At 67.6% G+C, this 461373-nt stretch carries 436 protein-coding genes, 4 tRNA genes and 3 pseudogenes (1 of these 443 running past the window's edge); 288 read left to right on the top strand and 155 right to left on the bottom strand.

Features of this window, described 5'->3' with window-relative positions; translation table 11 throughout:
• Positions 1–156: 156 nt before the first annotated feature.
• Both KV110_RS28750 and KV110_RS28745 read right to left on the bottom strand, forming a co-directional pair.
• Complete coding sequence (locus KV110_RS28750) at positions 157–2655, bottom strand: DEAD/DEAH box helicase (RefSeq protein ID WP_218470349.1); 2499 nt, start codon at positions 2653–2655, stop codon at positions 157–159.
• A 35-nt stretch (positions 2656–2690) separates the two neighbouring features.
• Positions 2691–3644: a proteasome assembly chaperone family protein gene (locus KV110_RS28745; protein ID WP_218470348.1), complete on the bottom strand. Its 954-nt coding sequence runs from the start codon at positions 3642–3644 to the stop codon at positions 2691–2693.
• 251 nt (positions 3645–3895) lie between these two features.
• Between KV110_RS28745 and KV110_RS28740 the strand changes: the two genes are divergently transcribed.
• Positions 3896–4594, top strand: coding sequence for a sensor domain-containing protein (locus tag KV110_RS28740; protein WP_393540210.1), 699 nt, complete (start codon positions 3896–3898; stop codon positions 4592–4594).
• A gap of 165 nt (positions 4595–4759) precedes the next feature.
• Positions 4760–6322: a DUF4192 domain-containing protein gene (locus KV110_RS28735; protein ID WP_246634045.1), complete on the top strand. Its 1563-nt coding sequence runs from the start codon at positions 4760–4762 to the stop codon at positions 6320–6322.
• A gap of 969 nt (positions 6323–7291) precedes the next feature.
• Here KV110_RS28735 and galE read toward each other — a convergent pair.
• Positions 7292–8272, bottom strand: coding sequence for a UDP-glucose 4-epimerase GalE (galE, locus tag KV110_RS28730; RefSeq protein ID WP_218470346.1), 981 nt, complete (start codon positions 8270–8272; stop codon positions 7292–7294).
• 3 nt (positions 8273–8275) lie between these two features.
• A complete protein-coding gene (locus KV110_RS28725) occupies positions 8276–8962 on the bottom strand; it encodes an iron-dependent transcriptional repressor DtxR (RefSeq protein WP_218470345.1) in 687 nt (228 codons plus the stop codon).
• Positions 8963–9160: 198 nt separating this feature from the next.
• Between KV110_RS28725 and KV110_RS28720 the strand changes: the two genes are divergently transcribed.
• Together KV110_RS28720 and KV110_RS28715 are read left to right on the top strand one after the other, a co-directional pair.
• Positions 9161–10429 carry an acetoin utilization protein AcuC gene (locus KV110_RS28720; RefSeq protein WP_218470344.1) on the top strand — a complete coding sequence of 423 codons (1269 nt, stop codon included), beginning with the start codon at positions 9161–9163 and terminating at the stop codon, positions 10427–10429.
• Positions 10422–13097 (top strand): bifunctional acetate--CoA ligase family protein/GNAT family N-acetyltransferase, encoded by a 2676-nt coding sequence (locus tag KV110_RS28715; protein ID WP_218470343.1) that lies wholly within the window; start codon positions 10422–10424, stop codon positions 13095–13097. The genes KV110_RS28720 and KV110_RS28715 overlap by 8 nt, the downstream gene beginning before the upstream one ends.
• 260 nt (positions 13098–13357) lie before the next feature.
• Here KV110_RS28715 and KV110_RS28710 read toward each other — a convergent pair whose 3' ends face one another.
• Entirely contained in the window at positions 13358–13963 is a 606-nt protein-coding gene (locus tag KV110_RS28710; protein WP_218470342.1) for a TetR/AcrR family transcriptional regulator, read from the bottom strand.
• A gap of 124 nt (positions 13964–14087) precedes the next feature.
• Here KV110_RS28710 and KV110_RS28705 point away from each other — a divergent pair, with 124 nt between their 5' ends.
• Positions 14088–15107, top strand: coding sequence for a glycoside hydrolase family 113 protein (locus tag KV110_RS28705; protein ID WP_218470341.1), 1020 nt, complete (start codon positions 14088–14090; stop codon positions 15105–15107).
• Between the two features lie 202 nt (positions 15108–15309).
• Here the strand turns inward: KV110_RS28705 and KV110_RS28700 are convergent, their stop codons facing one another.
• The 3 genes from KV110_RS28700 to KV110_RS28690 form a co-directional block, all read right to left on the bottom strand.
• Positions 15310–16278 (bottom strand): sigma-70 family RNA polymerase sigma factor, encoded by a 969-nt coding sequence (locus KV110_RS28700; RefSeq protein ID WP_218470340.1) that lies wholly within the window; start codon positions 16276–16278, stop codon positions 15310–15312.
• 192 nt (positions 16279–16470) lie between these two features.
• The gene (locus tag KV110_RS28695) at positions 16471–17991 is read right to left on the bottom strand and encodes a DUF7782 domain-containing protein (protein ID WP_218470339.1); all 1521 of its coding nucleotides are present in this window, start codon (positions 17989–17991) and stop codon (positions 16471–16473) included.
• 76 nt (positions 17992–18067) lie between these two features.
• Positions 18068–18808 (bottom strand): VOC family protein, encoded by a 741-nt coding sequence (locus KV110_RS28690; protein WP_218470338.1) that lies wholly within the window; start codon positions 18806–18808, stop codon positions 18068–18070.
• Positions 18809–18958: 150 nt separating this feature from the next.
• Here KV110_RS28690 and KV110_RS28685 point away from each other — a divergent pair, with 150 nt between their 5' ends.
• Entirely contained in the window at positions 18959–20275 is a 1317-nt protein-coding gene (locus KV110_RS28685; RefSeq protein ID WP_218470337.1) for an MFS transporter, read from the top strand.
• A 231-nt stretch (positions 20276–20506) separates the two neighbouring features.
• On the opposite strand, the gene KV110_RS28680 is transcribed toward KV110_RS28685, so the two are convergent.
• Complete coding sequence (locus KV110_RS28680; protein ID WP_246634793.1) at positions 20507–20860, bottom strand: DUF3099 domain-containing protein; 354 nt, start codon at positions 20858–20860, stop codon at positions 20507–20509.
• Between the two features lie 170 nt (positions 20861–21030).
• Between KV110_RS28680 and KV110_RS28675 the strand changes: the two genes are divergently transcribed.
• Positions 21031–21267, top strand: coding sequence for a DUF3039 domain-containing protein (locus tag KV110_RS28675; RefSeq protein WP_218470335.1), 237 nt, complete (start codon positions 21031–21033; stop codon positions 21265–21267).
• Here the strand turns inward: KV110_RS28675 and KV110_RS28670 are convergent.
• A complete protein-coding gene (locus KV110_RS28670) occupies positions 21240–22412 on the bottom strand; it encodes a YihY/virulence factor BrkB family protein (protein WP_218470334.1) in 1173 nt (390 codons plus the stop codon). The two genes, KV110_RS28675 and KV110_RS28670, sit on opposite strands and share 28 nt — an antisense overlap.
• 281 nt (positions 22413–22693) lie before the next feature.
• Between KV110_RS28670 and KV110_RS28665 the strand changes: the two genes are divergently transcribed.
• Entirely contained in the window at positions 22694–24382 is a 1689-nt protein-coding gene (locus tag KV110_RS28665) for a DEAD/DEAH box helicase (protein ID WP_218479010.1), read from the top strand.
• A 46-nt stretch (positions 24383–24428) separates the two neighbouring features.
• Here the strand turns inward: KV110_RS28665 and KV110_RS28660 are convergent, their stop codons facing one another.
• A complete protein-coding gene (locus KV110_RS28660; protein WP_218470333.1) occupies positions 24429–25028 on the bottom strand; it encodes a TetR/AcrR family transcriptional regulator in 600 nt (199 codons plus the stop codon).
• A gap of 105 nt (positions 25029–25133) precedes the next feature.
• Between KV110_RS28660 and KV110_RS28655 the strand changes: the two genes are divergently transcribed.
• A complete protein-coding gene (locus KV110_RS28655; protein WP_218470332.1) occupies positions 25134–25874 on the top strand; it encodes an SDR family NAD(P)-dependent oxidoreductase in 741 nt (246 codons plus the stop codon).
• Positions 25875–25917: 43 nt separating this feature from the next.
• Here the strand turns inward: KV110_RS28655 and KV110_RS28650 are convergent, their stop codons facing one another.
• Positions 25918–26685 carry an AraC family transcriptional regulator gene (locus KV110_RS28650; RefSeq protein WP_246634044.1) on the bottom strand — a complete coding sequence of 256 codons (768 nt, stop codon included), beginning with the start codon at positions 26683–26685 and terminating at the stop codon, positions 25918–25920.
• 55 nt (positions 26686–26740) lie between these two features.
• Here KV110_RS28650 and KV110_RS28645 point away from each other — a divergent pair, with 55 nt between their 5' ends.
• Positions 26741–27310: a class I SAM-dependent methyltransferase gene (locus tag KV110_RS28645; protein ID WP_218470331.1), complete on the top strand. Its 570-nt coding sequence runs from the start codon at positions 26741–26743 to the stop codon at positions 27308–27310.
• A gap of 19 nt (positions 27311–27329) precedes the next feature.
• On the opposite strand, the gene KV110_RS28640 is transcribed toward KV110_RS28645, so the two are convergent.
• Both KV110_RS28640 and KV110_RS28635 read right to left on the bottom strand, forming a co-directional pair.
• Positions 27330–27893 carry an SWIM zinc finger family protein gene (locus KV110_RS28640; RefSeq protein ID WP_218470330.1) on the bottom strand — a complete coding sequence of 188 codons (564 nt, stop codon included), beginning with the start codon at positions 27891–27893 and terminating at the stop codon, positions 27330–27332.
• Positions 27893–29626, bottom strand: a complete 1734-nt coding sequence (locus KV110_RS28635) for a DEAD/DEAH box helicase (RefSeq protein WP_218479008.1) — start codon at positions 29624–29626, stop codon at positions 27893–27895. The genes KV110_RS28640 and KV110_RS28635 overlap by 1 nt, the downstream gene beginning before the upstream one ends.
• A 118-nt stretch (positions 29627–29744) precedes the next feature.
• Here KV110_RS28635 and KV110_RS28630 point away from each other — a divergent pair, with 118 nt between their 5' ends.
• The gene (locus KV110_RS28630) at positions 29745–30542 is read left to right on the top strand and encodes a TetR/AcrR family transcriptional regulator C-terminal domain-containing protein (RefSeq protein WP_218470329.1); all 798 of its coding nucleotides are present in this window, start codon (positions 29745–29747) and stop codon (positions 30540–30542) included.
• Positions 30543–30590: 48 nt separating this feature from the next.
• Here KV110_RS28630 and KV110_RS41665 read toward each other — a convergent pair whose 3' ends face one another.
• Positions 30591–30785: a DUF7455 domain-containing protein gene (locus KV110_RS41665; RefSeq protein ID WP_246634043.1), complete on the bottom strand. Its 195-nt coding sequence runs from the start codon at positions 30783–30785 to the stop codon at positions 30591–30593.
• A 311-nt stretch (positions 30786–31096) separates the two neighbouring features.
• Between KV110_RS41665 and KV110_RS28625 the strand changes: the two genes are divergently transcribed.
• Positions 31097–31417, top strand: coding sequence for a DUF952 domain-containing protein (locus KV110_RS28625; RefSeq protein ID WP_393540160.1), 321 nt, complete (start codon positions 31097–31099; stop codon positions 31415–31417).
• 1 nt (position 31418) lies between these two features.
• On the opposite strand, the gene KV110_RS28620 is transcribed toward KV110_RS28625, so the two are convergent.
• Positions 31419–32066, bottom strand: a complete 648-nt coding sequence (locus tag KV110_RS28620) for a response regulator (protein ID WP_218470327.1) — start codon at positions 32064–32066, stop codon at positions 31419–31421.
• The gene (locus KV110_RS28615) at positions 32063–33334 is read right to left on the bottom strand and encodes a sensor histidine kinase (RefSeq protein ID WP_246634042.1); all 1272 of its coding nucleotides are present in this window, start codon (positions 33332–33334) and stop codon (positions 32063–32065) included. The genes KV110_RS28620 and KV110_RS28615 overlap by 4 nt, the downstream gene beginning before the upstream one ends.
• 18 nt (positions 33335–33352) lie before the next feature.
• Between KV110_RS28615 and KV110_RS28610 the strand changes: the two genes are divergently transcribed.
• Both KV110_RS28610 and KV110_RS28605 read left to right on the top strand, forming a co-directional pair.
• Entirely contained in the window at positions 33353–33835 is a 483-nt protein-coding gene (locus KV110_RS28610) for a cation:proton antiporter regulatory subunit (protein WP_218470326.1), read from the top strand.
• A 4-nt stretch (positions 33836–33839) separates the two neighbouring features.
• On the top strand, positions 33840–35024 hold the full coding sequence (locus KV110_RS28605) for a cation:proton antiporter (protein WP_218470325.1): 1185 nt from the start codon (positions 33840–33842) through the stop codon (positions 35022–35024).
• Here KV110_RS28605 and KV110_RS28600 read toward each other — a convergent pair.
• Positions 35014–35778, bottom strand: coding sequence for a rhomboid-like protein (locus KV110_RS28600; RefSeq protein WP_246634041.1), 765 nt, complete (start codon positions 35776–35778; stop codon positions 35014–35016). The two genes, KV110_RS28605 and KV110_RS28600, sit on opposite strands and share 11 nt — an antisense overlap.
• Positions 35779–35952: 174 nt before the next feature.
• Here KV110_RS28600 and eat point away from each other — a divergent pair, with 174 nt between their 5' ends.
• From eat to eutC, 3 genes are read left to right on the top strand one after another with little or no spacing between them, the layout of a single operon-like run.
• Positions 35953–37374: an ethanolamine permease gene (gene eat / locus KV110_RS28595; RefSeq protein ID WP_218470324.1), complete on the top strand. Its 1422-nt coding sequence runs from the start codon at positions 35953–35955 to the stop codon at positions 37372–37374.
• On the top strand, positions 37371–38780 hold the full coding sequence (locus KV110_RS28590; RefSeq protein ID WP_218470323.1) for an ethanolamine ammonia-lyase subunit EutB: 1410 nt from the start codon (positions 37371–37373) through the stop codon (positions 38778–38780). The genes eat and KV110_RS28590 overlap by 4 nt, the downstream gene beginning before the upstream one ends.
• On the top strand, positions 38780–39625 hold the full coding sequence (gene eutC, locus KV110_RS28585; protein ID WP_218470322.1) for an ethanolamine ammonia-lyase subunit EutC: 846 nt from the start codon (positions 38780–38782) through the stop codon (positions 39623–39625). Before KV110_RS28590 ends, eutC begins: the two co-directional genes overlap by 1 nt.
• A gap of 170 nt (positions 39626–39795) precedes the next feature.
• Here eutC and KV110_RS28580 read toward each other — a convergent pair whose 3' ends face one another.
• Positions 39796–41166, bottom strand: a complete 1371-nt coding sequence (locus KV110_RS28580) for an RNA polymerase sigma factor (RefSeq protein WP_218470321.1) — start codon at positions 41164–41166, stop codon at positions 39796–39798.
• A gap of 267 nt (positions 41167–41433) precedes the next feature.
• Positions 41434–42192, bottom strand: a complete 759-nt coding sequence (ppgK, locus tag KV110_RS28575) for a polyphosphate--glucose phosphotransferase (protein ID WP_218470320.1) — start codon at positions 42190–42192, stop codon at positions 41434–41436.
• 169 nt (positions 42193–42361) lie between these two features.
• Between ppgK and KV110_RS28570 the strand changes: the two genes are divergently transcribed.
• Positions 42362–43285 carry an inositol monophosphatase family protein gene (locus tag KV110_RS28570; protein ID WP_393540151.1) on the top strand — a complete coding sequence of 308 codons (924 nt, stop codon included), beginning with the start codon at positions 42362–42364 and terminating at the stop codon, positions 43283–43285.
• 70 nt (positions 43286–43355) lie between these two features.
• Here KV110_RS28570 and cei read toward each other — a convergent pair whose 3' ends face one another.
• Positions 43356–44033 carry an envelope integrity protein Cei gene (gene cei, locus KV110_RS28565; RefSeq protein WP_218470319.1) on the bottom strand — a complete coding sequence of 226 codons (678 nt, stop codon included), beginning with the start codon at positions 44031–44033 and terminating at the stop codon, positions 43356–43358.
• 416 nt (positions 44034–44449) lie between these two features.
• Between cei and KV110_RS28560 the strand changes: the two genes are divergently transcribed.
• The gene (locus KV110_RS28560; RefSeq protein ID WP_069160046.1) at positions 44450–44752 is read left to right on the top strand and encodes a DUF4193 domain-containing protein; all 303 of its coding nucleotides are present in this window, start codon (positions 44450–44452) and stop codon (positions 44750–44752) included.
• A 14-nt stretch (positions 44753–44766) separates the two neighbouring features.
• On the opposite strand, the gene KV110_RS28555 is transcribed toward KV110_RS28560, so the two are convergent.
• On the bottom strand, positions 44767–45273 hold the full coding sequence (locus KV110_RS28555; RefSeq protein ID WP_393540206.1) for a DUF3093 domain-containing protein: 507 nt from the start codon (positions 45271–45273) through the stop codon (positions 44767–44769).
• 79 nt (positions 45274–45352) lie between these two features.
• Here KV110_RS28555 and dut point away from each other — a divergent pair, with 79 nt between their 5' ends.
• Together dut and KV110_RS28545 are read left to right on the top strand one after the other, a co-directional pair.
• Positions 45353–45850 (top strand): dUTP diphosphatase, encoded by a 498-nt coding sequence (gene dut, locus KV110_RS28550; RefSeq protein ID WP_218470318.1) that lies wholly within the window; start codon positions 45353–45355, stop codon positions 45848–45850.
• 5 nt (positions 45851–45855) lie between these two features.
• Positions 45856–46695 carry a DUF3710 domain-containing protein gene (locus KV110_RS28545; RefSeq protein WP_393540203.1) on the top strand — a complete coding sequence of 280 codons (840 nt, stop codon included), beginning with the start codon at positions 45856–45858 and terminating at the stop codon, positions 46693–46695.
• Between the two features lie 44 nt (positions 46696–46739).
• Here KV110_RS28545 and KV110_RS28540 read toward each other — a convergent pair whose 3' ends face one another.
• On the bottom strand, positions 46740–47453 hold the full coding sequence (locus KV110_RS28540) for an alpha/beta fold hydrolase (RefSeq protein WP_246634039.1): 714 nt from the start codon (positions 47451–47453) through the stop codon (positions 46740–46742).
• Positions 47454–47581: 128 nt separating this feature from the next.
• Between KV110_RS28540 and KV110_RS28535 the strand changes: the two genes are divergently transcribed.
• The 3 genes from KV110_RS28535 to KV110_RS28525 all read left to right on the top strand — a co-directional run bounded on the left by KV110_RS28535 (position 47582) and on the right by KV110_RS28525 (position 49437).
• Complete coding sequence (locus tag KV110_RS28535; protein ID WP_218470316.1) at positions 47582–47959, top strand: OB-fold nucleic acid binding domain-containing protein; 378 nt, start codon at positions 47582–47584, stop codon at positions 47957–47959.
• Between the two features lie 3 nt (positions 47960–47962).
• Positions 47963–48649: a DUF3159 domain-containing protein gene (locus KV110_RS28530; protein WP_218470315.1), complete on the top strand. Its 687-nt coding sequence runs from the start codon at positions 47963–47965 to the stop codon at positions 48647–48649.
• A 164-nt stretch (positions 48650–48813) separates the two neighbouring features.
• Positions 48814–49437 (top strand): sigma-70 family RNA polymerase sigma factor, encoded by a 624-nt coding sequence (locus KV110_RS28525; RefSeq protein WP_218470314.1) that lies wholly within the window; start codon positions 48814–48816, stop codon positions 49435–49437.
• A 38-nt stretch (positions 49438–49475) separates the two neighbouring features.
• Here the strand turns inward: KV110_RS28525 and KV110_RS28520 are convergent, their stop codons facing one another.
• Together KV110_RS28520 and KV110_RS28515 are read right to left on the bottom strand one after the other, a co-directional pair.
• Positions 49476–50147, bottom strand: a complete 672-nt coding sequence (locus tag KV110_RS28520; protein ID WP_218470313.1) for a potassium channel family protein — start codon at positions 50145–50147, stop codon at positions 49476–49478.
• Between the two features lie 2 nt (positions 50148–50149).
• A complete protein-coding gene (locus KV110_RS28515; RefSeq protein ID WP_218470312.1) occupies positions 50150–50815 on the bottom strand; it encodes a potassium channel family protein in 666 nt (221 codons plus the stop codon).
• Between the two features lie 157 nt (positions 50816–50972).
• Here KV110_RS28515 and KV110_RS28510 point away from each other — a divergent pair, with 157 nt between their 5' ends.
• The gene (locus KV110_RS28510; RefSeq protein ID WP_218470311.1) at positions 50973–52961 is read left to right on the top strand and encodes an APC family permease; all 1989 of its coding nucleotides are present in this window, start codon (positions 50973–50975) and stop codon (positions 52959–52961) included.
• Positions 52958–54664 (top strand): class I SAM-dependent RNA methyltransferase, encoded by a 1707-nt coding sequence (locus KV110_RS28505; protein WP_246634038.1) that lies wholly within the window; start codon positions 52958–52960, stop codon positions 54662–54664. Before KV110_RS28510 ends, KV110_RS28505 begins: the two co-directional genes overlap by 4 nt.
• Before the next feature lie 28 nt (positions 54665–54692).
• Here KV110_RS28505 and KV110_RS28500 read toward each other — a convergent pair whose 3' ends face one another.
• The gene (locus KV110_RS28500) at positions 54693–55496 is read right to left on the bottom strand and encodes an enoyl-CoA hydratase (RefSeq protein WP_218470310.1); all 804 of its coding nucleotides are present in this window, start codon (positions 55494–55496) and stop codon (positions 54693–54695) included.
• 145 nt (positions 55497–55641) lie between these two features.
• Here KV110_RS28500 and KV110_RS28495 point away from each other — a divergent pair, with 145 nt between their 5' ends.
• Together KV110_RS28495 and KV110_RS28490 are read left to right on the top strand one after the other, a co-directional pair.
• Positions 55642–55938: a DUF1330 domain-containing protein gene (locus tag KV110_RS28495; RefSeq protein WP_218470309.1), complete on the top strand. Its 297-nt coding sequence runs from the start codon at positions 55642–55644 to the stop codon at positions 55936–55938.
• Positions 55935–56465, top strand: coding sequence for an RICIN domain-containing protein (locus KV110_RS28490; protein ID WP_218470308.1), 531 nt, complete (start codon positions 55935–55937; stop codon positions 56463–56465). Before KV110_RS28495 ends, KV110_RS28490 begins: the two co-directional genes overlap by 4 nt.
• A gap of 22 nt (positions 56466–56487) precedes the next feature.
• On the opposite strand, the gene KV110_RS28485 is transcribed toward KV110_RS28490, so the two are convergent.
• Together KV110_RS28485 and glsA are read right to left on the bottom strand one after the other, a co-directional pair.
• The gene (locus KV110_RS28485; protein WP_218470307.1) at positions 56488–57168 is read right to left on the bottom strand and encodes an SIMPL domain-containing protein; all 681 of its coding nucleotides are present in this window, start codon (positions 57166–57168) and stop codon (positions 56488–56490) included.
• Positions 57169–57246: 78 nt separating this feature from the next.
• Positions 57247–59112, bottom strand: coding sequence for a glutaminase A (glsA, locus tag KV110_RS28480; RefSeq protein WP_393540141.1), 1866 nt, complete (start codon positions 59110–59112; stop codon positions 57247–57249).
• 167 nt (positions 59113–59279) lie between these two features.
• Here glsA and dxs point away from each other — a divergent pair, with 167 nt between their 5' ends.
• Positions 59280–61208, top strand: a complete 1929-nt coding sequence (dxs, locus tag KV110_RS28475; RefSeq protein WP_218470306.1) for a 1-deoxy-D-xylulose-5-phosphate synthase — start codon at positions 59280–59282, stop codon at positions 61206–61208.
• 8 nt (positions 61209–61216) lie between these two features.
• On the opposite strand, the gene KV110_RS28470 is transcribed toward dxs, so the two are convergent.
• Positions 61217–61966 (bottom strand): methyltransferase domain-containing protein, encoded by a 750-nt coding sequence (locus tag KV110_RS28470; RefSeq protein WP_218470305.1) that lies wholly within the window; start codon positions 61964–61966, stop codon positions 61217–61219.
• A 28-nt stretch (positions 61967–61994) separates the two neighbouring features.
• Between KV110_RS28470 and KV110_RS28465 the strand changes: the two genes are divergently transcribed.
• Both KV110_RS28465 and KV110_RS28460 read left to right on the top strand, forming a co-directional pair.
• A complete protein-coding gene (locus KV110_RS28465) occupies positions 61995–62390 on the top strand; it encodes a MerR family transcriptional regulator (RefSeq protein ID WP_218470304.1) in 396 nt (131 codons plus the stop codon).
• 8 nt (positions 62391–62398) lie between these two features.
• Positions 62399–62773, top strand: coding sequence for a DUF5655 domain-containing protein (locus KV110_RS28460; protein WP_218470303.1), 375 nt, complete (start codon positions 62399–62401; stop codon positions 62771–62773).
• Positions 62774–62777: 4 nt separating this feature from the next.
• On the opposite strand, the gene KV110_RS28455 is transcribed toward KV110_RS28460, so the two are convergent.
• Together KV110_RS28455 and KV110_RS28450 are read right to left on the bottom strand one after the other, a co-directional pair.
• On the bottom strand, positions 62778–64040 hold the full coding sequence (locus KV110_RS28455) for an HRDC domain-containing protein (RefSeq protein ID WP_218470302.1): 1263 nt from the start codon (positions 64038–64040) through the stop codon (positions 62778–62780).
• Positions 64041–64132: 92 nt separating this feature from the next.
• Positions 64133–64771 carry a DUF3000 domain-containing protein gene (locus KV110_RS28450; protein ID WP_218470301.1) on the bottom strand — a complete coding sequence of 213 codons (639 nt, stop codon included), beginning with the start codon at positions 64769–64771 and terminating at the stop codon, positions 64133–64135.
• 246 nt (positions 64772–65017) lie between these two features.
• Here KV110_RS28450 and hemE point away from each other — a divergent pair, with 246 nt between their 5' ends.
• The 4 genes from hemE to hemQ all read left to right on the top strand — a co-directional run bounded on the left by hemE (position 65018) and on the right by hemQ (position 68949).
• Positions 65018–66082 carry a uroporphyrinogen decarboxylase gene (gene hemE, locus KV110_RS28445; RefSeq protein ID WP_218478998.1) on the top strand — a complete coding sequence of 355 codons (1065 nt, stop codon included), beginning with the start codon at positions 65018–65020 and terminating at the stop codon, positions 66080–66082.
• Positions 66082–66615, top strand: a complete 534-nt coding sequence (locus KV110_RS28440) for a uridine kinase family protein (protein ID WP_218470300.1) — start codon at positions 66082–66084, stop codon at positions 66613–66615. Before hemE ends, KV110_RS28440 begins: the two co-directional genes overlap by 1 nt.
• A 57-nt stretch (positions 66616–66672) precedes the next feature.
• Positions 66673–68016 (top strand): protoporphyrinogen oxidase, encoded by a 1344-nt coding sequence (locus tag KV110_RS28435; protein ID WP_218470299.1) that lies wholly within the window; start codon positions 66673–66675, stop codon positions 68014–68016.
• Positions 68017–68253: 237 nt separating this feature from the next.
• Positions 68254–68949, top strand: coding sequence for a hydrogen peroxide-dependent heme synthase (gene hemQ / locus KV110_RS28430; protein WP_218470298.1), 696 nt, complete (start codon positions 68254–68256; stop codon positions 68947–68949).
• Positions 68950–69051: 102 nt separating this feature from the next.
• Here hemQ and msrB read toward each other — a convergent pair whose 3' ends face one another.
• The 4 genes from msrB to KV110_RS28410 form a co-directional block, all read right to left on the bottom strand.
• Complete coding sequence (gene msrB / locus KV110_RS28425; protein WP_218470297.1) at positions 69052–69495, bottom strand: peptide-methionine (R)-S-oxide reductase MsrB; 444 nt, start codon at positions 69493–69495, stop codon at positions 69052–69054.
• Positions 69495–70811, bottom strand: a complete 1317-nt coding sequence (locus tag KV110_RS28420; protein ID WP_246634037.1) for a glycosyltransferase family 87 protein — start codon at positions 70809–70811, stop codon at positions 69495–69497. The genes msrB and KV110_RS28420 overlap by 1 nt, the downstream gene beginning before the upstream one ends.
• Before the next feature lie 84 nt (positions 70812–70895).
• Positions 70896–72452, bottom strand: a complete 1557-nt coding sequence (locus tag KV110_RS28415) for an alpha/beta hydrolase (RefSeq protein ID WP_218470295.1) — start codon at positions 72450–72452, stop codon at positions 70896–70898.
• Positions 72453–72484: 32 nt separating this feature from the next.
• A complete protein-coding gene (locus tag KV110_RS28410; RefSeq protein WP_218470294.1) occupies positions 72485–73246 on the bottom strand; it encodes a pyrimidine reductase family protein in 762 nt (253 codons plus the stop codon).
• Positions 73247–73280: 34 nt separating this feature from the next.
• Between KV110_RS28410 and zapE the strand changes: the two genes are divergently transcribed.
• Positions 73281–74297: a cell division protein ZapE gene (zapE, locus tag KV110_RS28405; RefSeq protein ID WP_218470293.1), complete on the top strand. Its 1017-nt coding sequence runs from the start codon at positions 73281–73283 to the stop codon at positions 74295–74297.
• Between the two features lie 47 nt (positions 74298–74344).
• Complete coding sequence (locus KV110_RS28400; RefSeq protein WP_218470292.1) at positions 74345–75136, top strand: tyrosine-protein phosphatase; 792 nt, start codon at positions 74345–74347, stop codon at positions 75134–75136.
• A gap of 4 nt (positions 75137–75140) precedes the next feature.
• On the opposite strand, the gene KV110_RS28395 is transcribed toward KV110_RS28400, so the two are convergent.
• From KV110_RS28395 to KV110_RS28385, 3 genes are all read right to left on the bottom strand, one after another.
• Positions 75141–75629 (bottom strand): GbsR/MarR family transcriptional regulator, encoded by a 489-nt coding sequence (locus KV110_RS28395; protein ID WP_218470291.1) that lies wholly within the window; start codon positions 75627–75629, stop codon positions 75141–75143.
• 76 nt (positions 75630–75705) lie between these two features.
• Complete coding sequence (locus KV110_RS28390; protein ID WP_218470290.1) at positions 75706–76473, bottom strand: ABC transporter permease subunit; 768 nt, start codon at positions 76471–76473, stop codon at positions 75706–75708.
• 39 nt (positions 76474–76512) lie between these two features.
• A complete protein-coding gene (locus KV110_RS28385) occupies positions 76513–77397 on the bottom strand; it encodes an ABC transporter ATP-binding protein (RefSeq protein WP_218470289.1) in 885 nt (294 codons plus the stop codon).
• A 104-nt stretch (positions 77398–77501) separates the two neighbouring features.
• Between KV110_RS28385 and KV110_RS28380 the strand changes: the two genes are divergently transcribed.
• Positions 77502–78254: an alpha/beta fold hydrolase gene (locus KV110_RS28380; protein WP_218470288.1), complete on the top strand. Its 753-nt coding sequence runs from the start codon at positions 77502–77504 to the stop codon at positions 78252–78254.
• A gap of 13 nt (positions 78255–78267) precedes the next feature.
• Here the strand turns inward: KV110_RS28380 and KV110_RS28375 are convergent, their stop codons facing one another.
• Both KV110_RS28375 and KV110_RS28370 read right to left on the bottom strand, forming a co-directional pair.
• Positions 78268–78807, bottom strand: coding sequence for a GNAT family N-acetyltransferase (locus tag KV110_RS28375; protein ID WP_393540127.1), 540 nt, complete (start codon positions 78805–78807; stop codon positions 78268–78270).
• Entirely contained in the window at positions 78804–80018 is a 1215-nt protein-coding gene (locus KV110_RS28370) for an MFS transporter (protein ID WP_218470287.1), read from the bottom strand. Before KV110_RS28370 ends, KV110_RS28375 begins: the two co-directional genes overlap by 4 nt.
• A 53-nt stretch (positions 80019–80071) precedes the next feature.
• On the opposite strand from KV110_RS28370, the gene KV110_RS41880 reads away from it, so the two are divergent.
• From KV110_RS41880 to KV110_RS28355, 4 genes are all read left to right on the top strand, one after another.
• Complete coding sequence (locus KV110_RS41880) at positions 80072–80197, top strand: hypothetical protein (protein WP_281427689.1); 126 nt, start codon at positions 80072–80074, stop codon at positions 80195–80197.
• The gene (locus KV110_RS28365) at positions 80194–81438 is read left to right on the top strand and encodes a cytochrome P450 family protein (RefSeq protein ID WP_218470286.1); all 1245 of its coding nucleotides are present in this window, start codon (positions 80194–80196) and stop codon (positions 81436–81438) included. Before KV110_RS41880 ends, KV110_RS28365 begins: the two co-directional genes overlap by 4 nt.
• Positions 81439–81496: 58 nt before the next feature.
• Positions 81497–83056: a flavin-containing monooxygenase gene (locus KV110_RS28360; RefSeq protein WP_218470285.1), complete on the top strand. Its 1560-nt coding sequence runs from the start codon at positions 81497–81499 to the stop codon at positions 83054–83056.
• A 108-nt stretch (positions 83057–83164) separates the two neighbouring features.
• Complete coding sequence (locus KV110_RS28355) at positions 83165–84100, top strand: LysR family transcriptional regulator (protein ID WP_218478994.1); 936 nt, start codon at positions 83165–83167, stop codon at positions 84098–84100.
• Here KV110_RS28355 and KV110_RS28350 read toward each other — a convergent pair.
• Positions 84067–85245: a hypothetical protein gene (locus KV110_RS28350; RefSeq protein WP_218470284.1), complete on the bottom strand. Its 1179-nt coding sequence runs from the start codon at positions 85243–85245 to the stop codon at positions 84067–84069. The genes KV110_RS28355 and KV110_RS28350 overlap by 34 nt on opposite strands.
• A gap of 621 nt (positions 85246–85866) precedes the next feature.
• Between KV110_RS28350 and KV110_RS28345 the strand changes: the two genes are divergently transcribed.
• Entirely contained in the window at positions 85867–86814 is a 948-nt protein-coding gene (locus tag KV110_RS28345; protein WP_246634036.1) for a hypothetical protein, read from the top strand.
• Here the strand turns inward: KV110_RS28345 and KV110_RS28340 are convergent.
• The 3 genes from KV110_RS28340 to KV110_RS28330 form a co-directional block, all read right to left on the bottom strand.
• The gene (locus KV110_RS28340; RefSeq protein ID WP_218470283.1) at positions 86780–88012 is read right to left on the bottom strand and encodes a sigma factor-like helix-turn-helix DNA-binding protein; all 1233 of its coding nucleotides are present in this window, start codon (positions 88010–88012) and stop codon (positions 86780–86782) included. The two genes, KV110_RS28345 and KV110_RS28340, sit on opposite strands and share 35 nt — an antisense overlap.
• A gap of 97 nt (positions 88013–88109) precedes the next feature.
• Positions 88110–89174: a cobalamin-independent methionine synthase II family protein gene (locus KV110_RS28335; protein ID WP_246634035.1), complete on the bottom strand. Its 1065-nt coding sequence runs from the start codon at positions 89172–89174 to the stop codon at positions 88110–88112.
• A 148-nt stretch (positions 89175–89322) separates the two neighbouring features.
• On the bottom strand, positions 89323–89652 hold the full coding sequence (locus KV110_RS28330) for an ArsR/SmtB family transcription factor (protein WP_218478989.1): 330 nt from the start codon (positions 89650–89652) through the stop codon (positions 89323–89325).
• Between the two features lie 86 nt (positions 89653–89738).
• Between KV110_RS28330 and KV110_RS28325 the strand changes: the two are divergent.
• Positions 89739–90507, top strand: a pseudogene (locus KV110_RS28325) (glucose 1-dehydrogenase).
• Between the two features lie 42 nt (positions 90508–90549).
• On the opposite strand, the gene KV110_RS28320 reads toward KV110_RS28325, so the two are convergent.
• The gene (locus KV110_RS28320) at positions 90550–91713 is read right to left on the bottom strand and encodes a PucR family transcriptional regulator (protein WP_218470282.1); all 1164 of its coding nucleotides are present in this window, start codon (positions 91711–91713) and stop codon (positions 90550–90552) included.
• A 221-nt stretch (positions 91714–91934) separates the two neighbouring features.
• On the opposite strand from KV110_RS28320, the gene KV110_RS28315 reads away from it, so the two are divergent.
• Entirely contained in the window at positions 91935–93599 is a 1665-nt protein-coding gene (locus KV110_RS28315) for an alpha-keto acid decarboxylase family protein (protein WP_218470281.1), read from the top strand.
• A gap of 377 nt (positions 93600–93976) precedes the next feature.
• The gene (gyrB, locus tag KV110_RS28310) at positions 93977–96022 is read left to right on the top strand and encodes a DNA topoisomerase (ATP-hydrolyzing) subunit B (RefSeq protein WP_218470280.1); all 2046 of its coding nucleotides are present in this window, start codon (positions 93977–93979) and stop codon (positions 96020–96022) included.
• 11 nt (positions 96023–96033) lie between these two features.
• Here the strand turns inward: gyrB and KV110_RS28305 are convergent, their stop codons facing one another.
• Positions 96034–96351, bottom strand: a complete 318-nt coding sequence (locus KV110_RS28305) for a hypothetical protein (protein WP_218470279.1) — start codon at positions 96349–96351, stop codon at positions 96034–96036.
• Between the two features lie 329 nt (positions 96352–96680).
• Between KV110_RS28305 and KV110_RS28300 the strand changes: the two genes are divergently transcribed.
• The 12 genes from KV110_RS28300 (at position 96681) to KV110_RS28245 (ending at position 110446) form a co-directional block, all read left to right on the top strand.
• Entirely contained in the window at positions 96681–97337 is a 657-nt protein-coding gene (locus KV110_RS28300; RefSeq protein ID WP_218470278.1) for a hypothetical protein, read from the top strand.
• Positions 97324–99093, top strand: a complete 1770-nt coding sequence (locus KV110_RS28295) for a GH3 family acyl-acid amido synthetase (protein ID WP_218470277.1) — start codon at positions 97324–97326, stop codon at positions 99091–99093. Before KV110_RS28300 ends, KV110_RS28295 begins: the two co-directional genes overlap by 14 nt.
• Complete coding sequence (locus KV110_RS28290) at positions 99090–99950, top strand: SAM-dependent methyltransferase (protein WP_218470276.1); 861 nt, start codon at positions 99090–99092, stop codon at positions 99948–99950. The genes KV110_RS28295 and KV110_RS28290 overlap by 4 nt, the downstream gene beginning before the upstream one ends.
• Positions 99947–101407 carry an FAD-dependent oxidoreductase gene (locus KV110_RS28285; RefSeq protein WP_218470275.1) on the top strand — a complete coding sequence of 487 codons (1461 nt, stop codon included), beginning with the start codon at positions 99947–99949 and terminating at the stop codon, positions 101405–101407. The genes KV110_RS28290 and KV110_RS28285 overlap by 4 nt, the downstream gene beginning before the upstream one ends.
• Positions 101397–102578, top strand: coding sequence for a hypothetical protein (locus tag KV110_RS28280; protein WP_218470274.1), 1182 nt, complete (start codon positions 101397–101399; stop codon positions 102576–102578). Before KV110_RS28285 ends, KV110_RS28280 begins: the two co-directional genes overlap by 11 nt.
• Positions 102575–103360 (top strand): DUF6182 family protein, encoded by a 786-nt coding sequence (locus KV110_RS28275; protein WP_218470273.1) that lies wholly within the window; start codon positions 102575–102577, stop codon positions 103358–103360. The genes KV110_RS28280 and KV110_RS28275 overlap by 4 nt, the downstream gene beginning before the upstream one ends.
• Complete coding sequence (locus KV110_RS28270; RefSeq protein WP_218470272.1) at positions 103357–103995, top strand: LysR substrate-binding domain-containing protein; 639 nt, start codon at positions 103357–103359, stop codon at positions 103993–103995. The genes KV110_RS28275 and KV110_RS28270 overlap by 4 nt, the downstream gene beginning before the upstream one ends.
• Entirely contained in the window at positions 103992–104534 is a 543-nt protein-coding gene (gene idi, locus KV110_RS28265; RefSeq protein WP_246634034.1) for an isopentenyl-diphosphate Delta-isomerase, read from the top strand. Before KV110_RS28270 ends, idi begins: the two co-directional genes overlap by 4 nt.
• A 1213-nt stretch (positions 104535–105747) precedes the next feature.
• On the top strand, positions 105748–107199 hold the full coding sequence (locus KV110_RS28260; RefSeq protein WP_218470271.1) for an amidase: 1452 nt from the start codon (positions 105748–105750) through the stop codon (positions 107197–107199).
• Positions 107200–107519: 320 nt separating this feature from the next.
• Entirely contained in the window at positions 107520–107861 is a 342-nt protein-coding gene (locus KV110_RS28255) for a hypothetical protein (protein WP_218470270.1), read from the top strand.
• Between the two features lie 113 nt (positions 107862–107974).
• Positions 107975–108823 (top strand): SDR family NAD(P)-dependent oxidoreductase, encoded by an 849-nt coding sequence (locus tag KV110_RS28250; protein ID WP_218470269.1) that lies wholly within the window; start codon positions 107975–107977, stop codon positions 108821–108823.
• Positions 108824–109810: 987 nt separating this feature from the next.
• Positions 109811–110446 carry a hypothetical protein gene (locus KV110_RS28245; protein ID WP_218470268.1) on the top strand — a complete coding sequence of 212 codons (636 nt, stop codon included), beginning with the start codon at positions 109811–109813 and terminating at the stop codon, positions 110444–110446.
• Between the two features lie 71 nt (positions 110447–110517).
• On the opposite strand, the gene KV110_RS28240 is transcribed toward KV110_RS28245, so the two are convergent.
• The 3 genes from KV110_RS28240 to KV110_RS28230 all read right to left on the bottom strand — a co-directional run bounded on the left by KV110_RS28240 (position 110518) and on the right by KV110_RS28230 (position 110783).
• Positions 110518–110592, bottom strand: a tRNA-Val gene (locus tag KV110_RS28240).
• Between the two features lies 1 nt (position 110593).
• Positions 110594–110664, bottom strand: a tRNA-Cys gene (locus KV110_RS28235).
• Between the two features lie 47 nt (positions 110665–110711).
• A tRNA-Gly gene (locus KV110_RS28230) sits at positions 110712–110783 on the bottom strand.
• A 343-nt stretch (positions 110784–111126) separates the two neighbouring features.
• Between KV110_RS28230 and KV110_RS28225 the strand changes: the two genes are divergently transcribed.
• From KV110_RS28225 to KV110_RS28095, 27 genes are all read left to right on the top strand, one after another.
• Positions 111127–111198 (top strand) — tRNA-Val (locus tag KV110_RS28225).
• A gap of 1412 nt (positions 111199–112610) precedes the next feature.
• Positions 112611–113555: an AfsR/SARP family transcriptional regulator gene (locus KV110_RS28220; RefSeq protein WP_218470267.1), complete on the top strand. Its 945-nt coding sequence runs from the start codon at positions 112611–112613 to the stop codon at positions 113553–113555.
• Positions 113556–113611: 56 nt separating this feature from the next.
• A complete protein-coding gene (locus KV110_RS28215; RefSeq protein WP_218470266.1) occupies positions 113612–114658 on the top strand; it encodes an acyl-CoA synthetase family protein in 1047 nt (348 codons plus the stop codon).
• The gene (locus tag KV110_RS28210; protein ID WP_218470265.1) at positions 114658–116007 is read left to right on the top strand and encodes an aldehyde dehydrogenase family protein; all 1350 of its coding nucleotides are present in this window, start codon (positions 114658–114660) and stop codon (positions 116005–116007) included. Before KV110_RS28215 ends, KV110_RS28210 begins: the two co-directional genes overlap by 1 nt.
• Before the next feature lie 61 nt (positions 116008–116068).
• Positions 116069–117472 (top strand): NAD(P)/FAD-dependent oxidoreductase, encoded by a 1404-nt coding sequence (locus tag KV110_RS28205; protein WP_218470264.1) that lies wholly within the window; start codon positions 116069–116071, stop codon positions 117470–117472.
• 11 nt (positions 117473–117483) lie between these two features.
• A complete protein-coding gene (locus KV110_RS28200) occupies positions 117484–118302 on the top strand; it encodes a 2-amino-3,7-dideoxy-D-threo-hept-6-ulosonate synthase (protein ID WP_218470263.1) in 819 nt (272 codons plus the stop codon).
• Positions 118303–118344: 42 nt separating this feature from the next.
• Positions 118345–119451 (top strand): 3-amino-4-hydroxybenzoic acid synthase, encoded by a 1107-nt coding sequence (gene griH, locus KV110_RS28195; protein WP_218470262.1) that lies wholly within the window; start codon positions 118345–118347, stop codon positions 119449–119451.
• 10 nt (positions 119452–119461) lie between these two features.
• Positions 119462–120226 carry an amidohydrolase family protein gene (locus tag KV110_RS28190; protein ID WP_218470261.1) on the top strand — a complete coding sequence of 255 codons (765 nt, stop codon included), beginning with the start codon at positions 119462–119464 and terminating at the stop codon, positions 120224–120226.
• Positions 120223–121521, top strand: a complete 1299-nt coding sequence (locus tag KV110_RS28185) for an AMP-binding protein (protein ID WP_218470260.1) — start codon at positions 120223–120225, stop codon at positions 121519–121521. Before KV110_RS28190 ends, KV110_RS28185 begins: the two co-directional genes overlap by 4 nt.
• Positions 121521–123179 (top strand): FAD-dependent oxidoreductase, encoded by a 1659-nt coding sequence (locus KV110_RS28180; RefSeq protein ID WP_218470259.1) that lies wholly within the window; start codon positions 121521–121523, stop codon positions 123177–123179. Before KV110_RS28185 ends, KV110_RS28180 begins: the two co-directional genes overlap by 1 nt.
• On the top strand, positions 123176–123985 hold the full coding sequence (locus KV110_RS28175; protein WP_218470258.1) for an arylamine N-acetyltransferase family protein: 810 nt from the start codon (positions 123176–123178) through the stop codon (positions 123983–123985). The genes KV110_RS28180 and KV110_RS28175 overlap by 4 nt, the downstream gene beginning before the upstream one ends.
• Positions 123986–123992: 7 nt before the next feature.
• Positions 123993–125366 (top strand): cation:proton antiporter domain-containing protein, encoded by a 1374-nt coding sequence (locus tag KV110_RS28170; protein ID WP_218470257.1) that lies wholly within the window; start codon positions 123993–123995, stop codon positions 125364–125366.
• Positions 125367–125434: 68 nt separating this feature from the next.
• Entirely contained in the window at positions 125435–126682 is a 1248-nt protein-coding gene (locus KV110_RS28165; protein ID WP_218470256.1) for an MFS transporter, read from the top strand.
• A gap of 26 nt (positions 126683–126708) precedes the next feature.
• Entirely contained in the window at positions 126709–127080 is a 372-nt protein-coding gene (locus tag KV110_RS28160; RefSeq protein WP_218470255.1) for a MerR family transcriptional regulator, read from the top strand.
• A 166-nt stretch (positions 127081–127246) separates the two neighbouring features.
• Positions 127247–128530 (top strand): aspartate kinase, encoded by a 1284-nt coding sequence (locus KV110_RS28155; RefSeq protein ID WP_218470254.1) that lies wholly within the window; start codon positions 127247–127249, stop codon positions 128528–128530.
• On the top strand, positions 128527–129582 hold the full coding sequence (locus KV110_RS28150) for an NAD(P)-dependent alcohol dehydrogenase (RefSeq protein ID WP_218470253.1): 1056 nt from the start codon (positions 128527–128529) through the stop codon (positions 129580–129582). Before KV110_RS28155 ends, KV110_RS28150 begins: the two co-directional genes overlap by 4 nt.
• A gap of 875 nt (positions 129583–130457) precedes the next feature.
• Positions 130458–132710: a SulP family inorganic anion transporter gene (locus KV110_RS28145; protein WP_218470252.1), complete on the top strand. Its 2253-nt coding sequence runs from the start codon at positions 130458–130460 to the stop codon at positions 132708–132710.
• Positions 132711–132803: 93 nt separating this feature from the next.
• A complete protein-coding gene (locus KV110_RS28140) occupies positions 132804–133229 on the top strand; it encodes a TIGR02611 family protein (protein WP_218470251.1) in 426 nt (141 codons plus the stop codon).
• Positions 133226–133840 (top strand): (2Fe-2S)-binding protein, encoded by a 615-nt coding sequence (locus KV110_RS28135; protein WP_246634033.1) that lies wholly within the window; start codon positions 133226–133228, stop codon positions 133838–133840. The genes KV110_RS28140 and KV110_RS28135 overlap by 4 nt, the downstream gene beginning before the upstream one ends.
• A gap of 211 nt (positions 133841–134051) precedes the next feature.
• Complete coding sequence (thrS, locus tag KV110_RS28130) at positions 134052–136103, top strand: threonine--tRNA ligase (RefSeq protein ID WP_218470249.1); 2052 nt, start codon at positions 134052–134054, stop codon at positions 136101–136103.
• Complete coding sequence (locus tag KV110_RS28125; RefSeq protein ID WP_246634032.1) at positions 136100–136684, top strand: ATP adenylyltransferase; 585 nt, start codon at positions 136100–136102, stop codon at positions 136682–136684. Before thrS ends, KV110_RS28125 begins: the two co-directional genes overlap by 4 nt.
• Positions 136685–136686: 2 nt before the next feature.
• Entirely contained in the window at positions 136687–137382 is a 696-nt protein-coding gene (gene pgsA, locus KV110_RS28120) for a phosphatidylinositol phosphate synthase (RefSeq protein WP_218470248.1), read from the top strand.
• Between the two features lie 46 nt (positions 137383–137428).
• Complete coding sequence (locus tag KV110_RS28115; protein WP_218470247.1) at positions 137429–138412, top strand: phosphatidylinositol mannoside acyltransferase; 984 nt, start codon at positions 137429–137431, stop codon at positions 138410–138412.
• On the top strand, positions 138409–139533 hold the full coding sequence (locus tag KV110_RS28110) for a glycosyltransferase family 4 protein (RefSeq protein WP_218470246.1): 1125 nt from the start codon (positions 138409–138411) through the stop codon (positions 139531–139533). Before KV110_RS28115 ends, KV110_RS28110 begins: the two co-directional genes overlap by 4 nt.
• Positions 139533–140576: an NUDIX hydrolase gene (locus tag KV110_RS28105; protein WP_218478984.1), complete on the top strand. Its 1044-nt coding sequence runs from the start codon at positions 139533–139535 to the stop codon at positions 140574–140576. Before KV110_RS28110 ends, KV110_RS28105 begins: the two co-directional genes overlap by 1 nt.
• 490 nt (positions 140577–141066) lie before the next feature.
• On the top strand, positions 141067–141969 hold the full coding sequence (pdxS, locus tag KV110_RS28100; protein ID WP_281427688.1) for a pyridoxal 5'-phosphate synthase lyase subunit PdxS: 903 nt from the start codon (positions 141067–141069) through the stop codon (positions 141967–141969).
• A gap of 259 nt (positions 141970–142228) precedes the next feature.
• The gene (locus KV110_RS28095; RefSeq protein WP_246634031.1) at positions 142229–142720 is read left to right on the top strand and encodes a WKL family lipoprotein; all 492 of its coding nucleotides are present in this window, start codon (positions 142229–142231) and stop codon (positions 142718–142720) included.
• 64 nt (positions 142721–142784) lie between these two features.
• Here KV110_RS28095 and KV110_RS28090 read toward each other — a convergent pair whose 3' ends face one another.
• Positions 142785–143390, bottom strand: coding sequence for a nucleoside/nucleotide kinase family protein (locus tag KV110_RS28090; RefSeq protein ID WP_218470244.1), 606 nt, complete (start codon positions 143388–143390; stop codon positions 142785–142787).
• A 78-nt stretch (positions 143391–143468) separates the two neighbouring features.
• On the opposite strand from KV110_RS28090, the gene KV110_RS28085 reads away from it, so the two are divergent.
• Positions 143469–144287: an acyl-CoA thioesterase gene (locus KV110_RS28085; protein ID WP_218470243.1), complete on the top strand. Its 819-nt coding sequence runs from the start codon at positions 143469–143471 to the stop codon at positions 144285–144287.
• 94 nt (positions 144288–144381) lie between these two features.
• Here KV110_RS28085 and KV110_RS28080 read toward each other — a convergent pair whose 3' ends face one another.
• A complete protein-coding gene (locus tag KV110_RS28080) occupies positions 144382–146073 on the bottom strand; it encodes an APC family permease (RefSeq protein ID WP_218478981.1) in 1692 nt (563 codons plus the stop codon).
• Between the two features lie 220 nt (positions 146074–146293).
• On the opposite strand from KV110_RS28080, the gene pdxT reads away from it, so the two are divergent.
• Positions 146294–146941 (top strand): pyridoxal 5'-phosphate synthase glutaminase subunit PdxT, encoded by a 648-nt coding sequence (gene pdxT / locus KV110_RS28075; RefSeq protein WP_218470242.1) that lies wholly within the window; start codon positions 146294–146296, stop codon positions 146939–146941.
• A 175-nt stretch (positions 146942–147116) separates the two neighbouring features.
• The gene (locus tag KV110_RS28070; RefSeq protein ID WP_218470241.1) at positions 147117–147869 is read left to right on the top strand and encodes a YebC/PmpR family DNA-binding transcriptional regulator; all 753 of its coding nucleotides are present in this window, start codon (positions 147117–147119) and stop codon (positions 147867–147869) included.
• Positions 147870–147933: 64 nt separating this feature from the next.
• Here KV110_RS28070 and KV110_RS28065 read toward each other — a convergent pair whose 3' ends face one another.
• From KV110_RS28065 to KV110_RS28050, 4 genes are all read right to left on the bottom strand, one after another.
• Entirely contained in the window at positions 147934–148428 is a 495-nt protein-coding gene (locus KV110_RS28065) for an SRPBCC family protein (protein WP_218470240.1), read from the bottom strand.
• Positions 148425–148787: a metalloregulator ArsR/SmtB family transcription factor gene (locus KV110_RS28060; protein WP_218470239.1), complete on the bottom strand. Its 363-nt coding sequence runs from the start codon at positions 148785–148787 to the stop codon at positions 148425–148427. Before KV110_RS28060 ends, KV110_RS28065 begins: the two co-directional genes overlap by 4 nt.
• A gap of 121 nt (positions 148788–148908) precedes the next feature.
• Positions 148909–149115 (bottom strand): DUF5988 family protein, encoded by a 207-nt coding sequence (locus tag KV110_RS28055; protein WP_218470238.1) that lies wholly within the window; start codon positions 149113–149115, stop codon positions 148909–148911.
• 119 nt (positions 149116–149234) lie between these two features.
• Entirely contained in the window at positions 149235–150182 is a 948-nt protein-coding gene (locus KV110_RS28050; protein ID WP_218470237.1) for an NADP-dependent oxidoreductase, read from the bottom strand.
• 70 nt (positions 150183–150252) lie between these two features.
• On the opposite strand from KV110_RS28050, the gene KV110_RS28045 reads away from it, so the two are divergent.
• The gene (locus KV110_RS28045) at positions 150253–151206 is read left to right on the top strand and encodes a GlxA family transcriptional regulator (RefSeq protein ID WP_218470236.1); all 954 of its coding nucleotides are present in this window, start codon (positions 150253–150255) and stop codon (positions 151204–151206) included.
• 10 nt (positions 151207–151216) lie between these two features.
• Here the strand turns inward: KV110_RS28045 and KV110_RS28040 are convergent, their stop codons facing one another.
• Together KV110_RS28040 and KV110_RS28035 are read right to left on the bottom strand one after the other, a co-directional pair.
• Positions 151217–151648, bottom strand: coding sequence for a PPOX class F420-dependent oxidoreductase (locus KV110_RS28040; protein ID WP_393540084.1), 432 nt, complete (start codon positions 151646–151648; stop codon positions 151217–151219).
• A 13-nt stretch (positions 151649–151661) separates the two neighbouring features.
• Positions 151662–152213, bottom strand: a complete 552-nt coding sequence (locus KV110_RS28035; protein WP_246634030.1) for a PadR family transcriptional regulator — start codon at positions 152211–152213, stop codon at positions 151662–151664.
• Between the two features lie 84 nt (positions 152214–152297).
• On the opposite strand from KV110_RS28035, the gene KV110_RS28030 reads away from it, so the two are divergent.
• The 4 genes from KV110_RS28030 to ruvB all read left to right on the top strand — a co-directional run bounded on the left by KV110_RS28030 (position 152298) and on the right by ruvB (position 155119).
• Positions 152298–152726 (top strand): acyl-CoA thioesterase, encoded by a 429-nt coding sequence (locus tag KV110_RS28030; RefSeq protein ID WP_218470234.1) that lies wholly within the window; start codon positions 152298–152300, stop codon positions 152724–152726.
• A 129-nt stretch (positions 152727–152855) separates the two neighbouring features.
• On the top strand, positions 152856–153425 hold the full coding sequence (gene ruvC, locus KV110_RS28025) for a crossover junction endodeoxyribonuclease RuvC (RefSeq protein WP_218478977.1): 570 nt from the start codon (positions 152856–152858) through the stop codon (positions 153423–153425).
• Entirely contained in the window at positions 153422–154024 is a 603-nt protein-coding gene (gene ruvA / locus KV110_RS28020) for a Holliday junction branch migration protein RuvA (RefSeq protein WP_218470233.1), read from the top strand. The genes ruvC and ruvA overlap by 4 nt, the downstream gene beginning before the upstream one ends.
• A gap of 6 nt (positions 154025–154030) precedes the next feature.
• Positions 154031–155119 carry a Holliday junction branch migration DNA helicase RuvB gene (ruvB, locus tag KV110_RS28015; protein ID WP_218470232.1) on the top strand — a complete coding sequence of 363 codons (1089 nt, stop codon included), beginning with the start codon at positions 154031–154033 and terminating at the stop codon, positions 155117–155119.
• Positions 155120–155144: 25 nt separating this feature from the next.
• Here ruvB and KV110_RS41875 read toward each other — a convergent pair whose 3' ends face one another.
• A complete protein-coding gene (locus KV110_RS41875; RefSeq protein ID WP_218478975.1) occupies positions 155145–155744 on the bottom strand; it encodes a DivIVA domain-containing protein in 600 nt (199 codons plus the stop codon).
• Between the two features lie 161 nt (positions 155745–155905).
• Positions 155906–156571 carry a TetR/AcrR family transcriptional regulator gene (locus KV110_RS28005; protein ID WP_218470231.1) on the bottom strand — a complete coding sequence of 222 codons (666 nt, stop codon included), beginning with the start codon at positions 156569–156571 and terminating at the stop codon, positions 155906–155908.
• 36 nt (positions 156572–156607) lie between these two features.
• On the opposite strand from KV110_RS28005, the gene KV110_RS28000 reads away from it, so the two are divergent.
• Positions 156608–158098, top strand: a complete 1491-nt coding sequence (locus KV110_RS28000; protein ID WP_218470230.1) for a flavin-containing monooxygenase — start codon at positions 156608–156610, stop codon at positions 158096–158098.
• A gap of 54 nt (positions 158099–158152) precedes the next feature.
• Here the strand turns inward: KV110_RS28000 and KV110_RS27995 are convergent, their stop codons facing one another.
• Positions 158153–159499 carry a hypothetical protein gene (locus KV110_RS27995; RefSeq protein ID WP_218470229.1) on the bottom strand — a complete coding sequence of 449 codons (1347 nt, stop codon included), beginning with the start codon at positions 159497–159499 and terminating at the stop codon, positions 158153–158155.
• A 357-nt stretch (positions 159500–159856) separates the two neighbouring features.
• Between KV110_RS27995 and yajC the strand changes: the two genes are divergently transcribed.
• The 7 genes from yajC (at position 159857) to KV110_RS27960 (ending at position 166558) form a co-directional block, all read left to right on the top strand.
• Complete coding sequence (gene yajC / locus KV110_RS27990; protein ID WP_218470228.1) at positions 159857–160216, top strand: preprotein translocase subunit YajC; 360 nt, start codon at positions 159857–159859, stop codon at positions 160214–160216.
• A gap of 152 nt (positions 160217–160368) precedes the next feature.
• Positions 160369–162102, top strand: a complete 1734-nt coding sequence (gene secD, locus KV110_RS27985) for a protein translocase subunit SecD (protein WP_218470227.1) — start codon at positions 160369–160371, stop codon at positions 162100–162102.
• A gap of 62 nt (positions 162103–162164) precedes the next feature.
• Positions 162165–163322, top strand: coding sequence for a protein translocase subunit SecF (gene secF / locus KV110_RS27980; RefSeq protein WP_246634787.1), 1158 nt, complete (start codon positions 162165–162167; stop codon positions 163320–163322).
• A gap of 17 nt (positions 163323–163339) precedes the next feature.
• Complete coding sequence (locus tag KV110_RS27975) at positions 163340–165061, top strand: ABC transporter substrate-binding protein (protein ID WP_218470225.1); 1722 nt, start codon at positions 163340–163342, stop codon at positions 165059–165061.
• 33 nt (positions 165062–165094) lie between these two features.
• The gene (locus KV110_RS27970) at positions 165095–165667 is read left to right on the top strand and encodes an adenine phosphoribosyltransferase (RefSeq protein ID WP_218470224.1); all 573 of its coding nucleotides are present in this window, start codon (positions 165095–165097) and stop codon (positions 165665–165667) included.
• A 36-nt stretch (positions 165668–165703) separates the two neighbouring features.
• Positions 165704–166297, top strand: coding sequence for a hypothetical protein (locus tag KV110_RS27965; protein ID WP_218470223.1), 594 nt, complete (start codon positions 165704–165706; stop codon positions 166295–166297).
• 87 nt (positions 166298–166384) lie between these two features.
• The gene (locus KV110_RS27960) at positions 166385–166558 is read left to right on the top strand and encodes a helix-hairpin-helix domain-containing protein (protein ID WP_478357243.1); all 174 of its coding nucleotides are present in this window, start codon (positions 166385–166387) and stop codon (positions 166556–166558) included.
• A 6-nt stretch (positions 166559–166564) separates the two neighbouring features.
• On the opposite strand, the gene KV110_RS27955 is transcribed toward KV110_RS27960, so the two are convergent.
• Complete coding sequence (locus KV110_RS27955; protein ID WP_218470221.1) at positions 166565–167254, bottom strand: TetR/AcrR family transcriptional regulator; 690 nt, start codon at positions 167252–167254, stop codon at positions 166565–166567.
• 83 nt (positions 167255–167337) lie between these two features.
• Here KV110_RS27955 and KV110_RS27950 point away from each other — a divergent pair, with 83 nt between their 5' ends.
• The 3 genes from KV110_RS27950 to KV110_RS27940 all read left to right on the top strand — a co-directional run bounded on the left by KV110_RS27950 (position 167338) and on the right by KV110_RS27940 (position 171228).
• A complete protein-coding gene (locus tag KV110_RS27950; RefSeq protein ID WP_246634029.1) occupies positions 167338–168756 on the top strand; it encodes an MFS transporter in 1419 nt (472 codons plus the stop codon).
• 98 nt (positions 168757–168854) lie between these two features.
• The gene (locus KV110_RS27945) at positions 168855–169457 is read left to right on the top strand and encodes a DUF4291 domain-containing protein (protein ID WP_246634028.1); all 603 of its coding nucleotides are present in this window, start codon (positions 168855–168857) and stop codon (positions 169455–169457) included.
• Between the two features lie 181 nt (positions 169458–169638).
• Entirely contained in the window at positions 169639–171228 is a 1590-nt protein-coding gene (locus KV110_RS27940; RefSeq protein ID WP_218470219.1) for an ABC-F family ATP-binding cassette domain-containing protein, read from the top strand.
• 72 nt (positions 171229–171300) lie between these two features.
• Here KV110_RS27940 and KV110_RS27935 read toward each other — a convergent pair whose 3' ends face one another.
• The 4 genes from KV110_RS27935 to KV110_RS27920 all read right to left on the bottom strand — a co-directional run bounded on the left by KV110_RS27935 (position 171301) and on the right by KV110_RS27920 (position 173920).
• Positions 171301–171654: an MmcQ/YjbR family DNA-binding protein gene (locus tag KV110_RS27935; protein WP_218470218.1), complete on the bottom strand. Its 354-nt coding sequence runs from the start codon at positions 171652–171654 to the stop codon at positions 171301–171303.
• A gap of 96 nt (positions 171655–171750) precedes the next feature.
• Positions 171751–172230 carry a YbaK/EbsC family protein gene (locus KV110_RS27930; protein ID WP_218470217.1) on the bottom strand — a complete coding sequence of 160 codons (480 nt, stop codon included), beginning with the start codon at positions 172228–172230 and terminating at the stop codon, positions 171751–171753.
• Positions 172231–172428: 198 nt separating this feature from the next.
• Positions 172429–173454: a saccharopine dehydrogenase NADP-binding domain-containing protein gene (locus KV110_RS27925; RefSeq protein ID WP_218470216.1), complete on the bottom strand. Its 1026-nt coding sequence runs from the start codon at positions 173452–173454 to the stop codon at positions 172429–172431.
• 79 nt (positions 173455–173533) lie between these two features.
• Entirely contained in the window at positions 173534–173920 is a 387-nt protein-coding gene (locus KV110_RS27920; protein ID WP_218470215.1) for a RidA family protein, read from the bottom strand.
• 103 nt (positions 173921–174023) lie between these two features.
• Here KV110_RS27920 and KV110_RS27915 point away from each other — a divergent pair, with 103 nt between their 5' ends.
• The 3 genes from KV110_RS27915 to KV110_RS27905 all read left to right on the top strand — a co-directional run bounded on the left by KV110_RS27915 (position 174024) and on the right by KV110_RS27905 (position 177352).
• Positions 174024–174971, top strand: coding sequence for a hypothetical protein (locus KV110_RS27915; RefSeq protein WP_218470214.1), 948 nt, complete (start codon positions 174024–174026; stop codon positions 174969–174971).
• 120 nt (positions 174972–175091) lie between these two features.
• Positions 175092–176348 carry an adenylosuccinate synthetase gene (locus KV110_RS27910; protein ID WP_218470213.1) on the top strand — a complete coding sequence of 419 codons (1257 nt, stop codon included), beginning with the start codon at positions 175092–175094 and terminating at the stop codon, positions 176346–176348.
• Positions 176349–176725: 377 nt separating this feature from the next.
• Positions 176726–177352 carry an NUDIX hydrolase gene (locus KV110_RS27905; RefSeq protein WP_218470212.1) on the top strand — a complete coding sequence of 209 codons (627 nt, stop codon included), beginning with the start codon at positions 176726–176728 and terminating at the stop codon, positions 177350–177352.
• A gap of 131 nt (positions 177353–177483) precedes the next feature.
• Here KV110_RS27905 and KV110_RS27900 read toward each other — a convergent pair whose 3' ends face one another.
• The gene (locus KV110_RS27900) at positions 177484–177816 is read right to left on the bottom strand and encodes a YnfA family protein (RefSeq protein WP_218470211.1); all 333 of its coding nucleotides are present in this window, start codon (positions 177814–177816) and stop codon (positions 177484–177486) included.
• 53 nt (positions 177817–177869) lie between these two features.
• Complete coding sequence (locus tag KV110_RS27895) at positions 177870–178256, bottom strand: metallophosphoesterase family protein (protein WP_246634027.1); 387 nt, start codon at positions 178254–178256, stop codon at positions 177870–177872.
• A gap of 362 nt (positions 178257–178618) precedes the next feature.
• On the opposite strand from KV110_RS27895, the gene KV110_RS27890 reads away from it, so the two are divergent.
• The 6 genes from KV110_RS27890 to KV110_RS27865 all read left to right on the top strand — a co-directional run bounded on the left by KV110_RS27890 (position 178619) and on the right by KV110_RS27865 (position 186824).
• The gene (locus KV110_RS27890; protein ID WP_246634026.1) at positions 178619–179512 is read left to right on the top strand and encodes an alkaline phosphatase family protein; all 894 of its coding nucleotides are present in this window, start codon (positions 178619–178621) and stop codon (positions 179510–179512) included.
• 312 nt (positions 179513–179824) lie between these two features.
• Positions 179825–182242, top strand: a complete 2418-nt coding sequence (locus tag KV110_RS27885) for a RelA/SpoT family protein (RefSeq protein ID WP_218470210.1) — start codon at positions 179825–179827, stop codon at positions 182240–182242.
• Between the two features lie 361 nt (positions 182243–182603).
• A complete protein-coding gene (locus KV110_RS27880) occupies positions 182604–184232 on the top strand; it encodes a cutinase family protein (RefSeq protein WP_246634025.1) in 1629 nt (542 codons plus the stop codon).
• A 57-nt stretch (positions 184233–184289) separates the two neighbouring features.
• The gene (locus tag KV110_RS27875; RefSeq protein WP_218470209.1) at positions 184290–185264 is read left to right on the top strand and encodes a DUF8176 domain-containing protein; all 975 of its coding nucleotides are present in this window, start codon (positions 184290–184292) and stop codon (positions 185262–185264) included.
• A 16-nt stretch (positions 185265–185280) separates the two neighbouring features.
• Complete coding sequence (locus KV110_RS27870; RefSeq protein ID WP_218470208.1) at positions 185281–186159, top strand: MinD/ParA family ATP-binding protein; 879 nt, start codon at positions 185281–185283, stop codon at positions 186157–186159.
• Entirely contained in the window at positions 186156–186824 is a 669-nt protein-coding gene (locus tag KV110_RS27865; RefSeq protein ID WP_218470207.1) for a hypothetical protein, read from the top strand. Before KV110_RS27870 ends, KV110_RS27865 begins: the two co-directional genes overlap by 4 nt.
• A 25-nt stretch (positions 186825–186849) precedes the next feature.
• Here KV110_RS27865 and KV110_RS42180 read toward each other — a convergent pair.
• Positions 186850–186918: pseudogene (locus KV110_RS42180) on the bottom strand (hypothetical protein); the annotation flags it as partial.
• Here KV110_RS42180 and KV110_RS27860 point away from each other — a divergent pair.
• The 12 genes from KV110_RS27860 (at position 186897) to KV110_RS27805 (ending at position 199536) form a co-directional block, all read left to right on the top strand.
• On the top strand, positions 186897–187172 hold the full coding sequence (locus KV110_RS27860) for a hypothetical protein (protein ID WP_463167320.1): 276 nt from the start codon (positions 186897–186899) through the stop codon (positions 187170–187172). The pseudogene KV110_RS42180 and the gene KV110_RS27860 sit on opposite strands and share 22 nt — an antisense overlap.
• Complete coding sequence (locus KV110_RS27855; RefSeq protein WP_218470205.1) at positions 187172–187459, top strand: hypothetical protein; 288 nt, start codon at positions 187172–187174, stop codon at positions 187457–187459. The genes KV110_RS27860 and KV110_RS27855 overlap by 1 nt, the downstream gene beginning before the upstream one ends.
• Positions 187460–187479: 20 nt before the next feature.
• A complete protein-coding gene (locus KV110_RS27850; RefSeq protein WP_246634024.1) occupies positions 187480–188070 on the top strand; it encodes a DUF8175 domain-containg protein in 591 nt (196 codons plus the stop codon).
• 73 nt (positions 188071–188143) lie between these two features.
• A complete protein-coding gene (locus KV110_RS27845; protein WP_218470204.1) occupies positions 188144–188959 on the top strand; it encodes a DUF8175 domain-containg protein in 816 nt (271 codons plus the stop codon).
• 77 nt (positions 188960–189036) lie between these two features.
• Entirely contained in the window at positions 189037–190497 is a 1461-nt protein-coding gene (locus KV110_RS27840; protein ID WP_246634023.1) for a hypothetical protein, read from the top strand.
• 2 nt (positions 190498–190499) lie between these two features.
• Positions 190500–191990 carry an SCO6880 family protein gene (locus tag KV110_RS27835; protein ID WP_218478967.1) on the top strand — a complete coding sequence of 497 codons (1491 nt, stop codon included), beginning with the start codon at positions 190500–190502 and terminating at the stop codon, positions 191988–191990.
• 7 nt (positions 191991–191997) lie between these two features.
• Positions 191998–194415 (top strand): hypothetical protein, encoded by a 2418-nt coding sequence (locus tag KV110_RS27830; protein WP_218470202.1) that lies wholly within the window; start codon positions 191998–192000, stop codon positions 194413–194415.
• 55 nt (positions 194416–194470) lie between these two features.
• Positions 194471–194779 (top strand): transposase, encoded by a 309-nt coding sequence (locus KV110_RS27825; RefSeq protein ID WP_218470201.1) that lies wholly within the window; start codon positions 194471–194473, stop codon positions 194777–194779.
• Positions 194780–194870: 91 nt separating this feature from the next.
• Positions 194871–196571, top strand: coding sequence for a peptidoglycan DD-metalloendopeptidase family protein (locus KV110_RS27820; RefSeq protein WP_218470200.1), 1701 nt, complete (start codon positions 194871–194873; stop codon positions 196569–196571).
• A gap of 59 nt (positions 196572–196630) precedes the next feature.
• Entirely contained in the window at positions 196631–197209 is a 579-nt protein-coding gene (locus tag KV110_RS27815) for a hypothetical protein (RefSeq protein ID WP_218470199.1), read from the top strand.
• Between the two features lie 37 nt (positions 197210–197246).
• The gene (locus KV110_RS27810; RefSeq protein ID WP_218470198.1) at positions 197247–199070 is read left to right on the top strand and encodes a type IV secretory system conjugative DNA transfer family protein; all 1824 of its coding nucleotides are present in this window, start codon (positions 197247–197249) and stop codon (positions 199068–199070) included.
• 73 nt (positions 199071–199143) lie between these two features.
• Positions 199144–199536: a DUF4913 domain-containing protein gene (locus KV110_RS27805; protein ID WP_246634022.1), complete on the top strand. Its 393-nt coding sequence runs from the start codon at positions 199144–199146 to the stop codon at positions 199534–199536.
• Between the two features lie 115 nt (positions 199537–199651).
• Here KV110_RS27805 and KV110_RS27800 read toward each other — a convergent pair whose 3' ends face one another.
• Together KV110_RS27800 and KV110_RS27795 are read right to left on the bottom strand one after the other, a co-directional pair.
• Complete coding sequence (locus tag KV110_RS27800) at positions 199652–200209, bottom strand: hypothetical protein (protein ID WP_218470197.1); 558 nt, start codon at positions 200207–200209, stop codon at positions 199652–199654.
• 471 nt (positions 200210–200680) lie between these two features.
• The gene (locus KV110_RS27795) at positions 200681–201559 is read right to left on the bottom strand and encodes a peptidylprolyl isomerase (RefSeq protein ID WP_218470196.1); all 879 of its coding nucleotides are present in this window, start codon (positions 201557–201559) and stop codon (positions 200681–200683) included.
• 158 nt (positions 201560–201717) lie between these two features.
• On the opposite strand from KV110_RS27795, the gene hisS reads away from it, so the two are divergent.
• Positions 201718–203010, top strand: coding sequence for a histidine--tRNA ligase (hisS, locus tag KV110_RS27790; protein WP_218470195.1), 1293 nt, complete (start codon positions 201718–201720; stop codon positions 203008–203010).
• A 14-nt stretch (positions 203011–203024) separates the two neighbouring features.
• Here the strand turns inward: hisS and KV110_RS27785 are convergent, their stop codons facing one another.
• On the bottom strand, positions 203025–203921 hold the full coding sequence (locus KV110_RS27785) for a hypothetical protein (RefSeq protein ID WP_218470194.1): 897 nt from the start codon (positions 203919–203921) through the stop codon (positions 203025–203027).
• 9 nt (positions 203922–203930) lie between these two features.
• Between KV110_RS27785 and KV110_RS27780 the strand changes: the two genes are divergently transcribed.
• The 3 genes from KV110_RS27780 to KV110_RS27770 all read left to right on the top strand — a co-directional run bounded on the left by KV110_RS27780 (position 203931) and on the right by KV110_RS27770 (position 206307).
• Entirely contained in the window at positions 203931–204416 is a 486-nt protein-coding gene (locus tag KV110_RS27780; protein WP_218470193.1) for a hypothetical protein, read from the top strand.
• A 99-nt stretch (positions 204417–204515) separates the two neighbouring features.
• Positions 204516–205109, top strand: coding sequence for a hypothetical protein (locus tag KV110_RS27775; RefSeq protein WP_246634021.1), 594 nt, complete (start codon positions 204516–204518; stop codon positions 205107–205109).
• Positions 205110–205296: 187 nt separating this feature from the next.
• Entirely contained in the window at positions 205297–206307 is a 1011-nt protein-coding gene (locus tag KV110_RS27770; RefSeq protein WP_218470191.1) for a malate dehydrogenase, read from the top strand.
• Between the two features lie 160 nt (positions 206308–206467).
• Here KV110_RS27770 and KV110_RS27765 read toward each other — a convergent pair whose 3' ends face one another.
• From KV110_RS27765 to KV110_RS27740, 6 genes are all read right to left on the bottom strand, one after another.
• Positions 206468–207547, bottom strand: coding sequence for a 2-oxoacid:ferredoxin oxidoreductase subunit beta (locus KV110_RS27765; RefSeq protein WP_218470190.1), 1080 nt, complete (start codon positions 207545–207547; stop codon positions 206468–206470).
• Complete coding sequence (locus KV110_RS27760; RefSeq protein ID WP_218470189.1) at positions 207544–209496, bottom strand: 2-oxoacid:acceptor oxidoreductase subunit alpha; 1953 nt, start codon at positions 209494–209496, stop codon at positions 207544–207546. Before KV110_RS27760 ends, KV110_RS27765 begins: the two co-directional genes overlap by 4 nt.
• A gap of 112 nt (positions 209497–209608) precedes the next feature.
• The gene (locus KV110_RS27755) at positions 209609–210625 is read right to left on the bottom strand and encodes an Rv2578c family radical SAM protein (protein WP_218470188.1); all 1017 of its coding nucleotides are present in this window, start codon (positions 210623–210625) and stop codon (positions 209609–209611) included.
• A 42-nt stretch (positions 210626–210667) separates the two neighbouring features.
• On the bottom strand, positions 210668–211240 hold the full coding sequence (locus KV110_RS27750) for a PadR family transcriptional regulator (protein ID WP_218470187.1): 573 nt from the start codon (positions 211238–211240) through the stop codon (positions 210668–210670).
• Positions 211241–211268: 28 nt separating this feature from the next.
• Positions 211269–212009 carry a VOC family protein gene (locus tag KV110_RS27745; protein ID WP_218470186.1) on the bottom strand — a complete coding sequence of 247 codons (741 nt, stop codon included), beginning with the start codon at positions 212007–212009 and terminating at the stop codon, positions 211269–211271.
• Between the two features lie 116 nt (positions 212010–212125).
• Positions 212126–213130, bottom strand: a complete 1005-nt coding sequence (locus KV110_RS27740) for an NAD-dependent epimerase/dehydratase family protein (protein ID WP_218470185.1) — start codon at positions 213128–213130, stop codon at positions 212126–212128.
• Between the two features lie 63 nt (positions 213131–213193).
• Between KV110_RS27740 and KV110_RS27735 the strand changes: the two genes are divergently transcribed.
• Together KV110_RS27735 and KV110_RS27730 are read left to right on the top strand one after the other, a co-directional pair.
• The gene (locus KV110_RS27735; protein ID WP_246634020.1) at positions 213194–213670 is read left to right on the top strand and encodes a type VII secretion target; all 477 of its coding nucleotides are present in this window, start codon (positions 213194–213196) and stop codon (positions 213668–213670) included.
• A complete protein-coding gene (locus tag KV110_RS27730; RefSeq protein ID WP_218470184.1) occupies positions 213667–215343 on the top strand; it encodes a hypothetical protein in 1677 nt (558 codons plus the stop codon). Before KV110_RS27735 ends, KV110_RS27730 begins: the two co-directional genes overlap by 4 nt.
• Before the next feature lie 154 nt (positions 215344–215497).
• Here the strand turns inward: KV110_RS27730 and KV110_RS27725 are convergent, their stop codons facing one another.
• Positions 215498–216043, bottom strand: coding sequence for a hypothetical protein (locus KV110_RS27725; protein ID WP_218470183.1), 546 nt, complete (start codon positions 216041–216043; stop codon positions 215498–215500).
• A 127-nt stretch (positions 216044–216170) separates the two neighbouring features.
• Positions 216171–217091 carry a KPN_02809 family neutral zinc metallopeptidase gene (gene ypfJ / locus KV110_RS27720; protein ID WP_218470182.1) on the bottom strand — a complete coding sequence of 307 codons (921 nt, stop codon included), beginning with the start codon at positions 217089–217091 and terminating at the stop codon, positions 216171–216173.
• Between the two features lie 161 nt (positions 217092–217252).
• Between ypfJ and aspS the strand changes: the two genes are divergently transcribed.
• Complete coding sequence (gene aspS, locus KV110_RS27715; RefSeq protein ID WP_218470181.1) at positions 217253–219058, top strand: aspartate--tRNA ligase; 1806 nt, start codon at positions 217253–217255, stop codon at positions 219056–219058.
• Positions 219059–219140: 82 nt separating this feature from the next.
• A complete protein-coding gene (locus KV110_RS27710; protein ID WP_218470180.1) occupies positions 219141–220109 on the top strand; it encodes a DUF389 domain-containing protein in 969 nt (322 codons plus the stop codon).
• A gap of 204 nt (positions 220110–220313) precedes the next feature.
• Here the strand turns inward: KV110_RS27710 and KV110_RS27705 are convergent, their stop codons facing one another.
• Positions 220314–221048: a DUF7847 domain-containing protein gene (locus KV110_RS27705; protein ID WP_246634019.1), complete on the bottom strand. Its 735-nt coding sequence runs from the start codon at positions 221046–221048 to the stop codon at positions 220314–220316.
• A 255-nt stretch (positions 221049–221303) separates the two neighbouring features.
• On the opposite strand from KV110_RS27705, the gene KV110_RS27700 reads away from it, so the two are divergent.
• The 3 genes from KV110_RS27700 (at position 221304) to KV110_RS27690 (ending at position 223380) form a co-directional block, all read left to right on the top strand.
• Positions 221304–221585: a hypothetical protein gene (locus tag KV110_RS27700; protein WP_218470179.1), complete on the top strand. Its 282-nt coding sequence runs from the start codon at positions 221304–221306 to the stop codon at positions 221583–221585.
• 224 nt (positions 221586–221809) lie between these two features.
• Positions 221810–222979, top strand: coding sequence for a phosphotransferase family protein (locus tag KV110_RS27695; protein ID WP_218470178.1), 1170 nt, complete (start codon positions 221810–221812; stop codon positions 222977–222979).
• Between the two features lie 110 nt (positions 222980–223089).
• Entirely contained in the window at positions 223090–223380 is a 291-nt protein-coding gene (locus KV110_RS27690) for a hypothetical protein (RefSeq protein ID WP_218470177.1), read from the top strand.
• A 12-nt stretch (positions 223381–223392) separates the two neighbouring features.
• Here KV110_RS27690 and KV110_RS27685 read toward each other — a convergent pair whose 3' ends face one another.
• Positions 223393–225045 carry an alkaline phosphatase D family protein gene (locus tag KV110_RS27685; RefSeq protein WP_246634018.1) on the bottom strand — a complete coding sequence of 551 codons (1653 nt, stop codon included), beginning with the start codon at positions 225043–225045 and terminating at the stop codon, positions 223393–223395.
• A 343-nt stretch (positions 225046–225388) separates the two neighbouring features.
• Between KV110_RS27685 and KV110_RS27680 the strand changes: the two genes are divergently transcribed.
• The 7 genes from KV110_RS27680 (at position 225389) to KV110_RS27650 (ending at position 233388) form a co-directional block, all read left to right on the top strand.
• A complete protein-coding gene (locus KV110_RS27680) occupies positions 225389–226735 on the top strand; it encodes a replication-associated recombination protein A (protein WP_218470176.1) in 1347 nt (448 codons plus the stop codon).
• 70 nt (positions 226736–226805) lie between these two features.
• Complete coding sequence (gene alaS, locus KV110_RS27675; RefSeq protein ID WP_218470175.1) at positions 226806–229472, top strand: alanine--tRNA ligase; 2667 nt, start codon at positions 226806–226808, stop codon at positions 229470–229472.
• On the top strand, positions 229469–230014 hold the full coding sequence (ruvX, locus tag KV110_RS27670; protein ID WP_218470174.1) for a Holliday junction resolvase RuvX: 546 nt from the start codon (positions 229469–229471) through the stop codon (positions 230012–230014). Before alaS ends, ruvX begins: the two co-directional genes overlap by 4 nt.
• A complete protein-coding gene (gene mltG / locus KV110_RS27665) occupies positions 230011–231534 on the top strand; it encodes an endolytic transglycosylase MltG (RefSeq protein WP_218470173.1) in 1524 nt (507 codons plus the stop codon). Before ruvX ends, mltG begins: the two co-directional genes overlap by 4 nt.
• Positions 231524–232339 carry a shikimate dehydrogenase gene (locus KV110_RS27660; RefSeq protein WP_218470172.1) on the top strand — a complete coding sequence of 272 codons (816 nt, stop codon included), beginning with the start codon at positions 231524–231526 and terminating at the stop codon, positions 232337–232339. The genes mltG and KV110_RS27660 overlap by 11 nt, the downstream gene beginning before the upstream one ends.
• 129 nt (positions 232340–232468) lie before the next feature.
• Complete coding sequence (locus tag KV110_RS27655) at positions 232469–232927, top strand: B-4DMT family transporter (protein ID WP_246634016.1); 459 nt, start codon at positions 232469–232471, stop codon at positions 232925–232927.
• Positions 232928–233136: 209 nt separating this feature from the next.
• Positions 233137–233388, top strand: a complete 252-nt coding sequence (locus KV110_RS27650) for a hypothetical protein (RefSeq protein ID WP_218470171.1) — start codon at positions 233137–233139, stop codon at positions 233386–233388.
• A gap of 108 nt (positions 233389–233496) precedes the next feature.
• Here the strand turns inward: KV110_RS27650 and aroB are convergent, their stop codons facing one another.
• The 4 genes and pseudogenes from aroB to KV110_RS27630 form a co-directional block, all read right to left on the bottom strand.
• Positions 233497–234615, bottom strand: a complete 1119-nt coding sequence (aroB, locus tag KV110_RS27645; RefSeq protein ID WP_218470170.1) for a 3-dehydroquinate synthase — start codon at positions 234613–234615, stop codon at positions 233497–233499.
• Positions 234616–235163: 548 nt separating this feature from the next.
• A pseudogene (locus KV110_RS41640) lies at positions 235164–235682 on the bottom strand (shikimate kinase); the annotation flags it as partial.
• A complete protein-coding gene (gene aroC, locus KV110_RS27635) occupies positions 235679–236932 on the bottom strand; it encodes a chorismate synthase (protein ID WP_281427832.1) in 1254 nt (417 codons plus the stop codon). The pseudogene KV110_RS41640 and the gene aroC, both read right to left, overlap by 4 nt.
• A gap of 84 nt (positions 236933–237016) precedes the next feature.
• Positions 237017–237484, bottom strand: coding sequence for a prepilin peptidase (locus tag KV110_RS27630; protein WP_218470168.1), 468 nt, complete (start codon positions 237482–237484; stop codon positions 237017–237019).
• Between the two features lie 234 nt (positions 237485–237718).
• On the opposite strand from KV110_RS27630, the gene KV110_RS27625 reads away from it, so the two are divergent.
• The 7 genes from KV110_RS27625 to KV110_RS27595 all read left to right on the top strand — a co-directional run bounded on the left by KV110_RS27625 (position 237719) and on the right by KV110_RS27595 (position 243173).
• Positions 237719–238846, top strand: a complete 1128-nt coding sequence (locus KV110_RS27625; RefSeq protein ID WP_218470167.1) for a M24 family metallopeptidase — start codon at positions 237719–237721, stop codon at positions 238844–238846.
• 47 nt (positions 238847–238893) lie between these two features.
• A complete protein-coding gene (gene efp / locus KV110_RS27620) occupies positions 238894–239457 on the top strand; it encodes an elongation factor P (RefSeq protein ID WP_218470166.1) in 564 nt (187 codons plus the stop codon).
• Between the two features lie 179 nt (positions 239458–239636).
• Positions 239637–240143, top strand: a complete 507-nt coding sequence (gene nusB, locus KV110_RS27615; RefSeq protein ID WP_218470165.1) for a transcription antitermination factor NusB — start codon at positions 239637–239639, stop codon at positions 240141–240143.
• A 14-nt stretch (positions 240144–240157) separates the two neighbouring features.
• Positions 240158–240403 (top strand): YciI family protein, encoded by a 246-nt coding sequence (locus tag KV110_RS27610; RefSeq protein ID WP_246634015.1) that lies wholly within the window; start codon positions 240158–240160, stop codon positions 240401–240403.
• Positions 240404–240738: 335 nt separating this feature from the next.
• On the top strand, positions 240739–241629 hold the full coding sequence (locus KV110_RS27605) for a hypothetical protein (protein ID WP_218470163.1): 891 nt from the start codon (positions 240739–240741) through the stop codon (positions 241627–241629).
• Positions 241630–242316 carry a hypothetical protein gene (locus KV110_RS27600; RefSeq protein ID WP_218470162.1) on the top strand — a complete coding sequence of 229 codons (687 nt, stop codon included), beginning with the start codon at positions 241630–241632 and terminating at the stop codon, positions 242314–242316. It abuts the gene before it with no gap.
• Entirely contained in the window at positions 242316–243173 is an 858-nt protein-coding gene (locus tag KV110_RS27595; protein WP_218470161.1) for an inositol monophosphatase family protein, read from the top strand. Before KV110_RS27600 ends, KV110_RS27595 begins: the two co-directional genes overlap by 1 nt.
• Before the next feature lie 10 nt (positions 243174–243183).
• On the opposite strand, the gene KV110_RS27590 is transcribed toward KV110_RS27595, so the two are convergent.
• Positions 243184–244452: an ArsB/NhaD family transporter gene (locus tag KV110_RS27590; RefSeq protein ID WP_218470160.1), complete on the bottom strand. Its 1269-nt coding sequence runs from the start codon at positions 244450–244452 to the stop codon at positions 243184–243186.
• Positions 244453–244479: 27 nt separating this feature from the next.
• On the opposite strand from KV110_RS27590, the gene KV110_RS27585 reads away from it, so the two are divergent.
• On the top strand, positions 244480–250224 hold the full coding sequence (locus KV110_RS27585) for a WD40 domain-containing protein (protein WP_218470159.1): 5745 nt from the start codon (positions 244480–244482) through the stop codon (positions 250222–250224).
• A 13-nt stretch (positions 250225–250237) separates the two neighbouring features.
• Here KV110_RS27585 and KV110_RS27580 read toward each other — a convergent pair whose 3' ends face one another.
• On the bottom strand, positions 250238–251284 hold the full coding sequence (locus KV110_RS27580; RefSeq protein WP_218470158.1) for a hypothetical protein: 1047 nt from the start codon (positions 251282–251284) through the stop codon (positions 250238–250240).
• Positions 251285–251525: 241 nt separating this feature from the next.
• On the opposite strand from KV110_RS27580, the gene KV110_RS27575 reads away from it, so the two are divergent.
• Positions 251526–252074: a DUF4334 domain-containing protein gene (locus tag KV110_RS27575; protein ID WP_218470157.1), complete on the top strand. Its 549-nt coding sequence runs from the start codon at positions 251526–251528 to the stop codon at positions 252072–252074.
• Between the two features lie 121 nt (positions 252075–252195).
• The gene (locus KV110_RS27570) at positions 252196–253437 is read left to right on the top strand and encodes an FAD-dependent oxidoreductase (RefSeq protein WP_218470156.1); all 1242 of its coding nucleotides are present in this window, start codon (positions 252196–252198) and stop codon (positions 253435–253437) included.
• A 94-nt stretch (positions 253438–253531) separates the two neighbouring features.
• Here KV110_RS27570 and KV110_RS27565 read toward each other — a convergent pair whose 3' ends face one another.
• Positions 253532–254512, bottom strand: coding sequence for a quinone oxidoreductase family protein (locus KV110_RS27565; protein ID WP_246634014.1), 981 nt, complete (start codon positions 254510–254512; stop codon positions 253532–253534).
• Between the two features lie 84 nt (positions 254513–254596).
• Between KV110_RS27565 and KV110_RS27560 the strand changes: the two genes are divergently transcribed.
• The gene (locus KV110_RS27560) at positions 254597–255253 is read left to right on the top strand and encodes a TetR/AcrR family transcriptional regulator (RefSeq protein WP_218470154.1); all 657 of its coding nucleotides are present in this window, start codon (positions 254597–254599) and stop codon (positions 255251–255253) included.
• Here KV110_RS27560 and KV110_RS27555 read toward each other — a convergent pair.
• The 4 genes from KV110_RS27555 to KV110_RS27540 all read right to left on the bottom strand — a co-directional run bounded on the left by KV110_RS27555 (position 255191) and on the right by KV110_RS27540 (position 258095).
• A complete protein-coding gene (locus KV110_RS27555) occupies positions 255191–256009 on the bottom strand; it encodes a CPBP family intramembrane glutamic endopeptidase (RefSeq protein WP_218470153.1) in 819 nt (272 codons plus the stop codon). The genes KV110_RS27560 and KV110_RS27555 overlap by 63 nt on opposite strands.
• A gap of 84 nt (positions 256010–256093) precedes the next feature.
• The gene (locus KV110_RS27550) at positions 256094–256807 is read right to left on the bottom strand and encodes an HD domain-containing protein (protein ID WP_218470152.1); all 714 of its coding nucleotides are present in this window, start codon (positions 256805–256807) and stop codon (positions 256094–256096) included.
• A gap of 132 nt (positions 256808–256939) precedes the next feature.
• The gene (locus tag KV110_RS27545; RefSeq protein WP_218470151.1) at positions 256940–257389 is read right to left on the bottom strand and encodes an SgcJ/EcaC family oxidoreductase; all 450 of its coding nucleotides are present in this window, start codon (positions 257387–257389) and stop codon (positions 256940–256942) included.
• A gap of 79 nt (positions 257390–257468) precedes the next feature.
• Positions 257469–258095 carry an alpha-ketoglutarate-dependent dioxygenase AlkB gene (locus tag KV110_RS27540; RefSeq protein ID WP_218470150.1) on the bottom strand — a complete coding sequence of 209 codons (627 nt, stop codon included), beginning with the start codon at positions 258093–258095 and terminating at the stop codon, positions 257469–257471.
• A gap of 223 nt (positions 258096–258318) precedes the next feature.
• Between KV110_RS27540 and pyrR the strand changes: the two genes are divergently transcribed.
• The 14 genes from pyrR (at position 258319) to KV110_RS27470 (ending at position 274434) form a co-directional block, all read left to right on the top strand.
• Positions 258319–258954, top strand: coding sequence for a bifunctional pyr operon transcriptional regulator/uracil phosphoribosyltransferase PyrR (gene pyrR / locus KV110_RS27535; protein ID WP_218470149.1), 636 nt, complete (start codon positions 258319–258321; stop codon positions 258952–258954).
• Positions 258951–259910, top strand: a complete 960-nt coding sequence (locus KV110_RS27530) for an aspartate carbamoyltransferase catalytic subunit (RefSeq protein ID WP_218470148.1) — start codon at positions 258951–258953, stop codon at positions 259908–259910. Before pyrR ends, KV110_RS27530 begins: the two co-directional genes overlap by 4 nt.
• Positions 259907–261205 carry a dihydroorotase gene (locus KV110_RS27525; protein ID WP_218470147.1) on the top strand — a complete coding sequence of 433 codons (1299 nt, stop codon included), beginning with the start codon at positions 259907–259909 and terminating at the stop codon, positions 261203–261205. Before KV110_RS27530 ends, KV110_RS27525 begins: the two co-directional genes overlap by 4 nt.
• The gene (locus KV110_RS27520; RefSeq protein ID WP_218470146.1) at positions 261206–261727 is read left to right on the top strand and encodes a PH-like domain-containing protein; all 522 of its coding nucleotides are present in this window, start codon (positions 261206–261208) and stop codon (positions 261725–261727) included.
• 23 nt (positions 261728–261750) lie between these two features.
• Complete coding sequence (gene carA / locus KV110_RS27515; protein WP_218478956.1) at positions 261751–262896, top strand: glutamine-hydrolyzing carbamoyl-phosphate synthase small subunit; 1146 nt, start codon at positions 261751–261753, stop codon at positions 262894–262896.
• Positions 262896–266222, top strand: coding sequence for a carbamoyl-phosphate synthase large subunit (gene carB / locus KV110_RS27510; RefSeq protein WP_218470145.1), 3327 nt, complete (start codon positions 262896–262898; stop codon positions 266220–266222). Before carA ends, carB begins: the two co-directional genes overlap by 1 nt.
• Before the next feature lie 40 nt (positions 266223–266262).
• Positions 266263–267087 (top strand): orotidine-5'-phosphate decarboxylase, encoded by an 825-nt coding sequence (gene pyrF, locus KV110_RS27505; protein ID WP_218470144.1) that lies wholly within the window; start codon positions 266263–266265, stop codon positions 267085–267087.
• Between the two features lie 579 nt (positions 267088–267666).
• The gene (mihF, locus tag KV110_RS27500; RefSeq protein WP_014986450.1) at positions 267667–267987 is read left to right on the top strand and encodes an integration host factor, actinobacterial type; all 321 of its coding nucleotides are present in this window, start codon (positions 267667–267669) and stop codon (positions 267985–267987) included.
• A gap of 8 nt (positions 267988–267995) precedes the next feature.
• The gene (gmk, locus tag KV110_RS27495) at positions 267996–268580 is read left to right on the top strand and encodes a guanylate kinase (protein ID WP_218470143.1); all 585 of its coding nucleotides are present in this window, start codon (positions 267996–267998) and stop codon (positions 268578–268580) included.
• A gap of 71 nt (positions 268581–268651) precedes the next feature.
• Positions 268652–268933, top strand: coding sequence for a DNA-directed RNA polymerase subunit omega (gene rpoZ / locus KV110_RS27490; protein WP_218470142.1), 282 nt, complete (start codon positions 268652–268654; stop codon positions 268931–268933).
• A gap of 42 nt (positions 268934–268975) precedes the next feature.
• On the top strand, positions 268976–270199 hold the full coding sequence (coaBC, locus tag KV110_RS27485; RefSeq protein WP_218470141.1) for a bifunctional phosphopantothenoylcysteine decarboxylase/phosphopantothenate--cysteine ligase CoaBC: 1224 nt from the start codon (positions 268976–268978) through the stop codon (positions 270197–270199).
• Between the two features lie 214 nt (positions 270200–270413).
• A complete protein-coding gene (gene metK / locus KV110_RS27480) occupies positions 270414–271625 on the top strand; it encodes a methionine adenosyltransferase (protein WP_218470140.1) in 1212 nt (403 codons plus the stop codon).
• Between the two features lie 252 nt (positions 271626–271877).
• The gene (locus KV110_RS27475; RefSeq protein ID WP_246634786.1) at positions 271878–273968 is read left to right on the top strand and encodes a primosomal protein N'; all 2091 of its coding nucleotides are present in this window, start codon (positions 271878–271880) and stop codon (positions 273966–273968) included.
• Positions 273969–274029: 61 nt separating this feature from the next.
• The gene (locus KV110_RS27470) at positions 274030–274434 is read left to right on the top strand and encodes an SSI family serine proteinase inhibitor (RefSeq protein WP_218470139.1); all 405 of its coding nucleotides are present in this window, start codon (positions 274030–274032) and stop codon (positions 274432–274434) included.
• Here KV110_RS27470 and KV110_RS27465 read toward each other — a convergent pair.
• Positions 274431–274874 carry a DUF6196 family protein gene (locus KV110_RS27465; RefSeq protein WP_246634013.1) on the bottom strand — a complete coding sequence of 148 codons (444 nt, stop codon included), beginning with the start codon at positions 274872–274874 and terminating at the stop codon, positions 274431–274433. The two genes, KV110_RS27470 and KV110_RS27465, sit on opposite strands and share 4 nt — an antisense overlap.
• A 71-nt stretch (positions 274875–274945) precedes the next feature.
• Here KV110_RS27465 and KV110_RS27460 point away from each other — a divergent pair, with 71 nt between their 5' ends.
• From KV110_RS27460 to KV110_RS27425, 8 genes are all read left to right on the top strand, one after another.
• Complete coding sequence (locus tag KV110_RS27460; RefSeq protein ID WP_218470138.1) at positions 274946–275551, top strand: TetR/AcrR family transcriptional regulator; 606 nt, start codon at positions 274946–274948, stop codon at positions 275549–275551.
• Positions 275548–276243 (top strand): YqeB family protein, encoded by a 696-nt coding sequence (locus tag KV110_RS27455; protein WP_218470137.1) that lies wholly within the window; start codon positions 275548–275550, stop codon positions 276241–276243. Before KV110_RS27460 ends, KV110_RS27455 begins: the two co-directional genes overlap by 4 nt.
• 261 nt (positions 276244–276504) lie before the next feature.
• Positions 276505–277158: a PadR family transcriptional regulator gene (locus tag KV110_RS27450; RefSeq protein WP_218470136.1), complete on the top strand. Its 654-nt coding sequence runs from the start codon at positions 276505–276507 to the stop codon at positions 277156–277158.
• A gap of 61 nt (positions 277159–277219) precedes the next feature.
• Positions 277220–278227 (top strand): esterase/lipase family protein, encoded by a 1008-nt coding sequence (locus tag KV110_RS27445; protein ID WP_218470135.1) that lies wholly within the window; start codon positions 277220–277222, stop codon positions 278225–278227.
• 138 nt (positions 278228–278365) lie between these two features.
• Positions 278366–278932 (top strand): peptide deformylase, encoded by a 567-nt coding sequence (gene def / locus KV110_RS27440; RefSeq protein WP_218470134.1) that lies wholly within the window; start codon positions 278366–278368, stop codon positions 278930–278932.
• Complete coding sequence (fmt, locus tag KV110_RS27435) at positions 278932–279855, top strand: methionyl-tRNA formyltransferase (protein ID WP_218470133.1); 924 nt, start codon at positions 278932–278934, stop codon at positions 279853–279855. Before def ends, fmt begins: the two co-directional genes overlap by 1 nt.
• A 172-nt stretch (positions 279856–280027) precedes the next feature.
• Positions 280028–281692: an RsmB/NOP family class I SAM-dependent RNA methyltransferase gene (locus KV110_RS27430; RefSeq protein WP_246634011.1), complete on the top strand. Its 1665-nt coding sequence runs from the start codon at positions 280028–280030 to the stop codon at positions 281690–281692.
• A 334-nt stretch (positions 281693–282026) separates the two neighbouring features.
• Positions 282027–282662, top strand: a complete 636-nt coding sequence (locus KV110_RS27425) for an HD domain-containing protein (protein ID WP_218470132.1) — start codon at positions 282027–282029, stop codon at positions 282660–282662.
• Positions 282663–282701: 39 nt separating this feature from the next.
• Here KV110_RS27425 and KV110_RS27420 read toward each other — a convergent pair whose 3' ends face one another.
• Entirely contained in the window at positions 282702–283076 is a 375-nt protein-coding gene (locus tag KV110_RS27420; RefSeq protein ID WP_246634010.1) for a VOC family protein, read from the bottom strand.
• A 125-nt stretch (positions 283077–283201) separates the two neighbouring features.
• On the opposite strand from KV110_RS27420, the gene KV110_RS27415 reads away from it, so the two are divergent.
• A complete protein-coding gene (locus KV110_RS27415; RefSeq protein ID WP_218470130.1) occupies positions 283202–283552 on the top strand; it encodes an MmcQ/YjbR family DNA-binding protein in 351 nt (116 codons plus the stop codon).
• An 8-nt stretch (positions 283553–283560) separates the two neighbouring features.
• Here the strand turns inward: KV110_RS27415 and KV110_RS27410 are convergent, their stop codons facing one another.
• Positions 283561–284511 (bottom strand): RNA polymerase sigma factor SigF, encoded by a 951-nt coding sequence (locus KV110_RS27410; RefSeq protein WP_393540008.1) that lies wholly within the window; start codon positions 284509–284511, stop codon positions 283561–283563.
• Positions 284511–284933 (bottom strand): ATP-binding protein, encoded by a 423-nt coding sequence (locus tag KV110_RS27405; RefSeq protein ID WP_218470129.1) that lies wholly within the window; start codon positions 284931–284933, stop codon positions 284511–284513. The genes KV110_RS27410 and KV110_RS27405 overlap by 1 nt, the downstream gene beginning before the upstream one ends.
• Before the next feature lie 95 nt (positions 284934–285028).
• Between KV110_RS27405 and rpe the strand changes: the two genes are divergently transcribed.
• Positions 285029–285685 (top strand): ribulose-phosphate 3-epimerase, encoded by a 657-nt coding sequence (gene rpe, locus KV110_RS27400; protein ID WP_218478946.1) that lies wholly within the window; start codon positions 285029–285031, stop codon positions 285683–285685.
• An 18-nt stretch (positions 285686–285703) separates the two neighbouring features.
• Here the strand turns inward: rpe and KV110_RS27395 are convergent, their stop codons facing one another.
• Positions 285704–286174 carry a hypothetical protein gene (locus tag KV110_RS27395; RefSeq protein ID WP_218470128.1) on the bottom strand — a complete coding sequence of 157 codons (471 nt, stop codon included), beginning with the start codon at positions 286172–286174 and terminating at the stop codon, positions 285704–285706.
• A 575-nt stretch (positions 286175–286749) separates the two neighbouring features.
• On the opposite strand from KV110_RS27395, the gene KV110_RS27390 reads away from it, so the two are divergent.
• From KV110_RS27390 to KV110_RS27370, 5 genes are all read left to right on the top strand, one after another.
• Positions 286750–287373, top strand: coding sequence for a riboflavin synthase (locus tag KV110_RS27390; RefSeq protein ID WP_218470127.1), 624 nt, complete (start codon positions 286750–286752; stop codon positions 287371–287373).
• A 136-nt stretch (positions 287374–287509) separates the two neighbouring features.
• Positions 287510–288754: a bifunctional 3,4-dihydroxy-2-butanone-4-phosphate synthase/GTP cyclohydrolase II gene (locus tag KV110_RS27385; protein WP_218470126.1), complete on the top strand. Its 1245-nt coding sequence runs from the start codon at positions 287510–287512 to the stop codon at positions 288752–288754.
• Between the two features lie 30 nt (positions 288755–288784).
• Positions 288785–289264 (top strand): 6,7-dimethyl-8-ribityllumazine synthase, encoded by a 480-nt coding sequence (ribH, locus tag KV110_RS27380; protein WP_218470125.1) that lies wholly within the window; start codon positions 288785–288787, stop codon positions 289262–289264.
• 63 nt (positions 289265–289327) lie between these two features.
• A complete protein-coding gene (locus tag KV110_RS27375; RefSeq protein WP_218470124.1) occupies positions 289328–289819 on the top strand; it encodes a PH domain-containing protein in 492 nt (163 codons plus the stop codon).
• 49 nt (positions 289820–289868) lie between these two features.
• A complete protein-coding gene (locus KV110_RS27370; protein WP_218470123.1) occupies positions 289869–290408 on the top strand; it encodes a hypothetical protein in 540 nt (179 codons plus the stop codon).
• Positions 290409–290508: 100 nt separating this feature from the next.
• On the opposite strand, the gene KV110_RS27365 is transcribed toward KV110_RS27370, so the two are convergent.
• A complete protein-coding gene (locus KV110_RS27365) occupies positions 290509–292473 on the bottom strand; it encodes a gamma-glutamyltransferase family protein (RefSeq protein ID WP_218470122.1) in 1965 nt (654 codons plus the stop codon).
• 210 nt (positions 292474–292683) lie between these two features.
• Between KV110_RS27365 and KV110_RS27360 the strand changes: the two genes are divergently transcribed.
• From KV110_RS27360 to tpiA, 9 genes are all read left to right on the top strand, one after another.
• Positions 292684–293379: an HAD family hydrolase gene (locus KV110_RS27360; protein ID WP_218470121.1), complete on the top strand. Its 696-nt coding sequence runs from the start codon at positions 292684–292686 to the stop codon at positions 293377–293379.
• Positions 293380–293542: 163 nt separating this feature from the next.
• Positions 293543–293980, top strand: a complete 438-nt coding sequence (locus KV110_RS27355; protein ID WP_218470120.1) for a hypothetical protein — start codon at positions 293543–293545, stop codon at positions 293978–293980.
• Between the two features lie 9 nt (positions 293981–293989).
• Positions 293990–296011, top strand: coding sequence for an excinuclease ABC subunit UvrC (uvrC, locus tag KV110_RS27350; protein ID WP_218470119.1), 2022 nt, complete (start codon positions 293990–293992; stop codon positions 296009–296011).
• Positions 296012–296264: 253 nt separating this feature from the next.
• Complete coding sequence (rapZ, locus tag KV110_RS27345) at positions 296265–297245, top strand: RNase adapter RapZ (RefSeq protein WP_246634009.1); 981 nt, start codon at positions 296265–296267, stop codon at positions 297243–297245.
• A complete protein-coding gene (locus KV110_RS27340; RefSeq protein WP_218470118.1) occupies positions 297242–298288 on the top strand; it encodes a gluconeogenesis factor YvcK family protein in 1047 nt (348 codons plus the stop codon). The genes rapZ and KV110_RS27340 overlap by 4 nt, the downstream gene beginning before the upstream one ends.
• The gene (gene whiA, locus KV110_RS27335; protein WP_218470117.1) at positions 298279–299262 is read left to right on the top strand and encodes a DNA-binding protein WhiA; all 984 of its coding nucleotides are present in this window, start codon (positions 298279–298281) and stop codon (positions 299260–299262) included. Before KV110_RS27340 ends, whiA begins: the two co-directional genes overlap by 10 nt.
• 618 nt (positions 299263–299880) lie before the next feature.
• Entirely contained in the window at positions 299881–300900 is a 1020-nt protein-coding gene (gap, locus tag KV110_RS27330) for a type I glyceraldehyde-3-phosphate dehydrogenase (RefSeq protein ID WP_107657914.1), read from the top strand.
• A gap of 4 nt (positions 300901–300904) precedes the next feature.
• A complete protein-coding gene (locus KV110_RS27325; protein WP_218470116.1) occupies positions 300905–302119 on the top strand; it encodes a phosphoglycerate kinase in 1215 nt (404 codons plus the stop codon).
• Positions 302120–302133: 14 nt separating this feature from the next.
• Positions 302134–302934 carry a triose-phosphate isomerase gene (gene tpiA / locus KV110_RS27320; RefSeq protein WP_281427687.1) on the top strand — a complete coding sequence of 267 codons (801 nt, stop codon included), beginning with the start codon at positions 302134–302136 and terminating at the stop codon, positions 302932–302934.
• Positions 302935–303023: 89 nt separating this feature from the next.
• Here the strand turns inward: tpiA and KV110_RS27315 are convergent, their stop codons facing one another.
• Both KV110_RS27315 and KV110_RS27310 read right to left on the bottom strand, forming a co-directional pair.
• Positions 303024–303806, bottom strand: coding sequence for an META domain-containing protein (locus KV110_RS27315; RefSeq protein ID WP_218470115.1), 783 nt, complete (start codon positions 303804–303806; stop codon positions 303024–303026).
• 48 nt (positions 303807–303854) lie between these two features.
• The gene (locus KV110_RS27310) at positions 303855–305273 is read right to left on the bottom strand and encodes a lipase family protein (protein ID WP_218470114.1); all 1419 of its coding nucleotides are present in this window, start codon (positions 305271–305273) and stop codon (positions 303855–303857) included.
• A 170-nt stretch (positions 305274–305443) separates the two neighbouring features.
• Here KV110_RS27310 and KV110_RS27305 point away from each other — a divergent pair, with 170 nt between their 5' ends.
• From KV110_RS27305 to KV110_RS27285, 5 genes are all read left to right on the top strand, one after another.
• A complete protein-coding gene (locus KV110_RS27305) occupies positions 305444–306073 on the top strand; it encodes a TetR/AcrR family transcriptional regulator (RefSeq protein ID WP_218470113.1) in 630 nt (209 codons plus the stop codon).
• A gap of 9 nt (positions 306074–306082) precedes the next feature.
• Entirely contained in the window at positions 306083–306646 is a 564-nt protein-coding gene (locus KV110_RS27300) for a hypothetical protein (RefSeq protein WP_218470112.1), read from the top strand.
• Positions 306647–306866: 220 nt separating this feature from the next.
• The gene (locus KV110_RS27295; RefSeq protein WP_218470111.1) at positions 306867–307775 is read left to right on the top strand and encodes a DMT family transporter; all 909 of its coding nucleotides are present in this window, start codon (positions 306867–306869) and stop codon (positions 307773–307775) included.
• 626 nt (positions 307776–308401) lie between these two features.
• Positions 308402–309613, top strand: coding sequence for a helix-turn-helix domain-containing protein (locus KV110_RS27290; protein WP_218470110.1), 1212 nt, complete (start codon positions 308402–308404; stop codon positions 309611–309613).
• A gap of 127 nt (positions 309614–309740) precedes the next feature.
• On the top strand, positions 309741–311336 hold the full coding sequence (locus tag KV110_RS27285; RefSeq protein ID WP_218470109.1) for an MFS transporter: 1596 nt from the start codon (positions 309741–309743) through the stop codon (positions 311334–311336).
• Here KV110_RS27285 and KV110_RS27280 read toward each other — a convergent pair.
• The gene (locus KV110_RS27280; protein WP_218470108.1) at positions 311333–312109 is read right to left on the bottom strand and encodes a maleylpyruvate isomerase family mycothiol-dependent enzyme; all 777 of its coding nucleotides are present in this window, start codon (positions 312107–312109) and stop codon (positions 311333–311335) included. The two genes, KV110_RS27285 and KV110_RS27280, sit on opposite strands and share 4 nt — an antisense overlap.
• A gap of 142 nt (positions 312110–312251) precedes the next feature.
• On the opposite strand from KV110_RS27280, the gene secG reads away from it, so the two are divergent.
• On the top strand, positions 312252–312485 hold the full coding sequence (secG, locus tag KV110_RS27275) for a preprotein translocase subunit SecG (protein WP_218470107.1): 234 nt from the start codon (positions 312252–312254) through the stop codon (positions 312483–312485).
• Here the strand turns inward: secG and KV110_RS27270 are convergent.
• Positions 312472–313605, bottom strand: a complete 1134-nt coding sequence (locus tag KV110_RS27270) for a YbfB/YjiJ family MFS transporter (RefSeq protein ID WP_246634008.1) — start codon at positions 313603–313605, stop codon at positions 312472–312474. The genes secG and KV110_RS27270 overlap by 14 nt on opposite strands.
• 69 nt (positions 313606–313674) lie before the next feature.
• Between KV110_RS27270 and KV110_RS27265 the strand changes: the two genes are divergently transcribed.
• Positions 313675–314508 carry a LysR family transcriptional regulator gene (locus KV110_RS27265; protein ID WP_218470105.1) on the top strand — a complete coding sequence of 278 codons (834 nt, stop codon included), beginning with the start codon at positions 313675–313677 and terminating at the stop codon, positions 314506–314508.
• A 67-nt stretch (positions 314509–314575) separates the two neighbouring features.
• Here KV110_RS27265 and KV110_RS27260 read toward each other — a convergent pair whose 3' ends face one another.
• The gene (locus tag KV110_RS27260) at positions 314576–315424 is read right to left on the bottom strand and encodes an SDR family NAD(P)-dependent oxidoreductase (RefSeq protein WP_218470104.1); all 849 of its coding nucleotides are present in this window, start codon (positions 315422–315424) and stop codon (positions 314576–314578) included.
• 54 nt (positions 315425–315478) lie between these two features.
• Between KV110_RS27260 and KV110_RS27255 the strand changes: the two genes are divergently transcribed.
• Positions 315479–316468 (top strand): alpha/beta fold hydrolase, encoded by a 990-nt coding sequence (locus tag KV110_RS27255; RefSeq protein ID WP_218470103.1) that lies wholly within the window; start codon positions 315479–315481, stop codon positions 316466–316468.
• Between the two features lie 60 nt (positions 316469–316528).
• Positions 316529–317131 (top strand): DUF7691 family protein, encoded by a 603-nt coding sequence (locus KV110_RS27250; RefSeq protein ID WP_218470102.1) that lies wholly within the window; start codon positions 316529–316531, stop codon positions 317129–317131.
• An 86-nt stretch (positions 317132–317217) separates the two neighbouring features.
• Here KV110_RS27250 and KV110_RS27245 read toward each other — a convergent pair whose 3' ends face one another.
• On the bottom strand, positions 317218–317697 hold the full coding sequence (locus KV110_RS27245) for an SRPBCC family protein (RefSeq protein WP_218470101.1): 480 nt from the start codon (positions 317695–317697) through the stop codon (positions 317218–317220).
• A gap of 490 nt (positions 317698–318187) precedes the next feature.
• Here KV110_RS27245 and KV110_RS41635 point away from each other — a divergent pair, with 490 nt between their 5' ends.
• The 6 genes from KV110_RS41635 to KV110_RS27215 are packed head-to-tail and all read left to right on the top strand — an operon-like array spanning position 318188 to position 324015.
• Positions 318188–320077, top strand: a complete 1890-nt coding sequence (locus KV110_RS41635; RefSeq protein WP_246634007.1) for a sensor histidine kinase — start codon at positions 318188–318190, stop codon at positions 320075–320077.
• Entirely contained in the window at positions 320074–320490 is a 417-nt protein-coding gene (locus KV110_RS27235) for a roadblock/LC7 domain-containing protein (protein ID WP_218470100.1), read from the top strand. Before KV110_RS41635 ends, KV110_RS27235 begins: the two co-directional genes overlap by 4 nt.
• A 52-nt stretch (positions 320491–320542) precedes the next feature.
• Positions 320543–320911: a DUF742 domain-containing protein gene (locus tag KV110_RS27230; protein WP_218470099.1), complete on the top strand. Its 369-nt coding sequence runs from the start codon at positions 320543–320545 to the stop codon at positions 320909–320911.
• On the top strand, positions 320892–321506 hold the full coding sequence (locus tag KV110_RS27225) for a GTP-binding protein (RefSeq protein WP_246634006.1): 615 nt from the start codon (positions 320892–320894) through the stop codon (positions 321504–321506). The genes KV110_RS27230 and KV110_RS27225 overlap by 20 nt, the downstream gene beginning before the upstream one ends.
• Positions 321503–322786 carry a cytochrome P450 family protein gene (locus KV110_RS27220; RefSeq protein ID WP_218470098.1) on the top strand — a complete coding sequence of 428 codons (1284 nt, stop codon included), beginning with the start codon at positions 321503–321505 and terminating at the stop codon, positions 322784–322786. Before KV110_RS27225 ends, KV110_RS27220 begins: the two co-directional genes overlap by 4 nt.
• Entirely contained in the window at positions 322783–324015 is a 1233-nt protein-coding gene (locus KV110_RS27215; RefSeq protein WP_246634005.1) for a cytochrome P450 family protein, read from the top strand. The genes KV110_RS27220 and KV110_RS27215 overlap by 4 nt, the downstream gene beginning before the upstream one ends.
• Before the next feature lie 3 nt (positions 324016–324018).
• On the opposite strand, the gene KV110_RS27210 is transcribed toward KV110_RS27215, so the two are convergent.
• The 6 genes from KV110_RS27210 to tkt all read right to left on the bottom strand — a co-directional run bounded on the left by KV110_RS27210 (position 324019) and on the right by tkt (position 332940).
• On the bottom strand, positions 324019–326310 hold the full coding sequence (locus KV110_RS27210) for a thiamine pyrophosphate-dependent enzyme (RefSeq protein WP_218470097.1): 2292 nt from the start codon (positions 326308–326310) through the stop codon (positions 324019–324021).
• A gap of 103 nt (positions 326311–326413) precedes the next feature.
• Positions 326414–327181: a 6-phosphogluconolactonase gene (gene pgl, locus KV110_RS27205; RefSeq protein WP_218470096.1), complete on the bottom strand. Its 768-nt coding sequence runs from the start codon at positions 327179–327181 to the stop codon at positions 326414–326416.
• Positions 327174–328082 carry a glucose-6-phosphate dehydrogenase assembly protein OpcA gene (gene opcA, locus KV110_RS27200; protein ID WP_218470095.1) on the bottom strand — a complete coding sequence of 303 codons (909 nt, stop codon included), beginning with the start codon at positions 328080–328082 and terminating at the stop codon, positions 327174–327176. The genes pgl and opcA overlap by 8 nt, the downstream gene beginning before the upstream one ends.
• On the bottom strand, positions 328079–329638 hold the full coding sequence (zwf, locus tag KV110_RS27195) for a glucose-6-phosphate dehydrogenase (protein WP_218470094.1): 1560 nt from the start codon (positions 329636–329638) through the stop codon (positions 328079–328081). Before zwf ends, opcA begins: the two co-directional genes overlap by 4 nt.
• Before the next feature lie 5 nt (positions 329639–329643).
• Positions 329644–330774, bottom strand: coding sequence for a transaldolase (gene tal, locus KV110_RS27190; protein WP_218470093.1), 1131 nt, complete (start codon positions 330772–330774; stop codon positions 329644–329646).
• 6 nt (positions 330775–330780) lie between these two features.
• Positions 330781–332940: a transketolase gene (gene tkt / locus KV110_RS27185; protein ID WP_218470092.1), complete on the bottom strand. Its 2160-nt coding sequence runs from the start codon at positions 332938–332940 to the stop codon at positions 330781–330783.
• A 561-nt stretch (positions 332941–333501) separates the two neighbouring features.
• Here tkt and KV110_RS27180 point away from each other — a divergent pair.
• Positions 333502–334491 carry a heme o synthase gene (locus KV110_RS27180; protein ID WP_218470091.1) on the top strand — a complete coding sequence of 330 codons (990 nt, stop codon included), beginning with the start codon at positions 333502–333504 and terminating at the stop codon, positions 334489–334491.
• 3 nt (positions 334492–334494) lie between these two features.
• Here the strand turns inward: KV110_RS27180 and KV110_RS27175 are convergent, their stop codons facing one another.
• Entirely contained in the window at positions 334495–335916 is a 1422-nt protein-coding gene (locus KV110_RS27175) for an FAD-dependent monooxygenase (protein ID WP_218470090.1), read from the bottom strand.
• 91 nt (positions 335917–336007) lie between these two features.
• Here KV110_RS27175 and KV110_RS27170 point away from each other — a divergent pair, with 91 nt between their 5' ends.
• A complete protein-coding gene (locus tag KV110_RS27170; protein ID WP_218470089.1) occupies positions 336008–336604 on the top strand; it encodes a TetR/AcrR family transcriptional regulator in 597 nt (198 codons plus the stop codon).
• A gap of 7 nt (positions 336605–336611) precedes the next feature.
• Here KV110_RS27170 and KV110_RS27165 read toward each other — a convergent pair whose 3' ends face one another.
• A complete protein-coding gene (locus KV110_RS27165; protein WP_218470088.1) occupies positions 336612–337577 on the bottom strand; it encodes a quinone oxidoreductase family protein in 966 nt (321 codons plus the stop codon).
• A gap of 61 nt (positions 337578–337638) precedes the next feature.
• Here KV110_RS27165 and KV110_RS27160 point away from each other — a divergent pair, with 61 nt between their 5' ends.
• Together KV110_RS27160 and KV110_RS27155 are read left to right on the top strand one after the other, a co-directional pair.
• Positions 337639–337989: a hypothetical protein gene (locus KV110_RS27160; RefSeq protein WP_218470087.1), complete on the top strand. Its 351-nt coding sequence runs from the start codon at positions 337639–337641 to the stop codon at positions 337987–337989.
• 4 nt (positions 337990–337993) lie between these two features.
• Positions 337994–338779 carry a transporter substrate-binding domain-containing protein gene (locus KV110_RS27155; protein WP_218470086.1) on the top strand — a complete coding sequence of 262 codons (786 nt, stop codon included), beginning with the start codon at positions 337994–337996 and terminating at the stop codon, positions 338777–338779.
• On the opposite strand, the gene KV110_RS27150 is transcribed toward KV110_RS27155, so the two are convergent.
• The 4 genes from KV110_RS27150 to KV110_RS27135 form a co-directional block, all read right to left on the bottom strand.
• Positions 338776–339579, bottom strand: coding sequence for an alpha/beta hydrolase (locus tag KV110_RS27150; protein ID WP_218470085.1), 804 nt, complete (start codon positions 339577–339579; stop codon positions 338776–338778). The genes KV110_RS27155 and KV110_RS27150 overlap by 4 nt on opposite strands.
• A gap of 29 nt (positions 339580–339608) precedes the next feature.
• On the bottom strand, positions 339609–342227 hold the full coding sequence (locus KV110_RS27145; protein ID WP_218470084.1) for a PEP/pyruvate-binding domain-containing protein: 2619 nt from the start codon (positions 342225–342227) through the stop codon (positions 339609–339611).
• Complete coding sequence (locus tag KV110_RS27140) at positions 342224–342928, bottom strand: TetR/AcrR family transcriptional regulator (protein ID WP_218470083.1); 705 nt, start codon at positions 342926–342928, stop codon at positions 342224–342226. Before KV110_RS27140 ends, KV110_RS27145 begins: the two co-directional genes overlap by 4 nt.
• A 128-nt stretch (positions 342929–343056) precedes the next feature.
• Positions 343057–343968 (bottom strand): 2-hydroxyacid dehydrogenase, encoded by a 912-nt coding sequence (locus KV110_RS27135; protein WP_218470082.1) that lies wholly within the window; start codon positions 343966–343968, stop codon positions 343057–343059.
• Between the two features lie 223 nt (positions 343969–344191).
• Here KV110_RS27135 and KV110_RS27130 point away from each other — a divergent pair, with 223 nt between their 5' ends.
• Genes KV110_RS27130 through KV110_RS27080 form a run of 11 tightly spaced genes read left to right on the top strand, consistent with a single transcriptional unit; the run spans position 344192 to position 353864 of the window.
• Positions 344192–345001 carry an MlaE family ABC transporter permease gene (locus tag KV110_RS27130; protein WP_218470081.1) on the top strand — a complete coding sequence of 270 codons (810 nt, stop codon included), beginning with the start codon at positions 344192–344194 and terminating at the stop codon, positions 344999–345001.
• Positions 345001–345870 carry an MlaE family ABC transporter permease gene (locus KV110_RS27125; RefSeq protein ID WP_218470080.1) on the top strand — a complete coding sequence of 290 codons (870 nt, stop codon included), beginning with the start codon at positions 345001–345003 and terminating at the stop codon, positions 345868–345870. The genes KV110_RS27130 and KV110_RS27125 overlap by 1 nt, the downstream gene beginning before the upstream one ends.
• A 3-nt stretch (positions 345871–345873) precedes the next feature.
• Positions 345874–346902: an MlaD family protein gene (locus tag KV110_RS27120; RefSeq protein ID WP_218470079.1), complete on the top strand. Its 1029-nt coding sequence runs from the start codon at positions 345874–345876 to the stop codon at positions 346900–346902.
• Positions 346899–347906 carry an MlaD family protein gene (locus KV110_RS27115; RefSeq protein WP_218470078.1) on the top strand — a complete coding sequence of 336 codons (1008 nt, stop codon included), beginning with the start codon at positions 346899–346901 and terminating at the stop codon, positions 347904–347906. Before KV110_RS27120 ends, KV110_RS27115 begins: the two co-directional genes overlap by 4 nt.
• Entirely contained in the window at positions 347903–348949 is a 1047-nt protein-coding gene (locus tag KV110_RS27110) for an MlaD family protein (RefSeq protein ID WP_218470077.1), read from the top strand. Before KV110_RS27115 ends, KV110_RS27110 begins: the two co-directional genes overlap by 4 nt.
• Positions 348949–349998, top strand: coding sequence for an MCE family protein (locus KV110_RS27105; protein WP_246634782.1), 1050 nt, complete (start codon positions 348949–348951; stop codon positions 349996–349998). The genes KV110_RS27110 and KV110_RS27105 overlap by 1 nt, the downstream gene beginning before the upstream one ends.
• Positions 349995–351014, top strand: a complete 1020-nt coding sequence (locus KV110_RS27100; protein ID WP_218470075.1) for an MlaD family protein — start codon at positions 349995–349997, stop codon at positions 351012–351014. The genes KV110_RS27105 and KV110_RS27100 overlap by 4 nt, the downstream gene beginning before the upstream one ends.
• The gene (locus tag KV110_RS27095; RefSeq protein WP_218470074.1) at positions 351011–351955 is read left to right on the top strand and encodes an MlaD family protein; all 945 of its coding nucleotides are present in this window, start codon (positions 351011–351013) and stop codon (positions 351953–351955) included. Before KV110_RS27100 ends, KV110_RS27095 begins: the two co-directional genes overlap by 4 nt.
• Positions 351956–351970: 15 nt before the next feature.
• On the top strand, positions 351971–352543 hold the full coding sequence (locus KV110_RS27090) for a hypothetical protein (RefSeq protein ID WP_218470073.1): 573 nt from the start codon (positions 351971–351973) through the stop codon (positions 352541–352543).
• A gap of 38 nt (positions 352544–352581) precedes the next feature.
• A complete protein-coding gene (locus KV110_RS27085; protein WP_218470072.1) occupies positions 352582–353256 on the top strand; it encodes a TetR/AcrR family transcriptional regulator in 675 nt (224 codons plus the stop codon).
• Entirely contained in the window at positions 353253–353864 is a 612-nt protein-coding gene (locus KV110_RS27080; RefSeq protein WP_218470071.1) for a TetR/AcrR family transcriptional regulator, read from the top strand. The genes KV110_RS27085 and KV110_RS27080 overlap by 4 nt, the downstream gene beginning before the upstream one ends.
• A gap of 474 nt (positions 353865–354338) precedes the next feature.
• On the opposite strand, the gene KV110_RS27075 is transcribed toward KV110_RS27080, so the two are convergent.
• The 4 genes from KV110_RS27075 to mptB form a co-directional block, all read right to left on the bottom strand.
• Positions 354339–355307 (bottom strand): COX15/CtaA family protein, encoded by a 969-nt coding sequence (locus KV110_RS27075; RefSeq protein WP_218478935.1) that lies wholly within the window; start codon positions 355305–355307, stop codon positions 354339–354341.
• Positions 355308–355505: 198 nt separating this feature from the next.
• The gene (locus KV110_RS27070) at positions 355506–356297 is read right to left on the bottom strand and encodes an ABC transporter permease (protein WP_218470070.1); all 792 of its coding nucleotides are present in this window, start codon (positions 356295–356297) and stop codon (positions 355506–355508) included.
• Positions 356294–357226 carry an ABC transporter ATP-binding protein gene (locus KV110_RS27065; RefSeq protein ID WP_218470069.1) on the bottom strand — a complete coding sequence of 311 codons (933 nt, stop codon included), beginning with the start codon at positions 357224–357226 and terminating at the stop codon, positions 356294–356296. The genes KV110_RS27070 and KV110_RS27065 overlap by 4 nt, the downstream gene beginning before the upstream one ends.
• 82 nt (positions 357227–357308) lie before the next feature.
• Positions 357309–359003 (bottom strand): polyprenol phosphomannose-dependent alpha 1,6 mannosyltransferase MptB, encoded by a 1695-nt coding sequence (gene mptB / locus KV110_RS27060; RefSeq protein WP_246634004.1) that lies wholly within the window; start codon positions 359001–359003, stop codon positions 357309–357311.
• Between the two features lie 94 nt (positions 359004–359097).
• Here mptB and KV110_RS27055 point away from each other — a divergent pair, with 94 nt between their 5' ends.
• The 11 genes from KV110_RS27055 (at position 359098) to KV110_RS27005 (ending at position 370419) form a co-directional block, all read left to right on the top strand.
• Positions 359098–359880, top strand: coding sequence for a TetR/AcrR family transcriptional regulator (locus KV110_RS27055; protein WP_218470067.1), 783 nt, complete (start codon positions 359098–359100; stop codon positions 359878–359880).
• Positions 359881–360492: 612 nt separating this feature from the next.
• On the top strand, positions 360493–361296 hold the full coding sequence (locus KV110_RS27050; protein ID WP_218470066.1) for a helix-turn-helix transcriptional regulator: 804 nt from the start codon (positions 360493–360495) through the stop codon (positions 361294–361296).
• Entirely contained in the window at positions 361293–362729 is a 1437-nt protein-coding gene (gene sufB / locus KV110_RS27045; RefSeq protein WP_218470065.1) for a Fe-S cluster assembly protein SufB, read from the top strand. Before KV110_RS27050 ends, sufB begins: the two co-directional genes overlap by 4 nt.
• Positions 362729–363976, top strand: coding sequence for a Fe-S cluster assembly protein SufD (gene sufD / locus KV110_RS27040; RefSeq protein WP_218470064.1), 1248 nt, complete (start codon positions 362729–362731; stop codon positions 363974–363976). Before sufB ends, sufD begins: the two co-directional genes overlap by 1 nt.
• A gap of 37 nt (positions 363977–364013) precedes the next feature.
• A complete protein-coding gene (sufC, locus tag KV110_RS27035; protein ID WP_218470063.1) occupies positions 364014–364790 on the top strand; it encodes a Fe-S cluster assembly ATPase SufC in 777 nt (258 codons plus the stop codon).
• A 1-nt stretch (position 364791) separates the two neighbouring features.
• Complete coding sequence (locus KV110_RS27030; protein WP_218470062.1) at positions 364792–366045, top strand: cysteine desulfurase; 1254 nt, start codon at positions 364792–364794, stop codon at positions 366043–366045.
• Between the two features lie 3 nt (positions 366046–366048).
• Entirely contained in the window at positions 366049–366528 is a 480-nt protein-coding gene (gene sufU, locus KV110_RS27025; protein ID WP_218470061.1) for a Fe-S cluster assembly sulfur transfer protein SufU, read from the top strand.
• A complete protein-coding gene (locus KV110_RS27020) occupies positions 366525–366893 on the top strand; it encodes a metal-sulfur cluster assembly factor (protein WP_218470060.1) in 369 nt (122 codons plus the stop codon). Before sufU ends, KV110_RS27020 begins: the two co-directional genes overlap by 4 nt.
• A 292-nt stretch (positions 366894–367185) precedes the next feature.
• Positions 367186–367452 (top strand): hypothetical protein, encoded by a 267-nt coding sequence (locus KV110_RS27015; RefSeq protein WP_218470059.1) that lies wholly within the window; start codon positions 367186–367188, stop codon positions 367450–367452.
• On the top strand, positions 367445–369907 hold the full coding sequence (locus tag KV110_RS27010) for a TPR repeat domain-containing protein (protein WP_218470058.1): 2463 nt from the start codon (positions 367445–367447) through the stop codon (positions 369905–369907). Before KV110_RS27015 ends, KV110_RS27010 begins: the two co-directional genes overlap by 8 nt.
• A complete protein-coding gene (locus KV110_RS27005) occupies positions 369904–370419 on the top strand; it encodes a DUF3558 domain-containing protein (protein ID WP_218470057.1) in 516 nt (171 codons plus the stop codon). The genes KV110_RS27010 and KV110_RS27005 overlap by 4 nt, the downstream gene beginning before the upstream one ends.
• A 56-nt stretch (positions 370420–370475) precedes the next feature.
• Here KV110_RS27005 and KV110_RS27000 read toward each other — a convergent pair whose 3' ends face one another.
• Positions 370476–370793: a WXG100 family type VII secretion target gene (locus tag KV110_RS27000; RefSeq protein ID WP_218470056.1), complete on the bottom strand. Its 318-nt coding sequence runs from the start codon at positions 370791–370793 to the stop codon at positions 370476–370478.
• A 138-nt stretch (positions 370794–370931) separates the two neighbouring features.
• On the opposite strand from KV110_RS27000, the gene KV110_RS26995 reads away from it, so the two are divergent.
• The 5 genes from KV110_RS26995 (at position 370932) to KV110_RS26975 (ending at position 374783) form a co-directional block, all read left to right on the top strand.
• Complete coding sequence (locus tag KV110_RS26995) at positions 370932–372578, top strand: alpha/beta hydrolase (protein ID WP_343224203.1); 1647 nt, start codon at positions 370932–370934, stop codon at positions 372576–372578.
• A 1-nt stretch (position 372579) separates the two neighbouring features.
• The gene (locus KV110_RS26990) at positions 372580–373152 is read left to right on the top strand and encodes an LppA family lipoprotein (protein WP_218470054.1); all 573 of its coding nucleotides are present in this window, start codon (positions 372580–372582) and stop codon (positions 373150–373152) included.
• A gap of 149 nt (positions 373153–373301) precedes the next feature.
• A complete protein-coding gene (locus KV110_RS26985; protein WP_218470053.1) occupies positions 373302–373727 on the top strand; it encodes a DUF4189 domain-containing protein in 426 nt (141 codons plus the stop codon).
• 176 nt (positions 373728–373903) lie between these two features.
• On the top strand, positions 373904–374329 hold the full coding sequence (locus KV110_RS26980; RefSeq protein WP_218470052.1) for a DUF4189 domain-containing protein: 426 nt from the start codon (positions 373904–373906) through the stop codon (positions 374327–374329).
• Positions 374330–374336: 7 nt separating this feature from the next.
• Positions 374337–374783, top strand: a complete 447-nt coding sequence (locus KV110_RS26975; protein ID WP_218470051.1) for a DUF4189 domain-containing protein — start codon at positions 374337–374339, stop codon at positions 374781–374783.
• Between the two features lie 56 nt (positions 374784–374839).
• Here the strand turns inward: KV110_RS26975 and KV110_RS26970 are convergent, their stop codons facing one another.
• From KV110_RS26970 to KV110_RS26960, 3 genes are read right to left on the bottom strand one after another with little or no spacing between them, the layout of a single operon-like run.
• Positions 374840–375502, bottom strand: coding sequence for a methionine ABC transporter permease (locus tag KV110_RS26970; protein WP_218470050.1), 663 nt, complete (start codon positions 375500–375502; stop codon positions 374840–374842).
• 11 nt (positions 375503–375513) lie between these two features.
• On the bottom strand, positions 375514–376563 hold the full coding sequence (locus tag KV110_RS26965) for a methionine ABC transporter ATP-binding protein (protein ID WP_218470049.1): 1050 nt from the start codon (positions 376561–376563) through the stop codon (positions 375514–375516).
• Positions 376560–377435, bottom strand: a complete 876-nt coding sequence (locus KV110_RS26960) for a MetQ/NlpA family ABC transporter substrate-binding protein (RefSeq protein WP_218470048.1) — start codon at positions 377433–377435, stop codon at positions 376560–376562. The genes KV110_RS26965 and KV110_RS26960 overlap by 4 nt, the downstream gene beginning before the upstream one ends.
• Before the next feature lie 132 nt (positions 377436–377567).
• On the opposite strand from KV110_RS26960, the gene KV110_RS26955 reads away from it, so the two are divergent.
• The 3 genes from KV110_RS26955 (at position 377568) to KV110_RS26945 (ending at position 379829) form a co-directional block, all read left to right on the top strand.
• Complete coding sequence (locus tag KV110_RS26955; RefSeq protein WP_218470047.1) at positions 377568–378434, top strand: MetQ/NlpA family ABC transporter substrate-binding protein; 867 nt, start codon at positions 377568–377570, stop codon at positions 378432–378434.
• Positions 378435–378624: 190 nt separating this feature from the next.
• Positions 378625–379164, top strand: coding sequence for a hypothetical protein (locus tag KV110_RS26950; RefSeq protein ID WP_218470046.1), 540 nt, complete (start codon positions 378625–378627; stop codon positions 379162–379164).
• Between the two features lie 50 nt (positions 379165–379214).
• Entirely contained in the window at positions 379215–379829 is a 615-nt protein-coding gene (locus KV110_RS26945; protein ID WP_246634003.1) for a hypothetical protein, read from the top strand.
• Position 379830: 1 nt separating this feature from the next.
• Here the strand turns inward: KV110_RS26945 and KV110_RS26940 are convergent, their stop codons facing one another.
• Positions 379831–380646, bottom strand: a complete 816-nt coding sequence (locus tag KV110_RS26940; protein WP_246634002.1) for a helix-turn-helix domain-containing protein — start codon at positions 380644–380646, stop codon at positions 379831–379833.
• Between the two features lie 86 nt (positions 380647–380732).
• Between KV110_RS26940 and KV110_RS26935 the strand changes: the two genes are divergently transcribed.
• Positions 380733–381110: a nuclear transport factor 2 family protein gene (locus KV110_RS26935; protein WP_218470044.1), complete on the top strand. Its 378-nt coding sequence runs from the start codon at positions 380733–380735 to the stop codon at positions 381108–381110.
• 7 nt (positions 381111–381117) lie between these two features.
• Here KV110_RS26935 and KV110_RS26930 read toward each other — a convergent pair whose 3' ends face one another.
• The 4 genes from KV110_RS26930 to KV110_RS26915 are packed head-to-tail and all read right to left on the bottom strand — an operon-like array spanning position 381118 to position 384556.
• Entirely contained in the window at positions 381118–381672 is a 555-nt protein-coding gene (locus KV110_RS26930; RefSeq protein ID WP_218470043.1) for a GNAT family N-acetyltransferase, read from the bottom strand.
• 34 nt (positions 381673–381706) lie between these two features.
• Entirely contained in the window at positions 381707–382639 is a 933-nt protein-coding gene (ku, locus tag KV110_RS26925) for a non-homologous end joining protein Ku (protein ID WP_218470042.1), read from the bottom strand.
• Positions 382636–383775 carry a lycopene cyclase family protein gene (locus KV110_RS26920; protein ID WP_218478932.1) on the bottom strand — a complete coding sequence of 380 codons (1140 nt, stop codon included), beginning with the start codon at positions 383773–383775 and terminating at the stop codon, positions 382636–382638. Before KV110_RS26920 ends, ku begins: the two co-directional genes overlap by 4 nt.
• A 16-nt stretch (positions 383776–383791) precedes the next feature.
• A complete protein-coding gene (locus KV110_RS26915; protein WP_218470041.1) occupies positions 383792–384556 on the bottom strand; it encodes an SDR family oxidoreductase in 765 nt (254 codons plus the stop codon).
• A 161-nt stretch (positions 384557–384717) separates the two neighbouring features.
• Here KV110_RS26915 and KV110_RS26910 point away from each other — a divergent pair, with 161 nt between their 5' ends.
• The 3 genes from KV110_RS26910 (at position 384718) to KV110_RS26900 (ending at position 387345) form a co-directional block, all read left to right on the top strand.
• Positions 384718–386349: an ABC-F family ATP-binding cassette domain-containing protein gene (locus KV110_RS26910; RefSeq protein WP_218470040.1), complete on the top strand. Its 1632-nt coding sequence runs from the start codon at positions 384718–384720 to the stop codon at positions 386347–386349.
• An 80-nt stretch (positions 386350–386429) separates the two neighbouring features.
• Positions 386430–386663, top strand: coding sequence for a helix-turn-helix domain-containing protein (locus tag KV110_RS26905; protein WP_040736162.1), 234 nt, complete (start codon positions 386430–386432; stop codon positions 386661–386663).
• 121 nt (positions 386664–386784) lie between these two features.
• On the top strand, positions 386785–387345 hold the full coding sequence (locus KV110_RS26900; protein ID WP_246634780.1) for a dihydrofolate reductase family protein: 561 nt from the start codon (positions 386785–386787) through the stop codon (positions 387343–387345).
• On the opposite strand, the gene KV110_RS26895 is transcribed toward KV110_RS26900, so the two are convergent.
• The 4 genes from KV110_RS26895 to KV110_RS26880 form a co-directional block, all read right to left on the bottom strand.
• The gene (locus KV110_RS26895; RefSeq protein ID WP_246634001.1) at positions 387339–388268 is read right to left on the bottom strand and encodes an MvdC/MvdD family ATP grasp protein; all 930 of its coding nucleotides are present in this window, start codon (positions 388266–388268) and stop codon (positions 387339–387341) included. The two genes, KV110_RS26900 and KV110_RS26895, sit on opposite strands and share 7 nt — an antisense overlap.
• A gap of 44 nt (positions 388269–388312) precedes the next feature.
• Complete coding sequence (locus KV110_RS26890) at positions 388313–388774, bottom strand: hypothetical protein (protein WP_218470037.1); 462 nt, start codon at positions 388772–388774, stop codon at positions 388313–388315.
• A 273-nt stretch (positions 388775–389047) separates the two neighbouring features.
• Positions 389048–389524, bottom strand: a complete 477-nt coding sequence (locus tag KV110_RS26885) for an acyl-CoA thioesterase (RefSeq protein ID WP_246634000.1) — start codon at positions 389522–389524, stop codon at positions 389048–389050.
• 20 nt (positions 389525–389544) lie between these two features.
• Positions 389545–389958 (bottom strand): cupin domain-containing protein, encoded by a 414-nt coding sequence (locus KV110_RS26880; protein WP_246634779.1) that lies wholly within the window; start codon positions 389956–389958, stop codon positions 389545–389547.
• A gap of 157 nt (positions 389959–390115) precedes the next feature.
• Here KV110_RS26880 and KV110_RS26875 point away from each other — a divergent pair, with 157 nt between their 5' ends.
• From KV110_RS26875 to KV110_RS42115, 5 genes are all read left to right on the top strand, one after another.
• On the top strand, positions 390116–390622 hold the full coding sequence (locus KV110_RS26875) for a MarR family winged helix-turn-helix transcriptional regulator (protein WP_218470035.1): 507 nt from the start codon (positions 390116–390118) through the stop codon (positions 390620–390622).
• Between the two features lie 75 nt (positions 390623–390697).
• On the top strand, positions 390698–392227 hold the full coding sequence (locus KV110_RS26870) for an amidohydrolase family protein (RefSeq protein ID WP_218470034.1): 1530 nt from the start codon (positions 390698–390700) through the stop codon (positions 392225–392227).
• A gap of 96 nt (positions 392228–392323) precedes the next feature.
• Entirely contained in the window at positions 392324–392458 is a 135-nt protein-coding gene (locus tag KV110_RS41870) for a hypothetical protein (RefSeq protein ID WP_281427686.1), read from the top strand.
• Positions 392459–392654: 196 nt separating this feature from the next.
• Entirely contained in the window at positions 392655–393476 is an 822-nt protein-coding gene (locus KV110_RS26865; protein ID WP_218470033.1) for an SDR family NAD(P)-dependent oxidoreductase, read from the top strand.
• Positions 393477–393503: 27 nt separating this feature from the next.
• A complete protein-coding gene (locus KV110_RS42115; RefSeq protein ID WP_375914870.1) occupies positions 393504–393578 on the top strand; it encodes a 50S ribosomal protein bL37 in 75 nt (24 codons plus the stop codon).
• A 551-nt stretch (positions 393579–394129) separates the two neighbouring features.
• On the opposite strand, the gene KV110_RS26860 is transcribed toward KV110_RS42115, so the two are convergent.
• Complete coding sequence (locus tag KV110_RS26860; RefSeq protein ID WP_218470032.1) at positions 394130–394696, bottom strand: TetR/AcrR family transcriptional regulator; 567 nt, start codon at positions 394694–394696, stop codon at positions 394130–394132.
• Between the two features lie 87 nt (positions 394697–394783).
• The gene (locus KV110_RS26855; RefSeq protein WP_218470031.1) at positions 394784–397603 is read right to left on the bottom strand and encodes an aconitate hydratase; all 2820 of its coding nucleotides are present in this window, start codon (positions 397601–397603) and stop codon (positions 394784–394786) included.
• A gap of 367 nt (positions 397604–397970) precedes the next feature.
• Here KV110_RS26855 and KV110_RS26850 point away from each other — a divergent pair, with 367 nt between their 5' ends.
• The 10 genes from KV110_RS26850 (at position 397971) to KV110_RS26805 (ending at position 407866) form a co-directional block, all read left to right on the top strand.
• On the top strand, positions 397971–398546 hold the full coding sequence (locus tag KV110_RS26850; RefSeq protein WP_218470030.1) for an Rv1476 family membrane protein: 576 nt from the start codon (positions 397971–397973) through the stop codon (positions 398544–398546).
• Positions 398547–398810: 264 nt separating this feature from the next.
• Positions 398811–400226, top strand: coding sequence for an NlpC/P60 family protein (locus KV110_RS26845; RefSeq protein ID WP_218470029.1), 1416 nt, complete (start codon positions 398811–398813; stop codon positions 400224–400226).
• A gap of 148 nt (positions 400227–400374) precedes the next feature.
• On the top strand, positions 400375–401592 hold the full coding sequence (locus tag KV110_RS26840; RefSeq protein WP_218470028.1) for an AAA family ATPase: 1218 nt from the start codon (positions 400375–400377) through the stop codon (positions 401590–401592).
• 26 nt (positions 401593–401618) lie between these two features.
• Complete coding sequence (locus tag KV110_RS26835) at positions 401619–402575, top strand: DUF58 domain-containing protein (protein ID WP_218470027.1); 957 nt, start codon at positions 401619–401621, stop codon at positions 402573–402575.
• Entirely contained in the window at positions 402572–403573 is a 1002-nt protein-coding gene (locus KV110_RS26830) for a VWA domain-containing protein (protein ID WP_218470026.1), read from the top strand. Before KV110_RS26835 ends, KV110_RS26830 begins: the two co-directional genes overlap by 4 nt.
• Before the next feature lie 280 nt (positions 403574–403853).
• Positions 403854–404519, top strand: coding sequence for a molybdopterin-dependent oxidoreductase (locus tag KV110_RS26825; protein ID WP_246633999.1), 666 nt, complete (start codon positions 403854–403856; stop codon positions 404517–404519).
• 58 nt (positions 404520–404577) lie between these two features.
• Positions 404578–405300 (top strand): 3-oxoacyl-ACP reductase FabG1, encoded by a 723-nt coding sequence (fabG1, locus tag KV110_RS26820; RefSeq protein WP_218470024.1) that lies wholly within the window; start codon positions 404578–404580, stop codon positions 405298–405300.
• A 44-nt stretch (positions 405301–405344) separates the two neighbouring features.
• Positions 405345–406181, top strand: coding sequence for an NADH-dependent enoyl-ACP reductase InhA (gene inhA / locus KV110_RS26815; RefSeq protein WP_218470023.1), 837 nt, complete (start codon positions 405345–405347; stop codon positions 406179–406181).
• Between the two features lie 15 nt (positions 406182–406196).
• On the top strand, positions 406197–407258 hold the full coding sequence (locus tag KV110_RS26810; RefSeq protein WP_218470022.1) for a ferrochelatase: 1062 nt from the start codon (positions 406197–406199) through the stop codon (positions 407256–407258).
• A 71-nt stretch (positions 407259–407329) separates the two neighbouring features.
• On the top strand, positions 407330–407866 hold the full coding sequence (locus KV110_RS26805; RefSeq protein WP_218470021.1) for a hypothetical protein: 537 nt from the start codon (positions 407330–407332) through the stop codon (positions 407864–407866).
• A gap of 32 nt (positions 407867–407898) precedes the next feature.
• Here the strand turns inward: KV110_RS26805 and KV110_RS41865 are convergent, their stop codons facing one another.
• From KV110_RS41865 to KV110_RS26790, 3 genes are all read right to left on the bottom strand, one after another.
• Positions 407899–408045, bottom strand: coding sequence for a trypsin-like serine protease (locus KV110_RS41865; protein ID WP_281427829.1), 147 nt, complete (start codon positions 408043–408045; stop codon positions 407899–407901).
• Complete coding sequence (locus KV110_RS26795; protein ID WP_218470020.1) at positions 408042–408857, bottom strand: hypothetical protein; 816 nt, start codon at positions 408855–408857, stop codon at positions 408042–408044. The genes KV110_RS41865 and KV110_RS26795 overlap by 4 nt, the downstream gene beginning before the upstream one ends.
• A gap of 90 nt (positions 408858–408947) precedes the next feature.
• Positions 408948–409775: a DUF3097 domain-containing protein gene (locus KV110_RS26790; RefSeq protein ID WP_218470019.1), complete on the bottom strand. Its 828-nt coding sequence runs from the start codon at positions 409773–409775 to the stop codon at positions 408948–408950.
• A gap of 141 nt (positions 409776–409916) precedes the next feature.
• Here KV110_RS26790 and KV110_RS26785 point away from each other — a divergent pair, with 141 nt between their 5' ends.
• From KV110_RS26785 to KV110_RS26765, 5 genes are read left to right on the top strand one after another with little or no spacing between them, the layout of a single operon-like run.
• Complete coding sequence (locus tag KV110_RS26785) at positions 409917–410348, top strand: NfeD family protein (protein WP_218470018.1); 432 nt, start codon at positions 409917–409919, stop codon at positions 410346–410348.
• On the top strand, positions 410348–411640 hold the full coding sequence (locus tag KV110_RS26780) for an SPFH domain-containing protein (protein WP_218470017.1): 1293 nt from the start codon (positions 410348–410350) through the stop codon (positions 411638–411640). The genes KV110_RS26785 and KV110_RS26780 overlap by 1 nt, the downstream gene beginning before the upstream one ends.
• 37 nt (positions 411641–411677) lie before the next feature.
• Positions 411678–412976: an ABC transporter substrate-binding protein gene (locus KV110_RS26775; protein ID WP_246633998.1), complete on the top strand. Its 1299-nt coding sequence runs from the start codon at positions 411678–411680 to the stop codon at positions 412974–412976.
• Entirely contained in the window at positions 412973–414796 is a 1824-nt protein-coding gene (locus tag KV110_RS26770; RefSeq protein WP_218470016.1) for a hypothetical protein, read from the top strand. Before KV110_RS26775 ends, KV110_RS26770 begins: the two co-directional genes overlap by 4 nt.
• Entirely contained in the window at positions 414793–416502 is a 1710-nt protein-coding gene (locus KV110_RS26765) for a tetratricopeptide repeat protein (protein WP_218470015.1), read from the top strand. Before KV110_RS26770 ends, KV110_RS26765 begins: the two co-directional genes overlap by 4 nt.
• On the opposite strand, the gene KV110_RS26760 is transcribed toward KV110_RS26765, so the two are convergent.
• Positions 416499–416906: a DUF6463 family protein gene (locus KV110_RS26760; protein WP_218470014.1), complete on the bottom strand. Its 408-nt coding sequence runs from the start codon at positions 416904–416906 to the stop codon at positions 416499–416501. The two genes, KV110_RS26765 and KV110_RS26760, sit on opposite strands and share 4 nt — an antisense overlap.
• Before the next feature lie 70 nt (positions 416907–416976).
• Between KV110_RS26760 and KV110_RS26755 the strand changes: the two genes are divergently transcribed.
• Both KV110_RS26755 and KV110_RS26750 read left to right on the top strand, forming a co-directional pair.
• Positions 416977–417609, top strand: a complete 633-nt coding sequence (locus tag KV110_RS26755) for a TetR/AcrR family transcriptional regulator (protein ID WP_218470013.1) — start codon at positions 416977–416979, stop codon at positions 417607–417609.
• A gap of 64 nt (positions 417610–417673) precedes the next feature.
• Positions 417674–418351, top strand: coding sequence for an O-methyltransferase (locus tag KV110_RS26750; RefSeq protein ID WP_218470012.1), 678 nt, complete (start codon positions 417674–417676; stop codon positions 418349–418351).
• 7 nt (positions 418352–418358) lie between these two features.
• On the opposite strand, the gene KV110_RS26745 is transcribed toward KV110_RS26750, so the two are convergent.
• Both KV110_RS26745 and KV110_RS26740 read right to left on the bottom strand, forming a co-directional pair.
• Positions 418359–419357 carry a zinc-binding dehydrogenase gene (locus tag KV110_RS26745; protein WP_218470011.1) on the bottom strand — a complete coding sequence of 333 codons (999 nt, stop codon included), beginning with the start codon at positions 419355–419357 and terminating at the stop codon, positions 418359–418361.
• A 54-nt stretch (positions 419358–419411) separates the two neighbouring features.
• Complete coding sequence (locus KV110_RS26740; RefSeq protein WP_218470010.1) at positions 419412–420092, bottom strand: TetR/AcrR family transcriptional regulator; 681 nt, start codon at positions 420090–420092, stop codon at positions 419412–419414.
• Positions 420093–420183: 91 nt separating this feature from the next.
• Here KV110_RS26740 and KV110_RS26735 point away from each other — a divergent pair, with 91 nt between their 5' ends.
• The 5 genes from KV110_RS26735 to KV110_RS26715 all read left to right on the top strand — a co-directional run bounded on the left by KV110_RS26735 (position 420184) and on the right by KV110_RS26715 (position 424898).
• Positions 420184–421686, top strand: a complete 1503-nt coding sequence (locus KV110_RS26735; RefSeq protein ID WP_218470009.1) for an MFS transporter — start codon at positions 420184–420186, stop codon at positions 421684–421686.
• 100 nt (positions 421687–421786) lie between these two features.
• Entirely contained in the window at positions 421787–422656 is an 870-nt protein-coding gene (locus KV110_RS26730; RefSeq protein ID WP_246633997.1) for an SDR family NAD(P)-dependent oxidoreductase, read from the top strand.
• 199 nt (positions 422657–422855) lie between these two features.
• A complete protein-coding gene (locus KV110_RS26725) occupies positions 422856–423506 on the top strand; it encodes an urease accessory protein UreF (RefSeq protein WP_218470008.1) in 651 nt (216 codons plus the stop codon).
• 26 nt (positions 423507–423532) lie between these two features.
• Positions 423533–424252, top strand: a complete 720-nt coding sequence (gene ureG, locus KV110_RS26720; protein ID WP_218470007.1) for an urease accessory protein UreG — start codon at positions 423533–423535, stop codon at positions 424250–424252.
• Entirely contained in the window at positions 424242–424898 is a 657-nt protein-coding gene (locus KV110_RS26715; RefSeq protein WP_218470006.1) for an urease accessory protein UreD, read from the top strand. Before ureG ends, KV110_RS26715 begins: the two co-directional genes overlap by 11 nt.
• 336 nt (positions 424899–425234) lie before the next feature.
• Here KV110_RS26715 and KV110_RS26710 read toward each other — a convergent pair whose 3' ends face one another.
• Both KV110_RS26710 and KV110_RS26705 read right to left on the bottom strand, forming a co-directional pair.
• A complete protein-coding gene (locus KV110_RS26710) occupies positions 425235–425951 on the bottom strand; it encodes a hypothetical protein (protein WP_218470005.1) in 717 nt (238 codons plus the stop codon).
• A gap of 335 nt (positions 425952–426286) precedes the next feature.
• A complete protein-coding gene (locus KV110_RS26705; RefSeq protein WP_246633996.1) occupies positions 426287–427690 on the bottom strand; it encodes an NAD(P)/FAD-dependent oxidoreductase in 1404 nt (467 codons plus the stop codon).
• A 373-nt stretch (positions 427691–428063) separates the two neighbouring features.
• Here KV110_RS26705 and KV110_RS26700 point away from each other — a divergent pair, with 373 nt between their 5' ends.
• A complete protein-coding gene (locus tag KV110_RS26700; RefSeq protein WP_218470004.1) occupies positions 428064–429575 on the top strand; it encodes a cytochrome P450 in 1512 nt (503 codons plus the stop codon).
• A 22-nt stretch (positions 429576–429597) separates the two neighbouring features.
• Here the strand turns inward: KV110_RS26700 and KV110_RS26695 are convergent, their stop codons facing one another.
• Positions 429598–430443: a serine hydrolase gene (locus KV110_RS26695; protein WP_218470003.1), complete on the bottom strand. Its 846-nt coding sequence runs from the start codon at positions 430441–430443 to the stop codon at positions 429598–429600.
• A 657-nt stretch (positions 430444–431100) separates the two neighbouring features.
• Between KV110_RS26695 and recC the strand changes: the two genes are divergently transcribed.
• The 8 genes from recC (at position 431101) to KV110_RS26655 (ending at position 442721) form a co-directional block, all read left to right on the top strand.
• On the top strand, positions 431101–434544 hold the full coding sequence (gene recC, locus KV110_RS26690; protein WP_218470002.1) for an exodeoxyribonuclease V subunit gamma: 3444 nt from the start codon (positions 431101–431103) through the stop codon (positions 434542–434544).
• A 148-nt stretch (positions 434545–434692) separates the two neighbouring features.
• Positions 434693–438073 (top strand): UvrD-helicase domain-containing protein, encoded by a 3381-nt coding sequence (locus KV110_RS26685; protein ID WP_218478920.1) that lies wholly within the window; start codon positions 434693–434695, stop codon positions 438071–438073.
• A complete protein-coding gene (gene recD, locus KV110_RS26680) occupies positions 438070–439983 on the top strand; it encodes an exodeoxyribonuclease V subunit alpha (RefSeq protein ID WP_218470001.1) in 1914 nt (637 codons plus the stop codon). Before KV110_RS26685 ends, recD begins: the two co-directional genes overlap by 4 nt.
• A 49-nt stretch (positions 439984–440032) precedes the next feature.
• On the top strand, positions 440033–440506 hold the full coding sequence (locus tag KV110_RS26675; protein ID WP_246634776.1) for an RNA polymerase sigma factor: 474 nt from the start codon (positions 440033–440035) through the stop codon (positions 440504–440506).
• A complete protein-coding gene (locus tag KV110_RS26670; RefSeq protein WP_218478919.1) occupies positions 440506–441123 on the top strand; it encodes a methylated-DNA--[protein]-cysteine S-methyltransferase in 618 nt (205 codons plus the stop codon). Before KV110_RS26675 ends, KV110_RS26670 begins: the two co-directional genes overlap by 1 nt.
• A gap of 32 nt (positions 441124–441155) precedes the next feature.
• Entirely contained in the window at positions 441156–441884 is a 729-nt protein-coding gene (locus KV110_RS26665; protein WP_218469999.1) for a 2OG-Fe(II) oxygenase, read from the top strand.
• 1 nt (position 441885) lies between these two features.
• The gene (locus tag KV110_RS26660; RefSeq protein WP_218469998.1) at positions 441886–442149 is read left to right on the top strand and encodes an Ada metal-binding domain-containing protein; all 264 of its coding nucleotides are present in this window, start codon (positions 441886–441888) and stop codon (positions 442147–442149) included.
• Positions 442150–442211: 62 nt separating this feature from the next.
• Entirely contained in the window at positions 442212–442721 is a 510-nt protein-coding gene (locus tag KV110_RS26655; RefSeq protein ID WP_218469997.1) for a methylated-DNA--[protein]-cysteine S-methyltransferase, read from the top strand.
• A 185-nt stretch (positions 442722–442906) separates the two neighbouring features.
• Here KV110_RS26655 and KV110_RS26650 read toward each other — a convergent pair whose 3' ends face one another.
• On the bottom strand, positions 442907–443110 hold the full coding sequence (locus KV110_RS26650; RefSeq protein ID WP_069166293.1) for a cold-shock protein: 204 nt from the start codon (positions 443108–443110) through the stop codon (positions 442907–442909).
• A 461-nt stretch (positions 443111–443571) separates the two neighbouring features.
• On the opposite strand from KV110_RS26650, the gene KV110_RS26645 reads away from it, so the two are divergent.
• From KV110_RS26645 to KV110_RS26630, 4 genes are all read left to right on the top strand, one after another.
• Positions 443572–444510: an alpha/beta hydrolase gene (locus KV110_RS26645; RefSeq protein WP_393539929.1), complete on the top strand. Its 939-nt coding sequence runs from the start codon at positions 443572–443574 to the stop codon at positions 444508–444510.
• Positions 444511–444617: 107 nt separating this feature from the next.
• Positions 444618–445172, top strand: a complete 555-nt coding sequence (locus KV110_RS26640; protein WP_246633995.1) for a TetR/AcrR family transcriptional regulator — start codon at positions 444618–444620, stop codon at positions 445170–445172.
• Between the two features lie 106 nt (positions 445173–445278).
• Positions 445279–446481 (top strand): cytochrome P450, encoded by a 1203-nt coding sequence (locus KV110_RS26635; protein ID WP_218469994.1) that lies wholly within the window; start codon positions 445279–445281, stop codon positions 446479–446481.
• Positions 446482–446493: 12 nt separating this feature from the next.
• Entirely contained in the window at positions 446494–446724 is a 231-nt protein-coding gene (locus KV110_RS26630; RefSeq protein ID WP_218469993.1) for a ferredoxin, read from the top strand.
• Positions 446725–446747: 23 nt separating this feature from the next.
• Here the strand turns inward: KV110_RS26630 and KV110_RS26625 are convergent, their stop codons facing one another.
• Both KV110_RS26625 and KV110_RS26620 read right to left on the bottom strand, forming a co-directional pair.
• On the bottom strand, positions 446748–447503 hold the full coding sequence (locus KV110_RS26625; protein WP_218469992.1) for a nucleotidyltransferase domain-containing protein: 756 nt from the start codon (positions 447501–447503) through the stop codon (positions 446748–446750).
• 167 nt (positions 447504–447670) lie between these two features.
• Positions 447671–448276, bottom strand: coding sequence for a helix-turn-helix domain-containing protein (locus KV110_RS26620; RefSeq protein WP_218469991.1), 606 nt, complete (start codon positions 448274–448276; stop codon positions 447671–447673).
• 55 nt (positions 448277–448331) lie between these two features.
• On the opposite strand from KV110_RS26620, the gene KV110_RS26615 reads away from it, so the two are divergent.
• On the top strand, positions 448332–449375 hold the full coding sequence (locus tag KV110_RS26615) for an NAD(P)/FAD-dependent oxidoreductase (protein WP_218478917.1): 1044 nt from the start codon (positions 448332–448334) through the stop codon (positions 449373–449375).
• A gap of 328 nt (positions 449376–449703) precedes the next feature.
• Here KV110_RS26615 and KV110_RS26610 read toward each other — a convergent pair whose 3' ends face one another.
• Genes KV110_RS26610 through KV110_RS26580 form a run of 7 tightly spaced genes read right to left on the bottom strand, consistent with a single transcriptional unit; the run spans position 449704 to position 458048 of the window.
• Complete coding sequence (locus KV110_RS26610) at positions 449704–451818, bottom strand: MMPL family transporter (RefSeq protein ID WP_218469990.1); 2115 nt, start codon at positions 451816–451818, stop codon at positions 449704–449706.
• Positions 451815–453065 carry a peptide synthetase gene (locus KV110_RS26605; RefSeq protein ID WP_246633994.1) on the bottom strand — a complete coding sequence of 417 codons (1251 nt, stop codon included), beginning with the start codon at positions 453063–453065 and terminating at the stop codon, positions 451815–451817. The genes KV110_RS26610 and KV110_RS26605 overlap by 4 nt, the downstream gene beginning before the upstream one ends.
• A gap of 31 nt (positions 453066–453096) precedes the next feature.
• Positions 453097–454143 carry an NAD-dependent epimerase/dehydratase family protein gene (locus KV110_RS26600; protein WP_218469989.1) on the bottom strand — a complete coding sequence of 349 codons (1047 nt, stop codon included), beginning with the start codon at positions 454141–454143 and terminating at the stop codon, positions 453097–453099.
• Complete coding sequence (locus KV110_RS26595; RefSeq protein WP_218469988.1) at positions 454140–454409, bottom strand: hypothetical protein; 270 nt, start codon at positions 454407–454409, stop codon at positions 454140–454142. The genes KV110_RS26600 and KV110_RS26595 overlap by 4 nt, the downstream gene beginning before the upstream one ends.
• Positions 454406–456085 carry a fatty acid CoA ligase family protein gene (locus KV110_RS26590; RefSeq protein WP_218469987.1) on the bottom strand — a complete coding sequence of 560 codons (1680 nt, stop codon included), beginning with the start codon at positions 456083–456085 and terminating at the stop codon, positions 454406–454408. Before KV110_RS26590 ends, KV110_RS26595 begins: the two co-directional genes overlap by 4 nt.
• Positions 456082–456990, bottom strand: a complete 909-nt coding sequence (locus KV110_RS26585) for a beta-ketoacyl-[acyl-carrier-protein] synthase family protein (protein WP_218469986.1) — start codon at positions 456988–456990, stop codon at positions 456082–456084. Before KV110_RS26585 ends, KV110_RS26590 begins: the two co-directional genes overlap by 4 nt.
• 8 nt (positions 456991–456998) lie before the next feature.
• A complete protein-coding gene (locus tag KV110_RS26580; protein ID WP_218469985.1) occupies positions 456999–458048 on the bottom strand; it encodes a 3-oxoacyl-ACP synthase III family protein in 1050 nt (349 codons plus the stop codon).
• Between the two features lie 556 nt (positions 458049–458604).
• On the opposite strand from KV110_RS26580, the gene KV110_RS26575 reads away from it, so the two are divergent.
• Positions 458605–460098, top strand: coding sequence for a flavin-containing monooxygenase (locus tag KV110_RS26575; RefSeq protein WP_218469984.1), 1494 nt, complete (start codon positions 458605–458607; stop codon positions 460096–460098).
• Between the two features lie 17 nt (positions 460099–460115).
• Here the strand turns inward: KV110_RS26575 and KV110_RS26570 are convergent, their stop codons facing one another.
• Positions 460116–460781, bottom strand: coding sequence for a TetR/AcrR family transcriptional regulator (locus KV110_RS26570; protein ID WP_218469983.1), 666 nt, complete (start codon positions 460779–460781; stop codon positions 460116–460118).
• Positions 460782–460893: 112 nt separating this feature from the next.
• Here KV110_RS26570 and KV110_RS26565 point away from each other — a divergent pair, with 112 nt between their 5' ends.
• Positions 460894–461373 carry the 5' portion of a metal-dependent hydrolase gene (locus KV110_RS26565; RefSeq protein WP_218469982.1) on the top strand. 396 nt of this gene lie beyond the right edge of the window, so only the first 480 of its 876 coding nucleotides appear in the window; the start codon lies at positions 460894–460896; the stop codon falls past the right edge of the window.

Here is a 461373-nt window from a genome sequence, read left to right as displayed (position 1 = left end):
CAGCAGCGGAGAGAGTATCAGCGGCCCCTACCCAGAACCGAATCCGTCAAACCTCACGTTCGCGGCACCGCCGTTCGGCACCCGCATCAGGGCGCGAAGTGGTCGGTGACCTGTATGGATTCTGTAGAGATTCGAGGGAGGGGAGCCTGGTGCGGGTCAGCCTGCGGACACGGTGATCTCGTCGAAGACGACCTCGCCCGCGGCGTCGGACTCGGCCAAGTCCACCACGCCGACGATCGACCAGCCATGGTCGCCCGCCGGGTCGTCGAGGACCTGACGCACCTGCCAGAAACCGGGTCTTCGTTCGATCTGGAACAGTTGCGGTCCGCGCGCGTTCTGGCCGATGCCGATGCTCTCGTACTCGGCGAAGTAGGGCGCCAGTTCGGTCTCCCAGTCCGGCCCGGTGCCCAGGTCGGCCAGTGCGTCCCAGCGGTGCAGCGCGGCCAGCTCGACCCGGCGGAACATGGCGTTGCGAACCATCACGCGGAACGCGCGCTCGTTGGCGGAAATGGGGCGCACTGTCTCGGCGCCGAACGCGAGCTGGTCGGCGTCGATCTCCGCGCCGGGGTTGGTGAGCTGTTCCCATTCGTCGAGCAGGCTCGAATCGACCTGCCGGACCAGCTCGCCGAGCCATTCGGTGATGTCGTCGAGTTCCTCGGTGCGCGCGGAATCGGGCACGGTGCGGCGCAGCGCGCGGTAGGCGTCGGCGAGGTAGCGCAGCACAACGCCCTCGGACCTGGCCAGTTCGTAGAACGAGATCAGCTCGGCGAAGGTCATCGACCGGTCGATCATGTCGCGAACCACCGACTTCGGCGACGGCGCGAACTCCGACACCCACGGGTGCCCGGCGCGGTAGGTCTCGAAGGCGGGCTCGATCAGCTCGGCGAGCGGTTTGGGCCAGGTGACCTCTTCGAGCAGTTCCATCCGCTCGTCGTACTCGATGCCGTCGGCCTTCATCTCATTGATCGCCACGCCGCGCGCCTTGTGCTGCTGAGCCATCAGCAGCTGGCGCGGATCCTCGAGGGTCGATTCGATGAGGGACACCACATCGAGGGTATAGCTGGGCGCGTCTTTGTCTAGTAGCTCGAAGGCGGCGAGCGCGAACGGTGACAGCGGCTGATCCAGGGCGAAGTCGCGTTGCAGGTCGACGGTGAGGCGGGCGCGGCGGCCCTGCGCGTCGGGTTCGTCGAGCTGTTGGACCACTCCGGCATCGCGCAGCGCCCGGTAGAGACGGATGGCGCGCAGGATGTGTTTGCGCTGGGCAGGGCGCGGCTCGTGGTTGTCTTCCAGGAGGTGCCGCATGGCGTCGAAGCAGTTGCCGGGGCGGGCAATCACGTTGAGCAGCATGGAGTTCGTCACGTTGAAGCGGGAGACCATCGGCTCCGGCTGGGCGGCGACGAGGCGGTCGAACGTTTCCTCGCTCCACGAGACGAAACCCTCGGGTGGCTTGCGGCGCACCACCTTTCGCTGCTTTTTCGGGTCGTCGCCCGCCTTGGCGAGCAGGCGGGTGTTCTCCACCTCGTGCTCGGGGGCTTGGACGACGACGGTACCCATGGTGTCGTAGCCCGCGCGGCCGGCGCGGCCCGAGATCTGATGGAACTCACGGGCTTTCAGCCTGCGGGTGCGCACGCCGTCGTACTTGGTCAGGCCGGTGAGCAGCACGGTGCGGATGGGCACGTTGATGCCGACGCCGAGGGTGTCGGTGCCGCAGACCACCTTCAGCAGTCCCTCCTGGGCGAGGCGTTCGACCAGACGGCGGTACTTCGGCAGCATGCCCGCGTGGTGCACGCCGATGCCGTGGCGGATCAGGCGGGACAGCGTTTTACCGAAACCGGAGGCGAAACGGAACTCACCCAACGCCGCGGCGATCGCGTCCTTTTCGGCGCGGGTGGCGAAATTCACACTGGTCAGCGCCTGCGCGCGTTCGAGGGCGGCGGCTTGGGTGAAGTGCACGACATACACCGGGGCCTGGTGGGTGGTGACGAGTTCTTCCAGGGTTTCGGTGATGGGGGTGCGCGCGTACGAGAAGGTCAGCGGCACCGGGCGTTCGGTGCCCGCGACCACCGCCGTCGAGCGACCGGTGCGGCGCTCCATGTCCTTGGCGAAGAAGTCGACCTCGCCGAGGGTGGCGGACATGAGCAGGAACTGGGCGCGGGGGAGTTCGAGCAGCGGAACCTGCCAGGCCCAGCCGCGGTCGGGGTCGGCGTAGAAGTGGAATTCATCCATCACGACCTGGCCGACGTCGGCGGCCGAGCCCTCGCGCAGGGCCAGGTTCGCCAGGATCTCCGCGGTAGCGCAGATGATCGGTGCGTCCGCGTTGACGGCGGCGTCGCCGGTGACCATGCCGACGCGCTCGGCGCCGAACACCTCGCACAGAGCGAAGAACTTCTCGCTGACCAGTGCCTTGATCGGGGCGGTGTAGTAGGTGCGTTTGCCCTGGGCGAGCGCGATGAGGTGGGCGCCGACCGCGACCAGGGACTTACCGGAACCCGTTGGGGTCGCCAGGATGACGTTGGATCCCGACGCCAATTCCAGCAGCGCCTCGTCCTGTGCCGGATACAGCGGGGTGCCCTGCTCGGCCGCCCACGCCCCGAAGGACTCGTACAGCGCGTCGGCGTCGGTTCCCGGTATCTCCAGCAGTTCGGTCAGATCCACTCCGAACACCCTACGGGCTGGGATCCGGGCGGTGGCTACCGCTGTTCGCCGTTGTCGGGTTCGCCCTCACCCTCGTAGCCGCCCTGCTCGGCGAGGAACCGTTCGAACTCGGCACCGAGCTCGTCGCCGCTGGGTAGTTCACCGTCGCCGACGAGCAAACTCGACTGGCGTTCCTGGGCGCTGACGAAGCTGTCGTACTGGCGTTCCAGCGCGTGCACGACGGTTTCCACCTCGGAGTTGCCGGCGATGTGCTCGTTGACCTGTTCGCGGACCCGGGCCGCGGCCTCACCGAGCGCGGCGAGCGGAATCTCCAAGCCCGCGTTGTCGGCGACGTTCTCCAGCAGGGTCTGCGCGGCTTCCGGATAGGCGGTTTGCGCCAGGTAGTGCGGCACGTGCACGGAGAAGCCCACCGACTCGTGACCGTGTTGCGCCATCCGGTACTCCAACAGCGAGGAGGCGCTGCCAGGTACCTGCAACTCGCCAGGCCAGCGCTGATGCTCGGGAATGAGTTCACGATCGGAGGAATGCGCGGTCACCCCGAGCGGGCGGGTGTGCGGGATCGCCATCGGGATCGCGCTGAGGCCGATGCTGCGCCGCACGCCGAGCTGTTCGGCGAGCAGCCGCACCGCGGTGGTGAACTTCTCCCAGCGCAGGTCCGGTTCGATGCCCGCGAGCAGCAGGAACGGGGTGCCCGCGGTGTCGCGCAGCGCGTAGAGGTTGAGTTCCGGCTCCGCGTATTCGGAGAAGTGATCGGTCTTGAACGTCATGAGCGGGCGGCGCGAACGGTAGTCCAGCAGCTCGTCGACATCGAACGAGGCGACCAGTTCGCTTTCCAGGCTCTCGCGCAGGTGCGTCGTGGCCAGCCGCACCGCATGCCCAGCATCGGTGAAACCTTCCAGTCCGTGCACCAGAACCGGACCCGAGCCGTCGTCGGACGACAGCTGCGGAGCGGGGAACTCCAGTTCGTACATTCGCGACTCGTGGTCCATCGCGTACTCCTTCCTGCGCGGTTCCTCCGGCACGGGTGATGCTCTGTCATCGACACCGAAGTCGTTCGAGACGAGCAGCGTCCGAGACGGGGACCATGTCCATTGTCCCCCATGCCGGTGACCGCCACCGCGCACGGCCGGACACCGACCCATACGACGAGGCAACAGCGCCGGAGCCCTGCGCATTCCCGGCTCGGCGGCGTGGCATCGCGGGCGGGCACGGGGAGTTTGGCACAGTGGGTCGGGTGACTGTGGCGGATTCAGCGCGCAGGCGGGTGTACTTCGCCGTGCCTGTCGCGTCGGCGGTGCTGCTCGCCGGGTGTGGGTCGACCGTGACCGGGCATCCGGTCGCGGGCGAGCAGACGAAGGTGACGCGCCACGTGAGCGCAGCGTTGTCGACGTTGCTGGTGGATCCGGCGCAGTTTCCGGTCAGGTATCCCGCGGTGGTGCTGCCGCCGGAAGCGGCTGGTCAGGCGGCGGGGGATTTGACCGGTATCAGTCGGGGTGCGCGGGTGCAGCCGGGGAATTGTGTGCCGCCGGAACAGCGGCTCGGGCCGGATCAGACCGCGATCGCCGTCGGTACCGACGATGCGACGCGTGCCACGATCACGGTGGAATTGATCAGGACCGAGCAGCCGCTGGCGGCGTGGCGTAGTCAGCTGAAGCAGTGCTCGACAGTGCGGGTGAGCCGTGGTGCCGCGACGACGACCGTGACGACAGAGCTCGAGCCGCCACCGCCGATCGACGCGGACGACACGTTGGCGTTGCGGCGGACGGTGGCGCCGGATGTCGGTGGGGCCGGGTTGACGCAAACGATGCGGACGCTGGCCGGGCAGGTCGGTGATGTGCGAATCACTGTGACATATATGTCTTTTTCCGATGCCAAGCCGGATATGGCGGCGGTGGACGAGCTGTTCACGACCGCGGTGCGGCGGGTCGAGCAGGGGTAGTCCGTGGGTCCCGCGGTGGGACCGTAGCAGGGCACGCCGACAGCTGAGCGGCGATCGCGCGCTGATGAGGGCAGTTTGTCCACAGCCCTTCGGAATTCCCCAGGGCAGCTGAAATGCCTGGTCGGCTCAGCTGGATCGGTCGGAGCGGCGGGCATGCTCGCTGCCATGACCACACCCGAGACTCCCCGTTCCGCTGATACCGCGAAGCTCGATTCCGCCTCTGACGGTGGCACACACGCTGCGCCGGACGATCTCCTGTGTTCCCGCATGTCTTTGCGCAACAAGACTTCCCGCGCTCCGGTGAGCCTCGGCGCCGCCATGCGATCGTGTGAGTTCCTTCGAGCGCGTGGCAATGCGCGGCCGGGCGACGAGGTGCGGCCGGATGATCCAGGTCCGGCGGCGGACAGCGTCGCGTTGGAAGACGCTGGGGCGTTGGGCAATGCGGCGCAGTTGGACGAGACGGCGCGAATGGAGGACTCAGCCGCGTCCGGGGAATCGGCGCCGTGGGAGGGAGCAGGTGCCGGTGCTGCGCCTGAGGGCGGCGGGTTCGGGGTGGCTGATCGCGGGCCTGCGGTGGTCTGTGCTGATCAGGCACCGTCATTCGATGCTGATGCGCCGGATTGTGCTGTGCACGTGGATGATCCGGGGGAGTTGATCGCGGCGGTGCCTGCGATGATCGGGTTTCCGCCGGAGCGGTCGTTGGTGGTGCTCGTGCTGCGGGCGGCGCCGGGGCGCGATGACGGGGCGATCATCGACGCGGTGGTGCGGTTCGATCTGGAGCAGGAGGGTGGGCGACGGAAGCTGCGGGCGGGAGTGGTGGCGCGGTGTGTGGCGCAGATCTGCGCGCACGATGAGGTGGCCGAGGTGCTCGCGGTCGTGGTCGACGACCGGGCCGTGGAACCGGGACGGCAGCGCTCGACGGCCGGGGAACGGTGTGGCACGGGGCGATTCGAGGTGCTGATCGATGCCCTCGCGAGGCGGCTCGCCACGCACGACATCGCGCTCGCCGGAGCGTGGGCGGTGCCTGTCATCGAGCCGGAGCAGTGCTGGTGGAGTCTGTTCGGGGTGGATCGGCGTGGGGTAGTGCCGGATCCGGCGACCTCGATGGTGGCGCTGTCGCATGTTCTCGACGGTCGGCAGATTCGTGGTTCCCGCTCGGAGCTGACGGAGCTGGTGGCGGTCGACGCCGACGTCCGAGACCAGGTGGCGGCGATACTGGACAATGCGCTGGCGGTGGCCCGTGACCGTTATGCCAGGGCGGTCCGGCGGGGCGATCCGAGCGCCTACAGCAGGCAAGCCCTCGACTACGTGCTCTGGCAGATCGCCAACACCGAGTCCGGCGTCGAACTCATGGTCCCAGAGATCGCCGAACTCGCTGCCGCACTGCGCGACCGGGCCGTGCGCGACACCATGTTCGCGCTCGCCGTCGGCGATCACGCCGTCGCGGCGGAAGGCATGTGGGCCGCCCTGACCCGAGCCTTGACCGGCCGCGACCGCGCCGAAGCCGCAGCACTGCTCGGCTACAGCGCCTACGTCCGCGGCGACGGCCCCCTCGCGGGCATCGCGCTGGAAGCCGCCCTGGACGCCGACCCCGACCACCCCCTGGCCACATTGCTGGAAACATCACTCATCGTCGGCATGCGCCCCGAACAACTGCGCCGCCTGGCCCGCAGCGGCTACGACACCGCCACAGATCTCGGCATAGACCTTGGCTCCCCAGCCCCATGAAGCCCAACCGACCCGCGCGTCTTCGCCCTCAACTCCTAGCAGACCCCGTGCTGTCGACAGCCGACGGCGACCAGTCCTGCTGGTACCAACGCGCGGAGGAGGTAATCAGCGCGGCATGGTGGGCGCGGCGAGCTCGCAGCCGTGTCGCCTGGTGCCAACGGTCCGGCGCAGGTGATCAGGGTACGCGAGGTGGCAGGCCGCAGCTGGTGGTCATAGGTGCGACGGAGGCGATCGGCGCAGCGCCGTGTGCGGAGGAATTGGCTGTGCCGCCCGGTTTGCGAGTTGGGCCGACCGGGGTGCAAGCCAGACCATGCGGCGGCCCCGGCGTGGCGTGGTCGACCGGGAAAGTTCAGTGGGGGCCTGCGGGCGGCGGCTACCAATCCTGTTGGTAGCAACGTGTTCGAGGGATGTGACCAGGGCAGGATGGATGGCGATGAGTTGGCGGCCGTGCCACGGGCCAGCGAAATGGTGCTGAGCGGGACGCAAGCCAGACCGTGCGGTTATCCCGGCGTGTGTGGGCCGCGGCTACTTGATCCCGTTGGTAACAACGTGTGCGAAAGAGGTGACCAGGGCAGCGCGGGGTGCGAGGAGTCGCAGCGGTGCCACCGGCTAGCGAATGGCGCTGACCGGTGGAAACTGTCAGGCCGCGCGGTAGGTGATCAGGCAGCGCCGGAGTGTGGCGAGTCGGGGGTAGTGCCACCGGCTAGCGAATGGCGCTGACCGGTGGCAACTGTCAGGCCGCGCGGTAGGTGTTCAGGCAGCGCCGGGGTGTGGCGAGCCGGGGGTAGTGCTACCGGTCAGCGAATGGTGCTGATCGTGGACCACCGTCAGGCCGCGCGGTAGGTGTTCAGGCAGCGCCGGGGTGTGGCGAGTCGGCGGTAGTGCTACCGGTCAGCGAATGGTGCTGACCGGTGGCAACTGCCAGACCATGTGGCGCGGTTTCGGCGCGGCATGGTCGAACGGTAAAGCTCAGCGGGCGCTGTGGGCTCGGGGGCCGAGGGATTGGAGGAAATGCCAGGCGTCGGAGACGATTTCGTCGAGGTCGTTGTGTTCCGGGTGCCAGCCGAGTTCGGCGATGGCGCGCTCGCTGGAGGCGATGAGGGTGGCGGGGTCGCCGGGGCGGCGGGGGGCGTCCTGGGCGGTGATGGGCAGGCCGGTGACGCGTTCGCAGGCCGAGATCACTTGGCGGACCGAGAAACCGGTGCCGCTGCCGAGGTTGTAGACGCGGTGCGTGCCCGGCTCGGAGCTGCCGAGGGCCAGCAGGTGGGCTTGGGCGAGGTCGCGGATGTGGATGTAGTCGCGGATCGCGGTGCCGTCGGGAGTGGGCCAGTCGGTGCCGAATACCGAGATCGCCTTGCGGTGCCCGGCCGCGACCTGCAGTACGAGCGGAATGAGATGTGTTTCCACCACCCGGTTTTCGCCGAGGCCACCGTAGGCCCCGGCGACGTTGAAGTAGCGCAGGCTGGTCGCCGCCAGTCCGTGCGCGATCGAGTAGGAGGTGATGGCGTGATCAATGGCGAGTTTCGACGCACCGTACGGGTTGGTGGGGCGGGTCGGCGCGTCCTCGGTGATCGGCACCTGTTCCGGTTCCCCGTACACGGCCGCGGTGGAGGAGAACACCAGCCGTGGGGTGCCCGCGTGGCGCATCGCCTCCAGCAGCTCGAAGGTCTTCACCACGTTGCCGTGCCAGTACTTCTCCGGCTGCTGTACCGACTCACCGACCAGCGATTGCGCCGCGAAATGCAGGACGCCGTCGAAGGTTTCGGCCGCGAGCAGCGCGGTGGCGGCCTGCGCGATGTCGCCCTCGACGAAGCGGGCGGCGGACGGGACGCCGTCGGCATTGCCGGTGGACAGGTCGTCGACGACGACAACCTCATGACCTTCTTCGAGCAGCACCTGCGCGCAGACCCCACCGACGTACCCGGCACCACCCGTGACCAGAAGTTTCACGCGTCAGACCAGCTTCACCTGGACAGCGTGGGCCATCTCGTCGGACAGCTCGAAACCGTCGTGGCCCGGCACGGTGATGACCACCGAGCCCGGCTTGTTCTCGACCGTCACGCGAGCGTCGGGCACCACGCCCGCCTCCCGCAGTTGGCCGATGACCTCGGGGTCGGTCTGGATGTGCTCGGCCAGCCTGCGCACCACGACGGCGTGCACCTGGCCGTACGGCAGGTCGGACAGCCGGACCAGGGTCTCTTCGGCCGCGGTCGGCGGCACGACGCCAAGCTCGTCGAGGCCGGGGATGGGGTTGCCGTAGGGGGAGGTGGTCGGGTGGTTGAGCACCTCGACCAGCCGCCGCTCGACGTCCTCGCTCATCACGTGTTCCCAGCGGCAGGCTTCGGCGTGCACGTTCTGCCAATCGAGCCCGATGATGTCGACGAGCAGGCGCTCGGCGAGCCGGTGCTTGCGCATCACCGCGACCGCCATGCCGCGGCCCTTCTCGGTCAGCTCGAGGTGGCGGTCTCCGGCGACCAGCAGCAAACCGTCGCGTTCCATCCGCGCGACAGTTTGGCTCACCGTCGGTCCACTCTGTTCGAGGCGCTCGGCGATCCGGGCGCGCAGGGGCACCACGCCCTCCTCCTCGAGGTCGTAGATGGTACGGAGATACATCTCCGTGGTGTCGACCAGATCTTTCACCTGTTACCCCTTCGTCGGCACGAATTCTACCTAGGCACACCGACACGACCGTGTGCCGGACGGTTTCGCGCCGCGTTCGGCGCGGCAATGCGGGTTCCCCGTCGGCGCACGGCATGCCGCCGCGATCGCACTTGTCTGTATTTCTACTGCATACCAACGTTCGACGGGGTCCGTACCTTCCCGCGTAGCGTTGCGAGTATGGCCACTGCACCGCGCAGCGAACACCCGGCGCCACCCGGCGAACAGCGCAGCACCGGAACCGTCGTCTGGACCGACCGGTTTCTCGACTACACCTGGACCCCGGAGCACCCGATGAAACCGGCGCGCCTGAAGTTCACCATGGCGCTGGCGGAAAGTCTCGGATTACTCGACGGTGTCGAGCTATTGGCGCCCACCGCGGCGGACCGGGCCGACCTGCTCCGCATCCATACTCCCGATTACATCGAGGCGGTCGAGCAGGCGCGGGCGCCGGTCGGCTCGCCGCAGGCGCCGCCGTACGGCCTGGGGTCGCCGGACAATCCGGTGTTCCCCGGCATGCATCAGGCGGCCTCGGTGATCGTCGGCGGCACCCTGGCCGCGGCGCGGGCGATCGCCGAGGGCCGGACCCGGCGAGCGGTGAGCATCGGCGGTGGCATGCATCACGCGATGGCCGATGCGGCGTCCGGGTTCTGTGTCTACAACGATGCCGCGGTGGCCATCTCCTGGCTGTTGGACAACGGCTTCGACCGCATCGCCTATCTCGACGTCGACGTGCACCACGGCGACGGCGTACAGCGGGCGTTCTACGCCGATCCGCGGGTGCTGACCGTCTCGCTGCATCAGCACCCGGCGACGCTCTGGCCGAACACCGGTTGGCCGGAGGAGACGGGCGCGGGCGCGGCGGCGGGCACCGCGATCAATCTGCCCGTGCTGCCCGGCACCCGAGACGCGCAGTGGCTGCGCGGTTTTCACGCGGTGGTGCCCGGCGCGCTCGCGGCGTTCCGGCCGCAGATCGTGGTCAGTCAGTGCGGAGTGGACACGCATTGCGAGGATCCGCTGGCGGATCTGGCGCTCACCGTGGACGGCCAGCGCGCCGCCTTCCGTGCGATGCGTGACCTGGCCGATCAACACGCCGAGGGACGCTGGCTCGCCGTCGGTGGCGGCGGGTACGGCCTGGTTCGGGTGGTCCCACGTGCCTGGACGCATCTGCTGGCCACCGCGCTGGACCGCACCATCGCGCCGGAGACCGCGATCCCGCAGGACTGGATCGATCTCGTGCGTGCGCAAGCGCCGCAGGTGGATCCGCCACGCACGATGGGCGACGGGGGCGACATCGCCTACCGTCCGTGGGACGGTCCCGGCGGCACGGGGGAGACTGGGGACGCGCGGCTGGACCGCGCCCAACGCGCCATCGACACGGCCGTGCTGGCCACCCGCCGAGCGACTTTCGGATTGCTCGGCCTGGATCCGGAGGACCCCCGTGACTGACCCCGTAGACACTCCGGACACCCCTGCGGTCCCGCCTCCGCCGCCGCAGCACTGGTTCGCGGATGTGCTCGCCTCCGACGGCGGCGTGGTCCGGCTGCGGCCGATCACGCCGGACGACGCGGCCCCGCTCCAGGAGTTCCACGCCGCGCTGTCGGACCGCACCAGGTATCTGCGCTATTTCGGACCGTACCCGCGGATTTCGCCGAAGGACCTGTACCGGACTACGCACGTCGACTATCACGACCGGGTCGGTCTGGTGGTGGTGCTCGGTACCAAGATCGTCGCGGTGGGCCGCTACGAGCTGCTCGACCGGGTCGGTCGGCGGTCCGCGGAGGTCGCGTTCGTGGTGGCCGACGAGCATCAGGGGCGCGGACTGGGCTCGATCCTGTTGGAGCACTTGGCCGGTGCCGCCGCCGAGCACAAAATCGAGACCTTCGTCGCCGAGGTGCTCGCCGAGAACACCACCATGGTGACGGTCTTCCGGGACGCGGGCTACCAGGTGGAGCGCAGCAGGGACGGATCGGTGCTGCACCTGGAATTCGCCATCGATCCCACCGAAGCGCTACTCTCCGTGCGGGATTCGCGCGAGCGCGCCTCCGAGGCGCGCAGCGTGGGCAACCTGCTCACACCGCGCTCGGTGGCGGTGATCGGCGCGACACCGAGCGCGGGCCGGGTCGGTGGCGCGGTGCTGCACAACCTGCTCTCCGGGGTGTTCCAAGGACCGGTGTTCCCCGTCAATCCCAGTCGGCGTTCGGTGCGCGGGGTGCGCGCCTACGCGACGGTGCGGGAGATCCCCGACGAGGTCGACCTCGCGGTGGTCGCGGTGCCGCCGGACGCGATCGGTTCGGTGCTGGACGACTGTATGGCCAAGGGCGTCAAGGGACTTGTCGTACTCACCGCCGGATTCGACGCGACCGGTGTCGGCGGCGGGACCGCGGAGCGCGAATTGGTCGCTGCCGCACGGGGACACGGGATGCGGGTGGTAGGGCCGAGCGCCCTCGGCATCGCGAACACCGATCCGGCGGTGGCGCTCAACGCGACGTTGGCCTCGGTGTTGCCCGGCCGGGGGCGGATCGGATTCTTCTGTCAGTCCGGGCCGTTGGGCGCTGCCATCCTCGGTGAGGCGGCCGCCAGGAATCTGGGGTTGTCGACGTTCGTGTCCGCGGGCGATCGCGCCGACGTGTCCGGCAACGACCTGCTCCAGTACTGGGACACCGACCCGGACACCGACGTGGTGCTGCTCTACCTGGAGAGTTTCGGTAACCCGCGCAAGTTCTCCCGGATCGCGCGCCGGGTAGCCAGAACCAAGCCGATCGTCGCGGTGAGCAGTGGCCGCCACGCCGCCCAACCGGTCGGCGACATGGACCGCTCGATCGTCCGAGACCTGTTCGCGCAGGCGGGGATTGTGCAGGTCGACTCGATCTCGGAGCTGTTCGACTGCGCCGCGCTGCTGGGTTATCAGCCGCTGCCCGGTGGTTCTCGATTGGCGGTGGTCGGCAACAGCGCGGCGCTGAACTGGCTGGCCGTCGACGCCGCGCAGAGCGAGGCACTGGACGTCGGCGACCCGGTGAACCTCGGCCCACACGCGACGCCCGGCGCCTATCTCGACGCCACGGTGGCGGCGCTGCGCTCGCCCGAGATCGACTCGGTGCTAGTGGTTTTCGCCCCGCCGGTGCCGCTGCCGATGGCCGGTTTCGCCGACGCGATTCGGGCCGCGGCCGACGCGGTCCCCGATGCGGGCAAACCGATCTTGACCACTTTCGTTGCCGAACAGGGCATTCCGAATCTGCTTGCGGTGCGTGGTGCGGGCGCGACGGCGGTGCGTGGGTCCATTCCCTCGTACCCGGACCCGGAGCGGGCCGCGCGGGCGCTGGCTCGGGTCCGCCGTTACGCGGAATGGCGGAACAAGCCGGTGTCGACTGTGGTGCGCCCGAAGGGGATCGACACCGAGCGCGCGCGGCGCTTGGTGACCCAGTGGATGACGACCGGGTCGGCCGGTCGTCGGCTCACCGATCTGGAAACCGTTGAACTGCTCGACTGCTACGGCATTTCGGTGGTGGAGTTCCGTGAGGTGCGCAGCGCCGACGAGGCGGTGGCCGCGGCGGAGGAACTCGGCTACCCCGTGGCCGCGAAGGCGACCGGCGAAATGTGGCGTCGCCGACCAGATCTCACCGGTGTCCGCCTGGATCTGTGGCGGCCGGAGGCGGTGCGTCAGGGGTACGCGGATCTGGCTGAGCTCTGCGGTGACCCGGTGTTGCACATCCAGAAGATGGCGACCAAGGGTGTCGGCTGTGTGCTGCGCGTCCAGGACGACCCGTCGTTCGGCTCGGTCATCGAATTCGGCCTCTCCGGCCTGATCATCGAACTCCTCGGCGATCGCGCCTACCGTGCCCTCCCGCTCACCGCCGACGAAGCCACCGCCCTCATCGATGCCCCGCGCGCGGCCCCGCTGCTGTCCGGCACCCCCGCGAGCCCACGCGTCGACAAGGCGGCGCTGGCCGAACTGGCCCAACGCATCTCGGCCCTCTTCGACGACCTGCCGGAAATGCGCGAGCTGTCGTTCGACCCGGTCCTGGCTTCCACGAACTCGGCGGAAATCCTGTATGCCCGCGGACGAATCGGCCCGGAGCCGAGCCGCTTCGACACCGGCCCGCGTCGCCTCGGCTGAGCTGTCGGCTGGACTTGCGCACGGCCCAGCTCTGCACGCGGGAAGGGTGGGCACGCGGGGAGGGCTGCAGGCGGGGAGCGCTGTGCGCGGGGAGCGCTGCATGCGGGGGAGCGCTGCATGCGGAGACGCTCAGGGGTCTTCTGCGCCGAATGGCAGGGAGTGAGGCAGAACGGGCTGACCCTCAGCGCTTCTGTACGCCCCACAGGGCTTACAGACCCTGTGAGGCGTACGTGCAATCTGTGGGCTCGCCGCGTGTGGGCTCAGTTCGCTGACGAACCACGTTGCCGCACCAGCGGCAGGTAGACCTCGTCGACGATTTCGACGAGGACATCGTCGGGGGCGGTGGGCACGCCGCGGGTGACGAATTCGTTGCGTAGCAGGACGATCGCCACGGTGGCGACGCGTGGATGCAGCGCTTCGGGCGCGCATTCGCCGCGCGCCACCGCGCGCCCGAGGACGGTGAGCCAGAGGCCCGCGGTGGCATCGACGGACTGATCGGGCAGTTGCGTGAGCAGTTCGGCCGCGCCACCGGCCGCGGCCAGGAGTTCGCGCAGGATCGCGCCGAGGGGGGAGCCCCAATGCCTATTGGCCCGGCGCAGTAGTTCGAGAACGTCGTCGCGCAGGTTTCCGGTGTCCGGCGGTTGCACCGTCGTGGTCAGCTGGCGGTAGGCGGCGATGCCGAGCGCGAGGCGGTTCGGCCAGCGCCGGTACAGGGCGTTTTTGTTGGTGCCCGCGCGGGCGGCCACCTTGTCCATGGTCAGCCCGGCATATCCGGATTCGATGAGTTCGTCGGCGGCTGCGCGCAGGATCGCCGCTTCCAGCACCGCGCCACGTCGACGGGTCGGCCCAGCATCCGGCTGCCGCATCGGCCCTCCTTTGACTTTGTCCGGAAATCTGACAACGGATCGTACCCTAAATCGAAGACTTGCCCGATCAGCACATCGAACATTAGGGTACTCAAAGTACCTTAGGGAATGAAAGGTTGTGCCCATGCGGGTCAAAGGCATCAGTTACGACACCGGCTTCCTCCGCGACGGAACGTTCTCGCGTGCGCAGTTCGATCCGAAGATGGTCGAACGTGAGCTGCGCATCATCCGGGATGATCTGCACTGCAACGCGGTCCGCGTGATCGGCGGGGATCCGGAGCGGTTGGAGCTCGCCGCGACATGCGCCGCCGAACTCGGCTTGGCGGTGTGGTTCTCGCCGTATCCGCTGGAATTGACGAAAGCGGAGATGCTGGCGCTGTTCGCCGACTGCGCCGAGCGGGCGGAGCGGATCAGACGGCGCGGAGCCGAGGTGGTGTTCGTGACCGGCGCCGAACTGAGTTTGATGAACAAAGGCTTCCTGCCCGGTGACTCGCTGGCGGAGCGACTGGAGCTGTTGCTGCGGCCGGAGGGTAGGCAGGAGCGGATTCGCGACGTCGGCGCGAGTATCAACGCTGTGCTCGCCAAGGCTGTCGCTCTCGTTCGTGAGCGTTTCGGCGGCAAGGTCACCTACGCGGCGGTGCCGCTCGAGCGTGTCGATTGGGAACCCTTCGACATCGTGTCCGCGGATCTCTACCGGTCCTCGGAGGTCGCAAATCAGTTCACCGATGGCGTCCGGGCGCTGGTGGCGCAGGGGAAGCCGGTCGCGATTACCGAGTTCGGTGCCGCCACCTATCGCGGCGCGGCTGATCGAGGGGCGCAGGGGCTGGAGATCGTCGAGTACAACGCACACGGCCCGGTTCGGCTCAACGGTGAATACATCCGCGACGAGGCCGGTCAGGCCGCGTATGTGCGCGAGCTACTGGACGTGTTCGACGCGGAGAGTGTCGATGCGGCCTTCGTTTTCCTGTTCGCGCTCTACGACCATGTGCACCGCCCGGACGGCGATCCCCGTGACGACTTGGATCTGGCCAGTTACGGCATCGTCAAGGTCTTCGAAGTCGGTCACGGGCACACCTACCCGGACATGCCATGGGAGCCCAAAGCCGCGTTCACCGCGCTCGCGCGGCACTACCGGAACGATTGAAGCCGTTGGGCCGCATTTGAATTCGTCGGCCTGGCAGATTTCACGCCGACCGGTTCGCGCGGTTCCCGGAGGGGGCGGGGTGCGCGCGGCACCGGCCGGCGTTGGCAGGTGACCCCGAAGGTCACCAAGTCGGACGCCGGACCGGCCTCGGGAGTAGCCCGGCGTCGTTGGCGTGCCGGTGTGATCCGGCACGGGTTTCGGGTCAGCTGGCGTAGGCGCGGAGGCGGTCGGCCCGCTCGCCCTTGCGCAGCTTCGACATGACTTCGCGCTCGATCTGGCGGACCCGCTCGCGGGAGAGCCCGAAGAGCTTGCCGATCTGGTCGAGGGTGCGTGGCTGGCCGTCGTCGAGGCCGAAGCGCAGCCGGATGACCTGCTGCTCACGCTCGTCGAGGGTGGCCAGGACGCTGCGCACGTCGTGGTGCAGCAGTCCGGCGATCACCGCGGACTCGGCCGAGGTGGCCTCGGAGTCTTCGATGAAGTCGCCGAGTGGGGCCTCTTCGTCGTTGCCGACCGGCATGTCCAGGCTTACCGGGTCGCGGCTGTGGTCGAGCAGATCGGAGATCTTGTCGACCGGGATGCCGGACTCGTTGGCCAGTTCCGCGTCGGTGGCTTCGCGGCCGAGCTGCTGGTGCAGTTCACGCTTGATCCGGGCCAGCTTGTTCACCTGTTCGACCAGGTGGACCGGCAGCCGGATGGTGCGGCTCTGGTCGGCCATGCCGCGGGTGATGGCTTGCCGGATCCACCAGGTGGCATACGTGGAGAACTTGAAGCCCTTGGCGTAGTCGAACTTCTCCATGGCGCGGATCAGGCCCAGGTTGCCTTCCTGGATGAGGTCGAGCAGCGGCATGCCGCGGCCGGTGTAGCGCTTGGCGAGCGAGACCACGAGGCGGAGGTTGGCTTCCAGCAGGTGCGACCGAGCGGCCTGGCCTTCGCGAACGATGAGGGCCAGATCACGCTTGCGGGTGGCCGACAGACGCTTGCCCGTCTCCAGCAGGTGCTGGGCGTAGAGGCCCGCCTCGATACGCTTGGCCAATTCGACCTCGTCGGCGGCCGTGAGCAGTGCAGTGCGGCCGATCCCATTCAGGTACACGCGTACCAAGTCGGCGGCGGGGCTCTGGGCGTCGAGGTCCGAATCGCTGATGCGCACACGAGTGGTGGCGGGGCTTGTCATGACTTGCCTCCTGTCGGTGGTGTCTCACTCCGAACAACGGACCCGACAGAGAGAAAGTTCCCCGTCTCAGCTCAGATAAACCGCTCTGACGTGCGGTTTTCCGCACTCACGTCTGAGAAGTTCCTGAGAAGCGTCGAGCGATGGAACATCCTCTGTCCGGTGCCTGCACCGACCTACCCGCAATTGCCGGGATTACACGGGCCGCACCAGCCCATGCCGGACCAGCCCGGCCACCACGGACAGTGCGTCGGCCGCGAACTCGGCAGTCACCTCGTCGGATCCATGGGCAACTGCCAGCAGTTCGATCAACTCGTATAACGGGAGGCCGTCCGCACGCATTCCCGCCAGCAGCGAGATGGTGGTCTCGTCGACTTCGTGCTGCCAGCGCGGTCCGTCGCCCCGGTGCACGCGGGCCACCTGCTGAGTCCAGCCGTCGGGTCCCGGCAGTGCGACGCGTTCCAGCGCGGTTGCCGGGTCTACCACGAAACGTGAAGTCCAGGCCAGTTTTTCGTCACCCGCGACGGCGCGCAGCCAGGCGGACCGCTCGAAATAGCGAGTCGCCTCGTCGCCGAGCGGGTCGTCGAAGTTGTGGGTGAGGTCCTCGGCGAGCAGTTCGGTCGGACCGTCGATGGCGCGCAAGTAGACGAAGCCGAAGCCGATGCCCTCGACATCGGCCGCGGCGAACGCGTCGAGCCACTGCTCGGCGCGTGCCTGGGCGGCCGGGTCGCGCGGATCCAAACCGGCGTCACGCAACCAGGTGCCGACGTAGAGGGCCGGGTCGGCGACATCACGCTGCACCACCCAGGCGTCGACGCCGTGCGCGGGCAGCCACGACGACACCCGGTGCCGCCAGTCCGCACCGTCGACGTGCACCCACGCCGCGAGCATCGCGGCCGTGCCGCCCGGGGCGAGCAGGTCCGCGGCCTGCCCGATCACCAATTCGCTTGCGCCGTCGAGGGCGAGCCCGGAGTCGCGGTAGGTGTGCTCGATCCTGGCCGGTCCGACGACGAACGGCGGATTCGCCACCACCTGATCGAAGCGGCGGCCCGCCACCGGCTCGAACCAGGAACCTTCGAGGAATTCGATATCGAGCCCGTTGAGCGCGGCGGTGGCTTCGGCGAGCCAGAGTGCGCGGGCGCTCACGTCGGTGCCGGTGACCCGTTGCGCGTAGGAGGCGGCATGGACGGCTTGAACGCCACACCCGGTGCCGAGGTCGAGCACGGAGCCGACCGGGCGGGTCGGCGTGGCGCGCAGCAGCGAAAGGGACGCGTGGCCGACACCGAGCACGTGGTCTTCGGTGAGCGTCCGCCTGCGCATCGAATCGTCGAGATCGGACAGGATCCAACGGGTGCCCGCTCCGGCGTCCAGGGGACGTAGATCGAGCGCCGCGCGGACCATGGCACCGTCGCGGGCAAGCAGCCCGGCCGCCACCGCGAGCTCGATACTCACCGGCGCGAGCGCGGCCGCCACTTCTTGTTCGGGCAGCGCGTCCCCGAGCAGCAACAGCCGGATCAGCGAGCCCAGCTTTCCCGCATCTCGCGCCGCCCGCCGCACCGGCACCGGTTCCGACCGGCCGAGCGCCGCGTGCACGTCCTCGCCGAGCACCTCGAGTAGCGTGTCGGCGTCGTAGCCGACCCGGGTCAGCGCGACCCGCAGATCGGGGCACAGCGCGGTGAGCAGAGATCCGGTGGTCGTCGATCGGTTCGTAGGCACATCGGTACTTTGCCACCGCCACCGATCAACACTTGCCAGGTGTTCGCGTGTCACAGCATTCGGTGCGGCTACCCCGTCAGACGCCTTTCGGGTCGCGCGCCGTGATGCAGTACGGCGCGTCGGCCGGGTCGCTCATCACGATCCAGTGTTCATAGCGGTCTACGACTGTGGCGCCGAGGGTTTCGTGCCACGCGGCGGTGGCGGTGATGTCCGAGGAGGACAGGTCGATGTGTGCGCTGGTGGGGCGGTCTTCGCCGAGGCGCTGGAGCAGCAGCTGGATGGGGAAGGGTTCGTCGGCGCGCAGCCGGGCGAACTCGGGGAGTCGGCCTTGCTGGAAGTTCCAGCCGGTCAACGACTTCCAGAATTCGGTCTCGGTGGCATAGTCGGCGGGGCCGATGTCGAGGCAGACCTGGTCGAGTCGGCTGAGGGTGCCGTCGGGGCCGGGCACGGCGGGGGCGGGGGTGCCTTTGGTGCGCCTGCTCGGGGTGAGGCAGAAGGTTTGGCCGCTGGGGGAGCGCAGCACCGCGTAGTCGGGGTGGTTGGCGACCAGTTCGGCACCGAGGTCGAGCGCGGTGCGCACGGCGGTCGGGATGTGGTCGACGTCGAGATCGAGATGGACGCCGCCGAGGCCGGTGACCGACTGCATCTTCACGCCGGCGGCGGAAAAACGCGCGGGATCCGGTAGCAGTGTGAGGAATTCGTCGTGCTCGCCGCGGCGGGCCGAGAGTTGGGTGCCGGTGACTGTGGACCAGAACTTCGCGCAGTCGTCGAAACGCTGGGCGGGGCGGTCCAGGAAGGCCCAGATCCACCGAATCATGTTCACTCCTGTCTTGTTCCCCGGGCCACCCTAGGGAAAGCCGCGCGCGCTGTCGAGCGGATTGGCGTGTCACGCGCGCTGGCACGATCTTGGTGATTTGTGGCATTACGGCCACTCGTTGGGTGGGCGGTTTTCCGGCACTCTCAGCGGGTGACCGAACTGCAGACGCCGCCGACCGTACCGTCCGAGACCACCATTGACCGGCGTCGTCTGCATCCCGCGTGGATCGTCGCGGGGGTGGGGTTCGTCACGCTGCTCGGCGCTGCCGCGTTCCGCTCGGTGCCCAGTGTGCTGATGGATCCGCTGCACGAAGAGTTCGGCTGGTCGCACGGCACGATCGGGGCGGCCGTATCGCTGAATCTGCTGCTGTACGGGCTGATTTCGCCGTTCGCCGCGGCCTTGATGGACCGGTTCGGCATTCGCAAGGTGGTGTCCTGTGCGCTGGTGCTCGTCGCGGCCGGTGCCGGGTTGACCGTGTTCATGACCCAGCCGTGGCACCTGATGCTGACCTGGGGTCTGCTGGTGGGTGTCGGCGTGGGGTCGATGTCGATGCCGTTCGTGGCGACCATCACCGGACGCTGGTTCGTGCGGCAGCGCGGTCTGGTCACCGGTGTGCTGACCGCGGCGGGGGCGACCGGTCAGCTGATCTTCCTGCCATTGGTGTCGGCGCTGGCGCACGCGCACGGGTGGCGGTTGCCGTCACTGATCGTTGCTGGGGCGGCGCTGGCCGTTGTGCCGTTGGTGCTGCTGTTCATCAGGGACTTCCCGAGCGATGTCGGCGTCACCGCGTACGGCGGGGAGGTGGGCAGTGTGGTCGGCATCCGCACCCCGGCGGGCGTCGGTGCTTCGCGGGCGCTGACGGTGCTGGCCGAGATTGCGCGGACGCGCGGATTCTGGTTGCTGGCAGGCGGATTCGCGGTGTGCGGCGCATCGACCAACGGTCTGGTCGGCACCCATTTCGTCAGCGCCGCGCACGATCACGGGATGCCGCCGACCGCAGCCGCGAGCCTGCTGGCCGTCGTCGGCATCTTCGATGTCGCGGGCACCATCGCGTCCGGCTGGCTGACCGACCGCATCGACCCGCGCTATCTGCTCATCGGCTACTACACGTTGCGCGGCCTGTCGCTGCTGATCCTGCCGTCACTGCTCGGCCCGCACACCCAACCCAGCCTGTGGGTGTTCATCATCTTCTACGGCCTGGACTGGGTCGCCACCGTCCCGCCGACCGTCATGCTCTGCCGCGAACTCTTCGGCAGCAACGGCCCCGTAGCCTTCGGCTGGGTCTTCGCCTCCCACCAAATCGGCTCCGCCATAGCCGCCACCGGCGCCGGCGTAATCCGCGACATCCAAGGCACCTACGACCTCGCCTGGTACCTGGCCGGCGCCCTATGCGCCACGGCCGCCCTGATGTCCGCCTTCATCCTCCGCAACCCCGAACCCAAACCAATCCCCACCGAAAGCGCCTGATCCCCGACATGTCCCGCTCAGGCGCTATCCCAACTGTCGCGTTTCCGCGAGCGGGACATCGTGGAGCGTCTACTCGACGGATGCCGCGCCGGTGTCCCGTTCGGTGCCAACCAGGCTCGCGCTGGTCCGCGAGCGGGACGTGGTGGAGCGTCTACTCGGCCGATGGCGCGCTCATGTCCCGTTCGGGTGTCGATGGTTCGGCTGGGGCGCGGCGGGGTCAGGGGTAGTGCGTCAGGTGTCTATGGCGTTGTGGCGGCGGGATTCTATGGCGGTGCGGCGTTCGTCCCAGCGGCTTGGTTCGTCTTTGCGGCGGGGTGGGCGGTCGTTGGCGATCAGGACGGCTACCCAGGGGAGGGGGATGGAGACCGCGATGATGAGGATGGCCAGGAGGGCGCTGCCGAAGGTGCTGTAGGCGATGGCGGCCAGTACCAGGCAGGGGATGCGGAAGGCCATGATGATGGTGTACCGGCGGACCCGGGCGCGGTGCTGGTCTTCCAGCGACGGCTGGGCCTCGGTGATCAGGACCGGATGCTTGTTGTCGTTGCCGGGGAAGTACCCGGCCGATCGACCGGAGGCTGGCGGCATCGTCACGTCCGGGCGGTCACCACGGCCGATGTCGTCGGCGCCGGGGGTGTCGCCGTGCTGCTGCATACCCTGAGTCTTCCACTGTCGGAGCCGCGGCGCACACAGCGTGGTCAGCCGGACACCCGACCGTGATCCGTCACCCCTCGAAGTGATACGGCATCATTGAACCCGTGAGCACCGACACCAAGGTTCGCCCGGATTCGACCACCGACGAGTCGACGAGCGACGACACCCCGAAGTTCTTCCACTACGTCAAGAAGGACCGGATCGCGGAGAGCGCCGTCATGGGCACCCATGTCGTCGCGCTGTGCGGTGAGGTCTTTCCGGTGACGCGGTCGCCCAAGCCCGGTTCGCCGGTCTGCCCGGACTGCAAGAAGGTCTACGACGGGCTGAAGAAGGGCGAGTGAGGCTGCTGCGGCGCCTGCGCGGGCGCCGCGGACGGCGGTCGGGATGTCTCGACAGCTGACGGCGGAGGCTCCTCCGCCGTCTCGGTGGTCGTCGTCTTCGAATCGTCCTTGTCCTGGTCCGAATCGCCGCCCCACTGATTGGCGATCCACTCCTTCACCTGCTCGAGTCGGGTCGCTCGGGCAGGCCAGAACTCCTGCACGGCGGCGTTGAACTCCGCGCCCAGGATCACCGCGAAGCCCAGGAAGTACGTGAACAGCAGGAACGCGATCGGCGTCGCGAGTGCGCCGTAACTCACACCGGTCTTGGTGACCCAGGACAGATACCGCCGCAGCCCTTCACTGGCTGCGATGAAGAAGACAGCCGCGACCATCGCCCCGCCGAAAAGCCGGTGCCAGGGCAGCGACGTGTGCAACGCCAGCTTGTACAGCGTGGTCAGCACGATGATCAGCAACAACCCGACACCCGGGTAGTAGAAGAAGTCCAGCAGTTGCAGCCCGGTCACCCGCCACGGCTCCGGCAGCACCCGCCCGATCAACGTGGGCCCGAGCGCCACCAGCGGCAGGATGAACACCGAGGCCACCAGGAATCCGACATACAGCAGCAGCGCGAAAATGCGCTGCCACACCGGATGTCGCAGGTCCTGCTGATCGTGCGCCTCGACGATCGCGTCGACGAAGGTCGACATCGCCGACGATCCCGCCCACAGCGACAGCACGAACCCCACCGACACCACCGCGCCGCGCCCCTTGCCGAGCACGTCGCTGACGGTGGGCTCGATCAGGTCGGACACCACGGCGGGGCTGAACAGGTCCCGGCTGAACGAGATGATCTTGGATTCGACGATCTCCACGGTGTCCGGCCCGAACCAGGTGCCGACATAGCCGAGGCTGCCGAGGACCCCGAGCAGCAGCGGCGCCAGCGACAGCGTCTGCCAGAACGCGCCTGCCGCGGACTTGGTGAAGATCGAATCGTCCCAGGCTTTCCCCGCCACCCGCACTACCAGCCTGGTGGTCTGTCTGCGGGCGCGCCGCAGGCGGATGGTCGCCCGTTTGGGCCAGCTCAGCTCCCGCGCGGCGATACCACCGCTGAGCGACGGTATGTCGGTCCTCAGTGGCTCGCTCGGCGGGGCGTTTTCGTGGGTCATCGTGCCTACAGCATCGCGCACCTGGGGTTCCCGCACTGGATTCCGGGGGCTACGTGTCGTCGGGCAATGGGTGAATTCCGGCGTGTCGGTAGTTGAACATGTGATGCCTATCGCCCATGCCGCGTCGGTTTGGCAACACGCCGTGCGGGGCCAGTAGGGTCGACTGCGTGACTGGGTCGGGTGGCGCCGCTGTGGCGGGAAAAGCGGAGACACCGGGCGATTCGGTAACACCCCACGCTTCGGGGACGCCGAACAGCTCCGGTACATCGGGCGGCGGATCGCTGCGTGCCTGGCAGCGCCGGGCCTTGACCAAGTACTTGTCGAGCAAGCCACGCGACTTCCTCGCGGTGGCCACGCCCGGCGCCGGTAAGACCACGTTCGCGCTGCGGGTGGCCGCCGAACTGCTCGCCGATCGCACCGTCGACCAGATCACCGTCGTCGCCCCCACCGAACACCTCAAGCACCAGTGGGCGCAGTCCGCGGCCCGCGCGGGGATCGCGCTGGATTCGCGGTTCTCCAACGCCACCGGCGGCACCTCCGGCGACTATCACGGTGTCGTTGTCACCTACGCCCAGGTCGCGTCGCACCCCTCCCGGCATCGCGTGCGCACCGAAAACCGCAGGACCCTGGTGATTCTCGACGAGATCCACCATGCGGGCGACGCGAAGAGCTGGGGTGAGGCGACCGCCGACGCGTTCGGCGACGCCACCCGCCGCCTCGCGCTCACCGGAACCCCGTTCCGCAGCGACGACAGCCAGATCCCGTTCATCACTTACGAACCTGACGAGTCCGGTTTCCCGCGTTCGCGCGCCGACCACGCCTACGGCTACTCCGAGGCGCTGGCCGACGGCGTGGTCCGGCCGGTGGTGTTCCTCGCGTATTCGGGCGAGGCGCACTGGCGCGACAGCGCGGGCGAGGAGTACACCGCCCGCCTCGGCGAGCCGCTCAACGCCGAACAGACCGCCCGCGCCTGGCGCACCGCGCTGGACCCGGCGGGCGACTGGATCTCCGCGGTGCTGCGCGCCGCCGACATGCGGCTGCGTCAGTTGCGCAGCACCGGCATGCCGGACGCGGGTGGTTTGGTGATCGCCACCGACCAGGACCGGGCCCGCGACTACGCCGAACTGCTGGAACACATTTCGGGCGAGAAACCCGCGCTGGTGTTGTCCGACGACCCGGACTCCTCGGACCGGATCGGCCAGTTCGCCGCGACCACCCAGCCGTGGATGGTTGCGGTGCGCATGGTGTCGGAGGGCGTGGACGTGCCGCGTCTCGCGGTCGGCGTGTACGCGACCAGTGCTTCGACGCCGCTGTACTTCGCGCAGGCCATCGGCCGCTTCGTGCGTGCCCGCCGACCCGGCGAGACCGCGAGCGTGTTCCTACCGTCCGTGCCGGTGCTGCTGGATCTGGCCGCGCAGCTGGAATTGCAGCGCGACCATGTCATCGGCAAGCCGCACCGGGAGAAGGACGGGCTCGACGACGAACTGTTGATCGACGCGAACAAGCAGAAGGACGAGCCGGGCGAGGAGGAGAAATCCTTCGTCGCGCTCGCCGCCGACGCCGAGCTAGACCAGGTGATCTACGACGGATCCTCCTTCGGCACAGCCACTTTCGCTGGCAGCGACGAGGAGGCCGACTACCTGGGCATCCCCGGCCTGCTCGATGCCGACCAGATGCGCGCACTGCTGCGCGAACGGCAGTCCCGCCAGATCGCTGACCGTGGCGAGCCCGCCGCCGCCCCCGATCCCGGCCCGCAGGTCGCCAGCGCGGCCGAACGGGTCGCCACCGCGGACCGATTGGGCGAGCTGCGGCGGGAACTCAACAGCTTGGTCGCCATGCATCACCATCGCACCAACAAACCGCACGGCGTGATCCATGGTGAACTACGTCGCGAATGTGGCGGGCCCCCAACAGCATTGGCATCGGCCGATCAGCTGGCCGAGCGGATCGCGGCGTTGCGGCGGATGTAGCAGCGTAGGTCGTGAATCCGGCCTAGTGCCAAGGGATTCGCCTAGCTCAGGCAGACGTGGGCCAAGCGGCCATCGCGCAGTCGATGGACTGTGTCAGTTCCGCCAACGACGCACCGTCCCGGGCCTGGATCGACAGACCGTACAGCACGGTGGTGTAGAAGCGGGCCAGTGCGGCGGTGTCGGCCTCGGCCGTCAGATCACCCTCCGCGACACCGCGGTCCAGTCGACGACGAATGTCTTCGGTTGTCTCCAACCGTTTTTCGACGAGGAAGTCGCGAATGCTCTCGCTCCGCGTCGTGTAGGTGGACCCGGCGAGCACGACCATGCAGCCGTGCGGTTTGTCCTCGACGGTGTAGGCGATCGCGTTGTCCCGCAACATCGCTTCGATGGCGGCCCGCGCCGTCGGCTCCTCGCGCAACGCCCGCTCGGTGTACCCGCCATCGGTCTGCCCGTAGAGCTCGACGGCAGCCCGGAACAGTGCCTCCTTGCCGCCGAACGCGGCATACAGGCTCGGCGAATTGATGCCCATCGCGGAGGTGAGGTCGCTCATCGACGAGCCCTCGTAGCCGTGTTCCCAGAACACCTCCATGGCGCGGCGCAACGCGTCGGTGCGGTCGAAGGCGCGCGGTCGTCCCCGTTCGGCCATGGTCGGTCCTTTCTGTGTCGAACGTTAAATATACCCCTTGACGCCGTGGCCTTCATGCGCTTAGCTATTTATGTACTGATCGACACAGAATTTGGAGGACTACCGATGTCGGATCTCACGGGCAAGGTGGCACTGGTGACCGGCGGCAGCCGAGGCATCGGCGCGGCAATCGCACGCAAGCTGGCCGCCGATGGCGCCGACGTGGCGATCACCTATCAGAGCGCCGAGGTGCAGGCGAAAGCCGTTGCGGCGGAGATCGAATCGCTCGGTCGCCGGGCCGTGGCGATCCGGGCGGACAGTGCCGACGCGGGGGAGGTTGTTGCCGCGGTGAACCAGACCGCGAGCGAGCTGGGCCGTCTCGACGTCCTGGTGAACAACGCGGGCATCTTCCCGGCGAAACCGTTCGAGGAATTCACCGTCGAGGAGGTCGACCGCGCGTTGAACATCCATGCGCGGGCCGCGTTCGTCGGCGCGCAGGCCGCGGTGGCGCACATGACCGGTGGTGGCCGGATCATCAGCGTCGGCACCAACCTGTCCGAGCACGCCCCCTTCGGTGGTCTCTCGCTCTACAACCTGAGTAAGTCGGCGCTGAACGGATTCACCAAGGCACTCGCGCGCGAACTCGGTCCCCGGGACATCACCGTGAACCTGCTGCAACCGGGATCCACTGTGACGGACATGAATCCGGTCGACGGCGGGCACTACGACGCGCAGATCGCACTCACCGCACTCGGCCGTTTCGCGAAGCCGGAGGATATGGCGGAGATGGTGGCATTTCTCGCGGGCGACTCCGGCCGCAGCGTCACCGGCGCGATCTTCACCGTCGACGGCGGCACCAACGCTTGACCGGACGAAATCAGTTGTCCCGTCGATGGGCCATGATGCCGGACTATCCCGAGAAGTAGCGACCGGGGGAGACGCCGACAGCACGGCGGAACGCCGCGACGTAGGCGCTCGGGGTGGCGTAGCCGACTCGGCCCGCGATGCGGGCGATCGGCAGTCCGGCGGCGAGCAGCGGTAGCGAGCTGGCCAGGCGGATCTGGGTTCGCCACTGGCCGAAGGTGATTCCGGTTTCCGCGATGAACAAGCGGGCCAGGGTGCGCGGGCTGGTCGCGGCGGCCGCCGCGAACTCTGCCAGGGTGCGCGGGTCGGCGGGATCGTCGGTCAGTGCGTCGGCCACCTGCCTCGCGCGGGTGTCGGTGGGGCGGTGGGCGCCGATGGGGATCACCTCGACCGGCTCGAGCAGATCGAAGACCACCGCCTCCGCGCGTTCGCGGCGCGCGGCGGCGGTGGCGGATGCTCCGAGATGGTCGAACAACTCGTGCAGCAGGCGGGTGACGCGCAGCATGGTCGGCGCGGTGAAGGTCACCGGGCATCGCTCGGGCTCAACGTAGATGCCGCGCATTTCCGCGCCGTCGGCGCTACCCGTGCGGTGCCGGGTGCCGCCGGGGATCCACAGCGCTCGCGTCGGGGGCAGTACCCAGCGGTCGTCGGCCACCTCGACGGCGATGACTCCCCGTGCGGCCCAGGCGATCTGGTGCTGCGGATGCTCGTGCGTGTCGAACCAGTGTCCGGCGGGCAGTACCCCGGCACCGAACACCATCGCCGTGGCCCCTGGCGGGACCCCGTGTACCGAAGATTGGCCGTTCTGCGACACAATATGTCACCGTAGCCGCTCGTGGTCACGGTTGTCCGCTCCTAGCGTCATGGGCATGGCGATGAACCTCTTGCACCGACTGCTCTGCCGCTCAGCGATGTGGGAACGAGCCAGTGCGACGCGGATCGTGCCGTGGGCGCTGTCCGGACTGGATCTCGGGGCCTCGGCGTTGGAGATCGGCCCCGGCTACGGTGCGAACGTGCGCGCGCTGCTCGACCGCGCCGACACCCTCACCGGCGTCGAGATCGACCCGGTCCTCGCCGCCCGCCTGCGCACCCGGCACGGTTCGGCGATCACCGTGGTGGACGGCGACGGCGCCGACATGCCGTTCCCGCCACGGCAATTCGATTCGGTGGTGTGCTTCACGATGCTGCACCACGTGCCGACCCCCAGTCAGCAGGACGCGCTGTTCGCCGACGCACTGCGCGTCCTGCGCCCCGGCGGCGTCTTCGCGGGCAGCGACGGAATCGACAGCCGAATGTTCCGGCTGATCCACCTCGGCGACACCTGCGTACCGGTACCCCCGGAGACCGCCGCCGACCGATTGACGCGCATCGGCTTCACCGATGTCGAAATAGAAACCGGCACAACGAGTTTCCGATTCCGAGCCCGCCGCCCGAGCTGAACGGCGAACCCGCGCCCGATCAGGCCGGTGTCGGCGACAGCTCCCCGAAGTAGTCCGCCGGGTCGAGCGCGTTGATCGGCACCCACCGCGGCACTTCTGCCGCCACGGGCGAATCATCCTGTGCGCCTCGGAAATACCCCTGCACCTCCAAGGCGAGCCGCGGGTTCTCGTCCACCCGCCGCGCCATGTCATAGAACACGGCCAGCACATGCAGGCACCGCGCTGACCGCGCCTTGCACGAGCAGTCGGTACCGGCCAGCACCGGCGCGAGGGTGACGCCCGCCGCGACCACCGCCTGGTGCATCTCATCGGTGAGGACCGCCGTATCCGGGATGAGCTCGCCGATCGCGGTGATCGCCGCGCGCGGCAGCGGCGCCACCTCGAGGTGGGTCACCGACGCCTCGTTACCGCGATGGATGGCGGCGCGCACGACGCGCCCTTCGATGGTGATCTGCACGCCGCCGTTGCGGGCGACGCTGCGGGCCCGGGGGAGCAGTGGGTCGGGCCGGGTCTGGCGAATCGGCTCGGCCAGCCGCACCCAGTCCATGCCCCACTTGGTGTAGCCGAATTCGTTGTCCGCCATCAGTTTTCCCTCTTCCGGCGCAGGATTTCGACGAGTTGGTCGTCGTCGAGGCGGGCCAGCGCGGCGATGCCGGCCGAGTCGCCGAGATCGGAGAGCGCGGACTTGCGGTCGTGCATGCGGGCGATGTGCTCTTCGACGGTGGTGGTCGAGGTGAGGGTGGTGACGGTGACGGTGCGGGTCTGTCCGATGCGGTGCGCCCGGTCCGACGCCTGCGCCTCCACCGCCGGGTTCCACCAACGGTCGAAGTGGATGACGTCGGCGGCGCGGGTCAGGGTGAGCCCAGTGCCTGCCGCGCGCAGGCTGAGCACGAGCACGGGCGGCCCGTCCTCGGCTTGGAATCCGGTCACGATGGCGGCGCGCTCGGCCTGGTTCAGGCCACCGTGGAAGAACGGGGCGGCGATCCCGAACTGCTCGGCGAGATGGCGGACCAGCAGCTCACCGGACTGCCGATACTGGGTGAAAATCAGTGTCGGAGCGCCCGTCTCGAGGTTGTTGGCCAGAATATCGGTGCACAGATCGAGCTTTCCGGACCGGCCTGCCAGCTCGGTGAGCTCGCCGGTGACCAGGCCGGGGTGGTTGCAGACCTGCTTGAGCGCGGTGAGCGCCGCCAGCACTCGGCCCTGTCGCTCTACGCCGGAACCGAATCCGTCGTCGATGGCGCGATCGAGCAGCTTGTCGTAGAGCTCTTCCTGTTCGCCGGTGAGATCGCACAGCAGGTCGGTGTGCATCTTCGCTGGCAGCGACGCGGCGACCTGCGCCTTCTTGCGCGCGAGGACCACCGGTTCGATGGCGTCCTGTAACCGCGCCGCCGCGGCCGCGGAACCCTCCTGGATCGGGCGGACGAACCGCCGCCGGAACTGCGTCTTGTGCCCGAACAGCCTGGGCGTCACCAGGTTCAGCAGCGCCCACAGCTCTTCGAGATGGTTCTCCACCGGCGTGCCGGTCAACGCGACACTCACCTCGGCGTCCAGCGCCCTGGCCGCCTTGGCGAGCTGCGTGCGCGGATTCTTCAACGCCTGCGCCTCATCGAAAACCGCGGTCGCCCAATGCTGATCGTCGAGCAGCTGCCCGTGCAGTCGCAGCGTCGGATACCCGGTGACGACGACGCTCCCCGCGGCGGCGTCGAGCGGCCCACCGCGCCACACCACTACCCGTAGCGCGGGCGCGAACCGGTCGATCTCATGCGCCCAGTTGCCCACCAGCGAGGTCGGGCACACGACGACCTGTGGTCCACCCGCAGCCCTGCCGAGCAGAAAGCCGATGGTCTGCACCGTCTTTCCGAGCCCCATCTCGTCGGCCAGCACGGCCCCTCCGTGCGCCGCGGTGGTTTCCCGCAGCCAGCTGACCCCGCGCACCTGATAGGGCCGCAGATCGGCTTTCAGGGCCGAACGCAATTCCGCGGCGACGGACTGCGTTTCGCGCAATGTCCGGATCGCGCGCTCAACGGACACGATCGAGGTACCCGCCGCGTTGGGCACGGCGTTCGCCGCGATCGGCAGCTCGACGTCGCAGTCGTCCCGCAGCGTCGTACGCCAGCCGCGCACCGACGGCCCCGCGTCGGTGATGTCCAGTGCGGCGAACGCCTCGGGATCGATCAACGCGCAGTCGACGTCGGCGACCTCGATCGCGCCGTCCGCGCCGACGGGTACCGCGAGTGCGACGGTCTCCCGCTCGCCGAACGAGGCCGGTGCGGGCCCGATGTGCTGCCCGGTCCAGGTCCACAGCGCGAATATGTGACGGTCGGGCAGATAGGTGGCCTGTGTGCTGCGCAGAGCTAACCCCTTTATCGGCGTATGGTGTACGAAGTATCTGAACAACGTACAGAGTACCGAGTTTGTTCCGAGGAGTCCCGTGGCCGATGAATCCGCCGTCGAACAGGCGAAACAGTTGGTGGGTCTGCTGTGGCGGCACGAGCTTCCGCCACGACCGGGCGGGCGGGGGCCGAAACAGACCGTCAGCGTCGACGCCGTGGTCGACGCGGCGGTCGCCCTGGCCGACCGTGACGGGTACGCGAAGGTGTCCATTCGCGCGGTAGCGGCCGAGCTGGGCCTGCGCCCGATGAGCCTGTACACCTACGTGCCGAGCAAGGACGCGCTGACGGTGCTGATGGTCGACGCCGTGGCCGACGAGGACGCGCCCATCTCACCGCACTTGCCGGTACGCGAGCGGATGGCCGCCGTCGGCAGGCAGGCGCGGGCCGAGCTGATCGCGCATCCGTGGCTGCTGGAGGTGTCGCCGTGGCGTCTGGTGATCGGCCCCGGCCGGATGCGCCGCTACGAGCGGCAGCTGGCGGCCATCGACGGGATCGGCCTGTCGGACGTCGCGATGGACCGGGTGATCGCCGTGCTGTCGGAGTTCGCCACCGGCAACGCCCGCATGGCGGTCGCCGCGCACCGCGACACGCAGGTGATGACCGATAGCCAGTGGTGGGAGGTGCACGGACCCTTGCTCACCGAGGCCATGCCGTCCGATTCGTTCCCTTTGTCGTCGCGCGTCGGCACGGCGGTCGGCGAGCTGTATCAAGCCCCCGCGGACCCGGCCGGTGCCTTCGAGTACGGCCTCAACCGCCTGCTGGATGGGATCCTCGGCGAGCTGAAGGTCCCCGGACACACCAACAGCGGGCGATCCGTGGATCGCCCGCTGCGGTAAACGGTGTTCTGTTGTCGGATGTTGTTGTGTCAGGACGCGAGGAGTTGATCAGAGGGCGGGAGCGGACGCCGTATCGATCACGGCTTCCAACTCACGCAGTCGATCCATGTGTTCGTTCGCGTGGTGCTGGCAGAAGAGCAACTCTCCACCTGCGGGCAGAACGGCGCGCACTCGTGCTGCCGCCCCGCAGCGGTCGCAACGATCGACCGCGGTCAGTGGGGTGCTAGTCAGGGTTCCTGGCATGACTCCTCCGTCCTGGCTCCCGGTTCACAGACCGTTTGCCTGGTGTGGGGCCCGTGGTCACTCCGCGGGCTCGCTACCGCTACTTCCCAGCAGTGGTATGACTACTCTGTCAGACGTTCGGGACGGGGGCTTTGTTCCCGTAAGTGATTCTGTGTGTTTTCGATAACACGACCAGGGATTTCGCTACAGGCGAACATGCCAGGTCACGCTACGAACTCCGTTTGGTCACCACCTCGAACAGGCCGATCCAGTTGTCTACCGGGAGATTACCCGTGACCCACGACACTCACACGCTTGTTCACATATGCACTTTGGGCGAGTGGCTTTCCGCTCGGCAAACGGGCGAGTACCGCGCGCCCTCGCTCGACGAGGTGGGGTTCATCCATCTGTCCGCGCCGCAGCAGGCGCACCTGCCCGCCAACCGGCTCTTCGCGGGCCGCCGCGATCTGGTGCTGCTGCGACTCGATCCGGCCCGCCTCGGCGCGCCGGTCAAGTGGGAGCCCGGCGTGCCGACCGACCCGGACTCGATGCTCTTCCCGCACCTGTACGGGCCGCTGCCGACCGGCGCGGTCATCGCCGTCGAGGAGTTCCAGCCCGGTCCGGACGGCGTGTTCGCTCAGCTCGCGAAGTAGTTCAGCGGTCGCGGACCTCGCGTGCCACGATGGCCGCCTGAACCCGCGACTGCACACCGAGTTTCGTCAGCACCCGGGACACGTGCGTCTTCACCGTCGTCTCGCCGATGAACAGACGACCCGCGATCTGCGCGTTGGACAGCCCCTCACCGAGACAGTCCAGCACCTCGCGTTCGCGCTCGGTGAGATCGGCGAGTCCCCGCGGTTCCGGTTCGGCCGCATCGGTATTCGTCGCGGCGAACGCGGTGATCACCGCCCGCGTCACCTCGGGCGCGAGCACGCCGTCGCCCGCCGCCACCGTGCGGACCGCGTCGATCAGCGACTGGCCCGACGCCGACTTCAGCACGAACCCCGACGCGCCCGCCCGCAATGTTCGGAAGACGTACTCGTCCAGATCGAACGTCGTCAGGATCAGCACCTTGGCCAGCCCGCCTGCGGTGACCCGTTCGGTCGCGGTGATCCCATCCACTCCGGGCATCCGCACATCCATCAGCACCACATGCGGCCGCAGCGCTTTCGCTTGGGCGACCGCGACATCGCCGTCGGCGGCCTCGCCGACCACCTCGATATCGTCCTCGGCGTCCAGGATCATCCGCAGTCCCGCGCGAATCGCGGCGTGGTCGTCGGCGATCAGCACTCGGATCGTCATGACGCACTCGCCGCGGACAGCGGGAGGGTCGCCAGCACTGCCCAGCCCTGCGAATCCGGTCCGGCCGTGAAACTTCCGCCGAGCGCGGCGGCCCGCTCGCGCATGTTGATCAGACCGTGGTGCCGATCCCGGTTTTCGTTGTGCCGCAACGCCACCGCCGGTGTCGGGTTGCGCACGGACACCCGCAGCAGCCCGTCGGCCACGCGCACGTCGATGTCGACCCCTTGTCCTGGTGCGTGTTTCATGGCGTTGGTCAATGCCTCCTGGACGATCCGGTACGCGGCCTGGTCGACCGCGCTGGGAAGTTCGGTGTCACCGAGGTTTTCGCGTACCCGCACCGTGACCCCGGCCGCCCGCGCGGCATCGACCAGGATCGACAGTTGCGCGAGCCGCCGCGGCGCGGCCACCTCGTCCTCGGCCTCGCCGTCGCTGCGCAGCAATCCGATCATCGTGCGCATCTCCTGTAGCGCACTGACGCTGTTGGTGCGCACCGACCGCATGATCCCCAGGACCGCGGGATCGGCCTCGCGGCGGGCCAGCACACCCAGCGCCGCCTCGGACTGGATCGCGATGGCCGACAAATGCCCGGCGATCACGTCGTGCAGGTCGCGTGCCATCGTGGTGCGTTCGTCGGCGATGGCGGCGCGGCGGTCGAGGTCGCCGACGAGGGTCAGCGCCTGCGCGCGAGCACGTTCGGCCTCGGCGATCTCTTTATGCGTTCGCACCGTATTCGCCCACCACAGCGGGGTCGCCACGAAGGCGAAGATGGCGATAGCGGCAAGCGAGACGGACCGCACGTCGCGGGTCAGGCTCAGCGTCACGATGACGATGAGGACCGAGAACGCCGCCCAAACCTTGGTCACGTTCCGCGACGCCCGTCGGCTCGCATACAACACCGTGGCGTAGATCAGGTCGCCGTAGAACACCCACACCGGCACCGTCGGCCCGAGCCAGAGGTCAACGGCCAGCGGCACCAGCCCGGCGAACATGGCCAACAGTGGCGTTCGACGACGCAACGGCATCACGGCGCAGAGTGCGGCGAGCACGCCGAGCCGCACCAGCAGCGGCACATCCAACCCGTGCCGGGTCAAGACGCCGAGATCGGTGAGATACAGCGCGCCACCGACGGCGAACACCAGCACCGCGCCGATCGCGTCACGCCCCATCTCCGGAATTTCCGACCATTGCCGCACGCCTCCATCACAGCACAGCCCTGACCAGGCGCCATCCGCCGAAGTGATGACCGGCCCGCCGGCCGAATCAGACATCGGGCTAGCCTGGACAGCGTGAATGTCGACGTGACCGCCCTCCCCGGAATTGGCGTCAGGAAAGACTTCGAGGTGCGCTCCGGCCGCCGGATCGGAGTGGTCGCGCACCGCGACGGCGACATCGACCTGATCGTCTCCAAGCTGGAGGATCCCGACGCCTGCGCCGCGCAGATCCCGCTGAGCATCGACGAGGCGGCCGTGCTCGCCAACCTGCTCGGCGCGCCGCAACTGGTCTCCAAGCTGAACGACGAGCACAGCGACCTGCCCGGCATCACCACCCGGCAGCTGCCGATCGCCGACGAATCCCCGTACGAGGGCCGCACACTCGGCGAGACCGCGATGCGCACCCGCACCAAGGTGTCGATCGTCGCGGTCATGCGCGCCGGGCAACTGCATCCCTCACCCGGCCCCGATTTCACCTTCACCTCAGGCGACGTCCTCGTCGTCGTCGGCACACCGGACGGCCTGGACGCCGCCGCGAAGATTCTGACGCACGGCTGAACCAGTGACCGAAACCGCGCTCGCCTTGATCGAGCTCGGAGCGATCTTGTTTGCCCTCGGCACGTTCGGGCGGTTGGCTGGTCGCTTCGGGATGTCTCCCATTCCGCTCTACCTGATCGGTGGCCTCGCCTTCGGCGAAGGCGGCTTCATCTCGCTCAGCGCCGCCAACGAATTCGGCCATGTCGCAGGCGAAATCGGCGTGGTGCTGCTGTTGCTGCTGCTGGGCTTGGAGTACACGGCGCCGGAACTGATGACCGGTTTGCGCCGGTCCTGGGCGGCGGGTCTGGTGGACATCGTCGCCAACGCGACGCCCGGGGTGGTGGTGGCGCTGATCCTCGGCTGGGGCGCGGTCGGCGCGGTCACCATGGGCGGGGTCACCTACATCTCGTCGTCGGGCATCGTCGCCAAGGTACTCAACGACCTCGGGCGGCTCGGTAACCGCGAGACGCCGGTGATCCTGTCGATCCTGGTGTTCGAGGATCTGGCGATGGCGGTGTATCTGCCGATCCTCACCACCATCCTGGCCGGGCTGAGCTTCGCCAGCGGCGCCAAGTCGCTCGCCATCGCGCTGACGGCGATCACGGTGGTGCTGGTGGTGGCGTTGCGCTACGGCCGATATGTCTCCGCCATCGTGGACAGCTCCGACCGTGAAGTGTTCCTGCTGAAACTGCTCGGCGCGGCGCTGCTGGTGGCCGGGGTGGCCTCGGCGCTGAACGTGTCCGCGGCCGTGGGGGCGTTCCTGCTCGGCATCGCCATCTCCGGCTCGACCGCGCACGAGGCCGCGAAACTGCTGGAACCACTGCGGGATCTGTTCGCGGCGATCTTTTTCGTGGCCTTCGGCCTCACCACCGACCCGCGAGCCATTCCGCCGGTGCTCGGCTGGGCGGTGGCGTTGGCGGTGGTCACCGTGCTGACCAAGGTCGGCACCGGCTGGTGGGCCGCCAAACGGCAGGGCATCCGGCCGATGGGCCGCGCGCGGGCGGGCGCGGCACTGGTCGCGCGCGGTGAATTCTCCATCGTCATCGCGGGTTTGGCGGTGACCATGGGCGGCGTCGACGGCGACCTGGCCGCGCTCGCCTCGGCCTACGTGTTGCTGATGGCCATCCTCGGCCCGATCGCGGCGCGCGTCGTCGAGCCCGCCGTCGGGCTGGTGCAGCGCCGGTGGAAGCCCGCCGCCGTCACTCCGTGACCGCGGGCGCGGCTTGTTTTGCCGCGCTGCGCTTCTCGACCCAGCGGCCGAGCGTGGTCGCGATCGCACCGACGACGAAGCCGATCGCGGCCGCGCACAGGTGGCCGTAGTCGGTGAATGTCGGGCCGATCCACAGCGCGGCGACGAGCACCACGGTGAGCGTGCCCGCCCATACCAGCCGGACCGGCCCACGGAACCGGAACGCCATCGCCGCGAGCACCGCCGAAAAGCCGTAGCTGGTGCCGACATCCGCGGCGACGGCCACCTTGAGCGGGATGACGCCGTGATCAATGGCGTGCGAGATGCCGGTGACGGTGAGCAGCGTCGCCCCGATATGCCCGGTGGCGAACAGGACAATCCAGCGTCCGGTGCCGAGCCAGCGTTCCGCGTAGGCCATCACGATCAGGAAGCTGACGATGGCGGTCCACGGGAAGCCGCCGTCGGTCCAGAACGCCGAGGCAACCAGCACCTGCACCGGGTTGTGCCGCATGTTGTAGAGGTTGGTCGAGGCGGAGAAGATCAGCCTGCGCTCTACCGAATCGCCGACTCCGCGCAGTGTCCACCAGGTGACGAACAGGGTGAACGCGTAGGCGGTGCTGGCCGGGGCGGCGCCGAGGTGCTCCCGGAGCGCGGGCAGCACTCGGTGCGCGAGCCCGGGACGCCGCAGCCAGTCCCACGCGACGCGCAATTCGGTGCGGAGGTCGATCGTCTGAGTCCAAGGCGACCGAAACCGGACCGCGGCGAAGGCAACCACTTGCCAAGTGTGCCGTGCCCAGATGAGGTGCGACTGTGCGACTCGCCCGTGGTGTGTGATGTGTCACGGACGGCGGGACCTCGTCCGTAACGTCGTTTCACACCCGGGCAACAAACGCTCCCAAGAATTGGTCCACCGACCAAACGGTATGTGGATGAGGAGTGCGCGCCGCCCATGACGATCGAGGACGCGAAGGTAACCGGCACCGCCGACGAGGACTATCTGGCCAAGCGGACACTGCGCTCGGGATCGGCGGGGTGGGTGCTGCTGGCCGGGCTCGGCGTGAGCTATGTGATCTCCGGTGACTACGCGGGCTGGAACAGCGGCATCGCCGAGGGCGGCTTCGGTGGCCTGCTCATCGCGACCGTGCTGATCGCCGGAATGTACCTGGCGATGGTGCTCGGCATGGCCGAGTTGTCGGCGGCGCTGCCCGCGGCGGGCGGCGGCTACACCTTCGCTCGGCGCGCACTCGGACCATGGGGCGGATTCGCCACGGGCACAGCGATATTGCTCGAGTACGCGATCGCGCCCGCGGCCATCGCCACGTTCATCGGTGGCTATGTCGAGTCGCTGAATCTGTTCGGCATCACCGACGGTTGGTGGGTGTATCTGGCGGTGTACGCGCTGTTCATCGGGGTGCACCTGACCGGGGCGGGGGAGGCGCTGAAGGCGATGTTCGTGATCACCGCGGTCGCGCTGGCCGGATTAGCGGTCTTCGCGTGCTCCGCGATCGGCCTGTTCGACGCGGACAAGCTGACCGACATCCCGGCGGACCCGAATGCCGTTGGCAGTTCGGCGTTCCTGCCGTTCGGGGTGTTCGGCATCTGGGCGGCGGTGCCGTTCGCGATCTGGTTCTTCCTTGCCGTCGAGGGGGTGCCGCTGGCCGCGGAGGAGGCGCGGGAACCGGAGAAGAACGTGCCGAAGGGGATCATCAGCGCGATGCTCGTGCTGATCGTCACCGGTGCGGCCGTGTTGTTCCTGGCTACCGGAGCGCTTGGCGCGCAGGCCATTTCGACGTCGGGCAATCCGCTGGTCGAGGCGCTCGGTACCGGTGGGGCCGCCAAGGTGGTGAACTACATCGGTCTGGCCGGGCTGGTGGCCAGCTTCTTCTCCATCGTCTACGCCTACTCCCGGCAGACTTTCGCGCTGTCGCGGGCGGGCTATCTGCCGACGAGCCTGTCGGTGACCAACGCGCGCAAGGCGCCGGTGCTGGCACTGATCGTGCCCGGCGTCGTCGGTTTCGCGCTGTCGCTGACCGGCAAGGGCGCCGTGCTGCTGAACATGGCCGTGTTCGGTGCGGCGCTCAGCTACGTGCTGATGATGGTCAGCCACATCGTGCTCCGGGTGCGCGAGCCGAATATGCCGCGCCCGTACCGCACACCCGGCGGCGTGGCCACCACCACGTTCGCGCTCGTGATCGCCGGTGCCGCGGTGATTGCCACGTTCCTGGTCGACCCGGTGGCGGCGACTTGGACGCTGGTCGCGTTCTGCGCGTTCATGGCCTACTTCGGCCTGTACAGCAGGCACCAGCTGGTGGCCAACTCGCCGGACGAGGAATTCGCGGTGCTGGCCAAAGCCGAGGAGGAGCTGGAATGACCTGTTACACACAGCAACTCGGCGGTACCAGCTACCGGTTCGACGGCTTGGTGGAATTGCTCGCCAAGGCCACCCCGCTGCGCAGCGGCGACGAACTGGCGGGCTGCGCGGCCGGTTCAGATGCCGAGCGGGCCGCCGCCCAGTGGGCGCTGGCGGAGGTGCCGCTGACCCGGTTCCTCGACGAGCCGGTGGTGCCGTACGAGACCGACGAGGTCACCCGGCTGATCATCGATACCCACGATCGTGTCGCTTTCCAACCGATTTCGCATCTCACGGTGGGTGGCCTGCGGGACTGGCTGCTCGCGGTCACGGCGGGCGACAGCGCCGCGGAAATCCTGCGCGCGGTGGCGCCGGGCCTCATTCCGGAGATGGTGGCCGCGGTCAGCAAGATCATGCGCAATCAGGATCTGATCGCGGTCGCCAGGGCCGTTGAGGTGACCGCGGGCTTCCGCACCACCGTCGGCCTGCCCGGCACGCTGGCCACCCGGTTGCAGCCGAATCATCCCACCGACGACCCGCGCGGCATCGCCGCCGCCACGCTCGACGGGCTGCTGCTCGGCTGTGGCGACGCCGTGATCGGTATCAATCCCGCCACCGACTCGCCGCAGGCGACGGCCGACCTCCTGAGCCTGCTGGACGAGGTGCGGGTGCGCTTCGACATCCCCACCCAATCCTGTGTGCTCTCGCATGTGACCACGACCATCGGGCTGATCGAGGCGGGCGCACCGGTCGATCTGGTTTTCCAGTCGGTCGCGGGCACCGAGGGCGCCAATGCTGGGTTCGGCGTGAACATTTCGCTGTTGCGCGAGGGCAACGAGGCGGGCCGGTCGCTGCGGCGCGGCACCGTCGGCGACAACGTCATGTATCTGGAAACCGGTCAGGGTTCGGCACTGTCGGCGGGCGCGCACTTCGGCACCGGCGGCAAACCGGTCGACCAGCAGACGTTGGAGGCCAGGGCCTACGCGGTGGCCAGGGACCTGGACCCCCTGCTGGTCAACACCGTTGTCGGCTTCATCGGACCGGAGTATCTCTACGACGGCAAACAGATCATTCGTGCGGGCCTGGAAGACCACTTCTGCGGCAAGCTGCTCGGCCTCCCGATGGGCGTCGACGTCTGCTACACCAACCACGCCGAGGCCGACCAGGACGACATGGACACCCTGCTGACCCTGCTCGGCGCGGCGGGCTGCGCCTTCGTCATCGCCGTCCCCGGCGCCGACGACGTCATGCTCGGCTACCAGAGCCTCAGCTTCCACGACGCGCTGTACGCCCGGCGGGTGCTGAACCTGCGTCCCGCACCGGAATTCGAGGCCTGGCTGTCCGGCCTCGGCATGATCGATGCGGCGGGCCGGGTGCTCCCGGTGGAACCGCTCGCGTCGCCGCTACGAGCGCTGGCAGGCGCCTGATGAAGCGTGGGAACTCGCGCACCAAGCTGGAAGTCGTCGCGGAAAACACTGCGGCGGAGCGGTTCTGGGAGGATCTTCGGCGCAGTACCCAATCCAGGATCGGACTCGGCCGCACCGGTGATGCGCTGCCCACCGCGCGGGTACTGGAATTCCGTGCGGCACACTCGGCGGCACGCGACGCGGTGCATATGCCGTTGGACGTAGCGGAACTGGGGGAGCGGGTCGCCGCGCTCGGCGTCGGTGCACCCGTACACGTGCGCAGCCGTGCGCGCGACCGCGCGGAATACCTGCGCCGACCTGATCTCGGGCGATTGCCCGAACTCCGAGCTCCCGCAACCGGTTCCAGCACGACGGGTGCGTTGTCCGCGGTACCGCACAGTGGCGCCGACATCGGCTTCGTACTGGCGGACGGACTTTCCCCACGCGCCCTCACCGACCACGGCACCGCGACCCTGGCCGCGCTGATCGAGGAACTGGCTCCGCGCTACTCGATCGCCGCCCCCGTCATCGCGACCCAGGCGCGAGTCGCCCTCGGCGACCACATCGCCGAGGCAATGGGTGTCACCACCGTCGTGGTGCTCATCGGCGAGCGTCCAGGACTCTCGGTCGCCGACAGCCTCGGCATCTACCTGACCCACCTAGCCCGCCCCGGCCGCACCGACGCCGACCGCAACTGCATCTCCAACATCCACCCACCAGCGGGCCTCGGCTACACCCAGGCCGCAAAAGTGGTGGCGGGCTTGGTATCCGGCGCCCGCCGCCTCGGCCGCTCCGGCGTCGACCTCAAAGACACCTCCCGCACCGACACCCTCCCCACCAGCACACCTCTCACCATCACCCCCTGACCCAACCCCGCCGCGTGCGTGTCGTCGTGCTGCGCACCAGTTGACGAGCCGCGCCCGAATTCGCTGGCAATCCTGCGCGCGGCCCGCGAATCCGTGCGCGGCGGCGAGCAGCGGGCCGGAAATGACGAACGCCCGCATCCCTCGAGATGCGGGCGTTCGTCGGGCGTGTCTTAATCCAGGTAGTCGCGCAGGACCTGGGAGCGGCTGGGGTGGCGCAGCTTGCTCATGGTCTTGGACTCGATCTGCCGGATGCGTTCGCGGGTGACCCCGTACACCTGGCCGATCTCGTCGAGGGTGCGCGGCTGGCCGTCGGTGAGGCCGAAGCGCAGCCGGACAACGCCCGCCTCGCGCTCGGACAGGGTCTCCAGCACCGACTGCAGTTGGTCCTGCAGCAGCGTGAAGCTCACCGCGTCCACGGCGACAACGGCTTCGGAGTCTTCGATGAAGTCACCGAGCTGGCTGTCGCCCTCGTCGCCGATGGTCTGGTCCAGCGAGATGGGTTCACGCGCGTACTGCTGGATCTCCAGCACTTTCTCCGGCGTGATGTCCATTTCCTTGGCCAGCTCTTCCGGGGTGGGCTCGCGGCCCAGGTCCTGGAGCAGCTCGCGCTGGATGCGGCCGAGCTTGTTGATGACCTCGACCATGTGCACCGGGATGCGGATGGTGCGGGCCTGGTCGGCCATGGCGCGGGTGATGGCCTGACGGATCCACCAGGTGGCGTACGTGGAGAACTTGTAGCCCTTGGTGTAGTCGAACTTCTCGACGGCGCGGATCAGACCCAGGTTGCCCTCCTGGATCAGGTCGAGGAACGCCATGCCGCGGCCGGTGTAGCGCTTGGCCAGCGAGACGACCAGTCGCAGGTTGGCTTCGAGCAGGTGGTTCTTGGCGCGGTTGCCGTCGCGGACGATCCAGGTGTAATCGCGGCGCATCGCGACCGGCAGCTTCTCACCGTGCTCGGTGAACTCGCGGACCTTCTCCGCCGCGTAGAGGCCTGCCTCGATCCGCTTGGCGAGTTCGACCTCCTCTTCGGCGTTGAGGAGCGCGACCTTGCCGATCTGCTTGAGGTAGGCGCGCACCGAGTCGGCCGAAGCGGTGAGCTCCGCGTCCTTGCGGGCCTGCCGCAGGGCTTCGGATTCCTCTTCGTCCCAGACGAAATCGCCCGACGCCTTGTCGGCGGCGGTCGGTTCGACCTCCTCCTCGGCGGCTTCGGCGACCTCTTCGACGACCAGGTCCTCGGCCTCTTCGGTGAGATCGTCCTCAGAGACCTCTAGATCGCCGAGGTCTTCGATCTCGACGTCCTCGATCGGCTCGTCGGCGCCGGGTTCGCCGTCCGGTCCCACCTTCTTGGTGGCAGCCTTCTTGGCGGGCCCCTTGGTCGCCTTGGCGGCGGCCTTCTTCGCAGGCGCCTTCTTGGCCGCGGCGGCCTTCTTCGCCGGGGCCTTCTTCGCGGCAGCCGCCTTACGGACCGGCCGTGCTTCGGTTACATCTGCGGAATCGGCCTCGGCCGAATCGGCGGTCTGACGGGTATTCGTGGCTACCACGTACGCCCTTTCGTGACGGTCTCGTGCGGCGTCACGCCAGAGTGGTCTTCCGGCGGAGCGGTCTGTCGGGTTTCACCGGCGGAGGGCCGGTCGGGTTTCCGGCTCACGACTTGTCGTAAGCCGAGGGCACTGTGGCTGTGGTTCACTCGCTTCGCTAGTGAACGAGCCGAGCACGTTCCATTGTAACGATCTAACCAGGGTACCTTCGGCACGATGCCGCCAACGGCGCGGGAGTGTTATCCGAATTCTCGCACGACCGCACCCGGTTTACGGGGCGATACCCGCATCTATCGCCATCGCCGCGCCGACGATGCCCGCGGTGTTCTTCAGATGCGCCGGAATCACCTGGGTTCGGTTGGTGAGCAACGGAATCCATAGATCGGAGTCGCGGCTGATGCCGCCGCCTGCGACGAACACCTTCGGCCAGAACAGGTTCTCCAGGCCGATCAGCACCGTGCTCACCGCGGCGGCCCACTGTTCGAAAGTGAGTTTGTCACGGTCCTTGATCGAGGCGGCGGCGCGGTGCTCGGTCTCCATGCCGCCGATCTCGAGATGGCCGAGCTCGCTGTTGGCCACCAGCGTGCCCTGGTACAGCAGGGCCGAGCCGATGCCGGTGCCGAAGGTCAGCAGCAGCACCAGCCCGTCGAAATCCTTTGCCGCGCCGTAGCGGTCCTCGGCCAGGCCCGCCGCGTCCGCGTCGTTGAGCACGGTGACCTCGCGGCCGTCCAGCGCGGTGGAGAACAGCGTCCGCGCGTCGGTGCCGACCCACGCCTTGTCGATGTTGGCGGCGGTGCGCGCGACACCGTCGAGCACGACCGACGGCAGCGTGATGCCGACCGGGCCGTCCCAATCGGCCTGAGCGACCAGCTTTGCCACCGTCTCGGCGACGGCCTGCGGCGTCGACGGCTGCGGCGTCGCCATCTTGATCCGTTCGTGGACCAGCTCACCGGTGGCCAGATCCACCGCGGCGCCCTTGACGCCGCTGCCGCCGATATCGATGCCGAATGCTTGCCCCCGAGCGGACATGGCTAACCCCTCGTTCCTGTGCTGGCCGGTGTGAGCACAACACCGCCGTACAGGTCCACAGCGCCGCCGTCAGCGGCGTTGCGATGGTGTGCCCGACGACGGCGTTGTGTCGTGCACGACAAGAGTAATGCGCGATCGATGCTGCGCGGTCCCGAGGATCTGTGATGCGATGGGGAGCGTGCCGGAAACCTCATCGCCAGTGTCCGACTACACCTCCGAGATCATCGTCGCCCGCGGCGACGAGGCCGAACTGCGCAGAGTCGCGGTCGACCTCGCCGAGACCGCGGCCGCGCACGTCCGTGCCCGCCGCCCCGAGGTCTTCGGGCAGGCAGGCGGGCCCGCCGAGGGCGCGGTGCAGGCCAAGGGCCACCCGACCGATCCGGTGACCATCGTGGACACCGAGACCGAAGACCTGATCCGCGGCCTGCTCGCCGAGCAACGGCCCGGCGACCCCATCCTCGGCGAGGAGGGCGGCGGCAGCCTCGCCGACTCGGCCGCCGACGTCGTGCACTGGGTGGTGGACCCGATCGACGGCACCGTCAACTTCCTGTACGGCATCCCCGGTTACGCGGTGTCGGTGGCCGCGCTGCGCGGTGGCCGACCGGTCGCGGGCGCTGTGGTTGATGTCGCGCGGCGCGCCACCTATAGCGCCGGGCTCGGGCTCGGCGCTATCCGGGTCGACGCCGAGGGCGCGGTGGAACATCTGCGGTGCACGCCGGTCGAGACGGTCTCGATGTCGTTGGTGGCCACCGGATTTGCCTACGGCAAGCACCGGCGCGCCAGGCAGGCGCAGCTGATCGCCGAGGTGCTGCCGCACGTGCGGGATATCCGCCGCTTCGGCGCGGCCGCACTCGACCTGTGCCACGTCGCCGCGGGTCGGGTGGACGCCTACTTCGAGCACGGCCTCAACGCCTGGGACTGGGGTGCGGGCGCGTTGATCGCGGCCGAGGCGGGTGCCCGGCTCACGCTGCCGCCCGCCACCGTCCCGGGCGAGGCGGGCGACCTGGTGGTCGCCGCCGCACCCGGCATCGCCGACGAACTGGCCATGCTGCTCGATCGAATCGGCGCTACCGAGCCGATCCCGGACCGCTAGATTCGCGCCGACGCCCATGTGCCCACGCGACCACCGGTCTCGCGGGCACATGGTAACTCGCGGGGGAGCGCTAGCAGCGCGCTTGTCGGGCGGCGTCGAGCAGCTTGATGTCGATCGAGGGCGTGCCGCCGGGCGCGGGATTCTTCAGCGAACGCAACACTTCTTCCGCGTCGTTGCTGGGCCGGATGTCCCGGAACAGCGAGCCGAGCACCATGTCGACCGTGTCGTCGGCCCGCTGATCCTCGATCAGCTCGGCGCACGGGACGACCAGTTGCACCGACGCGGCGGCCGGACGGCCGTTCACGCCGAACCGGATCTGCCCGGTGCATTCCAGGTCGCCGTTGACGTATATCGAATCGTTGCCATATTGCGTTCCCGGTGCGCTGGCGAACCCGAGGTCACCGAACTGCGCCGCCACATGCGCGGCCTGGCCACGCTGGTTGTTCGCGTTGAGCACGCGCACCTTGCTGGCCGCCAGGGGAGCGGGTTCCACGTCCTGTAGTCGGCTCGCGCCGACGCGCTGACCGAGCGTCGCCGGTTGCCCGGCACCCGGATCGGTGGCCGGACTCGGCGAGTTGCAGGCCATCGCGCTGGTGTCCTGCTCGGTCGTCGTCAACGCCTTGACCCACACAATCGTGCAGATCAGCGTGAGGATGCCGAGCATGATGAGCCAGGGCTGCGGGCGCCGTCGGAGGAAGGGCCTGCCCTGGGAATCCACGGGGCGGCCTTCGGTGATCAGTGAAACCACCTACCCACTCTACGAAAAGGTCACGGGCCCGGGGGACGGCAGGCCGATGGAGTCGGCCGGGCTGGGTAAATACGGCGCACAAGGTCTCGGTGAGTTCGACAGACGGTGTCGATTACCCGTCAGTTTCGAATCGTCTGTGTTTTGATTGCGACTTTTGCCGCATGGTCCGCTATTGTCTGGCGGCCCAGATCGAATCGCCGGTGGCGAAATTGGTGGTCGGTCGCGGGAACAAGTAGGGCACGTCCTGCGTTTACCGAGCGCTATCCGGAGTGGATCAGCCCGATCCGCCCTGATGGGTGACCGGTGTGCGTGTGACGTGCACCACCGGCGGGGCGGTGCGAGTCAGCGATTCCGGCAGGAATCGGTGTGATCGAGCCGGTCCGGGATATACGAAGTAAGGACGAGGGGAAGACGACATGGCAACCGACTATGACGCACCGAGGCGTACCGAAACCGACGATGTGTCGGAAGATTCGCTGGAGGAGCTGAAGGCTCGTCGTAACGAGGCACAGTCCGCCGTCGTGGATATCGACGAATCCGATACCGCGGAGTCGTTCGAGCTTCCCGGCGCGGATCTGTCCGAGGAAGTACTGACGGTTCGGGTGATCCCGAAGCAGGCCGACGAGTTCACCTGTTCCAGCTGCTTCCTCGTGCACCATCGGAGCAGGCTGGCCAGCGAGAAGGGTGGTCAGCTGATCTGCATGGATTGCGCAGCTTGAGCTGACACGAGGGATCAGCCCGCGCTCGGCGCACCCGGCCCCGTGCCCGGTAAGCCAAGCGCGGCCAGGACCCGTTCGGGGCGACGCGTACTGACCAGCCAGTACGGCGTCGGATCGTCCGGGTCGTCGAGCACGAGCAACACCATCGGCCCGATCCATGGCCGATGCTGCACATAAGCGGCGGGGTCGAGCTGGCGACCCAGCGCCGCACTCTTCGCCGTGCGGGGCACGACGGCCGCGCGGGCCACGAAGTTCACCGGGAGGTGGGCGCGGTCGGCGCGGAGTTCCAGCGTGCCCGACGCGTCCGGCGCCACCTCGACGCGGTGCCTGCTCAACCACAGCAGCACCCACACCGGCACCGGGAACAGCACCACGTAGGGCAGCCAGGCACGCAAACCCGGTGCGCCCATATGAATTTCGGCGGCCAGCAACCCGGTGATGGCGAAGGCCACCGGCCACCACCACAGCGGCACCCAGAGGCGCTCGCGGTACGGCTGCGGGCTCTGCTGTTTCTCGTCCATCGTCATGGGGTTGGGCTGGTCCGACACGAGTCAACACTAAGTCACGGGGCAGACCGTGCAACGCGTAGGCTCGACCAACGTGACGGCACTTTCACCTATCCCTCTGCTGCGGCTGGATCCCGGCATCCCCATGCCCGCGCGCGCCCATCACGGCGACGCCGGCGTGGACCTGTGCACCACGGAAGACGTCATCCTGGAGCCCGGTGAGCGGGTGCTGGTCGGGACCGGCATCGCTGTCGCGCTACCGGTCGGCACGGTCGGCCTGATCCATCCGCGTTCGGGACTGGCGGCCAAGACCGGACTGTCGGTGGTGAACACCCCTGGCACGGTCGACGCCGGATATCGCGGCGAGATCAAGGTGTGCCTGATCAACCACGACCCGCGCACGCCCATCGAGCTGCGCCGGGGCGATCGGATCGCGCAGCTGCTGGTGCAGCGGGTGGAACTGGTCGATTTCCACGAGGTCGACACGCTCGACGAGACCACCCGGGGTGCGGGTGGTCACGGTTCGAGCGGCGGGCACGCGAGTCTGACCGCGGCGGATGGGGCGGGCCGGGCAACCGGCAAGGAGGCGTGATGGGAATTTTCGGAAAGAAGCGTAAGTCCTCGGACGACGACCGGTATCCGGCCGACGACTACGACGAGGCGGACGACTACGGGTACGACGAGTTCGACACCGACGAAACGCCTTACGTCACAGCCGATGTCGGTGACGCGTCGGCAGTGAAGTCGGGTCCGTACGATTTCGACGAGGTGGCCGACCTGCTGGCGAAGGTCACCGAGCAGCGGCTCGATCTCGGCTCGGTGATCCTGCCGGTGCCGCAGGGCGGTCAGTTGCAAGTCGAGATGACCCCCGACGGCACGCCACAAGCCGTGCACCTGGCAACCGAGCACGGCAGGCTCACCGTCGCGGCGTACGCGGCACCCAAGTCGGCGGGCCAATGGCGCACGGTGGCAGCCGATCTCGCCGATTCCCTGCGCAACGACGGTGCCAGGGTCGCGGTGGAGACCGGCCCGTGGGGCCGCGAGCTGCTGGCCATCACCGAGGGCGCGGACCTGCGGTTCATCGGCGTCGACGGCCCCCGCTGGATGGTCCGGCTGGTCGCGGCGGGCCCGTCGGGTGCGTCCAACGACGGCAGCCCGCTGGTGGCGGCGGCCCGAGCGATCCTGAGCGAGACCGTGATCCGCCGCGGTGACGACCCGTTGCCGGTGCGTGAGCCACTACCCGTGGTGTTGCCGCAGGAACTGGCCGAACAGCTGGCCGCCGCGCACCAAGCGCAGATCGACGCCCAGCAACAGCAGATCGCGGCCCAGGCCGCGGCCACGCAGACGGGCCCGCAGAGTGCCGTGCCGCCGCGGATGCCGGAGGGACCGCGCCGCGGTGCGGACGGTTCCGCCATGCAGCAGCTGGGCCTGAACTGACGCTGCGTACGAACCCACGCCGGGTCTGAACCGACCCGGCGTGCTCAGCTTCGAGCCAGTGCGGCGAATCCCGTGTGTCCGAGAATCGCCGGATCCGCGCCGAGTTCGGCGAGGGTGATCCGGTGGATCGCGGACCGCGGGATCAACGCGGCCCACTCCTCGGCGATCGCGAACGGATGCACCGGGTCGTCGACGGCCGTCACCACGGCCACCGGCACCTCGATGGTGCCGAGGCGCTCGGTCTCCGGCCACTTGTAGTCGGCCGCTTCTTCCAGCGCCGCAGGAAGATTCGGCCATTGCGACCGCCACGACCGGGTGAGCGCGTCGGCCAGCCAGCGCGGGCTGCTTGCCCGCATCCGGGCCACCACCGCGTCCAACCCGTCGGCCCGCAATTGCGCGGCGGTCGCGCCCGCGCTCAACGAGGCGGGGCAGGCGGCGGTGTCGGGTCCGGTCCACCCGGGTAGCGCCGCGACCACCCCGACGGTGAGCTCCGGATGCTCGGCCGCCCACTCGATCGCGACCGCGGCACCCAACGAGATTCCCGCCACAACAATCGGTCCCGCCGCGGCTGCGGCATCGAGCGCGGCCCGATAGCTCGCGACCACCGCCCGTGGGTCGGGCTCCACCGCGACCACGTCGAGACGGCGCGCTACGCAGGCGGGCGCGAAGGCACGGCGGGCGAAATCCGCATCGGATCCGGTGCCGGGCAACGCCACGACGCCGTGGGCGGCCGACACGGGGTGTGGGGAGTCGAACACCGGTCCGAGCGTAGCGGGGGTGCGCCGGGGCATCTACAGTGGCGGGTGTACGTCCACAGCCGGTCGTGCACGGAAACCACGATGGTGTGCGACCCACACTGTCTGCGCTATGCAGGAGAACGTGCGAAATGTCATCCGCTGCCTCAGGGTATTTTCGACGTCTGGGCCGCAGACTGACCGAGGATCTCGACCAGTTGGACGCCGAGGAACTTGCCGAGAAATCGGAAGCCTCGGGTGCGTGCCGCGCTTCGGAGTGTCGTCGCGGTGACGAGGCCACGATGCTCGGTAGGCTACGCAGTGTCGAAGCGTGTCCGAAGTCCGCGGGCGCCAGTGTGCAAGCGGAGTTCTTCGACGGCACCGATGCCATCACCCTGGTGTGGATCGGCCGTCGGCGCATCCCCGGTATCGAGCCGGGACGGCGTATTTTGGTTCGCGGCCGGGTCGGCGATCGAGACGGCCGCAAAGTGATCTACAACCCCTACTACGAATTGCGCGGGAACAGCTGACGTATGCCATCGAGCAACGACAACGCCCCCTCAGGCGAACACAACGAGCCTGCCGCGGCTCTCGACCGTGACGAGGAAGCCGCCGAGCAGACCCTGCTCGAGCAGCTCGGCGGTTTCAGTGGCCTGATCTATTCGACAGTTCCCGTGGTCGTGTTCGTCCCCGTGAACAGTTTCGCCGGACTGACCGCGGCGATCTGGGCGGCGCTCGGTGTGGCCGCGTTGATCCTGGTCTGGCGGCTGATCCGGCGCAGCCCCGTCCAGCCCGCCATCTCCGGCTTCTTCGGCGTCGGCATCTGCGCGTTCATCGCCTACCGGATGGGGGAGGCCAAGGGCTTCTTCCTGTTCGGCATCTACACGAGCCTGGTTTACGCGGGCGTGTTCCTCGTCTCGATGCTGGTGCGCTGGCCGCTCGTCGGCGTGATCTGGGGCGTGCTGAACGGCCACGGCAGCGCCTGGCGCAGCGATCAACGGGTGCAGCGCCTCTACTACCTCGCGACCACCACCTGGGTGCTGGTCTTCGGCGCCCGCTACCTGGTGCAGTCGCAGCTCTACGACACCGACCGCACCGGCTGGCTCGCGTTCACCCGCATCGCCATGGGCTGGCCGCTGACCGCGATCGCGCTGGGCGTCACGGTCTGGGCGGTTCGCCGCGCGGGTCATCTGCCCACTAGGACTGCCGCGGCCGCATAAGGCGTTAACTCCGCCGGGTCCGCTGGCGAAAACGTTCAGGGGTGGGGCAAGTTCCACCGCAGAGGTGGGTGGTTACCCACCCTGGGGTGCCTGGCTGGTCAGCCGAGTTCATCAGACGATCGTTGCGTAAGAAACAACGCACGATCGCACGAAAGGACTCGGACGTGGCTACCGAGCACAACCCCGCAGCATCGTCGAAGAACCACAATCCGGCCCTGTCGGAGAGCCGCCGAGTGTCGGCCGAACTGGACAAATACATCGGCCCGGCGGCCGCGGGCGATCGCACCGCCATCACCGAGATCGTCCGCCTCGTCCATCCGCTGGTCCGCCGGTATTGCGGTGCGCGCCTTGGCAATACCGCCCATCTGCAGGTGACCGCCGACGACGTGGTGCAGGAGATCCTGATCGCCACCGTAAACGCGATCCCGCGGTACCGCGATCAGGGCAAGTCGTTCCTCGCCTTCGTCTACGGCATCGCGTCGAACAAGGTCGCCGACGCGTTCCGCCGTTCCCAGCAGCATCCGACCTATCCGATGGCGGAGATGCCGGATACGGCGTCAACCGCCGCGGGACCCGAGGAGTGGGCGCTGGTGTCCGAGCGGCGCGCGGCTACCAGGGAACTCATGAAGGTGCTTGCTCCCGCACACCGCGAGGTGCTGGTCATGCGCCTCGTGCTCGGCTGGTCGGCGGCGCAGACCGCCGAGGCGATCGGCACCAGTCCCGGCGTGGTCCGGGTGATGCAGCACCGTGCGCTGAACAAGTTGCGGGCGGAACTGAAGGTGGCCTAGCAGGTCTCAGCCGCCCGCGTATCAGCCCTGTCGGGGAGTCAAGGCTTGATGCCGTGGTTGGCGAGTTCGACCCGCAAATCCTCTTCGGCCTCCACCGAGGTGACGAACAGCAGTTCGTCGTCGCCCTCGAACGGATCGTCCGGCTGCGGCACGATCACCCGGCCGCCGCGCAGAATCGTCACCAGGGCGGCGTCGCGCGGCAGGGTGAGCGTGCGCACCGGCTTTCCGGCCAGCCCGGTGTCGCCGGGCAGCGTGATCTCGACCAGGTTGGCCTGGCCCTGCCGCAGCGTCATCAGGCGCACCAGATCGCCGACGGTGACCGCCTCTTCGACGAGCGAGGCGAGCAGGCGCGGCGTTGACACCGCCACGTCGACACCCCAGGATCCGTCGAACAGCCATTCGTTGCGCGGATCGTTCACCCGCGCCACCACTCGGCGCACGCCGAACTCGGTCTTGGCGAGCAGGCTGTGCACCAGGTTTGCCTTGTCGTCGCCGGTGGCCGCGATGACCACCTCGTAGGTTTCCAGCCCCGCGTCCTCGAGCAACGCGAGCTCACAGGCGTCGGCGTGCACCCAGACGGCGTCCGGGATCGCCTCCGGTTCGATGTGGTCGAGTTGCCGCTCGAGCAGCATGACGCGGTGTCCGCCGCGCAGCAATTCCCTGGCGATGGATCGACCGACGGCGCCTGCCCCGGCGATGGCCACTTTCATGTTCAGTCCTCGCTCACGGGGGGCTTGCCTGCCAGTGCGACGGCCTCACCCACCGAACCGGATGTCGCGGCGACGTAGACGACGTCGTCGGCCTGCACGATGGTCTTGCTGTCGGGCAGCAGGCCCTGGCCGAATCGGATGATGAACGCCACCCGGACGCGGACGTCGCGCTCCAGGTCGCGGACCGTACGGCCGTACCAGTCCTCGTGCAGCGTCAGCTGCGTCACGGCCACCGTGCCGGTGGGGTCGCGCCAGGTGGTGGTGGTGCTGTCGCCGATGAGGGTGCGCAGGAACCGGTCGGTGGTCCACGGCACGGTGGCGATGGTCGGGATGCCGAGCCGCTCGTACACCGCGGCGCGCTTGGCGTCGTAGATGCGGGCGACCACGCGCTCGACGCCGAACATCTCGCGGGCCACCCGCGCGGAGATGATGTTGGAATTATCGCCGGAGGAGACCGCGGCGAACGCGTCGGCGCGCTCGATTCCCGCCCGTACCAGCACATCTCGATCGAAGCCGACGCCGGTCACCCGCTCACCGCTGAAGTCCTGGCCCAGCCGGAGGAAGGCGGCGGAGTCCCGATCGATCACGGTGACCTCGTGACCGACCCGGACGAGGGCGCGGGCCAGCGCCGACCCGACGCGCCCACAGCCCATGATCACTACGTACACCCGTGCAACCTCGTTCCTGGAACCAAGCGTTCGGTCTGCTTCTCGTTCGTTCGAACGGTACCTGCCGAATGATTACATCCACTTTCCCCCTCCGCTCGTCGGCCAAACCTGCGAGCCACGCGCACGACGGACCGTGCGGGGGCCTATGCTCGCTCCAGTGTCCAAGTTGACGACGGCAGCGAAACGAATGCTGCTGGGCAGGCCTTTCCGTAGTGATTCGCTTGGCCATACCCTGCTGCCGAAGCGCATCGCGCTGCCGGTGTTCGCCTCCGATGCCATGTCCTCGGTCGCCTACGCGCCGGAAGAAATCTTCCTCGTGCTCTCCGCCGCCGGCATCTCCGCCTACGTCTACGCGCCGTGGGTCGGTCTCGCCGTCGCGTTCGTGATGGCCGTGGTGGTGGCCAGCTACCGGCAGAACGTGCACGCCTACCCGTCCGGTGGCGGCGACTACGAGGTCGCCACGACGAACCTCGGACCGAACGCCGGGTTGACCGTCGGCAGCGCCCTGCTCGTCGACTACGTGCTCACGGTGGCCGTCTCGATTTCCTCGGCCGCGTCCAATATCGGTTCGGCCATCCCGTTCGTCGCCACGCACAAGGTGCTGTTCGCCGTCGTCGCCATCGCCATCCTGACCGCGATCAACCTGCGTGGCGTCCGCGAGTCGGGCACCGCGTTCGCGATCCCGACCTACGCGTTCATTGTCGGCATGTTCGTCATGCTCGGCTGGGGGCTGTTCCAGATCTTCATCCTCGGCGACGATCTACAGGCCGAGTCGGCCGGCTTCGGATTGCAGGCGGAGGACGAGCACCTCTACGGTCTCGCCTTCGCCTTCTTGATCGCCCGCTCGTTCTCCTCCGGCTGTGCCGCGCTGACCGGTGTCGAGGCGATCAGCAACGGCGTGCCCGCGTTCCGGAAGCCCAAGTCGCGCAACGCCGCCACCACGCTGCTGATGCTGGGCACGTTCGCGATCGTGCTGCTGATGGGGATCATCATTCTGGCCCAGAAGATCGGGGTGGTCTACGCCCACGACGAGGCGGACCTGATCGGCGCACCCGACGGCTACCACCAGAAGACGCTGATCGCTCAGCTCGCGGAGACGGTGTTCCACGGTTTCCCGATCGGGTTCTTCTTCATCACCACGGTGACCGCGCTGATCCTGGTCCTCGCCGCGAATACCGCGTTCAACGGGTTCCCGGTGCTCGGGTCGATTCTGGCGCAGGACCGCTACCTGCCGAGGCAGCTGCACACCCGAGGCGACCGGCTGGCGTTCAGCAACGGCATCCTGTTCCTGTCCGGGGCCGCCATCGCGTTCGTGGTGTTCTTCGGCGCCGAGGTCACCAAGCTGATTCAGCTGTACATCGTCGGCGTCTTCGTCTCCTTCGTGCTCAGCCAGACCGGCATGCTGCGGCACTGGACCCGCTTGCTGCGCACCGAAACCGATCCGGCGCAGCGGGCTCGGATGAAGCGGTCGCGGGGGATCAACGCGGTCGGCCTGAGCGCGACCGGCGCGGTGCTGATCATCGTGCTCATCACCAAGTTCTTCGCGGGCGCCTACATCGCCATCATCACGATGGTCGCGATCTTCATCGTGATGAAAATGATTCGCAAGCACTATGATTCGGTGTCGCGCGAGCTGGACGAGCATGAGTGGGACGGTGTGCTGCCCAGCCGCTCGCACTCGATCGTGCTGGTGTCCAAGCTGCATCTGCCGACGCGGCGTGCGCTGGCTTACGCCCGCGCCACCCGGCCGGACACGCTCGAAGCGGTGACCGTGAACGTCGACGAGGCCGACACCAGGGCGCTGGTGCGCGAATGGGAGCAGAGCGATATCACCGTGCCGCTCAAGGTGATCGAATCGCCATACCGCGAAATCACCAAGCCCGTCCTCGATTACGTGAAGCGGGTGCGCAAGGACTCCCCGCGCGATGTGGTGACCGTGTTCATCCCCGAGTACGTGGTCGGTCACTGGTGGGAACAGGTGCTGCACAACCAGAGTGCGTTGCGGCTCAAGGGCCGACTGCTTTTCGAGCCGGGAGTGATGGTGACCAGCGTGCCGTGGCAGTTGAGTTCGTCGACGCGGGCGCGTACGCCCGGTGTGGTGAACGCGCCGGGTGCGGTGCGTCGCGGTTATGACGACCGATCATGAGTGAGCGAGTCATGAATGATTGGCGTGACACAACTTTCGAGGTGCGGCTCGGACCGCCGGGGCACGGTGGGTTCTGTGTCGCCAGGCACGAGGGGCGCGTGGTGTTCGTCCGGCACGGGCTGCCGGGTGAACTGGTGCGGGTGCGGGTCACCGAGGATCGCGGCGGATCGTTCTGCCGCGCCGACGTGGTGGAAATCCTCGAGCCGTCCCCGGACCGCGTCCCCGCCACCTGCCCGGTGTCCGGTCCGGGTGGTGCGGGGTGCTGCGATTTCTCCTATGCCACACCGCAAGCCCAACGGGCGCTGAAGGCATCGGTCGTCGCGGAACAACTGCGCAGGCTCGCGGGGATCGAGCGGGAAATCGTCGTGCAGCCGATCACCGGCTCCGGCGACGCCACCGGCGGCTGGCGCACCCGGATCCGACTGGCCGTCGACGCGACGGGTCGAGCCGGCGTCCATCGATACCGCAGCACCGACGTGATCGCGGATCTGCGCTGCCCACAACCGGTTCCGGGTGCCCTCGACGGCGTCGCGGACCGATTGTGGACACCGGGTGCGGACCTGGTGATCGCGATCGACGGTGACGGCGTCCGCCACATCGTCGAACTGACGCCGACGGCCGAGGGGGAGCGGCGCAAGTCGCGGACAAGCGACTGGCAGCGCACCGACCCCGGTGCGACCAGCGAGCGCCGCGGCGATCAACGCGGCCGCGACAGACGAGGCCGTGCCGAGCGCAACGATCGCCGCCGTCCCGGCGCCGAACCAGGTGGCGTACGCGGAGACGACGACCGTGCGCGGAAGTCACGTGCTGACGACCCGGGTGCGCGCGGCCGCGATGACCGCACCGGCGGACGTAGTGCCGAACAAGGCAACCGCCGCCGCCCAGCAGGCAAGCCGGCCAGCGAATGGCGCGGCGACGATGCGCCGGGCACTCCGGAACGCGGCCGTCGCCGCCGTCCAGGTGAGATCGGCGGCGTCTGGCGTAGTGACGCGCGCGGCGGCGGCAGCGGTACGGAACAGAACGGTGACCGCAGCCCGGAAGTGCCACAGGCGCAGGAGCGGCGTAGTGCGTCGGCGCGGCGCGCGGCCACCCATGCGGCACGCGACGAGTGGGTGATTTCCGGCAGCGGGCGTGCGGTCGAGTATGTGGCCGGGCGTCGGTGGGAAGTCTCCGCGACCGGCTTCTGGCAGGCGCACCACGGTGCGGCGCAATGTTATTCGGACCTGGTGGAGTGGTCCGGACTGCTCCCCGGCGGCTTGGCTTGGGACTTGTACAGCGGCGCAGGCGTTTTCGCCTCCCGGCTGGCCGAGCAGGTCGGACAGACCGGCGCGGTCCTCGCGGTGGAATCGGCCCGCTCGGCCGTCGCCGACGGCACAGCCGCCCTCCGCGACCTCTCCTGGCTGGACCTGCACGCCCAACGAGTGGAGCGATGGGTGACCGAGCGCCTCGGCGGCCCCGCCCCCGACGTGGTCATCCTCGACCCCCCACGCGCAGGCGCAGGCAAAGACGTAATCGCCGCACTAACCTCCACCGACCCATCCCGCATCATCCACATAGGCTGCGACCCAGCCGCTTTCGCCCGCGACCTAGGCCTATACCACGCCGCCGGCTACCACCTCGAAGACCTACGCGCCTTCGACGCCTTCCCCGCCACCCACCACGTCGAATGCATCGCCCTCCTCAAACGCCCACCCTCCCAATGATCGCCGAACGGGCCATCGGTGGGTGGGGTCAGTCTTCGTAGATTGGGGGGCGGTGGGCTCGGCGGGCTTGGATGGCCTCGTCGAAGTTGTTGGTGGTTAGGCGGACGTAGAGTTGGGCCGTTCCCTCGTGTTGCATGTGGGATTCGAAGCTGCCTGCTTCCATGCCGCTCCAGAGCATGCGTTTGGTGAGTTCGGTGCCTACGCGGCTGAAGCTGATGATGCGGTCGGCCAGGTCGTAGCAGGTTTCGAGGAGTTTGGCGGCGGGGACGGTGCGCGAGACGAGGCCGATGCGTTCGGCCTCGGTGGCGTCGACATCGCGACCGGAGAGCATGATCTCGAACGCGCGGGAGGAGCCGATGGCGCGCGGCAGCAGGTAGCTGATGCCCAGTTCGGCGGAGGTGAGGCCGTTGTTGATGCCTGCCGCGCGAAAGTAGGCTTCGTCGGCGGCGATTCGGATGTCGGTGGCGACGCTGAGGCAGAACCCGCCGCCGATGGCGGCACCGTTGATCGCGCCGATCACCGGTTGGTGCATGCGCCGCAGGGTGATCATCACATCGTTGAGCAGGTCCATCGAGCGGCGCGCGATGCTGGTGACGGTGAGTCCTTCGACATTGGGCACCTTCCCGGCGCTCTGTAGGTCGGCACCGGAGCAGAAACCCTGTCCCGCACCGGTGAGCACTACGACCCGAATATCGTTGTCCGCGCTGACTTCTTCGAGTGCCTCGCGCAGCGGGATCATCACGTCGAAGGCCATCGCGTTCATCCGATCGGGACGGTTGAGCGTGACGAGGGCGACGTGCGGCCGCGGTGTGTCGATGAGCACGAACGACATACGATCCCCTAACCGGCAACCGGGCGCTGTCACCGACTTCTCAATATAGGCGGCGGCCGACGTCCTGCCGTATCTATTCGGATGCGGGGCGGGTCTGTCCGGTTTCCTCGATGTCGAAGTCGTCAGCGGGACTTAGGGTCGCACCATGACTGTGTATGTGATTGCGCAACTGAAGTTCACCGATCGTGGTGCCTACGATCGGTACCAGGCGCGCTTCCTGGATGTTTTCACTCGCTACTCGGGGACGCTGCTGGCCGCTGACGAATCGCCGCACATTATCGAGGGCGCTACGGATCGGGAGAAGGTGGTGTTGATGTCGTTTCCCGATGAGATCTCTTTTCGTGCCTGGGCGGAATCGCCCGAGTACCTGGAGATTTCGGAGGACAGGCATGCGGGCGCCGACACTGTGACGCTCTTGGTGAAGGGTCTCGGTCACCGATGAGCACCCCGCGCTCGGCAGGCGCACTGACCATCACGGTGCTGTCGGTTCTCGCGCTGGCGGCAGCGTGGTGGCCGAACAGTTCGTCCGAGTCTGTCCGGACCGCCGCGCTGCACGGTGGTGTCTACGCGATCAGCCGTCCCTCGGAACAACTTCTGACCTTGCAGCGCACGGAGAGTGCCGCGCCGATCGTCGTCCTGCCGCCGACCGGCGAACCCGGCACCCAGGAGTGGGAGGTGCGGCGATTCGACAACGGCAACATCACCATCCGCAACCTCGCAAGCCAGACCTACCTCGGCTACGACGCGGGCCCGCAGCGGATCGACCATCTCCCAGAACCCAAGGAATGGAGCCTCATTCCCGCCGCTGACCCGTTCACCTACTACATCGTCGTCCCCAACGGCCCGATCGATGGCACCGAACTAGCCCTCGATCTCAGCATGCTGCGCATCTTCCCACCCACCGTCGCCCTGCAACCGCTCGAAACGAGCAGTCAGGACCAAGCATGGAAATTCGAATTCCACGAGTAGGACCCGCATTACGCGAGGTGCGTCAATTCAACTGCCAGGTAACGCGAATCACGGCCGAGATCTCACTCTCGCCGAGCTCGACCGGAACCGGAGCGGCACCGTAGGCGTCCATCGACACCGACATCGCCTTCATTCGCGGAACGGGCGGCGGTGCGGCGGAAGTATTCTCGGTGATCTCCAGCACCGCCCCGAGCGAACGCCCCGCCCGCCGCGCGTACTGCTCAGCCTTGACGACAGCGTTCTGCCACGCGGCGTCCCGCGCCTCCACGAGCAACGACTCTTGGTCTGCGAAGGTCAGATTCAAACCGCCGAGGCGAACGTCGTCGCCGCCCGCCTCGACCGCGTTGGCGATGATCGTCGCGGGCCCGGGATCGGCATCGTCACCGATGTCGCGCAGCGCGACGGTCAATGACGTGCTCGCGAGGTAACCGGTAATGCGATTGCCCTGACCTTCGGTCCACACGGTTTCGGTGTGCACGGACAATCCGCTCGTCGCGATATCGCTGCCCGCGACACCGTCGGAGCGCAGCGAACGGGTCACCGCGGCCACCCGCTCCCCGGCCTTGCTGTAGGCGAGCGCGACCTTGCTCGCCCGGCACTCGACGGAAATCGTGACGCGCATCAGATCAGGTGTGGCGCGGGCCGTACCGTTGCCGAAAACGGTGACGGCTCCCGCCTCGGCGGAGTCGGACTTCTCACTCACGGCATACTCCTCGATCGATCGACGGTAGCTCTCATGTGGTCAACGGTGGACGCGGCGCAATCGTCCCCGCCGACGCGCTCAATAATCCCCACCGCGCACCGCGATCGCGCGCACCGCCGCATCCATCTGCGCGTACGCCCCCGCCGCGAGCCGTTCGAGCAGTGCCAGCTTCAGCTGCGGCGCCTGTGAGGTGAGCCGATCGAACCGCGCGGGGTTCAACACCGCGACCCGCACTCCTGACTCGGCCCGCGCCTCGTTCACGAACGGCGTCCCGACCAGCATCGGAATCTCGCCGAACGACATCCCCGCCGACAAACTCACCAGCCGATGCGTCCGAGCGTCACTGCCCTCGAACGTGATCCGCACCCGCCCCTCCAGGATCAGGTACAGCCCCGACCGCGCACTCCCGCGCCGCGCGATCACCTCACCACGCGCGAACGTGCGCACTTCGAACTCCTTGGCCAACCGCGCCCGATCGTCCGCCGCCAGCGCGGCCAGCGCGGGATGATCCTCGATCGAGATCGACGTGCACTCCGGCTCATCGGCGGGCCGGTGCCGGTCGAGCACGATGTCCTCACACCATTCGGTCGCGGTATCGCGGTCGATGAACACTCGCCCGCGGGGGTCGTCGGGATCCAAGCTGGACACCAGATGCCCGAGTTTGGCATCGGGATCGACCAGCGCCACCCGCACGCCGACCGCCGCGAGCTCGGTTTGCATGTCGTCGAGCATTCGCACCGCGATCGCGCTCACCTCGCCCACCCGGCGCAGATCGACCACGAGCGCCGCCAGCTCACCCGCCTGCGCCTCGATGGTCCGCACCGCGCTCTCCGCCCCCGCGAACAACAGATCGCCGTGCAATTCGTAGACCCGCGCCCGGTGCCCGTGCTCGGCGAGCAACGCGATCTCCTCGGTGGTCCTGCGCAGCCGCGACGGCACCTCGGCCACCGAGTATCCGGCCCGGATCGCCGTCCGCGCCGCCCGCGTGACGTGCAGAAAGTGCAGTTCCAGCCGCCGCGACAACTCCCGGCAGGCCGCGACGCCACGCACGCTGTTGCCGTGCGCGTCCAGCCGCGGCGAGTAGACCGCGATGCCGATCTGCCCCGGCAGCACCGCGACGATGCCGCCGCCGACCCCGCTCTTCGCGGGCAGCCCGACCGTCGTCACCCAGTCGCCCGCCGCGTTGTACATGCCACAGGTGGTCATCACGCTGAGCACCCGCTCGGTCAGCGCCGTCGACAGCGCGCGTTCCCCGGACACCGGGTTGCGCCCGTTGTTGGCCAGCGTTGCCGCCATCAGCGCCAGGTCACGGCAGGTCACGTCGATCGAGCACTGCCGGAAGTAGCGGTCGACCGCCTCGTCCGGGTCGGAGTCGATGATGCCGAACGAGCGCAGCATGTACCCGATGGCGCGGTTGCGGAAGCCGGTGCGCGACTCGGACGCGTACACCGCCTCGTTCATGCGCAATTCGCGTCCGGCGAAGCGCGAATAACAGCGCCGGATGCGTTCGAAGCGCTCAACCGGATCGCTGCCGGTGATCAACGCCGCAGCGGTGATCGCGCCCGCATTGATCATCGGATTGCGCGGGCGCTCGGTCACCGGATCCAAACTGATCTCGTTGAACGGCTCGCCGGAGGGCTCCACATCGATGCGCTCGTCGACGGCCTCGGTGCCGCGGTCGGCCAGCGCGAGTGCGTAGGTGAACGGCTTGGAGATCGACTGGATGGTGAACGAGGCGTCCAGGTCGCCGGTGCCGTACACCTGCCCGTCGGCGGTGGCCAGGCACAGTGCGAACGAATCCGGCTGCACCGCAGCCAGTTCCGGAATGTAGTCGGCGAGCGTGCCGGAATCGTCGGGGCGGCACAGCTGATAGACGTCGGTGACGATCCTGGACACGACGCCCGGTTCGATTGTCCGCTGGGTCGCCTCTTCGGGCTGGGCCACATGATTACTGTAGGCCGAGTACGGTATGCCGAGGCTCACATTCCGGCCCGATGTCGGCTGGTGATGGTCGTTGCCAGGTGTGGCAGTTCGGTTCTCGTTCGAGGGCACCGCCCGCCGCTCCGTAGACTGATCGGATCAGATGCACAATCCGGAGGGAGCGAGTTCAGGTGGGAGTGCTTTCCCGGGTCGACACGCCCGAAGATCTGCGTCCGCTCACCGCGCCGCAATTGCGTGAGCTGGCGGACGAGATCCGTGAGTTCCTGGTGCGGAAGGTGGCCGCGACCGGCGGGCACCTCGGCCCGAATCTCGGCGTGGTCGAGCTGACCATCGCCCTGCACCGGATCTTCGACTCGCCGGCCGACCCGTTGATCTTCGACACCGGCCACCAGGCCTATGTGCACAAGATCCTGACCGGCCGCAAGGACGAGTTCGACACGCTGCGCAAGCAGGGCGGACTGTCCGGCTACCCGAGCCGCGCCGAGAGCGCGCACGACTGGGTGGAGTCCTCGCACGCCTCGGCGTCGTTGTCCTACGCGGACGGTCTGGCGAAGGCGTTCGCGCTGAGCGGGCAGAACCGCCATGTGGTGGCGGTGGTCGGGGACGGCGCGCTCACCGGCGGCATGTGCTGGGAGGCGCTCAACAACATCGCGGGCGCGCCGGACCGCCCGGTGGTGATCGTCGTCAACGACAACGGCCGCTCCTACGCGCCGACCATCGGCGGCCTCGCCGACCGGTTGACCGCGCTGCGCACCCAGCCCGCCTACGAGCACGCGCTGGACGCCGGGAAACGGATCCTGAAGAGCATTCCGCGGGTCGGCGAGTCCGCCTACTCGATGATGCACGCGGTGAAGGCCGGGATAAAGGACGCGGTAAGCCCGCAGGAGCTGTTCAGCGACCTCGGGATGAAGTACGTCGGCCCGGTCGACGGGCACGACATCGTCGCGCTGGAGGCGGCGCTGCGCCGGGCCAAGGACTTCGGCGGACCGGTCGTGGTGCACGCGGTGACGCAGAAGGGCCACGGCTACGCGCCCGCCGAGAACCACATCGCCGACCAGATGCACGCCTGTGACCCGATCGACCCGCTCACCGGGGTCCCGGTCGGTGGGCCGAAGGCGCTCGGCTGGACCTCGGTGTTCTCCCAGGAACTCATCGCGCACGCCGAACAGCGCGACGACATCGTCGCGATCACCGCGGCCATGGCGGGGCCGACCGGGCTCGCGGCATTCGGTGAGCGGTTCCCGGAGCGGATGTTCGATGTCGGCATCGCCGAACAGCACGCCATGGCCTCGGCGGCCGGGCTCGCGCTGGGCGGCATGCATCCCGTCGTCGCGATCTACTCGACCTTCCTCAACCGTGCCTTCGACCAGCTGCTGATGGACGTCGCGCTGTTGAAGCAGCCGGTGACCGTCGTGCTGGACCGTTCCGGTATCACCGGCCCCGACGGTGCCAGTCACAACGGCATGTGGGACCTCTCGGTGCTCGGCATCATCCCCGGCATCCGGGTGGCGGCGCCGCGCGACGCGGCGACCCTGCGCGAGGAACTGGCCGAGGCGCTCGCCGTCAACGACGGCCCCACCGCCATCCGGTTCCCCAAAGGCAGTGTCGCCGACGATATCTCGGCCGTCGAACGGCTCGACGGGGTGGACGTGCTGCGGCTCGCCGCCGGCGAGCGCACCGGCGACGAACCCGCGCTCGACGGCGGCGGATCGGTCCAGGCGGTACGCGGTGACGTGCTGCTGGTGGCCGTCGGCTCGTTCGCCGAGGTCGCCCTGCGCGCCGCGGATCTGCTGGAGACCGAAGGGGTTTCGGTCACCGTCATCGACCCGCGCTGGGTGCTCCCGGTCTCCGACACGCTGGTCAAGCTCGCCGAGAACTACCGGCTCGTGGTCACGCTGGAAGACGGCGGACTGCACGGCGGCATCGGCTCCACTGTGTCGGCTCGGCTGCGCAATTCCGGCCTGGATATCCCGACCCGCGATCTCGGTGTGCCACAGCAATTCCTGGACCATGCGTCGCGCGGTGAGGTGCACGCGGAGCTGGGACTCACGGCTCCCGACATCGCCCGGCGGATCGGCGGGTGGCTCGCCGCGCGGTGAGCTCGCCACTATGGCCGGGTCGCCGCCGCGACGAACAGCGGTATCGCCAGCATCAGGCGGCCTGATCCGGCCCGTTCGGTCTGCTCCGCGAGCCAAGCCTCGGTGCGTTCGCGGTCCAGCTCGCCGTTGGCGACCGCCACCTCGGTCAGGCGGGTCAGCAGCCCGAGCATGCGCTCGTCGGTGAAGATCGATAGCCGCCCTGCCACGGTGACGTCGCGGAAACCGCTGGCGAGCAGCATGTTCCGGCACCCGCGGGCGGCCTGCGGATTTGTGATCGCGTCTGCGCGAGCATGCACGATGGCGCGGGTTGTCGCCGGATCGTCGGAGTCGACGACGACGGCGTCCCAATCCAGATCGAGCAGGACGATGCGACCGCCTGGCACCAAGACCCGCTCCGCCTCGGCCAATGCCGCTGCCGGATCGGCGATTTCGTGGAATACCTTGTCCGCCCGATAACCGGACGCCGATTCGTCCGGCAGCGGAAGGGCTTGCGCGCTGCCGGACCGGAAATCCAATGCGGGCCAGCGTGTTCGCGCGACGTCGAGCATCCGCTGATCCGGATCGACCCCGATGGGGCAGGCCCCTCGAGCGGCCAGCTCGGCGACGGCGCGACCGGAGCCGCAGCCGACGTCCAGCACGGAGGCACCGGGCGGCAGGTGCAGGAGTTCGTAGGAGTGGGTGCGCAGTTCGGCGGCGCCCGGCATGGCGTCGGCGGCGTCGAGTCGCTGGATCAAGCTGTCGGTGGCAGAGGTGGACATAGCGGCCATCATTCGACTTAATGTTGACATGAAGTCAAGTGCCGTGGCGAAACCCATCGGGACCGTGGCCGCGCGATTCGGTCTGGCAACACATGTGCTGCGGCACTGGGAATCCGTGGGTCTACTTGGCCCCGAACGGGATTCGGCCGGACGCCGACGCTATACCGACGACGACGTCTTTCGCGTCGCCGTCATCCTGCTCGCGAAGGACGCCGGATTCAGCCTCGACGACATCCGCGCCATCCTCACCGGCTCCGACCGGTCGGCGGTGCTGCTGCGGCGGCGCGAAGAATTACTGGCACGCATCGCCCGCGCGCAGGCATCGCTGGAAATGGTCGATCACGGGCTGGCCTGCGATCATGCGGACATCACCAGCTGTCCCAACTTCCGAGCGGCCGCCTCGGCGCGGCTGCTTCGGCAATAATGCCAAGGATGGACGAACACACCGTCGAGAATTTGTTCGCCGGCCGACCGGACGCACTGCGCCTGTTCCGCAGTCTGGCGCCGCGGATCGAGGCGCTGGGCGCGATCACCACCGCGGTCACCAAGAGCCAGGTCTCCTTCGGCGCTGACCGGAAGTTCGCCTGGCTGTGGCCGACACCGCGGGGCAAGAAGGTGCCTGAGGACGTCCTCATGCTCACCCTCGATATGCGCAAACCGGTGTCGGATCCACTGGTACTCAGCGTCCAGGAGACATACCCGGGGAAGTGGACCCATCAAATCCGGGTGCTCGACGAATCGGTCGTCGAGCACGTGGTGAACGAGGGCTGGCTGCAGGAGGCCTACGACTTCGGCATCAAGGAGTAGCGACTCAGTCGGCCTGCTTCGGCATCAGCGCCTCGGTCAGCGGCGGCACGGCCAGTTCGCGCTGCCACGGCCTTGCCCCGCCTGACTTCAGGAAGCCGTCGATGGCGGCGGCCAGGTCGGCGGGGGAGTCGGGCACTCGGTCGTAATCCGGCAGGCCGTCCCAGCACAGGCGGCGGACCAGGTCGGGAGAGAGCAGGTTCTCCACCGGAATGGAATGTTCGGTGGACAGCTCACCCATCGCCGTGCGCGCGCGGGTCAACCGGGCGGCGGCCGCCGGGTCGCGCCGTTCCCAGCGATTCACCGGGGGCGGACCGTCGAACGGCTGGGTCAGTGGCGGCAGCTCACTGTCCGGCATGGTCCGGCCGCGATCGATCGCGGCCAGCCACTCTCGCGAGTACCGGCGCTGCCGCGGCCCGCCGAATACCGGCAGCGCACGCAGTTGCGCGATGGTCTTCGGGTCCGCCGTCACCGCCGCGATGATCGCGGCGTCCGGCAGAATCCGGGCAGGCGCGACATCGCGGGCGCGGGCCAGCGTGTCCCGCGTGGTCCACAGTTCGCGCACCACGGCCAGTTGCCTGGTCCGGCGCAGATTGTGGATGCCAGAGGTGCGCCGCCACCGGTCCGCCTTGGGTGCGGCCGGCTCCGCCGTCCTGACGTGCTCGAATTCCTGTGCCGCCCAATCGGTTTTGCCCTGTGCCTCGAGTGCGGTGGCGACCGCGTCGCGCAACTCCAACAGCAGTTCGACATCCAGTGCCGCGTAATTGAGCCATTCGTCGGGCAGCGGCCTGGTGGACCAGTCGGCGGCGCCGTGCCCCTTGCGCAATGCGTGCCCGAGCAGGTTCTCCACCATCGCGGCCAGTCCGACGCGCTCGAAACCGGCCAGCCGACCGCCCAATTCGGTGTCGAACAGCCGCTGCGGGCGCAGGCCGAGTTCGGCGAGACCCGGCAAATCCTGGTCCGCCGAATGCAATACCCATTCGAGACCGTTGATCGCGTCGGCCAGCGGGCCGAGCGCGTCGGTGACCGGAATCGGGTCGATGAGGAACGTACCGGCACCGTCCCTGCGTAGCTGAATCAGGTAGGCGCGCGCCGAATACCGGAAGCCAGAAGCACGTTCGGCGTCGACGGCGAGCGGGCCGGTGCCCGCGGCGAGACGAGCGGCGGCCGCGGCGATTTCGGCGGCGGTGTCCAGTACCGGAGGCACGCCATCCACGGGCGCGAGCAGGGGAGGCGCGCCGGTGGGTTCGGATTCGTCGGGTACGGACATGTTGTTGAACTTTACGTGCAGTGCCGCGGCGGTCGTCGCCCTATCGGGCTTCCGTGTGTCGGAAGGGAGAACGGCAGCGGAATAGCGGTCGGCTATCGCTGGTCGTTCGACAGGTCCGGTCGCATCTGCAGCTCGGTGATGCCGGCCGGTGGGAGTCCGGCCGCGTAGGCGAGTACCTCGCAGAATCCTTCCACGTGCGGACGCATGTCGTTGGTGAGCGCGGTCCAGGACGCGCGCAGCTCCAACTGGTGGGCCCGCGGCGGGCCTGCGATATCGCCGTAACGCACCGAACTCGTCGAGGTGACGGTGCCGCCGAGTGCGGTGAACGGTTCCGACCGCGACTCCAACGCGTCCACCAGCCAGCTCCACGCCACCTCCGGCAGCAGCGGGTCGGTGGCCAGCGCGGCATCGATGTCGGCCTGGATGTAGGCGACCAGCCGCAGCGTGCCATGCCAGGCGTCGTCACCGTCCGGATCGTGCAGCAGGATCAGCCTGCCGAACGCATCGCCTTCCGAATCGACCGGCACGACACCGGATTCCGGATGTTTTACCTCGGCACCGAGTGCGAATGAGTAGGGCGCCAGACGTTGCGGCGGCCGGATCGGCGCCAGCTCGATCCGAGGGTGCACGGTAGCGGTGCCCATCGCATCGACCGCGGCGCGAAATTGAGCTGGCTCGCCATGAGGTCCCTCGGTCGGTGCGGCGCCGTCGCGGAAGTCGAGCGGTGTCACGAAGGGGACGGTAGACCTTGTGCACCCGGCACAGTCGGAGGCGCGCCGCTGTATTCCTGCGGCGTCCGTGGGCCCTTCCCTGCTTTGGCGCGCCCCCGCCCCCGGGCGTGTCGCCTCTGCCGACCCCAGGAACACCAGGGGCGCGTCGAGCGGGACGGCACCGTGGCCGCACTCGCGTTCTGTCGCGGCCATGTCCCGTGGGATGGCCCGCCCGGGCGGATGGGGGCTGGACAGCCGCCCTTTACGATGGGCTCGATGAGCACTCATACCCGCCGCCGGTTGACCGATGCCCCGTTCCTGGCCGCCGCCACCGGCGCGACGCCGAGCAGGCGTCCGGTGTGGTTCATGCGGCAAGCCGGACGGTCGCTGCCCGAATACCGCGAGCTGCGCAAGGGCGTCGGCATGCTGGAGTCCTGCTTCGACCCGGAGCTGGTGTGCGAGATCACGATGCAGCCGATCCGCAGGCACGGCGTCGACGCGGCGATCCTGTTCTCCGACATCGTCGTTCCGCTGAAGGCGGCGGGCATCGACCTCGACATCGTGCCCGGCGTCGGGCCGGTGATCGCGTCGCCGGTGCGCACGGTCGACGATGTGCGCGCGCTGCCGCGGCTGCGTCCCGAAGAGGTGGGCGCGGTCGCTGACGGGGTGCGACTACTGGTCGACGCGCTCGGCGAGACGCCGCTGATCGGGTTCGCGGGCGCGCCGTTCACGCTGGCGTCCTACCTGGTCGAGGGCGGGCCGAGCAAGAATCACGAGCGCACCAAGTCGATGATGTACGCCGACCCGCAGACCTGGCACGCGCTGCTCGGTGCGCTCACCGACATCACCATCGCCTTCCTGCGGGCCCAGCTGGCCGCCGGTGTCGACGCTGTGCAGCTGTTCGATTCCTGGGCCGGGGCGCTGTCCCTCGCCGACTATCGCCGGTTCGTGCTGCCGCATTCCGAACGCGTCTTCGCCGAGGTCGCCGACGCGGGCGTGCCGCGCATCCACTTCGGTGTCGGCACCGGCGAGCTGCTCGGCGCGATGGGTGAGGCGGGCGCCGACGTGGTCGGTGTCGACTGGCGGGTGCCGCTCACCGAGGCGGTGCGCCGCGTCGGACCCGGAAAAGCGTTGCAGGGCAACCTCGATCCCGCCGTCCTGTTCGCGGGCTCGGCCGCGGTCGAAGCCGAAGCGCGCCGCATCGCGCACGAGGCCGACGAGGCGATCACGTTGGGCGCCAAGGGACACATCTTCAATCTCGGCCACGGCGTGCTGCCCGACACCGACCCCGGCGTGCTGACCGCACTGGTCGACCTGGTGCACGAACTGTAGTGCTCGCGGAGATCGTGGCCCGGGTACTGGCGAGCGGGCCGCGGCTCGGTTCGACCAGGCTGGTCGCCGTCGACGGACCGGGCGGGGCCGGAAAGTCAACGCTCGCCGCACAACTGGCGCGCGAGTGCGACGCGACGGTGGTGCCGACCGACAGCTTTGCCTCGTGGGACAACCCGCTCCATTGGTGGCCGCGGTTGGAGAGTCAGGTGCTCGAACCGCTCGCGCGTGACGTGCCCGCTCGGTACCAGCGCTACGACTGGGGTCGGCGAGCGTTGGCCGAGTGGCACGAGGTCGCGCCGGGCGGCGTCGTGGTGCTGGAAGGCGTGTCCGCAGCGCGCGCCGCCGTTCGAACTCGGCTGTCGCTCGCCATCTGGGTCGATACGCCGCGCACCGTGCGATTGGCGCGCGGCCTCGAACGCGACGGCGAATCCGCGCTACCGCTGTGGGAGCGCTGGATGACCGACGAGGACAACCACTTCGCCGCGGACGACACCCGCGCCAACGCGGACATCATCGTCAGCGGCGCCCCCTGAGCTCGCCGCCCTGACCTAGTCGCGGAGGGTGTGCGGGCAGGGGATACGGTCGGGGTTATGAGGATCGCAGTGGTCGGTGGCGGGATCAGTGGGATGGCTGCCGCGTATCGGTTGCGGGTGCTGCTGGGAGCCGAGGCCGACATTCTGGTGCTCGATCGGGCCGAGCGGGTTGGCGGGATTCTGTATACCGGTGAAGTAGCCGGGGAGCCTTTGGATCTCGGGGCGGAGGCGTTTGTCGGGCGGCGGCCCGAGGTGCCGGAGTTGCTGCGCGAGGTCGGGCTGGAGACGCAGCTGGTGACGCCCGCGGGGTTGCGGCCGCTGCTGTGGTCGGGCGGGGTGACGCATCCGCTGCCGGAGCGGACGCTGATGGGAATACCGGCGGACGCCGAATCGATGCGCGGGCTGGTCGACGCGGAGACGGTCGAGCGGATCGCCACGGAGCCGCGGCGACCACTGGCCTGGGAACCCGGCGCCGATATCGACGTGTACCGCCTGATCGCCGACCGGTTCGGGGCGCAGGTCGCCGAGCGCAGCGTGGATCCGCTGCTCGGCGGGGTCTACGCCGGGAGTTCCCGCTCGATCGGCATACGCGCCGCGCTGCCGACCTTGGCCGCCGCGTTGGACGATGGCGCGCCCAGTCTCACCCACGCGGTCTCCGTCGCGCTGCCGCCGCCCTCGGACGCACCGGTGTTCGGTGGGCTCAGGGACGGTTACCAGGTGCTGCTGGAGGCGTTGGCGGCGCGATCCGGTGCGAAATTCGTCACCGCGACACCGGCTACTCGGTTGGCCCGCGGGCTGCGCGGCTGGGTCGTCGACCCGATCGGCGCGGTCGACGCGGTCGTGCTCGCCACGCCCGCCCCGGTCAGCGCGCGACTGCTCGGCACGGTCGCCCCGAACGCCGCGGCAGCGCTGGCCGGTATCGAGCTGTCCTCGTCCGTCGTTGTCGCACTTGCCCTTCCCCGCGACACCGCGCTCCCGCACAACTCCGGCATCCTGGTCGCTACCGGAGAATCGTTGCGCGCCAAGGCGTTCACCCTGTCCAGCCGCAAATGGACACACCTGGCACAGCGCGAAACGGCTTTGGTCCGTGCCTCCTTCGGCAAATTCGGCGACGACTCGACGCTGTCCTGGTCGGACGCCGACCTGATCGCCGCTGCCGCTGAGGATCTGGCCACCGTCACCGGCGTCGCCATCGAACCGGTCGCCGCCGTGGTGCAACGTTGGCGCGGCGGCCTCGCGCAATACGCCCCAGGTCACACCGATCGGGTCGCCGCCATCGAATCCGCGGTGTCGTCGCTCGACGGTCTCGCTCTCGCGGGCGCTTATCTGCACGGTGTCGGCGTCCCCGCCTGCGTCGCTTCAGGTAACGCCGCCGCCGAGCGCATTGCCGCCGCAGGCTGAAGCGCCGCAGGCTCAGTCCCGTTCGGGTAATCGTCGCTGCTTACCGAATCACCGCCGTGAACACAAGCGCGGCAAGCTCATTCGAGGTGAGTGAAGCACCGCTGTCGGCATATGGCTGCGGGTCGGCTCGAGGCGCAGCGGCCCACGGCGATTTCACGCCCCGCCCTCGTCCGACATGGGCGCCCGCGACCGTGGACCGCGAAACGGTCGCATTCCGGCGAGTGGCACGATGTGTGCATGGCGCGACTCGATTATCAGGCACTCAACTCGACCATTCGCTACCTGATGTTCTCGGTGTTCCAGGTGCAGCCGGGTGCGCTCGGCGACGATCGGGCCGCCGCGATCAAGGAGGCGCGCGCGTTCTTCGACGGTCTGGGCGATCGTGAGGTGGTGGTCCGCGGCGTCTACGACGTGGCGGGGATGCGCGCCGACGCCGACTTCATGATCTGGACGCACGCCGAACGGGTCGAGGACCTGCAGGCCGCCTACGCCGACTTCCGCCGCACCACCGAGCTCGGCCGGGCCAGCGCCCCGGTCTGGAGCAATGTGGCGCTGCACCGTCCCGCGGAGTTCAACAAGAGCCACGTGCCCGCGTTCCTGGCCGGCGAGGACCCGGGCAACTACATCTGCGTCTACCCGTTCGTCCGCTCCTACGAGTGGTACCTGCTGCCCGACGAGGAGCGGCGCAAGATGCTCGCCGACCACGGCAAGGCCGCCCGCGGCTACCCGGACGTGCGCGCCAATACGGTCAGCTCGTTCGCGCTCGGCGACTACGAATGGATCCTCGCCTTCGAGGCCCCCGAACTGCACCGCATCGTCGACCTCATGCGTGACCTGCGCGCCACCGACGCCCGCTTGCACGTGCGCGAGGAAACCCCGTTCTTCACCGGCCCCCGCGTCGAACTCGACAAGCTGATAAACGCCCTGCCCTGAGCCGAGCCCGAGATCAGAGCTATCAACCGGCAAGCCCCGGGTTTTCGGGGCGTGCGTGGCGTCGCGCTGGACCGTACTCTTCGGTCCAGCGCTCGACGCTGATTACTCCGCTGCGCTGCCCGAGGGGTGCAGTCGCAGAGAGATGGAGTTGATGCAGTAGCGCTTGTCGGTGGGCGTGTTGTATCCCTCGCCCTCGAACACGTGGCCGAGGTGGCTGTGGCAATTCGCGCACAGCACTTCGACCCTGTGCATGCCGAGCGTGTCGTCCGATTTCAGGATCACCGCGTCGGATTTCGCCGGGTCGAAGAAGGACGGCCACCCGCAGTGCGAGTCGAATTTCTCGGTGCTGCGGAACAGTTCGGCTCCGCAGGCCCGGCACTCGTAGACGCCGTCGGTCTTGGTGTCGGTGTATTCACCGACGAAGGGACGTTCGGTGGCTGCCTCGCGCAGCACCGCGTATTCCTCCGGGTTCAGCTTGGAGCGCCATTCCTGGGGCGTCAGCTGGATCCGCGGCGCGGGCAGGGACGTGTCGGCTTCGGAACTCATCACTCCACGCTAATACGTTTCGCGGTGGTCGTCGCCGAACCATTCGCGGGCTCGGGCGAATCGGGCACCGAAGCGCCCGGGGTGGCCGCGCCGCCGGTCGGCACGGGCTTGATCCAGGTGGGGTCGATGCCGAACGCCAGCCGCCCTTCGCGCCGCGCGGCCAGGTACCGATCACCGAGTACACAGAACACCACGACCAGCAGCAGTCCCCAGCCGAAGGTGATGCGCAGGTACTCGAGGTCACGGCCGATGTGCTGCCAGCGGTCCGAGAGCCACTTGTCGTAACTCATGAACCCGAACACCGCCAGCCAGGCGGGCCAGTTGCGCAGCACCGAATTGCGCAGCACCACCGTCATCAAGAAGGGGAACAGCATCATCGAGTAGTACATCTGCCCCAGCGATGGCAGCAGGAACACCGCGGTGAGCAGCACGCCCGAGGCGGTGCACACGAAGAACAGTTCGTCGTCACGGTAGTAGCGGTACAGCAGCCACAGCGAGATGGCGACGAGCACGCCCATCCCGAGGCGCATGAACCAGACCAGCCAGGGCTGCACGCCGTAGTACTCGCCGTTGCCCGGGATCGAACTGTTGAAGTAATCGCGGGTTTCGAAGAGATAGTGCGCGGTGCGGGTGAAGAACTTCTCCGGGTCCTTCGACATCGGCCACGCGATCGCGGTCAGCACCAGCGGCACACCGAGCGCGGTGATGAAAACCTTCCACTGCCCGCGAACCAAAGCGATCAGAAGTAGCGGTGCCAGAGTCGGTTTGACCGCGATACTCAATCCGAGTGCGGCGCCCGCCCAGAGGTCTCGTCGTTTGAGCAGCAGGTGCAAAAAGATCAGCTCGGCCAGCAGAATACAGCCGTTGACGTTGGTGAAGACGAGCGTGTTGATGACCGTCTCCGACATGAACATCGCGAACAGCAACACCGGCGCGACAACCGAACTCACCGTGAATCGGAACAACCGCAGCAGCAGATACCAGGCGGCGATGATCGCGACCGCGTTGAGCAGGATGAACAGCCAGCGCGCCTTCTCGTAGTCGAGCACCGCGACCGGGGCGATCAGCAGCGTGCCGCTCGGGTAATACAGGTAGTGCGGATCGACCGAGTCGAAGTTCGCCGTGTACACCGGCCGCCCGTTGAGAAAATCGAGCGACGCCTGGTAGACCGGCCGGAAATCGTCGGTGATGAAACCATTGACAGCCTTGATGAAAACCCGGTTCAGCACCGTCATGACCGCGAAGGGCCAGAGTGCGAACTTGATCACCTCGGCGGTGGTGCGAGCAGTGCGGGGCTCGAGCTGTCGAAGTAACACTGGGGCACGGTACACCGGATCACGTTCGCACGGTTGCCCGGACCTGTCCGACGCGCCGCTCGAGGCGCTATTCGGGCCGTCCGGTCAGGCCGGGCAGACGGTCCCGTCGGCGGGCAGTTTGGCGTCCTTCAGGTAGTCGACCACGGTCCGCTGCGCACACGTCGAGTGGGTGGTCACCGGATGGCCCCAGCCCTGCCAGGTGAGTCCGGCGGTGCGGGCACCGGCCGTGCCGAGTGCGCCCGAGACCGACGCCTGGCCACCATTGCCCACCACCGGGTCGGCGATGCCGCCGAGGATCAGTACCGGAATGGTGAGTTTCTCCGGCATCGGCGGCGTGGTGGACACCGGCCAGGCCGCGCATTCCATCAGCCCGATCGCCGCGTTCCGGCCGAACACCGGGTACTTGCTGCCCCAGGTGCCCATCAGTTCCTTGGCTTTGCTTGGCGTCGGCGGCTGCTGAGTGTCGGTGCAGCGGTTCACGAATTGACCGTCCCCGGCGATCGCCGCGGACTCGCGCAGGATCAGGTTGCCGAGGGGACCGCGATCGCCACGCCCTGCCGCCGACAACGCGTCGGCGAGTTCGCCGATCCGGTTGGCCTGGTCGGCCCGCGGGCTGCCGAGGAAGCCGGATATCGCGGTGAGCAGTGCGTTGGCCGAGACGTCACCGAGCCCGCCGGAACCGGCTCGTTTCACCAGATCGGTGATCGCGGCGCGCGGGTCCGGTCCGAGCGAACAGCTGATTCCGGTGCAGCGCTGGGCGAATGCGGTCAATGCCGCCTCCGCGCCTTCCAGTTGCTGCTCGGCCCGGGTGGTGGCGTCCGCGCCGACGGCCTCGGGGGAGTCGACGACCAGCCGGGCCAGATGATCGCCGTATTTGCGGGCGTAGCTGAGCGCGACCTTCGCGCCGTTGCCGGTGCCGAGCAGCGCCACGTGGTCGACCTGCCACTGCTTGCGCAGCTGTTCGATGTCGTCGGCGGCGTGTGGTGCGTCGAAGGTGCCCTCGTAGGGCTGCAGGAAATCGCGGCAGGCGATGGTGGCTTCCTGACTCAACACCGTCATCGCCTCGACGGGATCGGTTGCGCCGGGACCGAATTGGGCATTGTCGGCCAGGCCCTTGCGCACCTCAGGGGGCAGGCAGTCGAGCGCCTGCGAGCTGCCGATGCCGCGCCGGTCAACCGCGACGATCGGGCGGGCGGCCAGTAGGGCGCTCGCGGGTCCGGCGGCCAGTCCGGCGAGGGTGGCGGTCGAGGAGCGGTCCGTGCCGGAGGTGAGCACGATCGGGGCCGCGTCCGCCGGGGTCTGGGGCAGCCGGGCGCGCATGGCCGCGGCCCGGAAGTTGCCGAGCACGGCACCGGTCGAGTCGATCGGCGTCGAGTACTCCGCGCATTCGAGCACCAGGCCCGCAGGGGCCGGGCCGAGGCCGAGCAGGTTCAGGGTCGGCGCCGTGCAGTCGTTCCACGCCAGGTCGGTCTTGGGCAGCTCGGCGCTCGGCGGCGGGGCCGGTGCGGCCGAGGTCGTGGCATGGCCGCCGACTCGTTCACGCTCGACGGCGACGCCGGGTCGGTCGGAGGGTCCAGCCCCGCATCCGGCGATCATGATCGAGAGTGTCGCGGCCAGCACGACGGCCCGAGTCCAGCGCATGCGCTACAGCCTGCCAGGTTCGGGCCGGTGTTTCATGCACGGGCCCATCGGGTGAGCATCGTGCCGTCGTCGTCGAGCAGGATGTGCGCGCGGGTCATCGGGCGCTGGAACTCGTGCGCGGACAGCGAAATTCGCCGGGCCGTGCCGCCAACCAGCAGGGGTGCGGTGGTCAGGCACAGCTCGTCGACGGCGTCGGCGGTCAGCAGTTCGCCGAACAGATGGGGTCCGCCCTCACACAGCACGCGGTGCAAGCCGCGTTCGGCAAGCACCCGCAGCAGTGCCTTCGGGGTCACCGCCAGGTCGCCCGCTTCGATCACCTCGGCGCCCGCGTCGGCCAGCTGCTGTTTGCGGTCGGCGGGGGCGGTGGTGGTGGTGATGATCAACGGCGGGACCGTCGTGTCGGTGAGCAGCCGGGCGCCCTGGTCGATCGCCGCGCTCGCGGTGACCACCGCGATCGGCGGTGCGGCGCCGTCCGGATGCCCGCCGATGCCGCGCTGATGCAGCGCGCGACGGCGTTGCGGATCGGTCCTGGCACCGCCGTAGTTTTCGTCGCGGACGGTGCCCGCGCCGACCAGGACCACATCGGCCAGTTCGCGCAACATCAGGAACACCGCCTTGTCGGCGGGCGTGCCGAGGCCCGCCGAACGGCCGTCGCTGGTGGCGGCGCCGTCGATGCTGGACACGAAATTGGCGCGGACGCAGGGCTCGCGAAGGTCGGCGGGGTAGGCGTACAGCTGGGCGAGGTCGTCCGGTCCCAGGTCTGTGAGCTGGATCGCATTGTGGATACGCTGCATGAAGGTAGATCACACCACGTCATAGGCTTCGCACATGCAAGAACGCCTCGTCGACCGCCACCCGGAGGTTCCGGCCGACCAGCTCGTCGCCCAGATGGTGCCCCCGCCGATGTTCGACGAGGTCAGCTTCGCGTCCTACATTCCGGATCCCAAGGAGCCGAGCCAGGCGGCCGCGGTGCGCAAGGCCGAGGAGTTCGCCGGCGAGGTCGCCAAGATCCACCACGCAGCCAACAAGAAGAGCCTGTTCGGCAAGAAGAAGCAGGTGACCGGCGCCGGGCTGTACCTGGACGGCGGATTCGGTGTCGGCAAGACCCACCTGCTCGCGTCCATCTTCCACAGCGCGCCCGCGCCGAAGTCGTTCGGTACTTTCGGCGAGCTCACCAATCTGGTCGGTGCCCTTGGCTTCACCAATGCGGTGGAACGGTTGTCGGCGAACAGCGTGCTGTGCATCGACGAGTTCGAGCTCGATGATCCGGGCGACACCATGCTGGTCTCGCGGCTGCTCACCGAGCTGTCCGCCAAGGGTGTTTCGATCGCCGCGACCTCCAACACGCTGCCGGGTCAGTTGGGCGAAGGCCGTTTCGCCGCACAGGATTTCCTGCGCGAGATCAAGAAGCTCGGGTCGATCTTCGAGCCCGTGCGGGTCGACGGCCCGGACTACCGGCACCGCGATCTGCCGCCAGCGCCGGAGCCGACCTCGTCGGCGGTGCTGACCGAACGCGCTTCCGCCACACCGGGTTCCACCCTCGACGACTTCGACGCGCTGCTGCGGCACCTGAGCACGCTGCACCCGTCCAAGTACGGTGCGCTGATCTCCGGGGTGTCGTCGGTGTTCATCGCGCACGTACACCCGGTCACCGATCAGGCCGTCGCGCTGCGCATCGTGGTGCTGGCCGACCGGCTCTACGACGCGAGCATTCCGGTCACCGTCTCCGGTGCCAAGCTCGACCAGATCTTCTCGCAGGAAATGCTGGACGGCGGCTATCGCAAGAAGTATTTGCGGGCCATCTCCCGGCTGTTGGCGCTGTCCCGGTTCGAGGTACCGGCGTAACCACCCCTGGTGGCCGGGGAGCTCGAACCGATGATTGGAGTACTCGTATGACTCGTCGCTCGCTTCGCGCCCCGGTGGCGCTCGCCGCCGGTCTCGCCGTCGCCTTCGGCCCGGTGACCGGTGCCGCGCTCGCCGATCCGCCCGCCGCGTCGGCGCTCGCGTTCGACCGCTCGCTGCCCCTGCAGGGTGTGCAGAACGCCCGCGACATCGGCGGATACCGGACGATCGGCGGCCAGACGGTACGCACGGGCCTGGTCTACCGCACCGGTCAGCTGAACAACGCGACCCCGGCCGATCTCGCCGAGCTGTCGAGCAGGCAGGTGCGCGTCGTCGACGACCTGCGCACGGCGTACGAGCGCGCGATCGGCCCGGACAAGGTGCCCGCGGGCGCGACCGCCAACTGGGACGACGTCATCGGCCAGGCGCCACCGGAGGTCTTGATCAGCACCCTCACCGGCGGCGACAGCCTGTACCGCGCCTTCATCACCGCCCCCGGCGCCAGCCAGGCCTTCTCCTCGGTGCTGCGCGACATCATCGATACCGATAGCGCGGTGCTTTTCCACTGCACCGCGGGCAAGGACCGCACCGGCTGGACCGCCGCCGTCCTGCTCACGCTGCTCGGTGTCGACCGCGACACCGTCAGCCAGGACTACTTGCTGTCCAACCAGTACCGCAACGCCGCCCCCGGCGACACCCTCAACGGCGTCCAGCAGTCCTGGCTCGACGCCGCCTTCGACCAGGCCAACCAGACCTACGGCAGCTTCGACAACTACGTGCGTCAGGGCCTGCGGCTCTCCGACACCGACATCGTCGCGCTGCGGACGAAGCTGCTCGCCTGACCGGTCAGGCGCGGTGCTCCGCGTACCAGCGGTCGATCAGGGCGGGCAGTTCCTTGCCCATCCAGACGAAGAATTCGTGCATGTCGCGGACGCGGGCGGCCTGGTCGCCGTTGGGGTCGTCGAACAGTGCGAGGCCGCGCGAGGTCATCGCGGTGAGGTCGGTGTACATGCCACTCTGCTGGCGGGTCAATTCGGGCAGGATGCCGGGACGGATGGAATAGTAGTCCTTGCGGTCGCCCGGCTTGGAGGTCTTGTCGACCCAGCGCATGGTGACCAGGGTCTTGAGCGCGCTGGAGATGGAGCCCTTGGACGCTTGCAGCGCGTCGGCGATCTGGCCGAACGTCTGCTCCGGCGGGTCGGAGACCAGCAGCCAGCCCGTGGCGCGGCCGGTCATCCGGACCAGCCCCATGCGTTCCAGTACGAGCGCGAAATCCTCCACAAAGGCTAGTTGTTCCGGTGTCGGAACGGCCGGTTGTTCGTCCGTAGTGCCCATCGGTCGAGTATCCCTTCGGTGTCGCGGATATGGGTAAACGGGGCGGACCGTGTCGGTCCGCCCCGTGGGGGATCGGTCAGACCGCGATGTCGCGGCGTTCGAAGGCGCCGAGCGCGAGCACCAGCGTGACCGCGGCCAGCACCACCAGCACCGTCAGGTGGACGAGATTCCAGCCGTTGATCACCGGCGAATCGCCGACCGCGTAATAGAACGGCGACAACCTACGCAACCACTCGGCGCCGAGGTTATTGGCCAGGAAGCCGCCCAGCGCGACCACCGACGCGAATCCCAGAGTCAGCGAACGCTTTCCGGTGATGGCACCGACCAGCAGGGTGATCGTGCCGACCACCAGCGCGAGCAGGCCGAGACCCGCGCTCGCGGCAACGATGTTCCCGGCGGGCACATTCATCTTTCCGGCGTTCGCGCCCGCGATGACGGCCAGCATCATGACGGTCGTGACGATCGCCGTCTGCACGGCCAGTGCGGCGAACCGCTGCCCGAGCAGTCCCTTCCGGCTGATCGGTTGGGCCAGTAGCAGATCCAGGCTGCCGTTCTCTTCCTGGGTGACCGATCGTGCGGCGAAGGTCACCGCGAAGATGAGCATCAGCAGCACACCCATCATCGAGTAGATCATCGAGTGCAGAAACCCGGTGCCGGTGCCGAAGTCGCCGATGCCGAGTGCGTCGTATGCTGTGTTCTGCCTGATGTTGTCCAGTGAGCCTTGCTCTTTCAGCGAGTTGAACGACGGCAGGTACATCAGCGGAACGACGACAAGGCCGATCGACCAGCCGATCAGGCCGCGCCGCTGTTCCTTCAGTGTCTGGCTGAAAACCGAGCGAGTCATGACGAGTTCTCCTGTGCGGTAAGTGATGTCGAGTGCGGGTCAGCGGCCGTAGAGACTGAAGAAGATGTCCTCCAGGTCCGGCTCGGTGGACAGCACGCTCACCAGCGGGTACTTGGCCGCGACCTTGAACAGCCCGTCCACCTCGCCTTCGGTGGTGCAGCGCACGGTGGTTCCGTCGATGCTCAGGTCGCGCACCCCGGTCAGCTTTTCGAAGTCATCGGCGAATACCTGCGCGGCGAACACCAGCTCGACCGAGCGCGGCGAGCGGCGGCGCAGATCCTCCACGTTCTCCGTGCCGAGCAGCTTCCCGGCGCGCATGATGACGGCGCGATCGGCGATCTGCTGCACCTCGCTGAGGATGTGCGAGGACATGAACACGGTCTGCCCGTTGTCCTTGGCCTCGGCGACCAGATCCAGAAACCGTTGCTGCAGCAGCGGATCCAGGCCCGAGGTCGGCTCGTCCAAGATCAGCAGGTCGGGCCGGTGCATGAAGGCGGCGATGATGCCGACCTTCTGCTTGTTGCCCTTGGACATGGCGCCGACCTTTCTGGACAGGTCCAGGTCGAGCAGGTCGGCGAGCTCGGTGATCCGGCTCGGCGCCACGGAGTCGCGCTGGTCGGCGAGGAAGCCGAGTAGGTCGCGCGCGGTAGTGCGGCCCTCGATCGCGAGTTCGCCGGGGAGGTAGCCGATCCGGTGCCGCAGCTCCGCGCCGCCGGCGCGCGGCTCGACGCCGAACACCTCGACGCGACCCGACGTCGGCCGGAGCAGGTCGAGCAGGATGCGGATGGTGGTGGACTTGCCCGCGCCGTTGGGCCCGAGGAAGCCGAACACCTCGCCCGGGTGCACCTCCAGGTCGAGGTCGGTGAGGGCAACATGCTTGCCGTAGTGCTTGGTCAGTCCTTCGGCACGGATGGCGGCGGTCATGACGGGCTCCTGAGTGCTGGATGTTCTGCAAGGAACGATATGTTCAGTAAAGACCGAACATACAGAACATGTCAACTCTTGGGCGAGCGTCCTACGATCCGGTCATGACGAAGTTCAAGACGTGGGACGGCCTGGAACTCAACTATCGAGTGTGGGAGGGCGAGGGCGTTCCCGTCGTGTTGCAGCACGGAGTGGTCGCGGATACCAACGCGAACTGGATGAGCACCGGGGTTGTCGGCGCACTGCAGGCAGCGGGGCGCACCGTCGTGTCACTGGACGCACGCGGGCACGGGCGATCGGAAAAGCCGCACGACCCGGCGCGGTACTCCTGGGAGTTCATGGCCGACGACGTGCGCGCGCTGTACGACGAGCTGGGCTTCGATCGGGTTGTGCAGGTGGGCTATTCGATGGGCGGGGTCATCTCGCTGCTGGTCGCCGCCGCCGACGAGCGGGTCGAGCGGCTGGTCGTCGGCGGCATCGGGTCCGGCGTGCTCGACTGCGGCGGCGTCGACCGCCGGGTCGTCGAGCTGACCGACCTGCAGACCGCGATGGGCGAGGAAAATGCCGACGCCCCACCGCTCGCCATGATGTTCCGGGTCCTCGCGGACGCGGTGCACGCCGACCGCCAAGCCATCCAGGCGGTCGCCACCGGCCTCGACGCCCGGCCGATCAGCGGTCTGGACAACATCACCGTGCCGACACTGGTGCTCGCCGGCGACGACGATCCGTTCGCCGCCGAGCCGGAACGCCTCGCCGACGCGCTACCCAACGGAACGTTGAGCGTGGTGCCCGGCGACCATCTCATGGCCGTACTCGCGCCGAGTTTCCACTCGGCACTGGTCGACTTCTCGAAATAGTTCTCGCGGCGAGTTAGAAAACCACCCGCATCACGAAGTCGTGGTGCAGTTGGCTACCGACGGTGAAGGTCTTGGTGCCGACCGTGCTGAACCCGTGCTTGCCGTAGAACCGCTGCGCCCGCACGTTCTCCTGGTTGACACCGAGCCACACCCCGGCGAACTCGCCCTCCCTGGCGCGCTCCATGCAGGCGATCATGAGTGCCGTCGATACCCCGCTGCCGTGGTGGCCGGGCAGCACGTACATCTTGCTGATCTCCACCACCGGCCGCAGGTTCACCGCCTTCGCGACCTCCGGATCGACCGGGTCGCCCGCGATGAGCATCGCGTAGCCGACGATGTCGTCGCCGGCGACGGCCTTGAGGACGGTCCTGGCCGGATCGCTCAGGTACTCGCCGAACCGCTCGCCGGACAGCACGTCGGTGATGAAAATGTCGATGTCGTCGGAGGTCGCCTCCGGCGGGCAGGCGAGTGGAAAGGTTGCCGCCGCAACGTCACTGAGTTCTTCGGCGTCCCACAGACCGGCCCTGTCGACGGTGACTGGGATGTTGCTCATTCGTCCAGTACAGCACGATCACCGGCAGAGGTGGGATGTTTGTCTGCTTCAGGCCGCGAATGGAACACTCGCGCCAAGACGATCAGCGCCGTTGCGAACACCAGTGGGATCACGAATCCGATCCGATGCCCGAAACCGGCCGCGATCGCGCCGACCACACCACCGCCCACCAAAGTCCCTGCGTAGTTGAACAGGTTCAGTCGTGCGATCAGCACGTCCAGCCCGCGACCGCTGGTCAATTGCCCGGCCTCGCTGAAGCACAGCGGCGCGATCACCGGCATCCCGAGACCGGCGATGAGGAATCCGACGATCGCGACGCCCGGCCCGGGTGCGGCGATCACGATCGCCAGTCCGATCACTCCGATGGCCGCCGCGGTCCGCACCACCCGCCGCGGCCCGTACCGCCGCACGAACAGGTCGCCGGTGAGCCGCGCGAGCAGGGACGCGCCCTGATAGGCGGCAAGCGCCAGTGCCGCCGTAGCCGATGTGGCGAGCAGATCGTCGGACAGATACAGCGCCGACCAGTTGCCAACGGACAGATCGATCGCGAACACCAGCGCCATCGCGATGCCGAAGGCGAGATACGCGCGCAGTGCGACGGTCCCGGGGTCGGCGGCTTCCTCGGCCGGGCTCGCTTCGGCCTCCCGGGGGCCAAGCAGCCGCGGTCCGATCATCAGCCCGATGACGAGCACGATTCCCGCCGCCGTCAGCAACGACTCGCGCAGCGTGACGTCCAGGGCCTCGCACCCCGAAACGAACAGCGCACCGGCAATCGATCCCGCACTCCACGCGGCGTAGAACGAGGACAGGATGAACGTCCCATACCCGTGCTGGATGAACACCGCCTGCATATTGGTGCTCGCGTCGACGATGCCCACCGCGATCCCGTAGCAGCCCAGGGCGATCAGCAGCACCGTGGTATTCGGCGCGAAGGCGATTCCGGTGCCGGTCAGCGCGATACCCAGCAGACCGATGCGCAGGGTGACCCGGCTCGACCAGCGCAGCGCCAGCCGCTCCGCGGTCACGCTGCCCCCGCCAGCGAGCAGCGACACCAGCACTACCGAGCCCACGATCAGCCCGTCGGACAGCCCGAATTTGTCCTTCTGTTGCGGCAAGTGGGTCAGCACCACGGCGAAGAAGAACCCCTGCAACCCGAACGCGAACGAGTTCGCGACCCGGGCGCCCCGCAGGAGGGGCGCGATCGAACTCATCTGCGCAGGGTAACGGGGTCGCGAGGGTGTCGCGCGGCGAATGGAGCACGCGCGTGCGGCGCAGATCGACCACCGCGATCGACCGGATGATCGCGCTCTCGGCACTGGCCGGGTTCGATGGCGCGTGTCACTATCGAAGGGCCGCAACGAAACTCGCGAACGGGGAGGCGGGCCGATGATAACCCTGCCAGCGGAGTTCTTTCGTACACCGTATGCCTTCTACGAGCAGCTGCGGTCGGCCGGTCCGGTGCACCGGATCCGGCTGCGCACCGGCGTTCAGGCCTGGCTGGTCGTCGATTACGACGCCGCCAAGGAGGCGCTGCGCCACCCGGGTATCCGCAAGAACCCGTATTCGCCGGCGGGTGTGCGGGCCCGGCACGCCGCCGCGGGTGACGGCAGGGTCATCCCGGCCAATCAACGCTTGAGTCACCACCTGCTCTATGCCGATCCGCCAGAGCATTCGCGGCTGCGCAAACTCGTCACGCCCGCGTTCGCGCCCGCCAGGATGGCGGCACTCGCGCCGCGGATCACGGCGATCGCCGACGAACTCCTCGACGGAATCGACCGCGCGGTCGATGCCACCGGCCGGGTGGACCTGCTGGCGGAGTACGCCTTCCCGCTGCCGATCACGGTGATCTGCGAGCTGCTCGGCGTGCCTGTCGAGGACCGCGCGCGGTTCCGGGACTGGTCCGCCGCCGTGGTCGATACCCCGATGGCCACGCCGCAGCGGATGGTCAGCGCGACCGACGCCATCGTCGACTACTTCGACCGGCTGGTGGCGCTGCGGCACACGAAGGCGCACGGCGACGATCTGATCTCGCACCTGCTGACCGTCACCGACGACGACGGCGATCGGCTCGGTCACGACGAACTGATCTCGATGGCATTCCTGATCCTGGTGGCCGGCCACGAGACGACGGTCAATCTGATCGGCAACACCGTGCTCACCCTGCTGACCGACCCGCCGCGGTACCGCGCACTGCACAACGACCCGGACGCCGTCGCGCCGCTGGTCGAGGAGATGCTGCGGTACAACGGCCCGGTGAACGTGGCGACGATGCGCTACACGGCCGCTCCGATCACCCTCGGCGGCACCAAAATACCTCCGGGCGAACTGGTGCTGGTCGCCCTTGCCTCGGCGAATCGTGACGAACGTCATTTCGCCGATCCCGCGGCGTTCCATCCGGACCGGTCGAGCAACCACCTCGCCTTCGGCCACGGCATCCACTTCTGTCTCGGCGCGGGCCTGGCCCGGTTGGAGGCCAGGATCGCGCTGACCCGGCTCGTCGGGCGCTATCCGGAGCTGCGCCTCGCCGTCGATGACGACGATCTGCGCTGGCGGGAGAGCATTCTGATCCGCGGCCTACAGGATCTGCCGGTCGATCTGGCGGGCGCTGCGGTGGACTCGGCGATGCGTTGAACCACCGTTTCCGCCAACCGACTTTGCTGTGCGCCCCGAGCGACGTAATCTCCTGCGCATGACGAGCGGAAACCGCATCGCGATCGTTGGTGCGGGTATCGCAGGTCTTGCCTGCGCGAAAGTGCTGATCCAGAAGGGTTTTCCGGTCGAGATCTTCGACCGTGCGCCCGATGTCGGTGGCGTGTGGAGTGCGACCCGCAGGTACCCGGGGCTGCGAACCCAGAATTCCAAGAACACCTACCACTTTTCCGACTTCCCGATGCCCTCGGACTATCCGAAGGTGCTCGACGGCGAGCAGATGCAGGCCTATCTCGCCGCCTACGCCGACCACTTCGGTCTGCGCGAGCATTTGCGGCTCAATACCGAGGTGGTCGCCGCGGACCCGGTGGACAGCGGGTGGCTGCTCGAGGTCCGGGACGAGGGCGGGATACATCGGAGCTCCTGCGATCACCTGGTAATCGCCAACGGGGTGTTCAGCGAACCCAACATTCCGGACTATCGCGGCGTCGAGCTGTTCCGTGCCGCCGGTGGGCAGCTCGGTCACGTGTCGGAGTTCCTGGATGTCGAAGCGGTGCGCGGCAAATCCGTCGTCGTCGTCGGCTATGGCAAATCGGCCTGCGACATCGCCGAGGCGGTGAGCGACGTCGCCGCCTCGACCACCGTGGTGGCGCGGCGGCTGCTGTGGAAGATGCCGCGCACCATGGCGCGCGTGCTCGACTTCGAGCGGCTGATGCTGACCCGCTTCGGCGAAGCGCACTTCCACCACCTGGAACCCGGCCGGATGGACCGCTACCTGGACGGACCGGGAAGTTCGTTCCGGATCAGCAATCTCGACCTGATCCAGGAATTGGCCACCAAACGGATGAACCTGCGCGAACTCGGTCTGCTCCCGGAGGGACGCTTCGAGGAGATCGCCGAGAGCACCGTCGGCCTCACCACCGAGAACTTCTACGAGCAGGTGGCGAACGGGCGCATCGTGGTGCACCGTGACACGACGATCACCGAAATGTACGGCGGCCGCGAGGCACCCGCCGTGCGGCTGTCGAACGGGCAACTCCTCCCGGCCGACATCGTCGTGTGCGCCACCGGTTTTCAGCAGCGGGTGCCGTTCCTGACGCCGTACGTGCAACGCAGGCTCACCGACGAACACGGCAACTTCCGGCTGCACCGGCAGATCCTGCCGCTGGACGTGCCGAATCTGTCCTTCACCGGCTACAACTCCTCGGTCCTCAGCACCGTCAACGCCGAGGTCAACGCCCACTGGATCGCCGCACTGCTCGCCGGTCATTTGAAACTGCCGCCGCATGACGTGGCGAGCGAACAGATCGACGCCCGCTTGCGCTGGATGGACGAACGCACCCGCGGCCACCATGCGCACGGCACCGCCGTTGTGCCGTTCTCGATCCGCAATATCGATGAGATGCTGGCCGACCTGAAGTTCCGGCTCCCGCTGCGCACCCGTGCGGCCCAATGGTTCCGCACCGTTCGCCCCGAGTCCTACCGTGGACTGCACGACCGTCACAAGCAGCGCCCGGAACCAACCATCCCACCCGGACCGGTCGCGGATCCGACGCCGCTGGATCGGCACCCGGCCCAAACACCGGGCGGCTCCCGCTAGCCGAGCAGTCCCGCAGCAGATCGAGTAGGAGTCGGCGACTCGCCGATTGCCGCCAGCGGAATATTGGTGATCAGTCATTCCACTGGTGATAATCCACGAGTGGAGGCCCTGGATATGAATCTGCTCGTGGCCCTGGACGCGCTGCTGGCGACGAACAGCGTCACGCGGGCGGCCGAACGGCTGCACACCTCGCCGCCCGCGATGAGCCGGACGTTGGCCCGATTGCGTCAGGTGCTGGGTGATCCGCTGCTGGTGCGGGCAGGGCGCAGCCTGGTGCCGACGCCGCGTGCGCTGGAATTGCGTTACGAGGTCGGCGCTCTGGTCGAGCAGGGACGGGCATTGCTGACACCGCGGGCCGCGATCGATCCGGCCGCGTTGAAGCGAAACTTCGCGGTGCAGGCGAGTGACATGGTGCTCACCGAGTTGGCCGCGCCGCTACTGGCCGCAGTGCGCGCGCAGGCACCGGGGGTGACGCTGCGTTTCCTGCCCGACACCCTCGAAGGGACCGCGGCCCTGCGTGACGGCCGGGTCGATATCGAGGTCGGGGTCATCGACCATGCCGATCCCGAGACGACGGTGCGACGGGTGCTCGGCGACCGCGTGATCGGGATCGCCGCGGCCGATCATCCGCTGGTCACCGAACGGGTCACGGTGGCCAGGTTCGCGGCGGCGGCGCACCTGAGCATTTCGCGAAACGGTCACCCGCGCGGGCCGATCGACGACCGGTTGGCGCTGCACGGTCGTACTCGCCGGGTGGTCGCCACCGTGCCGAATCTGACCACCGCGTTGTTCGCGGTGCACGGCAGCGATCTGATCTGTCCGGCGCCCGCCCTATTGAGCAGGTCGGCATTGCCCGCGCTGGGGTTGTGCGCCTTCGAGATTCCGCTGCCGCTGCCGGAAGTGGCGATCGGCATGGCCTGGCATCCGCGCAATGCCGCCGACAGCGGGCATCGCTGGCTGCGCGAGCTGATCGCCGCTGTCCTGTCCAGGTCGGCGGCAACCGATCCCGGTCAGGACAGCGGCGGTGGGCTCGACAACCGGTAGTCGCGCGGCGTTTCGGTGCTGCGCTCGGGCTGATAGCTGGTCGAGTTGAGGTCGCTCGCCGGTGGTCCGAAGACGTCGGAGCGCCCCAGCGGCGCCGCGGCGGTCCGCTTGAGCTCATCGAGCATCGCCTGGAGTTTGTCGACGTGGGAGTTGTCGACCGGGATCGCGTCTTCGTCGGCACGGTGCGCCCCGGTCAGCGCGGTGCCGTTGTCCGCCGGTGCCGCACCGTTCGTGGCACTGCGCGATAGACCGTGGTCGCCGCTGTCCGGCGACGAGGGGACCATGCTCTCGTAAGGCTTCTCGTGCGGCGTGGTGAAGTTCTGATACGACGAGCCGGCCGGTTCGTGTGGTGCGGTGAAGTTCGCCTGCCGGACGGGCAGCGGCTCGCGTGGCGTCGGCGCGGTGAAGTTCTGGGACGGCGCGGCGCTCGGCTCGCGCGGCGTGGGGGCGGTGAAGTTCTGGGACGGCGCGGCGCTCGGCTCGCGCGGGGTCGGTGCGGTGAAGTTCTGCGCAGGCTCGTACCCGGCGGGCTCGCGAGGGGCGCTGAAGCCGCGTTGCGGCACCGAGTTCGCCTCGTGGGCCGCGGAATCACGGGCCGGTGCCGCGTCGCGCGGAGCGGACGCGCTGTCGTAACGCCGGGAGACGCTCTCCCGGGTAGCGGTGGCGTTGTCCCGGGTCGCGGTGGCGTTCTCGCGCGCCGTCGCGGTGTTCTCCCGGGCGGTGGGGACGATCTCATGGGGCGTGCCGACGCTCTCCCTGGCGGCGGGAGTGCTCGCGGCGGCGTTGGATTCGCGCTGGACCGCGGCATTCGGCTCGGCCGCCGCGGCGTTCCGGCGCGACGCCGCGCGCGGTAGCGGACGTTCGGCGCGCTCGCCCTCCGGCGCGGCATGCGATGCGCCGCCGGACTCGACCTTCGTCAACCGCCGGTCGATGCCTGAAATGTCCTGTCCGGCACCGAAAGCCCACGCCTCGAGCTTGGCCAGTCGTGCCTCGACGCTGCGGTCGGCGGGCGCAACCGGGGTGCTGTCGACACCGTCGACCCGCATCGCCACGGCGTCCAGTTTGTCGCTGACCTCCCGGAGAACCGCCGCGATGCTCGACAGCATCGCGCCGATCGACTCGCCGGTCTCTTGACCGTGCTCCATCCAGTAACCCACTTCCCCGTATCGGCCCAGCTCGCACTCGGCCGGACGATTCTATCCGCCCAGTTGGAAATACGTAGTTCACGACCGGGACCTCGCTGACGCGCGGCTCCGTCGTTCACCAGGGGCGCTGTGTTGTCGGTTCACTCGCTGACGCTCGCCCGCGAAGACCGGTTCGGTACCGGCTCCTTGGATCTGATCGAAGCAGCGTAGGCGGGCCGTCCTGCGCCGTTGCAGGCGGAGGTCGGCGCGATCCGGTTTGTCCGGAACAGATCTGCTTACCAATCGGCGACCAGCCGTGGCGCACCCCGGTCGTAGCCTATGCGCTTTCTCGCTCCGGTGGCAGCTCGAACGACGGCACCGGCGCGGGTAGGCGCGCGGCGTGCTGATGTCGCAGGATGGCGGCTACTGTCAATCCACCGATATATGCGTGTCGTTGTGGCCGTTCGCTCCGGCGAAATTGCTTGTGCCACAGCCTACACCAGGCGTTCAACCGGAAATTTGACACGGTGGCGCACCCGGGCGCGGGGTAAAGGGGACTGGCGAGGTTCGCGAGTCTGACGCACTCTTGATCTATGGCGTAGGTCGCCAGACCTGCGGTGGTTTGGGCAGGGGAGTGGTCGCGTGAGAACGAAGCAGCGGGCGGAGATCGCCTGCGGTCGCCGGGCGATGCTCGCCGAGTTGGGTATCGCGGACGGTCCGGGCAGAGCGCGCCGGCAGTCCGCGGGCTACGGGTGCAAGTGTCCGGAATGTGACGCCGCGCAATGGGATATGCGGCGGTTGAAATATTGGTTGTGTGGCAGGTTGCTCGCGTATGGCGCCGAGGTGGCCGAGGTGGACCGGCGAGTGGATGGGCTGCCCGTTGACATCTATTGGCGCAAGGGGGAGCGCGAGTTCGTCATCGAGGTGCGCAGTGGCCCGCTGGAACGCGCTCTCGCACAGGAACATACGGAGCGGTTGCGCGCGGCGGGGATCGAGGACGTGCTGTGGCTGTGCCCGCCCGGCTACTGGGTCGATCATCTGCACGCGCTCGGCATCGCCGATTTCGCCCCGCCCGCATGCGATTACCAGGCGGTGTGCGGTGTGCTGGACACCGCGCACAGCGCGGTGGCCGCGCCGCGGCGGCACCCACTCGAGCTCCGTGACTTCATTCACGGCTGGGTCACCGGCGACATCGTCTGGGGTTATCGCGATGTGACGACAGGAGGTTGGGCCACCGTGGCCGATTGGGAACACCACACCAAAACGCAGGCGATGATCATCGCCCGCCAGCGCCAGGAGCTGGTCAACCAGCGCACCACGCTGGCCCTGTCCCGGAAATCGGTGCGCGACAAGCAGAAATATCTCGTCAAACTGACGCTCCGGTTGGAGCGGGCGGAGCAGGAGGCGCAGGAGCGCGCCGAGTCACTGGCGCAGGCGCGGCGCAAACTCGACGACCATCACCGCCTCGACACGTCGTTGCGCGCCACCATCAAGAATCTGCAGCAGACCATCAATCACTGGCAGTTGATGACCTGCTGCGCGATGATGCTGATCGTCACGTTCGTGGCGGGTGCGATGGTGGTGCGCTGAGCTGAAACGGCCCGCGGTCCCAGCGCCATTCGTTGCGCAGCACCAGCGCGACGAAATCGAGCAGTTCCAGGCCGGGCTCCGCGCGCAGCTGCCGAATCGTCGGCCAGGAGACCGGTCCGCGCTCGACGAGTTCGGTCAGCTGGGCCGCGGTATGCGCGTCGACCTTGCGCGCGAGCAGATCAGGGATGCCGAGGAGGCTGCCGGTCCAGATGAGCCAGCCCCAACCCTTGCTGTGCGCATAGGCGCGCCCGGCGGCGGCCTTCGTTCGATTGACGTGGAAGGCAACGTGTCCGAGCGGCTGGACATCGATCAACACGACCCGGCCATCGGTGAGCCGGGCGACGATGCTCGGGTAGCAAACCTGCTCGGTGCCGTCCCGGTGGTAACCGACGGCGGCGGGCTGTTCTTGAAATGAGTCGACGAGGTCACTCGCGTTGAGGATCCACAGCAGCCGCGCCTCCAACCCGGAATCGAACGGCACATCGCGCCCGACCTTGTCGAGGTAGAAACGGCCTCGTCCGTCATCGTCGCTGTCGACGGTCCGGGCCGAGACCACCGGCAGCGCATCCGGTGTCGCGGAGCCAGGCCAATCGACTTGCCCCAGCCACGGATTCAGTTGACTCGTCGCGCGCGGTTCCGCGTCCCGCAGTTTGGCGAGCCGCCGGTTCGTCTTCTTCTGCCAGGCCGCGATGCGTTGCGTCACGAATCCCGCGATCCGCTTCGCGTCCTCGGACGCGTGCCCGGCCAGCCGCAACTTCAAGTACGACAACTCGTTTGCCGCGATGTCGGTGTCGGTGGCGTAGGTCTCCACCAGCAGCGCCCGCACCAGCTGCTGGTCGCGCGCGCCGATCGGGTAGCGCTCGGCGAACACATCCGCCGCCCGGTGACCGCTCAACTGGGCGTTGCGAATCAGCTGCCCCACCGCCTTGGTATGCAGCTGTCGTATCCGGTCGCGGGACAGGTCGTAGCGCGCGCCGATCTTGGCCAGCGTCTCGGGCTGTTCGCCGGTGACACCGAGCCGATAGGACAGGAGCTCCCCGTCCTTGGCCTTGCGGTCGGCCTGCATCGCGATCAGCTCGGCGAGCAGCTCGTTGACTTCCTCGAGCCCGAACGAAATATCGTCCTGCAGATCGAGTAGCTCGGGGTCCGTCCCGTCCGCCGTAACAGCGGGTGCCTCGACCTCCCGGCTTGCCGTCACGCTGCGACCCCCTCGGCTCGGTTCCATGTGCGGCTCAGCCTAATGCCGTGCACCGACATTTCCGCCGCACCGACCGCGCCGAGGGCGTCGCCTCTGGTCAGACTCCTAGCTGCTCAGCGGCCAGCGCCGTGCCGTCGATGCGCGCCCTGATCTTGGCGAACGCCGTCTCCCGCGAGGTGGACGTGTCGTCGGCGAAGGGGGAGAACCCGCAGTCGTCGCAGGTGCCCAACCGGTCGACCGGAAGGTGGCGGGCCGCGGCCAGCACCCGGTCGCGCACCTGCTCCGCCGTCTCCACCCGCGGATCGATCGGATCGGTGACGCCGACGAAGATGCGCGCGTCCGCGGGCAGATGCTCGGCGATGACGGCGAGCACCTTCTCCGGTTCCGCCTCGCTGGCGAGTTGGACATAGAAGTTGCCCGCCTTCAGCTGCAAGAGCTTCGGCAGCAGCGCGGTGTAGTCCACATCGAGGCTGTGCGTCGAATCCTGATCGCCGCCGGGACAGGTGTGCACGCCGATCCGCGCCCGCTCCTCGGCCGAGAAGCGTTCGAGGACCAGGTTGTTCAGCTCGATGAACTGGTCGAGGACGCCGCCGCTCGGGTCGAGCTTCAGCGACAATCTGCCCTCGGTGAAGTCGAGCTGCACCACCGGCGCACCGGCGTCGAGACAGCCGCGGATGTCGGCTTCGGCCTCGGCGATCAGATCCGTGAGGAAGGTTTCTCGCGGATAGCTCTCGATGCTGTCGGCCGGATACAGCAGGCTCAACGCCGACGGCGCGATCACCGCCTGCTTCACCGGCACGGTCGCCTGGGCCTGGGCCGCGCGCAGATAGTCGGCGGCGTGGGCTTGATATCGGAACGGCCCGCCGGTGAGCACCGGCAACTGCCGCTGATGCCCGTCGGCGAACGGAATCGCCACGCCCTCCGCCGCCAGCTGGGTCAGCCCGGCGATCGGATACGTGACGAAACTGGGTTTGCTCTGCTCACCGTCAGTGACGACCGGTGACCCTATCTCTTCGAGTCGGCGGATAGTGTCACTGACAGCCCGCTGCTGAACTTCAGCGAGCGCGGCGTCATCGATCTCGCCTGCTCCGTGCGCTGCCATCGCGGCCAGCAACTCTTGGGGACGTGGAATGCTTCCGATTGGCTCCGTAGGGATGCTCACGTTCGCGAGTGTAAGTGAACCGTGCTGTTCGCAAGTCCCAAATCGGCTGCGCCTGTGAGAAATTCACGATCTTGGTACCTGAGTTGGGAGACGCGACAAGACGTCGAGTCCGGAACAGTGTCCCCGCACAGGTCCGCGACAGTGGTGCTCAGCGCCGCGCCGCGGTCGAGCCCTCGGCTTCGCGTCGTGCCGCGGCGAGCAGAGAGTCCAGCAACCCTGGGAAGCGGGCGTCGAGGTCTTCGCGGCGCAACGATTGCAGGGTTTCCCGGCCGGACGGTCGTTGCCAGATGATCCCGGCGTCGCGCAGCACCCGGTAGTGATGGGTCAGATTCGATTTCGGCACACCGTCCACGATCGAGCCGCAGGTGTGCTCGCATCCGTCGGCCAGCACTCGAACGATGCACAGTCGCAGCGGATTTCCCAGGGCGGCGAGCACGTTCGCCAACCTGATCTGATCCCGCTCGGGATGTGCCGCCATCACGCCGACAGGATAGCTCGATTGTTGACATACAGTCCAACTGTACGTAAGTATTTGAACAGTTCAACGGTCTGAGAGGTCTTCCCATGCGCGCCAACAGTTCTCGATTCGACGACAAGATCGCCCTCGTCACCGGCGGTACCAGCGGGATGGGGCTGGCTACCGCCCGCCGGTTGCTCGACGAGGGTGCGCGGGTGGTCATCACGGGTCGGGACAAGTCCCGGCTCGATGCCGCGGTCGAGGAGTTGAATGGTGCGGACCGCGTCCTCGCGGTGCCCGGCGACGCCGCGAATCTCGCCGACCTCGATGTGCTGACCGCCGCGATCCAGGACCGGTACGGGCGACTGGACGTGGTGTTCGCCAACGCGGGTATCGGCGCGTTCCAGCAGGTCACCGACGTCACCGAGGCCGAGTTCTACCGCGTCGTCGATATCAATTTCAAGGCGGCGTTCTTCACCATCCAGAAGGCTCTTCCGCTGCTCGCCGACCATGCCGCGATCGTGATCAACGCGTCGTTCGCGCTGCATCGGGGCAGCCCGGGTGCCGCCCTCTACTCGGCGACCAAGGCGGCGGTACAGAACCTGGCGCACCCTGGCAGCCGAATTGGCGCCCAAGGGAATCCGCGTCAATGCCGTGAGCCCTGGCTACACCGCCACCCCCGCCTTCTACGCCGAAGCGTCGGCCGAAATCCAGTCTGCCGTCGTCGCCACGGTGGCCGCGGGCCGCATCGGTAGCGCCGAAGAGATCGCTGCCGCAGTCGCATTCCTCGCTTCGGACGAAGCGTCCTACATCAACGGGCAAGAGCTGATCATCGATGGCGGTCTGATCGCCGCGACACCCGCGGCGCAGATTTAGCCCCCCGCAGCGCGCCCGGTGCGGTCACGCCCTGCTGCCGGTCTACGCGTTCGGGGGCTGTGCGAGGCCGATCATGCTGCGGGAGAGCCCGTTCCATGTGTGGACGTCCCAACCGGTGAGTGCGTGCCAGCGATCGAGGCGGTACTTCACCGTATTCGGGTGAATGTGCAGGGCTCGGCCGGTCGCGGCGAGGGACATGCCGTGCTGAGCGAAGTGTCGTACGGTCTCGGCCAGTTCCGGATGGTTCGCGGCGGGTGCCCGGCCGGGCTCCAGCACCGCGGCTAGGCGGTCGGCGTGCGGGAGGACTGTGGCAAGCAACCATTCGTTGTCGAAGTGCGCGATTCCGCCTGTTTGCACGGCGATGGGTACTACCTGTTTGGCATCGATGATGCTGGCGGCGGCCCCGGGCAAACCGTGGCGGATCGAGCCGATTCCGATCGGCACTTCCGGCTGCCGTCGACGCATCTCGTCGATCAGTGCCGCGGCCGGAATGTGTTGCAGCAGCGCGATCATGGTGGTTCCTTGATTCACGCATCGCAGCGTTCCGCGGGACCTGCCCATCGCGGTCCGCAGTTCCGCGAGACTGTCGTCGGACCAGGAGTCGGCAGGCGAGCAGACCGCCTGGAATTCGCCACCGGGGTCGAAGGCGACCCCGTGCGCCAGCTGATCGAGATCCACGCTCGCGGCGCCGCCCGCCACCAGTGCGTCGAAAAAACGAAAGGTCAAGGCGAGTTGGGCCGCGTCGTCGGCGCGGATCGCCTCGCCGTACGCGTCGGCGGCGGCGGTGGTCGCCTGCTGCACCCACGTCCAGACGGTGCCGACGAGCCGCACCAATTGGGCGGCCAGCTGCGGATTTCGGGCGTCGGCCCGGGTGAGCAGTACATTCCACATCTCGCGATAGCCGACGTGATACGCGCCGATCAGCGACTGCATGGACACACCCTCGCGAGCCCGCAGCCGACCCAACGCGCGGGCCCGTTCGCTCTCGTCGGGGGACGGTGGACGCCGCGTCGTGAGCCCGACGAGCAGACCTCGGTATTGCTCGGTCACGCCGGCGATGTGTTCGTCCGGGTCGACGACGTGATAACCCGGGACGTCCCGGCGGATCACCTCGACTATGTCCGGCACCAGACGGGGCAGATCGGCGGTGATCGAGTCGCACAGTTCGATGATCGGCAGCCACTCCGCCGGACTGTGCGGTGTCATAGCTCACCTCGCTGCGTATTTCACTAGGGCCGGATGTGTTGGAAAAGCCACGTGCGAGCCGACAGATCAGGTATTGGCGGCTGACCTGCAACGATACCCAAAGGATGATGGTCCCGTCAGGGACCGCTTCCAGCATGACTGTGGATTCCACAATTCGAGGCCACCCAGATTCTCGGTTTGCGCCCTGGTAACCACCCTCGCCGCCGGACAGCCTGGAATGCATGGACAGCCACGAAACGATCACCGTCACGGAATATTTGTTGCAGCGACTCGAATCACTCGGTGTCCGGCATGTTTTCGGTGTACCTGGCGATTACAACCTGAAGCTGCTGGACAGCATCATCGACCATCCGACGCTCGAGTGGGTGGGCACCGCGAACGAACTCGGCGCGTCGTACGCGGTGGACGGCTACGCGCGAATGACCGGTTTCGGCGCGCTGGTGACGACCTTCGGCGTCGGCGAGCTCAGCGCGATCAACGGGGTGGCAGGCAGCTATGCCGAACGAGTTCCCCTGGTTCACCTCGCGGTGGGGCCCGCCCAGGCCATGGAACGGACCGGGGCGGTGCTGCACCACACCGCCGGAGACGGGGACTACGAACGTTTCGCCCGCGCGCATACGGAGGTCACCTGCGCGCAAGCCGTGCTTCGTCCCGGAAACGCCGGGGCCGAGATCGATCGGGTACTGACCACCGCCCTGCGCGAAAGCCGACCCGGATACTTGCGGCTACCCGCCGACGTTGCCGCGGCGCGGATCGCGGCCCCGACCGACCCGTTGCCGCGGACCGAGGATCTCGACACCGAGAGCCTGTCCGCATTCCTGCGGGCGGCCGAAAAGCGAGTGGCCGGAGCATCCTCGGCCACCGTGCTCGCGGACTTCTTGGCCGACCGGTTCCATGCGCGCGACGAACTGACCGAATTCCTTGCGGTCAGCGGATTTCCGGTGTCGACCTTGTCCATGGGAAAGACGGTCATCGACGAAGACGACCCGCAATTCGTGGGCGTGTACTCGGGCCAGCTCAGCGACCCGCGCACCCGGATCGCCGTCGACGAGGCGGACCTGCTGATTCGCGTCGGCGTCCTGCTGTCCGACACCACCAGCGGCGGGTTCACCCAAGGATTCGACCTCGAAGCGGGGATCGATATCGGCCCGTACTCGGCGGCCGTCGACGGTAAACGATTCGACGGCGTGCCGATGCGCGCCGCCTTGTCGGGATTGACGAAGCGGATCGGCGAAGTGGTTGCGCTGCCGAAGCTCCGGGCGGAATCGGCCGTCGTGTCGCCGATCGAGCGCACGGATGCGCCGTTGACCCAGCACGACCTATGGGACACCGTGGCCGCCGCGGTGCGACCGTGGAACACCGTCATCGCCGAGCAGGGCACGTCGTTCTTCGGCATGTGCACGCGACGGCTTCCCGGCGGAGCTCGATTCATCGCGCAGCCGCTGTGGGGGTCGATCGGGTACACGCTGCCCGCGCTGCTCGGCGCGCAATTGGCCGACCCGTCCCGTCGCGGTCTGCTGTTGATCGGCGACGGCTCGGCACAGCTGACGATCCAGGAACTGGGCACCATCGCTCGCCACGGCCTGACTCCCGTCATCGTCCTGGTCAACAACAGTGGCTACACCGTCGAGCGGGCCATCCACGGCCGGCGCGCGCCGTACAACAACATCGCTGAATGGGATTGGGCCGCAATCCCGCACGCCCTCGGTGCGGCGGACGCGCTGGTGCTTCGCGCTCGGACGAGCGCCGAGCTGGCTCGCGCGCTCGACGAGGCAGCCCAGGCGACCGACCGACTGGTGTTCATCGAGGTCCGCACCGACATGGACGACACTCCGCCACTGCTCACCGGATTCGCGGACGGCGTCGGTGCCCGAAACAGTGGCTGAGCGCGGTAGGCCGTACACCCCGGCCGACGCGTCCTGAGCCTTGCAGACTTCGGCAGAAGACGCCCAATACGGCGCTCTGTCCGTGGATCCGGCGAATTTCCGGTTTTGGTGTCTAGCGATCCCATAGAGGCTCTGATAGTGGAGTGCTAGTAGGGGGGATCGACTGGGGCGGTAAGGATGCATCCTGATTGGAACTGGGCGTGTCGAATGGGCATCCCAAGGGTGCTGAGGCTAGTATGGGGAAGTAACTAGCGGCGAGCCCTTCGGCGCGTTGCGCGCAGCACGCGCGAGGACCCGTACTTCTCGGAAACACCTTCCTGGGCCCCATGTGTGTGCTCGACGCTGCGCCGGGGCCAACTGAGGAGGGCTACCGACCTGTGGCTGCCACCAAAACCAGCGGATCGAGCAGGGCGAAAACGCGAAAGCAGGATTACGGGGCCTCGTCCATCGCGGTCCTCGAAGGGCTCGAGGCGGTCCGTAAGCGTCCCGGCATGTACATCGGTTCCACCGGTGAGCGCGGTCTGCACCATATGGTGCGCGAGATCGTCGACAACTCCGTCGACGAGGCGATGGCCGGGTACGCCACCCGGGTCGATGTCACATTGCTCGCAGACGGTGGCGTCGAAGTAGCCGACGACGGCCGAGGGATTCCGGTCGAGATGCACGACCAGGGGATACCCACGGTCGAGGTGGTCATGACGCAGCTGCACGCAGGCGGCAAGTTCGACTCCGATACCTACGCGGTGGCCGGTGGTCTACACGGGGTGGGTCTGTCGGTGGTGAACTTCTTGTCGACCCGGATCGAGCTGGAGATCGACCGCGACGGCTACCACTGGACGCAGAACTATCTCAATGCCAAGCCCGAGGAACTGGTGCGCGGTGCACCGACCGAGCGAACCGGCAATACGACGCGGTTCTGGCCGGATCCGCAGATCTTCGAGACGACAACGTTCAACTTCGAGACCGTGGCCCGCCGGTTGCAGGAGATGGCGTTCCTGAACAAGGGCCTGACCATCACCTTGACCGACGAGCGGGTCACCGACGCCGAGATCACCGATGATGTGGTCAGTGAGACCGCCGAGGCGCCCAAGCACGCCGAGGACGGCAACGCCGCACCGGTCGAGCACAAGGTCAAGACCCGGACCTACCACTATCCAGGTGGTCTGGAGGATTTTGTGCGTCATATCAATCGGACCAAGCAGCCGATTCATAATTCGGTGGTGGGGTTCACCGGTAAGGGCACCGGGCATGAGCTCGAGGTGGCGATGCAGTGGAACTCGGGGTATTCGGAGTCGGTGCATACCTTCGCCAACACGATCAACACTCATGAGGGCGGCACCCATGAGGAGGGGTTTCGGGCGGCGTTGACCACGGTGGTCAACAAGTACGCCAAGGACAAGAAGCTGCTCAAGGAAAAAGACGGCAACCTCACCGGTGATGACATCCGTGAGGGTTTGGCCGCGATTGTGAGTGTGAAGGTTTCCGAGCCGCAGTTCGAGGGCCAGACCAAGACCAAGTTGGGTAATACCGAGGTCAAGTCGTTTGTGCAGAAGGCGTGTAACGAGCATCTGTCGCATTGGTTCGAAGCCAACCCCGCCGATGCCAAGACGATCGTGAACAAGGCGGTGTCCTCGGCGCAGGCGCGGGTGGCCGCGCGTAAGGCGCGGGAGTTGGTGCGGCGTAAGTCGGCGACGGATCTGGGTGGGTTGCCGGGTAAGTTGGCTGATTGCCGGTCCAAGGATCCGAGTCGGTCCGAGATCTACATCGTCGAGGGTGATTCGGCTGGTGGGTCGGCCAAGTCCGGGCGTGATTCGATGTATCAGGCGATCTTGCCGTTGCGGGGAAAGATCATCAACGTCGAGAAGGCTCGTATCGATCGGGTGTTGAAGAACAACGAGGTGCAGTCGATCATCACCGCGTTCGGTACCGGTATCCATGACGAGTTCGATATCGCGAAGTTGCGGTATCACAAGATCGTGTTGATGGCCGATGCCGATGTCGATGGCCAGCACATCGCGACGCTACTGCTGACGTTGTTGTTCCGGTTCATGCGCCCGCTGGTCGAACAGGGCCACGTGTATCTGGCCCAGCCGCCGTTGTACAAGCTCAAGTGGCAGCGCAGCGATCCGGAGTTCGCCTACTCCGACCGCGAACGCGACACGATGCTCACCGAGGGGCTGGCCGCCGGTAAGAAGATCAACAGCGATGACGGCGTCCAGCGCTACAAAGGTCTTGGCGAGATGAACCCGAAAGAACTGTGGGAGACCACCATGGACCCTTCTGTGCGCGTACTACGTCAGGTGACGTTGGACGACGCCGCCGCGGCCGACGAGCTGTTCAGCGTGCTGATGGGTGAAGATGTGGGGGCCCGCCGCGGCTTCATCACCCGTAATGCCAAGGACGTTCGCTTCCTCGACGTGTGACCACCTGCGCGTCACCCGCAGCAGAACGGGTTGTCGCAGGGGTCGCCGATTTCGCTGGCGTACGCCACAAAATCTCGGATGGGTGCCAGGATGTCCTGGGCGGTGCTCGTCTCTAGCATCGGCGCGTCGTGCAGCGGCCCCCAGGCCGACGGCGCGGTTTCGAGGTCGAAACGCCGCTGACCGTCGACGAACAGTGTCCAGAGCGGGTGATCGGGAAACCCGTTGAGCCGCAAGACCCACCATTGGCCCGCGACGAGGGCGGCTACCGGGAAATGGGTGTTCCCGGTCCGGCGCCACTGCGGCTGTGTGTGCAGCTCGGGGTACGACATCCCTACTCCTCGATCGGCGGCGGCGCGCGCACCGCGTGAACGGTCCCGATCAGCCTGCCAGGCGCCGCATGCCGGTAGGCAAGCGCCACTGCCCACCGCAGGAGCGTTCTGCATTTCGCGGCAGGTGCCGACCGGAGAATCGGTGCACGATTGCGGCGACTACGCAACACCGGAACTGGTGCGTGCGGAGTATCCGCAGCCGACCACCATATCCGGACACGAATGTCGAATACGTAGAAGGGATTTCGCGGGACAGCAGAAATCGGGGCAATGCGGTTTCGCGGTCCGGCCGGGTTGACGGCCCTTTCGGTGGGTGCTTAGTTGGGTGGATGTCTAAGCGCGACAACGACTTCTACGTCCTGCTCGGGCCGGACTACGCGGGTAAGTCGACGGTTCTCTCCGCGCTGTCGACCGGCTCGCAATGGCAGTTGATTTCGGTCGACGAGAATCTGCTCCACCCCCGGCACGCGTTACTCGGCACACTTCGGCGGCACCTGGTCGAGGATGTCCTCGCGGCACCGCCGGGAACGTACTCCGACCAATTCGCTTTTGCCATGCTGCAATGCGCCGTCGTGCACTTGCACGATCGGATTCAGGCGGCCGCGCCGGGCGCGCCGCTGCTCGTCGATTCGTACTACTACAAAATCTTGGCCAAATGCCGCCTGGTCGGTGCCGGCGATCACCCGATATTCACCTGGTGGCGCACGCTGCCGCCGCCGCAGCACGTCGTCTACCTCGATGTTTCACCCGAAACGGCTTGGCGGCGTTCGGGATTCGGCGTACGGCTGAACCCGATGGAGCAGCGCGACGCGGCGGCGGCGACGGGGGAGCCGTATGCGGACTTCGCGTCCTTTCAGACCGCCCTGCGCGCGGCGATGCTCGACGAGATAGCCGACGTGCCGGTCACCGTGGTGCACGAACAACCCGGCGTCACCGAGACCGTGGCGGCGGTACGAAAGGTATTGCAGGACAGTGACGTTGCTTGACCATCGAACGGACAGCGGATTCTCACCGGAACACATCACGGCCTACCGGGAGCGGGTCTTCCACGAGCGCACCGCATTGCGGCGGGCGTTCGCCGCGGCCGACACCTGGCCGGAGCGGGTGCTCGCGGATCTGCTCGACTTCAACGCCGCTACCGAGTACGGAAAAGCCCACGGCTTCAGAGGTATTCGCACGCTCGATGACTTCCGCAAGGCCGTACCGGTGCAGGATTACGCGGCGCACGCGCCCTGGATCGAACGGATGGCGGCGGGGGAGCACAACCTGCTCACCGCCGACGATCCGGCGGTGTTCTTCACCAGCAGCGGCAGCACGGGCAGCCGCAAGAAGATCCCGGTCACGCCGCGCTTCGTCCGAACGACCTTCCTGCCCTTCTTCTACGCCGCGTGGGCGCCGCTGGCCGAGCACTTCCCGGAGGTGCTCGGTCGCGCCGACGCGGTGCTCAATCTCAAGCACGATCCCCTGACAGCGCCGCCGACCACCGCGTCGGGGCGACCGCATGTCGGGGCGAGTCAGGTGGACTTCGGCGAGCGGTTCGGCGAACCGCTGTCCGCCGAACCCGGCACGCGCGCGCCATGGAGCCGCCTGCCCGTCGAGGTGGACGCGGACGATCACCTGCACAAGATGTATCTGCGGCTGCGGTTGGCGGTCGAGGCCGACGTGCAGTGCATCATCGGCATCAACCCCGCCATGGTCGCGGCGGTGCCGTTCCAGTTGCGCCAGTGGTGGCCACGGATCGTGCGCGAGGTGCACGACGGCACCGTGGACGGACGCCCGTACACCACCCCGAACCCCGATCGTGCGCGCGCTCTCGAGCGGATGGCCGATTGGTTCGGCACCTTGCGGCCCGCCCATGTCTGGCCCCGCCTGCGCGTGATCTTCTGCTGGTCAACAGGTTTGGCGTCGCTGTACCTGCCCGCACTGCGCGAGGAATTCGGCCCGTCGGTCACGGTGCTGCCCGCGCCGATCGCCGCCTCGGAGGGGCCGACCGGAGTAGCCCTCGGCCGACACCCGCGGGCGGGCAGCCTGGTCGTGACCGCGGCTGTGCACGAGTTCGTGCCCGCCGACCAGGATCTCGAGCCCGACAGCAGGACGCTGGCGGCGCACGACCTGGAACCCGGCCACGACTACCACGTGATCTTCAGTCACGTCGGCGGCCTCTACCGCTACGCCGTGGGAGACGTTGTGCGCGTGGTGGATCGGGTCGACGGCGTGCCGCGCGTCGAGTACGCGGGACGGGCGGGCCGATCCAACGCGGTCGGTGAACGCCTGCGCGACGCGGAGGTGGTGCGTGCGCTGGCAACGGCGCTGGCCGCTGGCGGACTGACTGTCACCAACGCCGCGTGCCGCGTCACAGACGCGGAATCCACCGGTTCGCTATCTGGCACCGGGCCCGCCTACCGGTTCGCGCTCGGCACACACCAGCGGTGGAGCGACGACGAGATCGCCCGGCTGGCCGGACAATTGGATGCAGCGCTGGCCGACGAGTCGCGCGCCTACCGCGCGGCCCGCGCCGACGGGCGGCTGACCGCGCCGACCGTGCGGCCGATCGACGCCGAGGCATTCCACCGGGATTGGCAGGCCGATGTGGCCGCGGGCGTGCGCCCGACACAGGTGAAGGACCGGCTTTTCCGGCAGGCGCCCGAGCAGTGGCAGCGCCTCACCGGTGAACAGGGGAGTAACCAACCGGCGAGTGCTCAGGTCGCCGCCACGAACACAGAGAACCGAGGACGACCATGACCGAACTGGGTGCCGTTGAGCGCACCGCCTTCCTCACCGCGGCGTTACGCGCCGCCGAGACACAGCGCGCCGACCGGCTGTACGAGGACCCGTTCGCGGCGGCGCTGGCCGGGGACATCGGCCCGAGCCTGCTGGCCGAGATTCGCGCGGTCACCTTTCCGGCGACCGCACCGCGCACGCTGCCGAGCACGCCGGACTACAACGCGATCCGCACCCGATTCTTCGACGACTGGTTGCTGGCGTCGGTCGAATCGGTGCCGCGGGCGCAGGTGGTGATCGCACCGGCCGGGCTGGATTCGCGGGCATTCCGGCTGAAATGGCCGTCCGATGTCACCGTGTTCGAGGTCGATCGCCCGCAGGTGCTCGCCGCCAAACAGGAGTTGCTCGGCGCGGCGACTCCGAGTGTCGACCGCCGGACGATCGGCGCCGACATGGTTTCCGACAGCTGGACCGATGAACTCGTCGCCGCCGGTTATGACCCGGACCGGCCGTCGGTGTGGCTGTTGGAAGGCCTGCTGTACTACATCCCCGAGTCCGCGGTGCATCGCGTGCTGGACAGCGTCGCGTCGGTGACCGCGCCGGGCACGCTGGTGGCGGCCGATGTCGTCAACAGCGATGCCCTGGTGTTGCCGCAGATGCGTGGCCTGCTCGACGTTTTCGCGGGTTGGGGCTGCCCGTGGCGGTTCGGCACCAATAAGCCCGAGGCGCTGTTCGCCGGGCACGGTATCGAGGCGGTCGCGGTACAGCCGGGCGAACCTTCCGCTGATTTCGGCCGCTGGCCCGACCCCGTGCCGCCGCGGACCGACACCGGTGTCCGTCGGGTGTTCTTCGTACACGGACGGCGTTTCCCGTCGTGACGGACAAACCCGCTGTCGTAGTGGTCGGTGGTGGCATCGCCGGACTGGCGGCCGCACTCGCACTCGGTGAACGGGGACACCGGGTTCAGGTGCTCGAACGGTCCGCGGCGCCACCGGAGGGCCCGGCCGCGCTCGCCGGGGAGCGTTGGCTCCGGTCCAGCGTCCCGCAGGCCGAACATCCGCACATGCTGACCTCGGTCGGCGTCGGCGTCCTGCGCGAACGGGCGCCCGCGCTGTGGCACGACGTACTCGCGGCGGGTGCCGTTCCACTCGACCTCCTCGCGGCACTCCCACCGGCGGCGACGCACCGCGAACCCGAACCCGGTGACGAGGCGTTGGTTGCGCTCGCCTGCCGTCGGAAGACGTTGGAGGTGCTGCTGTTTCGCAGGGCCGCCGCGCAGCCGACGGTGCGCATGCGCCACGGTGTAACCGCGCGCGGTCTCGCCATCGATGCCGAGCGTCGGGTGAGCGGCGTGCTGCTGGACGACGGCAGCCGAATCCCCGCCGACGTCGTCCTCGACGCCACCGGCCGCCGTGCCGCCGGACGCGACTGGCTGGCCGCCGCAGGCATTCAGCTGGATGCGGATCAGGTGGCGCCCTCGGGATTTCGCGGATTCAGCCGGTTCTACCAGCTCAACGGTCGAGACTGGCCCGGCCCACTGAACCGGGGCAATGCCGCTGGGGTCGTCGCCGATCACTATGCGGCGGTGGCACATCCGGGTGACAACGGGACATTCTCGATCATCCTCGCGGTGCTCCCCGAGGATGCCGCCATGCGTGACCTACGGCATGAGACGGTGTTCACCGCTGCCGCTCGCGCCACCGCGATCACCGCCCCATGGATGGCCGACGGTGTCGCCGAGCCGATTAGCCCGGTGCGGGCCATCAACTGTCCACCGAATACTTTGCGCGCCTTGGCGGTAACCGATCGCCCGCCGGTGGCCGGACTGTATCCGGTGGGCGACGCGGCGTGTGTGACCGATCCGTTGTACGGGCGCGGCATGTCGTTGGCGCTTGCGCATGCCTATGCACTCGCCGACCTGCTTCTCGCGCGGCCGCGCGTCGACGAAGGCCAGGCGCGTGCGGCGGCGCTGCTCGCCGATCGGCTGTTCCGTCCGTGGTACCAGCAGGCGGCTGCCGACGACGCGGCGCGTATCGCGCTGTGGCGCAGCGTAGTCCACGGCACACCAATGGAGGCCGTCGAGCGAGTCGACGGCCGTCCCGCACTGACGGAGATCTCCGCTGCCGCGCGCGTCGACGGCCTCGTGTGGCGTGGCCTGATCCGCTCTTTTATGGGCTTGACCCCGCCCGAGGACGTCTTCGACGACGCGGAGTTCCGCGATCGGGTACGCCGGGCCCGGCCACCGCAGCTGCCCGGAGTACCTGCGCTCGACCGGGATTCATTGCTGCACACCGTGCGAACGGCGCTGGCGGGGGAGCTGATCCATGAGCATTGAGACGCACACACCGATCGCGGCTCGCACCCACATCCCCCTGCCCGTGCGGCCGGGGCGGCCCCGGGTGCTGGTCGCCCCGGTCACCATCACGCCGACCAAGCCGCTCACGCCCAGCCACCTCAAGGGGCTGCTGTGGACCGACGTGCTGTACCGGGCCACCACACTCATCGCCGACGCCGACTACCGGTACAGCCCGACCGCCTATCACGTCACCGAACAGACACTGGGCTTCTGGGAATTCCTCGATCGGACCTGCGGTGACGTCGATTACGCGAGCATGTCCGAGGTCGAGATCGGCGAACTGTACGTCCGCTACCGGGCAACGCCGGACCGTCCCGCGCCCGCCGCGCTGCGCCCGTACGAAACGGCGGTCGAGGAGTCCGGCTGGGTGCATCCGGCCTCGGCCCGTCTCCTCGCGCGCTGGCGCGCGCAGTACGCGCGGCTCGGCATGCACGACCCCGGACTGACCGAACACCAGCCGCCCGGGCTCAGCCTGGAGGCGATGATCGATCGGCTCGGCGCTTCGGGGTTATGCCTGGACATGCGTGCCGATGGCGGTCCCGTCTATGCCGATCCGACGAGATTCGGGATGCCGTTGCGCCGCATTGTCGGACGCGACGGCCGCCCGAACTATCTGGCCTGCGCGTTGCGGGAACTGCTGCCCCTGGTCGGTGGGTACGACGAGGTCGTGCTGCTGTGCGACACCGAACTCGAAGCGGATTACCAACTGCTGCAACGCATTCTGGAGAACTTCGGGCCGAAGGTGCGCCGCGTCACCATCGGCCGCGTGCCGATCGATGGCCACATTCGGTCGGCGCGTTCCGGCGACTGGCATGAGGTTCATCTGGGTGCGCTGCTCGACCGGGTGGGTGCCGGACACGACAGTGAGGAAGTGAGTCTCGGTGTGCGGCTGTATTTCATCGCGACCCTCGGTCCGAGCAGCAGTCAGTCCTTCGATTGGCAACGGTTGACGGGATGCCTCGATCGGGCCCGCAGGTTGCTGGCCGGTGGACGGGACGAGGATCGCGCCACCTCGGCGGAATTCGTCGCCGAGCATCTGGCCACCCGGGGAAACGCCGCGTATGTGGACCCCTACCGGCTGACTTCGCGCCTGCTGGCCCGGTATCGACCGGCCGCGCGGCGCTCACTGTTGCAGGAGGTCTACCTATGACCTCGCCCGCGATAGATCAAGACGTGCTGCGTGCTGCGGCGGCGCGTCGCCTGAACGTCATACGACCGGACCTGGCCGAACAATTCGACCTGGCCGACCCGGCGGGCCTGGCGTCCGCCTATGCGACGGCGATGTCCAGCGATGCGGACCCGCCCGCAGCCGGGGACGTCCTCGCCGTGGTGGTGCTGCGCCGGGTGGAGCTGGCCGCGTGGCTGCGCGGCACCTGCCTTTTCGCGCAGGGACTCGCCCCGGCCGCCGCGGCCGCGTGGCGGCGGAGTTTCACCCGCACCATCTTTCTCGCCGGTAATCCGGCGAACCTGGTGGGCCGCTTCACCTTCGACTACATCGCCCCGGACGGATCGGCTGCCTGGTTGGCACCTAGGCCCGCCGCGGCAACAATGACGCTGCGCCGCCTGCTCACCGCTTTCGACATAGACGCTGCCCTCCCGCCGCTGTCCGGCACGGTCGAGCTGCCATCCGGTGCCCCCGAGCGGGCGCCGCTCGACCACCAGGTGCACGTCGCCACGGCGGGCATGCGGCTCACCGACGGCCTCATCGCACTCAATCACCTACTGGTGGAGGCGGTCTTGGACCGCCACATCCGGCCCGGCGACACGCTGACACTGCATCGCTCCCCGACCTTGGCCGGTGTGCCCGGCCCGTTCACGGCGATCCGGGCGATGCCCGACCCCGTCGACACCCAGCGGCTACGGGCACAGGCCTGCCTGACCCGACGGGACTCGACACCCATCACCACCCCTTTTCGAGGAGACGACACGTGACCACCTCGGCGACCCACCTGCGGCCGGTGGAAAAGCTCGTTCGCTTCGGCTTCCACGGCTCGCGCCGCATCGCCGAACGCATCATCGAGACCGCCGGCTACGACCCTGCCCACGGTTTCGAACTAGCCGAGTACGAGCTCATCGATCCCTTCCGGCTGCTGCGCGACGGCGAAATCGACGTCATGATCGTCAAATTCGACATCGCCGAACCCGACCTCGAAGTGAGCCCCGTGCTGGCCTTCGACCCGCGTGCCGCGATACTTTCCGCGCACCATCCACTGGCGCTGCGCACCAATCTCTCGATCGAAGAACTCGCCGACTACCCGTCGTTCCACCGTCCCGGCTCGATGCCCGTCGAGGTCTGGGACAGGGTTGTCCCGCGGACTACCCCGGGCGGCAGGCAGATTCGACGCGTCCACCACGTCGACTCCATCCCCGAGATGCTCGGCGTGGTCGTGAGCAGCGACGCCGTGCACATCTCCCTCGCGTCCTTGGCCGATCTCGTCCCGAACTCGGTGCGCGTCATCCCTATTCACGATCTACCGCCGGCACCGGTCCGCCTCGCCTGGCGTCGAAACATGGATGCGCAGCATGTGCGAAACTTCCTCGCGACGGTGGCACCGGTGCCCTCGTGACCGCCAAATCCATCCTGTTGGAGCTGGTCAGCCCCGATGGTGCCACCATCGGCACCGCCGAGAAACTTTCCGCCCATCAGCCGCCGGGCCGACTACACCGCGCGTTCTCGGTGTTCCTGTTCGACGCAACGGACCGAATGCTGCTGCAACGCCGCGCATTGACCAAATATCACTCACCCGGTGTCTGGTCCAATACTTGCTGCGGGCACCCCTTGCCCGGCGAGCCTCCCGCCGCTGCCGCGGCCAGGCGCACCCACGAAGAACTCGGCCTCACCCCGACCGCGGTAGTACCGGCAGGAACCGTGACATACAACCACCCCGACACCATCTCGGGCCTGGTCGAGTGGGAATACAACCACCTCTACGTCGGTCGCGCCGACCACCTGTTGCAACCCGATCCCAACGAGGTACACGAAACGCTGTTCGCAAGCCCGGACGATCTGACGAGAATGCTTGCCCAACAACCTTTCTCGTCCTGGTTCCGAACGGTACTCGCCGCCGCGCTCCCAGAGATCCGCCGCCTCGCCCCCAACTGGTGAACATCCCCCGAACTGCCTGCCGCTCAACGATTCCGAGCGGTCGGCTGGTTGAGTTCGGCCACAACCGCTACGCCAAATCGGTTGTGCCTCAGTTCGGTTATTGAAAACCGAGCAGTCGCATAAAAGAGCTTCTGGCAGTGTTGTATCAGCGCTGCTGGCGGGCGGTTTCGGAAGTGGGGATACGGTGTTGAAAATTCGAGTTGCTTGCGTGCGTCGCATTCTAGAAAATTAGTACGCAAGGCATTTCAGCAGTAAAGGTCCCGCAACGCCAATTGCCCTGTGTCTGGATGACAGGGGGCCTTGAAGTTCATTGCCGTTGGGCTCAGGTGCATTTCTAGGACGAAACCTCCGACCTGGCCTGAAAAGTCACCACAGAAAAGGAGTCACCGACGTGATCAATCGTCTCGGAAAAGCTCTGGTATGCGCCGCTATGGCCGCATCGGTAATCGGATTTGCAGCCCCCTCCCAGGCTGCACCGACGGTCGAGACAGTAGCGGCGCCAGCGGGATGGTGGCGTACTACCTGCGAATATGGGCGGGCTTGCATCAGGGGGGCTGAAGGGCCACACAGAGGACAGTGGTACAACTTTGATGGCTGCGGCTCCCATGGCCTCAACGGCCATTTCGATTGGGCTATTGCCCACGGCAACGAGTTGCGTGTCGACTACGTAAACGGCAGATTTGACCACACCTACCCATGGACCAACCGGGGTTTGGACAGCGGAACTTTGATCTCCAACGCGCACGTGTTCTGCTGAGCCTGACTTAACTGGGCGCTTTAGGCGGCAGCGCTACTACCCGATGAGGGTGGCAGTGCAGACGGGAATCCTGCTCCACTACCGAGAAGGCGGGTCCGGTCTGCGCTATATAAGCAGGCCGGATCCGTCGACGTGGATAAATCTCATGCCGTCCTCCGATGAAGGCCTCCTGAACTTCCAGGCCGACACCGATTCCGCCGCGCATCGCCTTGTCAGCAGTCGGGCGAATAGTCTGTGGCCGGAGAGGAACATGACGAGCATTGAGACATCTATCCCGTTGTGTGCAGCGGCGTTTCATGCCCTGTGCTAGTGGAGTGGCCGCACTGCCGACGCTGTGACCTGGGCAAACCTGCTACGAAGGCAGAACGAGTGCGTGACTTCAGTGGCCTGTTCGGCTTTCCCGTTGTGAAAATCGGCATTTTATGGCTGCTGCAGCGCGTCGATACCGTCGGATTCATGGAATGGAATCTTCAGTCGGCAGAAGAACTATTGGCGGCGTTGCGGGCCGGTGAGGTGACCTCGGTGGAATTGACCGAGGAGGCGATCGCTCGTATCGAGCGCGACGACAAGGTGATCAACGCGATCTGTGTGCCGGACTTCGACCGTGCGCGGGCCGCCGCCAGCCGTGCCGATCAGGCGCGCGCCCGTGGCGAGGATCGGCCGCTGCTCGGTATTCCGGTGACGGTCAAGGAGTCCTACAACATGGCCGGGCTGCCCACGACCTGGGGCATGCCGCAGCACGCGAACTACATCCCGGCCGAGGACGCGGTACAGGTGTCTCGGCTCGCGGCCGCGGGCGCGGTGGTGCTCGGTAAGACCAATGTGCCGTTGACGCTGCGAGATATCCAGAGCTTCAACGAGATCTACGGCACCACCAACAATCCGTGGGATCACGGCCGCACCTCGGGTGGATCCTCCGGCGGATCGGCGGCGGCCCTGGCGTGCGGATTCGGCGCGCTGTCCATCGGCTCCGACCTCGCCGGTTCGCTGCGCACCCCCGCGCATTTCTGCGGTGTCTACGCGCACAAGCCGACACTCGGGCTGGCGCCGACCCGCGGCATGGTCGCGCCGCCCGCGCCGGCCTTGCCGATCGACCTCGACCTCGCCGTCGTCGGCCCGATGGCGCGCACCGCCCGCGACCTCGCGCTGCTGCTCGATGTGATGGCCGGACCGGACCCGCTGACTCACGGCGTCGCCTACGACGTCGCACTGCCGCCCGCGCGCCACGAGCGGCTGTCGGACTTCCGTGTCCTGATCATCGAGGACCATCCGCTCATTCCGACCGGATCGGCGGTGCGGGCGGGCGTGAACCGGGTCGCCGAGGCGCTCGTCGACGAGGGCACCCGCGTCGAACGGCGCAGTCCGCTGCTGCCCGATCTGACCGAAGCGGCGACGCTCTACATGCTGCTGATGCTGTCGAACGCCGCCGCAGGTATTCCCGTCGACATGTACGAACAGCTGCAGACCCACGCCGCCGCCCTCAGCGCGGACGACCGGAGTCTCGATGCGGCGCGGCTGCGCGGCATGGTGCTCAGCCACCGCGACTGGGTCGAGGCGAACAACCGTCGCGAACTCCACCGCCACGGCTGGCGGCAACTCTTCGCCGAATTCGATGCCGTCGTATGCCCCATCACGCCCACCCCCGCCTTCCCGCACAACCACAACGGCGGTCTGGAGAACCGGCACATCGACATCGACGGCGTCGAGTACCCGTACTTCCACCAACTCGTCTGGGCCGGTGTGGCCACCATGCCGGGCCTGCCCGCCACCGCGATCCCCGCAGGCCGGTCCCCCGAAGGGCTGCCGGTGGGAGTGCAGCTCATCGGTCCGATGTTCGAGGACCGCACCCCGCTGCAGCTGGCCGCACTGCTCGAGCAGAAGATCGGCGGCTTCCAGCCACCGATGTAGGGCTTGGCGTTAGGTGACGTCGGGAGTCGGAATTGGTAGTGGCGTTCGGCGCGGACAGTTGCGACTGCCACCCCTCCCGGGGCCAAGAACGAATTTTCGCGCGGCGGTACATCATCCGCGCCGCGGTCCGGAAATTTCTCCTTGGTCGTGCGTCTCTGCGTCGCCCTGGGCAGCCGGTGCGGGCAGGCCGGGGGCTGCCCCGGCGGGGACGCGGCTCGCGCCCAGGAATCCCGTCCCTTCCGGGACTCCACTCATTGACACCTACGTGTCACAGCCGTTGCCGGTTGACACGTAGGTGTCAAGACTCCCGGAAGGCTGCGGTGAGCGCATCTGGCACGACAACAAGAAAGGCCCCCTCGAACCACCGATGGCCGCGAACCTCGAACCCGCACCTGATCGTCTCCCGCGATTCCGTCCTGAACATTGCGCCGGTTTCCGACTATCACCTGATCTGGAATCTCGGTCTTCTCGGCATTGAACTCGAACACATCCGCAGTGACCGCATCCTGCGAGAAGCGCTCTCCACCAACGCCGATCCCCTGCACCTAGCGCTCACGTTTGGGCTCAGTGCACCCACCGCAGTCAGCTACGCCACGCTCGCACGCACTCTCACCGAGCGGCCCATAGAAACTGCCGCCAACACTCCCGCGCCCTGGGACTGACGGCGTTGCTGGACTCCTGTCGAGATGTAGCGGTCTGAGGGCGATTTGACTGTGCCTCGGCGGCACGGTCTTGACTGTCGAGCGTTATTCGGAGTAGTTGGAGGAGGCGAACGATGACTCGGACAGCAGTCGTCACAGGCGGCACCGGGGGTATTGGCTTCCATGTCGCAAAGCAGTTGCAGCAGAAGGGGTTCGCCGTCACCGTTGTCGGGCGGGATCCCGGCCGCGGCGCCGATGCGGTCGCGGCCATCGGCGGCGACAGCCGGTTCCTGCGAGCCGACCTTTCCTCGCTGGACGAGGTGCGCGCGCTGGGTGTGCGCCTCGCCGCAGAAGGCCCGCTGCACCTGCTGGTGAACAATGTCGGCGGTATGTGGTCGACGCGCTGGGAGACCGCCGACGGGATCGAGGCTTCCTTCGCGCTGAACCACCTCTCGCCGACGGTGCTGACCGACGCGCTGCTCGGCGTGCTGAAAGCCGGTGCGCCCAGCCGCATTATCGAGGTCAGCTCGTCATCGATCGCCGCGGTCGACGGAGTGCCGGCCTACGACGACGTCGAGCAGGACGGAGAGTACTACGGCATGGCGGTCACGGGCCGGGCCAAGCTCGCACACCTTGCCTACACTCTGGACCGTGCCGAGGACCTGCGGGGCAGCGGTATCAGCGTGCTCGTCGTCGATCCCCTCGGCTCAGCCGCGGCGGCGACGCCGAACGGCATGGCGATGACCCCGGAGATCCTGCCACCTGCGTTCCGGGGCCTCTGGGATGAGATTCAGCAAAGCTTGCGACCCGCCGCCGCGGGCGCCGGACCGATCGTGGCCGCCGCGACTGACCCGGCACTCGACAGCGCGACCGGAGTGGTGCTTGGTCCGGACGCCGCGCCGTCCGAGGATCTCCTCCGGTTCGTCACCCCGGAGATTTCCGCGTCGGTTCGCACACTGACCCGCCGAATACTCGCCGACTGAGGCTCTCACAGACACCCGCGACCGCTCGGCCCCCACACCGGGTTCGGGGGATTTCTCGCTCTGCACTCTCCACACGCCGAACGTCTGCGCGCCGACCTGGCTGCGCGCGGCACTGCCACCGACTGCCGGGGCGACTATTTACGCCTCGGACCCGCGCCCTACCTCAGCGACGCTCAACTCGAATCGGCGATGACCGCACTCGGTGGAGGTATTGCGTCGCAGGTAGTGGCGTTCAACACTCCTGCGGACCTTCTAAGCCCGTGGCAGTGGTTCCCGTCCTCCCGGCGATCGTTCTCCAACCCGGTTCGACTGGAACCGAACGCGTTCCGGCGAGCCGGCAATCGAATCACGTCGGGTTCCCACTGACATTCCGTCAGCGACAGTGAACCCACTGCTTTCAGAGAAGCAAGTTATGAGAGTCAGGGGGAGCGGCGGAAAGTGTTGGTGTGAAGCAAGAGTGGGGTGGAGGAGTGGGTTGGGTTGAGAGTGAAGCGTTGCAGTGAGTGCGTGGTCCGGTTGGGAGACGAGACGTAATCGCGCTGAGGTTTGGTGCGACGTGATGTCCGGAGTCGATATCTGGTGGCGTGCGGTATGAACGGTTGCGATCGAGTGGTCCGGCCCGGTGGGCAAACAAGCGTTCTCGGTCGACAGCTTGGTGGCGTCCGTTCGGATCGGACGGTACGGATTCCCTGGGCGCGCGCCGCATTGTACGGACGACGCCCCTGGCCGGGATCAAGGACGAATTTCCAGGCGGCGGTAGGTCATTCACGCCGCGGTTTGGTATCCAGAAATTCCTCCTTGACCGACAGTCACTGCGGCGCCCTGGGCAGGCGGTGGGGGCAGGCCGAGGGCCTGCCCCGGACGGGACGCGGCGCGCGCCCAGGGAATCCACGTCTCTTCCGGGACTCCACTCATTGACACGTACGTGTCATAGCCGCTGGTCGGTTGACACGTACGTGTCAAGCTTCCGGAAAGGCTGTGGTTGTCATGACCGATTCCGACACCATCACCGGTCTGCTCGTCTCCGCACTCGAACATGCTTGGGCCGCAATCCGATCCCGTCACCCTGACGTCCCGGACGTGGTCTTGACGATGGGATCGGGCTCAGCTGGCGGTAATCTCACCCTCGGACATTTCGTGCCGAACCGCTGGATTCGCGGCGAGTACGAGCTACGCGAGCTGTTCGTCGGCGGCGAAGGACTCCAACGTGGCGCGGTGGACGTGCTCGGCACGCTGCTGCACGAAGCCGCTCACGGTGTCGCCCTCACTCGCGACATCAAGGACACCAGCCGACAAGGGCGATGGCACAACGAGCGCTTCCGGGGGATTGGCGAAGAGCTGGGGCTCACGCTCACCCACAACCCGAAGCTCGGATGGTCACTCACGGCGGTACCGGATGACACCCAGCGGCTCTATCGGGACGAGCTGGACGAGCTGGCTTTCGCGCTCGTTGCCTACCGCCGTCGTGAGCCGGAACGACGCGGCGGCCGGAAATCCAACAACAACGGCCTGTCCGCCGAGTGCGGCTGCGGTCGCAAGCTGCGGATCTCACGAAGCGCGTTCGACGTCGGCGGTATCCGGTGTGAGGTCTGTGACGAGCTGTTCGAGCCGTCTGAGACGTAACTCATCAGGTCAAAGATAGCCCACACAACAAGAAAGGCCCCCTCGAAAGGGGGCCTGACCTGGTACTACGGTGGTGCGCGATACTGGGATTGAACCAGTGACCTCTTCCGTGTCAGGGAAGCGCTCTCCCGCTGAGCTAATCGCGCGAGGTGGAGACGGGAATCGAACCCGTGTGCACGGCTTTGCAGGCCGTTGCCTCACCACTCGGCCACTCCACCGTGCGAAGGGGGACGGCGAAACTAGTTTGCCTGGCCCTACCTCTTCGAGCGGATGACGGGATTCGAACCCGCGACCCTCACCTTGGCAAGGTGATGCGCTACCACTGCGCTACATCCGCATTTTGCATCTCGGCGGCCCGTTGTGGCCTCCGTGGTGCGAGACAGAACATTAGCGGACGCCCGGTGAAAGCTACAAATCCGCTGGTAGAACGGGGGAAATCGGCGAGGTTGCCAGTGTGGCGGAGGTGGCCGGTGTGATTGGGGAGGTTCGACGGCCCGGCTGGACCGCGTGAACAGGGGAATAGATCGCTGGTACCCCAGGCCGAGACGGACTGGTGCACAGCGCGTTCCGCCCTGTCCGGGTGGCGATTTGGTGAACCGCCGGTGGCGCGTGCTAATGTTCCATCTCGTTCGGAGGGCGCTTCCACGCCACCCGGCCCGCCACCATGTGGCATGAGTTCAGGTCCCATAGCTCAGCGGGAGAGCGTCCGCCTCACACGCGGAAGGTCGCTGGTTCGAAACCAGCTGGGACCACTTAAAAGAAACAGCCCCTGACCTGCGCAAGCATGTCAGGGGCTGTTTCGTTTCATATATCCGCATCCAGCTGGTGTGGCCCTGGGTGTCGCCAATCGGCCGAAATCGCACCCCCACCGACCGCGTTTCGCATGAGCTCGGAACCTGTACGCGAGTGGATGGCTGTCGGCGATCAGCCGTCTGACTGTGACTTGCGTCACCATAGAGTGTTCGGCTGCGAACCATAGCGATTCGTAGCAGCTTGGGGTTCGTGTTCGCTCGAGTCCGAGCATCCCGTGGGTCACACCCGTAGCGGCGACACCGCTCGCAATACGCGGATCCGACATCCTCAACTCGGTAATTCAGCATGCTGCGGAGCGGTAATTGCCAAATGCGTTGGCGGGGTTGTGATGTCGCTCTGTGGGTGCCAGTTATGGCGCTGAGGGGGCTTGGTCGAGTTCGCCGAAGCGACCGGGACGGGCCATCGAACCGGCGGTCGGATCGGCTGTCGCCCAAGCGGTGCAGCTGGGCTTGCATTCCGATACCCGCTGGCGCGGCCCTCGGGCTCGTTTGGATGCCGCGTCACCATGCGCCGACATGGGATGGGCATCATGCACAGGCAGTTGCGGTTACCCACGGGTTCTGCTGCGCAAAGTGCTCAACCCATCTCCGAAGGCCTGCGTCGGCGAATAGCCCTGATTATGTAAGTTATGTCGTGAAATGCTGGTGATATCACGGAAAAGATATGCTCTGTCGCTCACTCCAATGCAACTCGATTGTGTATGGATAAATGCTGGACTCGAGAGCGATATGGAAGTGGCCTACATCGAATTCCGACTTTTGCGCGGATGCAGCGTTCAGATAGTCTGGGATAGACGTGTCAATGGTTGATGCGCGTCGAGATTCGGGGGTCGATACGTAATTCCCACAAGCATCTGCAAACCGTCAGCTTTGCATCTCCTATAACGAATCACACCGCCAGGCCGACAGCTCCAGCCCTGGTGCTGGCTCGGTCGCCGCCACGGCGCGACCGGCACTGTCCCTGCTGGTAGATGCACTGCCGAGGGCTAGCGAAGCGTTGGCGACGCCTCCTGGGGATTGAGTTCCGTCGGCCCCCGTCAACACGTCAATATCATGGGCTCCGGGCCGATCGAAGCCTTCGGTTCGAAATCTTGCAGATCCTTCCGAGTGGAACTCTTCCGCTTGACGGCAGGCTTTCCCTTGTCTACTGTCGCTTTTGCGGGTCAGGGCACATATGCACCCCCTGCTCCGATTGAGTTTCTCCAGGTTGGGGGCTGAAAATTCGACGAGGGATCGACTGACGTCTCCTGCTTGTTCACGAACGGCTTGTTAATGAATCGGTAACCAATCGGTCGTCGTCTGTTCGAATTATTCGATCGATTGTTTTCGAATGCTCGATAGGGGGATCTCTCGTGGCGAGAGAGTTGCGTTATCGTCTGCTCGGACCGCTGAAGGTCGAATGCGCAGAGGAACAAATCCGTCTCACCGGCAGTCGGCAGCGGGTCCTACTCGCCATGCTGTTGTTGGAGGCCAACCAGGTGATGAGCATCGATCGCCTCATCGCCGCCGTCTGGAGCGAGGACCCACCCGTCTCCGCCAAGAGCCAGATCCGCATCTGCGTGTCCGAACTGCGCCGCAAGTTCGCCGCCAAAGGATGCGGAGAGGTGATCGAGACGCATTCGTCGGGCTACCTGCTGCGGGTCGATGAGGGCGCGTTGGACCTGCACCGATTCCAGGATCTGGTCGAGCGTGGCCGGGCGGCCGCCGCCAACGGCCGCCTCGTCGAGGCGGTGCGGCTGCTGCGGTCCGCGTTGGACCTATGGCGTGGTCGGCTGGCGGTCGGGCTGGAAAGCGACCTGCTGGCGGCAGCGGCGGTCAAGGTCACCGAGGATCGATACGTGGTTGTCGAGGAGTACATCGACCTGAACCTGCGGCTGGGGCGGCAGCGCGAAATCATCGGCGAGCTGAACTGCTACGTCGCGGACGCGCCCTTCCGTGAAAACCTTTGTGCCCAACTCATGTTGGCACTGCACCTGTCCGGCCGCCGGGCCGAAGCGTTGGAGTTCTATCGCACGGTCCGCAAGCGGTTCGCGGATGAGCTCGGCATCGAGCCGGGCGAGAGTCTGCGCAAGACCGAGATCTTCGTCCTGACCAACGAGTCGGGAACCTTGCCCACGGGCCACCGCCTTCGGCTCGGTGCCCATCCGGCCACCGACCGAATCGTCCCCGACACACGGGCCGAGACCGAGCACCGGCTGACCCGCCTGGAATCGGAGATCGTGCGGCTGCGCGCCGAGTACCACGCGTTCGTCGCGGCGGCCAAGACGCCTGATACCTCGCCGATAGGCCGGCAATAGGTGCCATTGCGACGCTCGGCCCGAGAGAACTGGCGCGTCGAGCAGAGTGAGGCATCGTGACTTCCCATTTCGACAGCCACGTCAGAGAGTCGATGACGTGGCACTTCGATACGAACACCGGGTCGCCGTTCTGGCTGGCCAAGCGAGCCGAACTCGGATTCGATCCGATCCGGGACGTGCGTTCGGCCGCGGACCTGGTGCTGTTCCCGGACGTCAGTGCCGAACTGCGCTCGGTGACTGTGCGCGATCTGGTGCCGAAGGGTTTGTCCGACAGGGTGTTTCAGGTGTACGAGTCCGGAGGCACCACGGGCGAGCCCAAGCGCATCGTCGATTGCGGATATCGCGTGCGGATGCTGGCGTGGGCCCGGCAGCGGCTGCTCGAACTCGGGGTTCCGCCCGGAGGTGACTGGCTACACCTCGGGCCCACCGGCCCGCACGTCGCTGGTTCGGACGTCGCCCGCCATTCGGCCATGGGTGGTGGATTCTTCCACTCCGTCGACTTCGATCCGCGCTGGGTCAAGCACCTCATGGCACATGGGCTCGGCGAGATCGCGGAGAAGTACCTCGAGCACCTGCTCGACCAGGCAGAGCCGATCCTGCGCACGCAAGAGATCGCCGTGCTCAACACGACACCGCCGGTGCTGGAGGCGATCTGCGCGCGGCCCGAGCTGTACGAGCTCGTACAGTCCAAGGTCGAAGCGATCCTCTGGGCGGGCACATCGATCAGCCTGGAGACGCTGCGGCAGCTGCGCGAGGTCTTCTTCCCGGACAAGGTAATCGCCGGGGTGTACGGCAACAGTCTGATGGGTATCGCGCCGCAGCGTCGCCCCGTCGACGACGACATCCACCCCTGTGTATTCACGCCGTTCCCGGAGACCACCCGCATCGAACTGGTCGGTGCGGACGGGCAACCGGTCGACTACGGCGAGCGGGGCAGAGTCCGGCTGCACCTGGTGACAGAGGAGATGTTCCTGCCGAACGTCCTCGAACGCGACACGGCTGTGCGGGTAAAGCCGGTGCCCGGCGAGGATGTGGACGGACTCGCCGACGTCCAGACCTACCGCGCCCTCGATGAGGTCGAGATCATCGAGGGCGTGTACTGATGGCCCCGATCGTGATCGACCCCATGATCGGGGCGCGGACGGTCGCCAGCGCGGATCGGTCGCAGCTGAATGGCGTGTCGGGGGAACCGGTGGCCGACGTCGGTCTCGCCCCTCGGCTGCTCGCCCAGTCCGCCGTGGCCGAATTGCGGGCCGACGCCGACGGCGTGCCGCCGGATCCGGCGATCTTCCCTCGCGCGGCCGCGCTCTTCGCCACCGAGAATCTGGCCGGTGCGTCGCCGAACGACTACGCGCTGAATGTGATTCGCAGCTCGGGGCTCACCATGTCGGCGGTGCGGCGGTCGGTCGAGGAGATCGTCGCGCAGTTGACGGAGTTGCCCGAGACCACGGCCGCCGAACTCCCGCGGACCGAGTTCGGTAATGGATTCCGGACGAGATGGGTGCCCCGAGGCAGGTTGTTCGCCGCCGTGCTGGCCAGCAACCATCCGGCGCCCAACGCTTCCTGGGTGCAGGCCCTGTTTCACGGCTACAGCGTGCTGGTGCGCCCGGGAAGCAGGGACCCGTTCACACCGCTGCGCCTGATCGCGGCATTGACCGCCGCCGGACTGCCCGCAGGCAAGATCGCCTTTCTGCCGAGTTCCCATGCGGTCGGGGAGTTCCTGCTCGGTCAGGCCGACCGAGGGATCGTCTACGGCGGCGAGAGCGCTGTTACCCGCTGGCGGGCAAGGGAATCGGTCGCGGTACGTGGCCCGGGCCGGGCAAAGGCCTTACTGGACGCGGACATCGATGACACGGTCCTCGATCACCTCGCGTACTCAGCGTCTTTCGACGGCGGCGCGCGATGCAACAATCTCTCCGCGGTGTTGACCTCGCGACCGGTGGCTCAGGTCGCCGACGGACTGGCGCTGCGACTGCGAAAGCTGCCGGTGCTGCCCGCGACGGACCCGGCGGCCGACCTGCTGTTCCTGGAACGCGGTCGCGCGCAACGGCTCGAGCGACTGATCGACTCGATGCGCGCGGAGCTGACCGACCACAGCGGCGGCGACAGCATGGTGGAACTCGACGACGGTTCCGTTGTCCCACAACCTATCGTGTTATCCGCACCGACGGCCAGTCACCCCCTGGTCGGTACGGAACTCCCGTTTCCCTTCGTCGTTGTTGCACCGTGGACCGCGGCCGACGGCATTGCCCCGCTGCGTGACTCACTGGTGCTCAACCTGATCACCGACCGGGCCGAGCTGGTGAGCCGCGCACTACGGGAACCCAGTGTGCGCAAGGTGGTTCGGGGCACGGTGCTGCCGTGGGCGACGGTGCCCGGCATCCCGCACGACGACAACTTCACCCAGTTCCTCCTCGAACCGAAGGGCTGTATCGGCGATAGCGCGGAGTAATGCCGCCGATACCTCGTGGCCGAATCATCAAGGGTGTCAAACCGATTCATGAGGAGTCACAGTGCACGAAGCCGTTCAGATTCTGGTGGTCGGAGGCGGACCGGCGGGCTCGACGACCGCGACCCTGCTCGCCCGTGCGGGCTTTTCCGTCACACTGCTGGAGCGGGAGACCTTCCCCCGCTACCACATAGGCGAATCCCTGCTGCCCTCTTGCCTGCCCATCCTCGACCTCATGGGCGCCAGAGAGAAGATCGAGGCGCATGGGTTCCAGCGCAAGGGCGGCGCGTATTTCGAGTGGGGCACGGAGAAGTGGGACCTTCGCTTCAACGATCTCGACGACACCACCTACAGCTGGCAGGTGATCCGCTCGGAGTTCGATCACCTGCTACTCGAACACGCCAAGTCACAGGGTGTCGACGTGCGGGAGGGCGTCTCGGTCAAGGAGATCGTCTTCGACGGTGACCGGGCGGTACGTGCGGTGTGGGAGCGCTCCGATCGCAATGGCGGCGGTGAGATCTCCTTCGACTTCCTGGTCGACGCCTCTGGTCGTGCCGGGTTGATGGCCACCAAGCACCTGGGCAGCCGCCGGTTCCACGACGTGTTCAAAAACGTTGGCGTCTGGGGCTATTGGCAGGGGACCAAGGAACTGGAGCCGGGACCAGACGGGGCCATCGCGGTGTGCTCGATCCCGCAGGGCTGGTTGTGGGCGATCCCGCTGCACGACGAGACAGTGAGCATCGGCGTGGTCACCAGCAAGGCGCACTTGCGCGAAAAGCAGGCCGAGCGCGCCGATCTCGAGGAGATCTATCTGACGAAGATCGCGGAAAGCCCGCTGATCGCCGATCTGATCGACGGCGCGCGGTTGGTCTCCGAGGTCAAGGCAGAAAGCGACTACTCCTACGTCACGGAGGCTTTCGCCGGGCCCGGCTACGCCCTCGTCGGCGACGCGGCCTGCTTCCTGGATCCGCTGCTGTCCACCGGTGTGCACCTGGCGACCTACAGCGGACTGCTCGCGGCCGCCAGCATCACCTCCGTGCTGCGGGACGGGGTGGCGGAGGAGCATGCGCTGCGGTTCTACGCCAAGGCGTACGAGAAGGCCTACGAGCGGCTGCTGGTTCTGGTCTCGGTGTTCTACCAGAGCTATCGCGGCCGCGACGAACACTTCTTCGAGGCGCAGAAGCTGACTTCGCGGGAGAAGCGCCGGCTCAACCTGCATGAGGCATTCCTCCACATCGTCACCGGTATCGAGGATCTGGCCGATGCCAAAGAGAAGGCGTACGAGGTGGTCGCCGACCGGCTGGCCGGCCCCAACGCCCCGACCAACAACCCGCTCGCCAACCACAACGCCTCCATGGAGCAGATGCCCGACTCGCCCAGCCGTGCGCTGGCGGGCCTGTACCTGGAGACCGAACCGAAGCTGACGCTCCGGAGGGCAGACGACGCCGCAGTGCAGACCGGGAAATGAGGGGACATCGCATGCGACGCTATCTATCGTCCGCCCGCGAGCTGCGGCTGCGGCGGCTGCATCGACACCACGACCAGCGGCTGATGATCGTGCCCCTGGATCACTCGGTGACCGACGGGCCGGTGACCGGTGGCAATCGGGTCGACGGTCTGGTCGGCAAGTTGTCCGGTGCTCACGTGGACGCGGTTGTGCTGCACAAGGGTGCGCTGCGCTATGTGGACCCGCGCTGGTTCACGACGATCTCGCTGATCGTGCACATGAGCGCGAGCACGGTGCACGCACCGGACCCCAATGCGAAATACCTTGTCGCCCAAGTAGAGGAGGCACTGCGGCTGGGCGCCGACGCGGTCAGCGTGCACGTGAACCTCGGCTCCGAACAGGAGCGGCAGCAGGTCGCCGACCTGGCCCTGGTCGCCGACGCGTGCGACCGCTGGAACATGCCGCTGATGGCGATGATGTACCCGCGCGGCCCGAAGATCAGCGACCCGCGCGACCCGGGGCTGATCGCACACGCCGTGACGCTTGCGGCGGATCTCGGCGCCGACATCGTCAAGACCATGTACACCGGCGACGTACAGACCATGGCTGAGATCGCGAGCAATTCACCGGTGCCGTTGGTCGTGGTCGGCGGCCCCCGACAGGACGACCTGGCTGCGGTGCTGGCCTATGTGGAACAGATCCTGCGGGCCGGGGCGGCCGGAGTTGCCATGGGTCGCAACATCTTTCAAGCGGCGGATCCGGCCGCCGCGGCTCGTGCCGTCGCCGATCTGGTGCACCAGTTCGGTCCCGACCACGCGAGCTTCGACGAGTTCGCCGCTTCGCTCGGCTGATCACCCACAAACCCCTTGCCGCAAAACATTTGGAGAAATGACATGAAGCTCAGCTGGCTCGACATCCGTTCGCTCGGCGAGATCAAGGCCGCGGTGATCCAGGAAGCCCTGCACCACCGCATCGACGGCATCGTCGCCGACGACGCCGCCGACCTGGCCGACCTGCCCCCGACGGTGACGAAAATCCTGTTCCCACAACACAAGCAGTTGCCCGAGGACTTCGGCAACGCCACCGTGGTCGTCATCGACCCCGCGGCGCACGGTGTGACGACGGCGGAACTGGCACTGAAGCATCCGCACATCGAGTTCGGCCGCTTCGTGGAGATCGTGGACGCGGCCACGCTGGAGGACGCGTGTCAGTCCGCGCGCGCGGAGGAGTGGAGCTTGCTGCTGTTCCGTGATCCAACCAAGATCCCGTTGGAGATCGTGATCGCGGCCGCCGCGCGGTCCACTGGCAGCCTGATCACCGTCGCGCAGGATGTGGAAGAGGCCGAGATCATCTTCGGTGTTCTCGAGCACGGTTCGGATGGGGTGATGATGGCCCCCGAGACCGTCGGCGACGCTGCCCGGCTCAAGTCGGCCGTGCAGACCACCACGCCGAATCTGGATTTGGTCGAGCTGGAAGTCGTGTCGACCGCTCACATCGGCATGGGCGAGCGTGCCTGCGTGGACACCTGCACGCACTTTCGCGAGGACGAAGGCATCCTGGTCGGATCGCACTCCAAGGGAATGATCCTGTGCGTCAGCGAGACCCACCCGCTGCCGTACATGCCGACCAGGCCGTTCCGGGTGAATGCGGGCGCGATCCATTCCTACACGCTGTCCAAGGATGAGCGCACCAACTACCTCAGCGAGTTACGTTCGGGCAGCAAGGTTTTGGCGGTGGACATCAAGGGCCAGACCAGAATGGTCACCGTCGGCCGGGTGAAAATCGAGTCGCGGCCGCTGATTTCCATCGATGCCGAGGCGCCCAACGGGCAGCAGGTCAACCTGATCCTGCAGGACGACTGGCACGTGCGGGTGCTCGGCCCGGGCGGGGCGGTGCTCAACAGCACCGAACTCCGCCCTGGTGACAAAGTGCTGGGCTACCTGCCCAGCGAGGACCGTCACGTCGGTTACCCGATCGATGAATTCTGCCTGGAGAAGTGAGCCCGGGACCATGACACCGCGTCAGCGCGTATTCGACGCCCACGCGCACCTGGCTCCCGGCCCGGAGGCTGTTGCTCGGCTCATCGAGACGATGGACCGGTGCCGGATCGACCGCGCCGTCGTCGTTGCCGGCGGCGCGATCACCCCCGACCAGCTGTCTCGGCAGCTCATCGAGGGTGGCTACGTGGCGACCGATGCCGACAACGACGCGGTGCTGGCCGGCTGCGACCGGTCCGGCGGGCGACTGGTGCCGTTCTTCTTCGCCAATCCGCATCGCGGCGGTGCGGACTACCGCGCACACGGTCGACACTTCCGTGGGCTGAAACTCGCGCCCTCCGTGCACGGAGTCGGCCTGCTCGACGAGCGCACGATCGCGCTGGTCGAGCAGGCCGAGGGGTTCGGCCACGGCGTCTACCTGCACTGTGTGCAGCGGCCGGGCTTCGGGGTCGCCGCCCTCGTCACCCTGGCGGAACGGTTCCCGGCTGTCGAATTCGTCCTCGGCCACGCGGGTGTCGGCGATCTCGATCTGTACGGCATCGACTTGATCAAGCCGCGGCCCAACGTGGTCTTCGAGACCTCGGGCGGCTTCACGTTCGTGGTCAAAACCGCACTCGACCGACTCGGTGCCGACCGGGTTCTGTTCGGAACCGAGTACCCGCTGCAACACCCCGATGTCGAGCTCGCCAAGTACCGGGTGCTCGACCTGTCCGAGGACGACTGGCGACGGGTGGCCTGGCAGAACACCTGCCGACTGACAGGAGAGACCGACGGATGAACGAAACATCGCCCGCGCTGCCACAACTGGGGCAGTGGGGATCGCTGGACGAGCTGTATCAACTCCAGGACAAGCGCCTTCCTGAGGCACTCGAAATGGCCCGTCGCTCGCCGTTCTACGGCACCGGGCCGGATCCGGCCGACCTTTCCGCGATGCCGTTGACCACCAAACAGCATCTGCGCGAGAGCTATCCGTGGGGCATGCTGGCCGTCGACAAACGGGAGCTCGCGACCTACCACGAATCGAGTGGGACCTCCGGTGAGCCGACACCGTCGTACTTCACCGAACGGGACTGGCACGACGTCATCGATCGCTTCGCGCGCAGCGCCATCGGACTGCGGCCGTCGGACACCGTCATGGTGCGCACGCCCTACTCGATGCTGACTACCGCGCACCAAGCCCATCAGGCCGCGCGGCTGTGCGGGGCCACGGTGGTGCCTGCGGACAATCGCTCGCTGGTCATGCCGTATTCGCGAGTGATCCGTGCGCTGCGCGACCTGTCGATCTCGGTCGCCTGGTGCCTGCCGAGCGAGTGCCTGCTATGGGCCGCGGCCGCGCGAGCAGCAGGGTTGCGCCCGGAACAGGACTTTCCGGCGCTGCGGGGATTTCTACTCGCCGGTGAGCCGTTGACACCGGCGCGACGGTCCCGGATACAGCAACTGTGGGGCGGGACCCCCGTCCTTCAGGACTACGGTTCCACCGAGACCGGCAGCCTCGCGGGGGAGTGTTCGGCCGGGCGGCTGCACCTGTGGGCAGATCGGTTTCTGGCCGAGGTGTACGACCCGGAAACCGGTGTCAGCGCGCGGGAGGGGCGCGGGCGGCTGGTGATCACCACCCTCTACCGCGCGGCGATGCCGTTGGTGCGCTACGACCTCGAAGACACGGTCGTCATCACGGCCGAGGACTGCCCCTGCGGATGGCAGCTGCCCACCATCCAGGTGCTGGGCCGCTCGGCCGCGGGATATCCGATAGGCGACGTCCGGATCGCGCAGCATGACGTCGAACAGCTCGTCTTCGGCCTACCTGTCGAACGGAACGTGCTGTTCTGGCGCGGACGCGCCACCTCCGCACGCCTCGAGCTCGAGATCGAGGTCCCGGACGACCAGCGAGCCGCGGCGTGTGCCGAACTGACCGCCGAGGTCCAGGCGCACCACGGTGTCGACTGCACGGTGACCGGGGTATCGACCGGCACGCTCGTCCCGCCGCAGACGCTGGCCTCGGCCACCGAGTTCGTCAAACCGAAGAACCTCTTCGCGGCGGACGAGGACTGGAGCCGGGCGGTGATCTACTACTGATGGCAGGCGAACTGAGGCGCGCGATGCGTGCGGTGCCGACCGGAGTCGCGCTGCTCACCTGCGATGCGGCCGCCATGGTCGTGAACTCGGTCTTCTCGGCGTCCCTCGACCCGGCGCTGATGGTGGTGAGCGTGCACAACAATGCGCGCATCCTCCCATCGCTGATGGCTCAGGGGCGGTTCGCGGTGAACTTTTTGACGGCCGACCAGCAATGGATCGTCGAGCTGTTCGCGACCGCACATCGTCCCGACGGTCCGGACATCGTGCATCTGCTCGGTGGCGTGCGCGGAGTGGGCGGCGTGCCGCTCGTCGCGGATGCGCTGTCCACCATCGAGTGTCAGCTCGACACCGTGTATCCCGCCGGCGATCACAGCCTGCTGGTGGGTCGCGTCGTCGCCGCGCATCCCGGCGACTCGGCTGTCCCGCCACTGGTGTTCCACCGTGGCGGCTTCCTGGCCGGCGCCCTTTTCGAATCACCCAGGAGTGTCACCTTGTCTTCGTCACCAATGACCACGGATGTCTGCGTGATCGGCGGCGGGCCCGCGGGCCTGCTCCTCGCCCTGCTCCTCGCGCGGCGGGGGCACGACACGCTCGTTCTGGAGAAGCGCGAACAACTGCGGGGTGGGCCGCCGTTGGCGCCGTTGCTCCAGCCACCGACGCTGCAGATCCTCGCCCGACTCGGGCTGCTCGAGAAACTGCTCGCCGAGGGTCAGCAGGTCCTGGGCATGTCCGAGCACGGTTCGGACGGATCTATCACAGGTTGGAAGTACGACGATGTCCCGGAGTGCGCGTTTCCGTTCGCACTCAGCGTGCCCCTCGCGGTGCTGAACGGCGTTCTGATGGACGCGGTGGCCGAGCAGCCGCGGATTCGTACTCGCGGCGGCGTCACCGTGACGGGCTTGACCGACAACGGTGGCGGCTACGGCATCCAGACCGAGGAGTTCGGGGTCGACTGCCACTATGTGGTCGCTTCGGATGGAAAGTTCTCCTCGATCCGGGAGATGGCCGGCATCGAAGCCGAGGTGTTCGAGTTCGATCGGCCGCTGCTGCAGTTGCTCGCGCCACGTCCAGCGGGTTCGCCCGCGGAGATGATCGTCCACCGGCGGCCGGGGGCGAATGCGTGGACCGTGCCGATCGCGGGCGACGAGCAGGTAGTCCTGTGGCTCGGGACAGCTGAGGAGGCCGAGGGGCATGGCGTCGGTGACGTCGGCCGGCTCACCGGCCGACTGGTGGCCGCAGTACCCGCCCTCGCCGATGTGCTCGGCGGGGTCACGAGCTGGGATCAGGTCACCGTGGTCCGGCACCACGTGACGCAACCCCGGATCTGGTATCGGGAGAATCTGGTGCTGCTTGGCGACAGCGCACACGGCATGCATTCCCTCGGCGGTCAGGGGCTCAACATGTCGCTGCAGGACGCCGTGCTGCTCGGCGAGGTGATGGATCAGGCACTGGCACAAGGTGATCGGGCGCGTATCGCCGAGTATCAGACCCTGCGCAAGCCGTTCGTCGAGAGCTTTCAGCGCTTTCAAATGAGCCTGCCCGCGCTGTCGACCCACCCCCGGGCACAACAGGAGCCGGGTCCGTCGCTGGTGGATGTCATGGCGCTCGGCCAACAGGAACTCCGGCCGCTGTATGCGCAACTCCAGGTGGACCGATGACCGCGACGCAGGCGTACCTGCGGCGCATCGGCTGCTCGGAAACCGTTGGGCTGCCGGAATTGCAGCGACGACATTTGATGGCGGTGCCGTTCGAGAATCTCGACATCCTTCGCGGCAGCCCGCTCGGCACCGCTGACGACGTGATCCGGGACAAGATCGTCGATCGGTCGCGCGGCGGCCTGTGCTTCGAGCTCAACCGTTCCTTCGGCCAGCTGCTCGGCGAACTGGGCTTCGCGGTCACCCTGATCGCCGCCGAGGTGGCCTATCGCGACGGGTTCGTCGAGGGTGTCGATCACCCGCTGTTGTTGGTCGAGGCCGACTCGCTGACGTGGTTGGTCGACGTCGGCTTCGGCGGATTCTCCTACCTGGAACCGTTGCGGTGGGACAGCACGCAACCGCAAAGCCTTTCCGGTGTCACCTATCGGATCCAGCTCGCGGGTGCGCACCGTGTCGTGCTGCGCGCGGAGGCCGACGGCGCGGAGGTGCCGATGTTCCGCACCGCGTTGTGGCCGGTACCGCGCTCGTGGCGGGACTTCGACAGTGTCCGTGAGTTCCACGAGTCCTCGCCGGACTCGCCGTTCACCCGCAAGCTGATCTGCTCCAAAGCCACCGCGACCGGCCAGGTGTTGCTGACCGGGCGGCGGCTCGCGGTGATCGCCGATGGCAAGCGCACCGAGACCGACCTCGATCCCGGTGGACCGGTGTTCGGCGCCGCACTGGCGTGGATTCTGCACGGCGACGGCCAGATCGCGCCGGCCTTGGAGCTCGGGCTGGCCCGGCAGTCGACGCCGTCGATCCTGGACTAGGTCGGCCATGACACAACTCGCACACCGATCCGACTCCCGGAGCTGGGCCAGGGCGGCGGCGAGCTACCTGGGCCTCGTCATTGTTCCGATTGCGCTCGCGGCCATCGCCTTCCAGGTGTGGGGCGCATCCGGCTCGCACGACCCGTTGCCGGTCGACTCCACGGTGACCGACACCCATCGGCTGTATCGGCTGTTGCTGGCCGCGGCGGTGATCGTGTTACTTGCGCACGCGTTGGGGGCGGTGGCGGCGAGTCTGGGCCAGCCGAAAGTGATCGGCGAGATGGTGGCCGGAATTCTGTTGGGGCCGACCGTGTTCGGCGCGGCCGCACCGTACGCGCAGCAGTGGCTGTTCCCCGCGGTGATCGTGCCGTCGCTGGACGTGCTGGCACAGTTCGGCGTCATCTTCTTCATGTTCCTGGTCGGTCTGGAACTTCCGCTGGATTCGCTGCGGCACAGCAGCAGATCCGCGGTGGTCATCGGGCACGCCGGGATCGCCATTCCGTTCCTGTCCGGCGCCGTGCTGGGCCTTACCCTGCTCGAGCCCTATCGGCCCGCGACCGTCGACGCGGTGCCGTTCGTGTTGTTCTGCGGGTTGGCGTTGAGTATCACGGCCTTTCCGGTCTTGGCCAGGATTCTCACCGAACGAGATCTGCAGCGTACACGCGTCGGCGCGCTCGGATTGGCTTGCGCCGGTGTCGGCGACATCACCGCGTGGTGCTTGCTGACATTGGTGATCGTGCAGGTGCGCAACGGTTCGCCGACCGCGGTTGTGCGCACCGTGCTGCTGACGGTCGCCTTCGGGCTGGTGCTGGTGTTCGTAGTGCGGCCACTGCTGGCGCGGCTGCTGGGAAAGGCCAGGGCGGGAAGTGTGGCGTCCATGGTGCTGCTGGTCGGCATCCTGGTATCGGCTCTGGGCACGGAGTGGATCGGCGTGCACGCGATCTTCGGCGCGTTCTTGGCCGGTGCGGTGATGCCGAGATCGTCACCCGTGGTTCGCGGTTTCGCCGATCGACTCGAGGGACTGACGATGTGGCTGATGCTGCCGCTGTTCTTCGCCACCGTCGGACTGAAGACCTCGTTGGGCGGGGTGAGTGATTCCGGTGCGTGGCTCTTGTGTCTGGTGCTGGTCGTCGTGGCGATGGCGAGCAAGGTGCTCAGCACCGTCGGCGCCGGGCGGTTGCTCGGCATCGAGCGGCGCGAATCCTGGATTCTCGGCGTGCTGATGAACTGTCGTGGCCTCACCGAGTTGGTGGTGCTCGATATCGGGCTGTCACTGGGTCTGATCGGACCCGAGCTGTTCGGGCTGCTGGTGCTGATGGCGCTGGTCACCACCGGCGTGACCGGTCCGCTGCTGAGCAGGCTGGGCGCGGTGGCCAAATGAGTTGGCGCCGTGGTGAATCGAGCAAAGGGTTGACTTTGACGCCAGCGTCAAGGTTCTACCTTCGCTGCATGACCTCTTCCACCAAGTCGGCCGTCGCCGACCGCACGCTCCCGCCGTGGCTGCTCTGTCTGCTGCTGCTCACCTTCGTTATCGGCACCGACGACTTCGTCATCGCGGGCGTGTTGCGGGAGATCGGGACGGACCTCGATGTCTCCGCCGCTGCCGCCGGTCAGCTGATCACCGTGTTCTCGGTGACCTACGCGGTCGCCGCACCGGTGATGGCCGTACTCACCGCCCGACTGCCACGACGGGCGGTGATGATCACCGGAATGCTGCTGTTCGCGTTGATGAACGTCGGGGCGGCGCTCGCGCCCAACTATCCGGTGCTGATGATCTTCCGGGTGCTCGCCGCGATCACCGCGTCGATGATGACTCCGGCGGCGTTCTCCACCGCCGCGGCGCTGGCGCCACCTGCCAAGATCGGCCGCTTCATGGGCACCGTGGCGACCGGCCTGACCGGCGCACTGGTTATCGGCGTTCCGGTCGGCACCTGGTTGGGCGGTGCGTTCGGCTGGCGCTCGACCATGGTGTACGTCGTCTGCCTCGCGCTGGTGGTCGCCGCCGGGCTCGCGATCTTCATGCCGAAGATGGACGCGGCCGCGCCGCTGACCCTCGGGCAGCGACTGTCTCCGTTGCGCAGGACGCCGGTCGTGGCGGGGTTGATCGCCATGGTCGTCGCCGCCGCCAGCGGCCTGATGGCGTTCGTCTACATCGGCCCGATCGCCGCCTCGTTGTCCAAGGCCGGTCCCACCGCGCTGGGTGCGCTCATCGCGGCGCTCGGCATCGCCGGTATCGCGGGAGCGATGCTGGGTGGCCGGGGAGCCGACCGATTCGGGCCCGAGAAGACGCTGATGATCGCGCTGTCCGGGCAGGTGCTGGCGACGATACTGCTGGCGGGTGCGGGCTGGCTGTGGGACGGCAGGGTTTCGATCGTGGTGGTCGGCTTGCTGTTCGCCTGCTGGGGCGTCACGGGATGGGCATTGAACTCGCCGAGCCAGATGCGACTGATGAAGGTCGCGGGTGACTCGGCCACGGAAGCCATCGCCCTCAACACCAGCGCCATGTATGTCGGCATCGCGATCGCCGGACTGGTCGGCGGCACGGCGTTGACCGCGGGCGGTGCCACCGGGGTGCTCACGGCCAGCGCGGGATTGGGTGTGCTCGGGATCGCGATCTTCGCATTGTCCTTCCGGACCGGCGGAACTCCCCGGACCGCAGACGTTTCGACAGCTAGCCTGGTCGAGGAGACGGCCTAGCCCGCGAGTGATCGACGGAGGACGCGATGCGTATTGGCGAACTTGCCCGGCGGACCGGTGCGACCACCAGGGCCCTGCGGTACTACGAGGAGCAGGGTCTGATCGAAGCCGAGCGCGGGGACAACGGTTACCGGGAATACAGTCCGGCCGAGGTGACCAAGGTCCTCAATGTACGGATGCTCCTGGCCGCGGGCCTGACCTCCGATGACATCCGGCAGATCGGTGCCTGCCTGTCCCGGAATCTCGACGGCGTACCCGCCTGCTCCGCGGTGGTCGAACTGTACGAGCGCCGACTCGCCTCCGTCGAGGAGCGCATCGACGCACTCGTCGACCTGCGCGATCGACTCCGCGCGGAGGTGAACAGCCTCACCGTCGAGGTATCCGACCACGTCGCCTGACGGCGCGGCGAACGCGACTGTCACTCTCGGGCGGGCCGCGTTGTCCCGGAACGTGTTCCGGGACAACGCGGCCCGCCCGAGAGTGCGGATCCGACCGCCTCGAACGATTCGACGCGCAATACCTTCGCGAGACGGCAACGATATGCGCCATCCGCAGGCTGATCTCATGACCCTGACAGGTGACGGGATCGGATCCGATGTGCTGGTACAGAAATACGGCGGCAGTTCGCTCGCCACCACCGACAAGGTGCGCAGCGTCGCGGATCGCATAGCCACCGCACATCGGACCGGGCACCGGATCGTCGTGGTGGTCTCCGCGCAGGGCGAGACGACCGACGAACTGCAGCGGCTGGCGTCCGAACTGAATCCCGCCCCGTCGGGACGCGAACTCGACCAACTGCTCGCCACCGGCGAAACCGCTTCTGCCGCACTGATGGCCATGGCACTGCAGGGAATCGGCGTACCCGCGGTTGCGCTGTCCGGAATGCAGAGCGGCATGATGGCCACCGGCAAGCACGGTTCCGGGATCATCGTGGCCGTCGACACCGAGCGGATAGTCGAGCTGGCGCAGGCCGGCACCGTTGTCGTGGTGGCCGGATTCCAAGGTGTCGACGCCGCGGGAGATGTGATCACCCTCGGCCGTGGCGGCTCGGACACCACGGCCGTGGCCATTGCCGCCGAGCTGCGGACCAGTCGTTGCGAGATCTACACCGACGTCGACGGCGTCTATACCGCGGATCCGCGCGTTCTCGCCACCGCCACTCTGATGCCGACCGTCGACGCCGACGTGATGATGGAGATGTCGTTCGTCGGAGCGAGGGTAATGCATTCCCGCGCAGTCGAACTCGCGGCGATGTACGGGGTCGACATTTGCGTCCGGAACTCCTCTTCTGCCGCATTGGGCACGCTGATCCAGGGAAGAGATGGTGTGGGAATGTTCGAGTCGAAAGCCGCCGTGCTGGCGGTGGTACACGATGTGGACGTGGTCCGCGTGGTCATGCGCATCGCCGCGCGGGCGGAGGGCGAGCTGACAGCCGCGGTGTTCCGGGTGCTGGCACGGCACGCCATTCCGGCCGACGTCACCGTGCTGTCGAACGACGGCGGAGCCGGGTTCTCCGTCGGCATGACAGTCCGCCGGTCCGATGCGAACCAGGTGTGCACGGCCATAACGGAAATCGGTGTCGGCCTAGCCGACCGCGTGGAGATCGATGACAGTGTCGGCAGGCTCTCGATCGTCGGCAAGGGACTGCTGAATCGGCCCGAGTACGCGGCACGGATGTTGACCTCGCTGGCGCGGGTCGACATTCCGGCCGGCTCCATTTGTACCTCGCAGTTGCGGATCTCGGTGACGGTGCCGGTGGATACCGTGGTGCGGGCGGTAGCGGTGCTGCACAACGAGTTCGACCTTGCCTCGGGTAGTTCCATGGTCGCGCCGGGATACCGGTCATGAGATCGACGATTCCCGCCTACGCTGCGGCCGGTCCGGATGAACCCTTGCGGCGCACCATGATTCCGCTTCGTTCGGTCGGCGAGCACGACATCCTGATCGAGATCGGATATACCGGGATCTGCCACACCGACATTCATCAAGTCCGCGAGGACTGGGGGAAGTCGATCTTTCCGATGGTGCCCGGCCATGAGGTGGCCGGCATCGTCGTCGAGGTCGGCTCGGCGGTAACACAGCATGCGGTCGGCGATCGGGTCGGTGTCGGTTGCTTCGTGGATTCCTGCCGCGAATGCGCCAACTGCGTTGCGGGGCACGAACAGTACTGCCTGCGCGGCAGCCTCAGCACCTACAACGCCCTCGATCGGCACGGACGGCCGACCTTCGGTGGCTACAGCACGCACCTGGTCGCCGACGAGAACTACGTGCTGCGCATTCCTGACGGCATCGGTCTCGCCGAGGCCGCTCCACTGCTGTGCGCGGGGATAAGCATGTACTCCCCGCTCAGGCACTGGAAGGCGGGGCCTGGTAGCCGCGTGGCCGTTGTCGGTATGGGTGGGCTCGGCCACCTCGGCGTGAAGATCGGCAACGCGCTCGGGGCGGATGTCACGGTCCTGAGTCAGAGTCTGCGCAAGCGGGAGGACGGTTTCCGCCTCGGCGCCACGAGCTTCCACTCGACTGCCGATCCCGCCACATTCATCCGGCTCGCCGGCGCTTTCGACCTGATCGTGAACACCGTGTCCGCGGATCTCGACCTGGACGCCTACCTCGGCCTGCTCGCGATGGACGGCACCCTGGTGAACATCGGCGTGGCCCAGAACCCATGCACCTTCGGCACGTTCTCGTTGCTGGTCGGCCGCAAGAGTCTGGCCGGTTCGCTGATCGGTGGTATCCGGGAGACACAGGAGATGCTCGATTTTTGCGCCGCGCGCGGGCTGGGTGCCGAAGTCGAGGTCATCTCGGCGGATCGGATCAACGAGGCATTCCGCCGCCTGGTCGCGGGTGAGGTCCGTTACCGGTTCGTTGTTGATGCGGCCTCGATCGCGTCTTCGCGGTAGCGGTCGGTTCACCGCCGAACCCTTGCCTAGTGACCTGGGTCACAATACGATGACAGTTGCGCCGATTCCACTTGAAACCTTTCCAAAAGCTTTGCGAAGTCTTTACTATTAACTAGACCTTCGCGTCACGGGTCGCCGCTCACCGAGCACTACGGAGCGGCAGAGCTTCGCCCGCCGCTCGCTTTCGATGCCAGTACATGTTCGACCGATGAACCGGGCGCCCGCCGTCCCGGCGAAGGAGAAATATGTCAACCGACACCGATCCCGCACCACGGACGTCGCGCAACCCCGCATTCGCAGAACGTCTGGCTGGCCGCCGGTTATCCGCCGCTGTGGTGGATCTCCTTGTCATGCTGCCACTTTCCCTCGGCCTAGCCGTCGCCGCCGTAGCGACGTGGCTCGCGCCCACGGTCCCGATGTGGGCACCTGACCGGACGACCGGCCCATGGCGGCGAACCGGGGTCCGCGCGGACCCCATCCTGGCGGGCATCGCCGCATACCACCGCGGCCACGTCCACCGGGTGCGAGCGCAGCTGGCGGGGCATCGCCGAGTGGCCGGGATCGCGACATCTGATGATGAGGGCCGCCGTGTTGCCGCACAACCGGTTTAACCGCCGCGACGGCCCCGGCACCGTCTCGGCCCCCATGTGAGGCAGGCCATAGCACCCTGAGCACGGAGTTTACGCACAGTTAGCCCCATTCTCAGGCTTTGCTTAGTCTTTACTCATAGCCTTGCTTCGCATTACATCTCGGCCCGCTGGTGCGTCGAGACCTGCTTCACCGCGAGATGCCGGTTCGCGGTCGTGTGCCCTGCTGGACATGTTGATCGTCAACCGACCTCGGCCTTCGCGCCGAGTTCGGCGAAGGAGAAAGTCATGGCTGTCGAAAACGATTTAGCACCCCCGTTCACCCCGCCGGTACCAGCGGACACGGGCCGCGGTCCCGAGCCCATGTCCGATCGTCTGCATTCGATCCTGCGCCACGATGTGCCCGCTTCGATCGTGGTCTTCCTGGTCGCGTTGCCGCTGTCCCTCGGCATCGCCCTCGCCTCCGGCGCGCCTGTCCTCGCAGGCCTCATCGCCGCCGTGGTCGGCGGTATCGTCGCCGGCCTGCTCGGCGGCTCCATTCTTCAGGTCAGCGGCCCCGCCGCGGGCCTCACCGTGGTTGTGGCCGAGTCCATCAACCAATTCGGCTGGAAGACCACCTGTTTCATCGCAGCGGCGGCCGGTGTGCTGCAGATCCTGTTCGGGCTCAGCAAGATTGCCCGTGGCGCGCTCGCCGTCGCGCCGGTAGTCGTGCACGCGATGCTGGCCGGTATCGGTATCACCATTGCGCTGCAACAGATTCACGTGCTGCTCGGCGGTTCGTCGCACAGCTCCGCGTGGAAGAACATCACCGAACTGCCCAGTCAGCTGATGTCGCTACACGGCGGCGACGCGTTCATCGGCGCGGTGGTGATCGCGATCATGGTCGGCTGGAAGTACGCCCCTGCCAAGCTGCGCCTGATTCCCGGCCCGCTGGTCGCGGTGTTCGTCGCCACCGTGCTGTCGCTGGTGCTGCCTACCGGCGCCGAGCGAATCGTGTTGAACGGCTCACTGTTCGACGCGATCGGGCTGCCGGAGCTGCCGCGCGGTGACTGGTCGGCCGTGGTGCTGATGATCATCACCATCGCGTTGATCGCCAGTGTGGAGAGTCTGCTGTCCGCGGTGGCCGTGGACAAGATGCACTCGGGTCAGCGCACCAACTTCGACCGCGAACTCATCGGTCAGGGCTCGGCCAACGTGATCTCCGGCCTGCTCGGCGGCCTGCCCGTCACCGGCGTGATCGTGCGCAGCGCCACCAATGTCCAGGCGGGCGCGCGCAGCCGGGCCTCGGCGGTCATGCACGGCTGCTGGATTCTGCTGTTCTCGGTGGCGTTGTCCGCTGTGGTGCAACAGATTCCGAAGGCGGCGTTGGCCGGCCTGCTGATCGTGATCGGCACGCAGCTGGTGAAGATCGCGCACATCAAGCTGGCCCGGCGCACGGGTGACCTGTTCGTCTACGCCGTCACCGTGCTCGGCGTCGTGTTCCTGAATCTGCTGGAGGGCGTGCTGATCGGCCTGGCGCTGGCCTTCGGCCTGCTGCTGTGGCGAGTGGTGCGAGTGGCCATCAGCGCCAGGCAGATTCCGGGTTCGCAGCGGTGGATGATCACCATCGACGGCTCCTGCACGTTCCTCGCGCTGCCGAAGCTGTCCGCGGAGTTCGCGAAGGTGCCCGCCGACGCCGACGTCACCGTCGAGATGACCGTCGACTTCCTCGACCACGCCGCCTTCGAAGCCATCGAGGACTGGGTGCGTCAGCAGGAAAGCAGCGGCGGCAGTGTCGATTTCGTGGAGATCGGCAGTGCCCGAATGGCCCATGTGACGGCCGGGCCGCCGTCGCGCAGCTTCGGCCGGGCGGTGTGGACCGACATCCTCGGACCGTGGCGCCGCGACGAGCACGCCGACCCGATCGCGGCCGGTGTCGCCGCCTACCACCGCAGCCACGCGCACGTCGTCCGGCCGCATCTGGACGGACTGCGCGACAGCCAGGATCCGGATTCGTTCTTCCTGACCTGCGCCGACTCGCGCATCGTGCCGAACATGATCACCAACAGCGGGCCGGGCGATCTGTTCACCGTGCGCAATGTGGGCAACCTCGTTCCCGCCGTGGGCGATCCGTCGGTGGACGCCGCGCTCGTCTTCGCCCTGGAGGAACTCAACGTCCGCTCCATCGTGGTCTGCGGCCACTCGTCGTGCGGCGCGATGAAGGCCTTGCACTCGGGGGCCAAGGCCGGTCCGGAAATCGACAAGTGGCTCGCGCACGCCCGTCCGAGTCTGGACCGGGTCCACCGCGGACACCCGGTAGCGATCGCCGCGGCCGCCGCCGGCTTCGACGAGGTCGACCAGTTGAGCATGGTGAACGTGGCGGTGCAGCTGGAAAACCTGCAACGGCATCCCGCCGTGCGCGCGGCAGTCGCCGAGCGCGGCGTCACGGTGTCGGGCCTGTTCTTCGATATCGCGAGCGCGCGCGTCATCGAGATCACCGAGGACGGGCTGGCCCACATCGAGGACGAAGCGGGACATCGGGTCACACCCGAACTCGTCTGACCCAGGACTGCCGAGCCCGCCCGAACCACTGGTTCGGGCGGGCTCGTCGGCTGCCTCATAGACTTGACCGGGCAGTCTCGTACGCTGGAGAAGGTGACGGCTGAGCTGGAAACAAGATCGACGCCCACGGCCTGGCGCGCCTTCCGGGCCCGCGTTGCCGCGCGACCTACGCTGAACCTCGCCTATCGGATCGGGGTCGCGATGGCAGGCACCGCAGTGCTGGCCGTCGGAATCCTGGCGATTCCCTACCCCGGACCCGGCTGGGCGATCGTGTTCGCCGGACTTGGCATCCTCGCCACCGAATTCGCCTGGGCAAGGCGGGCGCTCGGCTGGCTGCGCGACAGGTACCGGCAGGGTATGGCGTGGTATTCCGCACGGGGTGCCGCCATGCGCGCGTTCGCGGCGACCGCTACCTTTGCGCTGGTCGTCGCCACGCTATGGGTATTGGGCACATTCGGGATGGTCGGCGGCTGGATCGGAGTCGAGTGGCAATGGTTACGCAGTCCCCTGAAGTGGTGAACGTTGTCCCCGGGCGGACGTTGACGCAGCCGGAATGGCTGGCGGCGCGCATCGCGGAGATGGGGCACTCGTGGGGGACTACCTCACCGCGCATCGCCGGCACGCTGTGGTGGTGCATGGTCGCCTCCGCGCTGGTCGAGCAGATCGCACGGGCGTACGCGCACGATGCGCAAGCCGCCGAGCCGGTGCTGGACCGCTTCGACTGCGAGGTCCGGCCCGACGGCGGGGTGGAACGCATCCATGTTCTCGCGGAGCCGGACGAATCCACTGAACCAGGGGCGGCACTGCGCGAAACCCTTGCGGCAGTGATCGGCCCGGTCGCCGAGGTGTCCGGCGCGGGCGTGCCCGCGCTGTGGGCGATCGTCGCCGACGCGGTCGGCAATCGCGCCCTCGACGCGGGTTCGGCCGAGGCGGGCACGCGACTGGCGACCGAGATCGGCGGGAAGCTGCCCGTGCCGCGGTTCGTGCGGATCGGCGGCCGCACCTTCGTCAAACGCATCTCCTGCTGCCTGGTCTTCGAGGTCCCCGGCTGCGAGATGTGCACCAGCTGTCCGAAACGCCCCGCCGCCGAACGCGAGGCCCTGCTGGAAAAGCTGGCCGCGGACAGCTGACGTCCGGTCGCCGAGGCGACAACCGGGTATGCCGAAAATCCAGCCAACTGCGCGACCGCGGGCCCGCAATGCGAGTATTGACGCACCCGACGACCGGCGGAAGACGCGGAGCGGCGGGCTAGCTAGCATGGTCGCGCCGGGGCAGACGCTGCCACGGCCATGATTCGCGGGGGCAGCCCCGCACCCGAGAAACTCCAAGGAGAGCACCGCCGTGACCACCTCAGCCCACCCCAGCCCCGCCACCCTCGTCCGGGTGCCGGCCGGGACGACGGCGGGTGCCGCGGTGCGCGAGGCCGGGCTGCCGACCAAGGGGCCGGACACCATCGTCGTCGTGCGCGACGCCGAGGGCCTCAAGGATCTGTCCTGGATCCCGGACACCGACGTCGAGGTGGAGGCGGTCGCCGCCGATACCGAGGACGGCCGCAGTGTCATCCGGCACTCCGCCGCCCACGTGCTGGCCCAGGCGGTGCAGCAGGAGTTCCCTGAGGCCAAGCTCGGCATCGGTCCGCCGATCAAGGACGGCTTCTACTACGACTTCCAGGTCGACAAGCCGTTCACCCCCGAGGATCTGGCCAAGCTGGAATCCCGGATGAAGAAGATCGTCAAAGGCGCGCAGCGGTTTTCGCGTCGCGTGGTCGAGGTCGAGGATGCCCGCGTGGAACTGGCCAAGGAGCCGTTCAAGCTGGAGCTGATCAGCGACAAGTCCGGCATAGACGACCCGGAGGTCATGGAGGTCGGCGGCAAAGAGCTGACCATCTACGACAACCTGGATCCGCGTACCGGCGAACGCCTCTGGGGCGATCTGTGTCGCGGCCCGCACATCCCGACCACCAAGTTCATCCCCGCGTTCAAGCTGACCCGCAGCTCGGCGGCGTACTGGCGGGGCGATCAGAACCGCGAGGACCTGCAGCGCATCTACGGCACCGCCTGGGAATCCCAGGAAGCGCTCGACGAGTACCTGCACCTGCTCGCCGAGGCCGAACGCCGCGACCACCGCAAGCTCGGTCTGGAACTGGACCTGTTCAGCTTCCCCGACGAACTGGGCTCCGGCCTGCCGGTGTTCCACCCCAAGGGCGGCATCATCCGCAAGGAGCTGGAGGAGTACTCGCGCCGCAGGCATGTCGCCGCGGGCTACGAGTTCGTCAACACCCCGCACATCACCAAGGGGCATCTGTTCGAGGTCTCCGGCCACCTGGACTGGTACCGCGACGGCATGTTCCCGGCGATGCACCTGGACGCGGAGCTGAACGAGGACGGCACCGTCCGCAAGCCGGGGCAGGACTACTACGTCAAGCCGATGAACTGCCCGATGCACAACCTGATCTTCCGGGCCCGCGGCCGGTCGTATCGGGAACTGCCGTTGCGGCTCTTCGAGTTCGGTTCGGTGTACCGCTACGAGAAGTCCGGCGTGATCCACGGCCTGACCCGGGTGCGCGGGATGACCCAGGACGACGCGCACATCTACTGCACCAAAGAGCAGATGCACGCCGAACTGACCAGCACCCTGCACTTCGTGCTGGACCTGCTCAAGGACTACGGCCTCGATGACTTCTACCTCGAGCTGTCCACCAAGGACCCGGTCAAGTTCGTCGGCACCGACGACATGTGGGAGGAAGCCACCGAGACCCTGTCCAAGGTGGCCTCGGCCTCCGGACTCGAGCTCGTGCCCGATCCCGGCGGCGCCGCGTTCTACGGACCGAAGATCTCCGTGCAGGCCAAGGACGCGCTGGGCCGCACCTGGCAGATGTCGACCATCCAGCTCGACTTCAACCTGCCGGAGCGGTTCAACCTGGAATACACCGCATCCGACGGGACCAAGCAGCGGCCGGTGATGATCCATCGCGCGCTGTTCGGCTCCATCGAACGCTTCTTCGGCGTGCTCACCGAGCACTACGCTGGCGCCTTCCCGGCCTGGCTCTCGCCCGTGCAGGTGGTCGGCATCCCGGTCGCGGAAGCCTTTGCGCCGCACCTGGATCGAGTGATCGAGCAGCTGCAGGACGCGGGCATCCGGGCCCAGGTGGACCGCAGCGACGACCGGATGCAGAAGAAGATCTTCAACAACACCGCGCAGAAGGTGCCGTTCATGCTGCTGGCCGGCGAGCGGGACGTGACCGCCGACGCGGTGAGCTTCCGCTTCCGCGACGGTACCCAGGTGAACGGGGTGCCGGTCGCCGGCGCGGTGGCCACCATTGTGCAGTGGATCGCGAACCGGGAGAACGCGTCTCCGACCGCGGAGGGCTTCGAGATCAAGGGTGCGGTATGAGTGAGCGGATGGCGCCCGACGGACTCACCGAACTGGACGACCAGGGCAGCATCGTGGACAAGGGCGCGGGCGAACCGGATCGGCTGCAACGCTTGTGGACGCCGTACCGGATGTCCTACATCGCCGAGGCCGCGGCCACCGATCCCGCCTCGACCGGGCATCCGTTCACCGACATCCCGAAGATGTCCGACGAGGACGGCCTGGTCATCGCCCGCGGCAAGTTGGTGTACGCGGTGCTCAACCTGTACCCGTACAACCCCGGCCACCTGATGGTGGTGCCGTACCGCAAGGTGGCCAACCTGGAGGACCTCACCGAGGACGAGGGCGCCGAGCTGATGGCGTTCACCCAGCAGGCCATCCGGGTGATGAAGCGGGTCTCCCGGCCGCACGGCTTCAATGTCGGCCTGAATCTCGGTGGCGTGGCGGGTGGTTCGCTGGCCGACCACCTGCACCAGCACATCGTGCCGCGCTGGGGTGGCGACGCGAACTTCATCACCGTGGTCGGCGGGGCAAAGGTCATGCCGCAGCTGCTACGGGAGACGAGGGCGCTGCTGTCGGCAGCCTGGAAGGAAGTCGACTAGCAGTGCTGAGCTTCTTCGGCCGCGATACGTTTGCCAAAGCGACTGCGCCGCTGGGCAAAGCGCTGGTGAGCACCGGGCTCACCCCGGATGCGGTGACCATCATCGGCACCACCGCGTCGATCGCCGCCGCGGTCACCCTGTTCCCGACCGGACACCTGTTCTGGGGGACCATGGTGATCTGGTTGTTCGTCATGTTCGACATGCTCGACGGCGCCATGGCCAGGGCGCGCGGCGGCGGCACGAAATACGGTGCGGTGCTCGACGCCACCTGCGACCGGGTGGCCGACGGCGCCATCTTCGCGGGCCTGGCCTGGTGGGCGGTGTATCACGAGAACCACAAGCCGCTGTTCGCGGCGACCCTGGTGGTGCTGGTGACCTCGCAGGTGATCTCGTACGCCAAGGCGCGCGCCGAGGCCAGCGGACTGTCCGCCGACGGCGGGATCATCGAGCGGCCCGACCGCCTCATCATCGTGCTGGTCGGGGCCGGGCTGACCGGCATCGCCGGATACTGGGGCATCGACTGGCTCGGGTACGCGGTGCATGTGGCGATGTGGATCCTGGCGGTGCTCAGCATCGTCACGGTGTTCCAGCGGGTGCTCGCGGTGCGCAACTCGCCGGGCGCGCGCGACGTGATCACGCCCGCGCATCCCGAAAACCCCTCGGCGGGAACGGCGAACGCGACGGAGCTGCCAACGTGAGACCGCCATATGGTGGCGGTGTGGTGTGGGAAACGGGGCAATGGTCATGAGTATCGGGGAGCGGTTCAGCGATGCCGGATACGCGGCGGGCTGGCGGCTGGTGCGGGCACTGCCCGAGTCGACGGCGCGGCGGTTGTTCGACTGGGGCGCCGACCGCGCCGCGCGCAAGGCGAATCGCGCCTTCCGCGCCGGTGGCGCACCGAATCAGTTGCGGCGCAATCTCGCCAGGGTGATCGGCGGGAAACCCGCGGACGTGCCGGACGAGTTGATCCAGGCGAGCATTCGCTCCTACGCCAGGTATTGGCGCGAGGCGTTCCGGCTGCCCGCCATGGATCATGCGGCGCTGGGCAAACTTCCGGTGGCCGGGACCGCGCATCTAGAAGCGGGGCTGGCCGCGGGGCGCGGCGTGATCCTCGTGCTGCCGCATTCCGGGAACTGGGACATGGCGGGCGTGTGGCTGGTGCAGAACCACGGCACCTTCGCGACCGTCAACGAACGGTTGAAGCCGGAGTCGCTGTTCGAGCGCTTCGTCGCCTACCGGGAAAGCCTCGGCTTCGAGGTGTTCCCGCTGACGGGTGGCGAGCAGCCGCCGTTCGTCCAGCTCGCGAACCGGTTGCGCGAGAACAAGGTGATCTGCCTGCTGGGGGAGCGCGATCTGACCGGCCGCGGCATCCCGGTCACCTTCTTCGGTGAGCGCACCTGGCTGCCCGCGGGCGCCGCCAAGCTGGCCATCGAGACCGGTGCCGCACTGCTGCCGGTGCACACCTGGTTCACCGCCGACGGCGCCGAGGCGTGGGGTATGAAAGTCGAAGCACCGGTGGATGTTTCGGGGGGTATCGCAGCGGCGACGCAGATCTTGGCCGATCGGTTCGCGGCGAACATCGCCGAGCACCCCGCCGATTGGCACATGCTGCAACCGATGTGGGAGAGCGACCTGTCCGAGGCGCGGCGCGGTCGCATCGCGGCGGCGCAATTCGGCGCCGAGCACAGCGGTCCGAACGCGACGGCAAGCCCGGAAGGCGCTCCATGAAGATCGGCATGGTCTGTCCCTATTCGTTCGATGTCCCCGGCGGTGTGCAGGCGCACGTGGTCGAACTGGCGCGGGTATTCATCGAACGCGGGCACCGGGTGAGCGTGCTCGCGCCCGCCGCGGAGGACACCCCGCTGCCCGATTTCGTGGTGTCGGCCGGTCGCGCCGTCGCGATTCCGTACAACGGATCAGTAGCGCGATTGTCCTTCGGTCCCATGGCCTACACCAGGATTCGCCGGTGGATCGACGGCAACGATTTCGATGTGCTGCACATCCACGAACCCAACGCACCCAGCCTGTCGATGCTCGCGCTGAAGATCGCCGAGGGTCCGATCGTCGCGACCTTCCACACCTCGACCACGAAATCGTTGGTGCTCAGCACCTTTCAGGGTGTGCTGCGGCCGTACCACGAGAAGATCAGCGGCCGGATCGCCGTCTCGGAGCTGGCGCGCCGCTGGCAGGTGGAGGCGCTCGGCTCCGACGCGGTGGAGATCCCCAACGGTGTCGACGTGCCCGCCTTCGCCAGGGCGCCGATGCTGCCCGGCTATCCGCGGGCGGGCCGCACCGTGCTGTTCCTCGGCCGCTACGACGAGCCACGCAAGGGGATGGACGTGCTGCTCGGCGCGCTGCCCGAGCTGGTGCGCAAGCATCGTGACCTGGAGATCCTGATCGTCGGGCGCGGCGACGAGGATCGGCTGCGCCGCGAGGCGGGACCACTCGCCGGGCACCTGCGCTTCCTCGGGCAGGTGTCGGATGCGGAAAAGGCCTCGGCGATGCGCAGCGCGGACGTTTACGTCGCGCCCAATCTCGGTGGCGAGAGCTTCGGCATCATCCTGATCGAGGCGATGGCCGCCGGAACCGCCGTGGTGGCAAGCGAATTGGATGCCTTCCGCCGGGTGCTTCGCGACGGTACGGCGGGTGTACTTGTGCCGGTGGGCGATTCGGCGGCGCTCGCGAAGGCCATCGACGGCGTGCTCACCGATGACGTGCGCCGGGAAACGCTGGTGCACACGGCGACTCAGGTGGTCGGTGAGTACGACTGGCCGGTGGTGGCCGAACAGATCCTGCGGGTGTACGAGACGGTGACCATCGGCGACACCAGGGTGCGGGCCGCCGGATGATCACCTTCTCCGCGACAACGGTTCTCGTTCTCGCGCTGATCGCCGCGATCATCGTCGCGATCGGCATCTGGGCCTACTCGACCGCGAACCGGCTGGACCGGTTGCACGTGCGTTCCGACCAGTCCTGGCAGGCACTCGATGCGGCGCTGGCCCGCCGGGCGGTGGTCGCCAGATCGGTGGCGATGGCGATCGCGGGACCGGTGTCCGACTCGGAACGGGCCGAGCAGGCCAAACAGCTGTCGCTACTGGCCGATCGGGCCGAACGGGTCGGACGGGCCGATCGCGAAACCGTGGAAAATCAACTCTCCGCGGCCCTTTCGTCGGTCGACATCGCCCAGTTGCGGCCGCAGATGGTCGCCGAGTTGGCCGATGCGGAAGCCCGGGTGCTGATCGCGCGCCGCTTCCACAACGACGCCGTCCGGGACACTCTCGCGCTGCGCACCCGTCGGTCGGTGCGCATCCTGCACCTCGGCGGCACCGCCCCGCTGCCCACCTACTTTGAGATCACCGAGCGCGCCACCCCGGCCGCGTCCACCGGGCTCTCCGTCGACACCATCCGTACCACCGCGCGCATCGTGCTGTTCGACGAGCAGGACCGCACCCTCCTGATGCGCGGCAACGACCCCAAAACTCCCGACGTCTCCTTCTGGTTCACCGTCGGTGGCGGTGTGGAACCGGGCGAATCACTGCGTGACGCGGCCGTCCGCGAGCTCTACGAGGAGACCGGCTACAAAGCCGATCCCGAAAGCCTGCGCGGCCCGCTCTGGCGCCGGGTCGCGGTCTTCCCCTTCGACGGCGACCTGATCCGCTCCGAAGAGCTCTTCTTCGCCCTCCGCGTGCGCAACTACGAACCACAGGCGGCGAACCTGAGCGTCATCGAACGCCGCTCGATCACCGGCCACAAATGGTGCACCGTGGAAGACATAGTCCACCTGGACCGTTCCGGTGAAACCGTCTACCCCTACAACCTGGACCAACTACTGCCCGAAGCCGCTGCCGTCGCTTCCGGCGTGGCCCATCCGGAGGTCCGTTCGATCCGCTGAGCGGCTGTGATGTGGTTCACGTCGTGCTACCGTCGCGACTGGATTGATGCGGTTCTGGGTAGTGCTGAACGCAAGGCACTCGGAATTCGGGGCCGCGGCCTCCGCCGGTGGCGGGGGGAAATGCTCGGTGTGCGGAGGTACTTAGTACATGTCCTACCTGTTGTTCGATTTCCTGCTCCCGATCGTGGGTCCCGCCGCCGCCGAGTATTGGGCCACGTTGCTGGTCGTTGGCCCGCTCTGACTCCTCGCCCTAGTCTCTGGGGCGTCGCCGAAAGTTTGCGGGGAGGCCGAAACCGCCCCGCTGCTCGCTGAATCCGCTGTTTCGGCTTCGACGACCGGTCCAGTGAGCCGCAGTGGCGAACAGAGCCCCTGGTAGTTGACAAGGCCAGTCATCTCCGACTGGCTATCAAGTGGCCTGGGCAGCGCGCCTAGAATTGGGTCGATTCATACCCTTGCGACCCGATTGGCGCACATGACCCAGGAGTTTGCCGTGACGACGCCCGACACCACCCAGACCATCGGCACCGCCCGCGTGAAGCGCGGCATGGCCGAGATGCTCAAGGGCGGGGTGATCATGGATGTCGTCACCCCCGACCAGGCCAAGATCGCCGAAGACGCCGGTGCGGTCGCGGTGATGGCGCTGGAACGGGTGCCCGCCGACATCCGTGCCCAGGGCGGCGTGTCCCGGATGAGTGACCCCGACATGATCGACGGCATCATCGCCGCCGTCTCCATCCCGGTCATGGCGAAGGCGCGGATCGGCCACTTCGTGGAGGCGCAGATCCTGCAGAGCCTCGGCGTCGACTACATCGACGAGTCCGAGGTGCTGACCCCCGCCGACTACGCCAACCACATCGAGAAGTGGAACTTCACCGTGCCGTTCGTGTGTGGCGCCACCAACCTCGGTGAGGCGCTGCGCCGAATCACCGAGGGCGCGGCCATGATTCGCTCGAAGGGCGAGGCAGGCACCGGCGACGTCTCCAACGCCACCACGCACATGCGCAAGATCCGCCAGGAGATCCGCAGGCTCTCCTCGCTGCCCGCCGACGAGCTGTTCGTCGCCGCCAAGGAGCTGCAGGCACCTTACGAACTGGTCCGCGAGGTCGCCGAGACCGGCAAGCTGCCCGTCGTGCTGTTCACCGCGGGCGGCATCGCCACCCCCGCCGACGCCGCGATGATGATGCAGCTCGGCGCCGAAGGCGTGTTCGTCGGCTCCGGCATCTTCAAGTCCGGCAACCCGGCCGAGCGCGCCGCCGCCATCGTCAAGGCCACCACCTTCCACGACGACCCGGACGTGCTGGCCAAGGTGTCGCGTGGGCTCGGCGAGGCCATGGTCGGCATCAACGTCGAGGAGCTGCCGGTCGACCACCGGCTGGCCGAACGCGGCTGGTGATCTCCGCCCCATTGCGGGCGTGACGAGTACGTACGAGCAGGGATTCCGAGGGGTCCCTGCTCGTACGTGTCATACGGTCCTCGCGCGAGATGAGGATGCGTGTCGGGTCCACTCCCGCGGTTCGACTCTCATGCCCGCCCGAGCGTTGTCTTAATGTCCTCACAATTGCGTTGGGTAGCTTCACGTTTCGATGCTTGTCGACCCCGGATGGGGTCGTTCGTGCCGCATCATCCACCAGCCGAACGCAAAGGACGAGCAGTTGAAGCTTCGTAAGACCGGACGCATGGCGATCGCCGGCTTGGCCGTCGTGGCCGCACTGGGCCTGACGGCCTGCGGCAGCGAGGACAAGAAGGACCCGCCGACGCCGTCCCGCACCACGACCAGCGCGACTGCCGCCCCCGGCGTACCCGCCGCCCCGACCGTGCCGGAATTGAACCAGCTGCTGCAGAAGGCACTCGACCCGGCGGTGCCAAGCGCGGAGAAGCTGGACCTCGTGCAGGGCATCGACTCCGACCCCGACCTGCCCAACCGCCTGGCCACGGCCTACCAGCAGGCGAACGCCAAGGCCGAAGTCGTCGACGTAACCGCATTCGGCGATTCCGTCAGCGCCCGAGCGAAATTCGTCATCGGCGACCAGGAAAACATGATCGACGTCCCCTTCGTCGCCGAAGGCGGCAAGTGGAAGGTCCAGAAGAGCTGGGCCTGCCAAGCCCTGACCACCCTCAACCAGCAGTCGCCCGCCTGCGCGTAGCTGGTTGCTCGTCGAGTGGCACATGGTGGAGGCTGACGACTCTCCATGGTGTGCCACTTGCGGGTCAGTCCAGGCGGAGGGCTGGGCGGTCGGGGTGGTCCCAGCGGGCGAAGAATGTTGGGGTGGTGGAGGTTTCGGGGTGCTTGAGTAGGGCGGGGATGGTCCAGTGGGCTTCGGGTGGAGTTGTTCGGCGTAGGGCCGGCTCGGACAGGTCGAGGCGGACGGTCAGGTCGAAGCGGAGCGAGTGGTCGAGCAGCATGGGGCCCGCGACGAGCAGGACGGTGTCGGCGGCGGCGGCGCGGATCGCCGCGCGGGCCGAACGGTCGGTGGCTTCGTCCCACAGCGCGGGCAGCCAGCGACCTTCGTCGTGCAGGGCGTCGATGACCTCACGACGTAGCGCGTCATAGTCGAACCAGGCAGTGCGGTAAGAGATTTCGTCCCGGCCGAACTCCACCCGAAGGGAGGCGGGCCGGACGTAATCGTGCAGCGACACCACCTCGGCCGGTCTGCCGGTGCCGCGCAGAGTGGCAGCGACTCGGTGCGCGAGATCGAGGGGCCGCGCGGCGTCGGCACCATCGACCCCGACCACGCGATAACCGGGCAGCGCGAGGACCCGCTCGACCACCCGCTCGACGAGGGCATCCTGACTGATCGGAACGAACCGTGGCACCGCTCCATCAGAGCAAACCTCGGGTAGGACCTGGTAGCCGAGGGGGAGGTGGGCGGTGGGGGGCGTTAATCTCTGCCCATGGCGACAATCGAAGAGGCGCTGGAGATAGAGCGGCTCGAGCGTGACATCTTCCGTGGGGCGTCTACGAAGACTCAGCTTCCGCGCACGTTCGGCGGACAGGTTGCCGGCCAGGCGCTGGTGGCGGCGGTGCGCACCGTCGAACCGCGGTACCAGGTGCATTCGCTGCACGGGTATTTCCTGCGGCCGGGCAATCCCGATCAGCCGACGGTGTATCTGGTGGAGCGGATCAGGGACGGCCGGTCGTTCTGTACCCGGCGGGTTACCGGTGTGCAGGATGGTGCCGCGATCTTCACGATGTCGGCTTCGTTCCACATCGGCGATCAGGGACCGGAGCATCAGGACGTGATGCCCGAGGTGCAGCCGCCGGACGAGCTCCCGGACGCGAGCACCACGATGAGCCCGGAGCGGCTGTGGGCGATGCGGGAGTGGGAGCACTGGGACATCCGTACGGTGCCGCAAGATCAGGTCGCCCGCCGCGACGGCGTGGTCTCCCAGCAGCAGGTGTGGTTCCGCTACCGGCATCCACTGCCCGACGACCCGCTGTTCCACGTCTGCACCCTGGCCTACATGAGCGACATGACGCTGCTCGGCTCGTCGAAGGTGACCCACCCGGACGAACAGACCCAGAACGCCTCGCTCGACCACGCCATGTGGTTCCTGCGTCCCTTCCGCGCCGACGACTGGCTGCTCTACGACCAGTCCTCGCCATCCGCGGGCTTCGGCCGCGCCCTCACCGGCGGCAAGATCTTCAACCGCGAAGGCCAACTCGTCGCCGCGGTAGTCCAGGAAGGCCTCATCCGCACCCTCCGCGACTGACGACCCCCGCGATCGTGGCTCGCGGTGTTTGTCGACCGCGGTGGTGTGGGTGTGGCCGACCCACACCACCGCGACCGCCTGAATTCGATCAGGCTCAACCCACCTGGACGCGCAGGTGGCAGACCACTGTGTCGGTCATTCGGCGCAGCACGCGTTCGAGTTCGTCGCTGCGGTGGCTGGGCAGTACGCGGTTCCAGCCGACCGGCGGGTCGACCTCGGCGATGACGACCACCTTGCGGCGGCCTTCGAAGTTCTCCCGCACGTAGCGGGCCACCGGGCCGCCGACCGTCGCGTCGCTGTCTTCCAGCAGCACGAGGCGCACTTCGGGGTGCCAAGCTTCCCATGCCTTGGTGAATGCTTTGACCGACTCGCCGGGCAGGCATACATGCACCGCCACAACGTCTTTGCCGATCGACAGCGCCGCGGACAGTGCCTCGCAGCTCAAGTCGGAGACCTCGGAGACCGGCACCACGATGACGGCGTCGCGCGGCCGCGGTGGCGGCGGCACCTCGTCGGACCGGCGGCAGGCGCCGATCCGGGTGTAGGCGCCGCGAATTCGTTCCATGCCGACCACCAGTGCGGGCAGGATCAACACGATCAACCAGGCACCGGCGGTGAATTTCATTGTGGTGGTGACGATTGCGGCGACGAAGGTGAGCAGCGCACCGAATCCGTTGAGCGCCATCCGCCAGCGCCAGCCCGCCGTCCTGACCAGCAACCAGTGCCGCACCATGCCGACCTGCGCGATGGTGAATCCGACGAACACCCCGATCGCGAACAGTGGGACCAGCGCGTTCATATTTCCGTCCGCGCCGATCAGCAGCACGCCCGCCGTGATGGCGAGGGTCAGCACACCGTAGCGATACACCTGGCGCGGCGAGCTCACCGCGAACCGGTGCGGCAGGCAGTTGTCGTCGGCGAGGATCTTGGTGAGCGTCGGCAGCCCGCCATAGGAGGTATTGGCCGCCAGCGCCAGCAGTATGACGGTCGCGAATTGCACCACGTAGTAACCGATTCCGTGACCGAGCGCGGCCTCGGTCAATTGCGAGAGCACCGTCGTGCCGTCGATCGGATGCACCTCGAACTTCTCGATCAACACCGCGAGCCCGATCAGCATGACACCGAGCAGGGCACCGAGCGCGACCTCGGCGCGTTGCGCGCGAACCACTTTCGGCGCCTCGAAACTCGGCACCGCGTTGGCGATCGCCTCCACCCCGGTCAGCGCGGCACAACCACTGGAGAAGGCCTTGAGCAGCAACAGAACTCCGACCGTGTGCATATCCAGCACAGTCGCTGTACCTTCGCTGACACTTGCGGGCTCGCTGCGCACCAGCCCCGCGACGACCACGGTCAGGATGCCAACGACGAAAACAATGGTCGGCACCATGAACGCCCGCGCACTCTCGGTGATGCCAAGCAGATTCAGTGCCGTGATGCCGACCAGAATGGCAACGCACAGCCACAGCGTGTACGGCAGCAGCGCGGGAAACGCGGAGGTGAGCGCGGCGACACCGGCGGCGATCGACACCGCCACATTCAGCACGTAGTCGATGATCAGCGAGGCCGCGGCGGCCAAACTGGTGCGGTGCCCCAGGTGTGCCTTGGCCACCGCGTACGCCCCGCCACCGTTCGGGAACGCCGCGATCACCTGCCGATACGACGCGACGAGCACCGCGAGCAATGCCGCGATCGCCAACGTCACCGGCAACGTCAGACCGAGTCCAGCACCGCCCGCGGCCGCCAGCACCAGCACAATGGCCTCGGGACCGTAGGAAACCGACGCCATCGCGTCGAGGGAGAGTCCCGCCAGCCCGGTCGGCACGGTGAGGCCTCGGCGGGTCGGAGCAGCGGGCCCATCTGCGCGCGGCGCGGGCGCCTTGCGCGGCAACACAGCTATCACATCTGCGAGTGTCGACCCGGTTCGTGTCGCGCGGCGCTGTCGTTGACGGAACTCTGACGGCGACCGTGATCAGGCCCACACCGCGCGGGCTCGTAAACTTTCCGACGTGAACGCTTTCCCGGTCGCCGCACCCGCCGCCGCCGACCTCGCTCCGGCCCGGCCGAGCATCGGTGTGCTGGCGCTGCAGGGCGACGTGCGCGAGCACATCGCGGCCCTCGAGCACTGCGGCGCCGAACCGGTGCTGGTGCGCCGCGCGGCCGAACTCGCCGCAGTGGACGCACTGGTGCTGCCCGGGGGCGAATCCACCGCCATCAGCAAGCTGCTCGAAGCCTTCGAACTGCTCGAACCGCTGCGCGCGCGACTGCGAGATGGCATGCCCGCCTTCGGTTCCTGCGCGGGCATGATCCTGCTCGCCGACGAGGTGCTCGACACCCGCCCGGATGCGAAGCACCTGTCCGGCATCGATATGACAGTGCGGCGCAACGCCTTCGGCCGCCAGGTCGACTCCTTCGAGGTCGACCTGGACTTCACCGGACTCGACGACGGCCCGATGCGCGCGGTGTTCATTCGGGCGCCGTGGGTGGAGCGCGTCGGCGACGGCGTCGAGGTGCTCGCGACGGTGCCCGACGGACCGTTCGCGGGTCGCATTGTGGCAGTGCGGCAAGGGAAGGTCGTCGCGACCTCGTTCCATCCGGAGGTCACCGGCGATCTGCGCGTGCACCGGATGTTCGTGGACCTGGTCCGGGACGCGTAGTTCACCCGCCGTTCAACCGACCTCGCGCAGCCGAGTAGGTGGCTGCGCTCGGCTGGGCACCGGCTGCGGTCGGACTGCGCCCGGCTGCGTCCACTAAGCTGGGGAAGTTGTCCGTCCGGCGGTGCCGGTACGGTCGACATCACCACACGTGCCATCGACCTGAAGGAAGTAGGGAATGAGCGGCCACTCCAAATGGGCCACCACCAAGCACAAGAAGGCGGGGATCGACGCGAAGCGCGGCAAGCTCTTCGCCAAGTTGATCAAGAACATCGAGGTGGCGGCCCGCACGGGTGGCAGTGACCCCGCAGGCAACCCGACGCTCTACGACGCCATTCAGAAGGCGAAGAAGTCGTCGGTGCCCAACGACAACATCGAGCGCGCCCGCAAGCGCGGTGGTGGTGAAGAGGCCGGCGGCGCCGACTGGCAGACCATCATGTACGAGGGCTACGGCCCCAATGGTGTCGCGGTGCTGATCGAATGTCTCACCGACAACCGCAACCGCGCCGCGGGCGAGGTGCGGGTCGCGATGACCCGCAACGGCGGCAACATGGCCGACCCCGGCTCGGTGTCCTACCTGTTCCACCGCAAGGGCGTTGTGACGCTGGAGAAGAACGGCCTGTCCGAGGACGACGTCCTGATGGCCGTGCTCGACGCGGGCGCCGAGGAGGTCAACGACCTCGGTGATTCCTTCGAGATCATCAGCGAGCCCAGCGACCTGATCCCGGTGCGTAAAGCACTGCAGGCCGCCGGAATCGACTACGACTCCGCCGAATCCGGCTTCCAGCCGTCGGTCTCGGTCGAGGTCGATGCCGACGGTGCCCGCAAGGTGATCAAGCTGGTCGACGCGCTCGAGGACAGTGACGACGTGCAGAACGTCTACACCAACGTCGACATCTCCGACGAGATCCTGGCCCAGCTGGACGACTAGTGCGCATCTCCGCGTTCGCTCCGGCGATCCGCGGAGCCACCGGGCGTCGTCCAGCGGTGCCGACCTAGTCCGGCAGGTTTTCGTAGTACTGCTTCATCGAGGGGTAGTAGTCCTCGAAATCGGGGCGGTCCGCCCCCGTGCGGGCCGCCCCCAGTGCGTCCAGGTAGTACTCCCAGCCGGGTCCGACCTCGCTGAGGTTCGCCTCGGGCTCCAAATGGTGGGTGAAGACGAGCTCGGTGGTGCCGCCGGTTTCGGTCAGCACCGCCTCCAGGTGCCAGGTGCCGTAGTCGTCGGTGGTGGTGATCGCGAGCCGCCGCGGTGGTTCACAGACTTCGATATGCGCGTCGCACCAGGGCGCGCCCTCTTCATAGGCCATCTGCAACTTGATGTTTCGGCCCGGACCCGCCTCGCCCGCCCAGGCGCCCATCCAGCGTGCGGTGCGGTCGGATTCGGTGATGCTCGCCCACACGTCCTCGATCGGCGCGCGATAGCTTCTGGTCAGGATCAGATCGCGCTTGCCGTCGGTGCGGTCGAGGCGGCCGGTGGGTCGGATGGTCATCCCGTGTTCTCCTTCGGGTTCCGGTCCGCCGAGGTGCCGCGGTGCTCGCGGCGCGTCCGGTAGACCTCGGTTTCCAGCGCGTCGAGCCGGTGCTCCCACGCTGTGGTCGTGTCGAAGCTGGCGATCCATTCGGCCAGTTCGGTGAGCGGTGCCGGATCGAGCACGTAGTACCGCTGCCTGCCGATGAGTTCGTCATGGACCAGGCCGCTTTCGCGCAGCACCCGTAGGTGCCTGCTGACAGCGGGCCTACTGATCTCGAACTGCCCCGCGATCTCACCCGCGGTGCGGCGGGTACCGCGCAGCAACGTCAAAATCTCCCGCCGTACCGGATCGGCGATCGCGCCCGCCACTTCGTCCACCCCGAAAGCGTAACCACCTGGTTACGCATTTGTCCATGGGTCGCGGCAAGTTCTGAGCAGGAGCTCAGCGGAAGGCGGCCGGTCGGAAACCGACCGGCCGCACTGGACGATTATTCGCGCGTCACTCCGCGATCTCGGTCCGACTGGACCATTCGTAGACGGGCAACCGCCCCTCCGGGGTGTCCTGCTCCTTGGGGGTCACCTTGAAGTGTTCGTAACCACCCTTGAACGGCACCTTCAACTCGATCCCCGGCGGGGTGATGGGAACGATTCGCGCGGGCATGTCTTTCGGCCCGCCCTCGAGGACAGCCTTCACAACAGTGCTCATCATCGGATGGTAGAAGCGTGACCGCCCCGATTTCGCGGATTCAACGAAGCGCCGCGCGGAAAATCTTTGGTGCCGGGGCGCGGTGACGATCGGTGCCGGGGCACAGTGACAATTCGGTATCAGGGCACGGTGACAACCAGTTTGCCGACCGTACGACCGGTGTCGCCCAACGCATGCGCCTTCGCGGCCGCCGCGAGCGGGAAGACACCGGCGATGGTCGGCCGCAACGCGCCGGATTCGACGAGTTCGGCCAGCGCGACCATGCCCGCGTGATCGTCCTCCACCAGCATCCGTATCGCCCGCACGCCCAGTTCGTCGGCCGCCGCCGCGAGGTTGCCGGTACCCATCGGACGCAGCGTCACCAGCACGCCGCCCTGGCGCAGCGTGCGCAGGGAACGGATGCTGTTGTCGTCGTCGATCGAATCCAGCACCACGTCCACCTCGCGGACCGCCTCGGCGACGTCGGTGGTGCGGTAGTCGATCACTTCGTCGGCGCCGAGTCCGCGCAGGAAGTCGTGGTTGGGTGCGCTGGCCGTGCCGATGACGTGAGCGCCACGGGCCTTGGCGATCTGCACCGCGAAATGCCCGACTCCGCCCGCTGCCGCGTGGATCAGCACTCGCTGTCCGGCTCGCAGTCCGGCCGTGTCGACCAGGGCCTGCCAGGCGGTGAGCGCGGCCAGCGGGATCGCGGCGGCCTGAACGTGATCCAGCACGGTGGGTTTGCGGGCGAACGCGCGGGCGGGTCCGACGACGTACTCGGCCAACGCGCCATGACCACCTGGGTAGGGCAGCATGCCGAAGACCTCGTCGCCCGGTTGGAACAGGGCCACACCGATGCCGGTCTCGGCCACCTCGCCGGAGACATCCCAGCCGAGCACGAATGGAGGTTCGGGAAGGAAGAGGCCGGGGAGGGCTCGGTGCTTCCAGTCGGTCGGGTTGAGCCCTGCCGCGCGCACCCGGACCAGGATCTCGCCCGGGCCGGGGATTGGTCGGGGCAGCTGTACTTCGGTGAGTACCTCGGGTCCGCCGACGGTGTGCTGGCTGATCGCGCGCATGGTTTCACTCATACCGCCGAGCTTGCCGCTCGCGACCGGCCAGAGAAATGGCACGATTGCCATTCTTCGATATGATCGTGCCATGAAATCCGTCCATCGCGTGGCGGTGCTGGCATTGGCCGGGGTCTACCCGTTCGAACTCGGCATCCCTAACCGGATATTCGGCAGCGCGGGCGGCCGATATGAGGTCCGTACCTGCACGCTGGACGGTGCGCCGGTGCGCAGCAATGCCGACTACACGATCGCCGTCGCGCAGGACAGCGGCATCCTCGACACCGCCGACACCGTGGTCCTGCCCGCCTGCGATATCGCGATGACCCTCGACGGCGACCTGCCGCAGCCGGTGCGGGACGCGCTTGCCCGGCTCCGGCCGGAGGCCAGGGTCGTGGCGATCTGCACCGGTGCGTTCGTGGTGGCTGCCGCGGGTTTGCTCGACGGCCGTCCCGCGACCACGCACTGGAGGCATGCCCAACTCTTCCGCCGCACCTTCCCTCGGGTCCGGCTCGATCCCGACGTGCTGTACGTCGACGACGGTGACGTGCTCACCTCCGCGGGCGCGGCGGCCGGGATCGACCTGTGCCTGCACCTTGTTCGCCGCGACCACGGCAGCGCGGTCGCCAACTCGGTGGCCCGCCGGTGTGTGGTGCCGCCGTGGCGGGACGGCGGGCAGGCGCAGTACATCGAGCAGCCGGTCCCGCCGTCGACCTCGGCCGGGACCGCCGCCGCCCGGCAGTGGGCGCTGGAAAACCTCCACCTACCGCTCACCGTCGACGAACTCGCCGTCCGCGCCCGCATGAGCAAGCGCACCTTCGCCCGCCGCTTCGGCGACGAAGTCGGAATGAGCCCAGGCCGCTGGCTGATTCAGCAGCGCCTGTTCCGCGCCCGCCACCTGCTCGAATCAACCGACCTGACGGTCGACCGCATCGCAGGCGAGGTCGGCTTCGCCACCGGCACCTCCTTACGCCAGCACCTTCACGACGCGATCGGCGTCTCCCCCCAGGCGTACCGCCGCACGTTCCGCCCGGCTAACCCATGATCAACGCTGGTCAGGCGGCTATGTCGCGGGCGGTGATTGCTCGGTGGATGGGGGCGCGGACCAGGTATTCGCCGGGGGTGGAGTTGCGTTTGCCGTAGCTTTCCGCTCGGTCGGCGCCCATGTATCGGCCGCCGATGCGAGTTGCCCAGTCGCGCAGTAGATCTGGGTCGTCGGTGAAGTCGGCGACGCACTCCAGCATGACGTAGCTGTACGGCGGTTCTTGATCATCGATGCAGAGTGAGAACCGCGGATCACGGCGTAGCGCCCGGTATTTCAGCGAGTCGTGCCACGTGGTGAAGACGATCCGTGGCTGTTCGCCCTCGCTCTCGTCGAGCAGGAACCAGATCGGCGTCACGTGTGGGCGGCCGTCCACCCGATGGGTGGCCAGCTTGCCGGTGCGGGTGCCGGCCAGCGCGAAACGTCGCCATTCGGTGTCGGTCATGGGATGCACAGTGCTACTCCGATCGGTTTCCTGGTGCGGTGAGCTCATCGAGAGTTTCGGTGAGCCAGGTCATTTCGGCTTTCGAGGTGGCGCGGGCGATGCGCAGGACACCGCGCCGGAACGGATCATCGATGTCTTCGGCGGCGAGCGGGCGATCACCGTCGTAGAAGAAGCTGCTCGGTTGCTCGAGAAAGGTCAGCCGCCTGCGCAGCACCGCGGCCTGCGCCGCGCGGTCGGGCAGATATCGCAGAAACGCGAGCAAGGCGAACCAGCGGTTCTCGTCGGTGATGAACGGGGCAGGCGGATCGCGAAGCCACTCCCGCAGTTCGGCTCTGCCCGCGTCGGTGAGGGCGAGTACGTGTCGCGGGGCGGCCGCGGCGCCGGGCTGCGACGTCCTGGTCAGCAACCCGGCCGTCTCCATGCGCTTGATGGCGGGATAGAGCGTGCCATGACTGATCGTGTCCACGTGCCCCGACAAACGAGCGATCCGTACGCGCAGCTCGTAGCCGTGCAGCGGCTCCTCGGACAGGAATCCGAGGATCGCGAGATCGACCAAACGCCTCATGCGGACGAGGCTACTGTCGGCCCAGACATATGTCGAGTCGACCTATCAACGAACTTGTCGGTAGGCGCTGGCATAGTCGGGGCCGTGTCGTTCAGTACTCGCCTCGAAGTCCGCGTTTCCGATCTCGATCCGCAGTTGCATGTCACCGGCGCGGCGTATCACCAATACGCCGACCATTCGCGATTCGCGTGCGTCCAAGCGGCAGGCATCTCGGTCGACGAATTGATCGCGGATGGTTTCGGTCCGGTCAATCTCGAGACGACGATCAAGTTCCATCGGGAACTGCGCGGTGGAGATTCGGTGGACGTGTCCTGCCAGTGGCTGTGGGGGACGGGCAAGACGTATCGCGTCGAACAGGTCTTGACTCGCGCGGACGGCGAGGTAGCCGCCACGGTGATCAACGTCAGCGGTTTGATGGACCTGCGCGCGAGACGCTTGGTCCTCGATCCGGCGCGCGAGTGGGCAGCGCGCGCCAGTAAACCGGAACTGCTCGGCTTCCCAGGAGCGTCCTAACCGGCCTGGGGTGAACCGCGCGTTCGCGGGCCCGGAGCGACGGCGGTCCACCCCGTGTCGCTGGACCGCGAAAGACCCTGCCTCCGCTAGACTCTCGAACAGTTGTTCGTGTCTGCGAGAGGGGACTTCGTGCGGGTGATGGGCGTCGACCCCGGGCTCACCCGGTGCGGCCTCAGCATCGTCGAGGGCGGGCTGGGCCGGAAGGTGACCGCGATCGACGTCGACGTGATCCGCACCCCCGCCGATATGGACTTGGCGCAGCGACTATTACAGGTCTCCGATGCCGCCGAATACTGGATGGACACCCACAAACCAGGGGCCGTCGCCATCGAACGCGTCTTCGCCCAGCACAATGTGCGTACCGCGATGGGCACCGCGCAGGCGGGCGGCGTGATCGCGCTCGCGGCCGCCCGCCGCGGTATCCCGGTCATGTTCCACACGCCGAGTGAGGTGAAGGCCGCGGTCACCGGCAACGGCACCGCGGACAAGGCGCAGGTCACGGCCATGGTCACCCGGATACTCGGCCTACAGGTCGCGCCGAAACCCGCCGACGCGGCGGATGCGCTCGCGTTGGCCATCTGCCATTGTTGGCGGGCGCCGCTGATGGAGCGGATGGCCAAGGCCGAAGCCCAAGCGGCCGAGGCACAGCGCAAGTACGCGGAACGGCTTGCCGAACAACGGAAGGCGGTACAGAGGTGATCGCGTCGGTACGCGGTGAGGTGCTGGAGATCGCGCTCGACCACACGGTGATCGAGGCGGCCGGCATCGGCTACCGGCTCAACGTCACTCCCGCGACGCTGTCCACGCTGACCCGCGGCGCGGAAACCCGGCTGTACACGGCGATGATCGTCCGCGAGGACTCGATGACGCTGTACGGCTTCGCCGACACCGAGGCCCGCGATCTGTTCGGCCTGCTGCAAACGGTGTCCGGTGTCGGCCCGCGCCTGGCCATGGCGGTGCTCGCGGTGCTCGAACCCGAGGCACTGCGCAAGGCACTCGCCGAAAGCAACGTCGCCGCCCTGACCAGGGTGCCCGGCATCGGCAAGCGTGGCGCCGAACGCATGGTGGTCGAGCTGCGCGACAAGGTGAATCTCGTTCCGGTGCAATCCGGTCCGCCCGGCACGCCGACCCCGGTCATCACCCCGGTGCGCGAGCAGGTGGTCGAAGCGCTCACCGGTCTCGGCTTCCCCGCCAAACAGGCCGAGCAGGCCATCGACTCCGTCCTCGCCGAACAGCCAGCCGCCGACACCTCCGCCGCGTTGCGCGCCTCGCTCAACCTGCTCGGCAAGAATCGGTAGTACGGCATGGATTACGACGAAACCGACGAGTCACCCGAATCCCAGGTCACCCCGAGCTATTTGAAGTCCGACGGCGAGATCGAGGCCAGCCTGCGCCCGAAATCGCTCGACGATTTCATCGGCCAGCCCCGCGTCCGCGAGCAGTTGGCGCTGGTGCTGCGCGGCGCCAAACAACGCGGTGGCACACCGGATCACGTGCTGCTGTCCGGCCCGCCCGGCCTCGGCAAGACCAGCATGGCGATGATCATCGCCGGCGAACTCGGCACCGCGCTGCGCATCACTTCCGGCCCCGCGCTGGAACGGGCTGGCGACCTCGCGGCCATGCTCAGCAACCTGGTCGACGGCGACGTGCTGTTCATCGACGAGATCCACCGGATCGCCCGCCCGGCCGAGGAAATGCTCTACCTCGCGATGGAGGACTTTCGCGTCGACGTGGTCGTCGGCAAAGGCCCGGGCGCGACCTCGATTCCGCTGGACATCGCCCCGTTCACGCTGGTCGGCGCGACCACCCGGTCCGGCGCGCTGACCGGCCCGCTCCGGGACCGCTTCGGCTTCACCGGGCACATGGACTTCTACGACCCCGCCGAACTGCTGCTCATCCTGCAGCGATCGGCGCAGATCCTCGGCGTGCACATCGATCGCGAGGCCGCCGCCGAAATCGCCGGTCGGTCCCGTGGCACGCCGCGCATCGCGAACCGGCTGCTCCGCCGCGTCCGCGACTACGCCGAGGTCCGCGCCGACGGCGTGATCAACCTGCCCATCGCGCGGGCGGCGCTCGAGGTGTACGACGTCGACGTGCTCGGCCTCGATCGCCTCGACCGCGCCGTACTCGCCGCGCTGGTCCGCAGTTTCGGTGGTGGCCCGGTCGGCGTCTCCACCCTCGCCGTGGCGGTAGGGGAGGAAGCTGCCACCGTCGAGGAGGTATGCGAGCCCTTCCTCGTCCGCGCGGGCATGGTAGCTCGCACCCCCCGCGGCCGCGTCGCCACCGCCGCCGCCTGGGAACACCTCGGCCTGGTACCCCCACCCGACCTCGTCTTCGGCTCCATCGAAGTCCGCGGCCGCAACCCCCAACCCACCCTCGACCTATTCGAGTGACCTAGCAACCCAGTCCGGCGCAGCGCTATTCGGTGCCGTCGCGGTGCAGCGTCCAGCGGTGGTGTTGGTGCTCGGCATGCTGCAATGCGGTGACGACGAGGTCGAGGAATGCGTCTACCTCGTCCCGCTGGTATCCGCGTGTTCCCAGCCGTGCCTCGGTGAACCGCACCGCCCGCACATCCGCCACGGTCAGGCTGCCCGGTCCGCCGTGCGCGAGGGTCGCGGCGACCAAATCGAGGAACGCGTCGACCTCTTCCTCGTGGTACCCACGTCGGCCCACCGGCGACTGGGTGAACCGCATCCGCCGCACATCGTCGGGCGTGAGCATCGCGTGCCCGTTGCCCGCCGGTGCGGGCCGCACCCCGCGCTGCCGGATCTCTAGCTCGACGCGCACCTGATCCAGGTATTCGTCGACCTGGTCCGCACGATAACCACGCCCGCCGGGCCGCGGCGCGTCGAAGGTGACGTGCCGCAGATCGTCGGCGGCGAGGGAGCCCCGTCCGGCCATGGTCGCGGCGACCAGATCGAGGAACGCGTCCACCTCGTCCGCGTGATAACCGCGCTGCCCGAATGGCGGTGTCGCAAAACTGATTCGGCTCACATCCTCGGGGGTCACGGGCGACATTCTGTCAGGGCCGGTGCGCCGGTCCGCGGGAATGTGCATTTTTCGTACTCCCTGGTCTCTTGCGACCACGAGCGGCCCCCTGGCGAACACATCGGAGCGGACACATCGAGCAGTGCATCACTTTAACTCCGCGAGACGCGTCAGGGGGCTTGCCGATTTGCTCAATCCTTGCGAACGCCGTCGATCAGCAGCCGCCGGATGGCCTCGTTGAGGCCTTGGATGGCGCCCTCGTCGGTGTCGCGCAGGCCGTGCACGATGCCGGCGAGCAGCATGCCGGTCACCGCCCGCGCGGTGTTGACGGTGTCCAGATCCGCACGCAGATAACCGAGTTCGACGCCGTGGTCGAGGTAGCCCGCGGTCAGCGCGTCGGCCATGTCGAGCAGGCCGTATAGTCGCGCGGTCAGTTCGTCGTCGATGCCGGGGGCGTGCACCAGCAGCAGCTGCGCGACCCTGCGATCGTCCATCAGGATGTGCGTGAGTGCCTGGCCGATCCGGTCGGTTTGCGCGCGGTATTCGTCGAGCGTGGTGGCGGCGTCGGGGGCGTTCTCCGTGCCGAGACTGTCGATGATCTTGGCCGACAGGTCGTCGATCACATGATCGATGATGTCGCGCTTATTGCTGAAGTAGCGGTAGAAGGTGCCGTGCCCGATGCCGAGGTGACCGGCGATATCGGCGATTCCGGTGGCGTGATAGCCCTTCTCCGAAAAACAGACGAAGGCGGTGTCGATGATTTCCTGGCGCAGCTCGGCTTTACGTCGCTGGGCTCGCGTCAATGGCTTCGTCACGTTCACGATGATACAGTCGTCACAAACGGAATGATGTGTCATTCCGTGAGAAACGGTTCACATACCTGGAGGTTCGGAGTGGCGCCTCAGTACGACGCGGTCGTTGTCGGTGCGGGATTCGGTGGCATGGGGGCGGGCATCGAGCTCGATCGACTCGGCCTGAGCAACTACGTCATCCTCGAACGCGAGGACGACCTAGGTGGCACCTGGCACGTCAACCATTACCCGGGCCTCGCGGTCGACATCGCCTCGGTCACCTACTCGTACTCGTTCGAGCCGAACCCCTTCTGGACGCGGCTGTTCGCGCCGGGTGCGGAGCTGAAGAAGTACGCGGGGCACATCGCCGACAAGTACGGTCTGCGCAGGCGCATGCGCTTCGGCACGGTGGTCGACGGCGCCCGGTGGGACGAGGAGCACGAGCACTGGGTGGTCTCGGTCGCGGGCGGTGAAACCCTTACGGGCCGTTACCTGCTCACCGCGACAGGCTTCCTGTCCCAGCCATACACTCCGCCGTTCCCCGGCATCGACTCGTTCGCGGGCAAGATCATCCACACCACCGCGTGGGAAGACGATTTCGACCTCACCGGCCGCAAGGCGGCGATCATCGGCACCGGCGCGACGGCCGTGCAGCTGGTGCCCGAGGTGGCCAAGAAGGCGAAGGCGCTCACCGTCTTCCAGCGCACCCCCATCTGGGTGGTGCCCAAGATCGACACCGCCATCCCCGCTCCGGTACAGAAGCTGTTCCACCGGGTGCCCGCCACCCAGAAGGCCGCTCGGCTGTTCAACACCAGCCTGCTCGAGGCGCTCATGGTGGTCGGCGTGCTGCACTACAAGCAGGCCAAGCCGCTGAACAAGGCCGCGGGTGTGCTGGCCAAGGCGCATCTGCGTGCTTCGGTGCGGGACAAGGAAACTCGTAAACAGCTCACCCCGCACTACGACTTCGGCTGCAAGCGCCCGACCTTCTCCAACACCTACTTCCGTACCTTCAACCAGCCGCACGTGCGCCTGGAGACCACCTCGATCGATCACATCGAGGCCGACGGCATCGTCACCGCCGACGGGCACAAGACCGAGATCGACACGCTGATCCTGGCCACCGGCTTCAACCTGTGGGACGTGAACTTCCCGGCCATCGAGATCATCGGCCGGGACGGCGTCAACCTCGGAAAGTTCTGGCGGGACAACCGTTTCCAGGCGTATGAGGGCATCACCGTGCCGAAGTTCCCGAACTTCCTCAGCCTCAACAGCCCGTATTCGTACAGCGGCCTTTCGTATTTCACCACCATCGAGGCGCAGATGAAGCACATGGGACGGCTCTTCGGTGAGCTGTTCCGCCGCGGCGAGCAGACCTTCGAGGTGACCGAGGCGGCCAACGCGGGCTTCCTCGACCGCGTCACCGACAAGCTCAGCTCCTCGGTGTTCTACGGCGGCGACTGCTCCACCGCGCGCAGCTACTACTTCAACCCGCACGGCGAAGCCGCGCTGCTCCGCCCGACCAGCACCCTCAACGCCCACCGTGAGGCGGTCAGTTTCCCGCTCGACGACTACGTCTACGGAAAGACCGCCTGATCCCGGTCGAGCACGCGGGCCCCGCCGGATGTGTTCCGGCGGGGCCCGCCGCTGCTACTTGGCAATCTTGCGCAGCACCCATTCGGCGAGCGTGGGTGTCACCGCCGAGTGCTCAGTATTGGTTGCGTTGCAACAGAATTCGGTGAGTGCGGTGTGTTCGGCCGTCACCTCACGCAGATCCTTGCCGAGATCGACATTCCAGGCGATCGGATCGAAGTCCAGCGCGATGGCGCTGACCGACGGGACGAAACAACTCCAGCGCTTCGCCTCCTCCATATCGATCCCGAGCGTGGTGGCCACTTGGCCGAACGAATCCAGCATGCCGCCGGGTGCGCCGTCGAACGGTGCGATGGCGGTGGTCGTCGAGCTGCGCATGGTCAGCCCGAGGTGCATGCCGCCGACCGGCCGCTGTTCACCGAAGTCCGGTTGGTAGCGCGCGGTGGCGCTGCCGACCAGGCCGCCGAGGAACTTCTTGTCGAAGGCGATCTCACCGGCGGGCAGCGTGGGCCCCTGTCCGTCGCCGCGACCGTTAGATACGCCGAGCAGCACCGGGCGCTGCGGGAAGCCGCCGAGATCGGCCAGTTCCTGGACGTATTGCGCGCGCAGCGGCGAGGCGGTGGCGACCGGACCCGAATAGCGCGCATCCTCCACCCAGGCCCACAGCAGCTGCTGGGCCGCTGGACTGCGGATCAGGCTGGCCTTGCTCGGTTTGCCCGGCGTGAGGGCTTCGAAGAATTCGAAGAAGTAGGCCATCTGCTGCAGGATCAGCGGGATCCATGCCCCGTTGTGCGGTGAGTCCCAGGACAGATAGGTCTCGGTCTGATGGTCCTCTTCGGCCTGCTCCATCGCGGCAAGGGCGTAGCGGGTGATCTGGCCGCCCATGCTGACGCCGCCGGTGATCAGCGGCGCGGTGCCCTGCCGTTCGGCGATGACCTTCCCGATGCACGCCCGCGCCACCCCCGCGTTGACCTGGATGTAGTCGTGCCTGGCGTCGAAGCCGAGCAATACGATGTCGATGCCCGCCGCGAGCAGCTGATCGAACAGGCGCTCGCCCGCCTCGGAGTAGGGCTGGTTGAACCACTGCCACAGCGCGTCGAGGTCGCTGGGCCCGTAGTTGAAGCCGTCGGCGAAGATCATCGGGTTGACCACGCGGTCGTGCCCGTTGGCCAGATGCACGGCTGCCGTGCCCTTGCCGTATTTGCCCAGGTAGGCGTATTCGGACACGAGCGGCCACTCGAAGTCCGGCGGTCGTGCGGTCTCGGCCGATCGGATGGCCGGTATGCCGAACCATGGGCCGGATTCGGCGATCCGCGCCAGGTCGTACAGTTCGGGCGCGGACAGATCCCCTGCGGCTTTCTGTAGTTGCGTTTTGACGTCGATTCTGGCTTCTTGGGCCATCATCGTCCCCTTTGTGAAGGCACAGGAGGTCCCCGGACACGGCTCGGTGATCGGTGAGTTCGTGCGTAGATCAGGCTCCCCGGCCACGCCGTCGGGACGTCCTGCGCTGATGAATTCCCTGCGATTTCTACTGTAGGCCAACGGAATTCGTTACGGACGGGTTTCGTGCCGGAAGATTTTCCGGCAAACCGACCGGGCTATTCGGACTCCGCCGCGCGCCGCCGATCCGCCGTGCGATATAGCCGGCGCGAACGTCGCGGCTCCCCAGCGGGTGTGCCGGTGTGGCGGCGGCGACACGAACTGGCAGACTGTGTGGGTACTTATCCATCCCACCACTAAAACTAGGGACTGACTTCGACGATGGAACTTCTGTTTCCGCTGCTGCTGGTAGCCCTGCTCGTGCCGATGTTCCTCGGTGTCCGCCGTCAGAAGCGGGAAGCCGCCAAGGTCACGGAGATGCAGGACAACCTCAAAGCCGGCGACCAGGTCATCACCACGTCGGGGCTGTACGGCACCGTCGTCGATCTCGACGACACCACGGTCGATCTGGAGATCGCCGAGGAGGTCGTCACCACCTGGCTGCGCGCCGCCATCCGTGAGGTGCGCGTCGAGACCGAGGTCGTCGCGGACGAGGCCGATTCCGGCACGGACGGCGCGCACGCGGCCGACGCCGTCGAGGAATCCGCCGAGCAGACCGAAACCCGGCTGACCAAGGACTGATCATCCGCTCGGTGCGCCGGCGCGCCGGGTGCTGCCGCGGTCATCCGACCGGCGGACACCCGTCGCGCCCGGCCACTACTGCCCGCACTCGGCGTCGCTGGTGTGTGCTTGCCTGTTCCACTCTCGACTTCCCGCCTAGGAGATGACGTACTGTGCCACCTTCCCAGGGATCGGCGCATCCGCTCCGGCTGCTCGGCGTCTACGCCGCGCTGCTGGCCGTGATCTATGCGCTGGTGTTCTTCACCGGTGACAAATCCTCGACCCCACGGCTCGGCATCGACCTCCAGGGTGGTACCCGGGTCACGCTGACCGCCCGAACGCCGGACGGCGGCAAGCCGAATCAGGACAGCCTGAAGAAGGCGCAGGACATCATCGAGAACCGGGTCAACGGTCTCGGTGTCGCCGGGTCCGAGGTCGTCATCGATGGCGACAACCTGGTGATCACGGTGCCCGGTGACGACGGGCAGCAGGCGCGTGCGTTGGCGACCACCGCCAGGCTGTACATCCGGCCGGTGCTCAACGCCGTGCCCGCGGCGCAGCGCGGCACGACACCGCCGCCCGCACCGGGCGGTGTGCCGCCCGTGCCGGGTGAGGCGCCCGCACCACCCGCACCCGCACCAGGGGAGGTACCGCCTTCGGTGGGCGATCCCGCTTCAGGCGGCGAACCGGCTCCCCAGCCGGAGCCCGCCCCGCAGCAGCGGGTGTTCCCGGCCCAGGCGCCGACCCAGCCGCCCACGGATCCGAACCTCTCGCCGCAGCAATTGGCGCAGAAGGAGATCCAGGACGCCAAGGCGCAGCGGCAGAGCACCGATCCGACCGTTCAGCAGGCCGCGATGGCCGCGCTGGATTGCACCAAGCAGGATCCGTTGCAAGGCAACGACGACCCGAAACTGCCGCTGGTCACCTGCTCCACCGACGGCCAGGAGATCCTCCTGCTCGACAAGAGCCGCATCGACGGCCAGGAGATCAAGAGCGCGACCTCGGGCATGAACACCCAGCAGGCGCGGCACGAGGTCTACCTCGAGTTCAAGTCCGCGGGTAGCGACGAGTGGGCCAAGCTCACCGGCGAATACGTCAACAAGCGCGTCGCTTTCGTGCTCGACACCAAGGTGGTCAGCGCACCGGTGGTGCAGCAGGGACCGCAGCAGGGCGGCCGCACCCAGATCTCCGGTAACTTCACCGCCGCCTCGGCGAAGGAACTGGCGAACACGCTGAAGTACGGTTCGCTGCCGCTGTCGTTCCAGACCTCCGAGGCCGAGACCGTCTCCGCGACGCTGGGACTTTCCTCGCTGAAGGCGGGTCTGCTCGCGGGTGCGATCGGCTTGGCCGTGGTGTTGCTCTACTGCCTCGCCTATTACCGAATGCTCGGGTTGGTCACCGGATTGTCGCTGGTGGCTTCGGGTTTCGCGGTGTACGGCATCATGGTGCTGCTCGGCCGATGGATCGGGTTCACTCTGGACCTGGCCGGTATCGCCGGTCTGATCATCGGTATCGGTATGACCGCCGACTCGTTCGTGGTGTTCTTCGAACGCATCAAGGACGAGATGCGCGAAGGCCGTAGCTTCCGTTCCGCCGCCCCGCGCGGCTGGCAGCGGGCCCGCCGGACCATTCTGTCCGGCAACGCGGTCAGCTTCATCGCCGCCGCGGTGCTTTACGTCCTCGCGGTCGGACAGGTGCGTGGTTTCGCGTTCACGCTGGGGCTCACCACGATCCTCGACGTCATCGTGGTGTTCCTGGTGACCTCGCCGCTGGTGTTGCTCGCCTCCCGGACGAGTTGGTGGGCCAAACCGTCGGTGAACGGGCTCGGCGCGATCCAGCAGATCGCACGCGAGCGGAAGGCGGCCGAGGCCGCAGTCGGCACTCGGGAAGGCGTGAAGACGAGATGACGAACCACACGAGCCCGTCGCTCAGCAAGAGCTCGGCCGAGACCACCGACGTCTACGCCACGATGCATGAGCAGCCGACGCACGGCTTCTTCAACCGCCTCTACACCGGCACCGGTGCCATCGACGTCATCGGCAGGCGGCGGATGTGGTACTTGATCAGTGCCGCGATCATCCTGATCTCGTTGGGCAGCATCGTCTTCCGCGGCTTCAACTTCGGTATCGACTTCGAAGGCGGCTCGCGAGTCCAGTTCCCGGCCGGGTCGGCGAGCACTAGCCAGGTCGAGGATGTCTACCGCTCCGCCATCGGCACCGACCCGGTCTCGGTGCAGACCGTCGGCACCGGCGGGAACGCCACCATCCTGATCCGTTCCGAGGCGCTGAACAAGGAGCAGGTGGACGCGCTGAACGACGCGCTGTTCACCGAGTTCCAGCCAAAGGACAAGGACGGCACCCCGAGTCGCGCCGCGATCAGCGCCTCGGACGTCAGCGAGACCTGGGGTGAGCAGATCACCCGCAAGGCGCTCATCGCGCTGGCCGTGTTCCTGGTGCTGGTAGCCATCTACATCGCCGTTCGATTCGAACCGCACATGGCGATCGCCGCGTTGGCCGCCCTGGTCTTCGACGTCACCGTCACCGCGGGTGTGTACTCGCTGGTCGGCTTCGAGGTCAGCCCGGCGACCGTGATCGGCATCCTGACGATTCTCGGCTTCTCGCTGTACGACTCGGTCGTCGTCTTCGACAAGGTCGAGGAAAACACTAGGGGCATCCTGCATTTGAGCCGCCGAACCTACGGCGAGCAGGCCAATCTCGCGGTGAACCAGACGCTGATGCGCTCGATCAACACCGCCCTCATCGGCATCCTGCCGATCGTCGGCCTGATGGTGGTCGCCGTCTGGATGCTCGGGGTCGGCACGCTCAAGGACCTCGCCCTGGTGCAGCTGGTCGGTCTGATGGTCGGTAGCTTCTCCTCGATCTTCTTCGCGACGCCGCTGCTGGTGTCGATCAAGGAGCGGTGGGGTCCGGTCGCCAAGCACACCGACCGGGTCAAGGCCCGGCGAGCCGGGGCGTCGAGTGCGCGTGCGGCCTACGAGGCGGAGCGCCGGGCGAGCGCCGCCACCGGCCGTGGACTCGGCGACGAGCCGCGCAGGCCGCGGGTACCGGGGGAGGCGCCCCGGCCGGGCGCGCGCCCGAGCGGGAAACGGCAGAAGCGGCGGCACTGACACAGGCAAGGGGTTTCATGCGAAAGCCACGCAGCCGAGCGGTACGTCTGATCGCGGTGCTGGCCGCGGGCACCTTGGCCGCCGGACTGGCGGCCGGGTGCTCGAGCAAAAACCAGGTGCCGTCCATCGGTTATGCCGTCGACGCCACCATCGCCAGCTACAACGGCGGTAGCACCCTCGGCGCGAGCACCGGAACGACCGCGGTGTTCGGCCGGGTGATCACCGGGTTCTTCTACACCGGACCGGAGGGCCAGCAGGTCGCCGACACCGACTTCGGCACCGCCAAGGAAGTGCCCGGCGAGGCGCAGACCATCCAGTACCGGCTCAACCCCGACGGCGTGTACTCCGACGGTGTGCCGACCTCCTGCGACGACCTGGTGCTCGCCTGGGCCGCGCGTAGCGGGCGGTTCACCAAACCCGGTGAGCGCGGCCCTGTTCCGCTGTTCGACGCGGCGAGCACCACCGGCTATGCCGACATCGAACGGGTGGACTGTCAGGCCGGTTCCCGCGACGCCACCGTGGTTTTCCGCCCGGATCGGCATTATTCGGCATGGCGCAACCTGTTCACCGCGGGCGAGCTGATGCCCGCGCACGTGGCGGCGCGGGTGGCGAACGTGCCGAATGTGGTGTCGGCCTTGCAATCCGGTGATCCGAACGCGCTCGGGCGGGTCGCCGAGTTCTGGAACACCGGCTGGAATTTCGGCACCGGCAATCTCGACCTGACCCGATTCCCGTCGTCCGGGCCGTATCGCATCGAATCCTTCAGTGCGAAGGACGGTTTGGTGCTGGTCTCCAACGAGCGCTGGTGGGGCAACAAGCCGGCCACCGGCCGAATCCTGGTGTGGCCGAAAAATATCGATCTGACCGACAAGGTCGGCGACAGCGCCATGGGCGTGATCGACATCGGCGCCGGATCGGTGAAAGACCTGAACCTGGACGGCTTCAAAGTCCAGAACGTGCCAAGCCGTGGCGCCGAACAGCTGATACTCGCGACCGGGGGAGTGCTGGGTTCGGTCGACTTACGCCGGGCCCTCGCGCTGTGCGTGCCGCGGCAGGCGCTGTTCGACAAGCTCGGCAAGGTGAAGGACGCGCCGAAGACCGGGCTCGGCGCGGGACCGCTCAACGCACACATCGTGCAACAGGATTCGCTGTTCTACCCGTCGGCCACCGGGGCAGCGGGCAAGTTCGGCGGCGGCGACGTGCCCGGCGCGACGCAGGCCGTTGCCGCCTCGAAGGCGAACAACCCGACCATTCGCATCGGATATCTGCGTCCCGACGAGCGGCGCGCGCAGACCGTGGCGATGATCACCGAGGCCTGTAAACCGGCGGGCATCACGGTGGTCGACGCCGGGGCGGTCGATTTCACGCCGTCCCAGCTCACCGAGGGAAAAGTCGACGCCATCCTGGGGGGCACCGCGGGCGCGCCTGGTCCGTCCGGTTCGCTGACCGGGGTCGCCGCGACCAGTGCGTTGCGCACCGGTAGCGGGATCAATTTCGGGCGATTCGGTAACGGCCGCTACGATGCGATCACCGATCAGCTTGCGGCCGACGACAACTCGACCACACAGCTGAATCTGCTCACCGACGCCGAAAACCTGCTGTGGGCGGAGCTGCCGAGCATTCCGCTGTTCGCCACCCCGCGCACCATCGCGTTCGGCGGTGGTCTGCAGAACGGGATAGCCGCCGCCAACCAGGCGGGGTCCGGGTGGAACATGGACCGCTGGGTGTTGAAGCGGTGACAGGTGTGGGTGTTGTGAGTATGAGGAGTGTCGATGAGTAAGCATGCGGCGATCGAGTCCGACGAGCTAGCCGCCGATCGGACCAGCAGGGCCGTCGACGCGGTCGAACGGTTGACCCGCTGGCGGGACGACTTCCCCACTCCCGGAGTCCGTTTCGCCGACCTCACGCCCGTGTTCGCCGACGCCGAGGGCTTCCGCGCGGTCATCGACTGCCTTGCCGCCTGCGCCCCCGACGCCGACCTCGTCGCCGGAGTCGATGCGCGCGGCTTCCTGCTCGGCGCAGGCGTGGCCGCCAGCCTCGGCACCGGCGTCATCGCGGTCCGCAAGGCGGGCAAGCTGCCGCCGCCGGTGTTCAACCGCGAGTACAACCTCGAATACGGCACGGCCGCCCTCGAAATCCCCGCCGACGGTGTGCAACTCGATGGCCGGCGCATCCTGCTGCTGGACGACGTCCTCGCCACCGGCGGCACCCTATCCGCCGCGGCCCAGCTCTTCGCCCAGGCTGGCGCTGAAATCGTCGCCGCCGCAGTGGTTCTGGAGCTGACCTTCCTGAACGGCCGGGAGCGGCAAGGCGATTACCCGCTGACCTCGATCGTCAAGGTCTGAGGCTGCGCGGGTAGCCCGCCCGGCTACGCTGACGTGATGCTCCTGTTGATCGGCGGCCCACCACGGGTGGGCAAGAGCACGCTGGCCTGGATGCTGCTCGAGCGGGACGGAATTCCCGGATGCCCGACCGACGCTCTGGTCTCGATGCTCGGACAGGCCGCTCCCGAACACGGCGTACGCCACGGAATGCATCCGGACAAGGCCGAATCGGCGCGACCATTCCTGCTCGCGTTTCTCGAGGCGATCGCCGACGGTCTCGATCACGAGTCCGATCCGCCTGACTGCTATGCGGTCGAAGGTGACGTCGTCACGCCCGCGGTGGTCGGTTCCGCTGCGGCGCTTGGCCTGCCGGTAGCCGCGGTCTTCGTCGGCAATACCGGGATGACCCCCGAGTTGCTGCGCACCGCGCCGCACTGGCTCGACGGCGAGGACGACGCGACCTACCGGCAGGTCGCGTCGTGGATCAGGGAACAGAGTGCCGCGCTTCGGGATACCTGTGCCGCGGCCGGGCTGCCGTACGTCGACTTGTCGACCGGCTTCGACACGGGACTCGAGGATGCGTACGCAACGCTTCTCGGCCAGATTCGCGCAGGTTCGCACGCCGTCGGAGCTGGCGACATCGACGAGTAGGGCGGGTACCGTACGGCTGGGACGGGTGCGCCGGGAGGATCAGAATTGTCTACAGAACAAGCAACGACGTCGGAGTTTCCGAGCCGAATGGGCAAGGTGGCCAACCGCGAGCTGGTCTCGAACGGGTACACCCGGTACGACCAACTGACGAGTGTGACCGCCAAGGAGCTGTTGCGCATTCACGGCATCGGCCCCAAGGCGATCCGGATTCTCGAGGAAGAACTTGCCGCGCGAGGTCTTCGCTTCGCCGAACCGGGATGACCTGGCTCAGCCGGGGATGCCGCGGATCAGGCCATCGATGATGTGCTGCACTGCGGTGCGCGTTCGGTAGTCCGCGCGAATGTCGGCCCACTGCGGCAACATCCGTGCCGCGGCGGGGAACTCGGCGAGATCGTCGGGGGCAATCTGATCGGTCCAGCGTGATCGTGGTGCGCCGCGGTCGGCGGACGCGCGGCGTTCGTCTTCGGCGCGGCGCATCATGAGCTCGCCGAGGGTGTAGCGCCAGACGGCGTTGTACATATATCCGGCGTACTCGTCTGTTGCGCCGAGTTCGGTTGCGGCGTCGACGAATTCGTCGAGGATCCACATGGCGGAGCGGCCGAAGGATTCGCCGCCGACCAGAAGTTCCACCACCCATGGGTGGCGGTGCAGCACATCGATCAGGTGCAGCGTCACTGCGACGAGGCGGTCACGCGGGTCGCCGGGTAGCTCGGGGCGGTCGAGTTGCTCGGCGCGGGCGCTGAGCACCGCGACGAACAGTGCCGCCTTGGTGGGGAAGTGGTGGTAGACGGCGGCGGTGCTGACGCCGAGTTCGTCGGCCAGCTTGCGCATGCTGAAGGCGGCGGCCCCGCCGTCGGTGAGCATCCGGGTGGTGGCGGCGATGATGTCCTCGCGACTCGCCCGGATCGGGCGGCCGCGTCGTCTGCCGGTCGTCGCACTGCCTGTCACGTACTCCATTCTCCGGATCGAACCTCTCGACATCGAGGAGGGGCTGTGCCTACCATAATAAACACACGCGTTATTTTATTCTGGAGGTTGCCGTGGTCGCTCGGGCCGATGCCAGGGCGGGGTGGACGCTCGCCGTCGTCTTCTTCGTGATGTTCCTTGTCTCACTGGATCTTTCGATCGTCAATGTGGCATTGCCCGCGATCGATGCCGAGCTGGACTTCAGTGAGTCGGGACTGAGCTGGGTGATCAACGCGTACCTGCTGACCTTCGCCGGGCTGATGTTGCTCGGCGGACGCCTCGCCGATCTGATGGGCCGTCGGACCCTGCTGCTGGTCAGCCTTGCGGTGTTCGCGGCGGCCAGCGGGTGGGGCGGTGCGGCGCACACGGGGTGGGAGTTGCTGAGCGCCCGCGCGATCCAGGGCGTCGCGGCCGCGGTGCTGGCGCCGATGTCGCTCGCCCTTGTCGCGTCGGAGTTCCCGCCCGGCCCGTCGCGGGCGAAGGCGATGGCCGTGCAGGGTGCGGCGGGGGCCGCGGGCGGGGCGGTCGGCGTGGTGTTGAGCGGGGTGCTCACCGAGCAGTTCGGCTGGCGCTCGGTGATGTGGGTGAACGTGGTGCTGGTCGTGCTCGTCGCGGGGATCGTGGTCCGTGGCGTCGCCAATACCGGGCCGGTGCGGCGCAGCAGGCCGGACGTACCGGGCGCGGTGCTGGTGACCGTCGGCGCGACCGCACTGGTGCTCGCGGTGATCTCGACCGAGCATCATGCGTGGCTGTCCACCGCCGTGCTCGGCTGGTTCACGGTGGGGATCGGTGCACTGGCGGCCTTCGTTCTCGTCGAGTCGCGGACCTCGGATCCGTTGGTGCCGTTGACGTTTCTGCGTCGACGCGCGCTGATCGGCGCGACCGTCTTCGGCTTCCTGCTCGCCTCCGGCCAGTTCGCCAGCTTCTATTTCGTCTCGCTGTTCGCGCAACGAGTCCTCGGCTACAGTGCGATCGCCACCGGGCTCGCGTTCCTGCCGTTCTGCGTCGGCGTGGTGGTCGGCGTCCGCATCGCGATGTCTCGGGTTTCGGCTGTCGGTCCGCGGCCGGTCCTGTTGATCGGTGGTCTGTGCGGTGCGGCGGGCCTGGCCTGGTTCGGCGTGCAGGACACCGGCGCCACCTTCCTCACCGGCATCCTCGGCCCGTCACTCGTCGCCAGCATCGGCATCGGCGCGTGCATGGTTGCCATGGGGATGGCCGCGATCACCGGCGTCCCCGCCGACCAGACCGGCCTCGCCTCCGGAATCCTCAACAGCGGCAGGCAACTCGGCGGAACCCTCGGCCTCGCCGTCCTGGTCACCGTCGCCACCAGCATTATCGGCTCGGCCACCGACCGTCCCACCCTGGTCGACGGCTACGGCACCGCCCTGCTGCTGGCCGCGGCACTCTTGGCGATCGGCGCGGTGGCTGCCGCCGTCATCCTGCCGGGCGGTGTTCGTGAGCAGGAGCCGGACCGGGTGGTTGTCGACCTGTAGTTCGGCTGCGCCGAGCCATGGCGTGGCGGTTACCGGAGCCTCGTCCGGCTAGCGCGAATGCGGATGAACTTCCGGGGCCGGGCTGCGAGGATCGGCGCGTGAGTGTTGCGCCGCCGATGCGGCAGGTCAGAGCTGACTACGACGCGGAGACCGTCGTTGTCTATCAAGCGTATTCGACGGCGATTGCCGACGCGGCGCTTGCCGCGGGGACGTTCGTGAGTCCGTTCAGCCGTACCCGGATGACCTGGATCAAGCCTTCGTTCCTGTGGATGATGTATCGGTGCGGGTGGGCGCGTAAGCCGGGGCAGGAGCGGGTGCTCGCCGTGTCGATCACCCGGAGCGGGTTCGAGTGGGCGCTGTGGCAGTCCTGCATGAGTCACTACATGCCGGAGATGTATGCGGATCGGCGGGTGTGGATGGACCGGTTGCGCGCGAGTCCCGTTCGCATTCAATGGGATCCGGAGCGCGACCTGCATCATCGACCGCTGCCGCATCGGTCGCTGCAGGTCGGGCTCGGCGGTCCGGCGGTGGGGCTGTACGTGGACAGGTGGATCACCGGAATTCGGGACGTCACCGAGGAGGCGCAACGCATCGGCCGGCTGGTGGCCGACGGGAAGCTCGACGCGGCGGCTCGTGCGCTTCCGGCCGAGCGGCCCTATCCGCTGACGGCCGAGATCGCGGGCGTGATCGGGGCTGGATAGGTCGCCAACTTGGCTGTGAGCGGGTGTGATCCAAATATCACTGGCACGCGCGGCGCGAATGTGGTTAACCTTGACGGGTCTTATTGTCGTTGATCGGAGTCATGCCGTTGCTCTCATGAGGTAGCCACTCGGGCGGTCCGCAGTCGCGCGCCGCGTATCCGTAGCGACCTCTGGAGTCACCATGACCAATCTGTCATTTTCCGATCTCACCTTCGCCTGGCCGGACGGCACACCCGTGTTCGACGGGCTCGACGGCACCCTCGGTCCCGGGCATGTCGGCCTGGTCGGCAGCAACGGTGCGGGTAAGTCCACGCTGCTGCGGCTGATCGCCGGTGAGCTCACGCCAGCCCGTGGTTCGATCACGGTCCCCGGTTACCTCGGCTACCTGCGCCAAGACCTCGGTCTTGCCGCAGGACAGCGGGTCGACGCGGTGCTTGGCATCGCGGACATCCGGAAAGCCTTGCACCGCATCGAATCCGGGGGCGGCGACGAATCCGACTTCGACATCGTTGGCAACCACTGGGATGTCGAGGAACGGGCGATCGCCCTGCTCGGGCGGCTCGGCCTGCACTACCTCGCCGACTCGGCCGCACAGCTGGACCGCCGACTGGAGACCCTGTCCGGCGGCGAAACCACGCTGCTGGGACTGGTCGCCGAACTGCTGGCCGAACCGGAGATCTTGCTGCTGGACGAGCCGACGAACAACCTGGATCAGATCGCCCGCGACCGGCTCTACGACGTGGTCGCCCAATTCTCCGGCACCGTGCTGACGGTCAGTCACGACCGTGCGCTGCTGGAGCGGATGGACACCATCGCGGAGTTGCGGCAAGGCGAAATACGGTTGTTCGGCGGCAATTTCAGCGAGTACCAGCGGATCATCGAGGCCGAGCAGCAAGCCGCGCGGGCGGCGATCCGCGACGCGCGCGGCGATGTACGCAGGCAGGCCCGCGAACTCGTCGAAACGCGGATCAAGCTGGATCGCCGGCTGCGATACGGGCAGAAGATGTGGGACACCAAGCGGGAACCGAAAATCATCATGTCCGAACGCAAACGGCAGGCCCAGGTGTCGGCGGGCAAGTTGCGCAACCAGCACATCGACAAGCTGGAGACGGCCAAGGATCAGCTCCAGCAGGCGCAGGAGCTGTTGCGTGACGATCGGGAGATCCGGGTGGATCTACCCGATACCCGGCTGTATCCGGGGCAGGACGTGATCGAGCTGAAGGAGGTGGAATTGGCGTGCGGGCCAACGGTTTCGCTGCGGGTCAGCGGTCCGGAGCGGATCGCCATGACGGGGCGCAACGGGGTCGGCAAAACCACACTGCTGCACCAGATCTCGCTTGCCCGCCCGCAGGTGCCGTGGCGGATGCTGCCGCAACGTCTCGACATCTTCGATGAGCAACGGTCGGTGTTCGAGAACGTGGCGTCGACGGCGCCGCACGCGTCGCCGGAACAGATCCGGGCCCAGTTGGCCCGCTTCCTGTTCCGAGGCACGGATGCCGATATCGCGGCCTCGGCACTGTCCGGCGGTGAACGGCTCAGGGCCGCACTGGCCATGCTGCTGCTCGCCGATCCGGCGCCGAAGTTGTTGCTGCTCGACGAGCCGACCAACAACCTCGACCTGCCCAGCCTCGAGCATCTTGCGCAAGCGCTGGCCAGTTTCGAGGGGGCGTTGATCGTGGTGAGCCACGACCCGCGTTTCCTCGACGACATCGGCGTCACGAGGCGGCTGGAACTCACCGCCGACGGGCTGACCGAAACGTTGGTCCGATAGTGGGTCGCTCGGTGCCGCACACCTCTTGATCTTTCGCGTATGCCAGTTGATCAGGGGGTGTGCGGCAGTCGGTCAGTCGAGTTCCGCGACAAGCTTTTTCGGTGCCACCTTGCGGTAGGCGTCGTGGATGATCTCGGCGACCTCAGCCCAATCGGGGTCGACATCGAGTCGTACGCCGATCCAGCCGCTGTGCCCGACATACGGGGGTATGAAGAACCGTGCGGGTTCGGCGTCCACCAGTTCGGCTTGCACGCCCTCGGGGGCGGGGCACCAGATGGTCGGGCCCGGTTCGTCGTAACCCGATTCGATGTATTTGACGAACGAAGTCTTCGCGCGCACGAAAAAGGTGGGGCAGCCGTGGCTGAGCCGTTCGCTGCACTCCGGTAGTGCCAGGCAGATCGCTCGGATCCGGGTCAACGGGTCCATGGGCGCAGTCTACGGCGCGGACGCGCCGCGCATGGTGCGTCGCAGATTCGCGGGTGGCTGAGCAGGCCGGGCGTGCGCCATGTGTTCGTCGCGCCGTCAGTTGACGGCGATCGCCTCCGCGCCGGTGGCCTGCGTCAACTCCTCGAAGGTGGTGGGGAACACGGTGTGTGGGTGTCCGGCCGCGGCCCAGATCTCGCCCTGCCCGGCCAGCGTCTCATCGATCAACGTCCGAATCGGCGCCGGGTGACCGAGTGGCGCCACACCGCCGATGGCTTGGCCGGTATGTTCGCGCACGAATTCCGCGCTAGCGCGCGAAAGCTTGGCGATGCCCAGGTGCGCGGCAACCTTGCCGGTGTCCACCCGATGAGCGCCGCTGGTGAGCACCAACAGCGGCGAACCCTCGGCATCGAAAATGAGGCTGTTGGCAATGGCCGCCACCGAGCAGCCGAGTTGTTCGGCCGCCGCGGCCGCGGTCGGCGCGGTCTCGGCCAGCACCCGCACCCGCGGCATCACCCCGACCGCGCGCAATGCGGCCTCAACGGCGAGCACAGTCGGCTTCCTGGCAATCTCCTCCATGGCCGCGATCCTAAACCGCACCCACCCGACCGAGCCGCCGATTTTCGCCGAGCACCGGTGAGCACACCCGTTTTGTCAGGCGCACACCCCGTATAGGGGTGTGCGCCTCGTGCGATGGGTGTGTGCCACGCAGATGGGTGTGCGCCTCGAAGTGGCGGGTGTGCCCCGGGGGTGGGCAGGTCCAGAAGCGCGGTTTCGCTAGTTACAGTTGATCTCCAGTCGGTCGAGATGGGTGGGGTGCAAGGCGCGCAGTAGGTTGCCGGGGGCGGCGATCTGGCCTGCGGTGAGCAGGCCGGTGTGGGCTCCGGAGGTGATGTGCGACAAGGCTTCTACTGCGATCGGGGCGCTTACCGCGTAGATGTCGCGTCCGGCGGCGATAGCGCGGCGTTGGGTGTCGCCTGATCGAATCACGACCTCGACCAAAAATTGCTGGGCGGAGCGGCCGGATTCGTCGGTGGGTTGCGGGGTTCGGTCGGGGAGGGCGAGGTCGCCTAGCGGGGCCGCGGTCATATATGTATGCAGGGCAGCGGTTTTCAGGTGGCGGGGGATGGTGACGCTGTCGGCGGTGGTGAAATCGCCTACGACGGTTTGTTTTCCGAAGGGGGCCGGGAAGGTCCAGTCCGTGACGGGGACCGGGTCGTCGCGGAGGGTGAGCTCGCCGTCGGTGTAGACGAGGCGCTTGCCGTTGCGACGGGCGCGTGATGCGCGGCCGGAGGCACGGGTGCCCTCGGTGGGGATCCAACTGTCCAGGGCGAAAGCGAGGTGGATTTCGTCCGCGGCAGCGAGGTCGGCCATGGCGGCGGTGGCGAGCAGATCGCCGAGACCGCCGTAGAAGGCCAATGCGGGGGCGATGACGATGCCCGCGGCGGCGGCCCGATCCTGGTATGCGGCAACGGTTCCCGCGACGACCTCTACTTCGGCGGCGACATCGAGGTAGTGGATGCCCGCCCGCAGCGCCGCTTCGACGAGCGCGGGGGTGGTGTCACCGAACGGACCTGCCGCGTTGATCACCGCCACGCTGCCTGCGAGGGCCCGATCGAGCGCGTAGGGATCGTCGACGGTCGCCGGTCGAATCGCAAGACCGGGGTAGCCGCGCGCGAGGCGGCGTAGCTGGGATTCGTTGCGGCCGGACAGAATCGGTGTCCAGCCGCGACGAATCAGTTCGGTGACGATGAAGCGGCCGGTGTGGCCGTAAGCGCCGTAGATGGTCACGGTCGACGACATTGCGGATCCCCTCGAATGGATGGTGTCGACTCGAACCAAACGTTCGATGCTCGGGTGGGATTCCCGGCCCGCTGAAGTCTCAGCGCGCCGCGACGACCTCGATTTCGACCAGCCACTCGGTGAGCAGGGTCTGCACGACGATCGCGGTGGTCGGAATCTGGCGTCCGCCCAGCGCCGCCACGCGGGCCGCGGCGTTCGCCTCGGCGTCGGAGGCGTCACGCAGGTAGCTGGTGAGGCGGACGATGTTGTCGACGGTCATATCGGCCGAGGCGAGGATGACGCGCAGGTTCGACCAGATCAGGTCGAGTTGTTCGGTGAGGGTCGCGCCCGGCTTCCCGTCCGGGTCGAGACCCATCGTCCCCGAGATGAACAGCAGCCGTTCGGCGCCCCGGACCTCCATCGCGTGCACATAGTCGTCGGTGGCGGCGTAGATGCCTTGAGTCGGATTGTGCTGTCGGAGCTCCACCCATTCGATCCTGCCAGGGAACGGGTTTCGCGGAGGGCGTTCCTTGACCGGCGTAGTTTTAGTCATTTATACTAAAACTCGATTCACGAGAGGAAGTGATCTCATGGGATACGGAAATTGGGACGACACCGCCTACCGCGCGGCCAAGACCTTCCGGGCCAGCCGGGGCCTCGACGACTTCGGCTATACCGCCGAAATGCGGGGTGTGCCGTATGCGGACTGGCAGGCGCATCCGACCCTTGATCCGCTGGGGGTTGCCGCGCGGGAATGCCGAGACTCGGCCGAGCACGGCAATTCGCTGCCCATCGCGGTGCTGTTCGACGTCACCGGATCGATGGGGCGGGTGCCGCGGATCATGCAAAGCAAGCTCGGCAAACTGCACGGGTTGTTGCGGCGCAAGGGATATGCGGATGATCCGCAGATCTTGTTCGGCGCGATCGGGGACGCGGACTGCGATCGGGTGCCGTTGCAGGTCGGGCAGTTCGAGTCCGACAACCGGATGGACGACCAACTGCGCGCCATCCTGCTGGAGGGCGGCGGTGGCGGGCAGAAGTCCGAAAGTTACGAGCTGGCCGGGTATTTCATGGCGACGCACATCGTGACCGACGCGTGGGAGAAGCGGCACAAGAAGGGCTACCTTTTCCTGATCGGCGACGAGCTGAACAAGCCGAAGCTCGCGTCACGGCACATCCGCAGTGTCATCGGAGACGGTGTGCGGCGCGATATCTCGGTGGAATCCATCTACCGCGAACTCGCCGAGCGCTGGCACGTCTACTACATCTTGCCGAATCAGTCGAGCTACTACCACGACCCGGAGATCGCCGACCACTGGCGCGGACTGCTCGGTCAGCACTTCCTGAAGCTCGACGATCCGGCGGCGGTCTGCGAACTCATCGCGCTGACAATCGGTTTGGCGGAGGGGCGCGTCGATGTGGATTCCGGATTGGCGGACCTGCGCGATGTGGGATCGGCGGCCGAGGCCGCTGCGGTCGGCAAGGCGCTGGCTGCCACCGGTCCCCGTATTCGGGCGCTGCCCAGTGGTCGTAATTGAGCAGATCCGGCGTAGCCGTGTGAGGTGTCCGGCGGGCATTCGCCGATGGATCGGTGCGGTGACACCGCTGGGTGAGCTGGATCGCCTCGCCATTCCGGCCCGACTATGAAGGAGCGCAGCATGTTTCGGTCGCACATCATCGTGGTCGACCTCGGATTCGGGGATGCCGGGAAAGGGGCGACGGTCGACTGGTTGTGCTCTGCGGAGGCCGGACTCGGGGTGGCGGCTGTCGTGCGGTTCAACGGGGGTGCGCAGGCGGCGCACAATGTGATCGCCGAAGGGCGGCATCACACGTTCGCGCAGTTCGGGTCGGGGACATTCTCGGGCGTGCCGACGCTGCTGTCGCGGCACATGCTGGTCGAACCGATCGCGCTGGCGGGGGAGGCACGGCAGCTGGCGGCGCTCGGCGTGCCGGATCCGTTGTCGCTGTTGCGTATCGATGGGCGGGCGCTGCTCACCACCCCGATCCACATTGCGGCCAATCGTGCCCGCGAGGATGCGCGGGGTTCTTCGCGGCATGGTTCGTGCGGCCGGGGAATCGGCGAAACAGCCTGGTACGCGCTCGAACACGATGCGCCGACGGTGTCGGATTGCCTGCACCCCAAGGTTCTTCGCGTCAAACTGCAAGCGCTCGCAGCACATTACGGCCCATTGATCGCGCCGAGCGAGCATCGCTACGAGCCGATCGCCGACCTGGTCGACATGTACAGCGAGTTCGCGTTAGCGGTCCGAATAGTCGGCGGCGAACAGCTCGCCCGATTTGCCCGGCGCGGCCGCCTGGTCTTCGAGGGGGCACAAGGTGTGCTGTTGGACGAGTGGCGCGGTTTCCATCCGCACACCACCTGGTCCACGGTCGAGCCGCGCAACGCACACGCCATGTTGGCCGAAATCGGTACCACCGGTGATGTTCTCGGAGTCACCCGCACCTACATGACCCGCCACGGCGCAGGTCCACTCCCCACCGAGGACCCCACCCGCCACCTCCCTGAACCACACAACACCACCGGCCGCTACCAAGGTGAGTTCCGCTCAGGTCACTTCGACCCGATCCTGCTGCGCTATGCCATCGCCGTATCCGGCGGCATCGATGGCTTGGCCATCACCCATCTGGATGCGCCGGGAACCCGTTACGCGGCAACGGTATACGCCATCCACGACGGCATCGTCGACCACCTCGCACCGGGCCGTTGGCAGGACCTCGACCACCAACAACGCCTCACCGACCTCCTGGGCATGGCAGAGCCGATACTCACCGAAATGCCCGAAGACGTCATGCCCTGGCTGGAGCAAGAACTCGACACCCCAGTACTACTGGCCGCCGACGGCCCCACCCGGAAACACCGCACACCCACGACCACAACCATCGCCGCCGCGTGACACCGGGGGCATCGCCCGTCCGACGGTCGTCGACGCGCTGCTGGCGCAGGCCCGGCGTCCATAACCCGGCCAGGCCGGTCACCCCGATCCGGATAGTCGGCTCGATCACCGAGGCCGTACATGTGCGGACCGACCTGATCGAGGTGCGCGGCGCATCGCCGGATGCCGATCAGCAGCCGTGCCAGCTGGCCGCACCCTCCGAGCCCCCAGCGAATGGGACCTAGCCGTGGCAACCGTCGAGAGGAACCACGGCCTTGTCCCGTTGGCCGCTTGGCCCTGCCGATTTTCGTCGTCGAGCGGGACGTGGCGGTGACGAGCGCGGCGGGGTGGGTGCCGGTAGGCGGGAGGGCTGGTCGGGTGCGGCAGGATTGGGACGCGTGGAGCAATCCGTTGTTTCGGTGGATGTGGTGGCGTTGCGGTTTTGGGGCGACGACGCAGCGGTGCGGGTGGGGATCGCGCCGCGGGCGGTGGCTCCGTTCACCGGGGAGTTGGCGTTGCCGGGGGTGCTGCTCGGGCGGGGGGAGCGGCTGGTCGGCGCGGCGCGGCGGGCGGTGCACACCAAACTCGGGGTGCCCGAGGCGGCGATCGGCGCGGTCGGGCAGTTGGTGACCTTCGATGAACCGAATCGGGACCCGCGGGGGCCGACGTTGTCGATCGCGATGTGGGCGGTGGTCGGACCGCATGCCGGGCCCGCGCAGTGGGTCGGTTTCGATGCGGTGCCCGAGTTGGCGTTCGACCACAATCGAATCGTCGACGCGTCGCGGGGACTGCTCGCCGGGCTGCTGTGGAAGGACCTGACGTTCACCCGGGCTCTGCTCGGCGACGAATTCCCCGCTACCCGTGCCGTGGCGGCCGCTACGGCGCTGTCCGGCTCGCGGCCGGATCCGGCCAACCTCAACCGCACCCTCGCGGCCATCCCCGGCCTGGCCCGTACCACCGAACGCCGCCGCGTCAAGGCAACCGGCCGTCCCGCCGCAGTCTGGGCTTTCGATCCGGAAGGCTAGCCACCGTCCAGCGGCAGCTGTCCTGCCGCGAGCTGCCGGTGGGCGCGACACTCACAGACCTTGCAGACGCTTCGCACAGTGACTCACCCTGAGCCACGCCGATCGCATGTCCACAAGGTCTGTGGGTCCGGTCAGCGGCGCGGTGCGTACATGATGATGCCGACACCCACCAGGCAGATGGCCGCGCCTAGGTAGTCCCAGCGGTCGGGGTGGAATTTGTCGACGAGCATGCCCCAGGCGAGGGAGCCCGCGACGAAGACACCGCCGTAGGCGGCGAGGATGCGACCGAAATGCGGATCCGGCTGGAAGGTCGCGACGAATCCGTACGCGCCGAGCGCCACGACGCCCGCCGCGATCCAGAGGATGCCGCGGTGTTCCCGCCAGCCCTGCCACACCAGCCAGGCGCCGCCGATCTCGGCGAGGGCGGCCAGGGCGAACAGCAAAAGGGAGCGGGCGACGGTCATGAGGTGAAGGTACCGATCCGGTCCACGTCCGACGCGCGGGCACCGCGCTGCCCTCAGCTCGGCGGCAGCTGGTTGCCGCCCATCACGCCCGCGATGCCGAGCCGAATCCCGGCCAGCTCGAGGGTGATTGCGGTGCCTTCGAGCATGTGCACACCGATGTCGTTGAGCTGAGCGGAGATTCGGAAGCCGAGCCGGTGGTCATGGTCGTGGTTGCCGAGCACCGCGGCCACCGGCACTGGGAGGTCGGCGATTTCGGCACACAGCAGCTCGGTTTCGGCGCGGGTGCCACCGTCGGTGAGGTCGCCGGCCAACAGGAGTACGTCGGCATGCTCGGCGAGGCGCAGAAAGTCGGGGCGAAACTTTCCGGCCACGGCGGGACGCAGATGCGTATCGGCGACGGCCGCGATCCGGATACCCCGCTGCGCGGAATCGGCTGGCATACCGCCAGACAGCCACATCGTCGGCGGGGTGTCAATCGCAATCCGGCGTTCATCCGCCCGCTACCCGGTGGTGAGCTGCCGGAATAGCTCCCCGCTATCGGGTGTTCAGTGACCGTTCAGCGAGGCAACGGGCGGTGCCGTGACCGATGAAACGTCAATGAACAGTGCCGCGCAAGGCCATCCGCCGCCCGGCCCACCCCGCATGGTTGGCGACTATGAGCGAGCGCAAGCGAGCGAGTCATGGACACGGCGAGGGTGACAGCGCCGAGCGGTGGCGGGTTGGGGTCAAGCGTGCCGGGAGCATGAATCCGATCCGGTTCTTCGTCAAAACCCTTGCTGTCATCGCTGTTACGGTTCTTCCCATGACCGTTGCCGCTGGCGGTGCGCATGCCGATCCGCGCGTCGACAAGGTCGTGGTGATCGGGCTCGACGGGCTGATGTACGACAAGGTCATGCAGGTGCGCGCGCCGAATCTGTTGCGGCTCAGCGCCGAAGGGCTGCTGAGCCGGTCCTCGATCGCGCCGCACATCACCATCTCCGGTCCGTCCTGGGCGACCGCGCTGACCGGAGTGTGGGATCGCAAGCACGGCATCAAGGACAACAACTTCAGCGCGGCGCCGTTCGCGAAGTACCCGACGGTGTTCACTCAGCTCGAACGCGCCGATCCGGCACGCAAGACCCACTCGATCGCCACCTGGGACCAGATCGCCACCATGGCGGGTAGCGGCAACCCACGCGCCGACGTGGTCGTTTCCACCCCACCGGTCCCCGATGACCCGGACGAGTCCAAGACCGACGCGGCCACCGTCTCGGCCGTGGTCACCGCGATCGCCAAGTTCGCCCCCGACTTCCTTTTCACCCACCTGGACCAGGTCGATCTGGCAGGTCACAGCGACGGCGCCGCCTCGCGCCAGTACCTGGAGGCCGTCCGCCGCATCGACGAGCAGGTCGGCCGCATCACCGCCGCCGTCGACGCCCGCGCCGCGGCCAACCCGGCCGAACGCTGGACCATCCTCGTCACCGCCGACCACGGCCACACCCCGAAAGGCGGCCACGGCGGCCAATCCCCGGACGAGACGACCAACTTCGTCATCGGCCGCGGCCCCGACTTCGCCGCGGGCAGTATCACCTCCCGCTACACCCTGGTCGACATCACTCCCACCGTCGTCGACCTGCTGCACGTGCCGCCCAGCCCCGACTTCGACGGGCGCTCGATGATCACCCGCGAGCCCGCCGATCCGTCCACGATCCGCTAGCTCGCCGCCGGGCAGCGGTTCGGTCTCAACATCCCCACCCCGACGCCTGATATGTCACGCTTTTCCCTACGCCTCGGCGTCCTCGGCGAACCCACCGTCATCCCGGCAGGCGAACCGGCATCGCGCCCCCAGCGCAGCGCGCCGGACGCCAGTGCGCGGCCGGGACTAAAGTTGGTGGTCTGGGCGGTTGCAGCGGTCGGATAGGGTGGTCCGATCGAGGCGCGCGGCGCGAACGTCAGGCCCGGAGGCGGCAGCCTGCGTAGCCACGGAGGGCCCGTGAGCGCCGCAAAGTGGGCACTGAGAGGTGGTGGCATGACTCAGCACTTGGGCGAGGCGAATGTCGAGCAATCGGCGGGCGCCCCGCAGTCGAATGGTGCAGCCACCGGGGGAGACCAGCCGAAGACCGGAACACCGCCCGCCACGCCACCGAGCAATGCCACCCCCGCACGCCAACCAGGCACCTCCGCCGCGGTCCCGACCTCGGCGTCGCGCCGGGTACGCGCGCGGCTCGCCCGCCGGATGACCGGTCAGCGCGGTATCGCCGCGGTCAAGCCGGTGCTCGAGCCGCTGGCCAGCGTGCACCGTGAGCTGTATCCGAAGGCGAACCTGACGCTGCTGCAGCGCGCCTTCGACGTCGCCGACGAGCGGCACAAGCACCAGTTCCGCAAGTCCGGCGACCCGTACATCACGCACCCGCTCGCCGTGGCCAACATCCTGGCCGAGCTCGGCATGGACACCACCACGCTGGTCGCGGCGCTGCTGCACGACACCGTCGAGGACACCGGCTACTCGCTGGAGCAGCTGACCCTCGACTTCGGTGCCGAGGTCGCGCACCTGGTGGACGGCGTCACCAAGCTGGACAAGGTCAACCTCGGCGCGGCCGCCGAGGCGGAGACGATCCGCAAGATGATCATCGCGATGGCGCGGGACCCGCGCGTGCTGGTGATCAAGGTCGCCGACCGGCTGCACAACATGCGCACCATGCGTTTCCTGCCGCCGGAGAAGCAGGCCAAGAAGGCCAAGGAAACGCTGGAAGTCATTGCGCCCCTTGCGCATCGCCTCGGCATGGCGACGGTCAAGTGGGAGCTGGAGGACCTCGCGTTCGCGATACTGCACCCGAAGAAGTACGACGAGATCGTGCGGCTGGTGGCGGATCGGGCGCCGTCGCGCGATACGTATCTGGCGAAGGTGCGCGCGGAGATCGTCAATACCCTTGCGGCATCGCGGATCAACGCGATCGTTGAGGGTCGGCCGAAGCACTACTGGTCGATCTACCAGAAGATGATCGTCAAGGGTAAGGACTTCGACGACATCCACGACCTGGTCGGCATCCGCATCCTCTGCGACGAGGTGCGTGACTGCTACGCGGCGGTCGGTGTGGTGCACTCGCTGTGGCAGCCGATGGCGGGCCGGTTCAAGGACTACATCGCCCAACCGCGCTACGGCGTCTACCAGTCGCTGCACACCACCGTCGTCGGCCCCGACGGCAAGCCCCTGGAAGTGCAGATCCGCACCCAGGACATGCACCGCACCGCCGAATTCGGCATCGCCGCGCACTGGCGCTACAAGGAAACCCGCGGCAAGCACTCCAACGACTCGACCGAGGTCGACGACATGGCGTGGATGCGGCAGCTGCTCGACTGGCAGCGGGAGGCGGCCGACCCGGCGGAGTTCCTGGAGTCGCTGCGCTTCGACCTGAAGTCACCGGAGATCTTCGTGTTCACCCCGAAGGGTGACGTGATCACGCTGCCGCAGAAGTCGACACCGGTCGACTTCGCCTACGCCGTGCACACCGAGGTCGGCCACAAGTGCATCGGCGCGCGGGTCAACGGTCGGCTCGTCGCGCTGGAACGCCAGCTGGAGAACGGTGAGGTCGTCGAGGTGTTCACCTCGAAGGCGCAGAACGCCGGACCCAGCCGCGACTGGCAGAACTTCGTCGTCTCGCCGCGCGCCAAGGCCAAGATCCGCCAGTGGTTCGCGAAGGAGCGCCGCGAGGAGGCCCTGGAGAACGGTAAGGAGCAGATCTCCAAGGAGGTCCGTCGCGTCGGCCTGCCGTTGCAGCGGCTGATGAGCGTCGACGCGATGACCGCGGTCGCGCACGAGCTGCACTACACCGACATCTCCACCCTCTACACCGCCGTCGGCGAGCATCAGGTCTCGGCGCACCACGTGGTGCAGCGACTGATGGCGCAACTCGGCGGCATCGGCGACGTGGAGAACGAGCTCGCCGAGCGGTCCACCCCGTCCACCACGCCGAACCGGCAGCGCACCACCGGCGACGCGGGTGTGCTGATCCCCGGCGCATCCGGCACCGTCGCCAAGCTGGCCAAGTGCTGTACGCCGGTCCCCGGCGACGAGATCATGGGCTTCGTGACCCGCGGCGGCGCGGTCAGCGTGCACCGGACCGACTGCACCAACGCCGGTTCGCTGCGTGACCAGGCCGAACGCATCATCGAAGTGTCCTGGGCGCCGTCGCCGTCCTCGGTGTTCCTGGTGGCCATCCAGATCGAGGCGCTCGATCGCACCCGCCTGCTCTCCGACGTGACGAAGGTGCTGGCCGACGAGAAGGTCAACATCCTGTCCGCCTCCGTCGCCACGCACGGTGACCGGGTCGCGATCAGCAAGTTCACCTTCGAGATGGGCGATCCGAAGCACCTGGGGCACCTGCTGAACGTGGTCCGGAACGTGGAAGGCGTCTACGACGTCTACCGCGTCACCTCGGCAGCCTGACGGCTCGCCGTGGTCAGCTCCCCTTGACGCGTCAATTGTTGTCGTCCCGGCAACCTCGCCGCGCTCGGTCCCGGGCGCTCGAGATGTCTGCACGAATGCCGACGCCATCGGGCGAACGGAAGATGGGGTCCCGCTAGGGAATTCGGGTGGCCGATAAGTCGCCAGACGGTTGCCCTCATTTTCGGACCATCGGAAAGTTGCCGGAGCGGCTTCGTCGGCACGCCGGAATGTGTCACGCGCCTTTCGGCAGTTCGTGGAAACTTTTCGCCGATTCCCCGGCAATAGCCGGAATCTGTTACGGTCTATTGCGTTTCATGGCGTTGAGGGTAGCTGCGGCAACACGGATTGATTGCGGATCGCTATGACGAATTACTCGGTAAAGGTCACGGGGGTGCTGGCGGCACTCGCCGTGACCGTGGCTACGGCGGGCACCGCCGCGGCCGATCCGCCGAATCCCGCAGGGCCCTCCACAAACGTCGCGCTCAGCGCCTGTCCGGCACTGTACGCCTTGGGAATTCAAGGCACCGGCGAATCGTCGCCGGACGCCGCGCCGTCCACCGACACCGGCATGCTGTCCACCGTCTTCCGCCCGATGATGGCCAAGGCCACCGATCCCGGACTGGTCGATCGAGCCTATGTCCCTTACGAATCCGGCTTCGGTGGCGCGACCGCCGGCGGCGCGGCGCCGTACGCCGAATCGGTGACCGGCGGACTGGCCCGGCTGCGGTCGATGGCCCAAACGGTCGCCGACCGGTGCGCGGAGACCAGATTCGCCGTGGTCGGCTATTCGCAAGGCGCGCATGTGGCCTCGATGTTCGCCCAGGAGATCGGACAGGGCCGGGGCGTGCTGCCGGCCGACAAGGTCGCGGCGGTGGCCCTGTTCGCCGACCCGACCCGCAACGCGGGCGCCCCGCTGTTCCCCGGCTCACCGGGCAAGGCGTCCCCGGACCCGGCACCAGGCACCACGGGCGATCAACTCGCCGACCTCGCCGCGCTGCCGCAGGCGCCCGCCAGCGGGGGCGGCATCGGCCCGGACCGGGACCGCGCCGCCAACTTCGGCGCCCTCACCGGTCGGGTGGCCAGTTTCTGCGCGGCGGGCGACCTCGCCTGCGACGCACCGCAGGGCGCGCCGATCCTGAAGGCGGTCACCAACGTCGTCGGCCAGTCGAAGCTGAGCGGCGGCGACCCGATCGCCTCGCTGGTCTCCATCGCCCAGGCGCTGGCATACACCTCGATCAAGACCGCGACCAAGGTGGTCAACGAGGACGTGCAGGGCAACTCGCTCGCGAATCTGTCCATCTCGCCCAAGAAGTCGATCTCCGAGCGCCTCGCCGACGCCGCCGACCCGCGCACCCCGCTTGACCTGCCCGGTGCGCTGCAGGCCCTGCTGAAGGTCGGCATGATCGGCCTGAACGCGGTCGTCACGGTGGTGAAGTCGGTCATCAACCCCGCGGCCATCGCCGAACTGGCCACCGTGGGGTTGTCCAACCCGCCTGCCGCCCTGCTGTCGCTCGGCACCAAACTGGTCGGCGCCGTCGCCCAACTCGTCCCGCCGACGACCGGCGTGCGACTGGTTACCCAGGCATTCGACGCGGTCGTGCAAAACATCACCGACAACAGCGAATTGCTCAATACCGCCACCTGGGTCCGGTATTGGGACACCGTCCAGCGGCACGGCGCGTACAACACCGCGACGGTCGCCGCGAACGGTGCCGCGCCGACAAAATTCGTCGCCGATTGGTTCGCCGCGGTAGCCCGCGATATCGCCGGTGAATTCGGGGCGAACAGCAGGCCACAGGGCGGTGCGGATAAGCCGCCCACGGGATTCTTCGGCGAGCAATCCGGCGCGTCGACTACGCCGAATTCGTCCGGTACGGGACAATTTCCGTTCGGGACAGGAGCCGACGGCGCCTCATCCGGCGGCGCGACGTCGATTCCGCCCACCGATCGACCCGGCACCGCCAACACCTACCCGTTCTCCACGAACTGATCGCCGAGAGGGTCCGACGATGCGGAATCATGCGCCTCGCTCAGCGGGAATGGGGGAATGTTGAAGTCGTACAAAGAGCTGTCCCGTTGGTACAGCGCGCTAGAGCCGGAGACGGCCCCGGTGCCCCCCGGCGAGGCGAGTTCGGTGCATCTGGACGACGCGGGTCCGGCCCGGTACCCGCACTACATCCGCGACGAACCGCCCCCCGAGGACGTCCCCGCCGACCTGCCCGCACAACGCGCCGAATTCACCGGCGGCTGGTCGGACTGGGTGGGCCGGGCACCCGGCCCCGACGACGACTACACCCCACGGGACGCCGACCTGGTGCGTTTCCCCTGGCCCGACGACGATGACTACGACGATCAGCTGGACGAGCCGCCGACGCGCTCGTCCAGCGCCTTGCGTCAGGAGGCCCGCGCCCGTCGTTCGCGGCGCGGCCGGGTGTTCGTCGTGCTGGTCATCGCGGTGCTGCTGCTCGGCGCGGCCGCGGCGGGCGTGCTGTTCCTGCTGAACTCGTCGAGCACTCGCGCCGCCGAGCCGCGGGTGCCCGCCTCGACCTGGTCGGCGTCGGTGCAGTTCACCGCGGGCAGCGCCCAGGCGGGTGTGAGCACCGATGGTCTGCGCGGCAGGTCGCAAGCGGGCGTGACCACGCACGGGCTGCGGGACGCCTGCCCGACCGAGCGGGACGAGTCGATCGTGCGCGGCGCGGAACAGGGCGGCACCGCATCGGGACCCGACGCCATCCTGGCGTTCCAGTACGCGTATTACGTCGAGCGGTCCGGCGAACGGGTCAGGCAGGCCGTCGCCCCGGATGCCGCCGTCTCACCCGCCGCGACCATCCAGCGCGGCATCGACACCATCCCGGCCGGCACCACGCACTGCGTGCGGATCGTGACGATCGCGGACAACCGGTACTCGGTGGAGGTCACCGAGTACCGGCCAGGCGGCGCGCCCGCCACCTACAACAAGCAGACGGTCACCACCGCGGTGATCGACGGTCGCACCCTGATCACGGGTATCGCGGCCGGATAGAGGAGAGCAGGAAGCGATGGGAGAGGACTGGAGCCGCTGGCTCGACGAGGCACCCGACCAGGGTGAACCGTCGGGTCGGCCCGCGCGCTCCAAGGCTCCGGTGGTGCGGTTGCGGCGCGGCAAAGGGGGTGGTTCCGGCGCGGAACAACCCCTGCAGCGCCCCATCCTGGTGGTCGGCGGCTGCGGTGGCGCGGGAACCACCACGACGGCGTTGGGGATCGCGGGCGAGCTCGGCATGGCGTCGACCCCGACGGTCGCGGTGGACGCGACGGCGGCGGGCAGCGATCTGGCGCTGCGCGGCGCCGACGAGCACCTGCACCCGATCAGCCTGCAATCGTGGCTGTACGGCCGCGGCGACGACGAACCGGCGCCGTTGAAGGAATGCCTGTCCCGGGCGACCTCCGGCATCGGCCTGCTGTGGCGCGACTCCGCACCGCTGCGCAGGCGTGCGACCTATCTCACGGTGGCGCGGGCGGTGTACGACGCGGGTTTCACCGCGGTCTACGACGGCGGCAGCCCGATTGCCGGTCGGCAGCTGCGTCCGCTGCTCGATGACGCGGATGTTGCTCTGGTGCTTGCCATTCCGGCCCGCGCCGATGCCGCGAACCGGTTGCGGGTCACCCTGGAATGGCTCGACGACCAGTTCGGCGACTCGGCCGAGGGGCAGGGCGGCGGCATTGTCGGGGACACGACAATCGTTGTCTCGCACCAGCATCCTGGCACCGAGTCGCGAGTTGCCGAGCATTTGCGTGAGCATCTGTCCGGCTGGGTCCGCGATATCCGGGAAATTCCCTATGACCCCCACCTGGCCAGGGGTGAGCTGGTCCGCCACGCGTCGTTGGCCATCGAGACGCGCCGGGCCTATGGGCGCCTGCTCGCCGGGGTGGCATCATGACCGCCGCCATGATATTTCGACGTCACAACGAATCCGCACCCGCAGGCGTGGTCGCTCCGCCGGAGTCGCGGCGCGCGCCGATCTGGGACCGTCCGGTACCCGGTGTCGGCCGGGCGCCGCTGGTGTGGCTGCTTGGCGTGCACGGCGGCGCCGGGGCCAGTAGCCTCGCGCACGTGCTTGCGCCCGCGGCGGATTCGGGCCGCCGCTGGCCCGGCGTCTTCGACCGCGAATCGCCCTTCGTCGTGCTGGTGGCCAGAGAGACCATCGCGGGCCTCACCCGTGCGCATGACCTACTGCGCCAACACCATTCGGGCTTCGCCGGTTCCTGCGAGGTGCTCGGCCTGATCACCGTCGCCGCGCGCCCCGGTCGGCTGCCCGCCGAGATCCGCCGCTACCGCGACGTGGTCGGCTCGCTGGCCGGTCAGTTGTGGCAGGTCCCGTGGTATGAGGAATGGACGCTGGTAGAACCGGAGAAGTTGCCGGTGTGGACACCCGGCGACCCGATGCCACAGAAGAAACGCAAGATCGACCCATTGGAGGAGGTACCGCTCGATGTCAGGGAGCTCGGCGCCGACATCGTCGCGGCGGCTCGAACGGCACTGGAGGAGGCAGCACTCGACGATCCGGCGCAGGACCGGGGTAGCAGCAAGCCACCCGATCAGTGAACGTACGCATCGAATCGGCGACTACTCAACCACTTTCGAGAAAGGCACCCGATGAGCACGATTCTCCTCGCCGTGCAGGACACGTACGGCACCGTACTCGCGCAGGTCGGTAACCCGACGCCCGAGGCGCCTCCCGGTTCGGAGAAGATCCTGCAGCTGGTGCGTTATCTCACCTGGTTCGTGCTGTTGTCGGGCATCACCGGCATCGTCTACGCGGGCGGCAAGTTCGCCTGGGAGAAGTGGACCGGTGGTGGTCTGGAGTCCCCGAAGATGGTGGCCGGCGCGATGATCGGTGGCGTCGTCGCGACCAGCGCAGGCACCATCATGAACGCCGTTATTGGAACCTGATGTCCGAAATATCTACCGTGCGCGTGTCGGCAGCCGAGCTGCTGGCCTACAAACAGATGCCCGCCGAGGTGCTGGAGCCCCTCATGCAGCTGCTCAATTGGCTGCTGTGGTTCGTCCTGCTGGTGTGTCTGGCCTGGATGATCGTCTCCGCGGGCAAGCTGTGGCTGGAGTTCCGCAACGGCGATCTGGCGATGAACGATGCCTCGCACGGCGTACTGATGAGCCTGCTCGGAGCGACGGTGGCCAGCACAGCGTCGGGGATCGCTTTGGCGTTCCTACCGACGTGAGCCGGCGCAGCAGGGGGACAGTGGGCGCTGTCGGCGCCGCGTTGCTGCTCGCCACGGTCGGCTGCGGCGGTGGTGACCAACGATCCGTCCCTGACCTGACGGCGGCGCCGACGGGTGTGCGCTGGCAGCCGTTCCAGGGCGTCGCCCTGCCCCATACCGACCAGGGACCGAAGTCGGTGGCCGACGGCGCCGCAACGGGTTTCGAGCATTCGCCACGCGGCGCGGGCGTCGCCGCTATCACCCATTCGGTGCGGTTGGCGGTGGCCGCCGACAGTCAGTGGGCGAAAGTCGCTGCCCAGGAAGTCGTTCCGGGCCCGGCCAAGGACGAATGGGCGGTCAACCGGATCCAGCTGTCCATCACCGGCCCGGCCAGTGCCGACTACGCGCCGCGAGTGCTGGGCTACAAGGTCACCGGCTACACCAACGAGCGCAGCACCGTCGACGCCTACACCCAATACTCGGACAGCTCGAAGGCGGTGAACCACACCACCGTCGAATGGTTCGGCCAGGACTGGCGGTTACGGCTGCCGGATCCGGGCTCGACCACCAGACCGATCGACTCGGTCGACGAAATACCTGATGATGTTGTGAAATTGGAGGCACCGGCATGAGGGAGCGGAGCGAGCGAATCATGTCGCAGCGCGCTTCGCGCATGACGGAACCGAGCGTCAGCGAGGTGGAGTCATGAGCGACAAGGAGTCTTACGCGCGTGATCGCGTCTCCTTCGGCGCCGTCGCGTCCGCTGCCGTGCTTGCGCTCATCGTGATCGCGGGGATCGTCGTCTACATCACCCGGGACGACGGCAGCACGGCGGCCACCGCACCGGTGCCCGCCGAAGCGGCGGGCGGCAGCGGCTTCGCCAGCCCCGAGGTCGACATCCTCGGCAGGCGCGTCGATGTGCCGAACAATCCTGCGGGGCAACCACTTCCGCAGGACCCGTCGCGGCAGCGCAAGCCGTCCGACAGCGACTGGCTGACCGCGGCCCCGGAAGGCACCACCGCGCCGCACGGCTGGCAGCGGGTCTACGGCGCTTCGGTACCGTTTTCCACTTCCGACGGCCCGACCCGCATCGAAGACGGTCTGGCCGTTGGCTATTCGCACACGCCGCAGGGTGCGGTACTGGCCGGGGCGCAGATCACCTACCGGCTCAACGCCCGTCCGGCCAACCGCGACCTGTACGTGCGGCAGGTGCGGGTTTCCGCGCAGCAGATCGCCGCCTACGACAAGGCGCTGGCGAACGACAAGCTGCCCGAACAACAGCCGGAGAAGATCACCAAATACTTCGTCGCCTCGGACGCGTTCAAGGTGGACGACTACGCCGACGACCTGGCCATCATCCGGCTCGCCTCGCGCGGACCGGTGGTCGACGGCAAACAACTCTGGGCGGCGATCCGCCTGGTCATGGTCTGGGATGCCGGTGACTGGCGACTCAAGCCCTCGACGTCCAACAGCGCACAAACCGAGTTGATCGAATCGCTGGGCGGGTGGACGAAATGGTGAGCACGACGGGAAAGGCTCGAGAAACAGTTGATGGCCGACCTGCGGAGCAGCGAGGGGTGCAGACAATGGTGAGGCGAATGCTCACGATCTTCGCTGTCATCTTCACGGTGATGATGGCGACGCCGACCGTGGCCTACGGACAGCAGTACGGCTTCGACGAGACGTGCAACGAGATCCACGACACCCTCGACAATGTCGGCCTGCCCGGAATCTCGCTCGGTGACGCCGCTTCCGCCGCGTGCAAGGCGGGCAATGCCGCCTCGCATCCCGGCCAGGCGGCCACCGCGGTCAAGGACAAGGCGTGGGATTCGACCTTCGGCAAGGTGGTCGACTCGCTGATGAAAGGCCTCGGCGAGGCCATCATCCTGGCATTGACCTTCTGGATGAAAGTGCCCAACGAGGCGGCCAGCGACTCCGGTTCGCTGTTCACGAAGATCAACGATTACACCTATCAAGCCCAGATACTGCTCTTGATAGCCTCGGTGATCCTCTCCGGCGCCCGCTTGGCCGAAGCCAGACGCGGGGCCACGATGAACGAGGCCGCCGAGTCGTTCCGGATGTTCGCCAGAGTGGTCTTCAGTTCCTGGATGCTCGGCGCGGTGATCGTGGCGGGCACCCAGGCCTCGGATCGCTTCTCCGAGTGGATCATCAACGACTCCACCAATGGCAACGCCAAGGATCTGGCCGAGTTGATGGTGAAAACCAGTAAGCTACAGGCCTTCTCACCGGGCTTGGTGTTGATCATCGCGGTCGTCGGCCTGCTCGGCGCGCTAGCGCAGATCGTATTGGCTATCGTCCGGCAGGGTCTGCTGATCATCGCCGCCGGTGTGCTGCCGTTGGCGGCCGCCGCGTCCGGGATGAATGTCGGAAAACAGTCCTACCAGAAGCTGGTTGGCTGGATCATCGCATTCATGCTGTGGAAACCGGTGGCCGCGATCGTCTACATGATCGCGTTCACCACTGCGGGACACGTGGATTCGCTGACCCCGGTCAACAATCTGCCGGATGGTGAACAGGCGCAACGCATGCTGGTCGCCATCGTGCTGCTGTGCAGTGTCGCGTTCGTGCTGCCCGCGCTGATGCGACTGGTCACGCCCGCGGTCGCGATCGTCGGCAGCGGCGGTTCCGGTCTCACCGCGACCGGCGGCACGCTGCTCGCCGTCGCGGGCCTCGGCGCCATGGGCACCAAGGCCGTTGGCGTCAAAAACGCTGCGGCGCCGGGCTCGGCGGGCTACGTCAGCGGCAGCGGCGCGGGTCCGCGCCCGCCGGGTGGCGCGGGCGGCCGCGGCAGTGGCGCGCCACGCCCGGTCCCGCCACGCGGAGGCGGTGGCGGCGGTGGCGCGGCGGCACCGCGCGCCTCCGGGCCCGCGGGCGCGGCGGGAGTACCGTCCGGTGCGGCAAGAGCGGCGGGCCGGATCGGTGCGGCGCGGGCCGCGACGAGCAGTCTGAACCGCGCCGACCAGGTGATGGGCGATGTGGCCGGTGACCGTTGGGCGAATCGCTCGCCCGACCTCGGGAGGAGCACCATTCCGCGATGACGATGACGACGAACGATACTTACGAGCGTCGCTCGTACGGGCTGTGGCAGAAGCCCCGCAGCGCAGGCCTTTTCGGCCTGCGCTGGGAGGAGACTGTGCTCGGCTTCGGCGTGGTGATCACGGCACTGATCACCGCCATGGTCGGCGGTTTCCAATGGGGTCTGATCGTCGGCGGTACCGGCGTCGTGGTGATGGTTCCACTGGTGTGGCGGACGGGGGGCCGCTCGGGCTACGAGACGGGATTGATGATGTTCAACTGGATGCGCTCGCGCAAGCGCGGCGAGCACGTGTACCGGGGTGGCCGGTTCTCCCGAATCCCGGGCGGTGTCACCCGATTGCCCGGTCTGCTGGCGCCGTCGAAACTGTACGAGGGCATCGACGCGGGCGGTTACAGCTTCGGCATGATCCACCTGCCGCAGTTCGCCCAGTACACGGTGGTGCTACGCGCCTGGCCGCAGGGCCATGAGGCGGTGGATCAGCCGGTGATCGATCGCTGGGTGTCGGCGTGGGGCACCTTCCTCGCCTCGGTCGGGCAGACCAGCGACATCGTCGCGGTCGTCCCGGTCATCGACACCGTGCCGGAGACCGGAAACCGTTTGCTCACCGAGGTTTCCACGATCACCCGGCCGGAGGCGCCGGAGCTGGCGCAGCAGGTGATGTACGAGCTCGCGACCGAACTGCCGCAGGAGCGGGTACAACTGCTGCCGCGCGTGGCGATCACCTTCAAGGCCACCACCGCCGAGCGCCGCAAGAACCCCGCCGAGGAGGCCGTCGAGATCGGCCGCCGACTGCCCGGCATCTGCGCGGCCCTCGCCGAGGCGGGCGTGCGGGCCCAGCCGATGTCGGCGGACGAAGTGATCTCGTTCATCCGGCGCAGTTACGACCCGGCCTCCCAGGCCGACTTGGAAGTCGCCGCAAGCGAACCCGAGGGGCACGGGCTGGATTGGGCTGACGCGGGCCCGGTTTCGCACGACGAGAAGTGGGATCACCTGGTGCACGACGGTGGCCGTTCGGTCACCTGGGAGATGGACGCCGCCCCGGAGGGCGCGGTGGACGAGCGGGTGCTGCAACGCCTGCTCGCGCCGAATCCCGAAGTGCCACGCAAGCGCATCGCCATCGTGTACCGGCCGCATTCGGCCGCCGACGCCGCCGAGATCGTCGACGACGACTTCAAGAACGCGCTGGTGGCCCAGCAAAGCGAACGCGGCGTGGTGTCCGCGGCCGCGACCCTGCGGGTGGGCGCCACCCAGCAGGCCCGTGAGGAGCAAGCCCGGGGTCACGGTGTGACCCGCTTCGGGGCGTTGGTGACCATCACCGAGCCCCTGCGCGGCGATCTGCCGCGTATCGAAGCCATCACGCGCGACCTGTCCACTCAGGCGCGGTTGAAGATCCGGCGGTGTTACCGCTACCAGGCGGCGGCCTTCGCGGCCTCGCTCGGTTGCGGGGTGATCCTGCCGGAGCACGCGACTATTCCTAAGGCACTGGCGGGGTGAACGATTTATGGCACGTGACTACGAGCCACCCGTACGGGAACGGGACGAGCCCGCGGCTCGTCGCGGCAAGCGGCGCGACGAGGTCGAGCAGGACGAGTGGGGCGAGCGCCCGCAGGCTCAGCGCGGCCGCCGCGACGGTCCTCGGGTACGCGAACGATCCGGCATCGAGGAGATGCCGGACCGGCCGCGTCGATTCGGCAGGGGCGCGGCGCGGGTGAGCGCGGACGACCGGTCGGGGCTCGACGAGAAGTCCGAGCGGGAACGCGCGCGGGAGGCGGCCGAGCGACGGGCGCGATCCGAGGGCGCCCGGGCGGACGGCTCGCGTCCCGATCGGTCACGGGCGGCCTCGCGCAGCCGCGACTCGCAAGCGCTCCCGGCCGAAAACGGTCGAGGCGAGCGCAGTTCGGATCGCGCGCGCGGCGACGCGTCCAGGACCGCCCGCGCCCGCGACGGCGCGGTCGAACGCCCGGCGCGTGGTGAGCGGACGCCGCGGTCGGAACAGCGCGGGCAGAAGCCGGACCAGCGCGGGCAGAAGCCGGACCAGCGCGGTGCGAAAGCGGCGCGCACCGGCAAGCCGGAGCGGGGCGTGCAGGACCGCAACGGCTCGCGGACCGGTCGTAACGCGCAGCGCCCCACCAAGACCGACTACACCGCCGACCGCGCCATGGGCACGCCGGTAATGGACAAGGCGGCCCTGCGCGCAAAGGCCAAGGCCGACCGGCGAAAGCACTCCGGTCCGCCGCTGCTCGACGAGCGGACCAGGGCCAAGCTGGAGATGGTCGCCCGCGAGCAGACCGGCCTGCGCGCGGCCTTCGCACAGTTCCGTATCCGAACCGACGACATCCGCCGGCGCAACTACGCCGCGCGCGCCGAGCAGGTCTTCGAGGACGGATTCGACCGCAGCACAGCCCAACTCACCGATCGCGGCTACGCCGGTGAGGGCGGCGGCCGGATGAACGTGGTCGGCCGCCCGGTCGAATACCGCGCCACCACCGCGCAGGTCGCCGGCCTGTGGCCGTGGTCCGTCGGCGCCGGTGCGCCGCTGATCGGCACGCCGCTCGGCTCGCATCTGCACACCGGGGCACCGGTCTGCTTCGATCCGATGAACTGGTTCCTGCGCGGCAGCTTCATCACCGCGCCGAGCCTTTTCGTGCTGGGGCTCAATGGTTTCGGTAAGTCCTCGCTGGTGCGCCGCATCGTGCTCGGCGGCATCGCCCAGGGCATTACGCCGCTCATCCTGGCCGACGTCAAGCCGGACTACCGCAAGATGGTCGAGCTGGTCGGCGGCCAGGTGATCGACCTCGGTTACGGCCACGGCAAGCTCAACCCGCTCGCCGCCGGTGTGCTCGGTGCGGTGGTGCCGCGCCTGGAACACCTTCCCGCCCTGCAACTTCAGGTGCTGCAGGATCTGCGCGCCCGGCAGGTGACGCTGATCGCGGGTCTGGTCGAACTGGTCCGCGGCGCGCGGGTGCGCGACTACGAGGAGACGCTGATCTCCACCGCGCTGCGCATCCTCTACCAGCCGGGCAGCGGCTACACCCCGGACCAGCCGCCGATCATGGAGAACCTGCTGGAGGTGATCGTCGCGGGCGGTGAGGAATTGATGCTCGACGCGGGCGCCGACGACCCCACCGAATATCAGAACGCGATCAAGGGTTTGCGACGTTCGCTGCGCGCGCTCACCCAGGGGCCGTTCGGCGCGATCTTCAACGGGCAGACCTCGGTACCGATCGACACCGGCGCCGTCGCGGTCTGCATCGACGTCTCGCACATCCCGACCGGTGACAAGAAGCTCAAAGCCGCTGTCATGCTGGCCTGTTGGGCCGACGGCTTCGCCTCCGTCGAGGCGGCGCACGTGCTGGCCGACGCGGATATGGGCCCGCAGCGCTACTTCCAGGTGGTGATGGACGAGCTGTGGCAGGTGCTCGGCCTCGGCGACTTCATGGTCGACCGGGTCGACGAACTGACCCGGCTGCAGCGCAGCATCGCCACCGCGCTGATCATGATCAGCCACACCGTGAAGGATCTGCAGGCACTCGGCTCGGAGGCGGCCATCGCCAAGGCGCTCGGCTTCCTGGAAAGGGCCCGCGCGAAGATCTTCGGCGCGCTGCCCGCCGAAGAGGTCAAACGCCTGGACAGCATCGTGCCGTTCACCTCTGCCGAGGAGCAGATGGTGACCGGATGGTCCGCGCCGCAGGCATTGACGGGTGAGGCGCTCAAACCCGGCCAATTGCGGCCGTCACCGCCTGGCACCGGTAAGTTCCTGCTGAAGATCGGTGAGGATCGTCGGCCGGGCATTCCGTTCCACATGGAGTTCACGCTCTCGGAGAAGGAGAGCGGCATTCATGACACCAACCAGCGGTTCAGCGAGTTCACCGAATCGACTGCCCGAGGGACGGATTCGCCGAGCGGGAGCGCCGCATGAACGATCAGCCGAGACGCGAGTTATGGATGGGCCGCCGCACGGGGAGGTGCGTCGGATGATGCCGCACCGCTCCTACCGCCGAGTGTCGCCGGAGGTGCGCCAGGCCGCCGTGCAGCAGGTGATCGCGCTCACCGGCAAGCTGCGCAGCGAGTCGGAGGCGTGCCGGGTGGTCGCCGAACAGATCGGCGTGCATACGAACTCGGTGCGCAACTGGGTCCGCGCGGCCGAGGGGCCGAGCCTGGAGCGGTTGGACGCGTCCGCGCTGCGCCGCAAAGTGGCGCTGCTACAACAACAATTGGCGGCCGCGGCGGAGATGAACCGCACGCTGGCCGACACCCTCAACGAATCCCGGCGCGGCCAGTGAGCCCAGCGCCGAGGGCTTCCAGTCGATCCGGCGGGGCGCACGGCGCCGCCGGTCGGCGGCATCGTGCGGGGGCGGGCCCGGCGAGGCCGCGGTGACCGGGCGCGCGCTGCTGTGGGGGGCGCTCGCGGTGGTGCTCGGGCTGATGACCATGGTGGTGGTCATCGTGCTGCCCTCGGTCGATGACCCCTGTGAGGGTTCGTCGGTGCTCGGGACGCAGTCGGCGTTGCCACCGCTCGGCGGCTACCCGCCGGGTGATCCGCGCGCGAATCCAGCGAATCCGTCCGGCACCAAGGCCGATCCGGCCGCCGCAGCGACACCGCCTGGCCCGCAGGCGAATCCGAGCGCCACCGTGGCGCCGTCGCTGGCCGCGGGTGCCGGACCGATCCGCCGCACCCTGCCGCTGGCAACCGGCACCTTCACCGTGTCGGACGTCTTCGGTGCGCGCGGCGGCAAGCACCTCGGCATCGACCTGGCCGCCGCCGACGGCACCCCGATCTACTCGGTGTCCGACGGCCGGGTGGTAGCCGCCGGGCCCGCATCGGGTTTCGGCAACTGGGTGGTCGTCGACTCGGTCGACACCAACGGTCGCGCGTACTCCGCGGTCTACGGCCACATGTGGGACTCCGGCGTGCACGTGCGCGTCGGCGACGCGGTGACCGCGGGCCAGCCGATCGCCCAGGTCGGCTCGGCGGGCGAATCCAGCGGCCCGCACCTGCATTTCGAGATCGTGCCCGGTGGCCGATTCACCGGTGGTCGCCAGATCGACCCGCTGCCTTGGCTGGACGGCGCACCGACTCCGGATGTCGGTGGCGCGCAGGCCTATTCCAGCGATCCACGGTGCAGCCGCGGCTTCGGCAGCGCGGGCGGCGCCCTCGCCGCGGGCAAGGTGCCGCCGGAGCTGGAAATCTGGTATCGCCGTGCGGGTTCCATCTGCCCGCAGATCACCCCGTCGCTGCTCGCCGCGCAGGGCAAGCAGGAATCCGGCTTCCGTCGTGGCGCCACTTCACCCGCGGGCGCGCAGGGCCTCGCGCAGTTCCTGCCGAGCACCGCGGTCAGCGTGAATCCCGATGACGGCCAGCCCTATGTGATCGACGCCGACGGCAACGGCAGTGCGAGCGTGTGGGACGACGGCGACGCGATCATCGGCCAAGGCCGCTACATGTGCGCCATCGCGAACAAGATCGCGCAATGGCAGTCCGAGGGCAAGGTGCATGGCGATGTCACGGCGCTGACCCTGGCCGCGTACAACGCGGGCGAGGGCGCGGTGCTCGCGTCCGGCGGCATGCCGAATCGGGTGGCGGCGCACTACTCCGAGACCCAGCCGTACGTGGCGAACATTCTCGCGATGGAGGCGCAGTACCGGGCCCCCGGCGCGCTCGGCCGGTTCGCTCCGGAGGAGGGTGGCGACGGCAGTCAGATCGTCGAGGCCGCGCACGACTGGCTCGGCACGCCGTATGTGTGGGGCGGCGGCGGACCGCAGGGCCCCAGCGGCGGTGGGCTGGACGGTCCCGGCTTGACCGCCGCCGCGGTGTTCGCGGCCTCCGCGGGCACGGTGACGCTGCCGCGGACCGCCGAACAGCAGTGGGAGGCAGGTGCGGAGGTGCCGATGAGCAAGATTCGCGAGGGGGATCTGGTGTTCAGCTCGTTCGGGCCGCGCGGCCCCGCGCAGGTCGGCATCTACTCCGGCAACGGACGGATGATCCAGGCCGTGCCCGGCGTGGACGGCCGGTCCGCCGGTGGTGTCGGCGAGGTCCCGGTGCCGGGGGACAGCCGGGCGAGGAGGGTGCTGTGACCATCCGCGTGTACATCCGTTCAGAACACGCGACCTGGAGACTGACGAACTGTCGGTCGATGCGGTTAGCCTGGAGTAATAAAGCACAGGTACGCGCGAAACTGGTGGTGATGCTGGTGGTGAGCGTCGCGATGCTGGGCGCGGCCTGCGGTCGCGGCGACCGCGCGGACTCCGGATCCGGTGGGGCGCATCCGGCCACGTCCACAACCCGCTTGCTCGAGGGTGTGCCCGCACCCGATCCGGTCACGCCCGACGGGGTCGCGGTGGCCGCGCTGCGCGAGATCTACACCTGGCAGCCGGCCACCGAAGCACAGGGCGCTTCGCTGGCGCGGGCGCGGAAATGGCTGGGCCCCAGCCTGGTTCGCATGCTGGATGGCTCACCCACCGGTCTCGAAACGCCGAAGACGACATTGCAGTGGGCCGATTGGGCCGCGGCGAAGGCGCGCGTCGAGGCATTCACCTTCGCCTCCGGCGAGAAGCCGCCCACCGGCGGCGACCCGAACATGCAGCAGTTCAAGATCGGGATCGAGCAGAGCGTCGTCTACCCGAACGGCCGCAAGGAACAGCTGCCGCCCGCGACGGTCATCGCCACCGTCGTGCGGACGCCGGAGGGCTGGCGGCTGGACGCGTTCCGCTGAACACCACGACATTTCCGAACCGAAAGAGGAGGCAGCCATGGCGAAGAAGCCGGTGAAGGATCCGGCCGCGATCGGGCCGGACGCGACCCTGATCATGCTCGGCGTGGGTCTCGCGCTCCTCGGAACCCTGTGGGTGTCCTTGCATCTGGGCAACATGTTCGCGGTGACGCCGCAGTCGATTCCGATCAACCCGATCGCCATCGTCGCGGATCTGGTCCGGGGCAAGCTGCAGTGGCCGCGCGCCTCGACGGTGATCCTGCTGCTCGTGGTCGGGCTGGTGCTGGCCTGGGTGCTGCTGCGCAGTCGGCTGAAGAAGCGCAAGTCGGTCGGCGTGCTGCCGGTCGACCAGAAGGCCGATTTCATGGGACAGGGTAGTGACATCGCCCATCTCACCGCGAAGGGCGTGCGGGAGAAGGCCGAACAGCTCGGGGTGCGGCTCGGTAGCGAGGACGTGCCCGGCGTACCGATCGGCGTCGGGATCGCCGACGGCCAAATGCTGTACGGCTCCTACGAAGACCTGCACCTGGACATCTGGGGTCCGCGTCAAGGCAAATCGACCTCCCGGGTGATCCCGGCGATCCTCACCGCCATCGGGCCGGTGCTGGCCACCTCGAACAAGCGCGACGTGGTCGACGCGACCCGAGATGTGCGGGAGGCCAAGGGAAGTCCCACCTTCGTCTTCGACCCACAGGGTGTCGCGGGCGAGGAGCCCAGGTGGTTCTGGGACCCGCTGTCCTGGGTGGACGCGGGCCGCGAGGGCTGCGAGATGCGCGCGGCGCGACTGGCCGGGCACTTCGCCGACGGCGACGACGGCTCCGACGCCAAGACCGACGCCTTCTTCGACCCGGAGGCCGAGGATCTGCTGGCCGGGCTGTTCCTCGCCGCGGCCGTCGGCAGCAGGCCGATCGTGCAGGTGTGGGAATGGGTGACCAACCCGCAGGACACCGAGCCCATCGAGCTGCTGCGCGCGGCCCGCCACCACTACACGGCCTCCGGCCTTTCGTCGCAGTACAACACCGACGCCCGCACGCGCAGCGGCATTTTCGGCACCGCGAAGAAGATGATCCGCTGCCTCAAGCTGTCCAACGTGCACCCGTGGATCACCCGCGGCGGCGACCGCAGGGAGTTCGACGAGCTCGAGTTCATCGAACGCAATGGCACCCTGTACAGCCTCTCGCTGGAGGGCCGTGGCTCGGCCGCGCCACTGGTGAGCGCGCTCACCGAGGCCGTGATCGACGTGGCCATGCGCAAGGCTTCGCAGTCCCGTGGTGGCCGGCTGGCCATTCCGCTGCTCGCGGTGCTCGACGAGGCCGCGAACGTGGTGCGCTGGAAGGATCTGCCCAAGCAGTACAGTCACTTCGGCTCGCGCGGCATCGTGGTGATGACCGTGTTGCAGTCGTGGGCGCAGGGCGTGCGCTGCTGGGGTGAGCCCGGCATGAACGCGCTGTGGGCCGCCGCGAACATCAAGGTGCTCGGCAGCGGCGTGGACGACACCGCCTTCCTGCGCGAGCGCTCCGAGGCGATCGGCGACTACGAGGTCGTCTCGGCCTCGGTATCGGAATCCAAAGGCAGCAAGAGCTATTCGCGTTCGCTCGGGTCGTCGAAGACGTTCAGCGTGCAGGCGCTGGCCCAGTTGCCGCGTGGCCGGGTGATCGTCTTCCCGTCCGGCGCGCCGCCGGTACTGGTTCGCACGATTCCGTGGTGGGAGGGCGAGTACGCTGCCGAGGTGACGAAGTCCATCTCGCACCACGATCCGCAGCGTAAGACGGAAATCGGTGACCTGATGCCGGGCACGCCCTCGCTGGTCAAGGGCACGCAACCGCCGGAACACGGAAAGATCCAGGAGGTCAGGCCACTGTGAGGGAGCGCAGCGAGCGAACCTCGGACACAGCACTGTCGGTCGCGACGGAGCCGAGCGAGAGCGAGGCCCGGTCGTGACCGAGCAGCAGCAACAGCCGATGATCTACGCGAGCGTGGTGGAGTTCGTCGAGAACTATCTGAGCCTGGTGTACCGGCGGCAGGTCACCGATCTCAGTGACACGGTGTGGTGCCCGGAGTGGTGGCAGCACGCCGAGGCGATCGCCCGGCTGGACGCGATGTGGCGGGCCTGGGAGCACTTCCGGCTCGACGGGGCAACGGGATTGAGCGTATGGTTCCTCGACCACGCGGACCCGCACATGGCCAAGCTGTTCGATCCCAAGGGCCCGTTCAAGTACTGCAGTGTGCGCAACGGGCACAAGGACATGCTCAGCCCGCTGCCGCTGAAGTCGCCGCAGCACGGGATGTTCGGTGACCCGACCATCGGCGACTTCCGGAATCTGGCCTGACCGCATCGAGCGCATCGTCGGTACCAGGCTGGTGGCAGGCGTGCTGGTGAAGTTCGAAGACTATGGAAGCGAAAAGTGAACGCCCGCTTGATAAGCGGGCGTTCTCAGCTGTCCGCTAGCGGGTGCGTTCGAGGCCGCGGGATTCCTGTTCCCTGGCCCTGGTGACCGCGGGCGCTTCCTCGGGACGGGTACGAACCGCCTCGGTGGGTGGTTGCGCCTGGCCTACTTCGATCAACATCCGTACCGCGGCGAGTTCGGGTGCGACACCCATCTTCGCCAGATGCGCGGCGATTGCCATCCGGCGTTCGGGGGAGTCGTACTGCAGCACCGGCGGCTTGGGCTTGGCGTGCGCGGCGGCAATGCCGGCCATTCTGGTGGCTTCGGCTTGCGCGGTGAAACGATCCTTCTCCAGCGACACACCGCGTTCCGGGATCGGCTTCTCGATCATCCTGGCCAGCTCGGTGTTGCGCGGGTCCTTCGACTTCGAGTCGCGGGCCTCGCGGATCTGCATCTCGCGGGCCTCTTTCATGCGCGCCTCGGTCATCTTGGCGCGCGCTTCGGCTTCTTTTTGACCACGCTCGCGGGTCCGCAGTGCGACCAGGGTCGCAAGCTGCAACATTGTCCTCATCATGGCCGCCGTCTCGCGGCCGATGTCGTCCAGTTCCTCGGACATGACTGCTCCCCGATGCTGCAGTGATCACTATGGATGTTGTGGTGCTTCGTTTGGCACCGCCACGCGAACTGTAGTCCGTGGAGGATGCCCCGGCTGCAAACTTGGTCACCGGAAGAACTCGTGGCGTCGCATTACCCTTCTTTGGGGGTCGCCCAAGGGAGGGGTTACTACGCTGCGGGAACTCCTTGTTTCGAGATTACCCGAGAAAGGGCCGGCGCAACCGTACGGCCGTGCCGCTTATCAGCATATATCGCACAATTCCGACAGGCTCGGTAACTCGCCGGAGTATCTGCGGTCTGAGCCCAGCCTAACTGAACTATTAGGTATGCCTTTGCTGCGCGGCCGGACGGAGTCCGTCCTCAGACTGCGCATGGCCGGAGCGAAGGCGGAGGTACGCCTTTGCTGCGCGGCAAGATGCGTGTCGGGCCCGGCGCCGAGGATTGGTGCCGGGCCCGAATGGTTCGCGGTTCGTCAGTCGATGCGGACCGATTCGATGTTCACCGGCTGGGTCGGCTTGCCGTCGCCGGGGCCGTTGGAGTCGTCCTGGCCGGCCTTGGCGATCTTGTCCAAGGTGCCCATGGTGTTCTCGTCTACGGTGCCGAAGATGGTGTAGTTCGGCGGCAACTGCGAATCGCCGTAGACGATGAAGAACTGGCTACCGTTGGTGCCTGGTCCCGCGTTGGCCATGGCGAGCACGCCGCGCTTGTACGCGACCGGCTGCTGAGCGGCCATCGGATCGTTCGGGTCGAGCTGATCGGTCGGGTATTCGTTGTCGAAGGCGTAGCCCGGTCCGCCCATGCCACTGGCGGTCGGGTCACCGCACTGCAGCACCTTCAGGCCCTCGCTCGCGGTCATCCGGTGGCAGCTGGTGCCGTCGAAGAAATTCTGCGAGGCCAGGCTGACGAAACTGTTCACCGTGCACGGCGCTTCGGCATTGTTCAACGTCAAGCCGATGGGGCCCTGATTGGTTTCCATGCTGACGCTGACCTTCGCGTCATTGCCGGTGGTCGGGATGCCCTCGGCCTTCGCGGGCTTGGTCACCGGCTTGTCCGCGGGCTTCTCGCTGTCCTTGTAGACGCAGTTGACCAGCGCGGGCTTGGCCACCGGCGCGGGCGGCGGTGCGGCCGCGGGTGCGCTGGACTGGGTCGCGTCCTTGGCGTCGGTGGTGCTGTCGTCGTCGCTGCGGGTCAGGAAGTACACCCCGGTTACCGCCGCGACCACGACGACGACCCCGAGCACCGACCCGGCGATCGTGAGTTGCTTGCGCCTGCGTGCGCGCTCGGCCCGGTTGGCGAGCTGGCGCTCCAACTTGCGTTTCGCCGCTGCTCGCCGCTGTTCGTTGCTCGGCACTACCACGTTCCTCCCGTGTCCGGTTGTTACGGCAAAGAGTTTGCCATTTATTCCTGAGACTGCTCGACACTTCCTCAGAGCGGTGCGTTGCATACCGAACCACAGGAACGAACAACCGGTTGGACTTGCGGGGGCGTAGTGGTGGAAACTGGACCATCGTGACCAAGACCAGCAGCTTCTCCGCCCCGAAGGGGGTACCGGACTACGTCCCGCCCGGTTCGGCCGAATTCGTCGCGGTGCGCGACGGCCTGATCCGCGCGGCCCGGCTGGCCGGATACGGACATATCGAGCTGCCGGTCTTCGAGGACACCGGGTTGTTCGCCCGTGGCGTCGGCGAGTCGACCGATGTGGTCAGCAAGGAGATGTACACCTTTCCCGATCGCGGCGATCGCAGCGTGACGCTGCGCCCCGAGGGAACCGCGGGCGTGATGCGGGCGGTGATCGAGCACGGGCTCGATCGCGGGCAGCTTCCGGTGAAGTTGGTCTACAACGGCCCGTTCTTCCGTTACGAGCGGCCACAGGCCGGTCGCTACCGGCAGCTGCAGCAGGTCGGCATCGAGGCGATCGGCGTGGACGATCCCGCGCTGGACGCCGAGGTGATCGCGATCGCCGACGCGGGCTTTCGCGGGCTCGGGCTAGAGGGTTTCCGGCTCGAGCTCACCTCGCTCGGCGACGAGACCTGCCGTCCGCAGTATCGGGAACTGTTGCAGGAGTTCCTGTTCGGGCTGCCGCTCGACGAGGAGACCAAGCGGCGCGCGCAGCTGAACCCGTTGCGAGTGCTCGATGACAAACGCCCCGAGGTGCGCGCGCTGACCGCCGACGCGCCGCTGATGATCGACCACCTCTCCGAATCCGCCAAGACGCACTTCGAGCAGGTGCTCGGGCACCTGGACGCGCTCGGCGTGCCGTACGTGGTGAACCCGCGGATGGTGCGCGGGCTCGACTACTACACCAAGACCACCTTCGAGTTCGTGCACGACGGGCTCGGCGCGCAGTCCGGTATCGGCGGCGGCGGTCGCTACGACGGCCTGATGGCCCAGCTCGGCGGACAGCCGTTGTCCGGCATCGGATTCGGGCTCGGCGTCGACCGCACCGTGCTCGCGTTGCAGGCCGAAGGCAAGACGGCGGGCGACCCCGCGCGCTGCGAGGTCTTCGCGGTGCCGCTGGGCGATGCCGCGAAGCAGCGGCTGGTCGTACTGGCCGCGCGGCTGCGGGCGGCGGGGATCAGCGTCGACCTGGCCTACGGCGGGCGTGGCGTCAAGGGCGCGATGAAGGCGGCCGACCGGTCCGGCGCGAAATTCACTCTCGTGCTCGGCGATCGCGACCTCACCGAGGACACCATCGGGCTGAAGGACATGGCGACCGGGGAGCAGCGGCAGATTCCGATCGAGGAGACAGTTATCGCGATCCGGGAGGCGTTGGACGTGTCGTTCGGTGGTCCGGGCAGCTGAATCGCCAAGCGGGCCTAGGGGTTTCGGGCGATGTCGATGCGCAGGTCGTCGCTGTCGCGGAGCACGAAGACCCGGTCCCGCACGGAGTTCCACTGTTGCGGGATGAGGAAGTACCGGTCCGGGGTGCGGGCGAGCAGCCAGAGTCCGCTGTACACGTACCGGTACTTCTCGTCCGGTCCGGCGATTTCGCCCACGGTGGCGCCGGAGCCCTCGATGGCCAGTCTTTCGGTGCTGAAGACCAGGACCGAGGATCGGTCGACGAAGTGGGCGGCTTCGGCTCGCTTGGCTTCGGCACGGCCCTTCCGGTCGGCGGAGTCGCCGACCGCCCAGAGATAGCCCATGGCGATGAGGGCGATCAGCACCAGCGTCTGCGCCTGGACCGCGGGCGTGCTGCCCGGGCGTGGTCGCCGTTGCCAACGGGTGCGGAGCAAGGCCTGGTACTTGCGCCGGATGTGGCTCGCGTAGCCGACGAGCGTTGCGCCCGCTATCAGCAGCAGCGGGAGTGCGACACCTGTCGATCCGATGCTGATTTGCGCCAGCATCGCGAGCAGTACCGCCATCATCAGCGCCGCGCCGGTGGCGCCGGTGGCGGCTACCCAGCACCGCAGGGTGCGCCGTGGGCGCCTGCTGCGCAGCGCGTGCAGTTCAGGGAGCCGCCGCGCCGCGAGTAGCGTCAAGATCACGAACAAGGTGATCGCGGCGGGATAGAACGTGCCGTTGAGACTGCGCAGCACGTAATCCTGGGTCGAGTAGCCGAGCAGGTGCACATCCACGCCGAAGTGCCCGAAAAAGGCTCGGCTGTAAGCCCATCCGAAGTAGTACAGCACCGCGGTCACCGCTGCCGCCTGCGAGGCGATAGCGGCGATGGTCGTCAGCGCGGACGGGTTGAATGTTCTGTACGGCTGCGTCACGGCGTCGTCGTGGGCGGCTTGGTGGTGGTGGTGGTGGTCGTCGTCGGCGGTGTGCTCCAGACCGGCGGGCCGGTCACCGGGTTTTTCGTCGGTGCACGCGTTACCGGAGTGGCGGTCGGGGGCAGGATTCGGGTGCCCGTGGGAGCGCCGCGCGTCGTCTCGATCGTCGTCGGCGCGACAGTGGTAGGTGGGGTGCGCTGTTCGCTGTTCTGGCAGCCTGCGGTGATCAGGCAGAGCCCGAGGGCGATGCCGCACCCGAAAATGATTGTTGACCTGGTATTTTTCATCGCAATCCCGGACCAGAGGACGTTGCTACCGGCGATTCTCGCAGCGTGGAATCGCGCTCGAGACGTTCTCGATTTCTCGTCGCCTAAATGTCATCCGCGACAGCTGCCGCCGGACAAGAGGGTTATCGCGATTCAGCTGCTGGACGTATCATCCGTGGTTCACCCGGCCCGAAGACCCACCGCGCCGCTGGTGGCGGGGGTAACGTGACTGCGCGCACGATGTGGCGCCGGGGTCGCGGAGAGGGTTGGGCCAGTGCAGGCGAATTCTGGTGAGCAGCAAACGGATCGACCCGTTGGGCTGGATCTCGTGGCACCCGAGATGTACGCGCCGATGCTGCGGCGGCTGGCGCTGGCCGCGGCGGGCATCGGGATCGGGTCCGCGTTGCTGGCCGCGACCGTGGTCAGCTGGCCGATCGCGGTCGTCATCGGACTGGTGGTCGGCGCGCCGACCGTCGGCTACGCCTTCGCGTTGCGGCGGCGGCGAATGTGGTTGACGGGCACCATGATCCATGCGCGCCGACTATTCGGGGAGCGGCGGGTGGAGGTGTCCGCGGCGACCGGGGTCGAGGTGCTGATCTTCCCGGCCCGGCTCAGCCGGATCGTCCTGCGCGTCACTGCCGGGGAAATCTCCCAGATCGTCCCGCTGGCCATGTACACCGATGCGGGCAGCGGCCGCGAATTGCACCTCCTCGGCCTGCGCCGCCTGGCCGACGCCCTCGCCACCAGCCAGCTGGCCGCCGCCGTAGCCGTTTCCGCGGTCCTGGTCCACCAGCTACGCGCCGAAGCCAGAGACGCCCGCCTAGCCGACCGGCCCCTCTACCGCGCCGTCCAAATGGCCCGCACCAAGGACGCCGTCTCCCCGATAGTCCTCACCGACCGAGAAGTAGCCGCCCTGACCTGACCCGGCCCCAGTTGGTGCCCAGTCGGTTCCTGCACCATCGCTCGCAGCGCGCGGTGGCGGGGCTGGCAGCGGTGTCCGATGGGGTGGTTGGGGGTGACTGTCGCGTTGCTCACCGAGGGGTTTCGGGGGCGGTGAGAGTCGTTAGGGTGAGGTTCGAGAGTCCGTCTACCGCAGAAGGAGTTCTGTCGTGACCACCGCAGCTCGGACCGCGCCCGTGACCGTTGCCGTGACCGGAGCGGCGGGGCAGATCGCTTATGGGCTGCTGTTCCGGATCGCGTCGGGGGCGATGCTGGGCGCGGAGACGCCGGTGCGGTTGCGGCTGCTGGAGATTCCGGCGGCGGTGTCCTCGCTGGAAGGGGTGGCGATGGAATTGGAGGACGGCGCGTTTCCGCTGCTGGAGTCCATCGACATCAGTGACGATCCGTGGGTGGGTTTTTCGGGCGCGAACGTCGCGGTGCTGGTGGGTGCGCGGCCGCGAACGGCGGGCATGGAGCGGTCGGATCTGCTGGCCGCCAACGGCACGATCTTCACCGAGCAGGGCGCCGCGATCAACGCCAGTGCCGCCGACGACGTGAAGGTGCTCGTGGTCGGCAATCCGGCCAACACCAACGCGTTCATCGCGATGAGCAACGCACCCGACGTCCCGGCCGAGCGGTTCACCGCGATGACCCGCCTCGACCACAACCGCGCGATCGCGCAGCTGGCCAAGAAGACCGGCGCGCCCGCCGCCGACATCGCCCGAGTTGCCATCTGGGGCAACCACTCCGCCACCCAATTCCCCGACATCGCGCACGCCACCATCGACGGCCGTCCCGCCCTCGACCGCATCGGCGACAAGTCCTGGTTGACCGACGACTTCATCCCCACCGTGCAGCAGCGCGGCACCGCCATCATCCAGGCCCGCGGCGCGTCCTCGGCCGCCAGCGCGGCCAGCGCGGCCCTCGACCACATCCACGACTGGGTCCGCGGCACCGCCCCTGGCGACTGGGTCTCCATGGCCGTCCCCTCCGACGGCTCCTACGGCATCCCCGAAGGCCTGATCAGCTCATTCCCGGTAACCTGCGCCAACGGCACCTACACCATCGTCCCCAACCTCCCCATCGACGACTTCGCCCGCCCCCGAATCGACACCAGCATCGCCGAACTCACCCAAGAACGCGACGCCGTAATCGATCTGGGCTTCGCCAAGCGCCCCTAACTCGCCTCGCACCAGCACCAGCAAGCGAACCGCGAACGGGACATCATGGCGAACTTACTCGGGTTTTGGCGCAGCCATGTCCCGTTCGAGGACTGCCCTGTGGGCGCCGAGGGCGGGGACCCTTGTCGTGCCGATAAATGACGGGCCGTCCCGGAACGGCTCAGCTCACGGTCCAGGTCTCCGGACCGGTCAGCAGGGACTGCAGCGAGTCCGCCGAGATCGGCTTGCGCTCCCTGGCCGTCGCGGATTGGGCGCGCACCCCGTCGTCGTAGGTGGGCCGACTGACGCTGCGGAAGATGCCGGTGACGACATGATCCAGGGCTTGGTCGGAGAGGCGGGAGAGGGCGTAGGCGTACTCGGGGTTGTCGGCGTAGGCGTCGTGGACGACGATGTCGGATTCGGCGATGGCATCCGCCCGCGCCACCTCGAGGCCGAAACCGCTTTGCACGACCGCGAATTCGCCGTCGGCGCCGAAGCGGATGGGCTGGCCGTGCTGTAGCGGGACGAGGTGGGCGGCGGCGTTGTCGCGGCGCAGGGCGTCGAAGGAACCGTCGTTGAAGATGGGGCAGTCCTGCAGGATCTCGACGAACGAGGTGCCGCGATGTTCGGCTGCGGCGCGCAGCACCTCGGTCAGGCCCGCACGGTCGGAGTCCAAGGCGCGCGCGGCGAAGGTGGCTTCGGCGCCGAGCGCGATCGACAGCGTGTTGAACGGGTGGTCCACCGAGCCCATCGGCGTCGACTTGGTGACCTTGCCCTGCTCCGAAGTCGGTGAGTACTGGCCCTTGGTGAGGCCGTAGATCCGGTTGTTGAACAACAGGATCGTCATGTTCACATTGCGGCGCAGCGCGTGGATGAGGTGGTTGCCGCCGATGGACAGCGCGTCGCCGTCACCGGTCACCACCCACACGGACAGATCGGGGCGGGTCACCGCGAGCCCGGTGGCGATGGCGGGTGCGCGGCCGTGGATGGAGTGGATGCCGTACGCCTCGAGGTAATACGGGAAGCGGCTCGAGCAGCCGATCCCGGAGACGAACATCAGGTTCTCCCTGCGCAATCCGAGCTCGGCGAGGAAACCGCGCACGGTTGCCAGGATCACGTAGTCACCGCAGCCGGGGCACCAGCGCACCTCCTGATCGGAGGTGAAGTCCTTCACCTTCTGCGGGCCGTCCGCCGGGGGCACGCCCGAGAGTCCGGTCAGGCCCAGATCTGTTCCGACGAGCGAGGTTTCGGTGATCGTCATGCGTTGCCCCCAGCGGTCCGGTACGTGGCCTGCGCGCGAGCGGCGAAGGCCTTGTCGTGTTCCATGTCCTCGATCGAGCCGTCCAGCGCGGCATCGATGACCCCGACGAGTTCCTGCGCGGAGAACGCGGTGCCCGCGATCTTCGTCCACGGCTGCACATTGACCAGGTATTTCGCGCGCAGCAGCATGGCGAGCTGACCGCCGTTCATCTCCGGTGCGACCACCGTGCGATAGCGACGCAGCACGTCGCCGAGATTGGCGGGCAACGGATTCAGATGACGCAGATGCGCCTGCGCGACCGGCACTCCACGGCGGCGGGCTCGGCGACAGGCTTCGCCGATCGGGCCGTAGGAGCTGCCCCAGCCGATGAGCAACAGTTCGGCGCGGCCGTCCGGATCGTCGACCTCGATATCGGGCACGGTGATCGCGTCGATCTTGGCCTGGCGCAACCGAACCATGAGCTCGTGGTTGGCCGGTTCGTAGGAGATGTTGCCGCTGCCGTCGGCCTTCTCCAACCCGCCGATGCGGTGCGCGCGGCCCTTGGTACCGGGAACGGCGAGCGGCCGAGCCAGGGTTTCCGGGTCACGGGCGTAGGGCAGGAACGGGTCGGCGTCGTCGCCGTCCGGCTCGAACGCCGGATCGATGGGCGCCAGGTCGGCGACGCGCGGAATCGACCACGGCTCCGAACCATTCGCGATCGCCCCGTCGGACAGCAGCAGCACCGGCGTGCGATAGGTGAGCGCGATCCTGGCCGCCTCGACCGCGGTGGCGAAGCAGTCGGCGGGGGAGCGCGGCGCCAGCACGGCGACCGGTGATTCGCCGTTGCGCCCGTACAGCGCCTGCAGCAGATCGGCCTGTTCGGTCTTGGTCGGCAGGCCGGTGGACGGCCCGCCGCGCTGCACATCGATCACCAGCAGCGGCAGCTCGGTCATCACCGCGAGGCCGATGGTCTCGCTCTTGAGCGCGAGTCCCGGCCCCGAGGTGCTGGTGACGCCGAGCGCGCCGCCGAACGAAGCCCCCAGTGCCGCACCGATACCCGCGATCTCGTCCTCGGCCTGGAAGGTGGTGACGCCGAAGTTCTTGTGCTTGCTCAGCTCGTGCAGGATGTCCGAGGCCGGGGTGATCGGGTAGGTACCGAGGAACACCGGCAGTCCGGCCAGCTGACCCGCCGCGACCAAACCGTATGCGAGCGCGGTATTGCCGGTGATCTGGCGATACGTGCCGGGCGGCAGTTTCGCGGGCGCGATTTCGTAGGTGGTGGCGAAACTTTCGGTGGTCTCGCCGTAATTCCAGCCCGCCCGGAACGCCAGCACATTGGCCTCGGCGATATCCGGTTTCGCGGCGAACTTCTCCCGCATGAACTTCTCGGTGCCACCGATCGGCCGCCCGTACATCCAGGACAGCAAGCCGAGCGCGAACATGTTCTTCGCGCGCTGGCCGTCCTTCTTGCCGACGCCGGTGGATTCGGTGGCGCCGAGGGTGAGCGAGGTCATCGGGACGCGATGCACCACGAAGTCCGACAGCGTGTCGTCGCCGAGCGGGTCGGCGGGGTAGCCGACCTTGGACAGATTGCGCTTGGTGAACTCGTCGGTGTTCACGATGATGGTGGCGCCGCGCGGCAGGTCTTCCAGATTCGCCTTCAACGCGGCCGGGTTCATCGCGACGAGCACGTCCGGCTGGTCGCCCGCGGTGAGGATGTCGTAGTCGGCGATCTGGATCTGGAACGACGAGACGCCGGGCAGCGTGCCCTGTGGCGCCCTGATCTCGGCGGGAAAGTTGGGCTGGGTGGCGAGATCGTTGCCGAACGCGGCCGCTTCGTGCGTGAAGCGATCACCGGTCAGCTGCATTCCGTCGCCGGAGTCCCCGGCGAACCGAATGACGACCTTCTCCAATTTCGCTGCGCCTGCACCGCTTTGGGCGGTGCCGACCTCGCTGTGGTGCGAAACCATTTGCCTGCTTCACTTCCTCGTCGATGAGAGGGGTGCCATCGCCAAACTACTCCGCACCGCGCGGTGCGTCCGCCCGAAATGTGAGGTCCGCCGGTAACCGGTGGTAGGGACGTCAGGCGAACAATGCCAGCTGCGGGTCGACGGTGTGCGGACTTTCCGGTTGTGTCTCCGGTTCGGCCGGTTTTTCCGGCTTCAGTGCGTGTCGCTGGAGCAGCGGGTCGACGCGTCCGCGGAGCCAGGCCGAGTACTCGGGCGTCACGTAGGCGCCGCGACCGTAGAGCTGACGGTAGCGGCGCAGCAGCGCGGGATGCGCCTCGGCGAGCCAGCCGAGGAACCAGTTGCGGGTGCTGCCGCGCAGGTGCATCGGAAAGGCGACCGCGGAACGCCCGCCCGCGTCGGCGATCGCGCCGAACAGTTCGTCCAGGTGGGCCTTGCTGTCGGTGAGGTAGGGAAGCACCGGTGCCACCATGACATTCACGTCGAACCCCGCCTCGGTGAGCGCGCGCACCATCTCCAGCCGGGCCTTCGGCGACGGGGTGCCGGTTTCCAGGCTGCGATGCAGGTCCATATCGAAGATCGCGATGGACACCGCGACGCTCACCCGCACCTCGCGCGCGGCGAGGGTGAGCAGCGGCAGGTCCCGTCGTAGCAGGGTGCCCTTGGTGAGTATGGAGAACGGCGTGCCCGAGTCGGTGAGCGCGCGAATGATGCCCGGCATCAACCGATATCGGCCCTCGGCCCGCTGGTAGGGGTCGGTGTTGGTGCCCAGCGCGACCGGTTCCTGATGCCAGGAGCGCCGGTTGAGTTCCTTGCGCAGTACGGCGGCGATATTCGTCTTCACCACGATCTGTGAATCGAAATCGCGGCCGGCGTCCAGATCCAGATACTCGTGGGTCGGGCGGGCGAAGCAGTAGCGGCAGGCGTGCGAGCAGCCGCGCATCGGATTGATTGTCCACTGGAACGGCAGGTTCGAGCTTTCCGGCACCTTGTTCAGCGCGCTCTTGCACAGCACTTCGTGGAAGGTGATGCCCTCGAATTCGGGGGTCTGCACGGTGCGCGTCAAACCTGCCCGGGTGAGCCCGGGCAAGGCGCCGTCGTCGGCGTCCAGGGTCTGGCTTTGCCACCGCACCGCTCCAGTCGAACATATGTTCCCCTGGGTGCGCAACCATGGTCACTTCCGGGTTTTGTCGTCGGCCATCTCGAACGCACCCGCTTCGAGGCGGCGGATGAGGCGCTGTGTCCATTCGGCGCGGCTGTCGGCGGTGTGAATCCACAATCCGAGGACTTCGCCGACCGGTCCCAAGGTGTCGAGGTCGGTGTCCGGGGGCAGTGCGCCGGTGACGCTGGACCGCCACTGCTCCATTATCCGCGCGCGTTGCCGCAGGAGCTCGATGGCTTCGGCGCGGCGCAGGTCGGCGATGAGTCCGACGGCGGCGGCGAGGACGTCCATGCGGGGGTCGTGCTGGGACAGCGCGCTGCGCAGCAGGTCGAAATATGCCTCGTCGCCCGCGTCGGTGACCTCGTATTCGATCCGGGGTGGTCCACCGGTGGTGCTCGGCGTGGTTTCGTGTGCGACCAAGAGGCCGTCGCCGGTCATCGCTTTGAGTGCGTGGTAAACCGACCCGGACTTGACGTTGGCCCACTCGTGCGCGCCCCACGATTCCAGATCTGCTCGTACTTGATAGCCGTGCGCCCGTGCCCGGCGCCGGACAGCGCCGAGGACGAGCAGGCGGACCGCGGACACGAGGTTCTCGGTTCCTTCCGGTGGTTTGTCAGTCGACGCTCGGTGCGCTCAGGATGCGTTGCAGGTCATCGGCATCGCCCAGGGTGTCGGCGAGTACCCGGCGGTCGGCGCGGGTCAACGCGATCGCGTGCAGGCGGTCGAGCAGGTGGCGCGCGAGTTCGGGATCGTCCATCCGCACGGCCAGTTCGGCACGATAGGCCAAGGCGTCGACGAGGTCGATCTTCGTCGCCGTGTCCTGCTCGCGAGCCAGTGTGGCATCGAGAATCTTGGCCGCTTGGCCGTCGGCGCCATGGGAATCGGCGAGTACGACGGCGTCCGCCAGCGTTCTGCGGAGTCTGCCGCGTTCCGGCACCGGCTCGGCCGGTTTCTTCGCCTCGGGTGTTCGTGGGAAGAAACGGATCCAATTCCCGCCGGGATCGACCACCAGGAATCCGGTGAGATTGTCCGCGTTCTTGCGCTTGCGCGGCCGCGTCATCCGCGGCGTCCCCGAGATCAGCAATTTGCCGTGCACGGCTCGCATCCCCACGGCGAAAGACTCGTACAGGGCGCGGATATCGGGCACCGCCACCAGGCATGACCCGTAGGACTCGGCGGGCTCGAACCCCGGCATTCCGAAAAAGTGCAGGTTGATGTCCTCTCGCCGCATCGCGAGATACGGATTCGGACGAACCTGCCGATACGTCTGCTCGAATCCGAGCATCTGATAGAACTCGCCGACCTCATCGATCGACCCGCACGGCAACAGGGGCGTCATCACTTCGCCGGCCATCGGGCTCACCCTCCCTTTCGAACTAGCCAAATTTGGCTAGCAGGAAAAAGGTAACACCCGGAACGCGGCTAGGCAAACTTGACTAGTTGTGTTCCGGGGTCTCGATCAGGGGTGGATCAAGCAATCTGCCGGGTCTCCGGCGGTGTCAGCGGGGCCCGGTCGGCGAAGAAGGCGACCAGGTCGCGGACGGTCTCGTCGGTGGGGCGCGGACGGTAGCCGAGTTCGCGTTCGGCCTTGCCGTGGTCTACCACGGGCGCCGAAATCAGCGCGCCCAGTGCGGCTTTCGAGACGATATCGGATTTGAAGAGCTTGCCGATCGGCGCGAGCACGGGGATCAGGCCCGCGACGAGGGTGGGGGAGATGGCGAACTTCGGCCCGCGCTTACCGCCGTGACCCGCCGCCAGTCGACAGAGGTCGAGCATCGAGATCATCTCGCCGCCGAGCAGGTAGTTCTCGCCGGTGCGGCCGCGCTCGGACGCCAGGATCAGCCCTTCGGCCACGTCGCGCACGTCGACCAGGTCGAAGCCGCCGCCGATCATCGCCGGAATGCGGCCTTGCGCCGCGTCTTTCAGCGTGCGGTTGATCCTGGAGAGCGGCTTGCTGTAGTCGAGGGGGCCGAATACGCCGGTGGGGTTGCACAGCACCGCGTCCAGGCCATCGTCGATCACCTGGCGCAGCGCGACCTCGCCCGCCCACTTGGAGCGGTCGTAGACGGGCAGCGCCGCGTCGGTCGAGCGCGGTGCGCTCTCATCGATCCGGCCGCCGCAGCTGTACTGGTTGAACGCGTGAATCGAGCTGGCGTGCACCATTCGGCGCACACCGACCTCGCGCGCGGCCTCGGCGACCACGCGCACGCCTTCGGTGTTGACCTTCCAGGCCAGGTCGTTCTTCTCGGCGAGGGTGATCACCGCGACCAGGTGGTAGACGATCTCGACATCCGCAAGCGTTTCCCGCATCGATGCCGGGTCCAGCACGTTCCCGCTCACCCAGGTGACGTTCGGCTGCGCTGCCGTCGGTGGCACCACCCGATCGATGGCGGTGACCTCATGGCCGCGCGCGACCAGCAGGCGGAGCAGATTCGTGCCAAGGTAGCCGGCTGCGCCGGTCACTGCGACCTTCATGCGATCGAGAATATAGAACTTGTTCTAATTTGCAACACGTTCCAGTTCCTTTCCATTCCCTGTGTGAACGTCGCGATGGGCTCGAAAGTTGCCGGTACCGTCCGCTATATTGAGCCCAACCGTAGCGGCCAGGCCGTTCGGGCAAGGGCAGACGGTGACGACGAAGAAGTTCACGACACTGATGTGCACAACGATTTGGGGGGCAACTCGATGAGTGATCTCTCGGTAGAGACCGACGCGGTCCGGGCGTTCGCCGCCACGAACGCGGGCATCGCCGGTGATCTTGCGGGGGCAGGTAATTTCGACGCGGTCAAGAACGTCTCGGCACTCGTGCCGGTGTTCGGTTTGATCGGCGTCGACTATCTGGCGATGTTCGCCGCGGCACAGGTGCTGCAGGCCAAGGACATCAACGATCTGTCCGCCAAATACTCGAAGTTGTCGGAGTCCGCCTTCAGTGCCGCCGCGGCCTACGACGCGACCGACTGGTCGGCCTCGGGCGCGCTCAACGCAATCGGCAGCCAGATCGGCGGCGCCGTATGAAGCCGCTCGATACCGGGGTGATCGCCCCCGAAGAACACGCGATGGCGCACGCCGCGGACCAGAATGTGGCCATCGGTCAGCAGGCCGTGCTGGAGGCGACGCAGAGCTCGGCGGCTCAAGCCGTCCTCGACCTGCCGCTGCCGCAGCTGCCCGAAGATCTGCCGCCGATCGAACCGCCCGAGTTCGTGCTGTCCAAGCGGATCAGCGAGGACCAGCACAACACGCTCGGCGCCGCACCGTCGGGCCTGCCGGGCCTTTCCGGCGGCCCCGCGGCGGACACGCAGGGCATTGCTGGTGTGCCGTCCGATATTTCGGCCTTGCTCGGGGATACCCAGTCCGCGCTCCAGCACGCCGCCGCGCCGGTGGCTCAGGCCGCGCAGGGCGCCCTCGATCAGGTGGGTGGGGTGCTGAACGGTGCCATCGGCTCGGCGCCGAGCTCGGCCGCCGCCGCGGCGAGCCAGGCGGCCGCCGCCGTCCCGACCGCATTGCCCGCGTTGCCCGCCGACCCGGTCTCGGCGCTCATGCAGGGCGTCGCGGTGCCCGCGCTGCCCGGCGTCGACATGCTGATCAAGCCGATCCTCGATCTGCTCGGCAGCTTCGGCACCGGCGTCATCGGCGCGCTCGACCCGACCGCGATCCTGAGCCAGTCCTCCAAGGTCATCGAGATGGCCATGCAGGTCGGCAAGGGCAGCATGACCACCGTCGAACAGCTGTGGCAGAGCCAGGCCGCGCGCAACGCGCAGGCCGCGAGCCAGCAGGCCAACGTCGAAGGGCAAGAGACCAGCAAGCGCGGCATCGACATCTCCGAGCTCACCCAGCGGGCCGCCGCGGTGGTGCAGCAGGGCAACGCGCAATTGCTCACCATCGCTTCGTCGTTCGCGACTCAGGCAACCGCGATGGCTCCGGTCATCCTGACGCCACCAGCGCAGGCCACGCTGATGGCCTCGGCCACCGAACATCTCGGCCGAGCCGTCGGCGTCGTCAATGCCACCCGCGGTGACCTGGCGGGCAAGACCGGCGAGCTGAGCGGCATGGTGCAGCAGTTGGTCGCGCCCGGTGGCGGGCCCGCGCCGCAGGAGATCGCGCAGGCGCTGGCGCAGAACGTCGGCCAGCCGATCCTGGAGCAGGCGCAGGCGACCGCGGCCGACACCGCGACGAAGGCGGCCGGCCTCGACTCGTCCATCGCGGGGTCGCCGACCTCGACCGCACCTTCGTCGGTGCACAGCACGAACAGCCCGAGCGCGACCAACAACAGCCTCCTCACCGGCGTGCCGGGCAGCCCGAACCGTTCGGGCAGTCCAGGCAGTCCGAGTGGTCGGCCGGGCACTACCGGCATTCCCTCGGTGCCGAAGGCCACCGGCCTGCCCGGCACCAGCGTGTCACCGATGCGTCCGATCAGCGGCCTGCCCGGCAGCACATCGTTCGGCCCCGGCGTCACCGGCGCACCGAGCACCAGCGCGGCAGGCGCGGGCAGCGGCTTCATGGGCGGCCCCGCCGCCGCGGGCGCACAACGCGGCAACGAGGACGAACACTCCCGCACAGTGCAGCCATACCAAAGCGCCACGGGCAACGACGATCTCACCGGCCCGCTGGGCGAATCCACGCCGGACGTCATCGGCGCAACGCACTCCGACGAGATAGTCAGCTCCGACTACGAACAGGACCAGTTCTAACGCAGGTCATCCGGCGCAGCCCGGCCCGAGCAGCGAACGACCGCTCGAGCCGGGCTCTTCGCCGTTCGGGCCAGCCCTTGACCGGACTCGCTGACAGCCGACCACCGCGCCGCACGAGATCTCCGGGCGGGCGCGGTGGTCGCGCGTGGGGGTGTCAGTTGTCCTTGACGAAGGCGTCGAGGAGGGTGCGGTAGAGGTCGGTGAAACGCTTGCGGGCTGCTTGTTGTTCGGGGGTGAGACCGGTGGTGAATTCGGGGGCGTATACGACCAGGTGTATATCCTCTTCGGGGGGTTGAGGCATGAGATCGATGATTTGGCTGCCCTGGTCGGTGACGCTCGGCATGCCGAAGTCGACGGTGACGAGTGCCTTCGTCTCGTCCAGTGCCGCGGCCAGTACCTCGGGCGGGATGTGGCCGGTCACCTTTTCCGGCAGGGTTTCCGGATTGCGTTCGGAGGCAACGGCATCGGGGATTTTTACGGCTCGTCCGTTGCCGAACACCTCCAATTGCGGGCGCAGGTCGACGCGGGTCTGCCAGCCGTTCGGAATGCTGGTCAGGGTGAGCAGCGCCAACGGCTCGGACACCGGCCCGTGCGCGCTCGGCTGCGGCGCCGCATCGGGGCCGGGGGCCGCGGTCGCGGTGCCCAGGCTGCCCGCGAGCGCCAGTAGGACAGCCAGCAGTGCGGCCTTCGTTCGTCGCATGAAAAGCAACCTCTCTAGCAATGAATAGACGCTTTGTTCATATCGCACAGAGATCTCAGCTGAGCGTCAACTTTCCCGCCAGGTGGCGCGCCGATCAATCAGACACAGTTTGCCGGGCGAGTGTCGGTCAGCGCAGCCCGGGCGGGCTGTCCAGGTTCGACGCGGAATAGGTGTCACATGCCTTGACCTGCCCGGTGCGGTAGCCGGACAAGAACCACTTCTGCCGCTGTTCGGAATTGCCGTGCGTGAACTTTTCCGGGTTCACCCGGCCGCGGGAGGCGCGCTGGATCCGATCGTCGCCGACCGCCGCCGCAGCCGACAGCGCGTCGTTGACGTCATTGTCCGACAACGGCTTCAGGAACGGTTGATTGCTCCCCGGCGCGGGCGTCTTGTCCGCGAAGTGGGCCCAGATCCCCGCGTAGCAATCCGCCTGCAGCTCGGTGCGCACCGCACCCGAGTTCGCGCCCTGCGGGTCCTGTTGCGCGCGACCGATATCGCCGAGCTGGTTCTGGATGTGGTGGCCGATCTCGTGCGCGACGACGTACTCCTGGGCAAGTGGTCCACTGCTGGCGCCGAAGCGGTCCACCAGTTCCTGGAAGAAGGTGACGTCGAAGTAGCCGGTGCGGTCGGCCGGGCAGTAGAACGGGCCGACGTCGCTGGTCGCGTTGCCGCAGCCGGTGGCGGTCGCACCCGAGAACAGGACCACCTTCGGCTTGACGTATTTCGTGCCCGTCTGCTTCTGCAGTTCGCCGGACCACACGGCATTGAGGCTCTGTGCGGTGAGCGCCACCCGGCAGTCGACGTACTTGTTGGCATCCGCACCGGTCTTGCAATGTGCCGGGGTACCCGTCGCGTCGGACTGGGTCTGCTGGTTCTGCGAGCCGGTGAAGTCACCGAGCAGCGAGCCGGGGTCACCACCGAGCAGCAGCGCCACCACGAGGAAGATCAGCCCGCCCGCGCCGCCGCCGAGAGCGAGCTTGCCGCCCATACCGGGACCGCCGGAACTGACCGCGTCCTGATCGATCTGCATGCCCTCGTTGAACGTCATCGCCGTCGCTTTCTCGTTGTCGCTACGCCTCGGACATACCCCGCCGATACAGCTTCGCACGGGCGTGGCGACATCGGTTTCCACTGGACGGTTGTGTCTCACTACGATGGGACCGCACCTGGTCATATCGCGCCGGTGCCGGAGTCGTCGAAAGGAACCTTGTGCTGCGCACCCACTTGGCCGGTTCGCTGCGAAGCGAGCATGCCGGTCAGACCGTGACCCTCACCGGATGGGTGGCCAGGCGGCGTGACCACGGTGGCGTGATCTTCATCGATCTGCGCGACGCGTCGGGAGTGTCGCAGGCGGTGTTCCGGGAGGGCGAGCCCGCCGAGCAGGCGCACCGGTTGCGTGCCGAGTACTGCGTGCGGGTCACCGGCGTGGTGGAGCTGCGACCGGACGGCAACGAGAACCCGGAGCTGCCGACCGGCACCATCGAGGTGAACGTCACCGAGCTCGAGGTGCTCAACGAGAGCGCGCCGCTGCCGTTCCAGTTGGACGAGCAGCCCGGCGAAGAGGCCCGGCTGAAGTACCGCTACTTGGACCTGCGCCGCGAAGGTCCGGCGCACGCGATCCGGCTCCGGTCGAAGGCGAACGCCGCCGCCCGCGCCGTGCTGGCCAGCCACGAGTTCGTCGAGGTGGAGACCCCGACGCTGACCCGTTCCACTCCGGAAGGCGCCCGCGACTTCCTGGTGCCGGCCCGGCTGCAGCCCGGTAGCTTCTATGCGCTGCCGCAGAGCCCGCAGCTGTTCAAGCAGCTGCTGATGGTCGGCGGCATCGAGCGCTACTACCAGATCGCGCGCTGCTACCGCGACGAGGACTTCCGCGCCGACCGTCAGCCCGAGTTCACCCAGCTCGACATCGAGATGAGCTTCGTGCGGCAGGACGACGTGATCCTGCTCGCCGAGCAGATCCTGGTCGGGCTGTGGAAGCTGATCGGCTACGACATCCCGACCCCGATCCCGCACATGACCTACGCGGAAGCCATGCGCCGCTTCGGTTCCGACAAGCCGGACCTGCGCTTCGGCATCGAGATCACCGAGTGCGCCGAGTACTTCAAGGACACGCCGTTCCGGGTGTTCCAGGCGCCGTATGTGGGCGCGGTGGTCATGCCGGGCGGTGCGAGCCAGCCGCGGCGTCAGCTCGATGCCTGGCAGGAGTGGGCCAAGCAGCGCGGCGCCAAGGGACTGGCGTACGTGCTGATCAACGAGGACGGCACGCTCGGCGGCCCGGTCGCCAAGAACCTCAGCGATGCCGAGCGCGACGGACTGGCCAAGCATGTCGGTGCGGTGCCGGGCGACTGTGTGTTCTTCGCGGCCGGTCCGGAGAAGGCGCAGCGCGCGCTGCTCGGTGCGGCGCGCGCCGAGATCGCCCGCAAGGTCGGGCTGATCGATGAGAACGCCTGGTCTTTCGTCTGGATCGTGGACGCGCCGATGTTCGAGCCCGCCGCCGACGCCACCGCGAGCGGCGATGTGGCGCTTGGTCATTCGGCGTGGACGGCGGTGCACCACGCGTTCACCTCGCCGAAGCCGGAGTCGATCGACACCTTCGACACCGATCCGGGTTCCGCGCTCGCCTACGCCTACGACATCGTCTGCAACGGCAACGAGATCGGTGGCGGCAGCATCCGCATCCACCGCCGCGATGTGCAGGAACGCGTCTTCAAGGTGATGGGCATCAGCCAGGAGGAGGCGCAGGAGAAGTTCGGATTCCTGTTGGACGCCTTCGCGTTCGGCGCGCCGCCGCACGGCGGCATCGCGTTCGGCTGGGACCGGATCGTCGCGCTGCTCGCCGGCCTCGACTCGATCCGCGAGGTGATCGCGTTCCCGAAGACCGGCGGCGGCGTCGACCCGCTGACCGACGCACCCGCGCCGATCACCGAGCAGCAGCGCAAGGAAGCCGGGCTGGACGCCAAGCCCACGTCGAAGGGCGACAAGGCCGACGCGAAGGCCGACAAGCCCACGGAATAGCGTCCGCGCTCGCGCGAGCGGTACCTTCTGGTCAGTTCGATCCGTCGACCCTGCCGGGTGACACTGACCATGAGGGGATCTGTTGCTGCATCTGCGCATGATCAGTCCGCCGGAGCTGACGGACAAAGTGCTGGCCGTGCTCGCCGCGAACCCAGGTGCCACCCATGTGACCCTGGCTCGCGGCGTCGCGCTGGAACCCGCGGGTGACCTGATCCAGGCCGACGTAGCCCGGGAGGCCGGGAACGAGGTGCTGGCCGAGCTGACCGACCTCGGCATCTGCAAGACCGGCGGCATCACCCTCGGGCCCGTCGAGACCGTGCTGTCCGAGGCGGCCGATCGGGCGGTCGAAGCGGCGCCCGGCGACCCGTCCGACGCGGTGGTGTGGGAAGAGTTGGTGGCACAGACCCACGAGGAGTCGACGCTCAACTCAACCTTCCTCGCGTTCCTGACCATCGCCTGCCTGCTGGCCGCGGTCGGTGTGGCGACCGATTCGCCGGTGACGATCGTCGGCGCGATGGTCGTCGGGCCGGAATTCGGTCCGCTGGCGGCATTCGCGGTGGGCCTGGTCCGTCGCGACTTCCGGCTGGCCCGACGGTCGGCGATCGCACTGGCGATCGGTTTCCCGGTAGCCATGCTGGTCACGTTGGTGGCGACCCTGCTGTGGGAGCAATTCGGCTGGATCACGCTGAGCGGCGTGGAGAACATCAAGAACGTCGACTTCATCTACCAGGTCGGGCCGTTTTCGCTGGTCGTCGCGCTACTGGCCGGTGCGGCGGGCATGCTCTCGCTGGTGACCGCGAAATCGGCGGCGCTGGTCGGTGTGTTCATCTCGGTGACGACCGTGCCCGCAGCCGGATTCGCCGTTGTCGCCGCCACCTTGGGGGAGTGGAATGTCGCGTTCATGTCGGCGGGTCAGCTGGCGGTGAACCTGGCGGGCATCGTCACGGCCGGTGTGATCGTGCTGGCACTGCGCCCGCGCGCAGGCCGTGAGGCCGGACCGCTAGATCGATTCATGCGGTGGATCGGAATGCGTTCCCTGGTCGACAGGTAGCCCCTCGACAGCAGGCAGTTGCTCATCGGCGCCGACGACATCGGAGCAGGGGATCGCGGTGCCGCTGATAGGCACCGGGCCTCTCGGACCTCCCTCGCGGGTGTGCCCAATTTGGTTGAGACTGCACACCTTTTTCGCTAGCCGCGCACCCAGTACACCGGGTGTGCGGCTAGCGAAAAGGTGCGCACTGTTCGTGGACGGGTGTCAGATGGGGGCGACGGTGCCGCCTGTCAAAGTGCGGTAGGCGTAGGTGACCGCGATGACCGCGACGGGACCTGCGACCAGAAGGCCGAGGCCGCACAGCAGAGCACCGACCAACGTTACGAACAACACCGAGAGTGCGAGCAGCAGCACCGGCCACACATGGGTGACCACCAGGGTGAAGCTGGATTTGAGCGCCTCGAACGGACCTTGGTCCTGATCGACGACGAAATGCAGTGAGAACATACAGAGAACGCCGACGATGAGACCGGGGACGATGCACAGTGCCGACCCGATGAAGGTGAGCACGAATGCGATCAGGGCGGTGAGCAGTACATTGCCCGCGTTCACGAAACGGAAGTACGAGCCGAAAGACGGTTTGTAGCCGTCGGTTTCATAGAGCGCGCCCCGCACCATGGCGGCCTGTAGCAGCCATACCGCTGCCAGCACGGCGAGGAAGATCAGCAGTAGCGGGAGCATTGTCGTCGGGTCGGTCAGCTGAACGACGAGGACGAACGCGAGATAGATGATGAGCCCGCTCGCGATCACGCCCATCCACGGCCCGGGGTTCGAGCGGAACTTCTCCCAGCCGTAGCTGAGGGCCTGGCCGACATCGAGGGTGCCGGGGGCGGTGGTGGCGGCCTGCTGGTATCCGTAGATCGGTTGGTCGGGTGGCGGCATCATGCCCGGCTGTTGCATGCCGCCTTGGGGTGGCGGCATCGAGCCGTACGGGGGCACGTTTCCCTGTGGGGGCATGGAGCCCGGTGGCATGGAGCCGGGCGGCGTGTAACCAGGAGGCATGGAACCGGGCGGCGGCGACATGGAGCCCGGCGGCATAGAACCGGGCGGCAGGTAACCGGGAGGCGTGGAGCCGGCCGGTGGCGGCATGGAGCCGGGTGGCGCTGCACCCGGGCCGGTTCCCGGCGGACCGTAACTGGGCTGCTGCGATTGCTGCTCAGGCGGCTGCGATTGCGGCGGCTGGGATTGCTGAGGTTGCGATTGCTGCGATTGCGGCTGCTGGGACTGCTGCTGCGATTGCTCCGGCGGCTGCTGCTGCGATTGCTGCGGTGTCACCGGCGGTGGTGGCTCGACGGGCTCATCCCCGTACTGCGCCGCGCCGGGCCCCTCGAACTGCGGGTACCCGGCGGCCCCTGCCATTTCGTGGCGGCCGTGCCCGGCACTGGTGCCAGGGGACTCTGGGGTGGGACTCTCGTGCTGGCCCGGCCGCGCCGCGTAGCGTTCGTCGTCTCCGCGGTCGGGAGCGTCGCCAGCTGATTCGTGGGGCGGGGGAGGCGGTGTGCCGGTCATGCCATAGACCTTTCCACTCAACTGGTTTGCGGTGTGGCGCAGAGCAGTTGACGATGAGAAAACCTGACGGGTGCAATGGTGTCAAGCAACGTGCGCCCGTTCCGTCACCTCGGGGGAGACACGCCGAATGACGCGGAAAGGTTGTGTAACCGCTCGCTAGAAGTGACCCCATGCGAGTAACTTGAAGGGCGATGACCGCACTATTGGCCGAACGCGCCGCCGAAGTCGTGTCCGCAGCGCAACAGTTGCTCACAAAGCGAATGGGTGCTCCGGTAAAGCTGAGCGATCCGATCGAACTCAGCGGTAGTGGTAGAACGACGGTTCTCCGTGTGCGTGTAGCGGAAAACGCCTTCTCGTTGCCACGAACCCTGATCGTCAAACAAGTTCGCGGACACGCGCAGGACCGCACCACCGGCGGTCTCGCACCCGGAGTCGCCAGCATCGATTCCGCGTTCCTTCGGGAAGCGGTGTCGTATCAGTTCACCACCGCCTTGAGCCGCGAACAGCGACCCGGCGCGTACCTCATCGCGCACAGCTTGCCGGAGCGTTTGCTGATCCTCAGCGATCTCGGCGAGAACTCCCTGCTGACTCAGATGCTGCAGTCCGGCATCGAGCCCGCGACGCGGAACGGGATGATGGCGTTCGCGCAGGCGCTCGGCCGGATGCACGCCGCCACCGTCGGCCGCGAAGCCGATTTCGTTGCGCTGCTGCGTCGCGTCGACGTGGTGCATCGGGTGGACGGCATCGCCCAGCAGGCCGAATCCGCCATCGCCGAGGTGCCGGGTCTGCTGCTGCGCGAACTGGGCATCGAAGTGCCCGGCGAGATCGCCGAACGGATCGTGCGCGGCAACCGTTTGTTCTCGGCGGGACGCTTCCGCGCGTTCAGTCCATCGGATCTGTGCCCGGACAACGTCATTCTGAACGAGGAGGGCGCACGCTTCCTCGACTACGAGTGGGGCGGATTCCGCGACGCCACCCTCGACATCGCCTACGCGCTGGTGTCGTTCCCCGGCTGCCTGTGCGACTTCGAACTCTCCAGGGAACGCGCCAGGCAGATGGTGGAGGCGTGGCGCTCCGAGGTGGTCGGCGTGTGGCCCGCGCTGGCCGACGACGAGTTGATGTCCGAGCGGATCCTGGAAGCCCGGCTGATCTGGGTGTGGTTGTCCACCTACTGGTTCCTGCCCGCCGACCACGCCCGCATCGCGGCCGCCCGCGAGCACGGAATGTCCGTGCCGCGCTCGGAGGCGCTGATCAACCGCTGGGCGGCGCTGGCCGAAGACGCTCGCTGCACCGGCGACGATGCTGTCGGCGACTTCGCCGAGGACGTCTCGGCGATGCTGGAAGAGCGCTGGTCCGAGTAGTCGGTTCCGCCGGAACAGCAACGGACACCCCATAATCAGGGGCAGTCGCCGCGCACTCCGCACAGTATCCTGAACGGTTCTGGACCACGGGGTGCGAGAGGAGTGGTCACATGGCCACTGTTGTGCTGATTATCATCGCGGGCGGTGCCGTCGTTGCCGCATTGGTGGCGCTGGGCGTGCGCCAGCGGAGGCTGCGTCGCTACCCAGATGTCGCTCCGTTGACCCGCGCCCAACAGTCGGGCAGCGTGCTCAGTGCCCAATTCCGCAGCGGCCGCGGTCGATCGCAGGGGAGCAAGTGGTCGCTCGGCGGCATGTTCGGCGGCTTCGGTGATGGGGGCGACGGGGGAAGTGGCGGTGGTGGCGGCTGCGGCGGTGGCGGGGGCGGCGGTGGCGGGGAGTAGGACGACGCCCGCTCAGCTCGCCGGTGCTTGCCGCGGTTCGAGGCGTCCACCTGCCCGAACCGCGAGCGACGTGCCGTGGCGCACACCGGAGTTCGGGTCGGCCACGTCGATGAGATAGAACCAGTCCATCTGGCTCTGTTCCGGGGTCACCTCGAGGACGCCGTAGCCGTGCGAATCCAATTCGACGTAGCGCAGGTGATGGTTGATACCCTTGATCGTCTCCGCGATCGGCGCCGAGTTCGCCTTCAGCATGTCGCCGACGCTGGTCGAGGTGACCGAAGGAACCACGAACTCGACGCCCGCCGTGCTGCCCGCCGGATAGTTGGCGGCGTCGACGGGCAGGTCGGCGGCCCACGAGGAATGGATGTCGCCGGTCAGGAACACCACATCGGAGATCTGCTGTTCGGTGATCGTCCGGAACAGCCGCTGCCGGTCCGCGGTGTAGCCGTCCCATTGATCGCCATTGACGGTGAGACCTGCCTGCGGCACCCCGAGCGTGCCGGTGATCGCCGCGGTGGTTGCGGGCTCGAGCGGCGGGAAGACCAGCGGCGCGATCATCACCGAATTGCCGACCAGCTTCCAGCGCACCGGCGCGGACGCCAATCCAGCGGTGAGCCAGTCCATTTGGGCCTTGCCGGTGATGGTGCGGGCCGGATTGTCGGCCTCGCGCCAGCCCGCGCCCGGCTTCGCCTCCTGATCGCGGTAGCTGCGCAGGTCCAGCATGGATAGTTCGGCGAGGGTGCCGAAACGGAGCCTGCGATAGATCTGCACATCTCCGCCGGTTCCCTTCGCGCGCACCGGCATCCACTCCAGATAGGCCTGTGCGGAAGCGGCTTTGCGGTCCGCCCAGGCGCCCTCGGTGGCCGGGTCGTGGTTGCCCGCGCCGCCGGACCAGGAGTTGTCTGCGGACTCGTGGTCGTCCCAGGTGCAGATGAACGGCTGTCGTGCATGCAGGTCCAGCAGATCGGGGTCGGTCTTGTACTGCGCGTGGCGGATTCGATAGTCGGCCAGGCTGACGGTCTCGTTCGAGGGCTCATGTGGGCGAACGGTGCCGTTGCGGCCGCCGTACTTGCCGCGGCCGTACTCGTAGAGGTAGTCGCCGAGGTGCACGATGGCGTCGAGATCCGTGCGGGCGGCCAGGTGGCGGTAGGCGCCGAAGTATCCGGCCTCCCAGTTGGCGCAGGACACGATCCCGAAGCGGAGGCGCTCCGGCGAGTCGGCCAGGGCCGGGGCGGTCCGGGTTCGGCCGACCGGGGAGGTCTCGCCGCGGGCGGTGAAGCGGTAGAAGTAGTCGCTGCCCGGCGCTAGGCCGGACACGTCGATTTTGACGGTGTGGTCCGAAGACACTGTGGCGGTGACGTTTCCGGAGGCGGCGACGGTGCTGAATCCCTCGTCTCCGGCGACTTCCCAACGCACGCTTACCGGTTCGCCGACACCCGAACCGGGCGTCGCGTCCTCGGACACGGTGACACGGGTCCACAGGATCACGCCGTCCGGCAGCGGATCGCCCGAGGCGACGCCGTGCCGGAACGCTCCGGCGGTGGCATGGGCGGCCGCCGGGATCAGCAGTGCGGTGGCGGTGAGCGCGGCCGCGCCGCCCTTCAACAGGGTGCGCCGCGCGAAGGGTCCGACCGGAGAATCTGAAACGATCACGTTTTCAGCCACGAGTATTGATCACATCGGATGTACGGACGACACGCAAATCGGCTCGCCGTACGGGTCTGTGGGCATTGGCAGCGGGCCCATCGTTTCGGCAAAAGGTCCTCGGCCCCGTGGGTTGGCGTTTTCGCACGCACGCGAGGGCGAGCCGGATCCCGTAGCGAGGGTGCGAGCAGGCAGGTGGTCGACAGGGCCATGGGGGCGGCGAACTCGACCACGGTCCGTACGGCACGCGGCATTGTCGGTGCGTCTCGGTAACGTTGTCCGCTGTGAGGGAGCGTGAGCGAGCGAACCAAAGACACAGCGCGCCCTCGCGCACGACGGAGCCGAGCGTCAGCGAGGCGCAGTCGTGAGCGATGGCTTGTTCGACGTACCAGGAGATGCAGTGCCAGCGGAGCACAGCATCGACACCGTGGTGCGCCGAGATGCCGGCGCGCCGCTGGCGGTGCGGATGCGGCCCGCGTCGTTGGACGAGGTGGTCGGGCAGCAGCATCTGCTCGGGCCGGGGTCGCCGCTGCGCCGATTGGTCGAGGGCTCGGGTGCCGCGTCGGTCCTGCTCTACGGCCCGCCCGGCACGGGGAAGACGACCCTCGCGTCGCTGATCTCGCATTCGACCGGTCGCCGGTTCGAGGCGCTTTCGGCCCTGTCGGCCGGGGTGAAGGAAGTGCGCGCCGTCATCGACGTGGCCCGGCGCAGGCTCTCGGTCGGTGAGCAGACCGTGCTGTTCATCGACGAGGTGCACCGCTTCTCCAAAACCCAGCAGGACGCGCTGCTCGCCGCGGTGGAGAACCGGATCGTGCTGCTGGTCGGCGCGACCACCGAGAATCCGTCGTTCTCCGTGGTATCGCCGCTGTTGTCGCGCTCCCTGGTACTACAACTGCAATCGCTCACCGAGGACGACATCCGCCAGGTGCTCGATCGCGCGATCCACGATCCGCGCGGCCTGGACGACCAGTACACGGTGTCCGACGAGGCACTGGACCACATCGTCCGGATCGCGGGCGGTGACGCCCGTCGCGCGCTGACCGCGCTGGAGGCCTCGGCCGAATCCTCGCTCGACGGCACCGTTGGCGTCGAACTCGTCGAGGCCAGCGTGGACAAGGCCGCGGTCCGCTACGACCGGGCAGGCGACCAGCACTACGACGTGATCAGCGCCTTCATCAAGTCCATCCGCGGCTCCGATGTCGACGCCGCGCTGCACTACCTGGCGCGGATGCTCACGGCGGGCGAAGATCCGCGTTTCATCGCGCGTCGGCTGATGATCCACGCCAGCGAGGACATCGGCATGGCCGATCCCACCGCCTTGCAAACCGCCACCGCCGCCGCGCAGGTCGTCCAGTTGGTCGGTCTCCCGGAAGCTCGGCTGGCCTTGGCGCAGGCCACCATCCATCTGGCCAGCGCGCCGAAATCGGGGGCCGTCATCGCCGCGCTCGGGGCAGCCATGGCCGATGTCGCGGCGGGCAAAGCGGGAGCCGTGCCGCCGCACCTGCGGGACGGGCACTACGCGGGCGCGGCGAAGCTCGGCAATGCCCAGGGCTACAAATACCCGCACGACAACAAGGACGGCGTGCTCGCCCAGCAGTACCCGCCGGACGAGTTGGTCGGCGTCGACTACTACCAACCCACCGACCACGGCAACGAACGCGAGGTCGGCCCACGGGTGGAGAAGCTGCGCCGGATCATCCGCGGCAAGTGATGCGCCCGGTGGCGCACGGCACCAGAGTCGATGAAAAAGCACGTGCGCGGCACCGGTAGGCTGGATATCTGTGCAGACCCACGAGATTCGACGGCGCTTCCTGGACCATTTCGTCCGTGCCGGCCATACCGAGGTTCCGAGTGCCTCGCTGATCCTGGCCGACCCGAACCTGCTGTTCGTCAACGCAGGCATGGTCCAGTTCAAGCCGTACTTCCTGGGCCAAGAGGCGCCGCCGTACCCGAGAGCGACCAGCGTGCAGAAGTGTGTGCGCACCGGCGACATCGAAGAGGTCGGCGTCACCACCCGGCACAACACGTTCTTTCAGATGGCCGGCAACTTCTCCTTCGGTGACTACTTCAAGGAGGAGGCGATTCGCCTTGCCTGGGAGCTGATCAGCAAGCCTCAGGAGGACGGCGGTTTCGGCTTCGATCCCGAGCGGATCTGGGTCACCGCGTACGAATCCGATCCGGAGGCCGCCGAGATCTGGCGCCGGGTCGCGGGCATCCCCGAGGAGCGGATCCAGTTCCGCGACGGCAAGGACAACTACTGGGACATGGGCGTGCCCGGTCCCGGCGGTCCGTGCTCGGAGATCTACTTCGACCGCGGCCCCGAGTACGGCCGCGACGGCGGCCCGGTCGCCGACGAGGACCGCTACCTCGAGATCTGGAACCTCGTGTTCATGCAGGACGTTCGCGGTGAGCTGAGCCCGAAGGAGGGCCACCCGCCGATCGGCTCGCTGCCGAAGAAGAACATCGACACCGGCCTGGGCGTCGAGCGCGTCGCGATGCTGTTGCAAGGCGTCGAGAACGTCTACGAAACCGACCTGCTTCGCCCGATCATCGACAAGGCCGAGGAACTCACCGGCCGCTCCTACGGTGTCGAGCACGAGGACGATCGCCGCTTCCGCGTGATCGCCGACCACACCCGCTCCAGCGCGATGCTCATCGCCGACGGCGTGAACCCCGGCAACGACGGGCGCGGCTATGTGCTGCGCAGGTTGCTGCGCCGGATCGTGCGCTCGGCTCGCCTGCTCGGCGCGGAGAAGCCGGTGATGGCGGAATTCATGAAGGTCGTCAGCGACCTCATGGCGCCGTCCTACCCGGAACTGGCCACCGATTTCCAGCGCATCGAGACCGTGGCGGTCGGCGAGGAATCGGCCTTCCTCAAGACGTTGAACACCGGCTCCGCGCTGTTCGACAACACCGCCACCGCCGTGCAGGCCAAGGGCGGCACCACAATCCCCGGATCGGACGCCTTCAAGCTGCACGACACCTACGGCTTCCCGATCGAGCTGACGCTGGAGATGGCGGCCGAGGCCGGGCTGACGGTGGACGAGAACGGCTTCCGTGAGCTGATGGCCCAGCAGGTGGCCAACGCCAAGGAAGACGCCCGCAAACGCAAGCACGGGCACGCCGACCTGACCGTCTACAAGGAACTGGTCGACCGCGGCGCCACCGAGTTCACCGGTTTCGACGAGCTGACCTCCGAGGCGAACGTGCTCGCGCTGATCGCCGACGGCGTGCGGGTGCCGACCGCGCTGGCCGGGCAGGACGTCGAGGTGATCCTGGATCGCAGCCCGCTCTACGCCGAGTCCGGTGGTCAGATCGCCGACCGCGGCACCATCACCGCTTCGGGGCTGAAGCTGCGCGTCAACGACGTGCAGAAGATCGCCAAGAAGCTGTGGGTGCACAAGTCCACCGTCGAGCAGGGCCAGATCACCGAGGGCGATGTCGTTCTCGCGCAAGCGGATCCGGCTTGGCGGCGGGGCGCCACCCAGGGCCATTCCGGCACGCACATGGTGCATGCCGCGCTGCGCCAGGTGCTCGGCCCGAACGCGGTACAGGCCGGCTCGCTGAACAAGCCGGGCTACCTGCGCTTCGACTTCAACTGGCAGGGCCAGCTTACCGAGGGGCAGAAGGCCGATATCGAGGTCGTGTCCAACGACGCGGTCGGCGCGGACTTCCCGGTGAACACCTTCGTCACCGACCTGCCCAAGGCCAAGCAGATGGGTGCGCTCGCGCTGTTCGGCGAGAACTACGGCGACGAGGTCCGGGTGGTGGAGATCGGCGGACCGTTCTCGATGGAGCTGTGCGGTGGTACGCACGTGCAGCATTCCTCGCAGATCGGCCCGATCACCGTGCTCGGCGAGTCGTCGGTCGGTTCCGGCATCCGTCGGGTGGAGGCCTTCGTCGGCCTCGACTCCTACAAGTACCTGGCCAAGGAGCGCGCGCTGTTGGCCGGTGTGGCGTCCACGCTGAAGGTGCCCTCGGAAGAGGTGCCGGGGCGGGTCGAGCAGCTGGTGGAGCGGCTCAAGGTGGCCGAGAAGGAACTCGAACGCACCAAGATGGCCGCGGTGCTGTCCTCGGCGGGCAAGTTCGTCGAGGAGGCCGAGCGGATCGGTGGCGTGCTGCTGGTCGCCGTCGCGGCGCCCGAGGGTGTTCCCGCGGGCGATCTGCGGACGCTGGCCACCGACATTCGCGGCAGATTCGGCAGCGAGCCCGCCGTGGTGGTGCTGCTCGGTAACGCCGATGGCAAGGTGCCGTTCGTGGTGACCGTCAACAAGGGCGCGCAGGAACTCGGCTTCAAGGCCGGTGACCTGGTCGCCAGCTTCGGACCGAGCATCGCCGGGCGCGGTGGCGGTAAGCCGGAGATGGCGCAGGGTGCGGGTTCGGATCCCTCGGGTATTCCGGCCGGTCTCGCCGCGGTCCGTGCCCGGGTGGCCGAACTGGCGAAATGATGGCATCGCGAAGCGATTCCGACCGTCCCCATCCCGACACCGATCCGGGTCGCGGCAGGCGGATTGCCATCGATGTCGGCAGCGTCCGCATCGGGGTCGCCTCGAGCGACCCCGACGGCGTCCTCGCCACGCCGGTGGAAACCGTGCCCCGGGCGAAGCCGAACACCCGCCGCGGTGGCGTGGCGCCCGATATCGCCAGAATTGCTGAAATTGTGCGGGAGTACGAGGCAGTCGAAGTAATTGTCGGACTGCCGCGAACATTGCGCGGGGAGAAGGGCACTGCCGCTACCATTGCCACCGCATTCGCGGAGCAGTTGCAGACCGCCGTGTCGCCGGTGCCCGTACGGCTTTCCGACGAACGTTTGACTACGGTGTCAGCTGCACGTGCATTGCGGGACAGTGGAGTTCGCGCGCGTGGCCAGCGGCAGGTGATCGATCAGGCGGCGGCCGTCTCGATCCTGCAAGGATGGTTGGACGAACGGAGTGCGGTGTTGAGGTCGGTTGAAGCGGTGCGGCATGCGTCGTCCGAGGACGACGCATGACGGATCGATGGGCGCGGGCCGAGGAACGGTACCGACAGCGCGAAGCTGATCGGCGTTACCGGCGCGACGACCGGGCCTGGGGTGGGCAGAACAGCAGAGACACCCGCGGCAAAGCCGATAATCGCGTGGTCGGCCGGGAGCAGGACGACTGGGACGACTACGAGGACGACACCACCGTCATCCCGCGCTACACCGACGACATGGATCCGCCCGAGCCCGCCCCGCGTCCCAGCGCCGAGCGCCGGGCCGGGCAGCGTACGCGCGCCGGTCGCCGGGAAGCGGCACGGCGCGACGACGAGCCGGCGCAGGGCCGTCGCCCGCGCAGCGCGCAACGCGGCAAGCGTTCCCGGGCCGCCTCGCGTAAGGCACAGGAGCGCAAGCGGCGCAGGCGCACCCTGTGGCTGTTCGCCGGCGTCTTCGTGCTGCTGTTCGCCGGCGCGGCGGTCTTCGCGGGCATGAAGCTGATAGCCAAGCTCGGTCCGCCCGAAGACTATGCCGGTCCGCCCGGACCGCTGGTGGTCGTGCAGGTGCACGACGGCGACACCTCGACCCAGATCGCGGCGAGCATGAAGGAGAAGGACGTCGTCAAGAGCACCGGCGCGTTCATCGAAGCGGCCGTGCGGAATTCGAACATGAACGCGGTGCAGCCGGGCTACTACGCGATCCCGAGCCGCAGTCCCGCCGCGCAGGCGGTGTCCGCGCTGGTCGGTAAGAAAGCGCGGGTCGGGAACCTGGTCATTCCCGAGGGACGGCTGCTGCACGATCAGTTCGAGGTGGGCTCCGGCAGGCGCACCGACGGCATCTACCGCATGATGGCGGATGCCAGCTGCATCGGCACCGGCCCGAACCAGAAGTGTGTGACCTACGAGCAACTCGCCGCCGCGGGTGCGAGCGTCGATCTGGCCGCGCTCGGGGTGCCCGCCTGGGCCGCGCAGGGTGTCCAGGACTGCCCGGACCGGACCAGGCAGCTGGAGGGCCTGATCGCCGCGGGCACTTGGGATTTCGACCCGAGCGGCACGCCGGAGCAGATGCTCCGGCAGCTCGTGACGGCGAGTGCCAAGAGCTATGAATCCACCGGGCTGTTGCAGTCCGGCGGCGAGACCAAGTTGACGCCGTACCAGACGCTGATCGCCGCGTCGCTCGTCGAACGCGAGGCCAAGCCGCAGGACATGAGCAAAGTCGCGCGGGTGATCGTGAACCGGCTCCGGGTTCCGCAGATGCTGCAGTTCGACTCGACGGTGAACTACGCGCTGGACCGCACCGAGGTGCAGACCACCGACGCCGACCGCGCCGCGGAGACGCCGTGGAACACCTACGCGAAAATCGGCCTGCCCGCGACGCCGATCGCCGCACCGTCGCTGAACGCGTTGCGCGCCATGGAGAATCCGGAACCGGGGTCGTGGTTGTACTTCGTGACCGTCGACAAGCAGGGCACCACCCTGTTCACCGATGACTACAAGCAGCACCAGCGCTACATCCAGCAGGCACAGGCGAGCGGAATCCTCGACAGTGGTCGCTGAACGCAAAGCGGCGGTGCTGGGTAAGCCCATCGCGCACTCCCGCTCGCCGCAGTTGCATCTGGCCGCGTACCGCGCGCTCGGGCTCGACTGGAGCTATGAGCGCATCGAATGCACGGCCGAGCAGCTGCCCGGACTGGTCGACGGGCTCGGACCGGAATGGGTCGGGCTGTCGGTGACCATGCCGGGCAAGGAGGCCGCGCTCGCCTACGCCACCGAGCGCACCGAGCGGGCGGTGCTGGTCGGCTCGGCCAACACGCTGGTCCGCACCGAGACCGGCTGGCGGGCCGACTGCACCGACGTGGACGGCGTGCTCGGCGCGCTGCGCGGCGGCGGTGTCACCGACGTGGCCGAGGCAGTGGTACTCGGCGCGGGCGGGACCGCGCGCCCAGCGCTGCTCGCGCTGTCCGAACTCGGCGCCAAAACGGTCACCGTGATCGCCCGCGATCCCGGGCGGGCGAGCAGCGCGATGGATCTCGCCGAGCGCCTCGGCATGAATGCGGCGGTGACCAGCTTCGATCCGGCCGCGATCGCCGGACTCTGCGAGCGGGCGGGTGCCGTGGTCAGCACGATTCCGGCCGCGGCCGCGGCCGTCGTCGCTGAGGCGGTCGCGGCGGCGCCCGTGGTGCTCGACGCGATCTATAACCCCTGGCCGACGCCGCTGGCCGAGGCGGTGTCGCGGGCTGGACACACGGTGGTCAGCGGTTTGCAGATGCTGCTGAATCAGGCCTACGGGCAAGTCGAACAGTTCACCGGCCGCCCAGCTCCGCGCGCGGAAATGGCCGCGGCGTTGGAAGATTCGGCCTGAGCTGATCGGCGTCGGCATCCGGCATCGAACCGGTCGCCGATACGACTGTCGGAGGGCACGGTGCGGGTGGCCAAAAACTGATACCGGTTCTAGTTTGGTTCGGGGATGCGCAGGGTTATGGTGGTGCGCATGAATGCTTGGGTGTTGCGGGCCGTCGTGCTCGGTGCGCTGGTTGTCTTCCTGCGTGCCGTGCTCGGGTTCGCGATGGTGAACTGGCCGACCCACGGGGTCTGGATGCGGACTCTCGGCCTGATCGTCCTTGTCGCGGCCGTTCTGTACTGGGGTTTGCTGGACGGGCGCAAGGATCGGGCGGCCCAACCCGATCCGGAGCGCGGCTCCGACCTGACCCTGCTGTGGTTGAAGGCGGCCGTGGCGGGCGGCCTCGGCAGCGGCCTCGGCGCCTGGCTCCTCGACTGGCTGCCCAAGTTCGACCTCGGCGACAACGGCATTCTCTTCGAACTCACCGCCGGGTCCGCGTTCATCGTCCTGCTGATCTTCGTCCCCGCCCTCATCGGCGTCGGTATCGGCCGCATTCTCGCGGATCGCTCGTCCAACAAGAGGTCCACCCCCGTATCCACTTCCGCCTGACGCGAGGCCGCCGCCAGCGCCCTTGCGGGGCATTGGGATGAGCTTCGGCCTCCCGTGGGTCTGTCCCGCTGTCATGGGAATGCGACTCTGCCAATCTTTGAGCGGGACGCTGCCAACCTGTCGCATGACGGCATCGATGCTCTTGTCGCCCCCTGGACCGCCGGTATTCTTTTGCTGTCCAAAGCATTTCAACGGGAGGGGACATTGCTATGTTGATTCGAATTGGGGTCGCCGCGGCGATGACACTCGCCGCGTCCACGGTCGTGTTCGCTGGGCAGGCGGCGGCACAGGACAACGGCTGTGCGTCGCAACAGCCGCGGTGGAACTACGTGTGCCTGCCCTCGGTGTCGAACGTTTCGCTGGCGTACTGCCAGAAGAACGGGCCGGGGTGGGATGAGCGGGGGATCTGCGTCGCGCGTTGGGACAACGGTCGATACGACTACTGGATTCCGCGCCCATGAGACGTCGCTGCGTGCCCGATAGCGCCGACACCAGCAGGTAGCGGCTCGAGGCAAAAAGAGAACGGCGCACCCCCTAGGAGTGCGCCGTTTCTGGTGTGCGAGTGCGGGTTACAGCAGGATGCCGCTGCTCGGGGTGCCTTCGCGGGCGATGGCGGAGTAGGCGGCGGCCAGCAGGGTGGGGTCGGGGCCTTCGAGGCGGCCGGGCTTGGCGAGACCGTCGAGGACGACGAAACGCAGGACACCGGAGCGGGTCTTCTTGTCGGTCTGCATGGTGTCCAGCAGTTGGGGGAGGGCGTCGGCGTCGTAGGTGGTGGGCAGGCCGACGCTTTCCAGGACGGTGCGGTGGCGGTCGGCGGTGGCGTCGTCGAGACGGCCCGCGAGACGGCCGAGTTCGGCGGCGAAGACGAGGCCGACGGAGACCGCGGCGCCATGGCGCCAGCGGTAGCGCTCGCGGCGCTCGATCGCGTGGCCGAGGGTGTGGCCGTAGTTGAGGATCTCGCGCAGGCTGGCCTCCTTGAGATCGGCGGCGACGACATCGGCCTTCACCTGGATCGCGCGCCGGATCAGCTCGGGCAGCACCTCGCCGGTGGGGTCGAGCGCGGCCTCGGGATCACGCTCGACCAGGTCCAGGATCACCGGGTCGGCGATGAAACCGGCCTTGATGATCTCGGCCATGCCCGCCACGATCTCATTGCGCGGCACCGTTTCCAGCGTGGCCAGGTCGACGAGCACGGCGGCAGGCTCATGGAAGCAGCCGACCAGGTTCTTGCCCGCCTCGGTGTTGATGCCGGTCTTGCCGCCGACGGCCGCGTCGACCATCGCCAGCAGCGTGGTCGGCACATGCACGATCCGCACGCCGCGCATCCAGGTCGCGGCCACGAAACCGGCCAGGTCGGTCGCGGCGCCGCCGCCGAGGCTCACCACCACATCGTTGCGGGTCAGGCCGATCCGCCCGAGTACCTCCCAGCAGAATCCGGCGACGGCGAGTTCCTTACCGGCCTCGGCGTCCGGGATTTCGATGCGATGCGCGTCGATCCCGGTGTCGGCCAATGCCTTACGCACCACCTCGGCGGTCTCGGCGAGCGGCGGCTGATGAAAGATCGCCACCGTCCGCACACCTTTTGTCGCGCCGCTGACCGCCTCGACGAGCTCACCGAGCAAGCCGCGGCCGATGATCACCGGATACGGATCCGCGGTACGAACTTCGAGACGATTCGGCTCTGTCACGACTGCTCCGATTCTGTGGTTGCTTCTTGGTTTTTGCGTGCGCGCACCCGAGCCCGCCGCGCGCGGGCCCGCCTGGCGCGCCCGCTGGACCGTGCGCTCGGACTGGATTCTTCCGTGCCGTCCGACTGGTTTGCCGCGCCGGTGTCGTCCGGGGCGGCCGAGCGGCGAGTACGCCAACTCCGCCCGGTCGAGCTCGCGTCTTCAGCGGGCTGCGCAGCCCCGGCGTCGCCCGCCGAAGTCGTTGGTACCTCGCCGGTATCGTTGTCCGCCGCGGCAGGGCGGCGGGTGCGCCAGCTCCGGCCGTTCGCGTTCGCGGCGGACTTCCCGGACGGAGCCGAGGTTGTCTGCTCAGTGGCTCCGGCTGCTTGCTCTTGTTCAGCCGCTCGACGGGCGGCGGCACGAGCCCGTGCCCGGCGTCTGGCCCGGGATCGGCTGCCGGCGCGCGGGGTTCCGGTGCTCTCGGCGGCGGTGCTCGGCGGGGTCGTGGTCTCGGGCAGGTCGGTGTTGTCGGTGTCCGTTCCGGTACCGGGGTCGACCGGTTCGAGTCCGAGCTTGGCCAGGACCATTTTGACGACGCGGCCCGGGCTGCGGCCGTCGGTGCGCACTCGGACGGTGGCGACCTCGCGGTAGAGCGGGCGGCGCTTGCGCATCAATTCGCGGTACTTGGCGGCCGGGTCGGCGCCGTTGAGCAGCGGCCGGTTGGTGCTCGCACCGGTGCGGCGGAGTCCTTCGCCCACACTGATTTCCAGGTAGACGACGGTGCGGTTGCGCAGCAGCGCTCTCGTTTCCTTGGAAAGCACGGCGCCACCGCCGAGCGAGACGACGCCGCGCTCGGCGAGGATGGCGCGCCGCACCACCTGCTCCTCGATCCGGCGGAACTCGGGCTCGCCATCGGTGGCGAAGATTTCCGGGATGGTGCGCCCGGTCTCGCGTTCGATGCCCGCGTCGGTGTCGTACAGCTCGACCCCGAGTTCCTTGGCGAGCTTGCGGCCGATCGTCGATTTCCCCGCACCCGGCGGTCCGACCAGCACCACGCGCGGCGCGCGCGGATCGGTCTGCACGATCATGGCGTGCTTGTCTCAGCGGGGGCCGTGCTCGACTCGCCGGGGGCCGTGCTCGTCTCAGCGGGGCCGACATGCGGGCGGCTGCTGATCCGTTTGACGTAGCTGGTGATGTTCTCCAGGGTCTCGCCCAGCGAGTCACCACCGAACTTCTCCAACGCGGCCTGCGCGACGACCAGCGCGACCATGGACTCGGCCACCACACCCGCGGCGGGCACGGCGCACACGTCGGAACGCTGGTGGATGGCGACGGCTTCCTCGCCGGTGGTCATGTCCACGGTCGACAGCGCGCGGGGCACGGTCGAGATCGGCTTCATCGCGGCGCGCACCCGCAGCGCTTCGCCGTTGGTCATGCCGCCCTCGAGTCCGCCCGCGCGGTTGGTGGAACGCAGCACGCCGTCGGGGCCGGGCCGCATCTCGTCGTGCGCCTGGCTGCCGCGCCTGCGTGCGGTCTCGAAACCGTCGCCGACCTCGACGCCCTTGATGGCCTGAATGCCCATGAGCGCGGCCGCGAGCCGCGAGTCGAGCCGATTCTCGCCGCTGACGAACGAGCCGAGTCCGACCGGGAGACCCTCGACGACGACCTCGACCACGCCACCGAGAGTGTCGCCGTCCTTCTTGGCCGCCTCGATCTCGGCGATCATCGCGGCCGCCGCGTCCTTGTCGAACGCGCGCACCGGGCTCTCGTCAATGGCGGCGAGATCGGCGGCGGTCGGCACCACGCCGGTGGTGTTCCGCGCGGTGCCGATCGACACGACGTGCGAGATCACTTCGACGCCGAACGCCTGGCGCAGGAAGTTCCGTGCCACGGTGCCCGCCGCGACGCGCGCCGCGGTCTCCCTGGCGCTGGCGCGCTCCAGCACGTTGCGGGCGTCGTCGAAGCCGTACTTGAGCATGCCCGAGTAGTCGGCGTGGCCGGGGCGCGGTCGGGTGAGCGGGGCGTTGCGGGCCAGTTCGGCGAGCTCGGCCGGGTCGACCGGGTCGGCGGACATGACCGTCGTCCACTTCGGCCACTCGGAGTTGGCGATTTCGATGGCAACCGGGCCGCCCATAGTCCGGCCGTGCCGGACACCGCCGACGACGGTCACCTTGTCGGCCTCGAACTTCATCCTGGCGCCGCGGCCGTAACCGAGCCTGCGGCGCGCCAACTGCGCGGAGATCTCGTCGGACGTGACCTCGACACCGGCCACCATCCCCTCGAGGATGGTGACGAGAGCGGGACCGTGGGATTCTCCGGCAGTTATCCAGCGCAACACGCCCACCATCTTCCCATGTCGGCGCGGCTGCTCCGGCATGCGGCCCGCAGTGATGGCGGGCACGTGCACCCGCCGCCGTCCCGATCATCCGGCGTTCGCTGTGGCCAGGGCACACACGGTCGCCAGGCACATGGCGGGACCGTGGGGCAGCGCGAGTCGGCGGGGCGCGTCGGCGCCGTCGACCGGAGCTCGGCTTCGGTGCAGCCCGAGCAGGACGATCCCGGCGGTCGCGGTCAGCAGTGGTGCGGTCAGCGCCGCCCAGACCCACGCCTGCCCACCGCCGAGCGCGGCGGCCGCGCCCAAGCCGACAGCCAGCTTCACATCTCCGGCACCGAAGGCCGTCGGCAGCACCAGATGCACCGCCAGATACGGCACCACCAGCAGGGCCGCACCGAGTAGCGCGGCTGTGAATTGTGTTGTGGACAGGGCGTATCCGAAGATGCCAAGCGCACCCCATCCGGTCAGCGGATTCGGTAGTCGCCGCTGTCGAAAATCGATGACGCTCAACACAACACACCACGCGAGGAGGGCGGCGAACGCGAGGATCGGCATGCCATCCAGCTTCGTCCGATCGCGGCGCGGAACAACCCCTCGTCGACCGAATGTGGATAGCTTTTCGAGGTGTGAACAACCTCCACTCCGCATGCCGTCCGGTACGGAACTCGCGGGCTGCCAACGGCATTCCGCGATCTCCGGGATGATCTTCACCGCGCGGTCGGCGCGGTGGCGGCAGTCCGTGCACGTGTTGCATGTGGCTATCCGGCGTGTCGGCGGTAGCTTTGACACATGTGTGCTGATCACGTGGGCCATGCGCCCGACTACGCCGCGCGGCGTGGCGCGCTGCGGAGTCTGCTGGTGGAAAACGGGGTAGACGCCCTGCTGGTCACCGACCTGGTGAACCTCAGATATCTCACCGGCTTCACCGGATCCAACGCGGCGTTGCTGGTGCATTCCTGGGACATGCGCAACGCCGAGGAGCGCACGGTGATCGGCACCGACGGCCGATACCGCACCCAGGTCGCCGAGCAGGTTCCGGACCTACGCGCCGAGATCGCCAGAGCCACCGCCCGCCGCATCGTCGAACTGGCAGGCGAATGGCAGCTCGGCCGGATCGGCTACGAGAGTCACGTCGTCACCGTCGAACAGCACCGCGGCTTCGTCGAACAGCGCACCGGGCTGGAATTCGTCGCGACACCCGGCCTGATCGAGCAGCTGCGCATGGTCAAGGACGCCTACGAGGTGGACCAGCTCCGGGCCGCCTGCGTGGCGGGCGACGCCGGACTGGCCGCCCTGCTCGAACGCGGCGGGCTGCGACCGGGCCGCACCGAACGGCAGGTCGCCAGGGACCTCGAATGGGCCATGTTCGAGCACGGCGCCGAGGCGATCTCGTTCGAGACCATCGTGGCGACCGGCGTGAATTCGGCTGTCCCGCATCATCGGCCGACCGAGGCCGTACTCGCCGCCGGTGACTTCGTCAAGCTCGACTTCGGCGCGATGATCGGCGGCTACCACTCCGACATGACCCGCACCTTCGTTCTCGGCACCCCCAGCGACTGGCAGCGCGAGGTGTACTCGCTGGTCGAAGCCGCGCAGCGGGCCGGACGGGAAGCGCTGCGACCAGGCGTCAAGGTCGCCGACGTCGACGCGGCGTCGCGCTCGGTGATCGAGGCGGCGGGGCACGGCAAGCTGTTCGTGCACGGCCTCGGGCACGGTGTGGGACTGCAGATCCACGAAGCGCCGGGAATCGCGAAAAACGGAACCGGTACACTTCTTGCTGGCGTGGCGGTGACCGTCGAACCTGGTGTGTACTTTCCCGGCCGCGGCGGGGTCCGGATCGAGGACACGCTCGTGGTGCGCGAAGGGGGCCCGGAGCTGCTCACCAACACCAGCAAAGACCTGACCGTCGTCGAATGACGTCGGTCGACCATCATGTTGTTTACGAACTAGGAGATCCGAGGACAGTGGCGGACACCAGCGACTTCAAGAACGGCCTTGTGCTGAAAATCGACGGTCAGCTCCAGCAGATCGTCGAATTCCAGCACGTCAAGCCGGGTAAGGGTCCCGCCTTCGTGCGAACCAAGCTGAAGAACGTGCTGTCCGGCAAGGTCGTCGACAAGACCTTCAACGCGGGCGTGAAGGTGGAGACGGCCACCGTCGACCGCCGCGACATGACCTACCTGTACCACGACGGCTCGGACTACGTCTTCATGGACGGCGACACGTTCGACCAGATCTCCATCTCCGAGCAGACCATCGGCCCTGGCTCCCGGTTCCTGCTGGAGAACATGTCCGTGCAGGTCGCCACGCACGAGGGTGCGCCGCTCTACGTCGAGCTTCCGGTGACGGTCGAGCTCCAGGTGCAGCACACCGACATCGGCCTGCAGGGCGACCGCTCCACCGGCGGCACCAAGCCCGCCACCCTGGAGACCGGCGCCGAGGTGCAGGTCCCGCTGTTCATCAACACCGGCGACAAGCTGCGCATCGACTCGCGTGATGGCAGCTACCTCGGCCGAGTCAACGCCTGATCGCCGCCCGGGCGTGGCAGGAGCGTCAGGCCCGGAGGCGGTAGCGGAGCGTAACCACGCAAGTTCCGCTCCTGCCGCAATGGACAGAGCAGCGTCAGGCCCGGAGGCGGTAGCGAAGCGTAACCACGTAGGGCCCGCTCCTACCGCCGATGGATACAGGGACTGGGATAATGGTGACTGTGGCTGAACAGCCGTTAGACAAAAAGTCGTTCAAGAAGCTCGGTACGCGGCACAAAGCCCGCCGCCGGGCCGTCGATCTGCTCTTCGAGGCGGAGGCACGCGACGTGGATCCGGCCGACCTGCTCGACGAGCGGGTCGAGCTGGCCACCCGCGACCAAGCGGTCGCGCCGGTGCACGCCTACACGCACACATTGGTCGAGGGCGTCGCCGACGATCTCGATCGGGTGGACGGCACCATCGAGTCCTACCTCAAGGACTGGGAACTGTCCCGGCTGCCCGCCGTCGACCGCGCCATCCTGCGGATCGCGGTGTGGGAGTTGTTCCACGCCAACGATGTTCCGCCGGTCGTCGCGGTGGACGAGGCGGTGGAGCTGGCCAAGGAACTGTCCACCGATGACTCGCCGTCGTTCGTGAACGGTGTGCTCGGTCAGGTCGTGCTCGTCGCGCCGCAGGTGCGCGCCGCGGCGGCCGCCACCCGGGGACCCCGCCCGGAGCCCGAGGCGTGAAGAAGTACCTCGTCATGGCGATGCGTACACCGCGCTTCGACCCTGCCGTGATCGAGCCGCACAAGCAGTTCCTGAAGCAGTTGAGCGAACGCGGCCAACTGGTCGAGAGCGCCCGATTCACCGACGGCACCGGCGGCGCGTACTTCCTCACCGCCGAAAACCTCGACGCCGCACGAGAACTCGCCTTCGCCGACCCGGTACACACCACCGGCTCCTCGGAACTCACCATCTACGAGTGGGAACCCACCACCCCGCAATAAGCGCAAGCGGGCCCTGTCGCTCCCGCCGGGGGTGTACGGGGACCGGCGGGAGCGGGATGCCGTGGCATCCGGGCGTGCTGTCGTCGAGGGATGCTCGGCGACCGGTTCTCATCCTGGTTCCTCAACCGCACTCGAGGTCAAGGGGGGCGGATGTGGGGTGGAACACGGCCGCGAGCAGCGCGGCCTCGTGCATTCGCACTCGCAAGCGCTCCCAGCGGCCTCGTGCATCCGCACTCGCAAGCGCTCCAAACCGTTGGCTTGCATGACTTCTGGTTTCGTTCGCTGCGGACCAGGGGCTACCTCTATCCTGGGAGGAACGAAGGGGAGGGCGGAGCATGGCGCGTTTGCTGACTTGGTTGCGTAACAACGTCGACGGTGTCGTCGCGTTGGTGCTCGCCATTGTCGTCGGCATGCTCGCGGTCCTCGACGTCATCAGCGTGGACAACGTGAACGCGGCGGTGCTGCTGGTGCTCGCGCTGCTGGCCACCACATTGCTGCGGGACCGGCATCTTTCGGCCAAGGCCATGCGCGACGCGTCATCGGTGCAGCTGTTGTACGGGCCGGAGATCGGTCACGCGCACACCCTCGCCAGGCGCGGCACCGAACAGTGGATCTTCAAGGGCGGCACCGGAACCTACATCCGGGCGGTGACGCTGCGCGAATGCGTGGAGAACGCGCGGCGCGAACAACGGCCGCTGCGCATGCAATTGGAGATCCTGGACCCGACCAACGAAGCGCTGTGCAAGACCTACGCGCAGTTCCGCTCCTCGCTGTCGCCGGAGGCCGACCGCACCGGCGAACTGTGGACCACCGACCGCACCCGCAAGGAAGCCTTCGCCACCGTGCTGGCCGCCTGCTGGTTCCGGCAGCGGTTCACCTTCCTCACCATCGACGTGGGTTTGTCGACGGTGATGACGACTTTCCGCTGGGATCTGTCGTCCAGCTGTGTCATTGTCACGCAGGACAATCCGAACACCCCGGCGCTGATGTTCGAGCGGGAGAAACCGTACTACCGCGATTTCAACCGCGAACTGGTTGCCAGCTTCAAACAGACCCGGCAGGTCCCGCTGAGTCGCAGCGAGGAACTGCCGCTGTCCGACGAGCCGACCGTCGACCAGGTCCGCGGCCTGTTCCAGGGGCTCGATCTGGAACTTCCGGCCGCTTTCACCGACCGCGATGTCGCCGATATCGTGCGCCGCGCCCTCCAGCCGAGGAACCCTTATTAAGTGAACGAATACGCCCGCCTGCGCATGCTGATCGGCTCCGACGCCACCGGAGCCGCGGTGCGCCGCTGGGCCCGCGATGTCCTCGCGGGCGTCATCGACGCAAGCACCGATCTGACCGCGGTCCGACATCCGTTGGGCTTCCTGTGTTTTCCCGCCTGGCGCGGTGACGGCTTCGGCATCTGCGTGCACGTCTGGACCGAGGGCGTGCACGCCACCCCGACCACCTCACTGATGCACGCGCACAGTTGGGATCTGCTCAGCACCGTGCTGTACGGCACCGTCGGCAACGAGATCATCGAAATCGACAGCGCGCCCGCGCATCCCACCCATCGACTGTTCGAGATCCAGAGTGCCGCCGATGGTGACCTGGTCCGCGCGACGCCACAGCTGGTCACCTACCGCACCCGCTCCCGGGAACATTTCCACGCGGGCGAGGTGTACACCCTGCCGAACGGCGCGTTCCACGTGTCCGACGTGCACGGCGAGGCCGCGACGGTCGTGCTCGGTGAGGACAATCGCGGGCGCCCGGACCTGTCGCTCGGTACGCTCGCCACCACCGACCACTGGGTACACCGGACCCTGTGTACCCCCACTGAATCCCGGCGCGCGGCGCAGACCGTGCTGGCCCATCTGCAGGATCAGGTCCTGCCGAAGCAACTGGAGAACCGATGCGAGCGGGCGACGTAATGAGCCAGGTACTCCCGGATACTCTCGTCGACGTCGCCGCCGAGGTGGCCGTCACCGCGGCCGTCGAAGCGGGCCAGGCGATCCGCTCCGGCCTACTCGGCGCGCTGACCGTCAGCACCAAGGACGCGAGCGGCGATGTGGTCACCGAGTTGGACCTGCGGGCCGAACAGATCATCCTGCGCCACATCCGGCGGGCTTTTCCGGACCACCGCATCCTCGCCGAGGAATCCGGCGTCCTCGACAGCACCGACGACTCCTGGTGCTGGGTCGTCGACCCGCTGGACGGCACCAACAACATCGCCATCGGCCTGCCGGTGTGCACCGTCGGTATCGCGTTGTGCCACCACGGAACGCCGGTCCTCGGTGTCGTGCACGAGCCGATAGCCGACCGCACCTGGACCGCCGTCCGCGGCCGCGGCGCCCTGGGCCCGAACGGCCCGCTGTGGCATCCGGCGCACCGGCCCGCGGCCACCGCCCCGGTCCTGGCGTGGCTGCAGGGTTACCCGGTGACCCGTGCCGACCCGACCGCCCGCGCGCTGCGCCTCACCCTGGAGTCGGCCTCCCGCCGCCTGATTCAACTCTGGTCCCCGCTGCTGTGCTGGGTGATGTTGAGCAACGGCGACATCGACGGCTTCGTCGGCTACCGAGCGGGTCTCGTCGACCTCCCCGCGGGCGCCCTACTCGCCCGCGAAGCGGGCATGCACATCACCGACTTCGACGGCACCGTCCTCGACGAGCGCCTCGAATTACCCACCGGCGAAGTAGATTTCATCGCGGGCAGCGCCGAAATGATGTCCGACCTCACCCTGTTGGTGAAGTCCGCGGCGGAAGTCACCGTCACCGGCCTGCCCGACTGACCGCCTGCGGTCATCCGATGATGAGCAGGGCGGCGACGGCGCCGGTGGTGCCGATGGCGGCGAGTGCGAGTCCGGTGAGGACGAAGCGGAGCATCGGAACGCGAACGTTGTGAGTGCGGCAGAACTCCAGGCAGAGCAGGGTGGCCAAGGATGCCCACGGCGTGACGATGGGGCCGATATTGGTGCCGATGAGCAGGGCCAGCAGTTGATTGTGGTTCTCGGGGGGCACGACCGCCTCGCCCGCGGTGTAGGCGGGGAGGTTGTTGGCGATGTTCGACAGGGTCGCTCCCGCGCCCGCCGCGCGGAAGGCGCCGACCGCGCCGGAATCCGAACCGATCAGCGTGTGCATCACCTCGGAGAGGCCGAGGCGGCCGAGCGTGGGGACCACCAGAAACAGGCCGACCACGAAAACCAGTAGCCGCCAAGGGATCAGCGAGAGACGCAGCGAGGCGCGGTCGAAGAGGGCGAAGGCGAGTACCGCGATGGCGGCGGCGATGGTCGCGGCGATGCCGATGCTGTCGCCGACGAAGGGGATCGCGAGGATGAACAGCAGGCAGGCACCGGCCGTGGTGTACAGCAGGGCCCGTTCTTTCGCGTTCTCGGGGCGGATCGGGTCGGGCGGAAGATAGCGGTCGGTGTCGCGGCGGCCGCGCCGCCAGTACCACAGCCAGAGGCACAGCATCGTGGCGGCCAGCGAAACAAGCTGGGGTGCCCACATTTTCGCGGCGAACTCGGTCGCCGTCAGTGCGACCCGGTCGGCGGCAAGCAGATTGGTGAGATTGGAGACCGGCAGCAGTAGGCTCGCGGTGTTCGCGAGCCAGATGGTGGTCATGGCCAGCGGGAGCGGCGGGATGCGGGCCGGGGCGGCCAGCGCGAGCATCACCGGAGTGATCAGCACGGCCGTCGTATCCAGGTTCAGCAGGATCGTGGTGGACGAGGCGAACAGCACGCACAGCAGAAACAGTGCCGGGTAGTAACCCCGACCCAGGATGGCAAGCCGGTGCGCGATCACATCGAACACCTTGGCCTGGCGGGTGAGCTCGGCCAGCACGATCACGCTGCCGAGAAACAGCAGCAGCGGACCGATTCTGCGCATATTGTCGGCCGCTTCCTCGCGGGGCAACAGCCCGGTGAGCACGCACAGCAGTCCCGCGAGCAAGAGCGCGACGCGGACCCAATCCAGCACGCTCAAACCCCAGCGGGGGCGTGCGGACCCCGCCGTGACACTGGACGGCGTGTTCCGCTCGGAGAAGTCGACCTGTTCGGGCACGACTGCCATGCTATTGGCCTACGCCATACTGGGTGCGTGACAGAGCAGGGTGGGCGGCCGCGGGACTTTTTCATCAGCTATTCCCCGGCGGACGAGCGATGGGCGACCTGGATCGCCTGGCAACTGGAGAGTTCCGGTTATCGCACCCTGATTCAGGCCTGGGATTTCGTGCCTGGCACCAACTTCATCGACTTCATGGACCGTGGCGTGCGCGACGCCACCGTTGTGCTCGCGGTGCTGTCCGAGAACTATCTTCAATCCCATTACGGGACAATGGAATGGCAGGCCGCGCTGCGCACCGACCCGGGCAAACTGCTGCCGATCCGGGTCGCCGACTGCGCCCTCGAGGGACTGCTCGCCACCATCACCTACGTCGATCTGCTGCACGTGGCGACCGACGAGGAGGCTCGGCGCATCTTGCTGGAGCGGGTGCGGCACCTGCTGGCGGGCCGGGCGAAACCGGACAGCGCACCACGATTCCCGAACGGGCTCGCCGCGGCACCGGACCGCTACGCCTATGAGGCCGAGGCCGGCCCCGTCGAGTCACCGCTGAGCAGACGCACTCCCGTTGCGGCCCCGGCGTTTCCCGGCGTCGCGCGGCGGGACGAGCACCGCTCAGGGGTCAGCGTGCTGCACGTGGCCGGTCCGCGCTTCGGCCGCGGTCTGCTCGCCCCCGACGAGCCGAGTACCGCGCGGGAACTGCAGGCGCGCATCTGGGCGAACGTCACCCAGCTGGCCGGTCAGGGGGTACTGAAACCCGACATGATCGTGGTGACCGGCGATCTCACCGAATCCGCTCGCCCGCGCGAGGTCGACGAGGCGCTCAGCTTCCTGACCGGGTTGCGGGTACTGCTCGGCCTGGAACCGGACCGGTTGATCGTCGTGCCGGGCAACCACGATGTCTCCAAGGTCTCGTGTCACGCCTATTTCCTGAATTGTGAAGCGCGCGACCGTAGGCCACAGCCGCCGTACTTCCCGAAGCTCGAGCAGTACGCGCGGCTGTTCGCCGAGCTGTACCAGGGCCTCGACCAACTCGTGTTCGATGTCGGGCAGCCGTGGACGCTGTTCTCGATTCCCGAACTACGGGTGGTGGTCGCGGGTTTGAACTCGACCATGGCCACCACCCATCTGCCCGAGGACGATTACGGCCGGATCGGCGAACCGCAGGCCGCCTGGTTCGCCGAGCGGCTGCGGCCGTTCGAGGAGAACGGCTGGTTGCGGCTCGGCGTGGTCCGGCACGACCCACTGCCCGGGCCCGCCGCCTCGCCGCGTGACCCTGCTTTGCTGCGCGACGCCGACACGCTGTCGCGACTGCTCGGCGGCAGGCTGAACCTGCTGCTGCACGGCCCTGGACCCGGTGGGCCGCACCTGGATCGGCTGGACGGCAAGCTCCCTGTCATTCCCGCGGCCGCGCCGGGGCGGGACGAAATCATCCACCTGACCGCAGACGGGCTCGCCCGATATTCCGCCACCGCGAGCAATGCCGCGGAACCGACCGCGAGCCTGGAGTGGCCATGGCCGAATGCCGTTGCGGCACTGGCCCCGGCCGGACAGCCCGAGCTGGTCGGCCCCGATGACATCGTCGAACCGGCTGTCGAAGCCCCCGCCATCGTCGACCCGCACGGCCGCCTGCTGGAGCGGGTGGCCGAGGTGTGCGAAACCCGGTATCCGGGGGTGAAGATCCGCCGCGTCGAGACCGAGCCGCCGCATCTGCTGGTCACCCTGCAGCGTGACGATGTCATCGCGCAGTGGCGCATCGGCGTGCACGTCGGCGACATGACCAGGCGGGCGATCGAGGAATTCCTCGGCCACGACCCGGAATACGGCTCCGAGCTCGTCTATCGCGGTGCGCCGCCGCCGCGTTCGCTGCGCGACGAAGCCGCCAGCCACGGCCTGCGGGTGCGCAGCTTCACCGAATTCCAGGGCCTGCTGGATCTGGACGACTACCTCGCCAAGCAGCTGGACCGGCTGCGCACCGACCGCCGCTATCCGCCCGACCTCTATGTGCCGCAACGCTTCCGGGTGCTCGAACACGGCGATCAGCCGGTGCACGACGATCTCGTCGCCGACCTGCTGCGTCTGGTCGCCGCGGACCACGGCCGATTCGTCCTGGTGCTCGGCGATTTCGGGCGCGGCAAGACCTTCGCGCTGCACGAACTGGCCCGCCGCATCACCGAGACGATGCCCGCGCTGATCCCGATCCTCATCGAGCTGCGCACTTTGGACAAGACGCACTCGGTGGACGGCTTGGTCGCCGCGCACCTGGCCAATCACGGCGAGGACCGGATCGACCTGAAAGCGTTGCGCTACATGCTCCGCGAGGGCCGCGTGGTGCTGCTGTTCGACGGCTTCGACGAACTGGTCACCCGAATCAGCTACGAGTTCGCCGCCGACCATTTGGAAACCTTGCTGCAAGCCGCCGTCGGCAAGGCGAAAATCATCGTGGCAAGCCGCACCCAGCATTTCGCGTCACGCGCCCAGGTGCTGACCGCCCTGGGGGAGCGGGTCGGTTTGCTGCAGGACAGGTACATCCTCGGCATCGAGGATTTCGCGCCCGCGCAGGTGCACGCCTTCCTGACCAACCGCTACAGCGGCGATACCCGCCGCGCCGACGCCAGGATGCGGCTGATCACCGGCATCCAGGATCTGCTCGGTCTGGCGCAGAACCCGCGCATGCTCAGCTTCATCGCCGACCTGGACGAGCGGCGACTGCGGGCCGCGGCGGGGGCGCAGCAGGCCGTCGGCGCGGCCGGATTGTATCGGGAGATCCTGGAATCCTGGCTTTCCTACGAAGCCGACCGCACCGCGACTACGGCGGGCTCGCAGCCCGGGCTGCGGCCGCACGAATTGTGGCTCGCGGTAACCGCATTCGCGTTGCGCAGCTGGGAGACCGGTGAGCCGTACCTGCGGCTGGCCGAATTGACCGATGTCGCGAAGAACCTGGTGGAGATGACCGGCTCCAGCCGGATGTCGGTACAGCAGCATGCGCACGCCATCGGCTCCGGCAGCCTGCTGGTGCGCACCGAGGACAATCTGTTCGGCTTCATCCACTCCTCGGTGACCGAATGGTTTGTCGCCAACCACATCGCCGAGCAGTTCGCTGCGGGCGTGCCCGCCCCGCCCCAGCTCGCGCACGCGCCGCTGTCCCAGCTGTCCATCGACTTCCTGTGCGACCTCGCCGATATCCGGGCCGCGCGCGCCTGGGCCGACGGCGTGCTGGACGACCCGGTCGCCGACGAGGTCTCGCGGACCAACGCGATCCGGCTGACCACCCGCTTGCGCACCGCGCCGACCGCCGACCTGCGCGGCGCGATGCTGGCCGGCGAGGACCTCTCCTATCGCGACATGCAGCTGGTCGACCTGACCGGCGCGGACCTGACCGGCGCCCGCCTGGTCGGGGTGAACCTGGATCGGGCGATACTGCGCGGCGCCCGGTTGGTCGGTGCGCGGCTGGACGAGGCGAGCCTGGTCGGCGCGGACTTGACCGACACCGATTTCACCAGGGCGCGGCTGGCCCGTGCCGATCTGACCGGTGCTCGCGCGCCGGGTAGCCGCTGGACCCGCGCGGCCCTGCTCGACGTCACCGGAACCCCGACAGGCACCGATCTGCGCGGTGCCGCCGTGGTACCCGGCGCGCTCGCCGGAACCGAATTCGCCCCGGCCGCAATCGGTGTCCGGCACGGCTTTCACGCCAGGCACGGCAGGCTGCCGCAACCCATCGCGTACAGCCCCGACGGCGGAACCCTGGCCATCGGCAGCGACGACGGCGGTGTGCTGATCTGCGACACCGAAACCGGACTGCCGCTGCGCACTTTGCAGGGCCATCGCAACCGCTCGTTCGCGGTCGCCTACACCGACACTGTGCTGATCAGCGGCTCCAGCGATGGCACCGTCGGCATCTGGGACGCGGCGACCGGCGAGCTGCGCCGAATCCTGCACGGGCACAGCGAATGGCCGTGGCCGGTCATGCTGAACCGGGCGGGTGATCTACTGGCCACGGGCGACGCCGAGGGGATGCTGCGGCTCTGGTCGCTGCCCTCCGGCGAGCTGCGGCACGAGTGCAGGGCGGCAGGCACGGGCCGGGAGTTGATCTACAGCTTGGCTTTTCACGACGGCGTGGTCGCCGCCGCCTATCGGGACGGTGTGGTTCGGCTGTGGGACGTCGAAACCGGCCGCGAGCGTGGGGAATTCACCGGCGCGCCCGGCTCGGTGTTCCGGATCGCGTTCGATCCGTCGGGCCGACTGCTCGCGGTCGGCGGCGTCCGCGGCACGGTGGCGCTGTGGGATCCGGTGCGCTGCCGGTTGATTCGCGAGTTGCCCGGCCACACCGGACGGGTGTACACGCTGGCCTTCCATCCCCGGCTGCCGCTGCTGGCGACCGGGGATACCGAAGGGGGACTGCGCATCTGGAACGTCGAGTCCGGCGCGGCCGAGCATGTGCCGACCGACCACAATGCCGCCATCTACTGGCTTACCTTCGATCCGGCCGGTGATCTGCTGGCCTCCGGTGACAGTGCCGGGCTGCTCTGCCTGCGCGACAGCGTGACCGGCGAACTGCGGCACCGGATCACCGCGCATACCGGTTCGATCTGGCCGTTCGCCTTCCGCCCGGACGGCGCGCAGCTCGCGGTCACCGACGACCAATTCACCACGCGGCTCTGGGACCCGCTCACCGGGACGGCGCGGCACGTCCTCACCGGACACGGCAGGCAGGTCAGGTCGGTCAGCTTCAACGCGGACGGAACGTTGCTCGCGGCAGGCGGCAACGACGGTGTGGTCCGGCTGTGGGATCCGGTGACGAGCAGACTGGTCCGCCGGCTGGTCGGCAGTGAAGACCGGCTGGTCACCTTCGAGTCGGCGCTGTTCAGCGGCATGCAGCCGCAACAACTCGGGGTGGTCGGCAACGACGGTCGGCTCAGCCTGCTCAATCTCGAAACCGGACTATTCCAGCGGCACATCAATGTCGAGGCCGCGCCGGTCTGGGCGATCGCCTTCGATCCCACCGACCAGTACGTGGCCACCGCGAACGACGACGACACGGTGACCATCTGGATGCGCACCACCGGTGCACTGCACACGGTGTGCGCGGAGCATCGCGGACGCGTGCGGTCCATCGCGTTCAACGCCGACGGCACCATGATGGCCACCGGCTGCGACGACTCGGTGGTGCGGCTGTGGGATGTCGAATCCGGCCAGTTCCTCCGCGAGCTGCGTGGTCACCGCGATCGGGTGTACGCGGTGGTCTTCCACGGCGACCGCCTCGCCAGCGTCTCCTGGGACATGACGGCGCGCATCTGGGATATCGGCTCCGGTGCGAGCCTGCACGAATTGACCCGGCATACCGGGCGACTCTGGGCGGCGGCCGCCGACCCGCACAGCGGGATCCTGGCCACGGCAGGCGACGACCTGGTGGTTCGCCTGTGGGACATGGCAACCGGGCGCCATCTGCACACCATGGAGGGGCACAAGCGCCGCGTATGGTCGCTGGCTTTCCATCCGTCCGGACGGCTGCTGGCCAGTGGTGGCGACGACGGCAACACGATTCTGTGGACCGTGCCGGGGGGCGACTACCCAGATTTGGATACCGCGCCGACCATCCGCGCGGAACTACTCGGACTGCCGGAAGGATGGGCCGCGCTCGCACCCGACGGGCGGTACAAGTTCGAAGGCAATATCGCGGGCCAGTTCTGGCACGTGATCGGCATGTCCCGATTCGAGTCGGGCGAGCTGGACCCCTACCTGCCGGAGGTCGGGCAGCTCCCGCTGGACGCGCCCTTCTGAGGGCCGTCCTCGGCTAGGCGGCGCCGCGGGCGAGGTTGTCCCCGGCGCCCCGGAGGAACGGATTGCTGTCGCGCAGCGCCTTTTCGATGATTATCTGGACGTCGGCGTTGTCGTAATCGTCCGGCATGTCCAGACCGAGGACCTCGAACAGGATGCGAACCTCGTCAGGGGACGGTTCCTGGTCGAGGGGAACCCGGGGCGCCCGTTCGATCGGCACTCGCCGGCATTCGTTGAAGCTGGTCTGCAACTCGGTACGCCACGAGTCGTAATAGGGTTGGCCGCGCTGCACGATCATCGCCGGGAAGCGCGGTCCGCGTTGGGTGACGATCAGATAGTGGGCCGACAGATCCCAGCGGAACATGGAGACGCTGGAGGTCAGCGCGACCTCGATATCGAGAAATTGGCGCAGCCGCTGCTTGTACCAGCAGGCCGCCAGGATCGTGGCGTACAACTCGATCTGAGTGCCCTTTGCGGTCCAGGTGAGTGCGTCGTCGTGCTCGCCTTCGGCCAGTGTTCGATACAGCGCCGCGTACCGATGGCAGACGTCGAGGTCGGTGGGATCGAGAATCTCGATGCGCGCCTGGAAGTCCCGGCCGTCGCGATGGGCTTGTTTCAGGCAGTCCGGCAGCGTCACCACTCGGGTATGCGCGCCGGTGCCGCCTTTGAAGGCCCATCGGTCGGTGCCGATCCGTGCCTTCGCCAGTGCCTCGGACACCTCGGCGCCGACCGCGAACCGCACCACGGCCATGTCGTCGAGCATCCGCTGGGTTCTTTCCAGGACGCCGCCCACCGGCGCGATGCCCGCTACCCGCTCGTCCAGCGTCTGCAGCGTGGCTGCCACGTCGGCGATCGTCTGCTGGATTTCCGCGTTCACCGACTCCTGTCGCCACCGGTCTCGGAGCATCGCGTAGGCCACCACGCCGAGCGTGAGCGGGATGACTTTGCTGACCAGTTCGGTGGGGATCACGTCGACGAGACCCAATACGCTCATGGTTACCGCGAGTCCCACGGCGACCACGCTTTCGGCGTTGGATTTGACCCACTCCAGATTGGTTCGCATCCGCGCTGAGAAACGCCCCATCTGCGCTCACTTTCAACCCCACGGCCCCGGCCGGACGGTCTCAGCGTAACGGTGCCGCAGTGCGCGTGCCTGGCGATTCGTGCACTGGCACAACGGATGTTGAACAGACGAACCGGTCCGATTTTCCCGGCCGCGGCGACGGCGGCCGGTGCCGATGGCCACCTCGGAACGTACGGATAGGGTCGTAGGTGCAACGTTGCCCTTAGTGAGGAGACCGACCATGGCCGAGAACAAGGGAACGGGCGCGGCTGAGCTGGCGGCACTTCGGGCCCAGCGCTGCACGCCCGAGCAGGCGTTGGCGTTGTTCGACAGCCTGCCCGCGGTCCTGCTCGACGAGATCACCACCGGGCGCTGGCAGGGTGACGAGCTCGACACGGGGCATCCGTTCGCCGGTGTGCTCGTCGCGTCGGGGTGGTATGGCAAGCAGTTCGACGACGCGGACACCGTGCATCCGCTGTTGTTCGCCGCCGACGGCGTCGTCTTCCCGGTCGATCCGCGCCGGGTGCCGCTCGGCCTCGCCGGGCGGGTACCGCTCGCGGGCGTCAAGGCGGGCAAGAAGGTGCTCGGCTACCTGCGGTTCGCGTTCCAAACGCACCGGCCAACCGCGCGTTTGCGCAATGTGGAGTATCGCGGCGTGCTGAGTGCCGCCATGATCTACGACAACTTGGCGATCATCGATCACTTCCGGCGGGTCGACGAGCACACGCTGCTCGGCGTGATGGACATGCGCGGGTTGACCGAGCCGTACTTCTTCATCCTGCGTCAGTAGGCGGCGACTTCGTCGCGGATGCGGTCCGCGACAACTGATCCCGGCCCGGCACCGCCCATCGCGCAGTAGCATTGCCAGCAGGCGATCTTTCGGCGAGGCGATGACCGTGGGAGGACAGTCGATGGAACGCACGACATGCCTGGTAGTCGGGGGTGGCCCGGCCGGAATGATTCTCGGACTGCTGTTGGCGCGGGCCGGGATCGACGTGACCGTGCTGGAGAAGCACAACGACTTCCTGCGCGACTTCCGCGGCGACACCGTGCATCCCACCACCCTCGACCTGCTCGACGAGCTGGGTCTCGGTGCCGAATTCGCGAAACTCCCCGCGCGCAAGCTGGATCAGATCGCGCTGCCGACCGGCAGCGGACTGCAAACCCTTGCCACGCTGCGAAACCTGCCGGGCAAGCACAAATACATCGCCATGGTGCCGCAGTGGGATCTGCTGGATCTGCTCGCCCGCGCCGCCGACCAGGAGCCGGGCTTCCACCTGCGGATGAATACCCAAGCGACCGACCTGATTTGGTCGGACGGCAAGGTCACCGGCGTCAGCTACCGGACCGCCGACGGCGCCACCGGTGAGATCCACGCCGACCTCACCGTGGCCTGCGATGGTCGTGCCTCGGTCCTTCGCGCCGCCGCGGGACTGCCGTCCCGGAGTTGGCCGACGCCGATGGATGTGTGGTGGTTCCGCTTGCCGCGCAACGAGACCGACCCGGCGGGCGCCATCCCCATTGTCACCGCGCACCGAGCCGCGGTGCTCCTCGACCGCGGCGACTACTGGCAATGCGCCACCCTCATCGCCAAAGGCGCGGACGAGACGGCGCGGCGCGGGCCGGTCGAGGAGATCATGCGCAGCATGTCCGACTCGGTGCCTTGGCTGAAAGACCGGGTGGACGCCCTTACCAGCTGGGACGAGGTGAAGCTGCTCGACGTCCAACTCGACCGCCTGACCAAGTGGTACACCAACGGCCTGCTCTGCATCGGCGACGCCGCCCACGCGATGTCGCCGGTCGCCGGAGTAGGCATCAACCTCGCCGTCCAGGACGCGGTCGCCGCGGCGAGAATCCTTGCCACCCCGCTGATCTCGGGCACGCTCAGCACTCGCGACTTGGCACGCGTCCAACGTCGCCGTACCCTGCCTACCGCGGTAACCCAGGGCCTCCAACGGTTTTTGCATGCCCGAGCGATCCGCCCCGCCCTCGCGGGCAGCATCAACATCGCCAACGCGCCGCGCGGACCGTTGCCGGTCCGCATCTTCCGCCGAATCCCGGTGCTGCGCAGCGTCCCTCCGTTCCTGCTCGCCCGCGGTATCCGCCCCGAACATGCCCCCGCCTTCGCCCGGCGTCCCAACCCGCCGCACTGACGCGCCGCGCACGTCTCACCTCCTGCGCACGAAATAGTCAGCGATTACGTACGCGTGCCGAGAATCAGTGCGCGGCACAGCGTTACGACCCTACCTACGGCGTGCGGTCCGGGCGGAGGATGATCTTGCCAAGCGGTACTCGGTCCTCGATGAGCTGGTGGGCGCGACTTGCTTGGTCCAGTGGAAGCACGGCTTCGACCAGCGGGTCCACCCCACCGGCGGCCGCGCGGTGCAGAGCCGCCGTGCGCGCATCGGCCACTCGGGCCAGCCAGTCGGGGCCCGCGCAGCCGATGAGGGTCAGGCCGCGAGTGATCAGGTCGGCGGCGGTCAGTTGGGCGGGGGCGCCGGAGAGCCAACCGTAGCTGAGCATTCGGCCGCGCAGGGGTGTCATCGCGTCGAGGACGGCTATGGCGGTGCTGCCGCCGATCGAGTCGAAGACTACGTCGAGCGTTGCGCCACCTAGGGTTTCGCGCAGCCGGGCAGGCCATTCGGGGTCGTTGTGGTCGATCACCTCGTCCGCGCCGAGCTCGCGGGCCCGCTCGGCCTTCGCGGGTCCGCCCGCCGTGGCGATGATGCGAGCCGCGCCGGACTCCTTGGCGACTTGGGTGAGGAAGCTGCCGATACCCGTTGCGGCGGCCTCGATCAGCACCGTCTCGCTGCCGGTGAGCCGAGCGGTTTCCAGCAGGGTCAGTGCCACCGAACCGCTCATCAGGACCGAGGCCGCATCCACCGAGAACAGGCTGTCGGGAATCAGCGTCACGGAATTCGCTGGTGCGCTGACATATTCGGCGTAGGAGCCGAAACCCTTGGTTGCCACCGTTACTCGCCGACCGATCAGGGCCGGATCCACGTCCGCGCCCACCGCGGTCACCACGCCAGCGGCCTGAAAACCGAAGACCAGCGGCGGCTCGACGCCGAGCGGGAATTCGCCGGAACGCAACTTGGTCTCCGGGAACAGGACCGGAATCGCCTCGGTGCGGATCACCACCTCACCCACGCCCGCCTGCGGCGCCGGGACTTCCTGGAGGACCAGGACCTCCGGCCCGCCGGTCGCCGTCATTACGATTGCCTGCATCATGAACTCCATAAGTTGACTTCCGGTCCAGTTGTTCGGCAACGATATGGACCGGCGGTCAAGTTGTCAATGAAAGCGGGTGCGATGACCGACGGGCGTCCGAAGGAACGGGCCGACGCTGCCCGGAACCGGCGTGCGATTCTCGACGCGACCACCGCGCTGCTCGCCGAACACGGCGCCGAGGCGATCACCATGGACCGGGTCGCCGCCGCGGCCGGGGTGGGGAAGGGCACCATTTTTCACCGCTTCGGCAATCGCGCCGGGCTGCTGCACGAGATGGTCGCCGAAAGCGCACTCACCCTGATGGATGCGATCATCAGTGGGCCGCCGCCGCTGGGGCCCGGTGCGCCGGCCGGTGACCGCCTGCTCGCCTACTTCGATGCGATGGCGCGCTTGGTGATCGAGAACTCCGAGCTTATGGTCGCCTACCGCACGGTGCCGCCGCACCCGCGCACGGGGGAGTTCCATGCGTTCTGGGACAACCACATCACCGCACTGCTACGCGAGGCTCGACCCGATCTCGACGCCGAAGTGGTCGGCAGGCTGCTGCTCGGCGCGCTAGGCGATGAGCTGGTGCCGACCATGGTTCGCTCCGGTGCGACCGACCGGCTGCTTGGCGCGGTCCGTGAACTGGTCGAATCGGTACTGCGGACGCCTCGATCGACACGTTCGGTGCGCTCACCACAGTGCGGCGAGCATGGGGAGCGGTGCGTTGATGATGCCGTGCACCAGAATGAGTAGCCAGGGATTTCGGTATCGGGACCACAGGTAGCCGAGGAAGAGGCCGTAGCCGCCGATGTGCACGATCGTGGTGGCGAGATCGATGCCGAAACCGTTGCCGCCGTGGATCGCAACGTGCCAGCACGCCCACAGCAGCGAGGCAAGCACGATCGCGGGCCAGCGGCCGTATATCGCCTCCAGCCGGGTCTGTAGCCAGACTCGATAGAAGATCTCCTCCAGCACCGCGTTCAGGACGAAGACGCTCAGCACCGCGACCGGGTCGGGCCGCGAACCGGTGTAGTCATGCCCGAACAGCGTGAACAGGGCGAGGAAGGTCAACACCGCGGGTAGGGGACGAAGCCATCGACCGTTGGTGTCCACCCGATACCATTCGGGCCAGGCCACCAATCGGAACAGCAATGGAATGGCAAGCAGGAGAAGTAATTTCAGCCCGATGAACCACAGATCGCCGCCGGGGGACAGGTAGTAGGTGATCGCGAAGGCGAGTCCGAGCGCGACGAGCCACCACGCCTGACGCGTGGTCGCCCGGGTATCGGCGGTCGGCAACACATCGTCGCGTGGTTTCGGCGGCACCAGCCAGGCGACCGCGAGCCCGCCGAACACCGTCAGACCGATCACCCACAGCGGCAGGGTGCTTTCGTCATCGGCGGAGAAGCGCAGCGCGGTGTGTCCCGTCCAGATCAGGGTGACCATCGCGGCGACGAACGCGAGGACCCCCGCAGTGAGCAGGAGACCGTCGGTTCTTCCGAGTCGCATGTGCTTCACGATGCCATCCGCATTCGGCCGTCCAGCACCGCCGGGCGAGATGTCATACGAAAGGACGACGCCGCGCCGTGTAGATCACTCCGGAGCGAGTATGGCCTCGAAACGTTCGTCCGCGCTGTCGAGTTGGCCGAGGATGTGCTGCTTGACGTCGTCGGCCAGCGGCGTGTCGGCGCGGGTGACGAGGTCGCGGTAGATGGCGGTGAGTGGGCGGTATTTGACGGCGAGCTTGTGCATGGCGGAGCCGGTCGCGTACAGGATGCCGACGCCGTTGTCGGTGAAGTCGGAGAGCTTGACGATTCTGGCCCACGGGGCATGGTCGAGATTCGCGGCGACGTGCTCGCGGTACTGCAGGTGCCGGTCGATCGACGGGTCCGGTTCGGGATTGGTGACGGCGGCGACGAGCTCCGCCACGCGTTCGCCGAATCGGTCGGCGAGTTCGGCGAGGGCGGCGTCGGTGGGCGGTCCCGGCCGGTCGCCCGCCAGCTCGGCGGGGTGGTCCTCGACGGCGTCGTGCAACAGGCCGGCGGCGACCAGATCGCTGTCCCGCACCCGATAGTGGCTGATGATCCGAATCGCTACCCGCAGTAGATGATTGAGATAGGGCTCGCGTCCGTAACGATCGTCGCGGTGTAGTTCGGCGGCCAGCTCGAGCGCCGAGGTGAGTCGATCGGTGTCGGGCAGGTCCGCGATCTCCAGCAATAATCGTTCGCGCAGGCCCGCTTCGCCGTAGACCTCGCTGATCGTGTGCAGCGGCATCACGGCCAAGACCCCCGCCCCAGGATTGCTCATGCTGACAATCTAACGGCGCGCCGCGCCCGGCGTCGACGCAGCGCCGCACCCCTCGGTGTTGTTGCGGCGCTGCGTCGTCGGGCCCGGGTCGTCGGGCCGGGTCGTCGGGCGAGCCAGGTCATTCGGTGCCGATCACTCGGCCTCAGGGATCAGCGTGTTCTGCCTGGCCGCCGTCCACCAGCGCCCGTCTTCTTTGACGAGGACATAGAGCGCGATCATCGCGGGATCGGTGTCGATCAGCGCACCGTCGGCTGTGGTGGCTCGCGCCACCTTGTGTGCGATCGCCACATCGGGGCGGAGGAAGGTGATGTCGGTGACCTGGTAGCGGACGTACTGGTCCTTCAAGAACCCGGCCAGCCCAGCACGATTCGCTGCCAGCAATGCGTCTCGCCCCACCATCAGCGCGCCCACCGCATTGACGACCGAGGCGTTGGCGGTGAAGTCGGCGGTCATCAATTCGGCGTCGTTGGTGTTGTACGCGGTCTCGACATTGCTGATGATCTGCTCGATGGCCGCGATATCGGCGGTGTGGTCGACGGTCGAATCGCCGACCACGGGCGGCTGAAATGTCTCTGTGCTCATGCCGTTCAGTCTTCAACCTCAACATAACTTCATGTCAAGCCGAACCGATATCGCCTCGCGCACAACCGCTGTCACCCGCTCAGCGGACGCCGCGGGTGCGGAACTGGATGCTGATCCGCGGCCCGGTCGGTTTCCGGGTCTTCGGCACCGCGTGCTCCCAGGTGCGCTGGCACGAGCCACCCATCACCAGCAGATCGCCGTGCCCCACCTGGTATCGAATGCTCTCGCCGCCGCCGCGCGGCCGCAGCAGCAGCGCCCGCGGTGCGCCGATCGACACGATCGCGACCATGGTGTCGTGCGTCGCGCCGCGCCCGAAGGTATCGCCGTGCCAGGCGACGCTGTCCTGTCCGTCGCGGTAGTAGCACAGCCCGGCCGTCCGGAACGGTTCCCCGAGTTCCTGCCGATAGTGCTCGGACAAGGCCTGGCGCGCATCGGCCAATGCCGGATCGGGCAGCGGCTCGTGCTCCTCGTAGAACTTCAACAGCCGCGGCACATCGACCACTCGGTCGTACATCGGCCGCCGCTCCGCCTTCCACGGCACGTCGTCCACCAGTCGTTCGAACAGCGCATCGGCGCCGGACAACCAGCCGGGCAACACGTCGACCCAGGCCCCATGGTCCAGTACCGTCCGCCGCACATGTCGCAGCGAACCGAATTCGGTATCCCCGAACCCGTCGAGCAGTGATCCCTGCAGCGGTGTCGACATGCCGCCGAATCTACCCCCACTCGAACGTATGTGCTAGAGCTATTCGGGCGTGAAAGCAGCGGTCGCCCATCGACCGCCCTGTCGTGGCCGGGCCCACCTGTCTTCCGTGGCACTGCTCACACCGTGATGCACCTGGTGAAAGCCGGGTTGCGGGCGCTGTTACGCTGCTTGCCGTAAGACATCCTTTAACGGACCGTCCGGTGAGGCGGGGAAGGAGGTCGGCATGGCCGTGCCCGAAGAACGGGCCGCCAAGTCCGGCGCTGCCGAAACATCGCAGCGACACACCCCGGAAGGGGTGGAGGCGGGGCGGGAGCTGTTGTCGGCATCCGATGTCAGCCGGACCATCGCGCGCATCGCGCATCAGATCATCGAGAAGACCGCCCTGGACGCGGGCGCGCAGGACGCCCCGCGCGTCGTGCTGATCGGCATCCCCACCCGAGGCACCTCGCTGGCCGCGCGGCTCACCGACAAGATCGAGGAATTCTCCGGCGTTCGCCCGGCCCTCGGTTCGCTCGACATCACCCTCTACCGCGACGACCTGCGCACCCGGCCGCACCGGCCGCTGGAACGCACCTCGGTCCCGGAAGGCGGCATCGAGGACGCGCTGGTCGTCCTGGTCGACGACGTGCTCTTCTCCGGCCGCACCGTCCGCTCCGCACTGGACGGACTGCGCGACCTCGGCCGCCCCCGCGCCGTGCAGCTCGCGGTGCTCATCGACCGCGGCCACCGCGAACTCCCGATCCGGGCCGACTATGTCGGCAAGAACGTCCCTACGTCCCGCGCCGAGGACATCTCGGTCCTGCTCACCGAACACGACGGCCGCGACGGCGTTTACCTGCGTCAGGAGGCTCAAGCGTGAGGCACTTGCTGACGGTGAGTGACCTGAGTCGGGTAACCGCGACGGCACTGTTGGACGAGGCCGAACGTTTCGAACAGGCCCTCCTCGGCCGCGAAGTGCACAAACTCCCCACCCTGCGCGGCCGCACGGTGATGACGGTGTTCTACGAGAACTCCACCCGCACCCGGGTGTCGTTCGAGGTGGCGGGCAAGTGGATGAGTGCCGACGTGATCAATGTCAGCGCCAGCAGTTCCTCGGTTTCCAAGGGTGAATCACTGCGCGACACCGCGCTCACCCTGCACGCCGCGGGCGCCGACGCGCTGATCGTCCGGCATCCGGCTTCCGGTGCGGCACACCAGATCGCGCGCTGGATGGACGCCTGGGCCGTCTCCTCGGGACGCAACTCCGGCCCGGCCATCATCAACGCGGGCGACGGCACGCACGAGCATCCCACCCAGGCGTTGCTCGACGCGCTGACGCTGCGCCAGCGGCTCGGCGACATCGAGGGCAAGCGGGTCGTCATCGTCGGCGACATCCTGCACAGCCGGGTTGCCCGCTCGAATGTGTTCCTGCTGGCCACGCTCGGCGCCGAGGTGGTGCTGGTCGCCCCGCGCACCCTGCTGCCGGTCGGCGTCGACGCCTGGCCCGCCCGGATCGCGCACTCGCTGGACGCCGAATTGCCCGGCGCCGACGCGGTTCTCATGCTGCGGGTGCAGGCCGAGCGAATGAACGGCGGCTTCTTCCCGTCGGCCCGCGAATACTCGATCAATTACGGGCTGTCCGAGCGCAGGCTCGCTCTGCTGGACGAGCACGCGGCGGTCCTGCATCCCGGCCCGATGCTGCGCGGCATGGAAATCGCCTCGCCGGTGGCCGATTCGCCGAGGGCCGCGATCTTGCAACAGGTGACGAACGGAGTCCACATGCGCATGGCCGTCCTGTTCCGGCTGCTGGTCGGTACCCAGGAGGCGGTGGCATGACCGAGATCCTGATCAAGGGCACTCGGCTTTACGGCGAGGGTGAGCCGGTCGACGTGCTGATCGCCGACGGCGTGATCCGCGAGATCGGTACCGATCTCGACGCCGACGACGCCGAGGTGATCGACGCCAGCGGCCAAATCCTGCTGCCCGGCTTCGTCGACCTGCACACGCACCTGCGCGAGCCGGGCCGCGAGGACACCGAGACCATCGAATCCGGTTCCGCCGCAGCCGCATTGGGCGGTTACACGGCGGTGTTCGCGATGGCCAACACCAATCCGGTCGCGGACTCGGTGGTCGTCACCGATCACGTGTGGCGCCGCGGCCAGGAGGTCGGCCTGGTCGACGTGTACCCGGTGGGCGCGGTCACCGTCGGCCTCGAAGGCAAGCAGCTCGCCGAAATGGGCACGATGGCCGCCGGAGTCGGCGCGGTGCGGATGTTCTCCGATGACGGCCACTGCGTCTACGACCCGCTGCTCATGCGCCGCGCCCTGGAGTACGCGAACACCCTCGGCGTGCTGATCGCCCAGCACGCGGAGGAGCCGCGACTGACCGTCGGCGCCATCGCGCACGAAGGTCCCACCGCGGCCCGGCTCGGCTTGGCCGGGTGGCCGCGCGCCGCCGAGGAGTCGATCGTGGCGCGGGACGCGCTACTGGCCCGCGATGCCGGTGCCCGCGTGCACATCTGTCACGCCTCCACGGCTGGCACCGTCGAGCTGGTGAAATGGGCTAAGGCGCAAGGCATTTCGATCACCGCCGAGGTGACCCCGCACCACCTGCTGCTGGACGACTCGCGCCTGGAGACCTACGACGCGGTCAACAAGGTCAACCCGCCGCTGCGGGAGGCGTCCGATGCGGCCGCGCTGCGCCAGGCGTTGGCCGACGGCATCATCGACTGCGTCGCCACCGACCACGCCCCGCACGCCGAACAGGACAAGTGCTGCGAGTTCGCCGCCGCCCGCCCCGGCATGCTCGGACTGGAGACCGCGCTGTCGATCATCGTGCAGACCATGGTGCAGCCCGGCCTGCTGGACTGGCGCGGTGTCGCCAGGGTGATGAGCGAGCAGCCCGCCGCGATCGTCGGGCTCGACGAGCACGGCAGGCCGCTCGAGGTCGGCGAACCCGCGAACTTGACGCTGGTCGACCCCGAAGCCAGCTGGACGGTGCGCGCCAAGGAGCTCGCCAGCATCTCGAACAACACACCGTTCGAGGACATGACGTTCCCGGCCCGAGTGACAACGACGTTGCTCAGGGGTCGGGTAACTGCCCGTGAGGGTAAAGCGGTGGGAGGTCCGTAAGTGGAAAGAACGCTGTGGGTTGTCGGCCTGCTCGCACTGTTCGCCCTGTGCATCTGGCTGATGTATCGGGGCTGGCAGAACCGGGCGAAGCGCCAGACGGCAAGCATCGGTGAACTACCGGCCGTGCCCGCCGATCTCGGCGCCCAGGTGCTGGAGCCGACCACCGGACTGTATCTCGGCAGCACCATGGCGCCCAGCTGGCAGGACCGTATCACGGTGGGCGACTTGGGTTTCCGGGCCACGGCGGAACTCACGCGGTTCGAACGGGGAATTCTGCTCGAGCGCGACGGCGCGACGGTGATCTGGATACCGCAGGAATCCATCACCGCGGTGCGCACCGAGCGTGGACACGCGGGAAAAGTAATGACAGCAGATGGTGTGCTGGTAGTTCGCTGGAAGCTGCCCACCGGAACCGAGATAGATACCGGTTTCCGAGGTGACGACAAGTCGGTGTACCCGGCTTGGACGCGCGGCCTGCAGGCGGATCAGACCAGCACGATGACGGGAGACGACGAAATATGACCGCAGTATCGCGCAGCGATTCCATGGGGGGTGGGGGTCGGGCGACGGGTTGGGCGACAGGACAAGACGCAGCTCTGGTGCTGGAGGACGGCCGGGTGTTCCGCGGCTCGGCCTACGGCGCCACGGGCGAGACACTCGGTGAGGCGGTGTTCTGTACCGCGATGACCGGGTACCAGGAGACCCTCACCGACCCCAGCTACCACCGCCAGATCGTGGTAGCCGCCGCGCCGCAGATCGGCAACACCGGCTGGAACGGCGAGGACGACGAGTCCGGCAAGATCTGGGTGGCCGGCTATGTGGTGCGCGACCCCGCGCGCCGCGCCTCCAACTGGCGCGCCACCGGCACCCTGCCCGAGGCGATGCAACGCCAGGACATCGTCGGCATCGCCGGTGTCGACACCCGCGCCCTGGTGCGCCACCTGCGCACCCGCGGCTCGATGAAGGCGGGCATCTTCTCCGGTGCCGCCCTCGCCGACACCGACGAGTTGCTGAGCCGGGTCACCGGCCAGCCGTCCATGCTCGGCGCCGATCTGGCCGAGGAGGTGAGCACCGACTCGCTGTACACCATCGAGCCGAACGGCGACCCCCGGTTCACCGTGGTCGCGGTCGATCTCGGCATCAAGACCAACACTCCGCGCATGTTCGCCCAGCGCGGTATGCGGGTGCACGTCGTGCCGTCCAACACCTCGCTCGACCAGATCCTGGAGTTGAAGCCGGACGGTGTTTTCCTGTCCAACGGCCCCGGCGACCCGGCCACTCAGGACGGCGCGGTCGCGCTGACCAAGGGTGTGCTCGAGCGTGGCGTGCCGCTGTTCGGCATCTGCTTCGGCAACCAGATCCTCGGCCGCGCGCTCGGCCGCAGCACCTACAAGATGAAGTTCGGCCACCGCGGCATCAACATCCCGGTCATCGAACACGAGACCGGCCGCATCTCGATCACCGCGCAGAACCACGGCTTCGCCCTGGAGGGCGAGCAGGGTGAGCAGTTCGACACCCCGTTCGGCTTGGCCGAGGTCAGCCATGTCTGCGCCAACGACGGCACCGTCGAGGGCGTCCGACTGGTCGACGGCCGCGCATTCTCCGTGCAGTATCACCCGGAGGCCGCCGCCGGACCGCACGACGCCGCTTATCTCTTCGACCGTTTCGCCGGTCTCATGGAAGGAGCCTGATGCCACGCCGCGAGGATCTCAAGCACATCCTGGTGATCGGCTCGGGCCCGATCGTCATCGGCCAGGCCTGCGAGTTCGACTACTCCGGCACCCAGGCGTGCCGGGTGCTGCGGGCCGAGGGCCTGCGGGTTTCACTGGTGAACTCCAACCCGGCGACCATCATGACCGACCCCGAGTTCGCGGACTCCACCTACGTGGAACCGATCACGCCGGAGTTCGTCGAGAAGGTCATCGCCAAGGAGCGTCCCGACGCCGTCCTGGCCACCCTCGGCGGGCAGACCGCGCTGAACACCGCGGTCGCGCTGCACGAGAACGGTGTGCTGGAGAAGTACAACGTCGAGATGATCGGCGCCGACTTCGACGCCATCCAGCGCGGTGAGGACCGGCAGAAGTTCAAGGACATCGTCGCCAAGGTCGGCGGCGAAAGTGCCCGCTCCCGTGTCTGTTACACGATGGACGAGGTCCGCGAAACGGTCGCCGAGCTGGGTTTCCCGGTGGTGGTGCGGCCTTCGTTCACCATGGGTGGCCTCGGTTCCGGCATGGCCTACAACGACGAGGATCTCGACCGGATCGCCGGTGGCGGCCTCGCCGCCTCGCCGACCGCGAACGTGCTCATCGAGGAATCCATCCTGGGCTGGAAGGAATTCGAGCTCGAGCTGATGCGCGACAGCCGCGACAACGTCGTGGTGGTCTGCTCCATCGAGAACGTGGACCCGATGGGCGTGCACACCGGTGACTCGATGACCGTCGCCCCGGCCATGACGCTCACCGACCGGGAATACCAGAAGATGCGCGACCTCGGCATCGCAATCCTGCGTGAGGTCGGCGTCGACACCGGCGGCTGCAACATCCAGTTCGCGGTGGACCCCGCCGACGGCCGCCTGATCGTCATCGAGATGAACCCGCGTGTCTCGCGCTCGTCCGCATTGGCTTCCAAGGCAACGGGATTCCCGATCGCCAAGATCGCCGCCAAACTGGCCATCGGCTACACCCTCGACGAGATCGTCAACGACATCACCAAGGAAACCCCGGCCTGTTTCGAGCCGACCCTGGACTACGTGGTCGTCAAGGCGCCGCGGTTCGCGTTCGAGAAGTTCCCCGGCGCCGATCCGACGCTGACCACCACCATGAAGTCGGTCGGCGAGGCAATGTCGTTGGGGCGCAACTTCGCCGAGGCGCTCGGCAAGGTACTGCGCTCGCTGGAGACCAAGGCCGCGGGCTTCTGGACGAAGGACGACGGCACCTGGACCGACGTCGAAGCGATCCTGGAAGACCTGCGCACCCCCACCGAGGGACGCATCTACCAGGTCGAGCGTGCGCTGCGCCTGGGCGCGAGCATCGAAGACGTCGCGGCCGCTTCTGGCATCGACCCGTGGTTCGTCGCCGAGGTCGCGGGCCTGGTCGAGCTGCGCGCCGAGATCATGGCCGCGCCGGTGCTGGACGAGACGCTGCTGCGTCGCGCCAAGCACTACGGCCTGTCCGACGGTCAGATCGCCGCGCTGCGCCCGGAGTTGGCGGGGGAGACCGGCGTTCGCGCGCTGCGGCACCGGCTCGGCGTCCGCCCCGTCTTCAAGACGGTCGATACCTGCGCCGCCGAGTTCGAGGCCAAGACCCCGTACCACTACTCGACCTACGAGCTCGATCCCGCCGCGGAATCCGAAGTCGCGCCGCAGCGCGAACGCGACAAGGTGATCATCCTCGGCTCCGGCCCGAACCGGATCGGCCAGGGTATCGAGTTCGACTACTCGTGTGTCCATGCGGCGCAGACCCTTTCGCGGGTCGGGTACGAGACGGTGATGGTCAACTGCAACCCGGAGACCGTCTCCACCGACTACGACACCGCCGACCGGCTCTACTTCGAGCCGCTCACCTTCGAGGACGTGCTCGAGGTCTACCACGCCGAAAGCGAGTCGGGGCACGTCACCGGCGTCATCGTGCAACTGGGCGGGCAGACCCCGCTCGGCCTGGCGCAACGGCTCACCGATGCGGGCGTCCCGGTGGTCGGCACCAGCGCCGCCGCCATCGACCTGGCCGAGGACCGCGGCGAATTCGGTGACGTGCTCGTCGCGGCCGGACTGCCCGCGCCGAAGTACGGCACCGCGACCACCTTCGCGCAGGCCAAGAAGATCGCCGCCACCATCGGCTACCCGGTGCTGGTCCGCCCGTCCTACGTGCTCGGCGGCCGCGGCATGGAGATCGTCTACGACGAGAACTCCCTGGAGGGCTACATCTCTCGCGCCACCGAGCTCAGCCCCGAGCATCCGGTGCTGGTCGACCGGTTCCTGGAAGACGCCATCGAGATCGACGTCGACGCACTGTGCGACGGCGAGGAGGTCTACCTCGGCGGCGTGATGGAACACATCGAAGAGGCGGGCATCCACTCCGGCGACTCGGCCTGCGCTTTGCCGCCGATCACCCTGGGCCGCAGCGATATCGAGGCGGTGCGTCGCTCGACCATCGCGTTGGCCAAGGGCATCGGTGTCAAGGGCCTGCTCAACGTGCAGTACGCGCTCAAGGACGACGTGCTCTACGTGCTCGAGGCGAATCCACGGGCGAGCCGGACGGTTCCGTTCGTCTCCAAGGCCACCGCGGTGCCGCTGGCCAAGGCGGCCGCGCGGATCATGCTCGGCGCCACCATTGCCGAGCTGCGCAAGGAAGGCATGCTGCCCGGCGAGGGCGACGGCGGGCACGTCCCGCTGGACGCGCCGGTGGCGGTGAAGGAGGCCGTGCTGCCGTTCCATCGGTTCCGCAAGGCCGATGGCACCGGCGTGGATTCGCTGCTCTCGCCGGAGATGAAGTCCACCGGCGAGGTGATGGGCATCGACGCCGACTTCGGCACCGCCTTCGCCAAGAGCCAGACCGCCGCCTACGGTTCGCTGCCCACCGAGGGCACCGTGTTCGTCTCGATCGCGAACCGGGACAAGCGCGCCATGGTCTTCCCGGTGAAGCGCCTGCACGACCTCGGATTCCGCATCCTGGCCACCGAGGGAACGGCGGAGATGTTGCGCCGTAACGGCATTCCGTGTGAACAGGTGCGCAAGCACTCGGACCCAGAACAGCCCGGTGGTCCGGACGCCCTGCCGCAGCCGACGATCGTCGAGCAGATCAGGGACGGCGAGATCGACATGGTCTTCAACACCCCCTACGGCAACTCCGGCCCGCGCGTAGACGGGTACGAAATCCGCAGTGCCGCGGTCGGTGTGAACATCCCGTGCATCACCACGGTGCAGGGCGCGGCGGCCGCCGTGCAGGGCATCGAGGCGAGCATCAACGGCGGGATCGGGGTGCGTTCGCTGCAGGAATTGCATTCGGTGCTGCGTGGATGAGCCCGGTTCGGATCAGGCAGCGCGGGACGGGGCGGCACCGATGACGTCCTTCGGCGGCCGATTGCAGCACGCCATGCGGCATTTCGGCCCCGTGTGCGTCGGCATCGACCCGCATCCCGGCCTGCTGGAGTCGTGGGGTCTCACCGCCGACGCGGATGGACTGGAGAAGTTCGCGGAGATCTGCGTCGAGGCCTTCGACGGGTGCGTCGCGCTGGTCAAGCCGCAGGTCGCCTTCTTCGAGACCTACGGCTCGGCCGGAATCGCGGTGCTGGAGCGCACCATCGAGGTGCTGCGCGCCTCCGGCACCCTGGTGCTGGCCGATGCCAAGCGCGGCGACATCGGCTCCACCATGGACGCCTACGCGCACGCCTGGCTCGCCGACGGCCCGCTCGGGTCGGACGCCGTTACGGTTTCGCCGTATCTCGGATTCGGTTCGCTGGCACCGGCTTTGGCTCTCGCCGAGGCCAATCGTCGCGGTGTCTTCGTGCTCGCCGCCACCTCGAATCCCGAAGGGGCACAGGTGCAACGGGTGGCCGCAGCCGACGGCCGGACCATCGCCCAGGTGATGGTCGACGAGGCGGCCGCGTGCAACGCGGGCGCGGAATTCGGCTCGGTCGGCGTCGTGATCGGCGCGACCTTGACCGAGGCGCCGGACCTGTCCGCGCTCAACGGGCCGATCCTGATGCCCGGCGTCGGTGCCCAGGGTGGCGGGCCGGAAAACATCCGTGACCTGGTGCCGGAGGCGATGCTGGCGGCCGCGGTGCCGACCGTCTCGCGGGAGGTGCTGCGGGCCGGACCGGCCGTTCCGGCGCTGCGGGCCGGATTGAGCGAACTGCAAGACGCCTTCGCGTTCTTGCAGAAATGACCACGAGACCGGCGCATCAGCGCCGGTCTCGGTTCGTTTCGGGGTCCGGCGTGCGGTCATGTGCACGCATGCATGTGGCCCGTAGCGGGGTCTGTGTGCCCTGCTGCGCCTATTTCCAGGGACTACGGTGCACCGATGAGCTGATGGGCCCGGATCGGCCCAGAACGGCGATCTCATCGTGCGGATCGCTGAAACCTGGCCGCCCAAACCGGTCATTTGACTTATTTGTGGCGCACGACACGCGGAAAGGCAACGCGACACGCGGGAATTTCCGAGAAAGTTCCTGGTCGGGCAGGCATGGGTTTGCTGGCAACAGATGTCACGTCACCGCAACCCTCCCGCTAACCTATGTCGATAGTGAAAACTCCCTGCTGAAGAGGCATTTCGTGATTTCGGCGGTACGATCTGCGCAGCGACAGACGGGCGGTGCGGATCGTGCCGCGCTCGCGTCTACGGCATCCGGAATCATGCGCTGACCTGGGGGGTGGGTTCGCAATCGGCGGACGTCGTGGGTACGGTCGCTGAGACTGCCGGGTTACCGGCAGGAGTTGATGCAATGAACGATGAGACGGAGGAACCGTGGCCCTTCCCCAGCTGACTGACGAGCAGCGCGCCGCTGCTTTGGAGAAGGCGGCTGCCGCTCGCCGCGCTCGGGCGGAGCTCAAGGAGCGCCTGAAGCGAGGCGGCACCAACCTGAAGCAGGTCCTCACCGATGCCGAGTCCGATGAGATTCTCGGCAAGATGAAGGTGTCGGCGCTGCTGGAAGCTTTGCCGAAGGTGGGCAAGGTCAAGGCGGCGGAAATCATGAGTGAACTGGAGATCGCCCCCACCCGGCGTCTGCGCGGACTCGGCGATCGGCAGCGCAAGGCGCTGCTCGCCCGGTTCGACTTCGACGCCTGATAACGAGGGTGGTCGAACATGCGCAGAAGGGTCGGCTGGTAGTACTGGTCGGCCCCTCGGCCGTCGGCAAGTCGACCGTGGTCCGTTGTGTCCGCGAGCGGCTGCCGCACCTGATCTTCAGTGTGTCGGCAACGACCCGGGCCCCCCGGCCCGGTGAGGTCGACGGCCTCGACTATCGGTTCGTGTCCAGGGAAGAGTTCGACGCCATGATCGCGGCGCGTGAACTCCTCGAGTGGGCTGATATCCATGGTGGTTTGCAACGTTCGGGCACCCCGGCCGCGCCGGTACGGGCCGCCCTCGCCGAGGGTCTGCCCGTACTGGTCGAGGTCGACCTCGAAGGCGCGCGGTCGGTGCGCAAGGCCATACCCGAGGCGATTCTCGCCTTCCTCGCCCCGCCGAGCTGGGACGAACTGGTCTCCAGGCTGACCTCGCGTGGCACCGAATCGCCGGAAGTGATCGAGCGCAGGCTGGAAACCGCCAGGACCGAATTGGCCGCCTGTGACGAGTTCGACATAGTGATCGTGAACGACGAGGTGACCAGCGCCTGTGAGCAGTTGGTATCGTTGTTCGTTAGCACAAATTCGAGTTCGTGACCCAGCTGAGTTCACCCACCCCGCCGGCGTTGCCGGCTGCCATCCCTTCCAGACGCGCAGGAGCCCCCCTAGTGAGCAGTACGGACAGCAAGACCGTTCCCGCCTACGACACCCCGATCGGCCTCACCAACCCTCCGATCGATGAGCTGCTGGAGCGCACGTCGTCCAAGTACGCGCTGGTCATCTACGCAGCCAAGCGGGCGCGTCAGATCAACGACTACTACAACCAGCTCGGCGACGGCATCCTCGAGTACGTCGGCCCGCTGGTCGAGCCGGGCCTGCAGGAAAAGCCGCTCTCGGTCGCCATGCGCGAGATCCACTCCGACCTGCTCGAGCACACCGAAGGCGAGTAGCCGAGGCCCCACAGCTGTGACCACAACTAGGCCGGAGGCGTAGTGACCACACGGATCGTCGTCGGCGTCAGCGGAGGGATCGCCGCCTACAAGGCCTGCTCGCTGGTCCGGCGGTTCACCGAGACCGGACATCAGGTCAGGGTGATCCCCACCGAGTCGGCGCTGCAGTTCGTCGGTAAGGCAACCTTCGAGGCACTGTCCGGTAACCCGGTGCACACCGATGTGTTCACCGATGTGCCCGAGGTGCCGCATGTTCGGCTCGGCCAGGAGGCGGACCTCGTCGTCATCGCCCCGGCCACCGCCGACCTGATGGCGCGCGCGGCCGCCGGTCGCGCCGATGACCTGCTCACCGCGACGCTGCTGACGGCCCGATGTCCCATTCTGTTCGCGCCAGCGATGCACACCGAAATGTGGCAGCATCCGGCCACCGTCGCCAATGTCGCGACGCTGCGCGCCCACGGAGCGATCGTCATGGAACCCGCGTCGGGCCGGCTCACCGGCACCGATACCGGTCCGGGGCGGCTGCCCGAGCCCGAGGAGATCTTCGGGCTCGCCGCGCTGCTGCTCGAACGCGCCGACGCCATCCCGCGCGATCTGGAAGGCCGCCGGGTGGTCATCACCGCGGGCGGTACCAGGGAACCGCTGGATCCGGTGCGATTCCTCGGTAACCGCAGCTCCGGGAAGCAGGGTTACGCCCTGGCTCGGGTCGCGGCCCAGCGCGGCGCGCACGTCACGCTGATCGCGGGCAACACCATCGAGATGGCCGCGCCCGCAGCCGTCGACCTGGTGCACATCACCACCGCGGAACAGCTCAAGACCGCCGTCGACAAGCACGCCGTCGGCGCGGACGCGGTGATCATGGCGGCCGCGGTGGCCGACTTCCGGCCCACCGACGTCGCCGCCGCCAAAATCAAGAAGGGCGCCGGGGAACCGGACGTCATCACGCTCACCAAGACCGACGACATCCTCGCCGGACTGGTGCAGGCGCGCCGCGACGGGCAGTTGACCGGCACCGCGATCGTCGGCTTCGCCGCCGAGACCGGTGACGAACACGGTGACGTGCTCACCTACGCGCGGGCCAAGCTGGCCCGCAAGGGGTGTGACCTGCTGGTGGTCAACGCGGTCGGTGAGGGCAAGGCGTTCGAGGTCGACACCAACGACGGCTGGCTGCTCGGTGCGGACGGCACCGAACAGTCGCTCGATCATGGGTCGAAGGCGCTGCTGGCCAGCCGGGTGCTCGACGCGCTGGGTCCGTTGTTGCGCTGAAATCCGTTGTGAGACTGGGATACTGACCCAGTAATCAATCATCGACGCCGTGGTCGCCGAGAGACCGTTCAGCTGAACTGTCTGAGATAGAGATCTCTCGGAACCCAGCTCGTCGGTGGTTTGCCATAGTCTGAGAAGAAGGGTTGCGCGGCAGCGGCATCGCGTTACTGTCGCAATCCGAGACGAATGACCCGTTGAGGGAGAGGGAAGAACTGTGCGCACGTCCGGCAGCCGGCTATTCACCAGTGAGTCCGTGACCGAAGGTCACCCGGACAAGATCTGTGACGCCATCAGCGATTCCATCCTCGACGCGTTGCTCACCGAGGACCCGCGCAGCCGGGTCGCGGTGGAAACTCTCGTGACAACGGGCCAGGTGCACGTTGCGGGTGAGGTCACCACTTCGGCCTACGCCGATATTCCCCGGATCGTCCGGGAAAAGGTGCTGGAAATCGGTTACGACTCGTCGGCAAAGGGTTTCGACGGGAATTCCTGTGGGGTGAATATCGCGATCGGCGCGCAGTCGCCGGATATCGCGCAGGGCGTCGACACCTCGCACGAGGCGCGCGTCGGCGGCTCTGACGACGAAATCGAGAAGCAGGGCGCTGGCGATCAGGGCCTGATGTTCGGCTACGCGACCACCGACACCCCCGAGCTGATGCCGCTGCCCATCGCGCTCGCGCACCGGCTGTCGCGTCGGCTGACCGAGGTACGCAAGTCCGGCGTGCTGCCGTACCTGCGGCCCGACGGCAAGACCCAGGTCACCATCGAATACGAGGGTGACCGTCCGGTCCGGCTCGACACGGTCGTCATCTCCACCCAGCACGCCGCCGATATCGACCTGGACAATCTGCTCGCACCCGACATTCGGGAAAAGGTCGTCGACGCGGTGCTCGCCGACCTCGAGCTGCCGTCGCTGGACACCTCGAACATCCGGCTGCTGGTCAACCCGACCGGCAAGTTCGTGCTCGGCGGCCCGATGGGCGACGCGGGCCTGACCGGCCGCAAGATCATCGTCGACACCTACGGCGGCATGGCTCGCCACGGCGGCGGCGCCTTCTCCGGCAAGGACCCGTCGAAGGTCGACCGCTCGGCCGCCTACGCCATGCGCTGGGTCGCCAAGAACGTCGTCGCGGCCGGACTGTCCGAGCGCGTAGAGGTCCAGGTGGCGTACGCCATCGGAAAATCCGCACCGGTCGGCCTGTTCGTGGAGACCTTCGGCACCGAAAAGGTGGACCCGGCCCGCATTTCGGCCGCCATCGCCGAGGTCTTCGACCTGCGCCCCGGCGCGATCATCCGCGACCTGGACCTGCTGCGCCCGATCTACGCACCGACCGCCGCGTACGGCCACTTCGGCCGCACCGACGTCGACCTGCCATGGGAGCACACGGACCGTGCCGACAAGCTGCGCGCGGCCGTCGGCCTGTAGGGCGGTGGCTGGTGGATACGTCGACCTGCCCTGGGAGGCTGCATCCGATGCGTGCCGACAAGCTGCGCGCGGCCGTCGGCCTGTAGGGAGGCGGCTGGTGTGGATACGTCGACCTGCCCTGGGAGGCTGCATCCGATGCGTGCCGACAAGCTGCGCGCGGCCGTCGGCCTGTAGGTCCAACCGCACCGAGTGAACGAACCCGCGGCGGGCACCCCCGCCACACCGGGGGACCCGCCCGCGGGCCCCACAGCCGTGGAGCACCCGATCGCTCGGGTGCTCCCGCTGCTGTCCCCGGCCCATTTGGACCGCGACTTCGACTACCTGGTTCCGCCCGACCTGGACGCCATCGCCAAGCCCGGCGTCCGGGTTCGCGTCCGCTTCGCTGGTCGCCTCGTCGACGGATACCTGCTGGAGCGTCTCACGCACAGCGAGCACAGCGGCAAACTGGTGAAACTCGAACGGGTCGTCTCGGGTGAGCGCGTCCTCACACCGGAGATATTGAAGCTGGCCACCGTGGTGGCCGCTCGGTACGCGGGCACGCGTGCCGACGTTCTGCGGCTGGCTATCCCGCCGCGTCACGCCCGCACGGAGTCCGGTGGGGCGAAGAAGAAGTCGGCTGAAGCCGATGTGGCGCAAGAGGATTCGACGGATATTTCACCGGATGTCGTGAGTCCCGATCCGGCCGCCGCGCCCGAAGCTGGGCAGGTCGCTGAGCCTGCGGTCTCCTTCGACCACACGCCGTGGCAGCGATATATCCACGGCCCGGCATTCATCACCGCACTGACGCAAGGCAAAGGCCCACGGGCGGCATGGCAGGCATTGCCGGGGGAGGACTGGCCGCGGCGGTTGGCGGAGTTGGCGGCGGCAGTGGTCGGGCAGGGACGCAGCGCGATCTTGATGGTGCCGGATCAGCGGGATCTGGATCGGGTGCTGGCGGAATGCGTTCGGTTGCTGGGGGATTCGGCGGTCGGGCTATCCGCTGGGCTCGGACCAGCCGCGCGGTATCGGCGGTGGCTGGCCGTGTTGCGTGGCACGGCACAGGTGGTTGTCGGTACGCGCAGCGCGGTCTTCGCACCGGCGAAAAACCTTGGGCTGATAGCGATCTGGGACGACGGAGACGACACTTACGCCGAACCGAGGGCACCGTATCCGCATGCGCGCGAGGTGGCGATGCTGCGGTCGCACGAGACCGGAGCGGCATTCGTCGCCGCCGGTTTCGCGCGGACAGCCGAGATCCAAGCGGTCGTCGATTCCGGGTGGGCGCATGATCTGGTCGCCGATCGGGCGCTGGTGCGCGAGGCGGCGCCACGAATCAGCGTGCCGGGCGATTCGGATATCGCACTGGAGCGAGATCCGGTGGCGCGCGCGGTCCGCATCCCCGGGGTGGCGTACGCCGCCGCACGGGCGGCGCTGAAAGAAGGCGCGGGCGTGCTGGTGCAGGTGCCGCGCCGCGGCTACGTCCCGTCGCTGGCCTGTGCGAAGTGCCGGACTCCAGCCAGGTGCCGGCACTGCAACGGACCGCTGGCACTGCCGGATGGCCGTGCCCGGCACAGTGATTCGCAGGGCGACGCCGCGCACAGTCCGAGCTGTCGATGGTGCGGTATCACCGAGGCGGCGTTCCGCTGCTCGTCCTGTGGTTCGCGAGCCCTGCGCGCGGTGGTGATCGGCGCGACCCGCACCGCGGAAGAACTCGGGCGGGCCTTTCCCGGCGTGCCCATTCGCGGCTCCGGCGGCGGCGCGATGCTCGATACGGTGGAGCCGGGCCCGCAGGTCGTGGTCGCCACCGTCGGCGCCGAACCGGTGCTGCCCGGCGGCTACGGTGTCGCCCTCCTGCTCGACAGCTGGGCCCTGCTCGGCCGCGCGGACCTGCGCGCCGCCGAAGACGCACTGCGCCGCTGGATGACCGCCGCGACGTTGGTGCGCTCACGCGGTCAGGTCATCGTGATGGGCGACCCGGCCATCCCCACCGTGCAGGCCCTGGTCCGCTGGGACCCGATCGGTCATGCCCGCGCCGAACTGGCCGCCCGCGCCGAGGTCGGCTTCCCGCCCGCCGTCCGGATGGCCGCGATCGACGGCACCACCGACTCCATCACCGAATTGCTGTCCGCCGCAACCCTTCCCGATGGGGTCGACGTGCTGGGCCCGGTCCCGTTGCCGGATGGTGCCCGTAAACCCTTCTCCTCCGGCGATTCCCCCGCCGAAGTCGAACGCATTCTGCTACGCGTCGACCGCAAGTCCGGCACACACCTGGCCCGGGCCCTCACCGCCGCCCAGGCCATCCGGAGCACGCACCGCTCCGACGCACCCCTGCGCGTCCAGATCGACCCGGTGGACATCGGCTGATCGCGCTCGCGTGCTGCGCGCGTCGAGCCCGCCATTCATTTGCCCATGATTAACTCTGACAATGACGACCTCTACGCTTCGCCGCACCGTCGCGTCCGTGTGCCTTGCGGTCGTGACCCTGGCGCTGTCGGTGGCATGCGCCGACAACGATTCCGAGCCATCGAAGACCACCCTGGACCTGACGGTCAGTGCGGGGGAGAGCCCGGGTGTCAACCCGACGCGCGTCACCCTCACCTGTGATCCGCCCGGCGGCAGCCACACCGACGCCGCGGCGGCCTGTGTCGCGTTGGCGGCGGCGGGCGGCGACTTCGACAAGCTGGTCGGCGATCCTGTTGCCGTGTGCGCGCAGATCTACGATCCGGTCACCGCGACGGCCACCGGCACCTGGCAGGGCAAAACGATCAAGTGGGAGAAGCAGTTCGGCAACACCTGTGAGCTGCGTGCCAAGACCACGCCCGTCTTCTAGCTCTCGATCGAGCGCAACGTCTCGATCTCGCGCTCGACCGCGGCCAACAGCTCGACCGGACAACCCCAGTAGTCGTAGATGCCGCCGCGATCGCGGTTGCTGCCGCAGACCACGAACACCCCGGTGCCGAGTGCGCGTTTGAGGTGGTTGGCGAGCCAGCCGACGAAGCCGCTGTTGTCCATTCCGGCGGGGAAGTGGAACGAGAACAAGCCGAACTTCTCCACGTCGGCCCCGTCGGCATCGGCGAACGGCACCAGCGCACTCCAACTGTCCGCGTCGCGCACCACCGCCAGGGTGCGCGGCGACAGCTGGGGCGGGTTCGCCAGCGGAGTCTCCCGAAAACACCACACGCCTTCGTGCACGTCGAACTCCGCGGCGGCGATGACCCCTCGAAGTCGTTGGGTCGTTTGGGTTTCGGTCTCGATGCTGATGTCCACCACAGGGTAACCGTAGCAATCGCTCGGCGGAGCTATTCTTTAACTGTTCAGTCAGTTAATGATAGGCTCGGCGTATGGCCCGTACCGTCGATCCGAATCGTGTCGCCGAACGACGTTCCGCGATCACCCACGCCGCCACCGAGTTGTTCGCCACACACGGATACGAGCGCACCACGGCCACGCAGATAGCGCGTGCCGCCGGACTGAGTTCGGGCAGCGTCTTCTACTACTTCAAGGACAAGGCCGCCGTCTTTCGCTCGATCTTCGAGCTGTCGATTCCGCTGCACGCCGAAGTCATTGCGCGCCACATTGATCGCACAGATTGTCTGGAAGCCATCGTGGGCATCGTCGACGAACTGGCCGGTGAGGCGCTGGACCCGGCGGCGCCCGGACTGATGGTGGAGTTGCTGCGCCGCCTCGATCAGGACGAAGAACTGACCGAGGTCGTGCTGGAAGACGCGCGGCTCAGCGCCGAGGCGCTTGCCACACTGCTCGATCGTGGTATCCGCGCCGGGCAATTCGACCCGGGATTCGAGCCCGCCGAAACCGCGCGCTGGATTCTCGCCATCGTCGACGGTGCCTTCCTCAACGCCGACCCCGCCAATCCTCGCGACCCGCGTCCGCTGGTGCGCGCGACCGTCTCCCGGCTGTTGCGACCGATCGAAACGGAGAACTCATGACGACTACCTCCGCGCCCACCGTGCTGCGCTTCTCCACGCTGTGGGCCTGGCTGTTCGGGACCGGTGGGCTCGCCATCGGCGCCGGCATCGGATTCGCGGTACCGCCGGTCGGCCGCTGGTTGACCGACACCGTCGACTCGGCCCCGGCCCCGCTGCGGATCGCGATGACGGTGCCCACGGTGTGGCTGGTGCCGGTCACCACGATCATCGGAGTCGTTGCGGGGCTGGTGCTTTTCGAGATCGCCCGCCAGGAGAGCCTGACCCTCATCGTCGCCGACGACCACGTCGAGCTGTCCAAGAACGGTCGCGCGCAGCACGTGCCGCGCAAGAAGATCGCCGCCGTGTTCCGTGAGGACGCCGACCTGGTACTCACCGACCAGGACAAGCGCCGACTCGCCCGCTTCGGCGCGAACGACCTGAGGCGCAACGATATCGAGAACGCATTCCGCGGCCACAGCTACCCGTGGCTCGATCGGAACGACCCGTTCGGCACGGACTTCCTCCGTTGGGTCGATGGTCGCCCGGAGACCGACACGGCCGTCGACGCCGTCCTGCGGGCCCGGCGGCGCGCACTGGCGGACAAGAAACCTCTCGTGGTCGAAGAACTCGAGGAGGAGCTGCTCGGACTCGGCGTCGATGTTCGGGATCGCCAAGGGGAGCAGCACATTCGAGTCTTCGACCGGACCACATAAGGGGCGCGGGCCGGTCAGGACGGGCCCGGTGAGCGTGTAGACCCGTCCGGAATGTCAGTCCTCGGCCAATGCCACCGCCGCGACTGCGGCGATATCCGCGGGATCGATGGACGGCAAACCGATCGCACCGAAGGGCGCCGCGACCGTCCCGCTCCGCCCGCACGGATCAGAACGGAATTTTCTCGCCCACTCTTGCGCTCGATGCATTGACGATATATCGTCGATAATATGAAACGAACACGAGAGCCTGAGGAGGCTTACATGGAACACCAAGGACATCGAGAATTCGGACGACGTGGCCCCCGGCAGCGGCCGGGCGGCGAGGACTTCGACCCACGGCAGCGGTTCCGCCGCGGCGGCAGGCACGGTCACGGTCCCGACTTCGGACCGGGCTTCGGCCCAGGGTTCGGGCCGGGCTTCGGACCGCACTTCGGTCGTGGTCGCGGCCGCGGCGGTCGGGGCAGGCGCGGCGATGTGCGCGCGGCCGTGCTGCTGCTGCTCACCGAGCGGCCGATGCACGGCTACGAGCTCATCCAGCAGATCCGCGAGCGCAGCGACGACATCTGGCGCCCAAGCCCCGGATCGATCTACCCTGCGCTGGCGCAGCTGGAAGACGAGGGCCTGGTCCTCATCGAAAAGATCGCCGGGCGCAAGACGGCACAACTGACCGAGGCAGGCACCGCCTATGTCACCGAACATCGGGACGACCTGGGCGACCCGTGGGCGGACGTCAAGGAAGACGTCGGCGCGCAGGCGATCGACCTGCGGGAACTCGTCGGCCAGCTGATGGGCGCGGTCGCACAGGTCGCGGCGGCGGGCACCCCCGCGCAGGCGGCACGCGCGGCGGAACTGCTCACCGAGACGCGCAAGTCCCTATACCGAATTCTTGCCGAAGACGAGACCCCCGAAAAGTAACGGGGTGTGAAACACCGCGCCGGAGCGCACATTTGGGGCGGTTTCGGTAGATCATTGTGAGATGCGACAGTCTTGGGGTTTGTGGGGTTGGGGATATTCACACTTGTGCAGGGCCGTGTTGGTCGTCGCGCTGGCCGGAGTCGCGGTGCTCGGCTCCGGTGCGGCGCAGGCCGTGCCCGCCGGATATCGACCCCCCGAGGTGCCGACCCAAGCCGGTCCGCCGCAGTCCGATCACCTGGGCGCGGCACAGTATCTGAAGACCCATTCGAACGCGGTTCCGTTGGGCACCAACGATTTCGGCTGCAAACCGAGCACCACCCGGCCCCGGCCGGTGGTGCTCGCGCACGGCACCGACTCCAGCGCCTACTCGGACTATTCGGCGATCGCGCCGCAGCTCGCCGCGGCCGGATTCTGCGTCTTCGCGCTCAACTACGGCGGTAGCCCGGGGGCCGAGACCTACGGTACCGAGGACGTGGTGCTCAGCGCGCACCAGGTCGGCGGGTTCGTCGACCAGGTGCTCGCGGCGACCGGTGCCAGCCAGGTCGACCTGGTCGGATTTTCCCAAGGTGCGACGGTGACCCGGTATTACGTCAACAAGCTCGGCGGCGCACCGAAGGTCGGGCAGTGGGTCGGCTTGGCGTCGCCGAGCTACGGCGGCGTGATGTACGGACTGGTGCCGATCGCGCAGGCGGTGCCCGGCGCCTTGCAGGTGTTCGCCAGGGTGACCTCGCTCGCGGCGGTGCAGCAGGCGCAGGGTTCGCCGATCATGACCGACCTCAACGCGGGCGGCGACACGGTGCCCGGCCCGAAATACACGACGATCGGCAGCCGGTTCGACGAGATGATCCAGCCGTTCAGCAACATCGCGCTGCGCGGTCCCGGCGCGGTGAACATCGTGGTGCAGGACCACTGCGCCGCGGACATGACCGGGCACTTCCACATGGTGTACGACCCGTTCGTGCAGCAGTTGCTGCTCACCGTGCTCGATCCGAGCAGCCCCGCGCCGGTCTGCCGTCCGGTCGCCCTCGGCACCGGCATTCCCGAAGTGATCGTCGCGGGCAACTCCTGAGCCGGGCGGCCGGGCGGAGGACACGCCACCCCGCCCGACCGCACTGGAGTTTTACCAGCTTCGGACTGGTGGATCGGGGACATTCGGGCGTCTCACTAGAATGAGACGACCGTGTTCGTCCGCTTCCGGGAGTTTGCCGTGACCATTCAGCCCGTTCGCCTGTTCGGCGATCCCATTCTGCGTGCCCGCGCGGCGGAGGTCACCGAATTCGACCGCGAACTGCAGCAGCTGGTGACCGACCTGACCGACACCATGCACGACGACGGTGGTGTCGGCATGGCCGCACCGCAGATCGGAGTGGGTTTGCGGGTGTTCGTGTACGACACCCATGACGCCGCGGGGCACCTGGTGAACCCGCAGTGGGAAGTGATCGGCGACGAAGAGCAGGTCGGGCCCGAGGGCTGCCTGTCGATTCCGGGGGTGCGCTACGACACCCGGCGCGCCCTGCGGGTGCGGGCCACCGGCGTCGACATGCACGGCGCGCCGGTCGAATTCACCGCCGAGGGGCTGCTGGCGCGGTGCGTGCAGCACGAGACCGACCACCTCGACGGTGTGCTGTTCATCGATCGGCTGGACCCGGCAGCGCGCAAGGACGCCATGCGGACCATCCGTGAATCCGATTGGTTCAGCGCGGGCGTGACGGCGCGGCCGTCGCGGTCGGTGAGCGGAGCGGGCCAAGCCGGGCCGTTCGGGCGGGGTCGCTGATGCGCATCGTCTTCGCGGGTACGCCGGAGCCCGCCGTGCCGTCGCTGCGGCGGCTCGTTCAGTCCGAGCGGCACCAGGTGATCGCCGTCGTGACCAGGCCGGACGCGGTTGCCGGGCGCGGCAGGAAGGTGACGAGGTCGCCGGTCGGGCTGCTGGCCGACGAGCACGGCATCCCGGTGCTGACCCCGCGTCGACCATCGGAGCCCGAGTTCATCGAACAGCTCACCGCGCTCGCACCCGACTGCTGTCCGGTCGTGGCCTACGGCGCACTGCTGCCGCAGCAGGTGCTCGACATCCCCCGATTCGGCTGGATCAACCTGCACTTCTCGCTGCTGCCCGCCTGGCGCGGCGCGGCACCGGTGCAGGCCGCCATCGACGCGGGCGACGAGATCACCGGCGCGTCCACCTTCCGGATCGAGGCCGGGCTGGACACCGGGCCGGTCTTCGGTGTGATCACCGACAAGATCGCCGTCACCGACACCGCGGGCACTCTGCTGGACCGGCTCGCCGAAAGCGGCGCCGGCCTGCTGGAAGCGACCCTCGACGGGGTGGAAGACGGCACCCTGCAAGCGGTTCCGCAGCCTACCGAGGGAATCTCGCACGCGCCCAAGGTGACCGCCGAGACCGCGCACATCCGCTGGGACCAGCCCGCGCTCGCCATCAGCCGCCGCATCCGCGCCGTCACCCCCGCGCCCGGCGCCTGGACCGAGGTCGACGGCAACCGACTGAAACTCGGCCCGGTCGAAATGGTCGAGGAGGAACTGCCGGTACGCGCCATCGAGGTCCGTAAATCCGGTGTCTACGTAGGTACCGCAACCACCGCGGTCCGCCTGAATCAGGTTCAGCCCCAAGGCAAACGCATGATGGCCGCCCTCGACTGGGCGCGCGGCGCGCGATTGCAGCCGGGCGCGGTGGTCGAGTGACGATCCTCGAGGCGGGTCACTGTCACGCCGACGTGCCCTCGTCACGGCGCACCGTCCAGGCCCGGGGCGCGGCCCCATGGCCGCAACGAAAGTGGTGGAATATGACAGCACGGCGCACGGTATCGCTACCCGACCGGGCTGTCGAAGCCGGTTTCGCACAGGGCGTGGTCGAATGACACCCCCGGAAGGCAATCGCGGCAACGACTCTCGCGATGCTGGGCGAGCACGCAACGATCGGTCGAACGGCACCGAATCGGGTCGCGGCAATGCCGCCCGAACGAACAGCGCCCGCACCGGCGACTCCGCTCCGCGACGAGACAATCCGCGCGGGCGTTCCGATGCGGCAGGCCGCGGCCAGTCCGTCAGCGCGAATCAGCGCTCCGCACAGGGCGGTTCGCGCTCGACCGATCGTGCCGGGGCGAAGGCCGCACGGCCGGGCGCGTCCGCGAAACGTGGTGGCGGCCCGAAGGATCGGGGATCGGCCCCGGGTGGACGCGGCGGCGGCGAAGTTGCCGATGCCCCTCGGCTCGTCGCGCGTGACGTGCTGCGGGCCGTGCGCGAGCGCGACGCTTACGCGAATCTTGTACTGCCCGGGCTGCTTCGGGACCGGCGGATCACCGGGCGGGACGCGGCCTTGGCCACCGAGCTCGCGTATGGCGCGTGCCGTACGCGCGGGTTGCTCGACGCGGTGATCGAGGCGGGTGCGGGTCGGCCGATCGCCGAGATCGACGGTCCGTTGCTGGATGTGTTGCGGCTCGGCGTGTATCAGCTGTTGCGGACCCGGATCGGGGCACACGCGGCGGTGGATACCTCGGTGGCGCTGGCGCGCACCGAATTCGGGGCGGGCAAGGCGGGATTCGTGAATGCCGTGCTGCGACGGGCCGGGGAGAAGACGGCCGAGGAGTGGGTGGCCGCACTCGCACCGCAGGATCCGGTGGGGCGGTTGGCCTTCGAATTCGCGCATCCGGTGTGGATCGCGCAAGCCTTCGCGGACGCGCTCGGCGCGCGGGCGGGGGAGTTGCGGGACGCGCTGGCCGCCGATGACGCGCGCCCGGCGGTGCACCTGGTCGCCCGGCCCGGCGAAATCACCGCCGAGGAATTGGCTTTGGTGACCGGCGGGGAGGAAGGCCGGTGGTCGCCCTACGCGGTCTATCTGGACAGCGGCGATCCCGGGAAACTCGAGCCGGTCCGTGAAGGCATGGCCGGTGTGCAGGACGAAGGCAGTCAACTCGTCGCGCTCGCGCTGACGCGGGCGCCGCTGAACGGACCGGACGGCGGGCGCTGGCTCGATCTGTGCGCGGGACCGGGCGGTAAGGCGGCGCTACTCGGCGCACTCGCCGCCATCGACGGGTTCCGCGTCGACGCGGTCGAACCCGCGGAGCACCGCGCCGAGCTCGTCCGCAAGTCCGTGCACGGCCTGCCGGTCGATGTGCACGTGACCGACGGCCGCGCCAGCGGCCTGACCCCCGGCTACGACCGCATCCTCGTGGACGCACCGTGCACCGGTCTCGGCGCACTCCGCCGCAGGCCAGAGGCCCGGTGGCGGCGCACCCCTGCCGACGTCGCCCAACTTGTCACCCTGCAACGCGAATTGCTCACCGCCGCATGGGATCTGCTGCGCCCCGGCGGCGTCCTCCTGTACTCCACCTGTTCCCCCCACCTCCCGGAAACAGTATCCGTCGTCGCCGACGCCGTCCGCCGCACCGGCGCCGAACAACTCGACACCCGAGACCTCCTCCCCGGCGTCGCCGACCTCGGCGACGGCCCCACCGCCCAACTCTGGCCCCACCGCCACGGCACCGACGCCATGTTCTTGGCCGCCCTACGCAAACCCTGACCCCGCACCCCTCCGCACCCGCCGCGCCCAAACCAGCTGACGATTCCGTGCGCGGCGGGTAAAGAGCTGCGCGCACCCGCAAGCGGGTGCACGGCGGGTGCGCGGTTGATCCTGCTGTCGCCGATCCACCCGCTGGCGCGGTAGTGACGTATCCCGCGCACCTCTGTGCGGGGCGCGCGTGAAGCAGCTAGCGGTTTCGTACGCGGCCGCATGAGACGTGCGCGGCGGTATTGCGCTTAGGTTGCGGGGTGTGGGGGCGAGGTTGCTGGATTGGGATGGGACACGATGTGGGTCCGCCGCGGGTTGCGGCGCTGCGCGGAATATTGTCGCCGCCATGGAATTCTCCCTGGATCTGCCGTGCAGCTCGCTTGCGGATGCGGTGATGGCGGTCGTGTGGAGCTCCTTGCCGGAGCCGATCGCCAACCACAGTGTGCGTAGCTTCCTGTTCGCCGAACTGCTCGCCGAGCATCAAGGATTGATCAACGACCCGGAGTACGACCGCGAACTGGTGTTCGCGGCGGCGGTGATGCACGACCTCGGCACCGGGAATCGGGCGCCGGGCAAGGCGCGCTTCGAGGTCGAGGGCGCCGATATCGCTGCGGACGTGCTCACCCGGCACGGTGCGTCCGCCGCGGCTGTGGATCGGGTGTGGGAGGCGATTGCCTTCCACACGTCCGAAGGCATCGCCGAGCGCCGCGGTCTGCTGCCCTACCTCACCGCGGAGGGCAGCAAAATGGACATCGGCTACAACGCGGACCTCACCGATAAGTATCAGGAGGCCATCCACGCCGCCTACCCTCGGTTGAACATGGTGAAGGTCCTGACCGACGCGATCGTCGACCACGCGAGCCGGTCCGATGACAGCGCCCCGATCTTCTCCCTCGGCAACCTACTCACCAAGGAACGTCAGGCGACCGGCGTCACCGAACTGGAACTACTGACCGCCGGAGTATCTCCCTGGGGCGACTAGCCCGACTTCGTTCGTCCAGCCCAATTCCCGTGCCTCACCTCAGGACTTGGGCTGGAAGAGCTCGATCGGGTTTCCCGCGGGGTCATCGGCCAGCACCTGCTTGCCGCCATTGCCGGTGATGATCTCGCTGCGGAAACCCACGCCTGCGGCGCGGAGACGTTCGACGCACGCGTCGAGATCGTCGACCTCGAGCTGAAATCGATTCCACCCACCGGGTTCCGGGAGTGTCCCATCGGGCATGGCCTGGCCCGCACCACCGCCGCCCGCCGGGGTGTTCAGGAGAAGCCGCAAGTCTCCTTGCGACAGCATGGCGAACCCGGGACCGGGATGCGCCTGCACCTGGAAACCGAGCAGTTCGTAGAAATGAATGGCGTCATCGACGTTGTCGACGATGTAGCGCACGCTGGCGGTCACGACCGGACCTCCCTCGTCGAGGATTGAGCCCTTCGACGGTATCTCGCGAGCCGCATGCCGCACCACGACTCGCCTGATTCCATTCGTCCAAGCCCGCGGGCACGTTCGTCCCGCACACTGACGGCATGGCATTGACGTGGCAAGACGTGGTCGCGCTCGCGACCGAGCTCCCCGATGTCGAGGAGTCGACGTGGTGGCGCAGCCCGGCGCTGAAGGTCGGCGGCAAAGGTTTCGGACGACTGCGCGCCGAAGCCGAGGGCGGACTGGTGCTCGCCTGCGAGCTCGGCGAGAAGGAAGCTTTGCTGGCCTCCGGTGACCCGGCCTTCTACACGACACCGCACTACGACGGTCACCCGTACATCCTCATCGATCTGGATCGCGTCGGCACCGAGCAGCTACGCGAAATGCTCGACGACGCCTGGTGGCTCACCGCCCCCGCGAAAATCCGCAAACAGCGTGCGCAGCGCAAGGGTTGACCGAGCCGTTACTCCCGACTGGACTGCTCGCGAAGCCGGGCAAGGGTTTTCGCGAGAATGCGCGAGACGTGCATCTGCGAAATGCCCATCTGCTGGGCGATCTGGGTCTGCGTCATCGATTCGAAGAACCGCATGGTGAGGATGCGGCGTTCGCGCTCGGGCAGCCCGGCCAGCAGCGGCCGGATCGCGACATACTCTTCGACACGGTCGAATTGGGTCTCTTCCTCACCGAGGGTGTCCAGCAGTGAGGCGTCGGTGTCGCGGCCGAGGGTGGCCGCGTCGATGGAGCTCGGCTGGTAGGCGTTGCCCGCGATGACGGCCTGGGTCACCTCGTCCGGGTCCACGTCGAGTTCGGCGGCGATCTCCTTGGCGGTCGGCGACCGGCCGAGGCGCTGCGAGAGTGCGTCGATCGCCGCACCGATGCGCAGATGGGTCTCCTTGACCCGGCGCGGAACGCGCATGGCCCAGGTGTTGTCGCGGAAGTAGCGACGAACCTCGCCCATGATGGTCGGTACCGCGAAGGACAGGAAGTTGGAGCCGCGTTCGACATCGAAACGGTCGACCGCGTGCACCAGTCCGACCCTGGCCACCTGGGTTAGATCGTCGAAGGGCTCGCCGCGCCCGCTGAACTTGCGCGCGATGTGGTCGGCGAGCGGGATGCAGCGGCTGATCAACTCGGCACGTAACGCGCTGTGCCGCGCCGTGCCCGGTTTGCTGGCGCCGAGCTGTTCGAAAAGCAACCCCACATCGTCGTAACCAGGGACCGTCTTGACGGCTTCGAGAGCTTCGCTTTCCTCGACGGCATCCTCGGTCGACACGACGTCCGCGTCGTCCGCGCCGGTCTCGGCTTCGTCGGTGCCGGTCTCGGCGTCGTCGGTGACGCTCTCAGCCTGGTCGGTGACGGTGTCGGCGTTCTTGTCGTCGCGATCGGAGTCGAACACGGTGTCCTCGTCCGCCACTACGCTTTCCCTCGGACCCGACGGAACTCGACCGTCGTCGGATATCCGGAAACCGTCGAATCGAATGAATCCTGAGTCGCCTGCACCTCATCGGTGAGGGTGCGTAGTACGTGCCAGCCGAAGCTGCGTTGGTCGGGTAGGCCCGGCTTGGCGGCGATCCCGCTGACTCGGACCAGCAGTTCGGTCTCACCGACGGTGAACCGGCAGTGCAGGCTGGTGTCGGGCCCCGCGACCGCGATCAGCGTCGAGCACACCTCGTCGACGGCCAGCCGGATGTCGGCCACCTCGTCCAGCGTGAAATCGCTGAGTAGGACGAGAGTTTCGGCGAGCCCACGCACGATGGGCAGCTGTGTGACCGATGCGGCCACCCGAATCTCCACCGGGGTGCTGTAAAGCCCCTGTTCCGCCGAAATGTTGATCACGCTATGCAGGCTACCCACTCCCGCGCTGGACAACCCCACTACCGATAGACTCCGACGTTGTGTCCACCCCGACTTACACCCGCCCGGCCGTCCCGATGATCGCCCCCTCCATCCTGTCCGCGGACTTCGCACACCTCGCGGACGAGGCCCGAGCGGTGGCCGGTGCCGACTGGTTGCACGTCGATGTGATGGACGCGCACTTCGTGCCGAATCTGACCCTGGGGCTTCCGGTGGTCGAGAGCCTGCTCAAGGCGACCGACATCCCGCTGGACTGCCACCTGATGATCGAGGACCCGGGTCGTTGGGCGCCGCCGTACGCCGAGGCTGGCGCGCACAATGTGACCTTCCACGCCGAGGCGACCGACGATCCGATCGCGGTGGCCCGCGATATTCGCGCGGCGGGGGCCAAGGCCGGTCTCTCGGTGAAGCCGAACACACCGATCGAGCCGTACCTGGAGATTCTGCGTTCGTTCGACACGCTGTTGGTGATGAGTGTCGAGCCCGGTTTCGGTGGGCAGTCGTTCATCGCTGAGGTACTGGAGAAGGCGCGCATCGTGCGCAGGCTGGTCGACGCCGGTGAGCTGCGCCTGCTGGTGGAGATCGACGGCGGTATCAACACCGACACGATCGAGGCGGCCGCGGCGGCGGGCATCGATTGTTTCGTCGCCGGGTCCGCGGTCTACAACACGGCCGATCCCGGGGCCACCGTCGAAGCGTTGCGCAGGCAGGCCGCCGCGGTGCGGGTCGGCTGATCAGTTCCGCGAAATCGCTTACAGCGCGCGGACTTTTCGAGTTCCGACAGCGCGTGCCGCCTCGATCACCGCGTTGAGCGGTGGCCGGGTCGTCGCGGTTTCCGGCCTGCGGATCCAGGTGCGGTAGCCGGTGTGTTCGTCGTCCGGTGAGGGCAATACCACCTGGCTGCCGGTGCAGGCGACCGTCGCGTACATCCGGAACAGCTCGGCGGAAACCGCGGCGCTGAGAGTGTCAGGGCGGTACGGCCCGGTGAGGAATGTCCAGCGCTTGGCGCGGGGGTGATCGACGACGGGGCCCGCCATGCCTGCCTGCTCGAGCCGCTGCTGCACCCGCTCGCCGATATCGGCGGGCATCGTGATGGCACCGTAGTGGGCACCGATGTGTATCAGAATGCGACGCGAGGTCGGATCGATCGAAGCGGGCAGCTGGAATTCGCGCCGATACTGCACGCAGCGAACTTCCAGCGTCGTATCGAGAAAGGTGGTCACGCCGTGCCCCCAAGTGTGTAGAACCTGATTTGTCCCACTGTGGTTTTCTGACTTCCTCGAGTGGTGGATGGTCCTGGGTTGAACTTCCTGGGGCGCACCTGCGTCACCAGGTCGAACTGTTCTGCTTCGAACGGCTCGGGCTAGCAGTCGAACGTTAGGAATCAGCTACATAACAATATTGCTTCCATTTTGGTCACGGCGCAAGCAAATGTTAAATATGCGGGGCAACTGGGTATGGGTTGGATTTGTGGGTTGCTGACGTTATGCCGTCGTTCGGTACTAAAACCGCGTTTGAATAATCTTGCTGATAAGTAATTAAAGCTATTTCCGTATCCTTGAACATAATTCGGTAGCGATTCTTTGTCGAGTGCTTGTTCCGGCCCGTCGCGACCGGCTGGCGGTCTTCTTCCTCCGGCGGTTGCCGGGACACGGTTCGATGAGCCCCGCAACCGGCCGCGCTGTCGCCTACGACCAGCCGTCGTTAGGCTGAGCCCCATGGCATCGACCGGCGGGAATACCCGCTGCGCCGGGGCTGTTCCGCAACCGAGGGCAACGACGCGACAGGGAGTCATGGCATGTTCACAGGCATCGTCGAGGAGCTTGGCGAGATCGTCGCCACCGAGCGGTTGGCCGACGCTGCCCGGCTGACGATCCGGGGCAAGCTGGTGACCTCCGATGCCGGGCACGGTGATTCGATCGCGGTGAACGGCGTGTGCCTGACCGTCGTCGAGGTGATCGGCGGCGACTCGTTCACCGTCGACGTCATGCAGGAAACTCTCAACCGCTCCAGCATCGGCAAGCTGGACACCGGATCCAAGGTCAACCTGGAACGGGCCGCCGCGCTGAATAGCAGGCTCGGCGGACACCTCGTGCAGGGACACGTCGACGGCACCGGCACCGTGCTCTCCCGCACCCCCTCGGAGAACTGGGACGTGGTGCGCATCTCGCTGCCCGACGCGATCGCCCGCTATGTAGTGGAGAAGGGCTCGATCACCGTCGACGGCATCTCGCTCACCGTCTCCGGTCTCGGTGTCGCCGACCAGCCCGCGGAAGCGGGCAGCCGGGATTGGTTCGAGGTCTCGCTGATCCCGACCACGCTTGCCCTGACAAATCTCGGCTTTGCCACCGTCGGCACCACCGTCAACCTGGAGGTGGACGTGATCGCCAAGTACGTCGAACGCCTGCAGCAGCGCGGGTGAGCGACTTCGCGCAAGCCGGGCCCGGCCTGCCGACCAGCTTCGTCGCGCCGCGCCCCTTACGCGGCCGGGCGCGGAACACCCGCGGGCGACGCCGTACTGTAGGGGCGGACCTATTTCGAGATGGAGCACAACAGACGTGACCAGGTTCGACACCATCGAGCGCGCAGTCGCCGACATCGCCGCCGGTAAGGCGGTTGTCGTCGTCGACGACGAGGACCGCGAGAACGAGGGCGACCTCATCTTCGCGGCCGAGAAGGCCACCCCCGAGCTGGTGGCCTTCATGATTCGCTATACCTCCGGTTATATCTGTGTGCCACTGACGGGTGACGACTGCGACCGGCTCGGCCTGCCGCCGATGTACGCGTTGAACCAGGACAAGCACGGCACCGCCTACACGGTGTCGGTCGATGCCCGCGAAGGCATCACCACCGGCATCTCCGGCGCCGACCGCGCAACCACCATGCGGCTGCTCGCCTCCGACGAGGCGAAGGCGGACGACTTCACCAGGCCCGGGCACGTGGTCCCGTTGCGCGCGAAGGACGGTGGCGTGCTGCGCCGCCCCGGCCACACCGAGGCCGCGGTCGACCTGTCCCGGATGGCCGGGTTGCGTCCCGCGGGTGTGATCTGTGAAATCGTCAGCCAGAAGGACGAGGGCCACATGGCCCGCACCGAGGAGCTGCGCGTCTTCGCCGACGAGCACAACCTCGCGCTGATCTCCATCGCCGACATGATCGCCTGGCGGCGCAAGCACGAGAAGCACGTGGTGCGGGTCGCCGAGGCGCGAATCCCCACGGCGCACGGCGAATTCATGGCCGTGGGTTACCAGAGCATCTATGACGAGGTCGAGCACGTCGCGCTGGTCCGCGGCGATCTCGCCGACGGCGACGATGTGCTGGTGCGGGTGCATTCCGAGTGCCTCACCGGTGATGTGTTCGGCTCGCTGCGGTGCGACTGCGGTCCGCAGCTGGACGCCGCGCTGGAAATGGTGGCCGCGGAAGGCCGCGGTGTGGTGCTCTACATGCGCGGGCACGAGGGCCGCGGCATCGGGCTGATGCACAAGCTGCAGGCCTACCAGTTGCAGGATTCCGGCCACGACACGGTCGACGCGAACCTGGAACTCGGCCTGCCCGCCGACGCCCGCGACTACGGCACCGGCGCACAGATCCTGGTAGACCTCGGGATTCGCTCGATGCGGCTGCTCACCAACAATCCGGCCAAACGCGTCGGCCTCGACGGATACGGGCTGCGGATCACCGAGCGGGTGCCGATGCCGTTGCGCGCCAACGCCGAAAACCTACGGTACCTGCGGACCAAGCGCGACCGGATGGGCCACGATCTGATCGGGCTCGACGACCTCGATCTGGGCGAGACCGCCCGCTGATTCCGCTGATTCACGGAAAGGCAGACATTGATGAGCGGTACCGGCGTACCGACTTTCGCGCTCGCTGATGCCAAGGATCTGAAACTCGGCATCGTCGCGTCGCGCTGGCACACCACGATCTGCGACACCCTGGTGGCGAACGCCGAACAGGTGGCCAAGGACGCGGGCGTCCTGCACGTCACGGTGGTTCGCTGCGCGGGTGCGATGGAGCTGCCGGTGGTGGCTCAGGAGCTGGCTCGCACCCACGACGCCGTGGTCGCGCTCGGTGTGGTGATCCGTGGTGGCACACCGCATTTCGAGTATGTCTGCGATGCGGTGACCGCCGGGCTCACCCGGGTCTCGCTGGACGCCGGTACCCCCGTCGCGAACGGGGTGCTCACCACCAACGACGAGGAGCAGGCGCTGGACCGCGCCGGACTTCCGGGGTCTGCCGAGAACAAGGGCGAACAGGCTTGTGCCGCGGCGCTCGATGCCGCGCTGACGCTGCGCTCGCTGCGGCAGTCCGCATGATGGGTGCAGCTCGGAGTCCGTTGGCGGACTGTGCGATGCCGCGGCGAACGCGGAGGTAAGTCGATGCCGGTCGTCCGTATCTTCCGCAGGAACGCCGAACCCGCTGCTACGCCCGAGTGGGAATTCGAGGTGCGTCCGCGCCGCGCGGTCCGCAACTGTCGGATCATCGCCACCCTGATCGCCGCCGCATTCCTCGCCGGCGGCATCTGGCTGCGCACCGGTTCGACCGGCGTGAACTTCCGAGTCGCCGACCAGATCGCCATGATCGTCATCGGCATCCTCATCGCCAGCGCCGTCCTGATGCTCACCCGGCCCCGGGTACGCGCTGGCGCCCAAGGCGTCTCGGTACGAAATGTCCTGGGCGACAACGACTTCCCCTGGGAAACAGTCCGTGGTGTGTCCTTCCCCGACCACAAATCCTGGGCCCGCCTAGAACTCGTCAACGACGACTACGTCCCCCTCCTCGCCATCCGCTCCAACGACAAACACCACGCCGCCCAAGCCCTAGACCAACTCCGCGACCTGGGCGCGAAATACACCACCACCCACGACTGATCGATGGCGTAACCACAGTTTCCGCCACATCCGGGCATATTCTCGAGCCATGACACCGGAAGCCGGAGTCCTCGCACAGGCCTTCGCCGACGATCCGCTGATGACCTACTTCTGGCCCGACGCCGACCGGCGACGCCGCGCACTGCCCTACTTCTGGGAATCCCGCGTCGAGTCGAGGCGGCGAAACGGCATCGTGGATACGGTGCGGGATGACACGAACGACATAGTGAGCGTCGTCCTGTGGGACCCGCCGGGTGTCACCTCGATGGCGGCGAAACCGGGAAGTCTGCTGCGCGCCCTGGGACTTGCGCTACCGAGAGTCCTCGCGACGTCGCGACGCATGGAGCACCTCAGACCGAAACAGCCGCACCTATATCTGGCGGCCGGCGGATCGCTGCCCCACGCCCAAGGCAACAGCCGCGTATCCGACATCGTCCGGACCCGCGTAGCGACCAGCAACGTCGACTGCTTCGTGGTAGCCACGAACCAAACGAGCAGGTCAATGGCCGAGCACGTCGGATTCCGCTTGGTAGCGGAGCTCCCCATAAACAAAGGCCCCATCATCTACGGCCTGCTCCGCCCCGTCTGACCACCAGGCCACCCGACCCCATCGCCAGTTCATGATCAACGGGACATGAGTCTTGGGCTTTGCCTCGACTCTGTTCCGTTGAGGACGGGCGGGCGACGGCTCAGCGGGTGTCGCCGAGGACTGCTCCTTCTCGGCGGGGGTCGGCGCCGCCGGTCCACCAGTTGGTGCTGTCGCGTTTCAAGGCGCTCAGGCCGCTGGATTGGGGGGCTACGGAGACCTGGTGGCCTAGTTCGCGTAGGCGGAGGACCAGGGCGTCGTGGTTGCCGTTGTCGGTGGTGTTGATGCTGGGGTGTTCGCCGCCGAGGCCGGTGGTGGGGGTGTTGCCTGCGCCGAAGGAGAGGGCGGAGACGGCTTGTTGGGGGTCGAGGCCCCAATCGAGCATGCCGATGAGGGTTTTCACGACGAACTGGATGATCACCGAGCCGCCGGGGGAGCCGGTGAGGTGGGTGAGGGGGCCGCGGGTGCCGTCGGGGGCCTTGTCGAAGACCAGGGTGGGGGCCATCGAGCTGCGGGGGCGCTTGTTGGGCTGGATCCGGTTGGCGACCGGTGCGCCGTCGGTGCCGAGCGGGTCGGCGGAGAAGTCGGTGAGCTGGTTGTTCAGCACGAATCCGTTGACGAGGTGGAATGAGCCGAAGGCGGATTCCACGGTGGTGGTCATGGCGGCGGCGTTGCCGTACTGGTCCACCACGGAGATGTGGCTGGTGCCGTGTTCGGGTGGCTGCGGGCCGACGCCGAGCGGGACGGGGCCGAAGTCGCCGGGTTGGGCGGTGCCCATGCTGCGGCCGCGGTCTATGAGTCCGGAGCGCTGCTTCAGGTAGTCCTTGTTCAGCAGGGTGTCGGGCGAATTGCCGGGCAGCGGAATGAAATCCGTGTCGGCGACGTACTTGTTGCGGTCGGCATAGGCGAGGCGTTCGGCTTCCGCGATGAGGTGGACCGCCTCGGCCTTCGGCTTGCCACCGTTGCGGGCGTCGGAACCGGTACCGAGGTTGTCCGGCGGCAGGGCGGCCAGGTCGAAGTTCTCCAGAATGCCGAGGGTGGCGGCGACGGTGCTGCCTCCGGAGGACGGATTCGGCATGCCGCAGATCTCGTGCGCGCGGTAGGTCGTGCAGAGGGCGGTGCGCTTCTTCGCCTGGTAGTTCGCCAGATCGGCGGTGGTCATCAGACTGGGCGTGCGCCCGCCGGAGGCGGAGGTGGCCGCGTCCACGATGTCGCGCGCGATGGCGCCGGTATAGAACGCCTGGGCGCCTTCGGAGGCGATGGCGCCCAACGTCTTCGCCATTGCCGGGTTGGTCAGCATGGTGTCCGCGGCCTTGGGTGTGCCGTCGGGAGTCAGGAAGTACGCCTTCGCCGCCTCGTCCGTAGCGAGATCCTTGGCCGATTCGGCGATCTGCCCGGCGAATCGCGGACTGATCGGGAACCCGCGATCGGCCAGCTCGATGGCCGGGTCGAACAGTTCGCGCCAGCCGGACTTGCCGTGGTCGCGGTGCGCCATCTCCAGCATCCGCAGCACCCCGGGCACGCCGATGGATCGGCCGCTGGCCCGGGTGTTCGGCTTCGGCTCGGTCCGGTCGGCGTCGCTGACCCAGCGCAGATAGTTCTCGGTCGCCGCCGCGGGCGCGACTTCACGCCCGTCGTAGGCGTCGATGGTTTTGGCGGTGGCGTCGTAATACATCAGGAACGAGCCGCCGCCGATGCCCGATGCCTGCGGCTCCACCAGCCCGAGCACCGTCTGCGCCGTGATCAACGCGTCCGCGGCGGTACCGCCCGCACGCAGCACCGCGCACGCGGCCTTCGTCGCCACCGGATTCGCCGTCGCCACCGCGTACGTTTTCGTGCGCACCGGTGTCATCCCCGACCGGTATCCGGTGGAGATCTCCGGGTTGGTGCTGATGTCCTGCGTCTTGCCCCCGGTGGCACCCGGAGTCGCGGCCACGGGTGTCCCGTTCGGGACCGTCTCGCAGACGCCTCCGGCCGTGTCCTCATCGGAAGAACAAGCCGTGACCGTCCCTAGCGTGAGCAGCATCGCCGCCGCCACACCGGTCCAGGTTCGTCGCGCGCGCCTCATGCTGGGACTCTAACTGTCGGCACCGGTACAGGGTGAGCGTTTTTGGCACCACGCCGGTGTCGACCGGCAAGCAGTGGATCGCAAGAATGCGGCACTGGGTGGATCGAGATGAACGCGACTGCGCGCCACCGTTTGTCGCCCAGGCCCGACCGGACCGCGCACCACCTGCGCTGACCGCACCGCACACCGACCCGTCGGTAGGCTGGTCCGGTGACCATCGAGGCGGTGCTCTTCGACTATTCCGGGACCTTGTTTCGACTGGAGGAGGACGAATCGTGGGGTGAGGCGCTGGTAGCGGCCGACGGCCGCCCCTTCGACGTGCACGAGAAGGCCGAGATCCTGCGCCGGATGACGGCGCCCGTCGATCAACTCGTCCAGTTCGACGCGGCGGGCCAGCACGCCTGGGACAACCGGGACCTGGACCCGAAGCTGCACCGACGGGCGTACCTCGAAGTCCTTCGCAAGTCCGGCGTACCGACCGACGACCAAGCGGCCGTCCTCTACGAGCGCTTGATCGACCCGATGGCCTGGACGCCCTACCCCGACGTCGAAGAATCGCTGACTCTGCTTGCGGCCCAGGGCATTCAGGTCGGCGTGGTAAGCAATATCGCCTTCGACATCCGCCCCGCCTTCACCAGCCGCAACTGGGACCGATATGTCGAAGCCTTCGCCCTGTCGTTCGAAATCGGCGCGGTGAAACCGGATCCCCGTATTTTCGCCGCTACCCTCGACAAACTCGGCGTCGATCCCGAGGCCGCCTTGATGGTCGGCGACAGCGCCGAAGCAGACGGTGGCGCAACCACACTCGGCTGCCGATTCGCCCTGGTAGAACCCCTGCCGACCCGCGAGCGCCCATCCGGCCTCCTCGATGCCCTACGCCAGCACGGACTTTCGCAGCGCCACTGATCCCACCGGTTACCCCGAACTCGACCGCCGATATCAGCGCCGGATCATTCCCGGCGCACCGCCGCAGCGCCCGAGTTGTCCGACTCTCCCGGGTGCTCTACCGTTCTGCCGGCGCGCCCGTTGATTCGGGCCGAGAGTGTCGACCTGAAGTTGGGGGAGCGCCGTGCGCGCGGAATTTTCGGACGAGGATTGTGCTGTCGCCGAAACCTGGGAACCGGACGACATACCCATACCTGCTCGTGAAGCAAGGGAAGCCGCCTGGGGGTTGGCCGGATTCGGTCTCGCCTATCCGGTGATCATGGGACTGGCGTTCGGTGGGGAAGCCGCGGGCGGCGCCGCGATCCAGTTCCTGTTCAGCTGGCTACTCGGCATCGTCGTCTGCGGGTTCACCCGAGGCGCGACCGGCGTGCGCGTCCTGGCGATCATCTTGGCCGCCGCCCAGGCGGTGGTCGGCCTGCGCACCCACCCCATCGACATCCCACCCGGACTGTGGCTGGTGGCGGTGGTCTATTCACTCGCGACCACCCCCGCCATCGTCTACCAGTTGTGCCGCCCCGCAACGAAGGCATGGTTCGCCAGCCCTGTCGGACCTCCTAGTTAGGCTTGACAGGTGGCAGATCCAGCGACGTACCGGCCCAAACCGGGCACGATTCCCGTCGAACCAGGGGTATACAAGTTCCGGGACGCGCATCGGCAGGTCATCTACGTCGGCAAGGCAAAGAGCCTGCGGAGCAGGCTGAACTCCTACTTCGCCGACGTCGCCTCGCTGCACCCGCGCACCCGGCAGATGGTCACCACGGCGGCGAGTGTGGAGTGGACGGTGGTCTCCACCGAGGTGGAGGCGCTGCAGCTCGAATACAACTGGATCAAGGAATTCGACCCGCGCTTCAACGTGCGCTACCGCGACGACAAGTCGTATCCGGTGCTCGCGGTGACGTTGAACGAGGAGTTTCCCCGGCTGTTCGTCTACCGCGGCGCCCGCAAAAAGGGCGTGCGCTACTTCGGCCCCTACGCGCATGCCTGGGCGATCCGGGAAACCCTCGACCTGCTGCTGCGGGTATTCCCCGCGCGCACCTGCTCCAACGGAGTGTTCAAGCGGCACAACCAGATCGGCCGCCCCTGCCTGCTCGGCTACATCGACAAGTGTTCGGCACCGTGCATCGGCCGGGTCAGCGCCGCGGAGCACCGCCAGATCGTGGAGGACTTCTGCGACTTCCTGGCCGGGCGCACCGACCGCATGGTCCGCCAGCTGGAACGCCGCATGCAGGACGCCGCCGAGGACCTGGATTTCGAGAACGCCGCCCGCCTGCGCGACGACGTGCAGGCGCTGCGCCGCGCGCTGGAGAAGCAGGCGGTCGTGCTCGGTACCGGCACCGACGCCGACGTGATCGCCTTCGCCACCGACGAGTTGGAGGCGGCGGTGCAGATCTTCCACGTCCGTGACGGCCGGGTCCGCGGCCAGCGCGGCTGGGTGGTCGACAAATCCGGTGATGCCATCGACGCACCGGAGGCGGGCAGCGAGATGGCCGTGCTGGTCGAGCAGTTCCTCACCCAGTTCTACGGTGAGCAGGTGGCCGTCGCCGAACTGGGCGAGGCCGAGCAGCCCACCGCCGTGGTGCCGCGCGAGGTGCTCGTCCCCGAACTCCCCGCCGACGCCGACCAGATCCAGGAGTGGCTGGCCAACCTGCGCGGCTCGGCCGTGCGCCTGCGGGTGCCGCAGCGCGGCGACAAGAAGGCGCTCGCCGAGACCGTGCAGCGCAACGCGATGGAGGCCCTGCAGCAGCACAAACTCAAGCGTGCGGGCGACCTCACCTCGAGATCGGCTGCGCTACAAGCCATTCAAGACGCGCTCGAACTCGACAGCGCACCCTTGCGGATCGAATGCGTCGACATCAGTCACGTGCAGGGCACCGACGTGGTCGCCTCGCTGGTGGTGTTCGAGGACGGCTTGGCCCGCAAATCCGAGTACCGCCACTTCACCATCAAGGAGGCCGCGGGCGAGGGCCGTTCGGACGACGTCGGCAGCATCCGAGAGGTGACCAGGCGACGGTTCTACAAGCTGCAAAAAGAGCGTGAGCTCATGGCGAGCGAGGACCTGGCGGCGTCGGACTCAGCGGCCGAAAACGGTGATGACGCGGCCGAACTCGTGTCCCGCCCTGGCATCGATCCGCAGACCGGCCGCCCGCGCAAGTTCTCCTACCCGCCGAATCTCTACGTCGTCGACGGTGGCGCACCCCAGGTCGCCGCCGCCGCGGAGGTGCTCGACGAGCTCGGCATCACCGACGTCGCGGTGATCGGCCTGGCCAAACGGCTCGAGGAGGTGTGGGTGCCGGGGGAGAGCGACCCGGTGATCATGCCGCGCAACAGCGAGGCCCTGTTCCTGTTGCAGCGGGTCCGCGACGAGGCACACCGGTTCGCGATCACCTTCCACCGCAGCAAACGCTCCCGCCGGATGACCGCGTCCGCGCTGGACTCGGTGCCCGGGCTCGGCGCGGCGCGCCGAACCGCGCTGGTTACCCATTTCGGTTCCGTCGCCAAACTGAAGCAGGCCACGGTGGACGAGATCACCGAGGTCCCCGGCATCGGCCTGGCGACCGCCAAGGCAGTGCTCGCTGCCCTACGGGAGGACTGAGGTACATCGGAATCGTCGGCTTTGCTCCCTTCCACCTATATCCTCGGTACCGTTCCAACACATGTTTGTGACCCGTCCTTGTCACCACGGAGGGTCATCGCGCATGTCTGCGCCCGATACCGGAGCCGGTGCGGGATGATTCGAGAGGTACCAGAGAGCGAGCGCAGCGAGTGAACCAACGACACAGCGTGCCACGGCACACGGCGGAGCCGAGCGCCAGCGCGGCGCAGTCGTGTGACGGATCCGGTAGGACATGACACGCGTCGAATCGAACAACACTGCGGGCAATCCGCGACAGACCGAGGGGCGGGCCGGCCCCTCGAGCGCTGTCTCAGCGGCGAACCCGCAGGTCGAGGTTGTAATCGTGACCGGACTATCCGGCGCGGGCCGCGGCACCGCCGCCCGGGTGCTGGAGGACCTCGGCTGGTACGTCACGGACAACCTGCCGCCGGAGCTGATCGGCCGGATGGTTGAACTGGGCGCCTCGGCCGACCCGCCGATCCGCAGTCTTGCCCTGGTGATGGACGTGCGCAGCAGGTTCTTCACCGGTGACCTCTCGGTGGTCACCGAACAGCTGCGCAAACTCGGCATCAAGACCAGGGTGCTGTTTCTCGAGGCATCCGATGACGTGCTGATCCGGCGCTTCGGCTTCGCCCGGCGCCGCCATCCGCTGCAGAGCGAGAGCAAGGACGGCACCCTCTCGGCGGGCATCGCCGCTGAACGGGTCCGGCTCTCGGCCGTGAAAGCGGCGGCCGATCTGGTCATCGACACCACCGAGCTCTCCATCCACCAGCTGCACCGCAAGCTGGAGGAGGCGTACGGCGACGGCGCGCCGAGCGCGCTGCAGCTGACCGTGCAATCCTTCGGCTTCAAGCATGGGGTTCCACTGGACGCCGACATGGTGTTGGATGTGCGTTTTCTACCTAATCCACATTGGATTCCAGAATTGCGGGAACACACTGGTCAGGAATCAGTGGTGAGCGAGTACGTGCTGTCGCGCCCCGGCGCGGACGATTACCTGCGTACCTGCCACCACCTGGTCGAACTGACGATGAACGGTTACCGCCAAGAGGGGAAGCGATACATGACCGTGGCAGTGGGCTGCACCGGAGGCAGGCACCGCAGCGTGGCGATAGCCGAGGCTCTTGGTGAACTGATGAGCGAGGTCACCGACGTGACCGAGGAACCAGCCGATGTGGTGCGGGTCGTCCACCGGGATCTGGGGCGCGAATGACAGGTTGGGAATCCGATCCCGGCATTGTCGCGCTGGGTGGCGGGCACGGCCTATACGCGACATTGACCGCCGTCCGGCGGCTGACCAGAAAGATCTGCGCGGTCGTCACCGTCGCGGACGACGGCGGTTCGTCCGGTCGGCTACGCGCCGAACTCGGCGTACTGCCGCCCGGCGATCTACGGATGGCGCTGGCCGCGCTGGCCGCGGACGCCGACGGAGTGTGGACGAAGACCGTGCAGCACCGCTTCGGCGGCACCGGCGCGCTGGCCGGACATTCGGTCGGCAACCTCATCCTGGCCGGACTGGCCGAGGTGCTCGGTGACCCCGTTGCCGCGCTCGACGAGGTCGCGAAGATGTTGCGCATCACCGGGCGGGTGCTTCCGATGTCCCCCATCGCGCTCGATATCGAAGCGGATGTGGCTGGGCTGGAAGCAGATCCGCGGGTCAGCCGCTGTATTCGCGGCCAGGTCGCCATCGCGACCACTCCGGGAAAGGTCAGGCGGGTGCGGTTGATTCCGTCCGACCCGCCGGCCAGTCCGGAAGCCACCTCGGCCATCGAACACGCCGATGTGGTCGTTCTCGGACCAGGTTCCTGGTTCACCAGCGTCATCCCCCATGTGCTCGTCCCCGAACTACGAGAGGCGCTGGTGTACACCCGAGCCAGGAAAGTCCTCGTGCTGAACCTCGCCGCCGAGCCCGGCGAAACGGCGGGTTTCTCCGCCGAACGGCACCTGCATGTATTGTCCCAGCACGCACCGGAATTCGTGGTCGACGAAGTATTGGTCGATTCGGGGTCGGTGCCCGAGGGTCGCGAAAGAGAACATGTGGCGAGAGCTGCCGAACAGTTGCGGGCACGGGTAACCTTCTCCGATGTCGCCGAAGCGGGAACGGACCGGCATCATCCCGGAAAGCTTGCCGCCGCACTGGATCAATTGATCCGGCAACCTCGGCCGCAAATGGCAGGGCTTCGAGTCGAGGGACGGCACATGGGTCAGGATGTGCGTTCCGGGTTGGGTGGAAAGGAGCGCGTCTCGTGGCGATGACAGCCGATGTGAAAGACGAGCTGAGCAGGCTCACCGTGTCACAGGTGAGTTCCCGCAAGGCCGAACTGTCCGCGCTGCTGCGGTTCGCGGGCGGCCTGCACATCGTCGGCGGGCGGGTGATCGTCGAGGCCGAGGTGGACATGGGTTCCATCGCGCGCAGGCTGCGCCGGGAGATCTTCGAGCTATACGGCTACGGCTCCGATGTGCACGTGCTCGGCGCGGGCGGTCTGCGCAAGACCTCCCGCTACGTGGTGCGCGTGTCCAAGGAGGGCGAGGCGCTGGCCCGGCAGACCGGGCTGCTCGACGTGCGTGGTCGTCCGGTGCGCGGCCTGCCCGCCCAGGTGGTCGGCGGCAGCATCGCCGACGCCGAAGCCGCTTGGCGCGGAGCGTTTCTCGCGCACGGCTCGCTCACCGAACCAGGTCGCTCCTCCGCCTTGGAGGTCAGCTGCCCCGGTCCGGAGGCGGCGCTCGCGCTCGTCGGTGCGGCCCGCAGGCTGGGCATCACCGCGAAGGCGCGCGAGGTGCGCGGCACCGACCGGGTCGTGGTCCGCGACGGCGAGGCCATCGGCGCGCTGCTCACCAGGATGGGGGCGCACGGCACCCGCATCGTCTGGGAGGAGCGCAGGCTGCGCCGCGAGGTGCGGGCCACCGCCAACCGGCTCGCCAACTTCGACGACGCCAACCTGCGCCGTTCGGCCAGGGCCGCGGTCGCCGCGGCGGCCAGGGTGGAGCGGGCGCTGGAGATCCTCAGCGACGACGTGCCGGACCATCTCGCCGCGGCAGGCAAGCTGCGGGTGCAGCATCGCCAGGCGTCGCTGGAGGAACTCGGCCAGCTCGCCGAACCGCCGATGACGAAAGACGCTGTGGCGGGACGGATTCGGCGATTGCTGTCGATGGCGGACCGGCGGGCCAAGGAGCTCGGCGTGCCCGACACCGAATCGGCGGTCACGGCGGAACTGCTCGACGAAGCCTGATCGACCCGGGAAGCTGTCATCCGGCCGGTGGGCCACCGCGTCCACCGGCCGGATGATCCCGGTTGTCGGCTGGATGTCACCGCGCGTCCTCCCGGCTGACGTCGGAGAGTCCTCCCGGCTGACGCGTAGAGCCGGAGCTTCCAGCGCGAACTCGCCACTCGATTCCGGCGCATATCGGAACGAGGGCTGAGTGAAAGCTTGTTAGACGGCCGAGTGAAAGCCTGCTAGATGGCCGAGTGAAAGCCTGTTGGACGGCTGAATGGATCCTGTTCGGCGTCCGAGGGAAAGTTCGAACCGGCGCGTGTGTGCCGGAACAACAGCGGGGTAACCCCACCGGCGAATGCGTCGGAATGACCGGTGTGTCGGATTGCCAGGACTCTTGACGATGTTCCTGCGCTGGTCGGCGCGCCGGACTGTGAGGAAACAGACCAGTCGGTGATTGATTTCCCTGGTTACCGTAGTGATGTGGTGACTCGGGAACGTTCGCACCCTGGTGACCTGATAACCGCAGCGAGACCGCCAGTTCACAACGGACAGGTGCATGTCGGTGGGGTTACAGGCGGGCACTACTGTTACTAGACATCGGAATGATCCGCTTGAAAGCTGAGGAGCGATAACGTGACTGTCCGGGTAGGCATCAACGGCTTCGGTCGTATCGGACGTAACTTCTTCCGGGCGGTGGAGGCGCAGAAGGCGCTGGGCACCACCGACATCGAGATCGTCGCGGTCAACGACCTCACCGACAATGCGACGCTCGCGACCCTGCTCAAGTACGACTCGATCCTGGGCCGCTTGCCGCAGGATGTCTCGCTCGACGGCGACGACACCATCGTGGTGGGTGACCAGCGGATCAAGGCGCTGGCCATCAAGGAGGGCCCGGCGGCACTGCCGTGGGGCGACCTGGGCGTCGACGTGGTCGTCGAGTCCACCGGCATCTTCACCGACGCCACCAAGGCGAAGGGGCACCTCGCCGCTGGCGCCAAGAAGGTCATCATCTCCGCGCCCGCCAAGGGCGAGGACCTGACCGTCGTCATGGGCGTCAACGACGACAAGTACGACGGCAGCCAGAACATCATCTCCAACGCCTCGTGCACCACCAACTGCCTCGGCCCGCTGGCCAAGGTGCTGAACGACAGCTTCGGCATCGAGCGTGGTCTGATGACCACCATCCACGCCTACACGCAGGACCAGAACCTGCAGGACGGCCCGCACAGCGACCTGCGCCGCGCCCGCGCCGCCGCGCTGAACATCGTGCCCACCGGCACCGGTGCGGCCAAGGCGATCGGCCTCGTGCTGCCCGAGTTGCAGGGCAAGCTGGACGGCTACGCGCTGCGCGTTCCGGTCCCGACGGGTTCGGTCACCGACCTCACTGTCACCCTGCGCAAGTCGGCCTCGATCGACGACATCAACGCCGCGTACAAGGCCGCCGCCGAGGGCCCGCTGAAGGGCATTCTCAAGTACAACGTCGACCCGATCGTGTCGAGCGACATCGTCACCGACCCGCACTCGTGCATCTACGACGCGCCGCTGATCAAGGTCATCGACGATCAGGTGAAGGTCGTCGGCTGGTACGACAACGAGTGGGGCTACTCCAACCGTGTCGCCGACCTCATCGGCCTCGTCGGCAAGTCGCTCTGAGGCCATGACAGTCAAGACACTCCAGGATCTGCTGAACGAGGGTGTCGAGGGTCGGTGCGTGCTCGTGCGCTCCGACCTGAACGTCCCCCTCGACGACAGCGGACAGATCACCGACCCCGGTCGCATCATCGCGTCGGTGCCCACCATCAAAGCGCTGGTCGAGGCCGGCGCGAAGGTGGTCGTCACCGCGCACCTCGGCCGACCGAAAGGCGAGCCGGAGGCCAAGCTTTCGCTGGCGCCCGTCGCCGCGAAGCTCGCCGAAGAGCTGGGCCGCAATGTCCAGCTCGCCGGTGACGTGGTCGGCCAGGACGCGCTCGCGCGGTCCGAGGGGCTGACCGACGGCGATGTGCTCCTGCTGGAGAACATCCGCTTCGATCCGCGCGAGACCAGCAAGGACGACGCGCAGCGTGGCAAGCTCGCCGCCGCCTTGGTCGAGCTGGTCGGTGACGATGGCGCGTTCGTGTCCGACGGATTCGGTGTGGTGCACCGCAAGCAGGCTTCGGTGTACGACGTGGCGAAGCTGCTGCCGCACTACGCGGGCACGCTGGTCGCCGCCGAGGTCGAGGTGCTGGCCAAGCTGACCAAGGACCCCGAGCGGCCGTACGCGGTGGTGCTCGGCGGTTCGAAGGTCTCCGACAAGCTCGCGGTCATCGAGGCGCTCGCCCCGAAGGTCGACACGCTGGTCATCGGTGGCGGGATGTGCTTCACCTTCCTTGCCGCACAGGGTCTTTCGGTAGGCACCTCGCTGTTGCAGGAAGAAATGATCGACACCTGCAAGGACCTGCTCGACCGGTACGCGGACGTCATCCACCTGCCGCGCGACATCGTGGCAGCGAACAAGTTCGCGGCCGATGCCGACTCGAAGGTTGTTCCCGCGCACCAGATTCCGGACGGCTGGATGGGCCTGGACATCGGCCCCGAGTCGGCCAACCGGTTCGCGGCGCTGTTGACCGAAGCGAAGACGGTGTTCTGGAACGGCCCGATGGGCGTGTTCGAGTTCGAGAACTTCGCGGCCGGTACCCGCGGGGTGGCCGAGGCCATCGTCACCGCGACCGGTAAGGGCGCGTTCACCGTCGTCGGCGGTGGCGACTCGGCCGCGGCCGTGCGTGCGCTCGGTCTGCCCGATGACGGTTTCTCGCATATCTCCACCGGCGGCGGCGCGTCGCTGGAATACCTGGAGGGCAAGGAACTTCCGGGCATCGCGGTGCTGGAAGATTGAGGAGTGGTACGGCTGTGACAAAGTCCTTCGCTGCCAGGAAGCCGCTCATCGCGGGCAACTGGAAGATGAACCTCAACCACCTCGAGGCCATCGCCCTGGTGCAGAAGATCGCGTTCGCGTTGCCGGAGAAGTACTTCGCCAAGGTGGACGTGGCGGTGCTGCCGCCGTTCACCGACCTGCGCAGCGTGCAGACGCTGGTGGAGGGCGACAAGCTCCTGCTCACCTATGGTGCGCAGGATGTCTCGAGGTACGACTCGGGCGCCTACACCGGTGAGATCAGTGGTGCCATGCTGGCGAAGCTGGGCTGCACCTTCGTGACCGTCGGTCACTCTGAGCGGCGGCAGTACCACCACGAGGACGACGCCACCGTGCTCGCCAAGGCCAAGCAGGCGCTCAAGCATGGGCTCACCCCGATCGTCTGCATCGGCGAGGGCCTGAACGTCCGCGAGGCGCAGACGCACGTCGAGTACAACCTCGAGCAACTGCGTGGATCGCTGAAAGGCCTGACGGCGGAGGAGATCTCGAAGATCGTCATCGCCTACGAGCCGGTCTGGGCCATCGGCACCGGCAAGGTCGCCACCCCCGCGGACGCGCAGGAAGTCTGCGGTGCGATCCGTGCGGAGCTCGGCGTGCTCGCCTCACCGGAGGTTGCGGCGGGCGTCCGCGTGCTCTACGGCGGCTCGGTCAACGCCAAGAACGTCGGTGAGCTCGTCGGGCAAACCGACATCGACGGCGCACTCGTCGGTGGCGCCTCGCTCAAGGGTGACGAGTTCGCCACCCTGTCCGCGATTGCCGCGGGCGGTCCACTGCCGTAACGGTTTTCATGACGAAGGGCCGGATGTCGCACCAGCGATGTCCGGCCCTTCTTTGTTGCGGGGCTCTGCGCGCACATGGCCCGCGGGATTCACTCCGCATGCAGGGTCAGGCCGCTGCCGTTGGTGTTGCGCAGGGTGAGGGTGTCCGCGTCGACGCTGGCGGTTGTCTTGCCGTCCAAGGCTTTCAGCACCGCCTGCTCGACCTCCATCACCTCGGGGGCGCACATCATCTTGGTGGTGCCCACCTGGAAGGTGAGTTCGGCGTCGCTGCCGGTGGCCTTGCCGGTCATCCGGTTGCAGCCCGCACTGCCGGAGACGCTGCCGTCGTCGGCGATGGTGAGGGTGGGTTTCACCTCGTCGAGGGTCTGCGACCGGATTTGCGCGTCCGGGGTGATGAGAGCGGTGACGATCCAGGTGGTGCCCTTGATCGGCTTGTCAGGCTTGGCGACCTTCTTGTCCAGCATGGACACCGTCAGCTTGGCACTCTTCAAGGTCAGCTTCGCGCCGTCGAGCTGCCAGCTCGGCTCGGAATTCAGTAGCGCACTGAGCCATTCGTCGGCGCCCTGGCGGTCACCCGGGCACGCCATCAGGGTGCTCGCCAGGCCGGACACATGCACCTTGTGGTCGTCGAGCTCGACCGATCCCGAATGCGAATTGCAGCCTGCGTCCGCGGCGACGCGGCCGTCCTTGAACGTCAAGGTCAGCGGCCCGCCGCCGGGAATCGGCGCACCCTCGACGCCGGTGGAGACGAAGGTGCGGCCCATCAAGGTCTGCTCGGTCGAGTTCGAATTCGAGTCGCCGTTCGAGCAGGCCGTGACCGCGAGGAGCGCCAACAGAATGATCGGGCCGAACCGCACGAATTTAGCCGACATGAGGGCGATGCTACCGACGTCGTGCGGCCCGGCCGGGTTTTCGGCCGGTCAGACCGGCATGCCGAGGGCGGAGGCGAGGGTCTGGCCGATGGCGTTGGCGAAGGTGGCGAACGCGCCGGGGTCGAGGATCTGCGACGGCACGTCGCGGTTGCTGCATCCTTCCGCCGCGGGAATCCCGTTCAGCCGGTCGTTCAGCCACATCGCGGTCGAACCGGCCCCGGAGACGGCGGCGATGCCGTGCTCGCTGAGCAGGTCACGGGTGTAGAAGACCTTGGCGTTCGGGTCCTTGCAGTAGGTGTCGTAGAGCTTGTTGACCGCGTTGATCGGCATCACCTCGTCGAGTGGCGCCTCGTAGATGAACAGCGGGGCCTTGGGTACGCCCCGGCGGCCGAGGCTCAATTCGTCCAGTACCGGCTGCATTTCGGGTGCGCGCATCGGATCGCCGGGATAGTCGAACAACCCCTTGATGTTCACGAACGGGAAGCCCGCGAATTGCAAAGCGACACATTGCCCTTCGTGAACGACCCGGATCGCCTTGCCGAACGGGTTCATGTACTGATCGATGAACCGCGCGACCTCCGGGTATTCCCTTGCCACACCGAACAATCCGCCGAGCACCGCACCGCCGAAGGTCGAGGTGCCGTTGTTGTAGTCGACCGCCGTACGGATGTCGGCCATCAGGCCGCCGGTGGCGGAGCCGATCAGGTTCAGCTCCGGCGCGTACTCGGGTTGCAGTTCGGCGGCGTGCGCGGTGGGGATGGCGCCGCCCGAATAGCCCCACAGGGCGGTCCGGGTGGCGGCTCCAGGGAGGTTTGCCGGTTCGAAGTTCTGGGCGGCGCGGATGGCGTCCAGGGTGATCCGGCCGCCGAGCGGGCCGACGGCGTAGGCCGCGTTCGGTCCCTGATGGTCGGGCACGACGACCGCGTGGCCGAGTTGCAGCATGGCCTGGGCCTCGACGAACTCCAGCCCGATGACGGTATTGGTCGGGTTGGGCAGTGAACCCATCTGCAACACGTAGGACGGTGCGCAGTTCTGCGACAGGGAGTCCTCGGCGAACTGGAAGGAGACCAGGCTGCGGTCGGGCGTCGGAGAGGGCCGGTACGGCACGATCACGGTGGCCACCGCGGGTATCGCCTCGCCGCGAGTATTGGTGCTGCGGAAGGACAGTTGCCAGGCCCGCACGTTGAGCGGGATCAAGAAGAAGTTCGCGAGGTTCACCTGCCGTGCGGCCAGGATCTCGCCGGGCTGCGCCGCGGCCACCTTGGCTGGATCGGGGTGGTAGAACCCCTGGTCCAGGTACGGCGGGGCGGGCGGAAGGGGGAACGGTAGCGGCGGCGCCACCGGCACGGGTTCCGCGTGCGCCGCCCCCACCAGCACGGGGCACACCGCGACGGTCAAACCCGCGGTCAGTGCCAGGCAAGTTTGCGCGACCACCCTCTTGGTGCCCCCGACAGTGCCCATCTTCATAGCGACTCCTCGACATCTACGCAACGCTGCGCGCCACGGCCCTCGGGCAAAAAGAGAGCGATTGTTTCCTAATTGGCGCGTTGACTGTAAAGTGCGTCCCGCCGCTGTGTCAACGATCACGCTGACCCGATGACCACTGGTGCGGGACCGACCGGGCAGGATGGGGAATCATGACCGGGAGCGCCGAAACATCGCGTCCACGCCGGACGCAACAGGAACGCCGCGCCGCCACCGTCGCGAAGCTGATCGACGCGACCATCGCCGCGATCGGCGAGGTCGGCTACCAGCGCACCACCGTGCAGGAGATCTGCGGACGCGCCGGACTGTCCGTCGGGGCCATGTTCCGGCAGTTCGACAGCAGGCTCGATCTGATCGTGCGGACCGCCGAGGAGATCGTCACGCGGCAGCTCGCCGCTTTCACCGTGATCATGGAACATCTTGGGGACCAAGCGAATCCGCTCGACACCGCGCTGCGCTTCCTGCGCGCGGCCCAGTCCGACAACATTACCCACGCGCTGCGCGAGATCTACCTCGCGGCGCGCTCGGATGCGGAGCTGCGCACCAGGATCGCGCCGACGGTCGAGAACTACTACGACGAGATCGTCGCCGCCGTCGAGCGCACCGGTGTGCTGCACCGCTATCCGCAGCGATTGCGCGAGCCGCTGTTCTTCCTTGTGCTGCACCTGTTTTCGGGGCAGGCGGTGGTCCGTGGCGTGTATCAGCGGCCCGAGCTCGATGATGCGGTCCTCATGTTGATCGAGGACATGCTGCAGACGTACGCCGACGCGGTCGACGGATAGGCCGGGCGGATGCGGTTGTGGACGCTACAGGCGCCCGAGGTGGTCGCCGCGGTGCGGTCGAGCGGGTTGTACCGCGCGAGGTGGGATCTCATTTCGCCGAACTGGCACCCGGCCTTCCGGACCATGGCCGCCGAGATGACGCGGCGCGGCATCGACTGCGGGGACGCGCCGCCGGTGTGGTGCTGGCCGGGGCGCGGGCTGCGCGGCTCCACCGTTCGTCGTACGGCGAATGCCCTTCTGGGAGACCATGAATGGGCGCACGGCAGGTGGTTGTTGAAACTCGATGTGCCGGACGCGGTTACCTTCGCCACGTCGTATGCGGTGTGGAACGACTATCTCGGCTACACCGGCGGCTTCCTCGACGGACCGGAACAGATGGATTGGTCCGGTCAGCTGACCTCCGAGTGGGACGAACTGCAGGTGACGGTGCCCGAGCTGCGTCGCGAGTGGATCATTCGCGCCAAGCCCTATCAGCCCGATGCCGAGACCGCCGCCCGCATCGCGGCCGATCCGGCCCTGCGCGCACTGAGCGCCGCCGGGCGGAGCCCGTCCGGAGGCGGCGCGTGGCCGTGACGGAGGTACGCGCTCGCCGGTAACCGGGGCGACAGATCATGCCACCGGACATTAAGATCGGCCGCGTGCACCGATGCTTTCCGATCACACCGCCGCCCGCCTCCTGAGCGAGGTGTAACAGTCAGCGCGCCATCCATCGGGTGAGCGCGCCCCTTCGGCATTCGTTGTGCACCTCGCTTCCGCGACCCCATCCCTCTCTGTCGCAGGAGCGCGAACCTTCATGTCTACAACTCTGTCCACCGCGGGCCGGTCCGGCCTGGTCTATCTCGTCGGCGCCGGAATGCTCTGGGGCACCGGCGGTTTGCTCGGCACCCTGCTCGGCCGTGCCACCGGTTTGTCACCCGTTGCGGTGGCCACCTGCCGACTCGCTGTCGGCGGTCTGCTGCTCGTCGCGTTGCTGGCGGCGACCCGACGGCCGCTGCCACGGAATCCGTTGGCGTGGCGGCGAATCGGTGCGGTCGCTGCCCTCGCCGCGATCTTCCAGGCGAGCTACTTCGGTGCGGTCGCCGCGTCGTCGGTGAGCGTCGCCACCTTGATCACCATCGGGATGTCGCCGGTGGTGGTCGCGTTGTTGGAGCAGGTCACCGGGCGCCGGGCGCTGGACCGGCGGCGGGCCGGGACGATCGGGCTCGCACTGGCCGGGCTGGCCTTGTTGGTCGGGGTCCCGTCCGGCGACGTGGGCACCACTGGCCTGCTCGTCGGGGCTGCCCTTGCGGCCTTGTCCGCCAGCGCGTTCGCGACACTCACCGTCATCGGCTCGCGGCCGGTCACCGGCCTCGACCCGATGACCACGACGGCTCTGGGCTTCACCGGCGGCGCACTGCTGCTGGCGCCGCTGGCCCTGACGACCGGAATCACCTTCCAGCCGAACGCCGTCAGCATCGCCCTGCTGCTGACGCTTGGCCTGATCCCGACCGCCATCGCGTACACGCTGTACTTCCACGGGCTCTCCGACACCGCCGCGGGTACCGCCGCCGTCCTCGCCCTGCTCGAGCCGCTGACCGGTGCTGTCCTCGCCGCCTTCGTACTCGGCGAACGCCTCACACCCCTGGGCATGATGGGCGGCGGGCTCCTCAGCTTGGCGCTGATCCTCGCCAGCACCCAGCCGCGCACCGGGGACCGGGCGTAGCACCGGAATCGCACCTTTCAGCGCCCGCGCGCACTGATCGACCGAATCCGCACACCGGTTGTCACAGCCGCACACCCAGTACTCCGGGTGTGCGGCTGAGGGCCGGAGTGTGCGGTCGTGCGGTAGCGATCCGCAGCGCTCAGCGCTCTCGTGATGGATCCGGTCGCATCCGGCCCGCATCGATCAGGGCTTGCCGCGCCGCCGCCTTGCGCGGGCAGTCCGATACTCGACACCCGCGGTGCTGCTGCATGATTCGGTGCGCTTCAGACACGCTCAGCGGATACTCGGGTGCCGCGTGCGGCCACCGATGCGGCCATAGTCCAGCATCCTCGGCCCGAACGCTTCGGCGCTCAGCTCGCCATTCAGCCTGCACCCGGTCCACAATGTCCTGAACCGACGTGCCATCCGACTCGCTGTCTCGCCACCAGTTGAACCCCACCGCTTCACCCCTGCCGTTTCGCTGTCGTTGGTGGCACCCGCCGCCCGAGGCGGTGCTGCCGTTGACGTTGACCCACATCAGCCAGCGCAGAGGCACACAATGTGTCCCTGTTCGGAATTCGAAATTCCGCGCTGCCGAGTAATCTGGACAAAGAACGTCTGTTCGACAGTGGGTTAGGGAGCCCGTCATGGTTCACCCCGGAGACTTCGGTCAGCGATTGCAGCGTTTGCGCCGGCGAGCGGGCATGACGCGTTCGGTACTGGGGGAGCTCGCTGGTCGTTCGGCGAGCTGGGTGAAAGCCGTTGAGACGGGACGGCTTCAGCAGCCACGGTTGCCGATGCTGATCCGACTGGCGGAGATCCTCGACATCGGCGACCTCAGGGAGCTGACCGGGGAGCAGGCGCTGTCGCGAGCCAGCTACGGCAAGACCGTTCATCCGGCCCTGGCGAAGGTGTCGGAGGCGTTGGTTTCCTACCCGGTGGCGGCGAGCAGCAATGACCCCGACCTGTCCGCAGCGGCGCTGGCGGCCCGCACCCGACAAGCGTGGGCGCTGTGGCATGGTGCCGCCTGCCAGCGTTCAGCCGTGGCAACGGTTTTGCCCGGCCTGCTGTGTGACGCTCGCATCGGCGTGCGTCAGCTCGATGGGAACGAGCGTCGAATGGCACTGTCCACCTTGGCTCAGGTCTACCACTTGACCCAGTTGTATCTGTCGTTCCAACCCGCGGCCGCGCTGGTGCTGATGTCCGGCGATCGTGCGATGACCGCCGCGCAGGACGCCGACGACCCGCATGCGATGGCCGCTGCCGCCTGGTATGTGAACCACATCTACCGGGACGCGGGCGAACAGCACGAGGCGCGCGTGGAATTGGCGCGCGAGGTGTCCGATCTGTTGGCGCCCGAGCAATCCGACAACGACCGCGCGCTGTGGGGGCTGCTGCAACTCGCAATGTCGCTGTCCTATGCGAAGGTCGGACGTGAAGGGGACGCCCTGCGGTATTGGGACAACGCGGACAGGGCCGCCCGCTCCCTCGGCGATGCCTACTGCCATCCGTGGTTGATCTTCGGACGGCAGATGGTCCAGGCGTACGCGATCACGGTCCAGCTCGACCTGATGCACAGCGGATACGCGATCCGGCAAGCAAGCAAGGTCGATCTGACCAAGATGCCGTCAGCCACGCGCCGCAGCTTCCACACCGCCGAGATAGCGCGCGCACACCATATGCGGGACGAGCCGATGGCAGCGGTGGCGCTACTCGGCAAGGCGCACAAGGAATCACCCGATACCTTCGGCTTCTCACTGTTCGCCCGGTCGGCTGTGCCGGACCTCGTCGCGCACGGCGGCGCAACCGTGCGGCCCGACGCCAAGCGGCTCGCGTCCGTCTTGGGGCTGGCGCCCTGAGCCAAGTGGGCGGCGGGAATCTCCGATACGTTGCCGCTCGGCCTGCTGGTGGAGGCTGTCGGGCAGCGGCGTGGCCGTTGCTCCAGCATCCGCGGCGTGCACACCTCGACTAGCTAAGCTTCGGCGAGTGACCATTGCCGCCTCCACCCCGATCTCCACTTGGGCGCCACTGCGGTCGAAGGTGTATCGCGCATTGTGGATCGCGCAGCTGGTATCCAACCTCGGCACCTGGATGCAGACCGTCGGCGCGCAGTGGATCCTGGTCGACGAGCCGAATGCGGCCGTCCTCGTCTCCTTCGTGCAGACCGCGATCACGCTGCCGGTGATGCTGCTCGCTATACCGTCCGGCGTGATCGCCGATCTGGTCGATCGACGAAGGCTGCTGCTCGGTGCGCAGTCGACGATGGCGGTGCTCGCCGCGGTGCTTGCGGTGTCGACGGCGACCGGGCACACCACTCCGGCCGTGTTGCTCACCCTCCTGTTCCTGCTCGGCTGTGGGCAAGCGCTCACCGGGCCCGCGTGGCAGGCGATTCAGCCGGAACTCGTACCGCGCGAGCAGATTCCGTCGGCGGCGGCACTGGGCAGCATGAGCATCAACATCGGGCGCGCGGTGGGTCCCGCGATCGCGGGGGTGCTGGTGTCGCTGTCCGGGCCGACCTTGGTGTTCACCCTGAACGCGGTGTCGTTCGTTGGCATTGTCGTGGTGCTCGGCCTGTGGCGCAGGCCCGCGACGGACCGGCAGCTGCCGAGCGAACGTCCGTTGGCGGCATTGCAGGCCGGAACCCGATTCATTCGAGCGGCCCCGGCGATCCGACGGGTACTGCTGCGTTCGATTCTGTTCATCGCCCCGGCCAGCGCGCTGTGGGCGCTGCTGCCGGTGATCGCGCGCGACGAACTGGGGCTGTCCTCGTCCGGCTACGGGCTCATGCTTGCCGCACTCGGTCTCGGCGCGGTACTCGGCGCCGTCGGGCTATCGCGGCTGCGCACGCTCCTGACACCCACCCAGCGGTTGACCACAGCGGCGGTGCTCTTCGGGCTCGCTACGGCGGCTACCGCGGTGCTGCACGTCGTGCCGGTCGTGCTGGTATTGCTGGTCTTCGCCGGTTTCGCCTGGCTGCTCGCGATGTCCACGATGAACTCGACCATGCAGTTGCTGTTGCCCGCGTGGGTGCGCGCCCGCGGCCTTTCGGTGTATCTGCTGGTGTTCATGGGTGGGCAGGCGATCGGCTCAGTGGTGTGGGGCGTGGTCGCCGGTGCGGCCGGGCCGGTGTCCGCGCTGCTGATCGCCGCGGCGCTGCTCGCGCTGTGCGCGGTCAGCACGGTGTGGCTGCCGATCAGTCACAATGCGGAGAACCTGGACCAGACGCCCTCGGCGTTCTGGCCGGAACCGCAGCTGGTGGTCGAACCAGATCCGGCGGACGGGCCGGTGCTGGTGCTGCGCACCTACGACGTGCCGCCCGAAAACGTGGACGAGTTCATGACCGCGATGGCGTTCGTCGGCCGGTCCCGGCAACGCACCGGCGCGATGGAGTGGCGGCTGTATCGCGACGTCGGCGTGCTCGACCGCTACGTCGAGGCGTTCGTCGTCCGGTCCTGGGCCGAGCACATGCACCAGCACCAGGTCCGGCTCACCGCGCAGGACCAGATCCGCGAGCAGGAGGCGTCGAAATTCACCATCGGCGACGACCAGGTCACCCACCTGGTCGCGATCTCGCCACGTTAGGCAGGCAGAAAGCGCCCGCTGAAGCCGAGTCCGAGCCACGGCTTGCGCCCCCAGGTGATCACCCGTCCGGTCAGTGCGGGACGCCACGGTCCGATCCGGCCGTAGTTGAGCAGCAGCGCGACCACCGGGTCGGCGCTGATGTGCACGTCGACGGGACCGGGCTCGGCCGGGTTGATTGTCAACTGTCCGTCGGTGAATCGGTACACGTATCGCGTCAGACCGCGTAACCGCAGTTCGTAGGTGGCGGTGTGACCATCGGCTTTGGCCGCGTCGACCCAACCCGGCACCACCTGGTTCAGCCCGTCCAGAATGATCGGTACGTGCGACGGCTCGATCGGCCAGCTCCGGCCGAGCGTGCGCGCGATGTCGTACCCGTGCACGACGAATTCGCCGAGCAACGTGCCGCGCGACCGGTCGACGCGAATACGCTGGTCGCCGTCGAACATCATCGTGCGATCGGCGTCGGCGTCGGCAACCGTCGCGAGGAACTCATCGGTGTCGGCCACCAGCTTCGCGGCCAGTTCGCGCGGGTCGCGGGTCGGCAAGGTCGCGATCTGCTCGGCATTGAACGCGGGCAGGTCGGCCGCGCGGGCTGGCCACCGACCTCCGCCGAGCGCCAGTTCCCGATAGCGTGACGGCTCCATCGCGACGTGACCGAGGACGTCGACGATCGACCAGTCCGGCGTGGCGGTGACCGGCTGGTCCGGTGCCGACGACGCCAGATCGGCGAACCTGCGAGCCATCGTCCGTACCGCTTCCGCCACGACATCCATGTCACGCGCTCCGTTCTTCATGATCATCCGAACGCCCCATTGTCGGCGGAACCGCGCCGTATCGGCTTGAACGAATCGGTCGTGGTGACCGTCCGTGGTGCCTGATTCGGTGGGATTCGATCGCCCGCATACACTGTCGGGCATGCGGATGTTTCTGGATATCCTCCTGATCATCACCAGCGTGCTGCTGGTGCTGCTGGTGCTGCTGCACCGCGCCAAGGGTGGAGGTCTGTCCAGCCTGTTCGGTGGCGGTGTGCAGTCCAGCCTCTCTGGCTCGACCGTCGTGGAGAAGAACCTCGACCGCCTCACCGTCTTCACCGGGCTGGTGTGGGTCATCGCCATCCTCGGCATCGGCCTGGAGATCAAGTTCGCCTGATCAGGCGCGTCACCATACCGGCCGCGATCGTCGCAGCCGCCAGCACGACGGCGGCGATGGCGAACGCGGCCGGATAGCTGTCGCCGATCACCGGCGCCACCACCAACGGACCCAACATCTGCCCCGCGCCATAGACGGCGGTGAGTGGTGCGGCCGCGCCGCTGTCCGACAGCTCGCCGCCGACCCGTATCGCCAGCATGACGATGCCCATGAAGGTCGCGCCGAACAGTGTCGCCGAGAGCACGGCAGGCCAGACCGCGGTCGAGACGGCGGGCAGCACCGCCGAAACGCATTGCGCCAGTAACGCGATCGGCAAGGCCACGGCCGGCGCCCAGCGGCGCGCGGCAACGCCCCACAGCACAGTTGTCGGCACCGCGACCGCGCCGACCACCACCCAGATCGCCGAGCCGACCACCTGCCCCCGCTGATCACTGACCGCCGCTACCAGGAACGTTCCGATCACGATGTAGCCGAGGCCTTCCAGGAAGTAGGCGACGAGCAGCGCCCGCCACGCGCCCGTCGAGCGGATGGTGGCCTTGCCAGCGCGACGACCCGGCTGGATATCCAAACCCACCGTGGGCAGCAGCAACACCGCCGTCAGCACCGCCGAAACGAGCCACATGCTCTGCCAACCCAGGAACGGCCGCACCGCCAGCACCAGCAACCCGGTGAGCGCGATCCCGAATCCGACTCCGCTGAAGGCGATTCCGGCCGCGTCCCGACTGCTGCCGTGTCGTGCGGCCACCCCGGCGCACGCGACGAACACGACCGCGCTGGTGACACCGGCGATCAGGCGCAACGCGGCACCGAACAGCGCGGGCGCGGGCACGGCCATCAGCGCCTCGCTGACGATCAGCAGCGCGGCTGAAAGACGAAAGATATTGCGGCTGTTCAGTTCCGGCCATCGAGTGAGCAGAATCGCGCCGAGCAGGTAACCCGCGTAATTGGCGGTCGCGATTACCGCACCGTCGTGCGCGCTGATCCGGTGCGCGTCCGCCATGATCGGCAGCAGCGGCGTGTAGATGAAACGGCCGACGCCAACCGCGGCGGCCAATCCGGCGGCGGCCGCGAAGGCGGGGGCGAGACTGCTGCGTGGTGCGGGAGCGAGGGTAGCGGTCACCCCAGCGACCGTACGGACCTTCGCCGCACCTGTGAAATGCTTTCTATGCACCATGTATACGCTGGACGCATGGACGTTGAGCTGCGGCACCTGCGGGCGTACCTCGTGCTGTGCGAGGAGGCGAACTACACCCGTGCAGCGGCCCGCCTCCACCTGAGTCAGCCCGCGCTGACCAGGACGATTCAGCAGTTGGAGCGGCTGGTCGAGTGCAGGTTGATCGAACGCACCTCGCGCCGCTTCGAACTGACCGACGAGGGTGCGGAGCTGCTGACACACGCGCGGCGGATCCTCGCCGACGTCGACACGGTCACCGCGCAGCTGCGCTCGCGGGCCGCCATCGAGGTGGGCTTCGCGTGGCTACTACCCGCCACCTGGTTGGCGGCCACCCGCCGTCGCTATGAGGCCATCGGCGGTCGGATCACGCTGCGCCGCATCGATGATCCGCTGGCCGCACTCGAGGCCAGATCGATCGATATTGCGCTGTTCCGCAGGGCGACCCGGCTACCGAGCCATCTCGAATCCCGGGTCATCGCGACCGAACAGCGGGTGCTCGCCGTCGCCGCGAATTCCCCCCTCGCCGAGGCCACCGACCTGCGCTGGGCCGATCTGGCCGACTATCCCCTGGTGGTGAATGTGGTGTCCGGCACTACCCACGCCGGTTCGTGGGAACAGGCCGACCCGGATCGGCCGATCATCACCTGCCGGAACTTCGACGAGTGGATCGAACTGGTCGCGGCGAACCGGGGGATCGGCGGCGTACCCGCGTTGGCACGCAGCCGCGCACCCCACCCTGGCGTTGTCTACCTGGACATTCCGGACGCCCCACCTTCCCACGTTTACCTCGCGTGGCACTCCAAGCCCGCGCCGTCGCGCACGGTGCAGCGCTTCCTCGGCGTCGCGTGAGGGGAAACTGGTGGCGGTGGGCTCTCGCGCGACTCGGCCACCGGTTCCCCGTGCTCATCCGACCAGCTCAGTCCGCGCGCGGGACGCGGCCGTCGACGTCGGTGAAGGCGTAGGACTCGGCGAGATCCGCGACGCGCCAGGCCGATCCGGTGCGGGAGCGGCGGTCGGGGTCGGTGGCCAGCGCGACGACCGCCCGGCCGGGAAAGCGGGGTGTTTCCGCCGCGGCTAGGTCGAAGGTGCCCTCGCCCGGCAGGGTGACCAGGCGCTGACCCTGTGCGTCGGCCGGAACCAGTTGCAGCAGTTCGGTATCCACGATGCCGGGCCACAGTGAGACCACGGTGACCTCGGTGTCGGACAGGTTGTGTGCCATGTCGGCGGTGAGCCGGTCCAGTGCGGACTTGGCGACGCCGTACACCGCGTTGTGCATGTACCGGCGCGCGCCCGGCGAGGAAATGTTGACGATCAGACCGCCCGACTCGATCAACAGCGGAGCCGCGAAAACGCTTGCCACATAATGCGATCGGACGCCGATATCGAACGTCTCGTCCCATGCCTTCGGCGGCACCTCCCAGAACGGCTTGCCGAGCCAGCGGGCCGCGGCGGGGGAGTTGTAGACATTGTTCACCAGCACGTCGAGGCGGCCGCGCTCGTCGCGGATCAGCTGGAACAGCCGCTGCACCGCGTCGTCGTCGCGGTGGTCGCAGACGAACGGGATGCCGACACCGCCCGCCGCGTCGATCGCGGCCGCGGTCTCGTGCACCGTGCCCGGCAAGCGACCGGGCGTTGCCGAGCGGCCGGTGACGTACACCGTCGCACCGGCCGCCCCGAGCTCCAGCGCGATGCCCTTGCCGATGCCGCGGCTCGCGCCGGTGACCACCGCGATCTTGCCATCGAGTGCCTTTGGTATTCCGCTCACGACTTCGGGACACTACCGTGAAACGAGAACACGTTCTAGGTCTTGGAGGCCGCAGTGGAGTTGACGCATCGGTTCGTGACGACCAACGGCGTCCGGATGCACGTCGCCGAACAGGGTGCGGGGTATCCGGTGATCTTCTGCCATGGCTTCCCGCACACCTGGTTCATCTGGCACCACCAGCTGGCCGCGGTCGCCGCGGCCGGGTACCGGGCGATCGCTCCCGACCTGCGCGGCTACGGGCAGACCGACATACCGGCCGAAGTCGATTCGTATACGAACGAGGCGGTGATCGGTGATCTGCTCGGCCTGCTCGACGACATCGGCGCCGAGCAGGCGGTGTTCGTCGGCCTCGATTTCGGCGCGGCGCTGGTGTGGGAGTTGGCCTTGCGCGCACCGGAGCGGGTGCGCGGCGTCATCGTGTTGAACAACCCCTTCGCGCCGCGGCCGCCGCGGGCTCCGTCGCAGCTGTGGGCCAAGGCTGCCGCGCGACACTTCCTGCACCTGCACTACTTTCAGGCCCCCGGCGTGGCCGACGCGGAACTGGGTGCGCGACCGAGGGAGTTCCTGGCGCGGGTGTACTACTCGCTGAGCGCCGACTACCACTACCTCGACACCTGGCAGTTTCCGGCGGAGGGCACCGGATACCTCGATGTGCTGCCGGCAGCCCCGCCGCTGCCGTGGCGTTGGCTTTCCCAGAACGAATTCGACGTTCTGGCACAGGATTTCGAACGCACGGGGTTCACCGGCGGCCTGAACTGGTATCGGGCACTCGACCGCAACTGGGAGCTCACGGCGGATTACACCGACGCGTCCGTCACGGTCCCCGCCTACTTCCTCTACGGCGATCGCGACCCGGACATGGAGGGATTCAGCGGCCGCGACCCCCTGGCGACGTTGCGCCGCTACGTCCCCGAGTTGCGTGAGGTGACGAAGATCGCCGACGCCGGTCACCTGGTTCAGCTGGAGCGCGCGGCGGAGGTCGACGCATTGCTCACGGCCCACCTGCGCCAACTCGTCCCGAACCCGTCCGACGTGCCCGCGTAGCGTCAAACGCCTTCCGCCGGTGTGGCGTTCATTGTCGGTGGGCACCGCTAATGTTCGCTCATGAGTTACAGCCTGAGCGTTTACGTCGTCGAACTGGATAGGGTCAGGGCCGCCGTCGGCTCGCGGGACGACAAGCTCCGGCGGATGATCGGCGGCCGGTTCAAGGCCCAGCTCGCGCATGCCGACGACTGGTTCGCCGACGAGATCGGCAACGGCGCTCCGACCCGCTACGACGCGGTGCGTGCCGTCGTCGACGGCGGCCCGTTCGATCCGTCGCACGGCTTTCAGTACGCCTATGCGTACCAAACGATCTGCCAGTTCTACGGCAGATTCCTGGATAACCGCTACTTCTCGCCGTTCCGCGGCAGCTGGCTGGAACAGGTCGACGAGGGCCTCGCCGAACTCGGCATCAAGGCGATCAGCCTCGCCGACTTCGTCTACCATGCCTTACCAGCCGCACTACCCGAACCCGACGAGCTCCCCGGCTACGGCGAATGGACCCCGGAACAATGCGCGGAAGCGTTGGTGCAGTGGGAATCCACCACTCCGAAGGACCGCGAGGAGATCGACCACGAGGTGCTCGCGGCCATCGAATCGTGCATGGAGTGGATCCGCGAGGCGCAGGCGCGGCCGGGCTGGGGGATCGCGGGGTTCTTCTTCTGAAGCTGGTGCGGCGCAAGCATGTGAACGGCGCGTGCGGACGGTCGTCCGTCTAGAGACCGCGCCTATCGGGAGCGAACGCGGACGCCTCAGCGGTATTCGTCGGCCAGTTTCGGGTAGTCGGCCCACTGCGGCAGCGGCTGGAAGTCCAAATACGCGGTCAGCCGATCAAGGAGGTATTGCCAGCGGGGACCGATCGCACCCGCCTCATCCGGGCACACGTGGCGGCGCACCAGTTCCACGGTGGTGACAACGCCGACCTGGGTCATTTGGATCTCCAGCAGGCAACCGTCGATGTGCACGACGAGCTCGTGCGGCGCCTGGCAATGGTCGACGCGGACCGCGAGGGGACCCGGTACGGGTCCGTCGATCGGTTCGATCGTCAAATTGCCGTTGCCGCCGGACACCGTGCCGAACCACCGCGCCAACTGCCCGCGCTCGGTCGCCGCCGACCACACCTCGAGCACCGGCTTGCGGAAAGAGCGCAAATAGTGCAATAGCACCAAACCGCCGTCATCCGGGTGGTCGTGCTCCGGCCGAACCTCACCGAGCATGGACATCATGGTCATCGCCGTGCCCTTCGCTGCTGGTCACCGTCATTGCCACTGTATTTCCAGTATTCCTCGGCCGAATCCGAATCGCTGGAATCCCGGTACGGCGCGGCGCTCGGCGAGCGGGTTGCGGACGACGGCGGCGGCCCGGCCGCGGGGTGCGGCGGAGCGGCGTTCGAGAGCTACCGGCGAGTAGCCGATGCGCTGCCGGGAGTCATTGAAAAATAAAGTAGCGCAATACAATACAACTATCGCGTGGCTCGCGGAGGATGCGTGCTGCCGAGATGCGGAACTGCTCGGCGATCTGTACATTGTGTGCAGCCCGAACAGGCAGGAGGGGCCGGGGGATCGGCGGAATGCCTTCTTGGTGAACGTGAGTGCGGAAGTACGGAACTTGTCACAGTCATTGAACGCGCCGGAAGGCGAGCCTCGGGAACCCCTCTTTCGCCGTCTGCGAATACCTCTGCTAGCCCTGCTGACCTGCGCTGCCATCACCTCCGTTGGGGTGGTGATCGCGGTGTTCCTCGCCCCGACCGACTTCCGCGTCCCGCTGACATTGGGTGCCGTGCTATCGGCGATTGCGTTGTGCGCCACGGTGACCGCGGCGGTGTACTACCGCGGCGAAGCCGTGCGGGCCCGACGAGCGGCTGCGGCCGTGACCGCTGAGGCGAGCGCCCGGATTGCGGCCGCGAGTGAGGCCGCGGCCGCGCAGGCGTGGGAGTCGAAGAACAGCGAGAGCCGCCGGTCCGCGGCGATGGCCGCCTTCGCCGGTGCCGCCGGCCGCATGCAGGCGATGACCACCAGCATGCTCGCCGAGCTGCGCGAGATGGAGCACCGGCACGCCGACCCCAAGGTGCTCGCCGACCTGCTGCTGCTGGACCATCGCACCGCGCAGGCCGGTCGTCTCGCCGACAGCATCGCGGTGCTCAGCGGTGCCCGATCCGGGCGGCGCTGGGCCAAACCCATTGCCATGGAATCGATCCTGCGTGGCGCCATGGGCCGGGTCGCGGGCTATCAGCGGGTCCGGCTGCGCGCCGTCGCCGAAATCGCCATCGCCGGTCACGCGGCCGAAGGCGTGATGCACACGCTGGCCGAACTCCTCGACAACGCCTGCAATTTCTCCCCGCCCACCACCGAGGTGCACGTCTACGCCGCCGAGGTGCCCGCCGGTGTGGTGATTACCATCGAGGACAGCGGACTGGTGATGAGCGAATCGGCGCTGCGCCGCGCCGAACAGACGGTATCGAGCGCGGGCCCGGACGGTCGCCGCCAGCATTCCGCGGACCTGTCCTCGCTCAGCGGCACCCGGCTCGGTCTCGCCGTCGTCGGACACCTCGCCCGCAAGCACGGCCTCACCGTGTCCTACCGCCCCTCCGCCATCGGCGGAACCGCAGTGGTCGTGGTCGTGCCCCGCGATCTCACCGCCCGCCTTGATCGTTCGCAACCGGCCTCGCTCGCGACAAGCCCGTCGCTGCGCATCGCATCACCCCCCTCGGCCTCGCTACCCACCCCCAACGCGTCAGTTGCCACCGCACCGGCAACCGCCCCCAACCCAGCCGCTGCCACCAACCCTGCCGCCGCCAACCCTGCTGCTGCCGCGAACCCTGGTGCCGCCGCGAACCCTGGCGCCGCCGCGGACCCTGCTGCTGCCGCGAAGCCTGCTGCCGCCGCCACGTCTGCTGCCGCTGCGTCGCCCACCACCACCACCACGCTGCCCGCAGCCGCCACCCTGCCCGCCGCTACGCACGCTGCCCCCGCGTCGCCTGCCGCCGCCACGCTGCCCGCCGCCACACCTGCTGCTGCGTCGCCCGCTGCCGCAGCGTCGCCTGGGGCCGCCGAGGCCGCTGCTGCCACCACGCCCCCTGGGTCACCTACGGCTGCCACGCCGCCCGCCGCCACGTCTGATGCCTCCGTATCGCCGGGTGCCGCCACGCTGCGCGCAGCCGCTGCCATGTCTACTGACGCCGCGTCGCCGGCTGCCGCCAAGTCTGCTGCGGCCGCCAACCCCGCCACTGCCGCGGAGCCCGCCCCCAGACCTGCTGCTGCGTCGCCTGTCTCGGCCACCCTGCCTGCTGCTGTCGTCACGCCCGTCGCCACGCCGCCCACAGCTGCCACGCCGCCTGCCGCTCACCAGTCGCAGCCCGTTTCTCAACCGGCGCCGACCGTCGAGGTCACCAGCATGGGGCTACCGAAGCGGCGCCGCGGCAGCACACTGGCCGCCGTCCACCCTGCGGGCCTTTCCCTACCCAAGCCCGACGCGCCCGCGGCGACCCCGCCGGTGGTGACCGCTGCCTCCTTCGGCGCGTTTCAGCGCGCGTTGGCGGGCCGGGATCCCGAGAGTCCCGCTGCCGCAACACCTTCCCCGTCCCCTACCGTTGCCGTGGAGAATGATCGATGACCACGTCTGTGCCGTCGCAGCTGAGCTGGCTGTTGGAGCAACTGCTCGCCCGTACCCCACGCACCCGCCACGCGCTGCTGCTCTCCGGTGACGGTCTCAAGATCTGCCACACACCGGAACTCGGCATGGACAAGGCCGATCAGCTCGCCGCCATCGCCGCGGGCATCCAGAGCCTGTCGCACGGTGCTTCCGTCGAGTTCGGTGACGGTAGAGGCGGTGTGCGCCAGTCGATGACGGAGTTCTACGGCGGCATCCTGTTCATCGTCGAGGCAGGTCTCGCGGCACACATCGCGGTTGTCGCCGCCGAGGACGCCGACGCGGGCCTGGTCGGCCACAACATGCGGGAACTGGTGGAACAGCTGGGCCATCATCTCGCGTCCACCCCGCGCGTCGGGGGAGCGAGCGTGCCGTGACAGAGCGCAGCGAGCGAACCACGGCTTTGCCGAACGTCAGCGAGGCACAGCCGTGAACAGGCCAGGCCGCGACGACACCCCCGACCGCCTCTACACACTGACCGGCGGACGCAGCAAACCGGACTCGGACAGCTTCGACCTGGTCACCCTGGTGGTCAGCGAGTGCGCGCCGACGCAGGGCATGCAGTCCGAGCATGTGGCGATCCTCGACATGTGCCGGGCCCCGACCGCCGTCGTCGAGATCGCCGCCGAACTGCGCATACCGGTCGGCATCGCCACGATCCTGCTGTCGGACCTGCTGCACGCGGGCAAGATCACCGTCCGGCATCCCAATGTCGGCCTCGATCCCGACGCGCCGTGGAATTCGGTGCCCGACTCAACCACCCTCGAGAAGGTGCTCGTTGGACTCCGCAACCTTTGACGCTCGGCCCACCCGAGCCGACGCACCACTGAACAGCGCCACCCGCCACGGCCTGAAGATCGTCATCGTCGGCGGCTTCGGCGTCGGCAAAACCACCATGGTGCGCGCGGTCAGCGAGATCCGCCCGCTCGACACCGAGGCGACAATGACCAACGCGGGCATCGGGATCGATGATCCGAGCGGTGCGCCGGGCAAGTCCACGACAACGGTCGCCTTCGATTTCGGCCGGATCACCATCGACGCCGAAAACGTGCTCTACCTCTTCGGTGCGCCAGGGCAGGAGCGGTTCTTCTTCCTCTGGGACCGCTTGTTCAGCGGCGCGCTCGGCGCGATCGTGCTGGTCGACCAGCGCAGGATCGCCGACTCGTGGTACGCCATCGATCGGCTCGAAGCGCAGCGCACCCCATTCATCGTGGCCTGCAACAACTTCGGCGCACCGTACCGGCCCGCCGAGGTCCGCGAGGCCCTCGATCTCGATCCCCACGTACCCCTGGTCGACTGCGACGCTCGATCGCGCGAATCCGGCAAGCGCGTTCTGATCAGCCTGGTCGAGCACATCTACGCCGATGCCCCGCGAGCGGAGACCGCTTCATGACCACCTCGAGCGCCATGTCGGACGCCACGGGCGGCTGCCCGGTCCATCCGGACGCCCGAGCGGTGCCGTTGAGCGGCCCGCGCTTCCACACCGATCCACAACATCTCTATCGCGAGATGCGTCGTGAACACGGGCCCGTCGTCGCCGTCGAACTGCCGGGCAATGTTCCGGCTTGGTTGGTCATCGGGTACCGCGAATTGCACCAGGTCACCAGCGATCCCGAGCTGTTCCCGCGCGACGTCGGCCTGTGGAACCAGTGGCCCAACATCCCCGAGGACTGGCCGCTGCTGCCGATGGTCGGGCAGCCGCGACCGTCGATCTACTTCACCGCGGGCGCCGAGCATCGCAGGCACGTGGCGATGGTCGAGCCCGCGCTGGAATCGGTCGATCCCTTCGAATTGCGCCGCACCTGTGAGGAATTGGCCGATCGGCTGATCGACGGCTTCTGTGGCCGGGGCGAGGCCGACCTGGTCGCCGAGTTCGCCGTGCCGATGCCAGTGCTCGCGCTCGCCTGGGTGCTCGGCTTTCCCGACGAGGACGGCGCGCGGCTGGCTTGGAGTATGAAGGCGCTCGCTGACGGTGGCGCCGACGCGCAGGCGGCGTACGGGCGTTTCTACGAGCAGATGCAGCACGTGCTCGCCAGCAAAAAGGCAAGGCCCGGTACGGATCTGGTATCGCGGATGCTGGCGCACCCCGGTCAGTTCACCGACGAGGAGTACGTGCAGGACCTGATGGCGGTCACCGCCGCCGGGCATCTGCCGACCGCCGACTGGATCGGGAACTCGGTGCGGCTGATGCTCACCGACGACCGGTTCGCCGCGGCACTCGGCGGTGGGCGGCGCAGTGTCGGCGAGGCGATGAACGAGGTGTTGTGGGAGGACACACCCACGCAGATCCTCGCGGGACGCTGGGCGGCCCGCGATACGCGATTGGGCGACAAGGTGATCCGGGCAGGTGACATGCTGCTGCTCGGCTTGGCGGCCGCCAACGCCGATCCGCATGTGCGCCAGCATCTGGTCGACGGTGCCGAACCGGCGCACACCGGTAACAGCGCGCACTTCGCGTTCAGTTACGGCGAGTACCGGTGCCCGTTCCCCGCGCAGCAACTGGCCGAGATCATCGCGCGGACCAGCATCGAGGTGCTGCTGGACCGGCTGCCCGATATCGATCTCATGGTTCCCGCGCAGAACCTGGTCCGGCGGCCGTCGGCATTCTTGCGCGGCATGACGTCCTTGCCGGTTCATTTCAGCCCAGTTCGTGCAGTCGGAGGTACCCCGTGACTGAAACATGTCCATTCGCCGAGCCCATCGCGATCGACCCGATGGTCGGTGACCTCGCCGGGGAGACCGCCCGACTGCGCGCCGCCGGTCCGCTCGCCCGGATCGAACTGCTGGGCGTTCCCGCCTGGACGGTCACCGAGCACGCACTGGCCAGGCAACTGCTCGTCGATCCCCGGCTGATCAAGGACATCAACGGCTGGTCGTTGTGGACGTCCGGCGTGGTGACGCGGCAGTGGCCGCTGATCGGGATGATCGACGCGGGCCGGTCTATGTTCACCGTCGACGGCGCCGAGCATCGGCGGCTGCGGATCAAGACCACGCAGGCCCTGTCGCCGCGCCGACTGGCCGATATCCGCCCGGCGATCGAGCGCCTGACCGCCGAACTCCTGGACGATCTCAGCGTCGCGGGCAGCGGTGGTGCTGTCGTCGACCTCAAAGAAATCTTCGCCTACCCGCTGCCCATGCGCGTCGTCAGCGAGCTGATGGGCGTCGACCGCGCCGACCACCCGATGCTCCTCGCCTGGTACAAGGCGTTCTTCTCGCTGCTCACCCCGCAGGATGAGCGACTACGCGTCATCGACGAAATGGACGTCTACTACACCGATCTGGTGCGGAAGAAGACCGCCGATCCGACCGACGACCTCACCACCGCTCTCATCCACGCCACCGACGGCGGCGAGCCGCTCACCGAAGAAGAGGTCGTCGGCAACCTGAAGGCCCTCGTGGCGGCGGGCCACGAAACCACGGTCGGTCTGATCCTCAACGCCGTCCGTGCCCTGCTGACCAAACCCGAACAGCTGAGCAAGATTCGCAGCGGCGACATCGAGTGGAAACAAGCAGTCGAGGAAACGCTGCGGTGGGACAGCCCCGTCACCCACCTGCTCATGCGCTTCGCCACCGAAGACATCGCCATCGGCGAGACCGTCATCGAAAAGGGTGAGGGCGTGGTCATGTCCTACCGGGCGATCGGCAGGGACACCGCCATTCACGGCGAAGACTCCGACAACTTCGACATCACCCGCTCGACCTCGCACCGCCACCTGACCTTCGGCTACGGCCCGCACATCTGCCCCGGCGCCGCCCTCTCCCGCCTGGAAGCCGGAATCGCCCTCCCCGCCCTCTTCGAACGCTTCCCCGATCTCCGCCTGGCAGTCCCGGTCGAGGAAATCCGCAACCTCCCCGTCCTCACCCAAAACGACTTGGCCGCCTTCCCCGTCCACCTCGGCTGACAATTACTCCGCCATGAGTTTTCCTGCGGCGGTTTCGATTTTGGCTTCGTCGAGCAGGACGGTGTCAGCGGCGGGGCCGAGGGGGACGAAGCTGTCTTCGCTGGTCACTCGGGAGATTCGGCCTTCGAAACCCGCGTCGATCAGTGCGGCGCAGAGGGATTCGGAGACGCCGCCGCTGTGCCGGGTTTCGTCGGCGATGAGGACTCGGCCGGTGGCGCGGGCGTGTTGGAGGAGGTCGTCCAGGGGGAGAGGCGAGAGCCAGCGGAGGTCGAGGACTCGGGCGTGAATGCCGCGTTCAGCTAGGCGGCGGGCCACGCGCAGGCTCATCGGGACGCCGTTGGCGAAGGTGACGATGGTGAGGTCGGCGCCAGTGCCGTAGCTGCGGGCGCGGCCGATTTCGACGTGGCTGGTGTCGGAAGTTGCTGCGAGCCAAGCGTTGTCGCCCGGTTCGTGCAGATCGCGGGTGTGGTAGAGGGCGATGGGTTCCAGGTAGATGCAGACACGGCCGTCTACCCGGGCGGCGGAGACGCAGGTGCGCAGGAGCGCGGCGGCATCGTCGGCGCGGGACGGGGAGGCGATGACCAAGCCGGGGATGTCGCGGAGGGCGGCGATCGAATTGTCGTTGTGGAAGTGGCCGCCGAAGCCCTTCTGGTAGGCGTAGCCCGCGATCCGCACGACCATCGGATTGCGGTAGCGCCCATGGGAAAAGAACGCGAGCGTGGCGGCTTCGCCGCGCAATTGGTCGGCGGCGTTGTGCACGTAGGCCAGGTACTGGATCTCCGGAATCGGCACGAAACCGGCGAGCGCGGTGCCGAGTGCGGTGCCGAGCACGCTCTGCTCATCGAGCAGGGTGTCGAAGACCCGGCGCTTGCCGAACTGCTTCTGCAGCCCCTTGGTCACGCCGTACACGCCGCCCTTGCGACCGACATCCTCGCCGAAGACGAGCACATCGGAGTCGCGGGCCAGCAGGCTCGCCAGGGTGCGATTGATCGCCTGGCCGAGGGTCATCGGATCAGTAACCGCCGCATCGCGATTCGTGTCCGCTCCGCGCTCGGCGATATCCCGCGGTTGGCCAGAAGTCGCTGTCGTGCTTTGCGGTGCGCCGACACCGCCATCAACTGACCCCTGTGCGTCTCGGAGCACGTCGGCTCGCACCTGCGCGGGGTGGGACGGTGCGAGCGGGGCGATCACCGCGGCGGCGGACGTCAATTTCGGTTCGCGCCAGACGAGTTCGGCCATGGTGGTGACCCGGTGGGCGATGTCGTCGTAGCGGTCGAGCACCTCGGCGGGCGTCGCCACGCCGGTGTGCACCAGCAGCCGGGCGGTCGCGGTCACCGGGTCGCGAAGCAGGTCGGCGGCGATATCGGCGGGCCTGCGGTAGGCGGCTTCGACATCGGAGCCCGCATGACCCATCAGCCGGACCGTTCGCAGGTGCAGGAAGGCCGGTTTGCGGTGCTCGCGAACCCAGGCGGCGGCAGCGGTCGAGGTGGTCAGCGTGTCAACGGGATCGCAGCCGTCGGCGCCGAAGTATTCCAGGCCGGGCCGGGTGCCGTAAGCCTGCTGGATCCAATCCGCGGGCGTAGGGACACTGATGCCGATGCCATTGTCCTCGCAGAGGAACAGGATTGGCAGCGGAACCCCTTGGCGGGCAGTGTGAATCGCCGCATTGATCGCACCGGCGGCGGTGGAATGATTGGCCGAGGCATCGCCGAAACTGCACAGCACCACCGCATCCGACGGCCACTCACTCGAAACACCCAGCCGTGCGGCACGATCGATCGCGAAGGCCAGGCCCACCGCGCGCGGCAGGTGGGAGGCGATGGTCGAGGTCTGCGGAATGATGGCGGCGGCCTTGCTGCCGAAAACCTTGTGCCGCCCACCGGATATCGGATCCGCCGCCGCGGCGACGACACCGAGCAGCACGTCACGGATCGGATCGAGATCCGCCACCCGCCGAGCGCGCTGCACGAAGAACGCCCCCGACCGGTAATGCAACAACGCGGGATCGGTCACCCGCAGCGCCAACCCGAGTGCCGCATTACCTTCATGCCCGGACGACCCGATGCTGTAGTACCCGCGCTTGCTCGCCCCCAGCTGTCGCGCGGCCAGATCCAAGTGCCTGCTCGTCGCCTGCGCCTCGAACAGCTCCAGCAGGGTCGCGCCGGTGATCCCCGGTGCGATGTCGTCGGCTGCGCCATGCTCGGGTCCGGGTGTCAGCGCACTGACCGCCGCACGAAACCGATCGTCAAGAACCTTCGCCGGGCTGGATCCGGGGGTCGCGTCCCGCTCGCTCATTCGCGCCAGCTTATCGGTCGTCCGATGATTTTGCGCGCCATCGCCGATCTGACCGGACTATTTTCCGTCCGACGATCTCATTCCGTCTGAATGGTCGGCACGGCTACTTCACCGCGCTGGCCGCCTCTTGGTCGAGCAGCCAGGTGGTGGATTCGAGGCCGACCGCGCCCGCGGCGGGAATGTCGACCGGGTCCGCACCCGCGATCGCCGAAGCGACCGCCTCGGCCTTGGCCGCCCCACCGACGACGAGCACCACGTGGCGGGTGCGGCGGATGGCGGGGATGGTGAGGGTCACCCGGACCGGCGGTGGCTTCGGCGAATTGGTCACAGCGACAACGAGTTCGTGGTCTTCGCGAACCGCGTCGGTATGCGGGAACAGCGAGTTGATGTGCCCTTCGCCGCCCATGCCGAGCAGGTGCAGGTCGAAGGCGCCGTGTTCGGCGAGGTAGGCGTGCACGGCGGCGGAGTATTCGGCGGCGGCCTCGATCGGGTCGGGGTATTCGCCGTCGGAGGTGGCTACCGGGTGCACCCGGGCCGGGTCCACCGGGACATGGTCGAGCAGGGCCTGGCGGGCCTGCCGGTCGTTGCGTTCCGCGTCGCCAGCGGGAACGAAGCGCTCATCGCCCCAGAAGACGTCGAGGCGAGACCAGTCGATGTCGCCGGGTGCCTTGCGAACCTGCTCGAGCAGGCCGATGCCGGTGCCGCCGCCGGTCAGCACGACCGACGCGGATCCGCGTTCGGCCTGGGCGGCAACGACAACGCTGACGAACCGGGTCGCCGCGGCGGTAACCAGCGATTCGGTGTCGAGGTGGACTTCGACTGTGTCGCTGGGGAAGTCGGTAGGGAACTCGGCGGCGCTGCGCTCACTCATACGTCACCTTCTCGATTCCGGCGAGTGCCTCGGCGTAGATCTCATCGGCGTCGAGCCTGCGCAGCTCCTCGGCCAGGCAGTCGCGAGTTTCCCGGCGGGCCAGCGCGATTCGCTGGTCCGGGTCGCCGGTGCGGGTCAGCGTCGCGGTGCGGCCGGTCTGCGGCCGTTCGATCGCGACCGACACCGACGGTCGATGCAGTTCCACCTTCAGCGCACCGGTCCGGCGCGTCACCGGGCAGTCGAGGCGGATGGCGAGCCAGCCCGCCAGGATGTCCAGCGCGGGCTCGTCGCGCAGCCCGGAGACCAGCGCCGATTTCACCGGCTCGAACGGCGGTTCGTCCAACGCGGCGGCGAGTAGCGCACGCCAGTAGGTGATCCGGCTCCAGGCCAGATCGGTGTCACCGGACGCGTAGGAGTCGAGCCGCTTCTTGATCGCGGCTTGCGGGTCGGCCGCGTAGGTGGCGTCGGTGATGCGCCGAGTTGCCAAGCGCCCCACGGAGTCCTTGGACGGGAACTCCGGTGCGCCGCGCGGCCACCAGGCGACCACGGGGGTGTCCGGCAGCAGGAACGGGATGACGACGCTGCTTTCGTGGTTCACCAGCTCGCCCTGCAACCGCAGCACGATCACCTCGGCCGCACCCGCGTCACCGCCGACCCGGATCTGTGCGTCGAGCCGAGTCTCGGCCTCCCGGTCGCCGCGGGCCAGAACGACCACCCGGCAAGGGTGTTCGCGGCTCGCGTCATTGGCGGCGTCGATCGCGTCCTCGGCCTCGGAGCTGTCCAGCGTGCACACCACCAGGGTGAGCACCCGGCCCATGGTGATCACGCCGTTGCTTTCGCGCAACTGCACGATGCGCTTGGTGACCTCGCCGGTGGTGGTCTGTGGAATGTCGATGATCATGGCCGCCGCCATTCGCGCCCGGTGCGGGTGAGCATCTCGTCGGCCGAGGCCGGACCCCAGGTGCCCGCCTCATAGGGTTCGGGTTTACCTTCGGTCGCCCAGTATTCGATCACCGGATCCAGGATGCCCCAGGACAATTCGACCTCCGCGTTCACCGGGAACAGCGACGGCACCCCGAGCAGCACGTCGAGGATCAGGCGCTCGTAGGCCTCGGGGGAAGACTCGGTGAACGCCTCGCCGTAGCTGAAATCCATGTTGACGTCGCGCACTTCCATGCTGGACCCCGGCACCTTAGACCCGAACCGGGTGGTGATGCCCTCGTCCGGCTGCACCCGGATGACCAGCGCGTTCTGCCCGAGATCCTCGGTCATGGTCTGGTCGAACGGCAGGTGCGGAGCGCGCTTGAAGATCACCGCGATCTCGGTGACCCTGCGGCCAAGCCGTTTTCCGGTGCGCAGATAGAACGGCACACCGGCCCAGCGGCGCGTGTCGACCGCCAGGGTGATCGCGGCATAGGTTTCGGTGCGCGACTCGGGGTCGAAACCCTCCTCGTCGAGCAGGCCGACCACATGCTCGCCGCCCTGCCAGCCCTCCGCGTACTGTCCGCGCGCGGTGGTTTCATCCAGCGGCTCAACGAGTTTCGTAGCCGAGAGCACCTTGATCTTCTCGGCCTGCAACTGCTTGGGCTGGAAGCTGATCGGCTCTTCCATCGCGGTGAGCGCGAGCAGCTGCAGCAGGTGGTTCTGGATCACGTCGCGGGCCGCGCCGATGCCGTCGTAATAGCCCGCGCGACCGCCCAATCCGATGTCCTCGGCCATGGTGATCTGAACATGGTCGACGTAGTTGGCGTTGAAGATCGGGTCGTAGAGCTGGTTGGCGAAGCGCAGCGCCAGGATGTTCTGCACCGTCTCCTTGCCGAGATAGTGGTCGATGCGGAACACCGTCTCTTCCGGGAACACCCGGTTGACCAGCGCGTTGAGCTCCTGCGCGCTCTCCAGGTCGTGGCCGAACGGCTTCTCGATCACCACCCGCCGCCACGGCTTACGGCCCGCGGCGTCGGTGACGTTCGGCTGAGCGAGCCCGTGCTCGGACAGCTGATCGAGCACCACCGGGAACATGTTCGGCGGAATCGACAGGTAGAAGGCGTGATTGCTGCCGGTGCCGCGATCCTTGTCCAGCTTCGCCAGGGTGTCGGCGAGCGTGGCGAAGGCGGTGTCGTCGTCGAAACTGCCCTGCACGAACCGAATTCCCTCGGCAAGGTGGTCCCAGACCTCTTGCCGGAAGGGCGTGCGCGCGTGCGCCTTCACCGAGTCGAGCACGACCTTGGCGAAGTCCTCGTCGGCGTAGTCGCGCCGCGCGAAGCCGACCAGCGCGAAACCCGGGGGCAGCAGCCCCCGGTTCGCCAGGTCGTAGATGGCCGGCATCAACTTCTTCCGGGACAGGTCACCGGTGACTCCGAAGATCACCATGCTGCACGGGCCCGCGATGCGCGGCACCCGCTTGTCCCGCTCGTCGCGCAGCGGGTTCTGCCAGGTCGGGGTTTTGGGGCCGGCCATCGTCGTCAGTTGTTCCCGGCCGCGGTCAATTCCTCCGCGGTGGCGGAAAGCAGTTCCGCCCACGACTTCTCGAACTTGTCCACGCCCTCGCGCTCGAGCACCTGGAACACGTCGTCCAGGTCGATGCCGACGGCGGCGAGCTTGTCGAAGACCTCCTGGGCCGCCGCGGCGGTGCCGCTGACGGTGTCGCCGCGGATCTCGGCGTGGTCGGCGACGGCTTCGAGGGTCTTCTCCGGCAACGTGTTCACCGTGTTCGGCGCCACCAGCTCGGTGACGTACATGACGTCGGAGTACTCCGGGTTCTTCACACCGGTCGAAGCCCACAGTGGCCGTTGCCGATTCGCGCCCGCGGCGCCGAGGTGGGCGTAGGTGGAGGTGTGCGCGCCGCCGTCGAAGACGTCCTGGTACGCGGCGTAGGCCAGCCGGGCGTTGGCGATACCGGCCTGCCCGCGCAGCGCGAGGGCTTCGTCGGAGCCGATCGCCTCGAGCCGCTTATCGATCTCGGTGTCCACCCGGGACACGAAGAACGAAGCGACCGAATGGATCTTGGCCAGGTCGTGGCCCGCGGTCTTGGCGCTGCGCAGACCGTCCAGGTAGGCGCCCATCACCGAAAGGTAGCGCTGGACGGAGAAGATCAGCGTGACGTTCACGCTGATGCCCTCGGCGATCACCTTGGTGATCGCGGGCAGACCCGCCTCGGTGGCCGGGATCTTGATGAACAGGTTCGGCCGGTCGACGGTCTTCCACAGGTCGATGGCCTGCGCGATGGTCTTCTCCGCGTCGAACGCGAAGCGGGGATCGACCTCGATGGAGACGCGGCCGTCCACGCCGTTGGACGCCTCGTACACGCCGGCGAAGACGTCGCAGGCGGCGCGCACGTCATCGGTGGTGATGGTGCGGATCGCGGCGTCGGCGTCAGCGCCCTGGGCGGCAAGCTCTTTGAGCTGTCCGTCGTAGGCGTGGCCCTTGCTCAGCGCACCCTGGAAGATCGTCGGGTTGGTGGTCACCCCGACAACGCCGCGGGTGTCGATCAGCTCGGCCAGGTTGCCGGACTGGATGCGGTCCCTGGACAGGTCGTCGAGCCATACGGAAACGCCTGCCGCGGTGAGGGCGGCGGTATTCGCGTTCTGTGTCATGAGCGCTTATCCCTTCACGTTTTCGACTGCGCCGCTGTTCTCGAAGGTGGTGAGCGCGGCGGCGACCACGGCTTCGGTAGTGAATCCGAACTCGCGGAAGAGGGTCTTGTAGTCGGCGGAAGCACCGAAGTGCTCGATCGAGACGATCTGGCCCGCGTCACCGGCGAACCGGTGCCACGGCATCGCGATACCGGCCTCGACGACGACGCGTGCGGTGACGGTCGGCGGAAGGACCTCGTTGCGGTAAGCCTGATCCTGCGCGTCGAACCATTCCACACACGGCATCGACACCACCCGGGTTCCGATGCCCCGCTCCTCCAGCGTAGTGCGGGCCTCGACGGCCAGCTGGAGCTCCGAGCCGGTAGCGATGAGGATCACTTGCGGAGTGTCGGTGGAGGATTCGGCCAGAATGTAGCCGCCCTTCTTGACGCCCTCGAAGCTGGTGCCCTGCTGGATCGGCAGATCCTGGCGGGTCAGCGCCAGCGCCGACGGGCCGTCCTGGTGCGGCATCTCGGAGACGGAGAAGTGCGAGGTGTGCTCGGCGCTGTCACGCTCCAGGATGGTCCGCCACGCGTAGCTGGTCTCGTTGGCGTCACCGGGGCGCACCACGTTCAGACCAGGGATCGCGCGCAGCGCCGCGAGGTGCTCGATCGGCTGGTGCGTCGGGCCGTCCTCACCGAGGCCGATGGAGTCGTGCGTCCACACGTAGATGGCGGGCACGCGCATCAGCGCGGCCAGCCGCACCGCCGGGCGCATGTAGTCGCTGAACACCAGGAAGGTGCCGCCGTACGGGCGGGTCGGGCCGTGCAACGCGATGCCGTTGAGGATCGCGCCCATGGCGTGCTCGCGCACACCGAAGTGCAGGGTGCGGCCGTACGGGTTGGCCTTCCACATGCCCGTGGAGATCGACTCGGGGCCGAAGCTCGGGGTGTCGGGCATGGTGGTGTTGTTCGACTCGGCGAGGTCGGCCGAGCCGCCCCACAGTTCCGGCAGCACCGGCGCCAGCGCGGCGAGCACCTTGCCGGACGCCTTGCGGGTCGCCATGCCCTTCGGATCGGCTTCCCAGGTGGGCAGATTGGCGGCCCAGCCCTGCGGCAGATCGCGCTTGGCGAGACGATCGAACAGCTGCTTGCGCTCCGGGTTGGCCTGCGCCCACCCGTCGAACTGCTCCTGCCAGGCGGCATGCGCCTGCTTGCCACGGTCGATGGCCTTACGGGTATGCCCGATCACCTCGGAGTCGACCTGGAAGGACTGTTCCGGGTCGAAGCCGAGGATCTTCTTGGTGGCGGCCACCTCGTCGGCGCCGAGCGCGGCACCGTGCGCGGCGCCGGTGTTCATCTTGTTGGGCGCCGGGTAGCCGATGATGGTGCGCAGCACGATGATCGACGGCTTGCCGGTCTCCGCCTTGGCGGCGGCCAGCGCCGACTCGATGGCGACGACATCCTCGCCGCCCTCGACCACCTGGACATGCCAGCCGTACGCCTCGTAACGCTTGGCGACATCCTCGTTGAACGCGATGGTGGTGTCGTCCTCGATGGAAATCTTGTTGTCGTCGTAGATCAGCACGAGGTTGCCGAGCTGCTGGGTGCCCGCCAGCGACGATGCCTCGGAGGTGACGCCCTCCTCCATGTCGCCGTCGGAGGCGATCACGTAGATGAAGTGGTCGAACGGGCTGGCGCCTGGCGCGGCGTCCGGATCGAACAACCCGCGCTCGCGGCGCGCGGCCATCGCCATACCGACCGCGGAGGCCAGACCCTGGCCGAGCGGGCCGGTGGTGATCTCGACGCCGTCGGTGTGCCGGAACTCGGGGTGGCCCGGGGTCAGCGAACCCCACTTGCGCAGGTTCTTCAGATCGTCCAGCTCCAGACCGAAACCCGCCAAGTAGAGCTGGATGTACTGGGTGATGCTGGAGTGACCGCAGGACAGCACGAACCGGTCCCGGCCGACCCAGCTCGGATCACTCGGGTCGATCCGCATGGTCCGCTGGTACAGGGAATACGCCAACGGGGCCAGGCTCATCGCGGTGCCAGGGTGACCGTTTCCGGCGTTCTGCACCGCGTCGGCGGCGAGCACCCGTATCGTGTCGACGGCCTTGGTGTCCAGATCCGTCCAGTCGTCCGGGTGATTCGGCTGAGTGAGGGCGCGGATGTCGTCTGTGACTGACACGACCGAGGTTCTCCTGACATTTGGTTTCGTCGACGGCGGCTTTTACTGGCGGCGATGAACGCACAACAGCGACGGCGTGCATACCGGGTGTGTACCCAACCACCCTAGATGTGCCCGCTGAGCGGCAACATAGGAACCCTGTGTTTATTGGCCGCGTGGCCGCGGCGTGTTCGCGGCCCCGGGAAGTCTCGCGTCCGAGCGGTCGAGACTTGCGACTTCGTCGCGTGCGCTTCGACCGCTCGGGCGCGAGACGGGCCGCGAACGCGCTCGTAAGACTCGCTTTGTGGGGGTTGGGTTGGGTGGGTATGGGGCGAGGAGGGTTTGCCGTAGCTGGGGTCGGACGGCTTGGTCTGATGGATCACATTCTCAATGTTGTTGTGTGGGGCTATGTGAGGACGGGGGTTGGCGGGGTCTACCATCCTCTGTAGTAGTAGCCGCGCCGCACCGGCTGAAGGGGCGCCGAGGCGGGCGAAGGTCCAGCTCTCGCGCATCCAGCTCAGTGGGACCGAGCGTGCTGCTTGGTCCATGCCGGAGGCGATGCACAGCGTGCGAGGAGAAACAGTGCGGATTGGGCAACAGCCGGGTGGCAATGGCGCGCACGGCTCCTCTCCGACGGCGCTGGCCGACCGGTTCACCGGGCCTGGCCTGCCGTCCAAACTGATGCGACGGGTGCTGGCGTATATCGCGCTCACCAAACCTCGGGTCATCGAACTGCTGCTCGTTGCCACGATTCCGACAATGCTGCTCGCCGATCGTGGCCACATCGACATCCGGCTCATTCTGGTGACCCTCTTCGGTGGGTGGATGGGCGCGGCGAGCGCGAACACGCTCAACTGTGTCGCCGACGCCGATATCGACAAGGTGATGAAGCGGACCGCGAAGCGACCGCTGGCCAGGGAGGCGGTGCCCACTTCGCACGCCTTCGTGTTCGGTGTGCTGCTCGGTCTGGCCTCGTTCGCCTGGCTGTGGTGGCAGGCGAACCTGCTCAGCGGCCTGCTCGTGGTCGCGACGATCTTGTTCTACGTCTTCGTCTACACCCTCGGCCTGAAGCGTCGCACCTCGCAGAACGTGGTGTGGGGCGGCGCCGCGGGTTGCATGCCCGCGCTGGTCGGCTGGTCCGCGGCGACCGGTGGCATCGGCTGGCCAGCGATCGCGCTGTTCGGTGTCATCTTCTTCTGGACGCCGCCGCACACCTGGGCGCTGGCCATGCGCTATAAGGAGGACTACCGCGCGGCGGGCGTGCCGATGCTGCCGGTGGTGGCCACCGAGCAGGTGGTGACCAAGCAGATCGTCATCTACACCTGGCTCACCGTGCTCACCACACTGGCCTTGGCCCCCGCGACCGGCGTGGTCTACACCGCCGTGGCGCTGGTGGCCGGAGCCTGGTTCCTGCTCATGGCGCACCAGCTGTACTCGGGTGTGCGGCGGGGCGAATCGGTGAAGCCGCTGCGGCTGTTCCTGCAGTCGAACAACTATCTCGCCGTGGTGTTCTGCGGTCTCGCGGTCGATTCCGTGCTCGGCTGGGACACCATCGGCAGCTTCTTCGGCTGACCGTCAGTCGCATCCGCCGACGTATCCGTCCGGTCGGACAGTGACCCGGGTCCCGTCCGTCGCGTGATACACGGCGAACGCGTGACCTTCGACGTCGATGACGTGCCGTCCGGATGCTTGCGTGCCGGGCCGGACCACCGCGTACGCCTCGGGTTCGGCTGGTAGTTCTCCGGTTTCGCCGAAGCACAGCAGCGTCGCGTGCGGGCCGCGGAACAGGTCGAACAAGCGAATCGGGTTGCCTGCCATGTCCTTCAACGGCGCGTCGGGGGCACGATCGCCCGGCGCGAGCGGCCTCGGGTCGGCCGGATCGCGGTAGCTGATGTCCAGCTGCTGGGTCTCCGGGCCGCGTGCCATCGCGTCCTCGGCGCCGTCGACCAGTTTGTCGAGCAATGCGGAGCTGATGCCGAGCACGCGGGCGGCGACTGTTCTGCGTTCGGATTCGTAGCTGTCCAACAGTGATTCGTCCCCGTGGACGGCGGCGGCCAGTTTCCAGGCGAGGTTGTACGCGTCCTGGATGCCGGTGTTCATCCCCTGGCCGCCGGTCGGCGGATGCACGTGAGCCGCGTCACCGGCAAGGAAGACCCGGCCGTCCCGGAACCGTTCGGCCAGCCGGACATTCGGGCGCCAGACTGTCACCCAGGTGAGCTCGGTCAAGGTGATGTCGGTGCGGCCGGAGTACCGGTTTACGTACTCCTGTAGGACCACGAGTGTCGGTTCGGCGTCGCCGGTCAGCGGCGCCGCGAACTGGAATTGGCGCCCACCCGGCAAGGGGGACAGGGCGATTCCCTCCATCGGCCGCTCCGCCGTCGCGAACCAGTAGCCGACTTCGTGATCGAGGGCGTCGGCCCGGACGTCGCCGAGCAGCATCCGCAGCGATTCGTCCGTTGTGCCCTCGAACGCGATGCCGAGCGCCTTGCGCACCGTGCTGCGGCCGCCGTCGGCGCCGACCAGGTAGACAGCGCGCACGATCTCCTCGGCGCCGTCGCGCGTCAGAGTGGCGGTGACGCCGGTGGCGTCCTGAGTGAACGCCGACAGCGCGGTGCCGAGTTCGACCCGCACGCCGAATTCCGCGAGACGATCGCGCAGGATCGCCTCGGTGCCGGACTGCCCGAGCACCCAGGTATTGGGGTAGGGGACCGCGGGCGTCGGCTCGACCGGCTCGCTCATCCTGCGTTCGCCGACGAACTCGCCATCGAAGTAGGCGCGCAGCACCGGCGTCGGCGCGCCCGCGGCTCGCACCGCTTCGAGCACCCCTAGGTCGTCGAATACCTCCAAGGTGCGGGGCTGGATGCCGTCACCGCGCGACCCGGCGAAGAACGCGGTCGCCTGGTCGACGATGCGCACCGGGATGTCGCGGCGGGCGAGATCTAGGGCGAGGGTCAGGCCGGTGGGCCCGGCGCCTGCGATGAGTACCTGGTCTTGCACTGTTCCTCCAATTATGAATCTATATTCAGTGAATGCTAATTCAGTATGGAAGTTGGTAGTTTGCCTGTCAAGGAGGTGGGTGCGGGTGTCGATGAGTCGCAAGGAGAAGTCGGCCGAGACCGAGCACGCGCTGAAGGCGGCGGCCCTGCGGCTGTTCGCCGAGCGCGGCTACCTGAACACCAAGATCGCCGACATCACGACGGCGGCCGGTCGCGCGGCCGGGTCGTTCTACAACCATTTCGCGGGCAAGGAGGAGCTACTCCAAGCACTGCTGAACGACGTCGCCGCCCAGGGCGACATCACGGCGGAAGGGCCGGACCACAACCCGGACTTCACCGATCCGGACGCGATCCGCTTCCATGTCGAGCAGTACTGGATCTCCGCCCGGCAGCACTGGGCCGTCTACCGCTCGATCCAGCAGGCCGCCCTCGTCAACGACGAGTTCGCCAGGCAGGCAGGGCAATTCGCGATCCAGCAACGCCGCGATATCGCCGATCACCTGGACGGCTTCGGACCCAGCGGATTGACGCTACCCAGCACCCCCGACGCCAGCCTCGCCATGATGTTCCTCCTCACGACGAGCCTGCTCCAGGCGGTCGAGGACGGCACGGTCGAACTCACCGACCGGCAAGCCGTCGACGGCCTGACCCGCTTCATCTACCGAGGCTTGACCGGTCAGGACTACTGACCTTCGCTCAGGGGAGCAGGACGATGGACCCGGTGGTTTTGCGAGCTTCGAGGTCGCGGTGGGCCTGTTCGGCGTCGGCGAGGGGGTAGGTGGCGCCGATGCGGATCCGCAGGGTGCCATCGGCGATGGCGGTGAGGATGTCTGTTGCGCGCCAGAGGAGTTCGGCGCGGTCGCGAGTGTAGTGGGCGAGGCTGGGCCGGGTGACGAACAGGGAGCCCGCAGTATTGAGGCGCTGAAGGTCGAACGGGGGGACGGGGCCGCTTGCGGCGCCGAAGAGGGCGAGCGTGCCACGGACGCGCAGCGAGGCGAGGCTTGCCTCGAAGGTGGCGGCGCCGACGCCGTCGTAGGCAGCCGCGACACCGACCCCGTCGGTGTGCGCACGTACCTGAGAGGCGAGGTCGTCGTCGTAGCGCAACACTTCGGCCGCGCCCGCCTCGCGGGACAGCTTTTCCTTGGCGTCGGAGGACACCGTGGTGATCACGCGGGCACCCCGGGCCGCGGCGAGCTGGGTGAGGATCAGGCCCACGCCACCCGCGCCCGCGTGGACCAGCACGGACTCGCCCGGCTGCGGGGTGTAGATCGATTCGAGCAGGTAGTGCGCGGTCATGCCCTGCAGCAGCGCCGAGGCGGCGACCGGCGGGTCGACACCGTCGGGGACCTTGATCGCGACCGCTGCGTTCACCGCGATCCGCTGGGCGTAGCTGCCGGGCCCGCCCGCCCAGGCGACCCGGTCGCCGACCGCGAACTCGGTCACGTTCGCGCCGACCTCGGCGACCACGCCGGTCGCCTCGGAGCCCGGGATGTAGGGCACCGCCTGCGGGTAGCGTCCGGTGCGGATGTAGGTATCGATGAAATTGATCCCGATCGCTTGAATGTCGACCAGCAGTTGATCGGATCCGATCTGCGGATCGGGCACCTCGACGTACTTCAGGACTTCGGGACCGCCGTGTTCGGATACCTGAATCGCGCGCATGAGATCTGTTCTACACCCGAGGGGACTGGACCGTTTCCTACTGGTCGGTAAACTCGCTGGCATGAGTGCTCATGCCGCCACGGCTCCAGTGAAGTTGTCGGGCACCCTCGTGGAGTCAGTCAAGGGATTCGTCGCCGATCACGGCGGCTCGGCCACGGCCGTGCTGCAACCGCTCGGCCGCATCGGCGTCCGAGTGACGCTGGTGGGTTCCGATGGCATCCTTGGCGACCGGGTCGTCGCAGACCTGCCTGCCGCGAAGGAACTCGTCGCCGCCGTCGAGGGCCTCACCGAGGCCGACGAGTGGGACCGCGAGCTGACCTCCGTCGTCACCCCGCGCAAGTCGCACTGGGCACAGATGGCGGGCTGGGTGGCCCGGCAGAAGCGATTCCCCAAGGCGCGCAACGAGAACTGAGCACATGCGACTCGCGCGGCTGACCGGTCGCCTCGGTGCGGTACTGCTTGCCGGTATGACGGTCCTTGCGGCACCGGCGATTCCGGCGGGAGCCGACGAGATCAACGCCCTGCGCGTGTGCACGCCGGGGGACTATCCGCCGTATTCGGTCGCCGAGGGCGGCTACCGCGGCGTCGATATCGAGTTGGCTCGCGGCTTCGCCGATCTCTTGCGCCGGCCAACCCACTTCGTTCCGGTCACCTGGGCGACCCTGAAGACCGATTTCGCTGAGCGGCACTGCGATATCGCCGTCGGCGGCATCTCCGACTCGCCTGCCCGCCGCGCCTTCGCCGACTTCTCGATCACCTACGGGACCGATGGCAAGACGCCCGTCACACGCCGCGGGAACGACACCGACTACTCGACCATCGAGCAGATCAACCGTCCCGAGGTGCGCGTGATCGCGAATCGCGGTGGCACCAACGAGGAATTCGCGCGCAAGAACTTCCCCGACGCCCAACTCACCCTCTGGCCCGAGAATCTGACCATCTTCGACGAGGTCGAACAGGGCCGCGCCGACGTCTTCGTCACCGACGCCGTCGAGGGCCGCTACCGCGTCCGCCAGCACCCCGGTCTCCAGGTCCTGCACCCCGACAAGTCTTTCGACTCGTTCGGCAAGGTTTTCCTGATCCGCAAGAACGACCCGGTCCTGGCTACCGCCCTCAACGGGTGGCTGGCCAGCCAACTCGCCACCGGCGCGGTGGACCGGTTGTTCGACCGCTGGATCGGCCCCGACGCCACCGAGAACTAGCCCGCGCGCACCCAGTCGAGGAATCGGTCCATCCAGGTATCGCACGGCAGCCCTTGTGGTTCCATTGCGAAACCATGGCCGCCCCGTGCGTAGACGTGCATCTCGACGTCGTGGCCCGCGGCTTGCCAGGCCTGGTACAGGGCCAGGTTTCCGTTCACCACGTTCTCACCGGTGTCGTCACTGGCGAAAGCGATGAACAGCGGAGGCGCGTCCGGCGGGACGACATACTCGTGCCACGGTGGGCCGTAGATCGCCGCGGCGAAATCGGGACGGCTGTGCTCGTCGTATGTCGTTGCGGCGCCGATGGTCAGCAGGCCGCCAGCGGAGAAGCCGAGGACGCCGATTCGGTGCGGATCGAGGTCCCAGGTCGATGCCTGTTCCCGGACCACTTGCACCGCGCGCACCGCGTCCGCCCCTGCGACGCGGGACTGCGACTTGATCTCGTCCATGCGGTAGTCCGTCGCCCACTGTTTCGCGAAGTCCTCGTCGCGGGGAGCCGAGGGCAGCAGCCGATACCTGAGCACGAACGCGGTGAAACCGTACGCGGCAAGCGCTTTCGCGATGGCCGTGCCGGTGCCGTTCGTCAGAGTGACGAAACTGCCTCCTGGACAAACGATGACAGCGGTGCCGGTAGCGCGCGACGGATCAGGACGGTGGACCGTCAGCGCGGGTTCGGTGACATTGCGGATGAGGGTGACGTCCTTGTGGCCGACGACCGCGGGAACGGTGGTCTCCTGGCCATACGGATTCGGTTTGCCCGCAGCCGATTCGGGCCATAGCGGGATGATCTCTTCGGTCATGTTGATCGTGCCTCTCGCGGTGATTCGGGTCAGGCGGTAGCGGGGGTCACTGTTCCCGCGTCACCATCGACGGTGACCGGGGCGCCGTCGCGCAGCCGCTCGGTCGCCACACCCGTGCCGAGCACGGCGGGAATGTGGTACTCGCGGGCGACGATCGAACTGTGACTGAGCGAGCCGCCGACATCGGTGACGACTGCGGCGGCCAGCGCGAACAACGGCGTCCAGGCCGGTGTCGTGATCTTGGCGACCAGCACGTCGCCGGGACGCATGCGATCGAACTCGCTGGGTCCGTGGATGATTCGCGCGGGAGCCGTGATCCGCCCCGGACTTCCCGGCACACCCTTGACGACCGCCGAGTCCTGCTGCGCGTGCGACGGCATGAGCTTGCCGAAGTCGATGCCGAGCAATTTCGAGCCACCCGAGACCGGTAGGACAGGCGGTGGCGCGACCTTCTGCTGTGCACGCCAGGTCGCTTCCCGCTCCGCCACGACGGCACGCGAATCCGCGGGCCCGCGCCCGGAATCCAGGGCGCGCACCGCCTCTTCGAGCTCATCGAGTTGCAACAGGAACACCTCGTCGATCGCGGTGATGGCTTCGGTGGCGACGAGCCGCCTGCCCAGTTCGTGCAGCAATGTGCGGACGGCAGGCCAGCCGAGGCCGACGTCGGCGAGAGCGTCCTCGCGCAACGGAGCCATGGTCTGCGCCCAGCGCAACAGTCGTAGCGCCAGGCCACGCCGCACGCCGAGCCTGCGTGCCGCGAGGTCGCGGGCCGCCTGCTCGCGAGCGGTCTTCGCGGTGCGCTGCCGTGCGTAGGGGTCCGGCGCATTATCGGTTCGGAAGAATGCCAGTGTCTGCAGCATCGGTGCCGGGTTCTCGGCGGGCAGCGGTTTGGCGAAGTCGAGGTCGTAAACCGTGTTGCCGTAGGCAGTCAGATGTTGCGTGAACCGAGAACGGAACTCCGCCAGCGCCTCCTCGTCGGCGGAGTTGTCCTCGCCTCGAAGCAATTCGAGAACGTCGGCACCGGAAAGTGTTTCGATGCGATCAGCGAGTTTCGGGTGTTCACGCAACCACCGCGCAAGATCGTAGAGGGACTTCTCCGCACGCACCGGCTTGCTGTCGAAACCGAGGAGAAATGTCAGTGCCGGTGGATCGTTATGGCGGCGCATGCTTTTGTACACCGCGGTGAACATGGCCTCACTGATGTATGCCGCGGGCAGCACGCCACTCTGCAAGGTCAGGTAATAGCGCGCCGCTTCGTCGACGATCGCACGCACGCCATCGAGCAATTCGGCGGCTGTCGCGGCGACCGGGTCCGTCGCCTGCCAACGCGCGGTGAGCTCGGCGTACCGTTCGTGCGCCGTGCGCCAGCGCTGCGGTGACGTCCGCAGTGCGCGCGGCAGCGTCGACGCGAGAAACCGCGGCTGTGCCAACGCCATTCGGCCGAGCAGTCCGGGCGTGTAATCAACGTCGTAATAGCCGTATCCATTGATGACGGCCAGCGGGTCGTCGAAATACGGCAGCCCGAGGTCGTGATAGCGATCGACGGTGGCACGGGCCAGTGCCGGGATGCCGAGCGTCGCGAACAACGGCGACAACGGATCGGGCAGTAGCTCCATGACGCTGGCCCGCATGTATTTTCCGTGCGGGTCGGGCAGCTCCCACTCGACCGGCTGCCGATGCTCAGGCGGGTCGGGTAGTGCGGTGATCGGCCGTGCTTGCACGATGAACAGGCTCGTGCCGTGCATCGCCCACTCGATATCCATCGGCGTGCCGTACAGCTCCTCGATCCGTATCGCGATGCGGGACAGCTCGGCCGCCTGGTCCGGGCCGAGCACCGGCTGGTGCCGTTTGGCGGCGGGCACCGGCTCCTCGTGCGTGCCAGTGGCGGTCCGCACCGTCATGACCTGTTTGTCGCTGATCTCCTGCCGGACGATCGCCGCGTCGGCTTTTGCGACGAGAATCGTGTCGGGCGTGACGTTTCCGCTCACGATCGCCTCGCCCAGGCCCCAGGCCGCGTTGATCAGCACCTGATCGCGTGCGCCGGTAACCGGATCGGCGGTGAACAGGACGCCTGCCGCGTCCGCGGGCACGAGTTCTTGGACGACGACGGCCAGGTTCACGTCGTCGGCCGCAACGCCCTGGCGAGCCCGGTAGCCGATGGCTCTGGCCGTCCACAGGGAGGCCCAGCACCGTTTCACCGCCGCCACGACGTCGTCGGCGCCGCGGATGTTCAGGTAGGTCTCCTGTTGCCCGGCGAAGGACATCTCCGGTAGGTCCTCGGCGGTGGCGGAGGAGCGGACCGCGACCGCGACGTCGGGACCGAGTTCGGCGTAGGCCGATCGCAGTGCGGCCGAGATGTCCTCCGGCACCGGCTGTTCGGCGAACCACGCGGCGATTTCGTCGGCCACCGTGTCCACCGTGGCCGGCCGATCAGGGTCGGCCATCGCGGCTGAGTCGAGAATCCGCTCGTGCAAGCCCGCCCCGCGTACGAACTGCCGGTATGCGGCTGTTGTCACGTGGAATCCGGGCGGCACCGGCAGCTTCGCCGCGGCCAGGCGGGCCAGCGACGCACCCTTGCCACCGACGAGTTCCAGGGTGGCGGCCGAGTCGGCCAAGGGCAGGACGAGTGGATCTGCGGAGGTGATCATGAGACTTCTTCCTGCGTAACGGTTTCGGTGGACATGTCGGCGCGGGCTTGGTCGAGTCCGGCGAGCAGTAGCGTTTTGCCTCGGTTGAGGTCGGCGCCGTCCGGTGGGGTCAGGGCACGCTCGAGCAAGTCGGCAAGCGTCGCGAGTAGTTCGTCCGCGGACGGCCGATCGGGATCGGCTGGCAGCGCCCCCTCCGTCGGCAAGGTGGCCCGGATGGCGGGCGTCAACGCGTCGAGAAGGTAAGCGGTCGTGCGGGTATCGACGTCGGGACGCACGGTGCCCGCCTCCTGCATGCGGAGCAGGAATTCGCGCGTGCTGACCTGCGGTAGCCGTTCGAAGACGGTGCCCGGCTTGCGGAGGTACCTACCGAAGACGTCCTCGTCCCGTGCGACGATCGCCGCGGCCAGGGGCAGCCGCGTCAGCGTGTGCACCATCGCCCGATAGACGCTGGCCACGCTGCCCGCGTGCGGATCCGCCTCCAGATGCGCCCGCCATACCTGCGCGTACCGGCCCAGTTCGCGGAGCACAGTCGCTTCGACGAGCTCGTCTTTGGACTTGAACTGTAGATAGACCAGACCTCGATGCAGCGCAACTGCCTCGGCGACATCGCCCATCGTCAGCTTCTGATAGCCGATCCGGCACAGCAGTTCGGCGGCCGCATCGAGAATCGCTTGTTCGCGCTCGACCTCATTGACGCTCATAGCCTCGACATTCGTCAGTTTGACAAGATTTGTGAAAGTGTCAAAACCGACGGTACGCCCCGGCTCGGACTCGGTCAACCCTCGTCGAACGTGATGGAGCGATCACCCGCGCGGGGGCCGTGCCCGACTCAATACTCGCCGCGGACCAGGTTTTTCGGATCCTCGCCTGCGACGAAGCGGGTGATCTCGGCGCGAGCGACGGCATAGCCGCGTTCGCGCCTGCCGGAGCTGTTGCCGCCGACGTGCGGGGTGAGCAGGAGGTTGGGGGCCGTCCACAGCGGATGGCCCGGCGGCAGCGGTTCGGGGTCGGTGACGTCGAGGGCGGCACGTAAGCGGCCCGAATTCAATTCGGCCAGTAGGGCATTCGTGTTGACAATGGGGCCGCGGGCGATGTTCACCAGGACGGCGTTGTCCTTCATCGCGGCGAGGAAGGCGGCGTCGACCATGCCAGTGGTGCGGCTGGTGACCGGGACGGTCAGCACCACGACGTCCTGGCCGCCGAGCAGGCCGGGTAGTTCATCGATGCTGCGCACCCCGTCGCGGGCTCGCGTGCCGACGAGCGTCACCACGGTGTCGAAACCGGCGAGCCTACGGACGAGTTCGCCGGCCAGGTCGCCCGCGCCGACCACGAGAATCCGCTTGCCCACGAGGGTATCCGATTGGTGCGACAGCCAATGCTGCGCGCGCTGGGCGTCGACGAACCTGCCGAGCTCGCGATAGATATGCAGCAGCGCGGCCATTACCCATTCGGCCGAGCTGGCGCCGTGCGCGCCGCGACCGGTGGACACCCGAACTCCGTCGGGAAGCTTGCCGATCCAGCCGTCGGCGCCCGCAGTGAGCAGCTGCACCAGCCGCAGTTTCGGCAGTCGGTTCAGGTCGACCGTGTCGGCGCGGGAAAGGAGCTGCGGTACCAGCACTTCCGCGTGCTCGGACCCGTCCGGCAGCGGCTCGCCCGGGTGGTATCGCATCGGGCGCACGCCGTCGATTCCGGACATGGCCGTGATGCCGTAGTCGTCCGGCACCAGAACAATGACCGCCATGCAGGCCAGGTTAGCGGTCTCGTCCACGGCTTCCGTCCGGACATTTTCCGGCAAACCGACCGAGTGGCACGTATTTGTTCATTCCGCTGCCCGGCTGTCTCAGTCAGTGGAATGATTCGGTCGAATCCACCACAGAGTGACATATCAGTCGGCTAAATTGTGCGGCGTCGGGGGTGGAGCCGGCGGAATCGAGGTAGCGGTGGTCGTGGACAGGGTCGCGCGGATGTCCGAGCCACTGGCGCGCTGGGGATTTGATCTGGTTCTCACTAGTCTGCGGACCTTCGGCCGGACACTGCAACTCGCGGTCGCCGCGTTCAACTACCTCGTCACCGACATCATCAAGCTGCGCCATCCCTGGCGGGACACCCTGCAGCAGGGCTGGTTCATCGTCAGCGTAACCGCGATTCCCGCTGTGCTGGTGGCGATTCCATTCGGCGTGATCGTCTCGGTGCAGGTCGGAAGTCTGACTCAGCAGGTGGGAGCCACCTCGGTGGCCGGTGCGGCGGGCGGGCTCGGTGTCATCCGGCAGGGTGCGCCGATGGTCACCGCGCTGCTGCTCGGCGGTGCGGCCGGGTCGGCGATCGCGTCTGATTTGGGCGCGCGCACGATCCGCGAGGAGGTGGATGCGTTGCGCACCATGGGGATCGATCCCGTGCGCCGGCTGGTCGCGCCGCGGTTGGCGGCGATGATCGTGCTGACGCCGCTGCTGTGCCTGCTGGTCATTTTCATGGGGGTGTTCACCGGTTATGTGGTGGCGGTCGGGTTCCAAGGCGTGACTCCGGGCAGCTACCTGTCTTCCTTCGCGGCATTCGCGACGATGGCCGATCTCGCGGTGGCGATCGTGAAGTCGGTCATCTTCGGGGTGATCGTGCTGATCGTCGCGTGTCAGCGTGGATTGGAAGCGACGCATGGGCCGAAGGGCGTCGCGAACGCGGTGAACGCGGCCGTGGTGATCGGGGTGATCGCCGCCTTCGGCGTGAATCTCGTGATCACCCAGCTGGTTTCGATGTTCCTGCCGCAAAAGGTGGGCTGATGACGGAAGTTCCCGCCCAGTATCGGCCGTTCGGCCGGGCCGGTCGCCTCGTCGAGCGCGGCACGCGCGGGCCGCTGGCCCTCTTCGAATCGCTCGGTCACCAGCTGACTTTCGTCGTTCATGTGCTCGCCGCGGTGCCGCACACGCTGCGCGCCTACCGCAGGCAGACGATGCTCACCCTCACCGACATCACCTGGGGTAGCGGCAATATCATCGTCGGCGGCGGCACGGTGGCGGTGCTGATCTTCCTGGGCATCGCGGTCGGCGGCTCGATCGGCGTCGAGGGATTCACCGCGCTGAACATGGTCGGCATGGGTCCGCTCACCGGCTTCGTCTCCGCCTACGCGAACACCAGAGAGATGGCGCCCATGGTCGCCGCGATCGGCTTCGCGGCCCAGGCAGGGTGCCGGATGACCGCCGAGATCGGCGCGATGCGCATCTCCGAGGAGATCGACGCGCTGGAAGCCATTGGCATCCGGCCGATTCCGTTCGTGGTGACCACCAGGGTGATCGCGGGCATGATCACCATTGTCCCGCTCTACCTGCTGACGCTGATCCTGAGTTACCTCTCCTGTGCGGTGGTCGTCAACGTGCTGCACGGACAGTCCTCGGGCACCTACTATCACTATTTCGACGCCTTTCTGCAACCCGGCGACGTGATCGCGTCGCTGATCAAGGCGACGGTCTTCGTGGTGATGATCATCCTGATCCACGGCTACCAAGGGTTCTACGCGACCGGCGGGCCTGAGGGCGTCGGCCGCGCGTCCGGCCGGGCGATCCGAGCGAGCCTCGTGCTCGTGGTGGTCGCGGACATGATCATGACGATCGTCTTCTGGGGTCTCGACGTCGGAATCAAGATCTCGGGGTGACGCATGCCGATATTCGTTGATCATTCGGGACGGACCGCGGGGCGGTGGATGCTACGGCTGCGCGGGGTGGTTGTCGCCGCGGTCATCGTGGTGGTGGCGGTGTTCACCACGCAGTACGCGCAAGGCAAGTTCGCCGACCGGTTCACCCTCACCATCGACGCCGCCACTCTGGGCGAGGGCCTCGCGCCGGGCGCGGAGGTGAAGTTCCGCGGCTTCGCGATCGGCACCGTGCGCGCGGTCGATACCGTCGGCTACGGGCACCAGCGCATCGAGCTGGAATTGGATCGCACCCAGGCCGCGGCGCTGACCGACGACGTGTCGGCGCGGTTCACCTCGTCGAACATCTTCGGTTCCAGCGCAATCGAATTGGTGAACACCGGCAAGGGCGGCCGGTTGCCGGAGAACACCACCCTGTTCATCGGCGCCAACGCGAGCAACGCGACCGTGTCGAGCGTGTTCCGCAGGGCGGCGCGGCTGACCCAGGTACTCGATTCCGACACCGTGCGCGCACTGTTCGATCTACTACTGGACAACACCGCCTCGCTCGGGCCCGCGGTGCAGTCGTTCTTCGCCACCGCCAGGGTGCTCGCCGTGAATCAGCGTGCGCCACTTGGTCATTACCTGGGTATCGGCGCCGACGTCGGCACGGGTGTCGCGGAGACGACGCCGCCGGTCATCGACGTGATCCTCGGAGTGCTCGACAACAGTGAGTATTTCGGCACCGTCGAGAACCGGGAGCGGACGAAGCATGCGCTGTCGGCGTTGGACACCGCTCTGCTGCTGCCCGTGACCGATATCTTGCGCAGGGACAACCCGGAGTTGGCCGCCATCATCGGCGGAGTGCTGGATCTGGTCGTGCCGATCAGCGCGTCGATCGGCACGGTCGCGCCCGCGTACAACCGGCTGCCCGCCTTGCTTGCCCGCATCGACAGCGCGTTCCCGGTGATCGACGGCCGGGTGCAGCTCCAACTCGAGGTGATCGTGAAGAACATGCCCTACCTCGCGGATTCGATCATTGGAGTGCCGCGATGAACAGTGTCACCGCCGCCGCCATCAAGCTCGGTGTCTTCGTCGCGATCGTCGCGGTGTGCTCGGCTTTCATTGTCGCCGCGCTGAATACGCCGGTGCCGGAGGACAAGGTCTCGTATGACGCTGTCTTCACCGATATCTCGGGGCTGTACGCCGGAGATACGGTTCGGATGTCGGGGGTGGCCGTCGGGAAGGTCGAAAATGTCGAGTTGGACGGCACCCATGCCCGGGTCCGGTTCACCGTCGATCGGCAGCGTCCGGTATACGACAACACCGAAGCGGCGGTGCGATACCAGGATCTGATCGGGCAGCGCTACATCGAACTGTTGACCGCGAAGTCCGGCGGCACGCGCCTCGCGGCGGGCGCCACGATTCCGGTGGAACGTACCATCCCGAGTTTCGACGTATCCAAACTCTTCAACGGCTTCAAACCATTGTTCGAGACCCTGGACACGGCCCAGCTCAACCAGTTCGGCATGAACATGTTGCGCGTGCTGCAGGGCGACGGCAGTGGAATCGGCCCCGCGCTCGCCGATCTGGACCAGCTCACCGAACACGCGAAGAGCAGCGAGGCGGTGATCGTGTTGCTGATCCACAACCTCGGCGAGATTTCTCGCTCGATCGGTGGCAAGTCCGCGGCGGTGGGCGATCTCGTCAAACAGCTCAACGGAGTGCTGAACCAGTTCGGCAGCCGCACCGCGACGATCATCAAAGCCATCGAGCAGGCGAACCGCACGTTGGTGCCGATCATCCCGCTGATCGAAGAGGTGCAGGCAGCCTACGACGACAGCTATCTGCCCTTGGACGGGTTGTTGCGCAGGCTGCTGCCGCAGACCGATCAGCTGGTCGAAATCCTATCGCTGATGCCGTCTTTGATTTCGGGGCTCAACCAGAACCTCCCGGCCAGTGGCGAGGCGAAGACGTATTCGTGTGCGGGCGGTGAGCTCGGCGTCCCTGGCATCGGCAATGTCGTGCTCGGCAATCAGAAGCTGGTGGTGTGCAAATGACCGGTGCGGCAACACAACTGGCCGGAATACCGGTTCGGTTGCTCGGTGCGATCAAACAGCTGCGGGCCGAGAAATCGGACTCCTGGTCGCAATTGCGGTGGGGGATCGCCGGTGTGCTGTTGAGCGTGCTCGGCCTGCTCGCCGCCGCGGTGCTGTATGTCGTGCCGTTCGGGGAGCAGTCCTATATCGCGGACTTCCGCACCTCGGGTGGCGCCCGCACCGGCGACGAGGTGCGGATCGCGGGCATCAAGGTAGGGCAGGTCCGCTCGGTGGAGTTGGTCGGTGACCACGTGGAGGTGCGTTTCGGGGTGGATCGCGAGGTGCACGTCGGTGAGAGTTCGTCGGTCGAGGTGAAGATGCTGACGCCGATCGGTGGGCACTACCTGTCGCTCGCTCCGCAGGGGGAGCGAGCGCTGGGCGGCAAGCACATTCCGCCGGAACGCACCACCACCCCGTTCGAGCTGACCGACATCATCGACGTCGCCACCCCGGTGCTGAGCCAAGTCGACGGCACCACCCTGCGCAGCACCATTGCCGAGGTGAACGCCGCGCTGGCCGGTCAGCCGGACGCGGTGCGGTCGATCATCGGTAACTTCAACGACTTGTCCGGTGTGCTGGCCGACCGGTCCGAGCAACTGGACTCGGCGGTGCGGGTATCCGATGAATACGTCGGCGCGATCGCGACCGACCGGGCGGTGCTCGCCGACTTCGTGCGTGAACTCGGTGGTGTCGCCTTGGTGCTCGGGCAGCGCCGGGGCGAGGTGATCCAGGTCTTCGAACTGCTCAAACGGTTGTTCGCGGTGATCCATCGACCGGTAATGGCCTACGGTGACTCGATCGAACCGTCGGTGGCCGAATTCGAGGAGCTGTTCAACAAGCTCGTGCAAGACCCCGGGCGGCTCGACACGGTCGTCGCGGGGATCAAGGACTTCATCGGGAAGATCTCGGCCATGCTCGGCGCCGATGGGGTGACCATCGATCAGTCCGCCAGCGTGGTACGCGGTCCGGCACTGTGCATTCCGTTCGAGGGGAGGGCGTGCTGATGCGGGGCTGGGGCAAAACCGGGTTGATCGTCGGCGCTGTGTTGGTCACCGTGGCGGTGGTTGTCGGGGTGAGCGGCGCGACCTGGATCGACCGTGTGCAGCCTGTCGAACAGACCATGTGCGCCGAATTCACCGACACCGTCGGGCTTTACGAAGGCAACAGCGTCACCATGCTGGGCGTCGAGATCGGCACCGTCTCGGGGATCGAGGCGCGCGGCGACCGCATGCGGGTGACGTTGACTATCGACGGCAAGCTCGAGCTGCCCGCGGATGTCGAAGCGGTGACCATGTCGAGCTCGATCGTCACCGACCGGCACGTCGAGCTGACCAAGACCTACACCGGCGGACCGAAATTCGATACCGCGCGGTGCCTTCCGCTGGAGCGCACCAGGACACCGGTCGGCATCAGCGACGCACTCGATGCGCTCGGGCGACTATCCGGCGACCTGCTCGGCGCACAGCAGTCGCCGACACCGGGCGCGCCGTCCGACACCTTGCTCGACCAGACGATCACCGGCGCGGTCCGCACCCTCGACGGCACCGGTCCGCAGTGGAATGCCCTGCTGCAGCGCTTGTCTCAGGTGATCGGCGATCCGGCCGACCGAGATGTGGTGATCCGCAGGCTCATCGACAACTTGGATCTGCTCACCACGATGTTCATTACCAACTGGCCGGATATGCAAGTGCTGCTGGACAACCTGAAGAACGGCATACATCTGGTGGAGGGCTTCTCCGCGCAACTGTCGAGGGCGGTCGATCTCGGGCTCGAGTTCTTGCCGGTGATCGCTCGGAATGTCGACAAGTACGACCAGCAGTCCTACGAGTTCCTCGACGGGATAGTGCCGCAAGTACACCGCTACGCGGTGCTGGCGGGCAGCATCGTGGATCTGCTGGTGCAGCTGCCGCCGCTGGCCGGGCAACTGGTTCAGATGTTCGACCCCGCTACGGGTGCGGTGCGGGTGAACTATCGGCCGCCGCACTACGAGTCGGCGGACGGGAGCCAGCCGGGGCTGGTCCAGGTGATCCTCGGATCGTTGGGGGCGCCGTGAAGCGTGTGCTCCTCGTGCTCGCCGCCGTGGCCCTGCTGCTGACCGGCTGCGGTATCCGCGCGACCGACGTCCCGATTCCCGGTACCTACCTGGCGGGGGACACCTTCTCGATCAGGATCGAATTCGGGTCCGTACTCAACCTGCCCGACCGGGCCAAGGTCATCGCCGAGGGCGTCGAGGTCGGCATGCTCGACCGCATCGAGCTGATCGGCGATACCGCTGTCGCCACCGTTGATCTGAAAGCCGATGTGCGACTGCCCAAGTCGGCGACGGCGGAGCTGCGGCAGAGCACGATCCTCGGTGACATTCACATCGCGTTGCAGGCACCACCCGACACCGGTCCGCCGTTCTTGGGGAACGGTGATGTCATCCCGCGTGCGCGTACCGTGCCCGCCGCGAATGTGGAAGACATCCTGCGGGCGATGTCGAATATTGTCACCGGCGGCCGGTTCGGCGAAATGCAGGAGCTCGTCGCCAGTGTCAACGCCTCGTTCCCGACCGACCCCGCCGATCTGGCGCGGATCCTGGCCGGTGGGCGCAACGCCCTGCACGATCTCGCCACGCACACCGACGATCTCGACCGGATCCTCGCCGCGGCCGCCAGCGTGACGACAACGCTGGAGGCGAACAACGACAACGTCGACCGCACCCTCACCCTCGGACCCAGTCGCGCCGCAGGCCTGTCCGAGGTGCTGTTCGGCTTGGTCCAGCTGATCATCGACGGCGGTGAATTGGCCAGCTACGTGGCCGATCTCGCGCTGCCGATCCGGGGCGACCTGCATGACATCATCTCCATCCTCGCCCCCGCGGCGCTCACCATCGCCAGCGCCGACAGCACGGTCCCGATGAACGTCGACGTGATGAACCGGTTGTTGCGCGACAAGCTGATCCCCTTCTTCAGTGCACCACCGAACATTCGGGTGCAGCGAGTGACGGCGGAGGCGATCGCCACCGACGCCTCGGCGCGCTCGGACGAGATGATCCAGGTGCTGCGGTCGATAGGAATGGTCCGATGAAGCTCTCCGGTCCGGTCTCGCTGGTACTGCTGCTGGTGATGACGGTGGTGTGCGCGGCTTATATGGCCGTCGGGGTGCTCGACATCGATCCGCGGCGCACGACGAATACCGTTACCGTGCTGATGGATTCGTCCGGTGGGCTGATGCAGACCTCCCAGGTGGACCTGCGCGGTATGCGCATCGGCAAGGTGCGCGCCATTACCGCGACCGGCACCGGGCTCGCGGTGCGGATCGAGCTGGACGCGAAATATCGGGTACCGATCGGCAGCGAGGTGCACGTGCGCAACCTGTCGGCGGCGGGGGAGCAGTTCATGGATTTCCGCCCCACCGGCTCGGCGGGCCCATATCTCACCGACGGCAGCGTCATCCCCGCGCATCAGGTGCGCATCGCGACGACGGTGAGCGAGGCGCTGGCCAAGATGGATGTGCTGAACTCGCAGATCGACCCGGTGAAGATCGAACAACTCGCCGCCATCCTGTCCCAGGGTTACGCCGGGCGCGAAAAGGAGATCGCCAACCTCACCAGGACACTGCGGATGACAGCGCAACTGCTGCACGACAAGCGGGACGCGATCACCCGGCTCTATCTGACGGGGCAGGAGCTCGCCGAAAACTTCGACGGGTACGGACCGGTGATCGGCGACTGGGCCGACGATTTCACCAGGGTGCTACCCGAGGTCGTGCACCTCATCGAAGGATTTCGGAGTTATTCCTATGCGGGTGAACATGTCTGGGACGAGCCGCTCGGGCCGCTGGTGCGGCAGATCGATCAATATCTCGCGGTGCTGGGACCGGACTTGGCGCATATCGCCACCGCGTTGAAACCCGCCACCAGTGTGCTGAAACCCGTTCGGGTGGACGCGGGTTCGATCATCGACTTGTTGTCGGCGACGTTCCCGGAGAGCGGGACCGCCCGTATCACGCTCGACGTTCCGAAGTAGAGAGTTGAGGACATCATGACAACGACCGAGCCCGCCGACGCGACCGAAACCGTAACCGACCCACCGAAAGTACTGCAGCGCAGCAGCATCGGCTATATTCTCGGTGGCCTCACCGTCCTGCTGACGGTGCTCAGCGTCGCGCTCGGCCTCTCCTGGCAGTCCACTTCCGACGACCTCGACGCGCTGCGGCAACAGAACGCCGACCGCGACAAGGCGGCAGAGGTAGCGAAGGACTACACGCTGCGCTCGCTCACCTACGACCACAAGAACCTGCCCGCCTTCTTCGACGGCGTGCAGCGCGACACCTCCGACGCCCTGCGCAAGCGCTACGACGAGGTGCACGACACGCTGGCGAAGATCATGACCGAAGCGCAGGTTGTGGCCACCGGCCAGGTGCTCGGCACGGCGGTGGACCCGCAGGGCAACGGCCAGTATTCGGTGACGGTATTCGCGACGCAGAAGACCCAGAACGTCCAGCAGCCCACGCCGGCGACCGTGCCGAACCTACTGGTGGTGACGGTGGCGAAGAACGGCGGCAGCTGGCAGGTGGTGGACTACGGCCCGAAGGGCGAGGCGCAGGGGCGTTGATAAGCTGACAAGTCCTGGTTGCGTCGAGAAGGAGTGCTGTGCCGGACCAGCCCCGCGCGGCCCGCCGCGGTCGGCCACCGCTTGCCGGTCTGCCGGAACGGCGCAGGCAGCAGATCATCGAATCGGCGTATGCCGTATTCGTCGACCGCGGTTACGAGGGGACCGCGATCTCCGATGTGGCCGCGCACGCCGGTATCGGGCAGGGGACCGTGTACCGGTACTTCACCAGCAAACGTGAAATACTCGACCACGTAGTCGATTTCGGCATCGAGAAGCTCGTCGACGCGTTGCAGCCGCATACGTTGCTGAGTCGGCCGACGTCGGCCGACGAGCTGCTCGCGGGCGTGCACGGGGCCATCGACCGGCTGTACGCGATGCTGGAGCACGAGCCGGACTTCGTGCGGCTGTTGCTGGTCGAGGCCAGTGCCATCGACAGGGAGCTCAGCGATCGCCTGTTCAGCCTGGAGCTGCTCGTCAGTACCTTTGTGGCGCAAGAACTTCGCCGCGGTATCGCGGCGGGCTGGATCCGCGCGGGCATCGATCCGGAGGTCACCGCGCACGCTGTGCTGACCCTGGTGGTACCCGGACTGCTGCAAGAGATGCGCGGCGATAACACGCCGCAGGCCCGGGAACGGGCCACAGCCGGTGTGCTCACGCTGCTCGAAAAGGCATTGCGGCCACGTGATTCCACCGCGGCCGGATCCGCTTCATGAACGCCGCGGATCGCAGCGCCAGACGCCGCGCCGAGCTGATCCTTGCGGCCTATGAACTGTTCGTCGACAAGGGATATCGCGCCGTCGTGGTCGCCGACATCGTCACCCGCGCCGGAGTCAGCCACGGCACGTTCTACAACTACTTCGACAACAAGCGTGACATCCTCGACGCGGTCATCGACCACTATTTCGCGCTGATCCGCGACCGGGTCTTCGGTCAGGCGGTCACCGGGCAGCGCCCGCAGACACTCGACGAGTTCTGCGCGCTGTTCGGCCGCATTGTCGACCACTGCTACGAATTGGTCGAAGACGAACCCGGTTTGGTCAGCTTCATCCTGCTCGAGGCGGCGTCGATCGATGATCGCGTGGCCGAACGCTCACTGCAGAACCTGCGCGTCTACGGTGACGAGGCTACTGCTCGAATCAAGAAGGGCATCACCCTCGGTTACATCGATCCCTCGCTCGATCCGAGACTCACCGGCGAGATCCTGCTCTCGATCCTGTTGTCCGCCATGCTGTCCGCGATTCGCGGTGGCGCCGACGGGCTCGACCAGACGCGGGTCAGGACGGACCTCGTCGAGTTCGTTCGTGCGGCACTCGAACCTTGATGGGCGGTGCCCAGATTGGGTCGCCCAAGGCGCTCTGGCTCCGGATGAATGCGCCCACTTGGAGAGGGTGGCGGCCCGTTCGAGCCGCGCCGAGTCCGAGGGGAGTGCATGCAGGGTTTGTCGCTGTATGCCCCTGGGCTGCCGAGAGATTCGTGCGCGATCACGGCGTCTTCCCACGCGCACCAACTCCGCGCGGCCGCCGCACGCACCTCGGGATCGGCGTCATTGACCAACCGGCTATACCCGGCAGCCACGCTGGAGCCTCCACCCCACGCACCTGACCGGTAAAGAAGGCCGGGCACGGCACCCGACCGCCCAGCACTGCTCAGTAACACGGTGGTAGGTACACCTTTACGGACGTCTCTGGCGTATTAGCCCAGGACAGCGCGCATTCCCACCTCCGGCGGGGTCGACTGGCTGTGGTGCTGATTTCGAGAGGCTTTGGGATTCGGAAAGCTTTGGGGGCGATCGTCTTTAGGCGGATTGTTTCGCTGCTTGTGATGCCGGAACGTGTTCGCGGGTGCGTAAGGATGCCCAGAGGGCTGCTGTTGCGGCGACGCATGCTGCGGCTCCGCCTACGTGGATTACGACTAGGGCTGCTGGGACGTTGGTGAAGTACTGCACTATGCCGACCAGAGCCTGCGAGCACACCAGGGCGAGAAGTACGAACAGGCGTTTGCGGACCGGTGGGGTGATGCCGACTGCGAACAGGCCGAAAGCCAGGCCGACCAGCAGTGCCAGGTAGCCGACGAGCAACTGGGAGTGCAGGTGTACCAGGGTGACGATCTCGATTTGCAGGCGGGCGACCGGGCGTTCGATGCTCTTGTCGCCTGCGTGCGGGCCAGCGGCGGTGACCAGGGTGCCGGCGATCAGCACGCCGCTGAGTGCGACGCCGCTGAATGCCGTCAGCCAGCGCAGCGGCGCGGGGGCCTGCACGATTTCGAAGCCGTCGTCGGGTTCGTTGATCTTCGCGTAGAGCACCACGGCGAGCCAGACCATGAGCATGGAGGCCAGCAGGTGTACCGCGACGGTCCACCACAGCAGGCCGGTGCGCACGGTGATGCCGCCGATGATGCCTTGCAACAGGGTGCCGCCGGGCATCAGCCAGGCGTAGATCAGCACGTCGCGGCGACGGCGGGCGCGGGTGACCGCCAGCACGATCAGAGCGGCGCACAGCGAAACGACGAAAGTGAGCAGCCGGTTGCCGAACTCGACGGTCTGGTGCAGCACCGGGACCTCGGAGACACCAACGGGAGTGAAGCTGCCCGGGAAGCACTCCGGCCAGGTCGGGCAGCCGAGACCGGAGGCGGTAACCCGGACGACGGCACCGGTGACCGCAATGCCCGCCTGCGTGAGGATCACCGCGATCGCGATCCCACGCTGCACCCCCAGCGAGGGCAGCGGCAGCTTGTCGACGAGTCGCAGAAAGGCGCGATACAGCACGTCACGATGGTAGAGCACGGTCAACTACACACTGTCGTTGGTACCACCCCCGCACCCCTCACAGCCCCGCTGTTCCCCGCGCCTTCACCGACCAACCCGCACACCCGCTGTGTCATCCGCATACTCAGTTCACCGGGCGCGCGGCTGATACGCAGGGTGTGCGGTTCGGGAAAGGGGGTGTGCGGTCGGGCCGGATCGTTACTGGAAGCGGAAGTAGCGGGCCGCGAGGGTGCCGGAGACGACGCCCCATGCGGCGAGTACGGCTATGCCGAACCAGTCGATGCTGGAGCGCATCGCGTCCTCCAAAGTGACGGCCAGTGCGCCCGAGGGGACCAGGCGGGCAAGCACATTCACGATGGTGGGCAGGTCGTCGGAGGCGAACACAACGCTGGCGATGCCGAGCATGACGAACCACAAGATGTTCGCCAGAGCGAGCACGACTTCCGCCTTCAGGGTGCCGCCGAGCAGCAGGCCCATGGCCGCGAAAGTGGCCGTGCCGAGCGCGATTACGACCGCGCCAACGGCAAGTCCGGCGGGTTCGGGCCGCCAGCCGAGGGCGAAGCCGATGGCGCCGAGCAGAACCGCTTGCAGCACAACCACGATCAGCACCGCCGCACTCTTGCCCGCGATGATGCCCCAGCGTGGCAATGCGGTGGCGCCGAGCCGTTTCAGCGCGCCGTAGCGCCGGTCGAAGCCGACCGCGATGGCTTGCCCGGTGAACGCGGTCGACATGACGGCCACCATCATCACCGCGGGCACGATCTTGTCCACCCGGTCGGTGCCGAGGTCGCCGAACGGCAACAGGCTCAACCCGACCAGCAGCGTGATCGGAATGAACATGGTGAGCAGCAACTGTTCCCCGTTGCGCAGCAACAGGATCAGCTCGAGCCGGGTTTGCGCGATCATCATCGCGACGCGCGAACTCGGCCGGGGATCGGGCGCGAAGGTGCCCGGCGTGAAGCGGTTGGCGGTCAGGTCGGGCTGGGTCATCCGCGTAGGTCCCGTCCGGTGAGTTCCAGGAAGACGTCTTCGAGTCTGCGCTGATCGATCCGGATGTCGGTGGCAAGCACGTTGACTCGCGCACACCACGCGGTCACCGTGGCGAGCACCTGCGGATTGATCTCACCCTCCACCAGATACGTGCCCGGCGTGGTCTCGCGTGGTGAGAAGCCTTCCGGTAGCGCGGATTTCAGCAGGTCCAGATCGAGTTTCGGTGGGGCGGAGAAACGTAGCTGCCCGGCGGCGCCGTGCGCGGTCACCTCGGCGGGCGTGCCGGAGGCGACGATCCGGCCGTGATCGATGATCACCAACTGGTCCGCGAGTTGCTCGGCCTCGTCCATCAGGTGCGTGGTGAGCACAACGGTCACGCCGTCGCGGCGCAACGCGTCGATCAACTCCCACACGATGAGCCGGGCTTGCGCGTCCAGCCCCGCGGTCGGTTCGTCAAGGAACACGATTTCCGGCTTGCCGACCAGCGCACACGCCAGCGCCAGCCGCTGCTGCTGCCCGCCGGAGAGCCGCCGGTAGGGCGTCCCACGGTTGTCCTGCAAACCGAGCGTCCGCAACAACCAGGCCGGATCGAGCGGATCAGCGGAGTAGGCGGCAACCAGATCGAGCATTTCCCCGGCCTTGGCCCCGGGATACGCGCCGCCACCCTGCAACATGACCCCGATGCGCGGCCGCAACCGATCCGAATCAGCGATCGGATCGAGCCCGAGCACCCGCACCGACCCCGCGTCGGGCGTCACGAACCCCTCACACATTTCGACCGTCGTCGTTTTGCCCGCCCCATTCGGACCGAGCAGCGCGAGCACCTGCGCCCGTTCGACATCGAAGCTCAGACCATCGACCGCCGTGGTCTCGCCGTAGCGCTTGACGACACCGTCGACGCGAACGGCGGGTCCGGCGGTTGTCGTCACGACAGCGCCTCGCCGTCGCTCGGCTCCGTCGTGCCCGAGGGCGCTCCGCCTATGGTTCGCTCGCTCCGCTCGCTCCGCTCGCTCACGATGTCACACCGTAAGAGGTGGGCACTTGTGACGGAGCCGACACCCCCTGCTGGCCGCGCCACGGCAGTTTGTTACGGGTGATGACGATGAACAGCACCGTCACGATCACGGTGGCGATGGCGGCGCCGACGATCTGGAAGACCTCGAGATCGGCGCCGCGTGGCATGAGAATGACGCTGACAACAGCCGAGAACGCCACGGCGGGAACGCGGAACACCGGTCGGGTCGCCCACGCGGCCAGCGGCACGATCGCCCACAGCAGATACCAGGGCTGGACCACCGGGAACAGCAGCACGATCGCGCCGAGCGCGACGCCGAGCGCGCCGACCGGATGCAGGCGTCCGGTGCCGGTGGCGACGAGCATGCGCACGGTGAGGAATCCGGCGATCACCGCGGCGATCGGCCGGGTGATGCTCAGCAAAGCGGTGGTGTGGTCGCCGAGTCCGAGCAGCACCCCACCGAACCCGGTGACGATCCCGAGCACGGTCGGTACCGACATCCAGCTTCGCACCGCGTTGGCGACATTGAGGGTGTAGATCCAGCCGAAGCCGAGCCCGCTCGCCGAACCGATGAAAAGTGTTGTGCCGATGGCGATCGCGCCGAGCATGGCGGCCGCGACGGCGATATTGCGCAGACTGAATCCCCAGCGCCGAGCCAGCGCCATGCCGACGAACCCGAGCGCGACGATCGAGGTGAGTTTCACCGCCGACGACATGCTGACGACGATCGCCCCGCCGATCAACCACGCGTAGGCCCGCCCGTCGAACGGATGGATGTCCTCGATGGCGCGCAGGCAGAATTCCATTCCCGCCAGCATCAGGCCGAGCATCAGCGCGTCGTTGTGCACACCGCCGACCAGGTGGAACAGCACCAGCGGGTTCGCGGCACCCAGCCACAGCGCGCTCACCGGGGCCACCCCGCAGCGCACCGAGAGCCGGGGCAGCGCCCAGACGATCAGCGCGACACCGGCCAATGCGAGTATCCGATGAACCCACACGCCCGCGATGATGTTGTCGCCCGTTATTTCGGCGATCCCACGGCCGATCCAGAGGAATAGCGGCCCGTACGGTGCCGGAGTGTCGCGCCAGATGGTCGGCACATTGTTGGTCAGTACGTTATCGATGCCGAGCCCGGCGACCGGTCCTTCTTGATAAGGGTCGATGCCGCGTGCCGCGATTTCGCTTTGCGCCAGATAGGAATACACGTCGTTGCTGAACAGCGGCGGCGCGATGCTGAGCGGAATGATCCAGAGCAGCAGGGTGCGATCGAGCTGGGAGCGGGTCAGGCGGTGCAGCGGCGAGCCGCCGATGCCGCCGACCGCGAACCGGCCGAGCAGCAGCCAGGCCAGCACCACTACGACGGTGCCGGTCATACACATGGCCAGTGAGCCGGTGTGGGCGCGGGCGAAGATGCCGAGGACGCGGACACCCGAGGTCGGGTTCTGGTGTACCGGCTGCGCGCCGATGCCAAGTGCGCTGATCGCCATCAGCACCGTTCCGGTCGCGCCCATCAGCCGGATCCGGTCGAGCTGGACCAGTTCCTTGCGGTCGAGGCCGGGTACCTCGGATTCGTCCTGGTGCAGGACCGCGATCGTGTGATCGGCGGCCGGCACATCCAACCCGAGTGCCCGGCGCCCGAATGCCAGTGTTCTGCGCCGCGCGCCCTCCAGTACCGCCACGAGACGAAGCATAAGGGGCGCGGGCGGACGGAGTCCGGCTACAGACCACGTACCAGCCCTGCTCGTTCCGATCGGCAGCGTCGCCGAGCGGGGCACAATCAGACACATGGTTTCGGAGTCCAGGCGGCGGATCGAGGTCGCCGCGTGCGGGCTGCTCGCTCGACACGGGTATCACGGGTTCGGTTTGAAGGCGTTGAGCGAGGCGGCCGGATTGCCGTATGGCTCTATCTACCATCACTTTCCGGGCGGCAAAGAGGAGATCGCAGTCGCCGCCATCACCGGGACGGGGACAATGGCCGGGCGGATGATCCGGCAAGCGCCGACCGATGTTTTCGCCACCACGACAACCCTGTTCGACTTCATGATCGGCAAGCTGGCTGGTTCGGAATGGGTCGACGGCTGCCCGATCGGCACTCCCGCGCTGGACGGCGGCAGCGACGTCGAGGCGGTACGCACCGCCTGCGACACCGCCTTCGACACGATGGAGCAGGCGTTCGCCGGACTGCTCGCCGAGCTTGGCCTGTCCGCGCAGGAAGCGGGGGACTTGGCCACCACGGTCGTCGCCGCGTACGAAGGCGCGACCATTCTGGCCAGGGTGCGGCGCACCGAGGCTCCGCTGCGCACGGTAGCGGCGGCGATGGAGCATCTGATCCGGGTCACCTTCACCGCGGCGGCGCTGCCCAATGCCGAAGCCAATGCGGCGGACGCCGATCCATCGGGCACGGGCTCGTCGGACATCGACGCCGGAATGCCGGACATCGACGCGGGAATCGCGGACACGGCACTACTCGATGTCGAAGCACGGGTGGTGGCGGCCGCGGCGGACCCGGACATCGGAAATGTTCCGGAGGTTCTTCCTGAGCAGCCGAATTCGCCAGAGAAGGATTGACTAGAAAGAACGTTCTACCGGCCCCGGCGGGATGCGCTGGAACAACACCCCGAACCCGAGCTCACCGGGCCGGATCAGACGCGGGGGCAAGGCGCTGCGCACCGCCATCGACACCACCGCCTACGACGGCTAGTGCACCTGGGGTTGGTCGCTGCGGGCCGGTTCGATCCGTCGCTGCTCACCGCCGGACAGCAAACTGGGGCGAGGCTGTGAACGCTCTGTCGGCGACGCCGATGAAGCTTGTCGCCGTCCGCTGACGGACTCGGGGTGGGGTTCGGATGACCACGTGTGACGTAACACACTGCACGTAATCGGTGCGAGCGTGATCATCCAGACGACCACCGCCGAGGCAGCCGGTGTACCAAGAGCGAACAGCCCGCAGTCGTGGATGCTCCACGGTCGGTTCTTAAATCGGCAGGTCAGAACCGGGTTGCGCAGTCGATCAACCGCGAGACCGAACTACCGCGCTGCTATTAAGCCGAACTGCAACCCCATGGCACCACCGATTCCGCGCGAACCCGCCCCTGAGCAGCGGTCCATGCAGGTCATGAGGGCCGAGAACTCAGGGCACCCTTATTAGATTTCGGGAAGGAATTCCGCCACACTGATGTTGTGAAAACCGTGGGTTTGCGGAATGAGGACGAACGGGCTGGTCGCAAGACCGGCACCGAGTCTTCGGCTGCGCCCGCGGCGGTCACCGAGGGACACACCCGCGCGGCTATCGTCCAGCTGCTGCTGGAGGAGGGCCCGATCACCGCGACCGCCATCGGGACCACCCTCGGGCTGGCCCCGGCCGGGGTGCGCCGTCACCTCGACGCGTTGATCGACTCCGGTCAGGCCCGGGCCAGCAGGTCCGCGCCGTGGCAGCAGAAGGGCCGCGGCCGCCCCGCCAAGCAGTATCAACTCACCGCGGCGGGACGTGGCCAACTGGGTCACGCCTACGACGACTTGGCAGGCGCGGCGATCCGCCAGCTCGGCGAGATCGGTGGCGAACAGGCCATCACCGAGTTCGCCAGGCGACGGGCCAGGACTATCGTGGCCGGGATCGCACCGGTCGAGGAGCACACTCCGCAACACACCGAGGCCAAGGCCGAGGAGATCGCGGAGGCGTTCACCGAGGCCGGTTTCGCCGCCTCCACCCGCAAGGTGGGTGCTGGTGTGCAGATCTGCCAGCACCACTGCCCGGTCGCGCACGTCGCGGAGGAATTCCCGCAGTTGTGCGCGGCGGAACTCGACGCGTTCCGTGACCTGCTGGGCACCCACGTGCAGCGGCTGGCCACAATCGCCAATGGCGACTGCGCGTGCACGACGCACGTGCCGCTGCTCGTACTGCCGATCACCAAAAAAACTTCACCAGAAATCGCTGCACAGCCCGCAGCGGTACGAACGAACGACTCCGGAAGGAGTGCCGAATGACGACAACCACCGACCAGGTGCAGCCGCTCACTCAGGAAGAGACCATTGCTTCCCTGGGCAAATACGGCTACGGCTGGGCCGATTCGGATGTGGCCGGAGCCAGTGCGCAACGAGGTCTGTCCGAGGCGGTTGTCCGCGACATCTCGGCGAAGAAGAGCGAGCCGGACTGGATGCTCGACATCCGGCTGAAGGCCCTGCGCATCTTCGATCGCAAGCCCATGCCGAACTGGGGCTCCAACCTCGACGGCATCGACTTCGACAACATCAAGTACTTCGTGCGCTCCAGCGAGAAGCAGGCCGCCACCTGGGATGACCTGCCCGCCGACATCAAGAACACCTACGACAAGCTCGGCATCCCGGAGGCGGAGAAGCAGCGCCTGGTCTCGGGTGTCGCGGCGCAGTACGAGTCGGAGGTCGTCTACCACTCCATCCGTGAGGATCTGGAGAAGCAGGGCGTGATCTTCCTCGACACCGACACGGCGTTGAAGGAGCACCCGGAGATCTTCCAGCAGTACTTCGGCTCGGTGATCCCCGCGGGCGACAACAAGTTCTCCGCGCTGAACACCGCCGTGTGGTCGGGTGGCTCATTCATCTACGTGCCGCCGGGCGTGCACGTCGACATCCCGCTGCAGGCCTACTTCCGGATCAACACCGAGAACATGGGCCAGTTCGAGCGGACCCTGATCATCGTCGACGAGGGCGCCTACGTGCACTACGTCGAGGGTTGCACCGCGCCGATCTACAAGTCGGACTCGCTGCACTCCGCGGTGGTCGAGATCATCGTGAAGAAGGGCGGCCGCTGCCGCTACACCACCATCCAGAACTGGTCGAACAACGTCTACAACCTGGTCACCAAGCGGGCCAAGGCGGAGGCGGGCGCGACCATGGAGTGGGTCGACGGCAACATCGGCTCCAAGGTCACCATGAAGTACCCGGCGGTCTGGATGACCGGCGAGTACGCCCGCGGCGAGGTGCTCTCGGTGGCGTTCGCCGGCGAGGGCCAGCACCAGGACACCGGCGCGAAGATGCTGCACCTGGCGCCGCACACCTCCTCGAACATCATCAGCAAGTCGGTGGCGCGCGGCGGTGGCCGGGCTTCCTACCGCGGCCTCGTGCAGGTGAACAAGGGTGCGTACGGCTCCAAGTCGACCGTGAAATGTGATGCGCTGCTTGTCGATACGATCAGCCGCTCGGACACCTACCCGTACGTCGACATCCGCGAGGACGACGTGACGATGGGTCACGAGGCCACCGTGTCGAAGGTGTCCGAAGATCAGCTCTTCTACCTGATGAGCCGCGGCATGACCGAGGACGAGGCAATGGCCATGGTGGTGCGCGGCTTCGTCGAGCCCATCGCCAAGGAACTGCCGATGGAATACGCGTTGGAACTGAACCGGCTCATCGAGCTGCAGATGGAAGGGGCCGTTGGCTGATGGCGACTGGTGACAGTAGTTTGTTGGGTCGCTCCGCGGGCTCCGCTCTGGCCGAAGCGGTCGAGGGCGAAAACCCTACGGCCAAGCCGATTCAGAACCCGGGCGCAGGAGCCGCGATCAACAAGGGCGAGGTCTTCACCTCGTTCGACGTGAACGCCTTCGAGGTGCCGTCCGGCCGCGACGAGGAGTGGCGGTTCACCCCGCTGCGCCGGCTGCGCGGCCTGCACGACGGCACCGCCGTCCGGGACGGCCGCGCCACCGTCGAGGTCAGCTCGGTCGAGGGTGTTCAGGTCGAGACGGTCGATCGGTCCGACGAGCGGCTCGGCGCCGCGGGTGAGCCCGCGGATCGTGTTGCCGCCCAGGCGTACTCGGGCTTCGAGTCGGCCACCGTCGTGTCGGTCGGCGCGGAGACCGAGGTCGCCGAACCGGTCGTCGTCACGGTCACCGGACCGGGGCAGGACAAGACCGCCTACGGCCACCTGCAGATCCGGCTCGCCAACTTCGCCACCGCCACCGTGGTCATCGACCAGCGCGGCAGCGGAACCTACGCGGAGAACGTCGAATTCGTGCTCGGTGACAGCGCGAAGCTGACCGTCGTCGCGGTCCAGGACTGGGCCGACGACGCCGTGAACGCGACCGCGCACCACGCACTGCTCGGCCGCGACGCCACGCTGCGGCACATCGCGGTGACCCTCGGCGGCGACCTGGTTCGGCTCACCGGAACCGTCCGCTACGCGGGCCCCGGCGGCGATGCCGAACTGCTCGGCCTCTACTTCGCCGATGCGGGCCAGCACTTCGAGCAGCGCCTGCTCGTCGACCACTCGCAGCCGAACTGCAAGTCGAATGTGTTGTACAAGGGTGCGCTGCAAGGTGATCCGCAGTCGCCCAAGGGCGACGCGCGCACCGTGTGGGTCGGCGATGTGCTGATCCGCGCCGCCGCGGAAGGCACCGACACCTTCGAGGTGAACCGCAACCTGGTGCTCACCGACGGCGCCCGCGCCGACTCGGTACCCAACCTGGAGATCGAGACCGGCGAGATCGCCGGGGCCGGGCACGCGAGTGCCACCGGCCGTTTCGACGACGAGCAGCTGTTCTACCTGCGCGCCCGCGGCATTCCGGAAGATGTGGCGCGACGCCTGGTGGTGCGCGGCTTCTTCCAGGAGATCATCCAGAAGATCGCGGTCCCCGAGATCCGGGAGCGGCTGGAGTCGGCCATCGAGGCCGAGCTCGCCGCTGTCGGCGTCTAACCCGAACCACACACCTTCACAAAGGAACTCGAATTCGATGACCACCCTGGAAATCAAGGACCTGCACGTCGAGGTCGCCAACCCGGACGAGTCCGGCGAGCCCATCAAGATCCTCAAGGGCGTGGACCTCACCATCAAATCCGGTGAGACGCACGCCATCATGGGCCCCAACGGCTCCGGTAAGTCGACCCTGTCGTACGCGATCGCCGGGCACCCCAAGTACACGGTGACCTCCGGCTCGATCACCCTCGACGGCGAAGACGTCCTCGCGATGTCGGTCGACGAGCGTGCGCGCGCTGGCCTGTTCCTGGCCATGCAGTACCCGGTTGAGGTGCCTGGCGTCTCCACATCGAACTTCCTGCGTACCGCCGTCACCGCCGTCCGCGGTGAGGCGCCCAAGCTGCGGCACTGGGTCAAGGAAGTCAAGGAGTCGATGAGCGAGCTGGAGATCGACCCCGCCTTCGCCGAACGCAATGTGAACGAGGGCTTCTCCGGTGGCGAGAAGAAGCGGCACGAGATCCTGCAGCTCGGCCTGCTGAAGCCGAAGATCGCGATCCTGGACGAGACCGACTCGGGCCTGGACGTCGACGCGCTGCGCATCGTCTCCGAGGGCGTCAACAAGTACAAGGAGCGCGAGAACGGTGGCGTGCTGCTCATCACGCACTACACCCGGATCCTGCGCTACATCGAGCCGGAATTCGTGCACGTCTTCGTCGGCGGCCGCGTCGTCGCCGAGGGTGGTTCGGAACTGGCCGACGAACTCGACGCCAACGGCTACGTACGTTTCACTCAGACAGCTACTGCGGGAGCCTGACATGACCGCCACGGTCCGTACCCTCGACGTGGCCCGCATCCGGGCCGACTTCCCGATCCTGAGCCGCACGGTTCGGGACGGGAAACCGTTGGTGTACTTGGACTCCGGCGCGACTTCGCAGCGACCCCTTGCAGTGCTCGACGCGGAACGCGAGTTCCTGGTCACCCACAACTCGGCGGTGCACCGCGGTGCGCACCAGCTCGCCGAGGAAGCGACCGACGCCTACGAGGACGCCCGCGCCGCCATCGGCCGGTTCGTCGGCGTCGACGCGGGTGAGATCGTGTTCACCAAGAACGCGACCGAATCGTTGAACCTGGTGACGTACTCGTTCGCCGACCGCCGATTCCCGTACCACGTCGGCCCCGGCGACGAGATCGTGATCACCGAGCTGGAGCATCACGCGAATCTCGTTCCGTGGCAAGAGCTCGCGCGCCGGACCGGTGCGACATTGAAGTGGTACGGGGTCACCGACGACGGCCGGATCGACCTCGATTCGCTCGAATTATCGCCCGCCACCAAGGTTGTCGCGTTCACCCACCAGTCCAACGTGACCGGGGCCATCACCGATGTCGCCGAAATAGTGCGCCGCGCTAAGGCGGTCGGCGCGCTGACGGTGCTCGACGCCTGCCAGTCGGTGCCGCACATGCCGGTGAACTTCCGCGAGCTCGGCGTCGACTTCGCCGCGTTCTCCGGACACAAGATGTTCGGCCCGTCCGGTGTCGGCGTGCTGTACGGCCGCCGGGCGCTGCTGGAGGAGACCCCGCCGTTCATCACCGGCGGTTCGATGATCGAGACCGTCTTCATGGAGGGCAGCACCTACGCGCCGCCGCCGCAGCGGTTCGAGGCCGGCGTGCCGATGACCTCCCAGGTGGTCGGATTGGGCGCTGCCGTGCGGTATCTCGAAGCGCTCGACATGGAAGCCGTTGCCGCGCACGAACATGCGTTGGTCAGTGCCGCGATCGATGGTCTGCACGCGATCGACGGTGTGCGGATCATCGGTCCCCTCGAGAACGTGGACCGCGGTGGCGCGGTGTCGTTCGTGGTGGACGGGATCCACGCCCACGATGTCGGGCAGATTCTCGACGACGAGGGCGTCGCGGTGCGGGTTGGTCACTTCTGCGCGTGGCCGCTGCTGCGCCGGCTCGGCGTTCCGGCTGCCGTGCGCGCTTCGTTCGCCGCCTACAACACACTCGACGAGGTGGACGCACTGGTTGCCGCCGTGCGGAAGGCTCAGAGCTTCTTCGGAGTTGTATAGAACATGCGCATGGAGCAGATGTACCAGGAAGTGATCCTGGACCACTACAAGCACCCGCACCACCGCGGGCTGCGGGAGCCGTACGGTGCCGAAGTGCACCACGTGAACCCGACCTGCGGTGACGAGGTGACCCTGCGCGTCCAGCTCGACGACAACGGCGACGTCGCCGACGTCTCCTACGACGGTCAGGGCTGCTCGATCAGCCAGGCCGCCACCTCGGTCCTCACCGACCAGGTGATCGGGCTGCCGGTGCAGCAGGCGCTGAAGGTGGTCGACTCGTACAACGAGATGATCTCCAGCCGCGGCACCATCGAGGGTGACGAGGACATGATCGGCGACGGCATCGCCTTCGTCGGCGTCTCCAAGTACCCGGCGCGAGTGAAATGCGCATTGCTCGGCTGGATGGCGTTCAAAGACGCGGTGGTCCGGATAACCTCGGCAGAAGAGGCAAAGCGTTCGATGGGAAATGGGGACCAGGCATGAGCGACACACCGGCAACCGAGACAGCCGAGCAGGTCGAGCTGTCCGCCGAAGACATCAAGCGCCTCGAGGACCTCGAGGAGGCGATGCGCGACGTCGTCGACCCCGAACTCGGCATCAACGTGGTCGATCTCGGCCTCGTCTACGGCCTGTCCGTGCAGGACGAAGTGGCCATCCTGGACATGACCCTCACGTCGGCGGCCTGCCCGCTCACCGACGTCATCGAGGACCAGTCCCGCAACGCCCTCGTCCGCAGCGGCCTCGTCGACGACCTCAAGATCAACTGGGTCTGGATGCCACCCTGGGGCCCGGACAAGATCACCGAGGACGGCCGCGAACAACTCCGCGCCCTCGGCTTCACCGTCTAGCACGAACCACCCAATCGGCCCGGCTCACCCCGGGCCGATTTCGTTTTAGCCCAGGGCGGGCGTCTCGGCGCCTCAAACAAGCCTTGAGTGGCGCAAGGCTGCGGCGAACGCCGACAAGGTGTGCCACTCGACGCGATTGCTGGGCGACCGCCGCCATTTCGCGGACTGGTCGACGCTCTGGCAGGCGTCTGCGGCAACTCTGAACGGAAACCAATTCTGTTACGATCCAAGCTGATTCGCTGAGCAGAGGGGTCGGGGGTTGTTAAAAGCTGACGTAGACCAGATCCGCGCCATGGCAGACAAACTGTCGCGTGTCGGCACGGAGATCGACAGCCTCGATGTGCGTACCGGGGCAGCGGGATTGCATGTGGCGCTGCCGGGATCGGACATTCCACGGGCCATCGAGTTGGCTGCTGAGTTCGTCGAGGGTGCGTACCTGCGCGTCGCCGAACGGATGCGGGACGTCGCGAACAAGTCGGCGGCGGCGGCCGACAATCTGCAGGTTACCGACACCCAATTCGCCGACCTGCTGCACGCGATGGACGTGCACCGTGCTTAGCCCCGGCGATGTCGAACGGTGGGATCTCGGGGCACTGGCAACGTGGGTGGCCCAGCTCGGTGCTTCGCGGACAGCCATGATGGAGCGACTGGACTTCGCCCGCAGCCACTTCGACGGGGTCCGCCAAGATTGGCAGGGCGTCGCCTACGAGGCCGCCTACAACCGGATCGGCCAAGACCACGAGCAGGGCAAGAAGCTCGCATATGAGGTCGATGAGCTGGTCGATCTCGCGACCAAAGGCGCCAGCACGGTGGCCGCGCACCACGCCGCCTTGCTGGCGAGGTTGAATGATGCGCGGGCGGCGCAGTTGTTTGTCGACGACGCCTGGAAGGTGTTGGACAAGGAGGGCGTCGACGCCGAAGTGATTCGGGCGCACCAGGAATCTATCAACGGCGCCTATTTCCCGTTCCGGGACGCGGTCGAGAACCTGGCGAAGCAGATCGGCGACCAAGCGCTGGAGATCAGGTCGGCCGGTGACCTGCTCGGTTCGAGTCTCGACGTCGCCGACGCCGACAACCAAGCCGCTCGGTTCGGCAGTCAAGACGGCAAGGCGCTCTCGGAAGCGGCCCGCACCCGGGATACCGCGATGCTGGATCAGATCGCCTCTGATATGCCCGAACATGTGCTCAGTCCGGAAGAGTTGCGCCGATTGGCTGCGGGTGAAGAGGTCAGTACCGTTCCGGCCAGCGTGCAGGATTACTACAAGGCGCTGTATCAGGAGGCGGGCAAGGAAGGCGTCCTCGCGCTGAACGAACGCCTTGCGGCGCGAGAACAAGCCGGCGACCCCGTCGCGGCGATGAAGCGCGATAACCTCGCCAACTCGTTGATGGTGGTGTCGAACGAGCGGATCGGCTCTGGAGACAAGAAGGGCTCCTACGCCGATTTACCTGCTGGATTGCGTGAGCTGGTCTCGGGCCGGTACGAAGAGCGCGACGACACTGTGATCGACGGCCAAGTCCCGGTCCGGGAACAGATGCTGCAACAGGCGGCACTCGCCGAATTGCTGACCCAGGCCAACCCCGGCTACGAACCCGGCCAAACCATGGGCATCGAACTGGGCAGGCAGAGCGCCAGCCTCGCCGAATACGTCGAACACGGCAAGTCGGACTGGGACGGCTATCCACCCGGCTTCAACACGGGCGATCTCGACAAAGTGGAGGACGCGAGTCGGCAGTTCCTCGAATCGAGTACTCGCAACACCGAATCCAGCTACGCCCTGCTGACGGGGAAGGATCCCAGTACCCGCCAGGACATCCCGGGCGACCTGTCCTTCGGCGCGGGGGAGGAGCGATACGACCCGGAGCCGTTCGATCGGGACAAGTTCGCCGCATCAATCTTCCAGCACGAATGGTCCGACGACGGTAAAACCGCTGCGGGACTGTATGAGTGGATCGCGGACGGCACCGACAAGCCCGGGCAGGAGGGGGTGCTGGCCAAGCAGGCGCTGGCGGAGTTGCCGGATGTCTTCGCGCCGGAGGAGAAAGACGACGACTCCGGGAGGCCGAAGCTGAAGGAGGGGGAGAACGGCACGATATTCGAGGATAATGCGAAGGCATTCGTCACCAATCCAAAGCTCGCGGACGGGCTTTCGCATGTGCTGGCGAACAATATGGAGACATTCGTGAATCCGCTGACGAGGGACACCGGGATCCTCGACGATCCGATGTTGCAGGGCGATCAGCACAACGTTCGTTTCGAACAGTTGGATGCCGACCGACTACTGTTTCTCTCCAGCCAGTCCGAGGGCGGACGATTCAATCTCGAATTTGCCCGGCAAACGTACGAAGCCGATATGTTGCAGCGCGCAGTCACCGAAGTTGGTGGCGACCCGCAGAAATGGCTCGGTATCAACGCACCCCACCTCGCCGACCTGGACGGGCGAGTCACTTACGCTTCGGTGAACGCGCTCACCTATCAGGCGGAAAATGCCAGTGAAGACGCGTTCAACGAGAAGCAGAACACGTATGAAATGCGGCAGAAGGTCGGCGATATCGTCAAGTCGCTGACCCTGGACAACTTGGAGGTTCCTGGGCGGACGCCGGTCAGTGTGATCGGTAACCAAGTACTCGAGGTCGCCAAGGACGCGGGTTATGACGCGGCGATGGAGAAGTTCAACCCCGAACCCGAGAAAGAATACCCCGTCTACCCGAATCCTTCCCAGGCGACGGGGGAAGCCAACCAGCAGATCATTCAGCAGTTGTTCACCACGCTGCATGCCAATGGGCAATTACCCCCGGAGTTCGTGGGCTCCGACGGTAAACCGCTCGACGTTGCTCCCTTCATCGGCACGCCACGGGAGCCGACCCTGAATCAGTTCCTCAGTGACCGCAATCTGCTCACCTTCACCGATAGCTACGCCGACGATCACGCTTTCACATCCCTTGTCGGCACAGCTCAACGGCCCGGAGATCTGACCTACCTGGTGACCGGCAAACCCCCGGAGCCCGCGAAATGAGCGGTGCCGTGCTGCGGGGAGTCAGGGGAGTTATCTGCGCCGCGCTGCTGTGTACGTCACTGTTCGGCTGCTCGCGCGATGAAGCGCCCGCCGATACCAGTTCGACGAAATATTTGTATGATGAAGTGTTCAACCCGTGCCGTGAGATGCCGAGCAAGTTTCTTTCGGAACACCAACTCGAAACCACGCCAGAACCCAATGACAACCTTATCGATGGCTACATTTATTGGGGTTGCGAGTATCCCGGCCAGGCTTACGATTTCGGGGTTTACGTCAGCAACATGCCGCTGAGTGCGCTCGGTCATACGCACGCAGTTAAACCTGCACAGATTGCCGGGCGGGCCGCGAAAATACAATCGTTACCGCTCGAAAAGATTTCCTGCAATCTGTATATCGAAATGACAGGTGGGCTACTGGCGTTAGGGCTTACGCTCAAGTCCCCGATCGAGGCGTGCCCGACACTCAGCACCGTGGCCGAGGACCTCGTACCCCTCCTCCCGCCTGGTGTTTAGCGGGCGGAGCGCCCGGAGGTGTTGCTCCGCGAGTCGTAGCCCCTGGCGACTCGTGTTCAGAGGTCGAGGCTGGATTGGGTCAGCTGGTTGGTTGTGGTGGCTCGGGATTGGTCCTGGGACTGGAGGGTGTTCGCTGTGGTGGTCAGCGATTCCGAGAGTTCGGCCAGGTTTTGTTGCAGCGTGGTTCGGCGCGTGTCCAGGTAGGTGGTGAACCGGGTGAAGGCGCTCGACGACGCTTCCTTCCAGCCATCGCGGCTGTTGGCGATCGCTTGGTCGGTGGCTCGCAGGGTCGCACCCGCGTCGTTGTACAGCAGATCGAGCCGACCGGCCGCACCGCGGAGGATCTCCGGATCGATCGAAACGGAATCACCCATGGAAGCCCCCTGTGCGCACGGAATTGCTGTGGTCGTTCGCTACGATACCTATAGTCGCTAAGTAGTTCTGACTCTATGGGGGGACGCCGGTCGATGCTGCTACCGGACATTCGTTGGTGGAATGAGCTCGCTTTGGAGATGCTGGAGACCTCGCTGTCTCGCCGCATCGCCACGGTCGAAGATGTCACCAACCAGCTCGCTGACATCGGCAAACTCCCAGGTTGGGAGGGTGATTCCGCGAATGCGGCGAGGCGCAGGTTCGTCGTGACCGCGGACCAATTGATCGATGAAGCCGCCGTGCTCGGCGCCGTCCGAGAATTGGCGAAGCAGACCAGGGAAGCCGTCAAGCACCTCAAGGAAACCTTGGCCACGATCGAACAGACCGCCGCGGCGAACGGACTCGAAATCTGGGACGCCGGGCACGTCACGATCGCCGACGCGCCCAACGCGCCCGACGCGGCGTCGGTAGAGGCCTTGCGGGTGGAACTACAGGACGCCGTGCACGCGGTGATGCGCCAGGCCGACGACATCGACGCGGACGCTGCGGCGGTACTGAATAAAGCCGCCGACGGCCAGATCGACGACAAGGGCGCTACCGACGTGGCGGCGGCCTCCGCTGCCGGTGCGTCGCAAGGCGGATTGACCGCTCCCGCGCCGCCGGAGAACGGGACGCCGCAGCAGAACAAGGAATACTGGGATGCAATGGACGAGCGGCAGCGTCGTGAGGTCATCGAACAGCATCCCGAGTGGGTTGGTAACCGGGACGGGATACCGTCCATGGCGCGGCACGAAGCGAACGTCAACCGCATCGATGACGAGCGGGCCCGGTTGACGCAGGAACGTGACGCCCTGCAGGAGAAGTTGAAGGACGCGCCCGCCGGGTCGAGGTATCCGAACGCACCGGATCCGTATGGCGAGGAGAAAGCGGAACTGGCCCGGGTTGAGGCGAAGTTGAAGGATCTCGACTCGATCGACCAGATCCTGAAGGACCGCCCGCTCGATCCGGCCAACCCGGACAACGGCGCACGCCTGCTGTTGCTGGACATGCAAACGGGGGACAAGGGGATGGCCGCGATTGCCGTCGGTGATCCCGATAATGCTGACCATGTCTCGGTCACCGTCCCCGGTGTTTCGACGACCGTGCAGTCGTTGGACGGCATGACCCGCGAGGCGGAGGCGCTGCAGCGAGAGGCGAAATTCCAACTGAACGAAGAGGGCCGTCCTGGCCAAAGGGTGGCGTCGATAGCTTGGCTAGGGTATGAACCGCCGCCGGAAATCGGGCCGGAGGCGGCGAGTGCCGATCGAGCCAAAGACGGCGCACCCAAGCTGGCGAACTTTTTCGAAGGTCTGGATGTGGCATCGAACAAACCGGATCCGCACATCACGGCGCTGGGGCACTCCTACGGGTCCTACACGACGGCGCTGGCATTACAGGATTCCGGCCGAGGCCAACCCGTCGACGATGCCGTCTTCTACGGCTCACCCGGTATCAACGCCAACGACGAACCGGATCTCGGACTCCCACAGGGCCGCGGCTACGTGATGCGGGCACCCGACGACCCGATCACCTTGGCCGACGGCTTCGGCACGTTTGGCCCCGACCCGGTGACCACGAAGCTGGAGCAACTCTCCGTCGCCGAGACCACGACGAAAGACGGCGTACATCGCGAAGACTCCAACGGGCACAGCGAGTATCCGCGGCCGAGTGCTGACGGCACACTGCGCACCGCCGGATACAACATGGCAGTAATCATCGCCGGACTACCGGAACTGGCGGTGCGCTGACATGACGAAGAAGACGGCCGTCCGAATACTTTTATCGATCGTCGCAGCGGCGGTCCTGAGTGGATGTGGAGACAGTTTGAAGGACCCCTACCGCCCGGCGCCGAAGGAGGACATCGCGCACGCCGAGGCCAAGATGCGGGAGTTGCCGTCTGTCGAAGCCACTGAGCGAGAACTCGCGGCGACGATCCAGCAGATCGCGGACGGTGCCAAAATCGTTGCGCCTGAACTCGACTGGCGCACTGAGGTCAATCGCGGGCAGGGCACCCTCGGCTGCCCGTCGCCGTACCTCGAGACCGACGGAGTTTCGATGACCACCGACTCCCTCGTATCGTCGGTGCCGATCAGCGACACCCAGTGGCCCGACGTACTGAAGGTCGCGCGCGACATCGCCGCACGGAACGGCATAACTGCGCTCACCGTTCGCGCGGACACGCCCGGACACCACGACATTGTTCTGCACTCGCCGGATCACGGCAACGAGATCAAAATCGGCACCCGCAAGGCCGCCATTATCACCGGACTAACCGGTTGTCGCTACCGGGAAGAAGACCTACGGAAGCAACCCGGGAACTGAGCGCGGGCGGCTCGTCGGCCTTTGTGTGGCAAGGCCTGGTGGTCGGTGCAACATCGGAACCCACTGGGCCGCAAACCAATACTGGACATAACAGGCACCGCTCGGCGATGATCAGCTCCGCGTTACTTCTTTGAACGGGGAGGACCATCGTGTCACTTCTAGGTAGAGCCGCGCTCGGTGCTGCTCTGACATCCACCGCGGCACTCACCATCATGGGGGCGGGCTCGGCCGCTGCGGCGAGCAAATACTATGGGACGCTGGCGGTTTCGCCGGGCACTGGAAAGGTGGTCGAGGCCACCGATCACCCCACCTGGGTGGCGGCGGACGCGGCGGCGATCCGGGACTGCGGCGTCTACGACTGCCAGATCGTGGTGCGGTTCTCCGATGGTTGTGCGGCTGTCGCGCGGGGCGCCGACGGAAGGTTCGCGGCCGACTCGGCGTCGTCGCGGGCGGACGCCGAGCGGCTGGCGGTCGCCAAGCTCGGCGAGAGTGCGCCGCCGTTCCCCGACCTCGGCAGCGCATCGCCGCGGGCGGCGAGCGTCGTGCTGTCCTCGTGCACCAAGAACGCGAGCTGAACCTCGTCACGATCCGTCACCACCCCATCATCGGGGTGAAATTTGAGAGATTCGTTTCGAAATCCTCTGTGTATGAATATGTTTCATAGGGCAGGCGGATCAATATGATTTGGACAATCCGGACGCGGTGCACCATGATCTGACCCGGAAATATTTCTTTTCTCGGGGAGATCACAATGTCTTTGTCGCGCAAGGCCGTCATGTGCCTGGTCGCATCATCCGCCGCCACCCTGGTCGCAGCGGGCGCCGCACAGGCCGAGCCGGGTGGGGACGGCAGGTACTACGGCTCGATCGCACTGAACTCCAAGTCCGGTGCGACCGGCGCGGCCTGGAACTACCCGAGCTGGGCGGAGTCGGATACCGACGCACTCGCTGAGTGCGGCAGCTGGGACTGCTTCGTCGTCGTGCGCTTCGCCGATGGGTGCGGTGCGGTCTCGGCGACCTCGGACGGCAACTGGGCCGTCGGCACCGGCAGCAGCCGTGCCGAGGCGGAACGGGCGGCCATCGCCAACCTCGGACCGTTGGCGCCGCCGTTCCCGAACTTCGGCAGCTCGGCGCCCAAGTCCGCCGAGATCCTGCACTCGGCGTGCACTCCAGAGTAGTCGAGCCATGAAGTACTCACCTGGCCGGGGAACCATCGCCATGTTCGCCTCGGCGGCAGTAGCTTTCGTCATCGCGGGTACTGGGCAGGCCGACGCCGAACCCGGCCCGGACGGCTCCTACCATGGCTCGCGCGCGATCTCGGTTGATTCGACCGGCGCGATCACCGCGGTGGCATTCAACTACCCGAACTGGGCGGAATCCGATGTCGACGCCATTGCGACCTGCCGCCGCAAGGGCGGGTCGAACTGCGAGATCATCGTCCGTTTCGTCGATGGGTGCGGAGCCATCGCGGAGCGCGACGGTCGCTACCTCGGTGCCGTCGGCGCTACCCGGTCCGAGGCGGAGCGAGCGGCGATCGCCGCATTCGGGCCGCCACCACCGAGTTTCGGCAGTTCGGCACCGAGTGCCGCGCGGATCGTCGACTACACGTTCTGCACCACGAGTCCGGAATAGCTCCGCCGTTGGTGTCCGGATCTTCCGTCCGGACACTCAACGAGCGTCCCATCAACTCAGCGGCGCAACACCTTTCGGGCCAACCAGTTCCCGAAGAACTGGATCCCCTGCACCCCGGCGATGATGATCAGCGTGGCCACCAGGGTGACCTGCCAGTCGAACCGCTGATAGCCGTAGACCAGCGCGAAATCACCCAGCCCGCCGCCGCCGACGGTGCCCGCCATGGCGGACATGTCCACGATCGCGATCACCACGAAGGTGTAGCCGAGCACCAAGGGGCCGAGTGCTTCGGGGATCAACAGGGTCAAGATGATTCGGAGCGGGCCCGCGCCGACCGCTCTGGCCGCCTCGATCACGCCGGGGTCGACGGTCACCAGGTTCTGCTCCACGATCCGGGCGATGCCGAACGACGCCGCCACGATCATGACGAACGCCGCGGCCTCCGTGCCGATGGTGGTGCCGACCACCTCCAACGTCACCGGGCCCAATGCGGCGAGCAGAATGATGAACGGGATCGGCCGCACCACGTTCACGATCACGTTGAGCAACAGGTTGATCGGGGCGTTCGCCAGCAGGCCGCCCTTGCGGGTGGTGTAGAGCATGGTGCCGAGGAACAGCCCGATCAGTCCGCCGACCACGAAGGTGAGCAGCACCAGATAGATGGTGGTGCCGATCGCCTCGTTCAGGACCGGCCGGAGTTTGTCCCAATCCGTATGCATCGGTACCCCTTTCAGTCCGTGCTGGTCTGTTCGAGCGGCCTGCGCACCGGCACCGGCAGGTGATCGAGCTCATCGATCACCTTGTCGATCGCGTCGTCCGCGCCATGCAGCGCCAGGGTGACGCTGCCGAATGTCTTGTCCTGCAACGTGCTGACCCCGCCGTAGACCACTTCGAAGCGGACGTCGGCGTGCGCCGCGGTGGCCAGCGCCGCCCCGATCCCGCGCCGATCGTCGATGTCCACCGTGACGAGCCTGCCGCCGTGTAGTTCGGCCAGCCTGCGCAGTTCGTTCTCGGACGGCCGATTGTGCAGCACGGTTTCCACGAACGACCGCGTCGGCGCCGCCTGCGGGGTGGCGAAAACCTCGAAGGTGCTGGCAAGTTCGACGATCCGCCCCTCCGCGAGCACGGCGACTCGGTCGGCCACCGCGCGGATGACATCCATCTCATGGGTGATCACCACGATGGTGACGCCGAGTTCGCGGTTGATCTTCTTCAGCAGCCGCAGCACCTCGCCGGTGGTTTCCGGGTCAAGTGCCGACGTCGACTCGTCCGCGAGCAGTAGCGACGGCGAGGTCGCCAGTGCACGGGCGATGCCGACCCGCTGCTTCTGGCCGCCGGAGAGCTGATCGGGGTAACTGCGGGCCTTGTCGGAGAGCCCGACGAACTCCAGCAACTCGGCGACCCGCGCCTTGCGTTCGGCCCGCTTCCACCCCGCCACCTTCAGCGGATACTCGACATTGCCTGCGGCCGTGCGCGATCGGAATAGGTTGAACTGCTGGAACACCATCCCGATGTCCCGCCGCAGCCGCCGCACCTCGGCCTCCCGCACCCCGGTGATGGGAGTGCCGGAGACCTCGACGGTGCCGCTGGTCGGCTTCTCCAACGCGTTGATCAACCGGACCAGCGTGCTCTTGCCCGCGCCGGAATAGCCGATCACGCCGAAGATTTCGCCGTGCTCGATCCGCAGGTCGATACTGTCGAGCGCGACCTGAGCGTCCTTACCCTTGCCGAAAACCTTGGTGACCGAACGGAACTCGACCGCAGGCGGCTGCTCGCTCACTTGCCGTCGCGGATGGTCTGCTGCACCCGCTGCAGGATCTGTTCCAGCTCAGCGCCGGTGCGTCGCACCTCGACGGCGGTGCCCTTGGTGACCTCGCTGTGCGCCTGCTGCACCGCCGGGTCGTGCCAGAGCTCGACCAGCTGCAGCAACTTCGGATCGTTCTTGTCCTCGGCCCTGGTCACCAGCGCGTTGATGTACGGCTCGGCCGCCGGGTTGTTCGGATCATCCTTGTACAGCGCCGAATTGGGGTCGATGCCGGAGCGGTCGAGGAAGGTGTTGTTGATCACCGAGCCGTCCACCGAGGCGAGCGAGAGCGCGGTCTGCGCCGCGTCGACCGGGGTCACCCGGACCTTGGACGCCCCCTTGTCGATGTCGGCGGGGGAGGGCGCCTTGGTATCCGAGGACAGCTTCAGCAGGCCCGCCGCTTGCAGCACGAATAGCGCCCGCGCCTGGTTGGTCGGATCGTTCGGGATCGCGATCTCCGCGCCCTGCGGAATGTCGGCGACCGCCTTGTGCTTCTTGGAATACAGGCCGAGCGGCACGATGTAGGTGGAGCCGATCGGGGTCAGGGTGTCGTTGTTGGCGACGTTGTAGGCACCTAGGAACTGCAGATGCTGAAAGAGATTCACGTCGATCTGCCGCTGCGACAGCGCGAGATTCGGTTGCTGGTAATCGGAGAAGTTGGTGATCTTCAGCGTGATGCCCTTGTCCTTGGCCCGCTGCTCGAAGACGTCCCAGGCTTTGTCCTTGTCGGTGGTGCCGATCCGCACTACCGTGTCGGAGGATGCTTTGTCGTCGGAACCGCACGCCGTCAGGGTGAGGGCCGCGGTAGCTACCAGGACCGGGATCGCCAGTACCCGATGGAATTTCACTCGTGCTCCCGAAACGCTTGTCGCAATATGAACCCGGTAATCCAAGCGATCCGGCAACCGGTGCGGCAACGGTTCGAATTGTGGTGAGCGAAACCCTTTTCAAAACCTGGACGGTCGTCTAATTTGCTCGCAATGCGCTTGATGTACCGCCTACTGCTGATTCCGATCCTGTCCGCGCTCACCGTCGCCGCCGTTTCCTGTGGCGCGGAACACCGCGGCGACGAGATCCGGATCGGTGTGAACGATCTCGCACTGCCGCACTGGGACGTCTACAAGAAGAAGGCCGCAGATCAGGGCATCACCGTGGAGTTCGTCAACTTCACCGACTACAACCAGCCCAATCCCGCACTGGCGCAACGCCGCATCGATCTCAACAAGTTCCAGCACGTGCGGTACCTGGCCAACTACAACGCGCGCAACAACGACACGCTGGTGCCGATCGGCGCGACGGAGATCTTCCCGCTGGCCTTGTACTCGCGTAAACACAAGTCGGTCGCCGACATTCCCCGGGGTGGCCAGATCACGTTGAGCAACAACCCGGCCAATCAGGTGCGTCCGCTGCTGAGCTTGGCCGCGGCCGGGCTGATCGTGCTGAAGGGCGGCGCCAGTTGGGATTCGAGGCTGGAGGACGTGGACGCCGACGCCTCGAAGGTGCAGCTGACCACCATCGACCCGACGCTGACCGCGCAATCCCTCGGCAGCGTCGACGCCGCCTTCGTCGACGACACCTTCGCCAGGCCCGCCGGTTTGACCGCGAACGAGACCATCTACACCGACGATCCGGAACGGCCGGAACTGAAGCAGTACATCAACATCTTCGCCGCCCGCGCCGAGGACAAGGACAACCCGACGTTGCTGAAACTGGCCCAGCTGTACCACGATCCGGAGGTCGAGGCCGCGGTCCGGGCCGAGACCGGGTACCAAGGCATCTTCAAGACCAATGACCCGGACGACCTACAGGCCACGGCGGTCGAACTGGAAGCCAGGTTCCGCAAGTAGTTCTTCTCAGGGGCGCGCCGAGGGCACCCGCAGCCTCCCGCTGCAGCGGTTGTATTCGGTTGCGGTTGGCTGCGTCGGCGGGTCGTCGGCAAGCCGGTCTGCGAGGTAATTTTCGCCCCAATTTCCTGGTGTTCGTGGCGTTGCCCGGCTCTACACTGGGGCCTTCATTCGAGGTGACAGGGGGCTCTACATGTCAGCGACGCTGCAAACACTGGAGGTGCGGGTGACCAGTTTGGAGACCAAATACGGGGTGCTGGACGAGGACCGGCGCGCGTACGAGGACGCGATCTTCCAGACGAACAGGAAGGTGAAGAAGATCCGCCGGGTGGTGCGGGGGATCCAGCAGGAAGTCTGGGAGGTCCGGGAGGACTTCGGGGTGTTCCGGCTGGAGATGGGAGCCTTCAGGCAGGAGATGGGGGTCTTCAAGCGGGAGATGGGGGCTTTCAAGCAGGAGATGGGGGTCTTCAAGCAGGAGATGGGGGTCTTCAAACAGGAGATGGGGACCTTCAAACAGGAGATGGGGACCTTCAAACAGGAGGTCCGCGACGAATTCGCGGCGGTCAAGCGGGATGTATCGGGACTGAAACGGGACGTCTCCGCTTTGCAGCAAGACGTGGCCGAGTTGAAGCATGACGTGGCCGAGTTGAAGCACGACGTGTCAGGGTTGAAGCGCGGCGTCAGTGCCATTGCGGCGCACTTCGGGATCGCGATTCCCGAGGTCGACGGCTAGTAGTAGTCGAAATCCCTGCGGGTGGCGTCCACACCGGCCATGATTCCGGTGTGGACGAGCAGACGTACATGCGATCGCGGGTGGGGTTGCATGCGGCGGCGGAGTTGTTGGTGGCGGGGCCGCAGTATCGGCAGTACGGGACGATTCGGTTACGGGTTGTGCATCGAGGATTCGGGGGTGTGCAGTGGCCGGTTTCGGTGGTGGGGACCGAGTTGGTGTGGCCGGAGGGCCGGGCGCCGTTGCGGGGGTCTTATCGGGATGTCGGGAAGGCGGCCGGGTTCGAGGCGGAGGCGCCGAAGGGGTTGTACAAGGACACCACAGGGGTCGATCCGGATAGTGAGATCGACATCGATCCTGCTGTGGCGCAGCAGATAGGTGCGTGGTTTGCGCTGGGGGACAAGGCTTTGCGATGTTTGGCCCCGGACGCGACGCCGGTGTTGTGGCCGGAACATTTCGATCTGTCCAGCGCGGCAGGCGAGGTGAATTACGGAGTGTCGCCGGGGGACGCAAGTCACCCGGGGCCGTACGCCTATGTCGGTCCGTGGACGCCCCGCACCGGGGAGTTTTGGAATGCCTCGTTCGGGGCGTTGCGTCCGCGCGACGAGGTGAACACGGTGGCGAGCCTGCTGGCATTCTTCGAGCAAGGACGCGCGGCAGCGGCCTGACCTAGCCCTCCACCGCGGTCGGCTCGGCCGCGGTCTCCCGAGCAAGTGCGTATAAGTAGTCCGAAGTCGTTGCGTCGGAAGGAAAGTAGGCTTCAACGGCGATCTCATCGAGGGTGATGTCGAAGGGCGCACCGAACGTGGTGATCGTGTTGAAGAAGCACAAATCGGTGCCGCCGTGCCGAATCCGGATCGGCAGTGCGACTTGCGCGGGGTCGATCGGAATCGACTCGGCCGCAGGATAATACGAGCTCAATTCGTCGTACAGGGCGCGCAGGTCGGGATCGCCGGTCTGTGCGGCTTGACGAGCCAGGCGCGGCAACAGGAACCCGCGCACCTGGTCCAGGTTGCGCAAGCGTCGCGCGAACCCTTTGGGGTGCAACCCGAGCCGCATCATATTGGTCGGTTTTCGCAGCAGAGCCGGATCGACATCGTCGAAGAAGACGCGCGTGGCCGTATTCGCGAACAACAGATTCCACCGGCGATCAACGGCCAGCGCGGGATAGGGCTCGTGCACGTCGAGCACCCGCCGGATGGCGGCACGTGCCCGGGTCAACTCCGGATCGTCCGGTGCCCGTTCCCGGTAGACGGGCGCGTGCCCGGCCGCGACCAACAACCGATTACGTTCGCGCAGCGGAATATTCAGCTGTTCGGCGAACCGCTCGACCATCACCGCACTCGGGATGGTTCGCCCGGTCTCGACGAAACTCACATGCCTGGTCGAGATGTCGGCCTGAATGGACAGCTCGAGCTGGCTCAGCCCGCGCCGAAGCCGCCACTCCCGCAGCAGCTCACCCACCGGACGATGATCGTGATCCACCCGACCAGTATCGCCGCGCAATCGGCAGGCGGCCATTACATGCCTGGTAATCGACAGTCCGCAGCCCCGACTGCGACGGTGGCCGCATGACCGAAACCCTCGCTACGCGCAACAAGAACCTCGTCCTGCACGGCCTCGCGGAATTCGCCAAGGGCAGCCTCGACGCAATGCGCGAGCTGCTACACGAGAACTTTGTCGAGCACGCTCCCGGAAACCCTTCCGGCAGAGACGCTTTCCTAGAGTTCACCGCGAACTCCCAGGTCGCGTTAGCGCGGCTCGACATCAAACGAGTGATCGCCGACGACGATTACGTCGTCGTGCATTATCACATGATTCCGCGAGATAACCCGCGCGGCATTGCCGTCGTCGACATCTGGCGGTTGATCGATGGCCTGATCACCGAGCACTGGCATGCGGCGCAGCCGGTGCCGGACGAGGACCAGATCCCGAATGGAATGTTCTGAGAATCCGTCAGCGAGCCATCCGGTTGTCACCGGCCAGGCGACCCCTGCGGATGAGCGCCCGCTTGGTGCCGGGCGCGATGGCCGCCGGGGTGAGCTGGGCCTCCGGATCGGGATCATCGGGATTCGGCCGGACGAACAGTGTCACCGTCGCCGCGGGGGTGAATCCGCTGCGCGTCATCAAGGCTGTCGAGGCGGCGTTGCGGTCTTCCACATCGGTGACGATGCGCCGGGCGCCGCGCGCGAACAGCGCCTCCGAGCAGACATCCACCAGCCGCCGGGCGATGCCGTGGCCCTGCATGTCCGGCGCGACCGCGATCCACTCGAGGTAGGCCCAGTCGTCCCGGTTCTCGAATTCCATGGACCCGAGTACAAAACCGACTACTCGGTCGGAATCGAGGGCGACCCAGCACGCGTTGTCGGGGCTGTCGAGGTGCTCGGCTACCGAGGTCAGCGACCACGAGGTGTACGGCTTGGCGGTGACGTCGAAGACTTCGTGACCGAGGTCCAGGACCTGGCGCAAGTGGCCGAGACCCATCGGGACGATCACAACGGCAGAATCCATGCCGACAGTTTGCCAGCCGGAAACGTTCCCGCCCTCACGCGCCCTTGCGCGCCGCCGTCTTCTTGGCCGCCTTTTTCGCCGGTTTTGCGGCGGCCTTGGCGGCGGTCTTCTTGGCGGGGGCCTTTTTCGCCGTCTTCTTCGCCGGTGCGGACTTGCCGTTGTCGTCGCCGCCGCCCGAGGCGCGGCGACCGCTGGCTTCCAAGCTGCGTTGCAGCGCGGCGACCAGGTCGACCACCTCCGCATCCATCTCGGCGGGCGCGGCCTCCGGCTGTTCGGGCACTTTGCCGGTGCCACTGGCGATCGCCTCGTCGAGCAGGCGCTTGAGTTCGATCTGGTACTCGTCGGTGAACTGGTCCGGGTCGAAATCATCCGACATGGTCTCGACCAGCGTCTCGGCCATCTTGACTTCCTGCGGGCGCGGCTCGGCGACCCCGTCGAGGGATTCGAAGTCGACCTCGCGCACCTCGTCCGGCCACAGCAGCGTTTGCAGCACCAGCATCCCGTCGCGCACCCGCAGCGCCGCCAGCCTGGTCTTCTGCCGCAGCGTGAAGTGCACGAGCGCGGTGCGATCGATGCGCTCCAGCGTCGTCGCGAGCAGCACGTACGCCTTGGGTGTGCTGGAATCGGGCTCGAGGTAGTAGCTCTTGTCGAACAGGATCGGGTCGATCTGCTCGGACGGGACGAACTGCAGCACCGGGATTTCGTGCTTCTCGGCGGCGGGCAGTTTGGCGAAGTCCTCGTCGGTCAGAATGACCTTGTCGCCGTCGGGTGATTCGTACGCCTTGTCGATGTCGGCGTATTGCACGGACTTACCGCACACCGTGCAGACACGGTCGTATTTGATCCGACCTCCATCCTTGGCGTGCACCTGATGGAATCGGATGTCGTGGTCCTCGGTCGCGGTGTAAACCTTGACCGGGACGTTAACCAGCCCGAATGCGATCGAGCCCTTCCAGATCGACCTCATACCTCCATGATGGCGGAAGGCATTCGAATACGCGAGCGAATCGGAATCCAGAGTGTCGCGGCCGCGACGCGCCGACGCAGTGGGGGCGGGAGTGTGGTGAAAAGCCGCCGCATCGCGGTCACGGTGCCGCTCAGGTCGGTCCGCCCCGAAAGATAGGCGCGTTGCGAATCAGCGGGCAGGGCGAAAAATGCGTCGAAGAAGACGGGGACATCGGCGGGCGGGAGCGCGAGCAACGCACGCAAGCCCGCCGCGCGGAGGCGGTACACGGCACGCGCCGATATCGGCCACGCCGGTGTTCCCGCGGCGACCATGTCGGCGGCGGCAAGGGAGGCGGCCACGCTGTAACCGGTGGCCGGATGAGCGAACCCACCTGCCGCGCCGAATGTGTGTCGCCCCGGTCGGCCACCCTCGACCGGAAAACGCACCCGCTCGATCCGTTCGTCACCGGTGAATTCGATTCCGCGGGACCGCAATCGGTGATGCAGCCGGTCACGCAACGCCGTGCCGTCGAGCGCGGGTCGCCCCACCAGGCAGGTTTCCTCCAGCAGCATCGCCCCGCCGCCGAGCGGCACTGCGTAAAGAAACGAGCGCGGCGCGTCGGCGGGTGCGCCGTTGTCCGTCCGCCAGTCCATGAACAGCGGCTCGATCCCGGCGCACTGCCGCTCATCGAGGACGAGCCCGTAGGCCGTCTGCTCGGCCAGTGCGGGGGACCGGGCGATGCCTCGTGCGTCGATGACCCGTTGGGCCGTCAGCGTCCGACCAGAGGCCAGCGTCACCGTCTCGGGCGTGAGCTGCACCGCGCGATCGGCGATCACCTCGGCACCGGCCAGCTTCAGCGACGTCTGCAGGCGCGCCGTATCGAATACGACGTACCGCCGGTCGATCCGATGAGCGCGCGTTCCCCAGGCCATTGGCTGTTCGACCGTGGCCGCTATCGCCGCAGGGTCCAGCCATCCGGGCAACTCGTCGCCCCACGCCGCATAGGTTGCCGACCACAACCGATCCGGTACCGGATCGACGGCAGTTACGGATAGTCCCCGTGCGAGGCAGCGATGCGCCAGCGCCCTGCCCGCCGGGCCGAGGCCGCAGACAATGACGTCAGCGCTCCCGCCGCCTGGCGAATCCCGGACGGCCATGGTCGTTTCGGCAGTCTCAGAGACCACCCGTGGACAGCAAGCCGCCGTCCACCCGCACGGTCTCACCGGTGATCCAGGCCGCCTCGTCCGAGACCAGGAACCCGATCAGCCGCGCCACATCCTCCGGCGAGCCGAGTCGCTTCATCGGATACACGCTCGCCGCCCGCTCCTCGTCGGCGGAGTACAGCGCGTCGGCGAACTTCGTCTTGATCACGCCCGGCGCGACCGCGTTCACCCGGATCTTCGGGCCGAGTTGCCACGCCAATTCGTCGGTCAACCGGATCAGCGCGGCCTTCGACGCCCCGTACGCGGCGATTACGCCGGACGAGCGGATACCCGCGACGCTGGCGACATTGACCACCGCGCCACCGTGCTCACCCATCCACGCCTTGAACGCCTCCTGGATGAAACCGAGCGCCGCGACCACGTTCACGTCGAAGATCTTGCGCACCGCGTCCAAGTCGGCGTCCATCAGCGAGCCGAATACGGGGTTGATGCCGGTGTTGTTGATCAGCACGTCCACCGAACCGAATTCGGCCATCATCCGCTCGATCGCCGCCGCTCGATCGTCGGCGTTTCCCGCGTTTCCCGCCAGCGCGACGACCTCGCCCTGATGACCGAGAGCGCGCAGCTCCGCGGCGGTCTCGTCCAGCGGGTCCTTCTTGCGCGCGACGATCAGCACGTTCGCGCCGCGGCCGAGCAGCTCCGCCGCCACCGCCTTGCCGATGCCCCGGCTGGCCCCCGTGACCAGAGCGCTCTTGCCCAAAAGATCGTTGCTCATGTAACGGCAGGTTACCCGCCGTTCAGTTAGTGCCGTCACATACAGATCGCTGGGTGTAAAAGCGGTGGCCGAACCCAGGTAAAATCGGTGGTTCTTGTGCGTATCGCGTCGCACAATCGAGCAGCGACCGCCCAGTACCACTGATCCGCGAGGAGAAATCTGTGATCACCGCGACCGACCTGGAGGTCCGGGCCGGAGTCCGCACCCTGCTGTCGGCCCCCGGACCGGCCCTGCGGGTGCAGTCCGGCGACCGGATCGGACTGGTCGGACGCAACGGTGCCGGTAAGACCACCACGCTGCGCATTCTGGCGGGCGAGGGCGAGCCGTATGCCGGAAAGATTCTGCGTTCCAGCGATATCGGCTACCTGCCGCAGGATCCGCGGGAGGGCAACCTCGATGTGCTCGCCCGCGACCGGGTGCTTTCCGCGCGCGGCCTGGACACGCTGATCCGGGACATGGAGAAGCAACAGGCGCTGATGGCCGAGGTGGCCGACGAGGCCGAACGTGACAAGGCGGTGCGCAAGTACGGTCGCCTCGAGGAGCGGTTCTCCGCGCTCGGCGGCTATGTCGCCGAGAGCGACGCCGCCCGCATCTGCCACAGCCTCGGCCTGCCCGATCGGGTGCTCGCCCAGCCGCTGCGCACCCTCTCCGGTGGCCAGCGCCGCCGAATCGAGTTGGCGCGCATCCTGTTCGCCGCCTCCGACGGCAGCGGCGGGCGCTCCGACACCGTCCTGCTGCTCGACGAGCCGACCAACCACCTCGACGCCGACTCCATCACCTGGCTGCGCGGTTTCCTGCAGAACCACGACGGCGGCCTCATCGTGATCAGCCACGATGTGGAACTGCTCGGCGACGTGGTGAACAAGGTGTGGTTCCTGGACGCGGTGCGCGGCGAGGCCGACGTCTACAACATGGGCTGGCAGAAGTACCTGGACGCCCGCGCCACCGACGAACAGCGCCGCCGTCGCGAACGCGCCAATGCCGAGAAGAAGGCGAGCGCGCTACGCGTCCAGGCCGCCAAGCTCGGCGCCAAGGCCACGAAAGCCGTTGCGGCACAGAACATGGCCAAGCGCGCCGACCGGCTGATGGCCGAGCTCGATGACGTGCGCGTCGCCGACAAGGCGGCCAGGATCAGGTTCCCCGAGCCCGCTCCGTGCGGCAAGACGCCGCTGATGGCGGAGAACCTGACCAAGGTCTACGGCTCGCTGGAGATCTTCACCGGCGTCGACCTCGCGATCGACCGCGGCAGCCGGGTCGTGGTGCTCGGCCTCAACGGCGCGGGCAAGACCACCCTGCTCCGGATGCTCGCCGGGGTGGAACAACCGACCGCGGGCAACCTGGTGCCCGGCCACGGTTTGAAGGTCGGCTATTTCGCGCAGGAGCACGACACCCTCGACGACCAGGCCAGCGTGTGGGAGAACATCCGACACGCGGCCCCGGACGCGGGGGAGCAGAATCTGCGCAGCCTGCTCGGCGCGTTCATGTTCACCGGCCCGCAGCTCGATCAGCCCGCCGGCACGCTGTCCGGTGGTGAGAAGACCCGCCTCGCGCTCGCCGGGCTGGTTTCCTCGGCCGCCAATGTGCTGCTGCTCGACGAACCGACCAACAACCTGGATCCGGTCTCGCGGGAGCAGGTGCTGGACGCGCTGCGCACCTACGCGGGCGCGGTCGTGCTGGTCACGCACGATCCGGGGGCCGCGGAGGCGCTGTCGCCGGAGCGCGTGATCTTGCTACCGGACGGTACGGAAGACCATTGGTCCGCCGATTATTTGGAACTTATTCAGCTTGCGTGAGTTTCATCACAAGAATCCGTTGATCACGGACCCTCGAGTGCTTAGCCTGGAAAGAGCTGCTCGGCGACTCGGAGGAAGCCATGAGCGACAGGCCCACGCAAGTCAAAGCCACCCTGGGTAAGGGAACACGCGTCACGGGGAAGTCCCGGGACCGCCTACAGACCCAGCTGAAGAAGCAGTACGAGGCAGGTGCGAGCATCCGCTCCCTCGCGCGAGCGACCGGTCGCTCCTACGGCTTCATCCACAACGTGCTGGTGGAGTCGCATGTGCAACTCCGCAGCCGCGGCGGTGCCAACCGCCGTAAGAGCCAGTAGCGGCCCAGGGACCGAAATCGGTTTCGGCGGTATGTTTTTCGCCGGAACCGATGAGTTCGGCTGACCTGCGCCGTCTGCACTATCGAGGCACGACTCTCGGAAGGAGCCTCGAGTGCGGACAATGCTGCTGCAAATGATGGTCACGCTGGACGGCTACGCCGCAGGCCCGGACGGAGCGCTGGACTGGATCGAGGTCGACGACCCCGAACTGGACGCTTATCTGGCCGAGCTGCTCGGCGCGGTGGACGCCCAGCTGTTCGGACGCGCCTCCTACGAGCTGCTCGCCCAGTATTGGCCGGGCGCGCAACAGGATCCGGCGACGCCAGGCGATGCGATGCTGGCTCCGCTGGTCAACGCGCTGCCGAAGATCGTGGTGTCCACCCGGCCGGATCTGGATCTGCCGTGGCAGCCCGCGCGCCGCATCGGCGCGGACCTCGCCGCGGAGGTCGCCGAGCTGAAGAACGAGCCGGGCAAGCCGGTCGTGATCTTCGCCGGTGCGCGCACCGCGCAGGAGTTCCTCCGTCTCGGCGCGGTGGATGAGCTTCGGCTGCTGGTCTTTCCGGTATTGCTCGGTGCCGGGCAGCGGCTCTTCGATGCGGTGCCGCCGCAGCCGCTGCGGCTGGTCGAGGTGGTTCCGTTCCGCACATCGGGTGTCGTGCTGCAGACCTATCGCCGTCAGTAGCCCTCGACGGCGCCGTCGCCGTCGACGAGGAGGTTGGCGAGGCTGCGGAAGATGGGCAGGCCCGTCTTGATCTCCAGGTACGCGAATTGCCCCTGCGGGTTGACCTCGAGGAAGTAGTACTCGCCGTCGAGGCCGAGCCGAATGTCCAAGACACCGAAGGACAACCCGAGCGCACCCATCAACGTGGCCAGCGACTTGCTCACCGAGGCGGGCAGATGTTCGGGCACGAAGTCGACCGAAGTGTCCAGGCGGGAATCGACACGGCCGGCACCGGCCTGCGAGTCGATGCGCACCGACCATTCGACGCCGTCCACCCAGACGACCCGCAGATCGCATTCGGCGTCGACATAGTCCTGGAAGGTGGTCGGCGCGGAGCGGATGCCCGCCAGCCTGCCGTAGTCGGCCTCGGTGATGATCCTGGTCTCGGCGAATTCGGCGCGGCTGGTCCCGGTGCGCTTGTAAACGACTGGGCCCGGCCGTGATTCGACGAAGCTGCGGGCCTCGTCCGGATCGTTGGTGATCAGCGTTTCCGGTACCGCGAACCCGGCTCGCAGCGCGGTCTCCAGCTGCACGATCTTGCGGCCCGCGGTGCGGTCGGCGCCTGGGTCGTTTACCCAGTTGGCCGGGATGGACCACAGCAGGCCCTGGATGAACCCGTCGCATTCGGCCTGGCGGAAGTCGTCGTCGGTGGCGCGGACCCCGGCGGGCACCTGGCAGGGATGCGGGCGGCGCCACCAGACCGAGCGCACATCGTCGAGTCCGATCAGGTGCGAGAGCGAGCGCGCGGTGCCGAGCCGGTCCAGCCGGAAACTGCCCGACTCACGCGGGAAGTCGCGTAGGTCGAGGTGAATCGCGCTGAGCCCGTGGTGTTCTCGCAGCGTCGCCGCCATGGCGGTGCCGTGCAGATCGTCGGCTTCCGACACGATGAGGACCGAACCTGGCCGACGTGCCGCCATGCGTGGGCCGCTCAGTCGAGACTGTCGCAGTTGATGCCGTCATCGCTGGTCGCGAACGACTTGGTCTGGCAGTAGGTGAAGGTGGCGCCGTTGGAGCCGGTCAGGTCGACGAGTTGCAGCCGGTCGGCCCAGGTTTCGGTGAGTCGCCGCAGCTGCTCGTCGCCGAGCGCCGCCGACGGGGCCTCCGGGATCGTCATCGGCCGGTCGACGAGATCGATGCGCAGGCGGCGGGTGAAGTCAGCGGTGGCGCCCGCGCGGATGTCCACCAGCACGGGGCGGCCGCGATCCGGTGCGAGGCCGTCGGGCAGCGCCGAATCGAGCACACGCAGGACATCGGACCGACGGAAAGTCCACGTTCCCTCGGCGACCCGCACGGTGATATCTCGTTCCGACTCCGCTACCAGCAAACCCTGCAGCGGCGGGACGCGGTTGCCCTTCGGCGCGGTTCCGGGGAGGCGGAGTGCGTCGGTCATTGCTGTTCTCCGATCTGCTGCTTCCGATCTGCTCGCGATTTGCCACGACCCCCGAGCGTGAGTTGGATCATATCGCGCAGAGTGAGCGGATCGGTTCGGATCGAGAGATTTCACGGCCGGTGGCAAACCGGATTTCGGTGCCGGATGCGCTAGCGCCGAAAGTTTTTCGGTGGACCAGGGATAGTTCCGGCGCAATCACTTAGCTACTTCCAAATGGCAAGGATCTGGGAGGTATAGCCCGGGATTGGCGGCTGTGCATCCGTACGTACCGCTTCAAAGACCGAGCAGGTCGGGCCGCTCGGCCAAGGCCGCCATGCGCTCACCCGGCGCGGCGACGAGCTTGCGGGCGCTGAGATCGAGCAGGCCGGTGAGTACCGATATCTCGGCTGCGACGGTGCCGTCGAGTTTGCGGATCTCGTGCCGGAAGCGGAAGGTCTTGCCGGTCTGCCAGGCGAACTCGACCGAGACGGTGACCTCGTCGCCGCTGCGCAGTTCGCGGAGATATTTGATGGTGGTCTCCAGTACTACCGGCCCGACTCCGCTGGCGATCAGCTTGTCCTGGGGCAGCCCGGCCGCGCGGAGCAGTTCCCATCGGGCGTGTTCGGCGTATTGCAGGTAGACCGCCTGATTCAGGTGCCCTTGCGTATCGAGCTCGTAACCGCGGACGACAACGGGGACGGAAAAGGTCATCTCCGGCGAACCTCCTTCGAGGGCGGAATTGTTCCCGACCTGAATCGATGGGTTGGTCACAGCCGAATTGTGCACGAGATTCAGCGACGGTTCGCGTTGCGCTCGGTCCACCAGCGCGGCGCGTCCACGAAGTGGTTGTCGAATTCCTCCTGCGCCGCCGCGAGGTCGGCCATGGTCGATTCACCCTTGGCGATCCGGTCCAGTAGGCGGAAGTACTCGAAGCGCTCCGTGCCGGGCATGAGGGCGATCATGATGCGCGCGCCGCTGTCGGGGGTGGCGCCGAAGGCGTGCGGCATGAACTTCGGCACGACAATCGAGCCGCCCGCGCCGACCGTGACGATCCGGTCGCCGGCCAGCAGTTGCAATTCGCCGTCGGCAACGTAGAACAACTCGTCCGAGGTGGTGTGGTAGTGCGGTGCCGCGCCATCGGCCCCCTGAGCCATGGTGACCTCGAGCGTGCTCAGCGCTCCGCCAGCCTCCTCGGCGTCGAGCAGCAGCCGCACGGTGACTTTGTCGGTCCGCAGCGTCTCGGCGTCCTGCGGCTGCCGGATCGCGACGTCCATGCGCGGGGTGGTGATCATGGTGGCTCCAACTGATTCGGTGATTGATAATTCGCTACCGAACTATATATCAGCGAATAGAATTCTGTCCATGGCAGAGCACAAACCGGATCACGTCGACGCGATCGTGGACCAGTGGCGGCGCGAACGCCCGGATCTCGAGCTGGACGCGATGGCGATCCTCGGCCGCCTCGGCCGCCTGCTCATCGTGGCCCAGCGGGTGATCGAGGCGGTCTTCACCGCGCACGGCTTACACCGCGGCGAGTTCGATGTGCTTGCGGCGCTGCGTCGTTCGGGCGACCCGTGGGAACTCAACCCGTCTGTCCTCGCCGACACGCTGATGCTGTCCCGTGCGGGCATGACGGGGCGGCTCGACCGGCTCGAATCGGCCGGACTGGTCCGGCGGATCGCCGATCCGGACGACCGCCGTGCCGTGCGCGTCGCGCTGACCGACGACGGCCGCACACTCATCGACAAGGTCGTCACCGCGCACACCGAGAACGAAACCCGCATGCTGTCGGTGCTTTCCGCGAAGGACCGCCGCGAACTCGACCGCATCGTCCGGGCGCTGCTCGGCAGTCTCGAGGAAGACGCCTGACCTGGTGCCGAAGTCATTGCGGCCCAGTCGGTTACCTTTCATCGTAGACTGCGGTCGAGCAACGGGGAGGTGGGCGTGCGCGAGATCGACCGCAGTGAATTCCTGGCCTGGATGGCCAAAGGAGCCGTCGGCGCGATAGCGGGCGGCGTTCTTTCGAGCCTGGCCGGCCGTGCGGCGGGTGCCGATCCAGGACCGTCCGCGCCGGTGACGGTGCTGGCCGGGGCGACGGTGATCGATGGAACCGGAGCGCCCCCGATGCCCGACACTACGGTCGTGCTCGTCGGTGACCGGATCGTGGCGGTCGGACGATTCCCCGAGATCCCGCTGCCGCCAGAGGTGCGAATGCTGGATCTGGCGGGCAAATTCGTCATCCCCGGACTGTGGGACATGCACACGCACATCGCGGACGCCGAACGAACCTTTCTGCCGTTGCACGTGGTTCACGGAGTGACCGGGATCCGGGAGATGTGGGGCTTCCCGCACACCCGGGATCTGCGTCGGCGAATCGACGAGGGGCAGCTGCTCGGCCCTCGGATGGTGTTCGCGGGCAACATCATCGACGGCCCACCCGGCATCTGGCCCGGCTCGGAGGTGGTCGCCACCGAGGCCGAAGCGCGGGCCGCGGTGCGGCGGACCAAGGAGAGTCAGGCCGACTTCGTCAAGGTCTACTCGCTGTTGTCCCGTGAAACCTTGACCGCCATCGCGGACGAGTCGCGAAAGGTGGGCCTGCCCTTCGCCGGTCACGTGCCGCACCGCATTCCGGTGGCCGAGGCGGTCGAGCTCGGGCAGCACACGATCGAGCACATGTACGGCATGCAGCTGTCCACGTCTACCCGAACATCGGAGTTCTACGCCGAAATCGAGGCTAACTGGTCGGATCCGAAGGTGGAGATGGCGCGCCGTGGCTCGATGGAACGGGAAGCGGGGGAGACGTACAGTCCGGAACGCGCTGCGGCCCTGTTCGATCGGATGATCCAGCAAGGCACCTGGCAGTCACCGACCATCACGGTGGAGCAGCGATACCTCACGGGCGCACCCACCCAGGGGCCGGACGCATCGGAGATGCTGCGCTACATGCCGGGTTTCATCCAGCAGTTCTGGACTGCACGCGGAACGGGTGAGGGGCAGCCCTCCGATGCCGAGATCGCCATGGCACAGCAGAACTTTCAGGCGCGGCTGCGACTGATCGCCGCGATGAACGCGGCGGGTGTTGGCATCGTGGCGGGTACCGACGCGGGCAATCCCTTCGTGTTTCCCGGTGCCTCGTTGCATGAAGAGCTGGCTTGGCTTGTGCTGGCCGGCCTTTCGCCGATGCAAGCCTTGCAGGCCGCGACGGTCAACGCCGCGCGGTGTGTGGGTCTGGAGCATGTGTCCGGCACCATCGGGGTCGGCAAGTACGCGGATCTGGTTGTCCTGGACCGTGATCCGTTGGCCGATATCGGTAATACGCGCCGAATCCATGCCGTGGTATCGCGTGGGCGGTATCTGTCCGATCAGGACCGGGCACGTATCTTACGCGAGGTCGAGGTGGCGGCCGCGGAAGACGACGGTGCGGTTCTGCCGAGTGGTGGGATGCTGCCGCACTGCTGTTCGCACGGTAGGTGAGCGCAGCTGCCGCGGGGGATGTGCTCGCGCTAAGGAACCGTCAAATCGGGTGCGGATTACTTGCCCCTGATCACGGTGACCGGTTTGGATCACGGTATGACCGCAACTTCCGGCCTTCGTCGCGCGCTGCGCGGACTGCTCGGTGTTGCCGTGTGCCTCGATGCAGAACTTCCCTCCGCCCTGGAGCGTGTCGGCTTCGGGAGCGAGGACGAGCCGCCGAGTCCGGTCTGATCCACTAGGCGCGCAGCCGATTTGTGCTGCACGGCATCATGTCGCGCACGTTCTTGCGCGGAACCTTCACCCGCGTGCACGGCCCGTGCCGTGCCGCGCGGGTTCATCACCCCGCGACCTCTGACCGCGGATCCATTCTTCGCGTGCGTCTTTCGCGACCCTGAGCCGAGACGCACGCTCATTCGATGGGAGAGCTATGTCCGAATTCTCGTCCGGCGGCCGGATCGTTCTGGTGACCGGCGTCGACGAAAGCCTCGGTTACGCGACGGCGAAGCGCTTGGCCGCCGACGGTGTCACTGTGATCCTGCACGCCCAGGACAAGGAACTCGCCGACGCCGCACTGGAACGACTGATCGGGGACGGTGCGGACCCGAACCGCCTGCGCATGATGCACGCCGATTTCACCAAGCTGTCCGAAGTCGACGAGCTGGCCGCGACACTGACCGCGACCGTGCCCGCGCTCGACGCGCTGATCAACGCCGCGGCTATCCCCGGTCCGCAGCGCCGGTCGAACACCGCCGACGGCTACGAATTGACCTTCCAGGTCAACTATCTCGCACCGCAGCGGCTGACGATGGCGCTGGCCGCCGCGATCGCGGCCGCGCGGGGACGGGTGGTCTCGGTGTCCTCGCGATTGCACGTCGGCGGCAATATCGACTACTCGGACATGGATCGAAACCGCGGCCTCTATACGCCGATGGCGGTGTACGCGCAGGCCAAGCTGGCGTTGACGATGTTCACCCGCACACTCGCCGAGAGCGGGCCCGCCGGGCTGACCGCCATCAGCGTCAGCCCCGCCGATTTCGAAATCGACATGCCGCAACTGCGCAGCCACGTGGGCGCACCCCGCGATGCGGCCGCCGATCTGCTTGCCATCCTGAGCGATCCGGCGACACCGGTCGTCAACGGCGGTTACTACGAAGGGCTCGAGCAGGCCAAGTCGGCCGCACTGGTGCGTAATTCGCGGGCCCGCGCCCGGCTGGCCGCCTGGAGTCGCCAGCCAGCGCACGCCGCGTAACTCCTACCAACGAAAGAAGACCCACCAATGTCCAAGCGCGCGAACAAGAAACGCGCCCGCCGCAAGAACAAAGCCAACCACGGCAAACGCCCCGGCGCCTGAATCTCGCTGTCCCTCCCGGACACAGCGAACCGGACCGCCGCGACACGATCGAGTCCCGGCGGTTCGATTCGCGGCTCAGCTAGCGGATTCGCTGGGGGACTGCCGTCGGTCGCCCCACCGTGGGACCATTTCCCTATGACTGACGGGGTGGGTAGCGGCTTCCTGAGTCTCGCTGCCACTGTCGTGAGAATGTTGTTCGGGGGACCCCGAACAGGAGTGCCGAAGCTGACGGCGTTCGTCGTGGCGGAACCCGTGCGCGGCAGGAAACTCGAGGTCCGGGCGCGGGTCACCAATGCAGGCGACGCCGGGGTGACAATCGATATGGTTCTGTTGATGGTCGAAGGTAGGGAGTGGCGCAGGGGCGACGTCGCGACGCTCGAATTGCGGTCTGGCCCAAAACCTCCGTTCCGCCTGGACGCCTATGACTCTGCGGCGTGGAAATCTACGATCAGGCTTCAGGATTGGATGACGCAACGGGGCGCCAAATGCACGCTGTCCGTATATGGCGCTGGAGCATCCGCGCACACCGAACGCCGGATCCCGGTGCGGGCCTAATCTCGCCGACGAACTGACGCTTCGACGAGATCCAGCACTGCCGTGAGGTTTTCGTTGGTGTGCCCCGAGGCGATGCGGGCGATCAATCCATCGAGGACCAAGTCGAGGTAGCCGAGGAGGACGTCGGTGGGGACGTCGTCGCGCAGGGCGCCCGCGGCCTTGCGGCGTTCGAGGCGGGCGAGGGTGGCGGCGGTGAGTTCGGCGGATCGTTGGGTCCAACCGGCGCGGAATTCGGGGTCGGTGCGCAGGCGGCGGGCGATTTCCAGCCGGGTGCCGAGCCAGTTGAATTGTTCGGGGTGGGCGAGCATGTCGCGCATCACCTGCACGATGCCCTGGTTGGCCGCCACGTCGGCCATCCGTTCTGCGTCTTCCTGGGCGAGTGCGAGGAACAGCGCGTCCTTGTCCCGGAAGTGGTGGAAGATGGCCCCGCGGGACAGCCCGATCTCTTCCTCTAGCCGCCGTACGGTGGCACCCTCGTACCCGTATTCGGCAAAGCAGCGCCGCGCCCCGTCGAGAATCTGACTGCGCCGGGCGGCGAGGTGATCGTCACTGACTTTGGGCATGGCGGGCGGACTCCTCCAAGAGGTGCGCGAAGTCCGCGCACCGCGAAAACGCGGTGCGCGGACCCTCGACGTACGGCGAGTGCGTGATCAGCCGCGAATCATGTTGCGCAGCACGTACTGCAGGATGCCGCCGTTGCGGTAGTAATCGGCCTCACCGGGGGTGTCGATCCGGACCACCGCGTCGAAGGTGATCTTGTCACCGTTCTCCTTGGTAGCCGTGACCTTCAAGGTCTTCGGAGTCGCACCCTCGTTCAGCTGGGTGATGCCTTCGATGTCGAAGGTCTCGGTGCCGTCCAGCTTCAGCGACGCGGCCGACTCGCCGGCCGGGAACTGCAGCGGGATGACGCCCATGCCGATGAGGTTGGAGCGGTGGATGCGCTCGAAGGACTCGGTGATGACGGCCTTCACGCCGAGCAGCGAGGTGCCCTTGGCGGCCCAGTCACGCGAGGAACCGGAGCCGTACTCCTTGCCACCGAGCACGACCAGCGGGATGCCCGCGGCCTGGTAGTTCTGCGAGGCGTCGTAGATGAACGCCTGCGGGCCACCGTCCTGGGTGAAGTCGCGGGTGTAACCACCCGAGACGTCGTCGAGCAGCTGGTTGCGCAGCCGGATGTTGGCGAAGGTGCCGCGGATCATCACCTCGTGGTTACCGCGACGCGAGCCGTAGGAGTTGTAGTCCTTGCGCTCGACGCCGTTGGACTCCAGGTACTGCGCGGCCGGGGTGCCCGGCTTGATGTTGCCTGCCGGGGAGATGTGGTCGGTGGTGACCGAATCGCCCAGGTAGGCCAGCACGCGCGCACCCTTGATGTCGGTGACCGGCGCGGGGGTCTGCGGCATGCCGTCGAAGTACGGCGGCTTGCGCACGTAGGTGGACTTGGGATCCCAGTCGAAGGTCTTGCCCTCCGGGGTGGGCAGTCCGCGCCAGCGCTCGTCACCCTTGAACACGTCGGCGTAGGACTTGATGAACATGTCCTGGCTGATCGACGCGTTGATGGTGTCCTGGATTTCCTTCGAGGAGGGCCAGATGTCCTTCAGGAAGACGTCGTTGCCGTCCGCGTCCTGACCAAGCGGGTCGGTCTCGAAGTCGAAGTCCATCGTTCCGGCGAGCGCGTAGGCGATGACCAGCGGCGGCGAGGCCAGGTAGTTCATCTTCACGTCGGGGGAGATGCGGCCCTCGAAGTTGCGGTTGCCGGAGAGCACCGCGGTGACCGAGAGGTCGTTGTCGTTGATCGCCTTCGACACGGCGTCCGGCAGCGGGCCGGTGTTGCCGATGCAGGTGGCGCAGCCGTAGCCGACCAGGAAGAAGCCCAGCTTCTCCAGGTAGGGCCACAGGCCGGCCTTGTTGTAGTAGTCGTTGACGACCTGCGAACCCGGCGCCATGGAGGTCTTCACCCACGGCTTGGAGGTCAGGCCCTTCTCGACCGCGTTGCGGGCGAGCAGCGCGGCGCCGAGCATGACCGACGGGTTGGAGGTGTTGGTGCAGGAGGTGATCGACGCGACCACCACGGCACCGTGATCGAGCACGAAGTCGCCGTACTCCTCCGAGGAGACCTTGACCGGCTTGCTCGGGCGGCCGACCGCACCGTTGGCGGCGGACGGGATGAACTCGGCGTCGTCGTCGGCGAAGGACAGCACCGCGGGATCGCTGGCCGGGAAGGACTCCTCGATGGCCTCGTCCAGGTGCGTGTGCGGGGTGACGGCGGCGGGGCCGCTCTCCGCGTCGTTGGTGTAGTTGTGAATGTCCTTGCGGAAGGCGGTCTTCGACTCGCTCAGCAGGATGCGGTCCTGCGGGCGCTTCGGGCCCGCGATGGACGGCACCACGTCGCCGAGGTCGAGCTCGAGGTACTCCGAGTACGCGGGCTCGTGCTCCGCGTCGTGCCACATGCCCTGTTCCTTGGCGTAGGCCTCGACCAGCGCGAGCTGATCTTCGCTACGTCCGGTCATCCGCAGGTAGTCGATGGTGACGCTGTCGATCGGGAAGATCGCGGCGGTGGAACCGAATTCGGGGCTCATGTTGCCGAGGGTCGCGCGATTCGCCAGCGGAACCTCGGCGACGCCCCGACCGTAGAACTCGACGAACTTGCCGACCACGCCGTGCTTGCGCAGCATGTCGGTGACGGTGAGCACCACGTCGGTGGCGGTGACGCCGGGCTTGATCTCACCGCTCAGCTTGAAGCCGACGACGCGCGGGATCAGCATCGAGACGGGCTGGCCGAGCATGGCCGCCTCGGCCTCGATACCGCCGACGCCCCAGCCCAAGACACCGAGGCCGTTGACCATCGTCGTGTGCGAGTCGGTGCCGACGCAGGTGTCCGGGTAGGCCTGGCCGTTGCGGACCATGACGGTGCGGGCGAGGTGCTCGATGTTGACCTGGTGCACGATGCCGGTGCCAGGGGGGACGACCTTGAAGTCGTCGAACGCGCCCTGGCCCCAGCGCAGGAACTGGTAGCGCTCGCCGTTGCGGGAGTATTCGATGTCGACGTTGCGCTCGAAGGCGTCGGCGCGACCGAAGACGTCGATGATGACGGAGTGGTCGATGACCATCTCGGCGGGCGCAAGCGGGTTGACCTTGTTCGGGTCACCGCCGAGGGTGGCGACGGCCTCGCGCATGGTGGCCAGGTCGACGATGCAGGGCACGCCGGTGAAGTCCTGCATGATCACGCGGGCCGGGGTGAACTGGATCTCGATGCTCGGCTGGGCCGACGGATCCCAATTCGCAATGGCGCGAATGTGATCGGCGGTGATGTTGGCGCCGTCCTCGGTACGGAGCAGGTTCTCCGCCAGGACTTTGAGTGCGTAGGGGAGTTTTTCGGTGCCGGGCACGGCGGAGAGGCGGAAGATCTCGTAGGAGTTGCTTCCGACCTCGAGGGTGCCCTTGGCGCCGAAAGTATCGATACTTGTCGTCACGTCAGCTCCACTCGTCTGTGAGGGTTGGCCGTCGGCGGGGCTGTGCCGGCGACCGATCTTTTCGAGCGACCTGCAAGCAGTCGCTACGGGTGTCTTTGCAGGTGCTCCAGCGCCGGAAGGCGCCGGTTCCTCGCGCTACGACCTTAACAGTACGCTTGTCCTGTGAGCCAAGTGGGGCTCGCCGGGACCCTGGGTGCGAGGACGGGTGCCGCTCGGCGTCAAGGCGCGTCGCGTGCCGTGTGCGCGTACTACGACTGGCGGTCGCGTACTGTGCATTCGGAGCCAGCCCGGGGAGCCCCGCGCTCGCCTGCAGTGTTGGATGCACGTCGCTTCGGATGCCGATGCGGCTCGACAGACCGGATGGAAGATGACCGTCTCGCACACCTCGGTTTTCACGCCCATGGCCGCCGAACTGCCGCCGAACATCACCGAGGACACCGTCGCCACCATCAATGCCGATCTGGCCGACAATCACGTCGCCACGGTGGGTGGTAAGGATCAGACGGAGTTGGCGGCAGTCGCCGCCGACGCGAGAGCGCACGGAATCCCGCTGAGCATCGTGGTTGTTCCCGGCAATCCAGGCCACGACTCGAGCTTACGTGACCTGGCCACCGAGGTCGGCAAGACCCAGCACGGCACGGTCGTGGTGTTGAGCGACGACTGGGTCGGCACCTACAGCGACTCGATCAGCCGGGTCCGCCTCGAGTGGGCCGAGGACAAGGCGAAGTACAAGGGTGGCCATTCCGCCGAGTCGGCACGGCTTTTCGTGGACAAGCTGGAGCAGCCGGAGGCCGTGTCCTGGACGGTGATCGCCAGTGTGTTGCTGGCAGGTACGGCTGCCGTGGTCGTCGGGCTGTACTTCGTGAAGTCGCGTCGGCGTGCCGAACCTGCCACGCCGGTGGGGGTTTCCGGCACCGAGGGTGACCGGGCTTCCACTTCATAGCTGGTTTCTACTCAGCTACTTTTCCTGACCGTCGGTATGTTCTACCGACTGGAAACCTTTGCGGTATCCGGCTAATTACCGGCAACGGGCAAATTACCTGCCTGTCATTCTGTTGCTGGAGTTCCTTTGGTGACGGAAGTGTCGTACGGTCGTGTAGTTGCTGATGGGGAAGAAGTGCTGTCAGGGGCATCTGCTGGCCATTGTGCTTGCTGGTTCGGTCGGTGCTTACGGGGTGTTGCTGGAGTCGGGTCCTTGGGAGGTGCGATGCGCAACAACGGCGAGGCCGCCCTTCGGCGTCCGATGGGGGTCGCCCTGGGGTTGCTGGTGTCGGTCGTCCTGGTGCTCGCCGGACCCGCCGTCGCGGTGCCGCCCGCCCCGCCGAATCCGAGCGACGGCCAACTCGCCGACGCCGGAGCGCAAGTCGACGCGGGGGTGACCGAGGTCGGCGCGCTGATCAATCAGGTCGCGGTGGTGGACCAGCAGTTGCAGCAACTCGACAGTGAGGTCGCCCGCAAGCGCGAGGAAGTGAACAAGGCACTCGTCGATCTGCAGAACGCGCGTGACGCCGCGGACGCGGCCGCGGCGGTCGTCGTCGAAACCCAGCGCGAATTGGCCGACGCCGGAACGCGAGTCGGCGCGGCGCGGCGCAACTTCGATCAGTTCGCCGCTCAGGCATACACCCGCCCGGCCGCCGATTCGATGGTCGTCTACCTCGCCGCCGCCACCCCGGCCGCCGCCCTCGACCAGGCCCAGTTGCTGTCCCTCGTGTCGAAGAACCAGCAGCAGGTGCTGGACCGACTACGCCGCGCCCAGATCGACCAGGGCAACAAGAATTCCAGTGCGCGCCAAGCGAAGTCGGACGCCGACGCGGCCGCCGCGGCCGCCGAGCAGAAGAAGATCGACGCCGAGCACGCGGTCGCCGCCGCCAAGGCCGCGCTGGACCAGCAGACGGTGCAGCGCGACAACCTGCTCCGCGAGCGCCAGGATGCGCAGGGCCGCTTGGATTTCGCGCGCCAGCACGTGGCGGGACTACAGGGCCAGCGCGAGGCCTACCTGAATTGGGATCAGCAGCGCAAGGCGGAGGAGGCCGCGGCCCGCGCCGCCGCCTCGGCCGCCGCCGCCAGGGCCGCCGCCGATCAGAACGCGCAGGGACGCGCCGGGCAACTCGGCGAAGGTAAACGCCCGCATACGCAATTGGAGAACGCGCCGCCGCCGCGGCAGAGCACGCCGCGGCCGAGCTTGCCGTCCATCGGCGGCGCCGCGGCGATCGAGACGGTGGTCGACCGTGCCATGTCCCAGTTGGGCGTCATCTACGCCTGGGGTGGCGGGGATGAGAACGGGCCGACCTACGGCATTCGCGACGGCGGCGTCGCCGACAGCTTCGGCGACTACAACAAGGTCGGCTTCGACTGCTCGGGTCTGATGATCTATGCCTTTGCCGGAATCGGGGTTTCGTTGCCGCACTACAGCGGGTACCAATACAACGCGGGCACGCGAGTGCCGGTGGCCGAGCGGGCCCGCGGCGACATGCTGTTCTGGGGGCCGAACGGCAGTGAGCACGTCGCGCTGTACCTGGGCGGCGGGCAGATGGTCGAGGCGCCCCAGTCGGGTGAGGTGGTCCGGGTGTCGGCGGTGCGTGAAGGCGGCATCATGCCGTACGCGGTGCGGATCGTCAGCTGACGCTGACGGATGCCCGCCGAACCGACATACTTGCCCAACCGGACACCCGAACCGTCGAATTCCCTTCATGTCGGGTCCGGTTGCGGCACATACGGCCATTACCTGGAATAGTTGTGGCAGCACGCACAGGACCAAGGCGAAAGCGGGGATGTTGGTGACTTCGACAGATGGTGTGAGCGGGGCGAATTTGGCGAAAGATGCGCCTGCGCCCGTGGCGAGCACCCTGGAGCGTGACGTCCAGACCCTGGAGAAGGCGATCTACGAGGTCAAGCGGGTGATCGTCGGCCAGGACAGACTGGTCGAGCGGCTGCTCGTCGGTGTGTTGGCGCGCGGCCACGTGCTGCTCGAAGGCGTGCCGGGTATCGCGAAGACGCTGGCCGTCGAGACCTTCGCCAAGGTGGTCGGCGGCTCGTTCTCCCGGGTGCAGTTCACCCCGGACCTGGTGCCGACCGACCTGATCGGTACCCGCATCTACCGGCAGGGCCGCGAGGAATTCGACACCGAGCTCGGCCCGGTCGTCGCGAACTTCGTGCTCGCCGACGAGATCAACCGCGCGCCCGCGAAGGTGCAGTCGGCGCTGCTCGAGGTGATGGCCGAACGGCACGTCTCGATCGGCGGCAAGACCTACCCGATGCCGAATCCGTTCCTGGTCATGGCGACCCAGAACCCGATCGAGAGCGAGGGCGTGTACCCGCTGCCCGAGGCGCAGCGCGACCGCTTCCTGTTCAAGGTCGTCGTCGACTACCCCTCGGTCGAGGAGGAGCGCGAGATCATCTACCGGATGGGTGTCACCCCGCCGGAGGCGACGCGCATCCTGGAACCGGAGCAGGTTGTCCGGCTGCAGCAGGTTGCTGCCAATGTGTTCGTGCACCACGCGTTGGTCGACTACGTGGTCCGGGTGATCGCGGCGACCCGCAAGCCCGCCGACTTCGGCATGCAGGACGTGGCCAGCTGGATCGCCTACGGCGCCTCGCCGCGCGCCAGCCTCGGCATCATCGCCGCGGCCCGTGCCGTCGCGTTGATCCGCGGCCGCGATTACGTGGTGCCGCAGGACGTGGTCGAGGTGATCCCGGATGTGTTGCGCCACCGGCTCGTGCTGTCCTACGACGCACTCGCCGACGAGATCAGCCCGGAGGAAGTGATCAAGCGGGTGCTGCAGACCGTCGGCATGCCGCAGGTCGCCCCGCAGGCCGTCGCTTCGGGTGCACCCGCCGCGCCCGCCCTCGGCTCCGGTGCGCCGCAACAGGGTTCGGCCCCGCAGCAAGGTCCCGCGCAGCATCCGCAGCAACAGGGCGTTCCGCAGCCCGTGCCGCAGCCGCCGAACGGGCAGCAGTCCCAGCCCGCCGGCAACGTCCAGAACAAGTGACCGCGGCGCCGGAACCGCTTCCCCGAGTGGCCAGGTCTTCCCACGCTCCGCCGTCGTTCCAGGCGGGCGAGCTGACCGACCCGCGGCTGACCGCGGCGCTGAAAACGCTCGAGCTCACCGTGCGTCGCCGGCTCGACGGCGTGCTGCACGGTGACCACCTCGGTTTGATCCCCGGCCCCGGCTCCGAGCCGGGGGAGGCGCGCACCTATCAGCCGGGTGACGATGTGCGGCAGATGGATTGGTCGGTCACCGCCCGCACCACCCACCCGCACGTGCGGCAGATGATCGCCGATCGGGAGCTGGAAACCTGGATGGTCGTCGACCTGTCGGCGAGCCTCGACTTCGGCACCGCGTACTGCCAGAAGCGTGATCTCGCGATCGCCGCCGCGGCCGCCATCACCCATCTCACCAGCGGTGGCGGCAACCGGATCGGCGCGGTCGTCGCGACCGGCGAACAGCTGGTTCGGATACCCGCGCGCAGTGGGCGGGTGCACGCGCAGTCGCTGTTGCGCAGCATCGCGACCACGCCGCATGCCCGCGACGGTGTGCGCGGCGATCTACGCGGCGGCATCGAGTCGCTGCGCCGCCCGCAGCGCAAGCGCGGACTCGCGGTGATCGTCAGCGACTTCCTGGGTGACATCGACTGGCAGCGTTCGCTGCGCGCCATCTCGGCGCGGCACGACCTGCTCGCGGTGGAGGTGCTCGACCCGCGTGATCTGTCGCTGCCCGACGTCGGCGATGTCGTGCTGCACGATCCGGAGACCGGGCGCACCCGCGAATTCAGCGTGACCCCCACGCTGCGCGCCGATTTCGCGGCCGCCGCGCAGCGGCACCGGGAACAGGTCGAACAGGCTTTGCGTAGTTGCGGCGCGCCGGTGCTCACCCTGCGAACCGATCGGGACTGGATCGCCGATGTGGTCCGGTTCGTGTCCACTCGGCGCCACAGCTTCGGCGCCCCGACCGGGCGGGTGCCACGCCAGTGAGTATTTCGCATTTCACCGCGCAGATCTGGCTCGGCTTTCTTGCCATCATCGCCCTGATCGCGCTCGGCTACATTCTGGTGCAGCGCAGCAGGCACAAGCACATGCTGCGGTTCAGCAATATGGAGCTGCTGGAGAAGGTCGCTCCGGCGCGGCCGAGTCAGTTCCGGCACGTGCCCATCGCGCTCATGCTGGTCGGCCTGGTGTTCCTGACCGTTGCGGCGGCGGGGCCGACGGCGGTCAAGAAGGTGCCGCGCAACCGCGCCACCGTGATGTTGGTGATGGACGTGTCGCTCTCGATGGAGGCGACCGACGTGCCGCCGAGTCGGATCGAGGTCGCGAAGAAGGCCGGTAAGGAGTTCGTCGACGGTCTTCCGGTCGGCCTCAACATCGGGTTCGTCACCTTCGCGGGCACCGCCTCGGTGATGGTGACGCCGACAACGAACCATGAATCGGTCAAGGCGGCCATCGACAACGCGAAGCTCGCCGAGCGCACCGCAACGGGCGAGGGCATCATCACCGCGCTCCAGGCGATCGACACGCTCGCCTCGGTACTCGGCGGCGCCCAAGACCCGCCGCCCGCCCGAATCGTGCTGATGTCGGACGGAAAGCAGACCGTCCCGGCCTTCGACGACATGGACAACCCACGGCACGAGTACGTCGCCGCTCGACTCGCCAAGAACAAGAACATTCCGATATCGACGATTTCCTTCGGCACCAAATGGGGTGTCGTCGAGATTCCGCGCGAAGACGGCGGTCGCGATCAGGTGAAGGTGGAAGTCGACGACGAAGCGATGCAGGAAATCGCGCGACTGTCCGGCGGGGAGTTCTATACCGCCTCGTCACTGCAGGAGTTGACGAAGGTATACGACACGTTGCAGCAGCAGATCGGTTATGAGCTGACCAGAGGCGACGCCAGCCGCCCGTGGTTGCTGCTCGGATTGCTGCTGACCGCCGCGGGCGTCATCACCGGCCTGCTCTACCGCCAGCGGATCCCGTAGCCCGAAAGAGGTTGCGCGCCCGCCGTTTCGGCATGACCGAACGGCGGGCGGTTGCCGCGCCGGCCGGTTCGGTGTCGGCTGATCCGATGTGTGGCACGGCGGAGAAATGTGAGAATTGTCCGACTGTATCTGTTGCCACACTGGGCTGCACCGCCACCGTCCTACAGTGGTGTCCTAGCTGCTGACGATGCGTCCCGCCGTACGGAGACATCGGGTCCGCGGGTCCTGCGGGGCCGCTGATGCTCGACGCTCCGCACTGCGGCTCGAAGAAGGAGCGCACGTGACACTTCCCCCTGGCCAACGCGCCGTCGACGGATTCCCCCGGTTCGGCACCCATCTCCACCACCCACCTCCGCCTGTCCCCGCCGACCCGGTGATCGAGCTCGGCGGCGCCATGACCGAGGGCGTCACCCTGTCCTTGACCGAGCTCGCAGAGCTGCCGCGGCGAGAGCTCCGAGCCGACTTCCACTGTGTCGCCGGATGGTCGGCAACCGACCTGCTGTGGGAAGGAGTCGCGTTCGAGACCGTCTACCGCACGCGGGTCGAGCCATTGCTCGCGACGGGTGCGTCGATCAGCCATGTCGTCTTCGAAGGTCTCGACGGCCACCGGTCGATCGTGTTGCTCGAGGACGCCCGCGCCGAGGATGTGCTGATCGCAGACCGGCTCGACGGGCGACCGCTCGACAGCGACCACGGCGCTCCGGTGCGGCTGGTCAGCCCCGGCCAGTACGGCTTCGTCAGCACGAAGCACCTGTGCCGCATCGAATTCCATACCGCCGAACCGCCGGATCCGGAGCGCTGGTCGCCGCTCGCGGCGCACCGCAGGGCGCGGGTCTGGCAGGAGGAACGGCACCGCTATCTACCCGGCCGGTTGGTGCGGCCCTTCTACCGGGCGCTCATCGGGCCGATCCGCAAGCTGAGTGCCCGCGGCAGCCGCAAACGGTAGCGGGCGCGGGGGCCGGGCCGGTCGTGACCGACGGATCGGACCAGGTAGGTTGATGCCCATGTCGAACATCACATCCCGGTCCGTCCTGGTGACCGGCGGTAACCGTGGCATCGGTCTCGCAGTCGCACAACGCTTAGTCGCCGACGGTCACAAAGTGGCCGTCACGCATCGCGGTTCGGGCGCGCCGGACGGCATGCTCGGCGTGAAATGCGATGTGACGGACTCGGAGTCGGTGGACCGCGCGTTCGCCGAGGTCGAGGAGAAGCAAGGTGCGGTCGAGGTGCTCGTCGCCAACGCGGGCATCGTCGACAACACGCTGCTCATGCGGATGAGTGAAGAGCAGTTCACCCGAGTCATCGACGCCAATCTCACCGGCGCTTTCCGCTGTGCCAAGCGGGCCAACCGGTCGATGCTGCGCGCGAAATTCGGCCGCATCATCTTCCTCGGCTCGGTGGTCGGCCTCAAGGGCGGACCCGGGCAGGTCAACTACGCCGCCTCCAAGGCGGGCCTGGTCGGTATGGCGCGTTCGATCACCATGGAGATCGGTTCCCGCAACATCACCGCCAATGTCGTCGCGCCCGGCTTCATCGAAACCGACATGACGCGCGAAGAGGTCACCGAGGAAATGCGCGAGCTGGTGCTGAAGTACGGCATTCCGGCGAAGCGGATGGGCCAGCCGGAGGAGGTCGCCGCGGCGATCAGCTTCCTGGCCTCCGACGACGCGGGCTACATCTCCGGCGCCGTCATCCCGGTCGACGGCGGCCTCGGCATGGGCCACTAGTAACCTCCTTCCGACACCCTCGAATTCAGGAGAACCGAAAACCTATGGGCGGACTGCTCGAAGGCAAGACCATTCTGGTCACCGGCATCATCACCGACTCGTCGATCGCGTTCCACGCGGCCGCTGTCGCGCAGGAGCAGGGCGCGAAGGTGATCATCACCGGCATTCCGGAGCGGCTGCGGCTGATCGACCGGATCGCCAAGCGGCTGCCGCAAGAGGTCCCCCCGGCCATCCCGCTCGACGTCACCAACGAGGAAAACCTCGGTGAGCTCGCCGACAAGGTGCGCGAACTGGCGCCAGAGGGCGTCGACGGCGTGCTGCACTCGATCGCGTTCGCGCCGCGCACGCTGATGGGTCCGGAGGCGCGTCCGTTCCTCGACGGTCCCGGCCCCGACGCGGCCAAGGCGTTCGAGATTTCCGCCTGGAGCTACGCGTCGCTGGCCCGCGCCGTGCTGCCGGTGATGAACGAGCGTGGCTCGATCGTCGGCATGGACTTCGACCCGCGCACCGCGATGCCGTACTACAACTGGATGGGTGTGGCCAAGGCCGCGCTCGAGTCGGTCAACCGATACGTGGCGCGAGAAGTGGGCGCCGCCAAGAAGATTCGCTCGAACCTGATCGCCGCGGGCCCGATCAAGACGCTGGCCGCCAAGGCCATCGCGGGCACCGCGACCGACGACGCCGCCAAGCTCAACCAGCTCAACGAGTACTGGGACGGCGCGTCGCCGATCGGCTGGGATGTCGACGACCCGACGGTGGTCGCCAAGTCGATCGTCGCACTGCTGTCGGATTGGCTGCCCGGTACGACGGCGTCGATCATCTACGTCGACGGCGGGGCGAGCCACAACACCTGGTTCCCCGAGGGCATGTCGATCAACTGACGCGAGGAGGGCACTGTGGTTCGGGCTGCCGACGCACTTCTGCTGCTGTCCTTCGGCGGTCCGGAACGCCCCGAGGACGTGATGCCATTCCTGGAGAACGTCACTCGGGGTCGGGGAGTGCCGCGCGAACGCCTCGAGGCGGTCGCCGAGCACTACCTGCACTTCGGCGGCGTCTCGCCGATCAACGCGCTCAACCGGGACATCATCGCGGCGGTCGAGGCCGAATTGGCCGGTGCCGGAATCGATCTGCCGGTGTACTTCGGTAACCGGAATTGGGATCCGATGGTGGAGGATACCGTCGCGCGGATGGCCGCCGACGGTGTCCACTCCGCCCTGGTGTTCCCCACCTCGGCGTGGGGCGGCTACTCCGGGTGCCTGCAGTACCACGAGGACATCGCAAGGGCCCGTTCCGCTTTCGGCGACGGCGCACCGGACCTGGTGAAGCTGCGCCAGTACTTCGACCACCCCCTGTTGATCGAGGCCTTCGCCGACGCCATTCGGGCCGCCCGGCAAGCACTTCCGGCCGACCGTCGCGACGACGCCCGCCTCGTCTTCACCGCACACTCCATCCCGCTCTCCGCCGACACCAGCGCGGGCCCGCCCGCCGACGGCGGGCACCTGTACAGCCGTCAGGTCGCCGAGGCCGCCCGATTGGCCGCCGCGGCAACCGGTTTCACCGATTACGACGTCGTTTGGCAGTCTCGTTCCGGCCCACCGCAGGTGCCCTGGCTCGAGCCCGACATCGTCGACCACCTCGACGACCTCGCCGCCAAGAATGTCGAGGCCGTCGTCATCTGTCCCGTCGGCTTCGTCTCCGACCACCTCGAGGTGATCTGGGATCTGGACAACGAAGCGACGGAAAAAGCCGCCGAACTCGGCATGGCATTCGCCCGCGCCGCCACCCCCGGCACCGATCCTCGCTTCGCCCGGTTGGTCGTCGAACTCATCACCGAGCACCTCGCCGACCTCGAACCGCGCCGCCTCGGCGAGGTCCCGGGCTATGGCTGCACGCTCAACGGCACGCCGTGCGCCGTCGGTTGCTGTGCGCCGCCGCGGCGGGTCGCCGCCGAAAAGTGACGTGAATCGGGTTGCGCTAACATCTCATTCGCCTTCGGAGAAAGCCGAAGCGGGGTGAAAGATGAGATTCGATGACGTATACCGACATGCTGACAACCACCGGACTGCTGGATCCACAGCTCTGGTCCGACAATACGGTCTGGACGGCCGCGCTGGAGTCCAACGAAGCCAGGCGCCGAGGTAGCAAGGGGCGGGGAAAAGGCGGCGGGTGGATAGTCGGGTTGATCTGTATCGGGCTGGTCGTGGTCGGAATCGCGGTTCTCATCTGGGCCTCGGCCCGCAAGAAGCGAAACGCCAACCCGCAGGGACAGACGCAATTTCCGCAGCAGCACAACGGGCAACAGCCGTATCTGCCGCCGCAACCTTATGCCGGACAGCAGCCGTACCAGGGACAGCAACAGGCGTATCCGGCGCAGCAGCAACCGTATTCGCCGCAGCAGTCCTATCCCGGCCAGCAGCCGTATCCCGGACAGCACCAGGCGTATCCCGCCCAGCAGCAGTCATATGCGCCGCAACAGCAATACCAGCAGCCATATACGCCGCAGCAGCCGCATCCGGTGCAGCAGCAGTACCCGCAGCAGCAGTACCAGCCGCCTGCGCAGCACTGAACACGGAGGGCTGACGTACCGCTGTCCGTCGATCAGAACATGACGGCGGACAGCTTGGTATGAACACCCGGAAAGTTGGGGCGGGCAGCGTCTTTGCCCCACGAGGTGCGGCCGACCAATTCGACGTCGACGAGAAGTGGAGCGCCGCTGTCGAATTGGTCGGTGCTCGGGGTATTCAGGAAGTGCTTCGGGCCGCCGCGTGGATCGCCACCAGCCGAGCGGCGCGGATCGCGTCCCAGAGCGGACGCAGCAGCGATTCCTGGGCGCCGATCGCACTGGCCGAGGTGGGGGAGGAAGCCGGTTCCCGTTGCGCCACCGTGAGGATGGCGGCGACATGGTCGGCGGTATCGAGAATTCGCCTGGCGCGCAACGGGATCGAGTCCGGATAGTCGTGCCGCGAGTAGTCGGCCAGCTCGGCTTCGATGAGTTCCCTCGGGTCCGAGTCGGCCGAACCGACCGACGTCGTGTGCAGCCGCATCAGCGCGTCGGCGGCATCCCGGACCGCTTCGCGCATCGCGTATTCGGCCTCGCCGAGCGACATGTCCTGGCCCGGCGCCTGGGGAATCGGGGTGCTGTACACGGCCCACTGGAGCGTGTCGTCGTCGGTCCACTGCGGAATCAGGCCGGTGCCGTCCGTGCCGGGCACGCCGATGAGCAGACCCTCTTCCGCCTCGATCGCGTCGGCCGCGAAGGCGGTACCGGTGGGCAGGCCGCGCACGTCGCCCGGCACCGGAAGCACCAGCCGCAGCTGCGCGCCGGGCTGCGCCATGGTTTCCCGAATCACCTTGAGCAGCGCCATCATTCCGGTGCCCGGCAGGTTGCCGCGGGACGACCACGGCAGGTCGGTGCGGCCACCGGTCACCGGATCACCGGCGGCGATGGTGTGCGTGGGCGCCCACGCGTGCAGCGCCTCCAATACGTCGTCGGGCGCGCTACAGCCGGCCAGCCATGAGCCGGCCCACACCGTCAGCGTGGCACTAGGAGAGCACATAATTATCGAGCATAAAGGGTGACGGTTATTCGCGGGCATTCCCGCGAACGGCATTGCTGAGCAGCGGCGCGAGTCCGGCGCACGGACCTGCTATCGCGGTTCGGTCACGAAGTCGATGAGGCGTTCGACCGCCCCGATGAGCGGCGCCTCCAAGTCGCGGAAGGATTCGACCGCGCCGTACACCCGCCGCCAGCCGTCCTGCGGGGTGCCCCAGCCCAGCCGGTCGCAAACGCCGGTCTTCCAGTCCTCGCCGCGCGGTACCTGCGGCCAGGCGGAGATTCCGACGGCCGCCGGGCGCACCGCCTGCCAGACGTCGATGAACGGATGACCGGTGACCAGGACATTCGGGCCGAGCCCGGTGGTGAGCTGCGTCTCCTTGGATCCGGTGACCAGATGGTCGACCAGCACGCCGACGCGACGGCCGGGCCCCGGCGCGAAATCGGCGAGCCGCTCGGCCAGATTGTCCAAGCCCGCCAGATGTTCGACGACCACGCCCTCGACCCGAAGGTCGTGCCCCCAGACCCGCTCGACCAGTGCGGCATCGTGCACGCCCTCCACCCAGATCCGGCTGGTCCGCGCGACCCGGGCGCGTAGACCGTCGACCCGGGTCGAGCCGGACGCGGAACGAGTTTCCTTCTTCGGGGTGGCGGCCGTCGGCCGGATCAGCGTCACCGGTTCGCCGTCGATGAGGAACGCGGCCTCGCGCAGCGCGAACAGTCGCACCGCCCCGCGCGCGTCCTCCAGTTTCACGAACTCGCCGTCGTAACTGCGATCGAAACCCACGACGGCGCCGCAGAATCCGCTGGCCGCGTCCTCGACCACGAGGTCGCGTTCGGCCGTCACGCGCGGTACCGCCCGCTTTTTCGCCCGGGAGTGTCCGGTGAAGATGTCGCCGCCATAGCTGTCATGCCCGTTCACCCGCCTGAAGCTAGCACCGCCGCTGGCGATTTCGGTACAGCGGCGCGGCCGAGTCGCCGCGGGCGGATTCGTGATTCACCCGAGATCTACAGTCGCGTCAGTGCGGCCCGCGATCATGAACCGCACACTAGAGTGGTCGGCGTGGCCGCAATAGTTTGGCTGGTCGCGGGCATCTTGCTCGCGGCGGCGGAGATGCTCACCGGGGACCTCACACTGCTGATGCTCGGTGCCGCCGCGCTCGGTACCGCGGGCATCAGTGCCGTCGCGGGTACCTCGATCGTGCTGGACGCGATTGTTTTCGGGGTGCTGACGCTGGTGTTGTTTCTCGGTGTGCGCCCGCTGCTGCGGCGCCGCTTCGGAACTCCGCCGCCGATCCCGACGAACGTGGATGCCTTGCAGGGTAAGTCCGCGTTGGTGCTCGAGCAGGTCGCCGAGCACTCCGGCCAGGTGAAGCTGGATGGCGAGGTCTGGACCGCGCGGCCGATGGACGACTCCGAGGTGTATGAACCGGGAACGAAGGTGTATGTGATGAGGATCGAAGGCGCGACCGCCGTCGTTTGGAAGGGGCCGTAATGACTGTACTGATCGTTGCCGCTGTGCTCGTGCTGCTGGTCGTGGTGGTGGTCTTCAAGTCGATCGCGCTGGTACCGCAGGCGGAGGCGGCGGTGATCGAGCGGCTCGGGCGGTATTCGCGCACCGTCTCCGGTCAGCTGACATTCCTCGTCCCGTTCGCCGACCGCATCCGCGCCAAGGTGGATCTGCGCGAGCGGGTAGTGTCCTTCCCGCCGCAGCCGGTGATCACCGAGGACAACCTGACGCTGAACATCGACACCGTGGTGTATTTCCAGGTCACCAGCCCGCAGGCGGCGGTCTACGAGATCAGCAACTACATCGCCGCGGTCGAGCAGCTCACCGTTACCACGCTGCGCAACGTGGTCGGCGGCATGACCCTGGAACAGACGCTGACCTCGCGTGACCAGATCAACAGCCAACTGCGCGGCACGCTGGACGAGGCGACCGGCCGCTGGGGTCTGCGGGTGGCGCGGGTCGAGCTGAAGAGCATCGATCCGCCCGCGTCGATCCAGGAGTCGATGGAAAAGCAGATGAAGGCCGATCGCGAGAAGCGCGCGATGATCCTCACCGCGGAGGGCACTCGCGAATCGCAGATCAAGATGGCCGAAGGTGCCAAGCAGGCGCAGGTGCTGTCCGCCGAGGGCGCCAAGCAATCGGCGATTTTGGAGGCCGAAGGTGAGCGGCAGAGCCGTATCCTGCGCGCCCAAGGTGAGCGGGCCGCCTCGTATCTGCAGGCGCAGGGCCAGGCCAAGGCCATCGAAAAGGTCTTCGCCGCAATCAAGAACGGCAAGCCGACGCCGGAACTGCTTGCCTACCAATACATGCAGACGTTGCCGATGGTCGCCCGCGGTGACGCCAACAAAGTGTGGCTGGTGCCGAGCGATTTCGGTAAGGCCCTGGAGGGCTTCGCCACCAGCTTCGGCAGCAAGGGCGAGGACGGTGTCTTCCGCTACGAACCGCCCGCCGCCGACAGCGAACCGGCCAAGGTGGAGGACGACTCCGACGTGGCGGACTGGTTCGATACCGCTCCTGACCCCGCCATCGAACGTGCGGTCCGCGACGCCGAAGCGACCGCCCGCACGCCGGTGGAAGGCTTGATGACCCCACCGCCCACCTTGCCACGCCAGTCGTCGCCGCATCAGTCGGTGTTACCCGCGCAGGAGAAGGCTTTCCCGCCGCCGCAGGAGGAGGCACCGGAGCAGCAGCAACCTCCGCAGCAACAACAACCGCCCTACCGCCCCGACGACCCGCACGGACGGCCGTGGCAGCCGCCGGAGAACTTCTCGAAGTAAGCGGTCACTCGAAGTAGGCGTGGCGGCACGGGGGGATATGCGAACCAGGCGGGAACTGCTGCAAGTGGCCCTGGTGGGGCCGCTTGCCGCCGCCTGTGCCCCGGATCTGCTGCTCGGCAACCCCGGTGTGGTCCGAATCGGCGTGTCCTGGAGCGGATCCGAACTGGCGGCGTTCCGCGCGGTGCTCGCTCGCCTCGGCTACGACAACCGGCGGGTGGATGTCGTTCCGCTGGGCGACGAGATCGAGACCGCGTTCACCGCGGGTGGCCGTTCGGCACCCGATATCGTGATGCTGCCGCGGGCGGGCCGGGTGCGCGAGCTTGCCGAACAGCGCAAGCTGCGGCCGGTCGCCGAGACACTGTGGAAAGACGAGCTCGGCTGGCGCTATCCGGATGTCTGGCGGCAATTGTTGTGGCACAACGAAAAACCGTACGGAGTGCCGTTCAAGGCGGCGGACAAGTCGCTGGTCTGGTACGACCGGCAACTCGTCGAGCGGTACGGCCTCGGTGACCCGGGCCGGTGGACCATCGCCGACTGGGTGAAAAGCATGGAAGTGCTCGCCGAAACCCCGGTCAGGCTGCTCGCCTTGGGCGCGGCGGACGGCTGGGTATTGACCGACGTGTTCGAGAACGCGCTGCTCGCCCAGTCACCCCCGTTCTACGGCGAGGTGGCGGCCGCACGCGACGATCGGGCCTGGGATGACGCGGCCGTGCGGGCCGCCTTCGGTCACCTCGGTGCGCTGTGGGGACGTCGGCACGCGTTTCCCGGTGGCGTCGCCGCCGCGCTGACCCGCCAGTTCCCGGACGCGGTGCGCGAGGTATTCGAGCACCGGCGGGCGGTGATGGTCGTCGAGCCGGACTTCGCCGAGCCGATCGTGCGCGCCGCCGTGCGCCGGTCCGGACGGCGCACGCAGGACGTCGTCGGTGTCGCCGGGTTCCCGGCAGTCGATCAGCAGAAAGTTCCGCCGCGCATTGTCGGCGGTGACGTAATGGTGGTGACCGAGTCGGCGACCGATCGCGCCATGGAATTGGTTGCGGCACTTGCCACCCCGGCGGCGCCGCTGCCGTGGATCGAAGACTACGGCGGCTTCATCGCCCCGAATCTGCGGACGAACGCGCGGTATTCGGAACTGCTCGCACCGTCGGCGGACACGCTGTGGGAGCACAGCGCGTTCGATCTGTCCGATCGAATCGGTGCGGTCGGTGGTCGAAATGGGCTGTGGCGCATACTGACCGACTTCCTCACCACCATCGGGGACGGGGCGACCGAACGGCTGGACGACGCGACCGACCACGCGATCGCCGCCCTCGACGCGGTGGATCGGCGGCGGCGATGACGGGACCGCCCGCTTATCGGGCCCACGGGCTGGAGCTCGAACTCGCCACCCGCCGCATGCGCGGGCCACTGATCGCGGGCAGTCACCCGCGCCGGTGGATCGGCTGGGCCGCCGGGCTGCCCGCCACCGTGCTGACGGTGTCGCTGGTGGTCGTGCCGGTGGTGTGGACGGTGCTGATCGCGGTGCGGGCGCGGCCGTTGGTGGTGGCTTCGTGCGTGTTGGTCGCCTTCGGTGCCGTCGGTGTGACGCAACTTGTCCGGCACCGTCGGTACGGAGGGATTCGGCTGCTGCTGTGGCCGCCGCTGCTTGGCGTTGTCGTCGCTGGTCTGTGGCTGCTCGGTGCCGCGCTCGGCCGGGACGGGAGTTGGGCGTATCTGCGCACGCTGGTCTGGGTGCTGGTCGGGATGGTGCTGTTGCTGGCCGCGCTGGGGATCGCCTGGTGGGGGCGGGACTCGCGGTGGCTGTGGCGGCCGCTGATCGTGCCGTTCGGGATCTCGGCGGTGGTGTCCGGCGTCGCCTTCCGGCTGATCTTCCAATACCTCGGGGACCGGCTCGGCATCGACAGCGTCGGCGGTTACCGAGTGTGGTTCGCGGTCATGCTGGGTTCGGCGTTCCTGTGGACCTGGTTCGGCTTCGTCACCGGGCTGTTCCGGGCGGGCATCCGCGCCATCGAGACCGATCCGGTCCGCACCGGCCACCTGCATCATGACGACGGCCGCCCATTGGCATTGCGGCTCTACGAGTTACTGCGCCCGGTGGTGCTGATCGTCGGGCTGGCCGTCGGTGTGGCCGCCGCCAGGATTTTCGACGTGGTGTTGATCGGCGTGCCGGGTTCGATGCAGTACCAGATCGACAGTGCGACCGTGCACTGGTGGCGGTTGGCCGTCGACTCCGAGGTCGACGCGGGCGAGGCGGCGGCGTACGGGTTGCCACTCGCGGTGCTGGTCGGGTTCGTGGCGTGGCTGCTGCAGACCGATGTGCGCAGACACCGGACCAGTTGGTCCGCACCCGCCGAACCAGTCGAGATCGAGCCGAGGCAACGGTTCGGATTCCGTCGGGCGCTGGGGGTTTCAGCGGTGTCGGCGTTGGCGCTGGTCCCGATCGGCGTGCTGGTTCTGGCCTGCCTGCAAGACCGGGACGGCTTCGGTTTCGGCGCGATCGCCCGCGTGTGGCGGGATCCGGCATTGCTGCGGTCGCTGGAGACCTCCGCGTGGGTAGCGGGTCTGACCACCATCGTCGTGGTGGCCGCGGCGGTGCCGGTGGCGTATCGGCTCGCGGCACTCCGACCGAACCGGCCTGCCGCGAGCATCGCGGTGGTCTCGCTGGTGGTGCTTTCGGTGCTGCCGGTGCAGAGCTACCTGGGTCCGGTGAACACCTTCATCGACACTTATGGGTTGTCCGGCACCCGAATCCCGTTGATCCTGCTGCACGCGGCGGCCGGACTGCCGATCGCGATCCTGGTGCTACGCGGTGCCCTGCTTGCCGCGCCGGGCAGTTCGGCCGCCGACGCATTGCACGGGCTGGCCGGTCCCGGAACGATCGCGCGGCGCGTGCTGACCTCGGCGGGCCCGGCGCTCGGCGCGGTGGCGGTGCTCGAATTCATCCAGGTGTGGAACGATTTCGTGATCGGGCTGCTGATCAGCGGGGCGGGCGCGACCCCGTGGTCGCTGCTGCTGTGGGGCGAGGCACGCCAATTCAGCGAGAACTCGGCGCAATTGGCGGCCGGGTCGCTGATGTCGGCGATCCTTCCGGTGGCGTTGCTACTGGCGACCTGGCGGCGGTGGCTGGTACCCGGACTGACCGGTGGAGCTTTGCGATGAGCCATCCCGAGGAGCCGCGCGACGGCGCGGCTTCGACGCAGCCAGGAACGCCGAGATCGTCCATCTGGCAAGGGTTTCTGGGCACGGCGTCGGTGGTGGCCTACGCGCTGCTGTTCGAGCTGGCGCGCAACCTGGTGGTGAACTCGTTCGGCGAGAGCACCGCGGTCGAGGTGCTGGCGGAGACGTTGCGCTGGCTTTCGGTGCTCGTCGTCGCGGTGGCGGCGATGTATGTCGGGTACCGGTTCATCCTCCGGTATCGCGAAAGGGTCCGGACCGCAAGGGAACTCGAGCTGATCGCCGACCTCGTCGAGCCGGGCCCCCAGGTGCTCGCCCCGGCGGCGAACCCGTGTCCCCTGGCGCCGAGCAGTGATGATCGACTGAATGACGAGATGATCTGCGCGGTGTTGCGGGATCTGCCGGTACGCGAATTCGAAACGGCCGCGCTGCTCGCCGTCTTGACCGCCGCGCTCGACGCGCCGGCCCGGCTGCCGCTGGAGCAGGTTCCGCCGCAATCCACCGCGGCCGTGCTGCTCGCCGACTTGCGGCACCGGGGGATTGTGACTTTGGTTGGCGGGCAACGCTATTGCCTGCGCCGGGTGCCCAGGTTGCCGCGTCGCGCGGAGGTGATCGCGAAGCCCGAATGGCGGGCGGCGTCGACCGCGCTGGTGCACTACTACGCCGACCGTGCCACCCGCTGGGCGCTCGCGCTGGAATCGGTGCGCTTCGCCGCGGGCGCGCGGCTCTGGTTCGAGGCCGAGGAGCCGTATCTGCGCGAACTCGTCGCGGGCTGCGCGGCGCTCGGCGCGGACATCCCGGTCACTATGGTGCCGGATCTGGTGCGGATCGGTGATGCGCTGGACGGGTGGTACGCCCGAATCGGAATGGGGGAGAACGAGTCCGGCCTGGCCGCCGAGCTGTGCGGCGTGCACGGACTGGAAAACCTTGTGCTGCATCGGGATCTGGCATGGATGCGGGCGGAACGGTTGGGTGACCGGCCGCAGCGCTATCGGCCCCGCAATCTGTCCACCAGTCTGGCCGCCCGCTGGGAACACCGTGCGGCGCTGCGTCTGCTGGCCGCATCGCCCACCGATCTGCCCGCGGTGGCGGCCCGGTTGGCGGCGGCATGGTGGTTGCTGCCCCGCGAGGACGTGGCGGGCGAGGTGTGCGCGCTGATCAATCTCGCCGTCGTGCATATCCACCAGGGCAGGCTGGATGCCGCGCAGGACCGCCTGGAACTGGCCGAATCGTTGACCCGCACCGGTCGGGACCCGGACGGTCGCGCGCACATCCACGAGACCATGGGCATCGTCTGGTGGGCGCGCGGCGAGCCGCGTCGCGCGCTGCGCTGCTGGCAACAGGCGCTCACCGGCTACCGCACATTGGCCGACGACCTCGGCACCGCCCGCTGCCTGCGCCACCTCGGCTCCGCCATGGTCGTCGCCCCTGAACACGGCGGCACCCTGCTCGGCGCCGACCCACCGCTGACCCGCGCCGAGGTGCACCGCCAGGCCGGCGGCTGGCTCGCCGAGGCGCACCGCCTGCACCCCGCGCCCCGCTACGCGGAAAACTATGGGGTCGAAGCTCGTTCGGCGCTGAGTGCGGGCCGTCGCTGGAACGGAGTGCGCGGCTTCCTGCCCCGGCCGGACGGACCTGTCGTGCTCTACCGCTGGCCGCTGCCCGTCCGAGATCCCGCCGCATCGCGCTAACCAGCCCGCGGGACACTGACGGCCCCCGGAGCGGCGGCGGACCGTCGAGTGCCGACCAGGAGCAGGACGGCGGCGACCCCCGCCACCAGCCACGGGGCCGGTTCGAGGATCACGGCACCCACGCCGATCCAGGCGAGCAACGCCAAGGCCAAGAAGGCGGGCGGCACGATGTCGCGCCGGTCCATCCATTCGACCAGCAGGCCGATGAGTAGCAGCGGCAGACCGAAACTGCCCGGGCCCAACCAGAATGCGCCGACGGCCGGGCGCAGTTCGGTGACATCGGTGCCGTCGAACCACAGCTGGAACGACAGCCACTCGCCGATGTAGCGCGAGCTCAACAGTGTCCCGACAGCGAGGTGGAGGGCGCCGAGGAAGGCGAGGATGCGGCCGGACCAGGTGATCATGAGTTGCTCCGTGCTCCGTCTAGATACGAGACGGTTAGTTCCGATACTGATGGTCTCGTATGCTGCCAGCATGTCGACCGTCAAACAAGCCGGAGGACGTCCCCGCGAGAGTCGGGTGGATCACGCGCTCGCCGAGGCAGTCCGGGCGCTGCTGTCCGAGCACGGCTACGCGTCGCTCACCGTCGACGCCGTCGCCGCCCGCGCCGGAGTGAGCAAGGCGGCCATCTATCGGCGGTACGCGACCAAAGAGGAGATGACGTTCGCGGTGCTGGTCCACGATCTCCGCGAAGAACCGCCCGCGGACACCGGATCGTTGCGGGGTGACCTCACCGCGCTCGCCGCACGGATCGGCGACCAGATCGGCCGGTCCGCCGCCGACGTGATGACCGGGCTGCTCGCCGACGTCCGTGCCGACGCGGCGCTCGGTGCCCGCTTCGCCGCGACCTACCTCGCCGTCGAACGCTCCGTCATCGCCACCCTGCTGGATCGCGCCGTGACTCGTGGCGAACTGCCGGAGCGCCCGGACTCCCCGGTTGTGCACGCGCTGCTTCTGGGGCCGCTGTTCACCTGGCCGATCGTGCTCGGCGAGGATCCTGATCGCATACCGAAGCTCGCCCCCGTGGTTGCCCGGATCGTCGCCGACGCGCTGATCGCAGGCGCTCTGCCACCCGCCGCCCAGGACGGACTGTCGGGCGGCTCCTGATTGTGACGGAGGCTACCGATCGTGCAAGCCCGGTGGGGCGCGTCACGGTGGCAGACTTCCTGGTATGACAACAGCTGAATGGGCCGACGTGGACCGCTACATCGTGGACACGCTGGTGCAGGACGAGGAGACGGCGGCAGCGCTGGCGGCGAACGCCGCGGCGGAGTTGCCCGCGATCGATGTTTCACCGCCGCAAGGGAAGTTCCTCTATCTGCTCGCGCGGACCGCACGGGTGCGGCGGGTGTTGGAAATCGGCACTCTCGGCGGATACAGCACGATCTGGCTGGCTCGGGCGGTGGGCGAGAAGGGGCAGGTGGTCACCCTCGAATTCGAGCCGAAGCATGCCGAGGTCGCGCGCGGCAACCTCGACAGCGCGGGGGTGGGCGATCGCGTCGAGATCCGGGTCGGCGCGGCCCTCGACACACTGCCGGTGCTGGCCGGGGAAAGCCCCGACCCGTTCGACTTGGTGTTCATCGACGCCGACAAGGTCAACAACCCGAACTACGTCCAGTGGGCGCTGCGCCTCACCCGTCCGGGCTCGGTGATCATCGTCGACAATATCGTCCGCAACGGTGGTCTCGCCGACGCGACTTCCGACGATCCGGCCATCACCGCCAGCCGGGCAGTGCTCGAACTGCTCGCCGCCGAACCCACCCTGGACGCCACCGTCCTGCAGACCGTCGGCAACAAGGGTTGGGACGGCTTCGCCTACGCGGTAGTGAACGGCGACCCGACCGACTGACTCAATCTCATTCCGGAATCAGGACGACCTTGCCGATGGTGGCGCGGGTCTCCAGGGCCCGGTGGGCGGTGGCGGCTTCGGCCAGCGGGAAGCGTTGTACCGCGGGGCGGAGCCGACCGGCGGCGGCCTCGGCGAGCGAGCGGCTTTCGAGGACGCGGATGTCGCCGCCCGCGCGCTGGAGCATGGGTGGGCCGAGGACGAATTCTGAGGTGATGCCGCGGTCGGCCAGCTCCTCAGCGGAGAAGGTCAGGGCGGCCGCGTCTTTCGGACTCTGGCCGGATGCGCCGAAGACCAGGTGCTGTGCGCCCTTTCCTAGTAGATCGAGGGTGGCGCGGGCTGTTTCGCCGCCTACCGAGTCGAACAGGACAGTGGCGGCGCGGTCGCCGAGGAATTCGCGGACCTGATCGGGCCAGTCCGGGAGTAGGTAGTCGACGGCCAGGTCGGCGCCATTGCGTTGCACGAGTGCGACTTTCGCGGGGCCACCGGCGAGCCCGATCACGGTCGCGCCCGCGTTCTTCGCGAATTGCACCAGTAGCGTGCCGATTCCGCCCGCCGCGGCCGTCACGATCGCGACGCTGTCCGGGCCGAGCTCGGTGAACTGCAAGATGCCCATGGTGGTGCGGCCGGTGCCGATCATCGCCACCGCTTCGGCCGGTTCGAGATTCGCCGGAATCTCGTGCAGCCGAGCAACTTCGGTCACGGCCAGCTCGGCATAGCCGCCCGGCGCCATGCCGAGATGGGCCACCACCTGCTTGCCGACCCAGTCGGAATCGACGTCGGCACCGACCGCGTCGATGGTTCCGGCGACCTCACGACCCGGCACGGTGGGCAGCTCGGGAACCGGGTACGGCCCTGGCAGTCCCTTGCGGAGCGCGGTGTCGATGAGGTGAACGCCGGAGGCCGCCACGGTGATTCGCACCTGGCCCGGCCCCGGCGTCGGGTCGGGCAGGGTTTCGTAGCGCAGGTTTTCGGCCGGGCCGAAGGCATGAAGGCGAATCGCGTGCACGGTAGCTCCTCTTCGTGGTGTGGACGCCAACCACCGTGCGACATCAACTTAGGTTCAGGTCAAGTCGGCCTTCTGCTGCGCCCTGGCCTCGAACCCGTCGCAGAGCGCGGCCAAGCCCGCGTAGAGCAGGTCTTCCTGCGACAGGTCGTTGATCCCGCTGCCTTCCAGATCGGCGAGCGCGGGCGGCACCGGGAATTGTGATCTTCCTTTCAGCATCGTGCGCAGTCCGTTGTCACCCTCCGGGTTCATCCCCTTGCGTGCCATCAACGCGGCGCTGATGTGCGGCAGCGTCGCGCCGGAGATGTGGTTCCACACGGTGAACGCCATGGTCGTCGCCTCGCGCGTGGAGACATTCAGCTCGGAAAACCCCTCGACCATCCAGGCGAGGCAGGCCAGACTCTGCGGGCCGAAGCTGTAGCGCGGCGTGGCGAAGGTGAGGAGCACCCACGGATGTTGCTGGTAGAGCGCCCAATCGATCTCGGCGGCGATGCGGACCCGGTCGCGCCAGGTCCAGTGCTGACCCTCCGCCGACGGGTAGGGATTGCGCCGCGCCACCTCGTCGGTCATCGCGGCGAGCAGTTCGTCCTTGTTCGCGACGTGCCGGTACAGCGACATCGCGCCGACGCCCATCTTGTCCGCGATCCGCCGCATCGACAACGCATCGAGACCCTCCTCGTCGGCAAGCGCTATCGCGGTGTCGATGATGGCGGCTCGGTTGAGCTTGAGCTCAGTCATCCCATGACTCACTTTCACTTCCGGGGGAGCTTGCGTACACTGTACTCCAGTTGTGCGTACGGCGTACGCGAGATGGAGAGGAAATTTCAGGATGACAGACGTTGAGGCCACGCGGGCCACACCGGCGGCGCCCGCTGTCGGCTCGCGCCGTGCCTGGCTCGGCCTTGCGGTGCTGCTGCTCCCGGTGCTGCTGGTGTCGATGGACATCTCGGTGCTGTTCCTGGCGATGCCGACGCTCACCCTCGACCTCGATCCGTCGGCCGCGCAGCAGCTGTGGATCCTCGACATCTACGGTTTCCTGATCGCCGGCCTGCTGATCACCATGGGCAACCTCGGTGACCGGATCGGTCGGCGCAACATCCTGCTCGCCGGCGCCGCGATCTTCGGCATCGCGTCGATTGTCGCCGCCTTCGCGCCGAGCCCCGCGGTGCTCATCATCGCGCGTGCGCTGATGGGCGTCGGCGGTGCGACCCTGTTGCCGTCCAGCCTCGCGTTGATCTCCACCCTGTTCCCCGACGCCCGCGAACGGGCCGCCGCCATCGGCGTGTGGACCGCGTTCTTCGCCGGCGGCTCGGCGGTCGGCCCGATCATCGGTGGCGTCCTGCTGCACCACTTCTGGTGGGGCTCGGTGTTTCTCATCAACATCCCGGTGCTGCTGATCCTGCTCGCCTTCGGTCCGTTCGTGCTGCCCGAGCACCGGGCCGGCGTGCACGGACCGCTGGATCTGCCGAGCGTCGCGCTGTCCATCGGCGGCATCCTGCCGCTGGTGTACGGGATCAAACACGCCGCGGCCGAAGGGATCGACGCCGAGTCGATCATCATCGCGCTGATCGGTGTGGTGCTGCTGACCGTCTTCGTGCGCAGGCAGCGCCAGCTCGCCGAGCCGCTGCTCGATCTGCGGCTGTTCACCCGCGCCGGATTCTCGGTGGCCATCGGGTCCAGCCTCGTCGGCATGATGTCGCTGGCGGCGCTGAGCTACCTGACCAGCATCTACTTGCAGTCGGTCACCGGACGCGATCCGCTCGCCGCGGCGGTGCTCGGCATTCCGATGGCGGTCGCGGTGTTCATCTTCTCGATGAGCGGCGCGCGAGTCGGTCACCGCTTCGGGGCGCGCAACACCTTTGTCTTCGCGTTGACCGCTTCGGCCGTCGGCAATCTCATGTTGTTCGGGGTGGGCGTGCACAGTGGGCTCTGGTGGTACCTGGTCGGGTCCACCATCGCCGGAGTCGGTTACGGCCTGGCCTTCACGCTGGTGTCGGATGTCGCGGTGTCCTCGGTGCCGCCGGAGCGCGCCGGTTCGGCGGTCGGTATCTCGGAGACCAGCTTCGAGCTCGGCAACGCGCTCGGCCTTGCATTGCTGGGATCGCTTGCCGCACTGGTCTTCCGGTCCGGCGGCGACTACGCGTCGACGCTGGGGGAGACCATCCAGCAGGCCGACGGGAACGCGGCGGTGATCGAGTCGGCGCGCGAATCCTTCGTCTCGGGCATGCATATCGCGACCGCGGTCGGTGCCACAGTGCTGATCGCGATGGCGATGATCGCGCGATTCGCCTCGCCTCGGCACATTCAGGTGAACCCGGGCGCCGGTCACTAGGCGCGCCCTGATCACCGGCGGCCCCTTCGCGAGGCCGTCGGTGATCACGCGCCCGGAATACCACGAGTCAAATTGGCACTCTGCTAATAAAGTCGGAAGGGTGAACCAACCTCCGGCGCAGAGCAATGGGCGGCCGATCGCCGAACGAGTGGCGACCCGACTGCTGTATCCGACCTCACGTCCGCGCGAAAAGACGCTGCGCGAGGCCGTGGACGGCAAGGTCGTCCTGGTCACCGGCGCATCGCACGGCATCGGCAAGGCCAGCGCCCGCAAGCTCGGCGCGGCGGGTGCGATCGTGCTGCTCGTCGCCCGCTCCGCCGAAGACCTGCACCAGGTCGCCGTCGAGATCGAGGCCGACGGTGGCACCGCGCACGTCTATCCCACCGACCTCACCGACATGGACGCCGTCGAACGGCTCGGTCGGCAACTCCTGGCGGAGCACGGCCACCTCGATGTGGTGATCAACAACGCGGGCAAGTCGATTCGCCGTTCGATCAGCAAGTCCTACGACCGCTTCCACGATTTCACCCGCACCATCGACATCAACTATCTCGGCCCCGTGCGCCTGTTGCTCACCCTGCTGCCGGATATGCGCGAACGCAAACAGGGCCACATCGTCAACATCTCGACCTGGGGTGTGCTCATGCCGCCCGCCCCGCAGTGGGCTGCCTACGGCGCGTCGAAGTCGGCCTTCGACGTCTGGCTACGCAGCGTCGCCGCGGAGGTCTCCGGCGACGGTGTCACCACCACCTCCATCTACATGCCGCTGGTGCACACCAGAATGAGCGCGCCCACCGACTTCAGTCGCGTCCCCGGCCTCACCGTCGACGAAGCCTCGGATCTGGTCTGCCACGCGGTGACCGCCAAGCCCCGCGAAATCGCACCATGGTGGTCGGCCCCCGTCCAAGCCTGGACCGACCTCACCCGCAACCAGGTCCAGCGCTTCTTCGAACGCGCCTTCCGCCGCTGACCGCGCCGCCGCGCAGGACATGACGAAGCCGCCACTCAACGTTCGCCGCCGTCATGTCCCGTTCGCTGTCGCGGTGTGCCGGCCGGGACATGCTGGAGGCGCTACTCGATGTTTGCCCTCTTCATGTCCCGCTCGCTGACCGACGGGCGGCGGCGCCACCCAGACACGCCCGCGACACGCCGGGGCTTAGGATTCCTCGGTGGGTGAAATCGGTCCGACGAGTCTGGCGACGCTGTTCGCGCTGGCGGATTCGCGGTTGCCGATCGGCGGGCACGTGCACTCCGGTGGGGTGGAGGAGGCGGTGGCGTCCGGTCTGGTGCGCGATGTCGCGACGGTCGAGCTGTACCTGCGCCGCCGGATCCGGACCTCGGGACTGGTCGCGGCCTCGCTGGCCGCCGCGGTGTGCGCGGGCGCGCTGGAACCGGCGCTGGCCGAGGCCGAGGCGGACGCGCGGACACCGGCGCCCGCCGCGCGGACGGCGTCGCGGGCGCAGGGCCGTGGCCTGCTGCGACTGGCCAAACAGCTGTGGCCACACGATGATTGGTCGCCGCTGGGCACCCGGCCGCACCTGTCGACGGTCTTCGGCATGGTCGGCGCCGCCTGTGCGGTGACGCCGCAGGAGATCGCGGGCGTGGTCGTCTACACCACCCTGACCGGCGCCGCCACCGCCGCCCAACGGCTGCTCGCGCTGGACCCGGCCGCCATCGCCGGATGCACCGTCCGCCTCGCCGACCTCTGCGACCGCACCGCGGCCGAGGCGGCCGACGGTCTGGCCTGCCTGTCCGACCCGTTGCAAGACGTCCTCGCCCAGCGCCATCTGCGCCGCGATATGCCCCTGTTCGCCAGCTGAGTCCCCGAAAGAAGGAGAGCGCCACCATGCCCCCGCACCTGATCGACGGTGAACCGCACGACCACACCCACGATCGGCCGAAACGCGAGCGCACACCGGGTGAAGCGCTGCGCATCGGCATCGGCGGGCCGGTCGGTTCCGGCAAAACCGCGCTGGTCGCCGCGCTGTGCCGGCAACTGCGCGACGAACTTTCGCTCGCCGTGCTGACCAACGACATCTACACCACCGAGGACGCCGACTTCCTGCGCAGGCACGCGGTGCTGCCGGACGAGCGGATCACCGCGGTGCAGACCGGTGGCTGCCCGCACACCGCCATCCGCGACGACATCACCGCGAATCTGGACGCCATCGACGATCTGATCGCGGCGAATCCGCCACTGGATCTGATCCTGGTGGAATCCGGCGGTGACAACCTCACCGCGACGTTCTCCTCGGGCCTGATCGACGTGCAGATCTTCGTCGTCGACGTCGCGGGCGGCGACAAGGTGCCGCGCAAAGGCGGTCCCGGCGTGACGTTCTCGGACCTGCTCGTGGTCAACAAGACCGATCTCGCCCCGCTGGTCGGCGCGGATCTCGGGGTGATGGAGCGGGACGCGGCGAAGGTGCGCGAAGGCCGCCCGACCGCGCTGATCTCGCTCACCGACGACCCGGCCGCCACGCCGGTGCTGGCCTGGGTGCGCGAGCAGTTGCGTGCCATGGCGGAGCAGGACCGGCGGACCGGCGCCGAATCCGCTGTTGCGCACTGACCTACGGATCGTCGCGACCGCCGCCGCGCTGCCCGAGATCCACGCGAGCGGCGGGCTGTCGGCCCGCCGCACCGGCCCGCACGCGGTGCACCTGATCGGCACGGCCGCGACCCCGCTGGGCGGGGACGAACTCGACATCAGCATCGTGGTCGGTCCCGGTGCGCGGCTGGTGGTCCGTTCGGTCGCGGCCACCCTCGCGTTGCCGAGTGTGCGGACGCCATTGTCCAGGGCGCACTGGCGGTTCCAGGTCGACAGCGGAGGAGAGCTCGACTTCGACCCGGAACCGACGATCGTGGCGGGCGGCGCACACCATCACACGATCACCTCGATCCTGCTGGCCGCGGACGCTCGACTGCGGCTGCGGGAACGCGTGCAAATCGGACGTTCCGGCGAGGACAGCGGCGGCTGGCGTGGGGACTTGATCGCCGATGTCGCCGCAACCCCGTTGCTGCGGCATCGTCTGGAGTTGGGTGCGGGCACCGCCGTGGACGACGCGCTCGCGGCCCCGCGAGCGTTGGAGAGCGAACTGCTCTACCCGGACGATCGCCCGGTGGACACGACCGGCCTGACCGAGACGCGCTTGCCACTGGCAGCAGGGGGAACCTTGCTCACCCGGACGAGCTCACTGCTCGTCGCTGCCCATTGATCGGGATGGCCCAGAAGGGCGTCGGCGCCACCTGCGGACCAGGAATGCGGCCAGCACGCCGACTATCCCGAAGAAAGGCACCGCGCCCAGCAAAACGACCATCCAGTCGCCCGTTTCCATGGCACCCCTCTCGCCAATTGCTGTCGTGTTGCGCTGATCTTGACAATAAAACGACTCGCCCATGGCGACTCGCCGAGCCCGATCCGCGCCTCGGTGGCGGCCGTCACGTTGAGGTGTGGCGGCCCCGGAACCGGAGATAGAGAAAGGGTGGGAACTCGACAGTGTCGTCGGGCTCCCACCCTTTTTCGGACTGCACGCACTAGCCACTCGAGTTGGTCAGTCGCCGACGACCCGCGAAGGGGCGTTGAACGCGTTGACCGCACCGACGGCCGCACCGGCCGCCGCGCCGATCGCCGCCGCGGGGACGGTGATCACGGCAGCGCCGAACGAGGCGCCGAGCATTGGCCCCGCAACAATGCCGACCGGCACGAACGGCAGCCCGACTACCAGGCCAAGCGTGCCGCCGACGAGCCCGGAAATCGCCGCGAACGGCGCACCCGATGCCGCACCCGCCATCGCGCCCATGGCGGCCGTGCCGACGGTCTGCCCGGCGATCCGGTCCGACCTGCTGCGTTCCATCCCGATCGAGTCCAGGAAGGTCGCCAGGTTGGCCTCGACCATGGCCGAGTTGTCGTTGATCTGGATGGCCTGTTCCGGGTCGATCCAGTCCGGCGCGTCGACCTGCACGTCGCCGAAGCGGAACTTGCCCGGCGGCGGCGCGATCGGCGGCACCGGGGCCACCGGGACGGGTGCGTGCAGCACACCGACCGGCGCCAGGTACTTCTTCTCCGGCAGCGGCCGCGACCACTGCAGCGAGCTGCGGGTGTTGTCCGGGATGTTCAAGCCCTCGTACGGCAGCGCGTTCGGCGGCTCGGCCGCGGGCCACTGTGCGGGCATGTCCTGTGCCGCCGCATTGGGTTGTGCAGGCTCGGCATTGGCGGTGCCGGTGCCGACCAGTGCGAGGACCAGCGGTACCGCACCTGCCGCGACCATCGAGCCCACCTTTTGCCGCTGTGGGTTGGGGGCTCTGTGCTTGCCTGTGCCCATAGGTAGATCGCCTTTCGTCAGGTCAGAAGAGATGTCACTTTCGACGTCCCACATTCGGACCCGCTGGGCACCTGGATGGGTTCATTTTCGGCCGACTCGCGCTCAATGCCGTTGCCGACGAATAGCTACGTGTGGGTTGCGGATGCGCGCCCAGGCAGCTGTCCGGACACTTCCGACATCCCGCCAGACCGCCTCGGCAAGAAACGACCGAAGGCGTCCTTCGGCTCTGTCGGACAGAACGAAGAACGCCTCCGGTTGGATCAGGCGGTACGGCGGTGGGGCTAGCTCACTCTGCCTTCGATGGCGGCCTTGGCCTTCTCGGCGAGCTTGCCGTTGTCCGCGGGCGGTGCGCCGAGCGCGGCCGCGAGTTCGTCGGCCTCCTCCTCGTCGGAGTTGACCTGTTCGAGCGCGAGCCTGGCGAACACCCACTGCTCGGTGGCGGCCATCTGGCCGCGGCTGCGGCCGAGGAAGGTGACGAACCACTGGATGACGGTGATGATCCGGCTGCGGTAGCCGATCAGGTAATACAGGTGCAGCGCGAGCCAAGCCAGCCAGGCGATGAACCCGCTGAATTCCAGCTTGCCGACCTGGCACACGGCGTTGAACCGCGACACGGTCGCCATGCTGCCCTTGTTGAAGTACTTGAACGGCTTACGGTCCTGCGGCGCTTGGCCGTGCAGCCCGGCTTTGATCGCCTTGGCCGCGTAGGTGGCGCCCTGGATCGCGCCCTGCGCCTGTCCCGGCACGCCAGGCACCGACATGAGGTCGCCGACGACGAAGACGTTCGGATGTCCCTTGATGGTCAGGTCCGGCTCGACCACGACGCGTCCGGCGCGGTCCACCTCGGTGCCGTCGGAGCGTTCGGCGAGCATCTTGCCGAGCGGGCTGGCCTGCACGCCGGCCGACCACACCTTGCAGGACGACTCGATGCGCCGGATGGTGCCGTCGGCGTCCTTGACCGTGACGCCCAGCGCGTCGATATCGGTGACCATGGCGTTGAGCTGGATCTCCACGCCCATCTTCTCCAGCCGCCGCTTGGCCTTGTTGCCGAGCTTCGGGCCCATCGGGCCGAGCACCGCGCCCGCACCCTCGAGCAACACGACGCGGGCGTCGCGCGGATCGATGTTGTGGAAGGTGCCTTCAAGGGTGCGATCGGCGAGTTCGGCGATCTGCCCGGCCAATTCGACTCCGGTGGGTCCGGCGCCGACCACCACGAAGGTGAGCAGCCGGTCCCGCATCTCCTGGCTGGTGGCCAGCTCCGCACCCTCGAACGAACCGAGGATGCGGCCGCGTAGTTCCAGTGCGTCATCGATGGTCTTCATGCCGGGGGCGTAGGTGGCGAACTGGTTGTTGCCGAAGTACGACTGCTGCGCACCGGTGGCGACGATCAGGCTGTCGAACGGGGTGACGGTGTTCTGGTTGAGCAGGCGCGAGGTGACCGTCTTCGCTTCGAGGTCGATGTCGATGACATCGCCGAGCAGCACCTGCGCGTTCTTCTGCTTGCGCAGCACCAGCCGGGTCGCGGGCGCGATCTCACCGACCGAGAGGATGCCGGTGGCGACCTGGTAGAGCAGTGGCTGGAACAGGTGCGAGGTGGTCTTGGAGATCAAGGTGATGTCGACGTCGGCGCGCTTGAGGTGCTTGGTGCCGAACAGGCCGCCGAAGCCGGAGCCGATCACCACCACCTGGTGACGACGGTTCTCGACAGACTGAGTGCGCCCACCCGTCTCCCGGCCACCGCCCCTCACCGAATCGCTACGCGATGCTGTGAGACCCGTCTCCCGGCCACCGCCCCTCACCGAATCGCTACGCGATGCTGTGCTCATCGTCCTGCTCCTCGACAGACCTGGGGTTTGTCCCCCGCGAACGGTTGTTGACAGGTCCCAACCGTAGTCGGGTCGATCTCGACCGTCACGGCGACATCCCTGTTCCGGGTATGTTGCGCCGGCGCTGCCTCGGTACCGCCGGGCCGCGTTCGCTGTCCTGCGTTGCGGCGAACCGACCGAATGAATGCGCAAAAGAGAATACGATAAACGCTGTCGCTCAGGGAGGTTTGCCATGGTCGCCGGGGACCGTGCAGTCGGCCGAAAGCCCAGCGTGCGCGGGCAATCCGAGGGCATGACCGAATCCGAGAACAGCGCGCTTATCGACGTACCGCACGACCATCTGGTCGATCGGGCGCTCGGCCTGCTACCGGAACGCCACCACGTCCTCGCAACACCGCCACCGGGCAGCGACACCGCCGCGGTGCACGGTGACGCCGGACTGCCGTATCTGGGTCGCGCGTTGCAGTACATGCGCTGGGGTCCGGCCGAGATGGTGGGGCGGTATCGCAAATACGGACCGGTTTCGGTGAGCACCTCGCTCGGCGTCGACCGCGTGCTCGTCGCCGGTCCCGAGGCGCTCGACGAGGTACTCGGTCGACGTCGCCGCGACTTCGGCCAGGGCTGGGACTATTTCATCGGCCCGTTCTTCCGGCGCGGACTGCTGTTGCTCGAATTCGACGAGCACAAATTCCATCGCCGGATCATGCAGCAGGCGTTCACCAGGGACCGCCTGGAGGCCCACCTCGCCGCGCTGACTCCCGTGGTGCGCGCGAGCGTCGAGCGCTGGGTTCCCCAGGGCGGCAACGCCGAACGGACCGTGCGCCTGTATCCGACCATCAAGGAACTGACCCTCGATATCGCGGGCGAGACCTTCATGGGCGTCGATGTCGGGCCGCGCAGGCGTGAGCTCATCGACGCGTTCGTCGATTGCACGCATGCGGGTCTGGCGATCATCCGGCATTCGGTGCCCGGCGGCAACTGGCGGTCCGGGCTGCGCGGCCGGAAGGTCCTGGAGGAGTACTTCACCGCGATGCTGCCGGAGAAGCGGCGCGTCGAAACACCGGACTTCTTCTCCGGCCTCTGTCATGCGCGCAGCGAGGACGGTGGTGTGTTCGGTGACGCGGATGTGGTGAACCACATGATCTTTCTGATCATGGCCGCGCACGACACCACCACGACAACGGCCACCGCCATCGCCTACTACCTGGGCAAACATCCGGAATGGCAGGAACGGGTGCGGGCCGAGGTGCTCGCGCTCGACGCCGAAATCGACGGCGCGGCACCGACTATCGCCGACCTGGACCGGCTGACCGACCTCGATCTGGTGGTGAAGGAGAGCCTGCGGCTGATGCCGCCGGTGCCGGGACTGTCGCGTCGTGCGGTGCGCGACACCGAGATCGCCGGACATTACATCCCGGCAGGCACCGCGATCGACCTCGCCTACCAGGTCAATCACCTGCTGCCGGAGTTGTGGACCCATCCCGAACTGTTCGATCCCGGACGCTTCGGCCCGGACCGGCATGAGGACAAGTCGCATCGCCTGGCCTGGCTGCCCTTCGGCGCGGGCGCGCACAAGTGCATCGGCATGCACTTCGGCACGTTCGAGGTGAAGACGGTGATCGCCGCGCTGGTGCGTGCGTACGCGTGGCAGATCCCGGAAAAGTACCGAATGCCGTGGGGGTTCACCACGATTCCGTTCCCGAGGGACGGAGCGCCGATGGTGCTGCGCCGGCGCTCCGCCTGAACCCAGTGTGCGTAAAGGGCGGTTAACGCCCGGCGAACAACATCTCGGCGACCTTGGTGTCGGTGTCGGCGCCTTCGGTGTAGCCGCCCGCGCCACCGAGCGCGGTCATGATGGCCAGCGTGTACCGCTCGCCCGGACCGGCGAAGCCGACCGAATTCACGACCCAGCCGCCCTGTTCTTCGGACCAGCCGTTCTTCAGGCCCGGTCGCATCTTCTCGCCCGCGCCCCACACACCCCAGTGCTGGTTGCTGTCCACCGAGCGCATGCGGTCCAACAGGTAATCGCGATCATCCGGGTGCATGTTGGTGAGGATGTTGTCCATCAGCCGGTCCAGGTCGGCGGCGGTGCACTTCTGGAACGACCAGTCCGGGAACAGCGCGGTATTGGTCGGCTGCGGCACCAGGGTGCTCATGCCGTTGGCGCGGAACGCGTTGTTGAACGCCATCCGGTCCAGACCCGCGTACTTGGCCCACAGCCGGTCGGTCGCGCCGTCATTGGAGGTGGCCAGCATCGCCTCCATCAACCCGCGATCCTCCGGTGACAGCACGATCGCGCCCACCCTGGCCCGGTTCAGCAGATCCTCGGCGATCGCCAGTTTGATCGTGGAGGCGGTCCATACCGCGTTCTCCGCGTTGGCATTCGCGTAGATGCCACCGGTGACCCGGTCGCGCACAACGTAACCGGTGACGCCGGGACGAGTGGTCAGGTAGTTGTCGACCGCGTTGATCCGTCTGCTCATATCGCAGTCGAAACCGGACAGGCACGCGCTGGTATGCGCGAGGGGTACGGCGGCCGCGCTTGGCAGCAGGGTTGGCGCGCTGGGGATGAGGATCGCCGCAGCGGCGAGGACACAGGCGGATGCGGCCACGCGGGGAACGGATCGGGTGGCGGGCGAGGGTTTACGCACGAGGGATCACGATCGCACATCGGCGAGCTCGGCGCACGTCTTGAGCTCGGGTGTGCCTTGTGCTATCGGAAACGTTGCGCATTTGCGTCCCAGCGGGTTTCGGCCACCATCGGGTGGTTCAGCGAAACGCGGCCTGCAGTTCCTCTACGGTGCGCCCGTTCAGGCGATAGCAGTGCTCGAACGCCTCGGTGTGCCGATCGCGCGGCCAGGAGTGTAGGACGACGGTGCGGCCGTAGCCTCGCGAGTTGACGAGCTCCCAACGATCTCCTACGCGGCGGACCGTGAACCCGCCTCGCGGAACCAGGGGAATCACCATCGCATTCATGAACGCGAACCAGCCTTTCGGTGCAGCTCTCTCGTCCTCCCCGGTTCAGCACTGTCGCACATCGGGCGCGTAGATCCGAGCGGACACGGCGTAGGAATGTGTTCTTGTGTGGTTCATTTCACTCCAGTCACACTGGCACCGTTGCGGGGCGGCAAAGTTGCGTAAAAGTCGCTGGGCGTATAAACGTGCACGAGGCCCGAGGCGTCTCGCCGCCACCGAGCGATCAGCGAGCGCGAACCGCGCGGTTCGATGAGCCCGGCGCAGTCCGATACCCACCGACCGAGAGGGCGCAGATGCCGCTGCACATCCACCGTGCCGAGCGCGCCGATGTCTTGGCGGACGAACTGGCCGGACTGTTGGCTACACCACTGTCGGACCCGTTCGCGGCGGAAGTGGTCGCGGTACCGGCCAAGGGTGTCGAGCGATGGTTGACGCAGCGGTTGTCGTCGGTGCTCGGAGTGTCCGTGGCCGTGGCATTTTCCGCGTCGTTCGATGCCGCGCCGACCGACGGCATCGCGGCGAATATTCAGTTCCCCTCGCCCGCAAGCCTGGTCGCGGAGGCGTTGGCCGCGGCAAGTGGGGTGCGGCCCGAGGATGATCCGTGGGCTGCCGAACGCGTCGTGTGGACCTTGCTGCGAGTGATCGATGCCGCACTCGGGGAGCCGTGGTGCGCGGTGCTCGCCCGGCATCTCGGCGCGAAGGATCCGGCCGGACGGGATCACCGGATCGGTCGTCGCTATGCCACCGCGGCGCACTTGGCCTCGCTGTTCGACAGTTACGCGGCGCAGCGACCCGGACTCGTCACCGAATGGGCCGCGGGGTCCGACACCGACGGTGCGGGCAACCCGGTGCCCGACGATCTGCTGTGGCAGCCCGAACTGTGGCGGCGGTTGCGTGCCGAGGTGGACGCGCCGAGTCCGGCCGAGCGCCTGGCTGCCGCGTGCGCGCGGCTGCGGGCCGAGCCTGAACTTGTTCCATTTCCGTCGCGTTTTTCGCTCTTCGGCGCGACCAGAATGTCGACCGATCAACTCGCCGTGCTTTCGGCGCTGGCCCAGAACCGCGAGATCCATCTGTGGCTGCCGCATCCGAGTCCGGTGATGTGGACGGAACTCGCCGGTACGCCCGCGGCGGGCGCCCGCGCGGCCGACCTCAGTGCGACGGTCCTTCGTCATCCGCTGCTCACCGGGCTGGCCCGCGATGTCCGGGAACTGCAGCAGCGGTTGGCCGAGCCCGCGAGCTCGGACACCTATCATCCGAGCCGCGCCGCCTCGGATGATCTTGTGCTGGACGGGGATCCACGAGACGACGGCCGCACGTCGACCTTGCTCGAGGCGCTGCAAGCCAATATCCGCGATGACCGATGGCCACCGGCCCAGGTGCGTGCCTGCGACGGCACGGTGCAGGTGCACGCGTGCCACGGACCCGCGCGGCAGGTCGAGGTGCTGCGGGAATGCCTGCTCGGATTGTTCGCTGAGGATGAGACGTTGGAGCCGCGTGACGTGCTGGTCATGTGCCCCGAGGTCGAGTCGTTCGCGCCGCTGGTGCGGGCCGCGTTCGGCCAGCGGGTGCCGGGATCGGTGGAGACGGCGCCGGATTCGGCGCATCCGGCGCACCGCCTGCGGGTGCGGCTCGCCGATCGCGGGCGAGGCATCACCAATCCGCTGCTCGCGGTAATCGGAGTGCTGCTCGAACTGGCCGACGGCCGGGTCACCGTGACCCAGGTGCTCGATCTGGCGGCGGCCGAAACGGTCCGGCGGCGTTGCGGATTCGACGACGACGATATCGAACGGCTGCGCGAATGGGCGGCCGAGTCCGGCGCGCGGTGGGGGATCGGGCAGCGCCAGCGACAAGCATTCGGGCTCGCCGATTTCGCGCAGAACACGTTGAACGCCGCGGTGGATCGAATCCTGCTCGGCGTCACGGCGGGCGAAACCTCCGAAGCTGGAGTCGATGGCGGGTCCGCAAACTCCGCCGGCTGGCTCGATCTCGCGCTGCCCCTGGACGACGTGGACAGCAACGACGTCGATTTGGCCGGGCGATTCGCCGAATTCATCGACCGGCTCGCCGTCTGCCTGCGCGATCTGCGCGGCCCGCGCCCCGCGCACGACTGGGCGGCGGTGCTCGGCCGGGCACTGGATCTGCTGACGGATGTGCCGGATTCGCAGGCCTGGGTGCGCACCGAGGCGCGCCAGGAACTGGCCGCCGCCACCGAGCACGCGGGCGATGTGGCGCTGCGGCTGGCCGATGTCGGGGTGCTGCTGCATTCCCGGCTGGCGGCCCGGCCGACCCGCGCCAACTTTCGCACCGGTGAGCTGACCGTGTGCACCATGGTGCCGATGCGTTCGGTGCCGCACCGCGTGGTGGTGCTGCTCGGCCTCGACGACGACGTGTTCCCGCGCACCAGCGGCGTGGACGGTGACGACGTGCTGGCCCGCAATCCGCTACTCGGCGAACGGGATCCGCGCAGCGAGGACCGGCAGCTGCTGCTCGACGCGATCCTCGCGGCCAGGGACAAGCTGCTGGTATTCCACACCGGCGCCGACCCGGTCACCGGCGCGCATCGCCCACCGGCCATCCCGGTGGCCGAACTGCTCGACGTGCTGCGCGCCCATGTCGGCGCGGCGGGCATGGATGCGGTGCTGACCCGACATCCCTTGCAGGCCTTCGATCGCCGGAATTTCCGCGCCGAGAATCCGTTCAGCTTCGACACCGTCGCGCTGGCCGGTGCCCGGTCCGCCGGGCAGCCGCCGATGCCGAGGCCGGCGTTCCTGCCGGAGCCGCTGCCCGCACCGGAACTCACGGATGTGGCACTGGCCGACCTGATCTCGTTCGTCGAGCACCCGATCCGCGCCTTCCTGTGGCAGCGGCTCGGCCTGCGCGTCCCCGAACACGAAGAGGACATCGCCGACCGGCTGCCCATCGAGCTCGACGGACTGGCGAAATGGGAGCTGGGCGAGCGCCTGCTCGCCGCCCGACTGACCGGCGCCGACCCGGCCGCGCTGCGCGCCGCCGAGTGGCGGCGCGGCACGTTGCCGCCCTTCGGTTTCGGCGCCGCGGTGCTCGACGAGGTCGAGCACACGGTGGACAAGCTGGTCCGCGCCTCACAAGGCGACTACGAGGGCGCCGTGCGCGCCGTCGACATCGCGGTGGATCTCGGCAACGGTCGCAGGCTCACCGGGACCGTGCCCGAGGTGCGCGGCGAGACCCTGGTTCGCACCACCTTCTCCCGGCTCGCTCCGAAACACCGGATCGCCGCGTGGGTCTCGCTGCTGGCCCTCGCGGTCACCGAGGATCGCTCGTGGCGTGCCGTCACTACCGGTCGCGGCCAATTCGGCCGCCCCGCATGGCGTTCGGAGATCACCGCGCCGGATATGCCTGCGGCGCGGGCCATCCTGCGCGAACTCGTCGCCCTTCGAGATGCCGGAATGACCGAGCCCCTTCCGGTCGCGCCCGGTGCCACGGCGGCCTACGCCGAACGCCGGTTTCGCGGCGCCAACACCGACGAGGCCATCGTGGCCGCCGAACGGGAGTTCAACGGCGGCCCGAACGGCCCCGGCCCGTTCGGTGACCACACCGACCGTCACCTGCGCTATGTCTGGGGACCGGCGCCGCGCCTGGAACACCTCATGGCGATTCCCGCCCCGCCCGGTGAACCGGGGGAGACCACCCGCTTCGGCGCGCTGGCCCGCCGGATATGGGTGCCGTTGCTGAGCGCCGAAAGCCAGGGGCAACCGTGACGGAGCCAGGGGCAACCGTGACGGTCGGCACCGTCACGCGTGTCGGTGGCGCGGGGTCGCGCGTCGGACCGGCAGAATGGCGGTTTCAGCGGGTCGAAAGGCGGGTGTTCGCGTGACCGTGCAAGACGCCTCGTTCGTGGTGCCCGACATGGACGCACCCGACAGCTTCGAGCCACACGGTCCGCTGCCCACCGGGACGACCGTGCTGGAGGCGAGCGCGGGGACCGGCAAGACGCACGCGATCGTCGGGTTGGCGGTGCGGTACGTGGCCGAGACCGGGATCGATGTCTCGCAGCTGCTGCTGGTCACGTTCAGCCGGGCGGCCACGCAGGAATTGCGCGAGCGCACCAGGGACCGGTTCGTGACGGTCGCGGCGGGGCTCGGCGACCCGGAGCTGGCCCGTGCGCACGCCGATGACCTGATTCGCTATCTGGCGCAAGCGGATTCGGACGAGGTGCGGCGCAGGCGGGCTCGGTTGCTTGCGGCCCTTTCGGATTTCGACGCGGGCACCATCGCGACCACGCACAGCTTCTGCCAGCGCATGCTGGACGAGCTCGGGCTGGCGGGCGAGCACGATCCCGGTTCGCGGCTGGTCGAGACCGTCGACGAGCTGGTCGGCACGGTCGCCGACGATCTGTACCTGAACCGGTACGCCCGTACCGAACCGCCGTTCTCGGTGAAAGAGGCGCACACGCTGGCGCTGGCCGCCGTGCGCGACCGGCACGCGGTGCTGGTGCCGAAGGGCGACTCCGCGGCCGGCGAACGGGTGGCCTTCGCGACCGCGGTCCGCACCGAAACCGAACGGCGCAAGCGACTGGCCGGGTTGCGCGACTTCGACGACCTGCTGGTGCTGCTGCACGACGTGCTGGCCGATCCCGAGCACGGGCCCCGTGCCTGCCGCCGCATCCGCGAGCGCTACCGGGTCGCGCTGGTGGACGAATTCCAGGACACCGACCCGCTGCAGTGGGACATCCTGCGCCGCTCCTTCCACGGCCACGCCACCCTGGTGCTCGTCGGCGACCCGAAGCAGGCCATCTACGCCTTCCGCGGCGCGGAGGTGCTCAGCTATCTGGACGCGGTCGCGCACGCCGACACCCGCAAGGAACTCACCACCAACTGGCGCAGCGACGCCGGTCTGCTGGCCGCGCTGGACCACCTGCAGGGCGGTGCGGCCTTGGGGCACAAGGAGATCACCGTCTATCCGGTGGCCGCGACCAGGCCGTGGTCGCGGCTGTCCGGGCCCGACGAGCTCAGCACTCCGCTGCGCATGCGCTGCCTGACGCGGACCGGGGCCGGACCGTTGAACAAGTCCGGCTTTCCCGCGGTAGGTCGCATGCGTGCGAAGGTCGCGGACGATCTCGCCGCCGACATCGTTCGTCTCTTGGAGTCCGGAACCACGTTGGCCACCAACGCGCAGCCGAGTCGCGCCGACCAGAATGCGGCTGTGCCGGATTCGGGCGAGCGGGTCCCGGATGCCGTGACGTGCAGGCCGATCAGCCCTGGCGATATCGCGGTCCTGGTGCGGACGCGGTCCCAAATCGACGTCGTGCGAGCGGCGTTGGATCGGGTCGGCGTCGCCTCCGTGCTGGCGGGCGGCACCAGCGTATTCGCGACGAGCAGTGCCACCGACTGGCTCTGGTTGCTGCGGGCGTTGGAGCAGCCGCATCGCGCCGACCGGGTGCGGTTGGCGGCGTGCACGCCGTTGATCGGGGCCACCGCCGCCGAGATCGACAGCGGCGGTGCGGATCTGGTCGGCCGGGTCAGTGCGCAATTGCGTGATGCCGCCCGGTTGTTCGCCCGCGCCGGGTTCGCGGCGGTCTTCGAAAAGATCTCCGCCGAGGCCGATTTGGCACACCGGCTGCTCGCCGTCGAGAACGGGGAGCGACAGCTCACCGATCTGCGGCACATCGCGCAGCTGCTGGACCAGGTGGCGCTCACCGAGTCGCTCGGGTTGACGGCGTTGACCCGCTGGCTGGCCGATCGGGTGCGTGACCCCGCCTCGGGCACGGTCGCCGACCGCAGCCGCAGGCTGGACCGCGATGCCGCGGCGGTGCAGATCGCCACCGTGCACGCCAGCAAGGGCCTCGAATTCCCCATCGTGTATTTGCCGTTCGCCTGGGACAACGCGAAGAACCCCTACCCGGCGACGCTGCTCTTCCACGACGACAACGGCTCGCGCGTGCTCGACGTCGGCGGTCAGGACGCCTCCGGTTACGCGGAACGCAAGCTGCGCAGCGAAACCGAGGAGGCGGGCGAGGAACTGCGCCTGCTGTACGTCGCGCTGACCCGCGCCATGTGCCAGGTCGTCGCATGGTGGGCGCCCGCGATCACCACCGCGGCGTCGCCACTGCACCGGATGATCCTCGGGCGGCCGGACGGCGGCGACACGGTGCCGCCGCGAGCCGCGGTACCGGCGGATGCGGTTGCGCCAGGCCTGCTTTCGGCGTGGGCCGGGGGAGCGGGAGCGGCGATCTCGGTGACGGCAGTCGCCGGGACGGACGACGTCGCGCTCCGGCGGGTGCGCACCGAACCGGTCACCGGTGAGCTGGCCGCCGCCCGCTTCGACCGCGTGCTCGACCACCAATGGCGGCGGACCTCGTATTCGGCGCTGACCGCGTCCGCGCACGGCCCGGTTACGCCGGAACTGGACATCGAGCCCGAGGCAACGCGCGGTCCAGCGGATGAGCCGAGCACCCCAGTGGCCGCCGAAATCGAAGAGGTGTTCGCCGGTCCGCCGTCGCTGATGAACTCGCTGCCCTACGGCGCGGAGTTCGGCACCCTCGTGCACGGTGTACTGGAGCTGATCGACACCGACGCAATGGATCTGGCCGCCGAGGTGGACAATCGGTGCCGGGCCGCGATCGACGAACTCATGGCCGAAGCCGATCCGGCGGTGCTCAGCACCGCCCTCCTCGCCGTGCTGCGCACCCCACTCGGCATCGGCTCGCTCGCCGACATCGCCAACCGAGACCGCTTGAACGAGTTGGAATTCGAGCTGCCGCTGGCCGGTGGTGACGCGCCGGGCGCCGAGTCGGCGACCTTGCGCCAGATCGCGGACCTGCTGCGCACCCACCTGCCCACCGACAACGACCTTTTCGTCTACGCCGACCACCTGGCCACCCTCGACGACATCCCACTGCGCGGTTACCTGACCGGCAGCATCGACGCGGTCCTGCGGGTCACCGACGGCCCCGACCCGCGATTCGTGATCGTCGACTACAAGACCAACCGGCTCGGCACCGGCGACCTCACCGTCGAGCACTACACCCGCGACCGGATGGCCGCCGAGATGCTGCGCTCGCACTACCCGCTGCAAGCTCTGCTGTATGCCGTTGCCCTGCACCGCTACCTGCGCTGGCGGCTGCCCGGCTACGACCCGGCCCGCCACCTCGGCGGCGCCCGTTACCTGTTCGTCCGCGGCATGATCGGTCCCGAAACCCCCAGCGGCTGTGGCGTCTTCGATTGGCATCCGCCCGCCCCGCTGATCGTGGCCTTGTCCAGGCTGCTCGCCGGTGAGGTCACCCGATGACCTCGATTCAGTTGGCGCAGCGGGGAACCGGGCTGTTGCGGACGTTCAACGAGGCGGGGGTGCTGTCCGCCGCGGACGTGCATGTCGCGGTGCGGTTGGGACGCCTCGGTCGGGAGACCACCGAGGAGGTGCTGTTCGCGGCGGCGCTGGCGGTGCGGGCGGTGCGTTCCGGCTCGGTGTGCCTCGAGCTGCATCGGATACGGGAGATCGGTATCGATGCCGACGAAACCTGGGACACCGGAGAGCGAATCGACCCGGCGACGCTGCCGTGGCCCGATATCGAGGCGGTGGTGGCGGCGCTGCGAGTCAGTCCGCTGGTGACCGGTGGTCCCGCGGGGCCGCTGCAACCGTTGCGGCTGGTCGAATCGCAGCGCCGCGACGATACCGGGCCGCTGCTCTACCTGGATCGGTACTACCAGCAGGAGCAGACCGTCCGCCGCGTCCTCACCGAACGGTCCGGTCACCATCCGGTGGTCGACCCGAATATCGTTCGCCGCGAACTGGATCGACTGTTCGACGCGCCCGTCGGCGGGGTGCCCGACCGGCAGCGGCTCGCGGCCGCGCTCGCCGCGACGCACTGGACCACCGTGGTAGCGGGTGGCCCCGGCACCGGCAAGACGCACACCATCGCGCGCATCATCGGCCTGCTCGACGCGCACCGCAAGGCCAATCCCAAACTGCCCGCGCTGCGTATCGCCCTCGCCGCGCCCACGGGCAAGGCCGCGGCCCGGCTGCAAGAGGCGGTGCGCGAACAAGCCGACGCGCTCGGCCTGCCCGACCTCACCGCCGCCACCCTGCACCGCCTGCTCGGCTGGCAGCGCGGTCGCACCACCAGGTTCAAGCACCACGAATTCAACCGGCTGCCCTACGACGTGATCGTCGTCGACGAAACATCCATGGTCTCGCTCACCATGATGAGCAGGCTGTTCGGCGCCCTGCGGCCGGATACCCGGCTGGTGCTCGTCGGCGACCCGGACCAGCTCGCCTCGGTCGACGCGGGCGCGGTCCTCGCCGACCTGGTCGCGGGACCCGTTGCGGGCACACCGAATCCGATGCTCGACGAGATCCTCGGCTCGGATTCGCCGGAATCCGCCGCGCCGGAACAACATCCGGCCGCGCTGACCGCGCTGGAGCGAACACGCCTGCGCGGCGGCATCGTTCGGCTGACCCGCGGCCGCCGTTTCGGCGGCCGGATCGCCGACCTCGCGGTCGCGGTTCGCGCGGGCGATGCCGACACCGCGCTCGAACTTCTTCGCGCGGGCGGTGACGAACTGTCGCTCAGCGCTCCGGACGAGATGGCCGCTGTCCGTGCGGATGTCGTGCGCGCCGCCCGCGAGGTGACCGCGGCCGCCCTCGATGGCGACGCCGCGGGCGCGCTCGCCGCCCTCGAATCGCACCGCCTGCTGTGCGCGCACCGGCAAGGCCCGTTCGGTGTCGAACGCTGGGATCGGATGGCCGCCGAATGGGCGGCCGCCGGTGGCGCGGGCCCCGACTCCCACCAGGCCCCCTGGTATCCCGGCCAGCCGCTGCTGGTCACCGCCAACGACCACGAGGCCCGCATCTACAACGGCGACACCGGCGTCGTCGTGCGCATGCCGGACGGTTCGTTGCGCGCGGCACTGCAACGCGGCAGCGAGCCGTACCTGGTGCATCCGACCCAGTTCCCGGCCGTGGTCACCGTGTTCGCGATGACCATCCACCGCAGCCAGGGCAGCCAGTACGACACCGTCTCGGTGGTCCTGCCCGAGCCGGAATCGACCCTGCTGACCAGGGAACTGCTCTACACGGCCATCACCCGCGCCCGCCGCCACGTCCGCGTCATCGGCACCGATGAATCCATCAGGGCCGGTATCGCGCGCCGGGTGTTGCGCGCCAGCGGGCTGTCCCGGCGCGCGGACGACAGCCGATGACCAGGCAATCTCACGTTTCCGACGTCCCGCGCGTCTACCCAGTGTGAGATTGCCTCCGTTCGAGGAAGTGGTGGCCGAGTACGGCCCGATGGTGCTGCGCGTCTGCCGGGCGGTGCTCGGTCCGACGGACGCGGCCGACGCGTGGTCCGAGACATTCCTGTCCGCCCTGCGCGCGTATCCGGACCTCGACCCCGGCGCGAACATCGAGGCATGGTTGGTCACCATCGCGCACCGGCGCGCGATCGACATCGGCCGCGCGCTCACCCGCGCTCCGGTCCCGGCCGAGACACTGCCCGAGCGTCCGTCGGCGGCGCCCGACCCGGCCGACTACGACCACGACCTCTGGGCCGCCTTGCAAGCGCTGCCGCCCAAGCAGCGCCAGGCGGTCGCCTACCACTACCTGGCAGGCCTCCCGCACGCCGAAATCGCCGCGCTGCTCGGCAACTCCACCGATGCCGCCCGCCGCGCCGCCGCCGACGGTCTCAAGACACTGCGCAAGCTCTACCCGAAGGATGAAACATGATGGCCACCATCGACCGTGGCGACCCGGACGGTCTGTTCGACGGCCTGAGCTCGGACAGTGCCGATCTCCTGGCCCAGTTGCGCCGCCGGTTGGCGGCCGAGGCGCAGTCCGCGGGGTTGCTCGACGTCGCGTACCGCACCGTGGACACCCCGGTCGGCAGGCTGCTGCTCGCGGCCACCCCGGCGGGCCTGGTGCGTGTCGCCTATCCCATCGAGGATCACGACGCCGTCTTGACCACGCTCGCCGAGCGGGTCAGCCCGCGCGTGCTCGCCGCGCCCGCCCGCCTCGACGCCGCGGCGCGCGAGATCGACGAGTACTTCGCCGGTGTCCGAACGCATTTCGACCTGCCGCTGGACCTGCAACTGACCGGCGGATTCCGCCGCCAGGTGATCGAGCACCTGACCGATATCGGCTACGGTCGCCGGGAGAGCTACGCCGCCGTGGCCGCCGCCGTCGGCAATCCGCGCGCGGTGCGCGCTGTCGGGTCGGCCTGTGCGCACAACCCACTGCCCGTGGTGGTTCCGTGCCATCGGGTGGTGCGCAGCGATGGGTCGATCGGCCAGTACGTGGGTGGGATCGAAGCCAAGTCCACGCTGCTGACCCTGGAAGCGGCATAGCCCACCCAATAACCCGCTGGCTTGGAGGCGGTATGAGAAACACGAAAAGCACTGCTGCACTGACCGATCGAGTGAACGCCCAGCCGTGGCCGGAACTCATCGACGAGATCGATGCGTACGGTTGTGCGCAGACCGGCCCACTCCTGACGCCGGACGAATGTGCCGAGTTCACCCGAATGTGGGATGACCTACCGAGATTCCGCTCGACCATCGACATGGCGCGCTACCGATTCGGCCAGGGCACCTACCGGTACTTCGCCGACCCGGTGCCCGAGCCGATCATGGCCATGCGCGCCGCGTTCTACCGAAAGCTGTTGCCCGTCGCCCGTTCCTGGGCCGAACGGCTCGGTGATCCGGCACCGTGGCCGAATGATTTCGCCGACTGGCTCGACGCCTGCCATGGCGCCGGGCAGGTCAAGCCGACGCCGATCCTGTTGCGCTACACCGAGGGTGACTGGAATGCCCTGCACCGCGACCTCTACGGCGAGCTGGTGTTTCCCTTGCAGGTCGTGATCGGGTTGGACCGGCCGCGCATCGACCACACCGGCGGCGAGTTCCTGCTCGTCGAGCAGCGGCCGCGCGCGCAGTCGAAAGCGACGGTCACCGTGCTGGAACAGGGCCACGGCCTGATCTTCACGACGCGCGACCGGCCGACCCCGTCGAGCCGCGGCTGGTCTCGTGCCCCGGTCCGCCACGGCGTCAGCCGAATCCGCGGCGGCATCCGGCACACCCTCGGTCTCGTCCTGCACGACGCCGAATAGCGTGTACACGCTGCTCGACGCCGACGGTCGCGCGTATCCGAGCCCGACACCGGGCCGATACGGCGGCCACCGGCGCGGTCGAATCTACGGCTGTCTCGACTGCCCGTCCGCTCTGCGCGCCCTGGCCCGTGGCGCCTATCGGAACCACCGCGTCTTCTTCGCCGACGAAGCCACCGCGGTCAGCGCGGGCTATCGCCCGTGTGCCGTCTGTCTGCCGGATCGGTACGCGGCCTGGAAAGCGGTTCAGTGCAATAAGTCTCAGTGATCTCACGTTCGCGGCTCGGTCGGCGTCTACCAGGTGACAAGATCGCCGAACAGGAGCACATCATGCAGATCCCCGCCGCTCGCACAGTCCACGCCTCGACACTGGGCAACCTGCGCATCGAGGCGAGCCCGAAGGGCATCACCATGGTCGTCTTCACCGACGACGCCCCGTCGCCGCCGATTGCCGAAAACTCTTGCGCGCTCGAATATCTCGTCACCGCGATCACCCAGATCGACGGCTACCTCGCGGGTGCTCGCCACGAATTCACTGTTCCCACCGATCGGTCTGCGATGAACGCCTTCGACCGCCGAGTCCTCGAAACTCTGGAAACGACAACTCCGCACGGCCACACGATCACCTATGGCGCGCTCACCCGTGCCCTCGGTCGTGGCCCGGCGGATGCGCGGAAAATCGGCGGCGCACTGTCCCGTAACCGGCTGCTCATCCTGATCCCGTGCCACCGAGTCGTCGGTGCGGACGGCTCGCTCACCGGCTATGCGGGCGGACTCGCCGCGAAACGGGCCCTGCTGGACCTGGAGTCCGCCGAACTCCTTCTGCCCCTGGGAATCTGAGCTGCGAGAACGCGACGAGACAGCTCGCCCGGTCGTCGACCAGAGTTTGTCAGAGGAGAATACACAATCATGTGAGACAACTCACACGCAAAGTGTTGTGGCTGGAGGCAATGACCGTCTCGCGCCTGCATCGGCAGGTGTGCCCCTCCCACCCGAAAAGTGGGAGGAGCGTCAATCCGGCCTGATCAGATGGCGCGGACGTCCGTGGCCTGCGGACCCTTCTGGCCCTGGCCGACCTCGAACTCCACACGCTGTCCCTCATCGAGGGACTTGAACCCGGACCCGCCGAGAGCCGAGTAGTGGACGAAGACGTCGGGACCGCCGCCGTCCTGCGCGATGAAGCCGAACCCCTTCTCCGCGTTGAACCACTTGACGACGCCCTGTGTCATATTTTCTCCTCTTACTCGGTGATTGTTCAGTCCACAGAAATGTTGCAAAAAAGAAGGACTCAGTGGACAGCATTCCATGCGCGCTCGCCGCATGGTTAACGCGGGCGGGCGGATTGTGTGCAAAAGCATTCTCCGCTCACTGCTCTACCGGCCTACAGCCGACAGCACTAGCGCGGCGCAAGCCTACCTTTTTCCCTTCGATTCCGGGCGACGCGCCTAGGCGGCTCGACGCGCAACCCGGTGTTGATCGTTCGGCGCGCCGCGAAACGGATCAGGGGCTGCCGTCGGCTCCGGCCTTCGGCGCGCATCCGTTTCCGCTGCTCGTGTCGCTTCATCGAAATCCGGCGGCGACGACGAGGCGAACGCTACCCGTCGAGACCTGGATGGCTGTCCTGTCAAGACCCGAAACTTGGTCCTTTGCTTAAGGTTTGATGTTGATCTTTGGGCGGTATAACGGAATTGTGGCGGCTTCAAAATATTTGGTTTCGTTGGTCGGTGCGCTGGTGGTTTCTGTTCTGTCCGTTTGTCCCGCGGCGGCGAACCCGGGCGGTGCGCGGGTGGTCGAGGAGGCGTCGCTGGGGGGATCCGTATCGCGGATGGATGTCTACTCACCCTCGATGGATCGGGTGATCACCAACCGGGTGATTCGCGCCACCGGGGGTCCCGCACCCACGTTGTATCTGCTGACAGGCATCGGTGGTGGTCAGGACGGCATCTCCTGGTGGGATGACACCGATGTCCGGGAATTCTTCGCCGACAAGCACGTCAACGTGGTGATGCCGGTTGGCGGCGCGTACAGCATGTACACCGACTGGATCGCCGACGACCCCGCGGTCGGCCGCAACCGGTGGCAGACCTATCTCACCCGCGAACTCCCGGGTGTCCTCGACGCGGAGCTCAACTCCACCGGACGCAACGCAATCGCCGGAGTGTCGATGAGTGCGGCCTCCGCGGTCGACCTCGCGATCCAAGCGCCCGACGTGTACAGCGCCGTCGCGGCGTACAGCGGATGTCCGTGGACCTCGGATCCCCTCGGGGTGGCGATGGTCAACGCCCAGGTTGGGCGCGGCGGGGGCAATACGATGAACATGTGGGGCGCCCCCGGCGACGCGATCTGGCGCGCCCACGACGCGTTCGCCAATGCGGGTGCACTGGCCGGAAAGACGATCTACCTGTCCGCCGCCACCGGCACGCCGGGCGCGATCGACGAGGGCGGGCTGCCGTTCCCGCCGATCGAGGCCATCGCGAGCTCGTGCACCGCGGCGTTCGCGGGCAGACTCGCCCAACTCGGGCTCCCCGCAACCCACATCAACCGCCCCGAAGGCGCACACACCTGGGGCCAGTTCGAGACCGATCTGCACGACTCCTGGCCGCACCTGGCCCGCGCCCTCGGTGCCTGAACCCGAAACGCGACCATAGCCACTGCTCTACGCTGCTCTTCCGGAGCTCGGCAACCGGAGGATGCATGACGAGTGAGAACGAACCGGTGGGCCGAAAACGAGATTCGGTGACTACCAGGGCCGCGATCCTGGCGGCGGCGCAGGAATTGTTCGCCGAGCGCGGGTTCGAGCGCGCCACGGTGCGCGACATCGCCGGCCGGGCCGGGGTGAATCAGGCATTGCTGTTCCGGTACTTCGGTAGCAAGGACGAGTTGTTTCGCGCGGCGATCGCGGATCAGGGGCGGCGGGTGCTGGACGAGGGGCCGGTCGACGGGTTGCTCGGCAGGCTGCTGGCGCGGGCGCTCGAGCCGACCGGAGCGGAGGCGCAAGGGCATTGGTTGCAGGCCGCACTGCGGTCCAGCGGACACGATGAGGGTGCGTCGGCGATCCGTCGCGAGTTGGGCGACGAGTATGTCCGCGCGCTTTCCTCGCTCACCGATGATCCCGATAGCGAGTTGTGTGCCGACCTGCTGCTCGCCTGGCTGCTCGGCATCGGACTGATGCGCTCGGTGCACCGCAGAGAGCCGCTGGCCAGCGCCGATCCGGCGACGGTTGCCCATCATGTGCTGCGTGCGGCCCAGGTGCTGTTGGCCGATGTGGACGTGAATTTCCCACCGCCGTAACGGAATCCGGCCGTTGACGAGGCGTTGTGACCTCCCTAACATTGAGACTTGTAAGCGATTGCTTACATCGCTACCACGCCAGTCGGCGTCGGCGAAGGGAACTCGCATGACCGTGAAAACCGAGGTGCGCCAATATCCTTTCGGTGAACCCGTCCGCCTCGATATGGACCCGCTCTACGCGAAACTGCGCCGGGAGGAACCGATCTCCCGGGTCCGGCTGCCCTATGGCGGCGAGGGCTGGCTGGTCACCCGCTACGCGGACGCCAAACTGGTGCTCGCCGACCCGAGGTTCAGCCGCGCCGCCACCGTGGAACGCGAGGACATCCCGCGAACCACGCCACAGCCCGCTGCGCGCAACTCCCTGCTGAGCATGGACCCGCCCGAGCACAGCAGGCTGCGCAAGCTGGTAGCCAAGGCGTTCACCGCTCGCCGGGTCGAGCAGCTCCGCCCGCGCGCCCAGCAGATCGTCGATCAGCGGCTGGCCGAGATCGAAGCGTCCGGCCCGGTAGCCGATCTGGTGCAGAGCCTCGCGCTCCCGCTGCCGGTCACGGTGATCTGCGAGATGCTCGGCATTCCCACCGAAGACCAGCACCGGTTCCGTGAGTTCTCCGACACCGTGCTGTCCACCACCGCGCACACCCCCGAACAGATCACCGACGCGCGGACCGCCCTGGAGACGTACCTCGCCGAGCTGGTGGCGCAGCGCAGGCAGCAACCGACCGACGACCTGCTCGGCGCGCTGGTGGCCGCGCGGGACAACGACGACCGGCTCAGCGAGGACGAGCTGGTCAACCTCGGCATCGGGCTGCTCATCGCGGGCCACGAGACGACAGCCAACCAGATCGCCAACTTCACCTACCTCCTGCTCACCGAGCCGACGCACTGGGAACTGCTGCGCGACAAGCCGGAACTGGTGCCCGGCGCGGTCGAGGAACTGCTGCGCTACGTCCAACTCGGCTCCGGCGGCGCGTTCGCCAGGGTGGCCACCGAGGATGTCCCGATCGGCGATGTCACCGTGCGGGCGGGTGAAGCGGTGATCGTCAACACCCAGGCCGCCAACCGCGACGAAGGCGTCTTCGACCACCCCGAAGAGCTGGACCTGACCCGAAACAGCAACCCGCACATGGCGTTCGGGCACGGCGTGCACCACTGCCTCGGCGCCCAACTGGCCAGGCTGGAGCTTCAGGTCGCGCTGAGCTCGCTGCTGCTGCGGTTCCCGACGCTGTGCCTCGCGGTGCCGGCCGAGGAGGTGCCGTGGAAAACCGGTCTATTGGTGCGCGGCCCGAAAGCTCTTCCGGTGACCTGGTAGGGGGAAACTCGCATGGCTGAGCAACACTGGCGAATCGAGGTCGACCGAAGCACCTGCCTGGGCTCAGGCATGTGCACCGGTCTGGCCCCGGAACACTTCACCCTGATCGACGGCCGTTCCAGTCCCACAGCGGAAATCGTCACCCCGGACGATCTCGTCATCGACGCCGCCGACTCGTGCCCGGTCGAAGCAATCCTCGTTCGTGCCGTCGACACCGGAGAAATCGTCGCCCCTGAGCAGTGAACTGCCTCCCCGCGCGCCATTCCTCAGGGCAGGGTCGCCGTCTCGAGCAGTGCTTCCGCTTCGATAACCGCGTGCTGCAAGGAGCTTGGGTCCGAGCCCATTTCGGCGACGATGGTGTCGATGCCGCGCAGTCCCGCTCGGTGCAGCAGGCGTTTTTCGTTGGTGGTCCATTCGCCGCGGGCGGCCAAGACCGCGTGGGCGGTTTGCATTGCGGCGATGGCCAGCGAACCTGCCACTTCGGTGGCTTGGCCGCGGGGAACGTAGGTGCCCTTGGCGTAGTGGAGTGTCATGGCTGCTCGGTTCCGCCAGATCGGTGGGGCCGACTCGCGTAGCGCCTCGGGGTAGGTGGGGCGCGGAAGCGTGCCGTGCAGGACCTGGTTGATGGCCAACTCGGCGACCAGCAGGTAGCTGGGGATGCCTGCCAGGTGGAACATCAGTGGCTCCCAATGGAAGCGGCCTTGTTCGGATTCGGCGAGTTCGTGTTCGACTACGTCGAGGTCGCGGTAGTGGATGTCGACGTGGCGGTTGTCGATGGTGAGCCAGGCTCCGCCGTTGAAGACGCCACCGCCCCAGTCGCCGAGTTCGGAAACCTCCCCGGGCCAGCCGATTTCGCGTAGGTCGGCGGGGTCGAAATCTTTGCGGTAGTAGACGGCGAAATCCCAGTCGCTGTCCGGGGTGTGGGTGCCCTCGGCGCGAGATCCGCCAAGGGTGACGGCGTCAACGCCGGGGAGAGCGGCCAACTGGTCGGCGACATGGGTGAGAAAGTTCTTGTCGGTCATGGGTTCTCCTGGGTAGGAGCGGATGGTGGAAGATACGGGCAGCACCGCTGGCCGCTGCACCACAACGGGGGCAGCGTTATTCGGCGGGCGCACTCGGCATCGTCATCACTCCACGACAGCGACCCTACCGAGACGCCGCGTCGAGCTCGACCGATTTTCGGCGAGGGTCAGTCGAGCTCTTCGGGTTGGCGCCGCGATTTCGGGCGGGCGCGCAGGTGTGCGCGTTCGCCCTGTTTGCCGAAGAGGCAGAGTAGTTCGACACCGTCGGTGCCCGCGGCGCCGAACCAGTGCGGTACGCGGGTGTCGAACTCGGCCGCTTCGCCGGGGGCGAGCACGAGGTCGCGCTCGCCGAGGACGAGCCGCAGTTTGCCGTTGAGGACATAGACCCACTCGTAGCCCTCGTGCGTTTGCGGGGTCGGCTCCTTCGGGCGGGGAGTGGCTGGAATCACCATCTTGACCGCCTGGATGCCACCGGCGCGTCGGGTCAGCGGCACATGGGTCATGCCGTGCCGAGTGACGGGGCGCAGGTGGATCCGCGGGTCGCCGGTGGGTGGGGCGTCGACGAGTTCGTCGAGGGTGACGCCGTGGGCTCTGGCGAGGGGGAGCAATTGCTCGAGGGTCGGCCGGCGACCGCCGGACTCGAGGCGGGACAGGGTGCTCACCGAGATTCCGGTGGCCGCCGACAGTTCGGCCAGCGTGGTTTCGCGTTGTCGGCGCAGCGCGCGCAGGCGCGGCCCGACCGCGTCGAGTGCTTGATCGAGGTCGTCGTCCATGAGAACAGCTTGCCAGATCGGCAACAAAGTTTGCACATACGACCGGCCCACCCGCATGGTGGTGGCGGAGGTGGTCAACGTGACCGAACAGCTGAAAGATGGCTATGACGTGGTGGTGGTCGGCGGTGGCGCCGCGGGATTGAACGGGGCGCTGATGCTCGGCCGAGCTCGCCGGTCGGTGCTGGTGATCGACGCGGGTGCACCGCGCAACGCCCCGGCCGACGGCGTGCACGGACTGCTCGCCCGGGACGGGATCCCGCCGGGCGAGCTACTGGAACGCGGACGGGCAGAGGTCCGCGGGTATGGCGGCCAGGTGGTTTCCGGCGAGGTCGACACGGTAGTTCGCGCGGGCGATGGATTCGCCGTGACGCTGGCCGACGGCCGGTCGGTCCGCGCGCGTCGATTGCTGGTCACCACGGGGCTGGTCGACGAGCTACCCGAGATACCGGGATTGCGGTCTCGATGGGGACGCGACGTCGTGCACTGCCCGTATTGCCACGGCTGGGAGATTCGCGACCAGGCCATCGGCGTGCTGGCCACCGGGCCGATGGCGGTGCACCAGGCGTTGCTGTTCCGGCAGTGGAGCGCCGACGTCACACTCTTCACACACACCATGGCGGCACCGACCGGCGAGGACGCGGAGCAGCTGGCTGCCCGCGGCATCACCGTGGTGCAGGGCGAGGTGGCGGCGCTGGAAGTCGCCGACGACCGCCTCGTAGGTCTGCGGATGAGCGATGGCCGGGTGGTTGCCCGCCAGGCGCTGGCGGTGGTGGCGCGGATGGCGGCGCGTGCCGGTTTCCTTGCGGCGCTTGGACTCCGGCCTGTCGAACACCCCTCGGGGATGGGGCAACACATCCCCTCGGAGGTGACCGGCCGGACCGAGGTGCCCGGCGTCTGGGTCGCGGGCAATATCACCGATCTGTTCGCCCAGGTCGGCAGCGCCGCGGCGGCAGGCGCTTTCGCGGCAGCCCAGCTCAACGCCGACCTGATCACCGAGGACATCGACCGAGCAGTCGCCGCATACCGGAACCCGTTCTCGTCCGAAAACGAGGCCAGGCTCGCCGAATTGGTGGCGGCCGACCGTCGCCACGGCCTGTGAACCCGTACGGCTACCCCGTACGAATCATCCTTCGGGAAGCGGAATCAGCTCCAGGTGCTCGGCCACCGCCGCTGTGCCGCAGGCCCGCCGACCGGCCACCAGATGCACTCCGCCGCCATGTGAGACCAGGAATCTTCCGCACACGCAGCGCAAATAGCGCACCGCCCCGCGCGAGGAGACGAGCATCGGCGATGGCCAGGAGCAGGAGGGGCAGGCGGCGGACATGGGAGCTAAGCCTGGGTAGTGGTCCGAGCTATTGCAATCTTCACGGCGGCGTGGCGACCGATCGGTATGAAAATTATTCCGCAAATAGGACATTCGCGGACATTTAGGAAATCCGGGCCGCCTGGTCCACGTGTTCGACGGTGGCGGGGATCAGGCGGCGGCGCGGGCCCGGGGTCCACCAGTTGGCCGGGCCCATGAGTTTGACCAGGGCGGGGACCAGGAGCATGCGGACGAGGGTGGCATCGATGAGCAGGGCGATGATCATGCCGAGGCCGAGAAAGCGCATGGGGGTCAAGGGGGAGAGGGTGAAGGCTCCGGTGACGATCACGAGCAGGGTCGCGGCGGCGGTGATCACGCGGGCGGTCTTCAGCGTGCCGACGCGGACGGCGGTCGCGGTGTCGGCGCCCGCGTTGTGCGCCTCGACCATCCGGGAGAGGAGGAAGACCTCGTAGTCGGTGGACAGGCCGAAGACGACGGCGATGATCAGGACGAGCATGCCCGCGGCGAGCGGGCCGGGGCTGATGCCGAGGGCGCCGGCGAGGTGGCCGTCGTTGAAGATCCAGGTGAGGACGCCGAAGGTGGCGGCGAGGCTGAGGAACGCCATCGCGACCGCCTTGAGCGGCAACACGATCGACCGGAATGCCGCCGCGAGCAGCAGCACGGTCGCCGTCACCATGGCCAGGATCATCCACGGCATGGCATGAACGATGGAGTGGACGCTGTCGACGGTGGCCGCGGTGTCGCCGCCGATCCGCAGCATCGTGCCGTCCGGGGGAGTCAGGGCACGGATGTTTTCGACGGTCGCCGTGGCCTTTTCACTGCGGTCGGTGGCATCCAGGAACGCGTGGAAGACGACGAAGTCCTCGGCACGGCCCACCTGGAGCACCTGCCGGACGCCGTCGACCCGGCCGAGGGCGGTGCTCGCGGCGTCGACGGCCCCCGACTGTGGTGGTCCGTCGACGCCACGCAGCACAGCGGTGACACCGCTGCTCGCCGCGGGGAACCCCGCGGTGAGTTCCTCTACCGTGGTGCGCATTTCGTTGCCCGCGGGCAACGCCCGATGGTCGATGTCGCCGAGTCGGACGCCGGTGAGCGGCGCGGCAAGTAGCAAAAGCGCCGCGCCGACCACGATGGTGACGGTGCCCGGCCTGCGCAGTACCGCGTCCACCACGCGGCTCCAGAATCGCTCGGTCCGATCCGTGCTGCCCGCCTTGCCGATTCGAGCGCCGAACAGCGCCAACATGGCGGGTAGCACGGTGAGCGAGAGCCCGGCGGCGAGCGCGACCGCGGCGATCGCGCCGAGACCGAGCGACCGCAACACGGCCTGCGGGAAGACGAAAGTGCCTGCGAACGCGCAGATCAGCAAGAGCGCCGAGAAGGCGACGGTGCGGCCCGCGGTGGCGCAGGTGCGTTCGATGGCGGACTCGACACCGCGCCCACCCGCGAGTTCCTCACGGAATCGGGTCACCAGGAACAGGCCGTAGTCGATCGCCATGCCCAGCCCGAGCAGTGACGCGATATTCACCGCGAAGGTACTCACCTCGGTGATCTCGGTGAGGAGCCGAATGGTGCCCATCGAGCCGAGCACCGCGAGCACGCCGACCGCGACCGGCAGTGACGCCGCGACCACGCCGCCGAACACCAGCACCAGGATCAGCAAAGTGAGTGGCAGCGAGAGGGATTCGGCGCGCACGAGATCGTGCTGGGACTGACCGTTGATCTGGGTGGCCAGCGCACTGTAGCCGGAGAGTTTCGTCTCGACGCCCGGAACCTTCAGCGCCGCTTGGATATCCGGGTAGGCGGTGACCCGCCGATTGTCGTCGCCCGCGAGGAACACCGCGGCAAGTGCCTGCCGGTTGTCGGCCGACCGCAGGAACTGCTTACGCGGCGGCACACTGTTCCAATAGGTTTCGATCGGACGCTGCAACAGCGCGGGATCGATCCGGGCCAGCGACTCCTGAACGCGTGGACCGATGTCGTCGAGGGTCTGGCCTTCCGGCGCGGTGTACAGCGCTACCGCGTCGGGGGTTTGCGGGCCGAAGTGTTCGCGGACCAGCTGGTCGACCGCTGCCGATTCACTGTGCGGGTCAGTGAATCCGGCGGCGCTGACCTTGTCGGCGGTGTTCACCCCGAGCAACCCGAACAACAGCATGACGCCGACAACGACGGCAAGTACCGTGCGCGGGCGGGCGATGACGAACCGTGCCCACGCAGTCATCGGGCGGGCGAATCATGCGGCGCGAGATCGGCCTCCAAGGTGGCGGCGATCTTGTCGAGCAGGGCCTCCAGTCGCGGCTCGACACCCGCACCATTGCGACAGGACACGGTCAGCTCGATCTGACCGCGCGACTCCACCATCCCGAACAGCAACGGCATCGCGCCGCTGTGCTGCGGCAGCACCCGCATCGTGCTCGGTGTCCACCCGGGCACGGCCATCTCGTCCAGATCGAACTTGCCCATGTGCGACACGGTGGCGGACACCATGTTCCGGTTGTACCTGGCACCGAGCCAGTTGCTCGCCCGCAGCACCGCGCGCACCGCGGCGGGCGGGAACTTCGATAGGCGGCCGTTGTCCAGCTGGTTCAACTCGGTCTTCTGCTGCAGCCCGGCCCGCATGCGGGCACTGACCGTCTCCCAGTTCTCGCCGGGCGCGACGTCGAGAAACAGTGGCAGCGCGAGATTCCCGGTCGACCGCAGCGCGGGGTCGTGCCTGCGCAGGTCCACCGGAACCATGAAACGGGACTTGGTTCCGGCCGCCTCGGCGAGGATCGCCGAGACCCGCGCGACCATCCCCTTACCGGTGGCGTGAATGGTGCGGTGCCGCAATAACCATCGCGACGCGTTCGGGTCCTGGCGGCCACGTCCGGTCGCCGCCGGATAGACCGGAAGCACCAGCGTCTGCTTGCCCGGCGCACCCACCCGCGCCACCAATTCGGCGTCGGCGATCGGATCGGGGGCACCGACGGGCGCCACGCCGCGCAGTGCGCGGAACACGTCGTCCGCCCACATCCGCATGCCCATCCCGTCCATCACGCCGTGGAAGACCCGGAAGACGACGGTGGTCTTGGCACCCGTCAGCAGCAGTACCTCGGTGGTCCGGTCCGGCGTGGGGCCGATCGGACTGTTCAGTACCGCGTCGTCTTCCAGCGTGGCGTAGTCGAGCGTCCATCCCGGCACCACCCGCACCTTGGCGGCGACACCGCTGTCCACCCAGTACCGGCCGTCCCGGACAAGCCGCGCGCCGGGATTCGCCGCGGCGGCCACCTCCACGGCGCGCTGCAACGCGTCCGGGTCGAGGATGCCGTTGCCGTGCACGACGAGGTGCATCAGAAACGGCGGCGACACTTCCCTGGTGAAGAAGTACAGGCGTTCGGTGGGCGAGATCTTCCGGCGGAAGACGGTGTCGGGCAAGCCCGTATCCCGGCCATCATCCCGCACGGGATTACTGCGCGATGCTGCGTTCATATGGGCCTCCGGTAACGACTGGTGCTGGAGTTCAGCGCAGATTTCGAGTGAGTTCGACGGCCCCGCCTTGCGTTTCGAGCCACGCGAGGAAGGTGGTCAATCCGCTGTCCCGGTCCACGATGGGGCGGTAGCCGAAGTCGCGGGTGGCAGCGGTGGTGTCGTAGGTCGCGCTGCGCGTCATCAGTGCGACGGCGTAGCGCGACAGCGGCGGCGACCAGCGGGTCGCGACGGCCGGTATCCGCCAGATGGTTTCGATCACGGCCACCACCGCGTTGATCACCTTGGGATTCGGCTTCCTGGTCGGCGGTTGATAGCCGAGACCTGCCGCCACCGAACCGAGAAATTCCCACACATTGGTCTTTTCGGCGTCCGCGACGAAATAGGCCTTGCCGCCCACCGCATCCGAGGCGGCCGCCTTTACGCACGCGTCGACGATGTTGTCGACGTGGCACAGTGACGCGTACACCGTGCGACCGAACGAGATATCCGGCAGTTTCCCGGTGCCGGTCCGGCCGAGCAACCGCACGATCGGCCCGGACCGGTCGCCCGCACCCCAGATCGCCCGCGGCCGCAGCGCGCAAGTGGTGAAACCGGTGGTGTTGGCGGCCAATACGGCGCGTTCCGCGGCCGCCTTGGTTTCCGAATAGAGGTTCAGGTAGCGCTGCGGATAGGGGATCGATTCGTCGACGTCGAGCTGATCGCCGCCGTCGCGGTCCATCAGCGCGCTCGGGCTGGAGATGAAGACGAACCGGGAAGCGCCGCCGCGCCGCGCCGCCTCCAGCAGCAGTTCGGTCGCTCGCACGTTCTCGTCCCAGAACTGTTGGCGCGTTCCGCGCTCGTCCACTCGGGCGGCACTGTGGAACACGATATCCACGCCATTGGTTGCCTGCACCAGCGACGCCTGATCGGTGAGATCGCCGTAGACCAGCTGCACCCGGTCGACGTCGGCGCCGAGGTCGGTCAGATTGCTGGTGCGCCGCACCAGAATCGACACATCGTGCTCGCCGTCGCGGACCAGCCTGCGCACGAGCGCGCCGCCGAGAAACCCGGACGCACCCGTTACCAGCACCTTGCTCATCGCTTCTCCTGCGTTCGCCACCAGGTCATTCCGAAGATCTGCGTCAATACGGCGGTCTCGATGGGGGAGCGGCCGGAACCCGCCGCCGCACGGAGCGCGGGCCGGATCTGGGCCGCGTGCACCACGACACTGAGGAATGCGTCGATCCACCACGCGGCGCGCAGCACCCGGCTTTCGGGCACCCGATCCGTCGCGACCGCCACAATCCCACCGACCAGGTACAACCAGCCGAGAACGGGAATCGCCCGCAATGCCGTTGTTTTCATCGCTGCGCGTCCGTTCCGATCTGCTTCGCCGCCCACTGCGACAGCTGCTCCCGCCCGATCTTGGCGTTGTGCCGGATATCGACCGGGAACGAAGGATGAACCAGAAAATCGGCGATCCGCCGGGTGAGATCGAACTCCGCACCCCGAGCCCGCAATGCGGCTTCGACGGTCGCAGCGTCGGCATCGGGCTTCAGCTCGACGCACAGCACCGGTCGCTGCGCCCCACGCGCACCGACGCCGACCAGCGCCGTCCGCGCCACCCCCGCAACGGTATTGAAGATCTGCTCCACCTGGACGGTGAACATCGGGCCGTTCGCCGTAACGACTCGCTGACTCTTGCGCCCGCAGAACCAGATTCGGCCCTCGGCATCGATCCACGCGAGATCGCCGGTGCGATGCCAGATCCGGTCCCCGTCGACAATCTTGCCTTGCCGGTTCGCCTCCTCCGGCCAGTAGTAGTGCGTACTGACGTTCGGGCCGGAGACGACGAGTTCGCCGATGCCGCGTGAGTTTTCGAGCTCACCGGCCAGCTCCGCGACTCGCGTCCAGGTGGGGATCGGGTCGTCGGTGATGGCGACGATTCGCGCCTCGATCTTGTCGGCCGGACGTCCGATGCAGGTGCCCTCGCCGCGGTGCGTCCGATCGACCAGACCGTCGAACAGTTCCCGGGATTCGATGAGCGACATCGGTAAGGCCTCGGTGGAGCCATACCCGGCATAGATCCGCACGTCCTCGGCCAGCACCTCGCGCAGCCCGGCGATGCACCAGTCCGGCACCGGCGCGCCACCGGAGTAGATGCTGCCCAAGGTTTTCAGCTCGATCGGGTGCTGCTCGAGATGGCGCAGCAGCGGGATCAGCAGAGCGGGCGAGGCGAACATCGTCCGCACACCGAACTTCTCGATGGCGTGCGCGACATGCGCCGGATCGGTGGAGCCGACCTTGCTCGGGATCAACGGCGGTAGCACACACCGCGATCCGAGCAGTAGATCGAGAATCCCGACCAGCGGCAACGTGATCAGCGACGTCTCCGGCGCGACCTCGCCACGGGCCATATGCACCTGCTCGACCATCGATGCGAGGTTGCCGTGGGTCAGTTCGACCGCTTTGGCTGGTCCGGTACTGCCGGTGGTGAATCCGATGACGAGCACATCGTCCGCGGCGGCGGGCACGCGCTCGGGCGCGACGCCGGTCGGCCGGGTACCCCAGGCCGCCAGCCGCTCGCCGCGCCAGAACCAGCGCCTGCCGACGGTCACCGTGGTGCGCACCTTGCGGAAGCTGCGCCGGAACAACACCCGCACGGCGTGCGCGGGCGGAATGCCGATGAACGCTTCCGCCTCGACCGCGCGCAAGCAGTGCACCATCTTGCGCAAGCCCATGCCCGGGTCGATCACCACGGGCACGGCGCCGATCTTCAACAGCCCGAACAGGATCGCGTACAACTCCGGGCTCGGCAGCACCAGCACGATGGTGCGGGTGCCCGCCCCGACGCCGGCCGCGGTGAGCCGCTCGGCGATCGCCTCGGACCAGTCATCGAGCTCGCGGTAGCTGACGTGCCGATAGGTCGGCAGGTCAGCGGATTTCGTCGCGTCGGGATAGATCACCGCTTCCCGATCCGGTTCCGTGCGCGCGAACGCACGGAACCGGTCGATGGCCGCCCAGTAGGTTGCCGACGTCACGCAACCGCCCCGGCGAACGCGGGCAACCGGTACAACACCGCCGCCGCCGACGGGCCAGCGCCCGCCGCGACGAACAGCACATGGGTGAACTCTTTCATGGTGTCCGCCACGACCGCCCGGTCATAGGCCTGCGGCAGCGCCGCGGTGTGCGGGTCGCCGTCGGCCAGGTCCGGCGTGCGCACCGAATTCTGGCTGATGCCAAGGGCATCCGCAAGCTGCTTCGGGAACTCGGCGGTCGGCGTCGAGGCGATGAGCGCCGTACCGGCCAGGTCGCTGTGCCCGGACTCGGCGAGCGCGGCCCGCGCCGCCTCGATCGCCACGCTCAGCAGCCGATCCGCGAAGTCCGGCTCGCGCACGACCGTCATCACCCCGCGTCCGACGCTGCCCATGGTGGCTGTGTCGACATAGGCCTCGACCGCGGGGGTGCCCTCGCCGTTCACCGTGTGCACCCGGCCGAAGCCGTCCGGCTCGTCGGTGTGCTCCAGCAGCAGCGCGGCTCCCGAAGTGGCGTAAGGGAAGTCGTCGGTGGCGGCCGAGCGGGTCATCGACGGGTGACCGTCCCCGGCGACGATGAGCACGTGCTCGGCACTGCCGGTTGCCAGGATGGCGGTGGCCACCTGGACCGCGTTGAGCACGCCGGTGGCACCGTTCATCAGGTCGAAGGAGAAGGTCCGCGGGTCGTCCTTGGCGTATTCGAGGCCGATGCCCGCCGCCTTCTGGATCAGCGCGGAAACAGCCGGTTCGACGGTGTTGGAGTCACGGAAGACACCGGCGTTGATCAGCACGCCGACCTGGTCCGGACGAACCCCGGCCCGCTCCAGGCTCTGCTTCGCGGCACGACCACTGTTCTCCACACTGCTCTGCGTGTCGCGACTGATACCGACCGATTTGATGCGAACGCCCATGGCTGACCTCAGACCTTCAGAGACGAGATGGTGGTGGACAGGAAGCCGGTCACGATGCCGGAGGCGGCGGGAATCATCAGCAGTTTCGAGCCCGCCGGGATGTTCTGCTCGCTGAGCTGATCGTGCAGGACGATGAAATGCGAAGTGGTCGAGGTGTTTCCGTACTTCTCGATGACCCGCAGATCCGGCGGCATCGGGGTGCCGAACTCGCGCTCACAGATCGCGTTCATCCACGGGATCGCGGCCGCGCCGAACTGGTGGTGGATGACGTAGTCGAACTTCTCGTCGGCGAAGGTGCGGCCCTGTGCCTGGAGGTAGTTGATCTGGCTGTTGGTGCCCAACAGGAACCGGTCCTCGTTGTGCATTTTGCGGTTGTCGGTGTACAGCGCAACACCCTGGCTCTTGTCGCTGGGCATGCCGAGGCACAGGTGCGAGTACTCCGAGGCTGTCATCATCTCGATGTAGTGGATTTTGTCGTTGTCGTCGACCGCCTCGTCCAGCACGACCGCGGCGCCCGAGTCGCCCACCGACAGCGACGCGAACTGCAGATCGTATTTCTCGGAAATCTCGGCAACGGCGGTATCGGCAATGGGGGTAATGGCTTCACCACTGACCACCATGCCGTTGCGTACCGCGCCGGAGCGGATCATCCGATCCAGAATGTAAGTGCCGGTGAGCATTCCGGCACAGGCGTTCGAAACGTCGAAGGTAATGGCGTTCTTCGCCCCGATAAGGCGGCTTATCGAACCCGCGAAGGACGGCTCCATGTACATGCGGGTGGCGTGGTTGCTCCGCGTGATCGAGGTGGAGATGACCACGTCCAGCTCCGCTGCTTCGTAGCGCGACCTGGAAAGACAGTCTTCGGCGGCCTTCATGGCGATCGCGAACGAGTCTTCGTAGTTCTCCGGGCTGGTGTCGTGCACCCGGCGTTCCTTGACACCCGTGATTTTTTCGAGATCGAAAGACGGAGGTTCCTTCAACCGGGAGAGCAACTCCTGGGTGGTGACGATATTCGAAGGCAGATAGGCGCCGATGGATTCGAATCGAGAATGCGACACGCGCGCTCCTGGAAATCGTGGAAAGAAACGTCCCGGATCGTCTCTGATCGTCGGTGCGACGGACACTACCCGACGGTAACTAGAAACGCCTATGGCGCAGAAGTTGCACTGATCGACTGTGCACAAGTACATGTTTCGTGAGGTATCACTAACTGGTGATCGGCTGGCTATGGGCTGCTCGAACCGGCGGGTTCGGTTGAATACGACGGGTTGCCAACGGGTTTCAGGTCTGGCGCGCGCGCAGGGCGGGCGGGCGGGACTGACGCTCCGGCCCAGAGTTGGCGAATCGGTGGCTAACAGAGCGTCGCGCGGGAACAATGGGTGGCGCGCCACGGTGATGTGAGTGAGTTCACTGCGAGTCGTGCACTGGAATGTCGTTCGTTACCGCTCGGCGCGGCCATTTCGTACAACACTCAACTATGTTGCGGGCGAATCGAACCCGCGCGGACCGGGCGATCGGGCCGGTCGACACGACGCGGTCGGCCACGCGGCTACGTCCGAATACCGCCAGGGTCGATAAGCTGGGTCAGCCTGCCGACGAGCCGAGGAGAGAGCGATGACTACCGCTGTCGAGCACACCGATGTGCTCATCATGGGGGCCGGGTTGTCCGGCATCGGCGCGGCCTATCACCTACAGCGGGCCTTTCCGCGACGGACCTACACGATCCTGGAGAGCCGCGAGGCAATCGGCGGCACCTGGGATCTGTTCCGCTACCCCGGAATTCGCTCCGACTCCGATATGTACACCCTGGGTTACCGATTCAAGCCGTGGCTGGGCGAGAAATCGATCGCCGACGGCGACACCATCCTCGACTACGTGCGGGAAACCGCCGCGGAGAACGGCATCGACCGGCACATCCGCTTCCGGCATCGGGTGGTGCGCGCCGAATGGTCCTCGGCCGATAATCGGTGGACCGTGCTGGCCGAGCGCACCGACACCGGCGACACCGTCACGCTCACCGCCGGATTCCTGCTCTCCTGTGCTGGTTACTACCGCTACGACGAGCCCTATGTCCCCGACTTCCCCGGCACCGACCGATTCACCGGACCCGTTGTGCACCCGCAGTTCTGGCCCGCGGACCTGGACTACGCGAACAAGAAGGTGGTGCTCATCGGCAGTGGCGCCACCGCTGTCACGCTCGGCCCCGCGCTCACCGAACAGGGCGCGCACGTGACCATGCTGCAGCGCAGCCCGAGCTACATCATTTCCGCGCCGGCCCGCGACGATTTCGCCTTGAAGCTGCGCCGCCGCCTGCCGCCCCGCGCCGCCTACGCACTGGCCCGCGCCAAGAATGTGGCCGTGACCACCGCGTTCTACCAACTGAGCCAACGCTATCCGGCGAGCGTGCGCAAACGCATCCGCGGCTGGCAGGAACGCTGGCTGCCGCCGGGCTACGACATCGACACCCATTTCACACCCAGCTACAACCCGTGGGACCAGCGATTGTGCCTGGCGCCGAGCGGTGATTTCTTCCGCGCCATCCGCAAGGGCAAGCTGGCGGTCGTCACCGACCGGATCGAGACGTTCACCGAGACCGGCCTGCGGCTGGCCTCCGGTGCCACCCTCGACGCCGACATCATCATCACCGCAACGGGATTGAATCTGGTCGCGTTCGGCGGCATCGACCTCGTGGTGGACGGCGAGCCGGTGCGACTGGCGGAGCGCATGGCCTACAAGGCGATGATGCTGTCGGATGTGCCGAACTTCGCCTACATCTTCGGCTACACCAATGCCTCGTGGACGCTGAAGGCTGATCTGGTGTCGGAGTATGTGGTTCGCCTGCTGCGGCACATGGACGCGCACGGTTATGTGCGCTGTATGCCGGTGCGGGACCCGTCCGTCGGCGTCGAATCGTTGTTCCTCAACTTCAATCCCGGCTACGTGCAGCGCGCCGCGAACCAGTTCCCGATCCAGGGTGACCGCGCGCCGTGGCGACTACGGATGAACTACCTGCGCGACCTGGTCACCTTGCGGCACGGGTCGATCGCCGACGACGCGATGAGCTTCGAGCGGGCCGGGCAGATCGAGCGAGTGGCCGCGCGGGACTGAGCGTCTGGCTACGCCGCCTAGGCTCCGGTGTTCACCGAGGAGCGGGCCCGGGCAATGTGTTCCAGCACGGTCGCGGCGTGCTCGTCGAATCTTTCGCGGGAGACCGGGATCTCGCCGTCCAGCCAGGGCCGGTAGAGGTAGGCAAGCGCGCCGAAGATGGCGCTGGCATTGAGGGTGTTGTCGTGCTCGTCCGGGGTGGGATTCGAGTAGTCACCGGCGCCGATCGTCAGGGCGATCGGCGCCGTGAACAGCCCGATCAGTTCCATGGCGCGCGGCATGAGCACCGGCGTCGCTTGCGATTCGACGAACATGATCCGGCCGCGACGGCGATCCGCCACGAGGTAGTCGGTGAAGACGCCGACGAGGTGGCGGAACATGGCGTCGCGTTCGATCGGCGCCGTGGGTAGCGCATCGAGTAGTCGGTCCCGTGCACCGAGGACGACAGTGTCCAGCACGGTGATGAGCAGTGCGTCCAGGTTCGGGAAGCTCTCGTAGAAGTAGCGTTCGGTCAGCCCGGCCTGCCTGCACACCCCGCGCATCGAGGTCTCGGCGGCGCCGACGGTGCCCATCAACTCGGTGCATGCCTCGATCAGCTGCTCACGGCGTCCGGCGACCCGATCGGCGGGTGACCGTCCGCGCCAGCGGCGCATGCCCGGGATGGACCCGTCCTCTTCGGCGACCATGGCGCCATCTTCTCACAGCGCCGATGTAGACATCGGGCGATGTTGACAGCAGCTGATGTCACCAATAGATTGCCAGGATCTGGGCTTCGCCGAGCAGAGATGAGGATGCGAGATGGGCTCTACTGTCTATGCCGATCAGACGCACGCGATCAACCCGCGCGACGTCAGCTTCGACTTCGACACGGTGCCGATGCACTACATCCCCGGCGAGGTGATGGCGACCCACATCATCAACGTGATGCACCTGGTGTTACCCGAGGGGGAGCGGGCGATGGCGCAGGCGCTCGCCGAGGCGTTACCGCTGATCGAGGACGAGCGGCTGCGCGAGGAGGTGCGCGGATTCATCGGCCAGGAGGCCATGCACGCGAGTTCGCACGAGCAGGCGCGACGGCAGCTGGAGCGGCTCGGTCTCGACGTCGGCCCGATGGTGGAACGTGTTGCGTGGCTGGTCGATCGGGTGCTCGGCGAGCACGGTCTTTCCGGTCGGGCCGAGCACGCCTGGCTGTGCGAGCGGCTGGCCCTGTTCGCCGGGATGGAGCATTACACCGCCGTGATCGGCGAATGGCTGCTGACCAACGACACGCTCGCCGAG

This window comes from Nocardia iowensis (assembly GCF_019222765.1).
GTDB classification, from domain to species: Bacteria; Actinomycetota; Actinomycetes; order Mycobacteriales; family Mycobacteriaceae; genus Nocardia; species Nocardia iowensis.
This window is presented reverse-complemented; position numbering and strand designations above follow the sequence as displayed.

What these genes read in the sequence shown, in the direction of transcription:
- KV110_RS28745 (WP_218470348.1), bottom strand. Translation starts at nt 3,644, where the DNA reads ATGGACCACGAGTCGCGAATGTACGAACTGGAGTTCCCCGCTCCGCAG.
- KV110_RS28735 (WP_246634045.1), top strand. Translation starts at nt 4,760, where the DNA reads ATGACCACACCCGAGACTCCCCGTTCCGCTGATACCGCGAAGCTCGAT.
- KV110_RS28720 (WP_218470344.1), top strand. Translation starts at nt 9,161, where the DNA reads ATGGCCACTGCACCGCGCAGCGAACACCCGGCGCCACCCGGCGAACAG.
- KV110_RS28710 (WP_218470342.1), bottom strand. Translation starts at nt 13,963, where the DNA reads ATGCGGCAGCCGGATGCTGGGCCGACCCGTCGACGTGGCGCGGTGCTG.
- KV110_RS28705 (WP_218470341.1), top strand. Translation starts at nt 14,088, where the DNA reads ATGCGGGTCAAAGGCATCAGTTACGACACCGGCTTCCTCCGCGACGGA.
- KV110_RS28700 (WP_218470340.1), bottom strand. Translation starts at nt 16,278, where the DNA reads ATGACAAGCCCCGCCACCACTCGTGTGCGCATCAGCGATTCGGACCTC.
- KV110_RS28690 (WP_218470338.1), bottom strand. Translation starts at nt 18,808, where the DNA reads ATGATTCGGTGGATCTGGGCCTTCCTGGACCGCCCCGCCCAGCGTTTC.
- KV110_RS28680 (WP_246634793.1), bottom strand. Translation starts at nt 20,860, where the DNA reads ATGCCGCCAGCCTCCGGTCGATCGGCCGGGTACTTCCCCGGCAACGAC.
- KV110_RS28670 (WP_218470334.1), bottom strand. Translation starts at nt 22,412, where the DNA reads ATGACCCACGAAAACGCCCCGCCGAGCGAGCCACTGAGGACCGACATA.
- KV110_RS28660 (WP_218470333.1), bottom strand. Translation starts at nt 25,028, where the DNA reads ATGGCCGAACGGGGACGACCGCGCGCCTTCGACCGCACCGACGCGTTG.
- KV110_RS28655 (WP_218470332.1), top strand. Translation starts at nt 25,134, where the DNA reads ATGTCGGATCTCACGGGCAAGGTGGCACTGGTGACCGGCGGCAGCCGA.
- KV110_RS28645 (WP_218470331.1), top strand. Translation starts at nt 26,741, where the DNA reads ATGGCGATGAACCTCTTGCACCGACTGCTCTGCCGCTCAGCGATGTGG.
- KV110_RS28640 (WP_218470330.1), bottom strand. Translation starts at nt 27,893, where the DNA reads ATGGCGGACAACGAATTCGGCTACACCAAGTGGGGCATGGACTGGGTG.
- KV110_RS41665 (WP_246634043.1), bottom strand. Translation starts at nt 30,785, where the DNA reads ATGCCAGGAACCCTGACTAGCACCCCACTGACCGCGGTCGATCGTTGC.
- KV110_RS28620 (WP_218470327.1), bottom strand. Translation starts at nt 32,066, where the DNA reads ATGACGATCCGAGTGCTGATCGCCGACGACCACGCCGCGATTCGCGCG.
- KV110_RS28615 (WP_246634042.1), bottom strand. Translation starts at nt 33,334, where the DNA reads ATGTCTGATTCGGCCGGCGGGCCGGTCATCACTTCGGCGGATGGCGCC.
- eat (WP_218470324.1), top strand. Translation starts at nt 35,953, where the DNA reads ATGACGATCGAGGACGCGAAGGTAACCGGCACCGCCGACGAGGACTAT.
- KV110_RS28590 (WP_218470323.1), top strand. Translation starts at nt 37,371, where the DNA reads ATGACCTGTTACACACAGCAACTCGGCGGTACCAGCTACCGGTTCGAC.
- eutC (WP_218470322.1), top strand. Translation starts at nt 38,780, where the DNA reads ATGAAGCGTGGGAACTCGCGCACCAAGCTGGAAGTCGTCGCGGAAAAC.
- ppgK (WP_218470320.1), bottom strand. Translation starts at nt 42,192, where the DNA reads ATGTCCGCTCGGGGGCAAGCATTCGGCATCGATATCGGCGGCAGCGGC.
- KV110_RS28570 (WP_393540151.1), top strand. Translation starts at nt 42,362, where the DNA reads ATGGGGAGCGTGCCGGAAACCTCATCGCCAGTGTCCGACTACACCTCC.
- KV110_RS28560 (WP_069160046.1), top strand. Translation starts at nt 44,450, where the DNA reads ATGGCAACCGACTATGACGCACCGAGGCGTACCGAAACCGACGATGTG.
- KV110_RS28555 (WP_393540206.1), bottom strand. Translation starts at nt 45,273, where the DNA reads ATGGACGAGAAACAGCAGAGCCCGCAGCCGTACCGCGAGCGCCTCTGG.
- KV110_RS28535 (WP_218470316.1), top strand. Translation starts at nt 47,582, where the DNA reads ATGTCATCCGCTGCCTCAGGGTATTTTCGACGTCTGGGCCGCAGACTG.
- KV110_RS28530 (WP_218470315.1), top strand. Translation starts at nt 47,963, where the DNA reads ATGCCATCGAGCAACGACAACGCCCCCTCAGGCGAACACAACGAGCCT.
- KV110_RS28520 (WP_218470313.1), bottom strand. Translation starts at nt 50,147, where the DNA reads ATGAAAGTGGCCATCGCCGGGGCAGGCGCCGTCGGTCGATCCATCGCC.
- KV110_RS28505 (WP_246634038.1), top strand. Translation starts at nt 52,958, where the DNA reads ATGAGTGAGCGAGTCATGAATGATTGGCGTGACACAACTTTCGAGGTG.
- KV110_RS28500 (WP_218470310.1), bottom strand. Translation starts at nt 55,496, where the DNA reads ATGTCGTTCGTGCTCATCGACACACCGCGGCCGCACGTCGCCCTCGTC.
- KV110_RS28495 (WP_218470309.1), top strand. Translation starts at nt 55,642, where the DNA reads ATGACTGTGTATGTGATTGCGCAACTGAAGTTCACCGATCGTGGTGCC.
- KV110_RS28490 (WP_218470308.1), top strand. Translation starts at nt 55,935, where the DNA reads ATGAGCACCCCGCGCTCGGCAGGCGCACTGACCATCACGGTGCTGTCG.
- KV110_RS28470 (WP_218470305.1), bottom strand. Translation starts at nt 61,966, where the DNA reads ATGTCCACCTCTGCCACCGACAGCTTGATCCAGCGACTCGACGCCGCC.
- KV110_RS28465 (WP_218470304.1), top strand. Translation starts at nt 61,995, where the DNA reads ATGAAGTCAAGTGCCGTGGCGAAACCCATCGGGACCGTGGCCGCGCGA.
- KV110_RS28460 (WP_218470303.1), top strand. Translation starts at nt 62,399, where the DNA reads ATGGACGAACACACCGTCGAGAATTTGTTCGCCGGCCGACCGGACGCA.
- KV110_RS28455 (WP_218470302.1), bottom strand. Translation starts at nt 64,040, where the DNA reads ATGTCCGTACCCGACGAATCCGAACCCACCGGCGCGCCTCCCCTGCTC.
- hemE (WP_218478998.1), top strand. Translation starts at nt 65,018, where the DNA reads ATGGGCTCGATGAGCACTCATACCCGCCGCCGGTTGACCGATGCCCCG.
- KV110_RS28435 (WP_218470299.1), top strand. Translation starts at nt 66,673, where the DNA reads ATGAGGATCGCAGTGGTCGGTGGCGGGATCAGTGGGATGGCTGCCGCG.
- hemQ (WP_218470298.1), top strand. Translation starts at nt 68,254, where the DNA reads ATGGCGCGACTCGATTATCAGGCACTCAACTCGACCATTCGCTACCTG.
- msrB (WP_218470297.1), bottom strand. Translation starts at nt 69,495, where the DNA reads ATGAGTTCCGAAGCCGACACGTCCCTGCCCGCGCCGCGGATCCAGCTG.
- KV110_RS28415 (WP_218470295.1), bottom strand. Translation starts at nt 72,452, where the DNA reads ATGCGCTGGACTCGGGCCGTCGTGCTGGCCGCGACACTCTCGATCATG.
- KV110_RS28410 (WP_218470294.1), bottom strand. Translation starts at nt 73,246, where the DNA reads ATGCAGCGTATCCACAATGCGATCCAGCTCACAGACCTGGGACCGGAC.
- zapE (WP_218470293.1), top strand. Translation starts at nt 73,281, where the DNA reads ATGCAAGAACGCCTCGTCGACCGCCACCCGGAGGTTCCGGCCGACCAG.
- KV110_RS28400 (WP_218470292.1), top strand. Translation starts at nt 74,345, where the DNA reads ATGACTCGTCGCTCGCTTCGCGCCCCGGTGGCGCTCGCCGCCGGTCTC.
- KV110_RS28395 (WP_218470291.1), bottom strand. Translation starts at nt 75,629, where the DNA reads ATGGGCACTACGGACGAACAACCGGCCGTTCCGACACCGGAACAACTA.
- KV110_RS28390 (WP_218470290.1), bottom strand. Translation starts at nt 76,473, where the DNA reads ATGACTCGCTCGGTTTTCAGCCAGACACTGAAGGAACAGCGGCGCGGC.
- KV110_RS28385 (WP_218470289.1), bottom strand. Translation starts at nt 77,397, where the DNA reads ATGACCGCCGCCATCCGTGCCGAAGGACTGACCAAGCACTACGGCAAG.
- KV110_RS28380 (WP_218470288.1), top strand. Translation starts at nt 77,502, where the DNA reads ATGACGAAGTTCAAGACGTGGGACGGCCTGGAACTCAACTATCGAGTG.
- KV110_RS28375 (WP_393540127.1), bottom strand. Translation starts at nt 78,807, where the DNA reads ATGAGCAACATCCCAGTCACCGTCGACAGGGCCGGTCTGTGGGACGCC.
- KV110_RS28370 (WP_218470287.1), bottom strand. Translation starts at nt 80,018, where the DNA reads ATGAGTTCGATCGCGCCCCTCCTGCGGGGCGCCCGGGTCGCGAACTCG.
- KV110_RS28365 (WP_218470286.1), top strand. Translation starts at nt 80,194, where the DNA reads ATGATAACCCTGCCAGCGGAGTTCTTTCGTACACCGTATGCCTTCTAC.
- KV110_RS28360 (WP_218470285.1), top strand. Translation starts at nt 81,497, where the DNA reads ATGACGAGCGGAAACCGCATCGCGATCGTTGGTGCGGGTATCGCAGGT.
- KV110_RS28350 (WP_218470284.1), bottom strand. Translation starts at nt 85,245, where the DNA reads ATGGAGCACGGTCAAGAGACCGGCGAGTCGATCGGCGCGATGCTGTCG.
- KV110_RS28330 (WP_218478989.1), bottom strand. Translation starts at nt 89,652, where the DNA reads ATGGCGGCACATCCCGAGCGGGATCAGATCAGGTTGGCGAACGTGCTC.
- KV110_RS28320 (WP_218470282.1), bottom strand. Translation starts at nt 91,713, where the DNA reads ATGACACCGCACAGTCCGGCGGAGTGGCTGCCGATCATCGAACTGTGC.
- KV110_RS28315 (WP_218470281.1), top strand. Translation starts at nt 91,935, where the DNA reads ATGGACAGCCACGAAACGATCACCGTCACGGAATATTTGTTGCAGCGA.
- KV110_RS28305 (WP_218470279.1), bottom strand. Translation starts at nt 96,351, where the DNA reads ATGTCGTACCCCGAGCTGCACACACAGCCGCAGTGGCGCCGGACCGGG.
- KV110_RS28300 (WP_218470278.1), top strand. Translation starts at nt 96,681, where the DNA reads ATGTCTAAGCGCGACAACGACTTCTACGTCCTGCTCGGGCCGGACTAC.
- KV110_RS28290 (WP_218470276.1), top strand. Translation starts at nt 99,090, where the DNA reads ATGACCGAACTGGGTGCCGTTGAGCGCACCGCCTTCCTCACCGCGGCG.
- KV110_RS28280 (WP_218470274.1), top strand. Translation starts at nt 101,397, where the DNA reads ATGAGCATTGAGACGCACACACCGATCGCGGCTCGCACCCACATCCCC.
- KV110_RS28275 (WP_218470273.1), top strand. Translation starts at nt 102,575, where the DNA reads ATGACCTCGCCCGCGATAGATCAAGACGTGCTGCGTGCTGCGGCGGCG.
- KV110_RS28260 (WP_218470271.1), top strand. Translation starts at nt 105,748, where the DNA reads ATGGAATGGAATCTTCAGTCGGCAGAAGAACTATTGGCGGCGTTGCGG.
- KV110_RS28250 (WP_218470269.1), top strand. Translation starts at nt 107,975, where the DNA reads ATGACTCGGACAGCAGTCGTCACAGGCGGCACCGGGGGTATTGGCTTC.
- KV110_RS28245 (WP_218470268.1), top strand. Translation starts at nt 109,811, where the DNA reads ATGACCGATTCCGACACCATCACCGGTCTGCTCGTCTCCGCACTCGAA.
- KV110_RS28210 (WP_218470265.1), top strand. Translation starts at nt 114,658, where the DNA reads ATGGCCCCGATCGTGATCGACCCCATGATCGGGGCGCGGACGGTCGCC.
- KV110_RS28200 (WP_218470263.1), top strand. Translation starts at nt 117,484, where the DNA reads ATGCGACGCTATCTATCGTCCGCCCGCGAGCTGCGGCTGCGGCGGCTG.
- griH (WP_218470262.1), top strand. Translation starts at nt 118,345, where the DNA reads ATGAAGCTCAGCTGGCTCGACATCCGTTCGCTCGGCGAGATCAAGGCC.
- KV110_RS28190 (WP_218470261.1), top strand. Translation starts at nt 119,462, where the DNA reads ATGACACCGCGTCAGCGCGTATTCGACGCCCACGCGCACCTGGCTCCC.
- KV110_RS28185 (WP_218470260.1), top strand. Translation starts at nt 120,223, where the DNA reads ATGAACGAAACATCGCCCGCGCTGCCACAACTGGGGCAGTGGGGATCG.
- KV110_RS28180 (WP_218470259.1), top strand. Translation starts at nt 121,521, where the DNA reads ATGGCAGGCGAACTGAGGCGCGCGATGCGTGCGGTGCCGACCGGAGTC.
- KV110_RS28175 (WP_218470258.1), top strand. Translation starts at nt 123,176, where the DNA reads ATGACCGCGACGCAGGCGTACCTGCGGCGCATCGGCTGCTCGGAAACC.
- KV110_RS28170 (WP_218470257.1), top strand. Translation starts at nt 123,993, where the DNA reads ATGACACAACTCGCACACCGATCCGACTCCCGGAGCTGGGCCAGGGCG.
- KV110_RS28165 (WP_218470256.1), top strand. Translation starts at nt 125,435, where the DNA reads ATGACCTCTTCCACCAAGTCGGCCGTCGCCGACCGCACGCTCCCGCCG.
- KV110_RS28160 (WP_218470255.1), top strand. Translation starts at nt 126,709, where the DNA reads ATGCGTATTGGCGAACTTGCCCGGCGGACCGGTGCGACCACCAGGGCC.
- KV110_RS28155 (WP_218470254.1), top strand. Translation starts at nt 127,247, where the DNA reads ATGACCCTGACAGGTGACGGGATCGGATCCGATGTGCTGGTACAGAAA.
- KV110_RS28150 (WP_218470253.1), top strand. Translation starts at nt 128,527, where the DNA reads ATGAGATCGACGATTCCCGCCTACGCTGCGGCCGGTCCGGATGAACCC.
- KV110_RS28145 (WP_218470252.1), top strand. Translation starts at nt 130,458, where the DNA reads ATGGCTGTCGAAAACGATTTAGCACCCCCGTTCACCCCGCCGGTACCA.
- KV110_RS28125 (WP_246634032.1), top strand. Translation starts at nt 136,100, where the DNA reads ATGAGTGAGCGGATGGCGCCCGACGGACTCACCGAACTGGACGACCAG.
- KV110_RS28115 (WP_218470247.1), top strand. Translation starts at nt 137,429, where the DNA reads ATGAGTATCGGGGAGCGGTTCAGCGATGCCGGATACGCGGCGGGCTGG.
- KV110_RS28110 (WP_218470246.1), top strand. Translation starts at nt 138,409, where the DNA reads ATGAAGATCGGCATGGTCTGTCCCTATTCGTTCGATGTCCCCGGCGGT.
- KV110_RS28085 (WP_218470243.1), top strand. Translation starts at nt 143,469, where the DNA reads ATGGCGACAATCGAAGAGGCGCTGGAGATAGAGCGGCTCGAGCGTGAC.
- KV110_RS28080 (WP_218478981.1), bottom strand. Translation starts at nt 146,073, where the DNA reads ATGGCGTCGGTTTCCTACGGTCCCGAGGCCATTGTGCTGGTGCTGGCG.
- KV110_RS28070 (WP_218470241.1), top strand. Translation starts at nt 147,117, where the DNA reads ATGAGCGGCCACTCCAAATGGGCCACCACCAAGCACAAGAAGGCGGGG.
- KV110_RS28065 (WP_218470240.1), bottom strand. Translation starts at nt 148,428, where the DNA reads ATGACCATCCGACCCACCGGCCGCCTCGACCGCACCGACGGCAAGCGC.
- KV110_RS28055 (WP_218470238.1), bottom strand. Translation starts at nt 149,115, where the DNA reads ATGAGCACTGTTGTGAAGGCTGTCCTCGAGGGCGGGCCGAAAGACATG.
- KV110_RS28050 (WP_218470237.1), bottom strand. Translation starts at nt 150,182, where the DNA reads ATGAGTGAAACCATGCGCGCGATCAGCCAGCACACCGTCGGCGGACCC.
- KV110_RS28045 (WP_218470236.1), top strand. Translation starts at nt 150,253, where the DNA reads ATGAAATCCGTCCATCGCGTGGCGGTGCTGGCATTGGCCGGGGTCTAC.
- KV110_RS28040 (WP_393540084.1), bottom strand. Translation starts at nt 151,648, where the DNA reads ATGACCGACACCGAATGGCGACGTTTCGCGCTGGCCGGCACCCGCACC.
- KV110_RS28035 (WP_246634030.1), bottom strand. Translation starts at nt 152,213, where the DNA reads ATGAGGCGTTTGGTCGATCTCGCGATCCTCGGATTCCTGTCCGAGGAG.
- ruvB (WP_218470232.1), top strand. Translation starts at nt 154,031, where the DNA reads ATGGATTACGACGAAACCGACGAGTCACCCGAATCCCAGGTCACCCCG.
- KV110_RS41875 (WP_218478975.1), bottom strand. Translation starts at nt 155,744, where the DNA reads ATGTCGCCCGTGACCCCCGAGGATGTGAGCCGAATCAGTTTTGCGACA.
- KV110_RS28005 (WP_218470231.1), bottom strand. Translation starts at nt 156,571, where the DNA reads ATGACACATCATTCCGTTTGTGACGACTGTATCATCGTGAACGTGACG.
- KV110_RS27995 (WP_218470229.1), bottom strand. Translation starts at nt 159,499, where the DNA reads ATGATGGCCCAAGAAGCCAGAATCGACGTCAAAACGCAACTACAGAAA.
- yajC (WP_218470228.1), top strand. Translation starts at nt 159,857, where the DNA reads ATGGAACTTCTGTTTCCGCTGCTGCTGGTAGCCCTGCTCGTGCCGATG.
- secF (WP_246634787.1), top strand. Translation starts at nt 162,165, where the DNA reads ATGCATGAGCAGCCGACGCACGGCTTCTTCAACCGCCTCTACACCGGC.
- KV110_RS27975 (WP_218470225.1), top strand. Translation starts at nt 163,340, where the DNA reads ATGCGAAAGCCACGCAGCCGAGCGGTACGTCTGATCGCGGTGCTGGCC.
- KV110_RS27970 (WP_218470224.1), top strand. Translation starts at nt 165,095, where the DNA reads ATGAGTAAGCATGCGGCGATCGAGTCCGACGAGCTAGCCGCCGATCGG.
- KV110_RS27965 (WP_218470223.1), top strand. Translation starts at nt 165,704, where the DNA reads ATGCTCCTGTTGATCGGCGGCCCACCACGGGTGGGCAAGAGCACGCTG.
- KV110_RS27960 (WP_478357243.1), top strand. Translation starts at nt 166,385, where the DNA reads ATGGGCAAGGTGGCCAACCGCGAGCTGGTCTCGAACGGGTACACCCGG.
- KV110_RS27955 (WP_218470221.1), bottom strand. Translation starts at nt 167,254, where the DNA reads ATGGAGTACGTGACAGGCAGTGCGACGACCGGCAGACGACGCGGCCGC.
- KV110_RS27940 (WP_218470219.1), top strand. Translation starts at nt 169,639, where the DNA reads ATGACCAATCTGTCATTTTCCGATCTCACCTTCGCCTGGCCGGACGGC.
- KV110_RS27935 (WP_218470218.1), bottom strand. Translation starts at nt 171,654, where the DNA reads ATGGACCCGTTGACCCGGATCCGAGCGATCTGCCTGGCACTACCGGAG.
- KV110_RS27930 (WP_218470217.1), bottom strand. Translation starts at nt 172,230, where the DNA reads ATGGAGGAGATTGCCAGGAAGCCGACTGTGCTCGCCGTTGAGGCCGCA.
- KV110_RS27925 (WP_218470216.1), bottom strand. Translation starts at nt 173,454, where the DNA reads ATGTCGTCGACCGTGACCATCTACGGCGCTTACGGCCACACCGGCCGC.
- KV110_RS27915 (WP_218470214.1), top strand. Translation starts at nt 174,024, where the DNA reads ATGGGATACGGAAATTGGGACGACACCGCCTACCGCGCGGCCAAGACC.
- KV110_RS27910 (WP_218470213.1), top strand. Translation starts at nt 175,092, where the DNA reads ATGTTTCGGTCGCACATCATCGTGGTCGACCTCGGATTCGGGGATGCC.
- KV110_RS27900 (WP_218470211.1), bottom strand. Translation starts at nt 177,816, where the DNA reads ATGACCGTCGCCCGCTCCCTTTTGCTGTTCGCCCTGGCCGCCCTCGCC.
- KV110_RS27895 (WP_246634027.1), bottom strand. Translation starts at nt 178,256, where the DNA reads ATGCCAGCCGATTCCGCGCAGCGGGGTATCCGGATCGCGGCCGTCGCC.
- KV110_RS27890 (WP_246634026.1), top strand. Translation starts at nt 178,619, where the DNA reads ATGACCGTTGCCGCTGGCGGTGCGCATGCCGATCCGCGCGTCGACAAG.
- KV110_RS27885 (WP_218470210.1), top strand. Translation starts at nt 179,825, where the DNA reads ATGACTCAGCACTTGGGCGAGGCGAATGTCGAGCAATCGGCGGGCGCC.
- KV110_RS27880 (WP_246634025.1), top strand. Translation starts at nt 182,604, where the DNA reads ATGACGAATTACTCGGTAAAGGTCACGGGGGTGCTGGCGGCACTCGCC.
- KV110_RS27875 (WP_218470209.1), top strand. Translation starts at nt 184,290, where the DNA reads ATGTTGAAGTCGTACAAAGAGCTGTCCCGTTGGTACAGCGCGCTAGAG.
- KV110_RS27870 (WP_218470208.1), top strand. Translation starts at nt 185,281, where the DNA reads ATGGGAGAGGACTGGAGCCGCTGGCTCGACGAGGCACCCGACCAGGGT.
- KV110_RS27865 (WP_218470207.1), top strand. Translation starts at nt 186,156, where the DNA reads ATGACCGCCGCCATGATATTTCGACGTCACAACGAATCCGCACCCGCA.
- KV110_RS27855 (WP_218470205.1), top strand. Translation starts at nt 187,172, where the DNA reads ATGTCCGAAATATCTACCGTGCGCGTGTCGGCAGCCGAGCTGCTGGCC.
- KV110_RS27845 (WP_218470204.1), top strand. Translation starts at nt 188,144, where the DNA reads ATGAGCGACAAGGAGTCTTACGCGCGTGATCGCGTCTCCTTCGGCGCC.
- KV110_RS27840 (WP_246634023.1), top strand. Translation starts at nt 189,037, where the DNA reads ATGCTCACGATCTTCGCTGTCATCTTCACGGTGATGATGGCGACGCCG.
- KV110_RS27835 (WP_218478967.1), top strand. Translation starts at nt 190,500, where the DNA reads ATGACGACGAACGATACTTACGAGCGTCGCTCGTACGGGCTGTGGCAG.
- KV110_RS27830 (WP_218470202.1), top strand. Translation starts at nt 191,998, where the DNA reads ATGGCACGTGACTACGAGCCACCCGTACGGGAACGGGACGAGCCCGCG.
- KV110_RS27825 (WP_218470201.1), top strand. Translation starts at nt 194,471, where the DNA reads ATGATGCCGCACCGCTCCTACCGCCGAGTGTCGCCGGAGGTGCGCCAG.
- KV110_RS27815 (WP_218470199.1), top strand. Translation starts at nt 196,631, where the DNA reads ATGCGGTTAGCCTGGAGTAATAAAGCACAGGTACGCGCGAAACTGGTG.
- KV110_RS27810 (WP_218470198.1), top strand. Translation starts at nt 197,247, where the DNA reads ATGGCGAAGAAGCCGGTGAAGGATCCGGCCGCGATCGGGCCGGACGCG.
- KV110_RS27800 (WP_218470197.1), bottom strand. Translation starts at nt 200,209, where the DNA reads ATGTCCGAGGAACTGGACGACATCGGCCGCGAGACGGCGGCCATGATG.
- KV110_RS27765 (WP_218470190.1), bottom strand. Translation starts at nt 207,547, where the DNA reads ATGACGATCACCGAAACCTCGCTCGTCGGAACAGATCTGGGCCTGACC.
- KV110_RS27760 (WP_218470189.1), bottom strand. Translation starts at nt 209,496, where the DNA reads ATGGTTTCGCACCACAGCGAGGTCGGCACCGCCCAAAGCGGTGCAGGC.
- KV110_RS27745 (WP_218470186.1), bottom strand. Translation starts at nt 212,009, where the DNA reads ATGGCCGGCGAAGTGATGACGCCCCTGTTGCCGTGCGGGTCGATCGAT.
- KV110_RS27740 (WP_218470185.1), bottom strand. Translation starts at nt 213,130, where the DNA reads ATGAAGGTCGCAGTGACCGGCGCAGCCGGCTACCTTGGCACGAATCTG.
- KV110_RS27730 (WP_218470184.1), top strand. Translation starts at nt 213,667, where the DNA reads ATGAAGCCGCTCGATACCGGGGTGATCGCCCCCGAAGAACACGCGATG.
- KV110_RS27725 (WP_218470183.1), bottom strand. Translation starts at nt 216,043, where the DNA reads ATGCGACGAACGAAGGCCGCACTGCTGGCTGTCCTACTGGCGCTCGCG.
- ypfJ (WP_218470182.1), bottom strand. Translation starts at nt 217,091, where the DNA reads ATGACGTTCAACGAGGGCATGCAGATCGATCAGGACGCGGTCAGTTCC.
- KV110_RS27695 (WP_218470178.1), top strand. Translation starts at nt 221,810, where the DNA reads ATGACCGCACTATTGGCCGAACGCGCCGCCGAAGTCGTGTCCGCAGCG.
- KV110_RS27690 (WP_218470177.1), top strand. Translation starts at nt 223,090, where the DNA reads ATGGCCACTGTTGTGCTGATTATCATCGCGGGCGGTGCCGTCGTTGCC.
- ruvX (WP_218470174.1), top strand. Translation starts at nt 229,469, where the DNA reads ATGATGGCATCGCGAAGCGATTCCGACCGTCCCCATCCCGACACCGAT.
- mltG (WP_218470173.1), top strand. Translation starts at nt 230,011, where the DNA reads ATGACGGATCGATGGGCGCGGGCCGAGGAACGGTACCGACAGCGCGAA.
- KV110_RS27655 (WP_246634016.1), top strand. Translation starts at nt 232,469, where the DNA reads ATGAATGCTTGGGTGTTGCGGGCCGTCGTGCTCGGTGCGCTGGTTGTC.
- KV110_RS27650 (WP_218470171.1), top strand. Translation starts at nt 233,137, where the DNA reads ATGTTGATTCGAATTGGGGTCGCCGCGGCGATGACACTCGCCGCGTCC.
- KV110_RS27630 (WP_218470168.1), bottom strand. Translation starts at nt 237,484, where the DNA reads ATGCCGATCCTCGCGTTCGCCGCCCTCCTCGCGTGGTGTGTTGTGTTG.
- KV110_RS27625 (WP_218470167.1), top strand. Translation starts at nt 237,719, where the DNA reads ATGTGTGCTGATCACGTGGGCCATGCGCCCGACTACGCCGCGCGGCGT.
- KV110_RS27610 (WP_246634015.1), top strand. Translation starts at nt 240,158, where the DNA reads ATGGCGATGCGTACACCGCGCTTCGACCCTGCCGTGATCGAGCCGCAC.
- KV110_RS27605 (WP_218470163.1), top strand. Translation starts at nt 240,739, where the DNA reads ATGGCGCGTTTGCTGACTTGGTTGCGTAACAACGTCGACGGTGTCGTC.
- KV110_RS27595 (WP_218470161.1), top strand. Translation starts at nt 242,316, where the DNA reads ATGAGCCAGGTACTCCCGGATACTCTCGTCGACGTCGCCGCCGAGGTG.
- KV110_RS27590 (WP_218470160.1), bottom strand. Translation starts at nt 244,452, where the DNA reads ATGGCAGTCGTGCCCGAACAGGTCGACTTCTCCGAGCGGAACACGCCG.
- KV110_RS27580 (WP_218470158.1), bottom strand. Translation starts at nt 251,284, where the DNA reads ATGCGAACCAATCTGGAGTGGGTCAAATCCAACGCCGAAAGCGTGGTC.
- KV110_RS27575 (WP_218470157.1), top strand. Translation starts at nt 251,526, where the DNA reads ATGGCCGAGAACAAGGGAACGGGCGCGGCTGAGCTGGCGGCACTTCGG.
- KV110_RS27570 (WP_218470156.1), top strand. Translation starts at nt 252,196, where the DNA reads ATGGAACGCACGACATGCCTGGTAGTCGGGGGTGGCCCGGCCGGAATG.
- KV110_RS27565 (WP_246634014.1), bottom strand. Translation starts at nt 254,512, where the DNA reads ATGCAGGCAATCGTAATGACGGCGACCGGCGGGCCGGAGGTCCTGGTC.
- KV110_RS27560 (WP_218470154.1), top strand. Translation starts at nt 254,597, where the DNA reads ATGACCGACGGGCGTCCGAAGGAACGGGCCGACGCTGCCCGGAACCGG.
- KV110_RS27555 (WP_218470153.1), bottom strand. Translation starts at nt 256,009, where the DNA reads ATGCGACTCGGAAGAACCGACGGTCTCCTGCTCACTGCGGGGGTCCTC.
- KV110_RS27550 (WP_218470152.1), bottom strand. Translation starts at nt 256,807, where the DNA reads ATGAGCAATCCTGGGGCGGGGGTCTTGGCCGTGATGCCGCTGCACACG.
- KV110_RS27545 (WP_218470151.1), bottom strand. Translation starts at nt 257,389, where the DNA reads ATGAGCACAGAGACATTTCAGCCGCCCGTGGTCGGCGATTCGACCGTC.
- KV110_RS27540 (WP_218470150.1), bottom strand. Translation starts at nt 258,095, where the DNA reads ATGTCGACACCGCTGCAGGGATCACTGCTCGACGGGTTCGGGGATACC.
- pyrR (WP_218470149.1), top strand. Translation starts at nt 258,319, where the DNA reads ATGGCCGTGCCCGAAGAACGGGCCGCCAAGTCCGGCGCTGCCGAAACA.
- KV110_RS27525 (WP_218470147.1), top strand. Translation starts at nt 259,907, where the DNA reads ATGACCGAGATCCTGATCAAGGGCACTCGGCTTTACGGCGAGGGTGAG.
- carA (WP_218478956.1), top strand. Translation starts at nt 261,751, where the DNA reads ATGGGGGGTGGGGGTCGGGCGACGGGTTGGGCGACAGGACAAGACGCA.
- carB (WP_218470145.1), top strand. Translation starts at nt 262,896, where the DNA reads ATGCCACGCCGCGAGGATCTCAAGCACATCCTGGTGATCGGCTCGGGC.
- pyrF (WP_218470144.1), top strand. Translation starts at nt 266,263, where the DNA reads ATGACGTCCTTCGGCGGCCGATTGCAGCACGCCATGCGGCATTTCGGC.
- KV110_RS27470 (WP_218470139.1), top strand. Translation starts at nt 274,030, where the DNA reads ATGACGACCTCTACGCTTCGCCGCACCGTCGCGTCCGTGTGCCTTGCG.
- KV110_RS27460 (WP_218470138.1), top strand. Translation starts at nt 274,946, where the DNA reads ATGGCCCGTACCGTCGATCCGAATCGTGTCGCCGAACGACGTTCCGCG.
- KV110_RS27455 (WP_218470137.1), top strand. Translation starts at nt 275,548, where the DNA reads ATGACGACTACCTCCGCGCCCACCGTGCTGCGCTTCTCCACGCTGTGG.
- KV110_RS27450 (WP_218470136.1), top strand. Translation starts at nt 276,505, where the DNA reads ATGGAACACCAAGGACATCGAGAATTCGGACGACGTGGCCCCCGGCAG.
- KV110_RS27445 (WP_218470135.1), top strand. Translation starts at nt 277,220, where the DNA reads ATGCGACAGTCTTGGGGTTTGTGGGGTTGGGGATATTCACACTTGTGC.
- fmt (WP_218470133.1), top strand. Translation starts at nt 278,932, where the DNA reads ATGCGCATCGTCTTCGCGGGTACGCCGGAGCCCGCCGTGCCGTCGCTG.
- KV110_RS27430 (WP_246634011.1), top strand. Translation starts at nt 280,028, where the DNA reads ATGACACCCCCGGAAGGCAATCGCGGCAACGACTCTCGCGATGCTGGG.
- KV110_RS27425 (WP_218470132.1), top strand. Translation starts at nt 282,027, where the DNA reads ATGGAATTCTCCCTGGATCTGCCGTGCAGCTCGCTTGCGGATGCGGTG.
- KV110_RS27415 (WP_218470130.1), top strand. Translation starts at nt 283,202, where the DNA reads ATGGCATTGACGTGGCAAGACGTGGTCGCGCTCGCGACCGAGCTCCCC.
- rpe (WP_218478946.1), top strand. Translation starts at nt 285,029, where the DNA reads ATGATCGCCCCCTCCATCCTGTCCGCGGACTTCGCACACCTCGCGGAC.
- KV110_RS27390 (WP_218470127.1), top strand. Translation starts at nt 286,750, where the DNA reads ATGTTCACAGGCATCGTCGAGGAGCTTGGCGAGATCGTCGCCACCGAG.
- ribH (WP_218470125.1), top strand. Translation starts at nt 288,785, where the DNA reads ATGAGCGGTACCGGCGTACCGACTTTCGCGCTCGCTGATGCCAAGGAT.
- KV110_RS27375 (WP_218470124.1), top strand. Translation starts at nt 289,328, where the DNA reads ATGCCGGTCGTCCGTATCTTCCGCAGGAACGCCGAACCCGCTGCTACG.
- KV110_RS27370 (WP_218470123.1), top strand. Translation starts at nt 289,869, where the DNA reads ATGACACCGGAAGCCGGAGTCCTCGCACAGGCCTTCGCCGACGATCCG.
- KV110_RS27365 (WP_218470122.1), bottom strand. Translation starts at nt 292,473, where the DNA reads ATGAGGCGCGCGCGACGAACCTGGACCGGTGTGGCGGCGGCGATGCTG.
- rapZ (WP_246634009.1), top strand. Translation starts at nt 296,265, where the DNA reads ATGACACGCGTCGAATCGAACAACACTGCGGGCAATCCGCGACAGACC.
- KV110_RS27340 (WP_218470118.1), top strand. Translation starts at nt 297,242, where the DNA reads ATGACAGGTTGGGAATCCGATCCCGGCATTGTCGCGCTGGGTGGCGGG.
- KV110_RS27325 (WP_218470116.1), top strand. Translation starts at nt 300,905, where the DNA reads ATGACAGTCAAGACACTCCAGGATCTGCTGAACGAGGGTGTCGAGGGT.
- KV110_RS27315 (WP_218470115.1), bottom strand. Translation starts at nt 303,806, where the DNA reads ATGTCGGCTAAATTCGTGCGGTTCGGCCCGATCATTCTGTTGGCGCTC.
- KV110_RS27310 (WP_218470114.1), bottom strand. Translation starts at nt 305,273, where the DNA reads ATGAAGATGGGCACTGTCGGGGGCACCAAGAGGGTGGTCGCGCAAACT.
- KV110_RS27305 (WP_218470113.1), top strand. Translation starts at nt 305,444, where the DNA reads ATGACCGGGAGCGCCGAAACATCGCGTCCACGCCGGACGCAACAGGAA.
- KV110_RS27300 (WP_218470112.1), top strand. Translation starts at nt 306,083, where the DNA reads ATGCGGTTGTGGACGCTACAGGCGCCCGAGGTGGTCGCCGCGGTGCGG.
- KV110_RS27295 (WP_218470111.1), top strand. Translation starts at nt 306,867, where the DNA reads ATGTCTACAACTCTGTCCACCGCGGGCCGGTCCGGCCTGGTCTATCTC.
- KV110_RS27290 (WP_218470110.1), top strand. Translation starts at nt 308,402, where the DNA reads ATGGTTCACCCCGGAGACTTCGGTCAGCGATTGCAGCGTTTGCGCCGG.
- KV110_RS27280 (WP_218470108.1), bottom strand. Translation starts at nt 312,109, where the DNA reads ATGGATGTCGTGGCGGAAGCGGTACGGACGATGGCTCGCAGGTTCGCC.
- secG (WP_218470107.1), top strand. Translation starts at nt 312,252, where the DNA reads ATGCGGATGTTTCTGGATATCCTCCTGATCATCACCAGCGTGCTGCTG.
- KV110_RS27265 (WP_218470105.1), top strand. Translation starts at nt 313,675, where the DNA reads ATGGACGTTGAGCTGCGGCACCTGCGGGCGTACCTCGTGCTGTGCGAG.
- KV110_RS27250 (WP_218470102.1), top strand. Translation starts at nt 316,529, where the DNA reads ATGAGTTACAGCCTGAGCGTTTACGTCGTCGAACTGGATAGGGTCAGG.
- KV110_RS27245 (WP_218470101.1), bottom strand. Translation starts at nt 317,697, where the DNA reads ATGACCATGATGTCCATGCTCGGTGAGGTTCGGCCGGAGCACGACCAC.
- KV110_RS27235 (WP_218470100.1), top strand. Translation starts at nt 320,074, where the DNA reads ATGACCACGTCTGTGCCGTCGCAGCTGAGCTGGCTGTTGGAGCAACTG.
- KV110_RS27220 (WP_218470098.1), top strand. Translation starts at nt 321,503, where the DNA reads ATGACCACCTCGAGCGCCATGTCGGACGCCACGGGCGGCTGCCCGGTC.
- KV110_RS27210 (WP_218470097.1), bottom strand. Translation starts at nt 326,310, where the DNA reads ATGAGCGAGCGGGACGCGACCCCCGGATCCAGCCCGGCGAAGGTTCTT.
- pgl (WP_218470096.1), bottom strand. Translation starts at nt 327,181, where the DNA reads ATGAGTGAGCGCAGCGCCGCCGAGTTCCCTACCGACTTCCCCAGCGAC.
- opcA (WP_218470095.1), bottom strand. Translation starts at nt 328,082, where the DNA reads ATGATCATCGACATTCCACAGACCACCACCGGCGAGGTCACCAAGCGC.
- zwf (WP_218470094.1), bottom strand. Translation starts at nt 329,638, where the DNA reads ATGGCCGGCCCCAAAACCCCGACCTGGCAGAACCCGCTGCGCGACGAG.
- tal (WP_218470093.1), bottom strand. Translation starts at nt 330,774, where the DNA reads ATGACACAGAACGCGAATACCGCCGCCCTCACCGCGGCAGGCGTTTCC.
- KV110_RS27170 (WP_218470089.1), top strand. Translation starts at nt 336,008, where the DNA reads ATGAGTCGCAAGGAGAAGTCGGCCGAGACCGAGCACGCGCTGAAGGCG.
- KV110_RS27165 (WP_218470088.1), bottom strand. Translation starts at nt 337,577, where the DNA reads ATGCGCGCGATTCAGGTATCCGAACACGGCGGTCCCGAAGTCCTGAAG.
- KV110_RS27160 (WP_218470087.1), top strand. Translation starts at nt 337,639, where the DNA reads ATGAGTGCTCATGCCGCCACGGCTCCAGTGAAGTTGTCGGGCACCCTC.
- KV110_RS27155 (WP_218470086.1), top strand. Translation starts at nt 337,994, where the DNA reads ATGCGACTCGCGCGGCTGACCGGTCGCCTCGGTGCGGTACTGCTTGCC.
- KV110_RS27150 (WP_218470085.1), bottom strand. Translation starts at nt 339,579, where the DNA reads ATGACCGAAGAGATCATCCCGCTATGGCCCGAATCGGCTGCGGGCAAA.
- KV110_RS27145 (WP_218470084.1), bottom strand. Translation starts at nt 342,227, where the DNA reads ATGATCACCTCCGCAGATCCACTCGTCCTGCCCTTGGCCGACTCGGCC.
- KV110_RS27140 (WP_218470083.1), bottom strand. Translation starts at nt 342,928, where the DNA reads ATGAGCGTCAATGAGGTCGAGCGCGAACAAGCGATTCTCGATGCGGCC.
- KV110_RS27135 (WP_218470082.1), bottom strand. Translation starts at nt 343,968, where the DNA reads ATGGCGGTCATTGTTCTGGTGCCGGACGACTACGGCATCACGGCCATG.
- KV110_RS27130 (WP_218470081.1), top strand. Translation starts at nt 344,192, where the DNA reads ATGTCCGAGCCACTGGCGCGCTGGGGATTTGATCTGGTTCTCACTAGT.
- KV110_RS27125 (WP_218470080.1), top strand. Translation starts at nt 345,001, where the DNA reads ATGACGGAAGTTCCCGCCCAGTATCGGCCGTTCGGCCGGGCCGGTCGC.
- KV110_RS27120 (WP_218470079.1), top strand. Translation starts at nt 345,874, where the DNA reads ATGCCGATATTCGTTGATCATTCGGGACGGACCGCGGGGCGGTGGATG.
- KV110_RS27115 (WP_218470078.1), top strand. Translation starts at nt 346,899, where the DNA reads ATGAACAGTGTCACCGCCGCCGCCATCAAGCTCGGTGTCTTCGTCGCG.
- KV110_RS27110 (WP_218470077.1), top strand. Translation starts at nt 347,903, where the DNA reads ATGACCGGTGCGGCAACACAACTGGCCGGAATACCGGTTCGGTTGCTC.
- KV110_RS27105 (WP_246634782.1), top strand. Translation starts at nt 348,949, where the DNA reads ATGCGGGGCTGGGGCAAAACCGGGTTGATCGTCGGCGCTGTGTTGGTC.
- KV110_RS27095 (WP_218470074.1), top strand. Translation starts at nt 351,011, where the DNA reads ATGAAGCTCTCCGGTCCGGTCTCGCTGGTACTGCTGCTGGTGATGACG.
- KV110_RS27090 (WP_218470073.1), top strand. Translation starts at nt 351,971, where the DNA reads ATGACAACGACCGAGCCCGCCGACGCGACCGAAACCGTAACCGACCCA.
- KV110_RS27080 (WP_218470071.1), top strand. Translation starts at nt 353,253, where the DNA reads ATGAACGCCGCGGATCGCAGCGCCAGACGCCGCGCCGAGCTGATCCTT.
- KV110_RS27070 (WP_218470070.1), bottom strand. Translation starts at nt 356,297, where the DNA reads ATGACCCAGCCCGACCTGACCGCCAACCGCTTCACGCCGGGCACCTTC.
- mptB (WP_246634004.1), bottom strand. Translation starts at nt 359,003, where the DNA reads ATGCTTCGTCTCGTGGCGGTACTGGAGGGCGCGCGGCGCAGAACACTG.
- KV110_RS27055 (WP_218470067.1), top strand. Translation starts at nt 359,098, where the DNA reads ATGGTTTCGGAGTCCAGGCGGCGGATCGAGGTCGCCGCGTGCGGGCTG.
- sufB (WP_218470065.1), top strand. Translation starts at nt 361,293, where the DNA reads ATGACGACAACCACCGACCAGGTGCAGCCGCTCACTCAGGAAGAGACC.
- sufD (WP_218470064.1), top strand. Translation starts at nt 362,729, where the DNA reads ATGGCGACTGGTGACAGTAGTTTGTTGGGTCGCTCCGCGGGCTCCGCT.
- sufC (WP_218470063.1), top strand. Translation starts at nt 364,014, where the DNA reads ATGACCACCCTGGAAATCAAGGACCTGCACGTCGAGGTCGCCAACCCG.
- KV110_RS27030 (WP_218470062.1), top strand. Translation starts at nt 364,792, where the DNA reads ATGACCGCCACGGTCCGTACCCTCGACGTGGCCCGCATCCGGGCCGAC.
- sufU (WP_218470061.1), top strand. Translation starts at nt 366,049, where the DNA reads ATGCGCATGGAGCAGATGTACCAGGAAGTGATCCTGGACCACTACAAG.
- KV110_RS27020 (WP_218470060.1), top strand. Translation starts at nt 366,525, where the DNA reads ATGAGCGACACACCGGCAACCGAGACAGCCGAGCAGGTCGAGCTGTCC.
- KV110_RS27015 (WP_218470059.1), top strand. Translation starts at nt 367,186, where the DNA reads ATGGCAGACAAACTGTCGCGTGTCGGCACGGAGATCGACAGCCTCGAT.
- KV110_RS27005 (WP_218470057.1), top strand. Translation starts at nt 369,904, where the DNA reads ATGAGCGGTGCCGTGCTGCGGGGAGTCAGGGGAGTTATCTGCGCCGCG.
- KV110_RS27000 (WP_218470056.1), bottom strand. Translation starts at nt 370,793, where the DNA reads ATGGGTGATTCCGTTTCGATCGATCCGGAGATCCTCCGCGGTGCGGCC.
- KV110_RS26995 (WP_343224203.1), top strand. Translation starts at nt 370,932, where the DNA reads ATGCTGGAGACCTCGCTGTCTCGCCGCATCGCCACGGTCGAAGATGTC.
- KV110_RS26990 (WP_218470054.1), top strand. Translation starts at nt 372,580, where the DNA reads ATGACGAAGAAGACGGCCGTCCGAATACTTTTATCGATCGTCGCAGCG.
- KV110_RS26980 (WP_218470052.1), top strand. Translation starts at nt 373,904, where the DNA reads ATGTCTTTGTCGCGCAAGGCCGTCATGTGCCTGGTCGCATCATCCGCC.
- KV110_RS26975 (WP_218470051.1), top strand. Translation starts at nt 374,337, where the DNA reads ATGAAGTACTCACCTGGCCGGGGAACCATCGCCATGTTCGCCTCGGCG.
- KV110_RS26970 (WP_218470050.1), bottom strand. Translation starts at nt 375,502, where the DNA reads ATGCATACGGATTGGGACAAACTCCGGCCGGTCCTGAACGAGGCGATC.
- KV110_RS26955 (WP_218470047.1), top strand. Translation starts at nt 377,568, where the DNA reads ATGCGCTTGATGTACCGCCTACTGCTGATTCCGATCCTGTCCGCGCTC.
- KV110_RS26950 (WP_218470046.1), top strand. Translation starts at nt 378,625, where the DNA reads ATGTCAGCGACGCTGCAAACACTGGAGGTGCGGGTGACCAGTTTGGAG.
- KV110_RS26935 (WP_218470044.1), top strand. Translation starts at nt 380,733, where the DNA reads ATGACCGAAACCCTCGCTACGCGCAACAAGAACCTCGTCCTGCACGGC.
- KV110_RS26930 (WP_218470043.1), bottom strand. Translation starts at nt 381,672, where the DNA reads ATGGATTCTGCCGTTGTGATCGTCCCGATGGGTCTCGGCCACTTGCGC.
- ku (WP_218470042.1), bottom strand. Translation starts at nt 382,639, where the DNA reads ATGAGGTCGATCTGGAAGGGCTCGATCGCATTCGGGCTGGTTAACGTC.
- KV110_RS26920 (WP_218478932.1), bottom strand. Translation starts at nt 383,775, where the DNA reads ATGGCCGTCCGGGATTCGCCAGGCGGCGGGAGCGCTGACGTCATTGTC.
- KV110_RS26915 (WP_218470041.1), bottom strand. Translation starts at nt 384,556, where the DNA reads ATGAGCAACGATCTTTTGGGCAAGAGCGCTCTGGTCACGGGGGCCAGC.
- KV110_RS26905 (WP_040736162.1), top strand. Translation starts at nt 386,430, where the DNA reads ATGAGCGACAGGCCCACGCAAGTCAAAGCCACCCTGGGTAAGGGAACA.
- KV110_RS26900 (WP_246634780.1), top strand. Translation starts at nt 386,785, where the DNA reads ATGCTGCTGCAAATGATGGTCACGCTGGACGGCTACGCCGCAGGCCCG.
- KV110_RS26890 (WP_218470037.1), bottom strand. Translation starts at nt 388,774, where the DNA reads ATGACCGACGCACTCCGCCTCCCCGGAACCGCGCCGAAGGGCAACCGC.
- KV110_RS26875 (WP_218470035.1), top strand. Translation starts at nt 390,116, where the DNA reads ATGGCAGAGCACAAACCGGATCACGTCGACGCGATCGTGGACCAGTGG.
- KV110_RS41870 (WP_281427686.1), top strand. Translation starts at nt 392,324, where the DNA reads ATGACCGCAACTTCCGGCCTTCGTCGCGCGCTGCGCGGACTGCTCGGT.
- KV110_RS26865 (WP_218470033.1), top strand. Translation starts at nt 392,655, where the DNA reads ATGTCCGAATTCTCGTCCGGCGGCCGGATCGTTCTGGTGACCGGCGTC.
- KV110_RS26860 (WP_218470032.1), bottom strand. Translation starts at nt 394,696, where the DNA reads ATGCCCAAAGTCAGTGACGATCACCTCGCCGCCCGGCGCAGTCAGATT.
- KV110_RS26850 (WP_218470030.1), top strand. Translation starts at nt 397,971, where the DNA reads ATGACCGTCTCGCACACCTCGGTTTTCACGCCCATGGCCGCCGAACTG.
- KV110_RS26845 (WP_218470029.1), top strand. Translation starts at nt 398,811, where the DNA reads ATGCGCAACAACGGCGAGGCCGCCCTTCGGCGTCCGATGGGGGTCGCC.
- KV110_RS26840 (WP_218470028.1), top strand. Translation starts at nt 400,375, where the DNA reads ATGTTGGTGACTTCGACAGATGGTGTGAGCGGGGCGAATTTGGCGAAA.
- fabG1 (WP_218470024.1), top strand. Translation starts at nt 404,578, where the DNA reads ATGTCGAACATCACATCCCGGTCCGTCCTGGTGACCGGCGGTAACCGT.
- inhA (WP_218470023.1), top strand. Translation starts at nt 405,345, where the DNA reads ATGGGCGGACTGCTCGAAGGCAAGACCATTCTGGTCACCGGCATCATC.
- KV110_RS26805 (WP_218470021.1), top strand. Translation starts at nt 407,330, where the DNA reads ATGACGTATACCGACATGCTGACAACCACCGGACTGCTGGATCCACAG.
- KV110_RS26795 (WP_218470020.1), bottom strand. Translation starts at nt 408,857, where the DNA reads ATGTGCTCTCCTAGTGCCACGCTGACGGTGTGGGCCGGCTCATGGCTG.
- KV110_RS26780 (WP_218470017.1), top strand. Translation starts at nt 410,348, where the DNA reads ATGACTGTACTGATCGTTGCCGCTGTGCTCGTGCTGCTGGTCGTGGTG.
- KV110_RS26775 (WP_246633998.1), top strand. Translation starts at nt 411,678, where the DNA reads ATGCGAACCAGGCGGGAACTGCTGCAAGTGGCCCTGGTGGGGCCGCTT.
- KV110_RS26770 (WP_218470016.1), top strand. Translation starts at nt 412,973, where the DNA reads ATGACGGGACCGCCCGCTTATCGGGCCCACGGGCTGGAGCTCGAACTC.
- KV110_RS26765 (WP_218470015.1), top strand. Translation starts at nt 414,793, where the DNA reads ATGAGCCATCCCGAGGAGCCGCGCGACGGCGCGGCTTCGACGCAGCCA.
- KV110_RS26760 (WP_218470014.1), bottom strand. Translation starts at nt 416,906, where the DNA reads ATGATCACCTGGTCCGGCCGCATCCTCGCCTTCCTCGGCGCCCTCCAC.
- KV110_RS26755 (WP_218470013.1), top strand. Translation starts at nt 416,977, where the DNA reads ATGTCGACCGTCAAACAAGCCGGAGGACGTCCCCGCGAGAGTCGGGTG.
- KV110_RS26750 (WP_218470012.1), top strand. Translation starts at nt 417,674, where the DNA reads ATGACAACAGCTGAATGGGCCGACGTGGACCGCTACATCGTGGACACG.
- KV110_RS26740 (WP_218470010.1), bottom strand. Translation starts at nt 420,092, where the DNA reads ATGACTGAGCTCAAGCTCAACCGAGCCGCCATCATCGACACCGCGATA.
- KV110_RS26735 (WP_218470009.1), top strand. Translation starts at nt 420,184, where the DNA reads ATGACAGACGTTGAGGCCACGCGGGCCACACCGGCGGCGCCCGCTGTC.
- ureG (WP_218470007.1), top strand. Translation starts at nt 423,533, where the DNA reads ATGCCCCCGCACCTGATCGACGGTGAACCGCACGACCACACCCACGAT.
- KV110_RS26710 (WP_218470005.1), bottom strand. Translation starts at nt 425,951, where the DNA reads ATGGTCGCGGCAGGTGCGGTACCGCTGGTCCTCGCACTGGTCGGCACC.
- KV110_RS26700 (WP_218470004.1), top strand. Translation starts at nt 428,064, where the DNA reads ATGGTCGCCGGGGACCGTGCAGTCGGCCGAAAGCCCAGCGTGCGCGGG.
- recC (WP_218470002.1), top strand. Translation starts at nt 431,101, where the DNA reads ATGCCGCTGCACATCCACCGTGCCGAGCGCGCCGATGTCTTGGCGGAC.
- KV110_RS26685 (WP_218478920.1), top strand. Translation starts at nt 434,693, where the DNA reads ATGGACGCACCCGACAGCTTCGAGCCACACGGTCCGCTGCCCACCGGG.
- recD (WP_218470001.1), top strand. Translation starts at nt 438,070, where the DNA reads ATGACCTCGATTCAGTTGGCGCAGCGGGGAACCGGGCTGTTGCGGACG.
- KV110_RS26670 (WP_218478919.1), top strand. Translation starts at nt 440,506, where the DNA reads ATGGCCACCATCGACCGTGGCGACCCGGACGGTCTGTTCGACGGCCTG.
- KV110_RS26665 (WP_218469999.1), top strand. Translation starts at nt 441,156, where the DNA reads ATGAGAAACACGAAAAGCACTGCTGCACTGACCGATCGAGTGAACGCC.
- KV110_RS26655 (WP_218469997.1), top strand. Translation starts at nt 442,212, where the DNA reads ATGCAGATCCCCGCCGCTCGCACAGTCCACGCCTCGACACTGGGCAAC.
- KV110_RS26650 (WP_069166293.1), bottom strand. Translation starts at nt 443,110, where the DNA reads ATGACACAGGGCGTCGTCAAGTGGTTCAACGCGGAGAAGGGGTTCGGC.
- KV110_RS26635 (WP_218469994.1), top strand. Translation starts at nt 445,279, where the DNA reads ATGACCGTGAAAACCGAGGTGCGCCAATATCCTTTCGGTGAACCCGTC.
- KV110_RS26630 (WP_218469993.1), top strand. Translation starts at nt 446,494, where the DNA reads ATGGCTGAGCAACACTGGCGAATCGAGGTCGACCGAAGCACCTGCCTG.
- KV110_RS26625 (WP_218469992.1), bottom strand. Translation starts at nt 447,503, where the DNA reads ATGACCGACAAGAACTTTCTCACCCATGTCGCCGACCAGTTGGCCGCT.
- KV110_RS26620 (WP_218469991.1), bottom strand. Translation starts at nt 448,276, where the DNA reads ATGGACGACGACCTCGATCAAGCACTCGACGCGGTCGGGCCGCGCCTG.
- KV110_RS26615 (WP_218478917.1), top strand. Translation starts at nt 448,332, where the DNA reads ATGGTGGTGGCGGAGGTGGTCAACGTGACCGAACAGCTGAAAGATGGC.
- KV110_RS26610 (WP_218469990.1), bottom strand. Translation starts at nt 451,818, where the DNA reads ATGACTGCGTGGGCACGGTTCGTCATCGCCCGCCCGCGCACGGTACTT.
- KV110_RS26605 (WP_246633994.1), bottom strand. Translation starts at nt 453,065, where the DNA reads ATGAACGCAGCATCGCGCAGTAATCCCGTGCGGGATGATGGCCGGGAT.
- KV110_RS26600 (WP_218469989.1), bottom strand. Translation starts at nt 454,143, where the DNA reads ATGAGCAAGGTGCTGGTAACGGGTGCGTCCGGGTTTCTCGGCGGCGCG.
- KV110_RS26595 (WP_218469988.1), bottom strand. Translation starts at nt 454,409, where the DNA reads ATGAAAACAACGGCATTGCGGGCGATTCCCGTTCTCGGCTGGTTGTAC.
- KV110_RS26585 (WP_218469986.1), bottom strand. Translation starts at nt 456,990, where the DNA reads ATGGGCGTTCGCATCAAATCGGTCGGTATCAGTCGCGACACGCAGAGC.
- KV110_RS26575 (WP_218469984.1), top strand. Translation starts at nt 458,605, where the DNA reads ATGACTACCGCTGTCGAGCACACCGATGTGCTCATCATGGGGGCCGGG.
- KV110_RS26570 (WP_218469983.1), bottom strand. Translation starts at nt 460,781, where the DNA reads ATGGTCGCCGAAGAGGACGGGTCCATCCCGGGCATGCGCCGCTGGCGC.